Source organism: Saccharothrix isguenensis (assembly GCF_052936305.1).
Genome location: NZ_CP193626.1, coordinates 5958561 through 6409698 on the forward strand (window position 1 = coordinate 5958561; position 451138 = coordinate 6409698).

Here is a 451138-nt window from a genome sequence, read left to right on the forward strand (position 1 = left end):
GCGGCGTGCGGTCGAGCACGACCTCGACCAGGTCGCCCTCGCGGGCCGACTTCACGCGCTTGCCGTTGCTGACGATGCCGCGCAGGGTGGCCTCGGAGGCCAGCTCGGAGTAGCCGGTGAACTCGGTGGCGCCGAGTTCGAGCAGCTCCCGGTACACGGTCTGGTCGCCGTGGCCGGTCTTCTTGCCGGCGGCGTCGGCCTTGGCGCGGGCGCGCTGCTCGGCCATCAGCTTCCGGAAGCCGTCCTCGTCCACGGTGAGGCCCGCCTCGGCGGCCATCTCCAGGGTGAGGTCGAGCGGGAAGCCGTACGTGTCGTGCAGCTGGAACGCCTTGTCACCCGGGAGGGTGGCGCGGTTGTCGGCCTTGACCTCGGCGGCGGCGTTCTCGAAGATCCGCGAGCCGGCGTCGAGCGTGCGGAGGAACGTGTCCTCCTCGGCCTTGAGCACCTGGGCGATCCGGTCGAAGCCCTTGACCAGGTCGGGGTAGGCCGGGCCCATGGCGTCGCGGACGAGCTCGGCGAACTGCACGAGCACGGGCTCGGTCACGCCCAGCAGGCGGGCGGAGCGGACGATGCGGCGCAGCAGGCGGCGCAGCACGTAGCCGCGGGCCTCGTTGCCCGGCGTGACGCCGTCGCCGACGATCAGCACACCGCTGCGGGCGTGGTCGGCGATCACCCGGAAGCGGACGTCGTCGGTCGGGTTGTCGCCGTACTTGCGGCCGGACAGCTCCTCGGCCTTCTGGATCACCGGGCGGACGAGGTCGGTCTCGTAGACGTTGTCCACGTCCTGGAGCAGCACGGCCACCCGCTCGACGCCCATGCCGGTGTCGATGTTCTTGGCGGGCAGGTCCCCGACGATCGGGAACTCCTCCTTGGAGCCGCCCTCGCCGCGGACGTTCTGCATGAAGACGAGGTTCCAGATCTCCAGGTACCGGTTCTCGTCGGCGACCGGGCCGCCCTCCAGGCCGTACTCGGGACCGCGGTCGTAGTAGATCTCCGAGCACGGGCCGCACGGGCCGGGGACGCCCATCGACCAGAAGTTGTCGGCCATGCCGCGCCGCTGGATGCGCTCCAGCGGGAGGCCGGCGACCTTCTGCCACAGCTCGATGGCCTCGTCGTCGTCCAGGTAGACGGTGACCCACAGGCGCTCGGGGTCGAAGCCGTAGCCGCCCTCGTCCTGGGACCTGGTGATCAGCTCCCAGGCCAGCCGGATGGCGTCTTCCTTGAAGTAGTCGCCGAACGAGAAGTTGCCGGCCATCTGGAAGAACGTGCAGTGGCGGGTGGTCTTGCCCACCTCGTCGATGTCGCCGGTGCGCACCACCTTCTGGATGCTGGTGGCGCGCTTGAACGGCGCCGGGGCGTCACCGAGGAAGTACGGCTTGAACGGCACCATGCCGGCGTTGACGAACAGCAGGTTCGGGTCGTCGAGGATGAGCGAGGCGCTGGGCACGTACTTGTGGCCGGCGCGCTCGAAGTGCTCGCGGAACCGCTTGATGATCTCGTGGGTCTGCACGGGTCTTGATCCTTACGAAGGGTGGGAACCTGGGCGCGGTGAGGCGACCGACCGGGCTGTCCCGCCTCAGTCGATCGCCCGGCGCGCTCGCCGACCCGGCGTGACGCCCGTCTGGCGCGCCACGGTCTCGTGCAACTCGTCCTCGCGCTCGGACATCCCGGCGCGCACGTCGGCGCCGAAGGACCCGAGGGCGCCGGCCAGCTGGCGCAGGCCCTGCCCGACGTTCTCGCCGATGCCCGCGGGTGTGGCGGCGTGCGCGGCCTGACCGGCCTTGCGCGCGGCGGCCACGCCCGCGGCGATACCCAGTCCGAACCAGAACAGCCGACTCATCGCCTACCCCTGCGTCGAGAGTGCTTGTTGGGCGCTTCCTTCGCCGCGCGCCGGGCGCGGACGGCCTTGCTCACGCCGTAGGACAGCGCGGCGGCCTTGACCAGCGGCCCGCCCAGTGTGGCGGTGAACAGCGAGGTGAGCGCGGAGACGTTGCCGGTGACCGCGCGGGCGTTGGCGGTGATCCCGTCCACCCGCTCCAGCTGCGTGTTCACGTGAGAGATCGTCGTGTTCGCGCCGGTGAAGAGGGGGTCGCTGTTCTCGTGCGCCTTGCGGATCGCGACCGTGGCCTCGTCCAGCGTGCGGCCCAGCTTGATCAGCGGGATCGCCAGCAGGAGCACAAGCAGCACGAACGCACCGGCGGCGACCAGCGCGGCGATCTGCCCTGGCGACACGGATCCTCCTGGATGGACTGCGAGGGCCGAACGGCGGCCTCGAATGGTGGCCAAGGTTACCGCGCCGCCCCGGGCCGCCTCGAACGAGATCAGCGGTGGGCGCGCGGGCCCCGTGCCAAGGGTTGGGACGGCGGCCCAAGACCCCCCATTTGGCGTCGATTGGATCGCGGTCGCGGCGGCTAGCGTTGGTCGCACAGTGATCGTCGCGTCACAGGTCGTCACCCAGGGCTTGACATACACGACACCGAGTAGATGAGGTAAGCCTTACCTTGGTCGATTCGGTCGGAGGTGCCGTGTTCCCCGTCAGTTCCTCCGGCCGACCGATCCCGCCCGGCCGGCCCGCCGACGTGCTGGCGCGAGCCCAGCGGGTGCTCGGCGAGCTGCCCGAGCACGGCATCGGCGCGGACGCCGCCCTGGCCCGCGTCACGACCGTGCTCGCGGACGCCGGCGTCGACCTGGCCAACCCGTTCGCCGCCGCCCACCTGCAACCCCCGCCGCTGGCCGTGGCCGTGTCCGCGGACGCCCTGGCCAGCGCGGGCAACGCCTCCCTGGACACCTACGACTCCGGCCCGGCCGCCATCGCCGTGGAGCGGTGGGTGGTCGCGGCGCTCGCCCGGCTGGCCGGGTTCGACGCGGAGGCGGACGGGGTGTTCACGCCCGGCGGCACGCTGTCCAACCTGACCGCGTTGCTGCTGGCCCGGGACGCGGCGGCGGCCCGGCTCGGCGTCGACGTGCGGTCCGACGGGGTGGCGGCGTTACCCGATCCGGTGGTCTTCTGCTCGGAGCTGGCCCACTTCTCGATCGCGCGGGCGTGCGCGGCGCTCGGCATCGGCGAGCGCGCCGTGCGACCGGTGTCGGTGGACTCGCACCGGCGGATGCGGCCGGACGCACTGGCGTCGATGCTCAGGGCGGGGGGCACGCCGGTCGCGGTCGTGGCGACGGCGGGCACCACGGACTTCGGCTCGGTGGACCCGCTGCCGGAGCTGGCCGCGATCGCCCGCGAGCACGGCGCCTGGCTGCACGTGGACGCGGCGTACGGCTTCGGCGCGGTGTTCTCGTCGAAGCTCGCCGGGCTGGTGGACGGCCTGGCGCTGGCCGACTCGGTGACCGCGGACCTGCACAAGATCGGCTGGCAGCCGGCGGCGGCGAGCGTGCTGCTGGTGCGGTCGGCGGCGTCGTTCGGGCCGCTGGAGCGGTCGGTGGCGTACCTGAACCCGGAGGACGACCGGGCCGCCGGCTACGACGGCACGCTCGGCCGTTCGTTGCAGACCACGCGCCGGCCGGACGCGGTGAAGGTGGCGGCGACCCTGCTGGCGCTGGGCCGGGCGGGTCTGGGCGCGCTGGTGGACCGGTGTCACGAGCTGGCCGGCCACGCCGCCGGGCTGATCGCCGCCGACCCGGCGTTCGAGCTGGTGGGCGGGGCGACGTTGACCACGGTGGTGTTCCGGTACCGGCCGGCGGACGACTCGGTGGCGGACGAGGTGAACGCGCGGCTGCGGCGGACCCTGCTGCGGGCGGGCGAGGCGCTGATCGGGCGCACGCAGGTCGACAAGGCGACGTGCCTGAAGTTGACCCTGCTCAACCCGAACGCCCGGGAGTCGGACCTCGTCGCGCTGCTGGCGCTGGTCCGCGAGGCCGGATCGGCCGCCGAACGACTGCTGGAAGGAGCGGCATGAGACCAGATCCGCTGGAAGGCGACGCGCGGGCGACCGCGGAGCACGCGCACCTCGAAGCGCTGCTGCGGTGCTGGGTGCGGGAGCGGAACGTGCCGGTGGCGGACCCGGTGCGGATCGACGTGCTCGGCCTGCCGCTGGAGGCGGAGGTGCGGTACGCCTCGCCGACCGGGCGGCACCGGTTCGGGCCGGTGACGGTCGCGGGCAAGCCGGTCGACCCGGTGGTGGCGGTGGCGCTGGTGGGCGCGGAACTCGGTGGCGACACGGCGGACCTGGTGGAGCGCACGGCCGAGTCGGTGCGGCGGGTGGCGCAGTTCGTGGCCCACCGGCGCCGTGAGCCGGTGGGGCCGGCGGACCGGTTCCTGGACGCCGAGCAGCGGTTGATGCTCGGCCACCTGCACCACCCCGCGCCGAAGAGCCGGGACGGCCTGTCGGACGCGGACAACGCCCGGTACGCGCCGGAGCTGCGCGGGTCGTTCCCGCTGTTCTGGTTCTCCGCGGCCGAACAGGTCGTGTCGCACGGCTCGGTGGCCGGGCCGGACGCGGTGACGTTGATGTCCGCGCTGGCCGGCCGCAGCCCCGAGCCGGGCCGGGTGCTGGTGCCCGCGCACCCCTGGCAGGCGCACGACCTGCTGCACCGGCCGCGGATCGCGTCGTTGGTGTCGCGCGGGCTGCTGGAGCCGCTGGGCGAGTTCGGACCGGCCTGGTCTCCGACGTCCAGCCTGCGCACGGTGTACCGGACGGGCGCGCCGGTGATGCTGAAGCTGTCGCTCGGCCTGCGGATCACCAACTCCCGCCGCGAGTCCACGTCGACCGAGTTGCGCCGGGGCTCGGAGGTCCACCTGCTGCTGGAGTCCGGGTACGCGGCGGGCACCGAGAAGGCGCACCCCGAGTTCGACGTCCTGCGCGACCCGGCGTGGATCGCGGTGGACGAGGGCGGCGAGGTCACCGGGCTGGACGTGGCCGTGCGGAACGTGCCGGAGGACATCGGCGACTCGCGCTGCCTGGCCGGGATGGTCGCGCCGAGGCCCGGCATCGGGCGTTCCCTGCTGGGTGAACTGGTGCTCCGGCTCAACGCCGCCGAGTGGGTCGCCGACTACACCGACCACGTGCTGGTGCCGATGCTGCGGCTGTACGCGGAGACGGGCATCGGGTTGGAGGCGCACCAGCAGAACACGCTGGTCCGGCTGGACCCGGCGGGCCGCGTGGTCGGCGGGCGCTACCGGGACAACCAGGGCTACTACCTGGCGGCTTCGCACCTGCCGAGGGTGCTGGAGCGGCTGGGCGTCCAGGAGTCCACGCTCGCCGTGGTGGACGACGCGACCGTGGACGACCGGCTCACCTACTACCTGCTGCGCAACCAGGCGCTGGCGGTGATCGGGTGCATCGGTGTGGAGGGGCTGGCCGACGAACGGGACCTGCTGGGCGTGATGGCGGCGCGGTTGGAGGCGGCGCTGCCCGCGTTGGCCGAGGCCGGTCCGGACGGCGACCGGTTGGCGCGCAGGTGGCTGGAGGCCGACGTGCTGCCGTGCAAGGCGAACCTGCTGACCAGGTTGGAGGGCATCGACGAGGTGCTGGCGCCGCTGGACGCGCAGTCGGTGTACTTCGACGCGCCGAACCCGTTGCGGGAGGGCAGGTGCGCCCGGTGAGCCACCTCGACGCCTACCGTCCGACCGACGACCTGTCCGGGGTGCCCGGCCCGCCGCTGCCGGTGCTCGCCGACGGCTGGCACGCCCGCGCGGTCGACCCCGACACGCCTGACCTGGACCTCGTGCACCGCTGGATGCAGGCGCCGCACGTGGCCGCGTTCTGGCACCAGGCGTGGCCGCGCGACCGGTGGGAGGACGAGGTGCGGCGGCAGCTGTCCGGGCCGCACTCGCTGCCGGTGCTGGTGAGCCGGGGTGGCGATCCGGTGATCTACCTGGAGGTGTACCGGGCGGCGCGGGACGTGGTCGCGCAGGTGTACCAGGCCCGGCCGCACGACATCGGGCTGCACGTCGCCGTGGGCGATTTCGGGATGACCGATCGCGGGCTGGTGCGCGCGCTGCTGCCGGTGCTGGCGGAAGCGCTGTTCGAGGCCGATCCGCGGTGCACGCGGGTGCTGCTGGAACCGGACGTGCGCAACCGGCGGGCGATCGCCTCGTTCACCGCGGGCGGGTTCGCGCCGGCGGGCGAGGTGTTGTTGCCCGACAAGGTCGCCCTGCTGATGGTGCGGACCCGATGACCTCCCGGGCGGCGTCCGCGGACGTGGTGGCCATCGGGTGCGGCCCGTTCAACCTGGGCCTCGCCGCGCTGGCGTCCACTGTGGACGACCTGGACGTGGTGGTGCTGGAGGCACGGCCGGAACTGCGCTGGCACAGCGGGGTGATGTTCCCGGACGCGGTGCTCCAGGTCAGCTTCCTGGCCGACCTGGTGACGTTGGTCGACCCGACGCACCCGCTGTCGTTCCTGGCCTACCTGCGGGACGCGGACCGGCTGTACCCGTTCTACGTGCGGGAGAAGTTCCACCCGACCCGGCGCGAGTACGAGGACTACCTGAGGTGGGCGGCGTCCCGGCTGCCGGTGCGGTTCTCGCACCCGGTGACGTCGGTGCGGTGGGCCGGCGACCGGTTCGTGGTGTCCGGGGAGCGGTTCTCGGTGGAGGCCCGGCACCTGGTGCTCGGGGTGGGCACGACCCCGTTCGTGCCGCCGGCGCTGGCGGGGCTCGGCGACCGGCTGGTGCACAGCTCCGACTACCTGCACCGGGAACCCCCCGGCGAGGGAACCCGCGCAGACCGGGTGACCGTGGTGGGCTCGGGCCAGTCCGGGGCGGAGATCGTGCTCGACCTGCTGCGGCGCGACGTGGACGGGGGCCCGGCGGTGGCGTGGCTGACCCGGACCCCCGTGTTCGCGCCGCTGGACTACACCAAGCTGGTGCTGGAGATGACGACGCCGTCGTACGTGCGGCACTTCCACTCGTTGCCGCAGGAACGGCGGGACGCGCTGCGGGCCGAGCACTGGCGGCACTACCGGGCGATCTCGGCGGAGACGCTGGAGGAGCTGCACGACCTGCTGTACCGGCGGGAGTGGGAGCACGCGCGGGCGCCGGTCGAGCTGCGGCCGGGCGTGGCGGTCGTGTCGTCCTCGGTGGAGTCCGGCGAGGTGGTGCTGACCTGCGTGCACCGGGACACCGGCCGGACGTTCCGGCACCACACCGACCTGGTCGTGGCGGCCACCGGGTACGGGCAGGCGCCGACGCCGTTCCTCGCGCCGCTGGAACCGCTCGTCCACCGGGACGACCAAGGCCGGTACGTCGTCGCGCTGGACCACTCGATCTCGCTGGACCCGTCCGTCACCGGCCGGGTGTTCGTCGCGAACGCCGACCTGCACAGCCACGGCGTGGCCGCGCCCGACCTCGGCATCGGGGCGGTGCGCAACGCGACCATCGTCAACGCGGTGACCGGTCGCGAGGTGTACCCGCTGCCGAAGCACACCGCCTACACCAGCTTCAGCGTCCCGGGGGACTCCGGGCAGCCCGAGGCCGAGGCGCGACCGGGAGACGACGTTGACTGACCTGTGGCACGAGTGCTCGGCGGCGCTGCTGGCGAAGGCGATCGGCGAGCTGTGCTTCGAAGGGCTGCTGGAACCGACCGCGCACGACGGTCCGGCGCACGACGGTCCGGCGTGCCACGAGCTGCGGTTCGCGGACGCGGTGTACACGTTCACGGCGACGCGGACGGCGTTCGGCGGGTGGGCGGTGCGGCCGGGATCGGTGCGCCGGGCGGCGGCGGGCATCCTCGGTGACGACGTGGTCGAGCCGTGCGACGACGTGCAGCGGTTCGTCGTGGACGCGTTCCGGCACCTGAGGGTCGACCCGGCCACGACCGCCGGTTTCCTGGTCGAGGTGACGGCGACGCTGGCCGCCGACGTCGCCCTGGCCGCGACCGCGTGGCCGGTGGCGGAACTGTCGTCGTTGCCGCAGTCCGAGCTGGACGGGCACCTGACCGGGCACCCGTGGCTGATCGCGAACAAGGGCCGGGTCGGGTTCTCGGCGGACGACCTGGCCCGGCACAGCCCGGAGTCACGGACGCCCGTGCGGCTGCCGTGGGTGGCCGTGCACCGGGGCTTGGCGGAGTTCCGCGGCACGTCGGAGCTGTCGGAGGAGGGCGTCCGCGCGCGGGAGCTGGACCCGATGACGGTCGAGCGGTTCACCGAGGCGTTGCAGGAGGCCGGGGTCGATCCGGCGGCCTACGTGTGGCTGCCCGTGCACCCGTGGCAGCTGGACCACGTCGTGCGGACGTTGTGGGCGCCCGAACTGGCCACCGGCCGGCTGGTCGAGCTGGGTGAGGCGCCGGACTGGTACCTGCCGACCCAGGCGATCCGCACCATGTCCAACGTGGACTCGCCGGGGCGGTACCAGGTCAAGCTGCCGTTGCGGGTCCTGAACACGTCGGTGTACCGGGGCATCCCGCCGCACTGCACGCTGGCCGCGCCGGTGGTGACGCAGTGGCTGTCGGGTCTGTGGCGGGCGGACAAGCTGATCGGCGAGTGGGGCACGCAGCTGTTGGGCGAGGTCGCTTCGGTGACGGTCCGGCACCCGCAGCTGTCCCGGGCTGGGGACGTGCCGTACCAGTGGCTGGAGACGATGGGGTGCATCTGGCGCGAGCCGGTCGCCCTGCGGCCCGGTGAGCGCTCCTGGTCGTTGGCCGCGCTGCTGCACGTGGACCGCGCCGGTCGGCCGCTGGTGCTGGAGTACATCGGGGACACGGACCCGGCGGCGTGGTTCGCCGCGCTGCTGCGGGCTCTGCTCCGGCCGTTGCTGCACGTGCTCTACACGTACGGGATCACGTTCAACCCGCACGGCGAGAACGTCGTGGTGATCACCGACGCGGACGACGTGCCGGTCCGGGTGGCCCTGCTCGACCTGGTGGACGACGTGAACGTGTCGGTGGACCGCGTCCCGGCGCGCGGCCTGGAACCGGACGCCCACGACCCCGTGCTGCCGCGCAAGCCGTGGCCGATCCTGCGCCAGTACGTCGTGGACGCCCTGCTGGTGGGCGTGTTCCGGCCGCTCTCCGGCCTGCTGCCACTCCCCCAGGACCGGTTCTGGGGCATGGTGCGCGGCGAGATCGACGCCTACCGGGACCACTTCCCCACCCTGGCCGGCCGGATGGACGAAGGCTCGTTGACCGTCCGGGACTTCCTCCGCTACCCGCTGAACAGCTACCGGATCACCCTCGGCTACCAGGACCTGACCGCCCGCCCGCCGGTGCCGAAGACGGGCACCCTCCCCAACCCGCTGCACGACGCCGTGCCGATACCGCCGCTCGACGGCTGGTGAAGCTCGGTCGCCTCGCCCGGTATCCCCGACCGGGCGAGGCAGCCGGAGTCCTAGGGGCGGGCGAGGGTCAGGTAGGCGAAGCCGAGGTGGCCCCGGTAGCCCTTGAGCCAGCCTTCGCGGTGGTCGTCGACGATCTCGCGGACCTCGTCGGCGCGCGGGTCGTCGGGGTGATCCAGCAACCAGCGCTCGCGGGCGGCGCACCAGCGGGACTCGAAGCCGTCCCACTCGTCCAGGGTGGCGGTGGTGAGGTCGAGCAGGCGGTAACCGCAGGCCATCGCCAGGTCGACCAGGTCGGCGAGGGTGCCGACCACCTCCTCGCCGAAGATCTCGACCGACCGCGCGTTGGGCGGCTGTTCCCAGAAGCCGTCGCCGAGCAGCAGGGTGCCGCCGGGGCGGAGGCGGGCGTGCATGGCCTCCAACGTCTGCTTCGTGCCGCCCCACGCGTGGGAGGAGCCGATGGAGATCGCCACGTCGGCCGGCGCGGTCTCCCACGTGGTGACGTCGGCCGACTCCAGCGTGACGCGGGACGCCAAACCCCTGGCCTCGACGTTCGCCCGCCCCCGGCTGATGGCGTGGTCGTCGCTGTCGACCCCGAGCCCTCGCGCGTTCGGCTCGTGCTCCACCGCCCTGAGCAGCAACTCCGCCCACCCGCAGCCGTAGTCGACCACCGTCGACCCGGCGCCGAGGCGCAGGCCGCTGACCAGGTCGTACGCCTTGCCGTCCGACAGCGGGGCGTTGAAGTCGAGCAGGGCGTGGCCGTTCAGCGGTACGTCTGTCACGAGCACACCGTGTCAGAACGGGGTCGGATCGGAAATGGAATTACCGCTGCCGGGCGGGCGGCGACCCACTCGCCGCCCCCGGACTGCTCGCTGCCCCGGGCTACTCGTCGCCCCTGACCACGCGGCGCAGCTTGGGGAGGCGTTCGGCGATCACGCGTTCCGCGCCACGGCCCGTCGGCTGGTAGTAGTCCCGCCCGACCAGGTCGTCCGGCGCGTACTGCTGGGTCAGCACGCCCTCCGGCACGTCGTGCGGGTAGCGGTAGCCCCGGGCGTTGCCGAGCTTCGCCGCACCCGCGTAGTGGCCGTCGCGCAGGTGCGCCGGCACGGAGCCGATCGCGCCCTTCCGCACGTCCGCCATCGCCTCGCCGATCGCGGTCGTCACGGCGTTGGACTTGGGCGCGGTGGCCAGGTGGACGGTGGCCTGAGCGAGGTTCAGCGCGCACTCCGGCAGCCCGATGAGCTGCACGGCCTGCGCGGCGGCCACGCAGGTCTGCAACGCGGTCGGGTCGGCCATGCCGACGTCCTCGCTGGCGTGGATCACCAACCGCCGGGCGATGAACCTCGGGTCCTCCCCCGCCTCGATCATCCGGGCCAGGTAGTGCAGCGCGGCGTCGACATCGGACCCCCGGATCGACTTGATGAACGCGCTGGTCACGTCGTAGTGCTGGTCGCCCTGCCGGTCGTAGCGCACGGCCGCCTTGTCGACGGTCGCCTCCAGCGTCGCCAGGTCGAGCACACCGCCCGGACCGACCGAGTCCGCCGCCGCCTCCAGCGCCGTCAACGCGCGCCGGGCGTCACCACCGGCCAGCCGCACCACGTGGTCCTCGGCGTCGGGCTCCACGGTGATCGAGCCGTGCAGACCACGTGCGTCCTCGATCGCCCGCTTGACCAGCACGCGCACCGCGTCGTCGGTCAACGGCCGCAGTTGCAGCACCAGCGACCGCGACAGCAGCGGCGAGACGACGGAGAAGAACGGGTTCTCCGTGGTCGCCGCGACCAGCAGCACGATCCGGTCCTCCACCGCGCCGAGCAGGGCGTCCTGCTGGGTCTTGGAGAACCGGTGCACCTCGTCGATGAACAGCACGGTCGACTCGCCGGACCGGACCAGGCGGCGGCGTGCCTCCTCGATGACCGCGCGCACCTCCTTCACGCCCGCCGACAGGGCGGACAGGGCGGCGAACCGCCGACCGGTGGCCTGGGAGACGAGCGTGGCGAGGGTCGTCTTGCCGGTGCCGGGCGGGCCGTAGAGCATGATCGAGGCCGGTGACGAGCCCTCCACCAGTCGGCGCAGCGGCGCGCCGGGACCGAGCAGGTGGTCCTGCCCCACGACCTCGTCCAGCGTGCGCGGGCGCATCCGCACGGCCAGCGGCGCGTTCGCGGCGATGCGGGCGGCCTTCTCCTCCGGGTCGACGCCGAACAAACCCTCGTCGAACAGCCTTTCGTCCACGTGTTCGACTGTAGCTCTCCTGTGCACAGCCGCTGTCCGAGCGTGCAACGCCGGTTCCGCCGCAGGTCGTGGCCGGTGCAGGGTGGCGGCATGAGCAGGCTGAGTCCGGAGCAGGTCGCCCGGTACGCGCACGACGCGGGGTTCCGCGGGCAGGACCTGACGATCGCGGTGGCGGTCGCGCTGGCCGAGTCGGGTGGTGACCCGCGGGCGCACAACGCGACCCCGCCGGACAACTCGTACGGGCTGTGGCAGGTCAACATGCTGGGCTCGCTGGGGCCGGCGCGGCGGCGCGAGTTCGGGCTGGAGTCGAACCGGGAGCTGTTCGACCCGGCCGAGAACGCGCGTGCGGCGAACAAGATCTCCGACGACGGTCGGTCGTGGACGCCTTGGACCACGTACACGAGCGGCGCCTACAAGCGTCATCTGGACGAGGCCCGGCGGGGCGTGGACGCGATGAGGCGCGGCGGCGCGCGAGGCGGCCGGGGAGGCGGCTCGGGAGGCGGCGGGTCACGCGGGGGTGGTGGGTTCTCGGTCGACGTGGGCGTGCTGCGCGACTACGCGCGGCGGACGCGGGACACGGCCGACGACCTCACCGCGCTCGGTCGGCGGCACGTCCGCGAAGTGCGGGAGATCGCCGAGGACAGCTTCGGGCGCATCGGCAGGCAGTCCGGGTTCGCCGACGCGCTGGACGACTTCGGCGCGGCGCTGCGCAAGCAGGTCAAGGGCGTCGCGCGCAACTCCGACACGCTCGCCACGTCCGCGGCCCGTTCCGCCCGGGCGTACCAGGAGCAGGACGACGACACGGCTCGCGTCCTGCGTGGCGGAGGGGAGGGGTAGTGGACACCCGTGAGATGGCCCGGCACTTCGCCGAGAGCATGATCGGCCACCGGAACTCGTTGGCCGGCAAGGCGGAGGACGCGGTGAAGGCGCAGTACGCGCTGCACCAGACCGCGTCCGGCCTCACCGACCGGCACGAGGACCACGACAAGGCCGCCAAGACCGTGCTGGAGCACTGGAAGGGCGACAACTCCGAGGGTTTCGAGAAGCGGTCGAACCGGCTGGGCAGGCAGTTGCGGGCGACCGCCGAAGCCGCCCGGGACGCGGAGAAGATCGTCGCCGGGGTGTCGAGCGCGTTGACCACCGGGCACGCGCGGGCGCGACAGGCGGTCGAGGAGTACCTGGACCGGGCGACCAGGCTGCTCGACGCGGGCAAGGCCGTCGGCACGCAGGCCGCGCTCCTCAAGGCCGTGGCCCAGGCGGCGGACCTGGAACCCGGGTACACCGAGGAGACCAGGGCCACCGTGCGGCGCGTGCGGGGCGAGATGGAGGAAGCCGCCCGCAAGCTGCGCGCGGTGGAGAAGGAGGTCGAGCACGACGGCGTCGCGGACGGCCGCGCCGGGCGGACGGCGCCGTCGCGCGCCCGTGACCGGGGCCGTTCCCGGACGATCATCTCGGCCGCACGGCGTCAGCTGGGCACCCGCGAGAACCCGCCGGGCAGCAACCGCAACCCGTACGGGCCGACCGCGCCGTGGTGCGCGTCGTTCACCACGGCGATGTGGCGCAAGGCCGGGGTGGACATCCCGGTCCTGCCGTTCACCGGCGACGTGTTCCGGTGGGGTCAGCGGCACGGGAAGGCGTACACGAGCCTGAGCGCCGTGAAGCCGGGTGACGTGCTGCTGTTCGGGTCGGGGCCGAACAGCCCGGCGACCAGCACGCACATCGGGATCGTGGAGAAGGTGTCCGGCGGGACGGTGACGCTGATCGAGGGCAACTCCGGTGACGGCGTGCGGCGGAACACGCACAAGCTCAGCTCGGCGACGTTCTACGGAGGGGTGCACCCGTGATCACGGGCGACGCGCACGACCCGGACACCGGGATCGCGGTGGAGGTCGGTCCCGGCGGTGCCCTGCGGGACCTGGTGCTGGACGCGCGGTCGCTCAGGCTCGGGCAGGCCCTGTTGGCGAAGGCGATCCTCGACCTCGTCGACACGGCGACGGCCCGCGCCAACGCCCGCGTCCACCGCGCTGTCGGTGACGTCAGCGCCCTGGGGCTGGCGGTGGAGACCCGGATGGCCGAGTCGGTCGAGGACACGACTCCCGAGACCTGGCGGGTGTGATGCGGCTCGGCGAGCGGCTGGACGCCATCCGGCGGGAGGCTTCGGCGGCCGGGGTGACCGTGGTGGTCGACCTGCACGGCAAGCCCGTCGACCTGAGGTTCACGAGGGAGGCGCTGACCATGCGGCCCGACGAGCTGGCCCGTGTGGTCCGCGACCTGGCCGACGAAGCCGCCGCCGCGGCCTTGGCGGACGGGTTGGCGGTGGTGGGCGAGGTCGTGCCGGACGGGTGGTCGGCCGAAGCCTGACCGCGCACCGGTTGGAAGCCGTACATTCCGGCGATGACCGCACGCCCGTTCGCCCGCCTGCTGGCCTGGTTGATCGACTGGCTGTGCGTCCTGGCGTGGGTGGTCGTCACCGCTGCCGTCGGCGTGCCGCTGTACCTGACCGGCGTGACGGCCGCTGTCGGTCAGGTCGGGCTGAACGTCATCGCGACGGTCGTGACGGTCGTCCCGGTGGTGCTCTGGCTCAGCGCCTCCGAGTCGGGCAGGCAGGCCACGGTGGGCAAGCGCGTGCGCGGGCTGAGGGTGGTCGACGCGGCCACCGGAGCACCGATCCCGTTCCGTCGCGCCCTGGTCCGCAACACGCTGAAGATCGGGGTGCCGTGGCTGATCGGCCACGCCGCCGCCATCGCCATCGTCGGGGCGAGCGCCGAAGCGTCCGTGCCGCCGCAGGTGTGGGTGCTGACGGCGGTCGCCTACGTGCTGCCGCTCTCCTACGTCGTGTCCCTCTTCGTGGGCAGCGGCCGGACGCCGTACGACCTCGCTGCCCGCACGGTCGTCCGGGCGGAATAGCCCGCAGGACCATCTCGGTCCGAATTCACGCGTCCGTGCGGGCCGATAACGGATCGTGCCGTTATCGGCTGGTTTTCGCACCTACTCGGGTGATGATGTGCGAATACTTGTTCGACTATTGTTCTGGGTATGGATGTTGTGCCGGTGTTGTTGACCGAGGATGACGTGTTCGCCGCCGTTGCGGAGGTTGAAGCGTCCATTCGGGCATCGCACCGGCGGCGGTTGGAATTGTCCGCCGAGGTGGTGCGCTGCGGGTACGACCTGGATTCGTACCGGGCCTTGGTGCGGGCGAATCCGGCGGATTTCAAGCAGTGGGTCGCGCAGGTGGGGTTGTTCCTGCCGTCGGTCGCGCCGACCGGGCAGCCATTGCCGCCCCTGTGCCGGGTGGTGGGTGGGGCGTTGGCGGAGGGGGTGTTGTCGGAGGGTCATCTGCGGGAGTTGGCGCGGGCGGTCGGGACGCTGGAGCTGCCGGACTGGTCGGAGGAGGTTCTGGTCGAGGCGGCGCGGTCGGTGGAGCCGAAGGTGGTCCGGCAGCTGGCGGACCGCATCCGGGACCGGGTCGAGCAGGACGCGGTGGACGAGCTGGACGAACCGGCGGCGGAGCCTGCGGATGTGGTGTACCTGCGGGATCTGCCGGGTGGGCGGGTGGAGTTCCGGGGTGAGTTGTCGGCGGAGTCCGTGGCGCGGTTCACCGCGATGCTGGAGCCGTTGTCCGTGCCGCGTCCGGAGGGTCCGAAGGATCGGGCGCATCGGTTGGGTGAGGCGTTCGCGGATGTGGTGTCGCTGGCGTCGCGGTCGGGTGACCTGCCGTCCGAGGCCGGGGAGCGTCCGCACATCAGCGTGACGGTGGATGTGGAGACGCTGCGGCGTGGGGTGGGGCACGCGGTGCTCGACGGGGACCGCTATGTGAGTGCGGCGCAGGCGCGGCGGATCGCGTGCGACGCCAAAGTGATCCCGGTCGTGATGGGTGGCGATTCCGAGGTGGTGGATCTGGGGCGGACGAAGCGGACGGTGAGTGTGGCGCAGCGCAAAGCGCTGCACGCCCGCGACCGGGGATGCGCTTTTCCGGGGTGTTCACGGCCACCGAAGTGGTGCGACGCGCACCATGTGCGGCATTGGTCGGAGGGCGGGGACACCGATCTCGGGAACCTGGTTCTCCTGTGCCGCGCGCATCACACGCTGGTGCACCACTCACCATGGCGGATCACCATGACCGGCGGTGTTCCGACGTTCATTCCGCCACGTCACGTCGACCCGGCCCAGAGGCCCCGGCAGAACATGCTACACCGACCACCCATGCCCATCGCCGCCTGAACACCCGCGTGGGCCGGTGCGGCAGGGTGGGGTTAGGGCGAGCCGGAGAGCAGCGCGGTCAGGTGGCGGGTCAGCCAAGGGGTGTCGGCCGGGGAGAGGTGGACCCACTCCTCGTCGCCCAACCGCTCGGTGGTCAGCGCGTAGCGGCCGGCGGCGGTGTCGGTCCAGCTCAGGGTTCGGGAGCGGCCGGCGGGGCCGTTGGCGGCCAGTTGACCGGTCGACTTGCGCGGTGAGTCGACCAGGGTGGTGATCGCGCGGGTCGCACGGCCGGTGATGTCCGCCTGGGCGAGCGCGCGGTCCATCGCGGCGTGACCGGACGTGGCGTAGGCGTCCATCGCGGCGGAGAAGGCGGACCTGGGCATCCGGACCTGTTCGCCGGGGCCGGCCGGGGCGTCGCCGATGACCCTGGTGATCGCGGACGGCAGGTCGGTGATGGGCTCCAGGGCCACTTCGCGGTCGTTCAGCACGGCCAAGACGCCGCGCGTGCCCCGCGCCGTCGCCACCACGCGCCACGGGTGCGGCCGGAAGACCAGGGCGTCGATCGAGACCGCGCCGTGGGACAGCAGGCCGAACAGGTCCTCCAGCTCCGACGAGACCTCCCCGCCGTCCGCCAGACCGGCCTCGGTCAGCGTGCGGAGGACTTCGGCGCCCATGGCGTCCCGTTCGTCCATCGTCTCGCCGTGCGAGGGCACTTCCAGCGGGTAGGGCGGCTCCCCCACGCCCAGGTCCTCCCACAACAGGTCGAACTCCAGGTGGGACAGGACGACCGCGGTCGCCGAACGTCGCGCCATGGTCAACGAAGGTAGCGGCCGGAGCCGCCTTTCGCGGCCTGTTGGGCGACAACGCCGGCTACGCTGCCCACCGTGGACGTCGCCGGCGGGTTCCTCACTGTGCGGGCATCCGGTGCGGCGGCGGCCAAAGCCGCGCTCAGCGGTGGTGCGTCCACGCCCGAGCACATCCAGCTGCTGGTGGGCCGCACGGTCCCGAAGGGCGCGCCCGGCAACGGGACGGAGCTTCGGTTTCCCGACTGCGCCCTGCGCGTCCTGCCGGACGTGGTGATGCTGACGATGGCCGAGGCGCGGCTGACGGTCGGCTTCGGCGAGCTGAAACCGCTGATGTTCCAGCCGGTCCCGGTGGACGCGGCGCTGCACGCGGTGTTCTCCGGCGCGGTGGCGCACGTGCTCGCCGCGGCGCACGTCCTGGACCCGCACGGCCTGTCCCACCACCTGTTCGGGTTGGCCGAACTGGTGCTGCGCAGCGCCCTGCGCGCCGAGCTGGACCGCGTCGACTCGCTGGTCGCCCGGCGGCGCGAAGCGTTGGAGTACATGCGGGAGCACCTGGCGGACCCGGACCTGGGCGCGGACCGGGTGGCCGAGGCGTTGTTCATCTCCCGCCGCCGCCTCTACCAGCTCTTCGACGACGGGCAGGGCGTGTCCGAGCGCATCCGCGGCCTGCGGATCGACCGGGCGAAGGCGTTGCTGGCCGATCCGGCGAAGGCGGCGCGCGGCATCGGCGAGATCGCCAAGGACTGCGGTTTCGTCAGCGCCGCCCACTTCTCCCGGACGTTCCGCCAGGTGGTCGGGCGGACTCCGAGCGAGTTCCGCAATCGCTGAACCGCATGCCCGACACGAACCTGCCCGCGACACCGGACACGTCGAGCCAGCCGCGCCCGGTCGGCGAGTGCAGCGTGAACACCGCGAGCCGCGGGTGGTCCGGGTCGGTCACCACGACCTGGAGCTGCGCGCCCGGCCCGGACACCGGGATGCGTTCCACGATCGTCACCGGGTAGCCGGTCGCCGTCTCACCACGGGTGACCTCGCGGATCGCCGGGCCGTCGAGGGGGAAGTCCAGTCCGGGGCGGTCGACCGGGACCACGCACGCCACCAGCAGCGCCGGGTCCGCGTCCGGGTGCTCGACCACGGCCAGCAGCCCGGCGCCGTGCCGGTGCGCCAGCTCGGCGGCCTGCGTCGCGGAGACTTCAAGACCGGGGTCGCGCGTGCCCTTGAGCCGACGCAGCACGGCTGCCAGTTCCGCCGCGGTGTGGTCGGGGGTGCCGAGTGCCACCGGGGTCACCCCCGGCACGGGATCGAGTCTCACCCGAGCCCCGCCCGGAACGCCGCCGCCGCGCCCCTGCCGGTGGCCGGCCGGCCACCGCCGAGCAGCACGGACGCCAGCTCGGCGGTGAGGGACGAGAAGCCGGTCAGGGTGTCCGCGATCGCGGTCGACGGCTCCTCGGACCGCAGCCGCTCGGCGACCCGCCCGGCCTCCGCGCGGTGGTCGCGCTCCAGCAGCCGGGCCTCCTCCAGCACCTCGTCCAGCTGCCGCCGCAGGTCGTCGTGCCGCGTCACGGCCCGCTCGTGCGCCTCGCCGTCGGCGGCGGTGAAGCTCGCCATCGCACCGGTCCGGTCGACCTCGTCGGCGGCGTCGGCGAGAGACCGCCGCAGCCCCAGCGCGCGCCGGTCCAGCTCCTCGGCCCGCCGCTGGTTGCCCAACACCGTGGTGGCCCACCCGTCGAGCACCTCGGCCGCCGCCCGCATCGCGCGCCGCACCGCCGTCAGCTCCGACACCACCGCCTCCAACCGGGTCCTGAACCCGTCCGCCGCCGCACCCGTCCACCCCTCCGGCGGCGTACCGGGAACCGTGAAGGCGACCGCGCACCGCTCGCTCGCCGCCGCCACCGCGCCCGCGTGGCCCGGCGCGGGGTCGAACCCCAGGCCCCGGTAGTCAGTCATGGCGCAGCTCGTCGGCCTGGTGGTAGGTCTCGGCCGCCGCCCGGACCTCGTCCGCCACCACGTCCAACCGCACGCCCCGCAACGTCCGCGCCCACTCGGCCACCAGCTGCCCGACCGCCTCCGTGACGCCCTCCGGACCGAGGTCGCCCAGCGGTCCCTCCACAGTGGACGCGGCGGCGCCGACCTCGTCGGCGGCCTCGTCCAACCGGCCCGCGAACGCGGTCAACGCGTCCGGGTCGACCCGGAAGCCGTCGCTCATTCGCCGAGCACCGGCGGGAACGCGGGCGGCAGGTCGTCCAGCAGGTCCAGGCCGTTGTCGTAGCGGTTGCGGTGCTCGGCGTCCTCCTCGCGGTTGCCCGGCGCCATCGGCGGGTACATGCCGAAGCCCTGGGGGCCGCCCGCGCCGACGACCGGTCCGATGCCGCCCCGGGCCGCCGCGCCGCCGGGCACCGCACCGAGCACGCCGGACGCGCCGCCCGAGCCGATCGGCCCGAACGAACCGCCGCCGTAACCGCCGTGGCCACTGCCGGGCACCCCGTGGACGCCGCCGCTGATCCCGCCGTGGACACCGCCTCCGGGAACGCCGAACGTGCCCTGACCGCCCGTGGACGCGCCCACCGCCGGCGCGACGGCCGCCGCCACCGACGTCGTGCCCTCCCCCGACGAGACACCGGGCGTGGGCACGGCCACGGCAGGCGGCACGACGGGCGGGACAGGCAGAGGCGAGGGAGGGGGCAGCGGCGGGGACACGGGCCGGTGGTCCGGCTCGACCCGGGTGACACCGGGCGCGTTGTCGAACGTCGGCAGCGTGGTGTGCACGCCTCGGCTGGCGGACTCGTACTCCTCCATCACCCGCACCGCCTCCGCCCGCGCCGCCTGCTGCTCCTTCTTGGACGGCATGTGGTCGTCCAGCAGCTGGTCCAGCATGTAGGCGCCCTGGGGCCCGTCGAGCGTGGTCACGTCGTACCCGTCGCGGAACCACCGCTCCGCGTCCGGGTGCACCGGCTCCGGCATCCGCCTGGCCGCCTCGTCCACCGCAGACGTGTACGCGTCGAGCCCCGAGCCGACCGCGCACGCCCGCTTCGACGCGTCCGCCGCCCACTCGGTCAGCCTCGACGCCGATCCGGCCGCAGCCACCGCGGACGGACCGCGCCACGACACCACGAGCTGCTGCACGATCTTCTGCACGTCGGCGGTCGCCTGGTCGACCTCGTCCGCCAGCGACCGCCAGGCGACCATCCGCGCGGTCATCCGCGCGGTGTCGGCGGACTTCACCATGTCCCACAGCGTCCGGTGCGTGTACGCGTTCCAGTTGATCTTGCCGAAGTTCTCCGGCTGCCGGTTCGCCCTCCGCTGCCGCACCCGCCGCTCGCCCCGGCGCCGGGCGGCGGCCGACGGCTTGTGGTTCTTGGAGTAGTACTCGTCCCGGTTCACCGTCGCCCCAGCCCTTCGGCCACCTGCTCGTCCTCGGCCCGGTGCGTCGCGCCGACTCGGTGCAACGCGTCGCGCAACGCGTCCAGCTCGTCCAGGTACGACCGCAACGCCGCCTGCACGCCGCCTCCCAGCTCACCGGCGCGCAGCCCGAACGCCTGCCGCATGTGCCGCGCCACCGGGCCCCGGCCGTCGCCGAGCGGCTGCCCCAGCTCGCCACCGGCCCGCCCCAGCAGCTCGGACAGCGTGCCGTGCAGCTCGGCGAGGCGGGACTCGGCCCGGGTGAACTCGTCCAGGTCCACCTCGATCCGGTCGCCGCCCTCGGCCACCACACCCGCCGCGCCCGCGCCGGTCGGCGGCGCGATCACCGGCGTCACCGCCCTGGAACCGTGCCGCTCGTCCCGCAGCTCTTCGCGCATCCGCCTGGCGTCCTCGACGCCGCGCACCCTGACGACCATGCCCCCATCGTGGTGTGCCCGCGCCCGCGTGACCAGTGCGGGTGCACGCGGGGAGAAGCGGCGGTGCACGGCGGGACAAGGCGCTGTGCGAAAATCGTCCCCCGTGCCGTCACCTGCCGTTCACGCGCGCGCCGTGCTGCTCGCCGGTCCTTCCGGTTCGGGCAAGTCCACGCTCGCCGCCCACCTCGGTCTGCCCGTGCTGCGGCTGGACGACTTCTACCGCGAGGGTGACGACCCGCTGCTCCCCCGTGACGACGCCGGTCGCCCGGACTGGGACGCCGAGGGCTCCTGGAACACCGCCGACGCGCTGGCCGCCGTGGTGGAGTTGGCGACCACCGGCACGGTCGAGGCGCCGGTCTACGCGATGGGCCAGGAGAACAAGCGGGTCGGCTGCCGGACGGTGACCGCGCCCGGACTGTTCATCGCCGAGGGCCTGTTCGCGGACCGGCTGGTGGCGGGCTGCCGCGAGGCCGGCGTGCTGGCGGACGCCGTCGTGCTCACGCCCAACGCCGTGGTCACGGCCGTCCGCCGGTTCGCCCGGGACGTGGCGGAGGCCCGCAAGCCGGTGCCGCTGCTCGTCCGCCGCGGACTGCGGCTGCTGGGCGAGCACTCCGGCGTGGTGCGCCGGTGCGTGGACGCGGGTATGCGGCCGGCCAGTCCGCACCGCGTGCGACTGGCCACGATCGGGGAGTGGACGCCCACCGCGGTGTAGCCGACCGGCGTCGGGGGTACTGCTGCCGGCATGGCTGTGTTCGAGCATGAGCAGACGGTCCCGGTGGACGCGCGGGTGGTGTTCGACCTCGCCAAGGACGTGGGGGCGATGCAGGCGTGGCTGCCGGACGGGCTCCAGGTCGAGCCGAGCGGCCCGGAACGGGTCACCGGACGGGTGTCGATGGGCGACGAGGTCGGCGAGGGCGAGGGCTACCTGGCCGCGGACGACGACCAGCGCCGGCTGGAGTGGGGCGACCTCGCGGGCGGCGGCTACTCCGGGTGGCTCCAGGTGGACGAGCGAGGCCCCGGCCGCTGCCGCGTGGTGCTGCACCTGGACGTGAGGGGCGACCACCCGGAGGCCGTCGGTGGTGAAGCGCACGAAATAACGGACGAGTACATCGAGCAGGCACTGAGCCGGCTGGCGGCGCTCGCCATGCAGAGCGCCACGTGACTGCTTTCACTGATCATCGGGTGTGAACCCGGGAAGCGCCACCTATGTGTTGCGCGGCCGTCGCGGTGGCCGCCATCCGGCGGGACGAGCTGCACCCGTTGGAGGCCGGCCCGTCCGACCGGGTCGGTGTCGCCGCCGGTCTGCGCTACGTCACCGCCAGCGGCGCCTGCTCCTGCTGTTCGCGCTCGGTTTCACGCTGTCCAGCCTGGGGCGCAACTACCAGGTCACGATGGCCGCGATGAGCCCGGACGCGACCACGTACGGCCTGCTGTCGACGGTGTTCGCTACCGGCACGGTGCTGGGCGGGCTGGCCGCGGCGGCGCGCCGGGCGCTGACCGTGCGGCTGCTGCTCGCGGTCGCGTGCGGGACGAGCCTGCTCCAGGTCACCAGCGGACTGGTGCCCGGCGTGCTCGGGTTCGCCATCGTGCTGCTGCCGATCGCGGCGGGCGCGGTGGTCATCGACACGACCATGAGCACCCGCATCCAGCTGGACACCGAGGACGGGATGCGCGGCCGGCTGCTGGCGGTCAACTCGGCCGTCGGCGCGGGGGCGGGCGCGGTCGGCGCTCCCCTGCTCTGCTGGCTGTGCGAGCGGATCGGCGCGCCTGAGACCTTGGTGCTCGGTGGTGCGCTCACCCTCTTGGCCACGGCGTTCGCCGCGTCCGTGCTGGCCGCTCCGCCGCACCGCCGGAACGCTCTGGCACACCGCGTGCTGCACCGTCCGCACCAGCCGGCGCCACCCGGCGGGCACCCGCGCGGACCAGTGCGACCTGGGAACCGTCCCAGGCGGCGTACCCGCGTCCGGGTGTAGCTCCCCAGGGCCACAGGGCCGCATGCCCTGGGCCGCTCGGATGCACTGCGTAGTGGCCCATTCACAGATCGACGTGGGCGGGGCTACAGTCGAGCCGTTCCTGGGAGCGCTCCCAGAACCTCGACGAGGAGGTGAACGACGTGACGGCCCGACGATGGATCGCGCTGGCCGCGGCCGGTGTGGCAGGCTTGCTGATCGCGACGCTCGTGAACGTGGTCAGCCCCACCACGGCGTCCGCGCACGGCGCCATGATGAAGCCGGGCAGCCGGACCTTCCTGTGCTGGCGGGACGGACTGACCCCGCAGGGCAACATCCAGCCGAAGAACCCCGGTTGCGCCGCGGCGGTGGCGGCGGGTGGCGACAACGCCCTCTACAACTGGTTCGGCGTGTTGCGTTCCGACGGGGCCGGCCGCACCAGCGGCTTCATCCCCGACGGCAAGCTGTGCAGCGGTGGCAACCCGACGTTCGCCGGGTTCGACACCGCCCGCGCCGACTACCCGGTGACCCACCTGACCGCGGGCGCCAACTTCTCGTGGTCGTACAACAAGTGGGCCGCGCACCCCGGCACGTTCCACCTGTACGTCACCAAGGACAGCTGGAGCCCCAACCGCCCGCTGGCGTGGAGCGACCTGGAGAGCACGCCGTTCCACAGCGTCACGAACCCGGCGAACAGCGGGGCCGTGGGCACGGTCGAGGGCCAGTACTACTGGAACGCGAACCTGCCGTCCGGCAAGTCCGGTCGCCACATCATCTACTCGGTGTGGACCCGGTCGGACAGCACGGAGACGTTCTACAACTGCTCCGACGTGACGTTCGACGGCGGCAACGGCGAGGTGACCGGTATCGGCGGCGGCGGCACGACGACCCCCACCACCACGACCACCACGTCGACGAGCACCAGCACGTCGACCACCACGACGACGCCCACCAGCACCACCACGACGACCTCGACCCAGCCCGGCGACTCCAAGTGCATGGCGATCTACAAGATCACCAGCGCGTGGTCGGGCGGCTTCCAGGGCGAGGTCGAGCTGATGAACCACAGCACCAGCGCCTACAACGGCTGGACCGCGACGTGGACCTACGCGAACGGTCAGTCGATCAACAGCCTGTGGAGCGGCGTCAAGTCCGGCTCCGGTGCGCAGGTGATCGTCAAGAACGCCGCGTGGAACGGCACGGTGGCGCCGGAGGCGTCGGTCAAGTTCGGCTTCACGGCCACCTACTCGGGCAGCACCAACTCGCTGCCCACGGTGACCTGCACCAGCCCGTAACTCCCCGGGCGGCCAGTCGAGGCGGCTAGTCGAGGCGGAACCCGAACGGGAGCTCCAGCCGGTGCCGGGCGAGCAGCCCGGTGTCGGCCAGGAGCTCCCGCGTCGGTCCGTCGGCCACCACGACACCGCCGTCGATCAACACGCTGCGCGGGCACAGCTGCAAGGCGTAGGGCAGGTCGTGCGTGACCATCAGCATGGTGCGGTCCAACCCCAGCAACACCTCGGCCAGCTCTCGGCGGGCCACCGGTTCCAGGTTCGCCGAGGGCTCGTCGAGCACCAGGATCTCCGGGTCGCAGGCCAGCACGGTGGCCAGCGCGACGCGACGGCGCTGGCCGCCGGACAGGTGCAGCGGCGACCGGTCCCCGAACTCCTCCATGCCGACCGCGCGCAACGCGTGGTCCACCCGCTCGTCCAGTTCCGCGCCGCGCAGCCCGAAGTTCGTCGGGCCGAACGCCACGTCCTGCCGCGCGGTGGGCAGGAACAGCTGGTCGTCGGGGTCCTGGAAGACCACCCCGACGCGGCGGCGGATCTCCTTGAGGTGCTTCTTCTCCACCGGCAGCCCGGCCACCTCGACCCGGCCCGAACCGCCGCCCAGCACGCCGTTGAGGTGCAGCGCGAACGTCGTCTTGCCCGCGCCGTTGGGCCCGAGGACGGCGACGCGCTCGCCGCGCTCGACCTTCAGGTCGATGCCGAACAGGGCCTGGTGGCCGTCCGGGTAGGCGTAGGCCAGGCGCTCGACCACGAGCGCGGGCGCGGACCGTCGCGGCGCGACGACGTCCGGAGACCCCCCGCTGTCGGGCATCCGGCCCGTCCACCCGCGCGACACCATGGCGAGGTGCACCCTCTCACCCCGTTCGTAGGAGCGGATGAACAGGCTGCCGATGCCCCGTGCGGTCGCGCCGAGCTGCCACAGGAACCTCGGGTCGTCACCGCGCGAGATCCGGGCCACCCGCATCCGCTTGGCCTCGCCCACGATCACCTCGGCGTAGCGGAGCATCAGCGTGGCGATGGTGATCAGGACCGACGGCATGCGCAGGCGTTGCAGGCCCAGCAGGATGTCCTGGGGCGCGGTGGTGGCGGCGAGCGTCAACGACGTCAGCAGGCCGAGCGTGCCCTTGGCCAGGATGTTCCACCCGGCCAGCGCGCCCTCCTCGGACACGGACACGCCCAGCACGTCGACCCGGTCCCCCGCGCCGGTGAACGGCAGGAGCAGGGCCAGCAGCACGAACGGCGCCTCGATCACGGAGCGCGCGGCGAACCAGCGCACCGGGACGCGGGCCACCGCCCAGACCGCGGTGAGCGCGAGCAGGTAGACGCCGAACGCCCAGAAGGCCTCGCGCGGCGTCGCCACCACGCACAGCACCGCCACCACCGTGGCGACGATCTTCGTCTGCGGCGTGAGGCGGTGCACCGGCGAGTCGCCGGGCCGGTGCAGGAACCCGTGGCCCGCGCCCACCTCAGGTCGACTTCGCGTCGGGCTTCACATCGGGTTCCACGTCGGAACGCTTGCGCAGCAACCAGAACAGGCCACCGGCGAGAACCAGCGTGGCGACGACGCCGAGCACGCCCGCGAGCCCGGTGAACCGGTCGTCGCCGGCCACCGCGTAGTCCGCCAGCGGCGACCCGGCCAGCGGGTGGTCCTGCGCGTGCTCGGCGATGCCGTGCTGCTCGGTGACGTGGTCGAGCCCGTCCGGGTTCCCGTCGGCGAAGTAGGAGACAGCGCCCGCCAGAACCAGGCTGACCACCGCGAACACTGCGAAGAAGCGCTGCTTCACGTCTTCAGCTCCAACTTCTGCGGCACGCCGCGCAGCAGGTACACGAGGTCCGGTCGGGCCGCGGCGACCGCCGTCACGGTGACCGCCGTGATCACGCCCTCGCCGATGCCGATGAGCACGTGCACGCCGAGCACGGCGGTGGCGACCGTGCCGAACGCGACACCGCCCTGGCCGCCGATCGCGTACTCCAGCACGAAGCCGAACGACGCGAGCACGGTGTTGACCAGCGCGGACACGAACGCGACCGCCGCCAGACCGCCCTTGTTGCGGGTGGCGACCTTCCGCAGCGCCACGGCCGTGAGGTAGCCGACCGCGGTGCCGATCAGGGCCATGTTGGTGATGTTCGCGCCGAGCGCGGTGACGCCGCCGTCGGCGAAGAAGAGGGACTGGACCACCAGCACGATCGTCACGCACAGCGCGCCGACCCACGGTCCGACCAGGATCGCGGCCAGCGCGCCGCCGAGCAGGTGGCCGCTGACGCCGGGCAGCACCGGGAAGTTGAGCATCTGGGTGGCGAACACGAAGGCCGCCACCAGGCCGGCGAGCGGCGCGGTCCGGTCGTCGAGGTCGCCGCGCGCCTTGGCCAGCGCCACGCCCACCCCCGCGACCGCGACCGCCACGAACAGCAGCGACGTCGGCGCGTCGAGCAGGCCGTCGCTCATGTGCATTGCTACCGGATCGGACACGGGTCACACGCTAGTTGCCCATGACCCGCTATGGCCAGCTCGTTGCAACAACGATCCCGATCACACCTCGGACCGATCCGGACGGCCGGCCGGCCACAGGGCGGATCGGGCGGGCGCTGCTCACTGCGCGTTACCACTATGCTCTGCCTGCGATGACTCTCACCGACCGCCTGCCGGCCACCCCCGACCCCGACCTCCTCTACGACAGCTTCGCCGAGTGGGCGCAGGGACGGGGGCTGTCGCTGTACCCGGCGCAGCAGGAGGCGTTGATCGAGATCGTCTCCGGCTCGAACGTCATCCTCAGCACCCCCACCGGCTCCGGCAAGTCGCTGGTCGCCACCGGCGCGCACTTCGCCGCGCTCGCGGAGGGCAAGCGGACGTTCTACACGGCGCCCATCAAGGCCCTCGTGTCGGAGAAGTTCTTCGCCCTGATCGAGACTTTCGGCCCGGAGAACGTCGGCATGATGACCGGCGACGCGAGCGTCAACGAGACCGCGCCCATCATCTGCTGCACGGCCGAGATCCTGGCCAACATCGCCCTGCGCGACGGCACGAAGGCCGACGTCGGTCAGGTCGTCATGGACGAGTTCCACTTCTACTCCGAGCCGGACCGCGGCTGGGCGTGGCAGGTGCCGCTGATCGAGCTGCCGCAGGCCCAGTTTCTCCTCATGTCGGCCACGCTCGGCGACGTCGCGTTCTTCGAGAAGGACCTCACCCGCCGCACCGGTCGCGCGACGACGGTGGTCCGGTCCGCCGAACGCCCCGTCCCGCTGAACTTCCAGTACGTCACCACCCCGCTGCACGAGACGATCGAAGAGCTCCTGCACGGCCGCGAGGCCCCGGTCTACGTCGTGCACTTCACCCAGGCCTCCGCCCTCGAACGCGCCCAGTCGCTGATGAGCGTGAACGTCGCCACCCGCGCCGAGAAGGACGCCATCGCGGCCACGATCGGCCGGTTCCGGTTCACCTCCGGGTTCGGCAAGACCCTGTCCCGCCTGGTCCGGCACGGGATCGGGGTGCACCATGCGGGCATGCTGCCGAAGTACCGGCGGCTGGTGGAGCAGCTCGCCCAGGCCGGCCTGCTGAAGGTCATCTGCGGCACGGACACGCTCGGCGTGGGCATCAACGTCCCGATCCGCACGGTCGTCTTCACCGCCCTGTCGAAGTACGACGGCCAGCGCACCCGGCACCTGAAGGCCCGCGAGTTCCACCAGATCGCGGGACGGGCGGGCCGCGCGGGCTACGACACCGTCGGCACGGTCGTGGTGCAGGCGCCCGACCACGTGGTGGAGAACGAGAAGGCGCTGGCCAAGGCCGGCGACGACCCGAAGAAGCGGCGCAAGGTGGTGCGCAAGAAGGCGCCCGAGGGCTTCGTGTCGTGGAGCGACCAGACGTTCGAGCGGCTGAAGAACGCCGAGCCGGAACCGCTGACGTCCAGCTTCCAGGTCAGCCACGCCATGCTGCTGAACGTGATCGGCCGTCCCGGTGACGCGTTCGGCGCGATGCGGCACCTGCTGGAGGACAACCACGAGGAGCGGCCGGCGCAGCGCCGGCACATCCTGCGCGCCATCCAGATGTACCGGGGCCTGCTGGCGGCGGGCGTGGTGGAGCGGCAGGGCGGCGAGATCCGGCTCACCGTGGACCTCCAGGTGAACTTCGCGCTCAACCAGCCGCTGTCGCCGTTCGCGCTGGCCGCCGTCGAACTGCTGGACCGCGAGTCGCCGAGCTACCCGCTGGACGTGCTGTCCGTCATCGAGTCCACCCTGGACGACCCGCGCCAGGTGCTGTCCGCGCAGGAGCACAAGGCGCGCGGCGAGGCCATCGGCGCGATGAAGTCCGAGGGCATCGAGTACGACCAGCGGATGGAGCTGCTGGACGAGGTGACGTACCCGAAGCCGCTCGCCGAGCTGCTGGACGCCGCGTTCACCACGTACCGGCGCGGGCACCCGTGGGTCGCCGACCACCACCTGTCGCCGAAGTCCGTGGTGCGGGACATGTTCGAGCGGGCGATGACGTTCACCGAGTACGTCTCGCACTACCAGTTGGCGCGCTCGGAGGGCCTGGTGCTGCGGTACCTGGCCGACGCGTACAAGGCGCTGCGGCAGACCGTCCCCGAGGACGCCAAGACCGAGGAGCTGAGCGACCTCCAGGAGTGGCTGGGCGAGCTGGTCCGCCAGGTCGACTCCAGCCTGCTGGACGAGTGGGAGAAGCTGCGCAACCCCACCGAGGGCGCCACCGTGGAAGCGTCGATCAGCGACTCGCCTCCAGCGGTCACCGGCAACGTCCGGGCGTTCCGCGTCCTGGTGCGCAACGCGCTGTTCCGGCGGGTGGAGCTGGCGGCCCGGCGCGACTACTACGAGCTGGGGCAGCTGGACGCCGAGGCGGGCTGGACCGCCGAGGAGTGGCAGGACGCGCTGGAGCCGTACTTCGAGGAGCACGACGAGATCGGCATGGGGCCGGACGCGCGCGGGCCGGCGCTGCTGACGATCACCCAGGAGCCGGGGCTGTGGCGGGTGCGGCAGGCGTTCGACGACCCGGCGAAGGACCACGACTGGGGCTTCACCGCCGAGGTCGACCTGGCCGAGTCGGACGAGATCGGCACGGCCGCGGTGCGGATCACCGAAGTCGGCAGGCTGTAGCAGCCGCGGGGTCCATCCGGTGGTACTCCGGTGCGAACCGGAGCACCAGCATGTCCACGTCGGGAGAGAACGGAGGCGGTTGACCCTGTCTCAGGACGAGTTCGGCGTGCTGGGGGCCATCGTGGTCCGCCGGGACGGCCGTTCGGTCCCGGTCACCGCCGCCAAGCACCGCATCGTCCTGGCGACCCTGCTGCTGAGCGCGAACCGCTCGGTGCCCGCGAGCGACCTGATCCGCCGGGTCTGGGGCGAGACGCCGCCGGACCGCGCCGCGCAGACGCTGCCCGTGTACGTGATGCGGTTGCGGCGCACGCTCGGCGACCCGCAGCTCATCCACACCACGCCCACCGGCTACCGGATCGACCTGCCGCCCGACGCGCTGGACCTGCACCGGTTCGAGGCGCTGGCCGAGCAGGGCGCGGCGCTGGCCGCCGCCGAGGACTTCCCGGCCGCCGCGGCGGTGTACGAACGGGCACTGGACCTCTGGCGCGGCCCGCCGCTGGCCGACGTGCCGTCCGACTCGCTGCACGAGACGGAGGTGCCGAACCTCGCCGAGCGGCGGCTGCGGGCGATCTCGGAGCTGGTGGACGTGAAGCTGCGGCTGGACCGGTGCGACGAGGTGATCGCGGACCTGCGCCGGCTGACCGCGCAGCACCCGCTGCGGGAGCGGTTCTGGTCGCAGCTGATGGTGGCGCTGTACCGGGTGGACCGGCAGGCGGACGCGCTGGACGCGTACCGGCAGGCGTCGACGGCGCTGGCGCGGGAGCTGGGCGTGGACCCGAGCGACTCGCTGCGCGCGGTGCACCACGCGATCCTGACCGGCGACCCGGCGCTGTACCAGCCGGCGGCGAACACGTGGGCGCCCGTGTCGCAGCTGCCCGCGCCGGTGGGCAACTTCGTGGGGCGCGGCGCGGAGCTGGCGAGGGTGACCGGGCTGCTGACGCGGGCGTCGGCGACCGTGGTGGTGTGCGGGCCGCCGGGGGTGGGCAAGACGGCGTTCGCCACGTCGGTGGGGCACGCGGTGCGCGACCGGTACCCGGACGGGCAGCTGTACGTGAACCTGCGCGGGTACTCCACGTCGCCGCCGCTGTCGACGTCCGCGGTGCTGGCGCGGTTCCTGCGGGCGATGGACGTGCGGGCCGACCACATCCCGGTGGACGAGGACGAGCTGGTCCGCAGCTACCGGTCCCGGCTGCGCGGCCGGCGGGTGCTGATCACGCTGGACAACGCGGCGTCGGTCGACCAGGTGCTGCCGCTGCTGCCCGCCGACCCAGGCTGCTCGGTGGTGATCACCAGCCGGAACGAGCTGCGGCTGCCGGCCACGACGGTGCGGCTGGACGTGCTGCGGGTCGACGAGGCGTGGAAGCTGCTGGCCCGATCGCTCGGGCCGGAGGCGGCGGTGGCGCAGTTCGACGCGCTGAGCGAGCTGGCCCGGCTGTGCGGCTACCTGCCGCTCGCGCTGCGGATCGCGTTGGGGAACCTGGTCGGCGCGCCGCACGCCGACGTCGCGTCGTACGTGGACGAGCTGCGCGGCGGCGACCGGCTGTCCGCGCTGGCGGTGGACAACGACGACACGGCGGCGGTGCGGCGGGCGTTCGACCTGTCGTACGCGGCGTTGGCGCCGGACGCGGCACGCCTGTTCCGGGTGGTGGGGCTGGTCCCGGGGCCGGACTTCAGCGTGTCCGGCGCGGCGGCGCTGCTGGACGTGCCGGACGACGTCGCCGGCGGGCTGCTGGAGCACCTGGCGTCGGCGCACCTGGTGCAGCGGGTCGGGGCGGACCGGTTCTCGCTGCACGACCTGCTGCACGTCTACGCGGCGGACCGGGCCGAGGCGGCGGGCGACGACGTGGAGGCGGCGCGGCAGCGGCTGTTCGACTGGTACCTGCGCACGTCGGTCGAGGTCGGCGACGTGCTGTACCCGGAGCTGGGCGTGTCCGGGCCGCCGCGGATGAGCCCCGAGGTCGCCCGGACGTGGCTGGACGCCGAACGGGCCAGCGTGCTGGCGGCGACGGAGCACTGCGCGGTGCACGGGCCGCTGCCGATGACGTGGCAGCTGATCGACGCGGTCGGCGGGTACTTCGGGTCGCACGGGCACCACGTGGAGTTCGTGCACGCGATCGACGCCGCGCTGGGCGCGGCGCGGGCGGTGGGCGACCACGACGCCGAGACGCTGATGCTGGTGTGGCTCGCGGCGGAGCACCGGAACCTGGGCAACCTGCGGACCGCCCAGCGGTACCTGCGGTCGGCCCGGCCGACCGGGCGGACGGTGTGGCTGCACACCGGGCTGGACGGGGTGGTGCACCTGGAGCTGGGCGAGCTGCCGGCCGCGTTCGCCTCGTTCGAGCGGATGATGGCGTTGAGCGGTGAGCCGTGGGCCGGGCCGCACGTGCGGATCGGGGCGCTGGCCGGGCTCGGCGCGTTGCGGATGATGCGCGGCGACCTGGCGCCGGCGGAGTCGTTGCTGGCCGAGGCGCTGGAGCTGGCGAGGTCGGCCGACGGGATGAACGTGGAGGCCACGTGCGCCGCGTTGCTCGCGCGGTGCCGCACGGCGGCCGGTGACTACCCGAAGGCCGTGGAGCTGCTGCGGCACGCGCTGGCGGCGTGGTACCGGACGGGCGCCCGGCACGCGCGGGCGGAGGCGATGGCGCACCTGGCGGTGGCGCTGTGCCTGGGCGGGGAGCACGCGGAGGCGCTGCGCACGGCCCAGCGAGCGTTGGCGCTGGTGCAGGAGCTGGGCGGCAGTCCGCGGATCGAGTCGGAGGTGCACAACGCGCTCGGGCTCGTGCTGATCCACCTGGGCAAGCCGTCCCGCGCCGTGGCCGCCCACCTGCGCGCCCTGGAACTGGCCGCGTCGTCGGACTTCCGGTTCGGCGTCTGCCGGTCGCACATCCACCTGGTCCACGCCCTGGCCGCCGACGACCGCCGCACCGAAGCCCTCCGCCACGCCCGCGTGGGCCGCGACCTCGCCGCCCGCAGCGGCTTCGGCCAGTGCGAGCACCTCGCCACCGCCGCCATCACCGCCCTCACCTAACCCACCCCCGCGAGTCCTCCACTCCGGCACCGCGAGTCCTCCGGTCCGGCACCCTGAACCTTCCACCCGTGCGCCACATGACGAGGAACACTCCAGTGGGAATTGCGCGGGAAAGCGGCGGTGACAAGCGGGTATCCTCTGTTTCCGGTGTTTCGGTTACACCCGCCAATTGAGACCACTCCACCGGGTCGTTGACCACGTCGACCCGGACCGAGAACATCGGGTGTCGATACTTCGGCGGCTTACTCCTGGGGGATGCCATGGATTCCGATCCGCACCTCGACCTGGCGCGGATCGCGGACGGGACACCCCGCACTTCCGCGGAATTGGTCTCCGCGCTCACCGAGTTGGCGAGGTTGGCGAACGAGTGGTCGGACGTCGTCCTCGCATTGCGGGAACCGACGCGCAGGCTGGTGGGGAGCGCGGCGGCGGCGTCCGTGTCGCTCGCCGCGCGCCGGGCCGAGGAGGCCTCCCTCGAACTGGAGATGACCCTCGGTGACGCGCAGGCAGCACGCCGGTCATTGCCCTTGACCACCCCGAAGCGCGAGGATAGGCGTCCGGTGGTCTAATCGCCGACGCTGCCGACCACATCGCATTGGAACTCCATGACCTCAGGACTTCCCTGCCCTCTCTGCGAGGGCCCGGAGCGCCGTGGGGCGCTTGAGCGCACGTTGCGGGTCCTCGCCGTGGACGACGAGGCCCCCGCGCTCGAAGACCTCGTCTACCTGCTGCGCTCCGATCCACGAGTCGCCCACGTCGAGGGCGTCACCGACGCGACCAAGGCGTTGCGGACCCTGCACCGCGCCATGGACGCCGGGCAGCCGGTCGACGCCGTCTTCCTCGACATCCGGATGCCGGGCCTCGACGGGCTCGACCTGGCCCGCGTGCTCTCCCGGTTCGCCCAGCCGCCGCGCATTGTTTTCGTCACCGCGCACCAGGAACCGGCGGTCGAGGCTTTCGAACTGAAAGCGCTCGATTACCTGCTCAAGCCGGTGCGGGCGGAGCGGTTGGCCGAGTCCGTGCACCGGATCGTGCACGAAGTGCTGGATTCGAAGACGGCGGAACCGGCGGGCGCCGCACCGGCGGAGAAATCGCCTGAAGTGGGCGATGAGGTCATTCCGGTCGAACTGGGCGGCATCACCCGGTTCATCCGGTTGGCCGACATCCGGTACGTCGAGGCGCACGGCGATTACGCGCGGCTGCACACGGCCACCGGAAGTGGATTGGTCCGCGCCGCGCTCAACGGGCTGGAAGAGCGCTGGCGGTCGGCCGGCTTCGTCCGCATCCACCGCAGTCACCTCGTCTCGCTCGGGCACATCGACGAGCTGCGGCTGGAGGACGGGCACCTGAGCGTGAACATCGGCGGCGCGGTGCTGCCGGTCAGCCGGCGCCACGCCCGGCACCTCCGGCAGCTGCTGGTGCGCCGCAACCGGCAGCCGTCGTGAGCTCCCCGCAGCGCCCGCACACCCAACGGGTGGTGGTGACGAGCCCGCGCACCCGCGCGCCGCGCGCTCCCCGCCCGTACCCCGCCTCGCGCGAGATCGACGAGCAGAGCGAGCTGGGCGCGGTCTACATGCGATCGCTGATCCGGACGCAGCGGCGGCTCGGCCTGCTGCTGTGCGCGGTGGTCTGCGGGAGCGTCGCGGCGCTGCCGCTGGTGTTCACGTCCATGCCGTCGGTCGCCGCGCAACGGCTGTTCGGCCTGCCCTTCCCGTGGCTGCTGCTCGGCGGCCTGGTGTTCCCGGTGTTCGTGCTGGCGGGCTGGTTCTACGTGCGGCAGGCCGAGCGCAGCGAACGGGAGTTCGCCGAACTCGTGGAACGCTCGTGAGCAGTACGTACGGCATCATCGCGGTGCTGGTCGTCGCGGTCGGCACGATGTTGGTGGGCACGTACGGGCTGCGGATCTCGCGCACCACGTCGGACTTCTTCGTCGCTTCGCGCACGGTCTCGCCGTGGTGGAACGCGTCGGCCATCGGCGGCGAGTACCTGTCCGCGGCGTCGTTCGTCGGCATCGCCGGGCTGATCTTCGCGCACGGGCCGGACATGCTGTGGTTCCCGGTCGGCTACACGGCGGGCTACCTGGTGCTGCTGGCGCTGGTCGCCGCTCCCCTGCGCCGCAGCGGCGCGTACACGCTGCCGGACTTCGCCGAGGCCCGGTTCGCGTCGCCGGCGGTGCGCGCGGTGGCGAGCGGGTTCGCGCTGGGCATCGGGTGGCTGTACCTGCTGCCGCAGTTGCAGGGCGCCGGGCTGACGCTGCACACGGTGACGGGCGCGCCGGACTGGGTGGGCGCGCTGGTCGTCGCGGTCGTGGTGACCACCAACGTGATCTCCGGCGGGATGCGCAGCATCACGTTCGTGCAGGCGTTCCAGTACTGGCTCAAGCTGACCGCGATCGCGGTGCCGGTGGTGTTCCTGGTGATGGCCTGGCACGCGCACGGCGCGCGTGACCTGACCGGGCCGGGGTTCCCCGAGTTCCCGAAGCAGACGACCGTCACGTTCGACAGCGACACGGCGTTCCGGGTCGAGCGGTCCACCCCGTACAACGGCTCCGGCCGGGTGGACGGCGAGCGGGTCGACGGCGGCGCCGAGCTGACCGTCGGCGAGCACACGGTGGCAGCCGGGTCCCGGCTCACGTTCCCGCAGGGCGCGACCGTCCCGCACGTGCAGTCGATCCCGTCGAACACGAACGAGGTGTGGGCGCTGCCCATGCGCGGCGGCGAGCGGTTCCCGCTGTACGCGGTGTACTCGTTGATCATCGCCACGTTCCTGGGCACCATGGGCCTCCCGCACGTGATCGTGCGCTTCTACACCAACCCGAACGGCCGCGCGGCGCGGCGGACCACGTTGATCGTGCTGGGGCTGCTGGGCGTGTTCTACCTGATGCCGCCGATCTACGGCGCGCTCGGCCGGCTGTACACGCCCGAGCTGCTGATGACCGGGGACACGGACGCGGTGGTGCTGGTGCTGCCGAGCAGGATGATCGACGGGTTGGGCGGGCAGCTGCTGGGCGCGCTGGTGGCCGGCGGGGCGTTCGCCGCGTTCCTGTCCACGTCGTCCGGGTTGATGGTGTCGCTGGCCGGTGTGCTGAGCCGGGACGTGCTGCGGTTGCGCGGCGTGCGCGGGTTCCGGGTGTCGACGGTGCTGGCCGTGCTGGTGCCGTTGAGCATGACGTGGCTGGTGGGCAAGGTGCCGGTGGCGGACATGGTGGGCCTGGCGTTCGCGGTGGCGGCGTCGTCGCTGTGCCCGTTGCTCGTGCTGGGGATCTGGAGCACGCGGACGACCACGACCGGCGCGGTCGCCGGGATGATCGCCGGCGGGCTGCCCGCGCTGGTGGCCGGTCTGGTGACGATCAGCGGCGGCAGCAGGGGCGAGTGGTACCACGTGTTCCTGGCCCGGCCCGCCGCGTGGACCGTGCCGCTGGGTTTCGTCGTGATGTACGTGGTGTCGCTGCTGACGCCGCGCAAGGTGCCTCCGGGGGTGAACCACGTCATGGTGCGCTTGCACGCGCCGGAGAACCTGGGTCTGCGCAGTCAGGACCGGTTGTGACCGCGATGTGGACGGCCGGCGCGATCCTGCTCGCCGGGCTGGCCGTGGTGATCACGCTGTGGCGGACTTCCCGCACCCGCAACGACTTCCTGACCCACGAGCAGCGGATCACGTTCGAGACCCTGCACACCGCGTGGTCCGCCGCTCCCCCGCTGCGGGCGGGGTTGGTGCCGGAGGCGGCGAAGAAGTCGGCCAAGCACCTGCGCACGCTGCTGGGCACGCCCGCGCTGGCGTTGACCGACGAGACCGAGGTGGTGGCGTGGGAGGGCGACGGCGACCACCACGCGGCCGAGGCGATGGGCCTGGCCGCCGACGTGTTCACCACGGGGCGCACCCGGGCGTTCGACATCACGTGCTCGGCGGCCGACTGCCCCGTGCACACCGCCGTCCTGGCGCCGCTCACCGTCGAGGGACGGGTGGTCGGTGTGCTGGCGGCGTACAGCAGGGAGGCGTCGGCCGGGTTGGTGCGGGCGACGAACGAGGTGGCGAGGTGGGCGTCCGGCCAGCTGGAACTGGCCGAACTGGACCGGTCGCGGACCCGGCTGGTGGAGGCGGAGGTGCGGGCGCTGCGGGCGCAGATCTCGCCGCACTTCATCTACAACTCGCTGTCCGCCATCGCCTCTTACGTGCGCACGGACCCTGAACGCGCTCGCACGCTGCTGCTGGACTTCGCCGACTTCACCCGCTACTCGTTCCGCCGGGCGGGCGACTTCACCACGTTGTCGGAGGAGCTGAAGTCGATCGACCAGTACCTGGCGCTGGAACGGGCCAGGTTCGGCGAGCGGCTGAAGGTGACGCTGCAGATCGCGCCCGAGGTCCTGCCGGTGACCGTGCCGTTCCTGTGCCTGCAGCCGTTGGTGGAGAACGCGGTGCGGCACGGGATGGAGGGGAAGGTCGGGCCGGGGCACATCACGATCCTGGCGGCGGACGCGGGCGAGGAAGCGCACATCACCATCGAGGACGACGGCATCGGCATGGACCCCGACGCGCTGCGCCGCACACTGGCGGGACAGGTCGGTGCGACGGCCGGAATAGGGCTGGGGAACATAGACGAGCGACTGCGCCGGTGCTACGGCGACGACTACGGTCTCGTGGTGGAGACGGCGCAGGGGCTGGGGACGAAGATCAGCGTGCGGGTCCCCAAGTACCAGGCGGGCGTGCACGCCTAGCGGCGGACGAGGGTGGGCGGATGACGCGATCGGAGATCACGTGCTCCACCGCACCGCTCGCGCGACCCGCCGGTACCGGTACCGGCCCAGGACCCCCGTCAGGCCAGAATCCCGTCAGGCCAGGATCCCGTCAGGCCACGAGCAAGGCCATGCCCAGGGCCGCGGCCCCGGCGGCGGTGAGGCGGGCCGGCGCGCGGTGACCGGGTGCGACGGGGACCGCCGCTTCGATCAGACCGGCGTGCACGAGGGACCTGGCCGTGGTCGGGTCGCAGAACGGGAGCCCGTCCACCCGCACATCCGGCTCGGCACTGCGGGTCAGGTCGACCCGGTTCGCCTCGGTCGCCCTGAGCAGGGCGACCTGGCGCCTGGACAAATCCTGCATCGCTTCCATCTCCACACTGGGGGCCGGGCGGATCAGCCGACGTTCCTGTTCACCTCTGGGACGCCTGTCCGCCTGCCCTCGTTCCGTTCGTTCAGCCCGCGACTCGCGCGCCACGTCGTTCCGCCGCTTCCAGCACCAGCCGCAGCCACACCGCGTCCTCGACCACGCCTTCCAGCGCCACCCGCCGCAGCCGCAGCCACAACCCGGCCTCGGTCCACTCCTGGAACCGCCGGTGCACGGTCGGCACGGTCACGCCGAACGTCGGCGGCAGGTGCCGCCACGCGCACCCGCTGGTCAGCACGAACACGATCGCCGTGAAGAGCGCCCGGTCCGACACCCGGCCCCGGCCACCGCCCTGCCTGCGCACCTTCGCGGGCGGGATCAGCGGCTCCACCGCCGCCCACAGCGACGGCGGCACCAACCGCGCGGCGAGGTGCTCGGTCACGTCCGCGTGCGGCGGTCGGGGCGGTGCTTCCGGCGCCCGGCGCACCCACGGCTCCTGCCGCTGGGCGTCACCGCGCTGGCGGGCGCGCAGCAACATGGCCAGGGCGGCGTCGTCGGTGCGCCTGGGCGCGACCGCGGGGTGCGCGTGCTGCTGCACCTGGCGGGCGATCTCCGCGCCCACCGTTCGACCGAACGGCTGCGCTGGTCGTACGTAGTTGGTCATCTCAGGTCCTCCGCCCAGGACTGTCGTGATGCCCATCACGCTAGGAACCCGGACGCTCCCTGGTAAGAGAACGCGCGCCGAACGGGAGCGGTACAGCGTCACGCGGACACCATCTCCCTGCCGAACGGCTCCGAGGGAGCGACGAACGGATGAACGGTCACTGGCTGAGAGCGCCAACGCCCGGATATACGCTCGAAGGTGTGACCAAGCCGCCGCGACTCCTCGCAACCAGTGACCTGCACATCACCTACCAGCAGAACCGCGACTTCGTCGAAGCCATCCACCCGCACTCCCCGGACGATTGGTTAATCGTGGCGGGCGACGTGGCGGAGAAGTTCGACGACGTCGAATGGGCGTTGGACACCCTGCGCCGCCGGTTCGCCAAGGTGGTCTGGTCACCGGGCAACCACGAGCTGTGGACCACCAAGGACGACGCGGTGCAGACGCGCGGCGAGGTGCGCTACAAGCAGCTGGTGGAGCTGTGCCGGAGCATCGACGTGCTCACGCCCGAGGACCCGTTCGCCGTGTTCGAGGGCGCGGGCGGGCCGGTGGCGGTGGCGCCGCTGTTCACGCTGTACGACTACACGTTCCGGCCGCCGGGCACGACCGACAAGGCGTCCGCGATGGACGCCGCCCAGACCGCCGGCGTGATCTGCACGGACGAGTACTTCCTGCACCCGGACCCGTACCCGAGCCGTGAGGCGTGGTGCGTGGCGCGGGTCGAGGAGACCGAGCGGCGGTTGCTCGCTGTGGACAGTACGTTGCAGACCGTGCTGATCAATCACTGGCCACTCGTTCGGGATCCCACGTTCGTGCTGCGGTACCCCGAATTCGCGTTGTGGTGCGGCACCGAGCTGACGGCGGACTGGCACCTGAGGTTCCGGGCGGCGGCGGTGGTCTACGGGCACCTCCACATCCCGCGCACGATCCGCAAGGACGGCGTCCGCTTCGACGAGGTGTCGCTCGGCTACCCCCGGGAGTGGAAGCCGCGCGGCTGGACGTCCGCGCCGCTGGTGGACGTGCTGCGCGAGGGGGACGCGCGATGATCCTCGACCTGCTGCTGCCGCCGCCGGTGTCCGCGTTCGAGGTCTTCGGCGATCCCGACGGGCTGGTGCTGTTCCCCGAGGAGGAGGAGCACATCGCCAAGTCGGTGGACAAGAGGCGCAAGGAGTTCACCACGGGGCGGCACTGCGCGCGCACGGCGCTGGGCGCTCTCGGGTTCCCGCCGGTGCCCCTGCTACCCGGGGACAAGCGCGCGCCGACGTGGCCGGAGGGTGTCGTCGGCAGCATCACGCACTGCACGGGCTACCGGGCGGCGGCCGTGGGGCGTGTCGCCGACGTGTGGTCGATCGGGATCGACGCCGAGCCGAACGAGCCGACGCCGGAAGGCGTGCTGGACGCCATCGCCGTGCCGGGTGAGCTGGCCCGGATGCCCGGGCTGAGGGCGTCGGGCGACAAGGTGGCGTGGGACCGGCTGCTGTTCAGCGCGAAGGAGAGCGTCTACAAGGCGTGGTTCCCGTTGGCGCGGAAGTGGCTGGGGTTCGAGGATGCGGAGGTGACCATCAACCCGGACGACGGCACGTTCACCGCGCGCATCCTCATCGAGCCCCCGGTGGTGGACGGCGTGGTGCTCGACGGGTTCAGCGGTCGCTGGCTGGCGCGGGAGGGGTTTGTGGTGACCGCTATCGCGGTACCCGCGCGCTGATCACGGCTGGAAGGCGGCGGTATGGGCGACGAGGTCGGGCGACAGCAGTTCACCCGGGACGACCGGACGCGCTACCGCACGAAGGTGCGCCGCTGCCTGGACGTGTTCGCCCGGATGCTGGAGGAGTCGCGGTTCGAGTTCGACCGGCCGACCACCGGGATGGAGATCGAGCTCAACCTGGTGGACGACGCGGGCGACCCGGCGATGCGCAACGCGGAGGCGCTGGAGGCGATCTGCGACCCGGATTTCGTGACCGAGCTGGGCCAGTGGAACCTGGAGATCAACGTCGCGCCCCGGTTGCTGACCGCCGGCGGCATCTCGGAGTTCGAGGACGTCGTGCGGACGTCGCTGAACGAGGCCGAGCACAAGGCCCGGGGCGTGGACGCGCACATGGTGATGGTCGGGATCCTGCCGACGTTGCAGCCGAAGCACCTGGCGGTGTCCGCGCTGTCCGGGAACCCCCGGTACGCGTTGCTCAACGAGCAGGTGCTGGCGGCGCGGGGCGAGGACCTGCACATCGGGATCAACGGGGTCGAGCGGTTGCAGCTGACCGCCGACTCGATCGTCCCGGAAGCCGCGTGCACGAGCGTGCAGTTCCACCTCCAGGTGTCGCCGGAGTCGTTCCCGGTGTACTGGAACGCGGCGCAGGCGATCGCCGGGGTGCAGGTGGCGATCGGGGCGAACTCGCCGTTCCTGCTGGGCAAGGAGCTGTGGCGGGAGACCCGGATCGCGTTGTTCCAGCAGGCCACGGACACGCGCAGCGACGAGCTGAAGGAGCAGGGCGTCCGACCGCGGGTGTGGTTCGGCGAGCGGTGGATCACGTCGATCTTCGACCTGTTCGAGGAGAACGTGCGGTACTTCCCGGCGTTGCTGCCGATCTGCGACGAGGAAGACCCGGTGCAGGTGCTGGAGCGCGGCGACACGCCGTCGTTGGCGGAGCTGCGGTTGCACAACGGCACGGTCTACCGGTGGAACCGGCCGGTCTACGACGTGGTGCGGGACCAGCCGCACCTGCGGGTGGAGAACCGGACGCTGCCGGCCGGTCCGACTGTGGTCGACATGCTGGCGAACGGGGCGTTCTACTACGGCCTGGTGCGGATGCTGGCCGAGGAGGAACGGCCGCTGTGGTCCCAGATGTCGTTCAGCGCGGCCGAGGACAACTTCATCGCCGGCGCGCGGGCGGGGATCGACGCGCAGGTGTACTGGCCGGGGCTGGGCACCGTGCCGGCGGTGGAGCTGGTGCTGCGCCGACTGCTGCCGCTGGCGCACGAGGGCCTGGTCCGGATGAAGGTGGACTCCGCCGAACGCGACCGCTTGCTGGGCGTGATCGAACAGCGGTGCCTCACCGGGATGAACGGCGCCACCTGGCAAGCCCGGACCTTCCACCGCCACTACGACCACACGGCGCTGGACCGGCCGGAGGCGCTGCGGCGGATGCTGCGCACCTACCGGGACCTCATGCACACCAACGAACCCGTGCACACCTGGCCCGTGTCCTGAGCACCTCGGGTCCTCCGACGGCTCTTGACGCTCCGTCCAGCGGGGCGCCCCGGCGGTCGGCGGACCGTTGGTCCGTCGGGAGTTGCAGCGGGGTGCGGCACTCGCGCGTCCCTTGCGCGAGGGCTGGGTGTCACCGGGTGGTGCGGTGCGGAGACACCCAGCCCCTACCGGTCAGCGCGCCAGGCGGCTTTCCCCGATAGCGGTCACGAGGCGGACCAGCGTGCCTCGTGGCCAGGTCAGCACGGGGCCTTCCGGGTTCTTGCTGTCCCGGATGCCGAGGCGCTCACCTGCGACGGCCACTTCGACGCACTCGTTCTGCGCGCCGCTGTGGCTCGACTTCCTGAACTCGCCGAAACTGCTCATGGTCCCTCCATCTCCGCTGCCACCTCCCGTACCAGCGCGGCCGATTCCTCGGTCGGCAGCGCCAAGGCAGTCAGGGCTTCGAACTCCGCCGCGTAGTCCGCGACGGTCGCTTCGTCCTCGATCCACCGACCTCCACCGTGGTACTCCAGGTAGACCGAGTCGGGGTCGCTCCGGTCGTCGAAGCCGAGGATCGTGATGGCGCTGGTCATGACGCCGTGCGCGCCGGCCCGGTAGGGCAGCACCTGGACCGTGATGTTCGGCTTGCCCGCGCTGTCCAGCAGGTGGCGCAACTGCTCGACCATGACCTCCGGCCCACCGACGACACGACGGAGGGCCGCCTCGTCGACGACCGCGTGGAGGGTGAGCGGGTTGTGCTCGTCGACGAGCCGCCGTTGCCGTGCCAAGCGCGAGGCCACCGACTTCTCCAAGGACCGCTTGCCGGTTTGGAAGCGCTGCTCGGCGACGTGGATCGCGGTGGCGTACCGAGCGGTCTGGAGCAGGCCGGGAATGACGGTCTGCTGGAGCGTCCGCGCCGACACCGCGTCGGCTTCCGAGCGCAGGAAGGCCCGGTACTTCGGGCTCATGTCCACCGTGTGCTCGACCAACGTCGACTCCTCGACGGCGTCCTCCCACAGGGACTCGGCCGCCTGCCGCTGCTCCTCGTCGGCGTTGTAGAGCGCGAGCAGCACCGACAGCGTCGGGAAGTCCGGGCGGACGTGCCCGTTCTCGATCTTGCTGACCGTCGCGGGCGACTTCCGCAGGATCCTGGCCACGGACACGGGATCCTGGGACGACGCCTTGCGCAACTCCGCCAGGCACTCACCCAGCCGGCGCTTGCGACGAGTCTGCGTACTGGGCACAGCGTTCCTCCTCGGTTCGAGACGCCGGCCGAGCGTACCGAGAGATCCGCCGCCCAGGTTCACTCTACCGGGTAGTGTCGCTCAGGGAAATGAACCGGCTACATTCACGGTGCCGGCGAGGCCGCGTCGGTGCACCGGCCCACGAGTCCCTCTGGACCGGACTGCGCTTCCTCAACGCGGCTTCGCCGGCCCGATCGCGGAGGTGGTCCCCATGCCGGAAACGACGTTGTGATGGGCGTTCGCGCTTTTCGATGGCTGCCGCACGACGGGTCGCGCCACGCGATCCCCGCCGCGCTGGTGCCCCGTGACGACGGTCGGACGTTGTGCGGGGTGGAGGTGACGGTGCCGCACGAGCCGGCGCCCAGGTCTCCCGACGGCTGCTGGCCCACGTGCCAAGCCTGTGACGTGGCGTGGCGGAAGTCCGAGGGCATCGCGGTGTTCCCGTGGCCGCACGGGACCGAGGGCACCGAACCGGCCGTCGTCCGCGCCCTGCCGCGCCTCACCCTCCACTGCACCACCACACCGAAGGCACCAGCCCGATGACACTCCACCCCACGCTGCAGGCCCGCCTGCTCGGCCACGAGATGCGCCGGATCCGCGAAGCCTCCGGCCTGACCGTGACCGAACTCGCCGCCCGCAGCGGCCACTGCCCCAGCTACATCCAGCGCCTCGAAGACGGCATCACCGACGCGCCCGCGCCGGAACCGACCCTCTGGTGCCACTGGGACACCACAGCCACCAGCCTGATCAACGTCCTGTGCCGCCTCGCCGACCGCATCGACATCTACGCGCCCCTGGGCATCCACCCCGCCCTCGGGAACCTCGCCGCCGACCGCTGCACCGCCTACGTCCTCGACGGCACCACCGTCGACCGCGCCGACGTCACCGTCCGCCGCATCACCCACACCGCGCACCCCGGCGCCGAACACCCCCTGACCCGCTTCACCCTCCCCCACGGCCCCGCCGTCGTCCTGTACACGTACCTGCACGGCGCGCACTTCACCGAAGAGCCAGACCACCTCAGGTCCGCCTACGCCCTCTTCGAAGCGCTGGCCGGGATCTCCCGGCCGGTGTCGTGACGGCAGAGCCGGAGTCCTGGGCCGGCAGCCCGGGTCAGCAACAGTCGTCGGCACCAGTCGTCGGCACCAGTCGGTCGCGCCGGAGACTGCCCGACCGTCAGGGCTCCACGGCCCTCACGGCCCCGGTGGCTTCGATGGCCCTCTCCCACCACAGCTCGCCCTTCACACTCCCCTTGTGGAGCACGGACAGGCTGAACATGGCGTCCGGGTGGCCGGCCTCGGCGGCGCGGAGGAACCACGTTTCGGGCTGTTCCCGGGACAGGTCGTCCCGGCGGAGCGGGCGGAAGGGCGGCGTCCCGGCGGCACGGCTGCTCGCGCCGCCCCACCGGATCAGCAGCATCCCCATTTCGTACATGGCCTGGGTGTCGCCCGAGTCCGCCGCACGCAGGAAGCAGCGTTCCGCCCGGTCGACGTCACCTCGCCGCTGGGCCAGCACGCCGAGGACGACCAACACCCGGGCGCCCGCACGCTCTTCGCGCGCGCCGAGTTCGTCCGCTTCCAAGGCGGGCAACGACGTCCACAGGGCGTGGTCCACCTCGACGCCACTCGCGTCCGACGCCCGTGCCAGCCAGCGTTCGGCCTCCTCGACCTCACCGCGATGCACGAGGAGTACGGCCAGGGCGGTCATCGCGGAGGTCCGACCGGCCTCGGCCGACATCCGATACCACCGCACGGCTTCGTCCTGGCTGCCCGCCACGAGGACCGCGCCGAGGTGGGCCATCGCACCCACGTCGCCGGCCTCGGCGGCACGGCGGTACCAGGGCTCGGCCGCCTCACCACGGTGGGCGAGCACATGACCCAGCTCGACCATGAAGAACGGCTCACCGGTGGTTTCCACCGCCCGGCGAAGCCATCGCTCCGCCTCCTCGAACTCGCCCCGCTCCTGGAGGCGCGTGCTGATCACCGCGAGCGCACGGGGGTTCCCCAACTCGGCGGCACGGCGGTACCAGGAGTCGGACGAGGAGGCACCGGACGGGGTCGACTCCGCCAGCGCGACCATCGCGTCCGTGTCACCGAGGTCGGCGGCTCTCCGGTACCAGCGACGGGATTCGTCCGGGCGACCCCGCAACCGGGCGAGCCGGGCCAGGCCCTGCATCGCGGACGGGTCGTCGCACGACGAGGCACGGGCGTACCAGTGCCGGGCTTCGGCCACCTCGCCGCGTTCCTCGCAGATCAACGCCAACAGGGTCATGCCGGCGACGTCACCGCGTTCAGCCGCAGCGCGGTACCACCCCTCCGCCACCGCGACATCACCATTTCGCGCGGCGGCCACCCCCGATCGGACCAGTGCCCCGGTGTCGTCGATAGCCGCCCCCTCAAGCCGCACAACGCATCCCCGTTCAGGGTACGGCGCGGGCCGTACCCCGAACGGGCGATCGTCAGCTCGTCGGGAAGTCGTCCGGGGTGCGCATCCGGTCGCGGATCCAGACGCCGGCGGGCTTGAGGACGCCCGTGCCGGTGAACGTGGAGCCGGCGCAGGTGCCTTCCTTGAACACCGCGCCCGACCGGAAGTCGTCGGAGAAGTTCCAGTTCGTCCAGCCGATCTTGTTCGCGGCCAGGAAGTCCAGGTACCGCTGGCTGTACGCGAAGTCGTTCGCGCCGTCACCCGTGTACGTCTGCGTGCCGAACTCGGTCACGAAGATCGGGATCCGCGACGCCGCCCGCTGCAACGCGGCGAAGTACTCGTCCTGGTGCGACGCCGCGTAGAAGTGGAACGTGTACATGAAGTTCGTGGCGTTGATCGGGTTGTTGACGATGTCCTGCTCGGTGCGCCCGTCCGAGATGCCGAGCGAGCCCCACCCGTGCGTCCCGACGAACACCACGCCGTCCGGGTCCTGCGCCCGGATGACCGGGATCATCTGCTCCGCGTAGGACTTGATCCCCGCCCACGACACGCCGTTCGGCTCGTTCGCGATGTCGTAGATGATGTTGGTCTTGTCCCGGTGACGGGACGCGACCTCGGTGAAGAACGTGCGCGCCAACGAGATGTTCGCGTTCGGGTCACCCGGGGTCAGCTGGTGCCAGTCGACCAGCGCGTACAGGCCGCGCCGCGTCGCCTCCTCGATGTACCCGTGCACCATGTCGGTGAACCGGCGCGGGTTCGTCTCGTACCCGCCCTCCTGGACGTACATCGAGATCCGCAGCACGTCGGCGCCCCAGTCGGAGGCCAACGCGTCGAGGGACGCGGTCTTCACGCACTGCGAGTACCACTGGATGCCGTGCGTGCTCATGCCGCGCAACTGGATCGGCTTCCCGTACTGGTTGCACAGCTTCACGCCGCACACCCGCAACTGGCCGTTGACGTCGGCGGGCCGACCGGCGGCGGCCGTGCCGGTGTCGACGGTGAGCCGGTCGAGGTTGGGGCCGCCGGTGGACGTGGTCGCGGTGGCGCGGACCCGGTTCGTGCCGGCGGCCAGGGACACGGTCGCGGTCGCGGTGCCCCACGTGCTCCACGCACCGGTGCCGGGGAACGCCAGGCTCACCGGCGTCCCGCCGTTGACCGTGATGCCCAGCGGGCGGTTGGCGGTGGTTCCGTTGGCGTACCGGAAAGTCAGGGTCGCCGGGCCGGACGCCGCCGCGCCGACGGTGAACTCGACGTACGAACCGGACGCGTTGTCGTAGTTGACGAACCCGGAACCGGTGTACCCGGCGTGGTTGGACTCGGCCAGGCCTCGGGAGATCGTCGCGCTCTCCGCCTGGTGCTCGGTGACGGCGAGCGCCGCCGGCTGCGCCCAGCCGGACGTCGGCACGGCGAACGCGGCGAGCAGGGCCGCCGCGAGTGCGGGTCCGCTGAGCAATCGGGACAGGACGGGTGCCACAGGGTGCCTCCCACGGGTCAGGGATGGGGGGTGAAACCGCTGGCGGCGGATTCAGTTAGGAAAGTTTCCTATCTGTTGCGTGGATCACAGCATCCCCGGACACCCTCTGTCAACGGGTTCGAGGCAGGGGCCAGGGCGAGGGTGCGGACCAGGAGTCAGGGGAGGGTCAGGGCGTCGGGACCGGAACCTGCCGGGCTCGCAGGTGGGTGCTCGCCGTCCACGCGGACACCAGACCGGGCAGCAGGACGTGCCACGGCAGCACCGCCAGCACGTCCCGCCGCACCGCCAGGACCAGCCGACCCACCGCACCGCCGTCGAACCACACGACCCGCAACGGCGCGGAACCCGGCACGTCGTCAACGGCGGCGCCCGACAGGAGACCGGGCGCCGACACGACCCGGTGGACGCACGACTCGGCCGTGACACCGTCCAGGCGCAGCACCGCGTGCCGCACGAACAGGGACCGCACGGCGGCGACCAGGCGGCGCTCGCCCAGACCGGCGCGCACCTGGACGGCAATGCACTCGTACCCGGCGAGGGGCCGTGGGGGCACAGCTAGCCTTTCCTTCAAGTTAGGTAAGGCTGAGCTATCACTCAGTAGTCGTCGCCCCCGAAGAACGTCTCCTCCAGCCGGTCCGCCGTTCCGGCGAGCAGCGCCAGCGGTTCGGTGAACTCGTGGAGGTCCAGGTTCACCAACGGCAGCGAGTGCCGCAGCACGACGTGGTCGCCCATGATCGCCGCACCGCACGCGATGGTCGAGTTCCCGACCTCGGCGAGGAACGCGGCCAGGTCCACGTTCGCCGCCAACCCGATCGGCGACGCGATCTGCACCCACTCGTGCAGCTTGTCGAGCACTTCGCGGACCAGGATGACCACCTGGGTCCGCTCGTCGTCCTCGTCGAACTGCTCGAAGTTGAACAGGATCCTGATCTCGTCCTCGTTCTCCGAGATCACGTCATAGGTCTCGTGCACGTATGCGGCGAGGTCGCCCCAAGTGGCCATGCGATCACCCTACGGGCGTGACCGCCGCCCACACCGCATCACCGATGAACTCGCCCGCCACGGCGAGCTCGAGCCCACCCGCCAGGAACCGCCGGGCGCACTCGTGGGCGGGGCCCATGATGACGGGATCGAGCGCCCACAACGGGATCTCCCGCACCTCACCCGCCGCCATCCGCGCCGCGAACCAGCGCGCGACCGGCGCGAACACCTCGGCTTTCGCGGCCGGGTCGGCGGTCAGCGGCGCGGCGTACAGGAACCGCGCCCGACCGGGGTTGCGGACCACCCAGTCCAGGTACCGGGCCACCATCGCCCGCACGGCCTCCTCGGCGTCACCGACGTCCAGCGCCGGGATCATCGCGGCGACGCAGTGCGCGAAGCTCTCCCCGTACAGCACCGCGAACACACCGGCCCGGCTGCCGAAGTGGTGGTAGACGCTGCCGTTGGACACCCCGGACCGGGCGGTCAGCGCGCTGATCGTGACCGCGTCCAGCCCTCCCTCGTCGACCAGCGCCAACGCCGCGTCCAGCACAGCCTGCCGACCAGTCGCCCTCACCGGGTTAGAGTAACGCTCTAGAGCGTCGCTCCTCCAGGAGGTCACCGTGGCCCGTTCCATCCCCGATCTGTTGCGCGAGCGGGTGCGCGCCACCCCCGACACCGAGGCGCTGCGGTACCGCACCGGTGACGCGTGGACGTCGCTGACGTGGGCCGAGGTCGGCGAGCACGTCCGCAGGCGGGCGCTGGGCTTCCGCGAGCTGGGGGTGCGGGACGAGGCCCGGGTCGCGATCATGGCGACGACGAGCGCGGACTGGATCCTCACCGACCTGGCCGTGCTCGCGGCGGGCGGCGTCACGACGACCATCTACCCCAGCAGCACACCGGACATCGTCGCCCACATCATCCGCGACTCGGGCAGCGAGCTCGTGGTCGCGGACCCGGGACTCGCGGACGAGGTCGACGTGGAGGTCGTCCCGCCGGACTGGGAGCCGGACGGCGTCCAGGGCGACTACGACGCGATGGTGGACGAGCTGACGCCGGACCGGCTGGCCACGCTGATCTACACGTCCGGCACCACCGGCATGCCGAAGGGCGTCGAGCTGACGCACGACAACTGGTTGCACACCGCCGACGCGATCAGCGACCTGGGCGTGCTGACCCTGGACGAGCTGCACTTCCTGTGGCTGCCGATGTCCCACGCGTTCGGCAAGGTGCTCGAAGTCGGGATGATCGCGACCGGCGTGCCCACCGCCGTGGACGGCGACGTGGACCGGATCGCGGCCAACCTCCAGGAGCTGCGGCCGACCGTGGTGGCCGCCGCGCCGCGGATCTTCGAGAAGATCCACCAGCGCGTCGTGGCCTCCATGCGCGAGGCGGGCGGCGTGAAGGCGAAGCTGTTCGACTGGGCGCTGGAGGTGTCCGCGCACCCGGAGTGGCGGCTCCGGCGCCGCATCGCCGACAAGCTCGTGTTCAGCAAGCTGCGGGAGCGCGTCGGCGGGCGGATCAAGTACTTCGTGTCGGGTTCCGCGCCGCTGTCCCGGCCGGTCGGCGAGTTCTTCGAACGCGCGGGCATCACGATCCTGGAGGGCTACGGCCTGACCGAGTCGTCCGCGGCGTCGTTCGTGAACCGGCCCGGCTCGAACCGGCTCGGCACGGTCGGGCCGCCGCTGCTCGGCACCGAGGTGCGGATCGCCGACGACGGCGAGGTGCTGCTCGGCGGGCGCGGCATCATGCGCGGCTACCGCGGCATGCCCGAGGAGACCGCCGGGACGCTGCGGGGCGGCTGGCTGCACACCGGCGACATCGGCGAGCTGGACGAGGCCGGGCGGTTGCGGATCACCGACCGGAAGAAGGAGCTGATCAAGACCTCCGGCGGCAAGTACGTCGCGCCTCAGGCGGTGGAAGGGCTGGTCAAGTCGCACAGCCCGTACATCGGGAACGTGCTGGTGCACGGCGACCGGCGCAACTACTGCGTCGCGCTGGTCACCATCGACCCCGACCTCGCGCCGGCCGACCTGGACGCGGAGGCCGAGGTCGGCCGTGCGGTCGAGGCCGCGAACGAGAAGCTGGCGCGGCACGAGACGATCAAGAGGTTCGCGGTGGTGCCGGAGGACTTCACGGTGGCGGACGGCACCCTCACGGCCAGCCTGAAGATGCGCCGCAAGGAGATCGAGAGCCGCTACCGGGAGCTGCTCGACAGCCTGTACCCGGGCTGAGCCCGGTGCGCGGGCCTGGTCACCGCGATCGCCCACACGGCCGCGACCAGCACCGCGACCACCTCGGTGAGCACCAGCAGCCGCTCCACGTAGCCGAGCGGGATCACGCGCCACCAGGACGTGCCCACGACCGCGTTCACCGCGATCGCGTACAGGATGGGCGTGAAGGCCAGGGCGGACAGCACGCCGAAGCCGAACGTCCAGCGGGCGTGCGTGGCCCACACCCGGTCGCGCAGCCACGGGCGGGCCAGCAGCATCGCGGCGATCGGCAGGGCGATGAACGCCACCATGCTGCCGAAGCGGTGGATGCTGCCGCTCAGGCTCGGGCCGATCGCCCAGTTGTTCTTCGGGAAGATCACGACCAGGGTCAGGCCCGCCGACCACGCGGCGAACGCCAGCGCGCCCGGCGAGTGCCACTTCGCCACGCCGTGCCGGACCAGGACGGCCAGGATCGCGAGTGACCCGGCCACCAGCAGCAGCACGCCCGTGTCGAAGACCCAGCGCTGCGGACCCAGGGCGTACTCGCTGATCGTGCGGCGCAGGTGCCGGGTGGAGTCGCCCAGGCGGTAGAGGTCCATGCCGCCTACGAGGACGACGGTCAGCACCACGGCCGTCGCGCCTCCCAGCGCGGCGAAGCGGGCCGGGGCGGGGGCAGGGTTGTGGGTTGGGGCGTGGGGGTGGGTGGGTTCGGCGGTCGGCACGAAGCACAGAACGGACGGGGACCGGGGTGTTGTTCCGGTGGTCCGCGGATCGACAGGTTTTCGACAGGCGACGCGGTCCGGCCGCGGGTCCGTTGCGGAGGGGGTCCGGTCAGCTCGACTGGCGGATGACGAGGGTCGGCGCGAACACCACGGAGCTGACCGGGCGGTCCGGGCGCTCGACGCGTTGCACCAGCAGTCGGGCCATCTCGGCGGCCATGTCCTCGACGGGTTGGCGGACCGTGGTCAACGGCGGGTCGCACTCCACGGCCGGACTGCTGTCGTCGAAGCCGACGACCTTGATGTCCTCGGGCACGCGCCGGCCGGCGTGCCGCAGCACGGGCAGCGCGCCGGTCGCCATCAGGTCCGAGGCCACGAACAGGCCGTCGACGTCCAGGTCCTTGAGGCAGTGTGCCGCGGTGGCGCCGCCGTGGCGGGAGAAGTCGCCCTCGATCACGACGGGCGCGGGCAGGCCGTGCCGGGCCACCGCCGCCTGGAAGCCCCGGAGGCGGTCCTGGCCCGGCGGTGTCTCCAGCGGGCCGGTGATGGTCGCCAGGCGTCGGCACCCGCGCTCCACCAAGTGGTCGGCCGCGAGGCCCGCACCGGCGGCCTGGTCCACGTCGACGTAGGTGATCGCCATCGGGCGGACCGGGCGGGCCGCCAGCACCACCGGGAGGTTCGCCTCGATCAACTGGCGCGGCAACGGGTCCGCGCCGTGCGTGTGGATGAGGATCACGCCGTCCAGCCGGTGCTGCCGGATGTCGTCCACCACCTCGCGGTGGTCGCTCGTGGTCAGGACCAGCTGCACGCCCAGCGGCCGGATCACCGGCAGCACGCCGCCGACCACCCGGCCGAAGTACGGGTCGTGCAGGGTGCGGCCCTCGTCGGGCAGCACGAGCCCGATCGCGCCCGCCCGACGGGTGACGAGCGAGCGTGCCGCGCGGTTGGGGGTGTAACCGGTCTTGGAGATGGCCTTCTCCACGACCTGGCGCAGCTCCCGATCCACCGTGGCGACCCCGTTGACGACCCGGGACACCGTGGCCCGGGAAACCCCCGCGATCCGCGCGACCTCTTCCAGCGTGACGGGTCTGCGGTCCACGTGAGCCTTTATACCGGGCGTGCGGCCCCGCCGAGACGAGGCCGCACGCACCTCCTCACTGGTAGACGCGCACGTAGTCCACCAACATGCGCTGCGGGAAGACCGTGGTGGCGTCCGGCGGACCGGGCCACTCGCCTCCCACCGCGTTGTTGAGCAGGATGAAGAACGGTTTGTCGAACACCCACGGACCCCGCGTCGCCTCGACCGTCGCCTTGTCGATGGTGATGACAGTCACGCCGTCGATGCTGAACACCATGCCCTTGCTGTTCCAGTCGACCCGGAACAGGTGGAAGGCGTTGCCGTAGTCCTGGCCGATGTCCCGCACCTGCCCGATCCCGCCCGCGCCGAAGTACGCCGGGCCGTGGATCGTCTGGTACGCGGTGTTCGGCTCACGGCCCAGGTGCTCCATGATGTCGATCTCACCGCTCGCGGGCCACGCGGTGCCCTTGAAGATGTCGTCGCCGAGCATCCAGAACGCGGGCCACAGGCCCTTGGTGCCGGACACCTTGATGTTCGCCTCGATCCGGCCGTACGTCCACGACGCCTTGCCCTCGGTGATGAGCCGGGCCGACGTGTACTGGCACGTGCCGCTGCCGCTGACCGGGTCGACCGGGCACGCCGAACCGGGCGTGACCTCCCGCCTGGCCTCCAGCACCATGTTCCCGGCGCCGTCGGTGAACGCGTTGCGGTTGTCGGTGTAGTACTGGAGCTCCGCGTTCTGGCCGGTGCCGATCTCCGGGCGCCACTTGGTCGCGTCCGGCCGGGTGCCGGCGGGCGCGTTGAACTCGTCGCTCCACACCAGCCGCAGCGGGTTGCCCGGGTCCGGCGCCTGCGGCGGTGGCGGCGTGGGGCTGCCGCCGGTGCCGTAGACCTGGAACTCCCACAGCGAGTACCCGTACGAGCCGCTGCGCGCGGTGAGGTTCACCCGCACGTACCTGCCGGTGCCGTTCACGGCGAAGGTCTGCTTGAACCCCGTGCCGTTCGTGACCGAGTGGATCGTGGTCCACGCGGAGGCGTTGTCGGAGGTCTGGATCTGGAACGCGGTGGCGTGCGCCGGGTCCCACTGCACGACGACCTTGCTGATCCGGGCGGACGCGCCCAGGTCGACGTAGATCCAGCCGGGGTCGACCCAGCCCGTGGTGGGGCTGGTGGCCCACCGGGTCGCCGGGTTGAAGTCCAGCGCCTTGGCGGGCGTGCACCCGGAGCAGTGGCCGTCGTCCTGGAACGACGACGCGAACGCGGGCTTGTTGTAGGACAGCAGGCCTTCGGTCGGCGTGGTGTTCGTGCCCGTGCGGACGGCGAACTCCCACAGCGACACGCCGTACTGCGTGGCGCGGGCGGTGGCGTAGAGGCGGATGTAGCGACCCGTGCCGGTGAAGGTGACGTTCTGCGTGCCGCCCGTGCCGGTGGTGGTCTGGTGGACCGTGGTCCACGCGGCGCCGTCCGGGGACACCTGGATCTGGAACGCCGTCGCGTAGGCGGCCTCCCACTGCAGCGTGGCACCGCAGACGTCCCGGCTCGCGCCGAGGTCCACCCGCAGCCACTGCGGGTCGCTGAACGCGCTGGACCAGCGGGTGCCGGCGTTGCCGTCCACGGCCGAGGCGGCCGCGAACGGGCTGCCGGTCTCCACCGACGACGCGGTGACCGGTGCGTTCAGCGCCGCGTTGGCCGTGCCGCAGTCCGCCGCCTGGACCGCGGCCACCGGCACGACCAGCGCGGTGAGCAGGGTGAACGCGGTGATCGCGCTGCGTCTTCTCATGGCCGACCGTCCGCGCCGCACTTGATGATCGGGTTGATGCAGTCGCGCACCCGGCGGGCGAGTTCGTCCACCGGCCACGCGTTGAAGAAGTCGCCGTGCATGGTGAAGCCCGCGCCGGACGCCAGCCGGAACCGCGCCGGATCGCCGTTCACCGGGTAGCGCAGCACCTGGCGGAGCTTCGGCACCGGCACCGGGTGGGTCGACGGGCAGTCCGCGTTCACCGGGTACGCCATGTGGCTCTTGTGGTCCGCCGAGTCGAGGTCGCGGCCGTTCCAGCACTGCGGGAAGTCCAGGTAGGACTCCAGCATGGTGCCCGCCGGGCAGTTCACGAAGTCCTTGGACGCGCCGACGTGGCCGGCGTGCAGGCAGGACCAGCGCGAGATCGTGCCGGCGTCGGGCTGGGTCGCCTTCGCGTTGCCCGCGACGATCCGCAGGCCCAGCGGGAACGGCTGGATGCGGGCGATGACGTCGTCGCGGACGCCCTCGCCCAGGTAGTAGAACGTGGTGCCGGTGGGCTCCACGGGCTGGTTGTCCGCGTACAGGGTCGGGACCCAGTAGGAGGACAGGTCGGTGCCGGGGTTGCAGTTGCTGGTGCCCGCGAGCAGCGACTCGACGGTCGACCGGGCGTTGGTGGTCCGGTTGCCGAAGAAGCTGTGCATGTGCGACGCGCCGGGCAGGTTCGGCGCGACGATCGGGTCGTCCGGCAGGCGGTGGCTGTACGGGCAGTCGGCCAGGAACTCGGCGACCCGCACGATCGGGCCGCTGGTGTTCCGGACGCCGAACACCTGGAACTCCCACAGCGACACGCCGTACTGCGTGGCGCGGGCGGTCGTGTGGACGCGGACGAAGCGGGTGGTGGCCGAGACGGTCAGCTCCTGCGCGCCGGGGACGCCGGACGCGGTGGCGACCGTGGTCCAGGCGTTGCCGTCGGGAGAGGTCTGGAGCTGGAACGACCGGGCGTAGGCCGTTTCCCAGTTCAGGGCCACCCGCGTGATCGCGGTGGACGAGCCGAGGTCGACGCTGATCCACTGCGGGTCGGCGGCGGCGCTGGACCAGCGGGTGCCGGCGTTGCCGTCGACGGCCGCGGAGGCGGGCGTGCCGCCGTTCTCGGTGGAGGAGGCGGACACCGGTTTGCCCTGGGACAGCAGTTCCGGCGCCGCGGAGGCGGGCGAGGTGACGAAGGTCAGTGCCGACGCGGTCAGGGCCGTTACGGCTAACGCGGTGACCAGTCGACGACATCGGCGAATGGTGGGGATCACGGCTCCCCTTTCGTGGACGGTGCAGGCGTGAACGGGAGAGCGCTCTCACAGCGGAACGTAGGACCGTCCCGCTGATCAGTCAAGGAAAGCCGCGAGTTCCGGTCATCCCGGAACACCGTTCCAGAGAGCGCTCTCTCACCTGAGCGTTGAACTGACGCGTTCCGAACGCGGGACTCACGCGGTGGTGGGCGTGAGTCCTACGTCGGGAACGCGTGAGTTCAACGCTCGGGAGGGGTCGTCAGGAGAGGCGGGCGGCGGCGGGGAGGGCCGAGACCGGGGCCACCGGCCAGGCCGACGGGTCGGGGCCGAGTTCCCACAGCTCCGCGACCTGGAGGGCGCACCACGGCGAGATCGGGCGGGCGCCGGCCAGCACGGCGGGCGCGAACTCCGCCCACGGCGCCCACTCGAACGAGTCAACCTCGTCCGGGTTGGGCGTCGGGTCACCGGTGACGAGACCCCGGAACACGGGGCACATCTCGTTCTCGATGACCCCGTTCTCCATCACCGCCCGGTAGCGGAACGCGGGCAGCACGAGGTCGAGCGCGACGTCCTCCAGGCCCAGCTCGTCGACCAGCCGCCGCGTCACCGCCGACTCCATCGGCTCGTCGGGCGCGGGGTGGCCGCAGCACGAGTTGGTCCACACGCCCGGCCACGTCTTCTTGTGCAGGGCGCGCCTGGTCAACAGCAGTCGACCCGCCGAGTCGAACAGGTACGACGAGAAGGCCAGGTGCAGCGGGGTGGACGAGTGGTGAACGGAGGCCTTGTCGGCTACGCCGATCCCGACCCCGGACTCGTCCAGGAGCACGACTTGTTCCACACGCCCACCCTGCCACACGGACGATCACCGCGCGTCGGCGAGCACCCTCGGGTTGCGCACCAGCTTGCCGCTCGGCGTCCGCGGCAGCGCCCGCAGCACGTGGGTCCGCTGCGGCAGCTTGTAGTCGGCCAACAGCTCGGCGCACCACGACTCGACCTCGTGCGACGTCAGCGTGTCCGACTGGGTCGCCACGTAGGCCTCGATCACCTCGTCGTGCACCGCGATGGCCTCGGTGACCAGCGGGTGGGAGCGCAACGCCTGCTCCACCTGGGTCAGGTCCACCTTGTGCCCCTGGATCACCACGAGGGAGTCCGACCGACCCAGCAGCCGCAGGTTCCCGCGCCCGTCGAACTCGCCGCGATCACCTGTTCGGAACCACCCGTCCAGGTAACGGCCGGAGTCGTCCTCGCTCAGGTACGGCGACTGGTCCAGCGCCACCTCGACCAGCCCGTCCCGCACCCGGATCGTGGTGTCGGACAGCGGCTTGCCCACCGACGGCCGGCTCGCGCCGGTCACGTCCATGGTCAGCGCGCCGGTCTCGGTGGTGCCGAAGCACTCGCCGACCATGAAGCCGTAGCCGGAGGCGAACCGGTCGGCGATGTCGGGCCGCATCAGCTCGCCGCCCGCGAACGCGCCGCGCGCCGTGCGCAGCGCGGAACGGGCGGAAGGGGACCGCTCGGCCTCGGACGCCAGCAGGTCGAAGTGGAACGGCAGGCCGGTGATGAAGTCGACCTCGTGCCGCGCTGCGGTCCGCAGGATGTCGTCGGCGGCGTGCCGCGCGGCGAACACCAGGTGCACGCCGGTGGCCAGCGCGTGCAGCAGCCCGCCCATCAGGCCGAAGCTGTGCGCGGTGGAGTTGAGCAGCAGCTGCTTCTCGCCGCGCTTCGGCATGCCTTCCGCCGCGCCGAACCGCAGCACCTCGCGGATGATCGACTCGGTGCTGCGGCCGACCACCTTGGACCGCCCGGTCGAGCCGGAGGTGAACTGGACCAGCCGGTGCCGGGTCGCGGCGGGCACGCCCTCGGGCCGCCGCTCGGTCACCAGTTCGTAGCGTTCCCGGAAGACGCCGCCGGGTCCGCCGGAGACGCGCACGATGAACTGCGGGCGGGTCAACGCGCGCAGCACGTCGACCTCGGCGGGCTTGAGGCGGTGGTCGATCGAGATCACCCTGGCGCCGAGGCTCCACAGCGCGGGCACCACCTCCAGCTGGGTGAAGCTCGGGGGCATGTGCAGCGCGACGACGCTGCCCTCCCCCACCCCGGAGGCGGCGAAGACGCTCGCCTCGGCGGCGACCGCTTCACGCAGCGCTCCGTGGGTCACGGTGTGCTCGTGGGTGAACACCGGCACGTCGTCGCCGTGACGGCGCAACAGGTCGGTGACGAACTCGCGCATCCGGCTCAGGTCTCCTTGCAGAACTCGCCGATGGGGATGCCCACGTGCCGCTGCTCGGTCGCGATGTAGCCGAGCAGCTCGTCACCCCGCTGGAGCTCGGTGACGTTGCGGACCTTCCCGCCCGGACCGAGCACCCGCACGTGCCAGTCGTCCTGCACGGTGAGGCTCACCTCGACGCCCTCGGGCGAGTGCGCGGTGATGGTGAGGATCGGGCGGGACTCGAGCTTGGCCCGGCCGACGGTGAGCTTGCGGGTGCGGCCCTCGGAGTCGACGGCGAGCACGGTGCCGCCCGAGCGCAGCTCGGAGAGGTAGTTGGTGCGGTTGTCCGGGCCGAGCACGTACGAGTGCAGGGCGCCCGCGTTGACCCGGAACGGGCGGGTCGGCATGTACGGCAGCGGGTGCGTCTCGCTGCAGCACAGGATGAAGCCGGAGGAGTAGGAGCCGACGAGGATGCCCTCGTCCTCCCGGAAGTGCGAGGCGGTGTCCACGCAGACCCGGTCGCCCAGGCCGTTGTGGGTGATGCCCTCGACGACGAGCGTGGTCAGCTCCAGCGGCGGGGTGGTCGCCTCCAGCAGCCGGGCCAGCTTGAACACGTCGGTCGCGTCGCGCGGCGCCATCAGCACGCCGTCCGACCCGTGCTCCAGCACGTCCAGCACGATCCCGGCCTCTTCGAGGTCGGCCACCACGCAGATCAGCTTGCCCGTCGCGCCGTCGGCGGCGGCGATGACGATCTCCAGCGGGATCTTCGTCGGGTCGGTGAACTCCACGACGGTGTGCCCCAGCCGCACCGCCGCCTCGCACGCCAGCTTGAGCGTGCGGTCGTCCCGCACCTGCACGAACGCCGCGTCGGCGGTGAGCCGGTCCAGCCGGTCCTGGTCGTCCACCACGACGGTGACCAGGTGCGGGCTGTCGACCGCCGCGTCGGCGACGAGCACCCGGGTGATCGTCGGCGGCAACGTGTCCAGCAGCGCCGGGTCGTCGGAGACGACGCCGGCGAGGCGGGCGTGCACGGCCGCGTCGACCACGGCTTCGCGGTGCGCTTCGGGGACGGTTCGGAGGTCGATCCAGGCGAACTTCAACGGTTCTCCAATGAGTGAAAAGCCCGAACGGCGCCCGCGGCCGTCGCACCGCCGGTCCGGTGGCCGGCGGTGGCCGCGGGTGACGGGGTCATGACGAGGCCACGACGCCCGTCATGGCGCGGACCAGGTCCGCCTCGGTGTCGTCGTGGACGATCGTCGCGAGCTCCGCGACCAGTGACATCGGCGCGGGCGAGGTGAACACGCGGCGGCCGACGGCGAGGCCCGAGCAGCCGACCGCCATCGCGGTGCGGGCGTGGTCGACCACGCTGCCGGCGTCCGCCGGACCGCCCGCGACCAGCACGGGGATCGGGCAGCTGGCGATGACGTCGGCCATCCGCTCGGCGGGCAGGGCGAGGTTGGTCTTGACGATGTCGGCGCCGAGGTCGACCGCGATGTTCACCACGTGGGCGAGCAGCACCGGGTCGTTGGGGTCGGCGATGCGCGGTCCCCGCGGGTAGGCCATGGCGATCAGCGGCACGTTCCACTCGTCGCACGCCTTGGCCACCACCCCGAAGTCGACCAGCTGCCGCTCCTCGGTGTCCGAGCCGATGTTGACGTGCACGCTCACCGCGTCGGCGCCCAGCCTCAGCGCCTCGTCCACCTCGCCGACCAGCACCTTGGCGTTGGTGTCGGCGGCGTGCGCGGTGCCCGCGCTCAGGTGGACGACCAGCGCGCAGCCGGCCAGCACGTCCGGGTCGATCATCCGGACCCGTCCTTTGTGGACGATGATGGCATCGGCGCCGCCGACGACCACGGAGTCGATGAGGTCGTGCCACCTGTCGCGCGACACCACTGGACCATCGGAAACGCTGTGGTCGAGCGGGACGAAGAGGTACCTGTCGTCGCGCGGACGGGAAAGGCGTCGCAGCCGCAACGCTTTCCTCATGTCGCTCACACCTCCCCACGGATTCGGCGATAGCCTCCAGCAGGGTGGTCGAACGAGTGAGCGCGGCGGGAGGTGTGAGGTGGCGATAATTCCTCAGTTATGCACCTGTTGGAGCAACGGCACCGGACGTTCACGACTCTCCGTCAACCCCGCCCACTCCCCCGGTCGGTGTTTGATTTGTCCGCCTTGCCCTAGGCTGCCGCAGTGAACATGGAGCTCAGGCACCTTCACGTCGTGTTGGCGGTGGCGGAAGCGGGCAGCATCAGTCGGGCCGCCTCCTCGCTGAAGATCGCGCAGGCCGGGCTGACCGCCCAGCTGCGCCGCATCGAACGCGGCTTCGGTGCTCCGTTGTTCCTGCGCCGCACGGACGGCGTGGAGCTGACCGAGCTGGGCCGCCACGTGGTGTTGCGATCACGTGACCTGGTGGAACGCTTCGACGACCTGCTCGTCACCGCACGCAAGCTGGCCGCCGAGCACGACGCGACGGGCATCCGGCTGGGCGGGGTGGCCGGGTCGCTGACCGCGCTGCTGGTGGGGGTGGTGCGCTCGTTGCTGCCGACGCACCCGCAGACCACCCACATCGAACGCAACAGCGACGCGGTGCTGGAACTGGTGCGCGCCGCGAAGTTGGACGTGGCGTTGGCCACTGAATTCCCGCAGAGCCCGCTGCGGATACCCGAAGAAGTCGACTACCGGACCGTCGTGACGGAACCGATGTCCGTCGGAATAGCGGCCGGGCACCGGTTGTCCGGCCGCAGTGAGATCCGGTTGTCCGAACTGGCCGACGAAGAATGGGCGGTGCCGGACGAGAGCTACGGCGGCGGCCGTCTTAACCTGCACCTGGCCTGCGAGGCAGCCGGATTCACGCCGCGTTGCACGCATTTCGGGATCGACCCGGCGACAGCCGCGGAACTCGTGCGCTCCGCGCACACCGTGGCGTGTTTCTTCCCGACCGGGCACGACTTACCGGGCGTGCTGCTGAAACCGATCGTGGGCAATCCCGTGCACCGGCGCGTCACCCTGGTGTGGCACCGGGACTGCGCGGCGGCCGAGTACATCGACGACATCCACGCGGCGATGCTGGGCGCGTACCAGGAGCGGATCTGGGGTCACGCGCCGCGGACCGCGAAGCTGGCCGCCACCGGACTGGCCGTGGCAGCCAGCTGAACCCGGCCGCTCGTTCCCGGCTGACCGCGGACCACGCGGGTGTCGTCCGACCGAGGTCTCGCGGTCACCGCCGTGGACCCGCGGCCCCTCCGCTCCGGCTACTGTCGGTAGCCTTCGGATTACCGGATCACTGGTCCGAGTGGCGGAGCACGCTCTCGACCTCGGTGCGGAACGCGTTGACCCCGTCCTCGCCCTCCGGTGCGCCGTGCGCCTGGAGCAGGTGCAGCAACGCCACCCCGTCCGCCGAGCGCCGGGACAGGGCGCGGAACGAGAACGCCGCCTCGTAGGTGGTGGCCGCCGTCGCCAGCACCGCCGCGACCGTGGCCAGGAACGCCCACAGCGCGCGCCGCCCGTCGTCCGCCACGGCCACCGCGCCCAACGCCGCCGCGGCGGTGAACAGCAGCACGGTGACGGCCGTCGTCCAGCGGCGGGCCGACGTGTAGCGGACCTGGGCCTGCTCGAACCCGGCGAGCCGTTCGCCCACCCGGTGCCGCAGGTAGGCGCGGAGGAACTGCTCGCGGTGGTCGTCGAGGAGCGTCTGCCCAGCAGGAGTCGTGCCGGCGGGGGTCATGTGCGGCTCACCGGTTCGTGGCGGAGCCGCGCCACGGCCGTCGCCAGCTCGCGGGAACGCTCTTCGCGCTCCGCGTCGTCGGCGGCGGGTGGTGCGGCGAGGTGGTCGAAGTAGAGGGCGCGCAGCTGTTGGGCGCGGACGCGGGCGTCGGGATCCTCGCCGCCGCGGGCCATGACCGTGAGCACCGCGGCTGCCGCACCGGACACGGCGAGCAGCACACCGGGCCACGGCACGTCCCGCAGCCAGACCTGGAGGGCGGCGGAGACGGTGGTGCCGAACCCGGCGGCGATGGCGAGCACCACGAGGAGCCGGGCGCGTTCCTTCGACTTGAGCGCGGCGACCTCGCACTCGTGCAGCGCGGGGGCGATCGCCTGGTTGGCCTCGTGGATCGCGTCGGCGAGGAGCGGGTAGTCCAGCACGTAGCCGGGGTCGATCACCGGGCGCGGATCGGGCGCCCGGAACCGCAGGCGTGGCCACACGGCGGGCGGCGGCACGTCGGCGTGCAGCTTGGCGCCGGGCCGGTTGCCCAACACCCGCCGCAGCACCGCGACCACCTTGTCGGCGCCCTCGTCCAGGTGGACCACGGCCACCTGACCACTGCGCACCAGCACCGCCAGGTCGTCGTTCCGCGCGCCGGCAGCCGTCCCACCAGCGCCCGGTCCAGCCGCACCGGCGGTGGGCAGTGCCGTTGTGGCGGCGGCGTCGGGACCGGGGGTGTCGGGACCGGGGGTGTCGGGACCGGGGGCGTCGGGGGCGGGAGCACCCACGGCGTCCGGGTCGAGGGTGGCGGTGATGGCGGCGGCGGGGTCAGCGCGGTTCGCCGCGGTGGCGGCGTTCGCTTCAGGGGCGTTCGCCGCGGCGGCTCCGCCGGATTCGCCCGGTTCGTCGAGCCTGCCGCCCGCGATCTCGTCGGCCAGCGCCCCCGTGCCCGCGAGCACGAGGAGCGGCCGGTCGCGGCCCAGGTGGTCGACCAACGCCGCCCGTGCCAGGTCGTCGCCGCCGATCAGCAGCGCGAGCGCGGGCCGCTTCCACCCGGCGACGGCGTCCACCGTGCGGAACAGCGCGGGCGTCTCCTCGCCCCAACGCGAACCGGGCACGAGCACCGCCGTGTCGTGGTTCACGTTGAGCCGCACCTCACCCTCTGCGGGCTCGGCTTCCTCCGCCGCGACGCGGCCGGACGGTGCCACGCCGACGATCCGCGGCCACCGGCCGTCCAACGACTCGGCGGCCAGGCCGAGCAGGTGCGTGACGCCGACGTCGGCGCCCCCCGTGATCACGACCGCGTCCTCCCGCGCGGCGGCGGCGAGCACCGCACGCAGCACGGGGAGGACGGTGGCGGCCAGTTCGGTGTCCAAGGCGTCGGCCGAGCCGAACACGGCGAGGACCGGACGACCGCGGGGCAGACCGAGCGCACGTGCCCTGATGTCGGCGTCCGGATGGGCCAGTCGGCGCACCCTCGGGCCGGTACCCGCTGTAGGCATGCCGGGCACCCTAGCCGGGGCTCACGCGAATTTCACCCGTCCGGACGCCGATTTCACCACGGGTAGAGTGCTGGTCGTGCCGATTGACCCCGCCGAACTGGAAATCGCCCTGAGGGTGCTCGCCCAAGTGGACGAACTCGACACCGAGCACCCCGACGCGGTAGCCGTCCGCCGGGCCACCTCAGGTATCTGGAAGAACCTCCGCAAGCGCCGCAAGGCCGACCGCCGCGCCACCGTCACGGCCAACGACCGCGCCGTCATCGAGGCGACCGCCACCGGCTCGCCGTCCCGCATCGACGACGAGACCCGCGGCGTGCTGCTGCGCGAGCCGGACCCCGGCGCGAAGGCGGGCACGTTGCTGCGCGCCCGGTCCTGCTACACGTGCAAGAGGCGGTACACCGAGGTCGACGCGTTCTACCACCAGCTGTGCCCCGAGTGCGCGACCTTGAACCGGGACAAGCGCGACCAGGGCGCGGACCTGACCGGCAAGCGGGCCCTGCTCACCGGCGGCCGGGCCAAGATCGGCATGTACATCGCGCTGCGGCTGCTGCGCGACGGCGCGCACACCACCATCACCACCAGGTTCCCGCGTGACGCGGTGCGCAGGTTCGCGTCCATGCCCGACAGCGCCGACTGGCTGCACCGGCTCCGCGTGGTCGGCATCGACCTGCGCGACCCGGCCCAGGTGGTGCAGCTGGCCGACGAGGTCGCCGCCGCCGGTCCGCTGGACATCCTGATCAACAACGCCGCGCAGACCGTGCGCCGGTCGTCCGACTCGTACGCCCCGCTCGTGGCCGCCGAGTCCGAGCCGTTGAACCTGGGGCACCTGCCCCGGGGTCGGCTGCCGGAGCTGGTGACGTTCGGGCACACCATGTCCGCGCACCCGGTGGCGCTGGCGGGCACGCTGGCCGACACGATCCCCGCCGTCACGGCGCTCGCGCTCACCGCCGGGTCCAAGGAGATCGACGCGGGCGGGCTGGTGCCGGACGAGGCGCCGGTCAACAGCTGGGTGCAGCGCGTCAACGAGGTCGACCCGGTGGAGCTGCTGGAAGTGCAGCTGTGCAACAGCACCGCGCCGTTCATCCTGATCTCCCGGCTGCGCCCGGCGATGGCCGCTTCGCCCGCGCGCCGCAAGTACGTGGTGAACGTGTCGGCGATGGAAGGCCAGTTCAGCCGCGCCTACAAGGGTCCCGGCCACCCGCACACGAACATGGCCAAGGCCGCGCTGAACATGCTGACCCGCACCAGCGCCGAGGAGATGCTGACCACCGACGGCATCCTGATGACCGCCGTCGACACCGGCTGGATCACCGACGAACGGCCGCACCCGACCAAGATGCGGCTGGCCGCCGAGGGTTTCCACGCGCCGCTGGACCTGGTCGACGGCGCGGCCCGGGTGTACGACCCGATCGTGCGCGGGGAACTCGGCGAGGATCTGCACGGCTGCTTCCTGAAGGACTACGCGCCGGCGGCTTGGTGAGCGGTGCGCCGAGGCGAACCGCCCACCGGCGCCGGAGCAGGTAGTCGGGCGACTCGCCGGTGGTGATCCGGGGAAACCGGGGGGCGGACCGCGATACTGCCCGCCATGCTCACCGCCGACGGCCATCTGGTGCACTCCCCGGCGGACCTGGTCGACCTGCTGGAGTGCGAGCACCGCAGCAGGCTCGCGCTGGCGCTGGCCGTGGGGCTGCCCGGCGCGCCGGTGCCGGACGACCGGACGAACCACATGGCCACCAAGCACGGCATGGCGCACGAGCAGGCCGTCCTGGCGCGGTTCCGGGCCGAGCACGACGTGGTCGAGATCCCGCAGCCCGCCCCGACGCACGAAGCGCTCGCCCAAGCCGCGCGGCAGACCGCGCACGCGATCACGGCCGGTGCGCCGGTGATCTACCAGGCCGTCTTCTACGCCGACGGCTTCCAGGGCCGCGCCGACTTCCTGGTCGCCGCCGACCAGGGCTACGAGCCGCACGACGCCAAGCTCGCCCGGCACGCCACCCCCTCCGCCATCGTCCAGCTCACCGCCTACGCCAACGCGCTCCAGCACCACGCCGGCCCCTCCATGCACCTCCGGCTGGGTGACGGCACCACCAAGACGTTCCGGGTCGCCGACTTCCTCCCGCTGGTCCGCGACCTCCAGGCCCGGGTCAAGGCCCGCCTCGCCGCACCCGCGTCCCTGCCGGAACGGCTCTGGGACGACGAACGCCCCGCCTGCGCCACCTGCCGGTTCAGCCGCCATTGCGCGACCGGCCGGGAACGCGACCGCGACCTCTCCCTGGTCGCCGGCATCCGCACCGACCAGCGGCGCAAGCTCGCCGCCGCCGGCCTCGGCACGATCGACGCCCTGGCCAACGCCACCCGCGCCGACCGCCCCGCCACGATGTCCGCCACCACGTTCACCGGGCTGCGCGCCCAGGCCGCGCTCCAGGTCATCCAGGACGACTCGCGCACCGACGACGACCCGATCGGCAAGGTCGCCTACGAGGTGGTCGGACCGGAGGCGCTGGCCACGCTGCCCGTGCCCAGCCCCGGCGACCTGTTCTTCGACATGGAGGGCGACCCGTTCGCCCTCCATGTCGAAGGGCTGGAGTACCTGTTCGGCGTGGTCGACGCCGAGGAGGGGTTCACCCCGTTCTGGGCGCACACCCGTCCGCAGGAGAAGGCGGCGTTCGAGCGGTTCGTCGACTTCGCCACGCAGACCCTCGACGCCCACCCGGACGCGCACATCTACCACTACGCGCCGTACGAGGTGAACGCGCTCAAGAAGCTGGCCGCGCTGCACGGCACGCGTGAGGACGCCGTCGACCACCTGCTGCGCTCCAACGCGCTGGTGGACCTGTACGCCGTGGTGCGCAAGGCGCTGCGCGTGTCCCAGCGGTCGTACTCGATCAAGTACCTGGAACCGCTCTACATGCCGGACGCCCGCGCCGGCGACGTGACGAACGCCGTCTCCAGCATCGAGGCGTACGAGGAGTTCCTGGCCCTGCGGAACGTCGACCCGTCCCGCGCCGAGGCCGTGCTGACCGGCATCGCCGACTACAACGCGTACGACTGCGTGTCCACGCTCCGGCTGTACCGGTTCCTGCTCGAAGTGCGCGCGGAGGCGGGCATCGAGCCGCACGTGGCCGAGCCGTCGTTCAGCGAGGAGATCGAGGACGAGATCGCCGCCCAGCGCCGCGCCGAACGGGCCGAACGCCTGGCCGCCGTGGTCGACCCGCTGCTGGAGGGCCTGCCGGACAACCCGGCCGAGGCGACCGACGACGAGCGGGCGCGGGCGCTGCTGGCCGCCGCCGTCGGCTACCACCGGCGGGAGACGAACCCGGCGTGGTGGGACTTCTTCCGGCAGGTGGCGGCGCCGCTGTCGGAGTTGGAGTCGGACAGCGCGTGCGCGGTGCCGGTGTCGGTGCGGGCGGAGGACTGGGTGCAGCCCTCCGGCCGGGTCCGCAAGGCGAAGCGCAAGGTGCAGGTGTGGTGCGACCCCGACCGGCCGCACCCGTTCGCGACCGGCGACAAGGTCCGGCTGCTCTACCCCGGCACGCCGAACGTGACGCGGGACGCGGAGGTGCTCGCCGAGTCGGCCGAGGACATGGTGGTGCAGGAGAGCGTCGCGCCGGACGACGTCCACGGTGGACAGCCCATCGCGGTGCTCCCCGGCAGCCCGGTCCAGCCGAAGCCGAAGGACGAAGCGGTCTACGAGCTGGCCCGGTCCGTCGTGGACGGGCTGCCGGCGCTGCCCCCGCACCCCGGCATCGACCTGATCCGCCGCACGCCACCGCGCCTGAGGGCCGGCTCGTTGCCGCGCGGCGCGGACCTGATCGCGGACGTGATCGCGGCGGTGGACGCGTTGGACGGCTCCACGCTCGCCGTGCAGGGGCCGCCGGGCGCGGGCAAGACGTACCTGGCGGGACGGCTGATCGCGCACCTGATCCGCGGCGGGCGGAGCGTCGGCGTGACGTCCAACAGCCACAAGGCGGTGGAGAACGTGCTCAGCGCGGCGTTGGCGGCCGGGCGCGAGCTGGGCGTGGCGATCCCGACGGCGAAGCGCGCGAAGGGCACGCCCGCCAAGGACTGCCAGTGGGAGCAGCCGCGGGACAACCCGGCGTTGGTGCGGTGGCGCAACGACCAGGGCGGCGGGCACCTGGTCGGCGGCACGGCGTGGACGTTCTCCAACACGGCGTTGCGCGAGCAGCCGTTCGACGTGCTGATCGTGGACGAGGCCGGGCAGTTCGCGCTGGCCGACGCGCTGGCCGTGTCGACGTGCGCGCGGAACCTGGTGCTGCTCGGCGACCCGCAGCAGCTGCCGCAGGTCGTGCAGGGCACCCACCCGGCCGGTGCGGAGGCGTCGGCGTTGGGGCACCTGATCGGCGACGCGGACGTCATCCCGCCCGAGCTGGGCTACTTCCTGGACCAGACGCGGCGCTTGCACCCGGCGGTGTGCACGCCGGTGTCGAACCTGTCGTACGCCGGTTTGCTGCACGCGCACCCCAGCGCCGCCGCACGCGGGATCGCCGGGGTGAAGTCCGGGCTGTACGTGCACTCGGTGGCCCATTCGCACAACACCACGTCGTCGGCCGAGGAGGCCGCGGCGGTGGTGGACCTGGTGCGGTCGCTGATGGGTCGCCTGTGGACGGACGGTCCGGACGCGCGCGCGTTGGACGACTCGGACGTCCTGGTGGTGGCGCCGTACAACCTCCAGGTGCGGCTGGTGAAGCGCGAGCTGGAGAAGCACGGTTTCGAGCACGTGCGGGTCGGGACCGTGGACCGGTTCCAGGGCCAGGAGGCGCCCGTGGTGATCACCACGATGACGTCGTCGGCGGCCGTCGACCTCCCGCGCGGACTGGACTTCCTGCTGTCCCGCAACCGGTTGAACGTGGCGCTGTCCCGCGCGCAGGCCGTGGCCGTGCTGGTGTGCTCGCCGAGGCTGGTGGAGGCGGACATCCGCGGCGTCGACCAGCTGCGGCTGGTCTCGGGGATGATCGGCCTGATGGCCGACGCCGAACCGTGGGAGACCGTCCGGTGAGCCGCGGCCCCTGCGGGGAGTAGCCGCCAAACCCCGCACCACAGCCGGGTGAACGATGCCCGAGTTTCGCCCGCTGTCCTGACCGACCACGCGGGATCGGGCGCTCCTGTGCCCGAACCCGCCCGATTCCTGCCCGTTCCCGCCCCTCTCGACGCAGCGGGCCACCGGGGTCAACGCAACCCGGGGGCCCGCACACGCGTTCCGAACGTCGAACTCACCCGACCTCAGGGGAGGGCGGGGTAGTCGATGTAGCCCTGCTCGCTGCCGCCGTAGAAGGTGGACGGGTCCGGCGTGTTGAACGGGCCGCCGTTCGCCAGGCGGGCGGGCAGGTCCGGGTTGGCCAGGAACAGCGCGCCGAAGCTCAGGGCGTCGGCGGTGCCGTCGTCCAGCAGGGCCAGGTGCTCCGGACCGGTGGACCCGTCCGGCGTGAACGGGTTGAGGATCAGGACGCCGGAGAACCGCTTGCGCAGTTCCAGCGTCAACGCCCGCTCGCTCTGCTCGCCGATGTGCAGGTACGCCAGGCCCACCGGGTCGATGGCGTCGACCAGGGCCGGGTACAGCTCCTCGTGCGTCTCCTCGGCCATGTCGTTGAACTGGCCGGCCGGTGAGATCCGCAGGCCGACGCGGTGCGCGCCGATCGCCTCGGCCGTCGCCCGGACCACCTCCACCACGAACCGGATGCGGTTCTCGATCGAGCCGCCCCACTCGTCGGCGCGCAGGTTCGTGTTGTCGGCGAGGAACTGGTGCAGCAGGTAGCCGTTGGCCCCGTGCAGCTCCACCCCGTCGAACCCGGCCTCGATCGCGTTGCGCGCGGCGGTGGCGAAGTCGGCGATGGTCGCCTCGATCTCGGCCGGCGTCAGCACGACCGGCGTGACGAAGTCCTCCATCCCGGTGCCGGTGAACACCTTGCCCGCGGCACGCACCGGGGACACGCCCACGGGACGCAGGTCGCCGGGCAGCAGGTCCGGGTGGCCGATCCGGCCGACGTGCATGATCTGCGCGAAGATCCGCCCGCCCGCCGCGTGCACCGCGTCCGTGACGCCACGCCAGCCCTCGACCTGCTCCGCGCTGTGCAGCCCCGGCGTGTACGGGTACCCCTGGCCCACGACGGACGGCTGGATGCCCTCGGTGATGATCAACCCCGCACTGGCGCGCTGGGCGTAGTACTCGGCCATCACCGGCGTCGGCACCGTGTCGTACGCGCGGCTGCGGGTCATCGGCGCCATCACGATCCGGTTGGCCAGCTTCGTGCCGGCCAGGTCCAACGGTTGGAACGCGGTGCTCATGGCTTCCTCCAGATTGCTGTTTACCTGTCCGAACAGCAATTCACCCGCGCCGCATTCCGATCTCTTGCTGTGACGGCGCTCACGATCTGGGGGGACTAGAATCGTGCCATGGCACCGACCGGACAAAACTCCACGTCAGAGCAGCCTTCACAGGTCACGGGCGACAGTCGGATCAGCCATGCCATCGTCCGCGTGGCCCGGTTGCACCGCCTGCTCGCCGCACAGCTGCTCAGGCAGGCAGGACTGCACCCAGGCCAGGAACTGGTGATGATGCACCTCTGGGAGAGCGGTCCGCAGCGGCAGTCGGACCTGTGCGGCGTGCTGGGGTCGGACTCCCCCACCATGACGCGGACGGTGCAGCGCCTCGAACGCGCGGGTTTCGTGCGCCGCTCCCCCGACCCGACCGACGGGCGCGCCGCCCTCATCGAGCCGACCGCCGCCAGCCAGGCCCTGCGCCGGGAAGTCGAACGCATGTGGCGCGAGCTGGAGGAGGCCACGGTCGGCGACCTGGACGACGACCAGCAGGCCGAGACCCTGAGGGTGCTCGGCCTGCTGGAGTCGAACCTGGCGAGCCGAGCCCACCGGGCCTGCTCGGACGGCTCCTGAAGCCCGGTTTCCCACACCCGGTCTCCCAGAGCCGGACCCCCTGGAGCTGGATCCCAGAGCCTGATCCAGGCGGCGGAGTCGGTCGGCACGGCCCCGTCCACGAGGGGCCAGCGCCGCCTCCGAACGCCGGTGGGCGAGCACGGTCCGGTAGTGCGCCAGCATCGAGTCCGGGTCGCCGGTCTGCGCGGCCACCGACGGGGACTCCAGTGCTCGGGTCGTGGCAGCCACGACGGCCCGACCCGTCCTCGCCCCACGTCTTCGCAAGATGGTGACGAAATGTCGCAATTCAGTGAGCGCCTGGAAGCGCGCCGCCACCGCGTCGTCGCACGACACCCGTGGGGAACCCGAGGTCGTCCATGGCGGCGTTCACCAGCACCGCGGGCAGCTTGCGCCGCGTCATCTGCCGGTAGTGCTCGTGCGACGCGTCCGCCTGCGCGTACTGGCCGCCCGCGAACACCACGCCGGACACGTGCTGCTCGAACAGCAGCTCCAGGTAGTCCGCCTCGGTCACGCCGCCCGCCGTGCGGGTGCACAGCACCGGCGTGAAACCGCGCTGCGCGAGGGCGTTGCCGACCACGTCGGCGAACGCCGGGAAGATCGGGTTCTGCAGCTCCGGCAGCACCAGGCCGACCGGGTCGCGTCGGACACCCCGGGCTTGCCGTTCAGCACCCGGCTGACCGTCGCCTCGCTCACGCCGACCTTCGCGGCCACTTCGGCCAACCGCCGTTGCGTCATGGTGCAACTATGCGACAGGATTTACGCACGGCTTGCGCGGACTTGCACTCGTTTGCGAGTTCGACCGCTGTCCTCAACACCGCGGCCGACGGCACCACCCGGTCGACCAAGCCGGTGCGCAGCGCCTCGGCGGACGTCACCCGGCGTGCCACCAGCACCCGATCGCCGGTCATCCGGCTGAGACCGCCGTCCGACGCCAGCACCCGCAGGTCGCACGCCATCGCCAGCTCCGCCATCTCGCCGGTCGCGCTGCCGCCGATCGCCGCGACCACCGGCACCGGCAGGTTCGCCAACTCGTCCCGCACCCCCCGCAACGCGGCCGACACCGCCTCGCGCTCCGCCGACGACGTCCGGACCAGGCGTTTGATGTCGTCCCCGCACACACCGCCCTCCATGAGGAGCACGACGGCGCGGGCGTCGACCACCTCGGGCAGCAGCGCGCGGACGTCCGGCAGGAGGGTGTCCGACGACTCGTCGATCCGGATGACCGCGATCCCGCGGGTGAGTTCCAGTGAAACGGCCATGAGACCGCCATGGTGACCGACGATTCCCCCGGTTGTCATGTTCCGCCCATCTACCGGGTGACAGCCGGGTACAAATCCCCTGTGAAGCGGTGGATGGTGGCGGCGGTGGCGTTGGTCGGCCTGACGGGGTGCGCGACGCCGGTCGCGGGCACGGCGACACCCGGGCCGACGTCGTCGGTGGCCGGGGCGCAGCCCGAGGTCGTGCGCTGGATGAACAACTTCTGCGGCGTGGCGCAGTACATGATCGCGTCGGGCGGGGTGCAGTTCGACCCTGGCGAGCACGCCACCGACCCGGCGGCGATGAAGAAGGCCCTCAGCGACTCGCTCGGCCGCGTGATAGGCGTGCTCGACGTCGTCCTGCACGACCTGGACGAGCTGACACCCGCGCCCGCAGCCGCCGCCGACACCGCGATCGAGGTGGTCGAAGAGCCGCTGACCAGGGCGCGGGACAAGTTCGTCTCGGCCAAGTCGACCATGGACGCCGCGGCGGAGCTGACCACCGACGTGTTCGCCACCGTCATCCAGGACATGACCGAGGCCGTCGCGGTGATGAACGAGTCGGTCGAGAAGATGGGCGCGGTCTCGTTGCCCGACGAGTTCAAGGACGCGGCCGACCAGGCCGAGAACTGCGCCGACTAGCTGTACTGCCCCGGGGGCGCCGACCGGCCGGCGGCGGGGTTCACCACATGGGCAGCGTCCGTTCACCGCCCGGCAGGGTGCTGGTGACCTGCGGCGGAGAGGTTTCCGCACATGTGCGGTCCCGGGTGTGGCTCGCCGGCAAATCTGGGGGCAGCGCCCCCATGTGCGCCACGGCGTGCGCGTGACACGTTGAGCGACGTGTTCCCGTCCGCCGTAGACCGGCCGCCCGCCACGTGGTGGCGCAGCGGTGTGCGCGAGGACACCCGGAAGCTGGTCGTCCCCCGTGGACGGCCCTCATGGGCCGCGTTCGTGGAACGCGCCACCGCGACCGCGGCCCGTGCAGACTTCGCCGGGGGCGAGCCAGGTGACGGCGTCGACGGCGCGATGGCGGCCTTCGCGTCCGCGTTGCGGCCGTTGGTGCGGGCGGCGATGGCCGAGGACCCCCGGCTGGACGACGGGTTCGGCCGCACGCTCGGCCGGCGCCTGGCCCGGATCGCGGCGCGCACGCTCGTGCTGGAGCTGAACCTCGAACGGGTCGGCGAGCGGCTGACCGGCGACACGCCGGGCGAGCGGTTCGCCGACTTCGTCCGGCACGTCGACCTGCCCGCGCTGTTCGCCCGCTACCCGGTGCTGGCCCGGCTGCTCGGCCAGGCGTGCCTGCACGCGGTCGAGGCGCACCGCGAGCTGCTGGACCGGTTCGAGCAGGACCGGCCGGAGATCGTGCGGACCCTGCTCGACGGCCGCGACCCCGGTCCGCTCGCCGACGTGGAGACCGGTCGGGGCGACCGGCACGCGCGGGGCCGCTCGGTGGCGGTGCTGACGTTCGAGGACGGCCGCCAGGTCGTCTACAAGCCGCGCCCGGTGGCGCTGCACCGGACGTTCGCGGACTTGCTGACCTGGTTCGACGGCCACACCGGCCTCGGGCTGAGGGTGCCACGCGCGGTCGTCCGGCCGGGTCACGGGTGGCTGGAGTTCATCCGGCACGCGCCGTGCGAGGACGTCACCGCGGTCGGCCGGTTCTACCACCGGCTGGGCGCGCTGATCGCGCTGCTGTACGCGGTGGACGGCGCCGACATGCACTACGAGAACCTGATCGCGGCGGGCGACGAGCCGGTGCTGGTGGACGTGGAGACGCTGTTCCACCCCGCGGTCGGCATCCCGGCGGACCCGGCGGTGCGGGCGCTGGCCCGGTCCGTGCACCGGACCGCCGTGTTGCCGCAGGTGCTGCTGGGCGTGCACGGCGCGCTCGACATCGGCGGCATGGGCGGCGACCACGGCGACCGGTCGGCGGCCGACGGCGTGGCGTGGCTGCACCCCGGCACCGACCGGATGCGGCTGGTGCGCCGGCCCGCGCCGATGCCGCCGGCGCACAACCGCCCGGTGGTGGACGGCGTCGAGGCCGAGCCCGCCGACTACCAGGGCGCGCTGCTGGCAGGGTTCCGGATCGGCTACGACGCGCTGTGCGACCACCGCGCCGACCTGCTCGGCCCGGACGGCCTCCTGGCCGGCTTCGCGGACCTGCCGGTGCGGTTCGTGGCACGGATGACCCAGCTGTACGCGACGTTGCTGGACGAGTCGACGCACCCGGACGCGTTGCGCGGCGCGGCGGCCCGGCAGGACGTGCTCGACCTGCTGTGGGACGACTCGGCGGACGAGGCCGTGCTGCACGCGCTCGTGCCGCACGAGATAAGCGACCTGTGGGCGGGCGACGTGCCGGTGTTCACCACCCGGCCCGGCAGCCGCGACGTGTGGACGTCGACCGGCGACCGGCTCCCCGACCTGCTGCCGGTGTCGGGCATGGACGCGGTCACCGCCAAGGTCGCCGCCCTGGGCGAGGTGGACAAGCACGACCAGCAGTGGCTGATCAGCGCCGGGCTGGCGAGCCGGCCGCGTCCGGTGGACCACCGCACCGGCCTGGGCGTGGCCGCGCCGCTGGAAGCCGTCGTGCCCGATCCGCAACGGCTCCTGGTGGCGGCGTGCGGTGTCGCGGACGAGGTCCTGGCGCACGCCACCGCCGCCGACGGCCGGATCAACTGGGTCGGGCTGGAGCTGGTGGACGACCGGCACTGGGCGGTCGCCGCGATGGGCGCGGGACTGTCCAACGGCTACACCGGCGTCGCGCTGTTCCTGGCACAGCTGGGCAAGCTCACCGGCGCCTCCCGCTACACCGAGTACGCGCGGGACGCGCTCGCGCCGATCCCCGGCCTGCTCGCGGCGTTCGCCGAGGACACCGAGCTGGCGGTCGCCGTGGGCAGCGGCGCGTTCCACGGACTGGGCGGCATCTGCTACGCGTTGGCCCGGCTGGCGCACCTGCTGGACGACGCCGAGATCGGCGGCTGGCTGCGCGCCGCGGTGGACATCGCCGCGGCGGTGGAGGCGACCGGCGAGGACCCGGCCAACCTGGTCGAGGGGTGGGCCGGCGGCCTGGCCGCGATGCTGGCGGTGCGGGCGGAAAGCGGCCTGCCGGCGGCCGGGAAGCTGGCCCGCGCCTACGCCGACCGACTGCTCGCCGCGAGTCCCGGCGGCGACGGTTTCGCGCGCGGCCGGGCGGGCGTCGGCTGGGCGCTGCTGCGCTACGCGAAGGTCGGCGGCGACCGGTACGGGGTGGCCGGTCGCGCGAACCTGCGCGCCGACCACGCGCTGCGGCAACGGCTGCTCGACGTGACCGAAGCGGACCACAGCTGGTGCTCGGGCCTGGCCGGCGCGGTGCTCGCGCACACAGCGCACCACGGCCAGCCGGTCGACGCGTATACCCTGCACCTCGACCGGTGCCTGAACGCCTTGGCGGTGCACGAGCCACTGCGAGACCTGAGCCTGTGCCACGGTGAGCTCGGCGTGGTCGAAGCCCTGACCGTCCTCGCGGAACGCGGGCACGGCCTGGCGGCGGCCATGCAGAACCGGCGTGCCGGACTCGTCCTCGGCGCGCTCGACCAGTACGGGGCGCGCTGCGGCACCCCGGACGGCGTGCCGTCGGCCGGTCTGCTCACCGGCCTCTCGGGGATCGGCTACGGCCTGCTCCGCCTCGGTTTTCCCGAGCAGGTGCCTTCAGCGCTCCTGCTCGGATCCCGGCACGACACCTACCCTCGCGAGGAGAACGCCCGATGAGCAACGCCAACCACGACGCGGTCACCACCTGGCACGAAGACCAGGACGGCGACCACCCCGCCGGGGAGATGGCGCTGAACCGCAAGACGAAGACCGGCGCCCGCGCGCGTGCGCTGTCCGGTCTGACCCTGGCCGTCGGCGCGTACGTGGTGGTCGCCGCGGGCGCCAACAGTGGCCTCACGGTGAGCGCGCCCTACATCGGCTAGCCGAAGGCGCGACGCCGTCGCACCGCCGGACTGCCCGCCCACACTGGGGGTGCGGGCAGTTTGGCATGCCGTGGTTCGGCTTGACTAAGGTCGGCGCATGCACACCCGCGCGCCGGTCGTGGTCGGCCGCGACGAAGAACTCCGAGTGCTGGAGCGGGCGCTGGCCGACGCCGCCGACCTCCGTGGCCGCGCCGTGTTCCTCGTCGGCGAGCCGGGCATCGGGAAGACCAGGTTGGCGCGCTTCGCCGCCGGCGCCGCCTTCGAACGCGGTATGAGGGTGCTGCGCGGGCGCGGCAGCACGATCGGGCCGATCGTCCCGTTCCGGCCGCTGGCCGAGGCGCTGATGTCGCTGCTGCGCGCCCGGGACAGCCCTGATCTGCGCGAACTCGGCCCGTACCAACCGGCGTTGGGCAGGTTGGTGCCCGAGTGGGGCGGCGACGAGCAGCGGCAGCCGCACTCCGTGGTGGTGCTCGCCGAAGCGGTGCTGCGGCTGCTGGCCGTGGTCGGCCGGGAGCGGCCGTGCCTGGTGGTGCTGGAAGACCTGCACGACGCGGACGCCGAGACGCTGGCCGTCGTCGACTACCTCGTCGACAACCTCTACGACGTGCCGGCCGTGCTGCTGGTGACGACCCGCGCCGACCCCGGCCCGACGCTGGACGTGGTCCGCCTTGCCGCGCAACGGGAAGCGGGCGTCCTGCTGGAGCTGCGCCGACTGGACGAGGAGCAGGTGCGCCGAATGGTCGCCACCTGCCTGGAGGTCGGCGCCGCCGAGGTGCCCGACGAGGTCGCCGCGCGGATGTGGGCGGACAGCGCGGGCAACCCGTTCGTGGTAGAGGAGATGTTGCACGGTCTGGTCAACTGCGGCCTGCTGGTGCGCGGTCCGGGCGGCTGGCAGGTGCTGGGCGAGCTGCGCATCGACGTGCCGTCGGCGTTGGTGCGGTCGATCGCGCACCGCACCGACCGGCTGGGCCCGCAGGGCCGGGAGGTGCTGTCGGTGGCCGCCGTGCTGGGCCACCGGTTCCCGCTGTCGGTGCTGCGCGCGGTGACCGCCCTGGACGACCGGAGCCTGCTGTCGCACCTGCACGCCGGCGTGGCGGCCCAGCTCGTGACGCCGGACGAGCCGGTGCCGGACTGGTACGCGTTCCGCCACCCGTTGACCGCCGAGGCGCTGCTGGCGCAACTGCCGCCGCCGCACCGGGCCGAGCTGTCCCGGCGGACCGCCGACGCCGTGCAGGAGCTGCACCCCGGTCTGCCCGGCGAGTGGTGCCCGCTGGTGGCGTCGCTGCGGTTGGACGCAGGGGAGACCGCCGAGGCGGGCGCGTTGCTGGCCGAGGCCGGCCGGCGGGCGTTGGCGGACGGCGCCGCGGGGTCGGCGGTGCGGCTGCTGGACCACGCGCACCGGCTGCTGGCCAGCCAGGTGGACGTGTCGATCCGCGCCGACGTGCTGGACTCGCTGCTGCCCGCGTTGGCCGAGGCGGGCCAGTTCGAGCGGGCGTTCGCGCTGGTCGACGCCGTGGCGGAGTTGAGCGCCGCCGGGTTGAGCCGGCTGCGGCGGGCCGAGCTGCACACGAAGTTCGCCCAGGTCGCCAACATCGCGGGCCGCTGGACGGACAGCAGGGCGCACGTCAAGACGGCGCGCGCCCTGCTCGGCGCGGACGCCGACGACGAGCACACCGCGCGGTTGGACGCCGTGGCGGCGCTGATGACGCTGTACCTCGACGTGCCGGACCGGATCGCGTCGGCCGAGTTCCTGGCCCGGCGCGCGGCCGACGCGGCGAAGCGCGTGCCGCTTCCCGAGGTGGGCTGCGAGACGTGGCAGCTGCTGGGCGTGCTGGCGCGCGAGCGGGACCTGGGCGAGGCGGCCCAGTGCTTCCGGCGGGCGCGGGAGATGGCGGAGGAGCACGGGCTGCCCATCCAGGGGCTGTACGCGGCGAGCCGGCAGGCCGGGCTGGAGTGGCTGGCCGACGGCACGTCCGTCGAGCTGGTCGAGGCGCGCGAGGAGGCGCTGAGGATCGGCGCGATCAGCGTGGCGTACAACATGGACTCGATCCTCGGGCTGGACGCGGTGCTGCGCGGGCAGTACGCCGCCGCGACGGAGAAGCTCGCGGGCACCGTCGCGGACACCCGGCGGATGCAGCTCAAGCACCTCACCCTGTACGGGCTGATGGCGCAGGCGACGGCGGCGGCGCACCAGGGCCGGCGGGCCGAGATGGAAGCCGCGATCGAGGCGTTCGAGGCGATGGGCGGCGTCGGCTCGCAGGAGCGACCGCTCTGCTACGGGCTGGCGCGGACGTTCTGCGCGCTGCTGGAGGAGGACCGCCCGGCGGCCGGGCACGACCTGGCACGCGCGCTCGCGTACGAGGCGGAGGCCCCGACCGTCTACCACCTGTCCGGCCGGCACGGGCTGCACCTGCTGCTGGACGCGCTGTCCGGGGCGCTCGACCTGGACACGTACCGCTCGGTGACCCGGTCGGCCGCCGCCGGGATGCGCTGGAACCGGGTGTTCGCCCAGTACGCGCTGGCCGTGCTGCTGAGCCGGGAAGGCCGGGAGACCGAGGCGGCGCAGGCGGTGCGGATCGCACGGGACGCGGGGTCCGTCTACCCGATGGCGAAGCACCTGGGGTTGCGGCTGGTGGCCGAGGCGGCGGTGGCCGACGGGTGGGGCGAGCCGGTGAGCTGGCTGCGGACCGCCGAGGAGTACTTCCACCAGGCGGGCCAGCCGGCCGTGGCCAGCGCGTGCCGGGGGCTGCTGCGGCAGGTCGGGGCGACCGTGCCGCAGCGGCGCACCGGGTCCGACCAGGTGCCGCGCGCACTGCGGGCGCTGGGCGTGACGGTGCGGGAGTTCGAAGTGTTCCGGCTGCTGGCGGGTCGGTTGGGCAACAAGGCGATCGCCACCCGGCTGCACATCTCGCCGCGGACCGTGGAGAAGCACGTGGCCAGCCTGATCACGAAGACCGCGCAGCCGGACCGGGAGTCGCTCAGCGCGTTCGCCGCGTCGCTGGGACCAGCCGACCGGCCCTAGTGGCGTGGTCCGGGGTCCGCTACACCTGGTGCGGTGAAGATCCTGTTGGCAGTGGCGCTGATGGCGGTCCTGGGTGGCGGGGCGGCGCAGGCGTCGCCGGATTCCGACGACGTGACGCGCGGGCCGTGCGGCTACGAGGTGACGCCGGACGAACCGGCCGCCCGTCCCGTGCCGCTCCCCCCGGACCCCCGGCACACCCCCGACCGCGGCCATCCGACGGTGCTGCTGGCGACGAACCGGGGTCCGGTGCCGGTGGTGCTGGACCGCGGTCAGGCGCCGTGCACGGTCCAGAGCTTCCTGCACCTGGTGCGGAAGAAGTTCTACGACGACACGACGTGCCACCGGCTGACGGCGTACCCGACGTTGAAGGTGCTCCAGTGCGGCGACCCGTCGAACACCGGTGAGGGCGGCCCCGGCTACAAGTACAAGGACGAGCTGCCCACCGACCTGGAGCCCGTGCCGAACGACCCGACCGGCCAGCGCCGCATCTACCCGCGCGGCACCCTGGCCATGGCCAACGCCGGCCCGGACACCAACGGCAGCCAGTTCTTCCTGGTCACGTCGGATTCCGTGCTGCGGCCCAACTACACGGTGTTCGGCCGGATCTCCCCCGCCGGGCTCGCCACCCTGGACAGGGTCGCGGCGGGCGGCGTCGCGCCGAACCCGGACAGCGAGGTCGACGGCCGTCCCGCGCTGACCACGGACATCCAGCGCGCCAAGCGCACCGGCTGACCCCGGATCAGGAGGCGGGCGTCAGGAGACGGGCGCGGTCACCCGGATGTCGGCGTTCCAGTCCGTGAAGCGGTGGAGGCTGCGCTGGAAGACGTTGTCCTCCAACGTCTTCAGCACCTGCTCGACCCGCACCGGCAGGTCGCCCGGACCCACCCACACCGTGGCGGACGCGGTGAAACCGGACTCGTAGGCCGCCAGCAGCTGGGAGCGGCGGGTGCTGTCGGGGGTCCGGTCGGCCTGCTGCCGCAGGTCGACCAGCATCGTGTACCGGCGCGTCGGCACGCCGTCGACCTCCTCGTCGCCCTTGGCCACGACGAGGCTCCCGGCGAGCGACCTCACCACCGACGACGGGTCCACCTCGTCGGGCAGGCGGGCCACCGTGGTGTCCGCCCGCACGGGCGCGCGGTCGGCCATCGCGAGTTCGGTCCACGAGCCGCCCGACGTCCGGGAGTAGGCGGCGTCCGCGAGCACCACGACCTCGGTGGACGAGTCCTCGCGCAACGACACCAACCGGCCCTCTCGGGCGCGCACCAAGTCGCCGGCGAGCGTCACGTGGAGGCCGGACAAGGTCTTCTCGGCGTCGAACCGGACCGAGCCCTGCTCGGCGGCGCGGGCGGCGACCGTCCTGATCAGCACTGCGGTGTCGTCCACGACCGGGCCGAGGGTCGGCGTCGGCAGCCCCGTCCGCTCCGCGCAGCCCGCCAGGCCCACCACGGCCAGCACCAACGCGACGACGGACCTGCGCATGACACCCCCGCTCACGGTGAACACCACCATCCTCCCCCACCCGCGGCGGATCAGGAGCGCGAACTCGGAAAGTCCCCCTCCGCTACCGTCAGACCCATGCCCCATGTGCTGTCCGTCAACGTCGGCTCCCGCATCGAGTTCGACCACGCCGTCATCGGCCACACCGGTATCGCCAAGCGCCCGGTCCACGGTCCCGTGGCCGTCCAAGCCCCCGGTCCGCGCGGCGTCGGCAGCAGCGGCGTCGCCGGCGACCACATCTCCGACGTCCGCAACCACGGCGGCGACGACCAGGCCGTCTACGCCTACTCCCGGGAGGAGCTGGACGGGTGGTCGGCGGAACTCGGCCGCGACCTCGGACCCGGCCTGTTCGGGGAGAACCTGACCACGGTGGGCGTCGACGTGTCCGGCGCGCTCGTCGGCGAGCGGTGGCGGGTCGGGTCGTCGCTGCTCCAGGCGACCAGGCCGCGCATCCCGTGCCGGACGTTCGCCGGCGTGATGGAGGAAGCCGCCTGGGTGAAGACGTTCACCGCGCGGGCCCTGCCGGGCACGTACTTCCGGGTGGTCGAGCCCGGCACGATCACGGCGGGTGACGAGATCACCATCGAGCACCGGCCGGACCACGACGTCACGATCGCGCTCGCGTTCCGCGCCCTGACGCTGGAACCGGAACTGCTGCCGCGCCTGATCGGGGCCGGTGACCTCCTGCCCGAGGACCTGCGGCGGCGGGTCGAGCGGCGGATGTCCGAACCGGCGTAGTCACAGCCCCGCCCGGCCGAGCGCGGACGGCCGGGCTTCGGCCGGCACCGGGTCGGGGCACGACTCGCGCGTCGTGCCCCGCCCCGTTCCCGCCGGTCAGCCCTCCTGCCCGGCTCCTACTGCTTGGCCACCAGCGTGAGCACGTCGTACTTGGCCACCGACTCGCCCTTCTGGTTGACCAGGTCGGCGTCCCAGCGGACCTCGCCGTACTCCTTGTCCTCCCGCGGCGTGATCTGCTTCGCGGTCAGCGTCACGGTCAGCTCGTCACCGGGGAACGTCGGCGTGAGGAACCGCAGGTTCTCCAGCCCGTAGTTGGCCAGCACCGGCCCCGGCTCGGGCGAGACGAACAGGCCCGCCGCGAACGACACGATCAGGTACCCGTGCGCGACCCGGCCGCCGAAGAACGGGTTCGCCGCCGCGGCCTCCTCGTCCATGTGCGCGTAGAACGTGTCGCCGGTGAACTCGGCGAAGTGCTCGATGTCCGCCAGCGTCACGGCCCTCGGGCCGGCGACGACCGAGTCACCGACCTTCAGCTCCCGCAACGACTTCCGGAACGGGTGCACGTCCGACTCGGTGCGCGGCGCACCCGCGACCCACCGCCCCGTGACCGCGCTCAGCACCCTCGGGCTCGCCTGGACGGCCGTGCGCTGCATGTGGTGCAGCACGCCGCGGATGCCGCCCATCTCCTCGCCACCGCCCGCCCGGCCCGGGCCGCCGTGGACGAGCGCCGGGAGCGGCGAGCCGTGGCCGGTGGACTCCTTGGCGTCGTCCCGGTCCAGCACCAGCACCCGGCCGTGCCACGGCGACACGCCCAGCACGACCTCGCGGGCGAAGTCCGCGTCGTACGTGACGATCGAGCCGACCAGGCTGCCCGCGCCCCGTGCGGCCAACTCCACCGCGTGCTCGGCGTCCCGGTAGGCCATCAGCGTGGACACCGGCCCGAACGCCTCCACCTGGTGCGGCTGGGCGTGGTCCGGGTCGGCCTTGAGCAGCACGGGCGACAGGAACGCGCCGCGCTCGGCGTCGGCGTCCACCACGTCGACCCGGTCGAGTGAGCCGTAGACGACCTCGCCGACCTCCAGCAGCGCCTTCAGCGACCGCCGGACCTCCTCGCGCTGCTCCAGCCCGGCCAGCGCGCCCATCCGCACGCTCTCGTTGGCGGGGTTGCCGATGACGACCTTCGCCAGACGCGCGCTCGCCGCGTCCGCGACGGCGTCCACGAGGGGTGCGGGGACCAGGGCGCGCCGGATCGCGGTGCACTTCTGGCCTGCCTTGACCGTCATCTCGCTGACGAGCTGCTTGACGAACAGGTCGAACTCGGGCGTGCCCTCGACCGCGTCCGGGCCGAGGATCGAGCAGTTCAGCGAGTCCGCCTCGGCGTTGAAGCGCACGCTGTTGCGCACGACGGCCGGGTGGGTGCGCAGCACCTGGGCGGTGGACGCGGAGCCGGTGAAGCCGACCAGGTCCTGGGCGGTCAGGTGGTCCAGCAGGTCGCCCGCGCTGCCGGTGACCAGTTGCAGCGAGCCTTCCGGCAGCAGGTCGGCGGCGAGCATCAGCTCGACCAGCTTCTCGGTGACGTAGGCGGTCTGGGAGGCGGGCTTGATCAGGGACGGCACGCCCGCGATGAACGCGGGGGCGAACTTCTCCAGCGGGCCCCACATGGGGAAGTTGAAGGCGTTGATCTGCACCGCGACGCCCCGCAGCGGGGTGGCGATGTGCTGGCCGACGAACGTCCCGCCGCGGCTCAGCGGCTCCACCGCGCCGTCCACGTACACGGTGTCGTTGGGCAGTTCACGCTTGGCCTTGCCGGCGTAGCCGAAGAGGACGCCGATGCCGCCGTCCACGTCGATCAGCGAGTCGGTCCGGGTGGCGCCCGATCGGGCGGACAGGGCGTACAGCTCGTCGCGGTGTTCCCGCAGGTAGGACGCCAGGGCCTTGAGCAGGGCCGCGCGCTGGTGGAACGTGAGCTCCCGCAGCGCCGGTCCGCCGACGCGCCGGCCGTGGTCCAGGGCCGCCGCCATGTCGATCCCCTGCGACGAGATCCGGGCGAACTCCTCGCCGGTCACCGCGTCGTGCAGGGGTGTGCCCTCGGCGGACGAGGCGTGCCAGCGACCGGACACGTAGCTGCGCAGCATGGCCATCGGGTGTCGACCTCCTTGTCGGGCCGGTGGGTGTCCCGGCATGTCGACAGTAAAGCGCCACTACTTTCATCGTGACTTGATTAAAGGTCATGGAGTAAGTTCCAGCCTGGCCGTCGCCAGAGTGAAGGGAGTGTCGATGAGGACACGAGTGATGGTGGGCGCGGTAATACTCGCCTTCAGCGGGCTGGCCGTGCCCGCCGCGCAAGCCGCACCGGCAATGGACGCCTCCGCCGACGTGGGCACGATGGCGGTCACCTTCGCCGAGGAGTTCAACGGCCCGGCGGGTTCGCGGGTCGACGCCTCCAGGTGGAACACGGAGGTCGGCGACAACAACGGGAACAACCGCGAGCACCAGTACTACACGACGTCGGCGAGCAACGCGGCGATGGACGGCGCGGGCAACCTCGTCATCACCGCCCGCCGGGAGAACCCCGGCAACTACAACTGCTGGTACGGCCGCTGCCAGTACACGTCCGCCCGGATCAACACCGCGGGCAAGTTCACCACGACCCACGGCAAGGTCGAGGCGCGGATGAAGATGCCGCGCGGCAAGGGGATCTGGCCCGCGTTCTGGATGCTGGGGCAGGACATCAACTCCGGCAACCCGTGGCCGAACAGCGGCGAGATCGACATCATGGAGTTCCTGGGCCACGACCTGGACACGGTGTACGGCACCATCCACGGCCCCGGCTACTCCGGCGCGGGCGGCATCGGCCAGGCGTACAACGGGCCGAACTTCGCCGACGGCTTCCACACTTTCGCGATCGAGTGGTCGCCGACCGGCATCTCGTGGTCCGTGGACGGCAACGTCTACCAGCGCCGCACGCCGGCCGACGTCGGCGGCAACCAGTGGGTGTTCGACAAGCCGTTCTTCATCATCCTGAACCTCGCGGTCGGCGGCGAGTGGCCGGGCTACCCGGACGCGAGCACCGTGTTCCCGCAGCAGTTCGTGATCGACTACGTGCGCGTGTCGACGCTCGACGGCAACCCGCCCGCCGGCGGCGGCCGGATCACCGGTGTCGGCGGCAAGTGCGTCGACGTGGCCGGCGCGAACTCCGCCAACGGCACCCGCGTCCAGCTGTGGGACTGCAACGGCACGGCGGCCCAGCAGTGGTCGCGTCCCGGTGACGGCACCATCCGCGCGCTGGGCAAGTGCCTCGACGCGGCGGCCGGCGGCACGGCGGACGGCACGCTGATCCAGTTGTGGGACTGCAACGGGACCGGCGCGCAGAAGTTCGCGGTGAGCGGCGCGAACGACATCGTCAACATCCAGGCGAACAAGTGCCTGGACGCGCAGAACAACAGCTCCGCCAACGGCACCCGGTTGCAGCTGTGGACCTGCTCCGGCCACGCCAACCAGAAGTGGAACGTCGCGTAGCCGAGCGCGGCATGATCAGGACATGCACACCCTGATCAGAGCGGAAGCGGCCAAGGCCGACCACGATCGCCGACTCTCCCCGGCGGTCGTGGCGGCGCTGGTCGAGGCGGGCGCGACGCGGATGCTCGCGCCCGCCTCCCTCGGCGGCGGCGAGCTGGACCTCCCGTCGTGGGCGGTGGCGATCGAAGACCTGGCCCGTGCCGACGGGTCGGCCGGGTGGACCGCGATGACGACCAGTGCGACGTCGTCGCTGGCTTGGTACCTGCCACCGGACACGGCCGCCGAGGTGTTCGGCTCGCCGACGTCGGTGGTGGCCGGCACCGCCGCGCTCCTGGGCCGGGCGGTGGCGGCGGACGGCGGGCACCACGTCACCGGCCGTTGGGGCTGGGGCAGCGCGGTGCCGCTGTGCGACTGGGTGGTCGGCGGCGCGCTGACCCCGGACGGCCCGCGCCTGGTGCTCTTCCCGTCGTCGGACGTGACGGTGCACGACACCTGGCGCGCGGCGGGGTTGCGCGCGACCGAGTCCCACGAGTGGGAGGTCGCCGGCGGGTTCGTGCCGGCACGTCGCCAGGTGTGGCCGCCGGCCGTGCGGGTGCCCGGTCCCCTGCCGGCGTTCCCGTTCTTCGCGTTCCTGGCCGTGGGCGTGGCGGCGGTGGGTCTGGGCATCGCCGCACGGGCGGTCGAAGAGGTCGAAGCCCTGGCCGTGACCAAGACCCCTCAGCACGCCCAGGGCCTGCTGGCGGAGCAGTCCGACGCGCAACGCGACCTGGGTGTGGCCGAGGCGCGGCTGTCCGCGGCACGGGCGTTCCTGCACACCGAGGTGGCGGCCAGGTGGGCTGCGGCGGTGGCCGGGCGGCCCAGCACGACCGAGGAGCGCGCGCGCCTGCGCCTGGCCTGTTCGCACGCCGCAGCGGAGTCGGCGTCGATCACCCGCCAGGCCTTCGACACGGGCGGCGGCACGTCGGTCTTCGAGGACTCGCCGTTGCAGCGCTGCCTGCGGGACGCCCACGTGGCCGCCCAGCACGCGATGGTGTCCCGCCGCCTGTTCGAGACCTACGGCAAGGTCAAACTCGGCGTCCCGACCGACACCACCCGCCTCTGACCCGCCCTGGGCATCCCTTCCGCGCTCCCCCGACCGGAATGCGGGACCGCGCGAAGTCGTTGACGTGGTGGTGAGGCTTTCCGTGCTGGACCGGTCGCGGGTGCGCGCCGGTCACGGCCACCCCGAGGCGCTGCGCGACACGGTGGCGTTCGCCCGTGAGGCGGAACAGCTCGGCTACCACCGCTTCTGGGTGTCCGAGCACCACGGCGTGCCGGGCGTGGCCGGGTCCGCCCCGACCGTGCTGGCCGCCGCCATCGCCGCCGCGACGACCCGCATCCGGGTCGGGACCGGCGGCGTGATGCTGCCCAACCACCAGCCGCTGGTCGTGGCCGAGCAGTTCGGCGTGCTGGAGTCCCTCTTCCCCGGCCGGATCGACATGGGCCTGGGACGGTCGGTCGGCTTCATCGAGGCCGTCCGCAAGGCGCTGGGACACGGCAAGGAGGACGCCGCCGAGTTCGGCCCGAGGCTCGCCGAGCTGCTGGGCTACTTCACCGGCGACCAGGCCGTCCGGGGCTACCCGGCCGACGGGCTGCGCGTGTCCCCGTTCGTCCTGGCGACCGGCGCCGGGGCCGCAGTGGCCGCCGCCCACGGCGTCCCCCTCGTCATCGGCGCGTTCCGGGGCGAGGACGCCATGATCGACGCCATCGCCGCCTACCGCGCCCGCTTCCGCCCTTCGACGTGGGCGGCGGACCCGTACGTGATGATCTCCGCCACGGTGGCCGTGGCGGACACCGCCGAGGACGCCTGGCGCCTCCTGGTGCCGGAGGCGTGGGCGATGGCCCACTCACGCACCAGAGGAGAGTTCCCGCCGCTCAGCGCGCCGGACGACGTCCTCGCCCAGCCCATGACGACCCGTGAGCGCGCGCTGTTCGAGCAGTCCTTGCAGGGGCACGTCTTCGGCACGCCGCCGGAAGTCGCCAAGGCCCTGGACGCCCTGACGGACCGCACCGGCGCCGACGAGGTCCTGGTCACCACCAGCACGCACGACCGGGCCGCGATGCTCGACTCGTACCGCCGGCTGGCCGGCCTCTACGGCTGAGCGCGCTCGGCCAGCTCGACCTCGATGAACGCCCCGATCATCGCCCGCCACACCGCCTCCGCGACGGCGGGCTCCAACCCTGCGTCCAGCGCCCGCTCCCGCACCGAGGCCACCACCCGCTCGACCCGGTCCGGCGCGCGCACCGCCTGGTCGTCCGCCTTGAACGACGCGGCGGCCCGCACCAGAGCCTGTCGTCGCGCCAGCAGTCGGACGAGCTCCGCGTCGATCACGTCGATCCGCGCGCGCACCTCGGCCAGCGACGCCGGCGGTGGCGCGGAGTCGGACACGTCCCCCTCGTCCACGGCCACCGGTCAGTGGTCCCGTTGCTGCTCGGCCAGGAACCGCTCGAACTCGGCCCCCAGCTCGTCCGCGCTGGGCAGCGACTCCTCGTCCTCCAGGAGCAGGTTCTCCGACGACTCGGTGAACGCGTCGTACTGCCGCTCCAGCGCCTCGACCACCTGCGCGACCTCCGACGACTCCGCCACCTGCCGCGAGATCTCGGCGTCCGTCCGGCGGGCCGCCTCGTTCAGGGCGGCGGCCTGGATGACGAGACCCGTCGACTTCGTCACCGACTGGAGCAGGCCCAGCGCGGCGGCCGGGTAGGTGCCCTGCGCGAGGTAGTGCGGGACGTAGGCGGCGAAGCCCATGGCGTCGTGGCCGGCCTGGCCGAGTCGGAACTCCAGCAGCGCGGACAGGTTGCCCGGCACCTGCACCCGGCTGAACGGCGAGCCCTCGACGATCAGCTCGGGCCGGGTGGCGTGCGAGATGACCGACAGCTTGCGGGTGTGCGGCACGCCCATCGGGATGCCGTGGAAGCCGACGGCGAGCCGCACGCCCCACCGCTCGACCAGCGACTGCACGGCCGCGGCGACCGCCTCCCACCGGCGGTCCGGCTCCGGGCCGGTCATCAGCAGGAACGGGGTGCCCACCGCGTCGTGCAGCAGGTGGACGACCAGCTCGGGCGCGTCGTAGGACTCCCACCGGTCGGTGGCGTAGGTCATCGTCGGTCGACGGGACCGGTAGTCGATCAGGTCGTCGACGTCGAACCGTGCGACCACCCGATGCTCGTGCACATCGAGCAGGTGCGCGACGAGCGTCGCGCCCGCCGCACCGGCGTCCATGAAGCCCTCGAAGTGGTGCAACAGCACCGCTCCGGCCAGGTCCGGGACGTCGGAGTCGACCTCGTACAGATCTTCCGGGTCGAGCGCCACCTCGTGCCTCCCCAAGTGCTCACATGCCAGTCCTCCCCTCTGTCAACATCGACCGACCGCTGATCCATTCCCCGATCCCGTCGGGCATCCGGTGCGGCCGGGACGCGCCCGGCCTGCTTGACCTCCAGTCGACTCGAGGTCTTACGTTCCGGGCATGGACATGGAGACCACCGCGTGGATGTCGCTCTACCACGTGGCCAACGCGCAGGACGACAAGCGGCCGTTCTCCGCCGCCACCCTCCGCCGCATCTGGGCGTTCGCCCAGCCGCACCGGACGCGGCTGGGCCAGTACCTCGGGTTGAGCGTGGCGGTGGCGGTGCTGGCGGTGGCGACACCGGTCCTCGCGGGCCGGATCGTGGACGCGATCGTCAACGGCTCGACGTACGAGGTGGTGCTCGGGCTCGCGGGCCTGATCGCGGGCATCGCGATCGTCGAGGCGGCGCTGGGCCTGCTCACGCGGTGGCTGTCGGCGAGGATCGGCGAAGACCTGATCCTGGACCTGCGGACCACGGTGTTCGACCACGTGCAGCGGATGCCGATCGCCTTCTTCACCCGCACCCGGACCGGGGCGCTGGTGAGCCGGCTCAACAACGACGTGATCGGCGCGCAGCGGGCGTTCAGCGACACGCTGTCCAGCGTGGCGGGCAACGTGGTGACGCTGGTGCTGACGCTGGTGGTGATGATCAACCTGTCGTGGCAGATCACGCTGCTCGCGCTGGTGCTGCTGCCGGTGTTCGTGCTGCCGGCGCGGCGGATGGGTTCCCGGTTGGCGCGGCTGGAACGCGAGGCGGCGAACCACAACGCGACGATGAGCACGCAGATGACCGAGCGGTTCTCGGCGCCGGGCGCGACGCTGGTGAAGCTGTTCGGCCGGCCCGCGCACGAGTCGTCGGAGTTCGCGCAGCGGGCGCGGCGGGTGCGGGACATCGGCGTGCGCACGGCGATGGTGCAGACCGTGTTCCTGACCGCGCTGACGCTGGTGTCGGCGCTGGCGTTGGCCGTGGTGTACGGGCTCGGCGGGTTCTACGCGCTGCGCGGCGAGCTGGACCCCGGCTCGGTCGTGGCGCTGGCGTTGCTGCTGACCAGGCTGTACGCGCCGCTCACCGCCCTGGCCAGCGCGCGGGTCGAGGTGATGAGCGCGCTGGTGAGCTTCGAGCGGGTCTTCGAGGTGCTCGACCTGAAGCCGTTGATCACCGAGAAGCCCGACGCGCGGTCGGTGCCGGACGGGCCGGTGTCGGTGGAGTTCGAGAACGTCAGGTTCGCCTACCCGTCCGCGGACAAGGTGTCGCTGGCGTCGTTGGAGGAGGTCGCGGTGCTCGACAACCGCGGCGGGGTGGAGGTGCTGCACGACGTCTCGTTCCGGGCCGAACCGGGCCAGGTGGTGGCGCTGGTCGGCTCGTCGGGCGCGGGGAAGTCCACGATCGCCTCGCTGCTGCCCCGGTTGTACGACGTGGACTCGGGCGCCGTGCGGCTGGCCGGGGTGGACGTCCGGGACCTGTCGGCCGACGCGGTCCGCGAGGTGCTGGGCATGGTGACCCAGGACGGGCACCTGTTCCACGAGTCGATCCGGTCGAACCTGCTCCTCGCGCAGCCGTCGGCCACCGAGGACGACCTGTGGGAGGTGCTGGGTCGTGCGCGGCTGGCCGACCTGGTCGAGTCGCTGCCGGACGGGCTGGACACGGTGGTCGGCGAGCGCGGCTACCGGTTGTCCGGTGGCGAGCGGCAGCGGCTGACGATCGCCCGGCTGCTCCTGGCCAAGCCGCGCGTGGTGATCCTGGACGAGGCCACCGCGCACCTGGACTCCACGTCCGAGGCGGCGGTGCAGGCCGCGCTGGGCGAGGCGCTGGCCGGGCGGACGGCGGTGGTCATCGCGCACCGGCTGTCGACGATCCGGGCCGCCGACCTGATCCTGGTGGTCGAGGGCGGCAGGGTGGTGGAACGCGGCACCCACACCGACCTCCTGGCCGCCGGCGGACGCTACGAAGAGCTGCACCGGACCCAGTTCGCCGAGGAGACGCGCACGGCGTAGACCTCTGTGTTCGCGTGCTCGTCGGCACCACCGCCCCGGGGCGGGTCGCACCCACTCGCCGCGCCGATGGTGCCGCAGCGAAACCTGGTTGCCCCGGCCTCGCGCACCGGCACAATCGTGGCCATGCGGACCATCGGGTTGATCGGCGGGATGAGCTGGGAATCCTCGGCCGAGTACTACCGGCTGCTCAACGAGGAGACTCGACGCCGGCTCGGCGGCCACCACTGCGCGCCCAGCCTGCTGCTCACGGTCGACTTCGCCGAGATCGAGGAGTTGCAGCGCACCGGCCAGTGGGAACGCTCCGGCGAGCTGCTGGCCGACGCCGCCCGCACGCTCGAAGGCGCGGGCGCCGAGCTGGTCCTCTTGTGCACCAACACCATGCACAAGGTCGCCGACGCGATCACGGACGCCCTCAAGGTGCCGTTCGTGCACATCGTGGACGCCACGGCGCGGAAGTCGGCCGGGTACCGCAAGGTCGGGCTGCTGGGCACCCGGTTCACCATGGAGCAGGACTTCTACCGCGACCGGATGCGCGCGCACGGCGTCGAGCTGGTCGTCCCGGACGAGCCGGACCGCACGCTCGTGCACGACGTCATCTACCAGGAGCTGACCAGGAACCGGGTCGAACCCGCCTCGCGCGCCGCGTACCGGGACGTGATGGCACGCCTGGTGGACCGCGGCGCGGAGGCGGTGGTCCTGGGCTGCACGGAGATCACGTTGCTGGTGGACGGCTCCGACAGCGCCGTGCCGCTGATCGACTCCACCCGCCTCCACGTGGAGACGGCGGTCGACCTGGCACTGGCCTAGACGTCGGGCACGTCGTCACCGGGAGTCGGCGTGACGCCCGCGGTCCCCGAAGCGACTCGGACGAGAATCGCGTTCTCAGGGAACTCCCCGAGGCCCCGGACGTCCCGGTGCGGCAGAGTAGGCGGTATGGAGCTGAACCCGCGCGCCTTGTTCGACCTGGCCAGGACCACCGCCGAGACCGCCGTGTCCGTCCCCGGCCGGGTGCTCGACCTGCTGGGCGCGGCCGAAGCCGTCGTGCGCCGCGCCGACGAGCTGGTCATCCGCACCGGTCGGGTGCTGGACGAGACGGAGGCGCTGGTCGGCCGGGCGAAGGCGGTCACCGCGGCGGCGGAGGGCATCACGACCGACGTCGGCCACACCGCCCGCACGTCACGGGAGTTGATGGACACCTACGCGCCGATCGCGCAGAAGGCCCACCCGCTGGCACAGCGGTTCGTGGACGAGCTGTCGCCGCACGAGGTGGACGCCGCGGTCCAGCTGGTGGACCAGCTGCCCGTGCTGACCAGGCACCTGATGGACGACGTGCTGCCGATCCTGACCACCCTGGACCGGGTCGGGCCGGACATCCACCAGCTGCTGGAGGTCACCAACGACGTCCGGCAGGCGATCCTGGGCATCCCCGGGTTCGCGTTCCTGCGCCGCCGCGGCGAGGACAAGGAGGACGTCGACGTGGTGAACTCCACCGCGATCGATTCCACCAGGTCGTGACCCGGCGGGACCGGTGTTGGCGCGCGGCCGGGGGAAGATCTCGCGGATCGAGCCATCCCGGCCTCGCGGCGGCGGCCTCACGGTGGCTCCCGAGAATTTCGGCGAGCAGGGCTTCCGCCTCGGGACGTCCGGGTCGACCGACTGCTTCGTGATCGGCTCCGGGACGGCGTCGAGCAGCGCGACGTCCTCCTCGATGCCGGCCAAGCCCCTCGCCCGGGAAGTCATGCCCGGAAGACTCGGGCGGGGTGTCCTCCGGCGGTGTTCCCGTTCGTCGTAGTGGTGGAATGCACCGGACGACAGGAGTGACCGATGAAGTACATGCTGCTGATCTGCGTCGACGACACCATCGAGCCGACCGCGGGCGACCCGACGATCGAGCAGTGGCTGGCCGAGGTCGGGGGCAGGCGGCTGGACGGGTCGCAGCTGCGGTCGGTCCAGGACGCCACGACCGTGCGCACGCGGGGTGACGAGGTGCTGCTCACCGACGGGCCGTTCGCCGAGACCAAGGAGCACATCGTCGGGTACGACGTCGTGGACTGCGCCGACCTGGACGAGGCGATCCGCGTCGCGTCGCGGCACCCGTGCGCGCGGTTCGGCTCGGTCGAGGTCCGGCCCTTCGCGGAGTGACCGGAGTGACCGGGGCGGCCGGGGTGCCGGCGGCGGTGGAGGCGCGGGTCGCGGACCTGTTCCGGGCCGAACGGGGGCGGATCGTGGCCACGCTGATCCGCCTCACCGGCGACTGGGACCTGGCCGAGGAGTGCGTCCAGGACGCTTTCGCGCGGGCGCTGGAGTGCTGGCCGCGTGAAGGCGTCCCCCGGCGTCCCGGCGCCTGGCTGACCACGACCGCCCGCAACCGCGCGCTGGACCGGTTGCGGCGGTCGACCGTGGAGGCGGCGAAACTGCGGGAGGTGGCGGCGGTGCCGGACGACGGTCCCGACAGCGAAGACAGCCCTGACAGCCCCGACGGGCTCGACGGCGGGTTCGGTGACGACCTGCTGCGGTTGGTCTTCACGTGCTGCCACCCGGCGTTGACGCTGGAGGCGAGGGTCGCGCTCACCCTGCACACCGTCACGGGTCTCACCACGGCCGAGATCGCGCGGGCGTTCCTCGTGCCCGAGCAGACGATGGCGAAACGGCTGGTGCGGGCGCGGCAGAAGATCCGGAACGCCCGCATCCCGTACCGGGTGCCGCCCGCCCACCTGCTGCCGGAGCGGACGGGCGGGGTGCTGGGCGTGCTGTACCTCCTGTTCAACGAGGGTTACACGGCCAGTGCGGGCGCCGAGCCGATGCGGCGGAACCTGTGCGTGGAGGCGATCAGGCTCGCGCGCACGCTGGTCGACCTGATGCCGGACGAGCCGGAGGCGGTGGGGCTGCTCGCCCTGGTGCTGTTGCAGGACTCGCGCCAGGCGGCCCGGTTCGTCGGTGGCGACCTGGTGCCGTTGGAGGAGCAGGACCGGACGCGGTGGGACGGCGAGCGGATCGAGGAGGGCGTCTCGCTGCTCGACTCGGCGTTGCGGCGGGGCCGGCCCGGGCCGTACCAGGTGCAGGCCGCGATCGCCGCGTGCCACGCCACGGCGGGACGTGCGGCGGACACGGACTGGCCGCAGATCGCCCTGCTCTACGGGGAGTTGACCAAGCTCGTGCCGTCACCCGTGGTGCGGTTGAACCGGGCGGTAGCGGTGGCCATGGCGGACGGTCCGCCGGCGGGCCTGGCGCTGGTGGACGGCCTGGCCGGCGAGCTGACCGGCCACCTGCTCCCCGCGACCCGCGCCGACCTGCTGCGGCGGCTGGGCCGCGACGCGGAGGCGATCGCCGCGTACGAGGAGGCCCTGGCGTTGGCCCCGACGGACGCGGAACGCCGCCACCTGGCCCGCCGGATCACCGAGCTGACGGCCGTCACCCAGCGGCGTGCACGGGCGATGCGGTCTCCCAGGTGAAGCCGTCCGGGTCGGTGAACGGCCCGCCGTCGCCGCCGATCACGAGCCGGTGCGACCCCGTGCCGTCGAGCGGGACGCCGACGTCCTTGGCGAGGGCACGGCGCCGGTACAGGGCCGGCTTGACGGGACCGGACCCGGCCGCGAACTCGACGTACACGCGGCCGAAGCTCTTGCCCACGGCAAGCCCCTGCTCGACGTAGAACCGCTTGCTCGCGGCCACGTCCGCGACTCCCAGCAGGAGCACGATCCCGTCGATCCGCCGCGTCGCCGGGCCGGTGTCCTTCTTCGCCGACGTCGCGACCTTCCAGATCGTGCCGTCCGGCGCCTGCACGACACCACCGTAGCCCCAGAGCGACTTCGTGACCGGCTTCAGCGACGTGGCCCCTTCGGCGAGGGCGGAGTCGACAAGGCTGTCCACCGTGGACGGCTGCGACACGGTGAGCGCCATCGCGAACCCGCGGAAGCCCGTGGTGGGCGCCTCCGACGCCCGCAGGCCGATCTGTGCGTCGAGGCCGAAAGCGTTGGTGTAGAAGCGATTCGCCGCGGCGACGTCGGCGACTTCGAGGGTGACTGCGGCAATGGACGTCATGCCGACGACGCTAGATCCGGCGAGTCGACCGGCGCTTCTCGATTCCTGACCGGTCCACCGAAGCCATCCCCGCCACCACCGGGACCACCACCGGGACCACCGCGCAGCAGCACCGCCGCGCGCTCGACGCGCCGCGCCACCAGGTACGCGTACGGCGACATGCCGTACGCGAGCCGGAACTGGCGGCTGAGGTGCCCGGCGGCCATGTCGACGCCACGGGCCAGCGCCTCGACGTCCAACGGCTGCCCGTGCTCGCGGTCGATCCGGTCACGGACGCGCCGCAGCGAGGCGAGGTCGCTCAGGCGCCGCGCCGCGATGCGTGCGCGCGCCCACGAAGGGAGGCACATGAACAACTCCTTCTCACGTCGAGGGTGATCCCCCTGACGCTAGGCGGGCCCGTGCGCCCCTCCTTCTCGATTCCTGACCGATCCGGCGCCTGCTCCACCGAGTCGGAACCGGAGGATCCGCAGGTGGTCTTAGCCGATCCGGGCGGTGGCGAGGGCGTCCCGCGGCTGGTCGCTCTCCACCATGCACTCGGCCGCCTGCCCTCCACCAGGGCGAACCCGTGCGCGTGGTTGTGGTAGCCAGTTCTGTCCAGACTCGACCGAAGTTCGCAACAATTCCGCTGGATTCGACCGAAGCCGTGCATGAATGGCCGAAAGTCGCCGACGCGGCGGCCACAGACCGTCGACGACGTCGGGACGGCCCACAATGGGGCGCGTGGACGTGCTGCCGTGCGGGCATGCCGCGAACGCCGCCGACTACCGGGGCTGCGCGCATCTCGCCACCGAGAGACCCCCTGACCACTACGGGTGGTTCACCGGGGTGGGTCTGGCGTACGACCGGCTGTGCGGCGAGTGCGCGAAGCAGGACGACCCGCGGTCGTGCCTGGTGGCGGTGTGCCTCGGGTGCGCGGACCGGGTGGACGACTACAGCGACCTGCTGGGCTGGATCGGGCGGCCCGAGGTCCGACACCGCGACACCGAGCCGCGCGGCGTGTGGACGACGGCGGAGTGCGCGGTCGAGCCGGTGGACGACCGGTGCGTGGCCGCGCTGCCAGGCGGCTGGCTGGTGCTCGCGGAGGCCGGACTGGTGGAGGTCGACCAGGGCGGCGCGCGGTTCGTCATGCCGGTGCCGGTCCCCGCCTCGCCTTCGGAGCACCACCCACCGCGCCCGGCGCTGCACACCTCGCCGGACGGCCGGTACGCGGCGGTGGTGACCGATTTCGGCCGGTACGGCGTCGTGCTGGACCTCGTCACCCGCGCCCCCGTCCTGTCCTTGGACCGGGGCGACTACCACTACGAGCGGACGTGCTTCCCGGTGGCGTTCCTGGCGTCCGGGGCGGTCGTCACCGCGACGGACTGGAACCGGCTCGACGCGTTCGACCCCGCTTCGGGCCGGTTGCTCACCGCGCGGGAGACGTCCTGGTCCGGGGAGGGGCCGGCGCCCGAGCACTACCTCGACTACTTCCACGGCGCGCTCCTCCTGGACCCGTCGGGGCGTCGGATGCTGGACGACGGGTGGGTGTGGAGCCCGTTCGGCATGCCGGTGGTGCTCGACGTGGCGGCGTGGCTGGACGGCGACGTCTACGCGACCGAGCACGGCATGGACCTGTCCGCGCGGGACTGCTGGGACCTGCCGATGGCGTGGGTGGACGACCGCACGGTGGCGCTCCAGCCGATCGGCCGCTACGACCGGCCCGCGGTGGCGGGGGTCGAGGTGTACGACGTGGTGCGCGGGCGGAGGGTCGGGGCGTTCGCCGGGCCGGTCGGGCGGATGTGGGGGCACGACGGGCTGCTGTACGTCGGCGCGGCGGCGGGGCTCGAGGTGTGGGACCCGGAGGAAGGCGCGCGGACGGCCGTGGTCGAGGGCTTCGCCCCGAACGCCCACAACCCGCGCACGGGGAGGTTCGCCGAGCTGGCGGGCGGTCGGCTCAGGACGTGGACGCCGCTGTGGTGAGCCGGGCGTCGCCTCCTCGCCCTGGCCGGGTGGCGCGAAGCAGACTTGAACCTGACGTCGACGTCCACCAGGAGCAAGCGCCTCATCGGTCGACGGTACCGGGAGCCACCGACAGCGGGTGATCGCTGGACTGCGCCGCGGCGGGGCTTGCCGTGGTGGGTGGGGCGCTGTGGTGGGTGGCGAGGGGGTGTGGGCGGCGAGGCTGCGGGTGGAGGCACCGTGGCCCGGGCCGACGTCCGAAGTCCAGCCGCTCCACCAGGTCCTGCGCCCGGTCGAGCGACCGCAACCGATAGGCGCACTGGATGTAGCGGACGGGCTGGTCCACGGTCAGCTCGTCGTTGACCACGCTCCGCTGGTGCACGTCGATCGCGCGCAGCGAGAAGTCCGATGTGGACATGCAGGTCACCGCGCGCGACGGGTCGCGCAGGTGACCATCTCGGCCAGCGGCGACTTGGCGGCCGGATCCATCGGCGCCGAGCGCAGCGCGCTCAGCGCCCGGTCGGCGCGGATCGTGATCAGCCGCTCCACCCGGGCCGCGGCGCCGGTGGCCAGCACCACGTCCCGCAGCAGCGCGGCACCGTCCTGGTCCAGGTCCGGATCACCGTGCAGGGACGAGATCACCTCCCGCTGCCCCGGTGTGGCCTGCTGCCACGCCAACGCCATCAGCACGGTGTTCCTGCCGCCGCGCAGGTCGTCCAGGTCCGGTTTGCCGGTCACACCGGGGTCGCCGAACATGCCCAGCAGGTCGTCGCGGAGCTGGAACGCCTCGCCGACCGGCCTTCCGTACGCGCCGCACGCCCGCATCAGCGCCGCGTCGCCACCGGCCAGCGCGGCGCCGACGCGCATCGGCAGCTCCACCGTGTACCGGGCGGACTTGAGCCGCACCACCCGCCACGCCGACCGCACCGGGTCCACGGCGGACCGCCGGTCACCGGTCAGGTCCAGGTACTGCCCGGCGATCAGCTCGGCGCGCATGGTGTGCACCAGCGACCGCACCCCGCGCCACCGCCCGACGTCCATCCCGGCCCGGTCGAGCAGTTCGTCCGACCACGAGAAGCACAAGTCGCCCAGGAGGATCGCCATGGTCACGCCGAACCGCTCGGCCGCGCTCCCGTCACCACGGCGCGCCCCGCCGAACCGGCCGGCGAGCACCCGGTGCACGGTCGGCCGGCCCCGGCGCAGCGAGGAGCTGCCCATGATGTCGTCGTGCACCAGCACGAAGGTGTGGAACATCTCCAGCGCCGCACCGGTCCACTTCACCGCCGGGTCGCCGGGTGATCCGCCCGCGGCGAGGAAACCGCAGTGGCCGAACAGGGGCCGCAACCGCTTGCCCCCGGCGGTGAACGTGCGCAGCACGTCCACGAGCGGCGGCAGGCACGGGTCCGGCGCGGTGCGCACCTTCTCTGCCAAGAAGCTCTCGAGCGTGGCGTCCACCTCCGCGCGGACCTCGGCGAGGTCGCCGCGCACGGCGTCGGTGACAGTCATGGTTCCTCCAGAGGCACGAACAGGACCGGGTCGGCGAGGACGGCACGGGGAGCGGGGCGCGGGCGGACACGGTCCCTGCCCGGCGACCCGAAGCTAACACCGGTGGGCCGAGCCCGACGGCCGACCGCGCCCGCCGCCCCCATTCGGGCCGACGGGGAAGGTCTCCACCTGCGCTTCTCCTCGCACATCCGCCCTTCGACGTGGGACAACGCGGCCACCACCACGCTGAGGAACCCGTTTCCCCCATTTCCCGGAACGACACGCACACGTCCGTGTGGCAGCGCTGATCCCGTTCGCGTGAAACGCGTCGGCCCCCTTGAAGCCGGCACCGGTGGTGCGGCACGTTCGGCTCGACCCCGGTGGCCGCAAGGGCTTCCGAGCACCAGGAGTGGCCCGATGACCGACACGGCCGTCATCCCCGGAACCGCCCGCGTCCCGGCGCAGGCTCCCGGGCCAACCCCCGGACCTGTCCGGTCCTCCGCCCGGCGCGCTGGACGACCTGGCGCGCGAGCCGAGGACCCGCCTCGTCACCGCGGTCACCCGGAGCGGTGGCCACCCGGGGCCGGACCCCGGTGTGGTCGAGCCGGCCCTGGCGCTGCACCGGGTGTTCCGGCCGCCGCGCCACCCGATCGTGGTCGACACCGGTCACCAGTCGTCCGTGCACCGGATCGTGGAGACCTCACCGAGGAGGCCGTGCGCACCGCCGAGCAGACGCCGAGGTCGACATGACGGGGAGTGCGACATGGCGGCCGTCGACGTTCCCTTCCGGCTCCGGCCGTTCCACCGCCCGACCGACGCCCCGTTCCACCCGCGCGTCGCCGAGGTCGAGCGCCGCGCGATCGAGTGGATCGACCGCATCGGCCTGTGCGTGACCGAACGGGAGCGCAAAGGCTTGCTCGGCACGAACAGCGCCGAGTTCCACACCCGGTTCGCCCCGACGGGAGCTACGACGTCCGGTGCGGCGCCGGGGCGTTCAGCGGCGCCCCGCACGGCTTCCTCGCGATGGCCGGCACCGTGCAGCGCGCGCTGGAAGCCCCGTGGCACGAGGTGGTGGACGACCGGTTCCCGGTGGCGTTGCAGGACATCGGGGCGCGCGATGCACGACTGCGCCACCCCGTGCAGGTGCGCCGCGTCGCCGACGCCCACCGCGCGCGATGAGGACTGACCTTGCGCGACCGGGTGATGACGCGGTTCCCGCGACTGCGTGACCAGGTGGCGGCGCGGCCGTGCGGCGAGGCCTTGCGGATCTACCTCGACGGCCTCCCGGACCCCGGCTGGGCCGACGCGCCCACCGACCGAAACCCGGATCCACTGCCGATATCGGCCATTTCGTGGTGGTGGGACGACCTGTGAGCGCGTCGGGCGTGCTCACCGCCGCGGGGCGGTGCCGAAGTCGGCCGTGACGTCGGGCCACACGAGCGTGGTGGCGCCCCAGGTCAGCCCACCGCCGAACGCCACCGCCAGCACCCGGTCGCCGGTCTTGATCCGGCCGTCCGCGGCGGCCTGCGCCAGCAGCACGGGGATCGACGCGGCGGCCGTGTTGCCGACCGTCTCGACGTTCGACAGCACCTTCGACGCGGGCAGGCCCACGCTGCGCGCGACCCCGTCGCAGATGCGCTGGTTCGCCTGGTGCGGCGCGAGGTGGTCGACGTCGTCGGGGCCGAGGTCGGCGCGGGCGAGCGCGTCCAGCGCGACGTCCGACATCCGCGCGACCGCCTGCCGGAACACCTCCGTGCCGCGCATCCGGAAGTAGTCCTCGCCCGCCGGGATCTGGATGAGGTCGGCTCCCGTGCCGTCGCTGCCGAGCACGCACGGCCCGATGCTCCCGGGCTCCCCCTCGCCGACGACCACCGCGCCCGCGCCGTCCCCGAAGATCACCGCCGTGCCCCGGTCGGCCGGGTCGAGGATGGTGGAGAACGTCTCGGCGGCGATCAGCAGCACCGTCCGCGCCGCGCCGCTCGCGATGAGCCCCACGGCGTTCGCCAGCCCGTAGAGGAACCCGGTGCACACTGCGGACACGTCGTGCGCGGGCACGCCGACCATGCCGAGCCTGGACGCGACTGCCGGTCCCACGGCGGGACAACGCCGGTCCGGCGTCGTGGTCGCCACGATCACCGCGTCCACTGTGGACAGTCCAGCGGAGCGCATGGCCCGCGCCCCCGCGTCCACGGCCAGGTCCGACGTCGTCGTGCCCGCATCGACCCATCTCCGGGCGCCGATGCCGGTGCGCGACCGGATCCACTCGTCCGAGGTGTCCAGGAGGGCGGAGAGGTCGTCGTTGGTCACGATCCGTTCCGGCAGGCTTCCGCCGACCCCCAGGATCACCGCACCGGTCATCGTCCCCCCTCATGTCCTCGCGATGGCGAGCACCGCGTTCTGCCCACCGAAACCCAACGAGTTGCTCAGCGCGAGGTCGATCACGAGCGGCACGGCGGCGGTCGCCACGTCGATGTCCAGCCGCGGGTCGAGCACGTCGAGGTTGGCCGTCGGCGGCACGATCCCCCTCTCCACCGCGAGCACCGTGAACACGGCCTCCGCCGCTCCTGCCGCACCCAGCATGTGCCCGGTGACGCCCTTGGTCGACGTCACCAGCGGTCCGGACGGCAGCAGCCCGGCCAGGACCCGCCCCTCCACCAGGTCGTTGAGCTGCGTGGACGTGCCGTGCGCGTTGACGTGCCGGACGTCCGCCGGCGCAGCGCCCGCGTCCGCCAGCGCCGCCCGGACCGCCGCGGCCACGCCCCGCCCCTCGGGGTCGGGCTTGGTGATGTGGTGCGCGTCGGCGGTCGCGCCGTACCCGACGACCCGCGCCCGGACCCGCCGCCCGTCGGCCCGCGCGTCCTCGGCCCGGCGCAGGACCAGCACCGCCGCGCCCTCCGCCGCCACGAACCCGTCCCGGTCCGCGTCGAACGGCCGCGACGCGGTGGCCGGGTCGTCCCGGCGCGACAGCGCCCCCATCCGGGCGAACCCGGCCATGGTCAACGGGTTGAGCAGCGCGTCCACCCCGCCGGCCAGCACCACGTCGCACCGCCGTGCCGCGAGCAGGTCGCAGGCGGTGCCGATCGCGGTGGCCCCGGACGCGCACGCGGTCGCCACCACGAGGTTGGGTCCGCGGAAGCCGAACTCCATCGCGATCTGGCCGGCGACCATGTTCGGCAGGTGCATCGGCAGGAGCAGCGGCGACACCCCGGTCGGGCCGTCCGCGAGCAGCACGCCGTGCTGCCGTTCGACCGTGCCGCCGCCGCCCGACGAGGTGCCGATCACCACGCCCACCCGCGCCGCGTCCCACGTCGAGTGGTCCTCTTCGGCGACGGCCTCGCGGGCGGCGACCAGCGCCAGCTGCGCGAACCGGTCGAGCCGGACCGCCCGCCGCGCGCCGAGCAGCGCGTCCGCGTCGAAGTCGGGGACGCGGCAGGAGATCGACACCTCGTGCCCGGCCGGCAGCGGGTCGTGCGCGGCGGTCGACCGGCCCGCGCACACCGCCGCCCACCCCGCCTCCACCCCGATGCCGGCGGGCGTGACCAGGCCGAGCCCGGTGACGGCGACGTCGAGGCCGGTCACCGGTCCGCCCCGGCCCGTTCCTCCATCAGCGCGACGATGTCGGCGACGGTTCCCTGGTCGAACAGCTCGTCGTCGTCGATGTGCAGGTCGAGCTCCTTGTCGAGCACCATCGACAGCTCCACGAAGGCGATCGAGTCCAGCTCCAGGTCGTCCTTCGTGGCGTCCGGGGTGATCTGCTCGGGCGCCACCTTCAGCGTGCTGACGAGGATGTTCTTCAGCGTCTCGTACACGGTCTCTCCTCGGTCGCCGGGCTCCTCCCGACCATCGAACCCCATGCCCGCGAGCCTGCCGGACGCGGGCGGACGTGCGCGCCGCCGGATCGGGCCGGAGGTGTCCTCGCGCGTGCGCGCGGCGGTTCCCGGGTACCGGGTCCGGGTACTCCGGCGGCATGAGACGGCTCAGGTGGCGCAGCGGAGTGGCGGTGGCGGTGATCGTGGCGGTCGCGGTGCTGGTCGCGGCGGTGTTGGTGGTGCCCCGGTTCAGCGGTCCGGGCGCCGACACCGTCGACCGCAGCGGGCCGGCGTTGTTGAAGTCGTTGCGCGACCTGAGCCAGTACCACGCTTCGGCCGGCGAGTTCCAGGTCGTGCTCGACATCGAGCGTGACATCCGGTACGTGCCGGACGCGCTGGCGGGGCAGCGGACGCTGTTCGTGGCGTCCGGGACGGTGAACGCCTACGTCGACTTCGGCGGGTTGTCCGAGGACGCGTTGAAGGTGCCGCCGTCCGGTGAGCCGCGATCGGTGGAGCTGGCGCTGCCGAAGGCCGTGCTGGACAAGCCCAACCTGGACCAGGAGCGGTGTTACGTGTTCGCCCAGGAACGCGGCCTGTTCGACCGGTTGGCGTCGTTGGTGGAGACGCCGGACCAGCAGCCGTTCTACGTGGCGGCGGAGCGGAAGATCGCGGACGCGGCCCGGGAGTCGGGGCTGGCCGACCGGGCGGACGAGAACACCCGCAAGATGCTGACCGGCATGTTCAACGCGCTCGGCTACGAGGTGGCGTTCAAGAACCTCGACTGACCGCGACCCGCTCTACGATGGACCGGTGGCGGTGATCTTGGTGACGGGTATGTCCGGCACGGGCAAGTCCACGGCGTTGAGCCTGCTGGCGCAGCGGGGGTACCGGGTGGTCGACACCGACTTCGGCGGGTGGGTCGAGCACGTCCCCCGCCCCGATGGCGCCGGCACGGAGCCGCAGTGGCGCGAGGACCGGATCGACGCGCTGATCGCGGACCACGAGCGTTCGGGGCAACCGCTGTTCATCGCCGGCACGGTGTGGAACCAGGGCGCGTTCCACTCCCGGTTCGACGAGGTCGTCCTGCTCAGCGCGCCCCTGGCGGTGATGCTCGGCCGCATCGCCGACCGCGACACCAACCCCTTCGGCAAGACCGTTGGGGAACGCGAACGGATCGTGGCGGACACGACCGGGATCGAGCCGCTGCTCCGGTCGTCGGCCACCGTGGAGATCGACACCCGGGCCCCGCTGGCCGACGTGGTGGACCGACTGGCGGCGCTCGCCGGTCCGCCACCGGCCCCGGCCTCGCACTGACCGTCCCACCCGGCCGCCGGCCCGGTTTCCGCCGGGTATCGTGCCGGTGATGAGGCGCAAGCTCCGGCCGCCGCTCGACCAGCGCCACGGCCTCGACCCGGCACGTCTGCGGCTGCCCGACGGCGGGCCGTGGGCGACCGTTCGCGACCACCTGGTCGAACGGCTGCCGAGGGTCGCGCCCGAGCGGATCGACCTCATGCTCGCCGAAGGCCGCGTCTACGACCTGTCCGGCCCGATCGCGCCCGACGCGGCGTTCACGCCCGGCACGTCCGTCTGGTTCCACCGCGACCTGCCGGACGAGGTGGCCGTGCCGTTCGAGATCGGCGTCGTGCACCGCGACGACGCCCTCGTCGTGATCGACAAACCGCACTTCCTGGCCACCATCCCGCGCGGCAGGCACATCGTGGAGACGGCGCTCGTCCGGCTCCGCCGCGATCTCGGGCTGCCGCAGCTGACCCCGGCGCACCGGCTGGACCGCGTCACCGCCGGGCTGGTCATGTTCGTCGCCGAACCGACCCTGCGCGGCAAGTACCAGACGCTGTTCAAGGACCGCGTGGTGCACAAGGAGTACGAGGCGATCGCGCCGTACGACCCGGCGTTGGCGCTCCCCACCAGCGTGAGCAGCCGGATCGTCAAGGTCAAGGGCGTGATCACCGCGCAGGAGGTGCCCGGCCCGCCGAACGCCGAGACGCTGGTCGACCTGGTCGAGCACCGCGACGGGTGGGGACGCTACCGGCTGGTGCCCACCACCGGCCGCACCCACCAGCTCCGCCTGCACATGGCGTCGCTCGGCGTCCCGATCCGGCACGACGACTTCTACCCCGTCCTGCACGAGAAGCCGTTGGACGACTTCACGAACCCGCTCCAGCTGCTGGCGAAGGTGCTCGCGTTCACCGACCCGGTGACGGGCGAGCACCGCCGCTTCACCAGCGAGCTGACGCTCGACCTCTAGCCACCTCCGGTCACGTCTGGTCCAGGTAGCCGAGCATCTGCGCGATCTGCGCGGTGCGGGACTCGAAGATCCGCTCGGCCAGGTGCTTGGCCTGCGGGTTGACGCCGCCTTCCTTCTCCAGCTTCGCGATCGCCACCGCGTTGTGCTGGTGCCCGATGAGCAGGTTCAGGAACGCCTTCTCGAACTCGGCGGGCTCGGTCGCGGCCAGCTCCGCGATGGCCTCAGGGCTGGTCGAGTGGTCACCGCCGTGACCGGCGTGCAGGTCGGGGTTGTCGCCCGCCGACTCCGGCTGCTGCCAGTCCGCCAGCCACTTCGTCATCGAGTCCACTTCGGACAGCTGGGTGACCGCGATGGCCGCCGCCAGCGTCTTCACGTCCGCGCGCACGGGCCGGTCCTCGGCCAGTCGCACGATCTCCAACCCGGTCCGGTGGTGGGACACGGACATCTGGAGGAACATCACGTCGGTCGCGTTGAACTCGTCGGTCTCCACGACCGTCGACACCGGCGGTGGCGGCGTCGCGGGAGCGGAACCGCAGCCGGTCGACACGAGCAGCAAGGCCACCAGGGCCATCAGGCGTCGCAAGGTCGTCCTCCTTCACCGAAGGGCCTGGCCCGCCCGTGCCGCGGCAAGGGCGGCACGGACGGGCTCCGTCATCGGTCGTCGGTCAGACCCGCTGCCACAGGGCCGGCGTGTTCGGCGGTTCCCAGCCCGCGAGGGACGTGTGGGCCTGGACGCAGCGGTAGTTGGCTCCGCCGTAGCTCACCTGCGACCCCACCGAGTACGCGGTGTTGGCCGCCCACGTGCCGCCCACCGGGGGCTGCGTCGTGGTCGTCGGCGGCCGGGTGGTGGTCGGCGGGTTCGTGGTCGTCGGAGGGTTCGTGGTGGTCGGGGTGCCGCCACCGGAGCCGACCTGGAGGTCGACGCACGAGTAGAACGCCATGGGCGTGTCGGCGATGTTCCAGATGGCCAGCAGCTTGATCCGGCCGGTCCGACCGCCGAGGTTCACGTTGTGCGTCACGGTGGCCGCGGGCTGCCGGCCGCCGTCGTTGAACTCGGCGATCTTGCTGCCGCCGACGTAGTACTCCCACGTGCTGGTGGCGTGCCGGGCGGTGAGCGTCCAGTTGAACGCCACGGTGTTGCCCACCGAGGTGGTGGGCCACGGCCGGCTGTCGTCGTTGAGCTGGGCGAACTGGCTCAGCCCGGCGTGGCAGTTGCGCTGGCCCTTGGGGCCTTCCACGCTCTGCGGTTCGTAGACGATCTGGCCGCAGTTCGAGATGCGGCCCTGCGCGCACATCGCCTGCCGGCTCGGCGGCGACGAGATGTAGCCGTGCGCGCTCGCCGTTCCCGCCGAGACGACGACGATGAACGGGGCGATGCCCACGCCGGCGATGACCGCCGCGAGCTTGCGTTTCAGGCTCATGTGTCCAGCTCCTTCGGAGGGGACCCGAGGCGGGTCCCCAGGCAGGGTCCATGTCCGCGGCGGCCGGATCTCGCGTTGCGCGATGAGCCGAGGACGGCCCGTCACGCATGCGATGTGGTCTAGACCATAATCGTGAACGTCGAACCGGTCAAGGATCCGAACCGGGAGAGGCCTGACCCGGGGGGCGTGGGGAGCCGCTGGTTTCCATGCCACGGCGGCACACCGTCCTAGTCCACTTGGAACTGTCACCGACCGGGCTCACTCCGGTTGGCCGGGCGCACTCGGTCAGCTGTCGGGCCGGGGCACGTTCGATCGACCGGCCTGGCGTGGCCCGGCCGGGTTCGCGCACCTGTCACACCTGGTGCAGCGAGAAAGGGGGCCGTGCCCCCGGCACGGCCCCCTCGCCCCTGTCAGCAGTACAGGTTGTTGCCCGCCGGCACGCCGAGGATGCCGACGAAGCGCTGGTAGGCGTCGACACGGCTCTGGACCTGCGCCGGGTTGCGCCCGCCGCACTCCAACGACCCGTTGATGCTGCGGATCGTCTCACCGAAACCGTGCCCGTTGACCATCGCGTTGTGCGGGGTCATGGTGCCGGGGCCGGACTGGGTGTTCCAGTACCAGAGGGCGGTCTTCCAGGCCACCGAGGCGTCGTTCTGCACCAGCCACGGGTTGGTCAGCAGCGGCAGGCCGAGCGCGTCGCCCGCCGCCTTGTAGTTGAAGTTCCAGCTGAGCTGGATGGGACCGCGGCCGTAGTAGGCCGCCTGACCGGCGGGGCAGCCGTACGGTTGGCCCGCGTCGCAGTAGTGCGGGTAGTTCGCCTGGTTCTGCTCGACGATGTGCACCAGGCCGCCGGTCTCGTGGTTCGCGTTCGCCAGGAACGCCGCCGCCTCCTGCTTGCGGACGGTGTCCGTGCCGGTCTTGGCGAACCCGGGGTACGCGCTGAGCGCGGCCGTGAGCCCGGAGTAGGTGTAGAACGCGTTCCTGTTCGGGAACATCTGCCGGAACTGCGCCTCGCTCACCACGAACCCGCCCGGTGCGGGGGTGCTGGTCGTGGTGGTCGGTGTCGAGCCGCAGGTGTGGGGGTTCCAGTACCAGGTGCTGACCGTCGGGTCGTAGCCCGGGTTGTCGTGCTCGGCGATGTAGTGCTTGCCGTCGGTGTACCGCACGATGCTGCCGGCGGTGTACCACTTGCCCTGCGTCCACGCGGGGTAGTCGCAGGACGGCGGCGGGGGCGTGGTGCCGCCGCCGCAGACGCCCTGGTCGGCCCAGACCGCGGCCGAGCCGGGTGTCTCGTTCTGGGTCCACCACTTGGCCAGCCAGTTGCGCCCGGCGTGGGACGCCGTCATGCCGTTCGTGTAGACGGCGGACGACGTCCAGGCGGACGCGCAGGCGGCTGCGGCGGCCGTGTTGGCCACCACGACGGTCAGCGCCGCCCCGAGAACGAAGGCGACAATGGCCGCCACTACGCGGAATCTCGACACAAGATCACTCATTTCCGTTCGAGCGCCCTCGGACGTGATGGGGGCCACTCAACCGGAAATGGTCTACACCAGTCAAGAGCAGAACCCGAACTTCTCACACCTTCCGGGTGTGCTCCACCACCGCCGGGACCACCACGTCGGACACGCCCCTCGGCAACTCGTGCCCGGTGTCCTCCAGCACCAGCGACCGAGCCCCGGGCACCTCGCGGACCATCGCTTTCCGCGTGCCCCAGCGGCAACAACGGGTCAACGCCCCCGTGGACGACCAGCACGGGCGCCGTGATCGACCCCAGCCGTTCCCGCCAAGGCTCCACCGCCCACCTGGAAGTGGTTGGCACCGGCCGCGATGTCGACGGCCCGGTCGTGCACCCGCCCGCGACCTCCCGCGCCGCAGGCACATCCACCTCGCGCGGACCGGCGAACGGCCGCTCCGCGAAGTCGAGCGCCACGAGCTGCGCGATCCCCCGCCCATGGAGATCCCCACGACATGCGCCCGCGGCACCGCCAACGCGTCCAGCACCCCCCACCGCGTCCGCCGCGAGATCCGGGAACTCGTACCCGGGCTCGACCGAACCTCTCGCTCCACCACCGAATCCGGCACATCGCCCAGCACCACGCTCACCCCGACCGTCACCCGCACACCGGCCGTTCGTGCTCCTCGGCCGGCTCCCCCAACCGCGCCACCCCCGCGGCCACTGCGCCCAACGGCACGAAAGCCGGGCACCAGTGGTCGCCGAATCGGGCGGCCCGGCGCAAAGCGGCTCTCCCCCACCACCGACGAGCACCGGCGGCATCGCGGCGCCCGGCGACAGCGCGGCCTCCGCCCCGTGCGACGAAGTCGCCTTGCCCCGCACCGGATCCGGCAGCACGGCCGGCGCCGCGTCCGTCCGCCGACCCCGCTCCGCGAACGGCACGTCGACCGCCCGCCACGCCGCCTCACCGTGCGCGGCGCCCCCCTGCCGACCCCGAGCAGCACCCGCTCCCCCGACAGGTGCTGCACCGTGGCGATCCGCTTCGCCGCCCACGCCACCGGCCGCAGCGGCAGGACCATCACCCCCGTCGTAGCCGAGCATCCGCCCACCGGCCCGCAGCAGCCCGCGCCAACGCCCCCGCCGACCCCGTCGAACACCACGTCCACCACCGAAGCCCACCCGGCTCCCCTGCGATTCACCGGCGTCGCACCCCGCTCCGCCACCAACGCCCCCGTTGCCACTCGCAGCACCCACCACGGTCGCCCCCGCCGCGCGCCAGCCGCACGAGCAGGGTCCCGACACCGCCGGCCGCCGCCAGCACCGACACCCGCTGCCCGTCCACCGGCCCGACCGCGCGCGAGTTCATCAGCACCGCGCGACCGTCGGCCGGCAGCGCCACCGCCGTGTCGAGCCCAGCCCGTCCGGCACGCGCACGAGGTCCGCGTCGGCGGCCACCGCGCGTTCGGCGTAACCGCCCTGCCCCCGGTCGACGTGACCACCCTCGCCCCGACCCACGACGGGGCGACGCCGGGCCCGACGGACGCAACGACCCCGCCCACCCCGTTGCCCGGAACGGCGGGCGGCCGGATCGCGAACGGACCCATGCCGGTGCGTCGGAACTGCGTCCCCACGAACGTGACGCCCGCGTAGGCGAGGTCCACCACGACTGCCCCACCCGGCCACCGGCTCCGGCGCATCGCCGCTGACCGGCGCCTCCGGTCCACCGAACCCGGCCATCCGCACCGCCCGCATCCCGTCCCCTCCCGCAGCCCCGGTCCCCCTCGCACGCTGTGACCTCAAGTCGACTGGAGGTCAAATTCAGTCTTGTGAATGTGCCCCGAGTCACCCTAGAGTCCCTGGGAGCGCTCCCAGGGAGCGCTCCCAGAAGCGTCGTCAACCGTCAGAGCAGACGGAGGAGACCCAAGTCCATGAGATCGCTTCCTTCTCCCCGGTGGCGCCGTCAGGCCACCGCAGCACTAGCCCTAGTGGCGGTGAGCGGCGCGGTAGCGTCCGGAACGGCCCACGCGGCGGACTACGAGCGCTTGATCAACGGCACGTTCAGCAGCGGCGCCGACCCGTGGTGGGCCAGCGCCGGTGTGTCGAACCGGGTCGTCAACGGTGAGCTCTGCGCGACCGTCACCGGTGGCACGGTCAACCCGTGGGACTCCCTGATCGGCCAGAACGGCGTGCCGTTCGAAGCCGGCCAGTCCTACACGATGTCGTTCGACGCGTACGCCTCGGTCGCCCGCCCGGCGGCGGCCGTCGCCGGCGAGGGCGTCAGCCCGTACCGGCAGATCGCGAAGCACGACGTGGCGCTGACCACGACCAAGCAGCGCTTCTCCTTCACGTTCACCTCGGAGCTGGACTTCCCGGACGCCGGTCCGGGGCAGGTCACGTTCCACCTGGGCGCGCAGGCGGCCGACACCACGGTCTGCGTGGACAACGTGTCCCTGATCGGCGGCGTGAAGCCGCCGGGCGGCGACCCGGCCCTGCCGGCCAAGAAGGTGAACGTCGACCAGGTCGGGTACGTGCCCGGCCTGCCCAAGCACGCCACCCTGACCTCCGACGCCACCGCGCCGCAGACGTGGGTGCTGAAGAACTCGGCGGGCGCCTCGGTGGCCACCGGCCAGACCGTGCCGAGGGGCAGCGTGGACCCCGAGTCGGGCGACTCCACGCACCTGATCGACTTCTCGTCGTACGACACGGTGGGCACCGGCTACACGCTGACCGTGGGCACGGAGACGAGCTTCCCGTTCGACATCGCCACCGAGGCGATCAAGAAGCTGCGGTACGACTCGCTGGCGTTCTTCTACCACAACCGCAGCGGCATCGAGATCGAGGCGCAGTACGTGGGCGCCGAGTACGCGCGGCCCGCCGGTCACCTCGACGTCGCGCCGAACAAGGGCGACAACAACGTCCCCTGCCTCTCGACCGTCCCCTGCGGCTACACGCTGGACGTGCGCGGCGGCTGGTACGACGCGGGCGACCACGGCAAGTACGTCGTCAACGGCGGCATCTCGGCGTGGCAGGTGCTCAACACCTACGAGCGCGCCAAGCTGATCGGTGACGTCCAGGCGCTGCGCGACGGCACGCTGGCCATCCCGGAGAGGGCCAACGGGGTGCCGGACATCCTGGACGAGGCGCGCTGGGAGGTCGAGTTCCTGCTGAAGATGCAGGCGCCCGACGGCATGGTGCACCACAAGATCCACGATGCGAACTGGACCGGCCTGCCGATGCTCCCGCACGAGGACCCGCAGGCGCGGCGACTGTCGGCGACGAGCACCGCGGCGACGCTGAACATGGCGGCCGTGGCGGCGCAGTCGGCCCGCATCTGGAAGACGATCGACCCGGCGTTCTCGGCCAAGGCGCAGGCGGCGGCCGTGAAGGCGTACGCGGCGGCGAAGGCGAACCCGAACAAGATCGCCGACCCGAACGACGGCACCGGCGGCGGCTCGTACAGCGACGCGACGGTGACCGACGAGTTCTACTGGGCCGCGGCGGAGATGTACGCGACGACCGGTGAGGCGACCTACCGCACCGACGTGACGTCGTCGAAGCACTTCAAGGGCGCGAGCCTGGACACGCGCGGCTTCGACTGGGGTTCGACCGGTCCGCTGGGCGACATCACGCTGGCGCTCGTGCCGAACGGTCTGCCGGCGGCGGACATCGCGGCGATCAAGTCGGCGTTCACCGCGATCGCCGACGCGCACCTGTCGCAGATGGCGACGCAGGGCTACCCGGCGCCGTACAAGCCGACCACCGGTTACGACTGGGGCTCGAACGGCCTGATCGCGAACAACATCGCGGTGCTGGCGCTGGCGCACGACTTCACCGGTGCGGCGAAGTACCGGACGGGCGTGTTCGAGGGTCTGCACTACCTGATGGGCCGCAACCCGCTGTCGTACTCGTACGTCACGGGCTACGGCGACCAGCCGGTGAAGAACGTGCACCACCGGCACTGGGCGAACCAGCTGGAGCCGACCCTCCCGACCGCGCCCCCGGGCGTGCTCTCGGGTGGTCCGAACAGCGCGCTGCAGGACCCGGTGTCCGCGCGCCTGCTGGAGGGCTGCAAGGCGCAGAAGTGCTTCGTGGACCACATCGAGGCGTACTCGGTGAACGAGGTCACGGTGAACTGGAACTCCGCGTTCGCGTGGATCTCCAACTGGGCCGCGGAGAAGGTCACCACGGCTCCGCCGGTGGACACCACTCCCCCGTCGACGCCGGGCACCCCGGTGGCGTCGGACGTCACCACGACGAGCGTCAGCCTGACGTGGCCGGCGTCCACCGACCCGGAGAGCGGCGTCAAGTCCTACGACGTCATCGTCCAGGAGGGTGACGCGCTGCGCGTGGTCGCCACCGTGACCTCGCCGTCGGCGACGGTGACGGGGCTGCGGGCGGACAGCAGCTACCAGTTCTCGGTCATCGCGAAGAACGGCGCGAACCTGGCGTCGGCGATGTCGCCCCGGGTGACGGTGCGGACCAAGCCGGTCGTGGTGGCGGACTACTGCAAGGTGCGGTGGCAGGCCTCGTCCTGGTCCAACGGCATGTCGGCCAACATCACGGTGACGAACACCAGTGGTCAGTCGTGGTCCGGGTGGAAGCTCGAGTTCACCATGCCGGGCTCGCAGAAGATCACCCAGGGTTGGTCGGCGACGTGGAGCCAGACGGGCCAGGCGGCGTCCGCGACGAACGTGTCGTGGAACGGCACCGTGTCCAACGGCGGTGCGGCCAACATCGGTTTCAACTCCTCCGGGTCGGGTGCGGGTGAGCCCACCGACTTCCGGGTGAACGGCCAGTCCTGCACCAAGGGCTGACCGGATGACCGGTGGCGGGCTCCCCACGGTGTCCGCCACCGGCTCCACCACTACTGCGCCACCGGCGGCCGGACCACGCATCCGACAACCGGTGGCGCAGTGCTGTGCGCGGTGCCGCTCGCAGTGCTCCCGGTCACCGCGCGGAAATCCGCCTGCGCCCGGCGGCCCGGTTCTGCTTCCCTCGCACCATGACATCGGTCTGGGTGGGGTCCCGGGTGAGGTTGCGCGGCGTCGAGCCGGACGACTGGCAGGCGTTCATGCGGTTCACCGAGCATTCCGAGGACATGCGCGCGGTGGACCGGATCGAGCCGCCGCGCTCCGCCGCCGGCCACCGCGCGTGGACCGCCAAGCAGGCCTCCGCCGAACCGGAGGGCGACCGGCTGTTCCTCGCGATCGAGGCGGACGGCGTGCTGGTCGGCACCCTGAGCACGCACGCGACGGACCAGCGGGTCGGCAGGTTCGGCTACGGGATCGGCATCGGCCACGAGCACCAGCGGCGCGGCTACGCGGCCGAGGCGGTGGGTCTGCTGCTGGACTTCATGTTCGGCGAGCGCCGCTACCGCAAGTGCGAGGCGGGCGTGTACGCGTTCAACGAGCCGTCCCTCGCCCTGCACCGCAAGCTCGGGTTCCAGGTCGAGGGCCGATTGCGCGACCACGAGTTCTCCGCCGGCAGGCACCACGACGTGGTGCTGCTGGGGGTGCTCGCCGACGAGTGGTTCGCCGATCCCCGCTCGCGGTTCGGCCCGGGTGCCGCCGATGACCTGCCGTGAGCGGCGCGCCTGCTCACCTGTAGGCGTCCTGGCCCACCGGGCGCACCAGGATCTCGTTGACGTCCACGGTCGGCGGCTGGCTCACCGCGTACATCACGGCGCGCGCGACGTCCTCCGGCGCGAGCTTGGGATCGCCGGCGCGGGACGGCGGGATGCCGCCCGTGTCGGTCAACCCCGGCTGCACCAGCGTGACGCGGACGCCGGTGCCGACGCACTCGGCGCGGATGGCCTGCGCCAACCCCGTCACCGCCCACTTGGTGGCGGCGTAGAGGTTCCCGGGCCGCACGCCGCGACCGGCCGCCGACCCGGTCAGCACGAGGTGGCCGCCGTGGCGCATCAACGCGGGCATCGCGGCGCGGGCGGTGAACGCCGGTCCGCACACGTTGGTCAGCACCATGTCGCTCCAGTCGGCGGGCGGTGCGCCGGCGGTCGTGGTGAACGAGGTGACGACGCTGGCGCCCGCGTTGGCGAACACCACGTCGATGCTGCCCCACTCCTCCTCGACCCGGCCGACGAGCGCGGCGACCTGGTCGAACTCGCGCACGTCGCAGGAGGCCGCCCAGACCCGGTCCGGGCCGCCGAGGCGCGCCGCGAGCCCGGCCAGCGACGACCTGTCCCGTGACGCCAGGACCAGCCGGTACCCGGCCTCCGCGGCCAGCTCCGCGGTCGCCGCGCCGATGCCCCGGCCGGCTCCCGTGACGAGGAATACCCCTGCTCCCATGCCCGCAGATTACTGCTGTTCCGATCGAACCACTGATTCGTGACAACGCCGGCGGCCGTCATGGCGTCATAAAGACCGTATCCACTGATCGGGGGAACATGGGCGTCAATCGCAGGTTCGCGTTGGGGCTGGGCTCGGTGGCGGCGGCGAGCGCCGTGCTGGGCTCGACCGCCGGGACGGCTCAGGCGCAGACCACCGAGGAGGAGTGGGACGCGCTGATCCCGACGACGGCGCACCTGGCCCGGCGGAAGATCGCGTGGAAGTACACGTCGCAGGTGGCGCGGGCGGGCGGCACGTGGTCGTCGTACATCGGGGTGGCCGACCCGGACGGCGTGGTGCGGCCCGCCGTCGAGGTCGAGGCGGACCGCGTGGTCGAGGCGTACAGCGTGAACAAGATCGCGGTCGCGGTGGCGGTGCTGGACAAGGTCGACCGGGGTCTGGTCACGCTGGACCAGCGGGTGGACGTCACCGAGGCGATCGTCATCCGGGACACGGACGGGATCTTCGCGCTGGACGGCGCGTACCCGAGTTCGGTCACCGTGGGGCACGCGCTGGCGGCGTTGCTGACGGTGTCGGACAACACGGCGGTGCGCCTGTGCGGGCTGGTCGTGCCCGCGTTGGAGCTGAACGACATCCTGCGGTCCAAGGGTTTCGTGCACACTCAGGTGGTTCCCGTGGCGAACCCGAACCGGTTCTTCCTCGGCACCACCACGCCGCGGGAGACGTTCACGCTGCTGCACCGGCTGGCGGCGGGCGAGCTGCTGTCGCCGGCGTCCACGGAGCACCTGCTGACGGTGCTGCGATCGCTGACCTCGTTCACGGACGGGATCAGGCTGAACCTGTCGTCCTCGGAGCGGTTGAACGTGGCGACGAAGGCCGGTTGGTACGACGACGGGCGCAACGAGGCGGGCATCGTGTTCGACGTGGCGGGCAAGCCGATCATCACGTACGCCCTGTTCGCGTCCGGCCGGTTCTTCGGCGACCAGGCGGCGAACGCGGACAACTACAGCGCCACCCACCCGGCCGTCCGGGCCCGGGCCAACCTCGGTCGGGCGCTGTACGACTCGGTGCTCCGCATCACCGCCACCACCCCCCGCACCTACCGCGCCCAGCCGTACCGCCCGGGCAACGGCGGCTGATCGCACCCCGGGGAGGTACGGCGGAGCCCGCGTCCCGGTGCTGCCGGGCGCGGGCTCCGTCGTGCCGAGGTGCCGCGAGAGGTCGCCTTCCCGCGTCGGGTGGCGTGGTGCGCGCACGCCACGCCACCCGACGCGTCAGGCGACTACTTCGGCACCTTGGGCAACTCCTGCGTCGGGCTCTCGTCGCCCGGCGGGTTCTGCGGGTCGTGCGGTTTCTCCTGCTCGTCGTGGGACACGGTCGTTCCTCTCGTCGGTGGGATGAGTGGGCACACGCCGGTCGGGGTGGGGGATGACCAGGACCGTGATGTCGTCACGGCTGCCGCGCGCACGTGCCGCGGCGACCAGCTCCTCGGCGCACCGCTGCGGGTCGTCGCCGTGTTCGAGGAGCATGTCCGCCAACTCCTCGTGGGGCAGCTTGAGCCCGTCGGACGCGAGCACCAGCAGGCCGGCGACGGCCTCGAAGCCCTCGACGCCGTCGATCGGGACGCGGCCCAGGCTGTGCCGCAGCTTGTGGTCGTGAGCGGCGGCTTCCGCTTCCGGTGCGCCTTGGCGGCGCATCTCCTCGCCGAGGGTGTGCGGGGTCGTGAAGCGGTGGACCGTGCCGTCGTCCTTGAGGCCGTACGCGGAACTGTCGCCGGCGTAGGCGATGCGCCAGTACCCGCCGGCCCGCACCGACGCCACGACGATCGCGCCGTTGGGCCTGGCGCTGCCGTCCTCGGGGTCCGGGTCGGCGTAAGGGATCGCGGCGGCGATGACACCCAGCACAGGGGTCTCGCGCGCGGCCGTGCGGGCGGCGACGGACGCGGCGACGTGGGCGAAGTCGGCGACCTCCGGTGTCGAGCCGGTCCCGTCCACCACCGCCGCCGCGAACGTGCCGCGGTGGCGGTGGTGGACGTGGGCATCGGCGTTGAGCGGACGGGCCGGCCCCCGGGAGGTGGCCGCTCCCACCCGGGCGCGTGCCGGGGGCTCAGCCGCGGCGCCGGTCGGTGTGGTCATGGTCGGATCCTCTCGCGGCGAGGACCGCTTCGTGGACGACCGTAGAGCCGGACTCCGCGCGACCGCGCCGGAATCACCCTTCGGGGGTGCGCGGACCACACCGGCGGGCGACTCGACCCGGAGGTGTGTATCCAGTGCCCGCCGCCGCGCTCCTGTCGATGAGGGGGTGAACGGTGGCCGGTCGGCTGTGCCGCCACCCCTCTAAGGGGTCACCGGGAGCCGGTCGTGGCCGCCGTCCACGACCGGCTCCCACCCCGACGCGTGCCGCCGCACCAGGTCCGCCGCGACGGAGTCGTACGGCCGCGCCCACACGTCCTCGTTGAACACCTCGACCTCGACGTACCCGGTGTACCCGGCAGCGGTGACGAGCGACGTCAGCCCGACGAGGTCGATGTGCCCGTCACCGGGCAGCCCGCGCCCCAGCAGCACGTCGGCGGGCAGGGGCGTCACCCAGTCGCACACCTGGTAGGAGTGGATCCGCGGCCCGGCCCGCTCCACCTCGACCGCCAGCGACGGGTCCCACCACACGTGCAGGGCGTCGACCACCACCCCGACCACCGACGGCGGGTACGGCTCGGCCAGGTCCAGCGCCTGCGCGAGCGTCGACACGACGCCCCGGTCCGCGCAGAACACCGGGTGCATCGGCTCCAACGCCAAGCGCACGCCCGCCGCCTCCGCGTACGGGGCGAGCACCTCCAACGCCGACGCGACCCGCGCCCGTGCCGCCACGAGGTCGCGGTCCGGCACGCCGCCGGGCACCAGCACCAGGCACGACGAGCCGCCGAGCGCGGCGGTCTCGTCGATCGCCCGCCGGTTGTCGTCCAGCCGCTGGTCCAGGCCGGTGAAGAAGCCGCCCCGGCACAGCGACGACACCTCCAGCCCGGCCGACGCCACCAGCGCGGCCGTCCGCTCCAGCCCGTACTCGGCCACCGGGTCGCGCCACAGCCCGACCGCCGGGATCCCGTTCCGCACGCACACGTCGACCACCTCGGGCACGGACGCCCGCTTCACGGTGGCCTGGTTCAACGAAAGCCTCATGTCAGCACGTCCAGGAGTCGTCCCCACCGGGCCGCCGCCAGGTCCGGGTCGGGCAGCAGCCCGGCCAGGTCCGCGAGCCGCAGCGCCTCGCCGAGGTGCACCACGTCCCGGGCCGACTGCAGCCCGCCGACCATGCCGAACGCGTCCTGGAACCCGCCCAGCCACGCCAGGAACACGACGCCGGTCTTGTAGTAGTACGTCGGTGTCCCGAAGAGGTGCCGCGACAACGCGACGGTCGGCGCCAGCACCTCGTCGTACCGGGCGAGGTCACCGGCGTCCAACGCGCGCAGCGCCGTCGAAGCGGCCGGTGCGATGGCGTCGAAGATGCCCAGCAGCGCGTCGCTGTGCCCGGCGGAGTCCCCGGCGATCAGCTCCGGGTAGTTGAAGTCGTCGCCGGTGTAGCACCGCACGCCGGGGGGCAGCGCCCGCCGCAGCCCCACCTCGTGCGAGGCGTCCAGCAGCGACACCTTCACCCCGTCCACCTTGTCCGGGTACGCCTTGATCAGGTCCAGGAAGTGCCCGGTGGCCGCGGAGACGTCCGACGAGCCCCAGTAGCCCTCCAGCGCCGGGTCGAACGCCGTGCCCAGCCAGTGCAGGATCACCGGCTGCTCGACCTCCTCCAGCAGCGCCGCGTACACCTTCTGGTAGTCCTCGGGTCCGCGCGCCGCGGCGGCCAGCTTCCGGCTGCACATCAGGATCGGCTGCGCGCCCGCGTCGACGACGGCCGTCAGCTGCTCCCGGTACGCCGTCAGCGGGTCCGCCGTGTCGTGGTCCGTGCCGACGCCCGCGGACAGCCGGCCGCCGCCGATCGCGGCGCTGCGCCGGATCAGCTCCAGCGCCGTGCCCCAGTCCAGGCCCATGCCGCGCTGCGCGGTGTCCATGGCCTCGGCGACGCCGAAACCGTGCTCCCACAGGCGAACCCGGTACGCGAGGGTCGCGTCCCAGTCGAGGACGGCGGGCGCGCCGGGGCCGTTGCCGCCGAACGGGTCCGCCACCACGTGCGCCGCCGCGAACGCCACCCGCGACGTGAACGGCCCGGTCTCCCACGTGCGGGGCGCCGACAGCCGGTGCTTCCGGAACGCGCCGTCCCGGCCGGGCAACAGCACGGAGGTCACGCGGGCACCTCGATCCGCCGACCGGTGCGGGAGGACTCCAGGCCCAGCGCGGCCAGCCGCACCGTGCGCACCCCGGAGTGGAAGTCGTGCGCGAACGGCGCGTCGACCGCGACGTGCTTCAGGAACTCCTCCCACTGCACCATGAACCCGTTGTCGAACACCTCGTTGTCCGGCACTTCCTGCCACTGCGAGCGGAAGTCGATGGACGACGGCACGTCCGGGTCCCACACCGGCTTGGGCGTGATCGCCCGGGACTGCACCTTGCAGTTGCGCAGCCCGGCCACCGCGCTGCCCAGCGTGCCGTCCACGTGGAACTCGACCAGCTCGTCGCGGTTCACCCGCGTAGCCCACGACGAGTTCACCTGCGCGACCACGCCGCCCGCCATCTCGAAGATCGCGTACGCCGCGTCGTCCGCCGTCGCCTCGTAGGGCGCGCCGTTCTCGTCCCACCGCTGCGGGATGTGCGTGACGGCCCGCGCGGTCACCGCCTCCACCGGTCCGAGGAGCCCTTCGAGCAGGTAGCTCCAGTGGCAGAACATGTCGACCACGATCCCGCCGCCGTCCTCGGCCCGGTAGTTCCACGACGGCCGCTGCGCGGTCTGCCAGTCGCCCTCGAACACCCAGTAGCCGAACTCGCCGCGCACCGAGAGGACGCGGCCGAAGAACCCGCCGTCCAGCAGCCGCCGCAGCTTCCGGATGCCCGGCAGGTACAGCTTGTCGGCCACCACGCCGTGCTTCACGCCCGCGGCGTCCGCGTGCCGGGCCAGGCCCCGCACCTCCTCGGGGGTGGCCGCGACCGGCTTCTCGCTGTAGACGTGCTTGCCCGCGTCGATCGCCGCCGTCAGCGCCGACACGTGCGCCGACGTGACCTGCGCGTCGAAGTAGACCGACACCTCCGGGTCGCCGAGCGCGGCGTCCAGGTCGGTGGTCCAGCGCGGCAGGTCGTGCCGCTCGGCGATCTCCTTCAGCTTGGCGGCGTTCCGGCCCACCAGCAGCGGCTCGGGGACCAGCACGTCGTCGCCGACCCTGACCCCGCCGCGCTCGCGGATGGCGAGGATCGAGCGGACGAGGTGCTGCCGGTACCCCATCCGCCCTGTGACCCCGTTCAACGCGACGCCGATCGTGCGCACCGCCATGCGTACACCCCACTCGAAAGTCCGTGGCCGTCCAAGCTCTGGAAAGCGCTTTCCAACACGCTACGGTCGGCTCCTCTCGGACGTCAACCTCCCGGGCGGCTAGTCTCGCCCGACCAGGAACCCGAAGGAGGCGGCGTTGGCGTCGCGGCAGGTCACGCTGGCGGAAGTGGCGAAGCACGCGGGCGTGTCGCTCGCGACCGCGTCACGCGTGCTCAACGGCAGCACCCGGCAGGTCAGCGGAGAGCTGCGCGAACGGGTGCTCGGCACCGCGCGCGGGCTCGGCTACCTGCCCAACGCGTCGGCGCAGGCGCTGGCGCGCAACTCCAGCGTGCTCGTGGGCCTGGTCGTGCACGACATCGCCGACCCCTACTTCTCCAGCATCGCCGCCGGTGTGACCAGGATCGCCGAGGACGCGGGCCTCGTCGTGGTCCTCGGCACCACCGGGCGCGACGCGCGACGCGAGGTGGAGCTGGTGAACACGCTGCGCGCGCACCGGGCGCGGGCCGTGGTGATCGCGGGCAGCCGCACCACCGACCGCAACGCCTCCCGCCGGCTCGCCGAGGAGATCACCGCGTTCACCGCGCAGGGCGGCCGGGTCGCGTGCGTCTCCCAGGCCAAGCTCGGCACGGACACCGTGGTGCCCGCGAACCGGTCCGGCGCGCGGGCGCTGGCCCGGCGGCTCGCCGCGCTCGGCCACCGCGAGTTCGCCGTGCTGGCCGGTCCGCCCGGCCTGCTGGTGGCGCGCGACCGGCTGGCCGGGTTCAAGGCGGGCTTGGCCGACGAAGGTCTGGACCTGCCGGACGCCAACGTCTTCGGCAACGACTTCACCCGCGACGGCGGCCACGCGGCGGCGGCCGACCTGATCGCCGCGCGCACCCGTGCGACGTGCGTGTTCGCCGTGAACGACGTGATGGCGATGGGCGCGATGGCGGCGCTGCGGGAACACGGGCTGCGGGTGCCGGAGGACATCTCGGTGGCCGGTTTCGACGACATCCCGACCCTGCGCGACCTGGTCCCGGCGCTGAGCACGGTGCGGCTGCCGCTGGAGGAGATGGGCGAGCGCGCGGCCCGGCTGGTGCTGGACGAAGTGGTGACCGGCCCCCGCACGGTTCGCGTGGCGGGCGAGGTCGTGCTGCGCGCCAGCACGTCGCCACCCAGCGGTGTCGGACTGCGCTGACCGGTGGTTACGCTCTAAACTCGACCGAGTTCGACCACCCCTCACGAGGAGTGATCCCCTACCGTGCGCGACGCGCAGTCCGCGGGCTGCAGTACCGAGCCGGGTCCGATACCCGGCTGCCTGCCCCGCCCGGCCCACCACCGGTGGGCCCGATGACGATCCTGTTCAGCGTGCTCGGCATCGTCGCCGTGGTGCTCCTCACCATCGGCACGTTCATCGCGGTCGCCGCCGAGTTCTCCCTGACCGCCCTGGAGCGCAGCACCATCGAGTCGCACGTCGCCCAAGTCGGCGACGCCAAGGCGCGGACGGTGGAGAAGGCGCACCGCTCCCTCTCGTTCCAGCTCTCCGGCTCACAGCTGGCGATCACCATCACCACGCTGATCACCGGCTACATCGCCGAACCCACCATCGCCCGGCTGGTCTCCCCCGGCCTGACCGGCCTGGGCGTGCCCGCGTCGGCGGCCGGGCCGATCGCGCTGACCATCGCGCTGGCGCTGGCCACGGCTCTGTCGATGGTGTTCGGCGAGCTGGTGCCGAAGAACCTGGCCATCGCCAAGCCGCTGGAGACCGCACGTGCCGTCGTGGGCCTGCAAGCCGGGTTCTCCGCCGTGTTCCGGTGGCTGATCACCGCGCTGAACGGCACCGCGAACTGGTTGGTGCGGCGGCTCGGCGTGGAGCCCGCCGAGGAGCTGGCGTCGGCCCGGTCGCCGCAGGAGCTGGGCGCGCTGATCCGCTCCAGCGCCGAGCACGGCACGATCGACCCCGGCACCGCGACCCTGCTGGACCGGTCGCTGCGGTTCGGCGACCGCACCGCGGACGAGCTGATGACGCCGCGCGTGCGGGTCGAGTCGCTGCGGGCCGACGCGACCGTGCTGGACCTCGTGGCGAAGGCGCGCGAGACGGGTTTCTCCCGGTTCCCCGTCTACGACGGCGACCTGGACCAGGTGCGCGGCATGGTGCACGTCAAGCAGGTGTTCGGGGTGCCGCGGTCGCAGCGGGCGACCACGCCGCTGTCGGCGCTGACCCGACCGGTGCAGACGGTGCCCGCGACGCTGGAGGGCGACGCGCTGCTGGACCGGCTGCGCGCCTCCGGCCTGCAGACCGCGCTGGTCGTGGACGAGTACGGCGGCACGGCGGGCCTGGTCACGCTGGAGGACCTGGTCGAGGAGATCGTCGGCGACGTGCGCGACGAGCACGACCGGCGGGAGACCGCGCCGGTGCGGCGGCTGGGCGGCGACGCGTGGCTGGTGTCCGGGCTGCTGCGGGACGACGAGGTCGCCGAGGCGACCGGGTTCCCGATGCCCGAGGGCGACTACGAGACCGTGGCGGGCCTGGTGCTGGCGCGGTTGGGCCGCATCCCGGACACCGGTGACGAGATCCGGGTGGACGACTGGCTGATCACCGTGGTGCAGATGGACCGGCACCGGGTCGCCGAGCTGCGGGTGGCCCGGGTCGCCCGGGCGGCCGACCCGGCCCGCGCCACCGGCCCGTCGTTGCCCGACCGATCGGGGTTGTCGCGGTGAGCGTGCTGGTGATCATGCTGCTGCTGGCGGGAAACGCGTTCTTCGTCGGCGCCGAGTTCGCCATCATCACCGCCCGCCGGGACCGGCTGGAGGCGCTGGCCGAGCAGGGCGGCAGCCGGGCCCGATCGGTGATCAAGGCGGGCCGCGAGCTGCCGCTGCTGATCGCGGGCGCGCAGCTCGGCATCACGCTGTGCTCGCTGGGCCTGGGCGCGCTGGGCGAACCGGCGGTCGCGGCGATGCTGGAGGCCCCGTTCCACGGCGTCGGCATCCCGGACGCGGTGCGGCACGGTGTGGCGTTCGCGCTGGCGCTGATCATCGTGGTGGCGCTGCACACGGTGCTGGGCGAGATGGTGCCGAAGAACCTGGCCATCGCGGGGCCGGAACGCACCGCGCTGCTGCTGGTGCCCGCGCACCTGTGGTTCTGCCGCCTGGTCGCGCCGCTGCTGCGCGGGTTCACCGTGGTGGCGACGGCGGTGCTGCGGCTGATCGGCGTGACGCCCCGGGAAGAGCTGGAGTCCGCGTACACGCGGGACGAACTGGCCCTGCTGATCGGCCAGTCCCGGCAGGAAGGGCTGCTGGAGGACTCCGAGCACCGGCGGCTGGCGAAGACCCTGTCGTCGGCGGAGCGGACCGTGGCGGACGTCCTGGTGCCGCTGGACCGCATCACGTCGGTGTCCGGGCGACCCACCATGGGCGAGGTGGAGGACGCCGTGTCGGCCACCGGCTTCTCCCGCTTCCCGGTCCGCGAGGACGACCGGCTGATCGGGTACCTGCACGTCAAGGACGTGCTGGACCTCGCGGACGCCGATCCGTCGACGCGGGTGCCGCCGACCAGGGTGCGCGGGCTGCCGCGGGTGCCGGTGGACGCCGGCCTGGACGACGCGGTGGCGGCGCTGCGGCGCTCGCAGAGCCACTTGGCGCAGGCCGTGTCGGCGGACGGGGTCGTGCACGGCGTGGTGGCGTTGGAGGACCTGGTCGAGGAGTACGTGGGCACCGTCCGCGACGGCACGCACGTGCGTCGGGAGCTGTAGCGGTCCGGGGTGAGGCGGGCGTCGTCGACCGCCTCACCCCCGTTCTCGCGATCAGCTAGCTCACGACGCCGGCCGCACCGCGGGCAGGCCGATCCGCTCCCGGCCCCGTTCCAGGTCCCGGCCGTGGTGGTCGCGGCCGTCGTCGGCCGACAGTTCCAGCGGTGGCACGCTGACCAGCTCCAGGTCCTGGTCGGCGGCACGGTCGAGGGCCGCCACGATCCACGCCTCGAAGTCGGCGTTCGCGGCCATCGCGGCCCGCCGCCACCGGTCCACCGCCTCGGTGCCCGCGCTCACCCTCGGCATCGCCACCCGGTAGGACTTCGAGCCCGGGTCGCGGTCCTCCCGCAACGCCCGCCGCAGCGCCGTCCGCGACCAGCTCTCCCGCTCCGCGCGGTCCAGCCACGCTTCCTGCTCGGCCGGCGGCAGCGCCGCGACCTCCGCGTGGTGCTGGAACGGCAGCCCCGGCCGGCGCCGGGACGGCTCGAACTTGCGCGCGATCCACGCGTAGTTGCGCAGCGTCTGGTAGTCGAGCCCCACGGCTTCGACCGCCCGGCGGTACCGATCGGTGTACTTGTCCTGGCCGAAGACGAGCCAGTCGCCCAGGTACCACGCGGACGAGCTGGCGATGCGGGAGATCCGCTGACCCGCCTGCTCCCACGACTCGAACGTGACGTCCCGAGGGAACGCCAGCCCCACCGGCGTCGTCAGGATCCGGCCATCGGCCCTGGCAACAGGCCGCCGGGACCGCACTCCGTTCACCTTGTCCACTACTCCCCCTGATTTGCTCTGGACGTCCTTGCTACTCCAGGGGTCCTCACACACCGGTCAACTTCCGCTCACACCGCGAACCCGATCGGGCCCGTCGGCGGACAGCAGGTGACCGCGCTCACCGGGGAACAGCCGGAAAGGCCACCATGACACCCACCGACGCCGAGGTCATCGGCCGGTCGCGGGACGAGCCGCACGCCGGCGATCGGCATCACCTGGCCCGTCCCGGCGGGCTCGGCGCGCGAGGCGCGGCCGGTGGTGATCGTGTCCGACGAGGACGCGTACGAGCTGCTCGGCACGAACCTCCACGCCGTGACGGCGCCGGCCGTGGTCGACCGGGTCGAGCAGCGGCCCCGACGGCGGGTGGGACCGGTCCGGCGGGGCGCGGCCGGTCCCACCCGACTACGGTTGGTCACGTGGATCCGCGTGAGGACGACGACGAGGACGACTTCGACCCCGAAGAGGACGAAGACGAGTTCGACGACGACGGATTCGACGAGGACGACGTCGAAGACGAGGACGACCTGTTCGGCGTGACCTCCGAACCGCGCACCATCTGCCACCTGTGCGGCGGGGCGGGCTTCATCGCCAACCCGACGACCGCCGTGATCGGCGGCGCGCCGCGGACCGTGGACAACGGCCGTGAATGCCCCCACTGCAACGGCGCGCGCAAGTTCCCGGGTCTGGTCCCCCCGCTCTGACCCGCTCCACGCGGCGTGACGGCTTGAGCATCAGCGGGCGGCGGCGGCCTGCTCCGCCTCGCGGAACGCCTGCGTCGACAGGCCACGCCAGGTGACGACCAGGGCGCCGACCTGGATCACCGCGCCCACCACCCACACCGCGCGCAGGCTGAAGCCGGCGGCGACGAAACCTCCGGCCAGGGCACCGAGCGGCATCAGGCCCCAGGCCAGCGCGCGGTGGCTGGTGAGGACGCGGCCGAGCAGCGCGGGCGGGGTGAAGCGCTGCCTGCTGGACTGCGAGCAGACGTTCCACACCATCACGATCGCCGACTGGGCGAACCACGCGATGCCGATCGCCCACGCCCACGGCGGCAGCACGGCGACCAGGGCCATCGTCACCACCATGCCGACCTGCGCCAGCCGCATCGACCACGCGTAGCCGAGCTTGCGCACGATCCGGCCCACCACGAACGACGACACCACCCAGCCGGCGGCGGCGCACGCCAGCATCACGCCGTAGCCGACGGACCCGAGCCCCAGCACGTCCTTGGCGTACAGCACGAACATCGCCATCGTCGCGCTCGCCGCGAACGACCCGAGCGCCACCGCGATGGTGATGGACAGGAGCAGCCTCGTGGCGATCAGGAACCTGAGCCCGTCGGCGATGTCGCGCAACGGGTGCTTGGTGGAGGGCGCGGCCGGGGCCGAGCGGAGGCCGGGCACCAGGGCGAACGCGACCACCGCCGCCGCGCACGCGACCCACGCGGGGGTGCCGAGGCCGTAGGCGACCAGGAAACCGGCCACCGGCGGCACCACGAACTGCACGACGCCCCGGTCGATCACGATCAGCCGGGTGTTGGCGGTGGCCAACCGCTCCGGCTCCACCACCTCCGGCACCAGCGCGCCGGTCGCGCCGTCACCGAGCACCTGCGCCGACGTGACCACGAACGCGACGACCACCAGCAGCGGCAGGCTCAGCGCGTCCGTCACGCCCGCGACGGCGAGCGCCAGCGCCGCGCACCCCTGCACCGCGTACGCCGACGCGAGCACGGCGCTGCGCCGCACCCGGTCGATCAGCACGCCCGCGAACAGCGAGAACAGCAGCCACGGCGACTGGCCCACCACGTTCACCAGGGACAGCTGACGCGGGTCCGAGGTGATCGTCGCCGCGATCCACGGCAACACCGACAGCATCAGGCCCTCGGCCACCGAACCGGACACCGCGACGGCCTGCAGCCGCACCCACCCCCTGGACATGGTCATCACCTTGCCAACGGGGACTGGCACGCAGCGACGTTTTAGCGTGGAGTGAACCGATGGCCCTCCGCTTCGCCGTCTCACCGCTGTGGGAGACGATCGCCGGTCTGCGCGTGCTCGCCGCCCCCGGCCTGTCCCCGGTGCACCAGCGGTGGATCGCGTGGGCGGAGAAGCAGCTGGTGGAACTGGGTCCGGACCCGTCCCCGCTGCACGTGCTGGCGACCCGTCCGGTGGTGCCGGAGTTCCTGATCCCGACGCCGGGCGTGCGGTCGGTGGGCATCGACGTGGAGATCGACGCGCTCACCAGGGCCACGCCGGAGCGGATCGCGGCGGCCGTGGACGACCCGGGGTTCCGCGCCGATCCGGCGACCGCGATCGCCGCCGTGCAGGAACGGCTGCACGCCGTGCACGACGCGATCATCGCGCCGGTCTGGCCCCGGCTGGAGGGTGTGCTCCAGGGCGACGTGGAGCGGCGCGGGCGGCGGCTGGTCGAGGCGGGTGGGCAGACCGTGCTGGCCGAACTCCACCCCGAGGTGTCGTTCCGCAACCCCGAGCTGACCGTCGCGGACCGGACCGTCGCCATCGGCGAGCGCGACCTGGTCCTGGTGCCGTCCGCGTTCACCTGGCCGCACGCCTACCTGCGGGACAGCCCGGTGCGGCTGGGGCTGTGCTACCCGGCGCACGGTTTCGGCTCGTTGTGGGAGCGGTCGGCCGCGCCGACGCACGACGCCCTCGCGCGCCTGGTCGGCAGCACCCGCGCGCGGCTGCTGTGCGAGTTGGAGCGGCCCAGCACGGTGACGGAGTTGGCGACCAGGCTCGGTGTGACGGTCGGCGCGGTGTCGCAGCACCTGGGTGTGCTGCGCGCGGCGGGTCTGGCGGTCAGCCGCCGCGAGGGGCGTGAGGTGGTGTCGCTGCGCACCGGGCTCGGGCTCGCCCTGGTCCGCGGGGAAGTACCCTGAGGAATCGTGGGGGTCGTTTTGTCCGAAGCCGAGTGGACCGCGCGCCGTGACGCGCACGCGGACCGGGTGCGGCAGTGGACCGGTCCGCACCACGAGCGCAAGGCCACCGGCCGCAAGCACCCGGTGCTGGACTTCCTGTTCAGCTACTACTCGCACCGCCCGTCCCGGCTGGAGCGCTGGCACCCCGGGCCCGGTGTGGTGCTGGAAGGCGACGCGGCGCTCGCCTACCTCAAGTGGCCCGTCTACCGGCGCACCGACGACGGCGTGACGCTGGACGTCGAGGCGTTCGCCGGGGACCGGGCCAACACGATCGAGTTCGCGGGCCGGCTGCTGACCGCCACGGCCGGCCGCGCGCCCCGGCTCGGCTGCTTCGGCCTGCACGAGTGGGCGATGGTGTACCGGCAGCAGCCGGAGCAGGTGCGGCACAACGCGTGGCCGCTGCGCCTGGGCAGCGCGGGCACCGACGAGGTGGTGGAGTCGCAGCGGGTGCAGTGCGGGCACTTCGACGCGTTCCGCTTCTTCACACCACCGGCGAGGCCCCGCAACGCGCTCCAGCCGACCAGGGAGACCCAGGTCGAGCTGGAGCAGCCGGGGTGCCTGCACGCGAACATGGACCTGTTCAAGTGGGCGTACAAGCTCGACCCCGCCACGCCGTCGGAACTGGTCGCGGACTGCTTCGAGCTGGCGTTGCGCATCCGCGAGCTGGACATGCGGGCCAGTCCGTACGACCTGTCCGCGCTGGGCTACCGGCCGGTGCCGATCGAGACGGCCGACGGGCGGGCCGAGTACGTTCGGCAGCAGAGCGCGTTCGCCGAGGCCGCGGCGCCCTTGAGAGCCAGGCTGATCGCGCTCACGCGGCTGCTGTCGCAGTTCACCCTTTCCGCGGATGTCATTTGTTAGCGTGACGCCGGTCGGGATTCGCCAGCCGTAGTCGGACGCTGAGAGGAAGACGATGTCTCGACACCGCGCGCTGCGGACGAAGGTCCGGCGCGGGATCGCGAAGTGGCCGGTCGCCATCGTCGGCCTGGTCGCCCTGCTGGTGCTCGGCTGGCTCGGCTGGAGCTGGGTCGGCGGTCTCGTGGAACGCCGTGCCGCGGCCCAGGCGGGCGACTGCGACGAAGGTCAGGCGCTGCTCCGGATCGCGTCGACGCCGAGCGTCGCCGAGGCGGTCAAGCAGGTGGCCGAGGCGTGGAGCAGGCAGCGGCCCGTCGTCTACGACCACTGCATCCAGATCGAGGTGCAGTCGATCGACTCCGAGGTCGTGCTGGCGGGCCTGACTCAGGGGTGGGACGAGGCCGCGATCGGCGCGCGCCCGCACGCGTGGGTCACCGACTCGATGCTGTGGGCGAACCGGCTCGGCGCGCAGGACGCGAGCCTGCTCGGCGCGGCGCCCGAGTCCGTCGCGACGAGCCCGGTGGTGCTGGCGATGCACCAGGAACCGGCGCAGGCGGTGCAGTCCGGCTCCGGGTTCCGCTGGACGGACCTGCCGGAGCTGGCCGGCGCGGCGGACGGCTGGGCCCGGTTCGGTCGGCCCGAGTGGGGCGCGTTCACCGTCGCGATGCCCGATCCGGCGACGAACGCGGCCACCGCGATGGCCCTGCAGTCGGCGCTGGCGGGCGCGAGCCCCGAGGCCAAGGGCCCGGTCACCACCGAGATGCTGGCGCTCGACCCGGTGAAGACCACCATGAGCAGGTTGACGGCGGCCAAGCCGGAGCAGACGCCGGTGGGCACGGTGGAGGCGTTGACGCTGCTGGCCGCCGACCCGGCGGTGAACGCGGCGGGGTTCAGCGCGGTCCCGGTGTTCGAGGTGGACCTGTACCGGCACAACACCGGCAAGGACGGCGTCACGCCCGCCCAGCCCCTGTACGGGGTGGCGACGGGCGGGCCGACGCCGATCGCGGACTTCCCGTTCGTGCCGTTGGCGGGCGACTGGGTCGGCGAGGCCCAGGTGCGCGCGGCGCAGACGTTCCGGGAGTTCCTCCAGGGTGACGGCCAGCAGAGGATCATGGCCGCCGCCGGCCTGCGGGTCGACGCCACCACCGAGCGGCCCAAGCCGTCGCCCGGGATCCGGTGGGCCGCGGTGACGGAGACGCTGGCGCCCGCGGACGCCAACACCACCCAGCAGGTCTCGGCCGCGTGGGCGACCGCGGACAACGGCCAGGTCGTCACCGTGCTGGTGGACACGTCGAAGTCGATGGAGGAACCCGGCGGCGACGGCCGCAGCCGGATGGAGTGGGTGAAGCAGGCGCTGTCCGGGCAGGTCAACAGGTCGGTGTCGGGGTCGTTGGGGCTGTGGGAGTTCTCCATGCAGCTCGACGGCGACAAGCCGTACCGGCAGCTCGTGGGCACCGGGCCGGTCGCCGGGCAGCGGCAGGCGCTGCTGGACGGCGTGGCCGCGCTGGAGCCGCGCAGCGCGACCCAGCTGTACACCAGCGTGCTCGCGCTGTACGAGCGGATGCTGGCCGACTACCAGGACGGCAAGCTGAACCGGATCGTGGTGCTCACCGACGGGGTCAACGACGGCGGGCTGACGTTCGAGGAGCTGACCTCGCGGCTCTCGGCGGTGAAGCAGCCGGGCAAGGACGTCGTGATCAGCGTGATCGCCCTCGGCCCCGACCCGGAACGGGGACCGCTGGCCGAGCTGGCGCGCTCCACCGGCGGCACGCTGTCGGTGGTCGAGGACGGTCGCGGCGTGGACGCCGCCCTCGCCCAGCTCCTCTCGGCCGCTTAGACCCCGCCGTCCAGACCGCTCCGTCTAGACCCCTCCCGCTGGACCGCGCCGGCCTGGACCGTCAGCACGACCTTGCCGCGCGCGTGGCCTTCCGCGACGTGCGCGAGCGCCTCGGCGGCGTCGCGCAGCGGGTAGGTGCGGCCGACCACGGGCGTGAGCTTCCCGGCCTCGACCAGTTCGCTGAGTACGTCCAGGTTCTCCAGGCGTCCCTGGGCGATGAACGGCTTCACCCGGTGCCGCACGAACAGCGAGAGCAGCATCGCCTGGAACACCCGTTTCGCGCCGCCGACCCACCGGCCGCTCCCGCCGCTGTTGGGCACGAGCGTGCCGCGCGGTGTGAGGACGCGCCTGAGCGCGGACAGCGAGTGGTTGCCGACGTTGTCCAGCACGAGGTCGTACCGCTCGTCGCCGCGGGTGAAGTCCGCCCGGGAGTAGTCGATCACGTGGTCGGCGCCGAGGGACCGGACCAGCTCGACGTTGCCCGGTCCGCACACTCCCGTCACCTCCGCGCCGAGCGCCTTCGCGATCTGCACGGCCAGCGTGCCGATCCCGCCGGACGCGCCGTTGACCAGCACCTTCTGCCCGGCCTGGACCCGGCCGTGGTCACGCAGGGCCTGCACCGCGGTGTACCCGGCCAGCGGCAGCCCGGCGGCCTGCTCGAACGTGAGGCCATCGGGTTTGCGCGCCAGCGCGCCCTCCTCGGCCGACGCGTACTCGGCCAGCGAGCCCTCGCACCAGCCGAACACGTCGTCACCGGGCTTGAACCTGGTGACGCCCCGGCCGACCGCGGCGACCCGGCCGGCCACGTCGGTGCCGCGGATCTTCACCTTCGGCCTCCGCAGCCCGTAGCCCGCCACCCGCAGCAGGTAGGGGGTGCCGGTCATGATGTACCAGTCGGCGATGTTGAGCCCCGCCGCGCGCACCTCCACCAGCACTTCGCCGTCGCCGGCCACCGGCCGGTCGACGTCGCGGAACTCCATCACGTCGGTGCCGTACTCGTCCTGCTCGATCGCCTTCATGGTCAGTCCACCGATCTGAGGATGTGCTCGACGGACGCGGTGCGGGTGCGCAGGTCGGCCAGGTCCGCCGCGGTGCGCTGCTGCACGTCGAGGGTGTTCTCGGCCAGCTGCTCGTAGCGGCGGACGAGTTGGCGCAGCCCTTCGGCCTGCTCGGCGCCGATCTTCGCCTTGCGGATGTCCAGGAAGCTGCTGAGCAGGAACATCACGAAGACCAGGACCAGGAACAGGACGCCGACCGTGAGGATCGCGCCGGGCCAGGTCGTCTCGCTGAAATCCATCACGAACGCTCCTCGCGAGCCGGACCGCGCGGCGGGTCCGGTGTGGTCAGGGTCGGGACCGCGGCGGCCAGCGCCGCCGGGGTCAGGGTGAAGTCGAAGTCCGCGACCTCGAAGTACTTCATGGCCTTGCCGTCGGCGGACAGCTCCAGGCTGCCGACGACCAGCCCGGCCGCTTCCAGCCGTTGCAGGTGCATGTGGAGCAGTGGCCGGCTCACGCCGATCACGCGGGCGAGGTTGCTCACGTAGTCCCGACCGCCCGCCAGCGTGGCGACGATGCGCAGCCGCAGGGGGTTGGCCAACGCGGCCAGCACCTCGACCAGCTCGTCACCGGTGGGCCGGGTGGCCGTCATGTCACTCCTTCACGTGTAAGAATTCTCTTACACGTGACAGGCTAGCACGGATCATCGGCGGTAGACGGCGGTCATGGCGGCGAGCCGGGCGATGACGCGTTCGCGCAGCTCCGGCGGTTCCACGACCTCTACCTCGGGACCGAGCTTGAGCAGGTCGACCAGGGCGTGGTCCACCGACTCGACCGGCACGCGCACGGTCGTCCACTCGCCCTCGGGCTCGACGTCCTCCAGCTCACGGGCCGCCGCGAGGCTGAGCAGGACGCGGGCGCCCCTGAGCCCGTCCGGCGTCAGCCGGACCGTCACCCGCACCGGGTACATGCGCTCCTCGAACCGCTCCGACCAGTCCTGCCAGAACCTGGCCAGGTCGAACCCCTCCGGCCGGTCGAACGGCTCGTCCAGCGGGGTCAGCTCCAAGACGCGGGACACGCGGTACGTGCGCAGGTCGTCGTCGGTCCGCGCGACGAGGTACCAGATGCCCGCCTTGAGCACGAGCCCCAGCGGCTCGACCGTCCGCTCCACCTCGACCTGCGCCCACCGGACGTACCGGACGCGGACGCGGCGTTGCCGCAACACGGCCTCCGCGAGCGCGGCGACGTGCGGCGTGCCCCGGTTGCCGCGGAACCAGCCGGGCGCGTCCAGGTGGAACCTCTCCCCCACCCGCGCGGCGCGCGACCGCAACTCCGGCGGCAGGGCGGCGAGCACCTTCAACTGGGCCGCCGCCACCACCGCGCCCAGGCCGAGTTCGGCGGCCGGACCCGGCAGGCCCGCCAGGAACAGCGAGTCGGCCTCCTCGGTGGTCAGGCCGGTGAGGCGGGTGCGGTAGCCGTCGACCAGCCGGTAGCCGCCCGCCGGGCCCCGGTCGGCGTACACGGGGACGCCGGAGGCGCTGAGCGCGTCGACGTCCCGGTAGACGGTGCGGACGGAGACCTCCAGCTCGTCCGCCAACTCCTGCGCCGTCATCCGACCGCGGGCCTGGAGCAGGAGGAGCAGGGACAGCAACCGACTCGCGCGCATCCCGCCATCCTTCCTGACACGGGTTGTCAGGTACGCCCGGCAAGGTTCCCGCCATGACCACGGTGACCGCGAGCGCGGAGATGAAGAGCTGGGACGAGCACACCTGGGACGGCAGGCGGTACGACGAGGTGAGCGGCCCGAAGCAGACGGTGGGCGGCATGACCGTCGGGTACAGCGGCGGGTTGGAGGCCACCGGCGACATGCGTTTCGTGATGTCGTACCCGGACGACGAGTCGTGCGGTTCGACGGGCTACGAGGTCGTGGCCGGCGCCCTGGACGGCCGCGAGGGCACGTTCGTCCTGCACCACGTCGGCGGCTTCCGTGACGGCGTGGCCGACGCCACCGTCACCGTCGTGTCCGCCACCGGCGCCCTGACCGGCCTCACCGGCACCGGCCGCATCACGTGGGCGCAAGGCGGACCGGGGCGGCTGGAACTGGACTACGAGATCAGCTGATCCACCGCGCGTCCGCCGGAACCGCCGTGGTGCCGACAGGGCTCGCGGTCAGGCGAAGGGCCGGCGGCAGCCGCCCGCCCCGGCTGCGAGGGGCGAACTCGCAGCCGGGGTTCCGGGGCAGAGCACCGATCAGCCGCCGTAAGCGGAGATCGGCGGGCAGGAGCAGACCAGGTTGCGGTCGCCCTTGGCGCCGTCGACGCGGCGGACCGATGGCCACACCTTGGTGGCCGACGTGCCCGCCGGGAACACCGCCACCTCGCGGCTGTACGGGTGGTTCCACTCGGCGGTGACCGAGGCGGCGGTGTGCGGGGCGTTGCGGAGCGGGTTGTCGTCCGCCGGCCACTCGCCCGAGCCGACGCGGTCGATCTCGTGCCGGATCGCGATCATCGCGTCGACGAACCGGTCGATCTCGGCCAGGTCCTCGCTCTCCGTCGGCTCCACCATCAGCGTGCCCGCCACCGGGAACGACATGGTCGGCGCGTGCAGCCCGTAGTCCGCCAGCCGCTTCGCCACGTCGTCCACCGTCACACCGGTCGCCTTGGTGATCGGCCGCAGGTCGAGGATGCACTCGTGGGCCACGAAACCGCCCTGGCCGGTGTAGAGCACCGGGAAGTGCTCGTCCAACCTCCGCGCCACGTAGTTCGCCGCCGCCACGGCGGTCAGCGTGGCCCGGCGCAGGCCGTCCCCGCCCATCATCCGCACGTACGCCCACGAGATCGGCAGGATCGACGCGGAACCCCACGGCGCGGCGCTGATCGGGCCGACACCGGTGGCCGGGCCCGCGGTGGGCTGCAACGGGTGGTTCGGCAGGAACGGGGCGAGGTGGGAGCGGACGCCGATCGGGCCGACGCCCGGACCGCCGCCGCCGTGCGGGATGCAGAACGTCTTGTGCAGGTTCAGGTGCGACACGTCCGACCCGAACTTGCCGTACTGGGCCAGGCCGATCAGGGCGTTGAGGTTCGCGCCGTCCACGTACACCTGGCCGCCGACGTCGTGCACCAGGCCGCACACCTCGCGCATGGTGTCCTCGTACACGCCGTGCGTCGACGGGTAGGTGATCATGATCGCGGCCAGGTCGTCCCGGTGGGCTTCGACCGTGGCGCGGAGGTGCTCGATGTCCACGTTGCCGCGCTCGTCGCACTTGACGACCACGACCCGCATCCCGGCCATCACGGCGGACGCGGCGTTGGTGCCGTGCGCGCTGGACGGGATCAGGCACACGTCGCGGTGCGCGTTGCCGTTGGCGCGGTGGTAGGCGCGGATCGCCAGCAGGCCCGCGAACTCGCCCTGGCTGCCCGCGTTGGGCTGCAACGACACCGCGTCGTACCCGGTGATCTCCGCCATCCACCGCTCCAGGTCGCCGACGATGGTCAGCAGCCCCTCGGCGTCCGACGCGGGCGCGAACGGGTGCAGCTCGGCGAACTCCGGCCAGGTGATCGGCTCCATCTCGGCCGTGGCGTTGAGCTTCATCGTGCACGAGCCCAGCGGGATCATGCTGCGGTCCAGCGCCACGTCCTTGTCCGACAACGCGCGCATGTAGCGCAGCAGCGCCGTTTCGGAGCGGTGCGCGTGGAACACCGGGTGGGTCAGGTAGTCGCTGGTGCGGCGCAGGTCGGACGGGATGCCGTCGGCGGTGTCGGCGTCCAGGCCGTCCACGTCGGCGACCGTCACGCCGAACGCCCGCCACACCAGTTCCAGGTGGGCGCGGGTGGTGGTCTCGTCGCACGCGATCGAGACCACGTCGGCGTCCACCTGCCACAGGTTCACGCCCAGCTCGCGCGCGGCGGAGACGACGTCGGCCGCACGGCCCTCGACGCGGGCCCGCACGGTGTCGAAGAACTCGCCGTGCACGACCTCGATCCCCGCCTCGACCAGGCCCGACGCCAGCACGGTCGCCATCCGGTGGGCGCGGGTCGCGATCGCCCTCAGCCCGTCCGGACCGTGGTACACCGCGTACATGGAGGCGATCACCGCGAGCAGGACCTGCGCGGTGCAGATGTTGCTGGTCGCCTTCTCCCGGCGGATGTGCTGCTCACGGGTCTGCAGCGCGAGGCGGTAGGCGAGGGAGCCGTCCGCGTCGACGGACACGCCGACGAGCCGGCCGGGCAGCTGCCGCTCCAGGCCCTGGCGCACGGCCATGTAACCGGCGTGGGGGCCGCCGAACCCGATCGGCACGCCGAACCGCTGGGTGGTGCCCACGACGACGTCCGCGCCGATCTCGCCGGGCGGGCGCAGCAGCGTCAGCGACAGCAGGTCGGCGACCACCACGGCCTGCGCGCCCGCCTTGTGGATCTCCGCGATCACGCCGGAGTGGTCGCGGACGACGCCGGACGCGCCGGGGTACGACAGCAGCACGCCGAAGTAGTCCCCGCCCAGGCCGAGCCCTTCCAGGCCCTGCGACAGGTCGGCGGTGACGATCTCGATGCCCAGCGGCTCGGCGCGGGTCTCGATGACGGCGAGGGTCTGCGGCAGCGTGTCGACGTCGACCACGAACTTCGCCGACTCCGCCCGGCCGGCGCGGCGGACCAGGGTCATCGCCTCGGCGGCGGCGGTGGACTCGTCCAGCATCGAGGCGTTGGCCAGCGGCAGACCGGTCAGGTCGCCGACCATGGTCTGGAAGTTGAGCAGCGCTTCGAGCCGGCCCTGCGAGATCTCCGGCTGGTAGGGCGTGTACGCGGTGTACCAGGCCGGGTTCTCCAGCACGTTGCGGCGGATCACCGGAGGGGTGGTGGTGCCGTAGTAGCCGAGGCCGATCATCTGCGTCATCGGCCGGTTGCGGGCGGCGAGGGCGCGCAGCTCGACCAGCGCCTCGGTCTCGGTGGCGGGCGACGGCAGGTCCAGCACGAGGTCGCGCTCGCGGATCGACGACGGCACGGCGCGCTGCGCCAGCTCCTCCAGCGACCCGACGCCGATGACGTCGAGGATGCGGGCCAACTCCACGGGCCGCGGGCCCACGTGCCGGTCGGCGAAGGGAGTGCCGTGCTCCAGAGCGGCCAGGGGAATGCGGTCCTGCGTCATGTGATGCGCCTCCAGGATGGGCTACGGACACACTTCTGCCGTTGCCCTCCCCCTCTGTCTCTGCCCGCTCACGGGCGCCTGAGAGCTTCACCCGACACGCGGGCTTGCACCGTCGGCGGGGTCGCCCGGAAGGGCCGACCCGCTTTCCAGAGGCGTCTCACCCGCGCGGTCTTTGCGCCTGAGAGGTTCCGGGGAGGATTTGCTCCTTCGGCGCCGAGACTGGCTCGGGCTCTCCCGCGCGGGTTGAAGCGACTACGAACGAGACGATACCTCGTGGTGGCGTCCGTGGTATCGCCGCGCGACCGGGATCTCAGCGGGCGTCTCACCAGGGCTTCGCGGCGGACGTCCTGGCGGGGTCCGCGGGGACGTCTTGGCGGGGTCCGCGGCGGGCGTCTCAGCCGATGGCGCGGGTGCGGCGACGGCGGGACAGCTCGTCGTCGGCCGCCTCCACGATCTCGGCGCCGTCCGCGCGCTCGGCGGGGAAGTCGTGGATCGTGCCGCTGATCTCCCGCATGGCGCCGCTCACCGCGATGCCGAACACGCCCTGGCCGCCTTGGAGCAGGTCCACCACCTCCTCCGGCGAGGTGCACTCGTAGACCGTGGTGCCGTCGCTGAACAGCGTGATCCGGGCCAGGTCCTGCACGCCGCGGCGGCGCAGGTGGTCGACCGCGACCCTGATGTTCTGCAGTGAGACACCGGTGTCCAGGAGCCGTTTGACGACCTTGAGCACCAGGATGTCCTTGAACGAGTAGAGCCGTTGGCTCCCCGAGCCGTGGGCGCTCCTTATCGTCGGGTTGACCAGCCCCGTGCGGGCCCAGTAGTCAAGCTGGCGGTAGGTGATTCCCGCGATCTGGCACGCGGCGGGGCCGCGGTACCCGACGAGTTCGTCCGGCAGCGAGGAGTCCGGGAACAGCTCGCCCTGTTCACCGGTTCCGGCCCGGATGGGCGCTTCCTCGACCACGCCTGCCTCCCCTCGGTCCGGTCACGACGACCGGCGACCAACGTGAAGCCGCCGCGGTGTCGAATCACACCGTGGCAATTCACCTGAGTTCGACGGTAAGACCGCCTAGGGGGCAGGTCAACGCGACGCGCGGGACGTGTCTGCCCTAAACCTCAGGTTGAGGGTGAGAGAGCCGCCCGGCGTAATCCATTCGAGTGACGTTTAGTGATCGTTTAGCCGGTGATCGTTGACGTTGTGTAACCCGATGGTGTTACACGGACGGATGACGCATGGTGCTGATCCACAACGCACCGCACACGGTTTCCCTGCGGTTGTCCCCCGCAAACACGGCTGTTTCGCGGTTGTCCACAGAGGTGGGCCGACGGGGCGACGTTGTCGCCCCCGCCTAAAAAGATCAAAGCAGGGATCCCCTGGGCGGGGACCCCTGCGGAAGCGTTGAAGCGTGCGTGGGCGAGGCGAGACCGTGCGGCGTGACCGTGCGGGCGTGGCCGCGCACGGCTTTACGTGTCGGCGCCGCGGAAGTCTTCCGGGGAGATGGAGTCGAGGAACTCGCGGAACTTCTCGACCTCGTCCTCCTGCTCGTCCGGGATGATCAGGCCCGCCTCGGCCAGCACCGACTCGTCGGCGTGGATCGGCACGCCGACCCGCAGCGCCAGCGCCACCGAGTCGCTGGGCCGGGCGGACACCCGGATGTCGCCGTCGAACACCAGCTCGGCGAAGTAGGTGCCTTCCTGCAGGTCGGTGATCCGGACTTGCTCCAGCTGCCGACCGAGGGCGCCGATGACGTCCTTGAGCAGGTCGTGCGTCAACGGCCGGGCGGGCCGGACGCCTTGCTGCTCCAACGCGATCGCCGTGGCCTCGACCGATCCGATCCAGATCGGCAGGTACCGTTCGCCCTCGGTTTCGCGCAGCAGCAGGATCGGCTGGTTGGCGGGCAGTTCCACCCGCACGCCGACGACGCGCATTTCGCTCATCGGGTCTCGCCTCCCTCAGCGCGCTGAAATTCTGGCGTCCCCGTTACCCACGAGGATCCCCCACGTACCCTTTCGACGCTACCCGCCAAGCGGGCCTTGTGCGCAACCGTCCGCGGGCTCGGGATCACGATGCGGACACACGTCTATCTCGGTGGAATCCGGTTACCCGGTACGTCGCGCAAGCCAACCTTCACCAGCAGTGTGTGCAGGGTCACCGACAGCGCCGCCAGCTCCCGCACCACCTCTTCGACGCCCGCCCGGTCCCGCTGCCGGTGCACCGTGGCGAGCACCTGTTCGACCAGGCCGATCTCGCGGTCGGCGGCGGCGCGGAAGGGGCGCAGGTGCCGCGCCTCCAACCCGTGCTCGACCATCGCCCGCACGGTCGACGCGATCTGCACCGCCTCGTGGTCGTAGAACCCGCCCGCGCCGGCCCTGATCAGACCGTGCTGCTCCAGGTCCGCCAGCACGCCGGGCTCGACGCCCGCGCGCGCCAGCAGGTCCTCGCGGGACACCCGGTGCCCGGTCGCCAAGGCGGGCTCGGCCGCGCGCAACGCCTTCGAAGCACCCTGGTCGGCCGCCTCCAACTGCTCCCTGATGACCTTCAGCGGCAGGTAGCGGTCCCGTTGGGCGGCCAGCACGTACCGCAGGCGGTCGACGTCCGCCGAGGTGAACTGGCGGTACCCCGACGCCGTGCGCGCCGGGCGGACCAGCCCCTCCGACTCCAGGAACCGGATCTTGGAGATGGTCACGTCGGGGAAGTCCGATCGGAGCTGCGCCAACACGGCCCCGATGCTCAACCCCCCGCGTGACCGCCCGGCCGCCGTCACCGGAGCCCCATCGCTCAGGCCCCCTGGCCCCCGGCGCCCGGACCGGTCAGGAACACCAGGCGGAACTTGCCGATCTGCACCTCGTCGCCGTTCGCCAGCACCGCCTGGTCGACGGGCTCGCGGTTGACGTAGGTGCCGTTGAGGCTGCCCACGTCGATCACCACGAACTCGCCGCCCTCGCGGCGGAACTCGGCGTGCCGGCGGGAGACCGTCACGTCGTCGAGGAAGATGTCGCTGTCGGGGTGCCGGCCCGCGCTGGTCGTGTCGCGGTCCAGCAGGAACCTGGACCCCGCGTTGGGGCCCCGCTTGACCACGAGCAGGGCCGACCCAGCGGGCAGCGCGTCGACACCGGCGACGGCCGGCTCCTGGGCGGGCGCCTCGGCGCCCTCGACCTCGGCGAGGAAGTCGGCCCGGAAAACGGAGGTCCGCTCCGGGGACTGCTCTGGCGGAACGCCTGGCCCGTCGTTCGTGCTCACCTGAGCTCTCCTCCTGCTGCTGGAAGCGTCGAGACCGCTAGAACCTATCGTGCCCGAACCCTTGTCTGAGGAGCGGCTCCCCCACCGACCGAAGAGCCGCCGGAAGATCGACGTCACTCCTGTGCCGCCAGCTCCTGGTACGCGGCGGCGTCGAGCAGGTCGTCGACCGCGGCCGGGTCCACCAGCTTCAGCTCCACCATCCACCCCTCGCCGTACGGGTCCGAGTTCACCAGGTCGGGCTGCTGGTCCAACGAGTCGTTCCGGGCGACGACCTCACCGGCGAGCGGCGCGTAGATGTCCGAGACGCTCTTGGTGGACTCCACCTCGCCCAGCGTCTGACCGGCGCCGACCTGCTCGCCGAGCTCGGGGAGCTGGACGAACACGACGTCGCCGAGTTGCTCCTGGGCGTAGTCGGTGATGCCCACGCGCACGGTGTCCTCACCCGTGCGCAGCACCCACTCATGTTCCTCGGTGTACTTGAGCTCCTCGGGAATCACCGCGGTGTGCTCCTTCAATGCCGGTGGATCTTCGCTGCCGGATCTTCCCACGTCGCCGTTCAGAGGGGCGCGACCCCCGGCTGTCGGCGCAGCGCGAGGCCGAACTGGTAGACGTACAGCGCCCCCGACCAGAGGTAGAGGGCGCAGCCCCAGACCATGAACGCGTAGGCCACCGGCCGGGCGACCTGGGCGGCGGTGGACGTGCCCTGGGCGAGCAGCAGGATCGGGAACGCGTAGAGCAGGTTGAACGTGGCGGCCTTGCCCAGGTAGTTGACCTCGAACGGGCCGTAGCCGCGCACGCGGAGGACGGGCAGGCACGCGCCGACCACGAACTCGCGGCCGACCAGCACCACGGCCACCCACCACGGCACGATGTCGCGCGCGACGAACGCGACGAGGGTGGCGAGGATGTAGAGCCGGTCGGCCGCCGGGTCGAGCAGCGCGCCGAGCCTGCTGGCCTGGTCGAGCCAGCGGGCGATCTTGCCGTCGAGCCAGTCGGACAGGCCCGCCGCGACCAGCACGACGAGCGCCCAGCCGTCGGCGTGGGGCCCCAGCAACAGGTACAGGAACAGGGGCACGCCGAGCAGCCGCAGCACGCTGAGCGCGTTGGGGATGGTCAGGAGCCTGTCGGCCGGATCGTGCGACACGCACGAACTGTAGTCACTGCGCGCGTGTGCGGCTCCAGCCGCGGCGTTGCAGTTCGTCACCGCTGAGCGCCTGCGGACGACCCCGGTCGTCGACGCCGACCCAGCGGGCCCGGAAACCTTCGAGCACATAGGCGTGGCCCTGGCTCCAGACCACGCTGCACGGGGCTGTGGGCAGCGATCCCGCGCCGGTCGTGCCGGGACGCGCTGCCTTGGGCTTCGCGGGCTCGGACTCGGTTTCCGTTCTGGTGCTCATCTGAGATCCCTCCATCAGGGTTGTCGCTCACGGCTCTCGTGGCGTTATCCCCGACACGGAATTCTGCGCGACTGTGGCCGGGACCACTCGTCTTCCGGGCCCGGCCGCGCCGGGAGGCGGGTTTCGTCGCCGAGTTGTGCAGAACCCGAAGTACGCCTTCCTTCGAGGTGTATCCGCCCCCGCCCGGATCAAACCGTTCACCGTGCGTGGCCCGCCGTACACCGAAACGCGCACTACACTGGTACAGGTCATGCCGCCGCCCACGTGCTTGTGGTGTCGCCACGGGCTACGTACCGTGGGCGGTGCAGCGGTTGAGCCAACAGCCGCGCCGGGAAGTCCGGCTAGCGGGCACGTTTCCGCCACGCTGCTCTTCAGTGCTGCGCACCTCGCCGTGCGACCGGGCTTCCCACCCAGCGGTTTGAGCTGAAGCTGAAGAGGAGAACCTCGTGACGGTTCAGGATCCGGACGTCGTGGCGACGAGCGGAGCCGAGTCCGCCGCTGCCGCCGGCCCGCGGGCCGGAGAGATCCGGCTCGCCGTCCGCACGGTGTCCGAAGGGGTCACCGTTGTCGCGGCCGGCGGTGAAGTCGACATGCTCACCGCGCCGCAGCTGCGCGCGGAGGTGCTGCCCCGGTTGGACGCGAGCACCACGCTCGTGCTCGACCTGTCCGGCGTGAGCTTCCTGGGCTCGGCCGGTCTGGCTGTGTTGGTGGAGGCGTCGCAGCACGCCAAGCGCCGCGGCTCCGCCTTCCGGGTCGTGGCCGTGGAGCGCGCGGTGACCCGCCCGTTGGCCGCCACCGGACTGGGTGAGGTGTTCAGCGTGTTCGAGTCGGTCGAGCGCGCGTTGGAGGCCGACGAGTCCCGTTGAGGCCGCGCGCCCACCTAGCCGTGCGGCACCAGGTCGATGACTTGATCCACGCCCGCCGCGACGAGTGCGCGGCGGGCGTGGCCGTCGTGCGGCGCCCGCACGACGACCCGGTTGCCGGCCGCGGCGGCGGCGTCGGCGACGGCGCGCAGGCCGCGGATGAGTCCTTCGTTGCGCTCGCCGAGGTCGTGCAGGTCCACCACGACGGGCACGGTGCCCCCGCGCGCGGCGGTGAGGATGCGGCGGCGGACGGCGGGTGCGGCGTGCGCGGGCACGTCGCCGAGCACGGACACCTCGACCCAGCCGTCGCGTGCGGCGACCTGCACCGGGTCGGGCGGCGAGGCGGGAGCGAGGAACGTGCCGCGCGATCTGTTCCCGGGTGTCAGCACGAGCGTGACGGTGGTGCCGTCCGGCCGCCGGTCGACCATCACCTCGTCGACGTTCTCGCGCATCAGCAGCAGGCCGCGACCGCGGGTCGACAGGGCGGGCGCCGGCACGCGCCAGCTGCCGTCGTCGGCGACGACCACCACGACGCGGCCGTCGGGCCGGGCCTCGGCGTCGATGTGCACGGCGCCGGTCGAGTCCGGGGCGTACGCGTGCTCGATCGCGTTGCTCGCGGCCTCGTTCACCGCTATGAGCAGGTCGTAGCGGTCGTCCTCGGACAGGCCCTCGCCCGCCAGCCAGGCATCGAGTCGGGCGCGGACCGCCGCGAGCTCCCCGGGTCGTGCCGGGAACTCCACTCCCCAGTGGTGGTCCGCCAGTTGATCCGTCAAAAGGCCTCCTGTCGCACCAGTCAGTCTTCCCGGCCCGCGTGCCTCTTACACGTGTGAACGACGATCAATTCGGGTACCGATAGCTTCAGCAGCACAACGAGACAGAACGGACGACGAGGTGAGCGTGTCGCACACTGAGCCGCGCAGCGGTGAGTCGGAGAACGCCCTGGCCGGGGTCGAGTTGCGGATGGCGGCGGATCCCACGCAGCTGTCCATCGTCCGAGCCGTGGCCGCCGACATCGCCATGCGGCAGGATTTCGACCTGGACTCCATCGAGGACTTGAAACTGGCGGTGGACGAGGCGTGCTCGACCCTCATCTCGCTGGCCACACCGGACGCCGTGCTGAGCGCGCGGTTCGTCGTGGTCGACGGCTCGGTGCAGGTGTTCACCGAGGTGGGTTCCGAGCGGTCGGCGCCGCCGGACCGGGACAGCTTCGGCTGGCGGGTGCTGAGCTCGCTGGTCGACTCGGTCACGACGTGGGTCGCGCCGCAGGCCGACGCGTTCGAGGTCCACATCGACCTGGTCAAGCGGTCACTGGGGACGGTGGATGCGTGACGGGGTCCGACGGGGGCACGACACGGTCCGGCACACAGGGGGACTACGACCACCTGGCGCCGCTGTTCGTCCGGCTCGCCGCGACCGCGAAGGACGACCCCAAGCGGGAGCGGCTGCGCGACGAGCTGGTGACCGAGCACCTGCCCGTGGCCAAGCACATCGCCCGGCGGTTCGGGCACCGCGGTGAGCCGTACGACGACCTGGTGCAGGTCGCCACGGTCGGTCTGATCAACGCGGTGGACCGGTTCGACCCGGAGCGGGGCAGCGACTTCCTGTCGTTCGCCGTGCCCACGATCATGGGCGAGGTCCGCAAGTACTTCCGGGACTCCAGCTGGTCGGTGCGGATGCCTCGGCGGCTCAAGGAGCTGCACCTGGCGATCAACGCGGGTTCGGCGCGGCTGTCGCAGGAGCTGGGCCGGGCGCCGACGCCGAGCGAGCTGGCGCAGCACCTCGGGCTGAGCCGGGAGGAGATCCACGAGGGGCTGGCGGCGGGCAACGCCTACCACAGCGCTTCGCTGGACGACCTGCTCGTGGCGGACGACAGCTCGATCTCGCTGGGCAGCACGCTGGGCGAGGAGGATCCCGAGCTGGAGGCGATCGAGCAGCGGGAGGCACTGCACCCGTTGCTGGAGAAGCTGCCGGAGCGGGAGCGGAAGATCGTGGTGATGCGGTTCTTCGGGAACATGACGCAGACGCAGATCGCGCAGAAGGTCGGCATCTCGCAGATGCACGTGTCGCGGTTGCTGGCGAAGACGTTGCGGCAGCTGCGCGAGGGCCTGAGCGAGTAGGGCCCGGCCGAAGAGGACAGCGCCGAACGTTCGAGGCCGCCTGACTTCCGGGTCAGGCGGCCTCGGCGTGTCCGGCCTCGGCAGTGGGGCTCGGGGGTTTCAGGTCGAGCGGCGGGCCGGAGACCGGTCAGGCGGCGGAGCGGCGGCGGCTCGCGATGATGCGGCGCCGCTCGTCCTCTCCCATGCCGCCCCAGACGCCGTACGGCTCCTGCACCGCCAACGCGTGCTCGCGGCACGGGTCCACGACGGGGCAGCGGGCGCAGAGCTGCTTGGCCTTCTCCTCGCGGGCGGCGCGGGCGGAACCGCGTTCGTTGTCCGGGTGGAAGAACACGGCGCTGTCACGGCCTCGGCACAACCCCTCCTTCTGCCAGTCCCAGACGTCGGTCACGGGCTTGGGCAAGCGCGCGGTGCTGGTCATCGAATGAACCCCCTAGCGGTGTCACAGGTGCTTGATCACGGCGTACCCGCTGGTCCGGGGAAGGCAAACGTGGTGCGCCCCATCTGATTACTCCGGTTCCTCCTGCGCGAGGCGTTCGTCGAGGTTTTCGCCCTCGCAACTCGCGCTTGGTGGTGCCGTGGCGGTCGGCACCGCTCCAGTGCTCGGGCGGCTCGACGCCCTCCTCCAGCGGATCGGCGTCCAGCTCGTCCTGGTCCAGCTGTTCGATCTCGTCCAAGGGACGTTCGTTCGGGTCGGTCATCGCGCACCCTCCGTGCGATCGGCTCGCCGGCCGGTTACCGGGCGGTGAGCGCGGGTGCCACCGTGTCGGCCCAGAACTCGAAGAACCTCTCCTGGTCCGGGCCGATCTGCTGCACGTAGAGCTCGTCGTAGCCGGCGTCGGCGTACTCGCGGACGGCGTCCACGTACGGCTGCGGATCAGGACCGACGGGCAGGGCGGACGCCACCATCTCCTCGGTGACGAGCTTCGAGGCCTGCTCGAAGTGCCGTGGCGTGGGCAGCAGCTGGGCCAGTTCGCCCGGCAGCTGCTCGTTGGCCCACAACCGGTGCGCCGTCTTCACCGCGGCCTCGGCGGAGTCGGCGTGGCACACCTTGAACCCGGCCTGGGTGGGTTTCCCCTCGCCGCCGGCGGACCGGAACTTCGAGATCAGCGAGGAGTCCGGCATGGTCGAGCACAGGCCGTCGCCGATCCGGCCGGCCAGAGCCGCCGCCTTCGGCCCGAACGCCGACACGTACACCGGGACGGGTGACGGCGGCAGCGTGTAGAGCCGGGCGTTCTCGACCTTGTAGTGCCGGCCGCGGTGGCTGACCTCCTCGCCGGTCCAGAGCGCCCGCATCACCTCGACGGCCTCTTCGAGCATGTCCATCCGTTCGGGCGCGGACGGCCACGGGTCGCCCAGGATGTGCTCGTTCAGCGCCTCACCGGTGCCCACCCCGAGGGTGAACCCGCCGCGGCACTGCACGGCGGCCGTCGCGGCGGCCTGGGCCACCACGGCCGGGTGAATCCGGACCGTCGGACAGGTGACGGCGGTGGTCACCGGCAGCGAGGTGACCTCGGACAGCGCGCCGATGACGGACCAGACGAACGGGCTGTTGCCCTGCTCGCCGTTCCACGGGTGGTAGTGGTCGGAGATCCACAGCCGCTCGAAACCGGCCTGCTCCGCCCACCGCGCCTGGCGCACCAGCTCCCGCGGCCCGAACTCCTCGCTGGAGAGGAAGTAACCCATCGAGACCATGGACGACGGTTACCCGCGCACGAGTTGCCGAACCCCGGTTCACCCGCATCGGGCACACCGGCCTCAATCCACAAAGGACGTTCAGGCCGGAAGGCCACCCGGGTCGGACGGTCGCTCAGACGGGGAGCAGCATCCTGCCGCCCACCAGGAGGGTGCCGATCGTGACGACCGCGAACAGCACCACCCACATCAGGCCGGGCACGCGGGTGATCCGGGCCAACTGGTCGGCGTCGGACTGCGGCGCGCGCCCGCGCATCCGCCGGCGCTGCAGCTCGCCCACCGGTCGGACACCGCCGAGCAGCAGGAACCACGTGACGAACAGCGCGAACGACGCCTGCCACTCGGTCGTGGCGTACCAGGACACGGCGAACATGACCCCGCCGGTCAGCACGACCGACAGCACCCCGAACGCGTTCCGGATCATCACCAGCATCCCGACGAGCAGCACCACCGTCGCCCACAGCAGCGGCCGGACCTGCTCGGACGTCACCAGCGCCGCCGCGCCCAGGCCGAGCAGGGACGGCGTCACGTACCCGGCGAAGTACATCAGCACCACGGCGACGCCGGTGGGCCGTCCGCGCGACACCGTGACCCCGGACGTGTCCGAGTTCAGCTTGATGCCCTCCAGGCGGCGGCCGGTGAGCAGCGCGACGAGGGCGTGCCCGGCCTCGTGCGCGATGGTGATGACGTGCCTGCTGTACCGCCACACGCCGGGGCTGGCCACCAGCACCAGCGCCAGAACGGCGGGAGCCCATTTCGTCAGTGTCGACATCGCCGCCCAGCATGCCAGGGGCTTGACCCGGAGCGCGCTCCAGCATCCACGCCGGCCGCCATGAGACGACAGCGCATCGGTTCACTGGGAGTCAGCTCCCTGGGCCCGGGGACGCTCCCGTTCGGCAAGTGGGTGGCTGGACGAGGCGTGGACCTGACACAGCGCACTGGTGCACGGCCCGGGTGGGCCGTGCACCAGTGCGCTGTGTCAAAGCCGTTGTGTCAGAGCCGTTGAGCCAGAGCCCTCACGTCAGCGCCGTTATCGCCAGGCCGCTGGGTCAGGGCCGCTGCCTCAGTGGCCTCGCCGTGCCCGGTGCGGCTCGACGGACGGGTCGATCGGCTGCCGCGGCTGCACGGTCGGGTCCATCGACTCGATCCGGGTGTCCGGCGGCACGCCGGGACGCTGGGTCGGCATCTCCTGGGTGGTCGGATCCGCCTGTGCCTGCGGGTTCCGGATGCCGGCAGGTCCCGTCGTGCGCTCGTCCACGATCGGGCGCTCGGCGACCGGCTCGTCCACCACCGGCTCCGTCACGAGCTTGCGCCGCGCCGGGAGCACCGCGATCAGCAGACCCAAGGCGGTGAGGCCGAGGTGCAGCCAGTTGTCGTTGGTGTTGAGCGCCAACGGGTTGCCCAGCCCGGAGACCGGGTTGGTGGAGAAGACACCGGCGAGGGCGAGGCCCCAGAGCAGCACCACGCCGTAACCGAGGAACAGGAGCCAGCCGTAGAGCCGGGCCAGTCCGGCCTTGCTCGCCATCACCAGGCCGAGCACACCGGACACCAGGTGGACCACGTTGTGCAGCGGGTTCAGCGAGAACCCGAGCAGCGTCGCGTGCTGGTCACCCGCGAAATCACCGAACCCGGTGCGCACGAAGCCCAGCACACCCAACGCGAGGAAGACCAGGCCGACCAGGCCTGCCAACACCTGGGCGGGCTGCAGACCCGCGACCTTGACACGACCGGCGGTCGAGTGGTGGGTCATCACGCCCTCCAAATGAGGACCACGAGCCCGTCTTGCACGGGCTCCGGACGACCACCGACTACCCCTGCGCCCCGAACGGCAAACCACTCGGCGCCCGAGGCGGGGGCGACCGAGGTGGAGGCGGGCGCACGAACCCGCCCCCGTTCCCGACAGGAGTCCCGCTCCCCGTCGTGCCGGGGCTTTCCACCCGTCCCGACCCACCCCATGAAAGCCGGGCCGGCGTGCCGCGCGATTACCCCCGGAAATCATGACCCAATAATCCGGGCCGATTTCCGGGCAATTACGCGCCGTCTCGCCTGATTCGCCGTGCACGCAGGTCAGGAGCGTGCACGGGCGTTACCGGCGGCGCGCGTCGCCGAGCCGTTCCACTCGCTCTCCCTGCTGACCACGATGAATCCCTCCGATTGTCCGGACACCACTGCGGCGTCCACACGACTATCCCGCCGAAGTGGTGTTGTGGTCAAAGGAATTACCACCACCCGCCGTGATCACTTGACCTCCAGCCAGCTCGAACTCCTAGCGTGGCGGGCAGAGGGGACTAACCAAGATGCACGCCATCCGTCAGCACGAGTTCGGTCCGGCCGGGAACCTGCGCTACGAGGAGACGCCCGACCCCGAGCCGGGGCCGGGCCAGGTGCGGATCACGGTGGCCGCGGCGGGGGTGCACCTGCTCGACACGAGCATCCGCCGCGGTGAGGGCGGCGGGCCGTTCCCGCTGCCGGCGCTGCCGATGACGCCGGGACGCGAGGTCGCCGGGGTCGTCACACGGCTGGGTGACGGGGTCGAGGCGCGCTGGCTGGGCAAGCGGGTCACCGCCCACCTCGGGCAGGCGAGCGGCGGTTATGCCCAGCTGGCGGTGGCGAGCGCCGCGTCGCTGCACGAGTTGCCGGACCACGTGTCGCACGACGCGGCGGTGGCCATGATCGGCACCGGCCGGACCGCCGTCGGCGTGCTGCGGATCGCCGAGATCGCGGCGGACGACGTGGTGCTGGTGACGTCGGCCGCCGGCGGGTTGGGCGCGTTGTTCGTGCAGGAGGCGAAGGCGGTCGGCGCCACGGTGGTCGGCGCGGCGAGCACCGCCAAGCTGGACCTGGTCCGGGAGCTGGGCGCGGACGTGGTGGCCGACTACACCCGGCCGGGCTGGTCGGACGGGATCGGCCAGGTGACCGTGGTGCTCGACGGTGTCGGCGGCGCGCCGGGGCGCGAGGCGCTGGAACTGCTGGGCGTCGGCGGCCGGATCGTCCTGTTCGGGTGGTCCGCGGGCGAGCCCACGCGGCTCGACACCGCCGACCTGTACCGCCTCGGCATCACGGCGGCGGTCGCGGTCGGGCCGCGGATGATGAAGGGCACCAGCCTGCGCGGGCTGGAGGAGCTGTCGCTGCGCGCCCTGGCCGACCAGCGCCTCACGCCGCTGACCACGACGTTCCCGCTCCGTGACGCCGCCGAGGCGCACGCCGCGCTGGAAGGCCGTGCCACGGTCGGCAAGGTCGTGCTCAAGCCCTGAACGGGCGGATGCCCCCGTGCGGCGAGCACGGGGGCATCGCACCGGCTAGACCGGGACCGTGACGATCCGCTCCCCCGCGAAGGTGCGGACCTCGACCGCGACGACGTCCTCGGGCGCGATGAGCGCCGAGCCGTCCAGGTTGGTGCCGTCCTCCTCGCCGGCCGGGGAGACCAGCCAGCTGCCGGCCTCCTGGCTGCTGCCGTCCTCGGCGACGACGAACAGCTTGCACTTCTCGCCCTTCGCGACGCCCGTGACGGACGCGTTCACCCGCACCCACCCGGCGGCGGGCCTCACCTGCGCGGTCATCCGGGCGCCGGTCACCGGGTCGGTGGCCGACCCGAGCCTGGTCCCGGCCGGCGGCGCGGGCGGGGTGGTCGACTGGTGCTGCTGGGCCTGGCCGGTGTCGGGCGCGGTGCCCCGGCCGACCGCGAAACCACCGGCCAGCACGATCGCGGCCACGGCCGCCGCCGCCAACCCCGTGCCGACCCGCCGGCGGACCACGCGGCTGTCGCGCTCGGACCGCACCTGCCGCAGCGTCCGCTGCAACAGCAGGTCGCCGTCGTCGGGTGGGCCGTCCAGCAGCGCCTCGGGCGGCACGTCGCCCATCACCTCCTCCATCACCCGCAGACCGTCCACCTCGGCGCGGCACCGCGTGCAGGACGCCAAGTGGTCCTCCACGGCACGCGCCTCCCGCTCGTCGAGCACGCCGAGCACGTAGGCGCCCAGCAGCTGTGGATCGTGGTTCGTGGTCATCCGGCCACCCCCTTCAGCGCGACCTGCTGCCCGACGAACGTCTCCCTCAAGGCCCTCAGCGCGTAGTGCGATCTCGATTTCACCGTGCCCGGCGGCACCCCCAGCGCCGCAGCCGCCTCGGTCACGCTCCGGCCCCGGAAGTAGATCTCCATCAGCACGTCGCGGTGGTCGGACGACAGCCGGTCCAGTGCTTGGAGCACCACCATCGAGTCCACCACGGAGTCGGCGTGGTCCCGCTGCACCGGCGGGGTCGCGGGCGTCTCGGGCACCTCCCGGGGTCGGGCCGCCTTCGCCCTGATCCGGTCGGTGACGATGTTGCGGGTCACGGTGACCAGCCAGCCCCGGACCGAGCCCCTGCCGTTCACCAGGGCGTCCGGGTGCCGCCAGGCCCGCACGAGGGTTTCCTGGACGACGTCCTCGGCCGCCACCCGATCACCGGTCAACCGCGTCGCGTACGCGAGCAGCGCCCGACCGTGCTCCTCGTAGAGGGATCGGATCAGTGCCTCGTCGGCCGCGGCCTCCCGTTCCCGGGACCACAGAGCCGCCATCCACCCACTCCTCTCGTCAACTCCCTCCCCGGACACGGGTGCCGGACCGGTTCGGTTCACCGCGGGCGGGAGGAGTTCGCCGGGAGCAGTTCGCTAGGAGCAGCCCTCGCCGGTGTTGAGGCAGGCCGTGAGGCGGTCCATCAGCGGCTCGGGCATGACGTTGACGGCCATGGCGTGGTCGGTGCCGGGGTCGCGCCGCTGCTCGGGGAAGCTGTCGATGGCGTACGGGGCGCCGGCGGGCACGTCGTAGGCGACCCGCACGCTCAGCTTCGGCACCGGGAACGTCCCGATCCGGCACACGCCGTTGGCGGCCGGGAACTCGACGTGCGCCCGGTGGCTCGGGCTGTCGGTGTTGCGGCCGTCCCAGCAGCTGGGGAACTCGAACGTGCGCAGGACCTTGCCGCCCGGCGCGCACTCGGGGTAGCGGTCGGTGTGCCGGTCCTCGAACCCGGTGCAGCTCCACCGGGCCCGGCCGCGACCGGTGTTCAGCGCGGCCGGGTCGCCGGTGATCATGCGCAGGAACCGGGGCATCGGCACGACCCGGCTGACGGGGCTGCCGGTGAACGTGATGTCCACGTCCGCCGGCGGCAGCACCTCGCCGGTGTTGCCGTGCACCCCGCCGCCGGGCTCGTGCTCGTCGTGGCCGGTCCGGTCGGTCAGCCGCAGCACCGGCCAGTAGTAGGTGGACGGGTCGCCGCCCTGGCAGGTGGTGCCGGCGGCGGCCAGCGACTCGTCGGTGGAGCCGGCGTCCGTGCCGACGTTGCCGACGTACTCGTGGGTGTGGTGCGCGCCGAACGGCTGACCCGGCGCGATGACCATGTTGTCCGCGTTGAGGTGGCGGGACTCGTTGCGCCCGCAGTCGACGGCGAACGTGCCGGTCGAGGCGTCGGGGGTGGTGGTCGCGGAGTCCACCGCCACGGGCACTTCGTCGATGGCCACGGTGCGGCTGTCCGCGCAACCGGCGACCACCACGAGCACCAGCGACAAGGACGCCCACCTCACGGACATGAGCCTATTCAGCTCAGCCGCACGCGGGGGATGCGGGTGTTGGAGATGCGGGTGTTGGAGTTGTGCGGCGCGCTGTCCTTGTCATTGTCGCTGGTCGTCAGCCGGAGGCTGCCGTCCGGCGCGGGTTCGACGGCGCGCAGCCGGCCGTAGGCGCCCGGGAAGTGGGCTCGCCACGCCCTGCACGTCGCGGTGCCCGTAGGTCCACACGTCCAGGGCGTTGCCTCCGTTGGCGTAGAACGGGTTGCCGGTCGGCGCGGAGCCGTCCGCGCCGAGCCGCGGCACCTTCCCGCCCGGGTCGGCAGGCGCCGGGTGCGGGGTGTGCCTCGGCCCCGACTGGATGTGGCCGAACCGGATGTGCCCGAGCGGGATGTGCCTGGGCCGGGTGCCCCTGGGTTCGATGCCACCGGGCTGGATGCCACTGAAGCCTCCACGGATCGCCGGCGTGCGTCGACCTGGGCGGAGGCAGGCCGTGATCGTCTCGTCACCGAAACGGTAAAGGCCTTCCCCCTTGGCGTCCAGTGGAGCGCCCGGCTTGGCGGTGAAGGCCCGGCGGCGATCGGGTCAGGTGAACGACTCGGGGCCGAAGGCGCGGCCCCACGCCACGAAAGCGGCCAGCGAGAGGTAGACCAGGTCCGCCACCATGAACTTGTACTCGCGCCGCCGGGCGCGGAGGATCGCCGCGCCGGCCATGATGATCGCCAGGCCGAGGGCGGCCAGCGGCACGAGGACGGGCGCGATGTCGAGCACTGCGGGCAGGATCAGACCCACCGCGCCCAGCACTTCCAGGACTCCGATGGCCTTGATGCCGGCGGGGTTGACGTCCTCCGTCCACTTCGAACTCGGCCCGAAGGACGCGATCTTCTCCTTCGACATGATCACCTTGCCGGCGCCACCGAAGAGGTAGGCGGCGGCGAGCAGTCCGGCGACGATCCAGAGGGCGAGGTCCATGGTGTTCCACCTTGCGGGGCGTAGTCCTGTGGGAATGGCATGTCGAGCAAGAGATGCCGGCGACCCGGCCCCTGTGACACGGCGTTCGGGTGACGCGCACCACAAGGCGAGCGGAGAGGGCGCGACATGAGCGCGGGGTCGTCCGGATCCGGCCACCGAGGCGTTCGTGGCGCACCGGAACCTGCTGTTCACCGCGACGTACCAGTTGCTCGGCTCGGCCGCCGACGCCGAGGACGTCGTCCAGGAGAGGTGGCTGCGCTGGGTCCGCGTCGATCCGGACGCGGTGCGTGACCGGCGGGGCGTACCTCGTCCGGATCACCACCCGCCAGGCCCTGATGAGGCTGCGCGCGCTCGGCCGGCGCAAGGAGCGTGTCGATGGCGGTGCTGCTGGTGCTGGAGACGCTCGCGCCGACCGAGCGGGCGGTGTTCGTGCTGGGCGAGGTGTTCGACCTCGACTACGGCGAGATCGCGGAAGCCGTCGACAAGACGCACGTCGCCGCGCGCCGGCCGCGCGAGGTCGCCTCACCGGACGAGACCAGGGCGGCGCTGGAGGCGTTCCGGCGGGCGGTCGAGACGGGTGACGTCCAAGGCCTGCTCGACGTCCTGGCGCCGGACGTCGTCGCGCTGAGCGACGCCGGCGGGCTCAAGCAGGCCGCGCTGCACCCCGTCGTCGGGGTGGACCGGGTGGCACGCCTGCCGGCCGCCCGGTGGGCCGCCGTCGGCCCCCGGACGACCGTCGAACCGGTGCGGGTCAACGGCGGTCCGGGGCTGGTCATGCGGCTCGACGTGGAGGTCGACGGCGTGGTGGCGGCGCGGGTCGGGGACGGCTTGGTCACCGGCCTCGACATCGTGCGCAACCCCGAGGAGCTGTCACGGCTGGACCGGGAGACGGTCTTGAGCCGCTGACCGCCGTCAGGCGTAGAGGCCGTCGTACCGCTCGGCGTGGGCGGTGTGGACGACCCTGCGCTTGACCTTCAGCGTCGGGGTCAGCTCACCGTCGTCCTGGCTCAGGTCCCGGTCCAGGATGGTGAAGCGCCTGACCTGGGAGAGGTGGGAGAAGTGGGAGTTCGCCTCGTCCACGACCTCCTGGACCAGGGCCTGGACCTCCGGCGTGCGGGCCAGGGTGGGCAGGTCGGCGGGCAGGCCCCGCGCCGTGGCCCACGGGACGATCTCGTCCTGGTCCAGGGTGATCAGGGCGACCAGGTACGGCTTCCGGTCCCCGTACACGACGGCGTGCGAGATCCAGCGGGACTGGCGGAGCTGGTTCTCCACGTTCGCCGGGGCGATGTTCTTGCCGCCGGCGGTGATGATGATGTCCTTCTTGCGCCCCGTGATGGTGACGAAGCCGTCGTCGTCGACCTCGCCCAGGTCACCCGTGTGCAACCAGCCGTCGGTGAGCACTTCGGCGGTGGCCTGGGGGTTGTTCCAGTAGCCGGCGAACACGTGCGGGCCGTTCATCAGGATCTCGCCGTCCTCGGCGACCTTCAGCTGGAGGCCCGCGATGCCGAACGTGCCGACCGAGCCCAGCTTGTGCCGGGTCAGCGTGTTCACCGTGCCCACGCCGGTGGACTCGCTCATGCCGTAGCCCTCCAGCACCGGCACGCCGGCGGCGCTGAAGAACTCCAGCACCTCGACCGAGATGGGCGCCGCGCCGGACAGCGCCTGGCGCAGCCGGCCGCCGAAGATCGCCCGCACCCTGGCGAACACCGGGTCCACCTTGTCGAACGCGGCGGCCAGGTCCGGCGGCAGCGGTTGGCCGGCGGCTTGCAGCCCGCGGACGGCCAGGCCGACCTGGACCGCTTGGCGCAGTTGGTCTTCCGGCACGCCGGCGGTCGCGGCGGTGTAGACCTTCTCGAAGATCCGGGGCACGGACGGCAGGTACGTCGGCCGCACCTGGGCCAGCTCCGGCACGATCTTCGTCGCGTCACCGCCGTAGAACGCCAGCGCCGCGCCGACGTGCAGCGCGGACAGGTGCACGATCTGCGCGAACACGTGCGCCAGCGGCAGGAACAGGTACACCACGTCGTCCACCAGGACGTACGACAGCTCCTCGGTGAGGTGGCACATCGTGATGAAGTTCCGGTTGGTCAGCACGCAGCCCTTGGGCGGGCCCGTGGTGCCGGAGGTGTAGATGATCACGGTCGGGTCGTCGAGGTCGATCGCGGCCCGGCGGTCGTCCAGCTCGGCGGGCAGCGGTGACGTGCGGCCCTGCGACCGGAGGTCGGCCAGTCCGCCGTCGTCCATGACGATCACCTCCCGGAGCGCGGGCACCTGGTCCCGGATCTGCTCGACCTTGGCGCGCTGCTCGGCGGTCTCCGCGATCAGGAGCACGGCGCCCGAGTCGCCGATGATCCACGCGCACTCCTCCGGCGCGCTGGACGGGTAGATCGGCACCACCACGCCGCCCGCCGCGAGGATCGCCAGCTCCACCGCGGACCACTCGGGGCGGGTCTCCGACAGCACGCACACCCGGTCACCCGGCGCGACGCCGAGGTGCACCAGGCCGGACGCCAGTTCCATGACCCACTCGGCGACCTCGGTGAACGTCAGGTCGTGCCACTGCCCGTCGCGCAGGTGGCGCCAGGCCACCCGGTCGTCGTGCACCTGGGCGGCCACGAAGGGCAGGTCGGCGGTGACGCGCGCCGTGGTCACGGGCATGGCGGTACTCCTCACTGGGCGGGCTGGGCAGGCACGGGCTGGGCGGCGGGCACGGGCTGGGCGGGCTGGGCCGGGGTGACGTGCACGCGGACGCCGTTGAGGACGGCGGTGCCGGAGAGCGGGTCCACGGCCAGGTCGTCGGTGAGCAGGTTGACGTTGACGCCGGGGTGGGCGCGGGCGGTGGCGAGGCGGGTGCCGGGCCGGTCGTGGCCCCAGCCGTGCGGCAGGCTGACCACGCCGGCGGCCATGTCGGCGCTGACCTCCACGGTGGCCTCGACCTCGCCGACCCGTGACGCGACGCGGGCCGCGCCGCCGTCCACCAGGCCGATCCGCTCGGCGTCGGCCGGGTTGACCAGCAGCGTGCACAGCTGCTTGCCCTTCACCAGCGCCGGCACGTTGTGCAGCCAGGAGTTGTTCGACCGCAGGTGCCGGCGGCCGACCAGCACCATGCCGTCGACCGGCTCGCGCAACGCCTTGAGCACGCGCGGCACGTCGGCCGCGATCGGGTCCGGGCACAGCTCGACCCGGCCGGACGGGGTGCGCAGGATCTCCGGCACGCGGCTGGTCAACGGCCCGAGGTCGACGCCGTGCGGCTGGTCGAGCAGGGCGTCCACCGACAGCCCGTAGGGGCCGGACCGCAGGCGGACGTCCAACAGCCGTTCCTCGCGGGTGTGCTCCGACTCGCCGGACAGGCCGACCAGCGCGTCCAGGTCGGTGTCGGGGCCGAGGCCGCTGAAGATGCCGGTCAGCCGCAGCAGGATGTCGCCCTCGCCGGGTTCACCGGGGGCCGGCTCGACGGCGGGTCGGGAGTACTTCGCCACGTTCCGCACCGCGAACGACAGGAACGCCAGGTCGTAGTGCCCGCGTCGGCTGGGCGGCGGTGGCGGCAGGATCACGTCGGCGTGCCGGGTCGTCTCGTTGAGGTACGGGTCGACCGACACCATGAAGTCCACAGTGGACAGCGCGGCGTCGAGGCGGGCCGAGTTGGGCAGCGACAGCGCGGGGTTGCCCGCCACCGTCACCAGCGCGCGGACCTGACCGGGACCGGGCGTCTCGATCTCGTCGGCCAGCGTGACCGCCGGGAACTCCCCCGCCACCTCGGGCAGGCCGCGCACCCGGCTGTGCCACCGGCCGGTCGTGAAGCCCTTGCCCCTCCCGGTGCCGCGCCGCATGTGCGCGGGCAGCGGGAACATCGCGCCACCGGGCCGGTCCAGGTTGCCGGTGAGGATGTTCAGCACGTCCACCAGCCAGCTCGCGACGGTGCCGAACTGGACCGCGGTGGTGCCGAGCCGCCCGTACACGGCCGCGCGGGGCGCTGCGGCGAGCCGGTGCGTCAACGCCCGGATCTCGTCGGCGTCGACACCGCACCGCGACGCGACCGCCTCCGGCGTGAACGGCTCGCTCAACGCCCGCACCCCGTCCACCCCGACCACGTGCGGCGCGAGGGCGCCGAGGTCGACCAGGGACGCGGCGAACAGCTCGTTCACCATGGCCAGCAGCAGGAACACGTCCGTGCCCGGCACGATCGGCAGGTGCCGGTCGGCCGCGGCGGCGGTCCGGCTGCGCCTCGGATCGACCACGACGAACGCCCCGCCGCGCTTGCGGAGCGCCTTGAGCCGGCCCGGCACGTCCGGCACGGTCCACAGGCTGCCGTTGGAGGTGAACGGGTCCGCGCCGAGCAGCAGGAGGAAGTCCGTGCGGTCGATGTCGGGCACCGGGATGGTGAACATCCCGCCGTAGAGCAGGCCGGACGACACGTGCTTGGGCATCTGGTCCACTGTGGCGGCGGTGAAGACGTTGCGCGAGCCGAGCGCCTTGCGCAGCACGCCCGCGTACAGGCCGCCGGCCAGCGAGTGCACGGTCGGATTGCCCAGGTACAGGGCCACCGCGTCCCGCCCGTGCGCGTCGATGACCTCCGTCAGCCGTTCGTCCACCAGGGTGAACGCCTCGTCCCACGACACGGGTTCGAACTCGCCGCCACGGCGGGCCAGGGGCGTGCGCAGGCGGTCCGGGTCGGCGTCCAGCGCGCCGAGCGAGGCGCCCTTGGGGCAGAGGAAGCCGTTGCTGAAGGTGTCCTGCCGGTCGCCGCGGACGGCCGTGACGCGGTCGTCCGCGACGGTCAGCTCGAGGCCGCAGGTGGCCTCGCACAGCGGGCAGGTCGTGTAGGCGGTGCGCATGCGACTCCTCAACGGGCGGTCCGGTCGGACGCGAGGGGGTGCAGCCGGCCGGCGGACGTGAGGCCGGTCAGCTCGCTCAGCGCGGCGACCACCATCTCGGGCCGGGCCAGGCAGTCGGCGAACCGGAACCCGACCACGGCGCGCGACCCGAGCCGCACCGGGTCCACGACGACCGGTTCGCCGTGGCAGACGAGTCGCCCGAACGGGGCCAGCAGCGCCAGCGCCCCGTCGACCTCGACCACGCCGGTGGGGAGCCCGACCACGACGTCGACCAGTCCGCCGGCGAGCAGCCGTTCGGTGAGGGCGGGCGCGGACGAGTCCACCGCGACGTCGGCCCCGAGCCGCACCGCCAGCCGCCGCTGCGCCTGGGTCGGCGCGGTGGCCACCACCCGGCCCGCGCCGAAGCTGACCGCGAGCTGCACGGCCAGCGCGCCGACGCCGACCGCCGCGTCGTGCACCACGACGGACTCGCCCTGCCGCAGGTGGGCGCAGGTGCGGAGGAGGTGCCACGCGGTCACGCCGTGGTGGGCGAGGGCGAGCGCGGAGGCGTCGCCGATCTCGGCGGGCAGCGGGAAGCGGACGCCGTCGAACGACAGCTCCCGACGCCCGGCGTCCGCGATGACCTCCACGTGAACCAGGCAACACCGGAAGTTACCGGTCGGTTAGTGGGGACTCCACGACAACTAAGCGAAGCCCGGAACCGCTCGGGTGGTCAGGGCTGCTTGTAGTACGGGTACTGCGGCTGCTGGTGCATCAGCTGGAGCCGTCGGGTGCGTCGGCGACTCCGCACCACCAGCACGGTGATCACGGCGCCGATCAGGAAGAGCATGAGGAAGCCGATGCCGGCGACCCAGCTCCCGACCGATCCGCCCGGCCCCTCGGGGTGGGTCCCGCGCGGGCCGAACGCCTCCTCCAGCTGCTCGTAGGTGGCGCTGTTCGTCCGGCCGTTGACGGTGACGACCAGCTCGTCGACCTCCGCCGGGTAGGTGTCCCAGACGATGCGGGCGATGCGCTCGCCGTCGTCGTCCGCGGCGGTCGTGGTGGCCGAGACGGTCAGCCTGTCGACGCCGCCGGTCGTGTGGTGCGCCGAGACCCGGGTGTACCCGTCTTCCTGGATGCGGGACTGGAGGTTCACCAGTTCGCCGAGCGAAACGCACCCCGCAGCCAGCAGCAAGGTCATCAGCAGGGCGGACAGGCGCACAACGGCAAGTCTTTTCACGAAGTCCCCCCGGACCACACGAGTGACACGACCCGCGGCTCCGTGGGCAGGGCGCCGCCGTGGGAAGAGGGTACGTGAGCGGACGTGCTGTTCGGGTCGCCTGAGCCGAACCGTTGCTCAGGTGCGGGCGTCCAGGGCGCGGGCCAGTTCGAGGCGCGACGACACGTGCAGCTTGGCGTAGATCCGGGACAGGTAGACCTCGATCGTGCGCGGGCTGTAGTGCAAGGCGGCGGCGATGTCCCGGTTCCGCATTCCCTGCTGCACCAGCCGGGCCACGTTCTCCTCCGCTTCGGTGAGCACGCCGGGCGCCTTGGCCCGCGCGCGCGGCACCTTCGCGCCCAGTTCGCGCAGCCGACCGCCGGCCTGGCGGCGCAGGCCGTGCGCGCCCAGGCGCTGGAACAGGGCGTAGGCGTCGAGGAGTTCCGGCACGGCGTCGCGGTCGACCGCACCGAGGGCGAGTTGGGCGCGGGCCTTCTCGAAGACCAGTCCCCCGGCCTCGGCCTCCCGCACGGCCTCGCGGAGCACGTCGACGTCCCGATCGGCCAGGCCGGTGACCCGGCGGACGGTGGTGCGGGTCCACGGCGCCACCCGGTCGGCCGCCACCGCGCAGAGCCGCTTCACCGTCTGCCGCGCCTCCTCCGCCCGACCGCGGGCCAGGTCCAGTTCGACCAGGCGACCCAGCAGCACGCAGCTGTACGCGGTCATGCCGTCGTCGTCCACAGCCTCGACCAGGGTGGTCCGGGCGCCTTCCGCGTCACCGCGCGCGGCCAGGTAGCCGGCCATCGCCAGCGCGTGCAGGCGGGACATGTTCGGGCTGGTCGGCGGGGTGCGGGCGGCCAGCCGGGCGGCCACGTCCAGCTCGCCGCGCCAGGTGCGGACCTCCAGCTCGATCGCGCGCAGGCCGTCCAGCATCATCAGCTCCTGCCGCGACTCCAGTTCGGCGGCGGCCCGGCCCACGCGTTCCAGGCAGGCGTCCCACGCGCCGCCGAACCAGTCCAGCGCCACCCGTGCCACCTCCAGCTCACCGCGGAACGCGTGGCCGCCGGTCCGCTCCCGCAGCTCCTCCGCCCGGCGCAGGCGCCAGGTCGCGTCGTGCACGAGGCCCGCCAGCGCGCCGGTCGACGCGCCGACGGCCAGCGCCTGGAGTTCCAGGATCGGCTGGCCGGCGGCGGAACGCAGGGAGCGGTTGGCGTACTCGACCGTCTTGTCGTGCCGGAACAGCATCGACGTGATCACGGCCAGCCGGTCGAACACCACGACGCCCTCGGCGGCGGAGGTGACCGGCATGGCCTCGATCCGGTCGGCGGCGGCCAGGGCTTCGGCGTGCCGCCCGGTGAAGACGAGGAGCAGCGCGCGCTGGGCGTGCAGGGCGGCGGGCGCGGTGCCGGTGGCGAGTTCCGCATCGGCGAGGCGCAGGGCCTCGGCCATCCGGCCGACCAGGAACAGGCTGGTGAGCACGACGACCGCGCACCGCGACCGGTCCGGGCCGGGTGGCAGCACGTCGAGGGCGGCCAGTCCGGGCGCGATGGCGGCGGCCGGGCGGGACGCGTGGGCCAGCGCGCGGCACTGCGAGGCCAGCAGCCCGGCGCGTTCCGGGGCGGCCACCGGCAGCAGTTCCAACGCCCGCGCGCACAACGCCGCCGCCGTCTCCGGTGCGGTGGTGCGGTTCGCCGCGGCGGCCTGCGCCATCACCCCGATGGCCCGCAGGTCGCCGGGCGGTGCCGACTCGGCCAGGTGCCAGGCCAGCTCCATCTCGTCCACGGCCAGGCCGCGCGCGCGGTCGTCCAGGAGGCGGGCGCTGATCAGGCTGTGCAGGTGACGGCGTTGCGCGGGGCCGATCTCCTGGTAGAGCGCCTCGCCGACCAGGGCGTGCGAGAACCGGTAGCCGCGGTCGTCGTCGCGGACCACGATGTGCGCGCGCAGCAGCCCGTCGAACGCGTCGACGACGGTGTCCTCGGGCAGCGACGACACCCGGGCGAGCAGCCCGATCTGGTCCAGCCGCACCCGCCGGAAGATCGACACCGCGCGGGCGACGGCCCGGGTGTCCCGGTCCAGCGGCGCGACCCGGCGCAGCACCGCTTCCCGCCTGGTGAGCCGGATGGCCGACGGCGACACGGTGAGGCGTGCCCGGTTGCCGTCCACCGCGACCAGGTCCAGCTCGCGCAGCGACCGGGCGATCTCGACGGCGAAGAACGGGTTGCCGTCGGCGCGCTGGTGCACCTCGTGCGCGAGGCCGTCGTCCACCGGCGTGCCGAGCACCGTCTCCACTATCCGCGCCACGTCGCCGCCGCTGAGCGGCGCCAGCTCCACCCGCACCACTTCGGCGTGCCGTTCGAGCCGGTCCAGCAGTTCGCCGACGCCGGGGTTGCGGTGGTGCGTGCGGGCGGCGGTGATCAGGACGAGCGGGGCGGCGGTGACGCGGCGCAGGACGACGGCGAGCATGGCCAGCGAGTCGTCGTCCACCTGGTCGAGGTCGTCCAGGACGAGGGCCGCGGGCCGGTCGGCGGTGAGGCCGGTGAGCACGCGGGCGACCAGTTCGCAGGAGCGGCCGAACCAGGTGGCGTCCGGGGTGGAGGTGAGGTCCAGCGCGTCGAGGGCGGCCCGCACGTCGTCCGCCACCGGCACCGTCCGCAACGCCGTCGCCACCGCCGCGTACGGGATGCGCCTGCTCACGTCGTCCGACTCCGCGGCGGCCACCGCGCAGCCGCGGTCACGCAGCCGGCGGCACGTCTCGGCCAGCAGGCTGGACTTGCCGATCCCCGGCTCACCCGACACCACGACCGTCACCAACCCGGCCGCCGGCACCCGCCCGACCGCGTCGAAGACCGCCGCCAGCTCACTCTCCCGGCCGAAGAAGGCCCGGCCCGAGGACGACAACAGGCGACCTCCCGTCGATGGGCCACTCACCCTACCGACTGGTACCGGAGCGTCCCACCCCCGCCGCTGCCGGTTCGGACAGCCGGATCAACGCTTGGCGGACCTCCTGCTGCTCAGGGATCTGCCGCCACGCCGGATGTGAGGCCGGCATCTGGGCAAGGGCGTCTCGCAGCCGCTTGCGGTCCTTGCCCCGACTCAGCCGCCTCATGGCGCGGAATTCGCCCTCGGTCAGCGCGATCCGGCCGAGGACGGCGATGTCCTCGCGGTGACGGTCGGGGTCCCGGGAGTCGGCCACGGAGGCCACGGACTTGGCGACGAGCGCGCCGAGAAGGTTGGGACGGCGGACCAGGCCGGTGCGATCACCCAGCCGAACGGGAAGGCGTTCGCTCCGGATCAACGCCTGGTTCCCACCTGGCATCTCGACCCCGCGACGTCCCGTGGCGGTGGTCGGGATTCGTTGCTGACGGCCGAAGTCCTCGGGCAGCAACAGATCGATGCTGGCGGTATCACGTCGGTACCGATAGCCGTATCCATCACCCGTGACGTCCTCCGTGAACCCGTGCTCGGTCAGCAACACGCTCGCGTGGCGCAGTGCGTCGCGATCGAGCCAGACGCCCAGGACGACGTCTCCGTCCGTGGTCGCCCGCGGGATGGGTTGTCCGTACTCCGCGCTGATCAGCGCCACCATCTGGCCGCCGATGAGTGACCAGTGGCAGTGCAGACCGTCTTCGAAGTCGAGGATCGTCGACCACGCCGCTTCTTGAGGCGGTGTCATGAACGGTAGGACGACCGGATCCCGCACGACGTCCACGATCCGGATGGGCAGTTCCTTTGTGACCGCCACGCGGCGATGTGAGTCGTGAGAAGCGCCGGAGGCGACAGCACGAGCCGCTCGATCGGTGCGATGACAGGTGCCTTGGCGTCGAGCTCGATCGGTGCGAGGCGTACACGGCGAATCACGGAACCGAGCGCTTCAACGACCTTCTCCGGCGACGCGGCAGCCGTGCCGCCTTTCATCGCCGCCGCCCGGAACGCGGTGTCGAGGCGGTCACGGGCTTCACCGCTCACGACTGCCAGTGCGTCGAGCACCTCTTCGTTCCCGGGTAGACGCTCGTCAGTCACGCCGGTCACCACCGTCCGCCATCGGTCGAAGCACGTCCCCGAGCAATCGCGCCCCCGCGCTCCTGCTTCTCGTGTCATCACCGTCCAAGAGATCGGTGGCGACCACGAGTCGTGGGACGACCGATACTCCGTCGACCGTTCGCGCTGTGCGCTGATGCCAGTTCAGGCCACTGGCTTCGACACGCAGCATGAGGTTTCCGCGCTCGGACGCGATCAAGAAGAACTCGTCGACGAGCCTGGGGACGTCGGAGCCGCCGATGTAGACCTCCGCCTCGTCCGCGGACGACAACCCCAGGTCGTACGACGACGCAGCGCTGATGCCACCGGCCACCACGGCCTCGTCCGCGATCAACTCGGCGATGTCGGCGGCGGCGATGCGATAGCGGGCGACCGATGCCCGCTTCCGCATCCACCACCGGTGGATGTCGACACCGTCGCCGTCATGTCCGGCGAGACGGGAGCGCAACCGCGACCGCTCGCTGCTCGCGAGCCAGGGCGTCGCCTGTCCGTCCAGCAATGCTGCCGCGCTCCAAGCACTCCGGCACGACAGGGGACGGCCACGAGTCGACGCGGCCATCTCGAGCCGACTCCTCACCGAGTCGTCATCGACAATCCACTGCGATCCGACGCGCCGGCCGGTGAGGCCACCCTGCTCCAGCAGCGCGCGGATACGCGCCGGCGTCACGGCCAAGCGCTCCGCCGCTTCGCGCACGCTCAGGTCGGCCACGTACACAAAGGTAGCGAACTCGCTACCGAAGTGCTAGCTAGCCGTCCAGTCCCGCCAGTGCCCCTGCAGTCGTACGGACTGAGGAATCCCTACTCACGTGTCGTGGCTCACCGTGGTGGCATGGGGTCCGACAACCGCCGCACCTGGAGGGTCGATGACGGTCGAGGGCAGTTGCGCCGACGAGTTCGCCGAGGTCCGCGCCGAGTTCGAGCGGAACTTCGCCGAGCGCGGCGAGGTGGGCGCGGGCGTTCACGTGACGGTGGACGGCGAGACCGTGGTCGACCTGTGGGGCGGTGACGCGGGCGGACGGGCTTGGACTGAGGACACGATCACGCACGTGTGGTCGTGCACGAAGGGCGCCACGGCGTTGTGCGCGCACGTGCTGGCGTCACGGGGCGAGTTGGATCTGGACTCGCCGGTGGTGCAGTACTGGCCGGAGTTCGGGCAGAGCGGCAAGGCGGACACGCTCGTGCGGCACCTGCTGGCGCACCAGGCCGGGTTGACCGCGTGGCGGGAACCGGTGCCGCCGGGCGGGATGTTCGACTGGGGGTCGATGACGGACCTGCTGGCCCGGCAGGAGCCTTACTGGACGCCGGGCACGCGGCACGGCTACCACGCGTTGACGTTCGGGCACCTGGTCGGCGAGGTGGTCCGGCGGGTGTCCGGGGTGTCGTTGGCGGAGTTCTTCGAGAAGGAGGTCTCCGGTCCGCTGGGCCTGGACTTCTGGCTGACGTTGCCGGAGGACCTGGAGCCGCTGGTCGCGCCGACGATTCCCGCCGACCGCGCCGACAGGCTGCCGAACGTGTACCTGGCGGGCATGAGCACGCCCGAGTCGATGCAGGCGATGCTGCTGACGAACAACGGCGGGTACGTCGCGGCGTCCAACACGCGTGAGGCGCACGCGGCGCAGTACGGGGCGGTCGGGGGGATGAGCAACGCGCGCGGGCTGGCGCAGATGTACCGGCCGCTGGCGCTGGGCGGCGAGTACAACGGGGTGCGGCTGGTGGCCGACACGCAGGTCCCGGCGATGTCGTCGGTGGTGGCGGCCGGGCACGACGAGATGCTGCTCGCGCCGACCCGGTTCTCGCTGGGGTTCATGAAGGCGGTCGACAGCCGGTACCTGCCGGCGGAGGAGCGCGGTGTGCTGATGTCGGAGGACGCGTTCGGGCACTCGGGCATGGGCGGCTCGCTCGGGTTCGCGGCCCCGGAGTCCCGGATGTCGTTCGGGTACGCGATGACGCGGATGGGGCAGGGCTTGGGCGTCAACGAGCGCGGGCAGTCCCTTGTGGACGCCGTGTACCGGTCACTCGGCTACCGCCAGGCCCCCAACGGCCTCTGGTTCCACTAACCCACCCCACCCCGCGAGTCCACCGTTCGGACACCGCAAGTCGTCCACTCGCGCACCACGAAACCACCACTGCGGCCGATCGGAACGCAGGCAGCACGAGGTTCGCGGTGTCCGAGCGGCCGGTTCGCGGTGCGTGGGTGGAGGACTCGCGGTGCGTGGGTGGAGGACTCGCGGTGCGTGGGTGGAGGGCTTGCGCGGGTCAGGTGGCGTAGATGGAGCGGAGCCAGACGTGGGTGAGGGTGTCCACCAGGTGGCGGTCCCGGGCGGTGGAGCGGCGGGAGTGGGAGCGGGTCAGGAAGGCCTGCTCGTTCATCGAGACGAGGGCGGTGGCGAGTGACTTGGCGTCGGGGCCGGGAGGGGCGGTGCCGGCGGCGCGTTCCAGGGTGATCTGCGAGGCGGTCGCGTCGATGAAGCGGCGGGCCACGCCGGTCCAGAACTCGCGCATCAAGGGGTCGGTGTCGCGGGCGCGGACGGCGGCGCGGAGGACCGGGCCGTGTTTGCGCCACAGGGCGAGGGTGGCGTCGAGCGCGCGGCGGATGGAGTCCTCCGGCGGTTCGTGGCCACGCCGGAGCCACGCCTGCGCGGACTCGTAGACGGCGTCGAGGACGGCGCCGGAAAGCGCGTGCAGCACCGCCTCCCGTGAGGCGAAGTGGAAGTAGAAGGTCGACCGCGAGATGCCCGCTCCCGAGGCCAGCTCGTCGACCGCGATGTCGTCCAGGGAGCGCGTCTGCAGCAGACGCTCGGCGGTGTTCAGGATCGCCTGCGTGGTCAGGTCGCCCTTGCTGGGCCTGCGCCGCGACCCGACCGTGCCGGCACGTGGGGACATGCGGAACATCCTCGGTTCAGCGGCCCGGCAGCCGCAAGCCTTCCGCGCGCACCGCCGCCAAGTCGCAAGCTCCGGCGGTCGGCGCGACCCGGCGGCCCGGGGACCGACGGACGAACGCGGACGAACGCGGACGCACAGCGGGCGTCCGGGGCGTCGCCGGGTTCGGCGGTTGGCGCGCGTTCCCGCGCCGGGCGGAGTAGACAGGACGTCGTGGATCCGCTCTGGGCATTGCGGCAGGTGGCGTTCCAGCTGGAGCGCGCGGGTGAACCCACGTACCGGGTCCGCGCGTTCCGCAAGGCGGCGGAGGTGGTGGCCGCGCTGCCGGACGGCGAGGTGGCGAAGCGGGTCGCGGCGGGCACGCTGACCGACCTGCCCGGTATCGGCAAGGCCACCGCCGGGGTGATCGCGGACGCGGTGGCCGGGCGGGAACCGGCCTACCTGGGCAAGTTCCGGGAGCCGGTGGTCGGCGGGCAGGCGCTGCGGGCGTTGCTGAAGGGCGACTGCCACACGCACTCGGACTGGTCGGACGGCGGCAGCCCGATCCGCGAGATGGCGGAGGCCGCCCGCGACCTCGGGCACTCGTGGATGGTGCTCACCGACCACTCCCCCCGGCTGACGGTGGCCAACGGGCTGTCCGCCGACCGGCTGATCGAGCAGCTGGACGTGGTGGCGGAGCTGAACGCCGAGCTGGCGCCGTTCCTGATCCTGACCGGGATCGAGGTGGACATCCTGGACGACGGGTCGCTGGACCAGCGGCCCGAGTTGCTGGAACGGCTGGACGTGGTGGTGGCCAGCGTGCACTCGAAGCTGCGGATGCCGGCGCCGGAGATGACCCGGCGGATGGTCGCCGCGGTGTCGAACCCGCACGTCGACGTCCTCGGGCACTGCACCGGGCGGCTGGTGGTCGGCAAGGGCCGGCCGGAGTCGGCGTTCGACGCGGAGGCGGTGTTCTCGGCGTGCGTCGAGCACGGCACGGCGGTGGAGATCAACTCACGGCCGGAGCGGCGCGACCCGCCGGAGCGGTTGCTGCGGTTGGCGCTGGAGCTGGGGTGCTCGTTCTCGATCGACAGCGACGCCCACGCGCCGGGGCAGCTGGACTGGCTGTCGTTCGGCTGCGAGCGGGCCGAGAAGTGCGGCGTGACACCGGATCGGGTGATCAACACGCGGGAGGCCGCCGACCTGCTGGGGTGACGTCAGCGCCCGGCGGTGGCGGGGCGGGCGGCGCGCGAGGACCGGAGCAGGTGGCCGTACCACGGCACGAGCGGACCGGTGCGGCCGTCGACCAGGCGTTGCCAGGTGGCCCGGCACAGGGCGAGGAACGGTGCGGCGTCCCAGCCGCCGGCGAGGTCCGCCAGCGGTCGGTCCAGGACGTTGCCCAGGGCGTAGCGGCGGTCGAAGCCGTAGGACACCGGCACCGCCGCGCCGTTCGGCTCGATCACCAGCGGCGTCAGCCACCGGCCCAGCGGCTGCTCGTCGTCCACCGGCACGGCCATGAACGCCTCCGGCCGGCGGGCCAGCATGGTCCGCGGCACGGCGTCCAGCTGGACGGCGAGGCCGTGCTCCTCGGCGATCCGGCCCAGTTCCACCGCCGCGTAGGCGAGTTCGACCGCGTCCGGGCGTTCGCCGGCCATCAGCCGGTTCGCGGCGCCCTCGGGTTCGAGCGGGTGGACCTGGAGCAGCAGGGCGCCGGACTGCGTCGCGGCGAGGGCGACGTCACCGAGCTGGGTGGCGTTGCCCTGGGTCAGGGTGGTGATGACGCCGACCGGGACGCCCGCCTCGGTGAGCCTGCGGATGCCGGCGAGCGCCTTGTCGAAGCACCCCTCCTGGCCGCGGATCCGGTCGTGCGTGGCCCGGTCGCCGTCCAGGGACACGGCCACCAGGTCGACCAGCCCGCGCACCAACCCGATCCGGCGCTGGGTCAGCGCGACCGCGTTCGTCGTGACGGTCGTCCGCATTCCCGCCGCACGGGCCGCGCGCAGCAGCGCGGGCAGTTCCGGGTAGAGGAACGGTTCGCCGCCGGACACGTTCAGCACGTCGTACCCGAGCCTGGCCGCGTCCCGGACCACGGTGGACAGCACCGCTATGGGAATCGATTCAGCGACGTCCGGCCCTGAGCTGGAGTAGCAGTGCAGGCAGCGCAGGTTGCACAGTCTCGTCGGGTGCACCTGCATGACGGCCCGGCCACTCGTCTGCCCCATTCGACCCTCCCGTGGTGCTCGCTATCCGTATGGAGCACCGTCGGGCCGGCTTGATACGTCGTTCGGTCAGGGCATTCGAATTTCGTCGGTCCCACCGAGCAGCGGCACCCCGGCGTGGAACGAGCCGGGGTGCCGCGGTGTCCGAACAGGGTGGGATCAGCTGTAGCAGGGCTTCTCGAACTTGAAGTCCTTCGCCGTCGGACCGGTGAAGAAGTCCTCCTCCAGGCTCAGCCCGGTCTGCCCCGCCTCGTCCGGCTTGTAGATCAGCGTCTGCCGGAACGCGGCGTCGTTCGGGTTGCCGGCGAAGTTGCCGGCGCCCTCGGGCAGCATGCCCTCGTAGTCCACCGACTTCAGCTGGCGCACCGCGTTCAGCAGCCCGGCCCGGGTCAGGTCCTTGTTCTCGGCCGCCTTCTCCAGCGCCGCCTTCAACGGGTACGCCCACACCCAGCCGGACGTGTAGCCGTCGTTCGGGGTGACGGACGGCAGCGCTTCACGCAGCGCCTTGTGCCCCGGGGAGTCCGTCGTCCACGTCTTCCACGGCGCCGACTGCATGTACAGCGCCTTGATCGCGGGCGCCGCCGGGCTCGACATCAGGCCCTGGTTCCACGTCGGCGACGTGCCGATGAACTTGCCCTTGAACCCGCGCGCGGCGGTCTGACCGATGATCACGGCCGCGTCCGTCGGCCCGGTGGTCAGGATGACCACGTCCGGCTGGTTCGCCAGCACCGCGTCGATCGCGCCGCCCTGGTTGTCCTGTCCGGTCTGGGTGACCGCGCTGGTGAACGTCAGCCCGCGCTTCTCCGCCGCGATCTTCGCGCCCCCCGCGGCGTCGTCGCCGTAGTCGCCGGGCAGGTGCACGGCCATCACGCTCTTCGCGCCGAGGTTGTCCACCGCGTAGTCCACCGAGTTCATCGACTCGATGCAGTAGTTCGCGCCGGACTCCAGGATGACCTCCTCCACGCCCCACAGCGACGTCCACGACGCGGGCACGCTGACCATCTGCGTGCTCTCCAGGTCGGGCAGGATCGCGGCGGTCGTGGGCGAGCCCAGGGTCTGGGTCAGCGCCAGCACCTTGCCCTTGATCTCCTGGTACACCTGGTTGTGGATCTGCGGGTTGTACTTGTTGTCCTTCACGTACGACGTGACGTCCACGTCGTAGCCGCCGATGCCGCCCTGGTCGTTGACGCGCTTCCAGAACGCCTTCTGCGCGTCGGTGATCGGCACCGCGAGGGTCTTGAACGGCCCTTCGGTCAGGTCCGAGATCGTTCCGAGGTAGATGCAGCCCCGGTCACTGTGGCCGGTGTCCGGGCACGGTTCACTGGTCACGCCGGCATCGACCTTGATACCGCCCTTGCCCTCCTGCGGTGCCGCGCCGTCGCCACCGCGACACGCGACGGCGGCCAGTGCGACCACGGAGAGCACCGCGAGCACCACTCTGTGACTTGCCATCCCATCCACCCTTTCAGTACGAGAAAGGCCAAGTGCGCCAGTAGCTGCGCACGCGCACCCAGATTCCGAACAGGCCCCGTGGCTCCACGATCAGGAACACCACGATCAGCAGCCCGTAGAGGACCGCCTCGACCTGGAACACCGAGATCCCGCCGGTCGCGTCGGAGCTGATGAACGGCAACACCGTCGGGAGTTCCCGGGTGATGCGCGGCAGCAGCGTGATGAACAGCGCGCCCATGATGGCGCCGGAGATCGTCCCCGCGCCGCCGATGAGCACCATGGCGATGTACTGCACCGACAGCAGCAACCCGAACGAGCCGGGGTCGAAGAACCCGTTGACCACGAACAACAACGAGCCCGCCACACCGGCGTAGAACGACGACACGGCGAACGCCAGCGCCTTGTACCGGGTCAGGTCGACCCCGATCACGGCCGCCGCCAGGTCCCGGTCCCGCACCGCCGCGAACGCCCGCCCGATCCGCGACCGGACCAGGTTCCGCGCCAGCACGCCGAAGATCACCAGCAGCACGAACATCAGCAGGTACAGCTGCTGCGGCCCGGTGAACAGCGCCGACGCCCGGTCCAGCCGCACGCCGAACAGCTCGGGCACCGCCGCCGGCCGGCCCACGCCGGGACCGCCGGTCAATGACGTCCACTCCCGGAAGACGTGCTCACCGAGGAAGACCAGGCCCAGCGTCACGATCGCCAGGTACAGCCCGCGCAGCCGGGCCGCGATCGGGGCCACGATCAGCCCCGCCAGCCCGGCCACCAGCCCGGAGGCCAGCAGCCACACCGGCAGCGACGTGACGCCGAACCCGAGCACCCGCCCGTCCGGGTCGCCTGACAGCGCGGCGCCCGTGTACGCGCCGATGGCCAGGAAGAACGCGTGGCCCAACGACACCTGACCGGCGTACCCGGTCACGATGTTCAGCCCGATCGCGCCGATCGCAGCCACGAAACCGGTGGCCAGCAGCAGCAACAGGTCGTCGGTGATGGCGAACGGGAGGAGCAGCGCCAGCACCACCAGCGCACCCGTCCACGACCGCTTGGGACGCGTGTTGAGGAACGCCGTGTCCTGCGCGTAAGAGGTGTACAGCCCTGGACGGCCCTTCACACTCGTTCCACCTCCTTGCTGCCGAACAGCCCGTAGGGCCGGACGAGCAGCACGACCAGCATCAGCACGTACGGCGCGACGAGAGCGAAGTTCGGTCCGAGCCACGGCGCGACGTCGCCCTGGTAGGTGCCGACGAGCGATTCCACGACCCCGACCGCGAGCCCGCCGACGACCGCGCCGCCGAGCGAGTCCAGCCCGCCGAGGATGATCGCCGGCAACGCCTTCAGCGCGATCACCCACAGCTGCTGGTCGACGCCGGCGCCGGTGGCCACGAACACCCCGGCCAACGCCGCCAGCCCGCCCGCGATGGCCCACGACAGGGCGAACACGGAGCCGACCGAGATGCCCTGCGCCAGCGCCACCTCCTGGTCGTAGGCGACCGCGCGCATGGCCAGCCCGATCCGGGAGAACCGGAAGAACGCGAACAGCACGGCGACCACGACCACCGTCGTCGCGAACATCACCAGGTACCGCTGCTGCACGTCGACGCCGAACAGCGTCACCGTGGACAGGCCCCACGGGTCGCCCACCTGGCGGACGTCCAGCCCGATGAACGAGTTGGTCACCACCCGCACCACCACGTCCACGCCGATGGTGATGATCGCGACCACGAACACCGGCTTGCCGATCATCGGCCGCAGCACGGTCCGCTCCACGCCCAGCGCCAGCACCGCGATGAGCACCGCCGCGACCGGCACGGCCGCGAAGAACCCGATCTCGGCGGCCAGGTAGCTGACCAGCACCGCACCCGCCAGCATGAACGCCGGCTGGGCGAAGCTGATCACCCTGGTGGACTTGTAGATGATGACGAAACCCAGCGCCAGCAGCGCGTAGATCGACCCGGAGCCCAGGCCCCGGAGCATCGACTGCACGAACTCGCTCATCAGCGCCCCCCGAGGTACATGTCGTCCACGAGTTCGCCGAACACCTTGGCCAGCGCCGACCGCTTCACCTTCTGCGTCGCGGTCAGCTCGCCGTCCTCGTGGTCCAGCTCCTTGGGCAGCATGCGGAACTTCTTCACCTGTTCCACGGAGGCGAACTTCTCGTTGACCTTCGTGACGATGTCCTGCACCAACTCCCGCACCTCGTCCTTCTCCGCCAGGTCGCGGTAGGTGGTGTACGCGATCCGGCGCTGCCTGGCCCAGTGGCCGACGGTGTCCTGCTCGATGCCGATCAGGGCCACCAGGTACGGCCGCTGGTCACCCACCACGATCGCTTCCTTGATGTACGGCGACGTCTTCAGCGCGTTCTCGATCTCCGACGGCGCCACGTTCTTGCCGCCCGCGGTGATGATGATGTCCTTCATCCGGTCGGTGATCCGGACGTGCGTGCCGTCCACCCACACGCCGACGTCACCCGTGCGCAGCCACCCGTCCGGGGTCATCGCCCGCCGGGTGGCGTCCTCGTCGCGCCAGTAGCCCGCGAACACGCCCCGGTGCCGGGTCTGGATCTCGCCGTCGTCGGCGATCCGCAGCTCCACGCCGGGGTGCGGCTCGCCGACCGTGCCGACCTTCACCCGGCCGGGCCGGTTGCCGGTGGCGATGGCGCTGTTCTCGGTCATCCCGTACACCTCGTGCATCGGGACGCCGATGCCCATGAAGAACCGCAGCACCTCCGGCGCGATGGGCGCGGCGCCCGACGACGCGTACCGGACGTGCCGCATGCCGATCCGCGTCTTCAGCGCGCGGAAGCAGAACAGCCAGCCCACGCCGTACTTCAGCCTGGTGCCGACCGTGTGCTCGCCGCCGTTGCGGACCAGCTGCTCGCCGAGCCCGTCGGCCACCCGCAGCCAGAACCGGGTCACGAGGCGCTTGAACCGGGTGGCGCTGGACGCGCTGATCGTGATGCCCGCCAGCACCTTCTCCCAGATCCGCGGCACCCCGAACAGGATCGTCGGCTGCACCTCGCGCAGGTTGGCCTGCACGGTGTCGATGGATTCGGCGAAGTGCACCTGGACCCCGGCCGACGCGCTGAACCAGGTGGTGAAGATGCGCTCGGCCACGTGGCACAGCGGCAGGTAGGAGAGCGTGACGTCCTTCGGCGACGGCGGTGGGTCGGTGAACCCGCCGCCCTCGACGAGCGACTCGATGGCGAACTCGACGTTCGCCACCGTCAGCATCGCCCCCTTGGGCGGCCCGGTGGTGCCGGACGTGTAGATCAACGTCATCACGTCGTCCGGCGCGGCCTCCCGCATCCGGCGTTCCACCGCGTCCGGGTGGGTCTCCCGGTGCTCCGCGCCGAGCGCCAGGAAGTCGTCCCAGGCGAGCAGCTTGGGGTTGTCGTAGCGGTGCCGGATGCCGCGCGGCTCGATGTAGACGATGCGTTCCAGCTCGGGCAGGGAGTCGAGCACGGCGAGCGCCTTGTCCACCTGCTCCTGGTCCTCGGCGATGAGCACGCGCGCCCCGGAGTGCGACAGCAGGTAGGCGACCTCGCTCGCCGGGTTCGTCGGGTACAGGCCCACGGTGATCGCCCGGACGGCCACCGCGCCGATGTCGGTGTAGAGCCACTCGCGGCGGTTCTCCGAGTGGATCGCCACCCGGTCCCCCGCCTCGACGCCGAGCGCCAGCAGGGCGTGCCCGACCAGCTCGGACCGCTCCCAGTACGCCGACCAGGAGACCTCGCGCCAGATGCCGAAGTCCTTGGCCCGCAGCGCCACCGCGTCCGGGGTGGCCTTCGCCCGGTCCCGCACGCGGGTGACGATGGTGGTCAAGCCGGCGGCGGTGGTGGTCGGGGCGCTCATGCGACACCTCCCACGGCTTGGTGCGCCTCGCCCAGGTAGGCGCGCACCACGTTCGGGTCCTGCTGCACCTCGGTGGGCGTGCCGGTGCGGATGGGCTTGCCGAAGTCCAGCACCATCACCCGGTCCGCGAGGTCCATCACCAGGCCCATGTCGTGCTCGACCATGATCATCGCGATGCCGAGCTCGTCCCGGACGTCCAGCACGAACCGCGCCATGTCCTCGGTCTCCTCGACGTTCATGCCCGCGACCGGCTCGTCCAGCAGGAGCACCTTCGGCTCCATCGCGAGCGCGCGCCCCAGCTCGACGCGCTTCTGCACCCCGTACGGCAGCAGGCCGACGGGCTGGCCGCGCCACTGCTCCAGTTCGAGGAAGTCGATGACCTCCTCCACCGCCGCCCGGTTGGCCAGCTCCTCGCGCCGAGCCCGGCCGACCCACGCGAACGCGGCCAGCGCGCCGTACCGCATGTGGTTGTGCCGGCCCAGCATCAGGTTCTCCACCACGGAGAGGTGCGCGAACAGCTCGATGTTCTGGAACGTCCGGGCGATGCCCATGGCGGCGATCTTGTGCGGGCGCTTGCCCAGGATCTCCTCGCCCTGGAACCGGACCGAGCCCTTCTGCGGCCGGTAGACGCCGGACAGCACGTTGAAGATCGACGTCTTGCCCGCGCCGTTCGGCCCGATGATGGCGAACAGCTCGCCCGCGGCCACGTGGAACGACACGCCGTCCACGGCCGTGACGCCGTCGAACGCCAGCGTCACGCCGTCCATCTCCAGGACCTTCTCCCGTGGGGCCTTGTCAGGAAGGCTCACGACAACCACCGCTTCCGCCGCTTGTAGTGCTTCACGTCGCGGAACGACTGCGCGGCGCCCTCACCGCGCAGGCCCAGGTAGAACTCGCGCACGTCCTCGTCGGCCAGCAGCGCGGCGGCCGGCTTGTCCATCACGACCTTGCCGTTCTCCAGCACGTAGCCGTGGTCGGCGATGGACAGCGCCATGGTCGCGTTCTGCTCGACCAGCAGCACGGTCGTGCCCGCCGCGTTGATCTTGACGATGAGGTCGCGGATCTGCTGCACCATGAGCGGCGCGAGACCCAGGCTCGGCTCGTCCAGCAGCAGGTAGCGCGGCTCGGACATGAGCGCCCGGCCGATGGACAGCATCTGCTGCTCGCCACCGGACAGGTAGCCCGCGCTCTGCCTGCGCCGCTCCTTCAGCCTGGGGAACAGCTCGTACATCCGTTCCAGGTTCTGCTTGATGCCGCGCGGACGGCTGTGCCCGCCCACGCGCAGGTTCTCCTCGACCGTGAGCTCGCCGAGGATGCGCCGGCCCTCCAGCGCCTGCTTCACGCCGAGCGACGCGATGCGGGTCGGCGAGGAGCGGTGGACCGGTTCTCCGTCGAGCGTGATCCGGCCGCGGGTGATCTTGCCGTCGTGCACGTCGAGCAGGCCGGACAACGCCCTCATCAGGGTCGTCTTGCCTGCTCCGTTGGCGCCGAGGAGAGCGACGATGCGCCCTTCGGGCACCTTCAGGCTCACGCCGCGAAGCACCAACATCACGTCGTCGTAGACCACCTCAAGGTTGTTCGCCTCAAGCACCAGGCGCCTCCGTGGGGATGTCGGGGTGGCGATCAGTATGACTCCAGTCACAGGGTTACCTACCGCTGTTCGCAAACCGTGATGAACCAGCTCACGGCATGTTCGTCTTTCACGATTCTGTTGCTCAGTCCTGTGTGGACGGGTGTAGCGGAAGGTGGCCGTGGGTATGCCCCCGGCGACGACAACGGGGTTGTGAGGAGCGTTCGCCACACATGGACGGCTCGGAGCTGGAGCTCAGGGTGGCGGCGAGGCCGGCCCACCTCTCGACCGTCCGCGCGGTCGCCGGTGCGCTCGCCCGGTCCACGCCTGAGCTGGCCATCGACCTGGTCATCGCGGTCGACGAGGCGTGCACCGCGCTCATCGCGCGGTCGCTCGCGCCCTCGGCCGAACTGCTGTGCCGGTTCGCCCGGGAAGGTGATTCCGTGCGCTTCCGGGCGGAGGTCAGGTCAGCCGCCGTCACCGTGCCCGATCATGACTCGTTGTACTGGAAGGTTGTCAGTTCCGTGACCGACACGGTGGCCACCTGGATCGACGGGGAGGGCCGGTTGCGGGTCGAGCTGAGGTGCCGGGCGTGAGTGGGTGTCGGCGATGAGCGGGTGTCGGCTGTGAACGGGTGTCGGCGATGAGCGCGGTGGACTACCAGCCGCTGTTCCACGAGCTGGCCGAGTCCGAGCGGGACGGCGAGCGGTACCAGCGGCTGCGCGAGCAGCTGGTGACCGAGCACCTGCCGATGGCCAGGCACATCGCCGACCGGTTCGCCGAGCGCGGGGAGTCGGTGGAGGACCTGCGGCAGGTGGCCGCGCTGGGGCTGATCAACGCGGTGGACCGGTTCGACGTGTCGAGGGGGATCGACTTCCTGGCGTTCGCGGTGCCCACCATCACCGGCGAGGTGCGGCGCTACCTGCGTGACCAGGGGTGGGCCGTCCGCGTGCCGCGCCGGTTGAAGGAGCTGTGCGTCGCCATCGACACGGCGCGGGTGGAGCTGTCCCGGCACACCGGGCGGACGCCGACGCCCAGTGAGGTGGCGCGGCACCTCGGCATCCCGGTGGACGACGTGTACGAAGGGCTGCACGCGACGTCGGCGTACCACCTGCTGTCGTTGGACGAGAAGACGATCAGCGACGAGCTGGACCACGTCGACGCCCTGATCCGCGACGACCCGGCATTGGAAGTGGTCGAACTGCACCACGCGCTGGACCCGATGCTGCGCGGGCTGCCCAAGAGGGAGAGGCGGATCGTGGTGCTGCGGTTCTTCCGGAACATGACGCAGAGCCAGATCGCGGACTCGGTGGGGGTGTCGCAGATGCACGTGTCACGCCTCCTCAGCCGATCACTGGCCCGATTGCGCGCTCTGCTCGATGATGAGCAGCACCGGTAGGCCCGGCAGCGGTCGGTAGCACTCGGTGACGAGCCGAGTTCGACGGGTGGGACGGCCGGTGGCCCGTCAAGGCGAAAGGGGTGGTCGCGGTGGTGACGAACCTGGAGACCCTGGCGTGGCCGCAGCGGGCAGCCGTGGCGTTGGGCGTGGTGCTCGCGCTGTGGGGTGTGGTGGATCTCGTGCGGGGCGAGGTGCCCGCAGGGGTGCTGCACCTGGTGACGGGTCTGGTGATGGCAGCGGCGGCGGTGCGCACGCGACGTGCCCGTCTGGTCGGGTCGTTGCTGGGGGTGGTGTACCTGGTCGTGTTCGCCCTCGGCGTGGGCGAGCCCGGGGGTGCGATGGACGCCGGGCTCGTCGGCAACGTCGTCCACCTGCTGATCGGCTTCGCCTCGGTAGCCGTGGCCGAGAGCTGCGCCTGGTGCGAGCAACACTCCCGCGAACGCCAACGCCCCGCCCGCCCCCACTAACCCTCCCCCCTCGGCTTGCCCTCCTCTTGCCCTACCTCCTCCGTGCCCCTCCCCTTCGCGTCGCCCTCCGCACGCCCGTGCCCCTGCCCGGCACACGCCACACCCCACACCTTCGCGTTGCACTGCCCCACTTTCGTGGCCCGGAAGTCACCGGCGCACCGTGGCGCCACTCCGCCGAAACGGTTGCATCGGGCCACTTTCGGGTACCACCCGAGTGACCGAACGGGGAGGATTGATGCACACGGCGAGTCTGCACACCCTGCTGGACGTCGAGGGCCCGTTCGTCTCCGTGTTCCTCGACGTAGGCGATCACGTGGACCTGCGATGGCGGGCGATGAGAGACCAGCTCCAAGCCCAGCAGGCCGATCCGTACCTGGTCGCGTTGACGCACAACGCGATCACCTCAAGCGTGACACCGCGCGGCCTCGCGGGTCGGTGCCTGATCGCGGGCGGCGGCCGGATCCTGCTGGACCGCTACGTCCCCGTCCCGCCCTCCGGCTACACCGCGCGCTACGGGCCGCTCCCGTACTTCCTGCCGCTGGTCGACCTCTCGGAACCCCTCCTCCCGCACGTGGTCGTGGAGGTCGGCGAGCACGGCGCCGACCTGCGCGCGGTGGACCCGACCGGCCGGCCGGTGGCCGTGGCGACGGTGGGCGCCCGCCGACCGGGGCGGCGGCTGAACGCGGCGGAGCTGGCGGACGTCGCCGAGGAGGCCACCACCCTGGTGGACCGAGTGGACGCGTCGCTGCTGATGCTGGCCGGACCGGTGGACGGACGGCGGTCGCTGCGGGTGGCATTGCCCGCCCACTACCACCACCTGGTGGTCGAGGTGGAGGGGTCGCCGGACCGGGCGGTGCTGCACCTGGCCGGGCGGGCGAACCAGGACGCGCGGCGGGTGGTGGTCGAGCGGTTCCGGGACGAGTCGACTCGGCTCACCGGGCGCGCGGTGCACGGGATCGAGGCCGTCGTACGGGCGCTGGACGCCGGGCGGGTCGACACGTTGCTGCTCACCGATGCCCTCGTGGGGTCCCGGGAGGTCGACGGTGCACGGGCCGACGAGGTGCTGCCGTTGCGGGCGGCGGCTTGCGGGGCCGAGATCGTGTTGGTCGGCGGGGCGGTTCACCTGCACGAGGATGTCGGAGCGTTGCTTCGGAAGGGCGAGGCCGAGTCAGGGACCACGTCAGGAGCCGAGCCGGGCGCGAAGTGAGGGGCGGTCACGGTCGGCTTCGGGAGTCCTTCCGTCGAACCCCTAGGCACGGCGCAGCATCCGCCACACCGCGCGTTCCACGGTCTCACGATCATCCGACTTCGGCTTGATCACCCGCCCCTCCTGGAACAGACGCACCACCCTCGGGTCGACGTACGACTTCCGCGCCACCGCCGGCGTGTTCCCCAGGTTCTCCGCCACCTCCCGCATCACCGCCGCCTCCACCCGCTTCCGCCCGCGCTGCGACTCCGGTCGCCCCTCCCGCGCGAACGCCACCGCCGCCGTCACCGTCGCGTGCCACGTCCGCAGGTCCTTCACCGTGAACTCCGCCCCCACCAACTCCTTGAACCGCTCGTTCACGTCGTCCGACCCGATCTCGCACCCCCGCGCGTCCACCAGCAGCCGCTCCGGGCCGGACCGCCCGCGCAGCAACGACTTCACCGCCCGCGCCAACGCCACGTCCTCCACCGAAGTGGTGAACTCGATCCCACCCTTGGCCGGATAGCAGAAGTACACACCGGACACGGCAGAACCCGACCGGACGGTCACGTGGGAGCACAGCAGGGTGGCCACGCCGTGGGTGCCGTTGTCCGCGGCGTACTCCTCGCTCCCCACCCGGAACACGCCGCGGTCCAGCATGGCCAGCGCCACGGCGAGCACCCGTTCGCGGGAACGTCCCCGGGACGCCAGCTCCCGCGCCACCTCCGCCCGGAATCCCGGCAGCACTGGCACCAGCGCCAGCACCCGGTCGTGCTTCTCCTCGTCCCGCTCCTGCCGCCACCGCGGGTGGTAGAGGTACTGGCGGCGTCCGGCGGCGTCCGTGCCCACCGCCTGGATGTGGCCGTTCGGGTACGGGCACACCCACACGTCGCGCCACGCGGGCGGGATCACCAGGGACTTGATCCGCTCCACCGACGTGGCGTCGACCGGCGCGCCCTCGGCGTCGGTGTACTGGAACCCTCGGCCACGGGCGCGGCGGTGCCAGCCGGGGGCGGACGGGTCGCTGCGGCGCAGTCTCACAGCGGGCAGGTTCCCGGCTGCGCCCACCCGAAACACCGCTGGGCGACCGGTCACCGACATGGGGGTTGAACGGGCCGGCAAGTGGGTAAGGAAGCGTCATGACACCGCCGTGGACCGTGGGGGTCGAGCAGGAGTTCCTGCTCGTGGACCCGGAGTCGCGCCGTCCCGTGCCGCTGGCCGAGTCGGTCGCGCAGCACGCGGACGCCGACTTGGACGTGCAGCGCGAGTTGACGCCGTTCCAGATCGAGGTGGCCACGCCCGTGTGCGAGACGGCGGAGGAGCTGGCCGAACAGGTCATGCTCGGCCGGACGCACCTGGCGAAGGCCGCGCACGCGGCGGGCTGCCGGCTCATGGCCTCGGCCGTGCCGCCGATCGGCACGCTCGGGCCGCCGCCGGGCACCGACGACGCCCGCTACCGGCTGATGCGGGACTCGCACCGCAAGATCATCGGTGGTCAGGGCGTGTGCGGCATGCACGTCCACGTCGGCGTGCCGGACCCGGACGTCGCTGTGCGCGTGTCGAACGCGATGCGCCCGTGGCTGCCCACGCTGCTCGCGTTGAGCGCGAACTCCCCGATCGAGCAGGCCGAGGACACCGGGTACGCGAGTTGGCGCTCGGTCGTGTGGTCGCGGTGGCCGGTCAGCGGCCCGCCGCCGCACCTGGAGTCGGCCGACGAGTACGACCGGCTGGTCGGCGCCCTCGAATCGACCGAGGTGCTGCTCGACGCCGGGATGGTCTACTGGGACGTCCGCCCGTCCGTGCAGCACCCGACCGTCGAGGTGCGGGTCTCGGACATCCCGATGACCGCCCGCGAGGCCGTCGTCATCGCCGAGGTCATCCGGGCGTTCGCCCGCACCGCCGCTGACACGGGTGAGACCGAACGGGTGAACGACGCGCTGTTGCGCGCCGCGTACTGGCGGGCCGCGCGGGACGGGGTGGACGGCCTGGCGGTCGACCCGCGCACCGGGCACCTCCTCCCCGCCCGGCAGCGCCTCGCCGAACTCGTTTCCTGGTGCGGGCCCGCGCTCCGCGACGCCGACGCTCTGTCCACTGTGGAGGATCATCTCCGGTGGCTGGACAACCACGGCAGCGGCGCGGCGCGGCAGCGCAGGGCGTTCGGAAGTTCGCCCGACGCCCGTCGGCTCGTCGACCTCATCCTGGCCGAGACGGTCGACGAAGCCTTCTGAGGACTACCGTGAAGTCGACGCCGGGGCCGGCGTCGTCGAGTGAGAGGAGAACCGGAGTGCCAGAACCCGCGGCAACGCTCGCTTCCGTCAGGGTCGACAGACCCTCGGACGGCGTGGTGGTGCTGCACGTGTCCGGCGAGTTGGACACGAGCAGTGCGGACGAGTTGGCCAGGCCGCTCCAGGAACACCTGGTCGAGAACGTGCGGGCCGTGGTCGTGGACCTCGGCGGGGTGCGATTCCTCGGCTCGGCGGGCTTGGAGTCGCTGGTGGTCGGCCGTCAGCGTGCGAGCAGCCTGGGTATCCCGCTGGTGCTGGTGGCGACCAGCCGGGCGACGCAGCGGCCGATCGAGGCGACCGGGTTGGACTCCGTGTTCACCGTCGTCGGATCCGTCGACGAGGCGTTGAGCCGGTTCTAGCCGAACCGGCGGACCGTCCTGATGGCGCAGCGCACCGCCCCCACCGGGGGCAGTGCGCCCGCCGGGGGGCACGACCCACCTGGACTCGGCGGCCGGGATGCTGCGCGGGCCGTGCCAGTAGCGGACGCCCGGCGGCGGCACGTGCGGGAGCACCGGCCCCGGGTCGGGTCTGGCCAGGAACAGCCACCGCAGCCGGCGGCCGGGGATGGCCAGGATCGGGCCGAGCGGCCCGGCCGAGCGGAGTCGGTGGCTGACCTCGGCGCCCCAGCTCCCGGGCACCTCCACCGCCACCGCGGTCTCGTCGAGGACCAGTGCGTCGAGCGATTCGTCCACGTGCCGGCGTTCCATGCCCGCTGATCCTGGCCACGCCCCGTGTCGGGATTGTGTCCGCGCGCGGCGCGGCGCGTTAATCCTGGCCGATGTCCTCGAACCACAGCTCCGGCTTGGCGGCGATGAAGTCGGTCATCATCCGGACGCACTGCGGGTCATCCAGGAGGGTGATGCGCACCCCGTGTTCCGCGAGCCAGTCGTGACCGCCGTGGAACGTCCGGGCCTCGCCGATCACCACGTGGGGTATGCCGAACTGTCGAACGAGGCCGCTGCAGTACCAGCAGGGTGACAGCGTGGTGACCATGATCGTGCCCCGGTAGCCGGCCCGGCGGCCCGCGTCGCGGAACGCGGCGGTCTCGGCGTGGGTGGAGGCGTCGCCGTCCTGCACGCGCCGGTTGTGGCCGCGGCCGAGGAGGGTGCCGTCGGAGGCGAACAGCGCCGCGCCGATCGGGATGCCGCCCTCGGCGAGCCCCGCGCGGGCCTCGGCCACCGCCACGGCGAGCATGTCCTGTTCGTCCACCGGACCAACCTACTTGGCCGGCCGTCGCAGCGTCTCGTGCAGCGAAGGACGTGCGGCCCGAAGGCGTGCGGCGCGAAGACGTGCAGCAGGAAGACGTGTGCGCCGACGAGTCCGCTACGCGCCGAAGCAGAGGAACCCGGCGCTCGCGGCGTACGCGGCGTCGCCGTCTTCCCGGTGCGCTTCCTGGGCGGCGGCCAGCGCGACCGCGGGCGAGTCGCCTGAGCCGAGCCTGCGGTGCAGGTCGACCATCAGCGGGGTGGTGACCTCGGCCGGCACCGGGACGACCGGCGCGACGAGGGTCCGGGTGCCGAGCCCGAGGAGGGCGGCGGTGAAGCCCATCAGCTCGTCGCCGGGGCGCACCGCGGACAGGCCCGAGTCGCACGCGGACAGCACGACGCGCGCCGGCGGGGTGCGCAGCCGTTCCAGGTCGTAGACGGTGAGCGGCCCGTCGGCCAGTTCCAGGGCGGAGAACAGGGGGTTGTCCGCGCGGAACGAGCCGTGCGCCGCCACGTGCGCCAGCGGTGCGCCGTCCATCGCCGCCGCCACCGCGTCGACCGTCGCGGACGCGCCCACCAGCACCGATGCGGAACCACCCGGCGGTGAGCCGGCGGCGATCGCGGCGATCTCGGTCGGCGCGGCCGGCAGCCGCGGACCCGCCGCCAGGACGACCCGGTCGTGGGAGACCGGGGTGGAGGTGGCGGCCCGCAGCCAGACCGTCGCCGACGGCACCACGGTCACCGACCGGCCGCGGCACGCGGGCAGCGCCGACCACGGCAGACCGCCGAGCTTCCCGGTCGGCGCGAGGACCAGCGGCCGTTCGTCGAGCCGCCGCCGCAGCGGTTCCAGCAACCTGTCCTGCAACAGCTTCGCCGCGTGCTCGGCGCCCGCGCGCACCGCCGTCCGGTCGACGTGCTCGGGCAGCGTCACCAGCCGGTGCAGGGCGAACCGCAGCAGCCGCAGTTCGCGCAGGGCGGCGTCCAGCGGGCCGAGGCGGTGCAGCGACGCCCGGCCGCCCGCCACCACCACGGCCAGCAGCGCTCCGTCGTGGTCGATGTACTCCACCAGCGCCGAGGAGCCCAGTGCCCGCGCGAGGTCGCGCACGGCGGGTGGCTTGAACACCGCGCCGCCGCCACCGGCCTGCCGGGTCAGCTCGCGCACCCGCTGCTCGCCGCGCACCTGCCGCTGCCGCAGTGCCGCCGTCGGCCGGCCGGCCGTGGACGCCGCCTCCACGTCCGCCGTCACGGTCCGCAGCTCGGCCAGCGCGTCGGCCAGCCCGGAGTCCTCCGGCGGCCGGGCGGGCGTCATCCGCAGCGCGCCCGCCCGCCACGCCTCGGCCCAGCTCAGCACCCGGCCCGCCTGCCCGCCGGCCACCGCCGTGCGCAGGCCCTCCAGCGCCAGCGCCTTGCCCTGCGCGCCGCTCAACGCCCGCAGCTCCGGAGCGCCGAGCGACACCCGGTACTCGTCCAGCAGCGCCAGGCCCTGCCGCAGCGCGATCTGCGCGCCGCGCGTGTTGCCGAGCAGGTCGCGCCGCAGCGCCTCCGCGTACCAACCCTGCACTCGGTGCGCCGCCGGGCCGCCGCGCCGGGCCGCGCCCGCCGTCGACAGCTCCGCCACCGCGCGCCGGCGGTCGCCGATGTCCCGGGCGACCAGGGCCGCGTCGACCCGCGCCTCCAGGCCCGCCATCGGCCAGCCGAGGTCGTCCAACCGGGAGGCCACCCGCGTCAACGCCGTCACCAGCGCCCTGGTGCGCTGCCCGCTGAGGTACGCCGCGCGCAGCTCCACGTGCCGCGCGCCCGCCTCCCACACCTCGCGCTTCTCCCGGCGGAACCCCTTGCGCGCCGCCACCGCCAGCTCGACGGCCCGGTCCAGGTCGCCTTCCAGCAGCGCGATCCTGGCCCGGTAGAACAACGCTTCGGACCGGGCCAGCACCAGGTCGCCGCCGAGTTCCGCGAGCGCCCGGTCGGCGGCTTCCCGCGCCTCCTCCAGCAGCGGCACGGACACCAGCAGCTCCAGCCGGTTGATCAGCAGCGCGGGCCGCGGCACCGCCAGCCGCCGGTACTCGCGCTCGGCCTCGGCGAACATGGTCAGCGCCCGCGGCACGTCGCCCGCCCGTGACGCGGAGATGCCCGCGTTCCACCGCACGTCCGCGACGGCCAGCCGCTGGTCCAGCTCCCGGTACAGCAGGGCCGCGCGGTCGAAGTCCTCGTCCGCCGCGCGCAGGCCGCCCGTGTAGGCGCGCAGGAGCCCCCGGTTGTTCCGGGCGCGCGCTTCACCCAGCTTGTCGTCGGTGCGGCGAGCGGCCTCGATCGCCCAGTTGTACTCGCGCTGGGCCTCCTCGTACCGGCACAGGTAGTGCAGGACGAGGCCGCGTTGCATGCGGGCGATGTCCGCGTCGCCGCCGTGCAGCTCGGGCAGCGCCGCGTTGATCGCGCGCAGCGCGAGCGCGTGGCGTCCGGTGTTGGACAACACGAATGCGAGGCTCACCCTCGCCAGTGCGGCCAATCGCGTGGAACCCGCGCGCCCGGCGGCGCGGATGGACCGGCGCAAGTGGGTGAGCGCGCCTTCGAAGTCGTGCAGTTCGCGCAGTGACAGCCCGATCGCGCGCTCGGCTATGGACGCCTCCGCGGCGTCGCCCGCCGCCCGCGCCGCCTTCAGCGCCGAACGGCCCATCTCGATTGCCGCCCGCGGATCCCGTTGCCGGGCTTCCAGTGCTGCGGCGGCGGAAACCCCTGCCACGACCCCACCTTATTACCAGTACCCCTGTGGTAGCTTGCCGGTCAGCACCCGTCGACGCTGCTGTGAGGCCTCGGTGTCCGAAACCTCGAATCGCTCCGAGCTGTATCAAAGAGCCTTCCACCAGGCCCTCCTCGACCACAAGAACTACCGGCTGCACGCCGAGCGCGGACGGGAATTCATCTTCGTCGCGGGCGAGCTGCTGACCATTCCCGAAGACTCCGATCGGGTGGTTCGGAAACTCGCGCAGAACGGCATCGCCACTCAGCGTGGCAGGGATTTCGCCGGAATGGTCCGATTGGTCCTGCCGCGCAATTCCGACGACATCCCCGACATCGTCCGCCTGCTGCGCGACCCGCAGCAGTGGCCCGGCGAGCGCACCCCGTTCGTGCAGCCGCACCACGTGCTGGTCGGCCACGGCGGCAACATGCACGGCCACCCGGGCGGGCCACCGCACGTGGCCGGCCCGCTCGCGGACCCGGACAACGCCTCCACCGGGCTCGGCAAGGGCGTGGTCGTCGGCATCCTGGACACGGGCATCTCGAAGACCGCCGCGACCGACCACCCGCTGTGGCTGTCCGGCGCGTTCCTGCCCAAGCTCGACGAGGTCGACGCCGCCTACTCGCACGACGACGTGTTCGCGGTGGAGGGCGGGCACGGCACGTTCGTCGCGGGCGTGGTCCGGCAGGCCGCGCCGGGTGTCCGGTTCGACCCGGAGAAGGCGCTCGACCCGACCGGCCTGGGCACGGAGGAGGACTTCGCCGAGGCGCTGTCCTCGTTCGACGAGAAGGTGCAGGTCATCAACATCTCGCTCGGCTGCTTCACGCAGGACGACGTGGCGTCCGAGCCGATCCGCAAGGCGGTCGCGGCGCTGCCCGCCGACGTGGTGGTGGTCGCCTCCGCCGGCAACCAGGGCACGAACCGGCCGAGCTGGCCGGCCGCCCTCCAGCGCGTGGTCGCCGTGGCCGCGGTCGCCGAGGAGCTCGACGGCACCCGGAGCCCGGCGTGCTACTCCAACCACGGGCACTGGGTGGACGCCTGCGCGGTCGGCAACCGGACCAGCACGTTCCTCAAGGGCCAGTGGGTGCTGCCGGGTGAGCCGCCGGACGTCTACGACCGGTTCGCGTACTGGCTGGGCACGTCGTTCGCGGCGCCGCACGTGGCCGGGCGGATCGCCGCGACCATGACGACGCTGGGCCTGTCGGCGGTCGCGGCGCGCGACCACCTGCTGGCCGGGCCGGAGTTCTTCCCCGGCTACGGGGTTCTCGTCGACTAGCTGTATCTGGCGGCGGTGTCGGTGCTCCGTAGTGTGTGGCAGCAACGAATCCGAAGTCCATGACCCGCCTGGGGTCCGCGCCGGCGCAGGTCGGGGCGGAGGCGCAGCATCCCCTGGACAAGAGGAGGGGACGTGACCCTTGCATCCCCGATCGCCGCGCTCGTCGCGGCGGCGGCGGAGGGCGACCAGCGCGCCTGGAACGAGATCGTCGAGCGCTACACGCCCCTCGTCCTAGCGGTGGTGCACCGGCACCGGCTGCGCCCCGCGGACGCGGCGGACGTGCACCAGACGGTGTGGTTGCGGCTGGTGGAGCAGGTCGGCCGGCTCCGCGAGGCGGACGCGCTGCCCGGTTGGATCGCCACGACGACCCGCAACGAGTGCCTGCGGATGCTGCGCATGCAGCAGCGCGTCCAGCCGTTCGACCCGCAGTCCGAGGACGAGCCGCCGAGCCCGGACGACGCGGTCGCGGACCTGGACGAGGAGATGGAGGCCGCCCAGCGCCGGCAGGCGCTGCGCGAGGGCTTCCGGGCGCTGCCCGAGCAGTGCAAGGTGTTGTTGGCGAAGCTCATGGCGGACCCGCCGCCCAGCTACGCGGTGGTCAGCGAGGAGCTGGAGATGCCGGTGGGCAGCATCGGGCCCACCCGGATCAGGTGCCTGGACAAGTTGCGCAAGACCCCCGCGGTGCTGCGGCTGGTCGGCCCGCCGACGGTCGATGGAGGAGGTGTGCTCGGTGCTGAGGGACGATCCGGGGTGGGAAAGCGATGAGGTGCTGCTGCGGGAGCTGCGCGCGGCGCTCGCCGAGGAGCAGGACGTGCCCGAGCACCTGTTCCAGGCGGCGCGTGCCGCGTACACGTGGCGCACAGTCGACGCCGAGCTGATGGCGCTGACCACGTACGACTCGATCGTGGACACCGGGCTGGCGGCGCGGGCGCGGGCGGCGCAGACGGCGCGTCAGCTGGTGTTCGACGCGGTGGGCTGGTCGGTGCAGGTGGAGGTGACCGAGGCGGGGGTCGCCGGGCAGGTGCTGCCGGCGCGGCCGGGCCGGGTGTGGCTGCTCACCGCGACCGGGCCGGTGGAGGACGCGGAGCTGGACGAGCTGGGCATGTTCCTGCTCGGACCGCCGCCCACCGGTCCCGTGCGGTTCCGCTGCGAGGTCGACGGCACGACCGTCATGACGGACTGGGTCTGCGTCTAGCCCCGTCACGGCATCCAGGTGCTCGTGGCGGGGCGTTCGCGCGCCCGGCCCCTTGACGGCGGTGGCCGCGGGTCCGCAAGATTCAGGAACCTGATCTTCACCCACCGCCGCACACCACCACATGACCGAGCCCGCCCGAACCACCCCGGCCGAGGGCACTGCCGCCTCGGCTCTCGTGGCGCGCCAGAACGGCGGGCCGCCGGCAGCGGAGCTGTCCGCCGGCGAGCTGTCGGCCGGCGAGGTCTGGGCCGTGGAGCTGCCCGAGCTGTTCCGGCAGGTCTTCGTCGGGTCCACCGCCGGTCTCGCGATCTTCGACGCGGACGGCGCGCCGGTGGTGGCCAACCCGGCGCTGGAGGCGATGCTGCCGTCGGCTGACCTGTCGACGCTGTTCGTCGCGGACGACGTGAAGGTGCAGCGGGAGTTCACCGACGCGGCCGGTGACCCGGTGTGGGTGGACGTGGCCATGTCGGTGGTGCGCGACCCGGACGGGCGGCCCCGGTGGCACGTCGCCGTGGTCGAGGACACCACCGAGCAGCGGGTGCTGCGGGACTACCTGCGGCACCAGGCGCTGCACGACGTGCTGACCGGCCTGCCGAACCGGCAGGGCTTCCTGCCGGAGCTGGAGCGGGTGCTGGGCCGGCCGGGCTCGGTCACGTTGTGCTACCTCGACGTGGACAGCGTCGCGATCGTGAACGACGGCCTCGGCTACGAGTACGGCGACGAAGTGCTGAAGGTGGTCGCACGGCGGCTGACCGAGGTGGTGTCGGGCGAGAACGCCACCGTGGCGCGGATCGGCGGCGACGAGTTCGTCGTGCTGATCGAGGATGCGCCCACCACACCGGGGATCTCCGCGCTGGCCGAGGCGATCGAGGCGGCGCTCACCGAGCCGGTGCACCTGGCCGGGCACGGTGTGGGCGTGTCCGCGGGCATGGGTTTCGTCCGCACGTCGGCGCGCGGGTCGGACGCGATGGCGTTGCTGCGCCAGGCGCACAGCACGCTGCGCCGCGCGGAGAGCGGCGGCAAGGGCCAGTGGGGCATCTACGACGCCGGGCAGGACGCCCGCGACCGCACCCGGCTGTCGCTGATCGCGACCATGCCGGGTGCGTTGCAGAACGGCGAGATCGCGCTCGACTACAAGCCGGTGACGCAGGACGGCGAGCAGGTCGCGACGACGACCCGGTTGCGCTGGCACGACGCCGAGTCCGGCCCGGTGTCGCACGAGGAGTGCCTGCGGTTCGCCGACGAGCTGGGGCTGAGCGGCCCGCTGGCCGAGTGGGTGCTGGACGAGGCTTGCGAGTTCGCCGCCGCCGAACGGCTGCCGGTGCTGGTGCAGCTGTCACCGGACCAGTCGCGCGACCCGGACCTGGCCGCACGGGTCGCGGAGGCGCTGCGCACGTCCGGGTTGGAGCCGGGGTCGCTGTGGCTGAGCCTGGCGGCGCGCGGCCTGGTCGAGGACCTGGAGGCGGTGGAGGACAACCTGACCACGTTGGCGGACATGGGTGTCCGCCGGCTGTTGTACGGCGTCACGTTCGCGTTGCCGGAACTGTCCGTTGTGGAGCGTCACGCCCTGTACGGCGTCGAACCGGCCACCCCGCCACCGGAACCGCTGGCGCGCGAGGCCTTGGCCGCGTTGCTGCCGCTGGTGCGGGCGACCGGCGCGCTCGTGGTCAGCGACGGTGGCCTCCCGGGGCTGGATCTTCCGGGGCTGGACCTGCCGGGCCTGAACCTCCCGGGAGTCGACCTGGTCGTGCGATCGTGATGATCTCGCGGCTGGTGTCGGTGAGCGGGGCCCGGTCCCAGAACCCGTAGCGCTCGGCCACCTCGAACCCCGTCTCGGCCAGCAGCCGGTCCAGCTGGTCTGTCGTCGTGAACCGCAGCGTGCCGCGGTCGACGCGGGGTTCCGGCCAGTCCGGGCTGCTGAACGTCTCGGTCATCGTGACCAGCCCGTTCTCCACGCTCTCCACGAAGTGCTCGACGCGCACCCGCTCGCCGTCGTGGCCGACGATGTCGGTGCCGTTCTCGGGCGTCCACCGCTCCCACTGCCGCGCGCCGGGGTTGCGGGTCTCGAACGCGAACCGCCCGTCCGGCTTGAGCGCCCGGCGGATCGCGGTGAACTGCGCGCGCACCTCGTCGTCGGTGAGGAAGATCTGGAACGCGTGCCCGGTCATCACGACCAGGTCGAACTCGCCGTCGAACGCGACCGTGCCGAGGTGGCCCCGGATCCACTCCACGTCGGGATCGCGCCGCGCCTGCAGGAGCATGCCCTCGGCCGGGTCGAGGCCGACCAGGCGACCGGGGTGCTCACCGGCGCGGGCGGCCTTGAGCAGCGTGCCCGTGCCGCAACCCACGTCGAGCACGGCGTCGGCGGCCATCACCAGCTCCAGGTAGAAGTGGTCGTCCGCGCCGAACTCGTTGATCAGGTCGTAGTAGGCGGCCAGGTCCGCGTCTTCGAAGGAATGCGCCACCCGTCCGAGTCTGGCCCGCACGGAGAGGGGCCGCGACCGAATTTCCGGTCACGGCCCCCTCGGTCCCGCGGTCAGGCGAACGTCGGCAGTCGCATCGCGTGCTGGACCAGCGTGATCAGCGTCTGCTTGGTGGACTGCCGGTTCCGCGCGTCGCAGGGCACGATCGGCACCGACTCGTCGATCGTCAGCGCCTCCCTGATGTCCTCGATGCGGTGGTGCAGCAGCCCGTCGAAGCAGTTCACGCCCACCACGTACGGCAGTTCGCGGTCCTCGAAGAAGTCGATCGAGGCGAACGCGTCCGACAGCCGGCGGGTGTCGACCAGCACGACCGCGCCGATCGCGCCCCGCACCAGGTCGTCCCACATGAACCAGAACCGGTGCTGGCCGGGTGTGCCGAACAGGTACAGGATCAGGTCGCTGTCCAGCGACACGCGACCGAAGTCCATGGCCACCGTCGTGGTCATCTTGTTCGGCGTCGCCGACAGGTCGTCCACGCCGACGCTGGCCTCGGTCATCACCGCCTCGGTGGTCAGCGGGACGATCTCCGACACCGACCCGACGAAGGTCGTCTTGCCGACACCGAACCCGCCCGCCACCACGATCTTGGTCGACGTGACCGTCAGGCTCGCCGCGGGTGTCCCCGTCCGCCCGGGAGCGCCACCGCTCATGTTGCTCTGCTTTCCCTAGTAGTAGGACCTCGCCGGGTGGTGGGACCTCAGCCGCGCATGGCGACGTGCAGCTGCGAGCGGATCTCCGGGGTGAGCTGGATGCCGACCCGCTCGACCAACCGCGCCATCGCGTAACCGATGAGGCCGATGTCGCAGTTGGGCGCGGCCAGCACGGCCAGGCAGGAGCCGTCGCTGATCGACATCAGGAACAGGTAGCCCCGCTCCATCTCCACCACGGTCTGCTTGACGTCACCGGCCTCGAAGCAGCGTGCCGCACCGAGGTTCAGGCTCACCAGACCGGACGAAACGGCCGCGAGCTGCTCGGCGCGGTCGATCGGCAACCGCTCCGAGGACGCGAGCAACAGTCCGTCCGCGGAGACCACGATCGCGTGCGCGACGCCCGCGACCCGGGCGACGAAGTCGTCGACCAGCCAACTGAAGTTGTCGAGTTCCTCGGTTGCGGTGGTCACTTCTGCTCCTTGTTGTCGACGTTGCCGAATGACGGGCCTTCCCACGGCATCCCTGCGTCGTCGCCGGTCTGTCGGCCCAGCTCCACCCCGCGCTGGTAGGTGGCGAAACGCTGCCGCAGCCGGTCGGCGGACCGGCGCGGCGGCGCGGCGGTCGCGACACCGGACGGCGCCGAGCCGTTCACCGCCGGCTGGGTGGCCGTCGGCGCCGACCCGCGTGGCGCGGGCGCGGTGAGCGAGCCCGGAACCAGACGCGCCTTGGGGACGCGCTTGGGTAGGCCCGCGTTCGTCGTGTCGTCCACCGGCGCCTTGAGCACGCTGCTGGCCGTCGACCAGCTGTCCTCCCCGGCGCCCCAACCGGCCGCCGGCGGAACCACCGCGCCGGACGAGGGGATCGCGGACGGCGCGGGCTCGCGCTTGGGCAGACCCGCCGGGGTGGCGGACCGCGGCGCCGGCGGCGGTGCCGAGGCCTTGGGCGCGGCTGCCGGCGCGGACGTGATCAGGTCGGACCGGTCGGTGTAGACCGTCTGCTCCGACGCCGTGCCCTCGCGGCCGGTGGTGGTCGGGTGGTCGCCGCCGCCCATCAGCTCGGCGCGGTCGGCGAACATCGTCCGCTCGGACGCCGTCTCCGGCGGCGCGGTCGTCGGCTCCCGGTCGCCCAGGTCGCCGTTCACGGCCGCCTCGGCCTCGCCGCCCTGGAACCAGCGGGACAGCACGTCCTCGTAGATCGGCAGCCGCTGGGTGGACGCGTCGTCCTCCGGCTCGAACACCGGCGCCGGCGGCGGCGGTTCCGGCTGGCGGGTGGACGGCGGGTACGAGTAGTCCGGCAGCTCCTCGTCGACGGGCGGCACGGTCTCGGTCACCGTGGCGGTGAACAGGTCGGCCGCCGGGGTCTGCTCGATCTCGAAGAACCCGCCGGGGTCGGCCTCGTGCGTGTGGACCACCTGCGGGAACGGCGCGGGCGTCGCGTCCAGCGGCTGGTAGCCGCCCGGTGCGACCTCCGGCGTCCACTTGGGCACGCCGGCGAGCACGCCGACGCCGCTCTCCTCCAGCTCCGGGTTCGCCTGCCGCTGCGGCAGGGCGAGCGGGGCCGGCTGGGCCTGGATCGGCTCGGGGCCGCGGTGCAGCAGTCCGACCGGCAGCACGACCTGCGCGGTCACGCCACCCTCTATGTCGTCGTTGTTGGTCAGCGTCACCCGGATCTCGTGCCGCTTGGCCAGCTGGCCGACCACGTACAGGCCCATCTCGCGGGCCACCGACACGTCGACCTCGGGCGGGTCGGCGAGCTTGATGTTGGCGTCGATGACGTCCTGCTCCTGCATGCCGACACCGCGGTCGTGGATGCGGATGGACACCTCGCCGCGCCGGGTCTCTATGGCCCGCACCGTCACCTTGGTGGTGGGCTTGGAGAACGCGGTCGCGTTGTCCAGCAGCTCGGCGATGAGGTGCGCGAGGTCGTTGACCACGCGGCCCTGGACCTTGAGCTCCGGCGCGGGCGCGATCTGGACGCGGGCGTACTTCTCCACCTCGGAGACCGCGGCGCCCAGCACCTCCGAGATCGGCACCGGCCGGGTGACCCGGCGGTTGACCGTGGTTCCCGACAGCACCAGCAGGTTCTCGCTGTTGCGGCGCATCTGGGTGGCCAGGTGGTCCAGCTCGAACAGGCTGGCCAGCTGGTCCGGGTCCTGCTCGTCCTGCTCCAGCCGGTCGATGACGGTGATCTGCCGCTCGACCAGCGCCTGCGAGCGCCGGGACAGGTTGATGAACATGTCGTTGACGTTCGCGCGCAGCGCCACCTGCTCGACCGCGAGGCGGACCGCTTCGCGCTGCACGGCGTCGAACGCCCGCGCCACCTGGCCGACCTCTTCGGTCGTGTTGATCGGCACCGGCACCAGCGCCTCTTCCGCGGCACGGGCCGGGTCGCGGTGCGTCCGGATCCGCTTGATCGCGTCCGGGAGCCGGTTGCGGGCCACGTCCAACGCGGTGCGGCGCAGCAGGCGCAGCGGCGTCAGCATCGAGCGCGCGACGAACGCCATGAGGGCGAACGCGATGACCAGCGCCACGGCGACCAGCGCCGCGTCACGCCACGCGGACGCACGCGCCTCCTCGGTCAGCGCGACCGCCTCGGCCTCCGCCTGACGCTCGATGTCCTGCGACACGGACCGCAGCAGCGCCGCGGTCTCCTCGCCGACCCGCATCACGTCGGCGTCGGAGATGGACACCCCGCCGGAGTTGGCCTGCTGCACCAGCGCGAGCTGCACGAGCCGGTTGCGACCGTCCACCGAGGAGCCCGACACCTTGTCCGACAGCAGCTGCCGGTTCTCCGGGCTCGCCGTGATGGCGTAGTCGGTCAGCGCGGCGTCCAACCGGGACTGGGCCGCGCGCAGCGCGTTGACCTGGCCGGGCGCGAACTCGCCGCGCATGGCCGTGGACAGCAGGATCGAGTTCTGCTGGCTCAGCTGCTCCTTGGCGCTGTAGAGCGCGAGGTTGCCGCCCGACAGCGGGATGATCCGCTCGTGGCTCTCGCTGCTCGCGGTCGCGCGGTGCACCTGCGACAGGGCGGCCAGGACCTGGCCGTAGGCGCTGTGCACCGAGATGTCGGGGTACTTCGTCGTGGTGACCGTGTTCCGCAGAGCGTTCAGCCCGTCCAGCGACTGCAACGACTTCTGGAACGCTTCGCGCACGGCTTCGTCGATGCCGGTCGTGGCGGCGGCGACGTCCCGCAGCCTGCCGACCTCGGCATCGACCTTGCTGGACCGCGTCAGCAGCTCGTTGGCGTTCGCCTGCCGGCCGCCCGCGACGAACCAGACCGCGGCGTCGCGCTCCAGTTGCAGCGCGTCCGCGACCGCCGCCGTCTGGGCGGACAGCTGGAGCTCCCGCTGGACCTGGCCGAACAGCTCGACATCGTCGAGTTGGGTGTTCAGCCTCAGCCCCGCGAGGGTCAGCGTGCTCAGCGCGGGCACCAACAGCACCACGGCCAGCTTGCTGCGCAGGCGCCAGTTCCGCAGACGCCACCGGGACATTCCCCGGTCGGCGGGCACGGCGCCTGTGCTGGGACCCGAGTCGGGTGGACCGCTACCCGCGGCACCCGCGTCGAGTTGAATCCGCTCCGGATCTCTCCCGGAGGCGTGGTCGTCATGACCGCGCACCGTCAGCACACTCCCCAGCCCCCCAGCCAGTGATATCGACACTTCCCTACAAACCCGGTGGATCTTGGTGGAAATTTCCCCCGAGTCATACCGCCGTTCGGACGAGGAAGCCGGTAGTTTGCAAATCAACCATTGTCGCGCACACCACACTCGGACGCGCTAAACGATCGCTAACCGGCGTTCACGGATTTGTCATGCGCCCGACCCGGACGGGAAACACCGGAGGGGGAGCCCGACGAGGGGCTCCCCCGTCCGATCAGCTACCCGACGCCCCGACCAACATCGTCTTCACGTCGAACTCGTTCTCCAGCAGGTTGTAGGTTCGCATCAGGTCCGCGACGCGCTGCAACCGGGTGGCGTCCAACGTCGTGGGGAACTCGCCGAAGTGCACGAGGCTGGCGGTTTCCTTGTCGACCTTGGCGTACTCCACCAGCAGGGGCTCGACCGTGGGACGGTCGGCCGCGTCGCGCTGGCCCTTCGCCATCGCGCGCTGGAACGCGGCGACGGTGTTGGGGTTCTCCTTCACGAACTTGCCGGTCGTGCCGTAGCCCGCGATCGGGATGCCGTCGGTCGGGCCGGACGCCGCGTCGAGCACCGTGATCTGGCCGCTGGCCCGCTGGGCGCGGCTGATGAACGGCTCCACCATGAACGCCGCGTCCACCGTGCCGTTCTGGACCGCCGCTTCCATGTCCGGGAACGGGAACTCCTTGAACGTCACCTTGTTCGGGTCCACGTCGTTGGCTTCCAGCGTGGCCTTCGCGGTGAGCTCGGCGATGTTCTTGAAGGTGTTGATCGCGATGGTCTTGCCCTCGAGGTCCTTCGGCGACTTGATGGCCGAGTCGGACTTGGCGAGGATCAGGAACATCTCGGGCTTCGCCTGGTAGCCGTCGTTGATCAGCTTGAGGCCGTCGACGTCCTTCGCGGCCTGCTGGACCTCGGCGTTGATGAACGAGACCCAGTTGCCGAAGCTGATGTCGAGGCTGCCGGTGATCAGACCGGGGATGGCCGCGGCGCCACCCTGGATGATCTTGGGCTCGACCTCCAGGCCCTCCTCCTTGAAGTAACCCTTCTTGATCGCGACGTGGACCGACGCGACGTCGAGGATCGGGAGGAGGCCGAGGGTGATCTTGCTCTTCTCGAGCTCGCCCGGTGCGGCGGCCCCGGCGGGCTTCTCCTCGGCGGGCTTCTCCTCGGCTCCACCGAGCAGACCGCAGCCGGATACCACGGCGAGCATCGCGACAGCGGACACTGCGCCGAAGATCCTTCGGGCCGAGAGGCCGACTCTTCGAGTCATGGGGGGCATCTCCTGTTGGAGTGGCGACATTGCGGGGGCAGGATGCACGAGCGACCAGGGCGCTGCGGAACCACTCAACGTGACACGTGTGGTTCGGCAAGACCCCAGTCGACCGACACTCGAAGGCTGATCCACTACCTTCGGTGAGCATCTTTGCACAGGCTGTCCAGAGGTTGGGGTATGCGGTGAGCGATCTTGACGCGGAATGGGCCGTACAGAGCAACCGGCGTCCCGTGGGCATCGTCGGAGCGGGCCCGGCGGGATTGACGTTGGGGAACCTGCTCCGCGAGGCCGGAATCCCCTGCGTAGTGCTGGAAAAAGGCACTCGGGAGTACATCGAGACCCGGCCGAGGGCCGGGGTGCTGGAGCACCGGGCGGTGCAAATGTTGACAGAACACGGGCTTGCGGACCGGTTGCTGCGAGAGGCGGACAGGCATGGTGCTTGCGAATTCCGGGTGAACGGCAAGGCGTACGAAGTGGACTACGCCACCCTGTACGACGGCCAGAACCACTACATCTACCCGCAGCAGGACGTCGTCCAGGACCTCGCGCGGATCTACGTCGACGAGCGCGGCGGGGAGGTGCGCTGGTCCGTCAAGGACGTCGAGCTGCACGACATCGAGTCCACCGAACCGGCTCTGACCTGGACCAACGCCGACGGGACGCGGGAGCGGCTCGACTGCTCGTTCATCGCCGGCGCGGACGGGTTCCACGGCGTGTCGCGGCGCAGCATCCCGCCGGGCGCCGTCCAGGAGTTCACCCACCAGCACGGCATCGAGTGGCTGAGCATCCTCGCCGAGGCTCCGCCATCCACCCACAAGGTGATTTACGCACTTCACCCGGATGGCTTCGCGGGCCACATGCTCCGCAGCGCCACCGTCTCCCGCTACTACCTCCAGGTGCCGGTCGACGACACCGTGGACAACTGGCCGGACGACCGCGTGTGGTCGGAGCTGCGCAAGCGGCTGGAACTTCGGGACTCCGACTGGAAGCTCGTCGAGGGCCGCATCGTGGAGAAGCGCATCCTCGACATGCGCAGCCATGTGGTGGAACCGATGAACCACGGCAGCCTCTACCTGCTCGGGGACGCCGCGCACATCATCACGCCAGTGGGCGCAAAGGGAATGAACCTCGCATTGCACGACGCCGAGGTGTTGGCGGGCGCCCTGGTCCGTTACCACCGAACGGGTGACGAGTCAGGCCTGCGGGGCTACTCCGAGATCTGCCTCCGGCGCGTGTGGCGTGCGCAGGAGTTCTCGCAGTGGATGGTATTCATGATCCACCGTTCGCCGGAACCGTTCTTGAGCCGTTTGGGTCAAGCGCGACTCGAACACCTCATCGCCTCCGGGTCTTCCGCGGGCTATTTCGCGCAGAACTACGTGGGGCCTTGAGGCGCAAGGTGCGATTAACGGGTCCGTTACACCGGGAAACGGTCCGTAAAACGAGGGGATTACCGCCGCCTTGTTCTCCACCGAAGCCCGTCGGTGTGCTTCTCCCCGGAGAACAAGGCGAGCCCGCCCCGATTTATCGCCACAGTGGAAGTCCGGCTGAACGCGGCAATTCCGCCCGCCAACCGGATGTATCGGCCGCCGATTCCACGGGCTGGACGGTCGCGTGCACCCCTCACATCCTTCCGGGTGCGCCCGTCGACCCATCGGAATCATTAATGGGAATGTCCGGCGCGAGCCCGGAAAACGGCCGGATGCCTACGGTCTGTGACTATTCCACCACAGCGGTGGACCCTGAGACGGCCGCCGGGCCACCGGCCGGGACAACAACGATGTCGAATCGTTGCCAACGGAGCCCGTCGAAACCTCTTCGGCCCCCAGCCGTTCTCCGCACGTGACAACGGGCGACCTCCGGCACCGCCCCCGAGGGGCCGACGCAGCCGAAGATCGCCCGCTGGACGTTCTCAACCCCCGCGAACAGGGCTCCTAGGTCGTGGCGCGGTCCTCCGCCTCGGCCCGCGAGACCTCCGCGCGCTCGGCTTCCGCCCACTTCGCCGCCTGCTGCTCGTTCGCCTCGCGGCGCGCCTTGACCTCCTCGGAGGTCTTGCCGACGTTCAGCAGCCGCGCCACCTCGGCCCGCAGCGCCACGAACGCCTCGGACTCGCGCGTGGTGATCTGGTCCCGCTGTCCGGGCAGGTCGACCTTCAGGTCAGCCACCACGGACGCGGGCGACGTGGAGAGCACCAGCACCCGGTCGCCCAGGTACACGCTCTCGTCGATGTCGTGCGTCACCACGAGGACCGTGGTGTCCTGCTCGGTCCGCACCTTCAGCAGCAGGTCTTCCAGCTCGAACCGGGTCTGCGCGTCCACCGACGCGAACGGCTCGTCCATCAGCAGCAGCGCGGGCCGGTAGGCCAGCGCGCGGGCGATCGCGACCCGCTGCTGCATGCCGCCCGACAGCTGCCACGGGTACTTCCCGCCGGCGCCGGACAGACCCACCCACTCCAGCGCCTCCGCCGCGCGCACACGGCGTTGCGCGCGGCCCAGGCTGCGGCGGAGCGGGAACTCCACGTTCTTCTGCACCGACAGCCACGGGAACAGCGAGCGGCTGTAGTCCTGGAACACCACGGCCAGGTCCTCGGGCACGCCGCGGACCTCGTTGCCGTGCAGGCTGACCTCGCCCTGGGTCGGGCGGATCAAGCCGGAGATCGTGCGCAGCAGCGTGGACTTTCCGCAGCCGGACGGGCCGACCACGCAGACCAGCTCGCCGGCGCCGACGGTGAACGACAGGTCGGCTATCGCGGTGTGCGCGCCGTCCTTCGCCTGGTACGTGTGGCCGAGGTCGGCCACTTCGAGCATCGCGGTCATGATTTTTCCTCCACCGTCGCGGGGGTGCGCTCCTGCTTCGGTTGCCACGCAAGGGCTTTGCGCTCGAATGCGAGGAGCACGGTGTTGAGGGCGTAGCCGAGGACGCCCAGCAGGACGATCCCGGCCCACATGTCGGGGAAGTCGAACTGCCGCTGTGCGACGAGCAGCTGCGACCCGATCCCGTTGTCGGTGCCGACCAGTTCGGACACGACCATGAGCACCAGCGACAGCGACAGGGAGACCCGCAGCCCGGCGAAGATCTTCGGCGCCGCGGAAGGCAGGACGACGCCGAAGATCCATTGGATCTTGGGGATGCGGAACACCGCCGAGGTCTCGAACTTCGTGGCGTCGACGGAGCGGGCGCCGTCGACGCTGTTGAGCATGATGGGCCACAGGACGCCGAAGATGATCGTGGCGACCTGCATCTGCGTGCCGACGCTGAACAGGAGCAGGAACACCGGCACCAGCAGCGGCGGCGGGATCGAGCGCATGAACGTCAGCAGCGGCCCGGCGTACTCCGCGGCCGTCGCGGAACGGCCGAGCGCCACGCCGAGCGAGATGCCGAGCACGGCGGCGATGGCCCACCCGCCGAGCAGCCGGCCGATGCTCGGCAGCACGTGGTCGAACACCGTGTCGGTCAGGAACAGGTCACCGGCGGGGCCGGACAACCACAACCCGTGCGCCGCCACGGCGATCTCGGACGGCTGCGGGAAGAACGTGTCATCGGCGTACCAGGTGAACAGCTCCCAGACCACGACGAGTCCGACGAACACCGCCCACCGCTGGACGAACCGGTTCACGAGCGACCTCCGGTGACCGAACTCCAGCCGACCCAGCGCCGCTGGGCGCGTTCCAGACCTTCGTTGAGCAGATAGCCGATCACGCCCGCGACCACGGTGCCGGCGAGGACGATGTCCATCCGCCCGGCGCCGCTGCGCGCGACCGCGATGAACTGCCCCAGCCCACCGGAGCCGCCTTCCAGCAGCTCCACGCTGACCACCACGACCAGGCTCGTCGTGGCGGCGAGCCGGATGCCGGTCAGCACGAACGGCAGCGAGCTGGGCAGCGCCACGGACAGCAGCACCCGCACCCGGCCGGTGCCGAACGCACGCGCCGTCTCGACCAGCAGGGGGTCGAGTTCGTCCAGCGCGTAGATGGTGTTGAACAGGATGGGCCAGATCGCCGCGTACACCGCGAGGGTGATCTTGGTTTCCGGCCCGATGCCGAGCACCACGATCGCGAGCGGGATCATCGCCACGGACGGGATGGGGCGCAGGAACTCGACCACGGCGCGGGTCGCGTGCCGCACCGACGCCACGCTGCCGAGCACCAGGCCGAGCGGGACGGCGATCCCGACCGACAACCCCACGGAGATGAGCAACGCGAGGACCGTCGCGACGACGTCCCTCAGGAAAGCCTCATCCCCCAACAACTTCACGAGTTCCACCGCGACCACGGACGGCGGTGGAAGAAAATCCGAGCGAATCAGTCCGGAGCGACCGAACAGCTCCCAGACGACGAGGAACCCGGCCACACCGAGCAGTCCTCGGGTGAGCGCACGCACGCGCAACGCCTCTTCCCAGTTGATCAACGCCAGCCGACTGGCTCAATCTAGAGAGTGAAGCGCGTCGCCACAACGAGTGGTGGTGAAACTTCAGGTTGTGATCTTCCCGGCGCGAGTCGTCCAGTCGGACACCTAGAACCGACCATTCACGCACCTCTAGCCGTCCACTCCGGCGTGCGAGTGGACGGCTAGAGGTGTCCGACTGGAAGGTTCAGGGTGCGCGAGCGGAGGGTTCAGGGTGCGTGAGTGGACGACTCGCGCGGGGAGGAGTTACAGGCCTACGGCCTTGTAGAGGGAGCCGACTTCCTGGCGGTTGAGGACGCGCATCGAGCCGGGCCGCTGGTTGCCCAGGCGCACCTCGCCGACGGCGGTCCGGACCAGGCCGATCACCGGGTGGCCGACGTGGTCCAGCAGACGGCGCACGATGTGCTTGCGGCCCTCGTGCAGGACCACCTCCACCAGCGCCTTGCCCGGCATCGCCGAGATCAGCCTGAACGAGTCGACCTGGATCGGACCGTCCTCCAGCTCGATGCCCGCGCGCAACCGCTTGCCCAGGTCCTTCGCGATCGGGCCGGGCACCTCGGCGAGGTACGTCTTGGAGATCTCGTAGGACGGGTGCATCAGCCGGTGCGCCAGGTCGCCGTCGTTCGTCAGCAGCAGCAGGCCCTCGGTGTCCGCGTCCAGCCGGCCGACGTGGAACAGGCGTTCCTTGCGGTTGTGCAGGTAGTCGCCGATGCACGGGCGGTGCGAGTCGTCGTGCATGGTCGACAGCACGCCGCGCGGCTTGTTGAACGCGAGGGTGACCACGTCCTCCTTGAGGACCACGCGCACCCCGTCCACGTGCACCACGGCCGTGTCCGGGTCGACGCGGCGGCCCTGCTCGGTGACCACCTCGCCGTCGACCTGCACGCGGCCGAGTTCGATCAGCTCCTCGGCGACCCGCCGGGAGGCGATGCCCGCCTTGGCGAGCACCTTCTGGAGCCGGATCCCCTCGTGGTGTTCCGAGGGGTTCGGCGCCGAGGAATTCGGCACGGCCTGGTCAGACATCGTCGATCGCATCCACTTCGGGCAGCAGGGGGGCGATCGGCGGCAGGTCGCCCAACGACGACAGCCCCAACCGCTCCAGGAACAGTTCGGTCGTGCGGTACAGGATGCCACCCGTGTCGGAGTCGGTGCCCGTCTCGGCGATCAGGCCGCGCGCGACGAGCGTGCGGATGACCCCGTCGACGTTCACCCCGCGCACCGCCGCGATGCGGGCCCTGGTCACGGGCTGCCGGTAGGCGATGACCGCGAGGGTTTCCAACGCGGCCCGGGTGAGCTTGGCGCGCTGCCCGTCGAGCAGCAGCTTCTCCACGAATGGCGCGAAGCGGTCCCGCGTGTAGAACCGCCAGCCGTCACCGATTCTACGCAGGTCGATACCGCTGCCCTGTTCGGTGTACCGCGCGGCCAGCCGGCGGAGGGCGGCGGTGACGCGCTTCACGGACTGGTCGAGGACGCCGGCGAGCTGTTCCTCGGAGATCGGGGAGTCCACGACGAGGAGGATCGACTCCAGCGCGCCCTCGAACTCGGCGTCGCCGGAGAGGTCCGGCAACCCGCCCTCCTCAGCCTCAGCCTCAGCCTCGGGTTCGGGCAAGTCGGCTTCCGGTTCGGGCACGCGGGTCTCGGGCGAGGACGGCTCCGCATCCACGACGGGCTCGGGCACGTCGGCTTCGGCAGGCGCGGTCGGTTCGAGAGCGCCGACTTCCGCGGCCGCGACAGACACATCGGGTTCCGCGGGCATGGCCGGTTCGTACCCGGCGGCGACCGACTCCATCGCGACCTGCCCCGCCTCGCCCACCTGCCCGGCTGGCTCGGGCGGCCTGGTTGCTCGGTGGTCGCTCACCCGTACTCCTCGTCCTCGTCGCGGGCCTCCGCCTGCGCCTCCTCGATGGTCCCGCCGACCCACGTGATGCGCAGCTCGCCGAGCGGATCCGGCTGCTCGAACGCCAGCGCCCGCTCCCGGTACAGCTCCAGCAGCGCCAGGAACCGCGCCACGACTTCCATCGTCTCCGTGCACTCGGCGATCAGCTCGGCGAACGTCGCCGTGCCCGCCTCCGCCAGCAGCGCGCGCAGCACCTCGGCGTGCTCGCGCACCGACACCCGGTGCTGGTGGATGTGCGACGTCGACACCGTCGGCGGCGGCTTGGGCCGGAACACGACCGCCGCGATCTCGGCGAACCGCTGGGCGTCCACCCCCAGCATCACCTCGGGCAGCAGACCTTCGTACCGCTGCTCCAACGCCACCGACCTGGGATAACGCCGGTACGCGCCCCGCTCCAGCTCCGCGAACAGCGCCGCGACCTGCTTGTACGCCCGGTACTGCAGCAGCCGCGCGAACAGCAGGTCCCGCGCTTCCAGCAACGCCAGGTCGTCCTCGTCCTCCACGTCGCCCTGCGGCAGCAGCCGGGCCGCCTTGAGGTCCAGCAGGGTCGCCGCGATGACCAGGAACTCGGTCGTCTCGTCCAGGTCCCACTGGTCGCCCAACGCCCGGATGTACGCGATGAAGTCGTCCGTGACGGTGTGCAACGCGACCTCGGTCACGTCCAGGGTGTGCTGCGAGATCAGCTGGAGCAGCAGGTCGAACGGGCCCTCGAAGTTGGTCAGCTTGACCTTGAACCGGCCGTCGCCGGGCGGCGCGGGCTCGACCGGCACGTCAGCACCGGCCCGCACGTCAGCACCGGCCCGCACGTCAGCCCCGACCGCCACCTCGGGTTCCGTTCCGGGTGCGTCACCGCTCACCGCTCGCGCAACCTACGCACCAGCAGCGAGTCCTCGCCGTGTCCTTCGAGGTCGTCCAGCACGATCGCGATGGCCTCGCGGACCACGCGGCCCCGGTCCACCGCCAGGCCGTGCTCGCCGCGCAACGCCAGCCGCGCGTGCTCCAGCGCCAGCAGCTCCTCGTCCGACACGTACACGGTGATCTTCGTGGAGTGCTTCTGCCGCCCGGTGCCGCGCCGCTGCGCCGGCTGCTCCGGTGCGGGCACGTCGGCGGGCGCGGGAGCGGTCGTGAGGCGGAACAGCTCGGACGCGCCCGGCAGCGATGGGCGTCGGGTCACCGGGCGATCACCTCGCGCGCCAACGCGCGGTAGGCCTTGGCACCCGCCGAGCGCGGCGCCCAGCTGGTGATCGGCTCGCCGGCGACGGTCGTCTCCGGGAACCGGACCGTGCGGTTGATCACCGTGTCGAACACGACGTCGCCGAACGCCTCGACCACCCGCGCCATCACCTCGCGGGAGTGCAGGGTGCGCGGGTCGTACATGGTGGCGAGGATCCCGGTGATCTCGAGCTTCGGGTTCAACCGCTCCCTGACCTTCTCGATGGTGTCGATCAACAGGGCGACCCCGCGCAGGCTGAAGAACTCGCACTCCAGCGGGATGAGGACGCCGTCCGCAGCCGCGAGCGCGTTGACGGTGAGCAGGCCGAGCGACGGCTGGCAGTCCACCAGCACGTAGTCGTAGTGCTCGATGACGGGCCGCAGCGTGCGCACCAGCGTGTGCTCCCGGCCGACCTCGGACACCAGCTGGATCTCCGCGGCGGACAGGTCGATGTTGCTCGGCAGCAGGTCCATGCCCTCGACCGGGGTCTGCATGATCACGTCACCGACGGCGACGTTGCGCTCCATGATCACGTTGTAGATCGTCTGGTCGAGCTGGTGCGGGTGCACGCCGAGGCCCACGGACAGCGCGCCCTGCGGGTCGAAGTCGACCAGCAGCACCCGCCGGCCGTACTCGCTCAGCGCCGCGCCGAGGTTGATCGTGGACGTGGTCTTGCCGACCCCGCCCTTCTGGTTGCACACCGCGAGGATCTTCGCCGGACCGTGCCCGGCGACCAGCGGCGGATCGGCGATCTTGCGCAGCGGCCGGCCGGTCGGCCCCATGTCGCCCGCTACCTGCTCGGTGTGGTCCTCGTCCGCGGGTGCGGCGTGCGGGGCGAGGCTCAGCTCGACCGAGGCGCGCGGCACACCGGACGGTGAACGGGGCGGTGGGGGCGCGCCCCACGTCTGGCCCGCGTGCTCCGGTGTCGACATCGCCTTCCCGACTCCTAGTCCTCTGCCTGGGCGAAGCCTAGGCACACCGGGGTCCACCGGCAACGCGCCTCGCCGAAGCGCGCGCAACCGTTCTCAGCGCGTTGTGCCCGGTCCACCGGCCGCCGCGGTGGTCCGCTCGGCTGTCCGGACGTCGGCGCGTCCCTCCGGACGGACGTCCGGACGGCCACAGGTGCGGTCGGCCGCGCGGAGCACCACGTCGAGCAGCCCGGGGAACAGCTCGTCCAGGTCGTCGCGGCGCAGCGACACCCAGCGCTGGTTCCCGCGCGCCCTGGTACGGGTGATGCCCGCCTCCCGCAGCACGCGCAGGTGCTGCGACAGGGTGGACTTGGCGACGTCCACCGTGAGCGCGCCGCACAGGCGTTCGCCATCGGTCTCGATCTGCCGCACCACCGCCAGCCGGGTCGGATCGCTCAACGCGTGCAGCACCGCGCCCAGCTCGATCGCACGGCGCTCGGGCTCGTCCAAGTTCGGCACCTGGTCGGCACCTCCAGCTCGTCGGGCTCTGTCCTCGTCGGACTCTGTGATCGTGGGTGGAGCACCCGGTCAGGTGCGCACACGGTACCTGTGGAGCCCTCATGTTCCACCCGATGCGCGAGGATGGGCGGTCGCGTAGACCTCGCGCAAGGTGTTGACCGTGACCAGCGTGTACACCTGCGTCGTCGTCACGGAGGCGTGGCCCAGCAGCTCCTGCACGACCCGCACGTCGGCGCCGCCTTCCATCAGGTGGGTGGCGAACGAGTGGCGCAGCGTGTGCGGGGAGACCCGGGCGTCGATGCCCGCCCGTTCGGCGGCGGTCTTGAGGACGTGCCACGCCGTCTGCCGGGACAGCCTGCCGCCGCGCGCGTTGAGGAACAGGGCGGGCGTGCCGCGTTTGGCCAGTGCGGGGCGGGCGCGGACCAGGTAGGCGTCCAGGGCCTGGAGCGCGGGGCGGCCGACGGGCACGACGCGCTGCTTGCCGCCCTTGCCGTCGAGCAGCACGGTGCGCTCGGTGGCGTCGACGTCGTCCACGTCGAGGCCGACGACCTCGGAGATCCGCGCGCCGCTGGAGTACAGGAGTTCCAGCAGGGCACGGTCGCGGAGCTGCGCGGGGGTGTCGCCGGGGACTTCGAGGAGCTTCAGCACGTCGTGCACGGGCAGTGCCTTGGGCAGTCGGCGCGGCGGGGTCGGCGGGCGGACGGCGCGGGCCGGGTCGTGCGGCGTGAGGCCTTCGCGGTGGGTGAAGCGGTGCAGCCCGCGCACGGCGACCAGGGTGCGTGCGGCGGACGAAGCGGCCAGGCCGGATTCCCGCAGCGTCGCGAGGAAGTCGCCCACCACCGGCTCGGTGACGTCCGCCAGGTCCGTGAGGCCCTTGCCGGCCAGGTGCTCGGCGTACCGCCGCAGATCACGGCCGTAGGAGTCGAGCGTGTTGCGCGCCGTGCCCCGCTCCACCGCCAGGTGGTCCAGGTAGGCGCCCATCGCACGCCCCGCAGGGGTCCCCGCCAGGGGGTCCCCTGCTTTCACCTTACCGCCGGGGTCCGACAATCCCGCCGCCTCGCCACCGTTCACCGCTGGTCCGACACGTGGTCGGGCGCGTAGGCAGGCACGTGGTCGGGCACGTGGTCGGGCGCGCTGGTCGCCGGTCCGGAGCCCTTGCCCGCCAACGCGGTCACGCACGGCAGGGTGAACTCCACGAACGCCCGCGTCGAGCCGCGCCGGACCGCGTCCGGGGTGACCTCCACCCGGAACTCGGGATTCACCTCACGAGGCATTCCGGCCGGCACCCCCGAAGCGTAGGTCTGCCCGCGAGTTCCGGCTCGACCGGTGCCCGCGGGCTGTTAGCGTTTGCCCGGTGTCGGAACCACACCAGGTGCGCATCGGCAACCAGCAGCGCGAAGAGGCGATCAGCGCCTTGAACGACCACTTCGCGGCAGGTCGGCTGGAGATCGGCGAGTACGAGCAGCGCGTCGGCTACGCGTCCGCGGCCCAGACGGCGCAGGAGCTGGCGGCCCTGTTCCAGGACCTGCCGCAGCCGCACCCGGTGTTCCTCCCGCCCACGTACCCGCCCACTCACCCGCCGGGCGGCTCGGACCCCGGCTACTCCACACCCGGCTACCCGGCTCCGGGCTACCCGGCTCCGGGCTACCCGGCTCCCGGTTACTCGGCTCCGGGCTACCCGGCTCCCGGCTACCCGGACATGAGCCAGGGCCACGCGTCGCCGTACGGCCGGCCCGGCTACCCGGGCTACCCGCCGAACGCCCCCTACGGCGTGGACCCGCTCACCGGCGAGCCGCTGTCGGACAAGTCGCGCATCGCGGCGGGCGTGCTGCAGCTGGTGCTGCCGTTCGGCATCGGCCGGTTCTACATCGGGGACACCGCGATCGGCATCGCCCAGCTGCTGACGTGCGGCGGGTTCGGCATCTGGTCCCTGATCGACGGCATCTTCCTGCTGGTCAACGGCGGCACGGACGGCGAGGGCCGCAAGCTACGCGACTAGGTTCCGCACGAGCATCCACGTGACGGCCAGCGCCACCACCGGCACGCCGACCTTCCGCGACACCGGCGGCGCAGGCCGACCGGCGCGTGCCGCCCGGAACCACCGCACCCACAGCCACGCCAGCAGCGGCAGCCCGGCGACCAGCATCACGGCGTTGAACTGCCAGGCCGCGACCGGATCACCGTGCAGCAAGGCGTGCGCCATCCGGGTGGACCCGCAGGCCGGGCACTGGATCCCCGTCAACGCGAACAGCGGACAGGGCGGCAGCAGCGCGCCCGGCTCGGTGGGGTCCACGACCAGCAACACCCCACACCCGCCCACCGCGGCCACCACCACGGCCAACGGTCCCCGCACCCCACCCGACCTCACGCCCACACCCCCACCCTCCGCGTGAGTCCTACGTCGAGAACGCGAACGCAGGACTCACGCGGAGGTGGAGGTTCGACTCGCATGGGAAGAGGGTCAGCGGGAGCGGGAGGCGAAGTGGGTGGGGCGGTCGGGGAAGGGAGCGTCGGACGGGCGGCCGGAGGCGCCGCCGGTGATCACGGTGTGCGCGGCGAGCAGGCCGGACACGGCGGGGCCGTTCACGATCTCCCCGGCCAGGACCATGTCCACCGCCTCGGCCAACGGGAAGCCGCGAGCCTCCAAGTCGGCCTCTTCCTCACCCTGCACCTCGCGGTCCACCGCGGTGAGCCCGCGGGCCAGGAACACCCGCACCACCTCGTCGGTGAACCCCGGCGACACGGCGACGTCCACCAACGTCACCCACTCCGACGCCGCCAGCCCGACCTCCTCGGCCAACTCACGCCGAGCGGCGGCCAACGGCGTCTCGTCACCCCCGTCCAGCAACCCGGCGGGCAACTCCCACAGCCGGCGCCCCAACGGGTGCCGGTACTGGTGGATCAACGTCACCGCGCCGTTCTCGTCCAACGCCACCACCGCCACCGCACCGAGGTGTTCCACCACCTCGCGCGACGCCGTCCCACCACCGGGCATGGCGACCTCGTCAACCCGCAACGCGACCACCCGCCCCACGTGCACGTCCCGCGACGACACCGTCGAGAACGCGTGCCTCGGAGAAGTCACTGCGCCGCCCCCGCCGGTTCGGACAGCGGCAGCCGGTCGGCCAGCCGGTAGTCCAGCGCCGCCTTCACGAACGCCGCGAACAGCGGGTGCGGACGGGTCGGACGCGACTTCAGCTCCGGGTGCGCCTGCGTGCCCACGAAGAACGGGTGCACGTCGGCCGGCAGCTCCACGAACTCCACCAGCCGCCCGTCCGGCGACGTCCCGGAGAACACCAGCCCCGCCGAGCTCAACTGCGAGCGGTAGGTGTTGTTCACCTCGTACCGGTGCCGGTGCCGCTCGGACACGTCCACCGACCCGTAGGCCGCGGCGACCTGCGACCCCGGCACGAGCGACGCCGGGTAGGCCCCGAGCCGCATGGTGCCGCCCATGTCGCGCTGCCCGGAGACGACGTCCTCCTGGTCGGCCATGGTGCTGATCACCGGCGTGCCGGTGTCCTCGAACTCGGACGAGTTGGCGTCCGCGATGCCCGCCAGGTTCCGCGCCGCCTCGATCACCATGCACTGCAACCCCAGGCACAGCCCCAACAACGGGAGGCCCCGGGTCCGCGCGTACGTGATCGCACCGATCTTGCCCTCGATGCCGCGCACCCCGAAACCGCCGGGGATGAGGATCGCGTCCAGCCCGCCCAACGCGTGCGCCGCGCCGGACGGCGTCTGGCACTCGTCCGACGGGACCCACACGATCTCGACCTTGGTGCGGTGGGCGAACCCGCCCGCGCGCAGCGCCTCGGTCACCGACAGGTAGGCGTCCGGCAGGTCGACGTACTTGCCGACCAGCGCGATGCGGACCTTCTCGGACGGGTTGTGCACCCGCTCCAGCAGGTCGCCCCACACGGTCCAGTCGACGTCGCGGAACGGCAGCCCGAGCCGCCGCACCACGTACGCGTCCAGGCCCTCGCCGTGCAGCACCTTGGGGATGTCGTAGATGGACCGCGCGTCCACCGCCGCCACCACCGCGTCGGTGTCCACGTCGCACATCAGGCCGATCTTGCGCTTCAGCGCGTCCGGGATCTCCCGGTCGGCCCGGCACACGATCGCGTCGGGCTGGATGCCGATGTTGCGCAGCGCCGCGACGGAGTGCTGCGTCGGCTTGGTCTTCAGCTCGCCCGACGGCGCCAGGTACGGCACCAGCGAGACGTGCAGGAAGAAGACGTTGTCGCGGCCGACGTCGTGGCGCACCTGCCGGCACGCCTCCAGGAACGGCAGCGACTCGATGTCGCCGACCGTGCCGCCGACCTCGGTGATCACCACGTGCGGGGTGACACCGTCGGCGCCCGGCTCGGCCATGGCGCGGATGCGCCGCTTGATCTCGTCGGTGATGTGCGGGATCACCTGGACCGTGTCGCCCAGGTACTCGCCGCGCCGCTCCTTCGCGATGACCTCGGAGTAGACCTGCCCGGTGGTGACGTTCGCGTCACCGGACAGGTCGCGCGCCAGGAACCGCTCGTAGTGGCCGATGTCCAGGTCGGTCTCCGCGCCGTCGTCGGTGACGAAGACCTCGCCGTGCTGGAACGGGTTCATCGTGCCCGGGTCCACGTTGAGGTACGGGTCCAGCTTCTGCATGGTCACGCGGAGTCCACGTGCGGTGAGCAGCTGTCCGAGGCTCGACGCGGTCAGCCCCTTGCCGAGGGACGACGCCACGCCCCCGGTGACGAAAACGTGCTTGGTCGTACGTGCCTGCTGCACCAAAGAGGCTCCCCGTGGTCTGGATGTCCGCAAGGGGACCGGCTGCGGCGGTTCCGCACAGCTCAGCGCCCTGTCCACGGGCCCTAACGCTAACACGCCGCCGGTCACCCAGCGCGCCGGCAGGCCCGGTGGCGTGTCACTCGGATGGCCTACGACCGCCCGGACCGCGCGCCACCGGCCGGTGAACCACCCGGAAACACCCGGCAACACGTCGGAACGCGCAGGACACCGGCACAGCAGCCACACCTGCACCTGGGCATCGGCACCCGACACCAGCACCCGGCACCGGACCGGCAGCCGTGGCGGAACCGGCAGCGGCACCGGGGACCGGCAGGGTCAGCCCACGGCCCCGGGCGCGATGCCCTCGGCGTTGCCCGCCACCCCGTACCGCCCCGACCTGCCCTCCAGCTGCTCCCGCAACGCCAGCACGGTCACCACCCGCCCGCCGGCCGTGTCCACGTTGTCCACCGTGGACAGCACCGACGTGGACGCCGTGTCCGCCCGCGCCACGCCGACCGCGCCGGTCCCGTCCGCCGAACCCGAGCCGCCCGCCAGCACCGCGCCCGCGCCGGACCGGTCGAGCTGGCTCGCGAACCGCGCCACCGTCGCCGCCCGGTCCGCCGACGAGTCGCCCCGCACCGCGCCACCCGTCAGCACGACGGCCAGCTGGGCCGGCCGCAGGTTCTGACCCGGCTTGACGAAACCGGCGCTCGCCAGCCCGCCCAGCGCCGCCGCCGTCTCGTCCGGCGTGGCCTGCGGCTGGTTGTCGTCCTTGCTGATCAGCAGCAGCGTGCCGAGCAGCGCGCCCGCCCGGGTGCCGGGGTCGGTGCCGGTCGGCAGCTGGGTGCCGGCGGGCTGGAGCCGGGCGACCAGGTTCAGCAGCTGGTCGGCCTTGTCCGGGTCGGCGAACGACTCGGTGAGCTGCACTTCGCCGGTCACCGTCGCGCCCGCCGCGCGCAGCAGCTCGGTCAGCGCGTCCCGGTCGTTCGGCGTGGTGTCGGCGGTGGTGACGACCACGACGGTCCGCTCCGCCAGCTGCCCCTTCACCGCGAGCGGGCCGACCGAGGCGGCGAACCGGTCCGAGTCGGCGAGCCGGGCGTCCATGGCGTTGCGCTCGGCCTGGAGCGCGGCGACCTCCTCGCCCAACGCGCTCTTGTCGTCGTTGAGCCCGGACAGCAACCGGCCGCTGATGGCGGTGGAGCCGAGCACCACCCCGACCGCCAGCGCCAGGAACACCGCGGTGATGGAGACGATGTGGTAGCGCAGCGAGATCACGCGAACAACCCCCTGAACCAGTCGACGACGGATCGGAACGCGTCGGCCGCCAGGTCCACGTAGACCTGGCCGACCCCGGACACCGCCAGCGCGGCGACCATCACGACGACCGCGGACAGCACCAGCAACGCGATCGCACCCAGCGACACCCGGCTGCGGTGCAGCGCGGCGACGGCGTGCCCGTCCACGAGCTTGTTGCCCAGCTTGAGCCGGGTGAGGAACGTCGACGGGTTGGACCCGGAGTGCCCGCGGTCCAGGAACTCGCGCAGACCGGCCTGGAGGCCGACGGTCACCACCATCGAAGCGCCGTGCGCGTCCGCCAGCAGCAGCGCGAGGTCCTCGGCGTTTCCCGTCGCGGGGAACGTCACCGCGCCGATCCCCAGGTCCTGGATGCGCTCCAGCCCCGGCGCGTGGCCGTCGACCTGCGCGGGCACCACGACCTCGGAGCCGGACCTCAACGTCTCGGTGCTGATGGCGTCCGGGTCGCCGACGATGACGTCCGGCTTGAACCCGGCGGCGTGCAGGGTGTCCGCGCCCGCGTCGACGCCGATCAGCACCGGCCGGTACTCCCGGATGTACTTGCGCAGTTTGCGCAGCTCGTCGGCGTGCGTGGGACCGCCCGCGACGACCAGCACCTGCCGGTCCCGGACCGGCACGACCAGTTCGGGCACACCCACGCCGTCGAGGATCAGCGCCCGTTCCCGGCGCAGGAACTCGATGGTGTTCGCGGAGAACGCCTCCAGCTGCGCGGCCATGCCCGCCTTGGCCTCGATCATCGCGTCGGCGATCGACTCGGCGGTCTGCTCGGCGCCCCGCGCGACCTCCTTGTCGCCGACGAAGATCACGCCTTCGTGCAGGCGCAGCTTCGTGCCGTCCCGCAGGTCGCGCAGCACCGACGTACCGACACCGTCGACCAGCGGGATGCCCGCATCGAGCAGCAGTTCCGGGCCGAGGTTCGGGAACCGGCCGGAGATGGACGACGACGCGTTCACCACGCCCACCACCCCGGCGTGCACCAGGGCCTCGGCCGTGCGGCGGTCGATGTCGACGTGGTCGAGCACCGCGACGTCACCGGGACTCAGCCGGCGCAGCAGGTCGCCGGAACGGCGATCGACCCGCGCCACACCGACGACCCCGGGCAGTTCGCGGTTCGTGCGGCCGAGCAACGCGGAGAGCTTCATGAACCGATGGTGACTCACCTCGCGCGCGGTTCCACGGGCAACACGCCGAACGAATCCGGGCAGGTCAGTGCCGTCACCATTCCACAGTGGACAGATTAACCCGGTAGGGTGACGCCGGTCCGCTCGGCCACTCGGAGTATCACCTGGTGTGGTCGGGCCCCCCGGTGGGCCGCTCGTACTCGGACTCGGGGATCTGCGCGACCTCGACCACCGGCACCTCCGGCGCCCCCGCGACCGGCATTCCGACCACCGGCATCCCGAACGGCGGGGTGTCCATGTCGTCGTCGCCCTCGTCCACCCGGTACACCACCGCTCCCTCGGGACGCGGCTCCGCACGGCGGCCGTGGATCAGCACCACGCCGACCACCGCGGCCACCACCGCCGCGACGAGCACCAGGAGGCCCTCGCCCACCCCACCGGAGTACGTCCCGATGTCGTCGGACGGCGGCGCGTTGCCGACCATCGCCCTCACGTACATCCCCGTCGCCGCCACCGAGCCGGCCATGAGGCCCGTCGCGCCGACCCCGAGGTAACGAGCCGCCAGCCGCTGGTGCTCCGGCAGGAGCACCAGCGCAGCCGCGACCACCAGCAGCACCGCCGACACCGCGATCGGCACCCCGAACCGGGGGCTCTGCCAAGGCGGCATGTCGGCGAACTCCGGCGACACGTTCTGGAGCTCCAGCTTCCACGACGACGTGACCACCCGCAGCGAGTCGACCCCGACGTGGGCGCCTTCCCAGTACAGCGGCAGGAACGTGCCGACCGCGGCGCCGACACCGGCCGCCAGCAGCAGCACCGCACCGAGCAGCCGCCGGCTCACCCGTCCCCCTCGCGCCCCGCCGGAACCGTCTCGGGGATCGGCGCGATCTCGACCACCGGCACCTCCGCGACCGGCATCCCGACCACCGGCATCCCGAACGGCGGGGTGTCCATGTCGTCCCCGCCCTCGTCCACCCGGTACACCACCGCTCCCTCGGGACGCGGCTCCGCGCGCTGGCCGTGGATCAGCACCGCGCCGACCACCGCGACCACGGCCGCCGCGATCAACAGCACCGTGCCCTCGCCGACTTCCACCATGTAGCTGCGCGGCGCGTGCGGATTCTCCTGCGACAGCGCGGTCACCACCACCACGCCCGTTCCCCACACCGACCCGACGAGCAGACCGGCGCCGCCGACCGCCGTGTACCGGGCAGCCAACCTCTGGTGCTCCGGCAGGAACACCAGCGCCGCCGCGACCAGCAGCAGCACCGCCGCGAACACGATCGGCACCCCGTACTGGGGGCTCTGCCCCACCACCATGTCGACGTCCAGCTCCGCGGACCCCGTGGTGACGCGCCACGACGTCGCGGTGAACCCGACCCTGGTCTCCTCGCGGTCGCCGAAAACGCTGCCCGTCCAGTACAACGGCAGGAACGTGCCGACCACGGCCGCCGCCGCGGACGCCACGAGCAGCAGCACCCCGAGCAGTCTCCGGCTCACCTCTTGCGCGCCTTGCGGCGCACCACGGGCACGCTCTCCTTGTCGGCCTTCGCCGCCGCCAACAACTCCTCGGCGTGCGCCCGACCGGTGTCGGTGGAGTCCATGCCGGCGAGCATCCGGGCCAGCTCGACCACCCGCTGCGACTCGTCCAGCCTGCGCACACCGCTGCGCGTCAGCACGCCGTCCGCCGTCTTGTCCACCACCAGGTGCCGGTCCGCGAACGCGGCGACCTGCGGCAGGTGCGTCACCACTATCACCTGGTGACTGCGCGCCAACCGGGCCAGCCGGCGGCCCACCTCCACCGCCGCCCGACCGCCGACACCCGCGTCGACCTCGTCGAACACCAGCGTCGGCACCGGGTCGGAGTGCGACAGCACGACCTCCAACGCCAGCATCACCCGGGACAGCTCACCGCCGGACGCGCCCTTGTGCACCGGAAGGGCGGGCGCGCCGGGGTGCGCGATCAAGCGCAGCTCCACGTCGTCCACACCGCCCGTGCCCGCGTGCAGCCGCTGCCCGTCCACGTCCACGGCCTGCGGGTCACCCTGCTCGGCCACCCTCGGCCGCACCGCCACCTCGACCGTGGCGTGCGGCATGGCCAGCCCGGTCAGCTCCTCGGACACCGCCAGGCCGAGCTCCTCCGCCGCGGCGACCCGCGCGGCCGTCACCTGCCGCGCGTACCCGGCCAGCTCCACTGCCAGCTCGTCGCGCCGCGCGGCCAACGCCGCCAACGCCTCGTCCGACGTGTCCAACCCGGCCAGCCGCGACGACGCGTCCTGCGCCCACGCGATCACGCCGTCCACGTCCGCCGCGTACTTGCGCGTCAACGACTTCAACTCGGCCTGGCGGGCGAGCACCTGCTCCAGCCGCGCCGGGTCGGCGTCCAGGTGCTCCAGGTACGACGCGATCTCCGCGCCCACGTCCGCCAGCAGCGTCTCGGCCTCGACCAGCCGCGACTCCATCCCGCGCAGCTGCGGGTCGTCGGACGCCACCAGCCGCCGCCGGGCCTCGCCGATCAGCCCCAGCGCGCCGGGCACGTCCGGGTCGCCGTCCGGTGAACCCGCCACCGCGTACTGCGCGCCGGACGCGGACTCGCGCAACTGGTCGGCGTCGGCGAGCCGACGCGCCTCGGCGACCAGCTCCTCGTCCTCACCGGGCTTCGGGTCGACCGAGGTGATCTCGGCCAGGCCGTGCCGCAGCATCTCGGCCTCGCGGGCCAGCTCGTGCGACCGGGCGGTGCGCTCGGTCAGCTCCGTCGCCACCCGCAGCCACTCGTCGCGCACCTTCCGGTACGCCCGCAGCGGCTCGGCCACCTCGTCACCGGCGAACCTGTCCAGCACGGCGCGCTGCTCGGTCGGCCGCAGCAGCCGCAGCTGGTCGTTCTGCCCGTGCACCGCGAGCAGCTGCTCGGTCAGCTCCGCCAACACCCCGACCGGCACGGACCTGCCGCCCAGGTGGGCGCGGGAGCGGCCGTCGGCGCCGACGGTGCGGATCGCGATCACGCTGCCGTCGTCGTCCGGCTCGCCGCCGACCTCCTCGGCGACCTTCGCCGCCGGGCTGCCCGCGGGCGCGTGGAACCGCCCCTCCACCACCGCTTTGTCCGCGCCGTTGCGCACGCGGGACGCCTCGGCCCGGCCACCGCCCAACAGGTGGAGCCCGGTCACGACCATCGTCTTGCCCGCACCGGTCTCGCCCGTCACCACGGTGAAACCGGCGTCGAGCTCAAGGGTGGCCTCGTCGATCACACCGAGGCCCTGGATGCGCATCTCGGCCAGCACGTGCCGAACACTACTGGGCGACACGGGCAAAGCGTGTGCTCGGGGGCCGGTGCGCCCTACTTGATCTTCAGCCGGCCGAGGGGCCGCGCCACCCCTGCACCGGCAGCCCGAACTTCTCCACCAACCGGTCCGTGAACGGCCCCTGCCGGAGCCGGATCAGCCGCAACGGGGTCCGGCCGCCGACCACCTCGACCCGCGCCCCCGGCGGCAGGTTCACCGTGCGGCGGCCGTCCGCGCACAGCACCGCCGGGTGACCCTCCGGGTCGACCTCCAGCGCCACCACCGACCCCGGCGACACCACCAGGGGCCGCGCGAACAGGGCGTGCGCGTTGCTCGGCACCACCAGCAGGGCCTGCACGTCCGGCCACACCACCGGCCCGCCCGCGGAGAACGCGTACGCCGTCGACCCGGTCGGGGTGGCCACCAGCACGCCGTCGCAGCCGAACGCCGACACCGGTCGGCCGTCGACCTCCACCACCACGTCCAGGATGCGTTCCCGCGTGCTCTTCTCCACGCTGGCCTCGTTCAGCGCCCACGTGGTCTCCAGCACGTCGCCGTTCACCGACGCCGTGATGTCGACCGTCATCCGCTCCTCGACCTCGTAGTCCCGGTCGATGACGTGCGTGATCGCCTCGTACAGCGCGTCGGAGTCCGCCTCGGCCAGGAACCCGACCCGGCCCAGGTTCACCCCCAGCACCGGCACCCCCGCCGCCCGCGCCAACTCGGCCGCGCGCAGCAGCGTGCCGTCACCACCGAGGACGAACACCAGCTCGGTACCCTCGGCGGCCTTCTCGTCGGCGAGCACCACCTGCGTGAAGCAGGACGGGTCCAGCTCCGGCGCCTCGTCCTCCAGCACCCGCAGCCGCACCCCGCCCGCCGCGAACCGCGCCGCGACCTCCTGGGCCACCAGCACGTTGCTGCGCCGTCCGGTGTGGACGACCAGCAGGATCTCCCTCGTCACCGGACCGCCGGTCGCCGCGACGTTCACCGCGGGAGCGTTCGCCGAGGGGATGTCCCCCGGGCGGGCGTTCGCTGGGGACGCGTTCGCCGAGGGGGCGTTGGCTGCGGGCACGTTCACTGGGGCCCTTCCGCTACGGCGGCGCGCACGAGCGCGGTGGCGTCCGCGACGTCCAGGGGCTCGCCCCGGCGCAGCCAGACGAAGAACTCGACGTTGCCCGACGGTCCGGGCAGGGGGCTGGCCGTGACACCGTGCAGCCGCAGGCCGAGCCCGGCGGCGGACGCGACCACGTCCAGCACCGCCTCGGCGCGCAGCTCCGGACCACGCACCACACCGCCCGAACCGAGCCGGTCCTTGCCGACCTCGAACTGGGGTTTCACCATCGGGACCAGGTGGCCCTCCCCGTCGAGGCACGCGGCCAGCGCGGGCAGCACGAGCCGCAACGAGATGAACGACAGGTCGGCCACGACCACGTCGACCGGACCGCCGATGTCCTCCGGGGTCAACGACCGCACGTTCGTCTTGTCCTTGACCACGACCCGGTCGTCCGTGCGCAACCGCCAGTCCAGCAGCCCCCGGCCCACATCGGCCGCGACGACCTGCCGTGCCCCCGCGCGCAGCAGCACGTCGGTGAACCCGCCGGTCGACGCGCCGGCGTCCAGGCACCGCTTCCCCTCGACCTGCACCGCCTCGAACGCCTCCAGCGCGCCGACCAGCTTGTGCGCGCCCCGCGAGGCGTAGTTCGGGTCGTTCGTCTCGCGGACCACCAGCGCGGTGTCCAGTTCGACGGCCGTGGCGGGTTTCGTGGCCACCGTGCCCCGCACGGTCACCTTGCCCTCGGCGACGAGTTGGCTCGCGTGCTCCCGTGACCTGGCCAGCCCGCGGCGGACCAGTTCGGCGTCCAGCCGAGCCCTGCGCGGCACCGGTCAGACCTTGTCGATGGTGGACAACGCGGCGGTCAACGCCATGTGCGCGTCGTCGAACCGGGCCACGTGCTCGACCACGTCGAGCTGATCCAGCCCGTCGAGACCGGCCAGGGCGTCGTCGATCCCGGCCACGGGATCACGCGGCGGGCCGGGAAGGGGAACCTCGAAGCTCACGGGATTCAAGGTAGCCGAAACAGCACCGAGAGGTCGGCAGCCACATAGGTAGGACGCAGGTCCTCCGGCAGGCTCGCCGCCTCCGCCTCCGTGGACACGCCGGTGAGCACCAGCAACGAGTCCATGCCCGCGTTCACCGCGCCCGCGATGTCGGTGTCCAGCCGGTCGCCCACGACCAGCGGCCGTTGCGCGCCCGCGGACTTCGCCGCCTGCTCCAGCAGCGGCGTCGCCGGCTTGCCCGCCACCAGCGGTTCCGCACCGGTGGCCGTCTTCAGCGCGGCGACCAGCGAGCCGTTGCCGGGCAGCAGACCGCGTTCGGTCGGCAGCGTCGCGTCCACGTTGCAGGCGACCCAGCGCGCGCCGTTCCGGATCGCGACGCACGCCTCGGCCAGCTCACGCCACCCCAGGTCCTGCGACAACCCCTGCAGCACGGCCTTGGCGTCGTCGGCGCGGTCGGTCGGCTCGAACCCGCGCTGCCGCACCTGCTCGGCCAACGCGTCCGTGCCGAGGACCAGCACCGTGCTCCCGGCCGGCACCAGGTCGAGCAGCATCGCCGCGCCCGCCTGGGCACTCGTGCTCACCTCGTCCAGCGCGGCGTGGAAGCCCAGTTCGTTCAGGTGCTCGGCGACGGTCTCCGGCGACCGGGACGCGTTGTTCGTGACGAACCGGATGCCGGTGCCGTGCGCACGGGCGGCGGCGACCGCCTCCACCGCGCCCGGGACGACTTCCCGGCCCCGGTAGACCGTGCCGTCGAGATCCAGCAGCAGGGCGTCGTAGCGGGCCAGCAGCACGGGCGTCTCCGTTCGCGGTGTCCTGTGGACAGTCTGAAGGCTCGGCGCCGGGTGGCGCCGAGCCTTCAGGTGTGACTTGTGTTGCGACTTCGGGGTTCACACCGGTTCGGCGCTCACTCTCCCGAGCTCACTGCCGGGTGCTCACTCCTGCGGGCTCAGGTCGAACGCCCGCTCGGCCGCATCGGTCTCGTTGTCGTCATCGGCCTGGGCCGCGTTGAGGAACCACTTGACGGCCTCGTCGGTGCGGCCCGCCGCCTCCAGGTTGTCGGCGTAGGCGTAGAACAGCCGGGCGCTCCACGGCTCACGCCGCTTCTCGTCCAGGTCGTCGCCCTGCAGAGCCACCACGGCCGCGTCCAGCTGACCCATGTCCCGACGTGCGCCGGCCGCCACGATCCGCAGCTCCACCGCCTCCTCGGGGGCCAGCGTCGCGACCTGGGCCTCACGCGCCAGCTCGATGGCCCGCTCCGGACGCCCCAGCGCCCGCTCGCAGTCCGCCATCACCGCGACGTGCCCGGTGCTGTTCGACATGCGGCGTGCGGCCCGCAGCTCGGACAACGCCTCGGCCCACTCGCCGGCGTGGTAGGCGGTCAGCCCGGCGGCTTCCCGGACCACCGCGACCCGCGCCGCCTTCGACCGCGCGTACCGCGCGTGCTCCAGCGCCAGCTCGGGCTCGCTGTCGATCAGCATGCCCGCCGCCGCGAGGTGCCGGCCGACGATGTCGGCCAGACCCTTGGGCAGCCCGCGCAGCTCCTGCTTGACCTCGGGGTCGAGCGCGGAGATGTCGGCGCCCTCGGGCACCTCCGGCGTCCGTGCCCGCACGTACACGGGCTCGTCCGAGTCAGCCGCAGGAGCCGGCTCGGCCGCCGCTTCGACAACGGTCCCGGCAGCAGCCTTGTCGGCAACCCCGTCAGCGGTCGTGTCGACCGCCTTGTCGGCAGCGGTGTCAGCCGTCGTGTCGGCAGTCTCCTCGATCGCCGCTGACGCCTCGTCCCGGTCCTCAGCCTCAGCACCTACCGAGCCCTCGACCCCGACCGCATCCAGCTCGGCCGCGTCGACCACGGCCGCGTCGACGGCAGCGTCCTCGGTGACCTTCGAGTCATCGGTCTGGGAAACCCGATCCTGGAACCGCGCGGCCCGCTCACGGCTCCGCGCGTCCCGACGATCGTCACTCGGCTTGTCGTGCACAGGCCGATCATGCGACGGCTTGTCGTAACGGGGCTTGTCCTGGCGAGGCTTACCGCCATGGCTGGGCTTCTCGTAACGAGGCCGGTCGTCCCGACGCGGGTAGCTGGGACGCTCGCCACGGTCACCACTGGGCTTGTCATCGCGACGCGGGTAGCCACCGCCACTGCTCGGACGGCCGCTGCCCGCACGGTCATCGCGACGCGGGTAGCCACCGCCACTGCTCGGACGGCCGCTGCCCGCACGGTCATCACGACGCGGATAGCTGGGACGGTTACCACTCGGCTTGTCGTCCCGGCGGGGGTAGCTGGGACGGTCACCGCTCGGCCGGTCGTCGCGACGCGGGTAACTCGTCCGCTCGCCACCACCGGCGCGGTCATCACGACGCGGGTAGCTGGGACGGTCGCCACTGGGCCGGTCGTCCCGGCGGGGGTAGCTGGGGCGCTCGCCACTGCCGGTGCGGTCGTCGCGACGCGGGTAGCTCGGGCGGTCGCCGCGGTCGTCCTTGCGGAACCCACCACGGTCACCACTGGGCCGGTCATCGCGACGCGGGTAGCCACCACCGCTGCTCGGACGGCCGCTACCCGCACGGTCATCACGACGGGGGTAGCTGGGACGGTCACCGCTCGGCCGGTCGTCCCGACGCTGGTAACTCGTCCGCTCGCCACCACCGGCGCGGTCATCACGACGCGGGTAGCTCGGGCGGTCGCCGCGGTCGTCCTTGCGGAACCCACCACGATCGCCACTGGGCCGGTCATCGCGACGCGGGTAACCGCCACCACTGCTCGGACGGCCGCTACCCGCACGGTCATCACGACGCGGATAGCTCGGGCGGTCACCGCGGTCGTCCTTGCGGAACCCACCACGATCACCACTGGGCCGGTCATCGCGACGCGGGTAGTCACCACCGCTGCTCGGACGGCCGCTACCCGCACGGTCATCACGACGGGGGTAGCTGGGACGGTCACCGCTCGGCCGGTCGTCCCGACGCGGGTAGCTGGGGCGTTCGCCACCACGGTCAGCCCCACGGGCCGCACCGCGATCGGCGGAGCCACGGTCGTAACGAGGACGCTCACCACGGCTGTCATCGCGCCGGAACCCGCCCCGGTCACCACTGGGGCGGTCGTCGCGACGCGGAGCGCCACCGCGATCATCACGAGGCTTGTCGTAGCGGGGCCGCTCACCGGAATCCCGGCGCGGCGCGGCGCCACGGTCGTCACGAGGCTTGTCATAACGAGGCCGCTCGCCTCGGTTGTCATCTCGCCGGTCGCCACCGCGAGGCTTGTCGCCGCTGCGGTACCGGTCATTGCCTGGCCGGTCGTCCCGACGCGGGTAGCCACCGGTCGACCGTTCACCCGACCCACGGGCGTCACGGCCACCGCCACTGCTGGTGGTCGGCTTACGGCTTCCCTGGGTACGGCCACCGTCGTCGGATCGGCGCGGTCGGTCTCCCTGGCCACGCTGACGGTCGCCGGGTCGATCCCCGAACCTGGGCACTAGCTCCTCCTACTGGTGGACACGCCGAAAGGGCTTGCGGTGTGGAGCACAAATCAATGTGCCCCCAACCACAAGCCCTTTCAGGGAAGAATGTTCGGCGGCGTCCTACTCTCCCACACCCTCACGAGTGCAGTACCATCGGCGCTGGAAGGCTTAACTACCGGGTTCGGAATGGGACCGGGTGTTCCCCCACCGCTATGACCACCGAAACACTATGAAATTACCAACCCGTAGGCACCCGACCCGGGACACAATCGTCCCCGACCAGATGGTCCGGTTCGGTTCTTTCAGAACCGCACAGTGGATGCGTAGCGTCTTCATGACAAGTCCTCGGCCTATTAGTACCGGTCAACTCCAGCCGTTACCGACCTTCCATCTCCGGCCTATCAACCCAATGGTCTCTTGGGGGCCTTAACCCACAAAGGGGTGGGATACCTCATCTAGGAACAGGCTTCCCGCTTAGATGCTTTCAGCGGTTATCCCTTCCGAACGTAGCCAACCAGCAATGCCCTTGGCAGGACAACTGGCACACCAGAGGTCCGTCCGTCCCGGTCCTCTCGTACTAGGGACAGCCTTCCGCAAGTATCCTACGCGCGCGGCGGATAGGGACCGAACTGTCTCACGACGTTCTAAACCCAGCTCGCGTACCGCTTTAATGGGCGAACAGCCCAACCCTTGGGACCTACTCCAGCCCCAGGATGCGACGAGCCGACATCGAGGTGCCAAACCATGCCGTCGATATGGACTCTTGGGCAAGATCAGCCTGTTATCCCCGGGGTACCTTTTATCCGTTGAGCGACCACGCTTCCACAAGCCATGGCCGGATCACTAGTTCCGACTTTCGTCCCTGCTCGACCTGTCGGTCTCACAGTCAAGCCCCCTTGTGCACTTGCACTCGACACCTGATTGCCAACCAGGCTGAGGGAACCTTTGAGCGCCTCCGTTACTCTTTGGGAGGCAACCGCCCCAGTTAAACTACCCACCAGGCACTGTCCCTGATCCGGATCACGGACCGAGGTTAGACATCCAGTACGACCAGAGTGGTATTTCAACGACGACTCCACACTGACTGGCGTCAGCGCTTCACAGTCTCCCACCTATCCTACACAAGCCGAACCGAACACCAATACCAAGCTATAGTAAAGGTCCCGGGGTCTTTCCGTCCTGCCGCGCGTAACGAGCATCTTTACTCGTAATGCAATTTCGCCGGGCCTGTGGTTGAGACAGTCGAGAAGTCGTTACGCCATTCGTGCAGGTCGGAACTTACCCGACAAGGAATTTCGCTACCTTAGGATGGTTATAGTTACCACCGCCGTTTACTGGCGCTTAAGTTCTCAGCTTCGCCCCGAAAGACTAACCGGTCCCCTTAACGTTCCAGCACCGGGCAGGCGTCAGTCCGTATACATCGTCTTGCGACTTCGCACGGACCTGTGTTTTTAGTAAACAGTCGCTTCTCGCTGGTCTCTGCGGCCGAAAAATCCTAGCCCGCAAGGGGCTTCAAATCCCTCGGCCCCCCTTCTCCCGAAGTTACGGGGGCATTTTGCCGAGTTCCTTAACCACAGTTCGCCCGATCGCCTCGGTATTCTCTACCTGACCACCTGTGTCGGTTTGGGGTACGGGCCGCATGAACACTCACTAGAGGCTTTTCTCGGCAGCATGGGATCACTCTACTTCGCCTCAATCGGCTATGCATCACGTCTCAGCCCTGATGCCTGGCGGATTTGCCTACCAGACGGCCTACACGCTTACACCAGTACTACCACTCACTGGCGGAGCTACCCTCCTGCGTCACCCCATCGCTTGACTACTACAAGTTCAGGTCCCGCGCTCCACGTCACCCCGCCCCCGAAGGGACAGAGCGGGCTTCGGGCGGTTAGTATCACAAGGTTCGCCATGGGCGCGTTCACACGGGTACGGGAATATCAACCCGTTGTCCATCGACTACGCCTGTCGGCCTCGCCTTAGGTCCCGACTTACCCTGGGCGGATTAGCCTGGCCCAGGAACCCTTGGTCATCCGGCGGACGAGTTTCTCACTCGTCTTTCGCTACTCATGCCTGCATTCTCACTCGTCCAGCCTCCACACCTGGATCACTCCGGCGCTTCAATGGCTGAACGACGCTCCCCTACCCATCCCAGCATTACACTGAAATGACACGGCTTCGGCGGTGTGCTTGAGCCCCGCTACATTGTCGGCGCAGGACCACTTGACCAGTGAGCTATTACGCACTCTTTAAAGGGTGGCTGCTTCTAAGCCAACCTCCTGGTTGTCTGGGCGACCCCACATCCTTTCCCACTTAGCACACACTTAGGGGCCTTAGCCGGCGTTCTGGGCTGTTTCCCTCTCGACTACGAAGCTTATCCCCCGCAGTCTCACTGCCGCGCTCTCACGTACCGGCATTCGGAGTTTGGTTGATTTCGGTAAGCTTGTGGGCCCCCTAGACCATCCAGTGCTCTACCTCCGGCACGAAACACACGACGCTGCACCTAAATGCATTTCGGGGAGAACCAGCTATCACGGAGTTTGATTGGCCTTTCACCCCTAACCACAGCTCATCCCCCAGGTTTTCAACCCTGGTGGGTTCGGGCCTCCACGCGGTCTTACCCGCGCTTCACCCTGGCCATGGCTAGATCACTCCGCTTCGGGTCTAGACCACGCGACTGGATCGCCCTATTCGGACTCGCTTTCGCTACGGCTACCCCACACGGGTTAACCTCGCCACGCAGCACTAACTCGCAGGCTCATTCTTCAAAAGGCACGCCGTCACCCCTAAAGGCTCCGACGGATTGTAGGCACACGGTTTCAGGTACTATTTCACTCCCCTCCCGGGGTACTTTTCACCTTTCCCTCACGGTACTAGTCCGCTATCGGTCACCAGGTAGTATTTAGGCTTAGCGGGTGGTCCCGCCAGATTCACAGCGAATTTCACGAGTACGCTGCTACTTGGGAACACTGTAAGAAGACGGTGAGTTTTCGCGTACGGGACTTTCACCCTCTACGGCCACGCTTTCCAGACGCGTTCCGCTAACAACACCGTTTTATAACTCCTTGCCAGCTCGGCAGAACTGACGAACAGGTCCCACGACCCCGCACACGCAACCCCTGCCGGGTATCACACGAATACGGTTTAGCCTCATCCGCTTTCGCTCGCCACTACTCACGGAATCACGGTTGTTTTCTCTTCCTGCGGGTACTGAGATGTTTCACTTCCCCGCGTTCCCTCCACACGCCCTATGTGTTCAGGCGTGGGTGACCCCACATGACTGGGGCCGGGTTTCCCCATTCGGATACCCTTGGATCTCAGCTCGGTTGACAGCTCCCCAAGGCTTTTCGCAGTCTCCTACGTCCTTCATCGGCTCCTGGTGCCAAGGCATCCACCGTGTGCCCTTAATAACTTGCCACAAAGATGCTCGCATCCACTGTGCAGTTCTCAAAGAACAACCAGACACCATCCCACACTGCCCACGCCTACCGACCGGAGCCGGCGGTTCGCGGACGGAGACCGTCCTGTCGTTTCCCGCTGATCGAACACTCACGTGTTCTCTCAGGACCCAACAGCGTGCCGAACAGAAACCCTGAACCCTCGACGATCCCTTCCACGCCCTTACGGACAGTACTGACACCGTCGACAACCCGAGGTCCTGCATGTAGCCAGCATCCACATCATTGAGCAACCACCGATCGATCATCCGCCGATCGCGAGGCTCTCCACAGGCCCTCCAGAAGAGAACCGGTGAGGAATGCTCCTTAGAAAGGAGGTGATCCAGCCGCACCTTCCGGTACGGCTACCTTGTTACGACTTCGTCCCAATCGCCAGTCCCACCTTCGACCGCTCCCCCCCTTACGGGTTGGGCCACGGGCTTCGGGTGTTACCGACTTTCGTGACGTGACGGGCGGTGTGTACAAGGCCCGGGAACGTATTCACCGCAGCGTTGCTGATCTGCGATTACTAGCGACTCCGACTTCACGGGGTCGAGTTGCAGACCCCGATCCGAACTGAGACCGGCTTTGTGGGATTCGCTCCACCTCACGGCTTAGCAGCCCTCTGTACCGGCCATTGTAGCATGTGTGAAGCCCTGGACATAAGGGGCATGATGACTTGACGTCATCCCCACCTTCCTCCGAGTTGACCCCGGCAGTCTCCCATGAGTCCCCGCCATTACGCGCTGGCAACATGGAACGAGGGTTGCGCTCGTTGCGGGACTTAACCCAACATCTCACGACACGAGCTGACGACAGCCATGCACCACCTGTACACCGGCCACAAGGGGGGCCGTATCTCTACGGCTTTCCAGTGCATGTCAAGCCCAGGTAAGGTTCTTCGCGTTGCATCGAATTAATCCACATGCTCCGCCGCTTGTGCGGGCCCCCGTCAATTCCTTTGAGTTTTAGCCTTGCGGCCGTACTCCCCAGGCGGGGTGCTTAATGCGTTAGCTGCGGCACGGAGGACGTGGAAGTCCCCCACACCTAGCACCCACCGTTTACGGCGTGGACTACCAGGGTATCTAATCCTGTTCGCTCCCCACGCTTTCGCTCCTCAGCGTCAGTATCGGCCCAGAGACCCGCCTTCGCCACCGGTGTTCCTCCTGATATCTGCGCATTTCACCGCTACACCAGGAATTCCAGTCTCCCCTGCCGAACTCAAGTCTGCCCGTATCGACTGCAGGCTCCACGTTAAGCGTGAAGTTTTCACAGCCGACGCAACAAACCGCCTACGAGCTCTTTACGCCCAATAATTCCGGACAACGCTCGCACCCTACGTATTACCGCGGCTGCTGGCACGTAGTTAGCCGGTGCTTCTTCTGCGGGTACCGTCAGTTGCCCTTCGTCCCCGCTGAAAGAGGTTTACAACCCGAAGGCCGTCATCCCTCACGCGGCGTCGCTGCATCAGGCTTTCGCCCATTGTGCAATATTCCCCACTGCTGCCTCCCGTAGGAGTCTGGGCCGTGTCTCAGTCCCAGTGTGGCCGGTCACCCTCTCAGGCCGGCTACCCGTCGTCGCCTTGGTAGGCCATTACCCCACCAACAAGCTGATAGGCCGCGGGTCCATCCTGTACCGCCGGAACTTTCCACCCCACAAGATGCCTAGTGGAGTCATATCCGGTATTAGACCTAGTTTCCCAGGCTTATCCCAGAGTACAGGGCAGGTTACCCACGTGTTACTCACCCGTTCGCCGCTCGTGTACCCCGAAGGGCCTTACCGCTCGACTTGCATGTGTTAAGCACGCCGCCAGCGTTCGTCCTGAGCCAGGATCAAACTCTCCAATAAGGAATGTTTGATCGCCCCGAACAACACTGACAATAATGTCAGTTGTCCAGTAACAATCTCAAAGGAAACCTCTTGACGAGGTTCATAAATTTACTGGCTATTCGGCACGCTGTTGAGTTCTCAAAGAACACGCGCTCATCATCACTCACCGCTCGCGCAGCTCGGTCCGAGGCATGTGATTCAGAAATGCTGTGGTGAAACTAGACGCCCTGGCCGCAACGGCTCAGAGGAGCCGGGCTGGGTCTTCCGTTTCGAGGTCACCCACTCTACCACGCTAGCGGGAGCTTGGTTCGTGACCTGCCGCACTCCGTTCCGGCTTTCCCGGCCCGTTCCGTGCTGACATGGAGAAAGTTACACGCAGCCGAACCGGAGGTCAAATCGGGGGCGCAACACCACACCACTGGCTGAAACCGCAGGTCAGCAGCCCGTGGTGCACTCAAGTCCACGCTATCCGACCCGATCCGACTGCAACAGTGTGACTGCGATCACACCCAGAGACGGGGAAGGCCACCGGTCCACGGGGGACCGGCGGCCTTCGAACCAGTGCTGTTGGAGCGTTCGCGCAGGTCAGGCCTGCACCCGCACGCCGGCGGTGTTGCGCTTGCCGCGCCGGACGACCAGCCACGTGCCGTGGAGCAGGTCCTCCTTCGCGGGCACCCACTCCTCGTCGACGACCTTCGCGTTGTTCACGTACGCCCCGCCTTCCTTCACGGTGCGCCGCGCCGCGCCCTTGCTCTCCGCCAGCCCCGAGCTGACCAGCAGGTCGACGATGGTCGGCGAGTCGGCCAGGCGGACCTCGCCGGTCGGCGCCTCGGCCATCGCGGCCTCGAGCGTGGAGAGGTCCAGCTCGCGCAGCTCGCCGCGGCCGAACAGGGCCTGGCTGGCGGCGATGACCTGCCTGGTCTCGTGCTCGCCGTGCACCAGGTTGGTGAACTCCTCGGCCAGCTTCTTCTGCGCGGTCCGCAGGTGCGGCGCCTCGGTGGTCTGCCGCTCCAGCTCGGCCATCTCCTCCCGGGTCAGGAAGGTGAACAGCCGCAGGTAGCGGAGCACGTCGGCGTCGCCCACGTTCACGAAGTACTGGTACCAGGCGTACGGGGACGTCATCTCGGGGTCGAGCCACACGTTGCCGCCGCCGGTGGACTTGCCGAACTTGCGGCCCTCGGCGTCGGTGACCAGCGGCGCGGTCAGCGCGTGCACGGACTTGCCGTCGACTTTCCGGACCAGGTCGACGCCGCCGACGATGTTGCCCCACTGGTCGGAGCCGCCCACCTGGAGCTTGGTCCCGTACTTCCGGTTGAGCTGGAGGTAGTCGTGGGACTGGAGCAGGAGGTAGCTGAACTCGGTGTACGACATGCCGTCGCCTTCGAGCCGGCGCTTGACCGTCTCCCGGGCGAGCATGACGTTCACCGAGAAGTGCTTGCCGACGTCGCGCAGGAACTCCAGCACGCCGACGCCGCCGGTCCAGTCGAGGTTGTTGACCACGATCGCCCCGGTGGGGCTGTCGTCGAACTCGACGAACCGCTCCAGCTGGCCGCGGATGCGCCCGACCCACTCGGCGACGGTGTCCAACGTGTTGAGCGCGCGCTCGGCGCTGTCACGCGGGTCGCCGATCATGCCGGTGGCGCCGCCCGCGAGGACGACCGGCCGGTGCCCGGCGCGCTGGAAGCGGCGCAGCATCAGCAGCGGGACGAGGTTGCCGGCGTGCAGGCTGGGCGCGGTCGGGTCGAACCCGGCATAGAGGGTGAGCGGGCCCGCGTCCAGGTCCTTCCGCAGGGCGTCGAGGTCGGTGGACTGCGCGATCAGGCCGCGCCAGGACAGCTCATCGAGGATGTGCTCGCTCACGGGACGCCATTCTCCCCCACCTGGTCAAACCGGTTTGAGCCGGTGCCCGATCGGGGTAGCCGACGACGGGGCCCCGATGCATGGAGAGGACCGACAGCGATGACCTATCCGGATCGCGACCCACGTCCCGCTGACCGTCCTACCGAGTACGTCCCCCCGTCCGAGTCGCCGTACTCGCAGCGGGAGGAGGTCGTCGAGCGGGACGACAGCCGGGTGCGCACCGTCCGCGTGGTGTGCGCCGTGATCGACCTGCTGTGCTGGCTGTTCGCGATCGTCCTGGCGATCCACATCTTCCTGGTGATCGGCGGCGCCAACCCGGCGAACGGGTTCGCGCGGCTGATCGACTCGTGGTCGGCGGCCGTGTCGCTGGGTCTGCGCGACCTGTTCACGCCGGCGGATCCCGGCGTGCGGACCCTGTTCAACGACGGTCTGGCCGCGTTGTTGTGGCTGGTGATCGGCGCCGTGCTGACGAACATCATCAGCCGGGTGGCGCTGCCGTCGGGCGAGCGGCGGAGGTGGTACCGGAGGACGGTGCGCTGACCCTTGAGCGCTGACGGCGTGGTGAGCCGTTGCTGCCTGGGCGGCCCACCACGCCGTGCGCTACCCACCGTCACCGCGTTGTTCACTCTGGCGCACCGGGGTATGCCCCGGCTGGTCAATTGTCCTGGCCGCGTTCCCCGGCCAAGTTTGCTTGCGTGGCCAGCGACTTGCAGCGGAAGAAGACCTCCATCGTGTTCGCCGCGATGGACGTGAACGGCGACGGGTTCCTCGAGCGGGCCGATTTCGAGGCGTTGACGAACCGGTGGGTGGACATCCGGGGCGCGGACGCTCAGGAGAGGTTGCGGGACATCATGATGGGCTGGTGGGACGCGCTGCGCTCGGCGTCCGACCAGGACCGGGACGACAAGGTCACGGTGGACGAGGTGCTGTCCGTGGTGAGCAACCTGGGCACCATGCTCGACCTCGTGGTGGCCACGGCGGAGTCGATGTTCGAGGCGGTGGACGAGGACGGCGACGGCGCGGTGTCGGCGCCCGAGTACGCCCGGATGATCCACGCCTGGACGGGGAACGACGCGCCGACGGACGGCGTGTTCGCCCGGTTGGACATGGACGGCGACGGCACGATCTCCAAGCAGGAGTTCGTCAGCCACTGGGTGGAGTTCTGGGCGGGTGACGACGCGGACGCCCCCGGCGCGCACGTGTTCGGCGAGGTGCGGGTGTAGCGCGGCGCGTCAGTAGGGGCGGCCGACGCTGGTCGCGGGCACGGGGGCACCGATGCACGCGGCCCAGCGGGCTGCGTGCGCGAGGGACGCCTGACCGGTCAGGCCGGCGACCGCCAGGCCTCGGGACGGTGCGTCCAGTCGGCGCCACTGGTCGGTGTGGCGGATGAGGGCGCCACGGTGGCGTAGGTGCCGTCGGGTTCGATGAGGATCTCCACGGCGGCGTCGCCGAGCCGGTCGTGGAGCGCGCGGCGCAGCTCCGGGTTGAGGTGTTCGTGACCGGTGGAGACGCGGCCGTCCGTCTCGACGCTCGTCCGGGACGAGATCCCGTCGTGCCCGAAGAGGGTGGCGCGGTACGCGGCGCGGCCCCATCCGGGGGCCGCCGAGCCGACGATCAGCCTGCACGCCCGCGCGAACAGGTCGTCGGTCGTCGTCCCTCCGGGTGGGTGGTCCTAGGTGACGATCCGGGTGCGCCGCGTGCCTCGCCGGTACGTGCTGACGGCGGGCGAGTCGATCCAGAACCGCCACGGGACGTCCACCGCGACCGCGACGCCGACGCGGGGGCCGGTCCGGATGTCGGACTCCGGGACGGGGTCGCCGGCCAGGAGGCGCACTGTCGCGTCGGACGACGTGAGGTTCACGCCGTTGTGCTCGCGGTCCAGGCCGAGGACGCTGGTCAGCCTCGCCGGCCCTTTGGCCAGCTCGGCGTGGCTGCGGGCGGACGGGCGGCGGACGTGGGCCAGTGGCTTGCCGGTCAGCACCTCGCCGGCGCGCAGCAGCACGGCGCCGGGCACGCCGTCGGTCAACGACACGACGTTCGCGCAGAAGTGCATGCCGTAGACGAAGTACACGTAGAGCCGCCCGGCCGGGCCGAACATCACGTCGTTGCGCGGTGTCCGGCCGCGGTAGCAGTGCGACGCCGGGTCGTCGCCGCCCCGGTACGCCTCGACCTCCACGATCCGCACCCCGACCACGCCCTCGGGGGTGGTCGACTCGATGACGCTCCCGAGCAGGAGCCGCGCGGCGTCGATCGGGTCGACGGCGAGCTCCTGCTCGGTGAGCTGCCTAGGCGTTGCGGGCAACGGACACCTTGTCGCGCAGCCGCTTCAACTGCTCGGCGACCCGGTCGGGCGCGGTGCCGCCGTAGGCGTCGCGTGACGCGATGGAACCTTCCACGGTCAACACGCTACGCACGTCCGGCGTCAACGCGGGCGAGATCGTGGCGAACTCCTCATCGGTCAGGTCCTCCAGGCCGACGCCGCGCGTCTCGGCGACCCGGACGCACTCGCCCGCCGCCTCGTGCGCCACCCGGAACGGCACGCCCTGCCGCACCAGCCACTCGGCGATGTCGGTGGCGAGGGTGAACCCGGCGGGCGCGAGGGACGCCATCCGCTCGGTGTCGAACCGCATGGTGGCGATCATCCCGGCCAGGGCGGGCAGCAGCAGCTCCAGCTGCTCGACCGAGTCGAACAGGGGCTCCTTGTCCTCCTGGAGGTCCCGGTTGTACGCGAGCGGCTGGGCCTTCAACGTCGCCAGCAGGCCCGTGAGGTTGCCGATGAGCCGGCCGGACTTGCCGCGGGTCAGCTCGGCGACGTCGGGGTTCTTCTTCTGCGGCATGATCGAGCTGCCGGTGGCCCACGCGTCGTCCAGCACCGCGAAGCGGAACTCGGCGGTCGTCCAGATGATCACCTCTTCGGCGATCCTGGACAGGTCGACGCCGATCATGGCCAGCACGAACGCGATCTCGGCGGCGAAGTCGCGGGACGCGGTGCCGTCGATCGAGTTCTCCACCGGACCGTCGAAGCCCAGCTCCGCCGCGACCGCCGCCGGGTCGAGCCCGAGGGACGAGCCGGCCAGCGCGCCGGACCCGTACGGCGACAGGGCGGTCCGCCTGTCCCAGTCGTGCAGCCGGTCGACGTCGCGCAGCAGCGCCTGCCCGTGGGCGAGGAGGTGGTGCGCGAGCAGCACGGGCTGCGCGGACTGGAGGTGCGTGCGGCCGGGCATGACGGTGGCGGCGTGGGCGGTCGCCTGGTCCGCCAGCGCCTCGACCACGTCGAGCACGCCCGCCGACACCCGCTGTGCCGCGTCACGCAGCCACATCCGGAACAGCGTGGCCACCTGGTCGTTGCGGGACCGGCCGGCGCGCAGCTTGCCGCCCAGCTCCGGCCCGGCGCGTTCGATCAGACCGCGTTCGAGCGCGGTGTGCACGTCCTCGTCGGCCAGCGTCGGGGTGAACGCGCCGGAGGCCACGTCGGCCTCCAACACGTCCAGCGCCGCCAGCATCCGGTCCAGCTCGTCGGCGGTCAGCAGGTCCGCGCGGTGCAGCACGCGGGCGTGCGCCCGGGATCCCCTGATGTCGTACGGGGCCAGTCGCCAGTCGAAGTGCGTCGACGCGGACAGCAACGCCATCGCGTCCGCCGGACCACTGGCGAACCGGCCACCCCACAGTGCGCTCACTTGCCCAAATCCCTCTTCGCGGCGATCTTGCTCGGCAGGCCCCACAGTTGCACGAAGCCCTTGGCCAGACTCTGGTCGAACGTGTCACCCTCGTCGTACGTGGCGAGGGCGAAGTCGTACAGCGACTCGTCGCTGCGCCGCCCGGTGACGACCGCGCGGCCACCGTGCAGCACCATCCGGATCTCGCCGGTGACGTGCTGCTGGGTGGTGCCGACGAAGCTGTCGAGCGCGTGCTTGAGCGGCGAGAACCACAGGCCGTCGTACACCAGCTCGGCCCACCGCTGCTCGACCTGCCGCTTGAAGCGGGCCAGGTCGCGCTCCAGGGTGACGTTCTCCAGCTCCTGGTGCGCGGTGATCAGCGCGATGGCGCCGGGCGCCTCGTAGACCTCGCGGGACTTGATGCCGACCAGCCGGTCCTCGACGAGGTCCAGCCGGCCGACGCCCTGCGCGCCCGCGCGCCGGTTCAGCTCCTGGATGGCTTGCAACGCGGTGACGGTCTCGCCGTCGATGGCGACCGGCACGCCCTTGTCGAAGGTGATGACCAGCTCGTCCGGGTCGTGCGGCTCGGCCGGGTTCCGGGTGTACGAGTACACGTCCTCGACGGGCGCGTTCCAGATGTCCTCCAGGAACCCGGTCTCCACCGCGCGGCCCCACACGTTCTGGTCCACCGAGTAGGGCGACTTCTTCGACACGTCGATCGGCAGGTTCCGGTCCTCGGCCCAGGCGATGGCCTTCTCCCTGGTCCACGCGTAGTCGCGGACCGGCGCGATGACCTTCAGGTCGGGCGCGAGCGCGCCGATGCCGACCTCGAAGCGCACCTGGTCGTTGCCCTTGCCGGTGCAGCCGTGGGACACGGTCGTCGCGCCGTGGTACTTCGCGGCCTCGGCCAGGTGCTTGACGATCACCGGGCGGGACAGCGCGGAGACCAGCGGGTAGCGGTCCATGTAGAGGGCGTTGGCCTGGAGCGCGGGCAGGCAGTACTGCTCGGCGAACTCGTCGCGGGCGTCCGCGACGACGGCCTCGACGGCGCCGCAGTCCAGCGCGCGCTGGCGGATGGCGTTCATGTCCTCGCCGCCCTGGCCGAGGTCCACCGCGACCGCGACGACCTCGGCGCCGGTCTCCTCGGCGATCCAGCCGATGGCGACGGAGGTGTCCAGCCCGCCGGAGTACGCGAGCACGACCCGCTCACTCATCGCTCTCTCCCTGCTGTCGGCCTTCTCCTTGGTGGTGGTGGTCTTCTCCGGGATGACCCTCTCCGGGGTGGTTCTCTCCGGGGTGGTTCTCTCCGGGGTGGTTCTCTCCGGGGTGGTTCTCTCCGGGGTGGTTCTCTCCGGGGGGTGGCGCGTGGTCCTGGCCCGCGGCGAGCGCGGTCACCCGGGCCGCCAGGTCCGCTCCGGTGAGCGGTTCCCTCGCCACGGCGAGGATGGTGTCGTCACCCGCGATGGTGCCGACGATGTCGTGGAGCGCGGCCCGGTCCAGCGCGCTGGCCAGGAACTGGGCCGCGCCGGGCGGGGTGCGCAGGACCGCGAGGTTGCCGGAGTGGTCGACCGACACCAGCAGTTCGCCCAGGACGCGGGTGAGGCGGGACGTGCCGCCCTGCACGCCGCGCACCGGGCTGCCGTCCTCGGGGATGACGTAGACGGGCGCGCCGCCGTCGGGGCCGCGCAGCTTGACCGCGCCCAGTTCGTCCAGGTCGCGCGACAGCGTGGCCTGGGTGACCTCGATGCCCTCCACGGCCAGCGTCTTCGCCAGCTCGGACTGGCTGCGGATGGCGCGCTGGGCGACCAGTTCGACGATGCGGGCCTGCCGCGCGGTCCTGGTCACCGCGACTGCTCCAGGAGCCACACCAGCAGCGCTTTCTGGGCGTGGAGGCGGTTCTCGGCCTCGTCCCAGACGGCGCTGTCCGGGCCGTCCAGCACCTCGTCGGTGATCTCCTGGCCGCGGTGCGCGGGCAGGCAGTGCAGCACGGTCGTCTTCACGCCGGTGGCGGCGACGAGGTCGGCGTTGAGCTGGTAGGCGCGGAACGGGCGCTTCCGGTCGCGGCCGTCGTTCTCCTGGCCCATGGACGTCCACGTGTCGGTGACCAGCACGTCCGAGCCGTCCACGGCCTCCCGCGGGTCCTCGATCACCTGGATCGAGCCACCGGTCTCCACGGCGCGCTTGCGGGCGTCGTCCAGGACCCACGGCAGCGGCTGGAACAGCTCGGGCGCGGCGATCCGCACGTGCATGCCCGCCGTGACGCCGCCGAGCAGCATCGAGTGGGACATGTTGTTCGCGCCGTCGCCGAGGTAGGTGACGGTGAGGCCGGCGAGCTTGCCGTGCACGCGGCGGATGGTCTGGAGGTCGGCCAGCACCTGGCACGGGTGGAACTCGTCGGTCAGCGCGTTGATCACCGGGACGCGGGAGACGGACGCCATCGCGTCGATGCGCTTCTGCGCGAACGTCCGCCAGATCACCGCGTCGACGTACCCGGACAGGATGCGGGACGTGTCCTCGATGGTCTCCTCGCGGCCGAGCTGCATGGACCGGCCGTCGATGATCACCGGGTTGCCGCCGAGCTGGGCGATGCCCACCTCGAACGACAGCCGGGTGCGGGTCGAGTTCTTCTCGAAGATCACCGCGACGGACTTGGGCCCGGCGAGCGGCTTGGCGACCAGCCGGTCGGCCTTGTACTCGTCCGCGAGGTCGAGGACGGCGGCCTGCTCGTCGGGGGTCAGGTCGTCGTCACGCAGGAAGTGGCGCACCATCACGACTCCTCGGGCGAGGGCAGGAACGAGGGCAGGTCGGCGACCAGCCGGTGGGCGTCGGCCTCGTCCAGCACCAGCGGCGGGGCGAGGCGGATCACGTCGGGCTGGATCGGGTTGATCAGGTAGCCGGCCCGCTGCGCCGCCGCTGCGGCCTGGGCCGAGACCGCCTCGCGCAGCATGATGCCGATCAGCAGGCCGGCGCCGCGCACACCGGCGATGAGCGGGTGGCCCAGCGCCTCGACCCCGGTCGCGATCTCCTTGCCGACCGCGGCGGTGTGCTCCAGCAGGCCGTCGGCGGCGATCGTGTCCAGCACCGCGAGGGCAGCGGCGCAGCACACCGGGTTGCCGCCGAACGTGGTGCCGTGGTGGCCGGGCTCGAACAGGTCCTTGGCCGGGCCTACCGCGATGCACGCGCCCAGCGGCAGCCCGCCGCCGAGGCCCTTGGCCAGCGTGATCACGTCCGGCACGATGCCGGCCTGGTGGAACGCGAACCAGCTGCCGAGGCGTCCGATGCCGGTCTGCACCTCGTCCAGGACGAGCAGGGCGCCGTGCTCGGCGGTGATCCGGCGGGCCGCCTGGAGGTAGCCCTCGGGTGGCACGACGACGCCGTTCTCGCCCTGGACGGGTTCCACGACGAACGCGGCGGTGTCGTCGTCGATGGCGGCTTCGAGGGCCGCGACGTCGCCGAACGGGATGTGCACGACACCCGGCACCAGCGGTTCGAACGGCTCGCGCTTCGTCGGCTGGCCGGTCAGGGCCAGCGCGCCCATCGTGCGGCCGTGGAACCCGCCGTCCGTCGCGACGACCTTGGTGCGGCCGGTGCGGCGGCTCAGCTTGAACGCGGCCTCGTTGGCCTCCGCGCCGGAGTTGCAGAACAGCACGCGGCCGTCGCCGTCCACTCCGGACAGGTCCAGCAGGCGCTCGGCGAGCTTCAGCGCGGGCTCGTTGATGTAGAGGTTCGAGGTGTGGCCGATCCTGCCGATCTGCTCGGTGACGGCCGCGACGACGGCCGGGTGCGCGTGGCCGAGCGAGTTGACCGCGATCCCGGCCAGCAGGTCGAGGTACCGGTTGCCGTCGGCGTCCCAGACGTGCGCGCCCTCACCGCGGATCAGCGTCAGGCCCGGTGTGCCGTAGTTGTTCATCATCGCGGCTTGCCACCGCTGCTGGTCGCTCATGCCTCGCCGTCCGCCCCAGTCCGACCGCCGGCGTCGCCGGCGGTCACCATTGTCCCGACACCCTCGGAGGTGAAGACCTCCAGCAACACGGAATGAGCGAGCCTGCCATCGATCACGTGCGCCTCGGGGACACCGCCGCGCACCGCGCGCAGGCAGGCCTCCATCTTCGGCACCATGCCGCTGTCCAGGTCCGGCAGCATCTTCTCCAGCCGGTCGGCGTGCACCTGGTGCAGCAGCGAGCCCTTGTCCGGCCAGTCCGCGTACAGGCCTTCCACGTCGGTGAGCACGACGAGCTTCTCGGCCTTCAGCGCCACCGCCACCGCGCCCGCCGCCGTGTCGGCGTTCACGTTGTGGACCACGCCGTCGACGTCCGGCGCGACCGTGGACACGACCGGGATGCGGCCCGCCTGGACGATGTCCAGCACCGCGTCCGGGTTGACGTCCACGATGTCGCCGACCAGGCCGATGTCCACCGGCTCACCGTCCACCATGGCCGGTCGGCGGGCGGCGGTCAGCAGGTGGGCGTCCTCGCCGGACAGGCCGACCGCGAACGGGCCGTGCTCGTTGATCAGCCCGACGAGCTCCCGCTGGACCTGGCCGACCAGCACCATCCGGACGACGTCCATCGCCTCCGGCGTGGTGACCCGCAGTCCGCCGCGGAACTCGCTCTCGATGCCCAGCCGCTTCAGCATCGCCGCGATCTGCGGGCCGCCGCCGTGCACCACGACCGGGTGCAGGCCGGCGAGCTTCAGGAACACCATGTCCTGCGCGAACGCGCGCTTCAGCTCGTCGTCGACCATCGCGTTGCCGCCGTACTTGACGACCACGGTCGCGCCCCGGAACCGCTGCAGCCACGGCAGCGCCTCGATCAGCACCCCGGCCTTCTCGTGCGCGTTCACGAGCTGTACGCGCTGTTCTCTTCGACGTAGCCGTGCGACAGGTCGGTGGTGAGCACGGTGGCCGTGGCGTCGCCGACGTTCAGGTCGATCACGATGTCGACGTCGCGGCCGGACAGGTCGGCCTCGCTCCGGTCGGCCGCCTTGTGGCCGCCCTCGAACAGCGTCACGCCGTTGATCGCGATGCCCAGCTCGTGCTGGTCCACGGTGGCGGGGGCGCGGCCGACGGCCATCGCGATCCGGCCCCAGTTCGGGTCGGAGCCGAACAGCGCGGTCTTGACCAGGTTGTCCTCGGCGACGGTCTTGGCGACGACGACCGCCTCGGCCTCGGTGCGCGCGCCGTTGACCGTGATGGAGACCTCCTTGGTCACGCCCTCCGCGTCCTGCTGGAGCTGCTTGACCAGGTCCTTGGCCACGGCGGTGAGGACTTCGCCGAACTCGTCGGCGGTCGGCGTGACACCGGAGGCCCCGGAGGCGAGGACCAGCACGGTGTCGTTGGTGGACGTGCCGCCGTCCACGTCGAGCCGGTCGTAGGTCTTGCCGGTCGCCGCGCGCAGGGCCGCGTCGAGGGCGTCGCCGTCGATCACCGCGTCGGTGGTGAGGACGCTGAGCATCGTGGCCATGTTCGGGTTCAGCATGCCCGCGCCCTTGACGAACCCGCCCACGGACCAGCCGTCCGGGTGACTCGCCCAGGACTGCTTGGGGTGCGTGTCGGTGGTCATCACGGCGGTGGCGGCGTTCAGCCCGGCCTGGTCGGAGGCGTCCAGCTCCTGGGCGGCCTTCTCGACGCCCGCCTTGAGGTTGTCCATCGGCAGGCGCTCGCCGATGAGGCCGGTGGAGCACACCGCGACCTCGATCGCGCCGACGTCCAGCACCTCGGCGACCTTCTCGGCGGTGGCGTGGGTGTCCTGGAAGCCCTCGGGGCCGGTGCACGCGTTCGCGCCGCCGGAGTTCAGCACGACGGCGTGGAGCTCGCGCTCCTTGATCACCTGCTGCGACCAGAGGACGGGCGCGGCCTTGACCTGGTTGGTGGTGAAGACGCCCGCGGCGGCCTGGCCCGGACCTTCGTTGACGACGAGCGCCAGGTCCAGCGCGCCGGACTCCTTGATGCCGGCGGCGACACCGGCGGCCTTGAAGCCCTTCGGTCCGGTCACGCCCTTGTTGCGGTTCACGGTGCGACTCCCACGGTGGACAGGCCGGTGGTCTCCGGCAGGCCGAGTGCCAGGTTCATGCACTGCACCGCGGCGCCCGCGGTGCCCTTCGCGAGGTTGTCGATGGCGGCGACCACCACGAGCCGGTCCAGGTCGCGGTCCACGGCCACCTGGAGCTGGACGGCGTTAGAGCCGAGCACCGCGCCCGTGGTCGGCCAGTGGCCCTCCGGCAGCAGGTGCACGAACGGCTCGTCCGCGTACGCCTTCTCGTAGACGGCGCGGACGTCCGTGTCACCGTCCTTCAAAGTCGCCGAGCACGTGGCGAGGATGCCGCGCGGCAACGGCGCCAGGACCGGAGTGAACGACACCTTGACCTGCTCCTGGGCGACCTTGGACAGGTTCTGCGCGATCTCGGGGGTGTGCCGGTGCGCGCCGCCGACGCCGTAGGCGCTGAGCGAGCCCATGACCTCGGAGCCGAGCAGGGTGGCCTTGAGCGACTTGCCCGCGCCGGACGTGCCGGAGACCGCCACCACCGTCACCTCGGGTTCCACCAGGCCCATCGCGGGGGCCAGGGCCAGCGAGGACACGGTCGGGTAGCAGCCGGGGACGGCGACCCGGCGGGCGTCGCGCAGCTCGTCGCGGTGACCGGGCAGCTCGGGCAGGCCGTACGGCCAGCTTCCGGCGTGCGTGCCGCCGTACCACCGGTCCCAGGCGGCGGGGTCGGTGAGCCGGTGGTCCGCGCCGCAGTCGATCACCAGCGTGTCGTCGCCGAGCTGCGCGGCGATCTCGGCGGAGTGACCGTGGGGCAGGGCGAGGAAGACGACGTCGTGGCCCTTGAGGGTGTCGGCGGTGGTCTCGTCCAGCACCCGGTCCGCCAGCGGCAGCAGGTGCGGCTGGTGGGCGAGCAGCTTGGTCCCCGCGTTGCCGCCGGCGGTGAGCGCGCCGATCTCCACGTCCGGGTGCCCGAGCAGGAGCCGGAGCACCTCGCCCCCCGCGTATCCGCTGGCCCCGGCGACCGCGATCCGTACCGTCATGCGGATAAGTATGCACGCTGATGCAAAGTCACTCAACCCGGATTCAGGCGCTCCACCTCCCGCGGGTGAAGAGCTTGATCACCCGGGGCGCGTCGTGACGAGACCCTGAGTGGTCGGGAAGCGGTCTCGCGGGCGGCCCGCGCGTGCTAATCCTCCTGCACAAGGGACGCGAGGGGGACACCGATGAGCGACGACTCGCCAGTTCCTCGACCCCTCCGACAGCAGTCGAGCGGTCGGACCGGTCGAGAGTGACTCCACCGGCCCCGGCATCGGGCTGGTGGTCGTCGGACTGCTGCTGTCGGTCGTGGCCGCCCTCGGCCACAGCACGTCCAAGCGCCGGTGACGCTCCCGGTCACCACGTGACGGGCAGCGACGCGAGCCCGTGGACGACCTGCCGCGACCGGTAGTCCGGTTCCCCGTCGGCGGCGCGGAGCGCGGTCATCACGGGCCCGCCCGGCACCAGGTGGTGCGGCGAGTTGCCGAACCGGGCCGGGTCGCCGAGGACCTGCCGGACGTCCGCGATCCGCGTCACCAGCCACGCCGGTCCGTTCAGCGCCGGGTCGACCCGGCGGACGCCGTCCTCCTCCCGCAGCGGGGCCAGCTCGGGGCCGGGGGCGAACCCCTCGCGGCGCATGTGCAGGGGCGTCGTCGATCTCGTGGCCATGCGGCCTCCCGCGTTCCGGTCCTGTGAAAAAACGTAGTCATCGGCCGGAGTGGTGCGGGAGCCTTCACACGAGTGAGTCGGAACTACTCACCGTGACGACGAGGGAGCGTGCATGTCGAACCGGCTGCGGGCCGTGATCTTCGACTGGCGGGGCACGTTGGTGCTCGCGCCGACCTTCCGGGGGTGGGTGGCGGAGGCGTTGCGGCGGATCGGGCGGGACGTCGGGCAGACCACCGAGGTGATCGGGAGGCTGGACGTGCGCCGGCTGGACGCGCCGGGCATGGACACGGACCCGGACCTGCACCGGGAGGCGTGCTACGCGGCGTTCCTGGCGGCCGGGTTCGACCCGGTGCTGGCCGATTCGCTGTACGCGGTGGAGTGCGACCCGGCGTTCAACCCGTTCGCGGTGGACGCCGGGCCGACGTTGCGGGAGCTGCGCGCGAGGGGTGTGCGGATCGGCGTCCTGAGCGACATCCACTTCGACATCCGGCCGGCGTTCGGCGACCTGCCGGTCGACTCGTTCGTGTTGTCCTTCGAGCACGGTCTGGCGAAGCCCGACCCGGCGATCTTCCGACTGGCGCTGGACGAACTCGGCGCCGAGCCGGAGGAGGTGCTGATGGTCGGCGACCGGTCCACCCACGACGGGGCGGGAGTGGAGGCCGGCATGCCGACGCTCCTCGTGCCGCCGCTGAGGGACGTCAACGACGCACGGCTGCACCTGGTCACCGCGTTGGTGACTTCCACCGGCTGACCATCACCGGCTGATCGACGCGCTGGGGACCGCTTCCACCTCGTCGCGTCCGACCACCCCGGCTTCGGGCACAGCGGCGACCTCGACGGGCCGCACACGTTCGACCGCCTCGCCGACACCGTCGAGGCGTTCGTGGACGCGCTCGGCGCGCGGAGGTTCGCCCTCTTCGCGCTCGACTTCGGCGGGCCGGTCGGCTTCCGGCCGGCCGTGCGGCGACCCGAGCTGATCGCGGACCTCGTCGTGCAGGACGCCAACGCCTGCACCGAGGGCCTGTCCGAGGAGGCGCGCGGGTTCATCTCCATCGACGACCACGAGGTGGCGGCCGGGAAGCTGACGCCCGAGTTCATCCGGAGCCACTACGAGGACGGCACCACCGACCCGTCCCTGCTCTCCCCCGACGGCCGGACCCTCGACCAGCACTTCCTCGACCTGCCCGGCCGCAGGCGCGTCCAGGCCGACCTCGTCGTGGACCACCGGTCCAACGTCGACCTGTACCCGGAGTGGCAGGCGTTCCTGCGCGACGTGCCCGACGCCGAACTGCACCTGTTCGACACCGGGCACTTCGCGCTGGAGGAGTGCCTACCGGAGGTGGCGCCGCTGATCGCCGCGTTCGTCGACCGGCTGGCGCGGACGCCTAGGCGCCGAAGCGCTCCAAGGCGCGGATCTTGTTCGTGGCGTCGAGCGCGGCCACCTTGTACGCCTCGGACAGCGTCGGGTAGTTGAAGACCGTGTCCACCAGGTAGTCCACCGTGCCGCCGCACGCCATGACGGCCTGGCCGATGTGGACCAGGTCGGTCGCGCCGGTGCCGAACAGGTGCACGCCGAGCAGCTTGCGGTCCACAGTGGACACCAGCAGCTTGAGCATGCCGTAGGCGTCGCCGACGATCGAGCCGCGGGCCAGCTCCCGGTACCGCGCCAAACCCACCTCGTACGGCACGGCGGACGACGTCAGCTCGGCCTCGGTGGAGCCGCAGTACGAGATCTCCGGGATGGTGTAGATCCCGATCGGCTGGAGCGCGGACAGCTCACGCGCGTACTCGCCGAACGCGTGGTACGCGGCGAGCCGGCCCTGGTCCATCGACGTGGCGGCCAGCGCCGGGAAGCCGATCACGTCGCCGACCGCGTAGATGTGCTCGACGGGGGTGCGGTAGTGCTCGTCCACGGACAGCCGGCCGCGGTGGTCCGCCTCCAGGCCCGCCAGGTGCAGGTCCAGCGCCTCGGTGTTGCCCTGCCGGCCCGCCGAGTACATCACCGCGGCGGCCGGGATGCGCTTGCCGCTGGCCAGCGTGGTCACCGTGCCGGTCTCGGACACGTCGACGTTGACGACCTTCTCGCCGAACCGGAACGTCACCGCGAGGTCGCGCAGGTGGAACTTCAGCGATTCCACGATCTCCGGGTCGCAGAAGTCGAGCATCCGGTCGCGCTGCTCGACCACCGTCACCCGGCTGCCCAGAGCGGCGAACATGGACGCGTACTCGATGCCGATCACGCCCGCGCCGACCACCACGAGGGACGCCGGGATCTCCTCCAGCGCCAGCACCTCGTCCGAGTCGAGGACGCGTTCCTCGTCGAAGTCGACCTGGTCCGGCCGGACGGGACGGGTGCCGGTGGCGATCACGATCTTCTCGCCGGTGACCGAGTGGTGCTCGCCGCGGTGCGCGCCGTCGACGGCGATCGTGTGCGGGTCGAGGAACCGGGCGGTGCCGCTGAGCAGGTCGACCTGGTTGCGGTGCAGCTGCGCGCGCACCACCTGGACCTCGCGGCCGATCACGTGCTGCGTGCGGGCGAGCAGGTCGGAGATGGTGATGTCGTCCTTGACCCGGTAGCTCGCGCCGTACAGCTCGCGCTGGCTCATCCCGGTCAGGTACATCACCGCCTCGCGCAGCGTCTTCGACGGGATGGTGCCGGTGTTCACGCACACGCCGCCCACCATGTCGGGCCGGTCCACGATGGCGACCCGCTTGCCGAGCTTGGCGCCCGCGATGGCGGCCTTCTGCCCGCCGGGCCCCGACCCGATGACGACGAGGTCGTAGTCGTACTCGCTCATGCGGGAAGCCTCGCACACCGGACCGTGCCGCGGTGCGACGCCGACCGGACTCGCGGCGGTGATCCCGCCCCGGACCTCGACCCCGCCCCGGACCTCAGCCGCGCGCCGCCCTGCCGGAGTACGTCAGCGGGAAGACCAGGTCCTGGCAGGCGGCGGGCAGGTCGTGCGCGATCTGCACGACCATCTCGACCTCGACCGACCCGGCGGGCGGGATGACCACCGGCTCGGGCATCGGCACCACGGTCAGCACACCGGCCGGGCAGTCCGGCACGCGGTTCTGCGCCTCGTCCATCGGCTGGCCCGGCACGGCCTGCAACGTCAGCACCACGATGTCGACGCTGTTCGGGTTGGACAGCCGCACCAGGCGGAAGCCCTCGCTGCCCGGCGTCAACTCGACCGCGCCACCGGAGATGTCGTTGATCTCGAACGGCCGCAGGTCGGACACCTCACCGCCGCTCACCGCGTACGCCATGGGAGGCAACTCGGGCTCCGGCCAGGTCAGGTGCATGGCGGCCACCACGGCGGCGCCCACACCGAGGATGCTCATGGCGACGGCGACTTCCATCCGCGGACCCAAGCTGCGCATGAGGCAACCTCACTCGATTGCTGCTCCAGGCGGTGGGTTCGCCGCTAGCTCCCCGTCGGACCGGCGACCAGACTCGCCCGGCGGTTCATCGCTTCGCCCCTCGGCCCAGCGGGCCGCGGAACCAATCTTGGAGAACGTTCAACCTGCGCGCAAGGACCAACGCGGCCCGGATAAACGGGCCTTTGGACCTCTTGACACGCACGGCGACGACCGCTGACCAGCGCGTTCACCTTCGCTCGACAGAGGAGTGGTTCACCCGTCCGGCCTAGTCCTGGACCCGCACTGGTGCGGGTCCAGGACAATCGGCCAGCTCCTCAGGCGTGCCAGCTCCTCAGGCGTGTCGGCCTGTCGCGGCTGTCAGCCTCTCAGCACCGCGCCGAAGCGCTCCGCGGCGGCGGCCACGGCCGCGTCCCGTGCCGCCGTCGCCTCCTCCACGGTCAGCGTGCGGTCCGGCGCGCGGAACCGCAGCGAGTACGCCAGCGACCGCTTGCCGTCGCCGACCTGGTCACCGGTGTAGACGTCGAACAGCCGGACGTCCTCCAGCAACGCCCCGCCGCCGCCGCGCAGCGCCCGCGCCACCTGCTCGGCGGGCACCTCCAGCGGCACGACCACGGCCACGTCCAGCAGCACCGGCGGGTACGCCGACACGATCGGCGCGGGCCGGTCGTCGGTCAACGGCATCGCGTCGAGGTCCAGCTCCAGCGCCACGGTCCGCTTGGGCAGCCCCAGCGCTTCCACGACCTTCGGGTGCAGCTCGCCCGCGTGGCCCACCGGCCAGTCGCCGACGCGAAGCTCGGCGCACCGGCCCGGGTGCCACGGCGCCAGGTCGGAGGCGACCACGGTCAGCTCCACCCCGTACGCCTGGCCGACCAGCCGCGCGGCCTGCACCGCGTCCGCCCAGTCCGCCGGGCGGCCCTTGCCCCACCAGCCGGCCTGCTCGCGGTGGCCCGCCAGCACGGCCGCCACGTGCACCGGCTGCTGCGGCAGCGCGGCCAGCAACGACGCCACCTGCGCGTCCGTCGGCCGCTCGCCCACGCCCACCTCGGGCACCGGCACCTGCTGCGCGCGCGGCAGCGTCACCTGCGCGATCGTGTAGACCGCGAGGTCCTTCTGGCCGCGCGCCAGGTTCCGCTGCACGGTCTCCAGCAGCCCCGGCACCAGCGTGGTGGCCAGCGCGTTCTTGTCCGATTCCAGCGGGTTCAGCACGGTCACCGTGTTCCGCCGCACGTCGTCCGCGGGCAGCCCGAGCGCGTCGAACACCGTCGGCGCGACGAACGGGAACGGCTTGACCTCGACGAACCCGTTCTCGGCCAGGGCGCGCGACACCGTGCGGCGACGGCGCTGCTGCTCGGTCAGCCCGCGACCGGCCGGGGCGGGCGGCAGCGTGGACGGGATCGTGTCGTACCCCTCCAGCCGCAGCACCTCCTCCACCAGGTCGGCGGGCTGGGTCAGGTCCGTGCGCCACGTCGGCGGCACGGCGGTGACCATGGTCGCGCCGTCGTCACCGGTGGTGACCTCGACCTGGCAGCCGATCTGGCCCAGCCGGCGCGCCGTGACGCCCCGCGCGTAGCGGACGCCGGCGACCCGGTCGGGCAGGTCGATCGGCATCGTCACCGGCGCGGGCGTCGCGGCCGCGCCCACGTCCGTGCGGCCCGGCTTGATGCTGCCGTCCGCGAACATGTCCAGCAGGCGTGCCGCGCGTTCCAGCGCGACCGGCGGCAGCGCCGCGTCCACCGCGCGCTCGAACCGCTTCGCCGCCTCGCTGGGCAGCTTGTGCCGCCGCACGGTGCGGGCGATGGACGCCGGGTCCCAGTTCGCCGCCTCCAGCAGGATGTCCGTGCTGCCCGTGCCGACCTCGGTGCTCGCGCCGCCCATCACACCGGCCAGCGAGATGACGCCGCTGTCGTCGGCGATCACGATGTCGTCCGGGTCGAGCGCGCGGACCTGGTCGTCCAGCGTGGTCAGCTTCTCGCCGGCCACCGCCCGCCGCACCACCAGGCCGCCCTTGACCGACGACGCGTCGAACGCGTGCAGCGGCTGGCCGAGCTCCAGCATCACGTAGTTCGTGACGTCCACCGGCAGCGAGATCGACCGGATGCCGGCCAGCATCAGCCGCCGGCGCATCCACCACGGGGTGGGCGCGGTCGGGTCGACACCGCTGACGCGGCGGGCCACGAACCGGGAGCACGCCGTCCGGTCCTCGATGTGGACGGGCAGCACCTCGCCCTCACCCTCGGGCACCTCGGCCGTGCCGGGGTCGCGGTAGGGCACGTCGAACGCGCAGGCCAGCTCGCGGGCCAGACCGCGCACGGAGAACGCGTAGCCGCGGTCCGGCGTCGGCGCGACCTCGATCACCGTGTCGCCCAGCCCGAGCAGCTCGACCGCGTCGTCACCGGGCTGCGCCGTGCCGCTGGGCAGCACCATGATGCCCGCGTGGTCGTCGCCCAGGCCCAGCTCGCGGGCCGAGCAGATCATGCCGTCGCTGGTCTTGCCGTAGGTCTTGCGGGCGGCGATGGTGAAGTCGCCGGGCAGCACCGCGCCGGGCAGCGCCACCACGACCGTGTCGCCCTCGCGGAAGTTCGTCGCGCCGCAGACGATGCCGTTGACCTGGTCCGGGCCGACCTCCACCTGGCAGTAGCGGATCGGCTTCTTGAACTCGGTCAGCTCCTCGATCTCGACCACGCGACCCGCGACGAGCGGACCCGTGACGCCGCCCAGTCGGTGGACGTCCTCGACCTCGATGCCGATCCGCACGAACGCCTCGGCGAGCTGGTCGGGCGTGGGGTTCTCGGCGAACTCCAGGTTCTCGACCAGCCAGGTAACCGGAATGCGCACCGGTCAGGCCTCCGTTCCGAATGGCTGGGTGAAGCGGACATCGCCTTCGACCATGTCGCGCATGTCGGGCAGACCGTTGCGGAACTGGAGCGTGCGCTCCAGGCCCATGCCGAACGCGAACCCCGAGTACACGTCCGGGTCGACGCCGCAGTTGCGCAGCACGTTGGGGTTGACCATGCCGCAGCCGCCCCACTCGACCCAGCCCGCGCCGCCCTTCTTCTCCGGGAACCACACGTCCACCTCGGCGGACGGCTCGGTGAACGGGAAGAAGCTCGGCCGCAGGCGGGTCTTGGAGTCCTCGCCGAACATGGCGCGGGCGAAGGCGTCGAGCGTGCCCTTCAGGTGCGCCATGGTCAGGCCCTTGTCCACGGCCAGGCCCTCGACCTGGTGGAAGACGGGGGTGTGGGTGGCGTCCAGCTCGTCGGTGCGGAACGTGCGGCCGGGGCACACGACGTAGACCGGCGGCTCGCGGTCGAGCAGGGTCCGCGCCTGCACCGGGCTGGTGTGCGTGCGCAGCACCAGGCCCGAGTCGGCGGGCGCCACGTAGAACGTGTCCTGCATGGAGCGCGCCGGGTGGTCCTTGCCGAAGTTCAACGCGTCGAAGTTGAACCACTCGGTCTCCAGCTCGGGGCCCTCGGCGACCTCGTAGCCCATGGCCACGAACACGTCGGCGATGCGCTCGGCGAGCGTCGAGATCGGGTGCCGGGCGCCGCGCGGCACGCGGTCCCACGGCAGCGTCACGTCGACCGTCTCGTCGCGCAGCACCCGTTCGTCGCGCTCGGTCTGCAACCGGGCGCGGCGCTCCTCGAACGCGAGCTTGACCGCGTTCTGCGCCTCGTTCACCCGCTTGCCCGCGTCCGCCTTCGCGGCCGGCGGCAGCGCGCCGATCTCGCGGCGGGCCAGCAGGACCGGCGAGCGGTCGCCCAGGTGGCTCGGTTTCACGGCGGCCAGCTCGTCGAGGTCGGCCGCCTTCGCGAACGCCTCACGAGCCTGCCCGACCGCCGCTTCGAGCGCTTCCGGGGAGAGCGCCGCGACCTGCTTGGGGTCGTACGGGTCGTTGGCTCCGGACATGGTTGGTGGACAGCTCCCGTCACGGACACAGGTGGTCAGCCCTCCGCACGGCATGCGGAGCAGCGGGTCGATCCTAGGTGATCGGGCCGACCCCGGATCCACCGCCGCCCGCCGGGCGCGCGCTGCGTGACGTTGCCCTCACCAAGGTCGGCACGGCGGTGCTCTTCAGGGTGAACCACGCTGCCCGGCCGGCGGCTCCCCGGTACAACGGGTCGGCTCGGCGGGTCCGGGCCGTTCGCACACCGCCCGAAGGGGGTGTCGCCGTCGTGGACCTCACCGTCCGCGAGGTGTTCGCCGGCGACGTCCAGCGGCACCAGGCGTTCGCCCTCCTCCTTCCCCCCGGCAACGTGGCCCCCTTCGTCGAGGACAACGTGCTGGAGGCGGCCGGGCTGCGGGACTTCCGGGGCGCGATCGAGGCGTTCACGACGCTGTCGGCGCGGCACTACCCCGACGGCCTGCCGGCGCACTGCTACGGCAGCTACGCGTGCGTCGTCCCGCGAGCCCAGCGGCAGGGCCTGGGCGAGCGGAGGATCCGCGCGGTGCTCGACCGCTGCGCCGAGGCTGGCATCGGCGTCCACGCCGAGGCGACCTCGTCCCGCGACCCGGCCCCGTACCTGCGCTGCTGCCTGTGCCGCGCGGGCGCGCCCATCGCGCTGCCGCACGGTCCCGACCTCCGACCGGTCTGGTGCCGCCCGGCGTCCTCCCCCGCCTGACCGGCCGAGACCCGACGCCCTCGCGGCGGAGTGCACCCGGCCCGCCGGAATTGTCGGTGGGCCGTGGCAGTCTCTTGACCACGCGAGCAGGACCCCGGCGGGCGATCAGCGGAAAACCGGGCCACAAGCCGCCGGCACCCCTCTAGAATCGTCCGTCCTACGTGACCTTGACCCGAGGTGAACTCCACTCCCATGGCACACACCTTCGGTGTCGACCTGCGCGGGATCATCGACCTGCTCAGCCACCACCTCTACAGCAGTCCCCGCGTCTACGCGCGTGAGCTGCTGCAGAACGCGGTGGACGCGATCACCGCCCGCCGCGCGCTCCAACCGGACGCGCCGGGCGAGGTCGTGATCGAGCCGGTCGGGTCCCCCGGCGGCACCCTCCGCATCTCCGACACCGGCATCGGCCTCACCGAGCGCGAGGTGCACGACCTGCTCTCCACGCTCGGCCGCACGTCCAAGCGGGACGACCTGGGCTTCGCCCGCCAGGGGTTCCTCGGCCAGTTCGGCGTCGGCCTGCTGTCCGCGTTCCTGGTCGCCGAACGCATCCGGCTGGTCAGCCGGTCCGCGCGCGGCGGTCCCGCGGTGCGGTGGACGGCCGATGCGGCGGGCAACTACGAGGTCGAGGTCGTCGGCGGGGCCGGCGACCCGACATCGGCCGACGACGCCGACATCCCGATCGGCACCACCATCGAGCTGGTGCCGCACCGCGACTCCGAGCACTGGCTCGAGCGGGACGTGGTGCGCGCGCTCGTCGCCGAGTACGGCGAGCTGCTGCCGGTGACGGTCAGGGTCGGCGACGAGGTGATCACGCGCGGCGAGCTGCCGTGGACCGAGGACCCGCTGGCGTACGGCGAGAAGGTGCTCGGCGTGCGGCCGTTCGACGCGATCCCGGTCGAGGTGCCGACCGTGGGCCTGAGGGGCGTCGCCTACGTGCTGCCGCGCGGCGTGCACCCCGGCGCCCGCCAGTCGCACCGCGTCTACCTCAAGCGGATGCTCGTCGGCGACGCCATCGAGGGCCTGCTCCCCGAGTGGGCGTACTTCGTGCGCTGCGTGATCGACACGACGTCGCTGCGGCCCACCGCCAGCCGTGAAGCGCTCTACCAGGACGAGACGCTGCTCGCCGTGCGCGAGGAGCTGGGCCGTCAGGTCCGGGACTGGCTGGTCCGCCTCGACGCGACGAGCCCGGACCGCACGCAGGCCCTGCTCGACGCGCACCACCTGGGCATCAAGTCGCTGGCCAGGGTGGACGACGAGATGCTGCGGCTGGTCGAGCGGTGGCTGCCGTTCGAGACCACCGACGGGCCGCAGTCGCTGCGCCAGTTCCGCCGCAAGCACGGCGTGATCGCGCACGTGCCGGAGGTGGACGAGTTCCGCCAGCTCGCGCCCGTCGCGCACGCCCAGGGCATGGGCCTGGTCAACGCGGGCTACGCCTACGACGCGGAGATCATGGAGCGCCTGATCGCCCTGGACGGCCCGACCGCCGCGCGCCGGGTCGCGCCGAGCGAGGTGCTGGCCGCGCTGGACGACCCGGACGCGGAGCTGGAGCGCGCGCTGCGCGAGCGCCTGGTGCAGGCGAAGGACGTGCTGGAACGGCACGACTGCGAGGTCGTGCCGCGCGACTTCGACCCCGGCTCGCTGCCCGCGCTGCTCGTCACGAACGTGGAAGCCGAGCGGAAGCGGGACGCCGAGCAGGTCGGCGAACAGGCCGACCCGCTGTGGGCGGAGCTGCTGGGCAGCCTGGTGGAGTCGACCTCCGACGCGTCGCAGCGGCTCGTGCTCAACTGCCGCAACCCGCTGGTGCGGCGGCTGGCGGGGCTGACCGACCCGGCGTTGGTGGAGCTGACCGTCGAGTCCCTGTACGTGCACGCCCTGCTGCAAGCACGGCGTCCGATGCGCCCGAAGGACACCGCGGCGCTGAACCGTTCGTTCCTGGAACTGCTGGACCGCGCTGTGGATGGCCGAAGAGGATGATGCTGCGGTGAACGAGGACAAGGAAGCCGCCGAGCGCCAGTTCGTGGAGGCGTACCACCTGCCCGAGGGCATGCCGCGGCACGAGGCGCTGGAGCGGGCGGCACGGGCCGCGGACGCCCACGACCACCTGCCGCTGGCGGTGAGCTGCCGGATCGCGCTGATCCGCTCGGCGTACGACCTGGGCCGCTACGACCTGATGCTGGCCCCGTTCGCGTGGTGCGGCACGGCGGAGCAGCGCGACCCCACGGCGTTCGACGAGTGGGAGACGCACAGCTTCGACTGGGCGCACAAGTGGATCGTCAGCGGCCTGATCGCGGACCACCGGTTCACGCTGGCGCAGATCGGGTCGTTCGTGGACCAGCTCGCGGCCCGCTACCAGCGGCTCGGGTACTCGATGCAGCCGGTGCACGGCGCGCGCGCCGACCTGGCCGCGCACATCGGCGACGACGAGGCGTACCGGGAGCACTTCGCCAAGTACCTCGCGGTGGACCGCGGTCCGATGAGCGACTGCGAGGCGTGCGTCATCGAGGAGCAGGCCGGGCACCTGATCCGGCAGGGCAGGCACGCCGAGGCGGTCGCGCACGCGGAGCACCAGCTGGAGCAGGAGACCGGGTGCGCGACGCAGCCGCAGGGCATCCTGACCACGTTGACGCCGGCGTTCGTGGCGCTCGGCGACGTGGACCGGGCTCGGCAGGCGCACGTGGTGGCGTACCGGCTGGTGCGTGACGACATGGTCAGCGGGTACCTGGACGACCACCTGGAGTTCTGCGCGACGTCCGGCAACGTGCGGCGCGGGGTCGAGCTGCTGCGCGGCCACCTGCACCGGGTGCACCACTCGACCAGCCCGTCACGGGCCATGCACTTCGCCGCGGGCGCGGCCGTGCTGCTGACCCGGGTGTCGCCGGACGAGGAGTTCGCCGTGCCGCAGGACGGGCGGACGACGGTGATGTCGGCGCCGGAGCTGCGGAAGTCGCTGGAGGCGCAGGCGCTGGAGATCGCGGCCCGGTTCGACCGGCGCAACGGCAGCGACGCGGTGAGCACCCGGATCCGCGGGACGCTGGCCGCGCAGGACACCATCCCGGTGGAGCTGGCCGTGCCCGTCGCCGCTCCCCCGACGCCGGTGGTCGAGGAGCCGATCGCGGTCGCCGACCCGGTGGAGCTCGCGCGGCAGATGTGCGACGCGTTCGACCAGGGCGAGTTCATCCTCGGGATGCGGCTGCTGCGGTCGCTGCCGGAGGACATGGACCCGTTGCTGCCCGAGTCGCTGGGCGCGCTGGTCGCGGCGCGGCGGGCGGTCGTCGGCGGGCACGTGCGGCCGAAGGCGGAGGTGCTGGCCGAGCTGGACGCCGCGGTCGACCGGCTGGCCGCGTGCGGTGAGCACGACCTGGCCAACCGGTACCGCTCGCGGGGTGCGGCGCTGCGTTCGGAGGAGGGCGGGACGGCGGAGTGCACGGCCGTGGCGCGCACGTGCCTGGCCGAGGCCGAGGTCGCCGGCACCGCCTACACGCGGGTCTTGACCAGGCTGCTGCTGGCGGACCTGCTGGCCGACGCCGCCGATTCGGCCGACCCCGAGGACACCACCTACGCCGACGAGCAGGGCGCGCTGATCGCCGAGGCGCTGGAGCTGGCGCGGGCGGAGGCGCCGGAGCTGGTGTCGCGGGCGCGCTGCGACCGGGCCCAGCACCTGGCGTCGACCGGGCTGTTGGACGAGGCGCACGACGAGGTGACCGACATCCTGGCCGGCGGCCCGTGCGCGTCGGTCCGGTTCGACGCCCTGCGGCTGTTGCTGAAGGTGCGGACCGTCCGGGGTGAGGAGGACGCGGTCCGCACGGCGACCGAGTTCGTGGCGGCGTTCAGCACCCCGCGCGGCCCGTGGACCGCCGAGGCGCACCGGCAGCGCGTGGCGTCGGTGGAACGGCTGGGGCTGGAGGGCGAGCACCTGGCGGAGCTGCGTGAAGCGGTGGCCGCAGGGCACGAAGTCGGCGTGCCGGACGACGTGGCGAAGGCGTGCTACGCCCTGGCAGGCGGCTACCTGAAGTCGGGCCGTTTCGTCGAGGCCGCGGAAGCCCTCGAAGAAGCGGTCCGCGTCATCGAGGCGGGCGACGTGGACCCGGACGTGATCGTCCCCGTCCGCTACCGCCTCGGCCAGGTCTGCGCACGCCTGGACGAGACGGAAACCGCCCGTCGTCACCTGGAAGCGGCACTGGGCCTGGTCCCGCCGGACGAGCCGTGGCGACGCGCCATGGTCCTGGACGTCCTGGCCGGAGTCCTGCGCCGGTTGGACCTCCGGGTAGAGGCCGCCTCCGCCTACCAGGGCGCAGCGGCGGCGTGGCAGTCGGTGTCGGAGTTCACCGAGGCAGCGGGTTCTCTGGTGGAGGCCGCGGCAGCGCTCCCGAACGACGAAGCCGCCGAGTGCGCCACCACGCTGACCGAAGCCGAAGCGCTGGTGCCGTCAGTGGAGGACCCGGACCACCGCACCCACCTGACCGCACGAATCGCCGCGATCCGGGCGTTCCTGCACATCCAGGCGGGCGAGCACGCGGCGGCGATCGAGCAGAACGGCATCGCCGAGGAACTGGCCGCGCAGCTGGAGGACGTGGACTGGCAGACGTTCCTGGTGGCCAGGGGCGCGAGGTTCCTGCTGGACTCGGGCGACCCGGTCAACGCCGAAGCCGAGGCCCGCCGGGCAGGGGCCTTGATCAACGACGAAACGCCCCCACAGATCCTCGGCGACATCGCCAACGTCTTGGACGAGGCGCTCAGAGCCCAGTCCAAGCCCACCAGCGGCGACCCACTGCTCCGAGCCCTGACCACTCGCCTAGAGGACTAGACTCAGACCGCTTGACCAGCCAAAACAAGCCGCGTCGGACGCCCGGTGTTGTCAACCATGATCACCACATCGGGCGAACCGACTGCACAACGAGAACCAAAATCCACTTCGCGCGTCGCCTATAACAAGGGAGGAGGCCGGCCCAGGCACGCGAGCAGCCACGATTCACAACGGCTCGCGGACCTCAGGTGCACCGCACCGCAGGCCTGCTGCACCTCGGGTCCGCTGCCGCTCCAGGCTCGCTGCCTCAGGCCCGCTGTGCCCGAGCCGACGCATAAAGACACACCGCGGCAGCAGTCGCCAGGTTGAGACTCTCCGCCCCACCGTAGATCGGCACCTTCAACGAAGCGTCCAGCCCGGCCACCACCTCGTCGGGCAGCCCATGCGCCTCACTGCCGAACACCCACGCGGTCGGGACCGCGAGGTCCCCGCGGAGATCGGCCGTGACGAGATCCTCCGGCGCGTAGCCGTCCGCCGCCACCAGTCGCAGCCCCGCCTCTCGGCAGGCGGCGAACGCCTCACCGGCATCACGCACCCGCGCGATCGGCAGGTGGAACACGCTGCCCGTCGACGCACGCACGCACTTGCCGTTGTGCGGGTCGACCGTGTCGCCCGCGAAGATCACCGCATCGGCCCCGGCCGCGTCCGCGACCCGAGCCACCGTGCCCGCGTTCCCCGGGTCCGCCACCCCGTGCAGCACGGCCACCAGCCGCACCCCCGGCGACAACGCCACCGCCACCGGCACGTCCACCAGCGAGCACACCGCGACGACGCCCTGCGGCGTCACGGTCTCGGACAGTGCGGCGGCGGCCTTGTCGGTCACGGCGCTCACCGGCACGCCGGCGTCGACCGCGTCGCGCACCAACGCCGGGTTGCGGGCGGCGGCGGTGGGGGTCACGAAGAGTTCGTGCACCTGGCCACGGCCGGCGGCGGACCAGGACAGGGCTTCGCGGACGGCCTGTGCGCCTTCGGCGAGGAAGCGTTCGGCTCGGTCGCGGCCGGGGCGTCTGGTGAGGCGTCTAGCGGCAACGACCCGGGGAGTCCGTTCGGTGAACGGAGCATCCCCGGGTCGTGGTGCGCGGTCGTTCGCGCTCAGGCCTTGTCCTCGGCGGGCGCGTTGACGTCGCTGGGCAGCGCTGCCTTGGCCAGCTCCACCAGCGCGGCGAACGCGCCCGGGTCGCTGACGGCCAGCTCGGCCAGGATCTTGCGGTCCACCTCGATCTCGGCGAGCCGCATGCCCTGGATGAAGCGGTTGTACGTCATGCCGTTGGCGCGGACACCGGCGTTGATGCGCTGGATCCACAGCTTCCGGAAGTCACCCTTGCGGGCGCGGCGGTCCCGGTAGGCGTAGTTGAGCGAGTGGAGCACCTGCTCCTTGGCCTTGCGGTACAGCCTCGAACGCTGGCCGCGGTAACCGCTGGCGAGCTCAAGGGTGGTACGGCGCTTCTTCTGGGCGTTCACTGCCCTTTTGACGCGTGCCACGGGTCCATCCTGTCGATCTCGTGGGGCCGGTGGAGGGCCCCGGTGTTCAAAGGGGTGAAGGTCTTAGAGGCCGAGCAGCTTCTTCAGCCGCGGCACGTCGTTCTTCGCGACCTCGGTGGTGCCGGAGAGGCGACGCGTCAGCTTGCTGGACTTCTTCTCCAGCAGGTGGCGCTTGCCGGCCTTCTCGCGGAGCAGCTTGCCGCTGCCGGTGACCTTCACGCGCTTGGAGGTCCCGCTGTGGCTCTTGTTCTTGGGCATTTCCGTCCTCAGTCTCGTGCAGCCACCGGGGTTGGGGGCGGCCATGTTTGCTCCCGGCCCGAGGCCGGGAGATCACTCTTCGACAGACTCGTCCGTCGCCTCGTCGGCGCTGTCGTTCCTGATCGGACGGGTCTTCGTGGTCTTGTGCGGCGCCAACACCATGATCATGTTGCGGCCGTCCTGCTTCGGGTTTGACTCGACGAACCCCAGCTCGGCGACGTCTTCAGCGAGCCTCTGCAGCAGTCGGTAACCCAGTTCCGGCCGGGACTGCTCTCGACCGCGGAACATGATGGTCACCTTGACCTTGTTCCCGTGCGACAGGAAGCGGGCCACGTGGCCCTTCTTCGTCAAGTAGTCGTGCGGGTCGATCTTCGGCCGGAGCTTCTGCTCCTTGATGACCGTCAGCTGCTGGTTTCGGCGCGATTCGCGGGCCTTCTGCGCGCTCTCGTACTTGAACTTGCCGTAGTCCATGAGCTTGCAGACCGGCGGCCGAGCCTGTGCGGCGACCTCGACGAGGTCGAGATCCGATTCCTGGGCGAGTCGGAGCGCGTCCTCGATGCGAACGATCCCGACCTGCTCGCCGTTCGGCCCGACCAGACGAACCTCGGGCACGCGGATGCGGTCGTTGATGCGTGGCTCGGTGTTCACCGGAACACCTCGGTTCGAGGGACTTGTCATTCACGTCCTTTGTGACTCGTTGTGCGCCAAAGACAAGAGGCCCCACACCTGCCCGGTGTGAGGCCCGCTTCCTACCGATCGCACAACGAAGGGCGCAGTCGACCCTTCGATGGACCGGACCCGGCCACCTGCACGAAGCGGCAGACTCGGGTGGGAGCGGGGCTCCACTTGCCGTCCCCACAGGTGCGGGGACTGGTCGCGCGGAGAATAGTAGCAGACGGCCTTGTCAACCCCCGAATCGGCGAGCCGCCGGGGTGGGTTGCGAGAATGGCTCCCGTGACCGACCTGCCTTCGAACAACGTCCGCGACCTGTCCGATGTTCCCAGCGTCGAGGTGATCAGCAAGGCGGCGATCATGCTGCTCTCCGCCGCCGCCGACCGCCTGGGCCTGGCCGACGAGGACCCGGACCACAGCCCGCGCCGCGACCTCGACGAGGCCCGCCGGCTGATCACCGCGCTGGCCGGCCTGGTCACCGCGTCGGCCGAGTACCTGGGTCCGCACGCCGGCCCGCTGCGCGAGGGCCTCCAGTCCGTGCAGCGCGCGTTCCGCGAGGCGTCGGCGTACCCGGACGAGCCGGGCCAGGGTCCGGGCGAGAAGTACACCGGCCCCGTCCACTAACCCTCGGTAGTGCATTCGTAACGCGCAGGTCCTTCCTGTGGAACGCGCGATGTCTATGTTCGGAACAGGCCGGGTTGAACGTTCGTCGGGCGCGCCTCCCGCGGCGGGACAGCCGAGTGATCCGCATCGCTCTCCGCCTTGCGACACGGGCGTGACCTGGGTCTCCGCCTTCATGCGGCCGGGGTGCGCGATATAAGGGGTAGGGATTCGCGGCCCTATTGGTTATTGTTCGATCACGTTCGCGCGAACTCCTGCACATCGGCCCTGCTCAAGGGGGGAACCCAGACATGGGTAGTTTTCGCGCGCCTCGGAATCGGATAGTCGGCACGGTCGGCGTCGCCATGGTCGCCGTGGTGGCGTCGGCCCTGGTGGTCACGCCTGCACAGGCAGCCGAAGGCGAGATCCGCCACGCCGGTAGACAGAACACCGTGGCGGACAGCTACATCGTGGTGCTCAAGGACGCGGGTCAGACCGACGCGGTCGCCGCGAAGGTCGACGCCCGCGTGACGCACCGCTACACCGCCGCCCTGAACGGCTTCGCCGCGTCCATGAACGAGAAGGCGGCCAAGAAGCTGGCGGCCGACCCGGCCGTGGAGTTCGTCGCGCAGAACCAGAAGTTCAAGGCCACGGGCGACCAGGTGAACCCGCCGTGGGGCCTGGACCGGCTCAGCCAGCGGGACCTGCCGCTCAACCGGCACTACAGCTACACCACGACGGCCTCGAACGTGCACGCCTACGTCATCGACACGGGCATCCGCACCACGCACACCGACTTCGGCGGCCGGGCGACGTTCGACGTCAACACCTCCGGTGACGGGTACAACGTCGACTGCGGCGGTCACGGCACGCACGTGGCGGGCACGATCGGCGGCGAGCTGTACGGCGTGGCGAAGGGCGTCAAGCTGCACGCCGTGAAGGTGCTGGACTGCGACGGCTGGGGCACCACCGCGGGTGTCGCCGCGGGTATCGACTGGGTGACCGCGAACGCGCAGAAGCCGGCTGTGGCGAACATGAGCCTCGGCGGAGCGCCGGACGACATCGTGGACGCGGCCACGCGCCGGTCCATCGCGTCGGGCATCACGTACACCATCGCGTCCGGCAACGAGTCGGACAACGCGTGCTACGTCTCCCCTGCCCGCGTGGCCGAGGCCATCACGGTCAACGCCGCGGACCGGAACGACGCCCGGGCCTGGTTCTCCAACTGGGGCACGTGCACGGACATGTACGCGCCTGGCCTGGACATCCTGTCGGCGTGGCACTCCAGCGACACCGCGGTCGAGACGATCAGCGGCACGTCGATGGCGGCGCCGCACGTGGCGGGTGCCGTGGCGATGTACCTGGCGACCAACCCGACCGCTTCGGCGGCGCAGGTCCAGGCCGCGCTGAAGGGTGTCTCGACGCCGAACCGGGTCACGGACGCCGGTGCGGGTTCGCCGAACCTGACGCTGTTCACGGGTAACGCGGTCGCGGACACGCTGGCCAGGGGCGAGAGCCTGACGGCCGGCAAGAGCAAGTCGTCGCAGGACGGCCGGTACCGGCTGACCATGCAGACGGACGGCAACCTGGTGCTGTACACGGCGGCCGGTCAGCCGCTGTGGCACACGCGTTCCAACGGCTCGGGTGCGACGCACGCGACCCTGCAGACGGACGGCAACTTCGTGGTCTACACGGCCGCGGGTGTGCCGGTGTGGCACAGCCGCACCGACCGCACGGCGGGCGACCGGGTGATGGTCCAGAACGACTCGAACGTGGTCCTCTACGGTCCGCAGGGTCAGTACTTCTGGCACCGCCACCTGGGCTAGAGCTGTAGAGCAGCGCACAACGCCGGGTCCCGAACGGGACCCCGGCGTTGTGCTGTTCAGGGGTGGCTGTTCACGGGTGGTTCTTCAGGGGTGGCGCTTCAGAGGTGGCGCTTCGGAGGTGGCGCTTCAGGGGTGGACGCCGCTGGCCCGCAGCTGCCGGTCGGCGAGGGCCTTGACGACGTCGGCGTCCTGACGGCGCCAGCCTTCGACGGGGTCGCCGGGGAAGGCCGCCAGGTCGCGCAGCGACAGGGTGTTCAGCGCGTGCAGCGCGAGCAGGTCGTAGCGGCCCTGGTCCCGCAGGCGTCGGGCGAGGGCGGCGCGCCGGGCGAACCGCAGGCGCAGCGGCAGCCACGTGATCAGCAGGAACGCCACGGGCAGGGCGATGAACGCGACGGTGAGCCACAGGGCGGTGGTCTCGACGGCGTCGACCTGGGCGCCGCCCGCGTCGGACAGCGTGCCGCCCGCCGACTTGCCCCGGTCCAGCGCGTCGGCGAGCTGTCCGCCGACCAGCGGGAGCCCGCGTGCCTTGGCGGCGGCGTCCCCGAACGTCTCGCTCAGGTTCCGTCCCGCGTCGACGAGTCCGTCACCCGGCGCGCGCAGCGTGCGGACCGCGTCACCTACCGCCAGGGCTAGTGTCGCCCAGAACCACATCCAGGCGACCGCCAGCAGGTCGGCCACCACCTGCCGCGCCAGCCGGGGCGAGGGATCCGCGTACCACTTCATGAGGTGTGGTCTTACCAGTAAAAGGTCACCGGAAGCGGACGTGATCGGCATCGCCGGGCTCGGTGGGGTCGTGGCGCACTAATGTCGACGTGTGGGGATGACGTTCGGTGAGCTGCTGCGCGCGCACCGGTTGCGGGCCCGGTTGACGCAGGAAGAGCTGGCCGGGGGTTCCGGTGTCAGCGTGCGGGCGATCAGCGACATGGAGCGAGGTCGCGCGAAGGGGCCTCAGCGACGCACGGTGGAGGCGTTGGCCGGTGTGCTGTCGTTGGCGGAGCCGGAGGTCCGGGCGTTGTTGGACGCGGCCAAGGAGGGCCGGGTGCGGCGTGCGCCGTCGGTGACCCCTTCGGCGTTGCCGCCTGATGTGGCGGATCTGGCGGGGCGTGAGGCCGAGTTGGCCGTGTTGACGGCGGTGGCGGAGGAGACGCGGGCGGGGACCACGTCGTTGGTGGTGGTGCACGGGCCCCCGGGTGCGGGGAAGACGGCGTTGGCGGTGCGGGCGGCGTACCGGTTGGCGTCCCTGTTCGCGGACGGGTGCTTCTTCTTCACCCTGCGGGGGATGGACGCGCGGCCGGTCCACCCGTCGGAGGTGGTGCACCGGATGCTGTTGGCGCTGGGGGTGCCGGAGAAGCAGGTCCCGGCGGGTGAGGCGGAGCGTTCGGACCTGTACCGGGCGCGGCTGCGGGAGCGGTCGACGTTGTTGGTGCTGGACAACGCGTCGGACGAGGCACAGGTGCGGCCGTTGTTGGCGACGGGTGGGCGGTCGCTGGTGGTGGTGACGTCGCGGCTGGTGCTGGGCGGGTTGGAGGCGGGTCGGCGGTTGGGGCTGGACGTGCTGGCCCCGGCGGAGTCGTTCGAGCTGCTGGGTGCGATCGCCGGGCGGGCGAGGGTGGGCGCGGAGCCGGTGGCGACGGCGCGGGTGGCGAAGTTGTGCGGGCACCTGCCGCTGGCGCTGCGGATCGCGGGCAACCGGTTGGCGAGCCGTCCGAAGTGGACGATCGGGCACCTGGCGGGTCAGCTGGTGGACGAGCGGCGCAGGCTGTCCGCGTTGACGGCGGGTGACCTGCAGGTGCGGACGGCGTTCGAGATGTCGTACCGGCAGTTGGGCGAGAAGGCGGCGGTGCTGTTCCGGAGGCTGTCGTTGGTGCCGGGGGCGGATTTCGGGCCGGAGCTGGCGGCGGTGTTGGCCGATGTGGACCGGTTCGCGGCCGAGGACATGGTGGAGGAGCTGGTCGACATGAGCCTGCTGGACACCGCGGAGGTGCCCGGCCGGTACGTGTTCCACGACCTGATCCGGGTGTTCGCGGGTGAGCGGCTGGTGGACGAGGAGCCGGCGCCGGTGGTGGGGCGGGCGCGGCGGCGTGCGGTGGACTGGCTGCTGGGGACGGCGGTGGAGGCGGCGGGGTTCTTCGGGCCGGAGGCGCGGGCGTCGGGGGCGTTGGGCGGTCAGGAGGAGGCGGATGCCTGGCTGGCGGCGGAGACGGCGAACTGGCTTGGTGCGCTGCGGTGGGCTTCGGCCGACGGGCTGCACGCCGAGGTGTTGCGGCTGGCGACGGCCATGCACTGGTATTCGGATCAGCGCGGGCGTGGTGAGACGTGGGTGGAGGTGTTCACCGCGGGCGTGGCGGCGGCGCGGGCGTTGGGGAGCGTGCGGGACGAGGCGGTGCAGCTGAACTTCCTGACGTGGACGCTGGAGGTGCTGATGGGGCGGCACGCGGAGGCGTTGGCGCTGCACGGCGAGGCGTGGCGGGCGGCGGTGGAGGCGGGGGACGTCCGGGAGCAGGGTTGGGCGTTGCACTACCGGGCGGTGTCGGAGCTGCGGACCGGGTTGTCGGAGGCGGCGCAGGTGAGCGCGCGGCGGGCGCAGGAGTTGTTCCGGGTGGCCGGTTACCCGTTGGGTGAGCGGATCTCGTTGTCGTGCCTGGCTCTGGTCTTGGACCAGTTGGCGCGCTACGAGGAGGCGTTCGAGGTGAACCGGGAGCTGCTGGCGGACGTGCGCTCCGGCCGGTTGGGCCTGGCGCCGGTGATGACGGCGGAGATGTCGGCGACGCTGTTGGTGCGGATGGCGGAGAGCCTGTGCCGGTTGGCGCGGTGGCCGGAGGTGCTGGCGACGGCGGACGAGGCGCTGGGCCTGGTGCGATCGGCGTTGCCGAGCCTGTGCGATGCCCGTTACCTGCGGGGGCTGGCGATGCACCGGCTGGGTGATCCGGCGGGGGCGCGGGCGGAGCTGGTGTCGGCGGTCGGGTTGGCGGACGGGCACCGCCACCGCCGCTTGGCGGATGCGCTCGACGCGTTGGCCGAGGTGCACGACGACCTGGGCGACCCGGTCGCGGCTGGGGAGTGCCGTGACCGGGCCGTGGCCGTGAGGTCGCGTCGGTAGTCCGCCGTCGTCCGCGGGAGTGGGCGGTCCGACGCGCTCAGCCGATCGGTGATGCGTTCCTAGCCATCGCCGGGTCCTTCCATGACGTGCTTCTCCGAGGGGGTTGCGGCCCCAAGTCAAGTCGTCGTGGCAGGTGAAGACCACGCAGAACTACCGGCAGAAGTACCGGGCCGGTCGAGCACGGGGTCAGTCGAGCACGGCGAGGGCGTCGATCTCGACCAGGAGGCCGGCGGGCAGGCCGACGTAGACGGTGGTGCGCGCGGGGAACGGCTCTTCGGTGACGACCTCGTCGTAGACGGCGTTCATGTCGGCGAAGTGGGCGGTGTCGGTGAGGTAGACGCGGAGCATCACCACGTCGGCGAGGGACGCGCCGCCGGCCTTCAGCACGGCGACCACGTTGCGCAGCGCCTGCCGGGTCTGCTCGGCCACGGTGTCGCCGACGACGGCGCCGGTGGCGGGGTCGAACGCGACCTGGCCCGCCACCTGGAGGATGGGGCCTTTGCGGACGCCCTGGGAGAACGCGGCCACGGGAGCGGGGGCGTCAGCGGTCCTGATCTCGGTCTTCTGCATGTGCTTCCTTCTCTGGTGGGTGGTCAGTCGCGGGGCGACCAGCCGCACTCGACGGACGCCGCCCGTGCGGTCGCGAGCAGGTCGGGCAGGTGGGCGAGGAGGCCGTCGAAGTCCAGCAGGACCTTGGGCACGGACAGCGACACGGCCGCCACGACCTCGCCGCGCGCGCCGCGGACGGGTGCGGCGATGCAGTGGATGAAGTCCTCGTGCTCGGCGTTGTCCACGGCGTAGCCGGCGGTGCGGACGCGGTCCAGTTCGGCCAGGTAGGCGTCGGGTGAGGTGATGGTGTTCGCGGTCAGCGGCACGTAGTCGATGGTGTGCGCGACTTCGCGGCGGCGCGGTTCGGGCAGGTCCGAGAGCAGCACCTTGGCGACGGCGGTGCAGTGCAGCGGGGCGCGTCTGCCGATGCACGAGTACATGCGCATGGGGTGGGTGCTGTCGTACTTGTCGATGTAGATGACCTCACCGCCCTCGTAGGAGGCGAGGTGGACGGTGTAGCCGGTGCGGGTGTTCAGGTCGCGGAGGGCGCTCTCGGCGCTGCGCCGCACGTCCCGCTCTTCCAGCGCCCGGTTGGCGAGGTCGAACAGCGCGGTGCCGAGCCGGTAGTGGTGCACGCCTTCGCGCTGCACGAACCGGTGGGACTCGAGGGTCCGCAGCAGTCGCATGGCGGTGGACTTGTGCACGTCGATGGCGCCCGACAGCTCGTCCAGCGTCTTCGGTCCGGTGGCCAGTTCCCCCACCAGGGTCAGCGCCCGGTCCAGGCTTTGGCTCATCGACGTCTCCTCAGGTGTGCGGCGGCCCACGTGCGGGAGTCGGCGTCCAGCAGTGGCGCGGTCACCGCGGGTGGCAGCGGGTCGCCGACATCCTCCCTGGTGAGCAGGGCCGCGGCGGCTTGGAGGTGGCCGGCGCGCAGGCGTCGTGCGGGTGGCTCGCCGGCGAGGTGCGCGGCGAGGTAGCCGGCGGCGAACGCGTCACCGGCGCCGACCGGTTCGACCACGTCGACCCGCAGGGCGGGTTGGAACGTCGTCGCGTCGTCTTCCACGACGGTCGCGCCGCGTGCGCCGTGCTTGACCACGAGGGTCTTCGGTCCCGGGAGCAGCGCCCGCAGTTCCGCCGGGTCGCCGGTGCCCCACACGGTCTGCGCCTCGTCCGATCCGGTGAGCACGATGTCCGCGGCGTCGGCCAGGCCGTGCAGCACGGACGGGTCGCGGTCGCGCCACAGGGCGGGCCGCCAGTTGAGGTCGAACGACGCGGGGACGGTGCGTGGTCGGGCGAGGATGGCGCGCACCAGGTCCAGGCAGGTGTCGGAGAGGGCCGCGGTGATGCCGGTGACGTGCGTCAACACGACGTCGTCCAGGGTGAGCCGGTCCAGGGTGGCGGGGCCCATGGCGGACGCCGCCGAGCCGCGCCGGTAGTAGCGGACGGGGCTGCCGTCGGCGTGGGCTTCCTTGACGTAGAGGCCGGTCGGCCGGTCGGGGTCGACGCGCACGTCGGTGACGTCCACGCCCGCGCCGCCGACGGTGTCGAGGACGGCCCCGCCGAACGCGTCGTCGCCCACGGCGCTCACCCACCGGCTGCGGACGCCGAGCCGCGCGAGGTGGATGGCGACGTTGGACTCGGCGCCGCCGATCGCGCGCGTCCAGGTGCGGGCCGCGCGCACCGGGCCGGGTTCGGCGGGGACCAGGACCGCCATGGTCTCGCCGAGGCACACCACGCCGCCCGGCAGGTCGAACCGCATCCTTGCTCCCTCGGGCTCGCGTGATTGACGGGGTGGGCGAGCGAATGTTACACACTGGGTGATCACATCGCGCAATAGTCGTTGCGTTACATGCAACGTGAGGAGCGGGGACCGTGGACCTGGACGCTGTGGCCGCCATCCGCGACGAACGGGTCGACTGGCGGTTCAAGGGCCTGCCGGCGGACGTGTTCGGCGCGACGATCGGCGACGTGGCCGGGCGCCGGCTCGACCTGTTCACCGGTGGTTTCGTCGGCCCGCTGGTCGTGCTGGACGCCGCCGCGCTGGAGCACAACCTCGCCGCCATGGCGCGGTGGTGCGCCGATCGCGGTGTGCTGCTGGCGCCGCACGGCAAGACGACCATGGCCCCGCAGCTGTTCGCCCGCCAGTTGGCGCACGGCGCGTGGGGCATCACGGCGGCCAACACGAGCCAGCTCCGGGTGTACCGGGCGTTCGGGGTGGGCCGGGTCCTGCTGGCGAACCAGTTGGTCGATCCGGCGGGGCTGCGGTGGCTGGCCGCGGAGCTGGCCGCCGATGACACGTTCGAGTTCACCTGTTGGGTGGATTCGGTGGCGGGGGTGGCGCGGATGACCGAGGCGTTGGGCTCGGTCGCGCGCCCGGTCGACGTGCTGGTCGAACTGGGTGCGCACGGTGGGCGGACCGGGGCCCGTGACCTGGCCACGGCTCTCGACGTCGCGCGTGCGGCGGTGGCCAGCCCGGTGTTGCGGGTGGCCGGCGTGGGCGGTTACGAGGGCGCCTTGGCGCATGACGCGTCCGTTGCAGCACGATCCATTGTGGACGGATACCTGACTTCGTTGCGGGAGTTGACGGTCGCTTTGGCCGACCTGTTCGAAGTGGACGAACCGATCGTCACGGCCGGTGGTAGCGCGTACTTCGACCAGGTGGCGGCCAGGCTGACCGAGGCGTGGCCGTTCCCGGTGCGGCCGGTGCTGCGCAGTGGCGCTTACATCACCCACGACGACGGGTTCTACCGCGGTATCTCGCCGTTCGGGCGCACGCCGGGTTCGGAACCGTTCCGGCCGGCTCTGCGGGCGTGGGCGCAGGTCACGTCGCTGCCGCAGCCCGACCTGGCGTTGCTGACGCTGGGCAAGCGGGACGCGTCGTTCGACGAAGGGCTGCCCGAGCCGCAGGTGGTGCGCGGTCGTGACGGTGCCGAGCGTCCGTTGCGGGCCGAGGTCACGGCGCTCAACGACCAGCACGCGTTCGTTCGGCTTTCCGGTGACGACGTGGAGGTCGGTGACTGGGTCGGTCTGGGCCTGTCGCACCCCTGCACGGTGTTCGACAAGTGGCCGCTGATCCCGGTGGTCGAGGGCACGACCGTGGTCGACCTGGTGCGCACGTACTTCTGAGGGCTTTCGAGGGCGGCGGCGTGGAGATCGTCTTCAGGGGCGCGCGGGTGGTCGACGGCACCGGCGCGCCCGGGTTCCGGGCGGACGTGGGCGTGCGCGACGGGCGGATCGCCGCGATCGGCGGCCGGATCGGCGGGCGGCGGGTGGTCGACGCCGGCGGTCTGGTGCTCGCGCCGGGTTTCATCGACATGCACTCGCACTCCGACCTGCGGTTGTTGGTCGAGCCGGAGCACCTGGCCAAGGTGTCCCAGGGCGTGACGACGGAGGTCCTGGGACAGGACGGGCTGTCGTACGCGCCGGTCGACGACGACGTGCTGGCCGTGCTGCGCGGGCAGCTGGCCGGGTGGAACGACGACCCGCCGGGGTTCGACTGGGACTGGCGGTCGGTCGGCGAGTACCTGGACCGGCTCGACCGGGGCGTCGCGGTCAACGCCGCGTACCTCGTGCCCCAGGGGACGCTGCGGATGCTCTGCGTCGGGTACGACGACCGGCCGGCCACCGACGCCGAGCTGGACCGGATGCGGGTCGTGCTGGCGCGGTCGTTGCGCGAGGGCGCGGTGGGGATGTCGTCCGGGCTGACCTACACGCCCGGCATGTATGCCGACACGGCGGAGCTGACCGCGTTGTGCCGGGTCGTCGGCGGGCTCGGCGGGTTCTACAGCCCGCACCACCGCAGCTACGGCGCCGGCGCGCTGGAGGCGTACGCGGAGGTGTTGGGGGTGGCGCGTGAGTCCGGGTGCCCGCTGCACCTAGCGCACGCGACGATGAACTTCGAGGTCAACCGGGGTCGGGCCGGTGAGCTGCTGGCACTGCTCGACGACGCCGCGGCGGCCGGCGTGGACGTCACGCTCGACTCGTACCCGTACCTGCCGGGCGCCACGTACCTGTCCGCGTTGCTGCCGAGCTGGGCCGGTGCGGGTGGGCCGGCGGCGACGGTGGCCCGGCTGTCCGATCCGGACGCCCGGGAGCGGATCCGGGTGGAGCTGGAGGAGACCGGGTCGGACGGTTGCCACGGGGTGCCGGTGGACTGGGAGGTCATCGAGGTCAACGGGGTGCGCGCGGCGGAGAACGCGCACCTGGTCGGGCTTTCCGTGGCGGAGTCGGCGCGCCGGGCCGGTCGGCCGCCCGCCGAGCTGTACTTCGACGTGCTGGTTTCCGAGCGGCTGGGGACGTCGTGCCTGATGCACGTGGGTGACGAGGACAACGTGCGGGCGATCATGCGGCACCCCGCGCACACCGGCGGCAGTGACGGGCTGTTGGTCGGTGACCGGCCGCACCCCCGCGGGTGGGGGACGTTCCCGCGTTACCTGGGCCGGTACGTGCGGGAACTGGGGGTGCTCGGGTTGGAGGAGTGCGTGTCCCACCTGACCGGGCGTGCGGCCCGGCGGCTGCGGCTGTCGGACCGCGGACTCGTCAAGGTGGGGTATGCGGCCGACCTCGTGCTGTTCGACCCGGACACGGTCGCCGACCGGGCCACGTTCGAGGAGCCCCGGCAGCCCGCCGTGGGCATCGCGCACGTCCTGGTCAACGGGGTCCCGGTGATCGACGAGGGCCGGCGCACCGGCGCCCTACCCGGCCGCTCCCTGCGCCACCGCGCGTGATCGGCCGGCGGGTTCGCGCGGGATCAGCCGGCAGGTCCGACACCGGCGGCGAGTCCTGGACGGTGGACTCGGGGGTGGTGAACGTCGAACACGTGTGTTCCGAACGGAGGACTCACGCGTTCTGGACGGAGGACTCACGCGTCCGGACGTGGTGCCCGCGGGGTAGGGCTCGGGTGCGCTCGGGCAGGACTCAGGCGGTTGGCGATGTGCTGGAGGCGGCCTGGAAGCCGGCGAGGTAGGTGCGGAGGCCGCGTTGGCCGCTGCGCATCATCAGCTCGTGGTTGGCCTTGAGGATCGGGCGGCTGACCAGGGCCAGGCGGCGGATCAAGGGCTTGCGCACCACGACTTCCTGGTCGTACACGATGCGCGACCCGGTTCCCTGGGCGGAGATCCGCCAGCTCACCGTGCCGTCCATGTCGCCGACCAGGTCGGCGCGCAGCAATCCCGCGTCCGGCTCCTTGGCGTTGTGGTGCGCCTCGAAGACCAGGTCGTACGGCAGCACGGAACGGCACCGCAGCTCGGCCGCGTTCTCGGCCACCTGGCGCGCCTCCCGCACCTCACGCCACCAGTGCGGGTAGCTGCGGAGGTCGGCCAGCACGTCGAAGGTCTGCGCGGGAGTGCTGTCCACTGACCACACGCTGCGGAATCGGTACGAGTTCAGCGGCATACCGCCATGATCACGCACGACGACCGCCCGCGCGACCCCCCTACCTTCCTGCGCACGACCAACCTGGCCTTCCGGCGACCCCACCTGTCCTTCCGGCGCGACGGCCACCCGTCCACCGGGTACCCGTCCACCGGTGTGCCAGGCCGCCGCTCCTCCATACTTCCGGCAACGCAACCGGGATTACCGTTCATCCCCGCTAGCCGTAACGCTTCTGGGTGATCTTGGCTCAGCGGATGCTCAACCCACGGCGGCCTCGGCGGGCAGCACCTGCCGCAGGAACTGCCCGGTGTAGCTGTCCGGGACGTCCGCGACCTGCTCCGGCGTGCCCTCGGCGATCACCATGCCGCCGCCGGACCCGCCCTCCGGCCCCATGTCGACCAACCAGTCCGACGTCTTGATCACATCGAGGTTGTGCTCGATCACGATCACCGTGTTGCCCTTGTCGACCAAACCGTTGATCACGCCGAGCAGCTTGCGGATGTCCTCGAAGTGCAGGCCGGTGGTCGGCTCGTCGAGGATGTAGACCGTCTTGCCGGTGGACCGCTTCTGCAGTTCCGCCGCCAGCTTCACCCGCTGCGCCTCACCGCCGGACAGCGTCGGCGCGGGCTGCCCGAGCCGCACGTACCCGAGGCCCACGTCGACCAGGGTGCGCAGGTGCCGGTGGATCGAGTTGATCGGCTCGAAGAACGTCGCGGCTTCCTCGATCGGCATGTCGAGGACTTCGGCGATCGTCTTTCCCTTGTAGTGCACTTCCAGCGTCTCGCGGTTGTACCGGGCGCCCTTGCACACCTCGCACGGCACGTACACGTCCGGCAGGAAGTTCATCTCGATCTTGATGGTGCCGTCGCCCGCGCACGCCTCGCAGCGCCCGCCCTTGACGTTGAACGAGAACCGCCCAGGCTGGTAGCCGCGCACCTTCGCCTCGGTGGTCGACGCGAACAGCTTCCGGACGTGGTCGAACACACCCGTGTAGGTGGCCGGGTTGGACCGCGGGGTGCGGCCGATCGGCGACTGGTCGACCTGCACCAGCTTGTCGACCTCCTCCAGGCCCCGGATCCGGGTGTGCCGGCCCGGCACCTGCCGGGCGCCGTTGAGCTTGTTCGCCAGCACGGTCGCCAGGATGTCGTTGACCAGCGTCGACTTGCCGGAGCCGGACACGCCCGTCACCGCCACGAGGCAGCCGAGCGGGAACGACACGTCGATGCCGCGCAGGTTGTGCTCGCGCGCGCCGACCACCGTCAGCTGCCGCTTCTTGTCGATCTTGCGCCGCACCGCGGGCATCGGGATCGACCGGCGGCCGGACAGGTACGCGCCGGTGATCGACTCCTTGTTCTTCAGCAGCTCCTTGTACGGGCCGCTGTGCACGACCTTGCCGCCGTGCTCGCCCGCGCCGGGGCCGATGTCGACCACCCAGTCGGACGTGCGGATGGTGTCCTCGTCGTGCTCGACCACGATCAGCGTGTTGCCCAGGTCGCGCAGCCTGCTCAGCGTCTCGATCAGCCGGTGGTTGTCGCGCTGGTGCAGCCCGATCGACGGCTCGTCCAGCACGTACAGCACCCCGACCAGGCCGGAGCCGATCTGCGTGGCGAGCCTGATCCGCTGCGCCTCACCACCCGAGAGGGTGCCGGACGCGCGGTCCAGCGACAGGTAGTCGAGGCCCACGTCGAGCAGGAAGTGCAGCCGTGCCTGGATCTCCTTGAGCACCGCGCCGGCGATCATCGACTCGCGCTTGCCGAGCTTCAGCCCGTCGAGGAACTCGGAGCACTCGGCCACCGACATGGCGCACACCTCGGCGATGGACTTGTCGCCCTTGCGCCCGTGGTGCAGCGTGACGGCCAGGATCTCGGGCTTGAGGCGGGTGCCCTGGCAGGACGGGCACGGCACCTCCCGCATGTAGCCCTCGTACTTCTCCCGCATGTACTCGGACTCGGTCTGCTCCTGCCGCCGTTCCAGGAACGGGATCACGCCCTCGTAGTTGGCGTAGTAGGAGCGCTCACGGCCGTAGCGGTTCTTGTAGCGGACGTTGACCTGCTCGTCGACGCCGTGCAGCACGGCCTTCTGCGCCTTGGCGGGCAGCTGCCGCCACGGCGTGTCCATCCGGAAGCCGATGGCCAGGCCCAGCGATTCCAGCAACCGGGTGAAGTACTCGGCGGTCTGGCCGCTGGCCCACGGTGCGATGGCACCGTCGGCCAGGGACAGCTCGTCGTCCGGCACGACGAGCTCCGGGTCGACCTCCTTGCGCACGCCGATGCCGGTGCACACGGGGCACGCGCCGTAGGGCGAGTTGAACGAGAACGACCGGGGCTCCAGGTCCTCGATCGCCAGCGGGTGACCGTTCGGGCAGGCCAGGTTCTCGGAGAAGCCGCGCACCCGGCCGGGGTCGTTCTCCGGCACGTCGACGAACTCCAGCTCGACCAGGCCGTCGGCCAGGCGCAGCGCCGTCTCCACGGAGTCGGTCAGCCGCTGCTTGGAACCGGCCTTCACGCTCAGGCGGTCGATCACGACCGCGATGTGGTGCTTCTCCTGCTTCTTCAGCTTCGGCACCTCGCCCAGCGCGTACACGACGCCGTCGACCTTGGCGCGCGAGTAGCCCTGGGACTGGAGGGTGGAGAACAGGTCGAGGTACTCGCCCTTGCGGCCCCGGATGACGGGCGCGAGGACCTGGAACTTGGTGCCGGACTCCATCGCCAGCACCTGGTCCACGATCTGCTGCGGCGTCTGCTTGCTGATCGCCTCGCCGCAGGTCGGGCAGTGCGCCTTGCCGGCGCGGGCGTAGAGGAGCCGCAGGTAGTCGTAGACCTCGGTGATGGTGCCCACGGTGGACCGCGGGTTGCGGCTGGTGGACTTCTGGTCGATCGACACGGCGGGCGACAGGCCCTCGATGAAGTCGACGTCCGGCTTGTCCATCTGACCGAGGAACTGCCGCGCGTACGCGGACAGCGATTCGACGTAGCGGCGCTGGCCTTCGGCGAAGATCGTGTCGAAGGCGAGGCTGGACTTGCCGGAGCCCGAGAGCCCGGTGAACACGATGAGGCTGTCCCTCGGCAGGTCGAGGTCCACCCCTCGCAGGTTGTGCTCGCGCGCCCCGCGAACGACAAGCCGGTCGGCCACAACGGTTCCCTTCGGTATTCGACCTTCCCCCGAACAGACGTTCGAAAAGCGTATCGGACCACTGCTTCGGCCCTGTCGGGGAGGGCGTCAACCATGCTAGGTGCGACCACCGACAAAACCGTTACGGGCACTTTCACGATCGTGCGCCAACGGCTCTACCGACAGGTAGCCATGGCCCCTACGCTGGGGCGATAGGCCGTTCGGCCGCATGACTCCGGGATGAGGTGCCCATGAGCTTCGCCGATGCCGCCCAGGTCCGATCCGACCAGACGAGCGTACCCGCGCCCCGCGAGCAGTCTTTCGCGGTCCAGGCCGCGGTCACCGGACTCGCCGAGGTGGAACGGGCGACAGAGGCGTTGTACGAGGTCGTGGCGGCCCTCGACCTCGCCGCGCTGCGCGGTCCGAGCCTGTTGCCGGGGTGGAGCCGGGGGCACGTCGTGACGCATCTCGCACGCAACGCGGACGCCTTGGTGAACTTGCTGACATGGGCGAAGACGGGCGTCGAGCACCAGATGTACCCGAGCGCGGCGGACCGTGACGCGGACATCGCCGAGGGCGCGGGCAGGTTGCCGCAGCTGTTGCGGGCGGATCTGGACGCGGCGTGCCAGCGGTTCGCCACGGCTGCCCGCGAGCTGCCCGCGACGGCGTGGGAGGCGGAGGTCACGCACCCGAAGGGGGGCGCGTTCCGGGCGCACCGCGTGCCGTGGCTGCGGGTGCGCGAGGTGTGGTTCCACCTGGTCGACCTCGATCGGGGCATCGGCTTCGAGGACCTGCCGGTGGAGCTGCTGGAGCGCTTCCTGGACGACGCCGCCGCGGTGTTCGCGGGCCGGGCCGACGCGCCCGCGGTGCGGGTGGAGGCGGTGTTCCCGGACGGCCGTCAGGGCAGTTGGGCGTTGTTCGCGAGCGGCGCCCCATCACCGGCCGCGAGCGGCGCGGAAGCCGACGTGAGCGGTGCGGCGGCCACCGTGAGCGGTGCGGCGGCCGACGTGCTGGCGTGGCTCACCGGCCGCAGCAGCGGCGCCCGGTTGAACGGGAACGCGCCGACGCTGCCCAAGTGGCTCTGAGCGCCGCGCAGTCGGGCGGAGAGCAGCAGTCCGACCAGGGTGGGGCGGCTCGCGGTCAGCGCCCGGTGCGCGGGGCGTTCCACGAACTTGGTCAGCAGCCAGCCGAGGACGACGGCCGTGCCGAGGAAGGCCGCCAGCTGCGCCAGCGGTCCGCCGTGGGGTGCGACCTTCGCCATGACCACGTAGCCGATCTCCTGGTGGACCAGGTACACGCCGTACGAGACGCCCGCGAGCCACCTGATGGGTCGGGCGAGCGCGCGGATGGGCGCGATGTCCCAGTCCTGCCCGCCGGCGGCGGCGCACACGCCGATCAGCAGGACGCCGAGGCCGACGGTCGACTCGAAGTTCGCGCTGTGCACCGCCTGCGCCAGGAGGGCCGCGGTGAGCAGGGCGAACAGGTGCCGGTCGCCGATCCGCCCCCGTGACCAGAGCCAGATGCCGACGCCGATGGCGAACAGCTGCCCGCGGTGCACTCCGAGGCCGTCGTAGAGGGCGCGGACCACGCCGGGTTCGACCGTCCAGAGCCGGGCGACCAGCGGTGCGGCCACGAGCGCCCAGAGCAGGACCTTGACCGCGCCGCCCTTGACCCGCGAGACCAGCAGCGCGCCCGCGACGAAGCCCGTGACCTGCACGGGGAGCGTCCAGTAGGAGAAGTCGACCAGGCGGACGTCCGGGACCCAGTTCTGCAGCATGAGGATGTTGAAGAGCAGGTCGCGCGGTTCGAGGTGGCTCCAGCCGTCCGGCGCGAGGTAGCGCAGCACGGTGTAGGTGCAGGTGGCGGCCACCACGTAGGCGGGGATGAGGCGGGCCAGGCGGTTGCGCAGGAAGCGGGCCGGTTCGCCCTTGGCCAGCGAGGCGCAGGCGAAGAAGGCCGAGATCACCACGAGCGAGCTGGCGCCGAATTCGAGGGTGAAGGCGAAGTGCGGTCGCCCGATCTCGGGGTGGACGGACGGTCCGGCGTGGGTGCCGTGTTGGAGGAGCACGCACAGCACGGCGAGGATGCGCAGGACGTCCCAGTTGATCCGACGTTTAGTAGGCACGAGGTGGCAGAACCCTAATCAGATGGCATCGGCGGTGCGGCGGTGACCGGTACCAACCCTAAGGGGTGGACCTGTGGAGATCCTGAAGGGTGGCCGGTCGGCTACCGTCGGCCATCGTGGACGTACTAGAGGACTACACGGGGCACGTGGCACCGGGCGGCCCGGCGGCGCGGCGCACGTTGGACGCGCTGACCATCACGAAGATCTCGGTCGGGCCGATGGACAACAACGCCTACCTGCTGGTGTGCCGTGAGACGAACGAGGCGCTGCTCATCGACGCGGCGGCCGACCCGCAGCGGCTGTCGGACGTGGTGGGCCACTCGGTGGACCGCCCTCGGCTGAAGACGGTCGTGACGACCCACCAGCACGCGGACCACTGGGGTGCGCTGGGCGCGGTGGCGGGCGCGAACGGATCGAACACCGTCGCGCACGCGGCGGACGCGCCCGTCCTGCCGATTCCGCCGGACGTGCTGGTGGAGCACGGTGACACCGTGCACGTCGGCGAGGTGCCGTTGACGGTGATCCACCTGCGCGGCCACACCCCGGGCTCGATCGCGCTCCTGTACCGGGACCCGAGCGGGCACCCCCACCTCTTCACCGGCGACTCGCTGTTCCCCGGCGGTCCTGGACGGACAACAAGCCCGGAGGACTTCACGAGCCTGATGGACGACTTGGAGGCCCGGGTCTTCGGTGAACTACCCGATGACACCTGGTTCTATCCCGGTCACGGGGACGACTCCACGCTCGGGGCGGAGCGTCCCAAGCTCCACGGATGGAGGGAACGCGGTTGGTGAACTCGCCGACCCCGGAAAGCCGTCGCGAGAGCATCCGCGATCTCCTCGACGCCGAACTGATCCGCGCGGGTGACCGCCTGCGGCTCACCCGCCCCAGGGCAGGCGAGGAACACGTCGCCGCAGTCTCGCGGGAAGGGCGCATCGTCCTGACGAGTGGCGCCGAGTACGACACCCCGTCGGACGCCGCGAAAGCAGTCACCGGAACACAGATCAACGGTTGGATCGTGTGGCGCACCGACGCAAACCGAACCTTGGCATCTCTGCGCACCTCTTGCGCATGGTACGGCCGTGTGACGCACCCCGACGGGCCGGTCGGGGCCGGCACCGCGGTCAGCTGTCCGACCGCCACAGAGCGGAAACCGGAACGGCCCAGATCCGGTCGCCCAGCGGGAGCACTTGCGATCCGGCGTGGAGCACCAGACCCGTCGTGAACCGACTTCCCAGCTTGTCCCGCAACATCACCAGGTGCTTGGCATGCCGAGCAGTCGGCGTGCTGGTCAGCTTGATCTCCAAGCCGGCCAGCTCACCAGACCTGCGGTCCTCCACGATGAGGTCCACCTCGGCCCCATCACGGTCACGGAAGTACGACAGGTCCACGCTCCGCTCGCTCCACGTGGCCTGCTTGAAGACCTCGGTGATCACGAACGTCTCGAACAGCGCACCTGCCGCAGTCCCATCGGCGGTCAGGGAGAACGCCTGCTCGCCGAGACCGCAGAGATCCGCCGCGAGACCCGTGTCCACGACAACGACCTTCGGGCGACGCTTCGCCCTGTTCGTGATGTTGGTTGACCACGCGGGCAGCAAGGTCACCAAGTGGAGGGCCTCCAGCAGGGCTACGTAGTTCGACGCGGTCTCACGGCCGATCTCGGCGTCCCCGGCAACTCCGGCGACAACCAGCTCCTGACCGGTGCGAGCGGCCAGGAGACGCAGCAGCTTCCGCAGCCCGGCCTCCAACCGGACCTCGGCGATCGGGCGAAGCGCCTCCCTTGACACGACGTCGTGCACGTACGCCTCGAACCAGTTCCGGCGCTGACGTCCGGCAAGCCCTTCGGTGACGATCTCGGGGTACCCGCCCTCCAACAACGTGCTGATCAACTCCGCACGCGGCAACAGCTCGAACCGACCCGGCCACCGGGTCGGTTCGAACAGCAGGTCCAGGAAGGTCTCCCGCACGCCCAGCCGCTCTCCCATCGACAACGGCCAGAGCAGCAGCCTGCCGGCGCGGCCGGCCAAGGTCTCCGAGAGGCCCTTGTCGGCCAGGTAGTTGGTCGACCCGGTCAACAGCAGTTGACCTCGCGCGCGGTCGCGATCGGCCGCCTGCTTCACCGCGAGCAGGAAGCCGCGTCCGGCACGCTGGAACTCGTCGACCGCCGCCGGTCGCGGCAAGGCGTCCACGAAACCGACCGGATCGTCCGCCGCACGGGCGAGCACAGCCTCGTCGTCGAAGCTGAACCAGGCGTGGCCAGGCAGGTCGAGCAACTCGCGCACCAGCGTCGTCTTCCCGGTCTGCCGCGCGCCGCCGAGCAGGACCACGCGGAACGAAGCCAGTAGCTCGGTCACCCTTGCAGCTGCGTTGCGCTGTACGAGAGCACTCACGGGGCGACTGTAACCGACAAAACGCGGTCTCCCAAACCGACATAACGCGCCGTTTCTGGGCCTCACTCTGCTGAACCGCTTGCCCGGCAGCGGTAGCGCTGACACCGACCAGGACGACTGTTCGCGGAGAACCCGGCGGTTCCCGGGCGGTGTCGGCAAGACCACGTCACCGGAAACCTTCACCTCGTTGATCGACGACGTGGAGACCCGGATCTTCGCCGAACTGCCCGACGACACCTGGTTCTACCCAGGTCACGGCGACGACTCCACCCTCGGGAGTGAACGACCTCACCTGGCCGAGTGGCGCTCGCGGTTGGTGAACCCGTCCGGCCTGCTTCTCACACCTCGACGATCTGGACCATGCCGTCGAGTCCTGCGAAGTCCTTGGCGTTGCGGGTGTAGAGCGGCATACCTCGGGCCGAGGCGATCGCGGCGATCATCAGGTCCAGCCGGCGCGGTTTCGGGTCGCGGTTCGCTTCGAGGGTCAACGCCACGAGCGTGCCGAAGCGAACCGCAGCCTGTTCGTCGAAGGGCAACGGCTCGAACTCGACGATCGCCGCACCCAGCTTCTCGGTTCGCACCGCCCGCGTCGCAGCGTCCTTGGCCATCGCGACCCCCCGGTGCAACTCGGCCAGGGTGATCGCGGTCAGCTCGGGGACCTCCGGCAGCACCGCCGGGTCCAGCAGCCCGAGGTCGATGTACGTGCAGGTGTCCAGTACGCCCGACTCGTGCCGGTCAGCCACGGCTGCGCTCCCACGGGTCGTCGTCACCGATCCGGTCCTCCGAGCCGAACACCTCGTCGGCTTCGCGCCGCATGAGGCCGGGATCGACCTTCGGCAGCTTCCTGTGCCGCTCCACCAGTTCCTCAGCGGTCAGGCGTCGACGACGGGACAGCGGACGGACCTCGGCGATCTCCACGCCGTTGCGGGTGACGTGGTAGACCTCGCCCGATTCGACCGCGTCCATGACCGCAGCGGAGTTGTTGCGGAACTCCCGTTGACTGATGACCTTCACCGACACAGCGTAGCTTCGCGTAGCACGGGAAGCTACACACAGCTTGACCTCTTGCCCGATCAGGTGCATCCGGAGGATGAAGCACAGCCGGCCGCGGCTGGTCGGCTTTCGCGCCAGGCGGACCGGCGGCCGTGAGCCCTGCTCGACGCTTCGCGCATCCGACGGGCGGGTGAACACGTCCTCGGGGAGCGCGCAGCCGTAGTCCTGCGGAAGGCGCGGCTCGTCCAGCACGAGTTCGCGCGTCCACCCGGCGGGCGACAGGCCGTCCGGGCGGTCCGGGACGCGGACGCCCGGCAGTGGCGAGCCGGTGGTCGGCCGTTCCGCCAGCTCCTCGTGGCGTTCCAGCAGCGCGTGCACGGCGTCGGGGGCGTCGGCGACCGCCGCTGCCACCTCCGCGTCGGTCAGCCCGGGTGCAGCTCCCGGCACGCGGTCCGGGCGGCGGCGAGGAAGCGGTCCGGATCCACCACCACGAGGTCGCAGCGGGTCCGGATGCTGGTGGTCATCCCGGCGACGGGGCTCCTCGGATGGTCCACGTCGGCGAGCGTAGGGCGGACTTCGGGGGCGGGGGTCCTTGATCGTGGTCAGACTGTGGGGATGGATCACACCGGCTTCGGCCAGTCGAGTGAGCTGCTGGGTTATCCGCCGGACGCCCGGGTGCTCATCGTCAACTGCGACGACCTCGGCATGCACGAGGACATCGATGTCGCGGTGGTCGAGTCGATCGAGGCGGGGATCGCCCGTTCGTGCAGCCTGATGACGGCGGGTCCGTCGGCGCAGCACGCGGTCGGGTTGCTCCGACGGCATCCGGGGATCCCGTTCGGCATCCACCTCACGCTGGTCCGGGACACGCCCGCCGATCGGTGGGGGCCGGTGGCGGAGGGGGTGCCCTCGCTGCTGGACGACACGGGCCGGCTGTTCACGGCTGACGAGCGCGCCACGCTGCTCGCCCGCGCCCGGTTGGACGAGGTCGAGGTGGAGTTCCGGGCGCAGGTCGGCGCGGTGGTGGACGTCGGGCTCGCGCCCACGCACCTCGACTTCCACTGCCTGGCAGACGGCGGACGTGACGACATCCTGGAGCTCACGGTGGCGTTGGCGGCGGAGTACGGCCTGGCTGTGCGGGTCTGGTCGGACGAGGGCAGGCGGCGGATGCGGGGGCGGGGACTGCCGGGGGCGGGGACTGCCGGGGGCGGGGACTGCCGGTGACGGACAACCCGTTCCTGGACAGCTTCTCCCTCGACGTGGACACCAAGCCCGCCCGGTACGCCCGGCTGCTGCGGGACCTGCCGACCGGGCTCAGCGAATGGGCCGTGCACCCCAGCGTCGCCGGTGAGCGGTCGCGGGGGATCGACGGCGGCCGGCGGGTGCGGCGGTCCGACTACGAGTTCCTGATCTCCGCGCGGGCCCGTGAACTGATCGACCGGGAAGGGATCACCGTGATCGACTACCGGCCCGTTCAGGAAGCCTGGGCGTTCAGGGCGTCCAGCACGTCCAGGTAGCCGGCACCGACTCGCCACAACGCGTCCGAGGCGGTCGTGAGCTTCCCCGGACTCCAGCGCTTCTCCTCGTACGCACGCGTGTGGCGGCGCAGCGCCCGCAGGCTGACCGCCAACTCGTCACGCAGCCGCGCACGAAGTTCGTCCGCTCCGGGCGCGGGTAGGCGGACCCGCGCGCCCCGTCCGTCCTCGATCGCCGCCAGGGTGGCCTCCACCGGCCCGTCCACCGCGTCCCAGACCAGCGCGGGCCGGTCGACGAGGTGGTTCCAGACCGGTGCGTGCGCCGAGCGCCACAGCGGCCTGATCGGGTTCCTCGCCACCCGGGTCGCGTTCGCCCAGTGCTCGGCGCCGTGCGGCTCGCTCAACCACGGCACGTCGTCGACGGGCAGGTCGACCACCACGGCGACGGTCACCTGGTCGAGGTCACGGGGCTCGCCGAGGACGTCCCCGACCGCCCAGAGGCCCACCACCCGCAACGGCTGGATGGAACTCGGCAGGCTCGCCGACTCCGCGCACTTGGCCGCCAGCTCCTCGACGTGCCGCACCGCTCGTGACCACTTCACCCGCCCATCCTCACGTATCGCGCCACCCGGTCGGACGGCCGGTGAGGAACCCTCGCGCCCGCCTGACGCCGTGTCCCGGTGGCCGGGGTCGGCTCGGTATGTTTCGCCGCATGGAGCAGGTGGTGGAGATCTACACCGACGGCGCGTGCAGCGGGAACCCCGGGCCGGGTGGTTGGGGCGCGGTGTTGCGGTACGGGGCGCACGAGCGGGACCTGTTCGGTGGGGAGTCGCAGGCCACCACCAACAACCGGATGGAGTTGATGGCGCCGATCCGGGCGTTGGAGACGCTGCGGAGGCCGTCGGTGGTGCGGATCTACACCGACAGCACGTACGTGCGCAACGGGGTCATGTCGTGGATGGCCAAGTGGAAGACCAACGGGTGGATGACGTCCGCGCGGCAGCCGGTGAAGAACGTCGACCTGTGGCAGCGCCTCGACGCCGCCGCCACCCCGCACGAGGTGGAGTGGCACTGGGTGAAGGGCCACGCGGGGCACCCGGAGAACGAGCGGGCGGACCGGCTGGCGGTGCGCGGTGTCCGGGCGGCGGCGGAGTCGGATCTGCGGGCAGACGTCGTACATGACGCGGAAGAAGCGGGTCGACTCGGGTGACTTCCCGGGCGGCAGGGCGAAGTAGCCCTTCGCCGCCTCCACGCAAGGGCTGAGCAGGCTGTTCTCGGTGGACAGGGCGGACTCGCGGTTGAGGTTGGTCTCCAGCGCCCGGTCGAGTTCAGTGGCGGCTGCGATGCCGGGAACGGCTCCGGCGGGGTGGTGGGCTGGTGGTCGGCTTCGGGCGTGGTCATGTGGGTGTTCCCGGTCGGCCGTTGTCGTTCGCGCGGGCGATGGCGGGGCCGATGGCCGCGTCGTCCTCATCCCTGGCCGCGATGATCGAGTCCTTGGCCGGCACCGCGCACTCGCGCAGTTCGGCGTTCTGCTCCTCCAGCCGGGAGATTCGCTCCGCGTCCCGCGCGCCGGCGAACAGCACGATCGTCAGCACCGACGCGCCCACCAGCACCACGACCGCAGCGAGCAGCACGACCGCCGGCCACGCCCGCCACCTGCCGGGGGTCGCGCCGAACCGGTCCCCGGAGCGGGACCAAAGACCCGGGGATCAAAGACCCGGGGATCACCGCCAGGCCGGCGTCGTCGTGGACGTCGGCTCAGAGCCGGCGCAGGACGGTCGCCAGCCTCCGCATGCCCTCGGCGATGTCGGCGGGGGTGTTCGTGGTGAACGACAACCGCAGGGTCGACGGGTCCGGTGTCGTCGCGTAGAACGGCGCGCCGGGCACGAACGCCACGTCCCGCTCCAACGCCGACATGACCAACGACCCGGTGTCCACACCACCCGGCCCGACCCCATCCGGCCCGACCCCACCCGACCCGACCCCATCCGGCCCAGTCCCGCCCGGCAGGGTCACCCACACGAACATCCCGCCGTCCGGATCGCTCCACCTCGTCCCGGCGGGCACGGTCGACGGCAGCGCCGCGATCATCGCGTCCCGCCGCTCCCGGTACGCCGCGCACAACCCCCGGATGTGCACGTCCAGGTCGTTCGCCTCCAGGTACGCCGCCGCCGCGGCCTGGTCGATGGCGGACGTGTGCAGGTCCGCCGCCTGCTTCACGATCACCAGCGTGCGCATGAGCGACGCGGGCGCGCGCAGCCAGCCCAGCCGCATCCCCGGCGCGCCGACCTTGGAGAAGCTGCCCGCGTACAGCACCCGGTCGCTCAACGTGGCCAGCGACGGCACCGCCCCGCCCCGGTACCGCAGCTCGCTGTACGGGTCGTCCTCGACCACCCACAGGCCGTGGCGGTCGGCGAGCGCGGCGATCTCCGCCCGCCGGTCGAGGCTCAGCGTCCGGCCGGTCGGGTTGGCGAACGTCGGCACCAGGTACAGCAGCTCCGGGCGTTCCCGCTCGATCACGTCGGCCAGCGCGGCCGGGTCCATGCCGTGCTCGTCACCGGCGACGGGCACGATCCGCGCGTCGGCGAGCTGGAAGCACTGCAGCGCGGCGAGGTAGGTCGGCTCCTCCACCGCGACCACGGCGCCCGGTTCGAGCAGGGCGGTCACGACGAGCGTCAACGCCTGCTGCGAGCCGCTGGTGACGAGCAGGTCGTCCACACCGGTGGGCAGTCCGCGCCGGGTGAGCCGGTCGGCGACCAGCGAGCGCAGGTCCACGTCGCCCTCGGTGGGCGCGTACTGGAGGGATCGGCGGGACACCGCCTGGTCGAACGCGGTGCGCAGGCCCTCGACGTCGAACAGCTCGGGCGCGGGCAGGCCGCCGGCGAACGAGATCACCTCGGGGCGGGAGGTGAGGTCGAGCAGGTCGCGGACGGGCGAACCGGTGAACGTGCGCGGCACGGGGGCTCCTCGGGTCAGGGCGAGAGGACGGATTCACGCGGTCGTGCCACGCATGAGGTGGGTCGCACTGGGGTCGAGGCGCCGTGGTTCATCCTAACGTGTGGGTGTGGACCTGGAAGCGCATCGCGTGGAGCTGACCGGCTACTGCTACCGGATGCTGGGCGGGCCGTTCGAGGCCGAGGACGCCGTGCAGGAGACGTTCGTGCGGGCCTGGCGCACGTTCGACCCGGAGCGCGGGTCGCTGCGGGGCTGGCTGTACTCGATCGCCACGAACGTGTGCCTGGACATGCTTCGCAGCGTGCAGCGGCGGGCGGTGGCGATGGACCTGACGTCGCCCGCCGCCGTGGGCACACCGCTGGGCGCGCCCCTGCCGGACTCGACGTGGGTGCAGCCGATGCCGGACGCGCGGGTGCTGCCCGCCGACGAGGTCGCCGTGGGGCGGGAGACGGTGCGGCTGGCGTTCGTGGCGGCGTTGCAGCACCTGCCGCCGAGGCAGCGGGCGGTGCTGATCCTGCGGGACGTGCTGTGCTGGCAGGCGTCCGAAGTGGCGGGGTTGCTGTCCACGACGGTCGCTTCGGTGACCAGCGCGCTGCAACGCGCGCGGGCGACGCTCGCCGACCGGAAGCCCGAGCCGTTGCGGCCGTTCGACAAGGCGTTGCTGGAGCGGTACACGGCGGCGTTCGAGCGGCACGACGTGGAGACGTTGGTGGCGTTGCTGCACGAGGACGCGACGATGACGATGCCGCCGTTCGCGTGGTGGCTGCGCGGGCGGGCCGACATCGCGACCGCGCTGTCCTTCGGGGACAGTGGCTGCGAGACCGCGCGGCTGGTGCCGACGTGGGCCAACGGCGCGCCCGCGTTCGGCCAGTACCGGCCGGACGAGGAGGGCGTCCACCGGCCGTTCGCGCTGGTGCTGGTGGAGTTCTCGGGTGCCCGGGTGGTCGGCTCGACCACCTTCTTGGGTGGCGATCTGTTCCGGCTCTTCGATCTGCCGATGATTTTGCCGGACCCGTCCCGTACGAGTGGGTGAGACCCATGGGAGGAGCCGGATGTACGAGATGGTGAACGGCAGGCGCACCTGGTGCGAGGTGCGCGGGGAGGGTGAGCCGCTGGTGCTGCTGCACGGCGGGTTCAGCGATTCGCGGGACTGGGAGCCGAGCCTGGCGCGGCTGGCGGACCGCTTCCAGGTGTTCCTGGTGGACCGCAGGGGCCACGGGCGGACACCGGACGTGCCTGGTCCGGTGTCCGTGGACGTCCTGACGGACGACGTCATCTCGTTCCTGGAGCAGGTCGTCGGCGGCTCCGCGCACCTGGCCGGCTACAGCGCGGGCGGCGTGGTGGCGCTGGGCGTGGCGCAGTGGCGGCCCGACCTGGTGCGCAGGCTGGTGGTGCTGAACTCGGCCTACGCCAAGGACGGCTGGGTGTTCCTGCCGCAGCCGGGCGGCGAGCTGCCGGCCGAGGTCGCCGACCGGTACGCCGAGGTGTCGCCGGACGGCCGCGACCACCTGCCGGTGGTGGTGGACAAGTTCGCGCGGGCGGCGCACGACCCGGACGTGCTCGACCCGTCCCGGATCACCAGCCCGACGCTCGTGCTGGCCGCCGACGACGACATCGTGCACCTGGAGCACACGGTCGCGTTGTACCAGGGGATTCCCGACGCGCAGCTGTGCGTCCTGCCGGGCATGTCGCACCTGATGCTGTTCGAGCAGCCGGACCTGTGCACGTCGCTGGTGGCCGATTTCCTCACCACGACACCCGCACCGCTGATGCCGATCCGCCGGGCGGGAGTGGTCGCCTGACGCCGGCCGGTTCGGCTTGACAGTGCATATGCCGTAGAGGCTATATTGCCGACATGGCATCTACATTCGCCGTGCTCGCCGACCCGCAGCGGCGGCGGATCCTGGACGTGCTGCGGGACGGCGAGCGGCCGGTCAACGACCTGGTCGACGGGCTCTCGGTGAGCCAGCCGACGGTGTCCAAGCACCTGAAGGTGCTGCGCGAGGCAGGGCTGGTCGAGGTGCGGCGGGACGCGCAGCGGCGCCTGTACCGGCTGCGACCGGGACCGTTGGCCGAGGTCGACGCCTGGCTGGCGCCGTACCGGCGGATGTGGGAGGACAGCCTCGACGCGCTGGAACGGCGACTGGACGGGATGGAGCAGGCCTGATGCACACCGAGTTGCGGCGGATCGACGGCAAGCCCGTGCTGAGGTTCGAGCGGGTGCTCGCGCACCCGCAGGCCTTGGTGTGGCGGGCGGTCACCGAACCGGACGAGTTGGCGCACTGGTTCCCGGCCGCGGTGGCGATCGACGGGCGGGAGATGACGTTCTCGTTCCCCGACCAGGTCGCCACCGGCGAGGTGCTGGAGTCCGACCCGCCGAAGGTGTTCGCGTTCCGGTGGAACACCGACGTGCTGCGCTTCGAGCTGATGCCGCACGAGCACGGCTGCCTGCTCGTGTTCACGCACGTCCTCGGAGACGAGCACGGCGCGGGGCGCAACGCCGCGGGCTGGGACACGTGCCTCGCGGGCCTCGAAGCCCGGCTCGACGACCGCCCGTTCGAACCGCCCACGGACGTGCTCGGGCCGATGGAGCACTACATCCGGGAGTTCGGGCTGGACGAGGGGCGGCTGGACGACGGCGTGGTGCGGTTCGTCCGCGACCTCGTCTGGCGTCCGTTGGACGAGGTGTGGGGGGCGCTGCTCACCGAAGAGGGCGGTGACGGTGGGAGCGGGGGGAGCGGCGGCGGTGTGCCGACGCGCGCTCTGAACCCGCACGTGCCGGCCGGGCCGGTGGTCGAGCGCACACCGCCGCGCGTGCTGGCGTTCGACTCCCCCACCGGGCGGGTGCGCTGGGAGTTCCGGCACGACCCGGACCAGGGCACGACGGTGGAGCTGACGCACGAGGTCGGTGACCCGGCGTTCGCACCGCAAGCGCTTGCGGCGTGGCACGCGCACCTGGAGCTGTTCTTCGCGGCGACGTTCGGCGACATCCGCTGCCCGTGGCCGGAGGACCGGGTCGCCGGGCTCGTCCGGCACTACGCGAGCCGCTACAGCAGCTGAGCGTCCACGCGGGTGAGGTGGTCGCGGCCGTAAGGCCCGTTCTCCAGCCCGTCGACCAGCACGGCGGGCAGGTCGGCGCGGATCTCCGCCGAGCGCGACGCGGCGGCGAGGGCGACGGTGGCGACCGTGTCGACGTCCCCGGTGAAGGCCACGCACTCCCGCAGCACCGAGCTCAGCGAGCCGCCGGCGGACAGCGCGGTCAACGCCGCCCGCACGCTCATCACGCCCTTCGGCCCGACCTTGCCGCGCCACGGCTGCGCCCACACACCGGAGCCGAGCCGTTCGGCGATCCACGACCCGACCGACGCCACCGGCCCCACCTCGTGGTGGCAGTAGTGCACGGCCAACGCCGCCGCCCGTGCCGCCGCCACCCCGTCCGGCGTGTCGTGGGTGACCTTGGCCTGCACGTCGGTGTGGTGCAGCACGTCGGCCACGGTGGGCAGCAGGCCGGCCGGCGCGGCCCGCATCGCCGCACCGCTCTTGTCGCTGTCCGGACGGATGCGGGCCAGGAACTCCGCGCCGGTGTGCACGGACTCCAGGAACGCCTGGAAACCGCGCGCGTAACCCTCGCGCGGGTCGCGGTGGAACGCGGTCACGAACGCCGACGCCACGTTCTCGGGCGTCCACGGCGCGCCGGACACCCGCAGTTCCGCCAACGCCAGCGCCATCTGCGTGTCGTCGGTGTACGCACCGGGTCGGATGCCGAGGTGACGGGGGTGCCGCACGTACCCGGCGAGCGTGTTGTGGCCGGCCACCAACGACCGGTCGGCGTACTCGAAGCCCGCGCCGTACGCGTCCCCGATGGCCAGTTCGACGAGCATGCCGCAGACGTTATAGCGGCGTCGCAGCGCGATGGCCCGCGTCGCGGCAGGAGACGGTCCGCGTCACAGCGCGCCCCAGTCGCGCGAGCGGGCCATCAGGTGGCTGTGCGCCAACGCGACCGACGGGTTCGCCAGCCCACCGGCGCGGGTGGCCAGGAACAGCGTGTTCAGCGGCGGCACGGCGGCCTGGTGCGCCAGCTCCACCGACCCGGCAGCCAGCGCCGGATCGGCCAGGTAACGCGGCAACGCCGACACACCGGCGCCCGCGACCACCGCCGCCAGCACCGCCCGCAGGTCCGGCACGACGACCGCGACGGGGTTCGGCGGACGGCGGCCGAACTCGCTGCGCCAGTACCGCCGCACGATCGGCAGTTCCTCCGCGTACGCGACCAGCGGCAGGTGCGCCAACGCCCGCACCGGGTCGGACGCCACCAGCGAGCGGTCGATCGTGCGCACCAGGGTCGGCGCGCCGACCAGCACGAACTCCTCGTCCACGAACGGTGTGGCGACGAGCGCCCGGTCGGTGGGCCGCACGGAGGACACCACCAGGTCGAGCCGGGCGTTGGCCAGCGCGGCGAGCAGGTCGTCGGCCAGGCCGAGGGTGATCCGCAGCCGCAACCCCCGCGTGGTCAGGGGCGCCAACGCGGGCAGCACCCGTGCGGCCATCACCTCGACCGCGCCCGCGAGGTGCACCGTGCCCGAGTACGCCGCGCGGTCGTCCACTTCGGACAGCGCGGAGCGCAGCCCGTCCACGTGCGGGCCGATCCGCCGGGCCAGCTCGTCGGCCCTCGCGGTCGGCGTGACACCCCGGCTGGAGCGCACGAACAGCGGCTCGCCCAGCTCCCGCTCCAGCCGGGCGAGGTGCCCGCTGACGGCCGGCTGGGTCAGGCCCCGGCGGTGGGCGGCGGCGGTGAGCGAGCCGGCCCGGTAGATCTCCACGAACGTGGAGAGCAGGTCGAGATCGGTGATCGCGCAACTCCGGAGCTATAAGCGATGTGATGACCTGCCGAACGGTACGGGATGAAACGTGATGGGCTTGCGGTTGTTGGGCCTGTAGGTGACGACAAGCGGAGGGTTGGGTTGATGAGCAGGGTTCTGGTGGTCGTCTCGGCGGCCGACAAGCTGGTGCTGGCGGACGGCACGAGCCACCCCACCGGGTTCTGGGCCGAGGAAGTGGTCGAGTCGGTGCGGGTGCTGCGGGACGCGGGCGTGCGGGTGGACATCGCCACACCGGGCGGCGCGGGGCCGACCGTGGACGCGGCCAGCCTGACCGACGAGTTCGGCGCGTACCTGGAGTCGATCGACGGCGAACTGGCGGCGCCGCTCCGGTTTGCGGAGGTCGACGTCGCGGACTACGACGGCGTGCTGCTGCCCGGCGGCCACGGCCCGATGGCGGACCTGGCGTTCGACGCGGAGCTGGGCCGGCTGCTGGTGGCGTTCGACGACGCGGGCAAGGTCGTCGGCGCGCTGTGCCACGGGCCGGCCGGGCTGCTGTCCGCGGTGCGGGAGGACGGCACGTTCGCGTTCGCCGGACGGCGGCTGACCGTGTTCACCGACGAGGAGGAACGCCAGGGCGGCCTGGCCGTGCCGTACCTGGTGGAGTCGCGGCTGCGGGAGCTGGGCGCGGTGCCGGAGACCGGGCCGGCGTGGTCGAGCAAGGTCGTCGTGGACGGCAACCTGGTCACCGGGCAGAACCCCCAGTCCAGCGTGGACACCGCGCGGCGGGTGCTGGACGCGTTGTCGTCACGGGGACGCGCGGCCTCGTCGTAGCGGGAGCGTGCGGCGGCCGGATGGGCGGGTCGGGCCGGTCGTGGTGAGCGTGTGCGGGGTGGCCGGGCCGCGGGCCGGGCGTCCGGTGGGACGACCCGGCGTTGAGCGGGAGGTACCGGGCGTTCCGGGGGTCAGCCAGGCGGCACGGGCCACCGACCTGCTGGGCGCCGGGTTCGCCGACCGGTATCCGGACAGCGCGGTCCGGTACGTGCTGCACAACCCGATGTTCGTGGACAGCGGGCTCGGCGCGCAGGTCGGCGGGTTGGGCGGAAAAGCGCTGGACGTGGTGGCCCGGGTGGTCGCCAGGAAGGTGGACGACGCGGCGGACCAGGTGCGCCGGTTCCTGGCGGAGCCGCCCACCGCGCCCCTCACCGCTTCACGGGCGGGCACGCGGGTGAGCCTGGGAAGACCCGAGTTCGACCGGACGACCGCCGGCCGCCGCTACAGCTTGATGGACGGCATCACGAGCCGGCGAGAACGGTGCTGAACGCCGGGGTACGCGCAGACAGGCCACAAGGGAAAGCGCGGGAGTCCGGCCCGTCCTGATGGGGCACCTGCGGCACCGTGGGGTGGCGTGGGGTGTGGCGTTATGTGAGCACACGGAAGCGCAGGTGCAGGACGTCGTCCGCCTCGGCCACCGCGATCCGCTCCAACTCGGTCGGCCGCAGGCCGTCCAGCAGTCGCGCGCCACCGCCCAGGAACACCGGCACCAGCTGGAGCCTGATCTCGTCCACCAGCCCCGCCCGCACCACGTGCTGAGCCGACTCCGCCGCCGCCATGACCAGCACGTCCTTGTCCCCCGCCGCCGCACGCGCCTGGCCGACAGCGCTCTTCGGGCCGTCCGTGACGAACGTGAACGACGCCGACTTCATCGCCGGCGGCGGGCGGGCCTCGTGGGTCAGCACGAAGCTCGGCACCGGGAAGGGCGTGTCCTGCCAGAACCTCAACCCGAGGTCGAACGTCCGCCGACCCAGCACGACCGCGCCCACGGACGCGGCGAACTCCGCGTCACCGTCCGAGCCTTCGGCGAACATCCACCGGTGCAGCCGTTCACCGCCCTCGCCCATCGGGTGGTCGTCACCCGGGTCCGGCCCGGCGCTGTACCCGTCCAGCGACACCGAGCCGTTCAACACCACCTTGCCCACGGTCATCCCCCCACGAACTCCGCGCGCACCCCCAGCAGGCGTACAGCGCGAGTGTCCTCGAATCGCGCCAACGCCGCCACGGCCGCGTCCTCGATCGGCCCTGCCTCCGTGGTGGGCGCGTCCAGCGTGACGCCCCGCGTGGAGGTGAAGAACGGCACGAACCGCACCTTCACCACCACCCGCGCCGCCGGCCGCCCCTCCGCGCGCACATCCTCCACCACCCGCCGCGCGAGCAGCCGCACCTGCGCGCGGATCTCCTCCTGGTCGGTCAGGTCGTGCTGGAACGTCGTCTCCCGGCTGCGCGACTTCGCCACCCACGGCGTCGCGGTGACGTCCGTGTCGCCCGCACCCAGCGCCAGCTGCCGGAAGTGCGGCCCCATCGCCGGGCCGAACCGCGCCGCCAGCACTCCCGGCTCGGCGCGCGCCAGCTCCTCGACCGTCCGGATCTCCAGCGAAGCCAGCTTGGCCGCCGTCCGGGAGCCGATGCCCCACAGCGCGGTCACCGGCCGTCCGGCCATCACCTCGACCCAGTTCTCCCTGGTCAGCCGGTACACGCCGGCGGGTTTGGCGAACCCCGTGGCGAGCTTCGCGCGCAGCTTGTTGTCGCCGATGCCGACCGAGGACTCCAGCCCGGTCCCAGCCTTCACGGCCCGCCGGACGGTCAGGGCCAGCGCTTCCGGGTCGTCGGTGCGGGCACCCAGGAACGCCTCGTCCCAGCCGATCACCTCGACCACCACGGGCAGCTCCCGAAGCACGTCCATCACGTGCGCGGACACCTCCTCGTAGGCGGGCGCGTCGGAGGGCAGGAACACCGCGTCCGGGCACCGCTTCTTCGCCAGCCGCAACGGCATCCCCGAGTGGACGCCGAACTCCCTCGCCTCGTAGGACGCGGTGGCCACCACGGCGCGTCGCGTCGGGTCGCCGGCTCCTCCGACGACCACGGGCCTGCCGCGCAGCTCGGGCCGGCGCGCGACCTCGACCGCCGCGATGAACTGGTCGAGGTCGACGTGCAGGACCCAGTCCCGTTCGGACACGTCCGCCAGTATCACCGTGCCATGCTGTCCGCGTGCAGCCGGAAGGACTCGCCCACCTGCGTCGGGCACGGGACTTGATGGACCGCGAGTACGCCCGGCCGCTGAACGTGCCGGCCATGGCCCGCGCCGCGCTCATGTCGCCCTCGCACTTCGCCCGGCAGTTCAAGCTGGCCTACGGCGAGACGCCGTACAACTACCTGATGACCAGGCGCATCGAACGGGCGAAAGCGCTGCTGCGCCGGGGCGACCTCACGGTGACCGAAGTCTGCATGCAGGTCGGCTGCACCTCGCTCGGGTCGTTCAGCACGAGGTTCACCGAGCTGGTGGGCGAGACGCCCAGCGCCTACCGGGCGCGCACCCACGACGCGGTCGCCATGGTGCCCGCGTGCTGGTCCAAGGTCGTCACCAGACCGAGCAGGTTTCGAGAAGCACGAGCCTGACCGGCGGGCATAGGTTCGCGGACATGGGCCTCAAGATCTCGCACACGTTCCTCCAAGTCCGCGACCAGGAAGAGGCGCTGACCTTCTACCGCGACGTGATCGGCCTCGTGGTGCGCCTCGACGCGCCGATCGAGGAGTTCCGCTGGCTCACCGTCGGCCCCGCCGACCAGCCCGACGTGCAGATCGTGCTGGAGAACCCGGACATGGGCCGGTCCCCCGACGACGCGGTCGCGATGAAGGAGCTGATGGCCAAGGGCTCGCTGGGGTCGGTCATCTTCCAGGCGGACGACTGCGACGCCACGTTCGAGAAGGTCCGCGCGGCGGGCGCGGAGGTCATGCAGGAGCCGGTGGACCAGGCCTACGGGGTGCGGGACTGCGCTTTCCGCGACCCGTCGGGCAACCACATCCGCTTCGCCGGTCCGGTCAAGGGCTGACCGTTTCGCGCGGGCGGTCGTCCGTGCCACGATCAAGACGTGACGACCAGCCCCCGCGACCGTGACGAGCAGGGCCGGGCCCGCAACGCGAGACCGCGTGACGGGCTCGGCCGTCCGCTGCCCTACGGGGCTCCAGGTGTCGAGCGCCAACCCGAGGGTGTGCCCCGCACGCCCTCGGAGGCGTTGACCGAAGCTCAGCGCCTGCTCGACCTCGGCCGCCCGTTCCACGCGCACGAGGTGCTGGAGGACGCGTGGAAGACGGCGCCGGAGTCCGAACGGGAGCTGTGGCGCGGGCTGGCGCAACTGGCCGTGGGCATGACCCACTCGCTGCGCGGCAACGCGGCCGGCGCTTCGTCGCTGCTGGGCCGGGGCGCGCGCACCATCTCGCCTTACCGGGACGACCCCCCGCACGGGGTGGACGTGGCGGGCCTGCTGGCCTGGGCCGCGTCGGGTACCGGCGTGCCGCGGCTGACAGGGGGTTCGTGACGTGGTGATCAGGCCTTATCGGGAGTCGGACCGGGACGCGGTCGGCGAGATCTGCGCGCTCACCGCGGACGCGGGCGGCGACTCCCGGCACATCTACCCCGACGTGGACCTGATGCCGACGCTCTTCGCGTGGCCGTACGCCGAGTTGGAGCCGTCGCTGGCGTTCGTGGCGGACAACGGCGAGCGCGCGGTCGGCTACGTCGTCGGCACCGCGGACACGCCGACGTTCGTGTCGCGGTTCGAGTCGGAGTGGCTGCCGAAGGTGTCCGACCGGTACCCGAAGCCGGTCGACGAGCCCACCACGCCCACCGAGCACATGGTGGCGCTGCTGCACAACCCGCACCACATGATCGTCCCCGCGTTGGCCGACTACCCGGCGCACCTGCACATCGACCTGCTGCCGGAGTACCAGCGGGCCGGGCACGGGCGGGCGCTGATGACGGCGTTCCTCGGCGCGCTGGCGTTCCAGGGCGTGCCGGCCGTGTTCCTGGGGATGCTGACGGTGAACACGCCGGCCCGCGCGTTCTACGACCGGCTGGGCTTCCACGAGATCGACGTGCCGAACCCGGAACCGTTGACCTACCTGGGGCTTCAAGTTGGGCTGAATGCCCGCTTGGGGGCACCTGCGGCGGGGTAACTGGTGGGTGACCACCCCCACCCTGGAGGCACCAGTGCTAGCGATCATCGCCGCGGTCATCTTCGGCCTCGCCCTCCTGCTCGACCTGGCGAACGCGTCGTTGGGCACCGTGCTCGACGGCGGCACGCTCCTGATGGCCGGGCTGCTCTGCGTGGCGCTGCACCTCGCCGGTGTCGGCGCCGGCGCGAAGGCGCTCAGCTTCCGCCGCCGCCGCTGACCCCGTCCGCCCGGTGCGGGCACCGTCCCGGGTGGACAATCGACCGGTGGACGTGACCGCGAGCCGGGTGATCCCCCGGCCACCGGAGGTCGTGGCGCGGTACGCCATGGACTGGCGCCACGACCACGAGTGGACCCGGGGCATCAAGCGGGCCGAGTTGAGCGCTCCCTCGCCCGGCGGCGGGTTCGGCGTGGGCGCGGAGGTGACGCGCACCGCGCGCTTCCTCGGCAAGGAGTTCGACTACGTGCTGCGGGTCGTGGCGCACGACCCGCCGACGCTGCTGGAGATGACGTCGGTCGCCGGGCCGTTCCCGATGCACGTGGCGTACCGGTTCGACACCGCGCCGGGCGGTGGCACGGCCGCCTCCATCCGCGTCCGCGGTGACGCGAGCCGGCACTACCGGCTGTTCGGGCCGTTCATGGCGCGGTTCGTGCGGGCCAACCTCCGCAAGGACCTCGGGGACCTGGCCCGCCACGTCGGCTGACCGCCCTCAACGCGGCGGTGGCACGACGAGCAGGCACGCCACGCACGGCATGCCCTCCGGCTCCGGCAGCAGTTCCGCCGTGCCCACGTCGATCCGCTCGCCGCACAACGTCAGCAGCGCCGACTGGGTCCCGTCCGGCAGCGGCACCAGGTGGCAGCACCGCTCCCACTCGCCCCCGAGGTCGCCCCTCCTGCGCACGAGCAGCACCGGGTCCTGGGAGCGCTGCGAGGCGTTCACGTGGACACCAGCTCGTCGTCCGTCACGACGCACACCACGGCGTCGGAGGTCGCGTAGAAGTCCAGCCAGTACGGACCGCAGTGCTGCCTGGCGCCGACGTTCCCGTCGCCTGCGGCGTCCCGGGGTGGCGGCTCCGTGGGTTCCGGTTCGATCACCCTCCCATCGTGCGGCGAGACCGACGGGTAGCCCAGCGTCGGCGGTGAATCGGTCGCGCCGTACCCGGAAGTCGCATAGGGATCGGTTCAGCGGATCTCACGGGCGAGCTCCGCGACGTCCGGCGCGCCTTCCCACGGACCGAGCCTGCCCAGCTCGCGCACCACCAGCGCGGACTTGGTGGCGCGGGCGGTGTCCAGCGCCTCGTACGCCAGCGACACGGCGTGCTGCCGTTCACCGGCCATGGCGTGCGCGTGGGCGAGCTTGGCGGTGTGCACCCCCTGCTCCCACGTGCACAGTTGCAGCCACACCCGGTCCTGGACGTTCTGGTAGACCTCGATCGCCCGGTTCGGCTTGCCCAGCTCCAGCCAGCTCGCCGCGCGTTCCATCTCGAACTGCTGGGTGGTGGCGCAGTAGCCGATCCAGTACTCCTCGTCGGTCCGCGGCGTCACCCGCTCGAACTCGGTGCGCGCCTGGTCCAGCCGGTCCATGCAGGACGCCTCGTCGCCCGCCACGGCCAGACCCCGTGCCTCCTGCCGGAACGCGAGGGCGCGCACCATCGGGCTCAGGTCCTGCTCGCGGCGGGCCGCGCGGGCCAGGCCGACCACGCGGTCGGCGTCGCCGTCGGCCTCCGCCAGCTGGGACATCCGGACGTAGGAGTAGGCGACGACGTCCCGGTTGTCGGCGGCCTGGCCCTGTTCCAGCGCGCGGGCCGTCCACTGGATCGCCCCGCGCGGGTCGCCCAGCTCGTCGTGCATCCAGCCGAGGAATTCGGCGTAGGTGGCGGCGATGCCGAGCAGGTCCCGGCGCCGCTCGCCGCGCGCCGAGCGGCGCAGCGCGTCGATGAAGTCGTACATCCCGCGCGCGGTGGGCATGAGGGCGCGGGAGCTGCGCCAGTTGTGCGCGTCGTTGACGATTCGGCGCAGCACGCGCAGCCGGCTCAGCGCGTCGTCCGCGACCGCGCCACCGGACGCTCCGCCGCCGAACACGGCCGTGCTCGTGAGCGCCATGAGGGTGTCGACGCCGATGCCGACCGCGCCGTCCAGCAGGTTCGTGAAGCCGGGCGCGAGGCGGTCGAGGGCGGCGCCGTCCACCGGCAGCGAGTCGTCGGCCAGGCCGAGCAGGTGCGCCGGGATGCCCAGCAGGCGCTGCAACGGCCGCAGCACGCGCAGGTCGTAGGAGATGTTGCTGCCGGACTCCAGCCGCGAGATGGCCGACTGGGAGAACCCGGCGAGCGAGCCGAGTTCGTCCTGGCGCAGCCCGTGCGCCCGCCGTGCCACCGCCACGACCGCGCCCGGGGACTGGTTGCGGACCGCCTCCCGCACTTCGCGGCTGTCCCACAGCGAGCGGGGCAGCGGCGGCAGCGCCGCCTCCGGGACCACCACTGCGGGCCGCCCCGCGGTCGGGTCGGTGCGATCGAGTGCCATGACCAAGTCCTTCCGAGAGACACAGCATCCTGGCACCGCTCCCAGAACCGCGCGACCGCCGTTGCAGGGGTCGGGTCACCCATTGCGGGGTCACGTGGCCGGCCGCGCCGATATGCTCCGCCGGTGATCAGGGTGATGCGGGACTTCTCGACCGGTGTCGGACTGCTCGGACAGGGTTTCGGGCTGGTGTTCCGCTCGCCGAAACTGCTGCTCATCGGCGCGATCCCGGCGTTGCTGACGACCGTGCTGCTGATCGGCGGCGCCGTGGGCCTCGCGGTCTACATCAACGACATCGCCGCCTGGGCCACGCCGTTCGCCGACGACTGGAACGAAGGGCTGCGGGCGGCCACCCGGTTCGCCGCCGGGTTCTCCATCATCGGCGCGTTCATCGCGATCGGGCTGCTGCTGTTCACCGCGATCACGCTGATCATCGGCGGCCCGTTCTACGAGCACATCGCGGAGACCGTGGAGGACACCCACCTCGGTGGCGTGCCCGAGACCGACCAGGCGAGCTGGGCGAGGTCCGCCGCGGTGGGCATCCGGGACGCGGTGCTGCTCGTCGGCCTGGCGATCCTCTGCGCCATCCCGCTGTTCGCCGCCGGGTTCATCCCGATCATCGGGCAGACCGTGGTGCCGGTGATCGCGGTGTGCGTCAACGCGACGATCCTCGGCATCGAGCTGACCGGCATCCCGTTCACCCGGCGCGGCCTGAAGCTCAACGTGCGTCGGCAGGTGCTGCGCAAGCGGCGGGCCGTCACGCTCGGCTTCGCCGTGCCCACCTACCTGCTGTGCCTCATCCCGTTGGCGGCGCTCGTGGTGCTGCCGGCGGCGATGGCAGGCGGCACGGTCCTCGCGCACCGCCTGCTCCACGACCAGATCAGGTGAACGGCACCCACGCCAGGGTCGCCAGCCCGTCGATCCGGTTGACCTGGACGCCCACCGCGGACACCGTCCACAGGTCGTCGCCGATCACCAGCGCCCGGCGGATGCCCGGGTCGTAGGTCGACGCCTCGTGCTCGATCGCGCCCAACGCGGAGAACGCGCCGTCGCCGAGCCTCAGCACGAGCAGCCCGCTGGAGATCTGCTCGACCGGCTTCCGCCCGACCGGCGTGGTCAGCACCGGCAGCAGGACCAGGTCGCGGGCCGGCCAGTACAGGAACGCGTGCGGGTCGAACTCGACCTCCGAACTGGCGCCCGGCAGGTGGTGGGCCGCGACCCTGGTCGGCACGGCCGGGTTCGACACGTCGAACAGCGACACCTGCGTGCCCGTGGTGCGGCCCTGCGAGGTGGCCTCCTGACCGACGCCGATCAGCTTCCCGTCACCCGCCGGGTGCAGGTACGCCGAGTAGCCGGTGATCTTCAGCTCGCCGACCTTGCGCGGCTTGGCCGGGTCGGACAGGTCCAGCGTGTACAGCGGGTCGACCTGGCGGAACGTCACCACGTACCCGACCGGGCCGACGAACCGGACGCTGTAGATCCGCTCGCCCAGGCCGAGCCCGTCGACCTTGCCGACCTCCTGGAGCCGCGCGCCGTCCCGCTTCAGCACGGTCACCGCGCTCTGCGTCGCGGGCGCGTTCTCCGGGATGCCGGGCGCGTCGGCGGACGTCGTCGCCACGCGCAGGTGGCCCTGGTGCTCCGACAGCGAGTACTGGTTCAGCAGCGTGCCGCCGACCTGGCCGGACGCCACGTGCTTCGGCGGTCCCGGCTGCGAGATGTCGAACTGGTGGATCGCGGTTGTCGGCGGGACGTTCGGCGCCCTGCGCGTCATCGGCCGCAGGTGGCGGTCGTCGGCCACGTAGAGGGACGTGCCCGTGCCGTAGACGGTGTCGCCGTCCGCCATGATCGTCACGGCGTCGCCGGTGCCCAGGTCGCCGGGGAAGTCGAACGTCAGCACGGACAGCATGGACGTGGCCGAGTGCTGCTCGGGGTGGCTGACCCGGTCGCAGTCCACCAGCGTGCCCTCCGAGCGGGAGCCGTCGGCGGCGGTCAGTTCGTAGCGCGGGAACCACGTCCCGATCGGCGCGGTGGCGGCCACTTCCCGGTTCCGGATGAGGGATTCCGCCTCGGTGCGGCCGTCCGTCGGGTACACCCACGGCAGGCGCGGCCCCGAGTGCACGACCACGCGCACCACGTCGCCGATCTGGCGGGCGTCCACGTAGCGGCCATCCACGGTGAGCGTGTTCAGGACGCGCGGCTCGGCGGTGAGGTCGACCAACGTCACCGACGAGCCGTCGACATACGGTTCGTGCGGGCTGTCGACCGCGATGCGCTGAGCCACCATGCCCTGCCCGCCGCCGACGACGAGCGCGCGGTCGCCGTGCAGCAGCAGTTGGGACGCGTAGCCGCCGGGCACGTCGAGGGTGCCGGTGAGCCGGCGGGTGGCGACGTCCAGCACGCGCAGCTTGCCGTCGGCGATCGTGACGACCCGCTCGCCGTCGGTCTTCACGAGGTCCGGCTCGTCCACGCCGGCTTCGTGCGCGTTCGTCTTGGAGTGCTCGGGGACGTCCGCCGCCTCGCCCGCCGCCATCGGCGTGCCGGCCGGCGCGCTGCGCGAACTGGCGTCCGCGTCCGCCCTCGACTCGATGGCGATGTCACCGTCGATGGCCAGGAAGCCCGAGTTCCCCAACCCGTACACGCCGACGTGGGGGCGGATCGCCTCGCGCAGTTCGGTCAACGCGGCCTCGCACGTGTCGAACGCGACCAGTTCGACCGGCACCGCCTCGATCGGCGGCGCGGTCCGCCAGTCCTCCACCACGGCGGGCACGGCCGACGCCGCGCTCACCCCCACCACCAGGGCGACACCACCGAACAGCGCCGCCCGTGAACCCCAGGGCCGTCTCGTCATGTCCACAGGACGGGACGAAGTGGCCGAAGGGTTGCGTGCCGCGGGTCCCGGTGTGCGTGCCGCGAGTCCCGGTGTGCGGGGGCGCGGGCCGGTCGGCCGCGGGAATCGTGACGTGATTGAGTAGGCCAGGACCTTGCCCAACGCCCCCGTCCCGGGGGCGGAGCGACACAGGAGAGACATATGGCCCCGAGCAAGCCCGTGGTCGAGCCGTACGAGGGCGCCCCGCCCGCCGACCTGGTGATCGAGGACATCACCGTCGGCGAGGGCACCGAGGCGGCGCCCGGTCAGCTCGTGAACGTGCACTACGTCGGTGTGTCGCACTCGACCGGCGAGCAGTTCGACGCCTCCTGGGACCGCGGCGAGGCGTTCAGCTTCCCGCTGGGCGCCGGGCGCGTCATCGCCGGCTGGGACCGCGGTGTCGCGGGCATGAAGGTCGGCGGCCGGCGCAAGCTCGTCATCCCGGCCCACCTGGGGTACGGCGACCGGGGCGCGGGCGGCGTGATCAAGCCCGGCGAGACGCTGATCTTCGTGGTGGACCTGCTCGGCGTGAACTAGGAGTCCCCGGACGGCCGCCGCCCGTGCGGGTGGCGGCCCGACAAACCGCGACAACGGCCCGTTCGGCGCGGTGGCGATCGACCGGCGCACCGGGTTGATCACGGAAGGCGTCAACGGCCAGGACTTCGACGTCATCGCCCCCGGCCAACCCGCACCCGCTCCTGCGCGAGAACTTCCGCGACATGGACCAGTGGCAGCACCCCGTCATGAAGAACGAGGTGGAGCGGCACCAAGCCCCGGTCCTCGGCCCGGACGGCAGGGCGCTGAGGGACGAGGACAACCAGGTCATCAACGAGGACTGGGTCCTCCAAGGCCAGGTGCACCAGGACGTTCGCCTGCGGCACGCCGAGGTGAAGGCCGTCAACGAACTGCTGTGGGCCCGTCAGCGCGACCACGAGATCGAGTGGCGCAGGCAGCACGGCGCGGACTCCGACCCGTCGCCGTGGAGCCGGCAGGCGCCGGAGGACATGCGCTTCGACCCCCGGCACCTCCAGGACCAGTTCCGCAAGAAGGAGCAGGTCGGCAACCTCGGTGACCCGGGTCCCGCAATTCGCGCCTTTCGACTACCGGTCCCGAGGCAGTCTCATCCCCCCAGCAACGCAATGACGAATGCGAATCGACCAGAACGACACCTACGTCGACGAGACCCAGCGCGTCTTCCACGAGGACGAGTTGTTCACCGGTGAGCTGGAGTCCAGGGACGAGGCCGGCAACCTGCTGGAGCCGGCGAACTACTACGACGGCGTGAAGCACGGCGTGCAGGAGCAGTGGTGCCCCGGCGGCCAGAAGAAGGTCCAGGGCATCTCGAAGATGGGCAAGGCCGTCGGCGACTGGTACCGGTGGCACCCCGACGGGCAGTCGGCCATGCACCGGACGTTCAACGACAACGGCTGGCCGCTGCACGTCAAGCGGTGGGGCGCGCAGGGCAACCTCGTCCAGGACCAGAAGCTCAGCTGAACCCCGTCGAGCAGCGACCGGTCACGGTCGGCGCGGGCCTGACCAGCGGTCTCCCATCCCGACCACGCGTCCGTGTCCTGGCCGTTAAGATCAGCGACACCGTGTCGGGGGGAGCCAAAGGGGTGTTCGACGCATGAGCCAGCCAGCCACACCGCTGACCGAGCAGGAGCAGAACCAGCTCGTCAAGCAGATCGGCCGCGCCATGCTCCCCGCCCTCCCACCGGGGTGGCAGCGGATCCGGGCGGAGTACCGGGCGGCGGGTCGGCACATCGAGGTGGACCTGGCGTTCGCCGGTCCGGACGGCCAGTGGCGGCAGGTCCGCCCGCCGATGGACGTGGTGCAGCTGTTCGGACAGCTCCGCGCCGGGATGTACGAGCCGGTCCGGGGCACGTGGCTGAGCGCGGTGTACGAGATCGAGGCGCCGGCGGCGTTCGCGGTCGACTTCAACGCCGAGGACGAGCCGCGCTGGCGCAACCCACCGCCGCTGATCGGCTTCCAGGACGAGCTGCGCACGTTCCCCCGCCAGGACGAGCGCATCCCGGAGTGGCTGCGCCGGCGACTGGGTCTGCCGCCGCTCCCGGCACCCGTCGAACCGGAGCCGGAACAACAGCCCGCCGCACCCGTCGTGCAGGACGGCGAGCTGCGCACCGCGCACGTCTACGACGGCCGGGACGAGGAAGGCCGCCCGGTGGTCAACCGGCAGGCGATCGACCGCCAACTCGGCGACGCGCTGCTCGCCTACCTGGAGGGCGCGCCGGTCGTGCTGGCCGCACGGGACCCGGACGTGGACGAGTTCGTCCCGGCCGAGCGGGACGTGCCGCTGAACTTCCGCACCGACGGCACCTGGATCTGGGCCGGCGCCGTGCCGCACTACCTGCGCAAGCACGGCCTCCCTCCGGAGCCCGACCTGGTGGAGCACATCGTGGCCCGCGGTTTCCGGCTCGGCGAGGTGGACGAGGCGACCCGCGAGCGCGCGGTCGCGGTGATCACCGGCGGGGCTTGACCAGCAGCACCAGCACGGCGACGCCGACCCACACGTAGGCGTTGCCGACGAGGTGCTGCCACCACGTCCACTGGAGTTCCAGGTCCTCCTCGTGCGGCAGGAACCACATCGGCGCGACCAGGAACAGCAGCGCGAGCAGCCCGGTCCACAGCTTCGACCGGTACGCCAGGTAGATCAGGCCGGGCGCGATCCACACCCAGTGGTGCGACCACGACACGGGCGACACGAGCAGCCCGCCGACGGCGACCGCGAGCAGGGCCGCCACGTGGTCGTCCTTGGCGCGCGCGACGGCGATCCACACCAGGACCACCGCACCGAGGCTGAGCAGCCCCCACACGGCGGTCTCCGCGAGACCGGTGAGGCCGAGCCGGTGCACCAGTCCGCGCAGCGACTGGTTGCCGACGTACGCGAGTCCACCCACCCGGCCGGGGTCGAGCAGCGCGTCGAACCAGTACTGCTTGGTGTCGGTCGGCGCGGCGACGAGACCGGCCAGCCCGAACCCGACGAACGACGCGAACGCCGTCACCACGGGCTTCCACTGGCGGCGGGGCAGGAAGAACAGCACGAAGATCGCGGGCGTGAGCTTGATCGCGGCGGCCAGGCCGATCAGCAGACCGCGCGGCCACTTCGTCTTCGGCAGCAGGCAGTCGAGCGCGACCAGGCCCATCAGCAGCAGGTTGATCTGGCCGAAGTCCAGCGTCTCCCGGACCGGTTCCAGCACCAGCGACCCGGCGGCCACGCCCAGGCCGACGAGCACGGCGCGCTCACCGAGGCCGTGCACGTGCCGCGCGGTGGTCAGGCAGACCACGGTGAGCAGCGCGAGGCCGACACCGGTCCACACCAGCACGGCCGCCGACCACGGCACGACGGCGAGCAGCGAGAACAGGGTGGCGGCGATCGGCGGGTAGGTGAAGGGCAGCGCGGGCCCGTCCAGCGGTTTCGGGAAGCCCTCGGCGTACAGGCGCACGCCTTCCAGCCACGCCTGGCCGCCCACGCGGTAGACCCGCAGGTCGATCAGGCCGGTGCCCGACCGGATGAGGACCACGGCGAGCGCGACGGCCATCACGGCGACCCACACGCCGACGACCCGTTTGTCCGTGCGAACCGGCACCGCCACCGAACACCCCCGATTTGTCTTCCGAGGCATCGTAGCCGGCGGCCGGGGCCACCTCGGACACCGTGCGCCGATGCGCGGAGTGAGGTCGACATCACCGTGCCCCACCTCGTTCGTTTACGTAGGGTGGCGATGTGTGCGCACACAGTCGAGCACTTCCGACGATCGGGTTACCTCAGCGCACAAAAGCGCACGCACGGGATACCCTGTGCGCATGAGTCCCGCGCTGGAGGCGGTGTTGGCCAAAGCAGGCCTGCAGGTCACCCCCGATGAGTTCCTGTCGCTGGTGGCCGACGCGGCGAAGAAGCTGGCGCCGCCACACCCCGATCCCGCGAGCTACTTCCCACCGGACCAGCGCGACGCGCTGGTCGAGGTGGGCCTGGACCTGAGCCCGCACCTCGTCACCGACGACCAGGGGCGCGCGCGGACCGTGGTGGCGCACGCCGTGCTGCGGGACTCGGCCCTGACCGTGGCCGAGGCCGCCCGGCAGCTGGGTGTGGACACCAGCCGCGTCCGGCACCGGCTCGGCGTCGGCCGCCTGGTCGGTTGGAAGGACCGGGGCAGCTGGCGGCTGCCCGCCTGGCAGTTCGCCGGCGGTGGCGTGCTGCCGGGGCTGGAGGCCGTGCTGGCCGCCGTGCCCGCGGACCAGCCCGCGCTGGTGGTGGCCGGGTTCATGACGACCGAGCAGGAGGACCTGTTGGTGGACGGCAAGCCGACGACGCCGCGCGAGTGGCTGCTGGCGGGCGGTGATCCGCGCCGGGTGACGACGCTGGCCGCGCAGCTCGGCACACCAGCCTGACGCGGCGCCCGGCTGCCGACGAACCCGCGACGAACCCCTACCGACGACGACGCCGTCGGCAACGAGAGCTGCCGTCGACGGCCTCGCCGTCGATGATCCTGTCGCCGAGAACCTTGGACGCGAATGTCACGGCTTCCCCTGCCGCCCGCTCCCGCTGTGCTCCAGGCGAACCTGCGCCGCACCGAGGACGTCGTGGCGGTGCACCGGGCGACCCGGTTGGTGCGCGTCTTCGCCGCGAAGGGTCTGCACCCGCAGCGGTGGAACAGCTTCCGGTACACCGGCCCGCTGCCGCACGCCCGGTTCGACACCCAGCCGCCCGGCCCCGACGGGTCGCCCACGCACGCCCACGACCAGGGGGTGCTGTACTTCGGGCTGACCGTGCGGACGTCGGTCGCCGAGGTGTACCAGGCGACGTCCGTGGTGGACCGGCGGACCCGCAGCCCGTTCCTGGTGGTGCTGCGACCTCGGCGGACCCTGCGGCTGCTGGACCTGGCCGGGCTGTGGCCGACCAGGGTCGGCGCCTCGCAGGAGATCAGCACCGGGCCGAAGGCCGTGACGCAGCAGTGGGCGCGGGCCATCCGGGCGGCCTACCCCGAGTTGGACGGGCTCTGGTACCGGTCGTCGATGGACTCCGGCGCGCCCGCCGTGTGCCTGTGGGACCCGCCCGGCGGCTCCGGGCTGCCCGTCTCGCCGGACGTGCTGCTGCCGCTGGAGCACCCCGGCCTCGACCTGCCGCTGGCGCGGGTGTGCGAAGAGCTGAACTACACGCTGCTCGGCTGAACGGCCGCGGCACGGGGCCGCTCAGACCTTCGTCGTCTGCCTGCCGCGCTTGCGGGGCGCCGGCAGGAACCGGCCGTACCTGACCTCGGGCAGGTTCTGGTCGCCCAGCTCGTAGCGGTGCACCAGCCCGTCGTGCCGCCAGCCGTGGGACTCGTAGAACGCCCGGCTCTTGGCGTTGTCCTGGAACACCCACAGGACCGCGTACCGGAACCCCTGCTCCACCAAGTGGCGGACCGCGGCCTCGTGCACCACGTGGCCCGCGCCCCGGCCGTGGTAGCGGGGGTCGGCGTAGATCGCCACCAGCTCACCCGTGTGCAGGTCGGGGTGGGCGTCCTTGGACTCGCGCACCGAGTCGACGGCGCAGTAGGCGCCGATCTTCCCGGTGCCCGGCTCGACCGCGACGAACACCCGGCTGGGGTCCGGCAGCCGCAGCACCCGCGCCCACGCCGGGAGCCTGCTCTCGGGCAGCATCCGGTCCAGCACCGGGTCGTCCACTATCCCCCGGTACGAGTGCTGCCAGGCGTCGACGTTGATCCTGGCGATCTCGGGCGCGTCGTCGGGCTGTCCGGCCCGCACGGTCCACTGCATCGGGGAAGCGTGCCGCAAGCACCGCACCGTCCGCTAGCCCCGCCGCGGCGGGCCGGGGCACACGTACCCCGCGTAGGAGGTGCCCTTCACCCGGAAGCGGGTCGCCCGGAACCGGTTCGGGTCGAGGTCGTGGAAGCGGGTGCGGACCACGTCGTCGAACAGGCGCTCCGAGATGATCAGCACCAGGTCGCCGTCGGCCACCGCGAGCTCCCGGCGCACGACCTTGGCGTCCAGGAGCCGGCTGGTGACGATCGGCGCGTCGCCGACCAGGCCGAACCGGCCCGCGGTGAGCGTGCCGCAGTGCATCGCGACCCGCATCCGCAGCGGGGTGCCGGCGCGGCGCAGTTCGGCGAGCGCGTCGGCCAACCGCTCGGTGAAGTGGGCGATCACCCACGCGGTGTCGGCGTCGGCCGGCAGCACCGCCAGCTCGCCGTCACCGCGGAGCTGCCGGTACCAGTGGGATCGGTCCAGTCCGGCGTGGTGGGCGGCGAGGTCCATGACCTCGCCCAGCCTCGACTGCACCAGGGACTGGTCCAGCGCGTCGAGCTTGCTGTACCCCTCGACGTCCACGGCCACCACGAGGCGGTAGACCAGTCCGTCGAGCGGTGTCATGGTGTCGGTTGTCACCGCCACAGCATCCGGCCGTCCGGCGTCCGGAAGTAGGGCGAACGCCGGGTTTCCCGTTTCCGATCGGGTTTCCCCTTTTCCGGCGGTCAGGCGCAGGCAACCCTGGCCAGCACGTCCCGGTCCACGATCGTGATCGCCCGGTACCCCATGCTGATGACGCCCCGGTCCCGCAGCACGCGCAGTTCGCGCCGCGCGGTGTCCTCCTCCACGCCGATCAGCGACCCCAGTTCGCCCTGGGTCAGGCCCAGCTTCAGCGTGACGCCGTCCGGGCCGGCGCTGCCGTAGGCGTCGGCCAGGTGGTTCAGCACGCGCGCCAGCCGCACCACCGCCGAGTAGCCGTTGACGTCGACCCGGCGCTGCTGGTTCCAGCGCAGCGTCTTCATGATCATCCGGGTGAGGGCGAGGTTCGCCTCGGGGTGCTCGCCGAGGAAGCGCTGGAACTGCGCCGCCGTCACCACCCGGGCCCCGGTGTCCACGCACGCGGTCACGGTCGCCGAGCGCGGTTCGCCGCTCAGGAACGCCATCTCGCCGACGACGTCGCCGCCGACCTTGATGTTGAGCAGCGCGACCCGCCCGTTGTCCAGCGTCTCGGTCACCTTGACGAGCGCCTGCACCAGCACGACCACGTGGTCGGACCGCTCGGCCTCGCGCATGATCACGTCACCGCGCCGGAACACCTTCCGCGCGCCGAGGCCCAGCAGTGCGGTCCGGGCGGCCGGATCGAGCGTGTCCAGGTAGGTGCCCGCGGGCCAGTTCGACGGGATCGCCATCGTGCCTCCCTCCGCGAGCACCCAGTGTGCCGCCCGCGGAGGCCGCCGATCCCGGCATTTGCCGTATTTCAGGCCAAGTGACGACGCCACCACGCCAGCACCGCGTCGAACCGCTGCTCGCGGTGGCGCGGCTTGCCGGAGCGGGTCAGCTCGTGGCCCTCGCCGGGGAACACCAGCATCTCCGCCTCGACGCCGTTGCGGCGCAGGGCGACGAACATCCGCTGGGCCTGTTCGAGCGGGCAGCGCCAGTCGTGCTCGGAGTGCACCACCATGAACGGCATGGTGATCTTCTCGGCGTACGTCAGCGGGCTCATCGCGCGCTGCGTCTCCAGGCTCGGCCCGCAGTAGGCGTCGGCGAAGAACCAGCCGATGTCGGACGACCCGGCGAACGAGTCCCACGCGTTGACGGCGCGCTCGCTCCACGCGGCGCGGAACCGCTCGCCGTGGTGCGCGGCCAGCCACGAGGTCATGAACCCGCCGTACGAACCGCCCATCACGCCCACGCGGTCGCCGTCGAGGGCCGGGTCCTCCAGCGCGACGTCCAGCACGGCGAGGACGTCGTCCACGTCGACCGTGCCGAAAGCGCCGATCACGGACTGGCCGTGGGTCTGGCCGTACCCGGCGGAACCGCGCGGGTTCGGCAGCACGACCGCGTACCCGGCCGCGGCGTACACCTGGGCCTCGTCGAAGAAGCCCCAGCCGTGGTACATGAACGGACCGCCGTGCACGGCCAGCAGCACCGGGTGCGGCCCTTCGCCCTCGGGCAGCACGACCCAGCCGTGCACCGGGTAGCCGTCCGGCGCGGTCCCGGTCAGCTCCCTGGCCGGGCGCAGCGGCACCGTCGAGCCGAAGTCGGTCAGCGCGCCGCCGCCCACGAGCACGACCTCGCCGGTGTTGTCCGGCGTGGACACCACGGCCACGACCCGGTCGCCGTCCGCGGCGAACGACTTCACCTCGGCCCGTTCACCGGCCACCACGTCGAGGTCGGACAGCACGGCGTTGTCGGCGTCCAGCGGCACGCGGCGCAGCTCGACCGCGCCCCGGTTCCGGACCGCCACGAACACGCCGGCGTCGGTCACCACCGGCCGACCGGCGGCCTTCTCGCAGTCCACCGTCTCCAGGTCGGTGAGCCGGGTGACGCGCTCGCCGTCGAACCGCCACAGGCTCGTGTTGCGCGCGACCGACGCCGAGACCGGCCCGTGCTCGGGCGAGTAGAACAGCAGGCCGCCGTCGGGCAGCGCGACCGGGCACGTGGCCCAGCCCGCGGTCCGCACGACCAGCTCCGGCGCGCCACCGGACGCGGGCACCCGGTAGACGTCGTTGGCGAACGCCTCGGCCACGCCCAGGTCGCGTTCGGCCAGGAACAGCACGGACCCGCCGTCCGCGGTCCAGGCCGGCTCCGACGCGGAGAACGAGCCGTCGGTCAGCTCCACCGGCTCGGCGTCCGGGTCCAGCGCGTCCACGGTGAACAGCCGGGAGCGCCGGTCGGCGGTGAAGCCGACGTCGTCCAGCCGGTAGTCCAGCCGGGTGATGTGGCGCGGCGCCTCGGCGTCCGGCGTCGGGGCCTCCTCGCCCTCGGCGAGCGGCGCGCCGTAGCGGCCGGGCTCCGGCACCCGGGAGGTGAACGCGATGCGCCGCGAGTCCGGCGCCCACACCGGCACGCCCGCGCCCAGCTCCAGGTCGGTGACCCGGCGCGCCTCGCCGCCGTCCGCGGGCATCACGTGCACCTGCGGCGGCTTGCCACGGGCCGTGACGCGCAGGAACGCGACCCAGCACCCGTCCGGTGAGATCCGGGGGGCCAGATCGCGTTCCGCCCACGTCCAGCGACGCGCCCCGCCGCCGTCCAGGGCGACGCGGTGCAGCCCGCCCCGATAGGCGTTCGCGGTGACGTCCGGGGTGGTCACGTCCACCAGGACGAGGTCACCGCGCACCGACACGGAGCCGGGCAGGGTCAGCGATTGCAAGTCATCGGGGCGCACGCCTCAGCACGCTACCGCACCGATTCTTAGCAAGGCTCACGAGAATTTGACGCTCACAGATGGTCACTCCTGGACGCCTGCTCCAGCGCCTCGGCGGCGTCCCGCTTCACCTTGACCAGGCTCGCGATGGTGGTGATGGCCAGCACGCCCACGATCACCGTCAGCGACAACTCGATGCCGATGGTCGGCACGTGCAGCGGCTCGCCGCCGTTGAGGAAGCCCAGCGAGTTGGTGTGCAGCGCTTCCAGGATCAGCTTGACGCCGATGAAGCCCAGGATCACCGACAGGCCGATCGACAGGTACACCAGCTTGCTCAGCAGGCCGCCGAGCAGGAAGTACAGCTGCCGCAGACCCATCAGGGCGAAGGCGTTCGCGGTGAAGACCAGGAACGGCTCCTTGGTCAGGCCGAAGATCGCCGGGATGGAGTCGAGCGCGAACAGCAGGTCCGTGGTGCCGATCGCGACGATGACGATGAACATCGGCGTGACGAACCGCTTGCCGTTGATCCGCACGAACGACTTGGCGCCCTGGTAGCCGTCGGTCACCGGGTACACCTTGCGGACGAGCCGCAGCGCGACGTTCTCCTTGTACTCCTCTTCCTCCGCGTTGTGGTCCGTCCGCGCCAGCTTGTAGCCGGTGTAGATGAGGAACACGCCGAAGATGTAGAAGACCCAGCTGAACTGCGCGATGACCGCCGCGCCCACGGCGATGAAGATGCCGCGCATGACCAGGGCCATCAGGATGCCGATCAGCAGCACCTTGTGCTGGTGGATCGCGGGCACCTTGAAGGTGGTCATGATGATCAGGAAGATGAAGAGGTTGTCGACGCTCAGCGAGTACTCGGTGATGTACCCGGCGAAGAACTCGCCCGCGTAGACACCACCGGACCAGATCCAGATCCCGATGCCGAACAGCACCGCGACCCCGACGTAGAACGTGACCCACCGGGCGGCTTCACCGATGGTGACCTCGTGCGGTTTGCGGTCGACGATGAAGAGGTCGATGGCCAGGAGGACCACCAGGCCGGCGATCGTGGCAAACCACAGCCACACGGGTACGGACATCAGACAATTACCTCCGGTGCATCGCGCGCACGCCAATGACCGGAGGTCTCCTCCGCCGGCTCCGAAGAACCGACCGGCGGCACCGGGAACCTCACGCCAGGCTCCGTGCTGACGACACCGCCGCGAGGGAGTACTCCCCTCCACGCTCAGCACAGTCTCACGCATGAATGCGGGTTCGCGCCAGCGGAGGTGATCAGACGCACCCGTCCGGGACCTGAGGGCACCACGCTCGGCTGACAGCCCGTTCTCAGGTAATCGCGCATATGGTCAACTCCGTGGCCTCCCTCAACCGCCTCCGCGGCAGGTGGTCGCTCCCCGCGCTCGTCGTGTTGGTCGCCCTGGTGGGCGCCTTCGTGGTCTGGACGCGACAGGGAGACGACCCCGTCCCGGTGAGCACCCGCGAAGCGGTGATCGACGTGCCGGAAAGTCCGGACAGCGACCGCACCGTGCAGATCGACACAACCCTCTACCTGCCCGAACGCACCCCCGCGCCCGCCGTGCTGCTGCCGCACGGCTTCGGCGGCAGCAAGGCGAGCGTCGCCGCGCAGGCGACCGAGCTCGCGCAGCGCGGGTTCGTCGTGCTGGCGTACTCGGCCCGCGGCTTCGGCCGCAGCAGCGGGCAGATCGCGCTGAACTCGCTGGACCACGAGGTCCGCGACGCGCAGAAGCTGCTCGACTGGCTGGCCACCCGGGAGGAGGTGGTGACCGACGGTGGCGGCGACCCCAAGGTCGGTGTGACCGGCGGCTCGTACGGCGGCGCGCTGGCGCTGTCGCTGGCCGGCGTCGACCGGCGGGTGGACACCATCGCGCCCGTCATCACCTGGAACGACCTGGGCCAGGCGCTGCTGCCGAACTCGGCGAGCACCGACGACGTGACCACCGACACCCCGGCGGCCGGCGCGTTCGCCGACGACGGCGTGTTCAAGCGGTCCTGGGCGGGCATCTTCTTCTCCGCCGGCCTGTCCGGCGTCGACACCGCGAACCCCGGCCAGGAGGCCTCCGAGCCCGGTCAGGACGACGACGCGGGCGGTGGCCTGGACGGCGCGGCCACCGCGGCCACCACGCCGCCCGTGCAGCAGGGCGAGCCCCGACCGGCCGGTCCGGTGAACGGCGCCTGCGGCCGGTTCCAGGCCGACGTGTGCGCGGCGTACACCGAGGTCGCGACCACCGGCAAGGCGGGACCGCAGACGCTGGAGATCCTGCGTCGGGCCTCGCCGTCGACGGTGACCAACGAGATCACCCAGCCGACCCTGCTGGTCCAAGGCGAGCAGGACACCCTGTTCGGTCTCGACCAGTCCGACGCCAACGCCCGCCAGATCGCCGCGAACGGCGCGAAGGTCAAGGTCGTCTGGTACTCCGGCGGCCACGACGGCGGCTCCCCCGGCCCCGAACTGCGCGGGCAGATCGCCGACTGGATGGCGTTCCACCTGGAGGGCAAGGGCACCGACCCCGGCACGGCGTTCGAGTACACGGTCGTGGGCGCGTTCCGCAGCAGCGGGTCGCCGTCACTGCGCACCGTCGTCGCTCCGAGCTACCCCGGCCTCGGCGGCACGGGCGCCGCGGAGCGCAAGGACGTCGAACTCTCGGGCCGCGAGCAGATCGTGGTGAACCCGGCGGGCGGCAACCCGGCCGCCGTGTCCAGCCTGCCCGGCCTCGGCTCGGCGCTCTCGCGTTCCAGTTCGCTCGCCTCGCGGCTGTCGCTCGACCTCCCGGGCCAGGCGGCGGTGTTCCAGAGCGAGCCGCAGACCGCGCAGACCCTGCTGACCGGCGCGTCCACGGTGAAGCTGCGCGTCGCCGCCGTGCCCGGCCAGCCCATCCCCGCCGACGGCGCGGTGCTGTTCGTGAAGCTGTACGACGCGGACGGCAGCGGCGTGCGGACCCTGCCCGGCTCGGCCGTGGCGCCGATCAGGGTGACCCTGCCCCCGGACGGCAGCCCCGCAGAGGTCACCGTGACGCTGCCCGGAGCGGTGCGCCCGGTCGAGGCGGACCACCGCCTGCAACTGGTCGTGTCGACCACCGACATGGCGTACTCGAACGCCACGGAACCCGCCGCCTACCGCGTCTCGCTGGCCTCACCGATGCTCTCGGTGCCGGTGGTCGCGGGCGTGAACGCGACCAGCGAGGTGCCGACCGCAGCCCTGTGGGGCATCGCGATCGTCCTGGCGATCTGCCTGATCACCGCCGTGGTGGCGTGGTTCCGCCGCCGGCTGACCGCCGACGTCGACCCGGACCTCGAATCCGTGCCGCTGGTGATCGAGAACCTGACCAAGTCCTACCCCGGCGGGCTGACCGCCGTGAAGGAACTCTCGTTCCGGGTGGAGCACGGCCAAGTGCTCGGGCTCCTCGGCCCGAACGGCGCGGGCAAGACCACCACGCTGCGCATGCTGATGGGCCTGATCCGACCCACCGAGGGCGGGATCAGGGTGTTCGGCCACCGGGTCAGCCCAGGCGCGCCGGTGCTGTCCCGGATCGGGTCGTTCGTCGAGGGGTCGGGCTTCCTGCCGCACCTGTCCGGAGCCGAGAACCTGCGGCTCTACTGGGCGGCGACCGGACGTCCACCCGAGCAGGCGCACGTCGAGGAGGCCCTGGAGATCGCGGGCCTCGGCAACGCCGTGAACCGCCGGGTGCGCACGTACAGCCAGGGCATGAGGCAGCGGTTGGCGATCGCCCAGGCCATGCTCGGCCTGCCGGACCTGCTGGTGTTGGACGAGCCGACCAACGGCCTCGACCCGCCCCAGATCCACCAGATGCGCGAGGTGCTGCGCCGTTACGCGGCGGCAGGGCGGACGGTCCTGGTGTCGTCGCACCTGCTGGCCGAGGTCGAGCAGACGTGCTCGCACGTCGTCGTGATGCACAAGGGCAAGCTGGTGGCAGCCGGCCTGGTGGAGGAGATCGCCACGAGCAGCGGCGAGGCGAGCTTCCGCGTCGACCGGCCGGACGAAGCGGCCACCGTCCTGCGCAGCCTTTCCGGTGTGCACGACGTGCACGTAGACGGCGAACAGGTCCACGCCAGCCTCAACGGGATGCCCCGCGCGTCGGCGTTGCAGGCACTGGTGGCAGCAGGTGTCGCCGTGGACCAGGCCGGCCCCCGCCGGCGGCTGGAAGACGCATTCTTGGAGTTGGTCGGGGAATGACTGAGAACGGTGTGCACACTGACCCGGCCGCGATCTCCGATCTGACGGACGCGGCGAAGGCCGAGCACTCCTCGGTGGCCCCGGACGGCTCGAAGGTCGGCTACCGGGCGAGCCGGACGCTGCCCGTCCGGGTGGAGCTGGTCCGCCAACTGCGCCGCAGGCGGACGCAGCTGGTACTGGGTTTCCTGGTACTGCTGCCGTTCATCCTGGTGGTGGCGTTCGAACTCGGACAGGCGTCACCGAACCGCCGGGCAGGCGGGTTCGTCGACCTGGCCACGGCCAGCGGCGTGAACTTCGTGATCCTGACCCTGTTCGTCAGCGGGAGCTTCCTGCTGCCGATGATCGTGGCGCTGTTCTTCGGCGACACGATCGCCTCCGAGGCGTCGTGGTCATCACTGAAGTACCTGCTGGCCGCACCCATCCCCCGCCACCGCCTGCTCCGGCGCAAGGCACTGGCGTCCGGCCTGATGTCGGTGTTCGCCCTGGCGCTGCTGCCCGCGGTGGCCTTGGTCGTCGGCGTCATCTGGTACGGAGCAGGGGAAGCGGTCTCCCCGACCGGTGAGGCCGCGTCCTTCGGGGCGGGCGTCTACGGCGTGGCGCTGGCCGTCGTCTACATCTCGATCCACCTGTTCTGGGTGGCGGGCCTGGCGCTGTACCTCTCGGTGTCCACGGACGCGCCACTGGGCGCGGTCGGCGGCGCGGTCCTGGCGTCGATCGTGTCGCAGATCCTCGACCAGATCACCGCGCTGGAGGGCCTGCGGGACTACCTGCCGACGCACTACGCGTTGGCGTGGGCGGACCTGCTGTCGTCCGACGTCGACTGGTCCCAGATGGCGAAGGGCACGTTCTCCGCCCTCGCCTTCGGCTCGTTCTTCACCCTGCTGGCAGCCCGCAAGTTCGCCCGCAAGGACATCACCAGCTGACGGGGGAACGGCGCACCGGGACGTCCCGGTGCGCCGTTCCTCTTAAGGTGATCACGTGACTGTCTACACAGACGAGGAAAGCCGGATCCTGCGCACGGCGGTCTTCGGCGCGATGGTGCTGGTCTCCACCGCCGAGCCCGGCGCCCTGGACGAGGAGAGCCACGCGGGAATCCGCGCGATGGCGACGTTCTCCCCGCCTCTGCGCCGAGCCCTCGGCGCCGCCCCACCCGAACTGCCCGCCGGCTCCACCGCCGACGTGGAGAAGGGCGTGCTGGCAGCCCTGCGCCACTCGGTGGAGATCCTGGCCGCCAAGTCCCCCGAGGAAGCCGCCGCATTCCCCACCGCCGTCCTGGCGATCTGCAAGGAAGTGGCCGAAGCCGACGGCCAGGTGGGACAAGCGGAACACGCGGTGGTGGCCAAGATCCGCACAGCCCTGAACCAGACCCGACAAGGCGCGATCTGACGGGGGTTCGGGTGCCCTGGGCTGGTCGGAGCCGGGGTGCTCGCAAGGGCCGGCCCCATGTCCGATCGGGCCGGCCCACCTCAGCGCCCGCTACTTGACCCCGGCCGCGTCCATCCCCCGCAACTCCTTCTTCAAGTCCTGGATCTCATCACGCAGCCGAGCCGCCAACTCGAACTGCAGCTCCCGAGCCGCGTTCATCATCTGATCAGTCAACTGCTGCACCAGGTCGGCCAGCTCGGAACGCGCCATGGTCCCGGTATCCCGATCGGCCAGCACACCCGAACTGGCACGACCACCAGCCCCGGGATCCCCGGTCGGCTTCTTCCCCCGCGACGCATTGCGCCCGGACCCGCCGGGAGCAATGGCGTCCTCGGCCTCCGCGTACACCTGCTCCAGGATGTCCGTGATCTTCTTCCGCAACGGCTGCGGATCGAGCCCGCGTTCCTCGTTGTACGCGACCTGCTTGGCCCGCCGCCGGTTGGTCTCGTCGATCGCGTGCCGCATCGAATCGGTGATCCGATCCGCATACATGTGGACCTCGCCCGACACGTTGCGAGCCGCACGCCCGATGGTCTGGATGAGACTGGTCGCCGACCGGAGGAACCCCTCCTTGTCCGCGTCCAGGATCGCCACCAGCGACACCTCGGGCAGGTCCAGCCCTTCCCGCAGCAGGTTGATGCCGATCAGTACGTCGTAGTCACCCAGCCGCAACTGGCGCAGCAGCTCGACCCGGCGCAACGTGTCGACCTCGGAGTGCAGGTACCGGACCCGGATGCCCAGCTCCAGCAGGTAGTCGGTCAGGTCCTCGGCCATCTTCTTGGTCAACGTGGTGACCAGGACCCGCTCGTCCTTCTCCGCCCGGACCCGGATCTCGTGCACCAGGTCGTCGATCTGGCCCTCGGTCGGCTTGACCACGACCTCCGGGTCGACCAGACCGGTCGGCCGGATGACCTGCTCCACGAACTCGCCACCCGCCTGACCCATCTCGTACGGGCCCGGCGTCGCGGACAGGTAGACGGTCTGCCCGATCCGGTCGGCGAACTCCTCCCACGTCAACGGGCGGTTGTCCAGGGCGCTGGGCAGCCGGAAGCCGTGGTCCACCAGGTTGCGCTTGCGGGACGCGTCACCCTCGTACATGCCGCCGATCTGCGGCACCGTCACGTGCGACTCGTCGACGACCAGCAGGAAGTCGTCCGGGAAGTAGTCGATCAGGGTCGCCGGCGCGGTGCCGGGGCCCCGGTCGTCGATGTGCCGGGAGTAGTTCTCGATGCCGTTGCAGAAGCCGACCTGGCGCATCATCTCGATGTCGTAGGCGGTGCGCATGCGCAGGCGCTGGGCCTCCAGCAGCTTGCCCTGCCGCTCCAGCGTGGACAGCCGCTCGGCCAGCTCGGCCTCGATGTTGCCGATCGCCTTCTCCATCCGCTCCGGACCCGCGACGTAGTGGGTGGCCGGGAAGATGCGCAGCTCGTCCACCTCCTTGACCACGTCACCGGTGAGGGGGTGGAGGTAGTAGAGCTTGTCGATCTCGTCGCCGAAGAACTCGACCCGCAGCGCCAGCTCCTCGTACGCCGGGATGATCTCGACCGTGTCACCCCGCACGCGGAACGTGCCGCGGTTGAACGCGATGTCGTTGCGGGTGTACTGGATGTCGACCAGGGCGCGCAGCAACAGGTCGCGCTCGACCTCGCCGCCGACCTCCAGCTTGATCGACCGGTCCAGGTACGACTGCGGCGTGCCGAGGCCGTAGATGCACGACACGGACGCGACCACGATCACGTCGCGCCTGGTCAGCAGGCTCATGGTCGCCGAGTGGCGCAGCCGTTCGACGTCCTCGTTGATCGAGGAGTCCTTCTCGATGTACGTGTCCGTCTGCGGGATGTACGCCTCGGGCTGGTAGTAGTCGTAGTAGCTGACGAAGTACTCCACCGCGTTGTCCGGGAAGTACCCCTTCAGCTCGTTCGCCAGCTGCGCGGCCAGCGTCTTGTTCGGCGCCATCACGAGCGTCGGCCGCTGCACCTTCTCCACGAGCCAGGCCGTGGTGGCCGACTTGCCGGTGCCGGTGGCGCCGAGCAGCACCACGTCCTTCTCCCCGGCGCGGATGCGCCGTTCGAGCTCCGCGATCGCGGCGGGCTGGTCGCCCGCCGGCTGGTAGTCGCTGACCACACGGAACTTCGCGTCGGTCCGGGGGATGTCACCGACGGGACGATGCGACGAGTGCGCCTTGACCGGGATCTCGGTAGGGAAAGCCACGACACGACGGTACGCCGGGGGTACGACAAAGTTCCATCGCCCCAGGTCACACCACGTCAGCAGGTGCAGTCGCACCCCGAACCGCCCGAGCAGTCAGGACACGAGCAGTCCCCGCACGAGTCGTTCGGCTTGCCGCTGAACGGCCCGGGGAAGGGATCGCGACAGCACTGCTGACAGGTGCCGCACTGGTAGAGCACCGCCAGGCACCCCAGGACCACGCCACGCCTGACCGGCGGCTCCTTCAACTTGGGCCAGCACCACAGCCCGCTGCCGGGCTTCAACGGCCCCCCGCCGCGCTTCTTCCTGCCACCGGTCGGCGGCTCCGGCGGACCCCCGCCGCCCGGAGCGCCAGGCGGCGGCGCCTGGCCAGGCGGCGGCACGCTCCCCCGGTGACCGGGCTGCCCGTACGGCCCAGCCTGCCCGAACCGCCCCGGCCCCGGCTGCCCGGAGTGCCCTGGCCCCGGTGGCGGATACATCCCCGGCCCGGGCTGCCACCCGGGCGGCGGAGGCGGGGTGTGGGCCTGCGCCCCGCTGCCCCCGTGCACCCCACAAACCCCAGGCCCACCCGACTCGCCGAAAGCCCGGCGAACCGACTCACGCACCTCGTGCACCAACAGCGCGTGCACCAACCGGTCGTCCGCGAACTCCACTTCCCCCAGGGCGAGCTCGATCCCCAACGCCGCGTCATCGCACAACCGCCGCGCCTCGTCCACCGTCGTCCCGGTCGCCGACAACGGGTTCCAAGCCCCGGACGCCCGATCGGCCGCCAAGTCCTCCACCGCGTCCAGCAGGTGCGCCATCCGCCCGAACAGCCGCCCGACCTCCCGCAACGGCTCCGCGTTCCCCGGCCGCCCGGCCACCACGGCGGTCTGCGCCACGGCCTCTCCCGTGGCCGTCTCGGTCGGCTCGGTCACGAGCAGGACCGACGACCCCACCCCCGCCGAACCCTCGGCCGACGACTGCCGCCGCACCGCGTCCACCAGCACAGCCGTGTCGAAGCCCAGGTCCAACCCCGTGGCCGACGCCTGCGCTGCCCACCGGCGCGCCACCTGCCTGCCGACCCCTCGCATCGGCGCACTCGCGAACACACCGTCGCCATCGGACACGTGGTCGCCGACCTTCGCCGACGCCAGCACCAGCGACACCGTCGCGGCCAACCGCGCACCGGCGCCCACGGCCACGTCCGCCGACCGCATCCCCCGCAGCGCGCACGGCCCCGCCGTACGCCGCGTCCGTCCTGCCTGGGCCCCCACCTGCGCCTCGACCAGCGCGGAGATGAGGAGACCGTCGTAGTTGGTGACCAGGCGCGCCATGTGGCCGTGGTCGTCGCGCAACGCCAGGCACAACCCGCACAGGTGGGCCAGCCAGGACTCGCGCAGCTCAGGGCCCAGGCGGTTGCGACAAGGGCGGATGATGCCGAACATGGCGGGAAGACTAAGCGATCATCATCCTTTTGGGTGACAGTAAGGGGCATTCCAGGAGTGCCGATGCCTAAAGTCGCCGTTGTGACGCCGAGCGCCGCCGGGACCCGCATGCACATCCACCCGCCGAAGATCGAGTACTTCGACCTGGACGCGAAGAGCAACACCGACCCCAAGGGCCACCGGCGCGGGGTCGAGGAGTACCGGCTGACCGACCACGGCCTGTACATGTCCCGCCCGGTGCCCGGCCACCCGCACCTGTCCCACTTCGAGTCGTGGCTGCTGCCCGCGCACGGCCTGCGCCTGACCCGGCAGTCCTGGCACCCAGGCCACGAGCGCGACTACGACCTGTACGTGGACGTGGTGGAGATCAGCTCCAGCGGTTCGGTGTGGAAGACCGTGGACCTGTACCTGGACCTGGTCGTGCGCACCGGTCGGAGCGTGACCGTGCTGGACACCGACGAGCTGCTGACGGCCTTGAACCAAGGCCTCGTCCGGTCGGACCGGGCGCAGTGGGCGCTGGAGACGACGTACCGCGCGGTGGCCGGGATCGCGGCGCACGGGCACGACGCGGTGCGGTGGCTGGCGTCCCAGGGGACGGTCACGACATGGCGTCGCCGGTAAATACAGACGGTGACAGTTGCTGGTCAACCGCCATCCGTGTCCTGTCACCTGATAGAGACCACCTACCACACAGACCGTGATGTAACGAATCAAACCGCATAGTTACCCGCAGCACATCTCCGGCTACCCTCGGATCGCGTGGGAGCGGTCACAACACCTCAGCTGGTCGACGTTGTCGACACCGTCAGCGCAGTTCGGAGCTACTCGAGCGGCATGTCGAGGCACCTGTCGACGTGCCGGGTGGAGCACTGGGGCCTGCGCCTCGAATGCCCCACCCCGGAGGATCCGTTCTCCGATTCCGAGGTCACCTGGTTGATGCCCGAACTCGGGCTCCGGCTGACCCACCACCGACCTCGTTCACGGCACGCGCGCAGCGGCCCGAGCGTGCTCAGCGCGGTCCGCGTCCAGCGCGACGGGCGTGCGTGGCGCACCACCGACCTGCTCCTGGGCCTGGCCGTGCCGGGCGGCACCACCGCGCGGATCGTGCGGTCGGAGGAGTTCGCCGCGGCCGTCGCCGGACGCGTCCTCGGCCCCGGTGACGCCGACCAGGCGCTGCGCACCGTGCACCGCACCCTGGAGGAAGTCAGCCTGCACCGGCACGACCTCCGCTCGTGGCTGACCCACCGGGGCATCTTCGACATGTGGCCGTCCCTGTAGGAAGCGCCGACCTCGCAGGAGCAGCCGACCTCGCGGGGACGCCCCGCCCTACCCCTTCCGTCCCTCGAAGAACGCGTCCACCCGCGCCGTGGCCGCACCCATCCACGGCTCCTTGGACTCGCCGTAGGCGAGCCCGTCCGCGTCGCCCCGGTGCTTCGCGGCCAGCTCCAGCTTCAGCGCCGCGTATTCGTCCCGCGCCCGCTCGTCGGCCCGCAGCCAGTCGCGGAACCGCAGCGCCCAGTTCCACCCCGGCCCGCCCTCCACCCGGACGTGCAGGTTCACCCGCCGACCGGGGTCCGCACCCGCGTGCAGCCGCTTATGCCAGTCCTCCGGCGCGTCACCCTCGTACCTCACCGCGTCTTCGGTGATGCCCAAGCTCGGGAACCCGGCGAGCGCCAGCGCCTCCTCCAGCCCGTCGGCCTCCTCCAGCGACGTCACGGCCAGCTGGAAGTCCAGCACGTCCTTGGCCGCGAGCCCCGGCACGGACGTGGAGCCGATGTGCTCGACCCGCCGCCCGCCCGCAGCCGACCGGATGCGGGCCGCGACCCGTTCCGCCTGCACCGGCCACGTCTCGTCGTACGGCACCACGATCGGCGGACCAGCCGCGTGGCGGCGCAGCCGGATGTTCGACTCGTACCGCACCAGCCGGTCCGCCCACAGGGCGTCGACCCGCGCCAGCACCACGTCGAGCGAGCCGGAGTTGTCCAGCCACACGTCCGCCACCGCGCGGCGGCGCTCGTCGTCGGCCTGCGCGGCGATGCGGCGGCGCGCGTCCTCCTCCGCCATGCCCCGGCCGCGCAGCCGGGTGAGGCGCTGGTCGAGGTCCGCGTGCACGATCAGCACCAGGTGGTAGTGCGGCGCCATGCCGTTCTCGACCAGCAGCGGCACGTCGTGCACGACGATCGCGTCCTCGGGCGCGGCGGCGAGCAGCTCGCCCGTGCGGGCCGCGATCCTGGGGTGCGTGATGCCGTTCAGCGTGGCGAGGGCCTTCTCGTCGCCGAACACCTTGGCCGCGAGGGCGGGCCGGTTCAACGCGCCTCCGGCGTCCAGGACGTCCGTGCCGAACGCCTCGGCGATCTCGCGGAGGCCGTCGGTGCCGGGTTGGACCACCTCCCGGGCCAGCCGGTCGGAGTCGATGACCACCGCTCCGTGCTCGGCGAGCCTGCCCGCCACCGTCGACTTGCCCGACCCGATTCCCCCGGAGAGCCCCACGCGCAACATGGCGACCAGCCTGCCATGCTCCGGATCTTCGAGCCCCCAGCCCCTCAGGCGTCCTCGACGGGCGTCATGGCCTGCTGGGCGAGCGCGGCGAGGAAGACGCCGACCTGCTCGTCCGGCACGACGCCGACCTTCGCCCGGCTCACGAACGTGGTCTTGCCCAGCGACCCGATGAGTAGCCGTTCACCCTTGGTGCTGACCAGCGACGCCTTCACCTTGCCGACATCCACCTGGGTGATGGAAGCGCCGTGCTCGCGCTCGGCGGCGACGCTCTCCTCGACCCGTCCGGTGGCGGTCGGCGGGTCACCGTAGGTGGCCAGGCCGACGACGACGGGCGCGGCGCCCAGGGGCTGGCGCTCACCGAGGCCGTAGTAGCAGTCGACCTTCGCGGTGCGGCCGAGCGACGGCTCCGGGATGCCGATGATCGTTCTCAGCTCGCCGGGCAGCTCGCGGCCCAGGAACTTGTGCACGCTCGGCACGGGGACGATCAGCTCGCAGTCGTCCGGCAGGGGTCTGTCCGTCATCTGGGGCACGCGGGTGAACGTCGTCGGCGGCACGATCGTCGGGATGGGCGGGGCCACCCGGGGCGGCGGCTCACCGGTGGAGCACGCCCCGCACGCGAGCACCACCACAGCCGCCAACACCGTCGTCCGTACGCCCATAAGACTCTTAATTTAACCCACCACAACGACTTCGCACCGCGAGATGCCGAAACGACGATCGCCCCCCGCCCGTGGTGGGCAGGGGGCGATCGAGTCGATCAGTCAGCCGACGAGGTGCCGCCGGCCGGTGCTGCTCAGGCGCCGCCCGACAGCTTCTCGCGGAGCGCGGCCAGCTGCTCGTCGCTCGCCAGGGTGCCGCCGGCCTGAGCCGGAGCGCCCGTGCTGGACGAGGTCGCGGCGGCCGGAGCCTCGCCACCGGAGGAGTAGTTCGTCTCCCCGGCAGCCTCTTCCTCGGCCACGGCGGCCTTGGCCACCTGCTTCATGTGGGCCTCGTAGCGCGTGTGGGCCTCGGCGTACTGACGCTCCCACTCCTCGCGCTGCTTGTCGAAGCCTTCCTGCCACTCCTGGGTCTCCGGGTCGAAGCCCTCGGGGTAGATGTAGTTCCCCTGGTCGTCGTACTCGGCGGCCATGCCGTACTGGGTCGGGTCGAACTCGGAGTCGACCGTGAAGCCCTCGTTGGCCTGCTTGAGCGACAGCGAGATGCGGCGACGGTCGAGGTCGATGTCGATGACCTTGACCATGACGTCGTCGCCGACCTGCACGACCTGCTCCGGGATCTCGACGTGGCGCTCGGCCAGCTCGGAGATGTGGACCAGGCCCTCGATGCCCTCGTCCACCCGGACGAACGCGCCGAACGGGACGAGCTTCGTGACCTTGCCCGGCACGATCTGACCGATCGCGTGGGTGCGGGCGAACTGGCGCCACGGGTCTTCCTGCGTCGCCTTGAGCGACAGCGACACGCGCTCGCGCTCCATGTCGACGTCCAGGACCTCGACCGTGACCTCCTGGCCGACCTCGACGACCTCGGAGGGGTGGTCGATGTGCTTCCAGGACAGCTCCGAGACGTGCACCAGGCCGTCCACGCCACCCAGGTCCACGAAGGCACCGAAGTTGACGATGGAGGACACGACGCCCTTGCGGACCTGGCCCTTCTGCAGCTGGTTGAGGAACTCGCTGCGGACCTCGGACTGCGTCTGCTCGAGCCACGCACGGCGGGACAGGACCACGTTGTTGCGGTTCTTGTCCAGCTCGATGATCTTGGCTTCGAGCTCCCGGCCGACGTACGGCTGCAGGTCGCGGACGCGGCGCATCTCGACCAGGGAAGCGGGGAGGAAGCCGCGCAGGCCGATGTCCAGGATCAGGCCGCCCTTGACGACCTCGATGACCGTGCCCTTGACGGGCTCGTCCTTCTCCTTGAGCGCCTCGATGGTGCCCCAGGCGCGCTCGTACTGAGCGCGCTTCTTGGAGAGGATCAGCCGACCTTCCTTGTCCTCCTTCTGGAGAACAAGAGCCTCGACCTCGTCACCAACCTTGACGACCTCGTTGGGGTCGACGTCGTGCTTGATCGACAACTCGCGCGAGGGGATGACGCCCTCGGTCTTGTAGCCGATGTCGAGCAGGACCTCGTCCCGGTCGACCTTGACGATGGTGCCCTCGACGATATCGCCGTCGTTGAAGTACTTGATCGTCTTGTCGATAGCAGCGAGGAAGTCCTCCTCCGTCCCGATATCGTTGATGGCGACCTGCTTCGGCGCAGCGGCAACCGGGACAGTGGTGGTGTCGGTGGACATTAGGTAGGTGGCTCCGGTACGGATTGGGGTTAGGCCTGCGGGTTTCAACGCTACGCGGAGGGCACGCCCCACCACGAAGACCGACTCACCAGGTGATCACCGATCAAGGACGGCGCGAACCCACTACGCGGGCGATATCGTACGCGGCCGGCCGTCCACCCGGCAAACGCACCCCCTTGAATGGAGCAGTGTGTCCGACCAGCACGCGAGCGCGGAACACGCGCTCGGCACCACCGGCATCGCCAAGCGGGGCGTCGACGCGGCCGAGTCGCGGACGGCCAACCGGATCTGGTGGGACGCCGACGCCGACGACTACCACGCCGAGCACGGCGACTTCCTCGGCTCGGCGGACTTCGTCTGGTGCCCGGAAGGCGTCCGCGAGGAGGACGCCGGCTACCTCGGCGACCTGCGCGGACGTCGGATCCTGGAGGTCGGCTGCGGCTCCGCGCCCTGCGCCCGGTGGCTGACGGCGAGGGGTGCGCACGCGGTGGCGTTCGACATCTCGGCCGGGATGCTGCGGCACGCGGTGGCGGCGAACAACGCGACGGGTGTGGCCGTGCCGCTCGTGCAGGCGAGCGCGGACCAGCTGCCGTTCGCGTCCGGGAGCTTCGACGCGGCGTGCTCGGCGTTCGGCGCGGTGCCGTTCGTCGCGGACGTGGGCGAGGTGTTCGGCGAGGTCGCCCGGGTGCTGCGGCCGGGCGCGCCGTGGGTGTTCTCGGTGACTCACCCGATCCGGTGGATTTTCCCGGACGACCCGGGGCCGGGCGGGCTGACCGTCACCCAGTCGTACTTCGACCGCACCCCGTACGTCGAGGTCGACGACAGCGGCCGGGCGACGTACGTGGAACACCACCGGACCACCGGGGACTACGTGCGGGCGCTCGTCGGCGCGGGCCTGGAGCTGGTGGACGTGGTCGAGCCGGAGTGGCCGGCGGGGCACACCCGCACGTGGGGGCAGTGGAGCCCGCTGCGCGGCCGGCTGTTCCCGGGCACCGCGATCTTCCGCACCCGCAAGCCGTAACCTGCCTGGCATGACCGTCGGTCAAGGGCTGATGGAGGCGCAGAGCGCGCGCTTCGCGAGCGTCGACCCGTTGCTGCCGTCCGTCGTCGCGCCGCCGGAGGGCGACGTCATCACCGCCGCGCTGCCGGACGGCACCAGGGTCGCGGGTGTGCTGCACCGGCAGGTGCACGAGCGGCGGTCGGCGGCCCGGCTGTGGTCGGCGACCGAGGTGTGGGAGCTGACGCCGCTGCTGGGCACGACGGGCGCGGTGGGCATGGACGCGCTGCTGCGGGCGTGGCGGAAGCGGCTGGACCTGCTCTCACCGGCCGAACGCGACTCGGCGTGCGTGCTGACGTGGCCGAGCCGGGACGCGGAGGCGACCAGGGCGCTGCTGGACCACGGCCTGGTGCCGCTGACCGTGATCGCCGTGCGGAAGGGTCCTCCCCCGCCGGTGCCGGGCGGCGCGACGATCCGCCGGGCCACGATCGCCGACCTGGAGACGGTGCTGACGCTGGCGCTGGCCGAGCTGCGCTACTCGTCCATGGTGGGGTCGACGGTGCACCGGCCGGACGCGGTGGAGCTGAAGCGGCGGACGCTGGCCGAGCGGCTGGCGGCGGGCGGTCCGGCGTGGCTGGCCGAGCGGGACGGCATCGCGGTCGCGCTGGTCGAGTGCGCGGTGGTGACCTCGGAGGCGGGCAACTGGACCGCGACCAGGCTGCCGCACGGGCGGTGGGGTTACGTGAACTGCGTGTCCGTGCTGCCGGGCGCGCGGGGGACCGGGCTGGGCCGTCAGATCATGGCGCACGTGCACCGTGAGCTGCACCGACTGGGCACGGTCGGCACCTACCTGTACTACAACCCGCCGAACCCGCTGTCCTCCGTGTTCTGGCCGCGCCAGGGTTACCGCCCGCTGTGGACGATGTGGGAGGTGCGCCCGGCGGGGGCGTTGCGCTAGCTCGCGGACGGCCGTTCGCCGGTCCCGCCGCAGCACGGGCTGTCACGGGGGTACGCGGGGGACGGGCGTGTGCGCCGCGCTGATCCTGGTCGCCACGTGGTCGCGCGCCTAGCCTTGACGACGCTCGCCGCGTACCGGCAGCGGGTGTGGACGCCGGCCCGGTTCAGGCCCGAGCCGGCGCTGCGACTCCGACCGAGGGGGTGCTCCGGTGACCGGCACGCGACCGGGCCGTACCGCCGTGTCCAGGCAGAAGCTGTTCGACGCCGCGCTGCGGCTGGTCGGCGAGCGGGGCGCGGCGGGCGTGACGGTGGAGGAGATCGCCGCCGAGGCTGGGGTGGCGAAGGGGACCGTCTACTACAACTTCGCCAGCAAGGACGCGCTGGTGGACGCGTTGCTGCGGCACGGCGTGGACCTGCTGGCCGCTCGGCTCCGGGTGGCCGAGGAGGAGTCGGGGACGTCGTCGGCGATGGCGTCGCTGGTGGACGGGATGCTCGGGTTCTTCGCCGAGTACCCGGCGTTCGGGCAGTTGCTGGTGTCCGAGCTGTGGCGGACGCCCGGTCAGTGGCACGACACGTTGAGCCTGCTGCGGGACGACATCGTGTCCATCGTGCGCGGTCAGATGCAGCGGATGGCCGACGCCGGCCTGCTGCCGGACGGCGTGCAGGTGGGGACGGCGTCGGCAGCGCTGTTCGGCACGCTGCTGGTGATCGCGCTGGACTGGCAGGTGTTCCAGCCCGAACGGAGTCTGGAGGACGTGCGCGAGTCGGTGTTGTCGCTGGTCCGGGGCTTGCGGCCGAGCTGACCGCGGTTACGTGAGCGGTTACGTGAAGCGGTGCTCCCGCTTCGCGTAACCGTTCCGGAGGTCGCGGAGCACGACGAGAGCTGGTGTGGCGGGCTCCGGCCGGCAGTTCGAGCCGTGCAGGTCCAGGGAACCGAGGTCGGTGGCGATCCCGGTGGTGAAGCACCTCTGGTCCAGGTCGAACGCCGCCGTGGTCCCGGCGCCCCCGGCGGGTCGAACGGCTCCGGTTCTCCGGTCGGGCGCAGGCCCGCGAGCACCTATGGACGGTGCCGGCGGGAAGTCTCGCCGACTTACAGGACCTTGATCCGGACGTCGCTGTGGTCGTTCACCTTCTTGCCCACTTCCCTGCTGCCGCCTGGTACCGCCGTTACGCCGTCCTAGTGCCGCATCACCCAGGTGTCGACTTCACCGACTTGGTGCACCGACGGCGGTCTGCCGTCCAGTGCCCGGTGCACGGCTTCGAGGACGCCCACCGACGTCTCCTCGTGGCTGAGCCAGCGGGTGCTGCCGCCGTGGCGGACGAACCCCAGCACCACCTGCTGGGTCGGGTGGCCGTCGAGGGCCGGGTCGGGCACGCCGCGCACCGGGTTGACGGCGCCGCTGTCGTGCACCTCCACCACCGGGGCGTGCGGGGCGAGCAGGGGTGCGACGGCCTTGAGCACGGCGTCCCGGTAGCTCGCGTGCACCCACGCCACCAGCAGGTCCGCCGGCTGGTCCATCACCTCGCGCACCCGGTCCGCCAGCTCCTGCGGCCGGGACCAGTCCGCCGTCACCGTGATCCGCTTCGCTTCGCCGACCTCCTGGACCTGGCTCACGTGCGGCAGGTGGCCGCGCCCGCGCAACGCCGCCTTGGCCGCGCGGCCCAACGCCCCTTCCGGGCGGCGGCTCGGGAGGACCACCTGCCACCCCTGTTCGAGGAGTTCGTCCGCGCACCCCTTCAACATCCCCGTGCCGCCCAGCACCAATGCCGTCCGCTCACTCATCGCACCGACTCCTCGCCCCGTTCGGCGGCCCGGCGCAGAGGGCCGGACCGCCATTGGTCGACCTCACGCTGCCCGCGCAGCCGCACGACGGTGACGCGTTCGCCGTGCTCGCCTTCGAGCACGGCTCGGACTCGCTCACCGGTGCGGCGGTGTGACTTCCACGCCCAGCGCAGCAGGTGCTCCCGATCCGTGAACACCGTGCGCAGGGGCGGTTCGACGTTGCCGTTCCACAGTTCCTGGCGGCGGACGCGGCGGACCGCCGTGCGCACCGCCACCCGGCGCATCACGACGTGCCGGGGGTGGTCCAACCAGACCAACGTGTCCGCGTGCTCCAGCAGCACCGGGCGTGCCAGGCGGTACTGCCACTCCGTCGCCCAGGCGCCGAGCTTGACGAACCGGCGCACGTCCGACTCGAACTCCGGCCGCTCCGTCCACTGTGGACCGTGGAACAGGGAGTCCATCTCCACGTAGGACAAGCCGAGGGTGCGGGCGACGAGGTTCGCCAGGGTGGACTTCCCCGAGCCCGACGTGCCGGCCACGAGCACCCGGCGCGGCGGGTGCGGCAACTCGTCGGCTGGTCCCAGGAGCGGCACCGCGCCAGGCTACCGCCGCACCGCAAGCCCTGGTGAAGACCGGGGAACACCGACCGAAGATCACCCTTCCGAGCTAACCGGAGATGAATGGGCAACTTTTCGCGGGCGAGTTGCGTTGCCGGGAAAGAAGGAGGCGGCGGCGCGGCGGGACAGGTCGGCAGGGCGACGGACAGGCTGGTCCGACAGGTCGGCCGGGCAGGCGCGTCGGGCAGGCGCGTCGGGCACGGACCAGGAGTCGGACAGCGATCGGGCAGCGGGCCGGACCTACGGCAGGCGCGACCCGTAGGCGCGCAGTTAGGCAGACGCACAGGTCGCGCCTACGGGCAGGCGTAGCCCGCAGGCGCACGTCGGGCGGGCGCGCAGGCCGCGCGGGCGCGCGTCGGCCGAGGGGCGGTTGGGCCTGGCACGGCGGCTGGGGCGCGAGCGGGTCGACCGGGCGGCTCGGCGCGACCGGGTGGGCATAGCGGCGCGAGGTCGTCCTAGCGGAGGTCCAGAAGGTCGGTCACGTGGACTGGGTTGCCGGTTTCGAAGCTGTGGTTGGCGGCGAAGCCCGTCAGCAGTGACAGCGCTCCGTCACGATGGGTGGCTTGGCGGCCCAGCGGGTCCGGTTGACCGGGTGGGCCGTACAGGACCTCCGTCATCCGCGCGTCCGCACCGCCGTGCCCACCGGAGCCGGACTCCAACTCGATCTCCTGGGCGCGTTCGAACAGCGGCTGCACGGTCAGCCGAGCCGAGCCCTCCTCGGGGTTCGCCTCCTTGCCGTGCACCGCCGGCTGCTGCCCGCTGACCCACGTGTTCTCCACGACCTCCAGTTCCAGCCGTCCCCTGCTGCCGTTCACCATCAGCCGGTAGCCCTCCCACGGCGAGTAGGCGGTCAGGTGGTACGTCAGGTTCGCACCGCCGGCATACCGGACCAGCACAGACATGTCGTCCTCAATGGACACCCCCGGCGCGAACGGGTTCCGGTCGCGCTGGTAGCCGTCCTCGTGCTCCGCGTCCAGGTACAGCCGGCGCAGCCACGTGTCACGCTCGATGTGCAGCGCGAACGGGTCGTCCACGGCCTCCGGTGAACCGTGCACCCGTCCGTAGGGCCGAGCATGCCCATGGCGTTCACCGTTCTCGTCCCCGTAGAAGAACAGCCGCCCGTGCGCGTACACGACCTCCGGCACTGAATCGACCCACCAGTTCAGCAGGTCGAAGTGATGGGTCGCCTTGTGGACCATCAGCCCACCCGAGTTCGCCTTGTCACGGTGCCAGCGACGGAAGTAGTCGGCGCCGTGGCGAACGTCCAGCAGCCACTCGAAGTGCACTGAACCGATCTCACCCACCGCTCCCCCGGCCAGCAGCTCGCGAACCTTCTCGTGCACCGGGTTGTACCGGTAGTTGAACGTGACCGTGACCCGACCGTCGTTGCGCTCGACCGCGTCGAACACCTTGCCCACGCCGGCCGCGTCGACCGTCATCGGCTTCTCGGTGACGACATCGCACCCCGCGTCCAGCGCCTCCACGATGTACGTGTCGTGGTGGCGGTCGACGGTGCAGACCACGACGACGTCGACCCGCTCGGTCTCGATCATCCGGAGGAAGTCCTCGGCGGCGTACGTCGGCACGGGCCTGGCCAGGCGCTCGTTGTGCACTGCCATGCGGGTGGGGTTGACGTCGCAGAACGCGACCAGTTCCCCCTGCTCCGCGTGTCCGACGATGGCGTCGATGTGCAGCTCCGCCCGTGCACCGGTGCCCACGACCGCGTAGCGCCGGTATGCCATGCCGCGTGCCATGCCGCGCCTCCAGGTAAGCGTTTTCCACACGCTATCCCGACCGGCCCGCACGCCGTCAAGGCCAGGTGCGCGCGAGCACGGTCCCGCACCCGCGCGCACCTGCCGGAGGTCGACTAGCAGGCCGGGAAGAGGCGGCGGGTGGTGTTCGGCGCGGTGTAGGCGGTGGGGTCGCTGAAGCGGCAGCCGTAGTCGGGGGCGGCTACGGCGGCCGGGTCGTCCACGACGTCACCGGCGGGACGTCGACCGGTGTCCACCCACGTCACCAGGTCGTCCCAGGCCGTGCCGACCTCGTTCGGGCTGAACTCGCAGTGGTTGATCGTGCGGATCGCCCGCTGCGCGAGCAGGTGCCCGCGATCGTTGCGCTCGACGTCCCGCGCGTAGGCCTGCTCCATCGAGAACGGCACGAACAGGTCACCCAGGCCGTGCAGCGACAGCACCGGCGCGGTCGGGCGGCCGGCGATGCGGGGCACCTCGGTCAGCTTCGGCGTCAGACGTGCCCTGAGGTTCTGCGGGATGACCCGCTCGACCGCCCGGTTCACGTCGACCGGGGCGTTGGGCTCGTACCGGGTGGTGGCGTTGGTGGCGAGCTGACCGGGGTTGGCGGCCAGCCCCTCCCCGGACGAGCCGGCCGCGAGGCCGAACAGGAAGTCCCTCCAGAACGCGAACGCCTGCGCCGCGCCCGGACGTGGCCCGCCGCTGCGGTCGGTGACGATGGAGACGAACTGCGCGCCGCGCTCGTTCGGGGTGCCGGTCAGGCCGAGTTCCGCCTGGATGCGCGGAACGACCGCGGTCAGGTAGTCGTCCGGCGCGGGCCACGCGCGGATGCCGCTGATGGCCTGGGCGACGACGTTGTAGTCGAGGATGAAGTCGAACAGCTCGTGGTCACCGAGCACACCGCACAGCGGCAGGGCGCCCCGGTAGAAGCCGGGGAACTGCTCCAGCGAACGGCCGATGACGTGGCCGCCCATGGACACGCCGATGACGAACGTGTCCTTCGGCTTGCCGACCAGCTTGCGGAAGTGCTTGGCCAGGCCGTGCGTGCCGAGGACGCCGGCCTTCACGTCGTACGTGTTGGCGTAGTAGCTGGACGCGGCCCAGGCGAAGCCCTGGTCGAGGAGCTTCTGGCGCAGGCCGAAACCGGGCGGCTCGACGGTGAGGACGGTGCTCGCGCCGCGGTAGCCGTGGGCCCACATGGCGAGGCGGCCGTTCCAGCGCGGCGGGACCTCGATGATGTAGGCGGCGTGCTCGTGCACGCCTTGCAGCACGCGTGACGGTTCGCCGCCGACCTGGGCGGGCGGCAGCGGCGGGTTGTTGATCGTGTAGCCGGGGAGCGGCCGGTCACCGGGCGGCGAGGCCGCCGCGGCAGGTGGCGCCAGCAGTGCCAGGACGAGCACCAACCCGAAGATCCGTCGCATGCGGGCCATTGTGCTCACCACCGGAGGCCCGCCACCAGGTCTTCGTGGGTCAACTGGTAGTTCAACGGATAGCTGACCCGGATGACGTCGTCCTCGTCCCTGACCAGGCGGGCGCCGGGGAAGGCGCGGGCGACGAGGCGGAGCATCGGCTCGTTGTGGCCGAGGACGTCGCCGTGCAGCTCGGTGTAGTGCAGGCCGGCGGCGAGACGGCCGAGTGCGGCGATGAGTCGTGTGCCGACGCCCTTGCGCTGCCACGGGTCGACGACGGCGAGCGCGATCTCGGCGGTGTCGTCGCCGGTCGCGGCGAGGCGGGCGATGCCGATGGGCCTGCGCCGGCACTCGGCGACGACGGCGGCTTTGCGCCGGCCGTCGAGGTCGGTGAGGTGCCGGCGCATCGTGGCGCTGAGACGGGGCATCGGAGCGTGGAACCGCAGGTAGCGGCTCTGCGGGGACAGGCCGTGGAAGACGGTGTCGACGGCGTCGCCGGCCTCGGCGGCGTGCAGTTCGCGGACCTTCATGGCGTTCGCCCCTTGAGTTCGGATTCCGAACCCTAGCTGGATCCGTTTTTCGAACGCAAGCGGTTTCAGGCGGTATTGTCGATGGACATGGCCCACGTGAAGGTTGCCGACGAGCTGTGCACCGTGTCGCTGCCCGCTGCCCTGCTGGGCGAGCGGTGGACGTTGCTGCTGCTGCGGCAGGCGTTCCTGGGCACACGGCGGTTCGAGGACTTCCAGTCGGCGATGGACATCTCGCGCAGCGTGCTGACCGAGCGCCTGGGCACGCTGGTCGAGGAGGGCATCCTGCGCCGGGAGGCGTACAAGGAGGTGCGGACCCGGTACGAGTACCGGCTGACCGAGAAGGGCCTCGACCTCTACCCGGTGCTGATGGCGCTGCGGAAGTGGGGCGACAAGTGGATGTCGCCGGACGACGGCCCGTCGTTCGACCTGCACCACCGCTCGTGCGGCGGGGACGTCGGGGTGCACGTGGCGTGCGAGGAGTGCGGCGCCGAACTGACCGCGCGGGACGTCCGGGTCACGCCGCTGCGCCCACACGCGTAAACCGGGGACGGGTGACGGTCACGGCGAGGGGAACACCCACCGCCGGCAACTCAGGCCAACTCCTCCTGCACCACGTCGAAGGCGCGGCCACGCGCGTTCACCGCGGTGATGGACAGGGCGTCGAACGCGGTCCGCCGCGCGGTGGCGAACGGCATGGTCGTGCCGGTGGTCAGGATGACCCGGTCCGGGTCGTCCTCGGCGGCGAACGAGTCCCGCTCCTCCTCCAGGTCGACGTTGTAGCCGACCCACACCACCAGCTCGAAGGTGTCCTCGCCGTCCTCGTCGACGTAGTCGCGGTCCGCGGTGCGGGCGGCCAGCGCCTCTTCGTCCCAGGTGTCGCAGAACAACGCGTCGTAGCCGTGCGCCCCACCGTCGAAGAGCAGGAACGACCGACCGTCATCGGCGACCGCGTGCACCAGCGCGGGCACGTCCTCCCCGGTGACGTCTCCCCCGGTGACGCGACCCTCGACCAGCTCGCCGTGGTAGCGCAACCGGAACGAGGTCCGGCCGTCCGGCGTGCGCAGTGCCCCGGCCCACCCCACGGCCAGGAGGCCCGCCCACTCCCGGTCGGTCACGTTCGGCGGGCGGACGGCAGGTGCGGTCAGCCCTTCGAGGTGCGGCGGGCCGAGGTGCCGTGGGTCGGAGTGCCGTGGGTCGAGGTCCGTCGTCATCAGTGCGCTGCCGCGTCCCACGAACGGCCCACGCCCACCGAGACCTCCATCGGCACCGACAGCTCGTACGCCCGGCCCATCTGGTCCCGGACCAGGGCCTCCACCTGCTCGCGTTCGCCCTCGGCGATCTCCAGCACCAGTTCGTCGTGCACCTGGAGCAGCATCCGCGACCGGAGCCCGGACTCCTCCAGCGCGCGGAACACGCCGAGCATCGCCACCTTGATGATGTCCGCCGCACTCCCCTGGATCGGCGCGTTCAACGCCATCCGCTCGGCCATCTCCCGCCGCTGCCGGTTGTCGCTGGTCAGGTCGGGCAGGTAGCGCCGCCGACCGAGGATGGTCTCGGTGTACCCCTTCTTCCGCGCGTCCTCGACCACCGCGTGCAGGTAGTCGCGCACCCCGCCGAACCGGGCGAAGTACGCCTCCTTCTGCTCCCGCGCCTCCGCCGCCGAGATCCGCAGCTGCTGCGCCAGCCCGTACTCCGACAACCCGTACGCCAACCCGTACGACATCGCCTTCACCCGCCGGCGCTGCTCGCCCGACACCTCCGACGTGGGCACCGAGAACGCACGCGACGCGACGAACGTGTGCAGGTCCTCCCCGCTGCGGAACGCCTCGATCAGGCCCTCGTCCTCGGACAGGTGCGCCATGATCCGCATCTCGATCTGGCTGTAGTCGGCCGTCATCAGCTCGGCGAACCCCGGACCGACCACGAACGCCTCGCGGATGCGCCTGCCCTCGTCCGTCCGGATCGGGATGTTCTGCAGGTTCGGGTCGGTGGACGACAGCCGCCCGGTCGCCGCGATCGTCTGGTGGAACGTCGTGTGGATGCGCCCGTCGTCGGCGACCGACTTGAGCAGCCCGTCGACCGTCGACTTCAGCCTGGTCTTGTCCCGGTGCGCGAGCAGGTGCTGCAGGAACGGGTGCTGCGTCGACTCGAACAGGCTCTGCAACGCGTCCGCGTCCGTCGTGTACCCGGTCTTCGTCTTCTTCGTCTTCGGCATCTGCAGCTCGTCGAACAGCACCGTCTGCAGCTGCTTCGGCGAGCCGAGGTTGATCTCCTTGCCGATCACCGAGTACGCGTCCTGCGCCGCCTGCTTCACGCCTGCCGCGAAGTGCGCCTCCAACGCCGCCAGGTGCTCGGCGTCGATCGCGATGCCGACCGCCTCCACCTCGTCCAGCACCACCATGAGCGGCAGCTCCAGCGACGCCAGCAGCGACTCCTGGCCGGTGGCCACCAGCTCCCGGTCCAGCGCGTCGGCCAGCTCGCCCACCGCGAACGCCCGCACGATCGTCGACTGCGCGACCTTCTCGCGCTCCTCTTCCTCGTCCGCCAGCAGCGACAGCTGGCCGTCGTCCGGCTCCTCCGCGCGCAGCTCGCGCTTGAGGTAGCGCAGCGCCAGGTCGTCCAGCGCGAACGACCGCTGGCCGGGCCGCACGAGGTACGCCGCCAGCGCCGTGTCGCTGGTGACGCCGCGCAGCTTCCAGCCCCGCCCGCGCAGCAGGCGCAGCGGCAGCTTCAGGTCGTGCGCCGCCTTCGGCACCGACTCGTCGGCCAGCCACGCGGCCAGCGCGTTCTCGTCCTCCTCGGTCAGCGACGCGACCTCGACGTACCCGCCTTCGCCCCCGACCGCGGCGAGCGCCAGGCCCTCCAGGTCGCCGCCGGACGAGCGGAACGCGACGGAGACCCGGCCGGACCGGGCGTGCGCGTCGAGCCAGGACGCCAGCGAGCCGACCGGCACCGGGCCGCCGCTGACCGTGAAGCCCTCCTCGGCCTCCGGCTCGGCGGTGGACAGGGTCGAGAACAACCGGTCCCGCAGGACCCGGAACTCCAGCTCGTCGAACAGCCGGTGCACCGCGTCCCGGTCCCACGGCCTGGCTTCGAGGTCGGCCGGGCCGAGCGGCAGCTCGACGTCCTTGACCAGCTCGGTCAGCTGCCGGTTGAGCATGATGTTGGACAGGTTGGCGCGCAGCGCGTCACCGACCTTGCCGGGCACCTCGTCCACGTGGTCGATGAGGCCGTCGAGCGAGCCGAACTGGGTCAGCAGCTTCACGATCGTCTTGGGGCCGACGCCGGGGGTGTTCGGCAGGTTGTCCGACGAGTCGCCGCGGACCGCCGCGTAGTCGGCGTACAGCGCGGGCGGCACGCCCTGCTTCTCCAGCACCAACTCGGGGGTGTATCGGGCCATCTCGGACACGCCCTTGACCGGGTACAGCACCGTCACCTTCTCCGTGACCAGCTGCAACGCGTCGCGGTCGCCGGTGCAGATGAGCACCTCGAAGCCCGCCGCCGTCGCCTGGGTGGTGAGCGTGGCGATCAGGTCGTCGGCCTCGTAGTTGTCCTTCGAGAGCACCGGGATGGACAGCGTGCCGAGCACGTCCTCGATGAGGCTGACCTGGCCGCGGAACTCCTGCGGCGTCTCGCTGCGACCGGCCTTGTACTCCGCGTAGGCCTCGCTGCGGAAGGTCTTGCGCGAGACGTCGAACGCGACCGCGATGTGGGTGGGCTTCTCGTCGCGCAGCAGGTTGATCAACATCGAGGTGAAGCCGTAGACCGCGTTGGTGGTCTGGCCCGTGCCGGTCTGGAAGTTCTCCTTGGGCAGCGCGAAGAACGCCCGGTAGGCCATCGAGTGGCCGTCGACCAGCAGCAGGCGGGAGGCTTCAGAAGTGCTCACGCCGGCGAGTCTAGGGTGAGGGTCTGACAGTCTCGCACCGAGTGGAGCACACGTGACGCCAGCACCCGAGGACGTTCCCGGCGCCGACCAGGACGCCGCCCACGAGCAGCTGACCGCGAGGCTCGGCATCGAGATCACCCGATGGGATGCCGAGCGGTTGGTCGGGACGATGCCGGTGAAGGGCAACCGGCAGCCGTACGGGCTGCTGCACGGCGGGGCGAACGCGGCGCTGGCGGAGACGCTGGGCTCGATCGCGGCGGCCATGCACGCGGCGCCGGAGCGGCTGGCGGTCGGGCTGGAGCTGTCCTGCACGCACCACCGGGGTGTCACGGAGGGTGTCGTCACGGGCGTGTGCACGCCGATCCACCGCGGTCGCAGCACCGCCACGTACGAGATCGCGATCACCGACGAGCAGGGGCGCCGCGCGTGCACGGCCCGGCTCACGTGCTTCCTCAAGGACGCCCCTAAAGCGTGAACATGCGGTCCTATCGTCCGCGGGCGTGGAATACCCCCGGGCAGGGAACCCGTGAGGTGGAGGTGCGCGTGCGTCGACTGGTGGCGGTGTTGTCCGTGGTCCTGGTGGCGGGGCTCACGTCGGCGTGCGGCGGGATCCCGGTCGAGGCGGGCCCGCAGTCGGTGACGTCCCCCGCGCCGACGTACCCGGTGCCGGAGCAGGCGGTCCGGCCGGACGAGAAGGTGCTGAAGATCCCGACCACGCCGGACGGCGACACGGCGTTCACGCTGCTCGGGATGACCGCGGAGATGCCGATGCTGATCGGCAGCCACGCCGAGTACCAGGCCAAGGGCCAGTTCGTCCGGATCCGGATGAGCGTGATCAACAACGGTCGCAGCAGCGTGTCGTTCGACGCGCGCCGGCACGTGATGATCGACCACCGCGAGGCCGAGTACCAGGTGGACTCGCAGGCGATGAACGTGAAGCGGCAGCCGGAGACGATCGACCTCGGCGCGAACGTGCGCCTGGAGTACGACGTCTACTACGACCTGCCCCAGGACGCGAAGCCGCTGGCCCTCCGGGTGTACGGCGGTCCGACGCTGACCGACCTGAAGGACGAGTCGGGCACCGAGATCCCGCTGGCCCAGTTGTAGGGCCAGCGGGGTCCCGGACGCTCAGTGACCGCCGAGGTACGCGGCGCGCACCTGCGGGTCGTCCAGGAGCTCCGGGCCGGGGGCGCTCTTCACGACCCGGCCGGTCTCCAGCACGTACGCGCGGTGGGAGAGCTTCAGCGCCTGCTGCGCGTTCTGCTCCACCAGCAGCACGGTCGTGCCGCGCTTGTTGATCTCCTTGATGATCTCGAAGATCTGCGCGATGAGCATGGGCGCGAGGCCCATCGACGGCTCGTCGAGCAGGAGCACCTTGGGCTTGGTCATCAGGGCCCGGCCGATGGCGATCATCTGCTGCTCGCCGCCGGACATCGTGCCGCCGAACTGGTTCTTCCGCTCGGCGAGCCGCGGGAACAGCTCGTAGACCTCGGCCAGGTCCGCGTCCAGCGGGTCCTTCCGGGTGTACGCCCCCATCAGGAGGTTCTCCTGCACCGTCATGCCGGGGAACACGCCGCGGCCTTCCGGTGACTGGCCGATGCCGGCGACGACCCGCTTGTGGCCGGGCATCTTGGAGATGTCCTCGCCGTTGAACAGGATCTGGCCGCTGGTCAGCGGGCGCAGGCCGGAGACCGTCTTGAGCGTCGTCGTCTTGCCCGCGCCGTTGGCGCCGATGAGCGAGACGATCTCGCCGTCGCCCACTTCGAGGCTGATGCCCTTGATGGCGGCGATCTTCCCGTAGTGGACGTGGATGTCCTTGATCTCAAGAAGCATCTTCGGACACCCCCAGGTAGGCCTCGATGACCTTCGGGTTGTTCTGCACCTCTTGCGGGAGCCCTTCTGCGATCAGCTGGCCGAAGTCCAGCACCGCCACGCGGTCGCTGACGCCCATGACCAGGCTCATGTCGTGCTCGATCAGCAGCACGGTCCGGCCGCTGTCGCGGATCTTGCGGATCAGCGCCTGGAGCGATTCCTTCTCGGCCGGGTTCATGCCGGCCGCGGGCTCGTCCAGCAGGAGCAGCTTCGGGTCCGTGGCCAGGGCGCGGGCGATCTCCAGCCGGCGCTGGTCGCCGTAGGGCAGGTTCTTCGCGGTCTCGCTCATCCGGCCGGGGATGCCGACGAAGTCGAGCAGCTCCCGGGCCACCTCACGGCCGCGCTTCTCCTCCTTGCGGTGCCAGGGCAGGCCCAGCGTCGCGCCGACCGCACCGGTCTTGTGGTGCGCGTCCGCGCCCACCATCACGTTCTCCAGCGCCGACATGTTGTGGAACAGCCGGATGTTCTGGAACGTGCGGGCGATGCCCATCTTGGTGATCTTGAACCGCTTGGTGCCGTCGATCCGCGTGCCGTTGAACAGCACCTGGCCCTCGGTGGGCTGGTAGACGCCGGTGACCACGTTGAACACGGTGGTCTTGCCCGCGCCGTTCGGACCGATCAGGGCGAAGATCTCGCCCGGGTTGATGCTGATCTTCGCTTCGCGGAGGGCGACCACACCGCCGAAGCGCATGGTCACGTTGTCCAGCTGAAGGACGGGAGTGCTCACTTGGCCGCCTCCGTCGTGGTCACATCGGTGTCCGGACCCGCGACCTCGGCACCCATCGTGCCCATGCCGCCGGTGCCCTCGTGCAGTTCGGCCTTGCGCCTGCGGGAGGGCAGCAGGCCTTCCGGCTTCAGGCCCATCATCAGCACCAGCACGGCGCCGAACAGCAGGATGCGGTACTCGGCCGGGTCCTGGCCCAGCGCGTTCTTCAGCCACTCGACCTCGCGGAACCGCTCCGGCAGCCAGGCGATGACGAACGCGCCGAGCATGACGCCGGGTAGGTTGCCCGAGCCGCCGAGCACGACCGCGGCGAGGATCGTCGCGGACAGGATGAACGGGAACGTGTTCGGCTCGATGAACACGGCCTTGCCCGCGTAGATGCCGCCCGCCAGGCCGCCGATCATGGCGCCGGTGGCGAACGCGAGCAGCTTGAACTTGAACGTCGGCACGCCCATCAGCTCGGCGGCGTCCTCGTCCTCGCGGATCGCGGCCCACGCGCGGCCGACCCGGCTCTTCTGCAGCCGCACCGAGAAGATGATCACCACCACGATGGCGGCCACCATCAGGTAGTAGTACGGCGCGGGCAGGAGCGCGAACTCGACCACACCGGGGATGTCCGTCGGGTGCGGGATGTTCGTGATGCCGCGCGCGCCGCCGATCTCGTCGGTGTTGTTCGCCGTGATGCGGACGATCTCACCGAAGCCGAGCGTCACGATCGCGAGGTAGTCGCCGCGCAACCGCAGCGTCGGTGCGCCGAGGATGACGCCGGACACCGCCGTGATGAGGATGCCGAACGCCACCGTCGCCCAGTAGTTCCAGCCGTACTGGGTGCCGAAGTAGGCCACCGAGTAGCCGCCGATGGCGAAGAACGCGACGAAGCCGAGGTCGAGCAGGCCCGCTTGGCCGACCACGATGTTCAGGCCGATGGCGAGCAGGATGTAGGTGCCGATCGGGTAGATCAGCACCGTCGTCCAGTCCGAGCCGGGCGACATGAAGCTGCCGATCCACGGCGCGGGCAGCACCAGCGCGAACACGATCGCGGCGAGGTAGACGAGGTACCGCTGCCACGTCTTGGCGCGTTCCCACCACTCGCGGGCGCCGTCGAACAGGGCGCCCACGCGCCTCAACGGATTCGCGTTGCCAGTCACTCCGTTGCCTTTCATGCGCGGGCCTTCTGTAGGGATTCGCCGAGGATGCCGGTCGGTCGGAACATCAGCACGACCACCAGCACGGTGAACGCGATCACGTCCTTCCACTCCGAACCCAGGAAGATCGCGCCCCAGTTCTCGATGAGGCCGAGCACGATACCGCCGAGCAGTGCGCCGCGGAGGTTGCCGATACCGCCGAGCACGGCCGCGGTGAACGCTTTGATACCGAGCACGAAACCGACGTTGAAGACGGTGTTCTCGAACTCCATGAGGTAAAGCGCGCCCGCGACGCCCGCCATCGACCCACCGAGGAGGAACGTGACCCGCACGATGTTGTCGATGCTGACGCCCATGAGCACGGCGGCCTCGGGGTCCTGGGCGGTGGCGCGGATACCGCGGCCGATCTTGGTGCGGTTCACCACGCGGTCCAGCGCGATCATCATGATGACGGCGGCCACGATGACGATGATGTGGTCCGTGCGGATCGCCGCGTTGCCGACGGTGAACACGGTGTCGCGGTCGACGATGCGCGGCGCGGACTGCTGGTTGCGGCCGGGCTTGCCGGTCAGCCACGGGATGATGACCAGCGCGAACAGCTCTTGCAGGAACAGCGAGGCGCCGATCGCGGAGATCAGTGCGGTGAGCCGGGTGGCGCCCTTCTTGCGCAGCGGCCGGTAGGCCACCACCTCCAGCAGCATCGCGGCTCCACCGGAGATCGCGGCGGACAGCACGATGATCAACAACATCACGCCGAGCAGCGCGAACCCGGTCAGCGGAGACGCGGGCGCGATCGCGGTGATCACCACGAGCGACGTGAACGTGCCGATCATGAAGATCTCGGAGTGCGCGAAGTTGATCAGGCGCAGCACGCCGTAGACCATCGTGTAGCCCAAGGCGATCAGCGCGTAGATGGAGCCGAACACCAGTCCGCCCACCGTGCTGGGTAGGAACTGGTTGAGGAGATCATCAAGCATGACAGGTTGCCTCACGAGACGGGCGGGGGAGAGAACATAGCCATAGTGGTGGGGAGCGGGAGCATCGTTCCCACGACGCTCCCGCTCCCCAACTCGCTAGCTTGCGTGCCGATCCGTTCCGGATCAGCCCTCGAGCTTCGCTTCCTCCGCCGGCCCCAGCAGCTTGAGGACGCCGCCCTTGACCTGGTAGATGAAGATGGCGTTGTTCTCGGGCTCGCCGTTCGCCTTGAACTTGATCGGCTTGGAGATGCCGTCGAAGCTGATCGTCTTCAGGTGCTCGTTGATCTTCTCCGAGGTGGTGTTGCCCGCGTCGACGGCCTTGATGAACGCCGTCGCGGCGTCGTAGCCCTCGGTGGAGTAGATCGCCGGGTCGGCGTTGCTGGCGGCCTTGTACTTGTCGAAGAACTCCTTCAACGGGCCGGTCACGTCCGCGGACGGGATGTTGCACGGGCAGGCGAGGACAGCGCCCTCGGCCGCCGCGGCGCCCGCACCGGTCACCAGCTGCTGGTCGAGCGAGCCGTCACCGGAGGCGAACGTGGCCGTGACGCCGCCGTCGCGCAGCTGCTTGAGCAGCCGGCCGGCCTGCGCGTAGTAACCGCCGAAGACGATCACGTCGGGGCTCGACGCGGCGACCTTCGTGACGGTGGACGAGTAGTCGGACGCGTCCTTGGCGAACTTGTCCCGCTCGACCGTGACGCCCGCGCCCTCGAACGACTTGGCGACGGCGTCGGCCAGACCGACGCTGTACTCCTGGTCGTCGGACAGGACGAACGCCTTCTTGGGGCTCTTCGCCTTCACGAGGAAGTCGGCGATGCCGGGGCCCTGGTCGTCGTCGTTCGCGACGACGCGGTGCCAGTAGGTCCAGCCGTTCTGCGCCAGACCGGGGTTCGTCGCGGACGGCGAGATGCTGGGGATCTTGCTCTCCTCGAGCTGGCCGCCGATGGCCTTCGACTCACCGGAGAAGGCCGGGCCGATGAGGCCGACGATCTTGTCCTGGGTGACTGCCTTCGTGATCAGCGAGGTCGCCTGGTCGGGCTTGCCCTGGCTGTCGTAGGGCACCAGCTCGATCTTGACCTTGGGGTTCGTGGCGTTGTACTCGTCGATCGCCATCTTCGCGCCGTTGCGCGGCGGGATCACGATCGCCGAGTTCTCACCGGTGAGGTCACCCATGAACCCGATCTTGACCGAGGTGACTTCGCCACCCGCCTCGTCGCCGCCGCCGCCACCGCCGCCGGCGCAAGCCGCGAGCACCAGCGACGAAGCCGCCGCCAGCGCCAGAACTCGGCCGAGTCGTGCTCCTGACACCGGAATACCTCCCATGACACCAACCATCCCGCCGGTAGGCGGATGCCCTCACACGAGGGCTGGGTTAGGGCAGGAACGTAGCTTCAGATGAGTTCGATGAACAGGTGGTCTTACTGCTCTGTGTCCACATCGTGACGGTAGTCACCGGAAAATGCCCGGACGTTAAGAACCCTAAATCCAGCTCAAATAGCCGCAGGTCACGCGGCCAATGCGGGCAGTAACCAACAATGACCCGACGTACTGTCCGATACTCGAACGTGTATCACTCGCGGGGGGTTAGTCACCCGAAGTTTTCGATGACGGCTTCGGCCACGGCCTTCATCGTCGTGCGGCGGTCCATAGCCGTCCGCTGAACCCAACGGAATGCCTCGGGCTCCGACAGACCCTGCTTGGTCATCAGCAATCCCTTGGCCCGCTCGACCACCTTGCGCGTCTCCAGCCGCTCGGTGAGCCCCGCGACCTCGTTCTCCAACGCCTGCAACTCGGCGAACCGGCTCATCGCCAGTTCGATGGCGGGCACCAGGTCCCGCTTGGCGAACGGCTTCACCAGGTAGGCCATCGCGCCCGCGTCACGCGCGCGTTCCACGAGATCGCGCTGGCTGAACGCGGTGAGGATGACGACCGGGGCGATGCGCTTGCCCGCGATCACCGACGCGGCCTCGATGCCGTCGACCTTGGGCATCTTGACGTCCATGATGACCAGGTCCGGCCGGAGTTCGGTGGCCAGCGTGACCGCCTCGTCGCCGTCGGCGGCCTGACCGGCCACCTCGTACCCCTCTTCGCGCAGCATCTCGACCAGGTCGAGTCGGATGAGGGCTTCGTCCTCGGCCACGAGCACGCGCCGTGGCGCGGCCTCGGGCTGGGCCTCGGCAGCCGGTTGGGTCACCGGGGTTCTCCTGACACTCTGACGGCGGCTCGACGCGGTCGCGTCGGACGAAACCGCAGTCTACCGGCGGGTCGTGCCCCGCCGGGGCGACCTGGCCGTGATCGCCGCCACCGCCGGCGGCGTGGTCGGTTCGGGCGGAACCGATCCGCCGAACGCGCCGGGCGGACGCCATCCCCCGGCCGGTGCGCGGGACGCGGCGCACCGTGTCGGGTGGACACCGGCGCGCGGCAGGTGTACCCGATCGGGTCTGCCTATGGCAGGCGGGGTCGCTCCCCCGCCCACTCCGCACCCATCCCGGGGCGCGCGGACCGTGCGCGGCCCGCTCGCGGGCGCGGAAGAAGGCTGCGCGCCGGCATCCGAGGTCGGTGTGCCCGATCAGGCCGGTGGTGCCGGGCGGCCCATGTGGACGCCCGGCACGGCAGGTCAGCGCACCGACTGCGGCGGCTCCCACCAGCCCGTCACGCCCGCCGGCCACTCGACTGCGGCCAGCGCGGGCTCGTTCGCCGGGTCGGGACCGTCGACCTCGCGCAGGAACAGGTCGTACCAGCCGGTGGAGATGCCGAGACCGCCTCCGACACTGGGAACTTCCACAGACCCCGGCAGCCCGAACACCGGGTGCAGCAGGCGGTCGGCGACCTTCGGCACGCCGAGGCTCGTGGGCCACTCGACCCACCACTGGTCGCCCTGCACCAGCGCCCGCACCCACGGCGCGGCGGCGAACAGGGGGTACCGGCGCAGCAACGCGCTGCCCACACCGGTCGGGCGCGGCGCCTCCTCCAGGCGGTCGCGCTCGGCCGGCGCGAGCGGACCGTCGATGAACCTGTCCCCCAGGTCACGGCCCTGCAGGAGGTTCCTCACGTACTTCATGCCGTCGGCCCAGGCCCGCTCGTCCACGCCCGCCAGGTGCACCGCCGCGCCCAGGCCCACCAGGCGCAGCTCCACCGAACGCGGGTGGTGGGCGACCCGCAGACCGGCCGCCCCCGCCACCCAGTCCCCGTCGTACCGGGGCAGCAGCTCGTAGAGCAGCGGGCCGAGGGCGTGTTCGGCGAGGTGCAGGCGGAGGTCCGCGCCAGGTTCAACGGCGGCGAACGCGTGCGCCGGCCGCATCATGCTCGCGGGCGGGCGGAGTTGAAGGTGGGCGGCGGCGTCCAGACCCGCTTGCAGCACCACGCATTCCAGCGCGCGCTGGTCGTCGTCCTCCGCGTCGGGCAGGAACAGGCCGCGCACGTCGGCCTTGCCGCCGCGAAGGGCGTCGACCACGCGTTCGCGGCGGTCGTCGGGCAGGTCGTGCAGCACCGCTTTCACCGCGGGCACGGCCTGGGTCAGGTTCTCGCCGGTGTACGTCCGGCGGAGGTCGACCAGCTGGTCGGTCAACGACGATCGCGCCATGGCAGTCCTCGCTCCCGCCGCCCGGCTCGGCGCGACAAGGACGCGTTACGCGTCGTTCGACGGTCTTCGGTGGTCTTCCATGAGCAGGGGTGCCCTCACCCCGCGGCGGATCACGCCACCCTCTTGCCGGGGAGTGGCTCCAGCCTCACGTCTGCTCACACACGCCGCTTCCGACGATAGCAAAGCGACGTTGTGCCGTGACGCCCGCGCGACCCAGAACGCCGCACGCCCAGGACGCCCGCACGACCGACGAGGACGGCCGGCACGAATCGGTCCACGGCCGCATGATGACACCTTGGTGTTAACAGCTGCCGTAAGGTGTCGAACATGAGTTCGAACGAACGTACGTGGCCCGGCCCGGACGCCCGGGACGAGCTGCGGTTGATGATCGAGTTCCTCACGTTCCTGCGGCTCACCGCCGTGTCGAAGGTGGAGGGCCTGAGCTGGGCGGACGCCACGTCCGCGCCCATCCCCACGTCGCCGGTCGTGAGCGCGCTCGGCGCGCTGCGCCACCTGACCGCCGTGGAGCGGTGGTGGCTGTCGATCGAGGTGGGCGGCGTGGAGCTGCCGTCGTTGTGGGGTGAGGACTCGGACGCGTCGTGGCGCATGCACGAGGGCGACACGGTGGAGTCGGTGATCGACGAGTACCGGGCCGAGTGGGCGCGGTCGGAGCACGCGCTCGACGGGTTGGGCCCGGACGAACGGACGCGCGGCGACCACGACGGCAAGGGCCGCACGGTCCGCTGGGTCCTCGCGCACGTCGTGCAGGAGACCGCGCGGCACGTCGGGCACCTGGACTTCCTGCGCGAGCTCGCGGACGGCGACAAGGGCGAGTGACACGCGGGCGTGACGCTTGCGGGTGAACGACCCTGCGGCGCGCGACGGGGGCTGTTTGGATCGACTCCCATGCGCCACTTGGTTGCCTTCCTCGCCGCACTGCTCGTGCTGCCCCTGTCCACCGCGCCCGCGTCGGCGCTGGAACCGCCCGCAGCGCCCGCCGTCGACGTCGACTTCAGCGGGATCGTGTCGTTGCGGGGCTGTTCGGGATCGGTGGTCCGGCCGCCGGAGCACGACCCGTCCGACCCGGCGATGGTGCTGACCAACGGGCACTGCGTGCGGCTCCTGGGCGCCGACGAGGTCGTCGTGGAGGAGCAGGCGAACCGGACGTTCACCCTGCTCGACCAGGACGGCGACGGCACGCTCGGCACGCTGCGCTCGTCCTGGCTGGCCTACGCGACGATGTCCGGCACCGATGTCGCGCTCTACCGGCTGACGTCGACGTACGCCGAGGTCGAGGCGATGGGCACGCGGGTGCTGGAGCTGTCGCCGACGCACCCGGCGACCGGCATCGACATCCGGCTGGTGTCCGGCTACTGGCGCCGGGTCTACGCCTGCCACGCGGACGGCTACGTGCACGAGCTGCGGGAGGACCGGTGGTCCTGGCGCGGTTCGATGCGCTACACCGCGCGGTGCGACAGCAAGGGCGGCACGTCGGGCTCGCCGGTGGTGGACGTGGCCACGGGCAAGGTGGTGGCGGTGAACAACACCGGCAACGAGGACGGTGAGCGGTGCACGATGCACAACCCGTGCGAGGTGGACGAGACCGGCAAGGTGACCGTGCGCCACGGCATCCGGTACGGGCAGCAGACCCATCAGGTGGTGCCGTGCCTGACCGGGGGCGGCCGGGTCGACCTGACCGCCCCCGGTTGCGGGCTGCCCCGACCGGCTGACTAGCGCCGTTTCGCCCAGGACCCCGCTCGTCAGAACCGTTCGCCGGACAGGGCCAGGACCGCCGCCATCGGGTTGCCCAGGTGGTAGTGGTCCACGGCCAGGTACGTCGGCGTCTTGCGGGCGGCGGGCTCGCAGAACCGGCGGGCCCGGTCGGCGAGCTTGCCGTTGTCGGTGGTCGCGGTGCCGGTGATCGGCACGTCCCGGAAGTGGTTCATCACGAACAGCGGCCGGAAACCGGGTTCGGTGCGGTTCAGCGGCGTGCTCCAGCGGCTGTGGCAGGACCAGTCCGAGGCGCCCAGGCCGGAGCCCATCGACCAGTGGTTCTCGACCGTCCACTCGGACTGGTACATCACGCCGAACGTGTCGCGCTGCGGCGAGTCACCCGCACGCCCGCGGTCGGTGAAGATCATCAGCCGCTTGCCGTTCGCGCGCAAGGTGTTCAAGGTCGGCCAGCCGTTCGTCCGCACCCCTGCCTGGTCGGGGCGGAACAGCACGTTCGCCAGGCCGTCGACGCGGGACAGCTCGGAGCGCAGCACCCCGGCGGAGGCGTAGTCCTCCAGGAACACCGTGACGAACTCGTCCGGGTTGCGGTTGAGGAAGTCCACGATCCGCTGCACGTCCACCCACAGCGCCACCGGGCGGCTGACCCACGTGCAGCTGTTGTGGCACAGGATCGCGCCGTCCGGGGTCTGGTGGACGTCGAGCTGGAACCCGCGCACGCCGTCGCGGAGCTGCTGCTCGATCCCCCGGGCCTGGTTGGGTGCGAGGTTGACGAACGGCGGGGCGAAGCCACCGTCCACACCGTTGGCGTAGGCGTTGTGCGTGGTGAGGAAGGTGACCTGGTCCAGCCGCCGCTCCCCCTCCGCCGGCACGGGGACCCGCCGGGGTGACACGGGGGTGAGGTACCAGAGGTCGGCTCCGCTGCCGATCCGCACCTGGTCCGGGCCGGAGGCGATCAGGTGGCGGTCGACGCCGGGGACCTTGAGCCGGTGCCGGTCACCGTCGGGCAGCACGTCCCACTGCGCGTCGGGGCTGGAGCAGGGCAGGACCACGGCCTGGTCGGCCTGGCGGCCCAGGCACTGGGTGCCTTCGCGCAGCGTGCGGCCGGCGAGGGTCCACTGCTGGCGGTCCTCGTCGCCCTTGGGCCGGCGTTGGAGCACCGAGGTGCCGGAGACGCCGGCGTTCAGGCCGGTGGTGACGCTTTGCAGGTAGTAGACGCCGTCCGCCGGCTGCCCCTGCGGTTGCGCTTGGGCCGGTGCGGCTGCGGTCAGGGACGCGACGAGCGTGACGACCAGGGCTGATCGGGTGGCGCGCATCAAGAAGTCCTCTCGAAGGCTCCGCGGCGGCGGGCTCGCCCAGGGTAGAGGCGCACGGACTCAACGCGAAAGAGCTTCATGTCCGGCCGTTCTAGGCTGGTGCCATGACCGAACCGTGGGGTGACCCCGAGAAGATCCGCCGGATCCTGGCGGACGGCGAGACCTGGGCCGTGGTCGGGCTCGCCGACCACCCGCACCGAGCCGCCTACGGCGTGGCGAGGTTCCTCAAGCAGCACGGCAAGCGGATCGTGCCCGTGCACCCCGACGCCCCGACCGTCCACGGCGAACAGGGCTACGCGTCGCTGGCCGACATCCCGTTCCCGGTGGACGTGGTGGACGTGTTCCGGCGCTCCGAGGCGGCGGGCGAGTTCGCGGACGCGGCGGTGGAGATCGGCGCGAAGGCGGTGTGGTTCCAGCTCGACGTGATCGACGAGGCGGCGTACGAGCGGGCCACGGCGGCCGGGCTCGACGTGGTCATGGACCGCTGCCCGGCCATCGAGTGGGCGGCACTCGGGCCACGCTGACCACCACGGCTCACCACCGCACCGCCCACCGCCGCACCGCCCACCGCCGCATCGGCCACCGCCGCACCGGCCACCGGTCAGGACCGGCGGCGGGCGGTGACCTCGATCTCGATCCGCATCCGGGGGTCGGCCAGGCCGCACTCCAGCATCGTCGCGGCCGGGCGCACCTCGCCGAACACCGCGCGCAACGCGGGCCAGCAGGGCTCGAAGTCCTCGGCGTCCGGCAGGTAGTAGGTGACCCGGACGACGTCGGCGAAGGTGCACTCGGCCTCGGTCAGCGCGGCGCCGATGTTGGCCAGGCACTGCTCGGCCTGCGCGACCACGTCGTCGGAGATGGTCATGGTGGCGTAGTCGAAGCCGGTGGTGCCGGAGACGTGCACCCAGTCGCCGTCGACGACGGCCCGCGCGTAGCCGATCTGTTCCTCGAACGTGGAGCCGGAAAGGATCACTCGCCTCATGGCGTTCACCCTAATTGAGTAACCTGCGGGCCATGCCGATCGTCGCGCTCAACGGGATCAACCTCAGCTACCAGGTGGAGGGCGAGGGTGAGCTCGTCGTCATGGTCATGGGCACCGGCAGCCCCGGACGGGTGTGGCGCCCGCACCAGGTGCCGGCGCTGCGGAACGCCGGGTTCCGGGTCGTGACCGTCGACAACCGGGGCATCCCGCCGACTGACGAGTGCGCGGCCGGGATCGAGATCGAGGACATGGTCGGCGACATCACCGCGTTGATCGAGCTGCTCGGCGGGCCGGCGCACGTGGTCGGCACGTCCATGGGCGCGCGGGTGGCGCAGGAAGTGGCCCTGGCCCGTCCGGACCTGGTCTCGAAGGCCGTGATGCTGGCGACGGCGGGCCGCAACGACCACTTGCAGAGCGCCCTGTCGCGGGGTGAACGCGCACTGCACGACCAGGGGATCACGTTGCCGGGCGAGTACTTCGCGGCGGTGAACGCGGTGCTGAACCTGTCCCCCGCGACGCTGCGCGACCCGAGTGCGGCGCGCGACTGGCTGGACCTCCTGGAGCTCTCCGGTTCCACCGTCGGCAAGGGCGTGCGGGCGCAGATGGGGATGAACGAGACCGAGAGCCGGCTCGACGCGTACCGCGGGATCAAGGTGCCGTGCATGGTGGTGGGCTTCGCGGACGACCGCGTGCTGCCCACGTACCTGGCGCGCGAGGTCGCCGACGCCATCCCGGGCGCGCGGTACGAGGAGGTGGCCGACGCGGGCCACTTCGGCTACCTCGAACAGCCGGCGGCCGTGAACCGGCTGCTCGTGGACTTCCTGAAGGGCCCGGCTCGGCACGCTTCGTGACCGGTCGACCACGGGAACCCTTCTACCACCTCGGTGCGAACGCGGTTACCGTCGAGCGCGACCTGGTGGAGGGGGCACATGGACGCGCGACGGCTCGGCCGCACGTCCCGTCTGATCGCGCTGATCGGGTTGGGTGCGGTGACGTTCCTCGTGCTCGTCCCCGTCGCGGTCAACACGGTCACCGGCGGGTCGGCGGCACCGGTGCTCGGGCCTCATGCGCTGTGGTTGTGGCCTGTGCTGGCGGTGTTGTCCGCGCTCACCCTGTGCCTCGCGGCCTGGGAACCGCTCCTCGGGCTCGTCCTGCGACGGCGTCCCTCTCACCCGGCGAACCGCCGGGCGGCGCTGGACCGGGTGGAGCGGTTCGTGCGGGCGCGGGTGGACGGGTCGCTGGCCGAGCAGGTGCGGCTGAAGCTCGGTGTCGTGCCCCGCGTGGGGCCACGGCTGCCCACGCGAATCCGCCACCCGTTGATCGTGGCGGGCGAACCTGGCGCCGGGAAGACGACGTTGCTGCTGTCGCTCGCGGAGACGTTGGCGGCGCGGGCGCGGGAAGACCTGAGCCTGCCGGTGCCGGTGGTGGTGGACCTCGGCGGGTGGCAGCGGGACGACGACTTCGGCGAGTGGCTGCTGGGGGCGTTGTCGGCGCACTACCGGATCGGTGCGCGCTTGGGGAAGGCGTGGCTGCGGCAGGGCAACCTCGTGCTGTTGTTCGACGGGCTGGACGAGTTGCCGCCGGCGGATCGGGTGGAGTGCCTGGCGTGGATCACCGCGTTGAAGCTGCGGGAGGTCGTGCTGTGCAGCGCTGGTGACGAGTACCAGCACATGCCGCGCTGTGACGTGGCGCAGGTGAAGGTGTTGGGGCGCAACGAAGTCCTGGACCTGATCACGGCTTGTGGTCCCCGGTTGGACGGTCTGCGCGACGCTCTGGAGAAGGACCCGGAGCTGTGGGACGAGGTGCGGACGCCGCTCGCGTTCGGGCTGCTGGCGCTGGCGTACCGGGCGGGGCGTGCCGAGTACCGGGGAGTGCTGGACACGTACCTGGTGGAGTCGGTCGTGCGCGGCCCTTCCGATCCTCCTGGCTCTACTTCGGGTCCTTCGGGTCCTTCGGGTTCGTCTCGTACGGAGCGGACGGTGCGGGCTTTGCGGTTCCTGGCCCGGATCGCGCGGCGATGTCGTGACCTCCAGGCGCGGTCCAGGTTGCCTTCGCGGGACGTGTGGCTGGAGTTCGTCGGGCCGGACGTGGTGTGGCGGTTGTTCCGCCGGGCCGGGCCGGGCGCGCTGGCGGGGGCGGCGACCGCGTTGTGCTTCGTGGTGGGGGTGCGGCTGGGTCTGGTGGCGGCCGTCGTCACCGCTGTCGCCACGGTCGGTGTGCCGCGTAGCGCGTTCATCGTGGCGCGTGGTGATACCCGACGCGGGAAGCGTTGGGCGGCAACGGGTTTCCTGGCGGGGGCGTTGGTCACCGGCGTGGTGGCGGTGCTGGGAGGGCTGCTCGGTGGGCTGGTCTCGGGGTGGCCTCCGGCGGTCGGGTACGGGGTGGTCGTCGTGGTCGCGCTGCTCGTCGCCTACGGCAACACCCGTGACCGGTATTGGGCGTTGGCGTGGGCTCTGGCGCCCGTCGGGGTGATGGTGGTGACGGGGCCCGGACCCGATCTGCCGGTCGGACTCGGCATCGGGCTGGCGTCGGGGTTGGCGGTGGGCGCGTTCGTCGGCGGTCTGCGCGGGGTGTGGGCGGGGCTGCACACGCGGGTCGCCATCGGGCTGCGCTGGCTGCCGGTGGCGGGGTTGGCCGGGGTGGGGCTGGCGGCGCTCGCGGGTGCTGCCGTTCGCCCTTCGGCGTTGGGCGCGGTGTCCGGTGTGGTGCTGGGCCTGGCGGTGACGCCCGTCGTGAACCGGCCGTTCGACGTGGTGGCGGGTCTGCTGGCGCGGCCGTTGGCGTTGGACGAGTTCCCGTTGGGGCGCAAGGCGATCCTCCAGTCCGCCCGGGATCGGGTGCTGCTGGTGGACGGGCACCGGTTCCCGCACGCGCTGGTCCGCGACCACCTCGCCTCGTGCGACCCGGTGGAGGTGGCGGCTCAGGTGGAGCGGCGGCGTGTCGGTCTCAACCCGACCGCGTCCGGCCCAGCGACGCCCCACCTGATCGCGTCCGGCCCCACCTCGTCCGGCCCCACGGCTTGAACACCGACAGCACGGTGTTGAAGGTGTAGAGGGCCAGGGACACGCAGGAGGCGGCCAGGACGTCGGCGCCGGCCGTGGCGACCGCTGGCCTGGTAGAGCCGCGGCGCGTCGAACGCCGCCAGTGCGAGCACGAGCATGCCGACCGTGACGCCGAGCCAGCCGACGGACGAGATGGCGTGCAGCGCCGGCCACGACTTCCGCACTTCCGGTCTCATGCCGCAGAGCGTGTCCCGCCCCACGCCGTCACCGCGTCCGCCCGACAGCGGCACCCCCGCCTACGCCCCCGACGTACTCCGCGACTCACCAGGGGGTGGGTGGGGTCAGGGCCAGTGGGGCGGGTGGGTCAGGGTGGCGGGGAGCTTGGTGGCGCGGGTGCCCCTGGCAGCGTCCACCTGGGCCTGGGTGAGGAAGAACGCGCCGGTCAGGTCGGCGCCGGAGAGGTCCGCGCCGCGCAGGTCGGCACCGATGAAGTCCACCAGCCGCAGGTCGGCCCCGCGCAGGTCGGTGCCGATCAGGTACGCGCCGCGCAGGTTGGACGCCCGCAGGTTCGCGCCCTTCAGGCCCTTGCCGATCAGGTCGGCGCCCCGGCGGTTCTTGCCCTTGCCACGCGTCAGCTCGCTGGCCCGCAGCAGCAGCGCGTTCGCCCGCTCCCAGTACGGGCCGACGTCCAGCGCCAGCAGCTCTTCCGGGGTGCCGGCGGTGAGCCCTTCGATCGTGGTCCGGAGCTCGTCGGCAGCGGCGTGCAGCGCGCGGGCCTTCTCCAGACCCCGCACCTCGGTCAGGTACCAGAGCAGCTCGTGCAGCTGCCGCATCACCGGGAACACGCCGAACATGTCCGCCGCCGACGCCGGGTCGTCACGCCAGCTCGTCCCGCCGAACGTCACCTGCGCCACCTGCTGGCCCGCGCCGAAGCAGTCGTACACCGTGCACCCGGTGAACCCGCTCTCCCGCAGCTTCGAGTGGATGCCGCAGCCGAAGTCCGCGAGCAGGTTCCGGCACGGCGTGCGGGCCGGTTTGTCGATCGCGAAGTCGACCGACTCGGCGAACGCGGGCACCACGCAGCACAGCGCGAAGCACCGCGAGCAGTCGGCACGGAGGTCGTTCATGCGCTCAACGTGTCCAGGATCTGCTGCCCGTACTTCGCCAGCTTGTTCTCACCCACACCGTTGACCGTGCCCAGCTCCGCCAACGTCGACGGCGCGGACGTGGCGATCTGCCGCAGCGTCGCGTCGTGGAAGATCACGTAGGCGGGAACCCCCTGCTCCTTGGCCGTCGCCGCACGCCACGCCCGCAACCGCTCGAACACCGGCGTCGCCTCGGCGGTCAGCTCCACCTGCGCCGCCGCGCTCTTCGTGGTCCTCACCTTGGCCAGGCGCTCCGGCTCACGCCGCATCAGCACCTTGCGCCCCTGGTACAGCACCTCGTCGCCGCCCGGCGTGACGACGAGCGTCGAGTACTCACCCTCCACCGCGATCAGCCCCTGCGCCAGGAGCTGCCGGATCACCCCGCGCCAGCCGCTCTCGTTCAGCTCGGTGCCGATGCCGAACACCTTCAGCTGGTCGTGGTCGTGCTGGATGACCTTCGCGGTCTTGCGCCCGAGCAGGATGTCGATCGTCTGCCCGGCGCCGAACTTCTGCCGCCGCTCGTTGCGCAACCGCACCACGGTGGACAGCGCCTTCTGCGCCGCCACCGTGCCGTCCCACGTCTCCGGCGGCACGAGGCACGTGTCGCAGTTGCCGCACGGCGTGCTCGGCTGGCCGAAGTAGTCGAGCAGCCGCACGCGGCGGCACTCGACCGTCTCGCACAGCGCCAGCATCGCGTCGAGGTGCGCCATGAGCTTGCGGCGGTGCTGCTGGTCGCCCTCGGAGTCGTCGATCATCTTGCGCTGCTGGACGACGTCCTGGAGCCCGTACGCCAGCCAGGCGGTGGACGGCAGCCCGTCGCGGCCCGCGCGGCCCGTCTCCTGGTAGTAGCCCTCCACCGATTTGGGCAGGTCGAGGTGCGCGACGAACCGCACGTCCGGCTTGTCGATGCCCATGCCGAACGCGATGGTGGCGACCATCACCAGGCCGTCCTCGCGCAGGAACCGGGACTGGTTGCGCGCACGCGTGCCCGAGTCGAGGCCCGCGTGGTAGGGCAGGGCCGGGATGCCGTTCTGGGTGAGGAACTCGGCGGTCTTCTCGACCGAGTTGCGGGACAGGCAGTAGACGATGCCCGCGTCGCCCTCGTGCTCGGTGCGGAGCAGTTCCAGCAGCTGCTTCTTCGGCTCGTTCTTGGGCACGATCCGGTACTGGATGTTCGGGCGGTCGAAGCTGGCGACGAAGTGCTTCGCGTCACCGAGGCGGAGGCGTTCGGCGATCTCGGCGTGGGTGGCCCGGGTGGCGGTCGCGGTGAGCGCGATCCGAGGCACCTCCGGCCACCGTTCGTGCAGGTGGGAGAGGGCGAGGTACTCCGGCCGGAAGTCGTGGCCCCACTGGGAGACGCAGTGCGCCTCGTCGATGGCGAAGAGGGAGATCCTGCCGCGCTCCAGCAGGCGGGTGGTCTGCTCGGTGCGCAGGCGTTCAGGGGCGAGGTAGAGGAGGTCCAGCTCGCCGGCGAGGAACTCGGCCTCGACCAGCGCGCGCTCGTCCGGGAACTGGGTGGAGTTGAGGAACCCGGCCCGCACGCCGAGGTCGCGCAGCGCGTCCACCTGGTCCTGCATCAACGCGATCAGCGGCGAGATCACGACACCGGTGCCGTCGCGCACCAGGGAGGGGATCTGGTAGCACAGCGACTTCCCGCCCCCGGTGGGCATGAGCACCAGTGCATCGCCACCCGCGATGACGTGGTCGACGATGTCCTGCTGCTCCCCGCGGAAGGACTCGTAGCCGAAGACCCTTCGCAGCACCTCTTGCGAAGCCATCGCGCAATCCTAACGGACCCCTCCGACACCTCCCGGCGCGGTTCCGGCGGCCTTCGTGCGGCGGAGGAGGTGGAGGACACGAGCGCACGCCACGCCGAGCAGCAGCTCCACCGCGGTGGCGAGGACCAGACCGGCCGCCGGCATCCCGTCCACCGCCATGCCGAGCAGGCGGGACAGGCCGTAGGAGAGGTGGACGAGGGCTCCGAGCACCGCGGCGGTGGCGGTGAGCCTCGGCACGAACGCGCCGGACAGCACGACGGAGCCGGCCGCCAGCAGACCGCCGCCCGCCGCGCGCAGTTCGCTCAGCACGCTTGGGCCACCGGCCGCGTCGATGCCGTTGACGGCGTGGAAGGCGACGGGCGCGAACAGGCTCGCGGCACCGATCACCACCAACACCAGACCTGACACGGACAGCACGGCTCTCGGCACGGCGGGCATCGGGGTTCCTTGTCCACGAGCGGATGTCGGAACCCAGTGTCTTGGCGCGTCCGAGGTCCGGACAACGACCGCGCGTCCGCCGCCGATTGCCGTTCGTCCGCCGCCGTGGACGCCCGTTGCCCCCGGTGGCACGCTCCGACCGTGCCGAGCCGAGACTTCCCCGCGACCGCCGACCTGTTGGGCGAGGTGCTGCACCTGCTGAGGCTGACCGGCACCCTCTACTGCCGCGCGGAGCTGACCGCGCCGTGGGGCGTGGCCGTCCCCCGCCTCGACGAGCTGATGACGTTCCAGGTGGTGACCGCCGGCCGGTGCGTGCTGGAGGTCGACGGTGACGAACCGCGGGTGCTGGAGCAGGGCAGCCTGACCCTGATCCCGCACGGCACGCCGCACCGCCTGCTCAGTGCGCCGGGCACGCCGACCGAACCGCTGTTCGACATACCGGTGGAGCGGATCAGCGACCGCTACGAGGTGCTGCGCCACGGTGGCGGCGGTGAGCTCACGCAGGTCGCCTACGGCGCGGTCCGCTTCGACCACGTGACCGCGCAACGCCTGGTCAGGCAGCTGCCGCTGGTCCTGCACGTCGGCACGTGGGACGAGGACGCGGCGGGCTGGCTGCACAGCACGCTGCGGTTCATCGCCGCCGAGGCGGGGACGCCGCGGGCCGGCGGGGAGACCGTCATCACGCGCCTGGCGGACATCCTGGTCGTGCAGGCGATCCGTTCCTGGCTCGACTCGGCGCCCGAGGCCGACCAGGGCTGGTTGGCCGCCGTGCGCGACGAGCACGTGGGGCGGGCGCTGCTGTCGATCCACCGCGAGCCCGAGCACCCGTGGACCGTCGCCGAACTCGCCCGGCACGCCCACCTGTCACGCTCGGCGTTCGCGGCGCGGTTCACCGCCCTGGTCGGCGAGCCCGCGATGCGCTACCTGACCGAGTGCCGCTTGCAACTGGCCCACGCGCACCTGCGGCGGACCGCCGAACCCCTGTCCACCGTCGCGCACCGCTTCGGCTACCGGTCCGAGGCCGCGTTCTCCCGGGCGTTCAAACGCGCTTTCGGCGTGCCACCGGGCAGCCTCCGCAGCCCGGTCGGGACCGACGCGGCACTCGGATGACCGCTCTCCGGGGACGAAGCCGGAGCGCGCGGCCACGCGGACTACACCGGCAGAACCGCTAGGTGCCTTTGCCGGCTCGGGTGGCCAGGGAGCGTTGCAGGACCACGACCAGCAGGAGGAACGCGCCGCTGACCACGGACTGGTAGTTGCTGTCCAGGGTCCCGATCTGGTTGATCACGTTCTGGATCACGGTCCGCAGGCCCACGCCGATCACCGTCCCCAGCACGGTCCCCGCGCCGCCCGTGAGAAGAGTCCCGCCGATCACCACGACCGAGATCGCGTCCAGTTCCAGCCCGACGCCGATCACGGTCACCCCGGACTGCAGGTACGCCGCCGTCACGGCTCCCGCGAAACCGGACAGCACCCCGCTCATCGTGTACACGAGCACCTTCGTCCGCGCCACCGGCAACCCCATCAGCACCGCTGACTGCTCCGCACCACCCACGGCGAACACCGACTGGCCGAACCGCGTCCGCCGCAGCACCAGCCCACCTGCCAGGCACAACGCCAGCGCCAGGAACACCGGGTACCCGAAACCGAACACCGTCCCCCGCCCCAGCTCCAGGAACGCCGAGCCGGACGCGATGCGGTAGGTCGTCGACCCCTCGGACGTGATCGCCAACAACAGCCCGCGCGCCAGCAACAACGTCGCCAGCGTGACGATGAACGGCGCCATGCCGGTCCGCGCCACCAGCACCCCGTTCAGCAACCCGATCAGCCCGCACACCGCCAACGGCAGCACGAGAGCGACCACGAAACCCCACTGCGAGCCGTACGCGGCCAGGACGCCGCCCAGGGCGTACACCGACCCGACCGACAGGTCGATCCCGCCGGTGATGATCACGAACGTCATGCCGAGCGCGACGATCGCCAGGAACGACCCCTGCAACGCCAGGTCGCGCAGGTTGTCCAGGCTGCCGAACCGGGGGAACGACAGCCACGCCACCAGCACCATCACCACCAACGCGACCGCGGCGCCCTGACGACCCACCCCGCGCCGGAAGCGCACACCGACCGCGTTCACCGGCTGCTCCGCTCGCGCGCCAGGTAGACGGCGCCGACGATGATCGCCGCCTGCGCCATCTGCGCGGTCGAGTCGGGCAGGTTGTGCTTGATCAACGTCGCCCGCACCAACTGCATCAGCAGCGCCCCCATCACGGTCCCCAGCACCCGCACCCGACCACCGGTCAACGGCGTGCCGCCCACCACCACGGCGGTGATCGCGGACAGCTCCATCAGCAGCCCGACGTCGGCCGGGTCGCTCGCGCCGAGCCGCGCCGTGGACAGCACACCGGCCACCGCCGCCAGCACACCGCAGATCGCGTACACCCCGATCAGCACCCGCCGCACCGGGATGCCCGCCAGCACCGACGCCGCCCGGTTGCCGCCGATCGCGACCAACTGCCGCCCGAACGTCGTCCGACCGACCAGCAACGCCACCGCCACCGCGAACAGCACCGCCGCGAACACCCCGACCGGCACGCCGAACACGTCACCCGTGCCGAGGAACAGGAACGCCGGGTCGTGCAGCTGCACCAACTGCCCGTTCGCCAGCACCAGCGCCAACCCGCGCCCACCGACGAGCAGCGCCAACGTGGCCACGATCGGCTGGATGCCCAGGTACGCCACCAGCACCCCGTTGACCATGCCCGCGATGAGCCCGGCCACCAGCGCGAGCGCGATCGACGGCAGCGTCCCGTAACCGAGGTACAGCGGCACGACCGCGGCCGACAGCGCCATCACGGCGCCGACCGACAGGTCCACCCCCTCGGTCCCGATCACCAGCGCCATGCCCAGCGCGACGATGCACACCGGCGCCGCCTGCACGAGCTGCGTGCGGAAGTTGCCCACGGACAGGAAGTTCGACGTGAACGCGATGTTGAACAGCAGCAACGCGGCCACGGCGACGTACACGCCGTACTCCTGCAACCACCGGGCGGCACGCGCCCGGTCCAAGCGGTCCAACGAGAGAGTCATGATCCCCCCGAGTCCGAGTCGGGCTCCAAGTCCAAGTCCCGGTCCGAGTCCGGGTCACCCGATGCGATCGCGGACAGCATGTGGTCGCGGGTGAGCTGGTCGCCGACCAGTTCGGACACCACGGCGCCGTCCTTCAGCACCACCAGCCGGTCCGCGCCGTCCAGCAGCTCCTCCAGCTCCGACGAGATCAGCAGCACCGCCAACCCGTCCCGGGCCAGCTCGTCGATCAACGCCTGCACCTCGGCCTTCGCGCCCACGTCGATGCCGCGGGTCGGCTCGTCGAGCAGCAGCACCTTCGGCTGCGTGCACAGCCAGCGCGCCAGCAGCACCTTCTGCTGGTTCCCGCCGGACAGCTCGGCGACCTTCTGCTCCGGCCCGGACACCTTGATCCGCAGCCGCCGGATGAACGTCTCCACCACCCGGTCCTGCCGCGCCCGGCTGACCACGCCGAAGCGGGACAGCCGGGGCAGGGCGGCGAGCACGATGTTCTCCCGCACTGACAGGTTCGGGATGATCCCCTCGGCCTTGCGGTCCTCCGCCAGCAGGCTGACTCCCGCGCGCACCGCCGCGCCGACGTTCCCCCGCAGAGCCCTGCCGCCCAGGAGGACCGTGCCGGAATCCAGCGGCAGCGCGCCGATGATCGCCCGCGCGGTCTCCGTGCGGCCGGAGCCGAGCAGCCCGGCGAGACCGACCACCTCACCGGGCCGGATCGACACGGAGACGCCTGCCAGCCGACGCCCGCTGGTCAGGTCTTCCGCCCGCAGCAAGGGTTCCGCGCCCGCGTGGTGCTCCTCGCTGAACGCCGTCGCGCCGTGCTCGCGGATGTCGCCGACGCTGCGGCCCAGCATCATCGCCACCAGCTCGATGCGCGGCAGGTCCGCCAGCGGCCCGGTGTGCACGTGCCGGCCGTCCCGCAGCACGGTGACCCGGTCGCAGATCCGGTACAGCTCGTCCATCCGGTGGCTCACGTACACGATCGCGATGCCGCGCTCGTGCAGCCGCTCGATCACCGAGAACAGCGTCTCGACCTCGCGCGGCTCCAGCGACGACGTCGGCTCGTCCATGATCACCACGTGCGCGTCCGCCGAGACGGCCCGTGCCAGCGCCACCATCTGCTGCGCGCCGACCGCGAGCGTCCCGAGCGGACGTCGCACGTCGTCGCCGATGCCGTAGCCGGCGAGGATCCCGGCTGCTTCCGAGTGCATCCGCGCGAGGTCGACCAGGCCGAACCGGGTGCGCGGCTCGCGGCCGAGGAACAGGTTGGCCGCCACGCTCATCAGCGGGACGAGGTTGACCTCCTGGTAGATGGTGGAGATGCCGGCTTGCTGCGCGTCCAGCGGCCGGTGGAACTCGACCGGCTCGCCCCGGTGGCGCACCTCCCCCGAGTCCGGCCGGTGCACCCCGGTCAGCACTTTGATCAACGTGGACTTGCCCGCGCCGTTCTCGCCGACCAGGGCGTGCACCTCCCCCGGCCGCACCGAGAACGACACCCGGTCCAATGCCTTGACGCCGACGAACTCCTTGGTGGCGTCGACGACCTCCAACACCATGTCAGTACGCGTTCGCGAGCTTCTGGGCGGCGTTGGACCGGTCGTACTCGTCATCGGAGATGATCACCGTCGGCGGCACTTCCTCGCCGTCCGCGAAGTCCTGGAGCGTCTGGAACGCGAGCGGGCCGAACCGCGGGTTCGACTCGATCACCGCGTCGTAGCCGCCGTCCGCGACGAGCTGCACGGCGTTGCGCGTGCCGTCGATGGAGACGATCTTCACGTCCTGGCCGGGCGTCCTGCCGGCGGCCTTCAGCGCGGTCACCGCGCCGATGCCCATCTCGTCGTTCTCGGCGTAGACAGCGGTGATGTCCGGGTTGCTCAGGATGAGCTGCTCCATCACGGACTGGCCCTTGGAGCGGTCGAACTCGCCGGTCTGCTCGGCCACCACCGAGATGCCCGGCGTCTTGGCGATCTCGTCCTTGAAGCCCTTGGTGCGGTCGGTGGTGACGTTGTTGCCCGACGAGCCGAGCAGGATGGCCACCTTGCCGGTGCCGCCGGTGGCCTCCACCATCGCCTGGGCGGCGCGCTTGCCCTGCTCCACGAAGTCCGAGCCGATGAACGTCAGGTAGTCGTCGCACGGGTCGGACGTCACCTTGCGGTCGATCGTCACGACCGGGACCTGCTTGGCCTTCGCCGCGTCGAGCGCGGGCTGGAGGCCGTCGGAGTTGAGCGGCGCGACGATCAGCAGCTGCGCGCCCCGGTCCAGCAGCGACTTGATGTCGCTGATCTGCTTGTTCAGGTCGCTCTGGGCGTTGGTGACCAGGAGCTTGTCGTCCGGGACGCCGAGCTTGGCCGCCTCGTCCTTGATCGACTGGGTCTCCGCGATCCGGAAGGGGTTGGCCTCCTTCTCGGACTGGGAGAACCCGATGACCGCGTCCTTGACGTCGACCTTCGGGTAGCCGATCCGGTCACGGGCGCAGCCCGGCCCGCTCGTCTGGGAGGCGGCGGCGGACGCGGCGGGGCCGCCGGTGCCCTGGGTGGACGTTGCGGCTTCACGACTGGTGCAGGAGGTCAGCAAGGCGGTGGCCGCGACCACCGCGACACCGACACGGGCAGGCAGGGACATGTGTCGCTCCTCGATCCGGGTGTGAGTGAGTGGCGTCACTCTCAAGAGCGGCTCCGTTCTTACATCGTTGATACAACGTTGTAAAGGTTCAGACCGGAGGCGCTACGGAGGTCGGTCGACGCCCGGAGGTCCGACGGAGAGCAGGCAAGCGCTTACCCAGCGGAGTCGGGCACGGAGGACGGCGCGGCCGTGCCAGGGTGACCTGACGACGATTGGTCTGGACCTCCGAGCGAGAGGATCGGGAGATGCGCGGCACCACCGTGACACCCGGAACGCCCTGCCGGACGCCACGCGGGGGCGAGCTGCCCGTGCACCGGCTGGAAGTTCCGCTGCCCAACGCGCTGCCGTTCGCCGTCGGCACGTTCGACACGATCGGCCCGCTGTCGCGCGCGCCGTTCCCGCACCGGCACACGTTCCACGAGATCGTGCACGTCACCGGCGGCACCGGCACGCACGTGGTCGACCTCGCCCGCTGGGAGCTGCGCCCGCCGCACCTGTGCGTGATCGCACCCGGCCAGGTCCACCACTGGGACGACGCGCGGGACCTGACCGGGTCCGTCCTGCTGTTCACCGACGACTTCCTGCTCGACCACCCGGCCGACCGGGACCTGTTGCGCCGGCTGAGCGAACGCCCCTGGCTGACCCTGGACGAGCCCGCGCACACCCGGATCGCCCGGCTGGTCGCCGAGCTGGAGGACGAGTACCGGCGGGGCGAGCCAGGCGTCGGAACGGTCCTGCGCGCGCTGCTGCACGTGCTCGTCGTGCGTGCGGCCCGGCTGCGCGCGACCCCTGCCGCGCCCCCTCCGGCACGGGCCGGTGCGGTGGCGGAGGAGTTCGTCCGGCTGTCCGGCCGCACGGACCACGCGCTGTGGTCGGTGCGCGCGTACGCGGAGCGGATCGGCGTCACGCCCGGCCACCTGACCGAGGCGGTGAAAGCGGCGACCGGGCGCACACCGTCGCAGCTCGTCCGCGAAACCCGGACGCACGAGGCGAAGCGGTTGCCGGCCAGGACGGACCTGACCGTGCGGCAGGTCGCGGCCCGGGTGGGCTTCACCGACCCCGCCTACTTCTGCCGCTTCTTCCGCCGCGAGACGGGCGTCAGCCCGGGCGCCTTCCGACGCGGCGACGACGCGCATTCACGGTGACGCGCATTCACGGTGGGGACAACGGCAACAGCGCCCGCGAGGATCACCACGAACCACGGCTCCAGTCCATCGTGGCGACCCGGCCGACGTCCCTACGTTCGGTGTGATCCCCTTCGACCACACGAGGAGCAGGTATGGACGCACCCAAGGACGAACCGGGCGACGGGGACGGACACCCACCTCAGCCGCAAGACCGTGCTGCGCGCCGCGCTCGCCGCCGGGGTCGCGTTGCCGGCCGCGCTGATGGGCGTGCCCGCGCTGGCCCGCACGGTCGGTCCGGACGGCAGCCCGCTGGACCTCACCCCGGCGTGCGACGACGGCGACGACCCGACCCCGCCGCAGATGGAAGGCCCCTACTTCAAGCCGAACTCGCCGCGCCGCACGTCGCTGGTCGACGCGGGCACGCCGGGCACCCGCCTCACCGTCACCGGCTACGTGTTCGGCCTGGCCTGCCAACCGCTCGGCAACGTGCTGCTGGACTTCTGGCAGGCGGACGTCAACGGCGTGTACGACAACACCGGCTTCCGCTTCCGCGGCCACCAGTTCACCGACGCCGGCGGCGCGTTCGCGCTGACCACGATCGTGCCCGGCCTGTACCCCGGCCGCACCCGGCACATCCACGTGAAGGCTCAGGCGCCCGGACGCCCGGTGCTCACCACCCAGCTGTACTTCCCGGGAGAGCCGCGGAACACCACCGACAGCATCTTCGACCCCCGGTTGCTGATGGCGGTGCGGAACGCGGGCGGCGGTCGTGAGGCGACGTTCGACTTCGTGCTGGACGTGTCGCAGACCGGCACCACCAGGCCCACGTCCACGACCACGTCGTCCCCCGGCGGCGGCACGTGGGCGGCGGGCACCACCTACGCGGCCGGAGCGCGCGTCACCTACGGCGGCGCAGGGTACGTGTGCCTCCAGGCCCACCTCGCCCAGCCGGGCTGGGAGCCGCCGAACGTGCCCGCCCTCTGGCGCGTCGGGTGAACCCGAGGTAAGAAACGGGTGACGACGCCCGGACCACGTCGCGCGAACCCCTCGGTGCGCCGGCCGCACCGAGGGGACATGGCCCCCGTAGGGGTGGGGGCAGGGGTGCTTTCTGGGGTTCCCCCCGTCGTCCGAGGCGGTCATATTCCGTCTTTGACACCATCCTGCATACCCGGGGGACCCATGACGGCGCAGACCGTGCCCGCCCACGTCGACGCTCGCGATGTCGAGCCCGATTTCCGCGCACCGTCAGTCCGGCTCGGCCGGCTGCTGGACGAGGACTCCGCACAACCGCTGCACGAGGCGGACGACAGCGGCGTGAGCGCGGTGAGCGGCCTGATCGACGGCCAACCCGTGATCGCCTACTGCACCGACGCGACCAAGATGGGCGGCGCGCTCGGCTGGCCCGGCGCGATGCACATCGTGCGCGCCATCGACGCCGCGGTCGAGCAGGGCGTCCCGGTCGTCGGCCTGTGGCACTCCGGCGGCGCGAAGCTCGCCGACGGCGTCGAGTCGATGGACGGCGTCGGCCGCATGTTCGCCGCGATGACCCGCGCCTCCGGTGTCGTGCCGCAGATCTCCGTGGTGCTCGGCCCGGCCGCCGGCGCCGCCGCGTACGGCCCCGCCCTGACCGACATCGTGGTCATGTCCGAGGACGCCCGGATCTTCGTCACCGGCCCGGACGTGGTGAAGACGGTCACCGGCGAGGTGATCGACATGGAGGGCCTCGGCGGTCCCCTCGCGCACGGCCGCAAGTCCGGCGTGGCGCACATCGTCGTCGGCACCGAGGAAGAGGCCTACCAGCGGACGCGCCGGCTCACCGGGTTCTTCACCAAGCCCGGCGAGGTCGAGGTGGCGTCCGCGGGCGAGCCCGACGACCTGCGCGCGTTGCTGCCCGAGTCGCCGCGGCGCGCCTACGACGTGCACCCGGTGATCAACCGGCTGCTGGACGACGCCGTGTTCGAGGAGCTCCAGGCCGGCTGGGCGCCGAACGTCGTGGTCGGCCTCGGCCGGCTGTGCGAGCGGACCGTCGGCATCATCGCGAACAACCCGCTGCGCAAGGGGGGCTGCCTCGACTCGCTGTCGGCGGAGAAGGCCGCGCGGTTCGTGCGGATGTGCGACTCGCTCGGCGTGCCGCTGGTCGTGCTCGTGGACGTGCCCGGCTACCTGCCCGGCGTCGGCCAGGAGTGGGGCGGCGTGGTGCGGCGCGGCGCGAAGCTGCTGCACGCGTTCGCCGAGTCGAGCGTGCCCCGGATCACCCTGATCACGCGGAAGTCGTACGGCGGCGCGTACATCGCGATGAACTCGCGTTCGCTGGGCGCGACGGCCGTGTTCGCGTGGCCGGACGCCGAGGTGGCCGTGATGGGTGTGGAAGCGGCCGTGGGCATCCTGCACCGCAAGAAGCTGGCCGCCGTGGCCGACGAGGCGGAGCGCGCCGAGCTGCGGGAGAAGCTGATCGAGGAGCACCGCCGGATCGCCGGCGGCGTCGACCGCGCGATGTCGCTCGGCGTGGTGGACGAGGTGATCTCCCCGGACGAGACCCGGGTCAGGATCGCGAAGGCGCTGGCCAACGCACCGGCCGGCCGGGGACGGCACACGAACATCCCGTTGTGAGGTGACGATGTCGAATCGCGAACTGACGGCTTTGCGGGCGTTGATCGACCAGGCCCGCACGCACACGGACGCCTTGCGCGCCGACTTCCGGGACCACCCGGGGGTGCGGCGGCTGGTCAACGACCTGGAGCGGCTCGCGATCGACGTGGACGAGGTGGCGGGGGTGGCCGGTGCGCCGGCCACCCCCGCCCCGCGCCGGCGCGAGGACCTGGTGACCGTGCCGGACACCCCGTACGCGCCGGACTTCTGGCACGGCGCGGACGACGAAGGGGTCGGCGGCCACCGCCCGTACTACCGCTAGGGCCGTGGGCGTGCGGCAGCCCTGGACGTGGGTCGAGCACCCGGGGCCGTGTTGGGAAGTTCAGACCGCAAGTGCCCAGGGCGTGCTTGAAGCGGAGCCCGCGACCGGTTCGGGTCACGGGCTCCGCTGAGCGGTTCTTCCTGCCGCGGTCAGGCCATCTCGCCGGTGTTCTGCGGCGGCACGTCGGCCGGCTCGCGGAACAGATCGGTGTAGGACCGCTGCTCGTCCCGACCAAGACCGTTCGCGGTCTCGGTCCGGGTCGTGTCCGGGTGGCTGAACAGCTCGTTGAACGAAGTTGACATGTGTTCCGACTTTCTCCGCGTCCGCTGCGTGCTCACGGCCGGCTTTGCCGGACCGGAGATCCCCACACGGCGCGAGGGTGTTCGGGTTCAGAAGATATGAATCGCCCCGATGGCACCCACGGTACACGTCGTGGTGCCGCGGGCGCCACAGCGTTGCGGCGGGCGTGTCGGGCGCGACTCGCGGGGCGGCGGTAGAACCGGTGGTCGGGCGCCGAGGACGACGCGGGTCCGGTCGAGGGCGGAGGTCGCCGCGCGTCGGGTGCGCCGGACGTGGCCGTGCGCCACTGCGTCCGGCGGCCCGGCGCGGGGCGGTGGTCGTGCACGCCGAAGAGGAGTTGGCGCACGCAGGGCGCTGACCAGGCACGGGACCTCATGGACGCTCCCCCGAACGGGTGACAAGCCGCGGGTCGGGAACTAAACGGGCCACCGGTGGGTTGTACGAGGTGGTCGTCAATTTTGTGTCCGTGTTTCCACAGAAGTTTCGCGGAATGATGTTGCGGACGAAGTTCTTCCTTTGCCTTGCAGGACAAGCTGGAGAAGTCGTCGTCTGAAATCCGACCCGGAGCCGCGCACAGCGGCGCCGATCCAGCACTGCCAAGGAAAGAGAGAACACATGACTCAGGGAACCGTGAAGTGGTTCAACTCGGAGAAGGGCTTCGGCTTCATCTCCCACGACAACGGCCCGGACGTGTTCGTGCACTACTCGGAGATCGACGGCTTCGGCTACCGCAGCCTCGAGGAGAACCAGCACGTCCAGTTCGAGATCAACCAGGGCCCCAAGGGCCTGCAGGCCGTCGGCGTTCGCCCCGTCTGAGCCGCTTGGTCCTTCCTACCTGCTCCTACCGGCTCAATCGCTGACGGAGACGCGGAAAACCGGTGCCCCTCGATCCCTTCCGGACCGGGGGGCACCGGCATTCGTCGCCCACGCGGCGCACCCGCACCGATCGCCCGAGACCCCGGCGGCGGAGACCAGGTCACGTCACCGCACGCACGGAGGTACCTCCCTTGACCGAAGCAGTACGCACGAACCCGCGGACGGAGAGTCCGCACAGCGCGCCCGAGCCGATGCTGGCGGGTGAGAAGTCGTCGACCCAGGTCCTGCTGGTGAAGCTCTTCGTCATCATCCCGGCGCTCGCGCTGGCCGCAGCCGTGCCGCTGGCCTGGGGCTGGGGCCTCGGCTGGCTCGACATCGGTCTGGCCCTCTTCTTCTACACGCTGACGTGCCTCGGGGTGACGATCGGCTTCCACCGCTACTTCACCCACGGCGCGTTCACCGCCAACCGCGGTCTGCGGATCGCGCTGGCCGTCGTCGGCAGCATGGCGATGCAGGGACCGGTCATCGACTGGGTCGCCGACCACCGCAGGCACCACGCCTACGCGGACCGCGACGGCGATCCGCACTCGCCGTGGCGGTTCGGCACGTCCGCGAGCGCGATGGCCAAGGGCTTCTGGCACGCCCACCTCGGGTGGATGTTCCAGCGCGAGCAGACCAACGCGGCGCGCTTCGCGCCCGACCTGCTCGCCGACGCCGACCTCCAGCGCGTCAACCGCTGGTTCCCCGCGCTGACCGTCGCGACGCTGCTGTCCCCCGCCCTCATCGGCGGCCTGGTGACGTGGAGCTGGTGGGGCGCGCTGACCGCGTTCTTCTGGGCGGGTCTCGTGCGCGTCGCCGTGCTGCACCACGTGACGTGGTCGGTGAACTCCATCTGCCACATGATCGGCGACCGGCCGTTCGCGGCGCGGGACAAGTCCGCCAACTTCTGGCCGCTGGCCATCGCCTCCATGGGCGAGTCCTGGCACAACTCCCACCACGCCGACCCCACGTGCGCGAGGCACGGCGTGCGTCGCGGCCAGATCGACATCTCGGCCCGGGTCATCTGGGCGTTCGAGAAGCTGGGCTGGGCCACGAAGGTCCGCTGGCCGAGGCCGGAACACCTGGCGCGCAAGCTCAAGACGCCCGCCGCCTGACCCACCCGGACTGCCCGTGCCGGTGACGACGCGGGCAGTCCGGTGGTCACGGCGGGGCGCTCCGGCCGTGTACCGTGGGTGGTGGCGGGAACCGTTCGAGCATCAGGCTCCACGTTGCCGGTTTCCCGATGCCTTCTCGCATCGCCCGTAAGCGGGACCGCGTTCGTCGGGCGGTGACACGTTCAGGCGGACGTCCGGTCGATCACAGTGCTTCGTGCGTGCGGACTGGATGGAACACATGAACCAGCTCTTGCCGACGATCGAGTCGAACGTCAGTGGCGAAGCCGACGGTGTCGCGTCGCCGAAGTGCGTCGCGTGCAAGCACTCGTGGGCCTCCCACGACCGGATCGCGATGCGCTTCTGCACCGCGACCACCACCGAGCACCACAGCCGGGGCTGCGTCTGCCCCGCCGGCGACTGACCGGGCTCACCAGCGCCGGACTCACCAGAGGCCGGGTTCACCGGGTCTGGCTCACCAGGCCGGACGGCTCCGGTAGGCCGGTTCCGGCTCCTCCTCCACCACGGGCGCCTCACGTCGGACGACGCGGGGCGCGATGGCGCGGGGTTCCTGCGGTGGCTCGTCGCCGAACACCCGCCGGTCCTCGGCCAGCACCTGGTCCAGCAACGTCGTGTCGCCCAACGCCGACCGGACCACCTCGGCCTGTCGGCGGGCGGCCTCGACCCGCGCCGACGCGATCGTCCGCAACGTCGTGGACGACAGCGCCGCCGGGTCGGTGGTCCGCACGGCCGCGCCGAACGTGATCGACCTGACCGCGCCGTCCGACCCGGCGACCACGGTCACCACGCCGTCGTCGGACGTCGCCGTGCCCACCACGTCCTTCAGCCCTTCGGCCATGCGCCGGTACGACTCGGCGCGCAGCCGGTTGTCGGCCGCGGCCGTGTCGATGGCCTCGATGCGGCGCAGCAGGATCTCGGCGGACCCGCTCACCGGGCCGCTCCCTCGTCCGGGCGGATGGTCTTGAGGAACGCCTGGAAGTCGCCCACCAGGTCCTCGAACTGCTCCGGCGTCGCGCTCAGCACGATCTCCAGCACCGCGCGCCGGTTCTCGTCGCGCACGTCCGGCATGGCCAGGAACACCTGCAGTTGCAGCAGTTCCACCGGCCGCCCGCCGATCGGCACGGTCATCCGCACTACCTGCGTGTAGGCGGACTCCAGCTCGTTGCGGCGCCCGATCTCGACCGGGCCGACGTCGCGCTCCAGCCGTGCCGCGGCCTCCGCCGCCACCTCCGCCACCGTCACGCCGCTACGGACCTCGCCGCTGATCGTCACGTTCGCGGTGAACCCGGCACTCGGACCGGGGTGCAGCGCGACGAACGCCGCCTGCGGCGCGCCCACCTCGTCGGGCGGGGCCGAGAGCCACCCGTCGGGCAACGAGAACTCGATCGGCACCGGAAGGGTGGTGGCCATACCTGGATCTCCTCCTGGGGTGTTGCGGTAGGTCATCGGCCGAACAACCGGCCGATCGTGCGGCCGGCGCCTTCGGCGACGTTCTCCACGCCGCGCCCGACGTCCTTCGCGATCTCGCCCACGTCGTCCGCGACGTCGACCACCGTCTCCACGACCTGGACCGGGTCGACGGTGACGTCGAACCCGACCTTGCCACCCACGCCCAACCCGACGCCCAGCGACCCGCCGATGTGGAACTTGCCGTCCTCGCCCATGCCGAACTGCCCGCCGGCCTGCGCGCCGACACCGGCCCACGCCTCGCCGTTCACGCCCGCGCCGATGCCCGCGACCTCGGCGCTCGCCTCACCGGACACCCTGGCGCCCGCGAACGCCTCCGCGTTCCCCTTCGCGCCGAGCCAGCCGACCGTGCCCTTGGCCTCGGCGGACGCCCCGACCATGCCGTCCGCGCTGCCCGAGACACCCGCGTGCCTGCCCAGGCTGATCTCGCCCTCGGCGTGCCCCTTGGCCAGGTAGGCGCTCGCGTTCGCGCCCACGGTGACGCCCGCGGTGCTCGACGTCGCGGTCACCCCGGCTTCCGCGCCGAGCACCGAGCCGCTGATGCTGCCGTTTCCGGCCAGCGGCCCGGCCGTGAAGTCGCCTTCCTTCGCGCCGTGGGCGACGTCGACCTGCCAGTCCTCGCCGGCGGTGCGCTCGTGCAGGTCGATGCCGAGCTTCTCGGCGACCTCGGCCAGCGCCTCGGTGAGCAGGCGCTTCGACTCGCTGCCGGACTTGCCCTCGTACGACCGCCCGCCGGGACCTCCCTGCCAACCGCCGGGGTCTTTGCCGTTCTCCTCGGTCCCGCGGTGCGAGGCGCCGAACTTGGTGCTGCCGAACGACTTCTTGTAGCCGCCCTGGCCGTCGGACTCCCAGCCGAGCGCCTTGGCGACCACGTCACCGATGCCGGACAGCCCGTCGCGGGCGTTGTCGAGGACCTTCTGGGCGTTGGCCGTGGCAGCTTGGCCCGGGTCCTGGAACGGGGCGGTCGGGGCGCCGGACAGCACCGCCGCGTCGTGCTGGGCGGCGGCGAGGCGGGTCGCGGCCTGCGCTTCGAGGTGCAGCTCGATGGCGCGCTGGGCTTCCGCCTGGCTCTGGACCAGCGCGTCGCCGTAGTCGGCGAGCAGCTGACCGCCGCCGCCGAGGTCCGCGCCGGCCTGGAGCCAGCGCGGCGGTTCGGACCGGAAGACCGACCGGAACACGGTGCTCGCGCCGCCGGTCCAGCCGCCGGGGTCGATCCGGCCCAGGTCCTCGCCGACCGCCACGACCATCCGCAGCGTCTTCACGAGTTGCCGAAGGTCACCGGTGATCAGCTCGGGCTCGCCGGGGACGAGCGCCTTGGGGTCATTCGTCTCGCCGAGTCGTGCCGCCATCAGGACACCGGCTTCAGCGGCGTGGTCCCCAGTCGGCGCGCGATGTCGCCGGTGGACACCGGTTCCCCGAGCCGTCCGAACCCGACCGCCTCGTCCCCGTCGACGTCCACGTAGGACGATGCGGCGGCGCGGAGCCCGATGGCGTGGTCTTCGGCCTCCTGCCGCAGCCGCTCCACGTACGCCTTCATCTCCTCGATGAACAGCTCCCAGGCGCCGGCCACGCCGTCGTGCCCGTACTGACCGCTGGGCCCGCACCACACCAGGCCCACCGTCTTGTCGCCCGCGTCGCCGATCTCACCGGCCGCCCGCCGCAACTCCTCGGGCACCGCCCCGAACCCGCTCATGTCCACCCATCTGTCCACTCGACACCAGGCCGTCGGACGCAACCGGCGCGGTGATCGTTCCGCGTGATCCGGATATCGGTGCGGGTGGCGGCGAAGGTGGTTCGGTCAGCGCGGATCGACGCTGGTGGCGGTGTCGCCGAAGACGAACGGGCTCGGCTCGCACTCGGCGATGAAGTCGGCCGGGAAGCCGAGCCGGAACTCCACCGCCTCCTCCAGCCGCCGGATCGCGTCGGCGGGCAGGGTGACGTCGAGCGCGCCCAGGTCCTCTTCGAGCTGCGCGACACTGCTCACGCCCACCAGCGGCAGCACCGCGCGCGACTTGGCGCGCGTCCACGCGAGCGCCACCTGTGCCGGGCGGACGCCCAGCTCGTCGGCCACCGTGCGGACCGCCTGGGCCGCCGCACGGTCGCGGGCGGTGAGGGAAGCGGGGTCGACGCGCTTCGACCGGGGTGAGCCGGGCGGCGCGTCGACGGCTCCCGACAGCTTGCCGGCGGCGAGGGGCGCCCACGCGGTCACGCTCAGCCCCAGTGCCTCAGCCATCGGCAGCAACTCGCGCTCAGCGTCCCGCTTCAGCAGGTTGTAGGGCACTTGGAGGCCGGCGAACGGGGTCCAGTCCCGCCACCGCGCGAGGGTGTTGGCGTGCGCGACGACCCAGGCCGGCGCGTCGGAGATGCCGGTGTAGAGGATCTTGCCGGCGCGGACGGCGTCATCGAGGGCGCGCATCGTCTCCTCGACCGGGGTGTGCCGGTCCCAGATGTGCACCCAGTAGACGTCGATGTAGTCGGTGCGCAGCCGGCGCAGGCTCCGGTCCAGCGACCGCACCAGGTTCTTGCGGTGGTTGCCGGAGGCGTTGGGGTCGGCGGCGTCGTGCGACAGCGTGTACTTCGTGCCGATGACGAACCGGTCGCGTCGCTCCACGATGGAGCCGAGCAGTTCCTCGCCGTCGCCGTAAGCCGACGCGGTGTCGAGCACGTTGCCGCCCGCGTCGGCGTAGGCGTCGACGATGCGGCGTGCCTCGGCGGGATCGGCGAAGGCCATGGTGCCCAGCAGGAGTTCGGACACGCGCAGGCCGGTCCGGCCGAAGAGTCGGTACCTCATGCCGCACAGCCTGGGGCGGCCGGCCCGCCGGAGGGAGGCCCCGCCAGGGCCCCTCTGCGCCCCCCTGGCTGCGGCCCTCCGGCTGTGCCCCTCCGCGCGACCTAGACTCGGCGGCCATGAACGCGTTGGGCGGGTTCCTGCGTGCCCGGCGGGAGGCGATCACCCCGGCCGAGGTGGGGCTCCCCACCGGTTCACGCCGCCGCACGCCGGGGCTGCGCCGGGGTGAACTGGCCGACCTCGCGGGCGTGAGCGTCGAGTACCTGACCCGCCTCGAACGCGGGCGCGACCGCCACCCGTCGGCCCAGGTGCTCGGGGCGCTGGGCGACGCGTTGCGCCTCTCACCCCATGAGCGCGTGCACCTCCACCGCCTGATGAAGGCGGGCGGCGGTGTGGTGTGCCCGGAGTCGACGGCCCCGCGTCCGGTGCGGCCCACCGTGCTGGCGCTGCTGGACCGGCTGGAACCCACGCCCGCGTTCGTCGCCGACGCGCAGGGTGACGTGCTCGCCCGCACCGGCGGGTTCCGGTGGCTCGCCGGACCGACCGGTCTGCTGGACGCCGACCAGCCGAACCTCGCCCGCTTCGTGTTCGGCGACGCCAGGGCGCGCACGGCGTTCCCTGACTGGGAACGGGTCGCCGACGAGCGCGCCGCCGACCTGCGTGCGGCGGCCGACCTGGGCCACGGCGCGGCGGCCAGGCTCGCCGAGGAGCTGTCCATCACGGCGGGCGCCGAGTTCGGCCGCCGCTTCGCCACGTCGGCCGTCCTGCCCGCCGGGACCGGGGTCGAGCAGTGGCAGCACCCGGAGGCGGGCACGCTGAGGCTGGCCTACGAGAGCCTGACCGTGCCGGGCGACGAGGACCACCGCCTGGTCGTCTACGTCCCCGCCACCCCTACAGAACCGCCGCCAGACCCTCCAGGGGGTCTTCCCCCACGGGGATGAGCACGACGCTGTCCACGCCGGCGGCGAACAGCTCGTCCAGCCGTGCCCGCGCGTCGGCCGGCGTGCCGGTCACGGCCAGCTGCCGCACCCACTCCTCGGGCAGCCGACGCACGAACTCCTCCCGGCTCCCGGACTCCCGCCGCAGCGCCGCGAACTCGTCCGCGAACGGCAGCGGCGCCAGGTGCGGCGCCCAGTCGGGCTCGCCGATCCACTCCAGCCCGGCGCGGACGGCCTCGACCGCCACGCTCGCATCCGCGTGGACGGCGGCCACGTTGTAGCCGACGAGCCGGTGCGGCCGGTGCGGGTCGACGTGCCGCAGCGCCGCGCGCGCGTACTCCGGTGTCGTCGGCTCGGCCAGGATCGTTCCGTCCGCCACCCGTCCGGACACGGCGAGCGACCGCGGCCCGCGCACCCCGGCCAGGACGAGCGGCGGGACGTCCGGCACGCACGCGCCCTCCAGCCGAACGGAGTCCAGCGCGACGTACTCGCCCGGCTCGACCGCGTCCCCGCGCAGCAGAGCGGTGACCGCGCGGACGTACTCCTCCAACAACGTCAGCGGACTCGCCGGCCACTCCCCCACCGACCGCATCCACGCGGGCATCCCGTGCCCGATGCCGATGTCGACCCGGCCGGGGAACAGCTGGGCGAGCGTCGCCACCTCCATCGCCGCGAACGCCGCGTTGCGCGCGCCCACCGGCAACAACCCGATGCCGACCCTGATGCGCTCCGTCGCCGCCAGCACGGCCGCGGCCTGGGCGACACCGCCGCGGAAGCCCAGGTCCTCCACCACCCACAGCTCGTCGAACCCGAGCTGGTCCGCACGCCGTGCGTACGGCAGCACCTGTGCCGGTGCGAGGTCGCGGGGCAGCATCACGCCCACCGATCCGGACCGCTCCACTCCAGTTCCCCTCACGTCCGCAAGTAGGAAGCGCCGTTGAGGTCGAGCACCGTGCCGGACGCCCACTCGGCGGCGGGCGAGGCCAGGTACACCACCGCGGCGGCGATCTCCGCCGGCTCCGCGACCCGGCCGAACGGACTCTGCCGGCGGACGTCGTCGGTCACCATGGACGCCACCCGATCGGTGCCGACGAAACCGGGCGCCACCGACGTCACCGCGATGCCGTGCGGGGCAAGGGAGACGGCCAGCGACTGCCCCATCGAGTGCAGCGCGGCCTTGCTCGCGCCGTAGGCCGGCATGTCCGGCTCACCGCGGAAAGCGCCACGGGAGCCGACGTTCACGATCCGCCCGCGCACACCCCGCTCGATCATGTGCCGCGCGACGCAGTACGACATGTTCGCCGCACCGAACACGTTCACCTCGAACGTGCGGCGCCACAACGACTGCCACTCCTCGTACGACTTGTCCGTCAGCGAGCCGAGCTCCACCAGCCCGGCGTTGTTGACCAGGACGTCGATGGCGCCGAGCGTGTCGGCGGCGGCGTCGACCATCTTGGCGATCGCGTCCGGATCGGCCAGGTCGACGTCCGCCGACGACAGCGCCACCACCCTGTCCCCGGCTTCCCGGAACGCGTCGGCGATCGCCGCGCCGATGCCCCGGCTGCCGCCGGTGACCAGCACACCCCGGCTCACTTCGCGAACACCTGCGACTCGTCCTCGAAGGCCTTGAACTCCAGCGCGTTGCCGGCCGGGTCGCGGAAGAACATCGTCCACTGCTCCCCCGGCTCGCCCGCGAACCGCAGGTACGGCTCGACCACGAACTCCGTCCCGGCCGCCCGCAGCCGGTCGGCCAGCACGTGGAACTCCGGGATCGGCAGGATCAGGCCGAAGTGCGGCACCGGCACGTCGTGGCCGTCGACCGCGTTGCGGCCGGAATCGGCGCGCGGTCCGGGCACGACGTGGGTCACGAACTGGTGGCCGTAGAAGTTCCAGTCGACCCACTTGTCGGCCGAGCGCCCCTCTTCGAGCTTGAGCACGCCACCGTAGAACGCGCGGGCCGCGGCCAGGTCGTCGACGGGGACAGCGAGGTGGAAGCCGGGTCTCATGGCTCCACCTTGACCACGCACCCCGCCGATGTCAACATTCGACATCATGCAGCTGCGCAAGGCCGACCGTCGGGGTCTGGCGGACGAGGCGGCGGACCGGATCCGGGAAGCGATCCTCGCCGGCGTGTTCCCGCCGGGCTCGCCGGTGCGCGAGGTGGAACTGGCCGCGTCGCTCGACGTCAGCCGGGGCTCGGTGCGGGAAGGCCTCGCCGTGCTGGAGCGGGAAGGGCTGGTGCGGAGCGCCTGGCACCGCGGCACCAAGGTGATCGACCTGACCGTCCAGGACGCCGAGGAGGTCTACTCGGTGCGCGCCGCGCTGGAAGGGCTGGCGGGCCGCGGGGCGATCGGCCGCGTCGACCTCGACGCGCTCGGCCGGTTGGTGGACACGATGGCCCGGCGACTGGCCGTTGGCGCGCCCAGCACCGAGTTGCTGGCACTGGACATCGAGTTCCACGACGCGATCTACGAGGCCGCCGGCAACCGGCGGCTGCTCGACGCGTGGCACGCCGTGCGCTCGCAGGTGCACCTGTTCCAGCTCACCCGGATCCGCTTGGGCTACCCCGATTACCGGGCGGTGGTCGTGGACGAGCACCGCTCGATCGTGCGGTTGCTGGAAGCCGGTGACGCCGACGCCGTCGCGCACCACGCCTCCGAGCACGTCCACTCGGCGTTGCGGGTGCTCGTCGGCCAACTCGACCGTTGATCCATGCCTTGTGCCCCTTGCGGTAGCATGCCGCGATCGACTTGGCGGGGGTGTGGGGGCAATGCTGTACTTCGGTGGCTTCTTCGGTCTTCTCACGCTGTGCCTGTGGCTGTTCTGCCTGATCGACGTCATCACCACCGACGAGGGCGCCGCGCGGAACCTGCCCAAGATCGGCTGGCTGCTGATCGTGCTGTTCTTCCCGCTGGTCGGGTCGCTCGTCTGGTTGGTCGCGGGCAGGCCGGTGGGTCCGGTCGACAGCGCACGCGCCCATGACCGCGCCACGCCCGCGTTCCCCGAGTACGACCGGCCGGGCCGGTTCGCCGCCACGGACACCGAGTCCGACGCCGAGTTCCTCCGCCGCTGCCGCGAACGCGCCGAGGAACAGCGCCGCAAGGCCCGCAAACTGGACAACGACCCCCAGTAACCCCACCCCACCCCCTCCGCGAGTCCTCCACTCGGACACCGCGAGCCACGCGCTCCGGCACCGCGAGTCGACCGCTCCCGCACCGCGAGTCGCGCACTCCGACACCGCGAGTCGACCCCTCCCGCACCGAGGCCCCGCGTTCGAGCACTGCGTGTGACGCATTCCGGCACTGCGAGCCATGGTTGACGAGTCGCGCCTGACGAGTCGTGTGTCCGGCTGCCGAGGGCCGGCCTCCGCCACCACCGCGACCACCGCCCCCGGCGGCCACCAAGTGAGACTGCCGGCGCGTATGGCGGCATTGACATGTTTCGCTGAGTCGACCGAAACTTTAGGTAATTCGCCTCAGTGATCATCGATCGCCGCCGTCGCCTGGTCACGTCCACCCACTCGGAAGGAGAGCCCCCGTGAACATCGACCCGGGCCGCTCCAAGATCCGTTCGACGGTCGTCATGCTGGCGGTGACCGCACTCACGCTCGCCGGAACGCTGACCGCGATAGCGAATTCGCACTCCGCCGTAGCCGCCGACACAGGTGCCGCCGACGTGGGCGTCGCGGCCGCAGGTGTGGAGGATGACGGTGCGGACTGCCCGGTGTCGTTGCCGGGGTCGTTCCCGTCGAACTCGCAGTTGCCCGACCCGTTCACGAAGGTCAACGGGTCGCGGATCACGAGCAAGGCGGACTGGCGGTGCCGCCGGGCGGAGATCCGCGAACTGGCCGAACGCCACGTCTACGGCGACAAACCCGCCAAGCCCTCCGCCGTCACCGGCACCGTGTCCAGCAGCAACATCACCGTGAACGTCTCCCACAACGGCCGCAGCAGCAGCTTCTCCGCCCGCGTCGAACTGCCCGGCGGCACCGGACCCTTCCCCGCCGTCGTCGTGCTCGGCGGATTCGGCGCAGACACCGCCGCCATCAAAGCCGCCGGCGCCGCCGTCATCAACTACGACCCCTACGCCGTAGGCCGCGAAGGCACCCCCCGCAACAACAAACAAGGCGCCTTCTACAGCATCTACGGCGCCACCAGCAGCACCGGCATCATGATGGCCTGGGCCTGGGGCGTCAGCCGCATCATCGACGTCATCGAAACCTCCGGCGGCAACACCCTCAAAGCCGACGCCGTCGGCGTCACCGGCTGCTCCCGCTTCGGCAAGGGAGCCTTCGCCGTCGGCGTCTTCGACCAACGCATCGCCCTCACCATGCCCATCGAATCCGGCACCGCCGGCGTCCCCGTCTACCGCGGCATCCCCGGCGAAGGCGCCCAAAGCCTCAGCAGCGCCTACGGCGAACAACCCTGGTTCGGCGACGCCTTCAGCCCCTACACCGGCAACCCCAACAGCACCCCCATCGACACCCACCAACTCGTCGCCATGGTCGCCCCACGCGGCCTGTTCATCATGGACAACCCCCACATCGCCAACCTCGGCCCCCGCTCCGCCGGCATCGCCGCCCTCGGCGGCGCCGAGGTCTACAAAGCCCTCGGCGCCGGCGCCAACATCACCTACTGGTCCGACGTCTCCGACGGCAGCCACTGCGCCAACCGCACCGAATGGCGCACCCCCCTCCAGCAGAACATCCAAAAATTCCTGCACAAGACCGGCACCACCACCGGCACCATGCGCATCTCCAGCAAAGCCTCCGGCAACCTCGCCCAATGGCGCACCTGGCAAACCCCCACCCTGACCGACGGACCCACCACCACGACCACATCCACCACCACCACCACGAGCACCACCGGCACGACCACGATGACGACCACCACGACCACTCCGCCGAACGGCGGGTGCTCGGCGTCGGTGTCGATCAACCAGTGGACGGGTGGCTTCGTCGCCACGGTCCGCGTCACGGCCGGTTCCTCGACGGTCAACGGCTGGAAGGTCGCCATGACCCTGCCGTCCGGCGCGACCATCACCAACGCCTGGAACGTCAACCGCAGCGGTAGCAGCGGGGCGGTCGAGTTCACCAACGTCAGCTTCAACGGCTCGATCCCGGCCGGGATGTCGACCGAGTTCGGCTACCAGGCCACCGGCACGGGCGCGGGCATGTCGCCCACCTGCTCCGCCGGCTAACACGCGGGTTCCACGAAAAGGGCACCGAGCCGACCAGGCTCGGTGCCCTTCTGCGTTGCCACCCCCGACCGACGACGTGACCGGCCGGTAACCACATCTGTTATCGCTAACAGACAGCAACCGGTCGAAGAAACCGGCTACAACGTGCTCAAAACCCGTCCACATCGGTCTCGATCGACCAAAAGCACCAGCATCTCCGATTGACTGTTGAAGTTGGCCGACTCGTGCTGTTAGCGTTAACAGACCTCGGCACCCGGCAACGTCGGCACTGCAGACGACCGTCGACGGGTCCCGAACGCAGTGCTCCACGCCGCCGTCTCCCGCCTGCCCGAACGCTGTTGGAGGCCACAGTGACGACCCGCGCACCGTGGCGCGTGCCGCTGCCGCCTCCCACTCCTGTCGGGCAACCCGGCTGACACCTGATCACCTCGTTCCCTGCAACGGCGCAAGGAGAAACACATGAGATCGGCCCTCGTCCTCGCCACCACGGCGGTCCTGCTCGGCGGTGCGGTGGTCGCCCTGCCGCAGTCGGCGTCCGCCGCAGTGGTGGACACCAACGCGACGTACGTGTTGGTCAACCGCAACAGCGGCAAGGCGCTGGACGTCTACGACCTCGCCACCAACGACGGCGCGCGGATTTCGCAGTACACGCGCAACGACGGCGCGTGGCAGCAGTGGCAGTTCCTGGACTCCGGCAGCGGTTACTACCGGCTGAAGTCGGTGCACAGCGGCAAGGTGCTCGACATCGAGGGCGCGTCGACCGCCGACCGCGCGAACGTGATCCAGTGGGCGGACCGCAACGCGACCAACCAGCAGTTCCGGCTGGCCGACTCCGCCGGCGGGTTCGTCCGACTGGTCAACCGCAACAGCGGCAAGGCCGTGGACGTGCTCGACTTCTCCACAGCCGACGGCGCGCAGCTCATCCAGTGGCCCGACACCGGCGGCACGAACCAGCAGTGGCAGCTGGTGAAGCTGGGCGGGACCACGCCCGGGACGTTCACCAACCCGATCAAGCGCAACGGCCCCGACCCGTGGCTCCAGTACCACAACGGCTACTACTACCTGGCCACGACGACGTGGAACTCCACGATCACGATGCGCCGCTCGCGGACGCTGGCCGGCCTGTCGACGGCGGCGGACCAGGTGATCTTCAACCTGACCAGGCCGAACGGCTGCTGCAACATGTGGGCGCCGGAGTTCCACCTGCTCAACGGCCGTTGGTACCTGTACTACGTCGCCGGGCAGAACGTGCCGGACTTCAACCCCACCCAGCGCATGCACGTGCTGGAGTCGGCCGGTTCCGACCCGATGGGTCCGTACTCGTTCAAGGCCGACCTCGGCAGCACCTGGGAGCTGGACCCGAGCATCCTGCAGCACAACGGCAAGCTGTACCTGATGGGCAGCGCGACCGACGGCAGCCAGTCGCTGACGATCACGCCGCTGTCCAACCCGTGGACGATCAGCGGCAGCCGCCGCACGATCTCCCAGCCGACGCTGTCGTGGGAACGGCAGACGCACCCGGTCAACGAGGGCGCGGAGCCGCTGTACCGCAACGGTCGCACCATGATCGTCTACTCGGCCAGCGCGTGCTGGGGGCCGGACTACAAGCTGGGTCTGCTCACCCTGACCGGCACCGACCCGCTCAACCGGGCGCACTGGACCAAGTCCCCGAACCCGGTGTTCCAGCGCAATGACGCCAACGGCGTGTTCGCCCCGGGCCACAACGGGTTCTTCAAGTCACCCGACGGCACGGAGGACTGGATCGTCTACCACGCCAACGACTCGGCGGGCGGCGGCTGCGACATGAACCGGTCGACGCGCGCCCAGAAGTTCACCTGGAACGCGGACGGCACGCCGAACTTCGGCACCCCCGTCCGGCTCGGCACCCAGCTCGCCGCGCCTTCCGGCGAACCCACCTCCTGACCGAACTGCCCTGCCAGGTGGCCGGCGGCACGTCTCCCGCCGCCGGCCACCCACCCCTCCCTCCCAGTGGACAAGGACGTCCATGTTGCGACGACGCACATTCCTGGCCGGCGGCTTGTCCGCGGTCGCCCTCACGGGGACGACCCGCGTGACCGCCCAGGCAGCTCCGGGCGACTCCGCCTACGTGATGGGCTACTTCACCGAATCGCCCTCGAAGCTGGCGGACCGCTACGCCCTGCACTTGGCGGTCAGCACCGACGGGCTCAGCTGGACCCCGTTGAACCAGAACAACCCGGTCGCCACCCCGACCGCGGGGACGCGCGGCCTGCGTGACCCGTTCATCATGCGCAAGCAGAACGGCGGGTTCGTCGTGCTCGCGACGGACCTGACCGGCACGGACTTCGGGCAGCAGAACCAGTACATCCACGCCTGGGACTCGCCGGACCTGAGGTCGTTCACCGCCTACCGCAGGCTGAAGATGCACTCCATGCCCACCCACACGTGGGCGCCGGAAGCGTTCTGGGACGCCGCGCGCGGCCAGTACGGCATCCTCTACTCGGCCAACAGCGGCGGCCGTGACGCCTTCTACGTCAACTACACCACCGACTTCGTCACCGTCAGCGCGCCGCAACTGTTCTTCGACCCCGGCTTCAACGTCCTGGACGCCACCATGCACGTCGGCAGCGGGATGAACTACCTGTACTACAAGAGCTTCAGCGACGGACGGCTCTACGGCGCGCGCTCCACCACGCTCAACCCGCGCAGCTTCGACCGCGGCACCTACACCAGCGGTGTGATCAGCGGCGGGATCGAGGCGCCCATCGTGGTCAAGGCGCACAACCGCAACGAGTGGTTCCTCTGGGGCGACTCGTTCGTGCCGGTCAACGGAGAGCTGTACGCGTGGCGCAGCGGAGACATCAACTCCAACAGCTGGTCCCCGCTCACCAAAGCGCAGTACAGCCAACCGCTGAACGCCAAGCACCCCACCATCTGCGGCATCACCGCCACCGAGCACGCCAACCTGATCGCCCGCTGGGGCGCGCCGGCGTGGAACCGGGTCAAGTCCTACAACTTCCCCGACCACCTGATCCGGCACGCCGACAACGTCGCACGCATCGACCCGTACCCGTTCGACCCGTACCAGGACTCCCAATGGCGCCTGGTCCCCGGTCTCGCGTCCTCCGCCGGGGTGTCGTTCCAGTCGGTCAACTTCTCCGACCGCTACCTCCGCCACGCCAACTACGTCGTCGGCCTGGCGCAGAACGACGGCTCGGCCACCTTCGCCGCCGATGCCACCTTCCACCGCGTCCCCGGCCTGGCAGACGGCGCGTGGACCTCCTTCCGGTCGCACAACTTCCCCGACCGGCACCTCCGCCACGCCAACTACCTGCTGCGCATCGACCCCGTCAGCACCACCGCGGACCGCGCGGACGCCACGTTCCAGATCGGCTACTGACCGCAGTTCTCTTGGGAGGAATGGATGTTCCCCGCAAAGAGCACGCTCCGGCTCGCGAGAGCCGCACTGGTGGTGGCCGCGCTGGCGGCCGCACTGACCACCGCGCCCACCGCGTCGGCCGTCATCGGCTCACCGCTGGTCGGGGCCGGGTCCGGGCGCTGCCTGGACGTCGCCGGCAACAACACCGCGCTCGGCACCGAAGTGTCCATCTGGGACTGCAACGGGCAGGCGAACCAGGGCTGGCACTTCACGTCCAGCGGTGAGCTGCGGACGTTCGACGACACCCGTTGCCTGGACGCCTACAACCACGGCACCACCGCCGGCACCCGGCTGGTGATCTGGAGCTGCACCGGTGCGGCGAACCAGAAGTTCCGGCTCAACGGCGACGGCTCCGTCACCGCGAACGCCTCCGGGCTGTGCCTGGACGTGCTGGACCACAGCACCGCCAACGGCGCCAGGGTCGTCCTGTGGACGTGCACCGGCGCGCCCAACCAGCGGTGGTCCACCGGGTCGACCGGCTACCCGAACCCCGGTCACGTCACCGGTGACATCGGCGTGCACGACCCGACCATCGTCAAGCGGCCCACCGGCGGCTACCTGGTGGCGCACACCGGCGACAACGTCGCGCTGAAGACGTCGACCGACCGGACCACGTTCCGCAACGCGGGTCAGGCGTTCCCCGGCGGCGCGCCGTGGACGACGACCTACACCAACGGCGGGCGCAACCTGTGGGCGCCGGACATCTCCTACCACAACGGCCAGTACTACCTGTACTACTCGGCCTCGTCGTTCGGCTCCAACCGGTCGGCGATCTTCCTGGCGACCAGCCCGAGCGGCAACTCCGGCACCTGGACCCACCGCGGCCTGGTGATCGAGTCCCGCACGAGCGACAACTTCAACGCCATCGACGGCAACCTGATCGTGGACGACCAGGGCCGCTGGTGGCTCAACTTCGGCTCGTTCTGGTCCGGGATCAAGATGATCGAGCTGAACCCGTCGACCGGGCTGCGGCTCAACAGCACGTTGCTGAGCATCTCGGGCCGGGGCGGCGGCGCGACCGAGGCGCCGTTCATCTTCAAGCGCGGGTCGTACTACTACCAGTACGTCTCGTTCGACCGGTGCTGCCAGGGCGCGGCCAGCACGTACCGCGTGATGGTCGGCCGCTCGACCAGCGTCACCGGCCCTTACCGCGACCGCAACGGCGTGGACATGAACGCCGGCGGCGGCACGCAGATCCTGGCTTCGCACGGCAGCGTCCACGGCCCGGGTCACCAGGCCGTGCTCGCCGACACCGATGGTGATTTCCTGGTCTACCACTACTACGCCGACAACGGCGCGTCGCTGCTCGGCATCAACCGCTTGGTCTACGACTCCGCGGGCTGGCCGAGCGTCCAGTAAGGCCTGGGGGTGTGGCCCGCCGGGGTGAAACCGGCGGGCCACACCGTCACGGCAGCACGTGGTACGAGCGGCTCACGTCACCCGACACGGCGCCTTCGGGCGTCCGGCTCGACACGGTGAGGTAGAACGGCCCGGTCGGCGTGTAGGTGAACGTCACCTTGCCGTCCGGACCGACCGGCAGGACCTGCGCCTGGTTGTACGCGGCGGACCACAGCACCTCGTGCGAACCGGGCAGCGCCGGCGTGACCGTGAACTCGACCGGCTGACCGACCCTGGCGGTCGACGGACCGCCGTCCGGGAACTGCGGGCTGGTCACCATCGGCGGCAACGCCTTGACCCGGAACGAGAAGTACGTCTCCTCGGTCCCGACGCCCGTCGCCGTCACACCGCTGACCCGCAGGGTGTACCAGCCGGGCTTCGCGGGCGTCCACTGGACCGACGCCGTGCCCCCGGCGCCCGCCTCGATCGCCTGCTCCGCCTCGTCGGTGAACACGTACCGGTAGGAGACCACCGGCAGCTGCGGCGACGAGAACGTGAACGTGCCGGTCACACCAGGACCGCCGCCCTCCGGGTAGCCGGGGTACTCGACGCTCGTCACGGTCGGTGCGGGTGCGTCCGCGACGAGGGCGGACTCCCCCCAGCCGGAACGGACGCCGGCGCCGTTCACGCTCGCCACGAGCACGTCGAAGTAGCCCGGCGCGGTCGGGGTGTGCTCGAAGGTCAGCGAACCGTCCGCCTCGGCGGGCACCGACACCTCGGGTTCATCGCCGATCCGGTACACGTACGACACGACACCGGTCCGGTTCGGCGTCACGGTGAAGACCCGCTTCTGCCCGACGAGACCGGCCCACACGTCGACGTCCACCCACGGCTGCGCCTGGTTGACGTGCAGGCGCTGGTCGTAGACGCCCGACTTGAAGCCCATGGCGTCGACCGTCCACACCATGAAGGTGTGGTTGGTCTGCCCCGACTCTGCGAACAGGAGCGTCACGCGGCCGGTTCCGTCCGCGGCGACCGGCACCGTCTGCTCAGGACCGCCGTCGAGCCGGTAGACGAACGCCGTCGCACCGGCCTGGAACGCGGTGAACACCACGTCCCTCGGCACGCCCAGTTCGAACAGCGGCAGCTCCACCGAGGGAGCGGTGGTCTTCACCCAGTACCGGTAGGTCCGGGCCGGTGACCGGTGGCCCACCCGGTCGACGCCGTTGACCTGGATGTGGACCGGTCCGTCGGTGTCGGGGGTGACCGTCACCGTGGCCGAACCGCCCGGCTGGTCGGCGTCCACCCGGCCACCCTGGATGCCGAGTCCCCAGTAGTCGAACGCCACCACGTCCTGGTCGCCGTCGGCGCTGAACGTGAAGTCGCCCGGGATGCCGTCGCCTCCGTCACCGGGCGGGGCGCCGTTCTCCCGGTACACCGTGGAGGTGACCGTGGGAGCGTTCGTCGGCGCCGTGAGGTCGGCCGTGAACACGCACGGCGCGGACCACTCGGAGTTGGCGAAGCCGTCCTCGGCGCGGGCGGCGAACGCGTAGGTGCCGCCGTCCTCCACCATGCCGGCGGGGAACCAGCCGGTCACCCGGTCCCGGGTGGAGGTCTGGACCTCGACCCGCTGGTCCGGCGCGTCCACCGGCCAGAAGGCCAGCCGTCCGTCCAGCCCGTACGTGCCGTCCGGGTCGCTCGCCCGTGCGGACACGAACGGGCGGTCGCCGTAGAAGAACATCGGCTCGGCGGTGCACGGCAGGTGCTCGACGTGCAGGTCGGTCGGGGTCGCCGGCGGGGTGTTGAACGTGGTGTTCAGGACCGCGAAGGCGTTGTGGGTGCGGCCGTAGGCCGCGTCGCCCTGGAACTCCTCGGCGACGCGGACGGCGACGGTGAGGGACGTGCGGCCCTCGGCGACGGCCTGCTTGACCACGTCGAGGACGTTCCAGTTGAGCCACGGCGTCGTGCACCCGTCGCCGGCCGTGGGGCCTTCCACCCGGACCACCTCACGCGGCTGGTTCGCCCACGTGATCGCGTCCGCCTGCTCGACGACCCACAGTTCGGTCGCGCGCGGCTTGTCGCAGTCGTTCGCGGACAGCTCCGGCGTGCGGATCGACGCGGTGAACAGCTGGGTGCCCGTGAACCGGGTGAGGTCGAACGTGAAGTAGGACTTGCCGAGGTGGTGCTTGCCCTCGGCGTCCCGCCACGCGCCGACGCGGGCGTCACCGGTGGTGACGGCCTCGTTCGGGGTGCGGGAGTCGGTGGTGACCCACTTCGTCGAGTTCTGCGAGGCCCAGTTCGGGCTCTGGGCCGCGGCGGCGGGGCCGGGCACCACGGCGAGGCTGCCGATCAGGGCAGCGACGAGCACTCCGGCGCGCGCGACGCGCACCGGTCTTCCGGACGATCTCATGTCCACCTTTGGGATGTGTGCGACGGGCGTCGTGCCGCGTCTGGTGCACGAATACTCGCAGGTGGGGATCGGATTCGTCCGGGAATTTCCACAGGTCAGGACCGGCTCGGCAGCGAGCGTGAGGACGAACAGGCCCGCTCGTGCAGAGTCCAGAACGCCCAGAACGTTCCGGAACGTGTCAGAACAGGGACCGCACGGCCGAGATGTCGTACTCGGACACCGAGGCCGACACGATCGCGGCGCCCTGCTCGTCGGCCGGACCACTACCGCGGAACGCCTCCACCGCCGCCTGCGACTCCCAGCGTTCGAAGATGACGATCCGACCGGCGTCCACCAGGTCCGCGGTGATGGCGAAGTCGAGGCAGCCGGGAGCGCGGCGCGCCTGTTCCACCACGGTCACGCAGTCCGCGAGGTAGGACTCCCGCTCCTGCGGGTCGACCTCGATGTGTCCCGCCACGATCACCATGCGCCACTCCTCCGCTGCCTGCCCGAACCTGTCACAGCGTATGACTTCGAGACCTGCCTCGACGGCCCTTCCGCACGACCGAGGGCTGCACGCGCAAGGGCACCCCGCATCGGAACGTCCACTGCCGGATGCTGGTTCCCGACAATGCCGGAACGGCGCGGAAAGACGCGATCCGGCTCAGGGACGGGCGTCCCCATCCCTGAGCCGGAGGTCGTCACGACCTCCACTGCTCCGCAGGCGACACGCCGGGAATCACCAACGTGGCGATCGCCTTGTCGGAGGAACACCATGGACGAACACGCTTTCCAACCACGGTCGTGTCGTGCATCCGAGGTGACGGGGGCAGCAGCGGGGCGTCAGGTATGTACGTGCGGCGGGCGAGCGCGTTGGTCCAGAAGGGACGGTCAATCAGTGTCGCCATCGACCAGCTCGGAAGCCCAGTTCGCGAAGAACGCCCGAAGGTCCGAAACCTGCCGTCCGGGATGGGCAGTTTCCCTGTCCTCAAGCGGGACAGCGTGCTCAGCATCTGCGCGAAGACAGCCGTGGCGAACCCCATGTCGACTTCGGCGGCGCGGGCAAGCAGCAAGTCTTTGCCGTAACGCTGAGCCACGGTGTAGACGTCGGTGATGTCGCAAGCCTCCGCACGGTCGAACAGAGGGAGATCGACCACGAGCGAATCCGGTTCCGGAAACCACGGGCCGGCAGAACGTCGCCCCACCTCGAACTCGTCCCCCGGACCGCCCTCGCGGAGCGCGATCTCATAGACGCGCGCCCGTTCCGACCGGTTGGCGAGGTTGAACCGCCGTCCCGGTGCGGACCAGTTCAGGTGGATCGGCAAGGTCGCAGTGGACAACGCCGACCCACCGGAAGCCGTCAACCCCTGCGGGGAGCCTCACCGGGAACAAGATCGGCCCTTGACCTGGTTCACACAGGTCAAGGGCCGATCTTGGGTGGATCGATGATGTGCCCCCGGTGCGACTCGAACGCACACTGGACGGATTTTGAGTCGGCTACGTAGCCAAGGCACCTATGGCGACCTGGGCAGGGAGCGTCTCGCGCAGCGGCACTCAGTGGCCTGGAGGCACCGAAGCGCCATCGTTCATGGACAGCTTCATGGACATGCCACTTGCCGCTATAGATCAAGTTTTGCTCCTGATAGAGGTCAACTCCGGTCTTCGCTGCACTCCCGGAGCTCGCCCATAGGCGTAGGCTATGCGTCCACCGTCAACCGACTAGTTCAAAGTTAGATAAATTCCGAAACTATCAGAACGGTAGTGTTCATGTTCCCTAACGCCCTGCCAAACGCAGCTGAACTACTCGAAGGCCGAGAACTGGACGGCGGGTGGATCGTAACCGAGCGAGTCTCACGTCCAACAAGCGCCACAGGCGGCAACTTCTGCGTTGGCTACAAGGTCGAAAATAAGGACGGCCGCCAAGGCTTCTTGAAAGCACTAAATTACGCACGCGCACTCGGCGGAACAAATGTTGCCCAGATCCTTAACGCACTTACTGATGAGTACTTGTTCGAACGCGATCTATTGAAGCATTGTGGTGAGAGCAGGATGTCCAAAGTTGTAGTTTCACTAGCAGATGGTGAAGCCTACGTCGATGGATGCCCGATCCCCACCGTTAGCTATATAATATTTGAGCTAGCCGATGGTGACATTCGAGCTGAATTGGACCAGCATACCGATGTAAATGCAGTGTCAAGACTAAGAAGTTTGCATCATGTAGCGACTGGCCTGAAACAACTACATCAGCACATGATCGCACATCAGGACCTCAAACCTTCCAATGTTCTAATCTTTCCCGACACCGACAACGTCCTGCGGGTAAGCAAAGTCAGCGATCTAGGTAGAGCAACTGACGCCAGTCGACCTGCCCTGCATGATGATTTTGCCATTGCTGGCGATCCGAGCTATGCACCCCCTGAACAGCAATACGGCGCGACTCCAACCGAATTTTACGCGCGCCGATTTGCGTGCGATCTCTACCACCTCGGAAGTCTTGCAACATTTATGTTCACAGGAGCAAGCATCAACGCCCTTATGAACATGGAGCTCCATCCAATGCATGCGCCCGCCAACTGGACGGGAACTTACACAGAAGTACTTCCCTACGTTCGTGATGCATTCGGCAGAGCACTATCACGGCTTTATTCTGCTACCCCGGTCAACATTGCCGACAAACTGACAAAGACTGTTAGTTACCTCTGTGATCCAGATCCGGAGCTTCGTGGCCACCCAACAACTCGACGTTCCGCCGGTAACCCATACGCCCTCGATCGAATCGTAACCACTCTCGACCTCCTCACGAAGCGGGTCGACCTCTTGACTCGGAACATGCCATGACTGCACTGAACGGTTCCGAGGACAGAATGATCATTCCACGATGGCGGATGTGGAAGTTCACGCGGTGGAGCAGCGAGGTGATCTCACTTTCCAGTCGGACCAGTCCAGCAGAAACTGCTTTTCCAGTACCATTCGCCGAGCGCGTCACAGAAATCACTAAAAGGATGGCCAGCTTCAAGTCAAGGCCAGGAATTCACAGTGCAGCAGACTTGGTAGGAACCGCGCTAGTACTTGATTTGCTAGACCATGATGGGGTCACAGAAGCAGCTCAGTACGTAATAAGTCAAAAAAGTGCTCCGATCAACGCACGTAAGATTGCCGAGAGGGCACTTGGGCTGACCGACGCTATTCTACCCAGCGGATCGAGTCCGGATTTGAACTCGAATGCCGCACGTGATCGAGTGGTACAACTAAGGAGAGCAGTTAGCCTTCAACCCAGAAACGCTATCTGCTGGGCAGATCTTGCCCATGCACATACAACGCTCGGAACTAGTCAGTCAGCACTCAAAGCGATGCGCATTGCCCTCGCTCTTTCGCCTGATAATCGCTTCATTCTGCGGTCAGCCACGCGCCTCCATCTACAGATGGACAATTTTGATACGGCTCACGACCTGCTTGTCACAAACCCTCGCCGCCTCGAAGATCCCTGGGTTCTGGCCGCAGAAATCGCTACGGCTAACTTGGCCGGACGCCCCATCAGGAATCTGCGACGAGGACGACAGATGCTTGACGCGGGCTTCACTCCTCTTCATATCAGCGAACTTGCAAGCGCACTTGCTGCACTAGAACTACAAAGCGGTAATACTAAACAGGCTAGACGACTCCTCCGCAAAGCACTCGAAGACCCTACCGAGAATGCGGTGGCACAGGCTGAGTGGTCCGCCCAGCATGGTGTGGATGTCGTAAAACCTCAACAACTCGATATTCCGCAGGGCTTCGAAGCCAGGGCGCTGTATGCAAGTCGAATCGGCGACTTCAAACAAGCGGTAGAACATGCCACATACTGGCTAGCCGACCAACCTTTTGCGTTGGATCCGGCTATATTTATCTCGTACACCGCCTCATTGCTTGCACAGGATTACGAGGCGGCAGCCAAAGCAAGTCAACTCGGACTTATTACGAACCCCAACGACCCAACGTTGCTCAACAACTTGGCGTTCGCATTGGCTTCCATGGATCAGCCCACACAAGCAGCGGAAGTAATGAGGCGTTACCCACAAGGTACGGGCGACACATTGGAACGCGCAGCCTTTACCGCTACGCGTGGACTAATCGCGTACCGACTGGGTGATATTGAAGTTGGCCGCAAGCTGTACCTCGACGCCGTTGAAACTTTCCGAACCAAGGGTCGAGCGAGCACTGCCGCTATTGCGATAGTGATGTGGGCCTGCGAAGAGATTCGCTCAGACGGCCCACTCGCCGACGAAGCAATCGAACTAGCGAGCTCAGCTTTCAAGAGAAATCAGAGCGATAAAGAGCTAAATGCGCTTCACGATCGATTCGAGCAGGCACTTGCAAGGCGTCAGCGCATCAAAATAGGCGACGTTGTGCGCAAGTTCCAGTAGATGTCCACTTGCAGTTCACTGCATCTTCCAATAGTGTACAACGTCGTGACTCGACACCCCGAAGAGCTCAATTGGACCGTCCACGGAGAACGAACCGTCTACGACAACAAATGGGTACGACTAAATTTGGTCGACGTCGCACCGCCAGATGGCAACCGGTTTGAGCATCATGTGGTCAAGCTGCACCACGTTGCGGTTGCGCTGCTGTTGAATGAGCGCGAAGAGGTGCTGACGCTGTGGCGGTATCGGTTTGCTGTTGACCAGTGGGGTTACGAGCTCATTGGCGGGCTGGTTGAGGAGGGTGAAGATCCGGCCGCTACGGCTGCGCGGGAAGCTGTAGAGGAGACCGGTTGGAGGCCGATTGGCGAGCCTCAACACATCGCTACTTTTCAGCCGTTGCCTGGCATGGTCGATGCTCCGGTGAATGCCTACATCTGGCGGAACGCCGAGAAGGTAGGCGAGCCTACCGATGGCGAGGAGGCCGCGCGGATCGAGTGGATTCCGATTGATCGGATGTTGGATCTGATCAAGCGTGGTGAGGTGCTGGGGTCCGGGGCGATTGTGCCGCTGTTGTTCTACTTGGCCTCACGCAATGCCGGTCCGGCCGATCTCGGGTAGCTGCAACTTGGCTAGACGCTGGCGTTGGCGGTCGGAGCCGATGCGGGTGGCTAGTTGGCGAGCTTTGGCGGCGTAGGCCAGTGCTCCCCTGCTGTCGCCAGCGGCGGCGTAGGCGAAGGCTAGGTCTGTGTACGTGTGGAGTTGGGCGCGGATGGTTGAGCGCGGGGAGGTCTCCATTTCTCGCGCTACCGCTTCGAGGCTTCCGATGGCGTCCTGGTCGCCTAGGCGTACTAGGGCGCTGCCTCGCCACCTTGCAAGGTGACCGTCGCTGAGGAGTAGGTGGGGCAGCTCAGGGTCTACCGGGTTCGCGGGCAGAAGTCCTTGTGCCTCATCGAACGCGCGTAGGGACTCGTCGTGGCGTCCGGCCGCTGCGAGTCCTTCTCCGTGTGCTGCGGCAAGCCATGTCCGCAGGAGGGACGGTGCGTGGTTCTCGGCTACGTAGCGCGCGTACTCCAGCAGCTCGACGGCTGCGGTCGGTTCGCCGATGTCCAGGAGGATCACCGCCTGTTGGGCGGCAGCGTGGGCCAGGAGGAACGGCGAGTCTGCTTCGCGGGCGGAAACCTTGGCGTCCTCGTGGTACTGCCACGCCTGTAGTTGCGATCCCCGGTCGAGAGCTGTCCAGCCGGCCAGGGTGCGGGCGTCGGTGAGGATGGCTGCCAAGCGTTCGCGGTGTTGCGTCCTGACGCTGAACGTCTTGACGCTCTCCATCTGGCGGACGAGGTTGTTCAACTGGTCGAGAACGACTACTGCGCCGAATCGCTTGTCTGAGTTGCTCAGGTCGTTGACTTGGCGTTGGAACAGGTCCACGGTCTCACGGTCGATGTTGCGCGAGACGATCAAACGGTCGCGGAGTTCTTCGGCCGATTAGTTCTGGTGTTCTGGTGTGAAGCCTAGTTCTTCGTTGGTCCGGCCGTAGAATTCTCGGAACAGGCGTTGGTAGCCGGGATCGGTTACTTCTACGCGGCCGTTCTCCCAGCGGGAGAGCATGACCGATAGTGCCGACTCGCTGGCTACCGGGATGCCCAGGGTCTTGCCCCTGGCGAGGAAGTAGCGGACGACTTGCGCTTGCGTGCGTCCGGACTCCCTGCGGATGGCCTGTAGCCGCGTGAGCGGCGGGGCACCTCGTCCTCGTCCTGCCACGTTCTCCCCCGTCCCCTGAGGCCGTGACCTGCGAACTTAACTCGACCTAACATGTGGCGCGTTAGTCGCTGACAATTATTTCGTCCCCCTGTTCGGCTGTGTGCTGTTGCCATGACAGCGACACGGAAACCGCCGAACGATTGCCGCGAATCAGTCCTTTCTTCGCGCCTCGTCGTCGAGCCGGTTGGTGAGCGTCCCGAGTTGGGCGCGCAGTCCGCGGATCTCGCGGATGATGGTGTTGAGCAGCGGGATTACCGGGTTGTCGACCGGTGCTGCGGTCGCATCTGCTTCCGGCGGGTTCTGGCCGTTGAGAACCGCTGTCAGGTGCTGCGGGTGACAGTCGAGCGCGATCGACAGCGCTTCGAGGGTGCGCGGATTGCGTCGGCGTTTGATTCTGCCTTGCTGGATCTCGCGCACGATCGCCAGCGAGACGCCCGACTTCTCGGCGAGTTCCCGCTGCTTCAAAGCCAGCTCGGCCGCGCGGGCGTTCACTGCCTCCGCGACTGCCGACCAATCCTCTTTCACGTCCGCCTCCGTGCGCCGCCCTCAGCGCCGACGTTAGCGCGGGGTTCCTGCCGTTATCGGCGCGATCACTGACATCAGCGGCTATTGACCAATAATCAACGCTTATGTCAGCGCTCCGAGCGGTGAAATCAGTCATCCGGAGGTGCGACCAATGAGTACAACCACTGGGGCGGGTGCTGGCTCGCCCACCTTCTACACGGTGCCTGAGGCTGCCCGCCTCATGCGCATTGACCCATCCACCTTGTACCGGGCGATTCGGGAAGACGCCTTCCCCGCTGTCCGGGTGCGGACCAGGTACGTCGTCCCTGCACGGGCCGTCGAGGAGATGGTTCGGCAGGCGGTGGACTCCGGCGGCGTGGTCGACGTGGCCGGTATGGCTGCCGAGCGGCGAACCGCCCGTGAGGTTGCTCGGCTGACCGGGGGTACCTCGTGGTGAACGGCGAGAACTACTACGAGGTGATCGCGGCGGACCTCGACCGGTTCGCGGCGGTACCGGATGAGGTGTTGTTGGAGATCGTCACGCGGGACGGCCGGTGCTTGTGGCTGGTGCCGGGTCACGGGTCGCCGGAGTGGGACAACGAGGAGATGACCGATCGGGAGTTGGCGGCCCGGTTGTGTGCGGAGTGTCCGGCGCGGCGTGCGTGCTTGGAACTGGAGTTGCGTACGGCCGGTGCTGACACGGTCGGCGTGTGGGGTGGCCTGTCCGACGAGGACCGGCGCGCCCTGTACCCGGTGTGGCTGGCGCGGCGTGGCCGGATGGGTGGGCCGTCGTCATGACGATCAACCTGACGGTCACGCAGGTACTCGCTGGTGTGGGTGTGCTGCTGGCGCTGGTGATGGTGTGGCGTGCCGGTTCGCGCAAGGCGAAGGCTGCGGCGGACACGGCGCGGGCCGGTGCGCGGTTGCTGTCGCTCACGGGTCGGGTCGTGGTGACGGCCGGTGTGATCGTGGGTGTTCAGTGGCTGGTGATCACCCACGGACGGGACTCCACGCTGCTGTGGGTGGTGTTGGGTCTGCCGGCGCTGTTCTCCGGCTACACGCTCACCAAGGCGCTGACGGTGACTGCGGTGGACGGTCCGCGTCGCAGGGGTGATCGGCGGTGAGCACACCGAAGGGTGTGGGAAGGGTGGTCGCCTTCGGGCGGCCACCCGCCACGCCGGACGAGAACACACCGGCCACGCTGACGCGTGAACTCGGCGGGGGCGGGCTGTCGTGAACGGCGAGAACGGTTCGCTCCCGGTGCAGGCGTCACGGCGTGACCTCGTGAACGCCGTCCTTGACGGCGAGTTCGTGAACGACCAGCCGCCAACGGACCGGACGTCGTGGGTACGGCGGATCGCCGGTTGGTGGCAGCGTTCGCCCCGTGTGCCTGCCGTCCTGAAGTCGCGTCGGCTGGTGGTGCAGGCCGTCAAGGATTTAGTGGTGGCGGTGCTGCGGTCGCCGTTCCGGTTGGTCGGTGCGGTGGTGCGTGGGCTGATGGTGGCGTTGCGGTGGTGGCGGTCGTGGGTCCGGGTCGCGGACTACCGGGCGGCTGCGGAGCAGTCGGAGAAGTTGGCGGACAAGTTCACCGACATTCGGGCGTTGGGGTTGTTCCGGTGGAAGGTCACCGGCGCCACACTCGTCGCCACTGGCGTGGTGGTCGCGGTGCTCGATCTCGTCTACGGGCATCGGGTGCTGTGGACGGGTGGCGGGGTGGTCGCGGTGGTCCTGGCGGTGCTCGGCCGCCGCAAGGACGGCTCGCCCGGTCGCACACCCGTACTGGCCGGACCTCGGACGCTGACGTGGACGATGGACCCGCAGGTGCTCGTGGACGCGTTCCGCGACGCGAAGCTCATCGGCAAGGACGAAAGCCTGCGGCTGGTTGAACGCGCCACGCGGCAGGGTGACGGGTGGGCGGTCACCGTGGACCTGCCCGCGACCCGCAAGGCGGCCGACGTGGTCAAGAACCGGGAGGCGCTGGCGTCGGCGCTCGCGGTGGACGAGGTGCAGCTCATCGTGGAACGGGTGCGTGGCAACGGCGGCCATGCGGGCAGGGTGGCGCTGTGGGTTGCCGATGAGGACCCGTACGGGTCGCCTCCACTGCGGACCCCGTTGCTCAATGTGGAGCGGTGGGACGCGTGGCGGCCGGTGCCGTTCGGGCGTGACGCACGGCAGCGGCGAGTGGACTTGCCGTTGGTGTGGACGTCGTTGCTCGTGGGCGCGATTCCCAGGCAGGGCAAAACTTTCGCGGCACGGTTGGCAGCCGCGGGCTTGATCCTGGACCCGTACACACGGCTCTATGTGGCCGATTTCAAGGCCGGAAAGGACTGGTACGCGGCGGGACGGGTGGCGCACCGGTTCATGGCCGGCGACGAACCGGCGCACGTCCTGGCGCTCGTGGACTGGCTCGTGGAACTCGTCGCCGAGGTGCAGGGCCGCTACCGCCGGATGCAGGACCTTGACGACGAGGTGTGCCCCGAATCGAAGATCACCCCGGCCATGTCCCGTGACCCGAGTCTCGACATGCCGGTGACCGCGATCATCGTCGACGAGGTGCAGATCCCGCTGGAGGACCGGACACCCCTGGAGGTACAGGACAAGAAGCTCACCGCAGGCGAGTACGTCGGTGAGCTGCTGACGTGGCTCGCGCGCAAGGGACCGGCCGCCGGAATCGTGCTCGTCCTGGCGACCCAACGCCCGGACAGCAAGACCATCCCCAGCAACCTGCGGGCGGTGCTCGGCTCACGGTTCGCGTTGCGGGTCATGGACTGGCGCGACAGCAACATCGTCCTGGGCGAGCAGATGAACACACGCGGCTATGACAGCAGCCGCCTACTCGCCACGCACAAGGGCGTCGGCATCCTCCGACCGGACGGAGAGACCACAGCAGGAGCCGACGTACTCGCAACGACCGTGCGGACCTACTACATGCCCAACGAGGACTGGCGGACCATCTGCGCCCGTGGACGCGCGCTACGGGAGGCAGAGGGCACGTTGAGCGGCCATGCAGCCGGACAGGACCACCGGCCGGCGCTCGATCACGCCGCTGTAGCCAAGGCGATTGGGACGGTGGCCCAACGTCCGGAGGAAGTGGAGGTGCCGGAACCACTGGCGTCCGTTGTGGACTACCTCGGCGACGATCTCCAACCCGGTAGGCGGGACTTCGTTCCCACAGCGGAACTCGTGGCCGCACTGGACGTCGAGCCAACAGCGTTCGGTCTGCGGATGGGCGAGTTCGGGTGCCGACCGAAGCGCGACCGGATCACCACCGACGACGGTGTGCGGCAGGTACGCGGCTACCTCGTCGCGGACATCCGCGCGGCGCTGACCGCAGTCAGGGACGGGACCATGGTGGATGGCGAGGTGATCGAGGATGACGACTGACCCGTCACCGAATCCGTCTCAAGCCTGGCAGCCCGTCACACCCGCCGGGACACCCCCATTACCAGCCCTGACCTGTACAAACAGGCTGGTGTGACGGGTGGGACATGGGACGGGCCACCCGTCACAGACAGCGCGAAACGGCCGTGTGCGGTGCCATCCGGATGGATGGTTCGCACACGGCCGTCCCGTCCCACGGGTGCCGGCGAGGGAGGCGATCGGCACCCGTGCACCAACCGTCCATCCCACTAACGAGGGTTGGAGGTCTCCAGCAGACTCGCCAACTCCGGACCGGTCATCAGCCGTTCGCACTCGGCCGGCGACACGAGCCACTGCACCGCGTACCCCTCGACCACGACCGGCGGCAGTGGAAGGGTCGCCCCCGGCGGGATGACGAACCCCTCGTCCAACCCTTCCGTAGACGAGAGCACGAATACGGCGAACTCCACCGTCAGGCCGGCCGCCGGAAGCGGCAGCATCACCACGGGCGTAGGAGCGGCGCGGAACCGCGCAGAGGTCATCACGTGCCGGGCTCGCTCCGGTCGCACCGCGAACGCGACCAACGCCGGACCCAGAACAGCCAACGTCGAACGCGTGACTCCTTCCTCCAGCACCGGCCACAACCGCCGGACCAACTCCGGGTCCGACGTCGCCATAGCCGGCAGGCACAGAGCAAGGGACTCGCAGTCGAGGTTCGTCACCGGATCGACGTAGGTCTCATCGATCCACAGCGCCCCCGGCACCACCGGCCATCCGCGCGCCAAGCACTCCAGCGCAGTCGCCAGGCCGCTACTCCCCACCCTCGCCCCCGACCCACACCACACGGGGAACCGCCTGCCCGCCAGCTCGGAAGAAGATCAGGGCGGTTTCCGCCGACTGAAGGCTCATGTGCGCACCCCCGTGGACCGGGAACACCTCGACACCCTTCCGCGTGGTCATGCCCCACGCCGCAACCTGCACGTCCTCAGGCTCGAACGTCTCCCGCACCACCGCGAACAGACGCGGTGCCTGATCGTTCACCAGCTCCTGAACCTCAGCGACGATCTTCGGGTCATCGAACAACGACGCGCGCTGCTCTCCACCCTCACCCCGGTCACCGTCACTCACCAGCGTCAACGTCACGACTACCTTCCCTCTGCTCCTCGCGGATCTGGCACACCTCGTCACGCGCCCAGACCGCCACCTGTGCGTTCTCCTGGCTTTGCCGCACGTATCGCCTGCCGACGATGACGAGGTAGAGAAGGGGGATCACGAGCCACACCAGAAACAGCGCGACCCCGCCGAAATCGCTCGCAAGCTCACTCCACACCACGATCACCACCGCCCTTGACGAATCGCTGACTTCAGCTTGCCCACTGGTCCGCCAGGAGCAAATGACCTGCCAGCGCCCCAGCGGGACCTATGGGGGCATAGACTGGTCAGCGCTGACATTGGTGATATGGAGATCAACCGATGACGTCAGGGCACGGACGAACACTGCTGGGCGAACTACTCCACAAGCGCGGGCTGACAGCAGAGGAGTTCAGCGAACAGGCCACCCTGTTCGCCTACGAACACGGCATCGACGCGACGCTCAGCGTCCGCCACGTCCACCGCCTGGCATCGGGCCAACGCGCCGACGGCCGACCACTGGGGCCGGTACGAGCAGGCACCAAGCGACTGCTTGAGGAAATGCTCGGCGTCCCGATCGACCGACTGCTCAAACCTGCCACACCCTCACCATCCGAGGTCCAGTCGTGGTCCGGGGAGGCGCTGGAACTGCGGGCACGGATCACCTCCGGACGAGCGGTCGATCAACAGACGATCTCACTGTTTCAGCAGAAGCTCGATCTGACTCGGGTCATCGACCGGCGGCTGGGTGGGTCGGCGTTGCTCGGCGAGCTGCGCGCTCAAATCAGCCAGATGTGGAACCTGCTCGGGAACGTCCTCGATCAACGATCGAGAATCGCACTCGCGCGTGTCCTGGTGGACGCGTGCACGTTGGCCGGCTGGCAGTCGCTCGACCAAGGATCGCTCCGCGAATCCTGGGAGCACTACGACAAGGCTCGAAGCGCGGCACGCGTCGCCGAGTCGAGTGCTCTGGAGGCTTACGCCTGCGCGGGGCAAGCGGTCGTGCTGCTCGACATCGGCGAACCTCAAACCGCAGTTGAGCTGACGCGCCACGCGTGCGCTGTTGCGGAACACCGCGCGCCCGGACTTCTCACCTCCTGGCTGTTGGCCGGCCACGGTGAAGCATTGGCCGCGACCGGAGACCGTGACGGCAGCCTCCTCGCCTTCGAGCACGCGGAACGGACCATCGCGCGCCATTCCAGCGACGTAGAAGCGCCCTACCTCGTGTTCGACGGAACGCACCTGGACAGGTGGCGGGGTAGCGCGTTGGCACGGCTTGGTGAGCCGGAAGCGGCCGACGTGTTGACCGGCGTGCTCGACCATCTGGACCCTGATTTCGCGCGAGCGGAAACGGCTCTGCGAGTGGACCTCGCGCGTGTGCTGTCCGCACGAGGAGAGCAGCGCGAGGCAACCGTTCACGCGGAACGGGCACGGCTGCTCGCTGCGCAAGTCGGATCGGTTCGACAGCGTCAGCGACTGGAGGCGCTAACCGGCTGACGTCAACTACGCGTCCGCTTGGGCATCCTCGACCCCAGAATTTCAGCCGCCTTCCGGTCCGACGCGGCCACCCATGCCGCATACACGCGCAAAGTGGTCGCACCTCCCCCGCCGTGCCCTAGACGGCCGGCGACCGTGCGGAGGTCTATACCAGCGGTCAGCAATTCGGTAGCCGAGTAGTGGCGCAAAGCATGTAGGTGCGTGTCGATCTTGAGCCGGTCTGCCATGTCCTTGTACCGCTGGGTCACGGCATTCGGCGAGTACGGCTGCTTGTGGTCGAGCGACCTGGTGCCGCTAAAGACGAACAGGTCTTCGGTGAACTCGCCTCCGATCGAACACACCCGGTCGGCTACGCGCTCACGCTGTTCACGGAGCAGCGTCACGGTTTCCGAGTCGAGCGCGATCCGCCGGTTCTGGTGGGTCTTGGTGTCCTTCTCCTTGCCACCGACCCAGTTGCGGCGAAGGTCGATCAGCTCCGCGTCGAGGTCCACCCGGTTGAACCGCAACCCACACAGCTCACCGCGACGCATTCCCGTCGTCATGACGAGCCACACCAACGTGCCCCAGTCGTCATCCATCCGGAACGCCTCTTCAGCCAGCCGCGCTGCTTCAGCGGGACTCGGCGGGTCCGGCTGCGGCGGCTTCTGCTTCGGGCGTCGGGCGAGCTGCGCCGGACTGGCGTCGATCCACTCCCAACGGGCTGCGGCATCCAGTGTGCCGCTGAGGATCGAGTGGATCTGACGCACTGTCGACGCAGCCATTCCCTTGCAGGAGTGGGCCTTGCACTTCTCTTCGAGGCAGTCGTGGGCTCGGCCGTCTTGTGCTTCTCGATGTACGGCTTGCCATCGCAGCGCACCCGGCACCGGCGAAGCTCCGTGTAGAAGCTCTCCAGGATGCGCGGGCTGATCTTCTTCACCGCCAGACCGCCCACGGCGGGCTTGATGGTGCGCTCTATGTATCCGACGTAGGTCTTGCGGGTGCTGTCCTCGATCTCGCTGGTGCGCATCCACTCATCCAGCGCGTAGGACAGCGAGACGCTCGACTCTGCGGAGCGCTGCTTGTTCACCTGCGTGCGGAACTCGGCGAGCTTGTCCTCCAGCCTTGCGGTAAGCCGCATCGTCGTGACCGGGGATCGAAGCGGTGAGGTAGACGTCCTTGCCCGTGACCGGGTCTCGTCCGGCGAAGTACCGGACCTGAAGCGAGTTCCCGCGCTCCCGGATGTTGCCCTTCGGGCGGCGCGCAGCACTAACTCTGCCCATGACCTCAGTGTACTCATGGACACTGTCATGGACAGAGATCAACATCTCTGATCTTGGTTCAGTTGTTCGGCCTGGTCAGGCCTTGTGCCCCCGGTGCGACTCGAACGCACACTGGACGGATTTTGAGTCCGCTGCCTCTGCCGATTGGGCTACGGGGGCCGGTGGGAGCACTCTACTCGATCAGGTCGCCCGGCCGCCGCACGACCCCCGACCCCGGGGAGCGACGACCGGGAGTCCCGGCCCTCAGGATCGGACTAGGCGGCCGATCGCGGCGGACGCTTCGGCGATCTTCGCCTCCGCAACCTCGCCACCCTCGGCCGCGGCTTGCGCAACGCAGTGCTTCAGGTGTTCGTCCAGCAACCCCAGGGACACCGCCTGCAACGCCTTGGTCGCGGCCGAGATCTGGGTCAGCACGTCGATGCAGTACTCGTCGCTCTCCACCATCCGCTGGAGGCCGCGGACCTGCCCCTCGATGCGCCGCAATCGCTTGAGGATCGCGTCCTTGTCCGGCGTGTAACCGTGCATCGCTCCCGACCTTCCCTACCCTGGGCGGGTACCCGACTCCCAGGATAGGCCACTCGACCGGGTGTGACCGGCACCACGGACGACGCTTCGGCACGCTCCCATTTCGGGTGGCTGCGGTTAAGCCGGCGAAATGACCCGTCCGGGGGCATCAGTCACATTTTCGCCGCGAAAGGTTAGGCGATATTCCTCTGGTGCACTATGGTGTCGTCGAAGCGTGTGGCGCAGAACAAGTCGTAGGCAGCACGCGCTATGCGAGCACACACGGAGGAACAGTGGCACAGCAGACCGTCGTCCAACTCATCGACGACCTCGACGGCAGCGAAGCCGCCGAGACCGTGACCTTCGCGCTGGACGGAGTGGAGTACTCCATCGATCTCTCCAAGGACAATGCGGACAAGCTCCGCGAGTCCCTGGCCGACTTCGTCGCCAAGGCGCGCCGGGCGGGTGGCCGCAAGCAGCGCAAGGGCACCGGCAAGAGCACGGTAAAGGCTGGTGACAAGGCGCAGGCGCAGGCGATTCGGGACTGGGCGCGCGCGCAGGGCCACCAGATCTCCGACCGCGGTCGCATTCCCCAGGGCCTGGTCGTGCAGTTCCAGGAAGCGCACGCCTCCTGAGTCGCGTCGTTTTCCCCTGCGGTGGACCGCCACTACCGCAGGGGAAAAACGCAGGTCAGTGGCCGTCAGGCCATTCTGGTGCGCCCTGGGAACTCGGCGTCCAGCAGGCTGAGCAGCGCGGTCGCCTTGACCGCGGTCTCCTCGAATTCCTCCTCGGGGTCGGACAGCGCGATGACCGCGCCCCCCACCCCGAAACTCACCTTGTCCCGGTCCACCACCAGCGTCCTGATGACGATGCTGAAGTCGGCCGTTCCGGAGAGTGAGAAGTATCCGAGCGCCCCGGAGTAGACCCCCCTGGGCCCGGCTTCCAGCCCGTCGATGATCTGCATTGTCCGGATCTTGGGCGCACCCGTCATGGACCCACCCGGGAACGCCGCCCTAACCACGTCGGCGGCGGAACTTCCGGAACGCAGTCTGGCCCGAACGGTGCTGACGAGCTGGTGCACTGTCGCGTAGCTCTCCACCTCGAAGATCCTGGGCACCTCGACGCTGCCGACTTCCGCGCAATGGCCCAGATCATTGCGGACCAGGTCCACGATCATGAGGTTCTCGGCCCGGTCCTTCGGGCTGGTCGCCAAGGCTGTGCGCAAAGCCTCGTCCTCGACGGCGGTGGCCCCGCGGGGTCTCGTGCCCTTGATTGGCTCCGATTCGACGACACCCCGTCGGTCGACCCTGATGAACCGCTCGGGTGAAGTGCTGAGCACGGAGAGCGCACCGAAACGGAGCAACGCGCCGAACGGCGCCGGGCTTTCCGCGCGGAGGAACCGGTAGGCGTCCCACGGGTCTACCTCGCCGCGCCACGTCACCGTGTTCGTCAGGCACACCTCGTAGCTCTCGCCGGCCGTGATGGCCTCCTGGCAGGCCGCCACCAGCTTGAGGTAGTGCGAACGGCTGTGCCGGGCTTGCACCGACTCCGCACGCGCGGGCCGGGGCGCCGATGCGGCAACAGTGGTGAAATCACGCAGGAAATCGGCCGTTCGGCCCAACCAGCCGTCCTCGTCGGTCAACGCCAACAGGTAGACGCACCGCGAAACGTGGTCGAAAACCAGCGCCCGGTCGGCGAAGACGAATGCCGCATCGTGCTGCTCCGAACGGTGCGTCGCCACGCCGCCGCATTCGGCCTTCACCTCGTACCCGAGGTAGCCGACCCAGCCGAGCGCGAACTCGAACGGCACGTCGTCCGGCGGTGTCACCCGCCACGCGGCCAGGTCGGCTTCCAGCCAGTCGAAGAACGGCCCGGGATGCGTGACGCCGTCCACGGTGACCTCCCCGGTCCACACGTCGTACGTCGCCACGCGCGCCAGCGGCCCCTGCGCGTCGCCCATCACGGAGAACCGGCCCCGTGCGCCGACGAGGCTGCTGTCCAGCCAGAACGCGTCATCAGATGCCCCGTACAGAGCCGCGAACACGTCCTCCGCCGACGGGTGCACGTCCACGCGCCGCACCAGCACCTCCCGGACCGAGGGGGCGGAAGCGGCGGTCGGAGCGGCGGCGGGGGCCGCAGGAGGAGCGTTGACCGAAGGCAGGGGAACGACGGCGGGCGAGACGGCTGCGGCGGAGGTCAGGTCCCGGAAGTTGGCCAGGAGCTGGTGGCCGTGCGACGTGCACACCGACTCCGGGTGGAACTGCACGCCCCACGCGGGCCGTGAACGGTGGCGCACGCCCATCAGCACGTCGTCCGAGGACGTCCACGCGATCGGCTCCAGCGCATCGGGCAGGTCGGTCACGGCCAGCGAGTGGTACCGCACCACGGGCAGCGGTGACGGCAGGCCGGCGAACACGTCCACCCCGGTGTGCCGCACCAGGTCCACCACCCCGTGCCGGGGCGGCACCAGCTCCACCGACGCGCCGTGCGCCAGGCACAGCCCCTGGTGCCCGAGGCACACCCCGAGCAGCGGGATCTCCGCCTGTTCGATCACCGCGCGGCACAGTCCGAAGTCGGCCTCGCGCTGCGGCCGGCCGGGTCCGGGCGAGATCACCACGTTGTCGAACCGGCGCAGGTCGGACAGCCGGAACCCCGAGTCGTCGTTGGTGATGACGACCGGCTCGCGCCCGTTCACCTCGGCCAGGTACTGGAAGAGGTTGAAGGTGAACGAGTCGTGGTTGTCGATGAGCAGGGTCCGCATGGCACACACGACGTTACCTGCACGAACACCCGGATGGAGTACCCCTGGACGGACGACACACCGACACCCGGACACGCGCGGACACCGAAGAGGCCGGGCACCCGCGGCGCCCGGCCTCCCCGTCCCTCCCGACTCAGTCCAGGCGGAACTTCGGGTCGGCGGCGATGGCCGCGAGCTGCTGCGGCGTCAGCGGCAGCTCGGCCAGCCCCGGGTGACCCGAGCGCTCGTACTCCCTGGACTGGGCCACGATCACCAGCGTGCCGTCGGCGTGCTTGTAGAAGGCGGCCTGCTCCATGCCTTCCGCCGTGCCTTCGGCGGTGACGACGGCGACCCGTGCGCCGGCCGCGTCGACCTCGTCACACCGGCCCCCCTGGCTCGCCGGGTACACCTGTTCGACGACCATTCCGCAGCCCCCCGGGCCTTGGAGGCGCTTGTTGCCCTTGGTCTCGACCTGGACCCACAGCTGCCCGACGCCCGGCGCGCCGCTGCGCACGACCGGCGTGTACGCCAGGTACTCCCAGACCTCCAGCCCGTCGGCGGCGTAGTCGGCGAACTGGGACTGGGTGCGCGTCATCGGCCCGTAGTCCCGGTGCTGGAGCCGCTCCCGGTCCTCGACCCCGACCCCGTTGGGCAACGACGAGGCCAGGTCGTTGAGCACCGCGACGCTCTTGTCCGCCCGCGGCCCGTTGGTCGAGGTCCGGTCGCCCTGCCCGTTCGGCCAGGGAACCCCCTCCTCACCCCGGGACGGTGACGCCGAGGCCGCGTTCGAGGTCTCCGGCTGGGGCGGCGACGGTGGGATCGACGTCATCGACGGTCGGGCGTCGGCCGACCGCGACTCCGACGACTGCGCCCCCACCCCGGCTAGACCGTCGCCACCCGCCAGGTTCGGCACCAGCACGGCGCCGACCGCGATGGCGACCACCCCGAGTCCGGCGACCGCCCCTCCCCACGTGGCCTGCCTGCGGCGGTGCGCACGGCGGCCCCGTTCCAGCGCAGCCCCGGCATCCATCGGTGGCGGCGGGCTGCTCGCCACCATCGCGTCCTGCAACGCGCTCTTCAGCTCGTGCTCGTTCATCGCACCACTTCTCCCTGCTGAGGGGTGATCAGGCCGCGCAGCGTCTGCAGCCCCCGCGCGGCCTGGCTCTTCACCGTTCCTTCGGAACAGCCCAACGCCCTGGCGGTCTCCTCGACCGACAGGTCTTCCCAGTACCGGAGCACGAGCACGGCGCGTTGCCGCGGCGGGACCCGGGCCAGCGCCGCCAGCAGCACCAGCCGGTCCTCCGTCGAGCCGCGCCCGACGGCCGCCGCGTCGGCGGTCGTCCCGCTCACCCGTTCGTTGCGGAACCACCCCCGACGCAGGTCGGACACGAACGTCCGGACCAGCGTCTGCCGCGTGTAGGCGTCGAGTGCCTCGTGCCGGTTGATCCGCCGCCACGCCACGTAGAGCTTGGTGAACGTGGCCTGGACCAGGTCCTCGGCACGGTGCCAGTCGCCGCACAGCAGGTACGCCGTGCCGCGCATGGCCTCGGACCGCGCCGCGAAGTACTCGGCGAACGCGGTGTCCCGATCACTCATCTGTCCTCCCCCGTGCTGCGGTACGAGGTAATCACGCAGCCGGGCACTCAGGAGGTTGCATGCGAGGTTCGAGAGTCGTGGAAACTGGTCCCATCACCACCTTGGAGGCCGGGCTTGTTCTTCTTCGTGCTGTTCGCCGTCGTCATGGGCGCAGCCCACTACTACATCTGGAAGCGGGCCGTCCGGGACACGACCCTGCCCGGCCGCGGCCGCCGGACCGGCACCGTCGTGGTGCTCCTCCTCTACGTGCTGGTGATGGCCGGCCTCGCGGTGAGCAGGCTCGGGTCGGCCCTCGGCGACGCGCTGGCCTGGCCGGGGTTCTTCTGGCTGGCGGGCGCGTTCTACTTCGCGCTGATCCTGGGCGTGCTGGAGATCCCGCGGCTGCTGATCCTGCGTTCGAGGCGGCGGCTGGAGGTGGCGGTCGCCACAGGTGTGCCCAACGCGGTCGTGGAGGCACCTGAGGGCGCACCGGTCGCGGAGGCGCCGAGGGAGGCGCCGGAGGGTGCACCGGTGCCCGAGGAGCAGCCGGCCGACCCGGGCCGACGGCTGTTCATCGCACGGTCGCTGGCGGTCGCCGGCGGGGTGGCCACGGCGGGCGTCGTGACGTACGGCGCCACGCAGGCGTTGGGCGACCCGGTGATCAAGCGGGTGCCCGTGACGCTGGGCAAGCTCGACCCGCGGCTGTCCGGCTACCGGATCGCGGTGGTGAGCGACATCCACCTGGGGCCGCTGCTCGGCCGCTCGCACACCGAGCGGATCGTGCGGATGATCAACGAGCAGCAGGTGGACCTGGTCGCCATCGTGGGCGACCTGGTCGACGGCACGGTGGACGAGCTGGGTGAGGCCGCGGCTCCGCTGCGCGACCTGGTGAGCACGCACGGCAGCTTCTTCGTGACCGGCAACCACGAGTACTACTCGGGCGCCGAGCCGTGGCTGATGGAGCTGGACCGGCTCGGGGTCAGCCCGCTGCGCAACGAGCGGCTGACGATCGAACGGGCGGGCGCGGCGTTCGACCTCGCGGGTGTCAGCGACGTCACCGGTGTGGCCTTCGAGGACGCGCCCGACTTCGCCCGCGCCCTCGACGGTCGGGACAAGTCGAGGCCCGTCGTGCTGATGGCGCACCAGCCGGTGCAGGTGCGCGAGGCCGCGAAGCACGGGGTGGACCTGCAGCTGTCCGGGCACACGCACGGCGGCCAGATGTTCCCGTTCCACCTCGCGGTCGGCCTGCAGCAGCCGATGCGCAGCGGGCTGGAGACGATCGACGGCACCCAGGTCTACACCACCAACGGCGTCGGCTTCTGGGGTCCGCCGGTGCGGGTGGGCGCGCCGCCGGACATCACCGTCGTGGAGTTGCATCACAACTTCGCCGGCCGATAGCGCATTTTTCACCTTCAGCACCTAGAGTGGACGGCCGTGCCCGAACACGGTTGCGGAGGGGGACCCCTAGCGAGATGACGAAGAGCTTTGCCGATCAACGGCTTGACGAGGCAACAGCTCGTATCCGTCGTTTCCTGGACCATGAGCAACCGGACACCCCCTGCCTGGTGATCGACCTCCCGACCGTGCGCGACCGGTTCGCGGCCATCCGCTCGGCGTTGCCTCAGGTGGGGATCTTCTACGCGGTCAAGGCGAACCCGACGCCCGAAGTGGTCGAGCTGCTGGCCGCCGAGGGGTGCTCGTTCGACGTCGCCAGCCCCGCGGAGATCGACCTGTGCCTGGCGCGCGGAGCCGCGCCGGAGACCATCTCGTACAGCAACCCGATCAAGAAGGCGCGGGACATCGCGTACGCGTACGGGCGGGGTGTGCGACTGTTCGTGTCCGACAGCGAACAGGACGTGCTCGCGCTCGCCGAGCACGCGCCCGGCGCGTCCGTGCTGCTGCGGATCCTGGTGAACAGCAAGGGCTCCACCTACCCGTTCGGCAAGAAATTCGGCTGCTCGCCCGAGATGGCGACGGATTTGCTGCGGTTGGCGGCGGAGTCGGGGCTGGTTCCGCTGGGTGTGGCGTTCCACGCCGGGTCGCAGCAGCTCGACCCGGGCGGCTGGGACGCCGCGATCGCCGACGCCGCCCTGATCACCGGGAAGCTGCGCGCCGAGGGCCTGCCGCTGACGACCGTGAACCTGGGCGGCGGCCTGCCCGCCGGCTACCTGGAGCAGCCACCGCCGCTGTCCGCGTACGGCACGGCCATCAGGGCGTCGATCGAACGCCACTTCGGCGGCCTACCCGCCGACTGCCGCACGCCCCGGGTGATGATCGAGCCGGGGCGCGCGATCGTCGCCGAGTCGGGCGTCATCCGGTCCGAGGTGGTGCTGGTCGCGCGGAAGTCCTATTCGGACGAACGCCGATGGGTGTTCCTCGACATCGGCAGGTACGGTGGACTCGCGGAGACCGAGGGCGAGGCGATCGCCTACCCCCTGAGGACCAGCCGGGACGGCGGACCCGTCGGCCCGGTCGTGATCGCCGGCCCCACGTGCGACGCGGACGACGTCCTGTACCAGAACACGTGCTACCACCTGCCCCTGGAGTTGCGCGCGGGCGATCACGTCGACCTGCTCGGCGCGGGCGCTTACACGGCCAGCTACTCCTCGGTGGCGTTCAACGGCTTCCCGCCGCTGGCCACCCACTGCGTGCGATGAGCACGCCCCCGCCTGTCCGTCGCAGTGCACCTCCTGAAGATGTTTGGAGTGATTGATGTCCGAACTCCCGTGCGAAATCGAGCCGGTTGGCTTGTTCGCAGGACAGCACGTGCTCGCCGAGCTTGAAGGCGTGAGCCCCGAACTGCTCGACGACGAGCGGTTCCTGCGACACGCGCTCGGTGAAGCGCTCACCCAGGCGGATGCCACGGTGTTGGAGGTGGTCTCCAAGCAGTTCGAGCCGCAAGGGGTCACCGTGCTGGCCCTGTTGTCGGAGTCGCACGCGTCCATCCACACGTACCCGGAAGTCGGAGCGGTGTTCGTGGACGTGTTCACCTGCGGCACGCGCGCCAAGCCCGCGCTCGCGGTGCAGTTGCTGGCCGAAGCGCTGGGAGCTGTGTCGGCACGGACGGACATTGTCAGCCGGGGACACCGCGTCCCCGCGCTCGTCGGTGAGGAGAAGGCGTCTTGATCCGCGAACCGCTCGCGGCCGGTATGACCAGGCACTGGGACGTCGAGGAGGTCGTGGTCGACACCAGGACCGAGTTCCAGCACCTGGTGATCGCCCGCACCGCCCAGGGGTTGTCGCTGTTCTGCGACGACGACCGGCAGAGCACCGAGTTCAGCCAGCTGACGTACCACGAGGCGCTGATGGCGCCGGCGCTGCTGCTCGCCGACCGCGTCGACCGGGTGCTGGTCATCGGGTCGTCGGAGGGCGTGGTGTGCCAGATGGCGGTGGCGGCGGGCGCTTCGGTGGTCGACCACATCGACATCGACTCGCAGGCCGTGCGGCTGTGCGCCGAGCACCTGCCCTACGGGTACACGCAGGCCGAACTGGCCCTCGCCGAGAAGGGCGAAGGCCCGATCCGCGTGCGGTACATCGACGGCTACGAGTACATCCGGACGACGTCGGAGCGCTACGACATCGTCCTGGTGGACCTGCCGGACGAGCGCGAGGAAGAAGCGCAGCACAACCGCCTGTACGGCGAGGAGTTCCTGGCCATGTGCAAGGCGCTGCTCACGCCGGGTGGCGTCGTGGTGTCGCAGGCGGGCTGCCAGACGATGTGGCGCAACACCACGCTGATCCGGATGTGGCAGCGGTTCAACGAGGTGTTCGGCACGGTGGCGTACTACGGCTCGGACGAGCACGAGTGGGCCTACCTGTTCGGGCGCGCCGACGAGGTGGCGGACCCGACCGCGCTCATGGTCGAGCGCCTGCCGGAGTGCGGCTACCAGCCGGAGACGATCGACGACCTCGCCCTGGTCGGCAACTCGATCCCGCCCTACCTGGTGCGGCACTCGCCGGCGTGATCTGTTCCGCGAAGGGGCCGCCCCGGCTTTCCCGCCGGGGCGGCCCCTTCCGTCTGCCGGGTCCTAGCCCAGCGACCGCTTGAGGAAGTCGACCTGGAGCAGCAGCAGGTTCTCGGCCACCTGCTCCTGCGGGGTCATGTGCGTGACGCCGGACAGCGGCAGCACGGTGTGCGGGCGACCCGCGGACAGGAGCGCCGACGAGAGCCGCAGGGTGTGGGCGGCCACCACGTTGTCGTCCGCCAGGCCGTGCACGATCATCAGCGGGCGCTCCAGCTTCGGGGCGTCGGCGATGAGCGAGTTCGTCTCGTAGACCTCGGGCCGGTCGGCCGGGTGGCCCAGGTAGCGCTCGGTGTAGTGGGTGTCGTACAGCCGCCAGTCGGTGACCGGCGCGCCGGCGATGCCCGCGTGGAACACGTCCGGGCGGCGCAGGACGGCCAGCGCGGCCAGGTACCCGCCGTACGACCAGCCCCGGATGCCCACCCTGGTCAGGTCGAGGTCGGGTTCCGTGGCGGCGACCGCGTGCAGGGCGTCCACCTGGTCGTCGAGGGTCGCTCCGGCGAAGTCGAACGCGATCTCCCGCTCCCACGCCGGACCGCGGCCCGGCGTGCCGCGGCCGTCCACCACCAGTACCGCGAAACCCTGGTCGGCCAGCCACTGCGAGGTCAGGTAGGCGTTCCGCGCCGACACCACGCGCTGCGAGTGCGGCCCGCCGTACGGGTCCAGCAGCACCGGCAGCCGCACGCCCGGCACGTGGTCGCGCGGGAACAGCAGCGCCGCCCTCAGCTCTCGTTCACCGACGGTCATCAGCCGCACTTGCGGCGTGAGCACGGGGGTTTCCGCGAACGTCCCGATGTCGCCGCCGGTGGACACCGTGACCTTCGGCCCGAAGCGGTCCATCGCCGAGGACACCAGCACGAGCACACCGCCCGCCCTGGTCGCGCCGTGCACACCATCCTCAGCGGACAGCCGGGTGACGCTGTCGGCGGTGACCAGGAAGACGTGCGCCTGCGTCGGGTCGTCGGTGGACGCGGTCACCAGGACGCCGTCCTCGGCCACGTCCAGCACCGCGCGCACCTGGAACCCGTCCGGCGTCCACGGGCGGTCGCCGACGACGAGCCGGTTCGCGTCACCGACCGGCAGCACGCGCAGCAGGTCGCCGTCCGGCGTCCAGCGCGGCGCGCCCGGCACGATCTCCAGCCAGTGCGGGTCGGTGTCGTCGGCCACCACGTCCACGTCACCGGTCTCGACGTCCACCGCCAGCACGCGGACGCGGCGCTGGTCCCGTGACTGCACCTGGAGCAGCGGCCTGCCGTGCGACGACCACGACACCGTGGCCAGGTACGGGAACGCGTCGCGGTCCCACGTCACGTCGACCCGTTCCGCGCCGAAGACCGACACGCCGACCACCGCGTTGGCATCGCCCGCGGCGGGGTAGGCGATCTCGGCGGCGGGCTTGTCGGGGTTCGCCGGGTCGGCGATGTGCCAGCGCGGCACGGGCGCGTTGTCCACCCGGGCCGCCAGCACCCGCTCGCCGTCCGGGGAGAACCAGTACCCGCGGTACCGGCTCATCTCCTCCGCCGCGATGAACTCCGCCAGGCCCCACGTCACGTCCGGTCCGTCCGGCGCGGCGACCACCCGGTCCGCACCCGACTCCAGCTCCACGACGTGCAGCGCGCCGTCCGCCACGTACCCGACCTTGCGCCCGGTCGGGTCGAGCCGGGGGTCGACGGCCGCTCCGGCGACCGGCAGCCCGCGCACCGCGCCGGTGGCGAGTTCGACCACGAACAGCCTGCCGGACAACGCGAACACCGCCCGCCGCGCGCCGCCGTCCGTGGCGTAGCCGACGATGCCCGCCGCCTGCTCACGGGTGCGCTCGCGGCGTGCCTTCTCCTCCGGGGACAGGTCCTCGGGATCGGTCAGCAGCGTGGCCGGGTCGACCAGCAGGGTCTCGGACCGGGTCGCGGTGTCGAACGCCCACAGGCCGTTCGCCCGGCTCGTGGCCGTGGCGGTGCGGAGGAAGTACACCGCGGCGCCGTCCGGTGCCACGGTGAAGGTGCGCGGTGCGCCAAGGGTGAACCGCTGGGTGCGCGCGTGCTGGCGCGGGAAGGAGATCTCGTTGCCCACCGGAACACCCTACGCGGTGTCCGGAAAACGGCCCGGACGTTCGGGCGCGAGAGGACCGGACCCCTGTCTCCGCGCCGGGCCTGAACCACGTCCGAGGAAGGGCCGTATGGGTCGGTGGAGCGATTGACGGACCAAGGAGGAGTGAGTGTGATCCGACGAAACCGCATCGCCATCGCCGTCGCGGGCGGCATGGCTGCCGTGCTCGCGCTGGTCATGTGGACTTCCAACGCCACCGGGCTGCAAGGCCGGACGGTCGCGCAGACCGGACAGGTGGGGGCCGCTGCCCAGGGCGACTACGGCGACGTCCCGGAGCCCCTGGCCCCTCCGACCAGCGAGGAGCCCGCACCGGTCGAGGACGCCGACCCGGCGGAAGCCTCCCCGGACGAGAGCCTCGCCGAGGAGGCCGACGTGCCGGAGGCCCAGGCCGCGCCCGCGCCGTCCGGCCCCCGGATCTCGTTGGTGGGCAAGAGCGTCCCCAAGATGGGCGACGTCGTGCAGGACGGCGACGGCCGGACGCTGTACCGGTTCGACAAGGACACGCCGACGCCGGCGAAGTCCAACTGCGAGGGTCAGTGCGCCGTCACGTGGCCGCCCGTGCTGTCCAGCGGCGCGCCGCAGTTGCAGGGCGTCGACCCGGCGCTCGTGTCGACGGTGAAGCGGGCCGACGGCAGCGAGCAGGTCACGCTGGACGGCTGGCCGCTCTACACCTACGCGAAGGACGAGGCACCTGGCCAGTGGAAGGGCCAGGGCGTCGGCGGCACCTGGTTCGTGGTGCAGCCCAACGGGAAGCGCAACGTCGAGTGCCTGCCGCCGGGGGTGACGGCGCCTGCCGCCTGATCCACCGGTTGCCCAGCCCACCGGCTGGCCAGTCCGCCGGGCGCACGACCTGTGCAGTCCGCTGTGGACACACCGATCCCCCGGCCTGGGTTGGCCGGGGGATCAGGGCGGTCAGACGACGGTGACGACTTCGGCGAAGTCCAGGCGCGGGTTGCGCGGGTGGGTGCCGGAGGGGTCCGGGTGGCCGATGTTGACGACCACCAGCGGGATCTGGGTCGTGTCGGCGAAGAACTCGCGGCGCACGCCGTCCTGGTCGAAGCCGGTCATCGGACCGGCGGCGAGACCGGCCGCTCGGACGCCCACGATGAAGTAGCCGACCTGGAGCAGGGCGTTCATCTTCGCCGCCTCGGTCCGCCCGGCGTCGTCGGCGAACGCGTCCTTGGCGCCCGGGTAGTTCGGGAACGTCCGGCCGAAGTGCTCGTGGAAGTCCGTGTCGGCGGTGAGGATCACGGTCACCGGGGCGGACCGGGTCTTGGCCCGGTTGCCCTCCGACATGTGCGGCAGGAGCCGGTTCCTGGCCTCCTCGCCGCGCACGACCAGCACCCGCAGGGGCTGGCTGTTCATCGAGGTCGGACCCCACTTCACGAGCTCGTAGACCTCGCGGAGCTGCTCGTCGAGCACCGGTTCGTCGGTGAACGAGTTCGCCGTGCGCGCTTCGCGGAACAGCAGGTCCTGTGCGTCGCGCGGCAGCGCCAAGGCGTCGAACGTCGTGGTCATGGTGCCTCTTTCAGTTGTCCCGTACGCGGGTGGCGCACGGGACAACCTCCAGTGGGCACGGGCTATTTCGTGGCGTAGTTCACAGGTTCGGGTACAGCGGGTGCTTGGCCGCCAGCACCTCGACCCGGGACCGCAGCTCGGCCAGGTCCGGCGACGCCTGCAACGCGGTCGCGATGATGTCCGCCACCTCGACGAAGTCCGCTTCGCCGAACCCGCGGGTGGCGAGCGCCGGCGTGCCGATGCGCAGGCCGGACGTCACCATCGGCGGACGCGGGTCGTTCGGCACCGCGTTGCGGTTCACCGTGATCCCCACCTCGTGCAGCCGGTCCTCGGCCTGCTTGCCGTCCAGCTCGGACGCCACCAGGTCGACCAGCACGAGGTGCACGTCCGTGCCGCCGGTGAGGACCTTCACACCGGCCGCCGCCGCGTCGGGGCGGGACAGCCGGTCCGCGAGGATCTTCGCGCCCTCGACCGTGCGCCGCTGCCGGTCCGCGAACTCGGGCGACGCCGCGTGCTTGAACGCCACCGCCTTGCCCGCGATCACGTGCTCCAGCGGACCGCCCTGCTGACCGGGGAACACCGCCGAGTTGATCTTCTTCGCCAGGTCGGCCTCGTTGGTCAGGATCACGCCGCCGCGCGGACCGCCGAGGGTCTTGTGCGTGGTCGTGGTGACGACGTGCGCGTGCGGCACCGGGCTCGGGTGCAGACCCGCCGCCACCAGACCGGCGAAGTGCGCCATGTCCACCATCAGGTAGGCGCCCACCGAGTCGGCGATCCGGCGGAACTCGGCGAAGTCGAGCTGACGCGGGTACGCCGACCAGCCCGCCACGATCAGCTTCGGCTTGGACTCGGTGGCCAGCCGCTCGACCTCGGCCATGTCGACCCGGCCGTCGTCCTCCGACACGTGGTACGGGACCACGTTGTAGAGCTTGCCGGAGAAGTTGATCCGCATGCCGTGGGTGAGGTGGCCGCCGTGCGCCAGGTCGAGGCCCAGGATCGTGTCGCCCGGCTGGATCAGCGCGAACATCGCGCACGCGTTCGCCTGCGCGCCGGAGTGCGGCTGCACGTTCGCGAAGCCCGCCCCGAACAGCGCCTTGACCCGCTCGATCGCCAGCCGCTCGATCACGTCGACGTGCTCGCAGCCGCCGTAGTAGCGGCGACCCGGGTAGCCCTCGGCGTACTTGTTCGTCAGCACCGAACCCTGCGCCTGGAGCACCGACACCGGCGTGAAGTTCTCCGAGGCGATCATCTCGAGCGTGCCCTGCTGGCGGCGCAGCTCGGCGGCGACGGCGTCCGCCACCTCCGGGTCGAACTCCGCGAGAGAGGCGTTGAAGTGCTCGGACATGTGTGGGTCTCTCCCTTAGCTGGTTCGCGTGTAGAACGGCAGTGCGACGACTTCGACGGGCTCGTGCCTGCCCCGGACGTCCACCGACAGCCGGGTGCCGGGCTCAGTCTCGCCGACGGCCACGTAGGCCATCGCCACGGAGTACCCGAGCGTCGGCGACAGCGCGCCGCTGGTGACCTCGCCGATCGGCTCGCCCGACGCGTCCAGCACCGGGTACCCGTGCCGCGGCGCCCGGCGCGAAGTGGTCTTCAGGCCGACCAGCCTGCGGTCCACACCCTGCTCCGCGACGGCGGCCAGCGCCTCGCGGCCGACGAAGTCGCCGGGCTTGTCGAGCTTCACCACCCGGCCGAGGTTCGCGTGGAACGGCGTGCGGTCGCGGCCCAGCTCGTTGCCGTACAGCGGCATGCCCGCCTCCAGCCGGAGCGTGTCGCGGCAGCCGAGGCCGGCGGGCTTGAGGTCGTGCGGCTCGCCCGCCTCCATCAGCGCCGCCCAGACGTGCGCGGCGTCGTCCGGCGCGACGAACAGCTCGAAGCCGTCCTCGCCGGTGTAGCCGGTGCGGGCCAGCAGCACCGACTTGCCCGCCACCTCCGTCGGGTACGACGCGTAGTACTTGACCTCGCCCAGGTCGGTGGGCGTGAGGCCGGCGAGGATCCCGGTGGCCTTCGGACCCTGGACGGCCAGCAGCGCGTAGTCCGTCGACCTGTCCTCGACCGTCGTGTCGAAGCCCTCCGCCCGCTCGACCAGCGCGTCGCGCACGACGGCGGCGTTCGAGGCGTTGGCCACGACCAGGTACTCCTGCTCGCCGGTGCGGTAGACGATCAGATCGTCGATCACGCCGCCGTCGGCCTCGCAGATCATCGTGTAGCGGGCGCGGCCGAGGCGGATCGCGGACGCGTGGCCGACGAGGGCGCGGTCGAGCGCGGCGCCCGCGCCGGGGCCGGTGAGCACGATCTCGCCCATGTGGGTGAGGTCGAACAGGCCCGCGGACGTGCGCACGGCGTGGTGCTCGGCCAGCTCGCTGTCGTAGCGCAGCGGCATCCGCCAGCCCGCGAAGTCGGTGAACATGGCGCCCAGCGCTTCGTGCTCGGCGTGCAGGGGCGTGCGACGGCTTTCCATCAGGCGAGGTCCTCCCTGGGGTGCGGACATGCCGGTAGCGCCGACCGGTCGGGTCGGCGCGGGGCTGGTCCGAGAATCACACGTGCGAAGCGAGAGCGGCTCGGGTCGGCCCGGGTCACAGGCTCTTCTCGGCCCGGACGCTCTCGACCACCTTGCGCTCGGCGTAGAACGACACGAACGGGATCGTGCCCGCGAGCAGCACCAGCGCGGTGCCCTTGATCGACCAGCGGGCCTTGAGCGCGAGGTCGACCGTGAGCACGAGGTAGACCGCGTAGAGGAAGCCGTGGACCGGGCCGACGACGTGCATCATGGCGTCGTCGCCGCCCGCGTACTTGGCGATCATGGCGATCACGAGGAGCAGCAGGCCGATACCGACCACGTAAGCCATGAACCGGAACCTGGTCAACGCGCCGCTCATCGCCCTACCTTCGTTCACCGCTGGTCCCGCGCGTGGAGTGCGGCGAGCATGCGGTTGTAGGCCGCGAGCTCGTCGTCCTCGTCGTCGTGCGCGGGTGCTCTGACGGGCTCAACGGTAACGACCGGCTTCGACGGCGCGACCACCGGCTCCGGGACGGCCCCGTCGGCGGCGCCGGCTTCGGCCGCGGCGGCCTCCTCGGCCTTGCGGCGGGCGTCCAACCTGCGGATGCGCCACACCATGAACGCCGGGAAGAGGCCGAACAGCGGCCACTGGAAGACGTAGCCGAGGTTCTGGAACGTGCCACCGGTCGCGGAGAACCGCTCCCACTGCCAGTAGGCGAGCCCGCAGCACACGACCATCGCCGCCACGCAGACGGCCGCGACAGCCAAACGCTGGGGGGTGATGAGGCCACGCACGCCTCAAGGGTACTGCTACGGGGCTGGGGCTCCTCGCACAGGAGCCCGCCCCTCAAGGTGAGGGCTCCTCTGTCATCGCACAGGAGCCCGCCCCGACTCGTTCCGACTAGGCCACGCCATCCCGGCGTTGCCTCTGCAACCTGGCCACGCACCAGGCCGCTGCGCTACCCCGACGCAGGTGCTGGAGCACCGTCATCGGGCCGAGGCGACGACCGAGGTCGGCGGGGGTCAGCCCGGCCGCCCGGTAGTCCAGAGCACGTTGGTCCAACGGGCTGATGCCCGCGTCCCACCACTGCTCCGCCTCGCGCATGTCACCCACCAGCTGCCAGTAGCTGGCGGCGGCGGCGAGCAGAGCCTCGGGCACCTCGGGCGCCCGCTTCCGCATCGCAGCCACGTAGGCGGGATCCGCGGACTCGACCTTCATCAGGCCGCGGGGACCGCCATTCGCCCGCTGCACCGGGATGCCCGGCAGGGACGGCGGTGCTTCCGCGAGCCACGCGTCCTTGATCCGGTTCACCTCCTGCAGCTCGGCGTCGTCCGAGCGCTCAGCCGCCCACTGCCGCAGCAGCTCGTCGACTCCGGAGTCCTCGACCATTCTGCCTCCTCATCGGTCGAAGATCAGCCAATGCGACGCACCGTATTAGCGGGTACCGACAACCGCTAGACCCTTGTTTGCCTAAAACCCTGTTACCAGGGCGTTATAGCCCTCATTCCACCCGTACGGTGCAACGCCTGACCTGCGCGATCACCGATCGTGACCGCATTGAGCGGAGTTCCCGCAGCGGGCTAGGCGAAGAGGCTGCGGACGAAGGTGATGATCGACTCGGCGCCGGACTGGAGCCAGCCGAGTGCGGTCCGCACCGCCCCCGCCGACTCGTTGGGCTGGGTGATCAGGAGGAACAGCACCAGCGCGACCGCCGCCAGCGTCACCACCTTCTTGACGTTCACTGATCGGTCTCCGTCCGTATCACAGGGCAGGGCGGCCGAGCGCCGCTCCGGTTCGGTCACCCGCCATGGTCCCCCATTCACCCGGATGATGCGGCGAAACCCGCCGTCCTCGCCCGACCGGTCTCACCGCCGACCACGGATCCCTGCCTGGACGACGCCTCGCGTCACCCGAACGGACGATCAAGGGGGCCTGGGGTCCCGCCGATCACCAAGGTACGGGCCACTCGCCCATCCCCCCGGCACGGACATCGAGGTTCATCGACACCGTCAGTTCTTCGTCGGCTCTCGTAGCTCATCACCTGATTGCGCCGGTGTACGCACCGAGCGTGACACGGCCGCTGTCGGTCGCACACATTTCCGGTACCCCTTCAGGTGATTTCTCGCGCCCTTTTTCACACATCACCTCGACGGTCGCGTTCGCGTGGCCGAAGCATGTCAACCGATGACACCGAACGGTCAGTCGACGACACCGGAGCGGGTCAGCCGATGACACCGGCATCCCGCAGGTCGGCGATCTCCGCATCGCCCAGCCCCAGCTCGCCCAGCACCTCGGCGGTGTGTTCGCCGATCGCCGGCGGCGGGCTCGGCACCGGAGCGGGCGTCCGCTCGAACCGGGGCGCGGGCGCGGGCTGCGACACGCCTCCCACCTCGACGAACGTCTCGCGCGCCGCGATGTGGCCGTGCCGCGCGGCCTCACCGGGCGCCAGCACGGGGGCGAGGCACGCGTCGGTGCCCTCGGCCAGCGCCGCCCACTCGTCCCTGGTCCGGGTGGCCACCGCCGCGCCGATGCGGGCCCGCAGCTCCGGCCAGTTCGCCGGGTCGTGCCGTCCGGGCAGCCCCGCGTCGACCAGCCCGAGCACCGCCAGCAGCTCGGCGTAGAACTTCTCCTCCAACGCGCCGATGCTGACGAACCGGCCGTCCGCCGCCTCGTACACGTCGTAGAACGGCGCGCCGCCGTCCAGCAGGTTCGTCCCGCGCTCACCCGGCCAGGCGCCCATCGAGGACATCCCGTGCAGGCACGTGGTCAGCAGCGCGGCGCCGTCGACCATGGCCGCGTCCACCACCTGCCCGCGCCCGGACCGCTCCCGCTCGTACAGCGCCGCCAGCACGCCCATCGCCAGCAGCAGCCCGCCGCCGCCGAAGTCGCCGACGATGTTCAGCGGCACGGTCGGCGGCGCGCCGGCCCGCCCGATCGGCTCCAGCGCGCCCGCCACCGAGATGTAGTTGATGTCGTGCCCGGCGCGGTCGGCCAGCGGCCCGTCCTGGCCCCACCCGGTCATCCGCCCGTAGACCAGCCCCGGGTTGCGGGCCAGGCACTGCGCCGGACCGATGCCCAGCCGCTCCGTGACGCCCGGCCGGAAGCCCTCGATCAGCACGTCCGACTCCGCGACCAGGCGGAGCACCAGGTCGGCGCCCTCCGGCCGGCGCACGTCCACGCCGATCGACCGCCGCCCGCGTCCCAGCACGGGCACTTCCGCGCCGCCGCCGACCCGGTCCACCCGGACCACCGACGCGCCGAGGTCGGCCAGCACCATGCAGCCGAACGGCGCGGGCGCGATCCCGGCCAGCTCGACGACCTTCAGCCCTTCCAACGGCCCCGGCACTAGAGCGACCTCGCGATGATTTCCTTCATGATCTCGTTCGTCCCGCCGTAGATCTTCTGCACGCGCGCGTCCGCCCACGCGCGTGCGATCGGGTACTCCGTCATGTAGCCGTAGCCGCCGAACAGCTGGACGCACTCGTCCACCACCCGGCACAGCCGCTCGCTGGCCCACCACTTGGCCATCGCCGCCGTGGGCACGTCGAGCCTGCCCTCCAGGTGCTCCGCGATGCACTGGTCCACGAAAGCCCTGGTCACGCGGGCTTCGGTGGCGCACTCGGCGAGCGTGAACCGGGTGTTCTGGAACTTGATCAGCTCCCGCCCGAACGCCGTGCGGTCCTTCACGTAGGCCAGCGTGAGGTCCACGGCCGCCTCGATGCCCGCGACCGACGCCACCGCGATGATCAGCCGTTCCTGCGGCAGCTGCTGCATGAGCTGGACGAACCCCTGGCCCTCGACCTCGCCGAGCAGGTTCGCGGCGGACAGCCGGACGTCATCGAAGAACAGCTCGGCGGTGTCCTGGCCCTTCAGCCCGATCTTGTCCAGCACCCGGCCGCGGCGGAACCCGGGCGCCGACCCCGTCTCCACGACCAGCAGCGAGATGCCCGTGGCGCCCTGGCCGGGGTCGGTCTTGGCGACCACGATCACCAGGTCGGCCTGCGCGCCGTTGGTGATGAACGTCTTCGAGCCGGACAGCACGTACTCGTCGCCGTCCCGCAGCGCCTTCGTCTTGATGTTCTGGAGGTCGGAGCCGCCGCCGGGCTCGGACATGGCGATCGCGCCGACCGACTCGCCGGACGCCAGCTTCGGCAGCCAGCGCCGCTTCTGCTCCTCGGTGCCGTAGGCGTTGACGTAGTGGGCGACGATCCCGCTGTGCACGCTGTTGCCCCACGCGCTGTCGCCGCACCGCGCCTGCTCCTCCAGCAGGACGGCCTCGTGCGCGAACGTGCCGCCGCCCCCGCCGTACTCCTCGGGGATGGACAGGCAGAGCAGCCCGACCTCCCCGGCCTTGTTCCAGAAGTCCCGGTCCACCTGCTTCTGCTCGGCCCAGCGCTCGTGGTGCGGGACCGACTCCCTCTCGAAGAACGTCCGGGCCAGCTCGCGCAGCTGGTCCAGGTCCTCGGTCATCCATGCGGAACGGCGAGTTGGCATGAGGATGACGTTCCCACCGTCCGGCCCGTCCCGCCATGACCGCGACAGGCCAACGTGACGTGTGATCGTGAGCGCAATTGTCAGGATCGGAGGGCGTCGCTGCCCAGCTCGGCCGGGCGACGTCCGCTCCGTGAGCTAATAAGTCACCTGCTGCGGTCATGGGCAACGGGCGGCGACTTCCCTACCGTGGAGTACATGAGCGAAGCCTTGATCTTCGACGCGGTGCGCACACCGCGTGGCAGGGGGAAGCGCGGTTCGCTGCACAGCGTCAAGCCGATCACCCTGGCCTCCGGGGTGCTCGCGGCGTTGGCGCGGCGCAACGACCTGGACACCTCGGCGGTGGACGACGTGGTGTTCGGCGTCGTCTCGCCGGTCGGCGAGCAGGGCGCGGACATCGCCCGCACGGCGGTCCTGGCGGCCGGCTGGGACCTGCGGCCGGCGGGCGTGCAGCTCAACCGGTTCTGCGCGTCCGGCCTGGAGTCGGTGAACCTGGCCGCGGCGAAGGTGGCGTCCGGGTTCGAGGACCTGGTGGTGGCGGGCGGCGTCGAGTCGATGTCGCGGGTGCCGATGGGCTCGGACGGCGGCGCGTGGATGGCCGACCCGGAGACCAACATGGCGGTCGACTTCGTGCCGCAGGGCGTGAGCGCGGACCTGATCGCCACGCTGGAGGGGTTCAGCCGCGAGGACGTGGACGCGTTCGCGCTGCGCTCGCAGCAGCGGGCGACGCTGGCCCGTGACAAGGGGTACTTCGACCGGTCGCTGGTGGCCGTGGTCGACCAGAACGGCGCGGTCGTGCTGGACCACGACGAGGCGATCCGCCCCGAGACCACGCTCGACGCCCTGGGCAAGCTGAAGCCGAGCTTCGCGTTCCACGGCGACCTGGGCTTCGACTCGGTCGCCATCGACCGGTACCCGACGGTGGAGCGCATCTCGCACGTCCACACGCCGGGCAACTCGTCGCAGATCGTGGACGGCGCGGCGGCGATGCTGATCGGCAACGCCCGCATGGGCAAGGACCTCGGCCTCACGCCCCGCGCCCGGATCATCGCCACCGCGATCATCGGCTCGGAGCCCACGATCATGCTGACCGGCCCGGCCCCGGCCGCGCGCAAGGCGTTGGACAAGGCCCGGCTGACGGTCGAGGACATCGACCTGTTCGAGATCAACGAGGCGTTCTCGTCGGTGGTGCTGAAGTTCCAGCGCGAACTGGACCTGCCGGACGAGAAGGTCAACGTCAACGGCGGCGCGATCGCGATGGGCCACCCGCTCGGCGCGACCGGCTGCATGATCCTCGGCACCCTGCTCGACGAGCTGGAGCGCCGGGACCTGCGGCGGGGGCTGGCCACGTTGTGCGTGGGCGGCGGCATGGGCATCGCGACGATCATCGAGAGGGTCTGATGGCTATCCACTTCGAGCGGGACGACGAGGGGATCGTCACCCTCACGATGGACATGTCCGGATCGGCGAACGTGATGAACGCCGAGTACCACCGGGACATGGGCGAGGCGGTCGCCAAGCTGGAGGCCGCCCGTGACGACATCACGGGTGTGGTGCTCACGTCGGCGAAGAAGACGTTCTTCGCCGGTGGCGACCTGAACCTGCTGATCCGGATCACGCCCGAGAACGCGTTGGAGTCGCTCGGCTTCCTGGAGGAGGTCAAGAGCCAGCTGCGGCGGTTGGAGCAGCTCGGCAAGCCGGTCGTCGCGGCGATCAACGGCAGCGCGCTGGGCGGCGGTTTCGAGATCGCGCTGGCGTGCCACCACCGGGTCGTGCTGGACGACGACAAGATCAAGGTTGGGCTGCCCGAGGCGACGCTGGGCCTGCTGCCCGGCGGTGGCGGCGTGACCCGGATGGTGCGGCTGCTGGGCGTGCAGCCGGCGTTGCCGCTGTTGATGGAGGGCAAGCAGCTGCGGCCGGCGCGGGCGTTGCAGGCGGGGCTGGTGCACGCGCTGGCGTCGTCGCGCGAGGACCTGATCGCCCGGGCACGGGCGTGGATCAAGGAGAACCCGGCGCCGCAGCAGCCGTGGGACAAGCCGGGGTACGTGGTGCCGGACGTGCGGTTCGGCGACCCGAACCTGTACGGGCTGCTCGCCGCCGCGCCCGCCGTGCTGCGGAAGAAGACGCACGGCGTGTACCCGGCGCCGGAGAAGGTGCTGGCCGCCGCCGTCGAGGGTGCGCTGGTCGACTTCGACACGGCGTTGCGGATCGAGACCCGGTACTTCGTGGAGCTGGCCTCGGGCCAGGTCTCCAAGAACATGATCAACACGTTCTGGTTCCAGCTGAACGAGATCGGTGCGGGCAAGTCGCGGCCGGCCGGGGTACCGGCGTCGAAGGTGACCAAGGTCGGCGTGCTGGGCGCGGGCATGATGGGCGCGGGCATCGCGGAGGTCAGCGCCAAGGCCGGTATCGAGGTGGTGCTGAAGGACGTGACGCTGGAGGGCGCGCGGCGCGGCGCCGGTGACACGCCGGGCATCACGCCGACCGACTCCGACGCCGACCTGGCCGGGTGCGACCTGGTCGTCGAGGCGGTGTTCGAGAACCGCGAGCTGAAGAACAAGGTGCTGCCGGCGGCGGAGTCCGCGGCCCTGCCGGACGCCGTGATCGCGTCCAACACGTCCACGCTGCCGATCACCGGGCTGGCGTCGGCGGTGGGCGACCCGACCCGGTTCGTCGGGCTGCACTTCTTCTCGCCGGTGCCGAAGATGCGGCTGGTGGAGATCATCCGGGGCGCGGAGACGTCGGACGAGACGCTGGCGCGGGCGTTCGACTACGTGCTGCAGATCGGCAAGACGCCGATCGTGGTGAACGACAGCCGCGGGTTCTACACGTCGCGGACGTTCGGCACTTACGTGACCGAGGCCGTGTCGATGGTGGCGGAGGGCGTGTCGCCGGCGTTGATCGAGAACGTGGCGCGGCGTGCCGGCATGGCCGTGGGGCCGCTGGCGGTGTCGGACGAGGTGACGCTGACGCTCCAGCTGAAGATCCGCGACCAGACGTTGGCGGACGACCCCTCGGCCTCGGGCGCCCTGGCCGACCACCCGGCGTTCCGGGTGCTGGAGGAGTTGGTCGGCGAGGGTCGGACCGGCAAGTCCGGCGGTGCGGGGTTCTACGAGTACCCGTCGGAGGGCAAGAAGTTCCTGTGGCCGGGGCTGGCGCGGTACGCGCGGGCGGACGCGGGCGTGACGGAGCGGGACGTCGAGGACCGGCTGCTGTTCGTCCAGTCGCTGGAGACGGTGCGGTGCCTGGACGAGGGCGTGCTCACGTCGGTCGGTGACGCGAACATCGGCAGCGTCTTCGGGTTCGGCTTCGCGCCGTGGAGTGGCGGCACGGTCCAGTTCGTCAACTCGTACGGCTTGGCCGCGTTCGTGGAACGCGCGGACTACCTGGCCGACACGTACGGCGAGCGCTTCCGCCCACCCGCCTCTCTCCGCGAACGCGCCGCCCGCAACACCCCCTTCTAACCCGAGAGTCCTCCACTCCGGCACCGCGAGTCGTCCGGTCGGACACCGCGAGATGCACATTCGGACACCGCGAACCCCGCGCTCAGTCAACCCGAGCGCGGGGTTCGCGGTGTCCGACTGGACGACTCGCGGGTGCTCACGGGACCAGGGGGTCGTAGGGCGTGTTCTCGGGGGTGAAGATGAGGACGAAGTCCTTGCCGGGGCCGGTGGCCACCTCGCGAAGACGGGTCACGGCTTCGATCCCGGTGGGGAGGGTCAGGCCCAGGGCCTCGGCCGCGCGGGCCTGTTGGGCCGGCAGGTCCGGGATGTCCTGCCGGTACTCGGCGGCCAGGCCGGCGACCTCCTCCGCGCTGAACGTCCGGCAGTCCCGCCACCAAGGCGCGACCAGCAGGAGCCGCAGCAGCTCCGGCAGGCCGATCGCGACCAGGGACGCACGCCCTTCGGAGTCCGCGTGCAGGATCGGACGTTCCTCGCCACCGTCACCGCAGAAGAAGTACGTCCCGCCGCCTCCCTCGCCCGCGAAGCCCTCCAGGGCCGCGCCGGACGCGAGGTGGACCTCCTCGCCGTGCTCCCGTCGATCGAGTTCGAAGTCGCCCGGCCAGTTCAAGAACCGGGCGACGTCGTCGTCTTCGGCGATGGCAGTGAGCAGCGATCGCATGTTCAGCCTCCTGAGTGTGGAACTCAGGGTGCCTGAACGGAGGACTCGCGGATTCAGGACGTAGGACTCACGGGGTGGTGGTCAGGCGGCGGCTCGTGCGGGGGCGGGGAGGGCGGTGGTGATGTCGGCACGCTGGGTCACGCCGTTGACGGTCACCGCGACCGTCACCCGACCCGGGCGCAGCGCCTCGAACGCCCCGCCGGCCGGATCGAGCCACCCCACGTGCCACGGGCGCACGCCGGACTCCGGGCCGACGTGGAGGTTCGGTGAACCGGACCAGTCGGCCGACACGGGGTAGGCCACCGGCACCTGCCGCGAACCCTGGGCGATCGCCGCCGTCACGGCGGTGGGACTGCCGATCCGGACGGTCGACGGCACGCTCAGCGTCAGGTCGTCCACGTGCGGCCGGATCTCGGCGGCCAACCAGTCGTCGTCCGACGAACGCGGCTCGACGCCGAGCATCGTCCACCCCGTGAACCCACCGCGTCCGGCCTCGCCGGCGGGCGCCTTGCCCGAGTTGCCGTTGATCAGGTACGGCACGCCGTCCACCCGCGAAGCGTGGAACAGCCCCACGTGCGCCCCGATGAACGCCGCGCCCTTGCCGGTCGTGCGCCGGAAGTCGCCCAGCCAGTCCTCGACCACGTCGGCCTCCATCCGGTCGATCAGCTGGCTGCCCTTGGTCGGCGTCGGGTCGCGCGGCGGGTGGTGGTGCATCACGACCACCGAGTTCACCGACTCGTGGTCGCGCAGCGCGTCCCGCAGCATCACGGCCTGGTCGAACCCGCCGCCGCGCACCGTGCCGGTGGACGAGTCCAGCAGCACGAACCGCGTGCCCTTGTGGTCGAACACCCGGTTCGTCGCCCCGAACTCGCGTCGGAAGTTCTCGATCGAGCCCGGTCCCATGATCTCGTGGTTGCCCGGCACGTAGTACCAGGGCAGCTCGTCGCCCAGCTCCTCGGTCAGCACCCGGCGCGCCAACGCCAGGTCCGCGGGCGCCGCCTCGTCCACGAAATCGCCGTTCACCACCAGGAAGTCGGGCCGCTGCGCCTTGATCTCGCGCAACGTCCGCCGCGCCGCCCGCACCAGCTCGCTGTCCGGGTTGCGCGCCACGAACTGCGCGTCGGACATCACCGCGAACCGCCACGGCCGGTCGGCCACCGTGCCGTCCTGCACCACGAACCGGTCCGCGGGCTCCTCCACCACCGGCAGCTCCACCGCGGGCGGCACCTTGACCACGATGTCGTCCACGACCACCTCACCGGTGTACTGCCGGTCCGCCTTGGTCTCGATCGTGTAGAACCTGTTGACCCACAACGGGAACGCGAGCCCGGACGGCACCGCGACCTCCAGGTACCGCCACCCGGTCCACGTGATGTACGGCCCGTAGAGCGAGCGGCTGACCCCGGACGCGTCGGTGACGGTGAACGCCGTCCACTCGCCGCGACCGTGCCCGTACACCCACGCGCCCAACGCCAACGGCTGGCCGGTCACCTCGATCGGTTGCGGCGGGATGGCGTACGCCGTCCGGGTGCCGGTGGACTTCGAGAAGTCGTACGTCATCCGCAGGCCGGCCCCGGTGCGCCCCTCGGCCACCGGCGTCACCGAGCCGGAGGCGCGCGCCGTGCCGAACTTCCACGCCGCGCCGTCGTCGAACCCGGCGATCAGCCGTTCTTCCAGCCCGACGGTCACCGGCACGCGCACCACGTGCTCACCGACCCGCGCCACGACGGTCGTCGCACCCGGCTTGAGAGCGGTGATCCGCAGGTCGCCGTCGGCACCGGCCGCGATGTCGACCACCGACCGGTCGTACTCCAACGCGAGGTCCGCGGGCTCGACCGGCGCGGTGAACCCGTCGCCGTCACGCCCGACCACACCGAACCCGCCCGCGCCGCCCACCTCGGGCAGGCTCAGCCGGCTGGTGGTCGCGGACAGCCCGGCCAACGCGCCGAGCACGGTCAGCCGCACCTCGCCCGACGCCCCACCGCGCTGCGCCACGGCCGTCGTCGTGCCCGTCCGCGCAGCGTGGAACACGCCGTTCTCGTCCACCTTGCCCACGTCGGCACGCGCAGTGTGCCACCGGTGCGCGTCGTCACGGGCAGGGCCGTAGGTCTCGTCGTGCCCCTCGGCCACGAGCCGCCGGGTCAGACCGGGGAACACCCGCTCGGGGTGACCGCCCGGCACGGTGTCCACGCCGGGCGCGCGACGCGGGTCGATCGCGGTCCGCACCCAGAACCCGGTGAGCGAGCCGCTGCCCTCCGGCGCGTACAGCGCCAACCCGTTCGGCACCAACCGCTCGCCGCCGTCGGACGGCGTGTTCTCCACGTCCACCGACTCCGCGCCCGGCATCCGGGCCACCAGCGTGGACGAGCCGCCGCCGTCGAGGTTGAGCGCGTTGTGCGCGCCCATCTCCAGCAGGATCGAGGCCACGTCCTTGAGGTTCAGCCCGAGCATGAACGCGCCCTGGCGACCGTCCACGGTCAGCATGAACATCTTCTTGCCGTCCGCCGAGAACCCGACCGCCGTGCGCGGGTGCAGCGGGTCGTCGGGGGCGACCACCACGCCGTCCTTGAGCAGCAACTGGTTCCCGCCGATCGCGGCGCGCAACGAGCTGCCGTCACCGGCCTTCGTGGTGTGCTCCACGGCGATCCGCTGCCCGACGACGAGCGTGGCCAGCGCGTCGGCGCCCGCCTCCCGCCCGACGAGCACGTAACCGTCGGCCGGGATCGGGTCGGCGCCCGCCCGGTCACGCCGTTCGGCCACCACGCCGGCGCGCACCACGACCTCGGTCACGCGGGACGCGCCCTGCACCGCCCGCGCCCGGCTGTACGAGCCCCAGATCGGGTCGAACACGCCGACGCCGCCGGACTGGATCGCCGCGCTGTTGAGCTGGTGCAGCCGGATCGACGTGCCGTCCTCGCGGATGACCTCGCCGTCGAAGAACACCTCCATCACCCGGCCGACGCCGGCCGCGTCGAGGCCCACCGCGCGGCGGTGCCCTGAGGCGGGCGACTTCACCGTGCGGCCGTCCTGGACGCCGACGCCCTGCGGCGCGTTGGAGTTGTTGATGTCGAAGAAGTCGCCGTTGACGGCGGCCACCGCGCGGGTCCGGTCCGCCTGCGCGGACAGCGGTTCGGCGGCTGCCACCACGCCGGGGTAGAGGTAGTCGACCTCGGTGCCGGCGGTCAGGTCGACGGTGAGCGCGTCACCGCGGATCCAGCCGCCCGCGCCGCCCGGCTCGTACCAGTCGAACGAGCTCAGGGAGACGCCCGGCGCGACGGGCCGGGTGGTGCGCGCGGTCTCGATGCGGCGGGCGGGGTCGACGGCGGGCGCGACCGCCACACCGGGCAGGTCGACGACGGGGGCAGGGGGCTCGGCGTGTGCTGCGGGCGCCGCCAGCGCGAGCACCAGCACCGCGGCCAGGGCGGAGGAGCGAGGGCGTGGGGACACGGGTACTCCCGCAGGGTGGGTGAGAACTTACGGGATATCAGTCCACCGTGTTGGAAGTTCTCCGGACACGGCCGTTCGGACGCAGTTGGCGGCCCGATCGGCCGCCGGCGTCAGCTTGCAGGTCCACCCCGGTACGTTCCAGGACTGCTGCCCGTCCACCGCTTGAACGCTCGGTGAAATGCGCTCGCCTCGGAAAAACCCAGCCGCAGCGCCAACTCCTCCACCGACTCGCCGCCGCGCACCAGGCTCGCCACCGCCTGGTCCCGCAGCAGCTGTTCCCGCACCTCGCGGAACGACGTGCCCTCGGCGGCGAGCTTGCGCCGCAACGTCGGCGCGCTCACCCCCAGCCGCGCGGCCACGTTCTCCAGCCCGGACACGCCACCGGCCAGCATCCGCCGCACCTGGCTGGACGCGTCCGCGCCGTAGTCGCGCCGGGACAGGAGCTCGGCGGGCGAGTTCCGCAGGAACCGGCGCAACGCGGCCTCGTCCTGCACCACCGGCATCCGCAGGAAACGGGCGTCGAACGTCAACGTCGTCGCCGGGGCCGAGAACCGCAGCGGCGCGCCGAAGATCAGGTGGTACTCCGCGCCGTGCGCCGGTTCCGGGTACGCCAGGTCGACCCCGCGCAACGGGATGCGACGGCCGATCAGCCACGACGAGAACCGGTGCCACAGCACCAGCAGCGATTCGACCAGGAACCGGTCGGGGTCGTCCACGCCCTCGGCGGACAGCGTGAACGTGGCGACGCCGTCCTGCTCGGACAGCGCCATCGCCGGCCGCACGTCGAACAGGCCGTAGAACGCGAGGCCGCGCCGCAACGCGTCACCCAGCGACGAGCAGTGCACGGCGAGCAGGCACATGGTCGGGAACGTCCCGCGCTTGCTCGGTTGCGGCCCCAGGCCCATGAACTCGTCGTCCAGGACTTCCCACAGCGTCTGGACGAGCTTCGTGTACTGGGCGGGGGTGACGCGGGCCCGTTCGTCCGCGAGCAGGGCCTCGCCGATCCCGGCCGACGCGAGCAGCCCGCCGATGTCGTGACCACGCCGTGCGGCCCCCCGCAGTGCGGCGGTGACGTAGTGGATGGCGATGGTCCTGGTGAGCATCACGCACAGTGTGCATCAGTGCCGTGAACGGCGGCGCGGTGTGGGGAGAGAAGGTACCGCGCCGCCGCCACGGTGGCCCACCCCAGTGAGCCGGCACCTCGACGGTGGGGCATCCGCCCGCCCATCGTCGAGGGACGTCGTGGTGCGCATTATCTTATGTGGTCTAGACCACATACGTCAATACTGGAAAACTCCACACCAATTGAGATTTGTTTCCGCTATGTGTCAGACCTGTTCCAGGGGTGCCACTCCGAAACCCTCGGAAAACCTCGCGCACCAGATCACGACGCTGCGAACGGTCGTCAGGTCGACCCCGGCGGGCACCTCGTAGACCTGGTTGCCGCGATTAGCCTTCAGTTTCCCCAGGTTCGTGAAACCGGAGTCGAACGCGGCCTCGGTCGAGTCCGCGGACTTGTCCGACAGGTACACGTGGAGGTCCGGGCCGTCGGTCGTGTCCAATCCCTCGAACTGGACGGCGAGCTCGCCGTCGGGCGTCCGGACCAGCGTCGCGTTGCCGGTCGTGGTGTAGTCGAGCGACCGGAACGGCCCGCCGGCCAGCGCGACGGGACCGGTGGGCGCGGCCGACGTCGTGGTGACCGGCGCGGCAGTGTCGGGCGCGACGCTCGATCCCGCCTCGGCGGTCTTCGCGACCGTCGTGGCCGTCGGCAACAGCAACGCCTCGTCGGCGGTCCGGTTGGTGACCAACCGCCACGGCTGGAACAGGTACAGCCCCACCACCAGGGCGACCACCACCACGCCGGCCACACCGACCACCACTACCCGCTTGGACATCGCACGCCTTCCGAAAGTCGTCTTGTGCCGACAACTCTGGCGAATCGGGCGGCGCGAAGGGGGCGAAACGGGGTTACGAAGTTCTGACGCCTCCCTGCCGGCGTTGTTAGGGTCGCCGGGTGGGTGAACGGACCGGGTTGGCGATCGTGTGCGCGCTCATGGTGGGCTGCGCCGCGTTCGGGCCGTTCCCGCACCCGGTTCCGCTGCTGTTCGCGATCGCCGCCGTCGGCGCGGCCAACGCCGTGTTCCCGTTGATGCGCACGTTCGGATCCGCCCTGCTCGGTGGGGTCGCGGCGGCCGGCATCGGACTGGCCTCCGTGCCGTTCGTGACGTGCTCCTCGGAGAAGTTCACGGAAGTGTTCACCTGCTCAGGTGACGCTCCTACCTGGCACATGACCGGTGCGGTGCTGGTGGCCGGGCTGTCCGGAGCCGGGCTCGTGCTGGCACGGGCACTCGGAACGGCCGTGTTGGAGCGCCGACTGGCAGCCGTGGAGAACCAGGGGGAACGCGGCTGAGGGACGCTCGACAGGGTGTACAGACCGCCGGAGATTTCCGTCCTGGTAGTCGTAGCGCGCGGAACGGCGGCCGGGGCGCGGTCCGCGGGGGACCGGCGACCGTCACCGCCGAGCCGTTCCGCTCGTTGTCCCCGGTGACGAGGGAGGCCGCCGACGCGGTGGACCGGTGGGCCGTGTGAGACGGCCCGGTGGGCGGTAGTGTTCGGCTCACCGTCGCACCACGAGTACGTACCGTTAGGAGGATCGCTGTGCGGGTGCTGTGGGCCACGTGCGGCTTGGCCGTCGCGGCGTCGGCGCTGACCGGTGTCCTCATCGGGGTGGTCATCGACGGGGTGAACGACGACCAGCAGGCCGACACCCCTGCCTCGACCTGGATCACCGACAGACCGTCGACCAGCGTCACCAGCAGTTCGACCCCGACGACGGACGTCGGCACCACGGAGGCCGGTCCGCCGGCCGCCAGCCCGACCGCCGCCGCCGCCAAGACCACCACCACGACGACGCCTCCCGCGCCGCCACCGCCACCGCCGGTGACCACCGAGGCCCCGCCGACGACGACCACGACGACCGCGAAGACGCGGGACAGCGAGTGGCCGTGCAGCCCGCTCAACCTGTTCCCGCCGCCGCACTGCAAGGACTGACCGGCCCGGCCGTGCCCCGCTGGAACGCACAGGCCCGGCACCCTGGCTGACCGGCCCCCTCAACGGAGCCGAAACCTCAGCGCCCCCGCGCGGCAACGTCGGGCGAGCAGCCTGGGCGCATGGACACCACACCGAAGACCTGGCGGCTGAGGGTCGAGCTGGACGACAGTCCCGGCGCGCTGGCGCGGGTGACCATCCGGCTCGCGGACCGGGACTGCAACGTGCTGGCGCTGTCCGTGCTCCCGGTGCCCGGCGGGGTGATCGACGAGCTCGTGGTGCGGGCCGGACCGGGCCTGCTGCCGGCCGACCTGGTGGCCGCGGTGCGCGCCGAGGGTGGCCGGTGCGTCGGCATCACGGCAGCCGACATGCGTGATTTGGTGGACGCCCCGACAGCGGCGCTGCGGGCAGCCGGGCACGCCATGCGCGACCCCGGCGCCGTGTGCGACGCACTGCGCGCCGTCCTGGCCGCAGACTCCGTCACCGTCCTCCCTCCCGACTCAGCCACACTCCCCCACTCAGCCACACTCCCCACCTCCGCCCCACCCACCGGCTCCACCCCACCCACCGCCCCATTCCCCGACTCCGCAGTCATCCGGTCTCAACGCACGGAAGACAACCGCGAGGTCGCGTCGACCGTTCGCGGCGCGTTTTCCGACGATCACGCCCTTCGATCGTCGGAAAACGGGTCGCGAACGGTCGACTTCCAGGCGACCGAGCCGCCGCCTGCGGAGCAGCGGCCATCCAACACAGCCCGTCTGGTCACGAAGAGCGGGGTGGTGGTCCAGGCGAGGCGCGGGTGGTCGCCGTTCACCCAGGTCGAGCTGGCGCGCGGGCAGGCGTTGATCGACCTGCTGTCGGACGGGGGCGTGGTGATGCCGCAGTCGACGGCGCTGCTGACCGACGACGGCATGGCGGTCGTGCTGCGGCCGGGCCGCGCGGGCGACGAGGAGGCCTTGGCGGGGCTGCACTCCCGGTGCTCGATGGGCACCCTGTTCAACCGCTACCACTCGGGCGTGCGGACCGTGCCGCGGCGACTGCTGCACCGGCTGCTCAGCCCGCCGCGCGGCACGACGGTGGTGGCCCAGTGCGCGGACCGCGTGGTGGCGATGGGGCAGCTCATCCCGATGTCCGACCCGCACGGCGCCGAGGTGTCGTTGCTGGTGGAGGACGGGTGGCAGGGACGCGGCGTGGGCACCGGGCTGCTCGGCGCGCTGGCCGGCGCGGCACGGGCGGACGGTCGCCGCGAGCTGGTCGGCTGGTGCCTGCCGGCCGAGACCGGTCTGCTCCGCACGGCGGCCAGGGCCGGGCTGCCGACGTCGGTCCGCCGGGAGGACGGGTTGCTGCGGGTGTCGATCACTCCCGACCGTTTCCCGATCCCCGGTCCGGGTCGGCTTGGAAGCGCTTCCCGACAGATCGCCTCCGGCTAAGCTGGTTGCGTATGGCGATCGTCGAGGAGTGGTGCTCGTGTCCGTTTCATCGCACTCAAGCGCCCGGCCCACGCTGGAGGACGTAGCGGCGAAGGCTGGCGTTTCCCGTGCGACGGCGTCGCGGGTGCTCAACGCGTCCCCCAGGGTGAGCCCGGAGGCCCACGAAGCGGTGACGGCGGCGGTGGTGGAGTTGGGCTACCAGCCGAACCAGGCCGCGCGGGCGCTGGTGACCCGGCGTTCCGGCGCGGTGGCGGTGGTGTTCTCCGAGCCCGAGCCGAAGATCTTCGACGACCCGCACTTCGCGTGGCTGATCCGGTCGGCGGCGCGGTCGCTGGCCGACGCGGACGTGCAGATGGTGCTGATGCTGGTGCACTCGCCGCAGGACAAGGCCCGGGCCGAGCGGTTCATGGCCGGCGGGCACGTGGACGGCGCGCTGATGTTCGCGCCGCACAAGGGCGATCAACTGCCGACGGTGGCCCGCAAGCTGCCGCTGCCCGTGGTGTACGCGGGGCGGCCGTGGGGTTCGCTGCGCGGCCTGCACACCGTGGACCACGACAACGAGGGCGGCGGGCTGCTGGCCACCGAGCACTTGATGTCGTTGGGGCGCAAGAAGATCGTCTCGGTGACGGGTCCGCTGGACGAGCACTCGGCGATGGACCGGCTGGCCGGGTGGCGGTCGGCGGTCGGCGCGGACGACGAGACGACCGCGTTCATGACCGAGGACGGCGGCTTCTCCCGCGAGGGCGGCCGGCGGGCGATGGAGAAGCTGCTCGCCCGGGTGCCCGACCTGGACGCGGCGTTCGTGGCGTCCGACCACATGGCGGCGGGCGCGCTGGACGCGTTGCGCGAGGCCGGGAGGCGGGTGCCGGACGACGTCGCCGTGGTCGGGTTCGACGACCACCCGATGATCGCGCCGCACACCACGCCGTCGTTGACCAGCGTGCAGCAGGACACGAGCGCGCAGGTCCGGCACATGGTGACCCACTTGCTCCGACTCCTGCGCGGCGAGAACATCCGGGCCCGGCGCGAGGTCCTGCCGACGGTCCTGATCCGCCGCGAGTCCGCCTAGCGCACGTCCGGCACACGCCCGGCACAGCCCGGTGCCGGAAGGTCGCGCCGGAATACGCGGCGGCCGTCCCGGGGTTGTCGATGGCATGACCGACGCGCGATTCGACCCGCACGACCTGCTGGCGCGGAGCCGGCTGGGCGTGCTGGCGACGATCAAGTCCGACGGCCGGCCGCAGCTGTCCCCCGTGCAACCGTCGTACGACCGGGCCGCCGGGGTGGTCCGGGTGTCGACGACCGAGCGGACCGCCAAGGTGGCCAACCTGCGCCGTGACCCGCGTGCCGCGCTGGAGGTGACCAGCGAGGACGGTTGGGAGTGGGCGACCGCGGAGGGCACCGTCACGCTGGTCGGACCGGGGACGGACCCGCGCGGTCCGGAGGTCGAGGCGCTGGTGGACTACTACCGCGCCGCCGCCGGCGAGCACCCGGACTGGGACCAGTACCGGTCCGTCATGGTGTCCGAACGCCGGGTGCTGATCACGATGGCGGTCGAGCACGTGTACGGCGCCAAGGTCGGGTGAAGGTCGGGGGCTGCCCCAGCGGCACCAGGCAGCCCCCGGGTTCCTGGGTCAGGCCACGTCGTAGCCGGCCGCGGGAACGGCGTTCGCGCCGATCACCCCGGCCAGCGTGCGACCGCTCCGCTTCACCGTGCGCACCTGCGTGTCGTAGTCGACGTGCACGATGCCGAACCGCTGGCCGTAGCCCTCGGCCCACTCGAAGTTGTCCAGCAGCGACCACGCGAAGTACCCGCGCACGTCCACGCCCGCCGCGATGGCCCGGTGCACCGCCCGCAGGTGGTCGACCAGGTACCTGGTCCGCGCCTCGTCCACCACCTCGCCGTCCTCGACCACGTCGGGGAACGCGGAGCCGTTCTCGGTGATCACCAGCGGCACGTCGACGTCGCGCCCGAGCCGTTCCAGCAGGTCGGTGAGCCCGCTCGCGTCGATCTCCCAGCCGAACCCGGTCACGTCACCGCGCGCGGGCAGGAGGTCCACGCCGCGCAGGCCTGGGAACGGCCCGCCGGTCACCACCTCCGGGTCGGCGGCGACGGCGACGCGGGTCGGGCTGTAGTAGTTCACGCCCATCCAGTCGATCGGCGTCGCGATCACGTCGAGGTCGCCGTCCCGCACGACCGCCGTCCAGTCACCCAGCCACGCGGTGTCCTCGATGACGTCCCGCGGGTAGCCTCGACCGGCCAGCGGGTCGAGGAAGAGCCGGTTCTGCAGGCCGTCGACCTTGCGGACCGCCTCCTGGGACGCGTCGTCCTCCGTCATCGTCGCGCAGAAGTTCAGCACGATGGAGAACCGGTGGTCGGCGGGCGCCTGCACGCTCATCGCCTGCACCGCCAGGCCGTGCCCGAGCAGCAGGTGGTGGGCCGCCTCCAGCGACCCCTTCGGGTCCACGACCCCCGGCGCGTGGATGCCGTTCGCGTACCCGAGGAACGCCGAGCACCACGGCTCGTTCAACGTGGTCCACAGCTGCACCCGGTCGCCCAGGTGCTCGTGCGCCAGCGCCGCGTACTCGGCGAACCGGTAGGCCGTGTCGCGGTTGCGCCACCCGCCGAGGTCCTCCAGGGCCTGCGGCAGGTCCCAGTGGTACAGCGTGGCCACCGGCTGGATCCCCCGCCCCAGCAGCTCGTCCACCAGCCGGTCGTAGAACGCCAGTCCCCTGGGCTCCACCCGGCCCGCGCCGAGCGGCTGGATCCGCGGCCACGCCAGCGAGAACCGGTACGCGCCCAGCCCCAGCTCGGCCATCAGGCCGACGTCCGAGGAGTAGCGGCGGTAGTGGTCGCACGCCGGGTCGCCGGTGTCGCCACCGGCCACCGCGCCGGGCTTCGCCGCGAACGTGTCCCAAATAGACGGTCCGCGACCGTCCACAGTGGTCGAACCCTCGATCTGGAAGGACGCCGTCGCGGCTCCCCACAGGAAATCCGGTGGGAAGCGCAACAGGTCCCGCCCGACCTCGGTGTCCGGGTCGGTTGTCGTCATCCGAAAGTTCACCCCTTCACAGCGCCCTGCATGATCCCACCGACGATCTGTCGGGCCAGCAGGATGAAGATCCCCACCACCGGCAGCACCGCGAGCGACGCGCCGGAGAGCATGAGCGAGTAGTCCGTGTAGTAGCCGCTGGCCAGCGTCGACAGCGCCACCTGGACGGTGGGGCTGTCGTTGGGGTCCAGCACGATCAGCGGCCAGAAGAAGTCGTTCCACGCCGTCATGAACGTGAACATGCCCATCACCGCCGCCTGTGGCCGCACGGCCGGGAACGCCACGTGCCAGAACGTCTTCAGCACCGAGCAGCCGTCCACCCTGGCCGCCTCGACCAGCTCGTACGGCACCGACTCCTCGCACGCCTGCCGCATCCAGAACACCGAGAACGCGCCGATCAGGGCCGGCACGATCACCGCCTGGAGCGTGCCGTACCAGTCGAGGTCGGACATCAGCATGTAGAGCGGGATGACGCCGAGCTGCGTGGGGACCATGGACGTGCCGACCACGATCAGGAACAGCGAGTTGCCGCCGCGGAACCGCAGCCGGGCGAAAGCGAACCCGGCCAGCGTGCCGAGCACGACGTTGCTGAACGCCACCGTGCCCGCGACCACCAGCGAGTTCTGCATGGCGAGCCAGAAGTCGACGGTGTCGAACACCCTGGTCAGGTTGGCGACGAGGTTCCCGCCGGGGATCAGCGACGGCACCGCGTCGCCCAGCGCCGAGTTGTCCTTGCTGGCGATCAGGAACGAGTAGTACAGCGGGAACACCGACGCGAGCAGGATCACCACCAGCAGCGCGTAGGCCACCGGCCCGGAGCGCGTGAGGCGCTTCCCCGAAGACCTGGACACAGTCATCCGCGCCTCACCCCTTCGACGCGATGCGCCGCGCCACCGTGAAGTTCACGATCGCGACCAGCAGGATCACCAGGAACAGCACCCACGCGATCGCCGACGAGTAGCCCGCGTCGAACAGCCGGAAGCCCTTCTCGTACAGGTACATCACCAGGGTCTGGAACTGCCGGTCGTCGCCGCCCGTGCCGGTGGCCGTGCCGCCCGGGTCGAACAGCTGCGGCTCCACGAACAGCTGCATGCCGCCGATGGTCGACACGATGACGGTGAACAGGATCGTCGGCCGGATGCTCGGCACGGTGATCGACCAGAACACCCGCCAGCGGGACGCGCCGTCGAGCATCGCCGACTCGTACATGTCCTTGGGCACCGACTGCATCGCGGCCAGGTAGATCAGCGCGTTGTAGCCGGTCCACCGCCACATCACCATCGAGCTGATCGCCAGGTGCGAGGCCCACGTCTCGGCGCGCCAGTCGACCGGGTCGACGCCCACGAAGCCGAGCAGGGCGTTGACGATGCCGAAGTCGCGGCCGAACAGCTGCGCGAACACCAGCGCGACGGCGGCCACCGAGATCACGTTCGGCAGCAGCACGCCCGCCCGCCAGAACGCCCGGCCGCGCAGGCCGCGGTCGAGCAGGGAGGCCAGGCCGAGCGCCGCGAACAGCTGCGGCACGGTGGACAGCAGGAACAGGCTGACCGTGTTGCCCAGCGCGTTCCAGAAGTTCTTGTCGGACAGCAGCTCGGCGTAGTTGTCCAGGCCGGTGAAGCCCTGGTCGCCGTCGATGAGCTGCCACTCGTGCAGCGACACCCAGGCGGTGAACAGCAGCGGGTAGAGGCCGAAGATCCCGAACACCACGAAGAACGGCGCGATGATCAGGTACGGCGTGTACCTGGTGTCCAGCCGACCGAGCTTGTCCCGCCACGACAGGCGCTGCGCCGGCGGCGGGACGGGCGTGGTGCCCCGTCCCGCCGCGGCCCGTTCGGGTGCGACCGTCACTTGACGGCGTCCCGCGCTTCCTGGAGGGCCTGGGCGAAAGCGTCCGCGGTGGACTGCTTGCCCGTTTCCACGCGGGACAGCGCGTTGTTGAAGACCGGCACGACCTTGGAGTCCTTCGTGCCGCGGTAGGTGGGCTTCAGGCTCTCCGCCGAGCTGCCGAAGATCTGGCCGACCGGGGCCTTGTTGAAGTACTCGTTGGTCGTCGCGGTGACCTCGGGGTCCTTGTACGCGGCGGGCTCGCTGGGCAGGTTGCCGGTCTCCTTGAAGATCCGCTTCTGCTGCTCGGGCGCGGTCAGCCACTTGGCCAGCTCGTAGGCTTCCTTGGGGTGCTTGCCCTGCTTGGGCACGGCCAGGAACGAGCCGCCCCAGTTGCCGCCGCCACCGGGCGCCGCGGCGACGTCCCACTTGCCCGCGGCCTCGTCACCCGCACCGGCCTTGATCAGCGCGAGCGCCCACGCCGGGCAGGTGGTGGTGGCGAAGGACGCCTGCTTGAGCGCCACGTTCCAGTCCTGGCTGAACGGCGCCAGCGCGCCGGTCTGCTTGCGCTCGCCCAGGGTGGCGGCCAGCGTGAATGCTTCCTCCACCTTCTCGTTCCTGTCACCGATGAACGAGTCGTCGGCCTTGGCGAAGTACCCCTCCTCGGTCTGGTCGAGGATGGCCTTGTAGACGTTCTGGGCGGTGTCGACGAACTTCACGTGCGGCGTCTTCTGCGAGAACGTCTCGGCGACCTCCAGGTACTCGTCCCAGGTCGGCCACAGCTTGCCGACGGACTCGCGGTCGGCGGGCAGGCCGGCGGCCTCGAACAGGTCGCGGCGGTAGCACAGGGCGAGGCTGCCCATGTCGGTGCCGAGCCCCAGCACGAAGTCGCCGTCGTCGGTGGTGCCCTGGTTCCACTTCCAGGCGGCCCACTGGCTCTCCAGCTCCTTGGCGCCGTAGTCCGCCAGGTTGACGAACTTGTCCTTCGACTGGCGGAACTGCGCGATGTTGCCTTCCTCGATCGCCACGATGTCCGCGGCGCCGCGACCGCCCGCGAGCTGCGTCGCGAGCTGCGTGTGGTGCTGCTCCATCTTGACCGTGCGCTGCTCGATCTCGATGTCCGGGTGGGACGCCTGGTACTCCTTGATCAGGTTGGCGTACCCGAAGTCGGAGAACACACCGATCGACAACTTGATCTTGCCGTCGCCCGCGTCACTTCCGCCGCCGCAAGCGGCCACCAGGGTCGCGGCCAAGGCGGCCGCGGTGATCGCCGTCGTCCGGCCGACCAGAGTCCTGCTCATCCGTCCTCCTCGACGCACTCGCCGGTTTCCGACCCGGCTTCATGAGAGCGCTCTCACAGTCGTGAGTGAGGGGGGTGCTGTCAACCCGGGAAGTACCGGTCGACACCGTTCCGCAACATTCTGAAGCGCTCTTGTGCGCTCAAAGTGACGGCGACTCACACAACGCGTGAGCCGCCGCGGTGGACCGGGTGGAAGCTGGAGGGTGCCGGATGGCCCGGCCCTCGCCCGGGCCATCCGGCACCCTGTTAGAGGCCTTCCGGGCCCGGATGTGACGCGTGCTCGCAAGAAATCCTGTGACGCGCATCGCATCGGCCGCGCGTGCCCCGGTGGCCCGTTCCTCCCCCGAGGAGCGGGCCACCGGGGTTTTCTACGCCTCGGCCATCCCCGCGACGACCGAGGTCCGGGCGGCGCGCCGGGCGGGCAGCGCCGCGGCCACGACGGCCGCGATGACGGCGCCCGCGAGCATCACGCCGATCTGCCCGAACGGCACGACCAAATCGACGGAGATGGTGTCGGTGGACAGCGACTGGGTGATCACCCAGCCGAAGCCGACGCCCAGCAGCAGGCCGATCGCCGCGCCCATCAACGCCATCAGCACCGACTCGACCACCAGCATCAGCCGCAGCTGGCCGCGCGTCAGGCCGAGCGCCCGCAGCAGCGCCGACTCGCGGGTCCGCTCCAGCACCGACAGCGTCAGCGTGTTGGCGATGCCGAACAACGCGATCAGCACGGCCAGCCCGATGAGCGCCCAGACGAAGGTCAGCACCTGGTTGAGCTGCTGGTTCAGCTGCTCCTTGGTCTCCGCGGCGCTGTCCAGCGAGGCCAGCGGCGAGGGGTCGGTGACCCGTTCCACCGCCGCACGCCCGTTCTCGACGCCGTCCTTGAGCTTCACCAGGATGCTCTCGTAGCCCTCGGCTGCCCGCGGGAAGCGCAACGACGTCTCCATCGTCATGATGCCGTCGGACAGCCGCTGCCCTTCGACCACCGCGACGACCTCCAGATCCTGCGCCCCGCCCTCCGCCGCGTCGATCGTCACCGTGGAGCCGACGGACACGTTGGTCCGCTTGGCGTAGTCGGCGCTCACCGCCACCGCGCCGTCGCCGAGGTCGGCGAGCGAGCCCTTGGTGACGGTCGGCCGGAACAGGTCGCCGAGCGCGTCACGGGGGATGCCGATGAAGTACTCGCGATCGCCGTAGACCACGGTGGTCGGCGCGACCTTCGCCACCTCCGGCACGGCGGCCAGCTGCGTGGCCAGCTCGTGGGGCAGCGGCCGGTCGTGGACCGCGGACGACACCGTGTAGTCGGCGGGCATCCGCTCGTCGATCTCCGCGTTGGCGGTCTCCTTGGCGCTGTTGGCGACCACGGTCACCAGCGCCACGATCGTCACGCCGATCATCAGCGCGGCGGTCGTCGCGGCGGTGCGCTTGGGGTTGCGGCCCGCGTTGGCGGAGGCGAGCTTGGCGGGCACGCCCAGCACCGCCCGCGGCAGCGCGCCGAGCACCCGGTTGACCGGGCCGACCAGCAGCGGGCCCAGCACGAGCACCGAGGCCAGCAGCGCCATCGTGCCGGAGCCGCTGATGAGCACCGCGGCTTCCTCGTTGTCCACGCTCATGCCGAACACGACCGCGCCGACGCCGATCACCGCGAACAGCACGGCGGTCAGCACGCGCACCACGCCGGTCCGGGCGACCTCCTCGCCGCTGTCGGGCTGGCTGCGCAGCGCGGCCACCGGTGCGACCCGGGTCGCCTTGCGGGCGGGCAGCACCGCGGCGAGCACGGTCACCAGCGTGCCGACCGCGAACGCGGCGAGCACCGTCGTCACCGTCACCGGCAGGTACACCGCACCGGAGCCGCCGTCGCCGAACGAGAAGATCACCCGTTGCAGCAGCGCGGACACGCCGATGCCGCCGAACAAGCCGATCACCGACGCCGTCAGGCCCATGACCAGCGCCTCGGCCAGCACACTGCGGAACACCTGGCCGCGGCTCGCGCCGACGCACCGCATCAGGGCCAGCTCGCGGGTGCGCTGGGCGACCAGGATGGTGAACGTGTTGTAGATGACCATGGCCGCGACGACGAGCGCGATCAGCGCGAACGCCAGCAGGACCGCGGTGAACCCGCCCGACTGGGACTCGACCCGCGCCAGCGCCTCCTCGGTCAGCTGCTCGCCGCTCTGGATCGTGAACCCGTTGTCGCCAACGGCTTCGCGGACGCTGTCCACGACCTGCTGCTGGGTGAAGCCGGCCGCGGCGGTGGCGACGACCTGGTAGGGCGGGCGCTCGGGCTCCAACGCCTGGAACGCCTCGGGGGTCAGTCCGATGTGGTCGTAGCCGGACAACGAGACCGAGTTCGTGCCCTGCTGGTACGTGCCGACGAGCGTGTAGGTGTGCTGCTTGTCGTCCTTGCCCAGCAGCACGACCGGCCGGCCGATGGTGAACTTGGCGGTGGCGGCGGTGCGCTTGTCGACCGCGATCTCGTCGGGCGACGTGGGGTAGCGCCCCTCCGTCAGGTCGTACTCGCTCAGCTTCTCGTTGGTGGCCAGGGGAACCGCCCAGGCAGGCTTGGCCTTGCCGTTGGCCGCGAGCACCGGCACGGTTTGGAAGCCGCGCGTGTCGGCTGCCTCCACGCCCGGCGCATTGCGGATCGCCGCCAGCGTTTCGGGGGTGATCCCCTCCACGTCGGGCGATTCGCCGGACACGGTGACCGAGACGTCCACGTTGCGGGCGCTCTTGGCGAATTCGTCCTGGAGGCTCGCCTTCATGGCGTCGCCGAGCACCAGCGTGCCCGTCACGAAGGCGACGCCGAGGGCGATCGCCACCGAGGACAGCACGAGCCGCGCGGTGCGGGCCTTGAGACCCGCGATGATCGTGCGCAGCATCAGGTCACGCCCCCAGGTGCTTGAGCGCGGACAGCACGGAGTCGGTGGTCGGGCGGTCGATCTCGCCGGCCGGCCTGCCGTCGGCGAGCAGCACCACGCGGTCGGCGTAGGAGGCGGCCACCGGGTCGTGCGTCACCATGATCACCGTCTGGCCGAGCTTGCGCACGGACATGCGCAGGAAGTCCAGCACCTCCGCGCCGGAGCGGGAGTCGAGGTTGCCGGTGGGTTCGTCGGCGAACACCACGTCGGGGCGTGAGACCAGGGCGCGGGCGCAGGCCACGCGCTGCTGCTGGCCGCCGGACAGCTCACTGGGCTTGTGCTTGAGGCGGTCGCGCAGGCCGAGGACGTCCACGATCGTGTCGAACCACTCGCGGTCGGGCTTGCGGCCGGCCAGTTCGAGGCCGAGCAGGATGTTCGCCTCGGCGCTGAGCGTGGGCAGGAGGTTGAACGCCTGGAAGACGAAGCCGACCCGGTCGCGGCGCAGCTTGGTCAGCTCCTTGTCGCCGAGCGAGGTGATCTCCGTGCCGCCGACGTGCACCTTTCCGCCGTCGACGTTGTCCAGCCCGGCGAGGCAGTGCATCAGGGTGGACTTGCCGGACCCGGACGGGCCCATGATGGCGGTGAACCGGCCCGCTGTGAAGGCGACGCTGACCCCGTCCAGCGCCCGGACGGCGGTGTCGCCCTTGCCGTACACCTTCACCAGGTCCTCGGCGGCTACAGCGGTGCGGGTCCCGACGTCGGACACCAGTGCGGACATGCTCCCTCATTCCCTAGCTTCCCCGGACGTGGAGAAAGCTAGGCGGCGCTCCCGTGCCCGGTCGTCACGCCGACGGCGGAACCGCACGTCAACCGCCGGGATGACGCCCCTAGTCCCCCGGTCTGACCCTCCGCGCGAGTCCCGCGTTCAGAACGTGGGACTCACGGGTCGGGGAGGTCCAGGAGGCCGCGGTCGAAGGCGTTGGCCACGGCTTCGGCGCGGCGGCTCGCGCCCAGCTTGGACATGATCCGGCTCAAGTGGACGCTGACGGTCTTCTCCGAGATGTACAGCTCTTCGCCGACCTGGCGGTTGGTGCGACCCTGGGCGACCAGTTCGAGGACCGAGCGCTCGCGCGGCGTGAACGGGTCGACGCGGTCACGTGGGCCGACGTCGCGCAACGCCACCCGCGCCCGCCTCGCCACCAGGTCCAACGCCTCGCGCAGCGGCGCCGCGCCCAGCTCGTCGGCCACCGCGCTGGCCGGCCGCAGCTCCGCCGCCGCCTCGTCCCGCCGGTCCGCCGCCAGCAGCGCCTCCGCCAGCCGCCACCGGCACACGGCCTGCTCGAACACCGACCCGTAGCCGAAACCGTCCACCGCACGCCGCCACAGCTCCGGGTCACCCGGCCCGGTCAACCGCGACTCCTCCGCCGCCACCCGCGCCAGCCAGGCCGTCCCCTCCGGCCCCAGCACCCCCGTGCGCGGTGCGCCCATCTCCACCGTCGTGCGCGCGTACGACGCCAGCTCCCGACCGGCCCGCACGGCTTCCTCCTCCTCCCCCGCGGAGTCCCGCCGGCGCCGTGCCCGCGCGGCCAGCTCCACGTACCCCGCCACGCCCAGCGCGGCCAGCCGGATACCGGCCAGCATCCACTCGCCCTCACGACGCGACCAGCTGATCGCCTCCGCGACCCGGTCCACCGCCAGCTCCGGCTGCCCCCGCCACAACGCCAACTCCGCACCCGTGCCACCGGTGATCAGCGCGATCTGCAGGTCACGGTGCCAGTCCGCGCGCAGCTCCCGGATCATCCGCTCGGCCTGCTCGAACTCGCCCCGGCTGACCGCCACGTGCGTGCCCGCCGCCGCCAACCGCGCGGACACCGTGCTCGACACCCGCAGGCCGGGCGGTTCGGCGGCCGTCGCCGCACCGTCCCACTCACCCCGGTAGTACCTGGTCAGCACCTGGAGGATGCGCAGCTCCAGGCCGAACGAACTCCACGTCAGCCCGGTCTCCTTGGCCCGCGCCACGCCCTCGTCGAACACCCGCCCGGCCTCGGCCAGCTCCCCGAGGTCGTAGTGGTGCAGACCGAGGAAGTACCGGGCGCGCAGCTCGGTGCTGACCGCCTTCGCCTCCATCGCGCAGGCCACCGACGCCATCAGGTGCTCACGCGCCCGGGGCACCTCGCCCTCCGGCTCGTCCAGCAGCCCCAGCGTGGTCAACGCGTCCGCCACCGCCGACTCCGCGCCCGACGCACGACCGTCCGCCACCGCCATCTCGGCACGTTCACGGGCTTCGACGTACTTGCGGTCGTGCCGCAGCGCCGCCGCCCACACCGCCAGCACCCACGCGCGGGCCGGGCTCGCGGGCCGGTCCCGGACCAGCCGCCACGCCTCCTCCACCGCGTGGTACTTCTCGTCGTCCGTGCCGTCGAGCACCTGCAACGCCTGAGCGAAGCGCCGCCACATCACGGCCGCGCCCTCCGGGTCGGACTCGTCCACGACCGTCGTGCCGGTGCGGGCGAACGCGATGGCGCGCTCCGGCTGACCGGCCGTCCCCGCGGCCCACGACGCGCTCCGCAGCAACTCCTGCTCGGTCAGGCCGGCCGGCCGGTCACCGGCGGGCACCCCCGGCCACAGCTTCAACGCCTGCTCCAGGTGCCGCAGCGACTCGGCGGGCGCACCGGCGGCCTGCGCCTCGTGCGACGCGTCCACCGACGCCCGCAGCGCACGGGCCAGGTCGTGCGACTCCAGGCTGTGGTGGGCCAGCGCGGCGGCGGCGCCCCGGTCGCCCGACGAGGCGAGCCGGTCGGCGTACGCCGCGTGCAGCCGCACGCGTTCACCGGGCAGCAGGTCGAGGTAGACGGTCTCGCGCAGCAACGCGTGCCGGAACGTGTACACCTCGTCGTTGTTGATCAGCAGCACGTGGTGCTGCACGGCCTCGCGCAGCGCGCCGTCCAGGACGACGTCGTCCATGCCGGCCACGTCGCGCAGAAGGTCGTGGCGCACCGACCGGCCGCCGACCGAGGCGACCCGCACCACGCGCTGCGCGTCCGGGGACAGGCGTTCGATCCGGGCCAGCAGCACCTCGGCGAGCGTCCCCGGCACCTGGCCGGCGCAGCAGGCGGCGACCGCGATCAGCTCCTCGGCGAAGAACGGGTTGCCGTCCGAGCGCTCGGCGACCTCCAGCACCACGTGGTCGGGCAGGTCGTCGGCCAGCGCGGCGACGAACGAGCGGGCGTCGATCGCGCTCAGCGGGGTCAGGTCGAGCCGTCGCACGGCGGGCAGCCGGACCAGCTCGTTGAGCAGCGGCCGCAACGGGTGGCTGCGGTGCAGGTCGTCGGAGCGGTAGCTGCCGATGATCAGCAGCCGCTGCGAGCGCAGCCGGGAGAGCAGGAACGACAGCAGGTAACGGGTGGACGCGTCGGCCCAGTGCAGGTCCTCCAGCACCAGCAGCACCGGCCGCTGCTCGGCCAGGTCGCACAGCAGCCCGTACACCGCGTCGAACAGCTGGAGCTGGCCGACGTCCTGCTCGGGACGGCGGCCGACCAGGTGCGACGGGAGGCCGGACACACCCTGGTTGACGTCGTGGCCGGGCGGCAGCGCCAGCTCCGGCAGCAGCAGGCCGAGGGCGGGCCGGGCGGCCACGTCGAGCAGGCCGGCGTCCCGCACCTGCCCCAACGCCTCGGTGAAGGGCAGGTACGGGAGGCCGGTCTCGCCGATGTCCAGGCAGCGACCGGTGAGCACGAGCGCGTCACCCGCCGCCGCGGTCAGCTCGTCCACCACCCGCGTCTTGCCGACTCCCGCGTCACCGGAGAGCAGGACCGCGCCCGCCGTGCCGTGAACGGCTTCGTCGAGGGCGGCGCGCAGCCTGGTCATCTCCCGGCTACGCGCCACCAACGGGATTCCGGAACCGAGGCGTGCCACACCAGGCATGCTGTCACACCTCAGGCGGCGTCGCGGTGGCCATTCCGGTCCACCGGCAGATCCGGGCCGGGACGGTGACCCAGCCGCCGCCACCACGACCGCCTGGCCGGGAGCGACTGCCGGCCGACCCGGTAGTGCGCGGCGTCCGCTCGCAGAGCGGCCTGCCGGTAGTCGATCTCCGCCCGCAGGCCCTCGGTCGTCCAGTCCATGACTCGCTCCTCGTGTCGTCCGCTTCTCTGATGACACGAAGAGTCGTCCTGAGGGACCGGGGCGGGCATCGGTCGTTCACGTGGGTTGAGGTGTTGGTCCCCTTACCCGCCGCCGTAAGGGACAGCAGACGGCGGGTAAGGGATGCCTCAGGTGGGCGGTCGCGGCACGTCGGGGAGGCCTCAGCAGGCGCCGAGGTCGCGCCAGACCCCCCACTCGCCGGTCGTGCCGGGCTCCTCGCCCTGCGTCCACCACTTCGCCTGCCAGCGCTTGGCGCCGTGGGAGACCTCGTTGCCGCCGTTGTAGACCTTGGCGCGGTCCCACGCGGGCACGGTGCAGCTCGGCCGGCTCGTCGTGGTCGTGGTCGTGGTCGTCGTGGTGCTGGTGGTGGTGGTCGTAGTGGTCGGGTCCGTGCCGCCGCCGCCGCCACGCGGGTGGTCGGAGGCGATGGCGTAGGACTTGCCGCCGAACGTGAGCTTGAAGTTCGACGGGGACGCGATCGGCAGCTGGTAGCTCAGCGCCACGTCCACCGACGCGCCGGGCGCAAGCGCTTGCCACGTCGGCAGCGTCAGCTCGACGTGCTGGAAGTCGCCCTTCAGCCCGCCGACGTTGCTGCCCGAGTGGCCCTTGGCGGTCACCCGGAGCCCGAACCCGGACTGGTCGGCCATGCTGCCCGGCGCGCTGGTGCCGTAGTCGAACTCGATCTTCGTGCCGCCCGGCAGCGTGGTGGTCGAGTTGTTGGTGATCTTCAGCTTCGGCGTGATCGGGTAGTTGCTGTCGCCGAGCGCGAACCCGGAGACGGTGGCGCTCACGTCCAGCACCTGGCTCGGCGTCGTCCCGGCCGCCTTGCGCGCACCGTACGGGGCCGCGCCGCGCAGGCCTTCGTTGATCTTGGTGAGCAGGGTGTCGCCGACGGTGTACTGGCCCTTGGCGGCGTCGAAGCGGTAGTCACCCGCCAGTTCCCAGATCATGATGCCGCCGATGCCCTTGTCCGCCACGTACTTCGCCTTGGCCGCGATGGACTGCTCGTCCTCGGTGGACAGGAACACCTTCTTGTCCGCGTTCCACAGCCACGGCGAGGTGAGCGTGCTGTCGTAGAACCGGTTGTACGAGCCGGTGACGCGGTCGGTCGGGTCGTTCGCCGGGTCCAGGCCGTGCTGCGCCAGGTAGTCCGGCGTGATCTCGTTCTCGAGGTTCTTGGCGTGCCACATGGGGTTCACGCCGGACGGGACCTCGGCGCCACCGGCGGTCGAGTCGTGCCACAGGTTGTCGATGCCGACGGCGCCGTTGCCGCACGGGGTGGTCGAGCCGACGGTCGAGCCGGTGCCGGCGGGGCACTTCGTCTGGTCGGGCAGCGCGGCCCGGCCCCACAGCCCGTTCGTGCCGCCGGTGACGCCCTGCCAGCCGCGGCTGTAGAAGGGGACGCCGATGTTGATCCGGCCGGCCTGCATCGCGCCGCGGTAGTAGTGGTACGCCCAGTCGGTGTTCAGGTAGCCCATGCCCTCGTACTGCGGCGCGGTGTAGACGCCGCCGGCGGTGAGCTCGCCGTCCTTGCCGTCGTCGTAGAGCGCGGCGTTCGGGCCGACGAAGTGGTTCCACGAGCCGTGCAGGTCGTAGCTCATCACGTTCAGGTAGTCGAGGTAGCGGGTGACCTGGTAGGCCTCCTGCCCGCGCAGCAACCAGCCCGAGGCGGGCACGGCGGCGGTGAGCAGGTAGTGCTTGCCGTCCTGCTGGGACGCGCGGTCCAGCTTCTCCCGCAGCGTCTTCATGATCTTCTCGTAGCCGGCCCACAGCGTGCCGCGGTTGGCGTTGGAGATCCAGAAGTCGTCGGGGTTGCCCGCGTGGTTGTTCGACGTGGCGTACTCGTAGTCGATGTCCACGCCGTTGAACCCGTACGTGCGGATGAACTGCACGGCGGAGTCGGCGAACGCGTCCACCGTGGACTGCGGTTGCGCCCCGAGCTTGTAGAACCCGCCGTTGGCGTTGCGCGACCCGTCCGGGTCGAGGAAGCCGCCGGTCTCCGCCCAGCCGCCGACCGAGATCAGCGTCTTCACGTCCGGGTACTGCTTCTTGTACTTGTTCAGCAGGTTGAAGTGGCCCTTGTACGGCAGGGACGGGTCGAGCTCGACGCCCGGCCAGGTCATGCCGGTGGACGCGTTGTCCGGGCCGTCCGGGCCGACCGAGACCCGGTACTGGGCGTCGAGGTGCGCGAACGCGTAGTTGAGGTGGGTGACCTTGGTCCACGGGATGTCGGACGCCAGGTAGGCGGGCGAGCCGTTGCGGCCCGTGCGCCAGCTGGTGAAGTAGCCGATCACGCGGCGGGAGTGGGCGGCGCCCATCGACTCCCGGCCTTCGGTGTCGTAGACGGAGCAGTACGGCACGGCGACGCCGGGCGTCTGGTAGAGGCCGTCCGGGCGGCACTCCTCACCGGTGGCGGCACTGGACGGGGACGGGGACGCGACCGCCACTACTAGTCCGGCCACCGTGGCGAGCAACGCCATCAGCGGCAACAACCTGGTTCTCTGGGACACGACCGACTCCTCCTGCACGAGGCGGCGGCCACGACGCAGCTGACGGAAACGTAAATAGGTCTAGACCTCGTTGTCAATAGGTCCAGACCACTCGACCGATCAGGGACGTGTTCCCGCGGGTGCCGGCGGGGTGTCAGACGGTGGTGGTGGCGCGGGCGCGGGCCAGGCGCTCGCGCACCTGGTCCGACTCCGGGGCGTTCAGCTCGGTGAACAGCGCCAGCGCGCGCTGCCAGTGCGCCACCGCGCCCGGCAGGCCCAGCCGGTCGAACACGGTCGCCAGCCGGTCGTGCGCCATCGCCTGGTGGTACGGGCTCGCGGCGGCCGAGGCGACCGACAGCGCCGTGCGCGCCGACGCCAGGGCCTCCCCCTCCTCGCCCGACTCCAGCAGCACCATGGCGAGGTCCGTGTGACAGGTCGACTCCCCGCACTGCTCGCCGACCTCCCGGTACATCGTCAGGGCCGCCCGCAGCCACGTCCTGGCGTCGCCGTACCGCCGTGACGACAGGTGCAGCAGCCCCAGGTTGTGGTGCGCGTTCGCCTCCGCCCACCGCGACCCGGCGGACCGGCTCACGTCCAGAGCCTCCTTGTACGACGCCTCGGACTCGTCCAGCCGGCCCAGGAACGCCAACATGTCCGCGACCGTCGTCAACGCCCTGGCCTGCGCCTTCAGGTCACCCGACGCGCGCGCCACGTCCAGCGCCTCGCGGTGCCGGGCCAGCGACTCGTCCATCCGCTGGAACTGGGCCAGCACGATGCCGAGGTTGAACAGCATCACGAACTTCGCCTCGGGGTCGCCGAGCGTCATGGCCGCCTGCAACGCGGCCTCCGTGGTGCGCAGCCACGTCGTCCGGTCCGCGCGCAGCCACAGGAACCGCGACAGCGTGTACGGCAGCTGCCACGCGTGCACCGGCCACTCCGGGGCCGCGGCCGGCGCGGCGGCCAGCTCGGCGGCGGCGATGATGTTGCCCTGCTCGGCGTCCAGCCAGGCGGTCGCGGCGGCCGGACCGGACAGCTTCGGCAGCTCCACCGGCACGTGCTCGGGCGCCACCCGCACACTGCCCCGGCCGACCGGCAGCTGACCGTCCGCGAGGTCCGCGCAGTGCAGGTAGTAGTCCAGCATCCGGCCGGTCGCCTCGTTCCGGACCTCCGCGGGCAGCTCGGCCGCCAACGTCCGGGTGTAGACGCGCACCAGGTCGTGCGCCCCGTACCGGCCCGGCTCGTTCACCGACAGCAGGTTCGCCGCCGTCAACGCGTCCAGCGCGCGCTGCGCCTCGCCGACCCGCACACGTGCCATGGCGGCCACCACGAACGCCGTCACGTCCGGGCCGGGGTGCAGGCCCAGCAACGCCAGCAGGCGCGCGGGCAGCGGCGACAGCGCCCGGCGTGACGCGTCCAGCGCCGCGCGGACCGTCGAGTCCTCGTCCTCCAGGCCCAGCGCCGCCAGCCGGCCGTGCTCGTCGTCCAGCTCGGCGACGAGTTCGGCGACCCGCAACGTCGGCGCGACCGCCAGCCGGGCCGCCGCGATCCGCAGTGCCAGCGGCAGGCCGTCGCACAGCACGGCCAGCCGGCGCAGCGCGGCGGCCTCCGTCCCGTCCCGGCCCGCGATCCGGCCCACCACGGCCACCGACGCGTCCAGGTCCAGCATGTCCAGCTCGACCAGCCGTGCCTCGGCGTGCGCTACCAGCCCGACCAACCGCCGGCGGGACGTCACCACGACGCACGACGGCGGGCCGGGCAGCAGGGGCAGCAGCTCGGTCGAGCCGCGGGCGTTGTCGAGCATCACCACCATGCGGCGGTCCGCGATGAGCGTCCGGAACAGCGCCGACCGCTCCTCCGCGGTGACCGGGATGTCCGGTGACGGCACGCCCAGCGTGCGCAGGAACCGGCTCAGCACCTCGCCCGCGCCCAACGGCTCCTGGTTCGGGTCGTAGCCGTGCAGGTCCACGTACAGCTGACCGTCCGGGAAGTCCTCGCGGAGGGTCTGCGCCCAGTGCAGGGCGAGCGCCGTCTTGCCCACGCCGGCGGGGCCCGTCACGACGAGCACCAGGCCGCCGTCGGGGTGCGCGGCCAGCAGGCCGTCCAGCTTCTCCAGCTCGTCGTCGCGGCCGATCAGCGTCGCCGAGGCGCGCGGCAGCTGCGCGGGCGTGATGGCGGGCCTCGACTCGCCCACGGGGCGCAGCGTCATCGGCCGGGTCGGGCGTTCGGGCTCGGGGTTCTCGCCGGACAGCACGGCCTGCTGGAGCTTGCGCAACTCCGGACCGGGCTCGACGCCCAGCTCCTCGACCAGCACCCGGCGTGCGTCGCGGTAGACCGCCAGCGCCTCGGCCTGCCGTCCCGCCTGGCACAGGGCGCGCATCAGCAGGCCGTGGCCGCGTTCGCGCAACGGGTGTTCGCCGATGAGCGTGGTCAGGGACGGCACCAGTTCTGCGCCGCGTCCGATCAGCAGCAGCAGTTCGGCCCGTTCCTCCAGCACCGCCAGCCTCCGTTCGGCCAGCCGGCCGCGCTCGACCTCGGCGAACAGCCCGGCGACGCCGCCGAGCGGTTCACCGCGCCACAGGTCGAGGGCCTGGTCCAGGGCGGTGGCCGCCGCGACCAGGTCGCCGGTCGAGCGGAGCCGGGCCGCCGCCGCCACGCCGCGTTCGAACTCGTCCAGGTCCACCGCGTTCGGGTCGACCCGCAGCAGGTAGCCGTCACCGACGGAGGTCAGCAGCTCGGCCGGCGCCCGGCGGGCCCGCCGCGGTTCCAGCGCTCGCCGCAGGCCCGCCACGTAGGTCTGCACCAGGTTGACCGCGCTGGTGGGGGTGTTGTCGCCCCAGACCGCCTCGATGATCTGACCCCGGCTGACCGGCGCGTTGCGGGCGAGCAGCAGCACCGCCAGCACGGCGCGCTGCTTGGCGGCGCCGAGATCGACCTCCACGCCGCCGCGCACCGCCCGGAGAAGGCCGAGCACCTCGAACCGCAAGCGCTCTCCGCCGCCGTCTGCCACCGACCGATCCTTCGTCGAAAGTCGAACCCCACGAAGGAGCCTAGGAGATCACTTCAGTCGGGCTCCAGTCGTCCTGTAGCCGCATTCTTACGCTAAGCGTGTCCGACCAACCACACAGGGCGAACCCCGGTGAGCGAGGTTGGACCAGACAGCGGAACATCCGCTGCTCTCCCTGAACGACGAGGGCAGGCCGGCGTGCAAGGGGCATCCAGCCCGCGGCGGCGGAACGCCGGCCCGCCCTCGTCCCCTTCTCCACCGGAGAGGGGTCGTCCGGTAGGGGACGACCCACCTCCTTGCCCTCCCCCAGTTGAAAGGGCCGCGACCGGGATCCGAACCCCCGGCCGCGGCCCTTTCAGCACGCCCACCCCCGCGAGTCCTCCACTCGGACACCGCGAGTCGCGCACTCAAGCACCGCGAGTCCCACCGTCGCGTTCTGGACGTAGGACTCACGCGGGGGTCAGGCGACTTCGGACAGCTCTCGCGGCTCGTTCGCCTTGGCAGCCGCGCGACGGCGGCGCAGCACGACGACGACGCCGACCACGATCGCGACGGCCATCAGCACCCACATCACGCCGTTGAACGCGGACTCGACGTACTTCGCCGACGCGCCCGCTGCCGACCCGATCCCGATGTGCAACGCGGACCAGCTCACCGCGCCCGCGATCGACGCGGGCAGGAACCGGCGGTACTCCAGCTTCGACGCACCCGCCGACGCCGGCACCAACGTCCGCACCACCGGCATGAACCGGGCGAAGAACACGGCCCAGGCACCACGCCGCCGCAGCAGCGCCCCCGCCTTGTCCCAGTGCTCCTGACCGACCCTGCGCACGATCTTGCTGTCCCGCAGCCGGTCACCGTACTCGCGCCCGAGGAAGTAGCCGATGCTGTCACCGGCGATCGCGCACACCGACACCACCAGCCACATCACCAGGAAGCGCGGCACGGTCGTCGCGGTGGTGGCCGCCAGCAGCAGCGCGCTCTCCCCCGGCGCGATGAACCCCACGCCCAACGTGCACTCCGCCAACGTCAACGCGCCCGTCACCGCGAGCACGGCGGGTTGGGGCAGACCGGCGAGCCCTTCCAGGGCGTCGGTCAGCAAGGCCATGGTTCATCCCCCTGTGGATCATGACTGTGAAGATCAAGAGCCCGCACCGGGGTGCAGGCCAAGGGGAGTCCACCGCGATGTCACCGCCGGGCGCATCGGACCAAGGGCTGACCGGCCACCAGACCACGGTCGTACGGGCCCTGACAGAAGTCGGGGGACGCACCCGGGGCGCGTCCCCGAACCACCACCGGCGGAACGATTCTCTCAGCGCGAGTCGACCGCGCCGCCCTTCGCCGTGCCGACGAATCGGGACCACGGCGTGACGCCGAAGCCCAACTCACCGCCGGCCCGGTTCTTCGAGTCGCGAACACCGGCCCCGGTCGGGTCGAGCGCGATTTCCACGCACTCCGCACCACCCGCCGACGACCTCGTGCTCTTGCGCCATTCCCGTTGCATGGAAATTCACCTCGGATTTCAGCCGAGCTCGCGCGCCACCCGCCCGATCAGCGCGGACGACGCGGTCGGGTCGAGCGATTCCGCGCAAAGCCGCGCGAACATGTCGGCATACCTGACGACGTCCGAGGACTGCTCCAAATAGACGTCGCCATGTGTGCTTTCGATGTATACCACGTCCGGATCCAGGTGCTCGGGAAACGTCAGGATCACGAACGGTCCGTCCATCGCGGCATGTCCACCCGACTCGAAGGGGACAACCTGCAGGGTGATGTTCGGCAGTTCTCCGACTTCGCGGAGTCGCCGCAATTGCCCACCCATCACCTCCCGGCCGCCCACCAGTCGTCGCAAGGCGGCTTCGTCGATCACCACGTGCAACCGCAGCGGATCGTCCTCCAGCAGCAACGCCTGCCGCGCCTTGCGCAACGCCACCCGCCGGTCCACCTCGGCGGGCGCGGCGTCGGGCAGCACCTCCCGGATCAACGCCCTGGTGTACTCCTCGCACTGGAGCAGTCCGGGCACCATCAGCCCTTGATAGGTGCGCACCGATTCGGCGTCCGCCTCGAACCCGACGTAACGGCCCGGCGCGATATCGCCGAACTCGTCCCACCACGCCTTGCGCCGCGCTTCACGGGCCAGTTGCACGAGCTCCTCCAGCGTCGCCGGATCGGCCCCGTAGGCGACGAGCATGTCGCGGGCGTCGCGCGGCGTGACACCGACCCGCCCGGTCTCGATGCGGCTGATCTTGGAAGCGGAGCACTCCAACCGCTCGCCGACCTCCTCGATCGTCAACTCCGCCGCCTCGCGCAACCTGCGCAATTCACTGACCAGTCGACGCTTTCGCAACGTCGGGCTGCTGCCCCGTGCCATCCGCACACCTTCCATCGGCGATCTCCAGCCCCGGCGACACCGCACAGTGTGTGGCCCGCCGACAACGGCGCAAAGCGACGTCATCCATTCGTGTACTGCATCTTGCAGTCAGCCCGATGCGGTAACAGGCTGCGTGCAGCACCGCCCACTCCGGGAAGGGAGCGCAGAAGGTGTCCGTCACCGTCTTCAGCCAGCTCGACAGGTACCTCCACGAGCACCTGGCCACGCTGGTCCGCCTGGCGTCGACCGGCAACGACGAGACGGCGGTGGAGTTGGCCCGCTCCGAACTGCCCCGGCTGGTCACGGCCGTCAAGGCGTTGCTGGACGAGCACAACCCGGACGAGCACGGCCGCTGCCCCACCTGCCGGACCCGCTGGTGGAGCCGCCGACTGCCCTCGCCGTGCCGCGCCTACCTGGGCGCGCAACTGGCTCTGACAGTCGGCGACGAAGAGTCGTCCGGCAACCACCGCAGACATCTCCGCAGCTGCGTCTGAGCACACCGGCTACACGCAGACGGGCTCCAGGCCGTCACGTTCCGGGTCGACGAGGTAGACGCGGGCGGCCGAGATGTCGAAGTACATGCCCACCAGCCGCAGGGACCGCGTCTTCACGGCCTCCTGCACGCTCGGGTACGTCAGCAGGTTGTCCAGCTGCTGCGCGACGTTCGCCACCGCCAGGCGGTCCACCACCGACAGGTCCGACTCGGTCGCGTGGAACCGGACGAGGCTCGGCTCGACGCCCTTCAGCCACGCGTGCAGCCGCGTGCCGGGCCGGGTCGAACCGTGCACCACGGCCTTCATCGCGCCGCAGTCGGAGTGCCCGCACACCGCGATCGTCCCGACGTTCAGCGCCTCCACCGCGTACTCGATGGCGGCGCCGACCGAGTCGTCGCCGTCCATCGGCACGATGTTGCCGATGTTGCGCACGCAGAACAGGTCGCCCGGACCACTGGTCGTGATCAGGTTCGGCACCACGCGGGAGTCGGCACACGTGATGAACAGCTGCCGCGGGCGTTGGCCCCGCGCGGCCAGCTCGGACAGGAACGGGCGGACCAGCGGCGCGGTGGTGCGCTCGAACTCGCGCATCCCGCGGATCATGGGGTCGACGTCCGTGCGCTGCCGGGGCAGGGTGATGGCGTGCCGGCGCTGCCAGTGCGACCACGGTGCGAACCACCTCGGCAACGGCGACAGCGGTGTCTTGCGCAGCGCCGGGATGCCCTTGGTGGCCTTGCTGAACCACGTGTCGTGCACCTCGTCCACCTCGACGTGGCCGCCGAGCCGCTCGTAGCCGACGCGCCAGTCGTTGATCGCCTCGTACGCGCCGTGGTCGAGGAAGTCGATGTGCAGCTCCAGCACCACGCGCTGACCCAACGGGATGGCGCGCAGCCCGCGCACCAGCCGTCCTGCGCCGAGGAACACCAGCGAGCCGCGGATCACCACGCGCCACCCGTCCGCCTCGGGGTCGATGCGCACCGAGCTGCGGGTCAGCCGGTGCAGCGACCGCAGCGCCGCCACCGCGACACCGAGCAGCACGCCTTCCACCAGCCCGATCACCACGACGCCGGCCACCGTGACCGCGTACGCGGCGAACTCGCCGTGCCGCCACAGCGCCTGCATCCGCCGGACGCTCACCAGCCGCACGCCCATCACCAGCAGCACACCGGCCAGCGCGGCCAACGGGATCAGCTCCAGCACCGACCCGAGTGCGAGCACGAACACCGCGATCCACACGCCGTGCAGCACGGTCGACGCACGGGTGCGCGCGCCCGCCGCGACGTTGGTGGAACTGCGCACGATCACCCCGGTCACCGGCAGCCCGCCCAGCGCGCCCGCGACCGCGTTGGCGGCGCCCTGGGCGACCAGCTCGCGGTCGAGGTCCGCGCGCGGCCCGTCGTGCAGCTTGTCGACGGCGACGGCGGACAGCAGCGACTCGACGCTCGCCACCACGGCCACCGTCAGCACCGCGAACGCGATCCCGGCGACCGTGCCGGACGGCATCTGCGGCAGCACGACCTGGCCCAACGGGTCACCGGGCAGGTCGACCCGCGCCACGTCGAGCCAGCCGGCCGCCAGCGTCGCGACCAGGACCGCCACCAGCGGCGCGGGCACGAACGCGGCACGCGGCACCCATGGCCACAGCAGCAGCGCCGACACGGTCAGCACGGCGACGAGCAGCGCGGACCACTGCACGTCGGTGGTGAACAGCTTGGCGAGGTTGTCGACCACGGAGGTGGCCGCCGTGCCGCCGAGCACGACGGCGACCTGGCCCACCGCGATGCTCACCCCGATGCCGGCGAGCATCCCGTGCACCACGGCGGGCGACAGGGACAGCGCGGCCCGGCCGACGCGGCTCAGCCCGAACAGGATCTGCACGAGGCCGGCGGCGAGCGTGATGGCCGCGGTGGCCGCCCAGCCGTACTCGGCGATGATGCCGGCGGTGACCACCACCATGCCCGCCGCCGGTCCGCTGACCTGCAACGGGGCTCCGGACAGCGCCCCCGCCACCACACCGCCGACGACCGCGGAGATCAGCCCGGCCATCAGCGGCGCGCCGGTCGCGGCGGCGATGCCGAGCGACAGCGGCACGGCGATCAGGAAGACGACGACGGAGGCGGGCAGGTCGTGGCGGAGCACGGTGGCGAGCCCGCCCGGAGGCCCGGCCGTGGTGTGCTCGCCGGCGTGGGACTTGCTGGGGCGCGGTCGGTTCATGTCAGGTCCTTCCGAGCAGCAAAGGGTCATCGCCCCACGCGGGCGCGCGGGGTGTCGTCGTTCGGGGAGGGGTGCCTACGACCGCGCTAAGGGCGGCAGCAGCAGGCGCGGCCAGCAGGCGTCGAGTCCGGCGGATCGGCACTCGGCCCCGGCGCGGTGATGAGGGATCGCCACGGTGGCACCTCCGTGTCGGCACAGGGGACGTGTCGGCACAGCCCGCGTCGCACAGGTCGCGTCCACACCATGATGACGAGGATTTGGCCGATCTGACAGCGGATCCACCCGGACGTGTTGATCAACGCCCGCTTCGTCACCCGAGGTGACGGTTCCGACCCCTGACAGCGGGAAACCCCGCCACAGCCGACAGGCGGCCGTGACGGGGTTTCCGTCAGAACTCTCTCAGGCGTCCACTTGGGACCGGTCGCCGGACCAGAGGGTGTGGAAGCTGCCCTCGCGGTCGGTGCGGCGGTAGGTGTGCGCGCCGAAGAAGTCGCGCAGGCCCTGGATCAGGGACGCCGGCAGGCGCTCGGACCGCAGCCCGTCGTAGTACGCGAGCGCGGACACGAAACCGGGCGCGGGCACGCCGGCGGTCACCGCCTTCACCACGACCCGCCGCCACGCCGCCTCGGCCGACCGCACGGCGTCGCGGAAGTAGTCGTCCACCAACAGCGACGGCAGCTCCGGCGCCTTGTCGTACGCCTCGCGGATGCGGTCCAGGAACCGGGCCCGGATGATGCAGCCGCCGCGCCAGATGGTGGCCATCGCACCCAGGTCGAGGTCCCAGCCGTACTCGGCGCTCGCCGCCCGCATCTGGTCGAAGCCCTGCGCGTACGCGACGACCTTGGACGCGTACAGCGCCTGCCGCACGTCCTCCACCAGCGAGGTGTCCGCTCCGCCCACGACCTCGGCCGGCCCGAACGCCGCGCGGACCGCCTGCCGCTGACCCGCCCGCCCGGACAGGGACCGCGCGAACACCGCCTCCGCGATGCCCGTCACCGGCACGCCCAGCTCCAGCGCCTCCTGCACGGTCCAGCGGCCGGTGCCCTTCTGCTCGGCCTCGTCCGCGATCACGTCGACCAGCGCGGCGCCGGTGTCCGCGTCCACGTGGCCCAGCACCTCGGCGGTGATCTCCACCAGGTACGACTCCAGGTCGCCGCTGTTCCACCCCCGGAACACCTCGGCCACGTCGGCGGGCGTCATCCCGCCCACCCGGTGCAGCAGGTCGTACGCCTCGGCGATGAGCTGCATGTCGGCGTACTCGATGCCGTTGTGCACCATCTTCACGAAGTGCCCGGCGCCGTCCGGCCCGACGTGCACGCAGCACGGCACGCCGTCGACCTTGGCCGCGATGTCCTCCAGCACCGGCCCGAGGTGCGCATAGGACTCCTCGGGCCCGCCCGGCATGATCGACGGGCCGTTCAGCGCGCCTTCCTCGCCACCCGAGATGCCCGCGCCGACGAAGAGCAGCCCGGCTTCCTTCAACGCGGCCTCGCGCCGGCGGGTGTCGGCGTAGTGCGCGTTGCCGCCGTCGATCACCATGTCGCCCGGCTCCAGCAGGGGCACGAGTTCGTCGATGACGGCGTCCGTCGGCCCGCCCGCCTTGACCATGATGATGATCTGGCGCGGCGTCTGGAGGCTCGCGACGAGCTCTTCCAGCGTCTCCGCGGGCACGAAGTCGCCCTCGTGGCCGTGCTCGGAGATCAGCGCCTTGGTGCGGGTGTGGCTTCGGTTGTGCACGGCGACGCGGTAGCCGTGTCGGGCGAGGTTGCGCGCCAGGTTGCTGCCCATGACGGCGAGCCCGGTGACGGCGATCCGCGCGGGTGCCTCGGAGGTGGTCATGCGCACAGCCTGCCCCAAATCCGCGCCCGCGCGCACCTGTGCGACACCCCTGTGATCGAAGAGTGGGATCGGCGGCACCAGGCGGTCGGACGGCCTGTAACATCCTGAAACAGATGTGGAACAGGGGGCGCGGATGACCAGGGCGACGGTGCGGGACGTGGCGAGGGCGACCGGGCTGTCCATCGCCACCGTCTCCAGGGTGCTGAACGGCCAGGCCAACGTCGCCGCCCACACCCGCGAACTGGTGCTGAAGGCCGTGGCCGGACTGGGCGCGGAGGCGCCGAGGCCGCGTGGCGCGAAGCCGGCCGGGCCGATCTACGTGCGCTGCCCCTACCTGCTCACCGACTACTTCGGACTGATCGTGTCGACGGTCGCCGAGACGTTGTCGCTGCACCACCGGCAGGTCCTGCTGAGCGCGGGCACGTCGGCGCAGCGCGCGTCCGCGCTGCCCGGTCTGCCCGGCCGGTCCGACGTGGGCGGCGCGATCCTGATACTGCCACCGGAGCCGGTCGAGGAGCTGGTCCGGTTGCGGGACAGGCGGTTCCCGTTCGTGGTGGTCGACCCGCGCACCGAGCTGCCGCGCGACGTGGCGTCGGTGTCCGCGGCGCACTTCGCGGGAGCGCGCCGGCTGATGGCGCACCTGGTGGAGCTGGGCCACCGCCGGATCGGGATCATCGGCGGTCCGGGTGACTGGCTGGCGAGCGACGGGCGGCTCGCCGGGTACGCGGCGGCGTTGTCGGACGTCGGCGTGCTGCCGTCGGCGGAGCTGCTGCGGCACGTGGACGAGCCGACCACGGAGAACGGCTACCTCGTCGCACGCGACCTGCTCGACCTGGCGGACCGGCCCACGGCGCTGGTCGCGTTCAACGACAAGATGGCGGTGGGTGCGTTGCGGGCGGCTCGGGAACACGGGCTGGACGTGCCGCGCGACCTGTCCGTCGCCGGGTTCGACGACCTCGACCTCAGCCGTGCCACGCGACCGGAGCTGACCACCGTGCGGCAGCCGTTGCAGGAGATGGGTCGGATGGCCGTGACGCTGCTGATGCGGCTGCTGGACCGGCACGAGCTGGAAGCGCTGCACGTGGAGCTGGCCACGGAACTCGTGGTCAGGGCGTCCACGGGGCCGGCGCCGCGCGTCTGACGCACCGGCGTTCCCGCGCTTTTCACGGTCTTTACCGGGTTTCACCGGGCTTGATCGGCGACCTTGACACGGGTTGCGCGCCATTGTTTCCTTCAGGTGCGCAGATGTTCCACAGATGTTCCATTCTGTTTCAGCCGCCGATGACCCTGTGCACAACGTCGTGAAAGGAGTCCGAGGTGCCCTCTCCCCACCGTCGGGCGTTCATCAGCACCGCTATAGCCATGATCACACTCGCGGCGGCCGTCACCGCCTCGTCACCCGCCTCCGCCGCGGGCGAGACGGTGAACGTCTACCTGACCACCACGTCCGACGCGGGCGGCCGGACCGTCACCCGCGGCCTCGCCCAGCAGCCGTCCGTCGTGTTCGGCACGAACGGCGGCAGCGCGAACCACACCATCACCGTCAACGAGGGCACCACCTACCAGCAGTTCGAGGGTGGCGGCGCGTCCATCACCGACACCACCGCGTACCTGCTGCGCGGCGGGCCCGTCTCGGCCGCCACCCGGGACGCGGTGATGCGCAGGCTGTTCCACCCGGTCGACGGCATCGGCCTGTCGTTCGTGCGCAACCCGATCGGCGCGTCCGACCTGTCCCGTCCGGGCCACGTCTCGCTCGACGACACGTGCTGCGACCTGAGCGACTTCGGGACCAACGGCTACGACACGAACGTCCGCCTGCTCACGCAGCAGGCACGCCAGCTCAACCCCGCCCTCGCGGTCAAGGGCGTGCCGTGGAGCGCGCCGGGCTGGATGAAGGACAACGGGCGCATGGACCAGATGGGGTGGCTGAAGTGGGAGCACTACCCCACGTACGCCCAGTACCTGGTCAAGTACGTGCAGAGCTACCAGGCGGCCGGCGTGCCGCTCAAGTACGTCTCGGTGCAGAACGAGCCGAACTGCTGCCAGGCGTCCAACCCGACCGCGATGAACTACCCCGGCATGAGCTGGAACCCGTCCGGCCTGGTCGAGTTCACCAAGAACCACGTCTACCCGGCGTTCCGCGCGGCCGGCATCACCACCAAGGTGCTGGTGCACGACTGGAACTACGGCGACTACGCCAACTTCGGCGCGGCCATCCTCGGTGACGCGGGCGTGCGCAACGACCCGCTGTTCGGCGGCATCGCGTGGCACGACTACTTCGGCGAGCCGGCCGTGGGCACGCAGGTGCACGGCCAGTACCCGAACGTGAAGCAGTTCAGCACCGAGCACTCCGGCGGCACGTGGGTCTCGAACCAGCACAACGAGGACATGGGCGACATCGTCGAGCACGCCCGCAACTGGAGCTCCAGCATCGTGAAGTGGAGCCTGGCGCTGAACCAGAACATGGGGCCGCACAACGGCGGCTGCGGCACGTGCACCGGCCTGATCACCGTGCAGGAAGGCGGTTCGCGCGCCGGGCAGGTGGATTACACGATCGAGTACTACACCACCGGTCACCTGACGAAGTTCGTGAAGCCGGGCGCGCACCGGATCGACTCCACCGCGAACGGCACCGTGCAGAACGTGGCCTACCGCAACCCGGACGGCTCCAAGGCCCTGATCGCGCACAACGGCGGCACGTCGTCCCAGTCGATCCGGGTGAACTGGGGCAACCAGTCGTTCACCTACACCCTGCCCGCCCGCACGTCGGCGACGTTCACCTGGCAGGGCACGCCCGGCAGCGGCGGCGGCACGGGCGGCGGCGCGATCACCGGCCTGGCGGGCAAGTGCGTCGACATCGCGGGCGCGAGCAGCGTGGACGGAACGGCGGTGCAGCTGTACACGTGCAACGGCACCGCGGCGCAGCAGTGGTCGCGTCCCGGTGACGGCACGCTCCGCGCGCTCGGCAAGTGCCTCGACATCAAGGACCACGGCACCGCCGACGGCGCTCAACTCCAGCTGTGGAGCTGCGCGGGCGGCGCGAACCAGCAGTGGACCCACACCGCGAACCACGACCTGGTGAACCCGGCCACCGGCAAGTGCGTGGACGTCACCGGCAACAACAGCGCCGACGGCACCAGGCTCCAGATCTGGACGTGCACCGGCGGGGCCAACCAGAAGTGGAACGTGGCCTGACCGCTCTCGTCGGATTGCGGTCCGACCGCTACGGGGTCCCGCTCCACCGGGGCGGGACCCCGCTGACCGCCGCCCAACGACAGGCGTACCTGAACCACTACGCACCGGTCATCCTCAAGCGGGGTGACGAGAACAACGGCAAGCAGGGTCGGGACCGGCTCGCGAACTTCGACTTCGACCGGGACGGCGTCTACGCCACCAACCGCGCGAACCGGCGCCAGGTCCCGCAGTACGTGGCCGGCACGGCGGGGTACGAGCGGTGGCGGATCCGACCCACGCTCTACACCGCGCTGCTGGAGTCCACCGAGAACGGCAGCAAGTCGTTGGTCCTGCTCTACCACGTGTACAACGCGGCCGACAAGGACGGCGACGAGATCCACGACTGGGAACGGGTCGAGATCGTGGTGCGCGGGGTGACCGGCACCCCCGGCGGCGCGGGCGAGTCGTTCGCCAACGCCACCGTGACGCACCACAAGGACCACGTCATGCGGCGGTCCCACGACCCGGACGTCCACTTCCTCCAGACCTCCACCGGCGGGCACCTGCTGCTCTGGCAGCCCGACGAGAGCGACTTCGACCTGCCGAGCGCCGGGCCGCACGCGCACGAGCTGCGGTTCGTCACCACCACGTGGGCCTCCATCTCGGGGCGGATGGCGGTGGCGGCGTTGGGCGCCGTGCCGCTGACGTCCGCCAACGCGTCCGTGCAGGCGAGCCGGGTCGCCAACGGCACCAAGGTCGCGTGGCCGCGGGTGAAGCGGCTGACCTACGAGCTGCAGGACCTGGCCGACATCGTGCCGACGCACTGGTCGCAGGGCGCCTGTCAGACGCACTGGCCGGCGACCGACGGGGTGGACGTGCGGTTCGAGACGCCCGCGCTGGGCATCGGCACGGGCGTGCAGCGGTGGTCGACGACTTCGGCGGGTTCGCCGGCACCGGTCCGGACAGCTCGGGCCGCAGCCGGGGCGGTGAGCGGCGATCTGGCGTCGCACGGCGTCTACCGGCGGCAGCACGAGTACTTCGTCCACTCCGGCGGGATCGACGACAGCACGAGCCGCGAGGTGGGCGCGTGGCTGCCGCCGGGCTGGCACCTGGCTGCCAACGGCGGCTTCGACGGCCGCTGGCAGCCGTTGTTCGACAACCGCCCGGACGCCTGACCGCGCCCGCGCACCGACTGTTCGACGACCGCCGGACACCTGACCGACCGGGGCCGCCGACCACGTGCGGCCCGGCCCGCCGCCGCACGACCGGCGACGGGCCGGGTACCGCGGAGCGCCCGCCACCGCACGACCGGTGGCGGGCACTCGCCTAACCGGTGGCGCGGTACGCCTCACCGGCCGGGTTCGGCGTGCCACCGGGCAGGTACAGCCCCGTACCCGGCTTGTCCGCGGGCAGCGCGAACCACGCGTAGCGCTCCACGTAGGACAGTCCTTCGAGCATCCGCGACGACGCTCCCGCGAAGTCCGCCAGCTCTTGCGGGCTCGGGTACCGCACACCACCGCCGGAGAAGTCCATCAGCGAGTACTCGGTGAGCCAGATCGGCAGGCCGTAGCGCGCCCGGACCGCGTCCAGGTAGCTCTTCAGGTGGCCGACGGCGGCCGGGCCGAAGTCCGAGCCGTACCAGTGCAGCGTGATGAAGTCGACCCGCAGCCCGCGCTGCCGCGCACCGGTCATGAACCGGTCGAGCCAGCCGCCGGCCCGGTCACCGCCGTACGCGACGGCCGGGCTGCCCAGCCGCATCCCCGTCGCCTGGAGCTGCGGCCACAGGTCAAGCGCCCGCTCCACGGTCATGTCCGCCTGCTCGGCCAGGTCCGGTTCGTTGAAGCCGAGCAGCGTGGTGCCCTGGCGTTCGACCGCCTCCAGGTCCGCCGGCGTCACGGTCTTCGCGCCCCAGATCATCGGCACGTACTCCACGCCGGGCGCCTGCACGCCCTCCCTGGTGGTGGCCCAGTTGTAGAACCAGCCCGCGCCGACGTCCGACAGCGCCCGCGTCACACCGTCGAAGTGCCACGTGCCGACCCCCTTCTTGATCGACTTGGTCACCGGCGCGGGTGCCGGAGCGGGTGCTGGAACCGGAGCCGGAGCGGGCGCAGGTTCGGACGCGGGAGCCGGTGGCGGCGCGGGGAGCTGGGGAGTGGTCGTTCCGGCGGTCGGGGGTGCGAGGGCGGTGGTCGCCGTGGTCACGATGGCCGGCGCGGCGACCGGCACCGGCGTCGGCTGCCGGTCCACGGGCAGCAGCACGACCGCGCCCGCCACCGCCACCACGGCCGCCGCCGCGACCAACGGCTTGGTGGCGGCGTGCGCCCAGAGCCCCTTCTTCGCCACCGCCACGACAGGCTCCACGGCCTCCGCGCCGAGCAGGTCGAACCCGGCCGGCAGCGGCACGAGCGGGATCCTGGCCAGCAGGCCGTCCACCACAGCCAAGTCGTCGAACCCGCGCTCGCACCGGGCGCACTCGCGCGCGTGCCGGACGATCCGCTTGCGCCACAACGCGCTCGGCTGCCCGTCCCAGTCCTCGATCACCACGGCCAGCTCGTCGCACCGGGGCACGGCGAGCACCCGCACGACCACCCGTGCCGAGTCGAGCTGGGCCTTCATCCGCTGCACCCGCACGGCCGCGTGCTGCGGCGTGAGGTCGAGCGCGGACGCCAGGTCGGCCCGCGTGATCCGGCCGACCTGCTCCATCCACCACAGGGACAGCAGCTCGCGGTCGTCGTCGCCGATCCACCGGGTGGCGGCCACGACCTCACGGCGCTGGCCGGTGAGCTGGAGGCGGGTGATCGCCAGGTCGGCGAAGTCCGCGCCCGGGTCGGCGACGTCGACGGGTTCCGCGTCGGCGAGCGGCAGCCGGGTCCGGTGGTGGTCGCGCACCTGGTTCAGCGCGATGGCCAGCAGCCACGACCGGAACGCCTCGGGCTCGCGCAGCTTCGACAGGCCGTTCAACGCGCGGAGCATGGTCTCCTGGACCACGTCGTCGGTGTCGGGGTGCCCGGCCAGGGCGTGCCCCACCACGTTGTAGACCAGCGGCAGGTAGACCGCCACCAGCGCGTCCAACGCGCCCGGCTCGCCCCGCTGCGCGGCCGTCACCGCCGCGGCGTCCCCTGGTGTGCGCATGCCGTTCCTCTCGGCCGAACCGGGCTCTTACCCACCGGAGACGATCGGACCGCGACACGATAACGAGAATTACGCGGCGAACACCGAAGCGGCCATGCCGATCAGCGCGGTGCCGCACAGCCGCTCGAACACCGGCCGCACCTTCGGCCGTGACAGCAGCAGGGCCAGCCGGCCCGCCAACGGCACCACCACGGCCCAAAAGCACGCGAACACGCCCACCGCGACCGCCGACAACAGCGCCGCCTGCGGCAGGGGCGGGGCCGCCGGGTCCATCGCCTGCGGCACGAGGCTGAGGAACGTCAGCATCACCTTCGGGTTGAGCAGGTCGCACAGCACGCCGCGCAGGAACAGCGACCGGTCCGACTTCGGCGCCCGGGTGATCGGCCCGCCGGCGCGCGCCGCCCGCAACGTCATCACGCCCAGGTACGCGAGGTACAGCGCGCCCACCGCCTTGACCGCGAGCAGCGCCGCCGGCACCGCCGCGACCAGCGCGGACACGCCGACCGTGGCCAGCGCCGCGTGCACCAGGAGCCCGGTGACGACGCCCGCCGCCGTCACCGCGCCGTGCCGCAGGCCGCGCACCGCGTTGCCGGTGATCAGCACGAAGTCGGGGCCGGGCACGACGGTGACGACGACGAGCGCGAGCAGGAAGGAGGTCCAGGCGATGTGCACGCGCGCATCCTCAGTCACACGTTCGGGTGTATTCCACCTGACAGCTACAGTGTTCGGTTGTGGACGACGCAGCCGAACTCGATTCGGTCGACTGGCTGATCCTGGAGGCGTTGCAGAACGACGCGACGCTGCCGAACCGGACCCTCGCGGAGCAGGTCGGCATCGCGCCGTCGACGTGCCTGCAACGGGTGCGCCGGCTGCGGGACCTGGGCGTGATCACCGGGTTCCACGCCGTGGTCGACCCGCGCACCACCGGCCTGCCGCTGGAGGCCGTGATCTCGGTGAACGTCCGCCCGCACACCAGGCCGGTGGTGGCGGGCTTCCGGCGGTTCGTGATGGCGCAGCCGGAGACGCGGTCGCTGTTCCACGTCAGCGGGCAGGCGGACTTCCTGGTGCACATCGCGGTGGCGGACAGCACGCACCTGCAGGCGTTCCTGATGGACAAGATCGCCTCGCGGACGGAGGTGCGGAACCTGACCAGCTCGGTGGTGCTGGAGCGGGTCGAGACGCGCGCCCTCACCCCGCCGAACGACCGGCGCCCCACCCACCGCAGGCGGCGCGTCTAGAACCGCCGTCTACATTTCCGCGGTATGGACCCTGACGAGTTCCGGCGGATCGGCCACGAGGTGGTCGACTGGATCGCCGACTACCGTGCGCGGATCGAGGACTTCCCGGTGAAGTCGCAGGTCGAGCCCGGCTGGGTGCGGGGGCAGTTGGGCGGGTTGCCGGAACAGGGAGAGGGCTTCGACGCCCTGCTCGCCGACCTGGACCGGGTCGTGCTGCCGGGCACCACGCACTGGCAGCACCCGGGGTTCTACGCCTACTTCCCGGCGAACGCGTCCCTGCCGTCGGTGCTGGGCGACCTGCTGTCGTCAGGCCTGGGCGTGCAGGGCATGTTGTGGTCCACCTCGCCCGCCGCGACCGAGGTCGAGCAGCACCTGATGGACGAGCTCGTCGGCGCGATGGGCCTGCCCGCGCGGTTCCTCGGTGGCGGCGTCATCCAGGACACCGCGTCGTCGGCGGCCTTGGTCGCCCTGCTGGCCGCCCTGCACCGGACGTCCGGCGGGAAGTGGCGGCGGACCGGGGTGGACGGCAGCGAGACGGTGTACGTGTCGTCGCAGACCCACTCGTCCGTGGAGCGCGCCGCCCGGATGGCCGGGCTCGGTGAGCAGGCCGTCCGGTCGATCGAGGTCGACGCCGTGCTCGCCATGCGCGTGGACGACCTGGCGTCGCGGATCAGGTCGGATCTCGAAGCGGGCCGCAAGCCGGTCCTGGTGTGCGCGACGATCGGCACCACCGGCACGGGTGCGGTGGACCCCGTCCGCGAGATCGCTTCGCTGTGCGCCGAGCACGGGATCTGGCTCCACGTGGACGCCGCGTGGGCCGGTCCGGCGGCGCTGTGCCCGGAGTTCCGGGGCCTGTTCGACGGCCTGGACCAGGCCGACTCGTTCACCGCGAACGCGCACAAGTGGATGTTGACGGCGTTCGACCTGACCCTCTTCTGGACCGCGCACCCGGACGTGCTGGTGGACGCCCTCACGATCCTCCCCGAGTACCTCCGGAACACGGCGACCGAGTCGGGGGCGGTGGTCGACTACCGCGACTGGCAGATCCCGCTGGGCCGCCGGTTCCGGGCGTTGAAGCTGTGGTCGGTGCTGCGCTGGTACGGCTTGGAGGGCGTGCGCGCGCACCTGCGCGGTCACGTGGGGCTGGCGACCCAGCTCGAATCGTGGGTCGCGGCAGACGAGGAGTGGACCGTCGTCGCTCCGCGCTCCCTCTCCCTGCTCACCATCGCCCACCGCGACGGCGACGAGCCCACCCGAGCAGCGATGGACCGCGTCAACGCGGCGGGCGACGCCTTCATCACCCACACCACCGTCAACGGCCGGTTCGCGATCCGCGTCGCGATCGGCGCCGAGTCCACCAGGGAACACCACGTCCGGGCGCTGTGGGA

General features: G+C 71.4%; 429 protein-coding genes, 1 tRNA gene, 3 rRNA genes, 13 pseudogenes and 1 riboswitch (2 of these 447 only partly in view). Of the genes and pseudogenes, 181 read left to right on the forward strand and 265 right to left on the reverse strand.

All coding sequences use genetic code 11. The features are described 5' to 3' along the window. The 3 genes from alaS to ACRAKI_RS26325 form a co-directional block, all read right to left on the reverse strand. Nucleotides 1-1510, reverse strand: partial view of an alanine--tRNA ligase gene (alaS, locus tag ACRAKI_RS26315; RefSeq protein ID WP_447003187.1) — the 5' portion only. 1163 nt of this gene lie to the left of the window's left edge; only the first 1510 of its 2673 coding nucleotides appear in the window; the start codon lies at nt 1508-1510; its stop codon lies beyond the left edge, outside the window. Nucleotides 1511-1576: 66 nt separating this feature from the next. Beyond that, nucleotides 1577-1840 carry a hypothetical protein gene (locus tag ACRAKI_RS26320; protein WP_447003188.1) on the reverse strand — a complete coding sequence of 88 codons (264 nt, stop codon included), beginning with the start codon at nt 1838-1840 and terminating at the stop codon, nt 1577-1579. Continuing rightward, a complete protein-coding gene (locus ACRAKI_RS26325; protein WP_447003189.1) occupies nt 1837-2232 on the reverse strand; it encodes a DUF948 domain-containing protein in 396 nt (131 codons plus the stop codon). Before ACRAKI_RS26325 ends, ACRAKI_RS26320 begins: the two co-directional genes overlap by 4 nt. A gap of 293 nt (nt 2233-2525) precedes the next feature. Here ACRAKI_RS26325 and ACRAKI_RS26330 point away from each other — a divergent pair, with 293 nt between their 5' ends. The 5 genes from ACRAKI_RS26330 to ACRAKI_RS26350 are packed head-to-tail and all read left to right on the forward strand — an operon-like array spanning nt 2526 to nt 9225. Further along, on the forward strand, nt 2526-3908 hold the full coding sequence (locus ACRAKI_RS26330) for a pyridoxal phosphate-dependent decarboxylase family protein (RefSeq protein ID WP_447003190.1): 1383 nt from the start codon (nt 2526-2528) through the stop codon (nt 3906-3908). Beyond that, a complete protein-coding gene (locus ACRAKI_RS26335; RefSeq protein WP_447003191.1) occupies nt 3905-5554 on the forward strand; it encodes an IucA/IucC family protein in 1650 nt (549 codons plus the stop codon). The genes ACRAKI_RS26330 and ACRAKI_RS26335 overlap by 4 nt, the downstream gene beginning before the upstream one ends. Then, on the forward strand, nt 5551-6129 hold the full coding sequence (locus ACRAKI_RS26340; protein WP_447003192.1) for a GNAT family N-acetyltransferase: 579 nt from the start codon (nt 5551-5553) through the stop codon (nt 6127-6129). The genes ACRAKI_RS26335 and ACRAKI_RS26340 overlap by 4 nt, the downstream gene beginning before the upstream one ends. Further along, on the forward strand, nt 6126-7457 hold the full coding sequence (locus ACRAKI_RS26345) for a lysine N(6)-hydroxylase/L-ornithine N(5)-oxygenase family protein (protein ID WP_447003193.1): 1332 nt from the start codon (nt 6126-6128) through the stop codon (nt 7455-7457). The genes ACRAKI_RS26340 and ACRAKI_RS26345 overlap by 4 nt, the downstream gene beginning before the upstream one ends. Further along, nucleotides 7450-9225, forward strand: a complete 1776-nt coding sequence (locus ACRAKI_RS26350) for an IucA/IucC family protein (protein WP_447003194.1) — start codon at nt 7450-7452, stop codon at nt 9223-9225. The genes ACRAKI_RS26345 and ACRAKI_RS26350 overlap by 8 nt, the downstream gene beginning before the upstream one ends. A gap of 50 nt (nt 9226-9275) precedes the next feature. On the opposite strand, the gene ACRAKI_RS26355 is transcribed toward ACRAKI_RS26350, so the two are convergent. After that, nucleotides 9276-10004, reverse strand: a complete 729-nt coding sequence (locus ACRAKI_RS26355; protein WP_447003195.1) for an SAM-dependent methyltransferase — start codon at nt 10002-10004, stop codon at nt 9276-9278. A 100-nt stretch (nt 10005-10104) separates the two neighbouring features. Beyond that, the gene (locus ACRAKI_RS26360) at nt 10105-11451 is read right to left on the reverse strand and encodes a replication-associated recombination protein A (RefSeq protein ID WP_447003196.1); all 1347 of its coding nucleotides are present in this window, start codon (nt 11449-11451) and stop codon (nt 10105-10107) included. A 90-nt stretch (nt 11452-11541) separates the two neighbouring features. On the opposite strand from ACRAKI_RS26360, the gene ACRAKI_RS26365 reads away from it, so the two are divergent. The 6 genes from ACRAKI_RS26365 to ACRAKI_RS26390 all read left to right on the forward strand — a co-directional run bounded on the left by ACRAKI_RS26365 (nt 11542) and on the right by ACRAKI_RS26390 (nt 15672). Further along, nucleotides 11542-12288, forward strand: coding sequence for a type VII secretion target (locus ACRAKI_RS26365; RefSeq protein ID WP_447003197.1), 747 nt, complete (start codon nt 11542-11544; stop codon nt 12286-12288). Further along, the gene (locus tag ACRAKI_RS26370; protein WP_447003198.1) at nt 12288-13295 is read left to right on the forward strand and encodes a CHAP domain-containing protein; all 1008 of its coding nucleotides are present in this window, start codon (nt 12288-12290) and stop codon (nt 13293-13295) included. Before ACRAKI_RS26365 ends, ACRAKI_RS26370 begins: the two co-directional genes overlap by 1 nt. Then, on the forward strand, nt 13292-13567 hold the full coding sequence (locus ACRAKI_RS26375; RefSeq protein ID WP_447003199.1) for a YbaB/EbfC family DNA-binding protein: 276 nt from the start codon (nt 13292-13294) through the stop codon (nt 13565-13567). Before ACRAKI_RS26370 ends, ACRAKI_RS26375 begins: the two co-directional genes overlap by 4 nt. Beyond that, nucleotides 13567-13812 (forward strand): hypothetical protein, encoded by a 246-nt coding sequence (locus tag ACRAKI_RS26380; protein ID WP_447003200.1) that lies wholly within the window; start codon nt 13567-13569, stop codon nt 13810-13812. Before ACRAKI_RS26375 ends, ACRAKI_RS26380 begins: the two co-directional genes overlap by 1 nt. Before the next feature lie 33 nt (nt 13813-13845). Then, complete coding sequence (locus ACRAKI_RS26385) at nt 13846-14358, forward strand: RDD family protein (protein WP_447003201.1); 513 nt, start codon at nt 13846-13848, stop codon at nt 14356-14358. 129 nt (nt 14359-14487) lie between these two features. Further along, nucleotides 14488-15672, forward strand: coding sequence for a DUF222 domain-containing protein (locus tag ACRAKI_RS26390; protein WP_447003202.1), 1185 nt, complete (start codon nt 14488-14490; stop codon nt 15670-15672). Nucleotides 15673-15704: 32 nt separating this feature from the next. On the opposite strand, the gene ACRAKI_RS26395 is transcribed toward ACRAKI_RS26390, so the two are convergent. Continuing rightward, entirely contained in the window at nt 15705-16463 is a 759-nt protein-coding gene (locus tag ACRAKI_RS26395; protein ID WP_447003203.1) for an ESX secretion-associated protein EspG, read from the reverse strand. Nucleotides 16464-16535: 72 nt separating this feature from the next. Between ACRAKI_RS26395 and ACRAKI_RS26400 the strand changes: the two genes are divergently transcribed. Next, a complete protein-coding gene (locus tag ACRAKI_RS26400; RefSeq protein WP_447003204.1) occupies nt 16536-17285 on the forward strand; it encodes a helix-turn-helix transcriptional regulator in 750 nt (249 codons plus the stop codon). Here the strand turns inward: ACRAKI_RS26400 and ACRAKI_RS26405 are convergent. The 5 genes from ACRAKI_RS26405 to ACRAKI_RS26425 are packed head-to-tail and all read right to left on the reverse strand — an operon-like array spanning nt 17212 to nt 20293. Further along, entirely contained in the window at nt 17212-17736 is a 525-nt protein-coding gene (locus tag ACRAKI_RS26405; RefSeq protein ID WP_447003205.1) for a hypothetical protein, read from the reverse strand. The two genes, ACRAKI_RS26400 and ACRAKI_RS26405, sit on opposite strands and share 74 nt — an antisense overlap. A gap of 29 nt (nt 17737-17765) precedes the next feature. Next, nucleotides 17766-18404, reverse strand: coding sequence for a hypothetical protein (locus tag ACRAKI_RS26410; protein ID WP_447003206.1), 639 nt, complete (start codon nt 18402-18404; stop codon nt 17766-17768). After that, complete coding sequence (locus ACRAKI_RS26415; protein WP_447003207.1) at nt 18397-18663, reverse strand: type VII secretion target; 267 nt, start codon at nt 18661-18663, stop codon at nt 18397-18399. The genes ACRAKI_RS26410 and ACRAKI_RS26415 overlap by 8 nt, the downstream gene beginning before the upstream one ends. After that, a complete protein-coding gene (locus tag ACRAKI_RS26420; protein WP_447003208.1) occupies nt 18660-19838 on the reverse strand; it encodes a PPE domain-containing protein in 1179 nt (392 codons plus the stop codon). Before ACRAKI_RS26420 ends, ACRAKI_RS26415 begins: the two co-directional genes overlap by 4 nt. Further along, a complete protein-coding gene (locus tag ACRAKI_RS26425) occupies nt 19835-20293 on the reverse strand; it encodes a hypothetical protein (protein WP_447003209.1) in 459 nt (152 codons plus the stop codon). The genes ACRAKI_RS26420 and ACRAKI_RS26425 overlap by 4 nt, the downstream gene beginning before the upstream one ends. 103 nt (nt 20294-20396) lie before the next feature. On the opposite strand from ACRAKI_RS26425, the gene ACRAKI_RS26430 reads away from it, so the two are divergent. From ACRAKI_RS26430 to ACRAKI_RS26445, 4 genes are all read left to right on the forward strand, one after another. Then, nucleotides 20397-21005, forward strand: coding sequence for a uridine kinase family protein (locus tag ACRAKI_RS26430; RefSeq protein ID WP_447003210.1), 609 nt, complete (start codon nt 20397-20399; stop codon nt 21003-21005). 30 nt (nt 21006-21035) lie between these two features. Continuing rightward, nucleotides 21036-21455, forward strand: a complete 420-nt coding sequence (locus ACRAKI_RS26435) for an SRPBCC family protein (RefSeq protein WP_447003211.1) — start codon at nt 21036-21038, stop codon at nt 21453-21455. Nucleotides 21456-21693: 238 nt separating this feature from the next. Then, complete coding sequence (locus ACRAKI_RS26440) at nt 21694-22266, forward strand: MFS transporter (protein WP_447003212.1); 573 nt, start codon at nt 21694-21696, stop codon at nt 22264-22266. 140 nt (nt 22267-22406) lie between these two features. Continuing rightward, the gene (locus ACRAKI_RS26445; protein ID WP_447003213.1) at nt 22407-23537 is read left to right on the forward strand and encodes a lytic polysaccharide monooxygenase; all 1131 of its coding nucleotides are present in this window, start codon (nt 22407-22409) and stop codon (nt 23535-23537) included. Nucleotides 23538-23562: 25 nt separating this feature from the next. Here the strand turns inward: ACRAKI_RS26445 and ACRAKI_RS26450 are convergent, their stop codons facing one another. The 4 genes and pseudogenes from ACRAKI_RS26450 to ACRAKI_RS26465 form a co-directional block, all read right to left on the reverse strand. Further along, complete coding sequence (locus ACRAKI_RS26450) at nt 23563-24339, reverse strand: energy-coupling factor ABC transporter ATP-binding protein (RefSeq protein ID WP_447008518.1); 777 nt, start codon at nt 24337-24339, stop codon at nt 23563-23565. Between the two features lie 12 nt (nt 24340-24351). Beyond that, nucleotides 24352-24993: pseudogene (cbiQ, locus tag ACRAKI_RS26455) on the reverse strand (cobalt ECF transporter T component CbiQ); the annotation flags it as partial. Between the two features lies 1 nt (nt 24994). After that, nucleotides 24995-25312 carry a PDGLE domain-containing protein gene (locus tag ACRAKI_RS26460; protein WP_447003214.1) on the reverse strand — a complete coding sequence of 106 codons (318 nt, stop codon included), beginning with the start codon at nt 25310-25312 and terminating at the stop codon, nt 24995-24997. Continuing rightward, a complete protein-coding gene (locus tag ACRAKI_RS26465) occupies nt 25309-25998 on the reverse strand; it encodes an energy-coupling factor ABC transporter permease (RefSeq protein WP_447003215.1) in 690 nt (229 codons plus the stop codon). The genes ACRAKI_RS26460 and ACRAKI_RS26465 overlap by 4 nt, the downstream gene beginning before the upstream one ends. A 152-nt stretch (nt 25999-26150) precedes the next feature. Between ACRAKI_RS26465 and ACRAKI_RS26470 the strand changes: the two genes are divergently transcribed. The 7 genes from ACRAKI_RS26470 (at nt 26151) to ACRAKI_RS26500 (ending at nt 36380) form a co-directional block, all read left to right on the forward strand. Further along, nucleotides 26151-28637: a DEAD/DEAH box helicase gene (locus ACRAKI_RS26470; RefSeq protein ID WP_447003216.1), complete on the forward strand. Its 2487-nt coding sequence runs from the start codon at nt 26151-26153 to the stop codon at nt 28635-28637. A 79-nt stretch (nt 28638-28716) separates the two neighbouring features. Further along, a complete protein-coding gene (locus tag ACRAKI_RS26475; RefSeq protein ID WP_447003217.1) occupies nt 28717-31665 on the forward strand; it encodes an AfsR/SARP family transcriptional regulator in 2949 nt (982 codons plus the stop codon). A gap of 260 nt (nt 31666-31925) precedes the next feature. Continuing rightward, nucleotides 31926-32234 carry a hypothetical protein gene (locus ACRAKI_RS26480; RefSeq protein WP_447003218.1) on the forward strand — a complete coding sequence of 103 codons (309 nt, stop codon included), beginning with the start codon at nt 31926-31928 and terminating at the stop codon, nt 32232-32234. A 36-nt stretch (nt 32235-32270) separates the two neighbouring features. Continuing rightward, on the forward strand, nt 32271-33110 hold the full coding sequence (locus ACRAKI_RS26485) for a LytR/AlgR family response regulator transcription factor (protein WP_447003219.1): 840 nt from the start codon (nt 32271-32273) through the stop codon (nt 33108-33110). Continuing rightward, nucleotides 33107-33493, forward strand: coding sequence for a DUF485 domain-containing protein (locus ACRAKI_RS26490; protein WP_447003220.1), 387 nt, complete (start codon nt 33107-33109; stop codon nt 33491-33493). The genes ACRAKI_RS26485 and ACRAKI_RS26490 overlap by 4 nt, the downstream gene beginning before the upstream one ends. After that, complete coding sequence (locus tag ACRAKI_RS26495; protein WP_447003221.1) at nt 33490-35211, forward strand: sodium/solute symporter; 1722 nt, start codon at nt 33490-33492, stop codon at nt 35209-35211. Before ACRAKI_RS26490 ends, ACRAKI_RS26495 begins: the two co-directional genes overlap by 4 nt. Nucleotides 35212-35216: 5 nt before the next feature. Then, the gene (locus ACRAKI_RS26500) at nt 35217-36380 is read left to right on the forward strand and encodes a GAF domain-containing sensor histidine kinase (RefSeq protein ID WP_447008519.1); all 1164 of its coding nucleotides are present in this window, start codon (nt 35217-35219) and stop codon (nt 36378-36380) included. Nucleotides 36381-36510: 130 nt separating this feature from the next. Here the strand turns inward: ACRAKI_RS26500 and ACRAKI_RS26505 are convergent, their stop codons facing one another. Together ACRAKI_RS26505 and ACRAKI_RS26510 are read right to left on the reverse strand one after the other, a co-directional pair. Then, a complete protein-coding gene (locus tag ACRAKI_RS26505; RefSeq protein WP_447003222.1) occupies nt 36511-36762 on the reverse strand; it encodes a hypothetical protein in 252 nt (83 codons plus the stop codon). A 103-nt stretch (nt 36763-36865) separates the two neighbouring features. Then, nucleotides 36866-37207, reverse strand: a pseudogene (locus tag ACRAKI_RS26510) (transposase); the annotation flags it as partial. A 422-nt stretch (nt 37208-37629) separates the two neighbouring features. Between ACRAKI_RS26510 and ACRAKI_RS26515 the strand changes: the two are divergent. The 3 genes from ACRAKI_RS26515 to ACRAKI_RS26525 are packed head-to-tail and all read left to right on the forward strand — an operon-like array spanning nt 37630 to nt 40634. Beyond that, nucleotides 37630-38475 carry a metallophosphoesterase family protein gene (locus ACRAKI_RS26515; RefSeq protein WP_447003223.1) on the forward strand — a complete coding sequence of 282 codons (846 nt, stop codon included), beginning with the start codon at nt 37630-37632 and terminating at the stop codon, nt 38473-38475. Next, the gene (locus tag ACRAKI_RS26520) at nt 38472-39134 is read left to right on the forward strand and encodes a 4'-phosphopantetheinyl transferase family protein (RefSeq protein ID WP_447003224.1); all 663 of its coding nucleotides are present in this window, start codon (nt 38472-38474) and stop codon (nt 39132-39134) included. The genes ACRAKI_RS26515 and ACRAKI_RS26520 overlap by 4 nt, the downstream gene beginning before the upstream one ends. A gap of 21 nt (nt 39135-39155) precedes the next feature. Beyond that, entirely contained in the window at nt 39156-40634 is a 1479-nt protein-coding gene (locus ACRAKI_RS26525) for a glutamate--cysteine ligase (protein ID WP_447003225.1), read from the forward strand. Nucleotides 40635-40805: 171 nt separating this feature from the next. Here ACRAKI_RS26525 and ACRAKI_RS26530 read toward each other — a convergent pair whose 3' ends face one another. Both ACRAKI_RS26530 and ACRAKI_RS26535 read right to left on the reverse strand, forming a co-directional pair. Continuing rightward, nucleotides 40806-40997 (reverse strand): DUF397 domain-containing protein, encoded by a 192-nt coding sequence (locus tag ACRAKI_RS26530; protein ID WP_447003226.1) that lies wholly within the window; start codon nt 40995-40997, stop codon nt 40806-40808. Further along, nucleotides 40994-41857, reverse strand: a complete 864-nt coding sequence (locus tag ACRAKI_RS26535; RefSeq protein ID WP_447003227.1) for a helix-turn-helix domain-containing protein — start codon at nt 41855-41857, stop codon at nt 40994-40996. The genes ACRAKI_RS26530 and ACRAKI_RS26535 overlap by 4 nt, the downstream gene beginning before the upstream one ends. 231 nt (nt 41858-42088) lie before the next feature. Here ACRAKI_RS26535 and ACRAKI_RS26540 point away from each other — a divergent pair, with 231 nt between their 5' ends. Then, on the forward strand, nt 42089-42400 hold the full coding sequence (locus ACRAKI_RS26540) for a zinc finger protein (RefSeq protein WP_447003228.1): 312 nt from the start codon (nt 42089-42091) through the stop codon (nt 42398-42400). After that, nucleotides 42397-42936, forward strand: coding sequence for a helix-turn-helix domain-containing protein (locus ACRAKI_RS26545; protein WP_447003229.1), 540 nt, complete (start codon nt 42397-42399; stop codon nt 42934-42936). Before ACRAKI_RS26540 ends, ACRAKI_RS26545 begins: the two co-directional genes overlap by 4 nt. A 97-nt stretch (nt 42937-43033) precedes the next feature. On the opposite strand, the gene ACRAKI_RS26550 is transcribed toward ACRAKI_RS26545, so the two are convergent. The 5 genes from ACRAKI_RS26550 to ACRAKI_RS26570 all read right to left on the reverse strand — a co-directional run bounded on the left by ACRAKI_RS26550 (nt 43034) and on the right by ACRAKI_RS26570 (nt 47310). Next, nucleotides 43034-44263 (reverse strand): tetratricopeptide repeat protein, encoded by a 1230-nt coding sequence (locus ACRAKI_RS26550; RefSeq protein WP_447003230.1) that lies wholly within the window; start codon nt 44261-44263, stop codon nt 43034-43036. Between the two features lie 52 nt (nt 44264-44315). After that, the gene (locus tag ACRAKI_RS26555; RefSeq protein WP_447003231.1) at nt 44316-45755 is read right to left on the reverse strand and encodes a cellulase family glycosylhydrolase; all 1440 of its coding nucleotides are present in this window, start codon (nt 45753-45755) and stop codon (nt 44316-44318) included. A 166-nt stretch (nt 45756-45921) separates the two neighbouring features. After that, a complete protein-coding gene (locus tag ACRAKI_RS26560; RefSeq protein ID WP_447003232.1) occupies nt 45922-46308 on the reverse strand; it encodes a hypothetical protein in 387 nt (128 codons plus the stop codon). 41 nt (nt 46309-46349) lie between these two features. Beyond that, a complete protein-coding gene (locus ACRAKI_RS26565) occupies nt 46350-46757 on the reverse strand; it encodes a hypothetical protein (RefSeq protein ID WP_447003233.1) in 408 nt (135 codons plus the stop codon). Nucleotides 46758-46761: 4 nt separating this feature from the next. Beyond that, a complete protein-coding gene (locus tag ACRAKI_RS26570; protein WP_447003234.1) occupies nt 46762-47310 on the reverse strand; it encodes a TetR/AcrR family transcriptional regulator in 549 nt (182 codons plus the stop codon). Nucleotides 47311-47356: 46 nt separating this feature from the next. On the opposite strand from ACRAKI_RS26570, the gene ACRAKI_RS26575 reads away from it, so the two are divergent. Further along, nucleotides 47357-48967, forward strand: coding sequence for an AMP-dependent synthetase/ligase (locus tag ACRAKI_RS26575; protein ID WP_447003235.1), 1611 nt, complete (start codon nt 47357-47359; stop codon nt 48965-48967). Here the strand turns inward: ACRAKI_RS26575 and ACRAKI_RS26580 are convergent. The 8 genes from ACRAKI_RS26580 to ACRAKI_RS26615 form a co-directional block, all read right to left on the reverse strand. After that, entirely contained in the window at nt 48931-49668 is a 738-nt protein-coding gene (locus ACRAKI_RS26580; protein ID WP_447003236.1) for a DUF998 domain-containing protein, read from the reverse strand. The two genes, ACRAKI_RS26575 and ACRAKI_RS26580, sit on opposite strands and share 37 nt — an antisense overlap. A gap of 109 nt (nt 49669-49777) precedes the next feature. Continuing rightward, nucleotides 49778-50764, reverse strand: coding sequence for a LacI family DNA-binding transcriptional regulator (locus ACRAKI_RS26585; protein WP_447003237.1), 987 nt, complete (start codon nt 50762-50764; stop codon nt 49778-49780). A 55-nt stretch (nt 50765-50819) separates the two neighbouring features. After that, nucleotides 50820-52523 carry a discoidin domain-containing protein gene (locus ACRAKI_RS26590; RefSeq protein ID WP_447003238.1) on the reverse strand — a complete coding sequence of 568 codons (1704 nt, stop codon included), beginning with the start codon at nt 52521-52523 and terminating at the stop codon, nt 50820-50822. Then, on the reverse strand, nt 52520-53782 hold the full coding sequence (locus tag ACRAKI_RS26595; protein ID WP_447003239.1) for a DUF1996 domain-containing protein: 1263 nt from the start codon (nt 53780-53782) through the stop codon (nt 52520-52522). The genes ACRAKI_RS26590 and ACRAKI_RS26595 overlap by 4 nt, the downstream gene beginning before the upstream one ends. A gap of 238 nt (nt 53783-54020) precedes the next feature. Beyond that, nucleotides 54021-54599 (reverse strand): isopentenyl-diphosphate Delta-isomerase, encoded by a 579-nt coding sequence (gene idi / locus ACRAKI_RS26600; RefSeq protein WP_447003240.1) that lies wholly within the window; start codon nt 54597-54599, stop codon nt 54021-54023. Between the two features lie 24 nt (nt 54600-54623). Beyond that, complete coding sequence (locus ACRAKI_RS26605) at nt 54624-55991, reverse strand: class I adenylate-forming enzyme family protein (protein ID WP_447003241.1); 1368 nt, start codon at nt 55989-55991, stop codon at nt 54624-54626. A gap of 5 nt (nt 55992-55996) precedes the next feature. After that, a complete protein-coding gene (locus ACRAKI_RS26610) occupies nt 55997-57070 on the reverse strand; it encodes a 3-dehydroquinate synthase II family protein (protein WP_447003242.1) in 1074 nt (357 codons plus the stop codon). 88 nt (nt 57071-57158) lie between these two features. Next, a complete protein-coding gene (locus ACRAKI_RS26615) occupies nt 57159-57956 on the reverse strand; it encodes a 2-amino-3,7-dideoxy-D-threo-hept-6-ulosonate synthase (RefSeq protein ID WP_447003243.1) in 798 nt (265 codons plus the stop codon). Nucleotides 57957-58166: 210 nt separating this feature from the next. Here ACRAKI_RS26615 and ACRAKI_RS26620 point away from each other — a divergent pair, with 210 nt between their 5' ends. After that, nucleotides 58167-59123: a LysR family transcriptional regulator gene (locus ACRAKI_RS26620; protein WP_447008520.1), complete on the forward strand. Its 957-nt coding sequence runs from the start codon at nt 58167-58169 to the stop codon at nt 59121-59123. 127 nt (nt 59124-59250) lie between these two features. Here the strand turns inward: ACRAKI_RS26620 and ACRAKI_RS26625 are convergent, their stop codons facing one another. Both ACRAKI_RS26625 and ACRAKI_RS26630 read right to left on the reverse strand, forming a co-directional pair. Continuing rightward, the gene (locus ACRAKI_RS26625) at nt 59251-59694 is read right to left on the reverse strand and encodes a hypothetical protein (protein ID WP_447003244.1); all 444 of its coding nucleotides are present in this window, start codon (nt 59692-59694) and stop codon (nt 59251-59253) included. Beyond that, on the reverse strand, nt 59691-61175 hold the full coding sequence (locus ACRAKI_RS26630; protein ID WP_447003245.1) for a hypothetical protein: 1485 nt from the start codon (nt 61173-61175) through the stop codon (nt 59691-59693). The genes ACRAKI_RS26625 and ACRAKI_RS26630 overlap by 4 nt, the downstream gene beginning before the upstream one ends. A gap of 76 nt (nt 61176-61251) precedes the next feature. Between ACRAKI_RS26630 and ACRAKI_RS26635 the strand changes: the two genes are divergently transcribed. Both ACRAKI_RS26635 and ACRAKI_RS26640 read left to right on the forward strand, forming a co-directional pair. Then, nucleotides 61252-62655, forward strand: a complete 1404-nt coding sequence (locus ACRAKI_RS26635) for an SDR family NAD(P)-dependent oxidoreductase (protein WP_447003246.1) — start codon at nt 61252-61254, stop codon at nt 62653-62655. Nucleotides 62656-62760: 105 nt separating this feature from the next. Further along, on the forward strand, nt 62761-66192 hold the full coding sequence (locus tag ACRAKI_RS26640; protein ID WP_447003247.1) for a TM0106 family RecB-like putative nuclease: 3432 nt from the start codon (nt 62761-62763) through the stop codon (nt 66190-66192). Nucleotides 66193-66416: 224 nt separating this feature from the next. On the opposite strand, the gene ACRAKI_RS26645 is transcribed toward ACRAKI_RS26640, so the two are convergent. Beyond that, a complete protein-coding gene (locus ACRAKI_RS26645) occupies nt 66417-67478 on the reverse strand; it encodes an alkene reductase (RefSeq protein WP_447003248.1) in 1062 nt (353 codons plus the stop codon). Between the two features lie 192 nt (nt 67479-67670). Here ACRAKI_RS26645 and ACRAKI_RS26650 point away from each other — a divergent pair, with 192 nt between their 5' ends. Next, nucleotides 67671-68084, forward strand: coding sequence for a MarR family winged helix-turn-helix transcriptional regulator (locus ACRAKI_RS26650; protein ID WP_447003249.1), 414 nt, complete (start codon nt 67671-67673; stop codon nt 68082-68084). Nucleotides 68085-68370: 286 nt separating this feature from the next. Here ACRAKI_RS26650 and ACRAKI_RS26655 read toward each other — a convergent pair whose 3' ends face one another. The 3 genes and pseudogenes from ACRAKI_RS26655 to ACRAKI_RS26665 all read right to left on the reverse strand — a co-directional run bounded on the left by ACRAKI_RS26655 (nt 68371) and on the right by ACRAKI_RS26665 (nt 69343). Then, nucleotides 68371-68706 (reverse strand): hypothetical protein, encoded by a 336-nt coding sequence (locus ACRAKI_RS26655; protein ID WP_447003250.1) that lies wholly within the window; start codon nt 68704-68706, stop codon nt 68371-68373. Between the two features lie 17 nt (nt 68707-68723). Then, nucleotides 68724-68819: pseudogene (locus ACRAKI_RS26660) on the reverse strand (LacI family DNA-binding transcriptional regulator); the annotation flags it as partial. Beyond that, entirely contained in the window at nt 68816-69343 is a 528-nt protein-coding gene (locus ACRAKI_RS26665) for an enoyl-CoA hydratase-related protein (RefSeq protein ID WP_447003251.1), read from the reverse strand. The pseudogene ACRAKI_RS26660 and the gene ACRAKI_RS26665, both read right to left, overlap by 4 nt. Before the next feature lie 81 nt (nt 69344-69424). Here ACRAKI_RS26665 and ACRAKI_RS26670 point away from each other — a divergent pair, with 81 nt between their 5' ends. From ACRAKI_RS26670 to ACRAKI_RS26690, 5 genes are all read left to right on the forward strand, one after another. Beyond that, a complete protein-coding gene (locus ACRAKI_RS26670; RefSeq protein ID WP_447003252.1) occupies nt 69425-69982 on the forward strand; it encodes a hypothetical protein in 558 nt (185 codons plus the stop codon). A 198-nt stretch (nt 69983-70180) separates the two neighbouring features. Next, nucleotides 70181-73087 carry a type 2 lanthipeptide synthetase LanM family protein gene (locus tag ACRAKI_RS26675; protein ID WP_447003253.1) on the forward strand — a complete coding sequence of 969 codons (2907 nt, stop codon included), beginning with the start codon at nt 70181-70183 and terminating at the stop codon, nt 73085-73087. Then, nucleotides 73084-73293, forward strand: a complete 210-nt coding sequence (locus tag ACRAKI_RS26680) for a hypothetical protein (protein ID WP_447003254.1) — start codon at nt 73084-73086, stop codon at nt 73291-73293. The genes ACRAKI_RS26675 and ACRAKI_RS26680 overlap by 4 nt, the downstream gene beginning before the upstream one ends. A gap of 97 nt (nt 73294-73390) precedes the next feature. Then, the gene (locus tag ACRAKI_RS26685; RefSeq protein WP_447003255.1) at nt 73391-76315 is read left to right on the forward strand and encodes an AAA family ATPase; all 2925 of its coding nucleotides are present in this window, start codon (nt 73391-73393) and stop codon (nt 76313-76315) included. A 60-nt stretch (nt 76316-76375) separates the two neighbouring features. Continuing rightward, nucleotides 76376-77047, forward strand: coding sequence for a peptidylprolyl isomerase (locus tag ACRAKI_RS26690; RefSeq protein ID WP_447008521.1), 672 nt, complete (start codon nt 76376-76378; stop codon nt 77045-77047). Nucleotides 77048-77068: 21 nt separating this feature from the next. Here ACRAKI_RS26690 and ACRAKI_RS26695 read toward each other — a convergent pair whose 3' ends face one another. Beyond that, on the reverse strand, nt 77069-77794 hold the full coding sequence (locus tag ACRAKI_RS26695) for a hypothetical protein (RefSeq protein WP_447003256.1): 726 nt from the start codon (nt 77792-77794) through the stop codon (nt 77069-77071). Between the two features lie 96 nt (nt 77795-77890). Here ACRAKI_RS26695 and ACRAKI_RS26700 point away from each other — a divergent pair, with 96 nt between their 5' ends. Continuing rightward, nucleotides 77891-78550: an MOSC domain-containing protein gene (locus ACRAKI_RS26700; protein ID WP_447003257.1), complete on the forward strand. Its 660-nt coding sequence runs from the start codon at nt 77891-77893 to the stop codon at nt 78548-78550. Between the two features lie 116 nt (nt 78551-78666). Here ACRAKI_RS26700 and paaZ read toward each other — a convergent pair whose 3' ends face one another. Next, entirely contained in the window at nt 78667-80691 is a 2025-nt protein-coding gene (gene paaZ, locus ACRAKI_RS26705; protein ID WP_447003258.1) for a phenylacetic acid degradation bifunctional protein PaaZ, read from the reverse strand. Between the two features lie 136 nt (nt 80692-80827). Here paaZ and ACRAKI_RS26710 point away from each other — a divergent pair, with 136 nt between their 5' ends. From ACRAKI_RS26710 to ACRAKI_RS26720, 3 genes are all read left to right on the forward strand, one after another. Continuing rightward, nucleotides 80828-82069: a family 16 glycosylhydrolase gene (locus ACRAKI_RS26710; protein ID WP_447003259.1), complete on the forward strand. Its 1242-nt coding sequence runs from the start codon at nt 80828-80830 to the stop codon at nt 82067-82069. Between the two features lie 22 nt (nt 82070-82091). Further along, nucleotides 82092-83171 (forward strand): acyl-CoA dehydrogenase family protein, encoded by a 1080-nt coding sequence (locus ACRAKI_RS26715; RefSeq protein ID WP_447003260.1) that lies wholly within the window; start codon nt 82092-82094, stop codon nt 83169-83171. 67 nt (nt 83172-83238) lie between these two features. Then, on the forward strand, nt 83239-84210 hold the full coding sequence (locus ACRAKI_RS26720; RefSeq protein WP_447003261.1) for an MsnO8 family LLM class oxidoreductase: 972 nt from the start codon (nt 83239-83241) through the stop codon (nt 84208-84210). On the opposite strand, the gene ACRAKI_RS26725 is transcribed toward ACRAKI_RS26720, so the two are convergent. Both ACRAKI_RS26725 and ACRAKI_RS26730 read right to left on the reverse strand, forming a co-directional pair. Continuing rightward, nucleotides 84201-84518, reverse strand: coding sequence for a chorismate mutase (locus ACRAKI_RS26725; protein ID WP_447003262.1), 318 nt, complete (start codon nt 84516-84518; stop codon nt 84201-84203). The genes ACRAKI_RS26720 and ACRAKI_RS26725 overlap by 10 nt on opposite strands. A 3-nt stretch (nt 84519-84521) precedes the next feature. Beyond that, on the reverse strand, nt 84522-85421 hold the full coding sequence (locus ACRAKI_RS26730; protein ID WP_447003263.1) for a proteasome assembly chaperone family protein: 900 nt from the start codon (nt 85419-85421) through the stop codon (nt 84522-84524). Between the two features lie 154 nt (nt 85422-85575). Here ACRAKI_RS26730 and ACRAKI_RS26735 point away from each other — a divergent pair, with 154 nt between their 5' ends. From ACRAKI_RS26735 to ACRAKI_RS26755, 5 genes are all read left to right on the forward strand, one after another. Beyond that, the gene (locus tag ACRAKI_RS26735) at nt 85576-87450 is read left to right on the forward strand and encodes an ABC transporter ATP-binding protein (protein ID WP_447003264.1); all 1875 of its coding nucleotides are present in this window, start codon (nt 85576-85578) and stop codon (nt 87448-87450) included. Between the two features lie 123 nt (nt 87451-87573). Continuing rightward, entirely contained in the window at nt 87574-88257 is a 684-nt protein-coding gene (locus ACRAKI_RS26740; RefSeq protein WP_447003265.1) for an aspartate/glutamate racemase family protein, read from the forward strand. Nucleotides 88258-88383: 126 nt separating this feature from the next. After that, nucleotides 88384-88965, forward strand: a complete 582-nt coding sequence (locus ACRAKI_RS26745; RefSeq protein ID WP_447003266.1) for a hypothetical protein — start codon at nt 88384-88386, stop codon at nt 88963-88965. Between the two features lie 309 nt (nt 88966-89274). Next, nucleotides 89275-89592, forward strand: coding sequence for a YciI family protein (locus ACRAKI_RS26750; protein ID WP_447003267.1), 318 nt, complete (start codon nt 89275-89277; stop codon nt 89590-89592). Nucleotides 89593-89615: 23 nt separating this feature from the next. After that, the gene (locus ACRAKI_RS26755) at nt 89616-90902 is read left to right on the forward strand and encodes an RNA polymerase sigma factor (RefSeq protein WP_447008522.1); all 1287 of its coding nucleotides are present in this window, start codon (nt 89616-89618) and stop codon (nt 90900-90902) included. Here the strand turns inward: ACRAKI_RS26755 and ACRAKI_RS26760 are convergent. Both ACRAKI_RS26760 and ACRAKI_RS26765 read right to left on the reverse strand, forming a co-directional pair. Next, nucleotides 90862-91491: a glyoxalase gene (locus tag ACRAKI_RS26760; RefSeq protein WP_447003268.1), complete on the reverse strand. Its 630-nt coding sequence runs from the start codon at nt 91489-91491 to the stop codon at nt 90862-90864. The genes ACRAKI_RS26755 and ACRAKI_RS26760 overlap by 41 nt on opposite strands. 95 nt (nt 91492-91586) lie before the next feature. Then, nucleotides 91587-91838, reverse strand: a pseudogene (locus ACRAKI_RS26765) (AraC family transcriptional regulator); the annotation flags it as partial. A 373-nt stretch (nt 91839-92211) separates the two neighbouring features. On the opposite strand from ACRAKI_RS26765, the gene ACRAKI_RS26770 reads away from it, so the two are divergent. Continuing rightward, nucleotides 92212-93450, forward strand: coding sequence for a hypothetical protein (locus tag ACRAKI_RS26770; protein WP_447003269.1), 1239 nt, complete (start codon nt 92212-92214; stop codon nt 93448-93450). Between the two features lie 82 nt (nt 93451-93532). Here the strand turns inward: ACRAKI_RS26770 and ACRAKI_RS26775 are convergent, their stop codons facing one another. Together ACRAKI_RS26775 and ACRAKI_RS26780 are read right to left on the reverse strand one after the other, a co-directional pair. Continuing rightward, entirely contained in the window at nt 93533-93847 is a 315-nt protein-coding gene (locus ACRAKI_RS26775; RefSeq protein WP_447003270.1) for a hypothetical protein, read from the reverse strand. 5 nt (nt 93848-93852) lie between these two features. Continuing rightward, nucleotides 93853-94935, reverse strand: a complete 1083-nt coding sequence (locus ACRAKI_RS26780) for a polyprenyl synthetase family protein (protein WP_447003271.1) — start codon at nt 94933-94935, stop codon at nt 93853-93855. Between the two features lie 466 nt (nt 94936-95401). On the opposite strand from ACRAKI_RS26780, the pseudogene ACRAKI_RS26785 reads away from it, so the two are divergent. The 3 genes and pseudogenes from ACRAKI_RS26785 to ACRAKI_RS26795 form a co-directional block, all read left to right on the forward strand. Continuing rightward, a pseudogene (locus tag ACRAKI_RS26785) lies at nt 95402-95596 on the forward strand (1-deoxy-D-xylulose-5-phosphate synthase N-terminal domain-containing protein); the annotation flags it as partial. A gap of 341 nt (nt 95597-95937) precedes the next feature. Beyond that, complete coding sequence (locus ACRAKI_RS26790) at nt 95938-96093, forward strand: hypothetical protein (protein ID WP_447003272.1); 156 nt, start codon at nt 95938-95940, stop codon at nt 96091-96093. Between the two features lie 9 nt (nt 96094-96102). Further along, nucleotides 96103-96288 carry a hypothetical protein gene (locus ACRAKI_RS26795; RefSeq protein ID WP_447003273.1) on the forward strand — a complete coding sequence of 62 codons (186 nt, stop codon included), beginning with the start codon at nt 96103-96105 and terminating at the stop codon, nt 96286-96288. Nucleotides 96289-96303: 15 nt separating this feature from the next. Here the strand turns inward: ACRAKI_RS26795 and ACRAKI_RS26800 are convergent, their stop codons facing one another. The 3 genes from ACRAKI_RS26800 to ACRAKI_RS26810 are packed head-to-tail and all read right to left on the reverse strand — an operon-like array spanning nt 96304 to nt 98768. After that, the gene (locus tag ACRAKI_RS26800) at nt 96304-97272 is read right to left on the reverse strand and encodes a beta-ketoacyl-ACP synthase III (protein ID WP_447003274.1); all 969 of its coding nucleotides are present in this window, start codon (nt 97270-97272) and stop codon (nt 96304-96306) included. A 9-nt stretch (nt 97273-97281) separates the two neighbouring features. Continuing rightward, the gene (locus ACRAKI_RS26805) at nt 97282-98493 is read right to left on the reverse strand and encodes a beta-ketoacyl-[acyl-carrier-protein] synthase family protein (protein WP_447003275.1); all 1212 of its coding nucleotides are present in this window, start codon (nt 98491-98493) and stop codon (nt 97282-97284) included. Continuing rightward, the gene (locus ACRAKI_RS26810) at nt 98490-98768 is read right to left on the reverse strand and encodes an acyl carrier protein (protein WP_447003276.1); all 279 of its coding nucleotides are present in this window, start codon (nt 98766-98768) and stop codon (nt 98490-98492) included. Before ACRAKI_RS26810 ends, ACRAKI_RS26805 begins: the two co-directional genes overlap by 4 nt. Before the next feature lie 113 nt (nt 98769-98881). Between ACRAKI_RS26810 and ACRAKI_RS26815 the strand changes: the two genes are divergently transcribed. The 3 genes from ACRAKI_RS26815 to ACRAKI_RS26825 are packed head-to-tail and all read left to right on the forward strand — an operon-like array spanning nt 98882 to nt 100989. Next, nucleotides 98882-99508 carry a DUF4230 domain-containing protein gene (locus ACRAKI_RS26815; protein WP_447003277.1) on the forward strand — a complete coding sequence of 209 codons (627 nt, stop codon included), beginning with the start codon at nt 98882-98884 and terminating at the stop codon, nt 99506-99508. 25 nt (nt 99509-99533) lie between these two features. Then, a complete protein-coding gene (locus tag ACRAKI_RS26820) occupies nt 99534-100037 on the forward strand; it encodes an AAA family ATPase (protein ID WP_447003278.1) in 504 nt (167 codons plus the stop codon). A gap of 49 nt (nt 100038-100086) precedes the next feature. Next, entirely contained in the window at nt 100087-100989 is a 903-nt protein-coding gene (locus tag ACRAKI_RS26825) for an RluA family pseudouridine synthase (RefSeq protein WP_447003279.1), read from the forward strand. Nucleotides 100990-100999: 10 nt separating this feature from the next. Here ACRAKI_RS26825 and ACRAKI_RS26830 read toward each other — a convergent pair whose 3' ends face one another. From ACRAKI_RS26830 to ACRAKI_RS26855, 6 genes and pseudogenes are all read right to left on the reverse strand, one after another. Further along, nucleotides 101000-101572, reverse strand: coding sequence for a DUF305 domain-containing protein (locus ACRAKI_RS26830; protein WP_447003280.1), 573 nt, complete (start codon nt 101570-101572; stop codon nt 101000-101002). 82 nt (nt 101573-101654) lie between these two features. Then, the gene (locus ACRAKI_RS26835) at nt 101655-102410 is read right to left on the reverse strand and encodes a lytic polysaccharide monooxygenase (RefSeq protein WP_447003281.1); all 756 of its coding nucleotides are present in this window, start codon (nt 102408-102410) and stop codon (nt 101655-101657) included. 410 nt (nt 102411-102820) lie between these two features. Continuing rightward, a complete protein-coding gene (locus ACRAKI_RS26840) occupies nt 102821-103903 on the reverse strand; it encodes a glycoside hydrolase family 19 protein (RefSeq protein WP_447003282.1) in 1083 nt (360 codons plus the stop codon). 967 nt (nt 103904-104870) lie between these two features. Further along, nucleotides 104871-104942: pseudogene (locus ACRAKI_RS26845) on the reverse strand (hypothetical protein); the annotation flags it as partial. 116 nt (nt 104943-105058) lie between these two features. Then, entirely contained in the window at nt 105059-105262 is a 204-nt protein-coding gene (locus tag ACRAKI_RS26850) for a hypothetical protein (RefSeq protein ID WP_447008619.1), read from the reverse strand. 127 nt (nt 105263-105389) lie between these two features. After that, a pseudogene (locus ACRAKI_RS26855) lies at nt 105390-105560 on the reverse strand (hypothetical protein); the annotation flags it as partial. A gap of 294 nt (nt 105561-105854) precedes the next feature. Between ACRAKI_RS26855 and ACRAKI_RS26860 the strand changes: the two are divergent. Next, complete coding sequence (locus ACRAKI_RS26860) at nt 105855-108677, forward strand: glycoside hydrolase family 9 protein (RefSeq protein WP_447003283.1); 2823 nt, start codon at nt 105855-105857, stop codon at nt 108675-108677. A gap of 188 nt (nt 108678-108865) precedes the next feature. After that, on the forward strand, nt 108866-109447 hold the full coding sequence (locus tag ACRAKI_RS26865; protein WP_447003284.1) for a GNAT family N-acetyltransferase: 582 nt from the start codon (nt 108866-108868) through the stop codon (nt 109445-109447). Between the two features lie 13 nt (nt 109448-109460). On the opposite strand, the gene ACRAKI_RS26870 is transcribed toward ACRAKI_RS26865, so the two are convergent. Next, on the reverse strand, nt 109461-110168 hold the full coding sequence (locus ACRAKI_RS26870) for an SDR family oxidoreductase (RefSeq protein WP_447003285.1): 708 nt from the start codon (nt 110166-110168) through the stop codon (nt 109461-109463). Nucleotides 110169-110266: 98 nt separating this feature from the next. Here ACRAKI_RS26870 and ACRAKI_RS26875 point away from each other — a divergent pair, with 98 nt between their 5' ends. Beyond that, nucleotides 110267-111307 (forward strand): serine hydrolase, encoded by a 1041-nt coding sequence (locus tag ACRAKI_RS26875; RefSeq protein ID WP_447003286.1) that lies wholly within the window; start codon nt 110267-110269, stop codon nt 111305-111307. Between the two features lie 135 nt (nt 111308-111442). On the opposite strand, the gene ACRAKI_RS26880 is transcribed toward ACRAKI_RS26875, so the two are convergent. From ACRAKI_RS26880 to ACRAKI_RS26895, 4 genes are all read right to left on the reverse strand, one after another. After that, nucleotides 111443-112303: a PP2C family protein-serine/threonine phosphatase gene (locus ACRAKI_RS26880; protein WP_447003287.1), complete on the reverse strand. Its 861-nt coding sequence runs from the start codon at nt 112301-112303 to the stop codon at nt 111443-111445. A 201-nt stretch (nt 112304-112504) separates the two neighbouring features. Next, nucleotides 112505-113341 (reverse strand): sugar phosphate isomerase/epimerase family protein, encoded by an 837-nt coding sequence (locus tag ACRAKI_RS26885; RefSeq protein WP_447003288.1) that lies wholly within the window; start codon nt 113339-113341, stop codon nt 112505-112507. Next, nucleotides 113338-114456: a dihydrodipicolinate synthase family protein gene (locus tag ACRAKI_RS26890; protein ID WP_447003289.1), complete on the reverse strand. Its 1119-nt coding sequence runs from the start codon at nt 114454-114456 to the stop codon at nt 113338-113340. Before ACRAKI_RS26890 ends, ACRAKI_RS26885 begins: the two co-directional genes overlap by 4 nt. Then, nucleotides 114453-115592, reverse strand: a complete 1140-nt coding sequence (locus tag ACRAKI_RS26895; RefSeq protein ID WP_447003290.1) for a Gfo/Idh/MocA family protein — start codon at nt 115590-115592, stop codon at nt 114453-114455. The genes ACRAKI_RS26890 and ACRAKI_RS26895 overlap by 4 nt, the downstream gene beginning before the upstream one ends. Before the next feature lie 136 nt (nt 115593-115728). Between ACRAKI_RS26895 and ACRAKI_RS26900 the strand changes: the two genes are divergently transcribed. The 3 genes from ACRAKI_RS26900 to ACRAKI_RS26910 all read left to right on the forward strand — a co-directional run bounded on the left by ACRAKI_RS26900 (nt 115729) and on the right by ACRAKI_RS26910 (nt 119323). Further along, the gene (locus tag ACRAKI_RS26900; protein WP_447003291.1) at nt 115729-116769 is read left to right on the forward strand and encodes a LacI family DNA-binding transcriptional regulator; all 1041 of its coding nucleotides are present in this window, start codon (nt 115729-115731) and stop codon (nt 116767-116769) included. A gap of 152 nt (nt 116770-116921) precedes the next feature. Continuing rightward, the gene (locus ACRAKI_RS26905; RefSeq protein WP_447003292.1) at nt 116922-118292 is read left to right on the forward strand and encodes a hemolysin family protein; all 1371 of its coding nucleotides are present in this window, start codon (nt 116922-116924) and stop codon (nt 118290-118292) included. 14 nt (nt 118293-118306) lie between these two features. Beyond that, the gene (locus ACRAKI_RS26910; RefSeq protein ID WP_447008523.1) at nt 118307-119323 is read left to right on the forward strand and encodes a hemolysin family protein; all 1017 of its coding nucleotides are present in this window, start codon (nt 118307-118309) and stop codon (nt 119321-119323) included. Nucleotides 119324-119383: 60 nt separating this feature from the next. Here ACRAKI_RS26910 and ACRAKI_RS26915 read toward each other — a convergent pair whose 3' ends face one another. Further along, entirely contained in the window at nt 119384-120082 is a 699-nt protein-coding gene (locus tag ACRAKI_RS26915; protein ID WP_447003293.1) for an LmbU family transcriptional regulator, read from the reverse strand. A 425-nt stretch (nt 120083-120507) separates the two neighbouring features. Here ACRAKI_RS26915 and ACRAKI_RS26920 point away from each other — a divergent pair, with 425 nt between their 5' ends. Next, complete coding sequence (locus ACRAKI_RS26920) at nt 120508-120792, forward strand: hypothetical protein (protein WP_447003294.1); 285 nt, start codon at nt 120508-120510, stop codon at nt 120790-120792. Between the two features lie 30 nt (nt 120793-120822). Here ACRAKI_RS26920 and ACRAKI_RS26925 read toward each other — a convergent pair whose 3' ends face one another. Continuing rightward, nucleotides 120823-122028 carry an MFS transporter gene (locus tag ACRAKI_RS26925; protein WP_447003295.1) on the reverse strand — a complete coding sequence of 402 codons (1206 nt, stop codon included), beginning with the start codon at nt 122026-122028 and terminating at the stop codon, nt 120823-120825. 59 nt (nt 122029-122087) lie between these two features. Here ACRAKI_RS26925 and ACRAKI_RS26930 point away from each other — a divergent pair, with 59 nt between their 5' ends. The 3 genes from ACRAKI_RS26930 to ACRAKI_RS26940 are packed head-to-tail and all read left to right on the forward strand — an operon-like array spanning nt 122088 to nt 125718. Then, the gene (locus ACRAKI_RS26930) at nt 122088-122987 is read left to right on the forward strand and encodes a DUF5937 family protein (protein WP_447003296.1); all 900 of its coding nucleotides are present in this window, start codon (nt 122088-122090) and stop codon (nt 122985-122987) included. Nucleotides 122988-122990: 3 nt separating this feature from the next. Beyond that, nucleotides 122991-123887: a 3-methyladenine DNA glycosylase gene (locus tag ACRAKI_RS26935; RefSeq protein ID WP_447008524.1), complete on the forward strand. Its 897-nt coding sequence runs from the start codon at nt 122991-122993 to the stop codon at nt 123885-123887. A gap of 52 nt (nt 123888-123939) precedes the next feature. Next, entirely contained in the window at nt 123940-125718 is a 1779-nt protein-coding gene (locus ACRAKI_RS26940) for a substrate-binding domain-containing protein (protein ID WP_447003297.1), read from the forward strand. On the opposite strand, the gene ACRAKI_RS26945 is transcribed toward ACRAKI_RS26940, so the two are convergent. Genes ACRAKI_RS26945 through ACRAKI_RS26960 form a run of 4 tightly spaced genes read right to left on the reverse strand, consistent with a single transcriptional unit; the run spans nt 125715 to nt 128379 of the window. Beyond that, the gene (locus ACRAKI_RS26945; protein ID WP_447003298.1) at nt 125715-126737 is read right to left on the reverse strand and encodes an NAD(P)-dependent alcohol dehydrogenase; all 1023 of its coding nucleotides are present in this window, start codon (nt 126735-126737) and stop codon (nt 125715-125717) included. The two genes, ACRAKI_RS26940 and ACRAKI_RS26945, sit on opposite strands and share 4 nt — an antisense overlap. A 2-nt stretch (nt 126738-126739) precedes the next feature. Beyond that, nucleotides 126740-127015, reverse strand: a complete 276-nt coding sequence (locus ACRAKI_RS26950) for a hypothetical protein (protein ID WP_184922698.1) — start codon at nt 127013-127015, stop codon at nt 126740-126742. Then, the gene (locus ACRAKI_RS26955; RefSeq protein ID WP_447003299.1) at nt 127015-127365 is read right to left on the reverse strand and encodes an ArsR/SmtB family transcription factor; all 351 of its coding nucleotides are present in this window, start codon (nt 127363-127365) and stop codon (nt 127015-127017) included. Before ACRAKI_RS26955 ends, ACRAKI_RS26950 begins: the two co-directional genes overlap by 1 nt. A 51-nt stretch (nt 127366-127416) precedes the next feature. After that, nucleotides 127417-128379 carry a helix-turn-helix transcriptional regulator gene (locus ACRAKI_RS26960; RefSeq protein WP_447003300.1) on the reverse strand — a complete coding sequence of 321 codons (963 nt, stop codon included), beginning with the start codon at nt 128377-128379 and terminating at the stop codon, nt 127417-127419. A 53-nt stretch (nt 128380-128432) separates the two neighbouring features. Here ACRAKI_RS26960 and ACRAKI_RS26965 point away from each other — a divergent pair, with 53 nt between their 5' ends. Continuing rightward, the gene (locus tag ACRAKI_RS26965) at nt 128433-128834 is read left to right on the forward strand and encodes a DUF3224 domain-containing protein (protein WP_447003301.1); all 402 of its coding nucleotides are present in this window, start codon (nt 128433-128435) and stop codon (nt 128832-128834) included. Nucleotides 128835-128963: 129 nt separating this feature from the next. Here the strand turns inward: ACRAKI_RS26965 and gcvP are convergent, their stop codons facing one another. The 8 genes from gcvP to ACRAKI_RS27005 all read right to left on the reverse strand — a co-directional run bounded on the left by gcvP (nt 128964) and on the right by ACRAKI_RS27005 (nt 136487). Next, nucleotides 128964-131852 (reverse strand): aminomethyl-transferring glycine dehydrogenase, encoded by a 2889-nt coding sequence (gene gcvP, locus ACRAKI_RS26970; RefSeq protein ID WP_447003302.1) that lies wholly within the window; start codon nt 131850-131852, stop codon nt 128964-128966. A gap of 156 nt (nt 131853-132008) precedes the next feature. Further along, a riboswitch (glycine riboswitch) is annotated at nt 132009-132099 on the reverse strand. Nucleotides 132100-132246: 147 nt separating this feature from the next. Continuing rightward, complete coding sequence (locus ACRAKI_RS26975) at nt 132247-132813, reverse strand: MerR family transcriptional regulator (RefSeq protein ID WP_447003303.1); 567 nt, start codon at nt 132811-132813, stop codon at nt 132247-132249. 500 nt (nt 132814-133313) lie between these two features. Then, nucleotides 133314-133787, reverse strand: coding sequence for a bifunctional nuclease family protein (locus ACRAKI_RS26980; RefSeq protein WP_447003304.1), 474 nt, complete (start codon nt 133785-133787; stop codon nt 133314-133316). Between the two features lie 143 nt (nt 133788-133930). Beyond that, nucleotides 133931-134614, reverse strand: a complete 684-nt coding sequence (ftsR, locus tag ACRAKI_RS26985) for a transcriptional regulator FtsR (protein ID WP_447003305.1) — start codon at nt 134612-134614, stop codon at nt 133931-133933. 14 nt (nt 134615-134628) lie between these two features. Continuing rightward, on the reverse strand, nt 134629-135090 hold the full coding sequence (garA, locus tag ACRAKI_RS26990; protein WP_033427969.1) for a glycogen accumulation regulator GarA: 462 nt from the start codon (nt 135088-135090) through the stop codon (nt 134629-134631). Nucleotides 135091-135203: 113 nt separating this feature from the next. Next, nucleotides 135204-135587, reverse strand: a complete 384-nt coding sequence (gene gcvH, locus ACRAKI_RS26995; protein WP_447003306.1) for a glycine cleavage system protein GcvH — start codon at nt 135585-135587, stop codon at nt 135204-135206. A gap of 59 nt (nt 135588-135646) precedes the next feature. Next, nucleotides 135647-136234, reverse strand: a complete 588-nt coding sequence (locus tag ACRAKI_RS27000) for a CDP-alcohol phosphatidyltransferase family protein (RefSeq protein WP_447003307.1) — start codon at nt 136232-136234, stop codon at nt 135647-135649. Between the two features lie 13 nt (nt 136235-136247). After that, on the reverse strand, nt 136248-136487 hold the full coding sequence (locus ACRAKI_RS27005; protein ID WP_447003308.1) for a hypothetical protein: 240 nt from the start codon (nt 136485-136487) through the stop codon (nt 136248-136250). 446 nt (nt 136488-136933) lie between these two features. Here ACRAKI_RS27005 and ACRAKI_RS27010 point away from each other — a divergent pair, with 446 nt between their 5' ends. Then, on the forward strand, nt 136934-137353 hold the full coding sequence (locus ACRAKI_RS27010; protein WP_447003309.1) for an STAS domain-containing protein: 420 nt from the start codon (nt 136934-136936) through the stop codon (nt 137351-137353). Nucleotides 137354-137367: 14 nt separating this feature from the next. Here ACRAKI_RS27010 and ACRAKI_RS27015 read toward each other — a convergent pair whose 3' ends face one another. After that, on the reverse strand, nt 137368-138123 hold the full coding sequence (locus ACRAKI_RS27015) for an ATP-binding protein (protein ID WP_447003310.1): 756 nt from the start codon (nt 138121-138123) through the stop codon (nt 137368-137370). A gap of 124 nt (nt 138124-138247) precedes the next feature. On the opposite strand from ACRAKI_RS27015, the gene ACRAKI_RS27020 reads away from it, so the two are divergent. Together ACRAKI_RS27020 and ACRAKI_RS27025 are read left to right on the forward strand one after the other, a co-directional pair. Next, nucleotides 138248-138679: an ATP-binding protein gene (locus tag ACRAKI_RS27020; protein WP_447003311.1), complete on the forward strand. Its 432-nt coding sequence runs from the start codon at nt 138248-138250 to the stop codon at nt 138677-138679. Further along, nucleotides 138676-139467 carry a SigB/SigF/SigG family RNA polymerase sigma factor gene (locus tag ACRAKI_RS27025; RefSeq protein ID WP_447003312.1) on the forward strand — a complete coding sequence of 264 codons (792 nt, stop codon included), beginning with the start codon at nt 138676-138678 and terminating at the stop codon, nt 139465-139467. Before ACRAKI_RS27020 ends, ACRAKI_RS27025 begins: the two co-directional genes overlap by 4 nt. A 127-nt stretch (nt 139468-139594) precedes the next feature. Here the strand turns inward: ACRAKI_RS27025 and ACRAKI_RS27030 are convergent, their stop codons facing one another. From ACRAKI_RS27030 to ACRAKI_RS27045, 4 genes are all read right to left on the reverse strand, one after another. Beyond that, nucleotides 139595-139885 carry a WhiB family transcriptional regulator gene (locus ACRAKI_RS27030; protein WP_033441598.1) on the reverse strand — a complete coding sequence of 97 codons (291 nt, stop codon included), beginning with the start codon at nt 139883-139885 and terminating at the stop codon, nt 139595-139597. A 314-nt stretch (nt 139886-140199) separates the two neighbouring features. Then, on the reverse strand, nt 140200-141159 hold the full coding sequence (locus tag ACRAKI_RS27035) for a TIGR03557 family F420-dependent LLM class oxidoreductase (protein WP_447003313.1): 960 nt from the start codon (nt 141157-141159) through the stop codon (nt 140200-140202). A gap of 115 nt (nt 141160-141274) precedes the next feature. Then, the gene (locus ACRAKI_RS27040) at nt 141275-141931 is read right to left on the reverse strand and encodes a M50 family metallopeptidase (RefSeq protein WP_447003314.1); all 657 of its coding nucleotides are present in this window, start codon (nt 141929-141931) and stop codon (nt 141275-141277) included. Between the two features lie 291 nt (nt 141932-142222). Beyond that, on the reverse strand, nt 142223-142909 hold the full coding sequence (locus tag ACRAKI_RS27045) for a DUF4383 domain-containing protein (protein WP_447003315.1): 687 nt from the start codon (nt 142907-142909) through the stop codon (nt 142223-142225). 547 nt (nt 142910-143456) lie between these two features. On the opposite strand from ACRAKI_RS27045, the gene ACRAKI_RS27050 reads away from it, so the two are divergent. Beyond that, the gene (locus ACRAKI_RS27050; protein WP_447003316.1) at nt 143457-144413 is read left to right on the forward strand and encodes a zinc-binding dehydrogenase; all 957 of its coding nucleotides are present in this window, start codon (nt 143457-143459) and stop codon (nt 144411-144413) included. 45 nt (nt 144414-144458) lie between these two features. Here the strand turns inward: ACRAKI_RS27050 and ACRAKI_RS27055 are convergent, their stop codons facing one another. The 5 genes from ACRAKI_RS27055 to ACRAKI_RS27075 form a co-directional block, all read right to left on the reverse strand. Further along, a complete protein-coding gene (locus tag ACRAKI_RS27055; protein WP_447003317.1) occupies nt 144459-145166 on the reverse strand; it encodes an anti-sigma factor family protein in 708 nt (235 codons plus the stop codon). After that, nucleotides 145163-145714, reverse strand: coding sequence for a sigma-70 family RNA polymerase sigma factor (locus ACRAKI_RS27060; protein ID WP_447003318.1), 552 nt, complete (start codon nt 145712-145714; stop codon nt 145163-145165). The genes ACRAKI_RS27055 and ACRAKI_RS27060 overlap by 4 nt, the downstream gene beginning before the upstream one ends. A gap of 93 nt (nt 145715-145807) precedes the next feature. Next, nucleotides 145808-146716 carry a DUF1996 domain-containing protein gene (locus ACRAKI_RS27065; protein WP_447003319.1) on the reverse strand — a complete coding sequence of 303 codons (909 nt, stop codon included), beginning with the start codon at nt 146714-146716 and terminating at the stop codon, nt 145808-145810. An 87-nt stretch (nt 146717-146803) separates the two neighbouring features. Further along, nucleotides 146804-147004 carry a PQQ-dependent sugar dehydrogenase gene (locus tag ACRAKI_RS27070; RefSeq protein ID WP_447003320.1) on the reverse strand — a complete coding sequence of 67 codons (201 nt, stop codon included), beginning with the start codon at nt 147002-147004 and terminating at the stop codon, nt 146804-146806. Nucleotides 147005-147283: 279 nt separating this feature from the next. Continuing rightward, complete coding sequence (locus ACRAKI_RS27075; protein WP_447003321.1) at nt 147284-147670, reverse strand: DoxX family protein; 387 nt, start codon at nt 147668-147670, stop codon at nt 147284-147286. Nucleotides 147671-147836: 166 nt separating this feature from the next. Between ACRAKI_RS27075 and ACRAKI_RS27080 the strand changes: the two are divergent. Next, nucleotides 147837-148576: pseudogene (locus ACRAKI_RS27080) on the forward strand (sigma factor). A 6-nt stretch (nt 148577-148582) separates the two neighbouring features. Here ACRAKI_RS27080 and ACRAKI_RS27085 read toward each other — a convergent pair. From ACRAKI_RS27085 to ACRAKI_RS27120, 8 genes are all read right to left on the reverse strand, one after another. Continuing rightward, complete coding sequence (locus tag ACRAKI_RS27085) at nt 148583-150328, reverse strand: AMP-dependent synthetase/ligase (RefSeq protein ID WP_447003322.1); 1746 nt, start codon at nt 150326-150328, stop codon at nt 148583-148585. A gap of 11 nt (nt 150329-150339) precedes the next feature. Next, a complete protein-coding gene (locus tag ACRAKI_RS27090) occupies nt 150340-152505 on the reverse strand; it encodes a molybdopterin oxidoreductase family protein (RefSeq protein WP_447003323.1) in 2166 nt (721 codons plus the stop codon). Between the two features lie 8 nt (nt 152506-152513). Next, a complete protein-coding gene (locus ACRAKI_RS27095; RefSeq protein ID WP_447003324.1) occupies nt 152514-153134 on the reverse strand; it encodes a zinc-binding dehydrogenase in 621 nt (206 codons plus the stop codon). A gap of 83 nt (nt 153135-153217) precedes the next feature. Next, nucleotides 153218-153706 carry a hypothetical protein gene (locus ACRAKI_RS27100; RefSeq protein WP_447003325.1) on the reverse strand — a complete coding sequence of 163 codons (489 nt, stop codon included), beginning with the start codon at nt 153704-153706 and terminating at the stop codon, nt 153218-153220. 135 nt (nt 153707-153841) lie between these two features. After that, nucleotides 153842-156601 carry an ATP-binding protein gene (locus tag ACRAKI_RS27105; RefSeq protein ID WP_447003326.1) on the reverse strand — a complete coding sequence of 920 codons (2760 nt, stop codon included), beginning with the start codon at nt 156599-156601 and terminating at the stop codon, nt 153842-153844. A gap of 31 nt (nt 156602-156632) precedes the next feature. Next, entirely contained in the window at nt 156633-157412 is a 780-nt protein-coding gene (locus ACRAKI_RS27110; protein ID WP_447003327.1) for a hypothetical protein, read from the reverse strand. Next, nucleotides 157373-157723: a hypothetical protein gene (locus ACRAKI_RS27115; RefSeq protein ID WP_447003328.1), complete on the reverse strand. Its 351-nt coding sequence runs from the start codon at nt 157721-157723 to the stop codon at nt 157373-157375. Before ACRAKI_RS27115 ends, ACRAKI_RS27110 begins: the two co-directional genes overlap by 40 nt. Next, entirely contained in the window at nt 157716-158450 is a 735-nt protein-coding gene (locus ACRAKI_RS27120) for a helix-turn-helix domain-containing protein (RefSeq protein WP_447003329.1), read from the reverse strand. Before ACRAKI_RS27120 ends, ACRAKI_RS27115 begins: the two co-directional genes overlap by 8 nt. Nucleotides 158451-158604: 154 nt before the next feature. Here ACRAKI_RS27120 and ACRAKI_RS27125 point away from each other — a divergent pair, with 154 nt between their 5' ends. Further along, entirely contained in the window at nt 158605-159798 is a 1194-nt protein-coding gene (locus tag ACRAKI_RS27125; protein ID WP_447003330.1) for a serine hydrolase domain-containing protein, read from the forward strand. A 199-nt stretch (nt 159799-159997) separates the two neighbouring features. Here the strand turns inward: ACRAKI_RS27125 and ACRAKI_RS27130 are convergent, their stop codons facing one another. Then, nucleotides 159998-160624 (reverse strand): TetR/AcrR family transcriptional regulator, encoded by a 627-nt coding sequence (locus tag ACRAKI_RS27130; RefSeq protein ID WP_447003331.1) that lies wholly within the window; start codon nt 160622-160624, stop codon nt 159998-160000. Between the two features lie 210 nt (nt 160625-160834). Between ACRAKI_RS27130 and ACRAKI_RS27135 the strand changes: the two genes are divergently transcribed. Beyond that, a complete protein-coding gene (locus ACRAKI_RS27135; RefSeq protein ID WP_447003332.1) occupies nt 160835-161815 on the forward strand; it encodes a PHP domain-containing protein in 981 nt (326 codons plus the stop codon). A gap of 2 nt (nt 161816-161817) precedes the next feature. On the opposite strand, the gene ACRAKI_RS27140 is transcribed toward ACRAKI_RS27135, so the two are convergent. The 7 genes from ACRAKI_RS27140 to ACRAKI_RS27170 all read right to left on the reverse strand — a co-directional run bounded on the left by ACRAKI_RS27140 (nt 161818) and on the right by ACRAKI_RS27170 (nt 169716). After that, entirely contained in the window at nt 161818-162822 is a 1005-nt protein-coding gene (locus ACRAKI_RS27140) for a radical SAM protein (protein WP_447003333.1), read from the reverse strand. Nucleotides 162823-162978: 156 nt separating this feature from the next. Beyond that, a complete protein-coding gene (locus ACRAKI_RS27145; RefSeq protein WP_447003334.1) occupies nt 162979-164271 on the reverse strand; it encodes an ABC transporter substrate-binding protein in 1293 nt (430 codons plus the stop codon). Between the two features lie 13 nt (nt 164272-164284). Further along, nucleotides 164285-165385: a branched-chain amino acid ABC transporter permease gene (locus ACRAKI_RS27150; RefSeq protein WP_447003335.1), complete on the reverse strand. Its 1101-nt coding sequence runs from the start codon at nt 165383-165385 to the stop codon at nt 164285-164287. Next, the gene (locus ACRAKI_RS27155) at nt 165382-166269 is read right to left on the reverse strand and encodes a branched-chain amino acid ABC transporter permease (RefSeq protein WP_447003336.1); all 888 of its coding nucleotides are present in this window, start codon (nt 166267-166269) and stop codon (nt 165382-165384) included. Before ACRAKI_RS27155 ends, ACRAKI_RS27150 begins: the two co-directional genes overlap by 4 nt. Continuing rightward, the gene (locus ACRAKI_RS27160; protein ID WP_447003337.1) at nt 166269-168125 is read right to left on the reverse strand and encodes an AMP-dependent synthetase/ligase; all 1857 of its coding nucleotides are present in this window, start codon (nt 168123-168125) and stop codon (nt 166269-166271) included. Before ACRAKI_RS27160 ends, ACRAKI_RS27155 begins: the two co-directional genes overlap by 1 nt. Beyond that, nucleotides 168122-168934: an ABC transporter ATP-binding protein gene (locus ACRAKI_RS27165; RefSeq protein ID WP_447003338.1), complete on the reverse strand. Its 813-nt coding sequence runs from the start codon at nt 168932-168934 to the stop codon at nt 168122-168124. Before ACRAKI_RS27165 ends, ACRAKI_RS27160 begins: the two co-directional genes overlap by 4 nt. Next, nucleotides 168931-169716: an ABC transporter ATP-binding protein gene (locus tag ACRAKI_RS27170; RefSeq protein WP_447003339.1), complete on the reverse strand. Its 786-nt coding sequence runs from the start codon at nt 169714-169716 to the stop codon at nt 168931-168933. Before ACRAKI_RS27170 ends, ACRAKI_RS27165 begins: the two co-directional genes overlap by 4 nt. Before the next feature lie 212 nt (nt 169717-169928). On the opposite strand from ACRAKI_RS27170, the gene ACRAKI_RS27175 reads away from it, so the two are divergent. The 4 genes from ACRAKI_RS27175 to ACRAKI_RS27190 all read left to right on the forward strand — a co-directional run bounded on the left by ACRAKI_RS27175 (nt 169929) and on the right by ACRAKI_RS27190 (nt 172768). Then, nucleotides 169929-170291, forward strand: coding sequence for an ATP-binding protein (locus ACRAKI_RS27175; protein ID WP_447003340.1), 363 nt, complete (start codon nt 169929-169931; stop codon nt 170289-170291). Nucleotides 170292-170338: 47 nt separating this feature from the next. Then, nucleotides 170339-171094: a SigB/SigF/SigG family RNA polymerase sigma factor gene (locus ACRAKI_RS27180; protein ID WP_447003341.1), complete on the forward strand. Its 756-nt coding sequence runs from the start codon at nt 170339-170341 to the stop codon at nt 171092-171094. Between the two features lie 89 nt (nt 171095-171183). Next, on the forward strand, nt 171184-171561 hold the full coding sequence (locus ACRAKI_RS27185) for a hypothetical protein (RefSeq protein ID WP_447003342.1): 378 nt from the start codon (nt 171184-171186) through the stop codon (nt 171559-171561). 235 nt (nt 171562-171796) lie between these two features. Next, nucleotides 171797-172768 (forward strand): baeRF2 domain-containing protein, encoded by a 972-nt coding sequence (locus ACRAKI_RS27190; RefSeq protein WP_447003343.1) that lies wholly within the window; start codon nt 171797-171799, stop codon nt 172766-172768. A 42-nt stretch (nt 172769-172810) separates the two neighbouring features. Here ACRAKI_RS27190 and ACRAKI_RS27195 read toward each other — a convergent pair whose 3' ends face one another. Beyond that, a complete protein-coding gene (locus ACRAKI_RS27195) occupies nt 172811-173815 on the reverse strand; it encodes a DNA topoisomerase IB (protein ID WP_447003344.1) in 1005 nt (334 codons plus the stop codon). Between the two features lie 71 nt (nt 173816-173886). On the opposite strand from ACRAKI_RS27195, the gene ACRAKI_RS27200 reads away from it, so the two are divergent. Both ACRAKI_RS27200 and ACRAKI_RS27205 read left to right on the forward strand, forming a co-directional pair. After that, nucleotides 173887-174975, forward strand: coding sequence for a carboxylate-amine ligase (locus ACRAKI_RS27200; protein ID WP_447003345.1), 1089 nt, complete (start codon nt 173887-173889; stop codon nt 174973-174975). Nucleotides 174976-175031: 56 nt separating this feature from the next. Beyond that, nucleotides 175032-175391: an STAS domain-containing protein gene (locus tag ACRAKI_RS27205; RefSeq protein ID WP_447003346.1), complete on the forward strand. Its 360-nt coding sequence runs from the start codon at nt 175032-175034 to the stop codon at nt 175389-175391. Between the two features lie 406 nt (nt 175392-175797). Here the strand turns inward: ACRAKI_RS27205 and ACRAKI_RS27210 are convergent, their stop codons facing one another. Both ACRAKI_RS27210 and ACRAKI_RS27215 read right to left on the reverse strand, forming a co-directional pair. Further along, nucleotides 175798-176226 carry a nucleoside deaminase gene (locus tag ACRAKI_RS27210; RefSeq protein WP_447008525.1) on the reverse strand — a complete coding sequence of 143 codons (429 nt, stop codon included), beginning with the start codon at nt 176224-176226 and terminating at the stop codon, nt 175798-175800. A 129-nt stretch (nt 176227-176355) separates the two neighbouring features. Then, nucleotides 176356-178977 carry a CHAT domain-containing protein gene (locus ACRAKI_RS27215; RefSeq protein ID WP_447003347.1) on the reverse strand — a complete coding sequence of 874 codons (2622 nt, stop codon included), beginning with the start codon at nt 178975-178977 and terminating at the stop codon, nt 176356-176358. A gap of 73 nt (nt 178978-179050) precedes the next feature. Between ACRAKI_RS27215 and ACRAKI_RS27220 the strand changes: the two genes are divergently transcribed. The 4 genes from ACRAKI_RS27220 to ACRAKI_RS27235 all read left to right on the forward strand — a co-directional run bounded on the left by ACRAKI_RS27220 (nt 179051) and on the right by ACRAKI_RS27235 (nt 183204). Beyond that, nucleotides 179051-180250 (forward strand): S8 family peptidase, encoded by a 1200-nt coding sequence (locus ACRAKI_RS27220; protein ID WP_447003348.1) that lies wholly within the window; start codon nt 179051-179053, stop codon nt 180248-180250. Nucleotides 180251-180382: 132 nt separating this feature from the next. Next, nucleotides 180383-181015 (forward strand): RNA polymerase sigma factor, encoded by a 633-nt coding sequence (locus tag ACRAKI_RS27225; protein ID WP_447003349.1) that lies wholly within the window; start codon nt 180383-180385, stop codon nt 181013-181015. Continuing rightward, a complete protein-coding gene (locus ACRAKI_RS27230; RefSeq protein ID WP_447003350.1) occupies nt 180981-181445 on the forward strand; it encodes a hypothetical protein in 465 nt (154 codons plus the stop codon). The genes ACRAKI_RS27225 and ACRAKI_RS27230 overlap by 35 nt, the downstream gene beginning before the upstream one ends. A gap of 121 nt (nt 181446-181566) precedes the next feature. Then, nucleotides 181567-183204 (forward strand): diguanylate cyclase domain-containing protein, encoded by a 1638-nt coding sequence (locus ACRAKI_RS27235; protein WP_447003351.1) that lies wholly within the window; start codon nt 181567-181569, stop codon nt 183202-183204. On the opposite strand, the gene ACRAKI_RS27240 is transcribed toward ACRAKI_RS27235, so the two are convergent. The 5 genes from ACRAKI_RS27240 to ACRAKI_RS27260 all read right to left on the reverse strand — a co-directional run bounded on the left by ACRAKI_RS27240 (nt 183113) and on the right by ACRAKI_RS27260 (nt 189443). Further along, nucleotides 183113-183910, reverse strand: a complete 798-nt coding sequence (locus tag ACRAKI_RS27240) for a class I SAM-dependent methyltransferase (RefSeq protein WP_447003352.1) — start codon at nt 183908-183910, stop codon at nt 183113-183115. The genes ACRAKI_RS27235 and ACRAKI_RS27240 overlap by 92 nt on opposite strands. Nucleotides 183911-183981: 71 nt before the next feature. Beyond that, nucleotides 183982-184578 (reverse strand): GTP-binding protein, encoded by a 597-nt coding sequence (locus ACRAKI_RS27245; RefSeq protein ID WP_184922866.1) that lies wholly within the window; start codon nt 184576-184578, stop codon nt 183982-183984. A gap of 47 nt (nt 184579-184625) precedes the next feature. After that, on the reverse strand, nt 184626-185048 hold the full coding sequence (locus ACRAKI_RS27250) for a roadblock/LC7 domain-containing protein (RefSeq protein WP_447003353.1): 423 nt from the start codon (nt 185046-185048) through the stop codon (nt 184626-184628). Continuing rightward, nucleotides 185045-188068, reverse strand: coding sequence for a sensor histidine kinase (locus tag ACRAKI_RS27255; RefSeq protein WP_447003354.1), 3024 nt, complete (start codon nt 188066-188068; stop codon nt 185045-185047). Before ACRAKI_RS27255 ends, ACRAKI_RS27250 begins: the two co-directional genes overlap by 4 nt. A gap of 382 nt (nt 188069-188450) precedes the next feature. Continuing rightward, nucleotides 188451-189443, reverse strand: a complete 993-nt coding sequence (locus ACRAKI_RS27260; protein ID WP_447003355.1) for an ABC transporter substrate-binding protein — start codon at nt 189441-189443, stop codon at nt 188451-188453. Nucleotides 189444-189631: 188 nt separating this feature from the next. On the opposite strand from ACRAKI_RS27260, the gene ACRAKI_RS27265 reads away from it, so the two are divergent. Next, nucleotides 189632-190879: a 4-hydroxybenzoate 3-monooxygenase gene (locus tag ACRAKI_RS27265; protein WP_447003356.1), complete on the forward strand. Its 1248-nt coding sequence runs from the start codon at nt 189632-189634 to the stop codon at nt 190877-190879. A gap of 543 nt (nt 190880-191422) precedes the next feature. On the opposite strand, the gene ACRAKI_RS27270 is transcribed toward ACRAKI_RS27265, so the two are convergent. The 11 genes from ACRAKI_RS27270 to ACRAKI_RS27320 all read right to left on the reverse strand — a co-directional run bounded on the left by ACRAKI_RS27270 (nt 191423) and on the right by ACRAKI_RS27320 (nt 199703). After that, nucleotides 191423-192304 (reverse strand): ABC transporter ATP-binding protein, encoded by an 882-nt coding sequence (locus tag ACRAKI_RS27270; RefSeq protein ID WP_447003357.1) that lies wholly within the window; start codon nt 192302-192304, stop codon nt 191423-191425. Then, nucleotides 192301-193104 carry an ABC transporter permease gene (locus tag ACRAKI_RS27275; RefSeq protein WP_447003358.1) on the reverse strand — a complete coding sequence of 268 codons (804 nt, stop codon included), beginning with the start codon at nt 193102-193104 and terminating at the stop codon, nt 192301-192303. Before ACRAKI_RS27275 ends, ACRAKI_RS27270 begins: the two co-directional genes overlap by 4 nt. Continuing rightward, nucleotides 193101-193868 (reverse strand): ABC transporter permease, encoded by a 768-nt coding sequence (locus tag ACRAKI_RS27280; protein ID WP_447008526.1) that lies wholly within the window; start codon nt 193866-193868, stop codon nt 193101-193103. Before ACRAKI_RS27280 ends, ACRAKI_RS27275 begins: the two co-directional genes overlap by 4 nt. Before the next feature lie 270 nt (nt 193869-194138). Continuing rightward, nucleotides 194139-194915 (reverse strand): pseudouridine synthase, encoded by a 777-nt coding sequence (locus tag ACRAKI_RS27285; RefSeq protein ID WP_447003359.1) that lies wholly within the window; start codon nt 194913-194915, stop codon nt 194139-194141. Next, nucleotides 194908-195681, reverse strand: coding sequence for an SMC-Scp complex subunit ScpB (gene scpB / locus ACRAKI_RS27290; RefSeq protein WP_447008527.1), 774 nt, complete (start codon nt 195679-195681; stop codon nt 194908-194910). The genes ACRAKI_RS27285 and scpB overlap by 8 nt, the downstream gene beginning before the upstream one ends. A gap of 65 nt (nt 195682-195746) precedes the next feature. After that, nucleotides 195747-196577: a segregation and condensation protein A gene (locus ACRAKI_RS27295; RefSeq protein WP_447008528.1), complete on the reverse strand. Its 831-nt coding sequence runs from the start codon at nt 196575-196577 to the stop codon at nt 195747-195749. Nucleotides 196578-196642: 65 nt separating this feature from the next. Beyond that, entirely contained in the window at nt 196643-196963 is a 321-nt protein-coding gene (locus tag ACRAKI_RS27300) for a hypothetical protein (protein ID WP_447003360.1), read from the reverse strand. Continuing rightward, the gene (locus ACRAKI_RS27305; protein WP_447003361.1) at nt 196960-197934 is read right to left on the reverse strand and encodes a ParA family protein; all 975 of its coding nucleotides are present in this window, start codon (nt 197932-197934) and stop codon (nt 196960-196962) included. The genes ACRAKI_RS27300 and ACRAKI_RS27305 overlap by 4 nt, the downstream gene beginning before the upstream one ends. Before the next feature lie 93 nt (nt 197935-198027). Then, on the reverse strand, nt 198028-198429 hold the full coding sequence (locus ACRAKI_RS27310; RefSeq protein WP_447003362.1) for an ArsR/SmtB family transcription factor: 402 nt from the start codon (nt 198427-198429) through the stop codon (nt 198028-198030). A 99-nt stretch (nt 198430-198528) separates the two neighbouring features. Beyond that, nucleotides 198529-199410, reverse strand: a complete 882-nt coding sequence (xerD, locus tag ACRAKI_RS27315; RefSeq protein ID WP_447003363.1) for a site-specific tyrosine recombinase XerD — start codon at nt 199408-199410, stop codon at nt 198529-198531. 86 nt (nt 199411-199496) lie between these two features. Beyond that, the gene (locus tag ACRAKI_RS27320) at nt 199497-199703 is read right to left on the reverse strand and encodes a hypothetical protein (protein WP_447003364.1); all 207 of its coding nucleotides are present in this window, start codon (nt 199701-199703) and stop codon (nt 199497-199499) included. Between the two features lie 80 nt (nt 199704-199783). Here ACRAKI_RS27320 and ACRAKI_RS27325 point away from each other — a divergent pair, with 80 nt between their 5' ends. Then, a complete protein-coding gene (locus ACRAKI_RS27325) occupies nt 199784-200428 on the forward strand; it encodes a DUF1707 domain-containing protein (RefSeq protein WP_447003365.1) in 645 nt (214 codons plus the stop codon). Here the strand turns inward: ACRAKI_RS27325 and ACRAKI_RS27330 are convergent. The 13 genes from ACRAKI_RS27330 to ACRAKI_RS27390 form a co-directional block, all read right to left on the reverse strand. Further along, nucleotides 200417-200782, reverse strand: coding sequence for a DUF2752 domain-containing protein (locus ACRAKI_RS27330; RefSeq protein ID WP_447003366.1), 366 nt, complete (start codon nt 200780-200782; stop codon nt 200417-200419). The two genes, ACRAKI_RS27325 and ACRAKI_RS27330, sit on opposite strands and share 12 nt — an antisense overlap. 108 nt (nt 200783-200890) lie before the next feature. Next, nucleotides 200891-201514, reverse strand: a complete 624-nt coding sequence (locus ACRAKI_RS27335; protein ID WP_447003367.1) for an NUDIX domain-containing protein — start codon at nt 201512-201514, stop codon at nt 200891-200893. Next, complete coding sequence (locus ACRAKI_RS27340) at nt 201511-203199, reverse strand: CTP synthase (protein ID WP_447003368.1); 1689 nt, start codon at nt 203197-203199, stop codon at nt 201511-201513. Before ACRAKI_RS27340 ends, ACRAKI_RS27335 begins: the two co-directional genes overlap by 4 nt. Before the next feature lie 336 nt (nt 203200-203535). Further along, nucleotides 203536-204474, reverse strand: a complete 939-nt coding sequence (locus ACRAKI_RS27345; protein WP_447003369.1) for a copper transporter — start codon at nt 204472-204474, stop codon at nt 203536-203538. Then, entirely contained in the window at nt 204471-205655 is a 1185-nt protein-coding gene (gene steA, locus ACRAKI_RS27350) for a putative cytokinetic ring protein SteA (protein ID WP_447003370.1), read from the reverse strand. Before steA ends, ACRAKI_RS27345 begins: the two co-directional genes overlap by 4 nt. 139 nt (nt 205656-205794) lie before the next feature. Continuing rightward, nucleotides 205795-206475 carry a hypothetical protein gene (locus ACRAKI_RS27355; RefSeq protein WP_447003371.1) on the reverse strand — a complete coding sequence of 227 codons (681 nt, stop codon included), beginning with the start codon at nt 206473-206475 and terminating at the stop codon, nt 205795-205797. Continuing rightward, entirely contained in the window at nt 206472-207134 is a 663-nt protein-coding gene (locus tag ACRAKI_RS27360) for a hypothetical protein (protein ID WP_447003372.1), read from the reverse strand. The genes ACRAKI_RS27355 and ACRAKI_RS27360 overlap by 4 nt, the downstream gene beginning before the upstream one ends. Continuing rightward, on the reverse strand, nt 207131-208912 hold the full coding sequence (gene recN, locus ACRAKI_RS27365; RefSeq protein ID WP_447008529.1) for a DNA repair protein RecN: 1782 nt from the start codon (nt 208910-208912) through the stop codon (nt 207131-207133). The genes ACRAKI_RS27360 and recN overlap by 4 nt, the downstream gene beginning before the upstream one ends. Before the next feature lie 67 nt (nt 208913-208979). Next, on the reverse strand, nt 208980-209900 hold the full coding sequence (locus ACRAKI_RS27370; RefSeq protein WP_447003373.1) for an NAD kinase: 921 nt from the start codon (nt 209898-209900) through the stop codon (nt 208980-208982). A gap of 86 nt (nt 209901-209986) precedes the next feature. Beyond that, nucleotides 209987-210793: a TlyA family RNA methyltransferase gene (locus ACRAKI_RS27375; RefSeq protein WP_447003374.1), complete on the reverse strand. Its 807-nt coding sequence runs from the start codon at nt 210791-210793 to the stop codon at nt 209987-209989. Nucleotides 210794-210796: 3 nt separating this feature from the next. After that, entirely contained in the window at nt 210797-210970 is a 174-nt protein-coding gene (locus ACRAKI_RS27380) for a hypothetical protein (RefSeq protein WP_447003375.1), read from the reverse strand. Nucleotides 210971-210975: 5 nt separating this feature from the next. Then, complete coding sequence (locus tag ACRAKI_RS27385) at nt 210976-211761, reverse strand: HAD-IIA family hydrolase (RefSeq protein ID WP_447003376.1); 786 nt, start codon at nt 211759-211761, stop codon at nt 210976-210978. A 141-nt stretch (nt 211762-211902) separates the two neighbouring features. After that, nucleotides 211903-212946, reverse strand: coding sequence for a hypothetical protein (locus ACRAKI_RS27390; RefSeq protein ID WP_447003377.1), 1044 nt, complete (start codon nt 212944-212946; stop codon nt 211903-211905). Between the two features lie 9 nt (nt 212947-212955). Here ACRAKI_RS27390 and ACRAKI_RS27395 point away from each other — a divergent pair, with 9 nt between their 5' ends. Then, nucleotides 212956-214443, forward strand: coding sequence for a hypothetical protein (locus ACRAKI_RS27395; RefSeq protein WP_447003378.1), 1488 nt, complete (start codon nt 212956-212958; stop codon nt 214441-214443). An 89-nt stretch (nt 214444-214532) separates the two neighbouring features. Here ACRAKI_RS27395 and rrf read toward each other — a convergent pair. The 4 genes from rrf to tyrS form a co-directional block, all read right to left on the reverse strand. Further along, a 5S ribosomal RNA gene (gene rrf, locus ACRAKI_RS27400) occupies nt 214533-214649 on the reverse strand. A 109-nt stretch (nt 214650-214758) separates the two neighbouring features. Further along, a 23S ribosomal RNA gene (locus ACRAKI_RS27405) occupies nt 214759-217840 on the reverse strand. A 350-nt stretch (nt 217841-218190) separates the two neighbouring features. Continuing rightward, nucleotides 218191-219707 (reverse strand): 16S ribosomal RNA (locus ACRAKI_RS27410). The 16S, 23S and 5S rRNA genes sit together here, the layout of an rRNA operon. A gap of 567 nt (nt 219708-220274) precedes the next feature. Further along, a complete protein-coding gene (gene tyrS, locus ACRAKI_RS27415) occupies nt 220275-221549 on the reverse strand; it encodes a tyrosine--tRNA ligase (protein WP_447003379.1) in 1275 nt (424 codons plus the stop codon). 99 nt (nt 221550-221648) lie between these two features. Here tyrS and ACRAKI_RS27420 point away from each other — a divergent pair, with 99 nt between their 5' ends. The 3 genes from ACRAKI_RS27420 (at nt 221649) to ACRAKI_RS27430 (ending at nt 223225) form a co-directional block, all read left to right on the forward strand. Then, nucleotides 221649-222089: a hypothetical protein gene (locus ACRAKI_RS27420; RefSeq protein WP_447003380.1), complete on the forward strand. Its 441-nt coding sequence runs from the start codon at nt 221649-221651 to the stop codon at nt 222087-222089. A gap of 155 nt (nt 222090-222244) precedes the next feature. Continuing rightward, a complete protein-coding gene (locus ACRAKI_RS27425) occupies nt 222245-222772 on the forward strand; it encodes an EF-hand domain-containing protein (RefSeq protein ID WP_447003381.1) in 528 nt (175 codons plus the stop codon). Nucleotides 222773-223051: 279 nt separating this feature from the next. Further along, nucleotides 223052-223225 (forward strand): hypothetical protein, encoded by a 174-nt coding sequence (locus ACRAKI_RS27430; RefSeq protein WP_447003382.1) that lies wholly within the window; start codon nt 223052-223054, stop codon nt 223223-223225. Here ACRAKI_RS27430 and ACRAKI_RS27435 read toward each other — a convergent pair. The 10 genes and pseudogenes from ACRAKI_RS27435 to ACRAKI_RS27480 all read right to left on the reverse strand — a co-directional run bounded on the left by ACRAKI_RS27435 (nt 223222) and on the right by ACRAKI_RS27480 (nt 232893). Beyond that, entirely contained in the window at nt 223222-223851 is a 630-nt protein-coding gene (locus ACRAKI_RS27435; RefSeq protein WP_447003383.1) for a DNA-3-methyladenine glycosylase, read from the reverse strand. The genes ACRAKI_RS27430 and ACRAKI_RS27435 overlap by 4 nt on opposite strands. Beyond that, nucleotides 223835-225226 carry an argininosuccinate lyase gene (argH, locus tag ACRAKI_RS27440; RefSeq protein WP_447003384.1) on the reverse strand — a complete coding sequence of 464 codons (1392 nt, stop codon included), beginning with the start codon at nt 225224-225226 and terminating at the stop codon, nt 223835-223837. The genes ACRAKI_RS27435 and argH overlap by 17 nt, the downstream gene beginning before the upstream one ends. After that, nucleotides 225223-226419 (reverse strand): argininosuccinate synthase, encoded by a 1197-nt coding sequence (locus tag ACRAKI_RS27445; protein ID WP_447003385.1) that lies wholly within the window; start codon nt 226417-226419, stop codon nt 225223-225225. Before ACRAKI_RS27445 ends, argH begins: the two co-directional genes overlap by 4 nt. Before the next feature lie 159 nt (nt 226420-226578). Beyond that, nucleotides 226579-227050 (reverse strand): annotated as a pseudogene (locus tag ACRAKI_RS27450) (arginine repressor); the annotation flags it as partial. Continuing rightward, nucleotides 227047-227973: an ornithine carbamoyltransferase gene (gene argF, locus ACRAKI_RS27455; protein ID WP_447008530.1), complete on the reverse strand. Its 927-nt coding sequence runs from the start codon at nt 227971-227973 to the stop codon at nt 227047-227049. The gene argF and the pseudogene ACRAKI_RS27450, both read right to left, overlap by 4 nt. Next, the gene (locus ACRAKI_RS27460) at nt 227973-229148 is read right to left on the reverse strand and encodes an acetylornithine transaminase (RefSeq protein WP_447003386.1); all 1176 of its coding nucleotides are present in this window, start codon (nt 229146-229148) and stop codon (nt 227973-227975) included. The genes argF and ACRAKI_RS27460 overlap by 1 nt, the downstream gene beginning before the upstream one ends. Continuing rightward, entirely contained in the window at nt 229145-230047 is a 903-nt protein-coding gene (argB, locus tag ACRAKI_RS27465) for an acetylglutamate kinase (protein ID WP_447003387.1), read from the reverse strand. Before argB ends, ACRAKI_RS27460 begins: the two co-directional genes overlap by 4 nt. Then, complete coding sequence (gene argJ, locus ACRAKI_RS27470; RefSeq protein WP_447003388.1) at nt 230044-231216, reverse strand: bifunctional glutamate N-acetyltransferase/amino-acid acetyltransferase ArgJ; 1173 nt, start codon at nt 231214-231216, stop codon at nt 230044-230046. Before argJ ends, argB begins: the two co-directional genes overlap by 4 nt. Then, nucleotides 231213-232229: an N-acetyl-gamma-glutamyl-phosphate reductase gene (gene argC / locus ACRAKI_RS27475; protein ID WP_447003389.1), complete on the reverse strand. Its 1017-nt coding sequence runs from the start codon at nt 232227-232229 to the stop codon at nt 231213-231215. Before argC ends, argJ begins: the two co-directional genes overlap by 4 nt. Before the next feature lie 352 nt (nt 232230-232581). Beyond that, nucleotides 232582-232893, reverse strand: a complete 312-nt coding sequence (locus ACRAKI_RS27480; protein ID WP_447003390.1) for a hypothetical protein — start codon at nt 232891-232893, stop codon at nt 232582-232584. 112 nt (nt 232894-233005) lie between these two features. On the opposite strand from ACRAKI_RS27480, the gene ACRAKI_RS27485 reads away from it, so the two are divergent. Continuing rightward, a complete protein-coding gene (locus ACRAKI_RS27485) occupies nt 233006-233644 on the forward strand; it encodes an HAD family hydrolase (protein ID WP_447003391.1) in 639 nt (212 codons plus the stop codon). A gap of 87 nt (nt 233645-233731) precedes the next feature. Continuing rightward, a pseudogene (locus ACRAKI_RS27490) lies at nt 233732-234367 on the forward strand (alpha/beta fold hydrolase); the annotation flags it as partial. Here the strand turns inward: ACRAKI_RS27490 and sthA are convergent. The 4 genes from sthA to pheS form a co-directional block, all read right to left on the reverse strand. Then, complete coding sequence (gene sthA, locus ACRAKI_RS27495; RefSeq protein ID WP_447003392.1) at nt 234279-235691, reverse strand: Si-specific NAD(P)(+) transhydrogenase; 1413 nt, start codon at nt 235689-235691, stop codon at nt 234279-234281. The pseudogene ACRAKI_RS27490 and the gene sthA sit on opposite strands and share 89 nt — an antisense overlap. Before the next feature lie 94 nt (nt 235692-235785). After that, nucleotides 235786-236277: a hypothetical protein gene (locus tag ACRAKI_RS27500; protein WP_447003393.1), complete on the reverse strand. Its 492-nt coding sequence runs from the start codon at nt 236275-236277 to the stop codon at nt 235786-235788. Between the two features lie 357 nt (nt 236278-236634). Then, nucleotides 236635-239112: a phenylalanine--tRNA ligase subunit beta gene (pheT, locus tag ACRAKI_RS27505; protein ID WP_447003394.1), complete on the reverse strand. Its 2478-nt coding sequence runs from the start codon at nt 239110-239112 to the stop codon at nt 236635-236637. A 3-nt stretch (nt 239113-239115) separates the two neighbouring features. Then, complete coding sequence (gene pheS / locus ACRAKI_RS27510) at nt 239116-240183, reverse strand: phenylalanine--tRNA ligase subunit alpha (protein ID WP_447003395.1); 1068 nt, start codon at nt 240181-240183, stop codon at nt 239116-239118. A 77-nt stretch (nt 240184-240260) separates the two neighbouring features. Between pheS and ACRAKI_RS27515 the strand changes: the two genes are divergently transcribed. From ACRAKI_RS27515 to ACRAKI_RS27525, 3 genes are all read left to right on the forward strand, one after another. Beyond that, nucleotides 240261-240896 carry a hypothetical protein gene (locus ACRAKI_RS27515; protein ID WP_447003396.1) on the forward strand — a complete coding sequence of 212 codons (636 nt, stop codon included), beginning with the start codon at nt 240261-240263 and terminating at the stop codon, nt 240894-240896. A gap of 192 nt (nt 240897-241088) precedes the next feature. After that, a complete protein-coding gene (locus ACRAKI_RS27520; RefSeq protein WP_447003397.1) occupies nt 241089-242873 on the forward strand; it encodes an HSP90 family protein in 1785 nt (594 codons plus the stop codon). Nucleotides 242874-242880: 7 nt separating this feature from the next. Then, nucleotides 242881-245703, forward strand: a complete 2823-nt coding sequence (locus tag ACRAKI_RS27525) for a hypothetical protein (RefSeq protein ID WP_447003398.1) — start codon at nt 242881-242883, stop codon at nt 245701-245703. Between the two features lie 247 nt (nt 245704-245950). On the opposite strand, the gene ACRAKI_RS27530 is transcribed toward ACRAKI_RS27525, so the two are convergent. The 4 genes from ACRAKI_RS27530 to infC all read right to left on the reverse strand — a co-directional run bounded on the left by ACRAKI_RS27530 (nt 245951) and on the right by infC (nt 248121). Continuing rightward, nucleotides 245951-246799, reverse strand: a complete 849-nt coding sequence (locus ACRAKI_RS27530) for a TrmH family RNA methyltransferase (protein ID WP_447008531.1) — start codon at nt 246797-246799, stop codon at nt 245951-245953. Beyond that, nucleotides 246796-247185, reverse strand: coding sequence for a 50S ribosomal protein L20 (gene rplT, locus ACRAKI_RS27535; RefSeq protein ID WP_077006161.1), 390 nt, complete (start codon nt 247183-247185; stop codon nt 246796-246798). The genes ACRAKI_RS27530 and rplT overlap by 4 nt, the downstream gene beginning before the upstream one ends. Nucleotides 247186-247248: 63 nt before the next feature. Then, a complete protein-coding gene (rpmI, locus tag ACRAKI_RS27540) occupies nt 247249-247443 on the reverse strand; it encodes a 50S ribosomal protein L35 (RefSeq protein ID WP_033442867.1) in 195 nt (64 codons plus the stop codon). A 72-nt stretch (nt 247444-247515) separates the two neighbouring features. Continuing rightward, complete coding sequence (gene infC / locus ACRAKI_RS27545) at nt 247516-248121, reverse strand: translation initiation factor IF-3 (RefSeq protein ID WP_447003399.1); 606 nt, start codon at nt 248119-248121, stop codon at nt 247516-247518. A gap of 267 nt (nt 248122-248388) precedes the next feature. On the opposite strand from infC, the gene ACRAKI_RS27550 reads away from it, so the two are divergent. Both ACRAKI_RS27550 and ACRAKI_RS27555 read left to right on the forward strand, forming a co-directional pair. Then, the gene (locus ACRAKI_RS27550) at nt 248389-248739 is read left to right on the forward strand and encodes a DUF1844 domain-containing protein (protein WP_447003400.1); all 351 of its coding nucleotides are present in this window, start codon (nt 248389-248391) and stop codon (nt 248737-248739) included. Nucleotides 248740-249080: 341 nt separating this feature from the next. Further along, complete coding sequence (locus tag ACRAKI_RS27555; protein WP_447003401.1) at nt 249081-250541, forward strand: S8 family serine peptidase; 1461 nt, start codon at nt 249081-249083, stop codon at nt 250539-250541. A gap of 126 nt (nt 250542-250667) precedes the next feature. On the opposite strand, the gene ACRAKI_RS27560 is transcribed toward ACRAKI_RS27555, so the two are convergent. Next, nucleotides 250668-251264 carry a hypothetical protein gene (locus tag ACRAKI_RS27560; RefSeq protein WP_447003402.1) on the reverse strand — a complete coding sequence of 199 codons (597 nt, stop codon included), beginning with the start codon at nt 251262-251264 and terminating at the stop codon, nt 250668-250670. 97 nt (nt 251265-251361) lie between these two features. Between ACRAKI_RS27560 and ACRAKI_RS27565 the strand changes: the two genes are divergently transcribed. Then, nucleotides 251362-253641, forward strand: a complete 2280-nt coding sequence (locus tag ACRAKI_RS27565; protein ID WP_447003403.1) for an ATP-binding protein — start codon at nt 251362-251364, stop codon at nt 253639-253641. A 186-nt stretch (nt 253642-253827) separates the two neighbouring features. Here the strand turns inward: ACRAKI_RS27565 and ACRAKI_RS27570 are convergent, their stop codons facing one another. The 3 genes from ACRAKI_RS27570 to ACRAKI_RS27580 are packed head-to-tail and all read right to left on the reverse strand — an operon-like array spanning nt 253828 to nt 255949. Next, nucleotides 253828-254211: a RidA family protein gene (locus ACRAKI_RS27570; protein WP_447003404.1), complete on the reverse strand. Its 384-nt coding sequence runs from the start codon at nt 254209-254211 to the stop codon at nt 253828-253830. Between the two features lie 23 nt (nt 254212-254234). After that, entirely contained in the window at nt 254235-254984 is a 750-nt protein-coding gene (locus ACRAKI_RS27575) for an IclR family transcriptional regulator (protein ID WP_447003405.1), read from the reverse strand. Beyond that, nucleotides 254981-255949, reverse strand: coding sequence for a sugar kinase (locus ACRAKI_RS27580; protein ID WP_447003406.1), 969 nt, complete (start codon nt 255947-255949; stop codon nt 254981-254983). The genes ACRAKI_RS27575 and ACRAKI_RS27580 overlap by 4 nt, the downstream gene beginning before the upstream one ends. A gap of 113 nt (nt 255950-256062) precedes the next feature. Between ACRAKI_RS27580 and ACRAKI_RS27585 the strand changes: the two genes are divergently transcribed. Together ACRAKI_RS27585 and ACRAKI_RS27590 are read left to right on the forward strand one after the other, a co-directional pair. Continuing rightward, the gene (locus ACRAKI_RS27585; protein WP_447003407.1) at nt 256063-257316 is read left to right on the forward strand and encodes an amino acid deaminase; all 1254 of its coding nucleotides are present in this window, start codon (nt 256063-256065) and stop codon (nt 257314-257316) included. Nucleotides 257317-257336: 20 nt separating this feature from the next. Then, nucleotides 257337-258917 (forward strand): N-acyl-D-amino-acid deacylase family protein, encoded by a 1581-nt coding sequence (locus ACRAKI_RS27590; protein WP_447003408.1) that lies wholly within the window; start codon nt 257337-257339, stop codon nt 258915-258917. A 190-nt stretch (nt 258918-259107) separates the two neighbouring features. On the opposite strand, the gene ACRAKI_RS27595 is transcribed toward ACRAKI_RS27590, so the two are convergent. Both ACRAKI_RS27595 and uvrA read right to left on the reverse strand, forming a co-directional pair. Continuing rightward, complete coding sequence (locus tag ACRAKI_RS27595) at nt 259108-259545, reverse strand: SRPBCC family protein (protein ID WP_447003409.1); 438 nt, start codon at nt 259543-259545, stop codon at nt 259108-259110. A gap of 276 nt (nt 259546-259821) precedes the next feature. Then, complete coding sequence (gene uvrA, locus ACRAKI_RS27600; RefSeq protein WP_447003410.1) at nt 259822-262695, reverse strand: excinuclease ABC subunit UvrA; 2874 nt, start codon at nt 262693-262695, stop codon at nt 259822-259824. A gap of 230 nt (nt 262696-262925) precedes the next feature. Between uvrA and ACRAKI_RS27605 the strand changes: the two are divergent. Next, nucleotides 262926-263663 (forward strand): annotated as a pseudogene (locus ACRAKI_RS27605) (maleylpyruvate isomerase family mycothiol-dependent enzyme); the annotation flags it as partial. Here ACRAKI_RS27605 and ACRAKI_RS27610 read toward each other — a convergent pair. Then, the gene (locus tag ACRAKI_RS27610) at nt 263573-264799 is read right to left on the reverse strand and encodes an acyltransferase family protein (protein ID WP_447003411.1); all 1227 of its coding nucleotides are present in this window, start codon (nt 264797-264799) and stop codon (nt 263573-263575) included. The pseudogene ACRAKI_RS27605 and the gene ACRAKI_RS27610 overlap by 91 nt on opposite strands. Nucleotides 264800-264915: 116 nt before the next feature. On the opposite strand from ACRAKI_RS27610, the gene ACRAKI_RS27615 reads away from it, so the two are divergent. Together ACRAKI_RS27615 and ACRAKI_RS27620 are read left to right on the forward strand one after the other, a co-directional pair. Next, nucleotides 264916-265593: an MBL fold metallo-hydrolase gene (locus ACRAKI_RS27615; RefSeq protein WP_447003412.1), complete on the forward strand. Its 678-nt coding sequence runs from the start codon at nt 264916-264918 to the stop codon at nt 265591-265593. Continuing rightward, entirely contained in the window at nt 265572-266024 is a 453-nt protein-coding gene (locus ACRAKI_RS27620; protein ID WP_447003413.1) for a DUF4357 domain-containing protein, read from the forward strand. The genes ACRAKI_RS27615 and ACRAKI_RS27620 overlap by 22 nt, the downstream gene beginning before the upstream one ends. Here the strand turns inward: ACRAKI_RS27620 and ACRAKI_RS27625 are convergent. Further along, complete coding sequence (locus ACRAKI_RS27625) at nt 265924-267153, reverse strand: ATP-binding protein (protein ID WP_447003414.1); 1230 nt, start codon at nt 267151-267153, stop codon at nt 265924-265926. The genes ACRAKI_RS27620 and ACRAKI_RS27625 overlap by 101 nt on opposite strands. Before the next feature lie 175 nt (nt 267154-267328). On the opposite strand from ACRAKI_RS27625, the pseudogene ACRAKI_RS27630 reads away from it, so the two are divergent. Then, nucleotides 267329-267502: pseudogene (locus ACRAKI_RS27630) on the forward strand (MBL fold metallo-hydrolase); the annotation flags it as partial. 25 nt (nt 267503-267527) lie between these two features. On the opposite strand, the gene ACRAKI_RS27635 reads toward ACRAKI_RS27630, so the two are convergent. From ACRAKI_RS27635 to ACRAKI_RS27645, 3 genes are read right to left on the reverse strand one after another with little or no spacing between them, the layout of a single operon-like run. Continuing rightward, nucleotides 267528-267932, reverse strand: coding sequence for a type II toxin-antitoxin system VapC family toxin (locus ACRAKI_RS27635; RefSeq protein WP_447003415.1), 405 nt, complete (start codon nt 267930-267932; stop codon nt 267528-267530). Further along, nucleotides 267925-268593, reverse strand: coding sequence for a type II toxin-antitoxin system Phd/YefM family antitoxin (locus ACRAKI_RS27640; protein ID WP_447003416.1), 669 nt, complete (start codon nt 268591-268593; stop codon nt 267925-267927). The genes ACRAKI_RS27635 and ACRAKI_RS27640 overlap by 8 nt, the downstream gene beginning before the upstream one ends. Before the next feature lie 11 nt (nt 268594-268604). Continuing rightward, nucleotides 268605-268736, reverse strand: a complete 132-nt coding sequence (locus tag ACRAKI_RS27645) for a hypothetical protein (protein ID WP_447003417.1) — start codon at nt 268734-268736, stop codon at nt 268605-268607. Nucleotides 268737-268797: 61 nt separating this feature from the next. On the opposite strand from ACRAKI_RS27645, the gene ACRAKI_RS27650 reads away from it, so the two are divergent. Together ACRAKI_RS27650 and ACRAKI_RS27655 are read left to right on the forward strand one after the other, a co-directional pair. Further along, nucleotides 268798-269406, forward strand: coding sequence for a ChbG/HpnK family deacetylase (locus ACRAKI_RS27650; RefSeq protein ID WP_447003418.1), 609 nt, complete (start codon nt 268798-268800; stop codon nt 269404-269406). Then, the gene (locus tag ACRAKI_RS27655; RefSeq protein WP_447003419.1) at nt 269403-269699 is read left to right on the forward strand and encodes a hypothetical protein; all 297 of its coding nucleotides are present in this window, start codon (nt 269403-269405) and stop codon (nt 269697-269699) included. The genes ACRAKI_RS27650 and ACRAKI_RS27655 overlap by 4 nt, the downstream gene beginning before the upstream one ends. Here the strand turns inward: ACRAKI_RS27655 and ACRAKI_RS27660 are convergent. Beyond that, a complete protein-coding gene (locus ACRAKI_RS27660; protein WP_447003420.1) occupies nt 269657-270259 on the reverse strand; it encodes a DUF7711 family protein in 603 nt (200 codons plus the stop codon). The genes ACRAKI_RS27655 and ACRAKI_RS27660 overlap by 43 nt on opposite strands. Nucleotides 270260-270369: 110 nt before the next feature. Here ACRAKI_RS27660 and rnhA point away from each other — a divergent pair, with 110 nt between their 5' ends. Continuing rightward, nucleotides 270370-270867, forward strand: a complete 498-nt coding sequence (gene rnhA, locus ACRAKI_RS27665; protein WP_447003421.1) for a ribonuclease HI — start codon at nt 270370-270372, stop codon at nt 270865-270867. 187 nt (nt 270868-271054) lie between these two features. Here rnhA and ACRAKI_RS27670 read toward each other — a convergent pair whose 3' ends face one another. Both ACRAKI_RS27670 and ACRAKI_RS27675 read right to left on the reverse strand, forming a co-directional pair. After that, nucleotides 271055-271291: a hypothetical protein gene (locus ACRAKI_RS27670; RefSeq protein WP_447003422.1), complete on the reverse strand. Its 237-nt coding sequence runs from the start codon at nt 271289-271291 to the stop codon at nt 271055-271057. A gap of 124 nt (nt 271292-271415) precedes the next feature. Beyond that, the gene (locus tag ACRAKI_RS27675) at nt 271416-272615 is read right to left on the reverse strand and encodes an aminotransferase-like domain-containing protein (protein ID WP_447003423.1); all 1200 of its coding nucleotides are present in this window, start codon (nt 272613-272615) and stop codon (nt 271416-271418) included. A 106-nt stretch (nt 272616-272721) separates the two neighbouring features. Between ACRAKI_RS27675 and ACRAKI_RS27680 the strand changes: the two genes are divergently transcribed. The 4 genes from ACRAKI_RS27680 to ACRAKI_RS27695 are packed head-to-tail and all read left to right on the forward strand — an operon-like array spanning nt 272722 to nt 275672. Continuing rightward, a complete protein-coding gene (locus ACRAKI_RS27680) occupies nt 272722-273645 on the forward strand; it encodes a sigma-70 family RNA polymerase sigma factor (protein ID WP_447003424.1) in 924 nt (307 codons plus the stop codon). Between the two features lie 19 nt (nt 273646-273664). Next, on the forward strand, nt 273665-274414 hold the full coding sequence (locus ACRAKI_RS27685) for an alpha/beta fold hydrolase (RefSeq protein WP_447003425.1): 750 nt from the start codon (nt 273665-273667) through the stop codon (nt 274412-274414). A gap of 53 nt (nt 274415-274467) precedes the next feature. Continuing rightward, entirely contained in the window at nt 274468-274779 is a 312-nt protein-coding gene (locus tag ACRAKI_RS27690) for an ArsR/SmtB family transcription factor (protein WP_447003426.1), read from the forward strand. Then, nucleotides 274779-275672 carry an SRPBCC family protein gene (locus ACRAKI_RS27695; protein ID WP_447003427.1) on the forward strand — a complete coding sequence of 298 codons (894 nt, stop codon included), beginning with the start codon at nt 274779-274781 and terminating at the stop codon, nt 275670-275672. Before ACRAKI_RS27690 ends, ACRAKI_RS27695 begins: the two co-directional genes overlap by 1 nt. Here ACRAKI_RS27695 and ACRAKI_RS27700 read toward each other — a convergent pair. Further along, nucleotides 275660-276493 (reverse strand): ADP-ribosylglycohydrolase family protein, encoded by an 834-nt coding sequence (locus ACRAKI_RS27700; protein ID WP_447003428.1) that lies wholly within the window; start codon nt 276491-276493, stop codon nt 275660-275662. The two genes, ACRAKI_RS27695 and ACRAKI_RS27700, sit on opposite strands and share 13 nt — an antisense overlap. A gap of 63 nt (nt 276494-276556) precedes the next feature. Beyond that, nucleotides 276557-277462, reverse strand: a complete 906-nt coding sequence (locus tag ACRAKI_RS27705; protein WP_447008532.1) for a LysR family transcriptional regulator — start codon at nt 277460-277462, stop codon at nt 276557-276559. Nucleotides 277463-277576: 114 nt separating this feature from the next. Between ACRAKI_RS27705 and ACRAKI_RS27710 the strand changes: the two genes are divergently transcribed. Continuing rightward, the gene (locus ACRAKI_RS27710; RefSeq protein WP_447003429.1) at nt 277577-278263 is read left to right on the forward strand and encodes a type 1 glutamine amidotransferase domain-containing protein; all 687 of its coding nucleotides are present in this window, start codon (nt 277577-277579) and stop codon (nt 278261-278263) included. Between the two features lie 7 nt (nt 278264-278270). After that, complete coding sequence (locus ACRAKI_RS27715) at nt 278271-278750, forward strand: hypothetical protein (protein ID WP_447003430.1); 480 nt, start codon at nt 278271-278273, stop codon at nt 278748-278750. 100 nt (nt 278751-278850) lie between these two features. Here ACRAKI_RS27715 and ACRAKI_RS27720 read toward each other — a convergent pair whose 3' ends face one another. Both ACRAKI_RS27720 and ACRAKI_RS27725 read right to left on the reverse strand, forming a co-directional pair. Then, the gene (locus ACRAKI_RS27720; protein WP_447003431.1) at nt 278851-279414 is read right to left on the reverse strand and encodes a dihydrofolate reductase family protein; all 564 of its coding nucleotides are present in this window, start codon (nt 279412-279414) and stop codon (nt 278851-278853) included. Next, nucleotides 279411-280442 (reverse strand): DNA polymerase IV, encoded by a 1032-nt coding sequence (locus ACRAKI_RS27725; protein ID WP_447003432.1) that lies wholly within the window; start codon nt 280440-280442, stop codon nt 279411-279413. Before ACRAKI_RS27725 ends, ACRAKI_RS27720 begins: the two co-directional genes overlap by 4 nt. A gap of 32 nt (nt 280443-280474) precedes the next feature. Between ACRAKI_RS27725 and ACRAKI_RS27730 the strand changes: the two genes are divergently transcribed. From ACRAKI_RS27730 to ACRAKI_RS27755, 6 genes are read left to right on the forward strand one after another with little or no spacing between them, the layout of a single operon-like run. Further along, entirely contained in the window at nt 280475-280882 is a 408-nt protein-coding gene (locus ACRAKI_RS27730; RefSeq protein WP_447003433.1) for a helix-turn-helix transcriptional regulator, read from the forward strand. Nucleotides 280883-280905: 23 nt separating this feature from the next. Next, nucleotides 280906-281316 (forward strand): VOC family protein, encoded by a 411-nt coding sequence (locus ACRAKI_RS27735; protein ID WP_447003434.1) that lies wholly within the window; start codon nt 280906-280908, stop codon nt 281314-281316. Between the two features lie 39 nt (nt 281317-281355). After that, nucleotides 281356-281802, forward strand: coding sequence for a DUF309 domain-containing protein (locus ACRAKI_RS27740; protein WP_447003435.1), 447 nt, complete (start codon nt 281356-281358; stop codon nt 281800-281802). Between the two features lies 1 nt (nt 281803). Then, nucleotides 281804-282439, forward strand: coding sequence for a GNAT family N-acetyltransferase (locus ACRAKI_RS27745; protein WP_447003436.1), 636 nt, complete (start codon nt 281804-281806; stop codon nt 282437-282439). A gap of 34 nt (nt 282440-282473) precedes the next feature. Next, on the forward strand, nt 282474-282656 hold the full coding sequence (locus ACRAKI_RS27750) for a hypothetical protein (RefSeq protein ID WP_447003437.1): 183 nt from the start codon (nt 282474-282476) through the stop codon (nt 282654-282656). A 46-nt stretch (nt 282657-282702) separates the two neighbouring features. After that, the gene (locus ACRAKI_RS27755; RefSeq protein WP_447003438.1) at nt 282703-283140 is read left to right on the forward strand and encodes an SRPBCC family protein; all 438 of its coding nucleotides are present in this window, start codon (nt 282703-282705) and stop codon (nt 283138-283140) included. A 6-nt stretch (nt 283141-283146) separates the two neighbouring features. Here ACRAKI_RS27755 and ACRAKI_RS27760 read toward each other — a convergent pair whose 3' ends face one another. The 3 genes from ACRAKI_RS27760 to ACRAKI_RS27770 all read right to left on the reverse strand — a co-directional run bounded on the left by ACRAKI_RS27760 (nt 283147) and on the right by ACRAKI_RS27770 (nt 284957). Beyond that, nucleotides 283147-283377 carry a hypothetical protein gene (locus ACRAKI_RS27760; protein ID WP_447003439.1) on the reverse strand — a complete coding sequence of 77 codons (231 nt, stop codon included), beginning with the start codon at nt 283375-283377 and terminating at the stop codon, nt 283147-283149. Then, a complete protein-coding gene (locus ACRAKI_RS27765) occupies nt 283374-283532 on the reverse strand; it encodes a hypothetical protein (protein WP_447003440.1) in 159 nt (52 codons plus the stop codon). The genes ACRAKI_RS27760 and ACRAKI_RS27765 overlap by 4 nt, the downstream gene beginning before the upstream one ends. Before the next feature lie 87 nt (nt 283533-283619). Then, nucleotides 283620-284957 (reverse strand): helix-turn-helix domain-containing protein, encoded by a 1338-nt coding sequence (locus tag ACRAKI_RS27770; protein ID WP_447003441.1) that lies wholly within the window; start codon nt 284955-284957, stop codon nt 283620-283622. A gap of 132 nt (nt 284958-285089) precedes the next feature. On the opposite strand from ACRAKI_RS27770, the gene ACRAKI_RS27775 reads away from it, so the two are divergent. Beyond that, nucleotides 285090-285842, forward strand: a complete 753-nt coding sequence (locus ACRAKI_RS27775) for an EI24 domain-containing protein (protein ID WP_447008533.1) — start codon at nt 285090-285092, stop codon at nt 285840-285842. Here ACRAKI_RS27775 and ACRAKI_RS27780 read toward each other — a convergent pair. Further along, nucleotides 285835-287802: a beta-propeller domain-containing protein gene (locus ACRAKI_RS27780; RefSeq protein ID WP_447003442.1), complete on the reverse strand. Its 1968-nt coding sequence runs from the start codon at nt 287800-287802 to the stop codon at nt 285835-285837. The genes ACRAKI_RS27775 and ACRAKI_RS27780 overlap by 8 nt on opposite strands. A 180-nt stretch (nt 287803-287982) precedes the next feature. Here ACRAKI_RS27780 and ACRAKI_RS27785 point away from each other — a divergent pair, with 180 nt between their 5' ends. The 3 genes from ACRAKI_RS27785 to ACRAKI_RS27795 all read left to right on the forward strand — a co-directional run bounded on the left by ACRAKI_RS27785 (nt 287983) and on the right by ACRAKI_RS27795 (nt 290317). Continuing rightward, nucleotides 287983-288357: an FKBP-type peptidyl-prolyl cis-trans isomerase gene (locus tag ACRAKI_RS27785; protein WP_033442899.1), complete on the forward strand. Its 375-nt coding sequence runs from the start codon at nt 287983-287985 to the stop codon at nt 288355-288357. Nucleotides 288358-288966: 609 nt separating this feature from the next. Continuing rightward, complete coding sequence (locus tag ACRAKI_RS27790) at nt 288967-289314, forward strand: toxin-antitoxin system YwqK family antitoxin (RefSeq protein WP_447003443.1); 348 nt, start codon at nt 288967-288969, stop codon at nt 289312-289314. Between the two features lie 133 nt (nt 289315-289447). Beyond that, nucleotides 289448-290317 (forward strand): hypothetical protein, encoded by an 870-nt coding sequence (locus ACRAKI_RS27795; protein WP_447003444.1) that lies wholly within the window; start codon nt 289448-289450, stop codon nt 290315-290317. Here the strand turns inward: ACRAKI_RS27795 and ACRAKI_RS27800 are convergent. Then, nucleotides 290301-291428: a glycosyltransferase 87 family protein gene (locus tag ACRAKI_RS27800; protein ID WP_447003445.1), complete on the reverse strand. Its 1128-nt coding sequence runs from the start codon at nt 291426-291428 to the stop codon at nt 290301-290303. The two genes, ACRAKI_RS27795 and ACRAKI_RS27800, sit on opposite strands and share 17 nt — an antisense overlap. A 217-nt stretch (nt 291429-291645) precedes the next feature. Between ACRAKI_RS27800 and ACRAKI_RS27805 the strand changes: the two genes are divergently transcribed. Both ACRAKI_RS27805 and ACRAKI_RS27810 read left to right on the forward strand, forming a co-directional pair. Further along, entirely contained in the window at nt 291646-292230 is a 585-nt protein-coding gene (locus ACRAKI_RS27805; protein ID WP_447003446.1) for a DNA-binding protein, read from the forward strand. 123 nt (nt 292231-292353) lie between these two features. After that, the gene (locus tag ACRAKI_RS27810) at nt 292354-293010 is read left to right on the forward strand and encodes an RES family NAD+ phosphorylase (RefSeq protein ID WP_447003447.1); all 657 of its coding nucleotides are present in this window, start codon (nt 292354-292356) and stop codon (nt 293008-293010) included. A 21-nt stretch (nt 293011-293031) separates the two neighbouring features. On the opposite strand, the gene ACRAKI_RS27815 is transcribed toward ACRAKI_RS27810, so the two are convergent. The 5 genes from ACRAKI_RS27815 to ACRAKI_RS27835 form a co-directional block, all read right to left on the reverse strand. Then, entirely contained in the window at nt 293032-293598 is a 567-nt protein-coding gene (locus ACRAKI_RS27815; RefSeq protein WP_447003448.1) for an N-acetyltransferase family protein, read from the reverse strand. Nucleotides 293599-293631: 33 nt separating this feature from the next. Then, entirely contained in the window at nt 293632-294210 is a 579-nt protein-coding gene (locus tag ACRAKI_RS27820; RefSeq protein WP_447003449.1) for a hypothetical protein, read from the reverse strand. 101 nt (nt 294211-294311) lie between these two features. After that, the gene (locus ACRAKI_RS27825; RefSeq protein ID WP_447003450.1) at nt 294312-294995 is read right to left on the reverse strand and encodes a Crp/Fnr family transcriptional regulator; all 684 of its coding nucleotides are present in this window, start codon (nt 294993-294995) and stop codon (nt 294312-294314) included. Nucleotides 294996-295063: 68 nt separating this feature from the next. Further along, a complete protein-coding gene (locus ACRAKI_RS27830) occupies nt 295064-296974 on the reverse strand; it encodes a S9 family peptidase (RefSeq protein ID WP_447003451.1) in 1911 nt (636 codons plus the stop codon). Nucleotides 296975-297027: 53 nt separating this feature from the next. Continuing rightward, nucleotides 297028-298038 (reverse strand): TerC family protein, encoded by a 1011-nt coding sequence (locus ACRAKI_RS27835; RefSeq protein ID WP_447003452.1) that lies wholly within the window; start codon nt 298036-298038, stop codon nt 297028-297030. 263 nt (nt 298039-298301) lie between these two features. Between ACRAKI_RS27835 and ACRAKI_RS27840 the strand changes: the two genes are divergently transcribed. The 3 genes from ACRAKI_RS27840 to ACRAKI_RS27850 are packed head-to-tail and all read left to right on the forward strand — an operon-like array spanning nt 298302 to nt 302558. Next, nucleotides 298302-301172: an alpha/beta fold hydrolase gene (locus ACRAKI_RS27840; RefSeq protein WP_447003453.1), complete on the forward strand. Its 2871-nt coding sequence runs from the start codon at nt 298302-298304 to the stop codon at nt 301170-301172. Beyond that, nucleotides 301169-302095, forward strand: coding sequence for an ABC transporter permease (locus tag ACRAKI_RS27845; protein WP_447003454.1), 927 nt, complete (start codon nt 301169-301171; stop codon nt 302093-302095). Before ACRAKI_RS27840 ends, ACRAKI_RS27845 begins: the two co-directional genes overlap by 4 nt. 55 nt (nt 302096-302150) lie before the next feature. Next, nucleotides 302151-302558 (forward strand): hypothetical protein, encoded by a 408-nt coding sequence (locus ACRAKI_RS27850; protein ID WP_447003455.1) that lies wholly within the window; start codon nt 302151-302153, stop codon nt 302556-302558. Nucleotides 302559-302648: 90 nt separating this feature from the next. Here the strand turns inward: ACRAKI_RS27850 and uvrB are convergent, their stop codons facing one another. Together uvrB and ACRAKI_RS27860 are read right to left on the reverse strand one after the other, a co-directional pair. Further along, the gene (uvrB, locus tag ACRAKI_RS27855) at nt 302649-304808 is read right to left on the reverse strand and encodes an excinuclease ABC subunit UvrB (protein WP_447003456.1); all 2160 of its coding nucleotides are present in this window, start codon (nt 304806-304808) and stop codon (nt 302649-302651) included. 56 nt (nt 304809-304864) lie between these two features. Beyond that, nucleotides 304865-306232: a DUF5685 family protein gene (locus tag ACRAKI_RS27860; protein WP_447003457.1), complete on the reverse strand. Its 1368-nt coding sequence runs from the start codon at nt 306230-306232 to the stop codon at nt 304865-304867. A 108-nt stretch (nt 306233-306340) separates the two neighbouring features. Between ACRAKI_RS27860 and ACRAKI_RS27865 the strand changes: the two genes are divergently transcribed. Both ACRAKI_RS27865 and ACRAKI_RS27870 read left to right on the forward strand, forming a co-directional pair. Continuing rightward, on the forward strand, nt 306341-306853 hold the full coding sequence (locus tag ACRAKI_RS27865) for a DUF402 domain-containing protein (protein WP_447008534.1): 513 nt from the start codon (nt 306341-306343) through the stop codon (nt 306851-306853). 213 nt (nt 306854-307066) lie between these two features. Beyond that, nucleotides 307067-307510 (forward strand): DUF402 domain-containing protein, encoded by a 444-nt coding sequence (locus ACRAKI_RS27870; protein ID WP_447003458.1) that lies wholly within the window; start codon nt 307067-307069, stop codon nt 307508-307510. 48 nt (nt 307511-307558) lie between these two features. Here ACRAKI_RS27870 and coaE read toward each other — a convergent pair whose 3' ends face one another. The 3 genes from coaE to rpsA form a co-directional block, all read right to left on the reverse strand. Next, on the reverse strand, nt 307559-308731 hold the full coding sequence (gene coaE / locus ACRAKI_RS27875) for a dephospho-CoA kinase (RefSeq protein WP_447003459.1): 1173 nt from the start codon (nt 308729-308731) through the stop codon (nt 307559-307561). A gap of 44 nt (nt 308732-308775) precedes the next feature. Continuing rightward, nucleotides 308776-309390, reverse strand: a complete 615-nt coding sequence (locus tag ACRAKI_RS27880; protein WP_447003460.1) for a hypothetical protein — start codon at nt 309388-309390, stop codon at nt 308776-308778. 134 nt (nt 309391-309524) lie between these two features. Further along, complete coding sequence (gene rpsA, locus ACRAKI_RS27885; protein ID WP_447003461.1) at nt 309525-311021, reverse strand: 30S ribosomal protein S1; 1497 nt, start codon at nt 311019-311021, stop codon at nt 309525-309527. A 190-nt stretch (nt 311022-311211) separates the two neighbouring features. On the opposite strand from rpsA, the gene ACRAKI_RS27890 reads away from it, so the two are divergent. From ACRAKI_RS27890 to ACRAKI_RS27900, 3 genes are all read left to right on the forward strand, one after another. After that, entirely contained in the window at nt 311212-312042 is an 831-nt protein-coding gene (locus ACRAKI_RS27890) for a class I SAM-dependent methyltransferase (protein WP_447003462.1), read from the forward strand. Nucleotides 312043-312052: 10 nt separating this feature from the next. Then, nucleotides 312053-312976 carry an N-acetyltransferase family protein gene (locus tag ACRAKI_RS27895; protein WP_447003463.1) on the forward strand — a complete coding sequence of 308 codons (924 nt, stop codon included), beginning with the start codon at nt 312053-312055 and terminating at the stop codon, nt 312974-312976. 208 nt (nt 312977-313184) lie between these two features. Next, a complete protein-coding gene (locus ACRAKI_RS27900; RefSeq protein WP_447003464.1) occupies nt 313185-313778 on the forward strand; it encodes a TetR/AcrR family transcriptional regulator in 594 nt (197 codons plus the stop codon). Nucleotides 313779-314152: 374 nt separating this feature from the next. Here the strand turns inward: ACRAKI_RS27900 and ACRAKI_RS27905 are convergent, their stop codons facing one another. The 5 genes from ACRAKI_RS27905 to ACRAKI_RS27925 form a co-directional block, all read right to left on the reverse strand. Further along, nucleotides 314153-314758 carry a hypothetical protein gene (locus tag ACRAKI_RS27905; protein ID WP_447003465.1) on the reverse strand — a complete coding sequence of 202 codons (606 nt, stop codon included), beginning with the start codon at nt 314756-314758 and terminating at the stop codon, nt 314153-314155. Further along, nucleotides 314755-315351, reverse strand: coding sequence for an AAA family ATPase (locus ACRAKI_RS27910; RefSeq protein ID WP_447003466.1), 597 nt, complete (start codon nt 315349-315351; stop codon nt 314755-314757). Before ACRAKI_RS27910 ends, ACRAKI_RS27905 begins: the two co-directional genes overlap by 4 nt. A gap of 479 nt (nt 315352-315830) precedes the next feature. Beyond that, nucleotides 315831-317129, reverse strand: coding sequence for a Gfo/Idh/MocA family protein (locus ACRAKI_RS27915; protein ID WP_447003467.1), 1299 nt, complete (start codon nt 317127-317129; stop codon nt 315831-315833). Between the two features lie 113 nt (nt 317130-317242). After that, complete coding sequence (locus ACRAKI_RS27920; RefSeq protein WP_447003468.1) at nt 317243-318544, reverse strand: hypothetical protein; 1302 nt, start codon at nt 318542-318544, stop codon at nt 317243-317245. Between the two features lie 14 nt (nt 318545-318558). Beyond that, the gene (locus ACRAKI_RS27925; RefSeq protein ID WP_447003469.1) at nt 318559-319062 is read right to left on the reverse strand and encodes an N-acetyltransferase family protein; all 504 of its coding nucleotides are present in this window, start codon (nt 319060-319062) and stop codon (nt 318559-318561) included. 87 nt (nt 319063-319149) lie between these two features. Between ACRAKI_RS27925 and ACRAKI_RS27930 the strand changes: the two genes are divergently transcribed. Further along, nucleotides 319150-319602 carry a winged helix-turn-helix transcriptional regulator gene (locus ACRAKI_RS27930; protein ID WP_447003470.1) on the forward strand — a complete coding sequence of 151 codons (453 nt, stop codon included), beginning with the start codon at nt 319150-319152 and terminating at the stop codon, nt 319600-319602. Between the two features lie 50 nt (nt 319603-319652). Here ACRAKI_RS27930 and ACRAKI_RS27935 read toward each other — a convergent pair whose 3' ends face one another. Further along, a complete protein-coding gene (locus ACRAKI_RS27935) occupies nt 319653-320273 on the reverse strand; it encodes a hypothetical protein (RefSeq protein ID WP_447003471.1) in 621 nt (206 codons plus the stop codon). Then, nucleotides 320273-322948, reverse strand: coding sequence for a DNA polymerase I (polA, locus tag ACRAKI_RS27940; RefSeq protein WP_447003472.1), 2676 nt, complete (start codon nt 322946-322948; stop codon nt 320273-320275). Before polA ends, ACRAKI_RS27935 begins: the two co-directional genes overlap by 1 nt. Nucleotides 322949-323000: 52 nt before the next feature. On the opposite strand from polA, the gene ACRAKI_RS27945 reads away from it, so the two are divergent. Next, on the forward strand, nt 323001-323423 hold the full coding sequence (locus ACRAKI_RS27945; RefSeq protein ID WP_447003473.1) for a hotdog fold thioesterase: 423 nt from the start codon (nt 323001-323003) through the stop codon (nt 323421-323423). Between the two features lie 68 nt (nt 323424-323491). Next, nucleotides 323492-324055 carry a DUF4352 domain-containing protein gene (locus ACRAKI_RS27950; RefSeq protein WP_447003474.1) on the forward strand — a complete coding sequence of 188 codons (564 nt, stop codon included), beginning with the start codon at nt 323492-323494 and terminating at the stop codon, nt 324053-324055. Between the two features lie 21 nt (nt 324056-324076). On the opposite strand, the gene ACRAKI_RS27955 is transcribed toward ACRAKI_RS27950, so the two are convergent. From ACRAKI_RS27955 to ACRAKI_RS27985, 7 genes are all read right to left on the reverse strand, one after another. Further along, nucleotides 324077-324781, reverse strand: coding sequence for an ABC transporter ATP-binding protein (locus tag ACRAKI_RS27955; protein WP_447003475.1), 705 nt, complete (start codon nt 324779-324781; stop codon nt 324077-324079). Further along, entirely contained in the window at nt 324771-325511 is a 741-nt protein-coding gene (locus ACRAKI_RS27960) for an ABC transporter ATP-binding protein (RefSeq protein WP_447008535.1), read from the reverse strand. The genes ACRAKI_RS27955 and ACRAKI_RS27960 overlap by 11 nt, the downstream gene beginning before the upstream one ends. Before the next feature lie 32 nt (nt 325512-325543). Beyond that, on the reverse strand, nt 325544-326707 hold the full coding sequence (locus ACRAKI_RS27965) for a branched-chain amino acid ABC transporter permease (RefSeq protein ID WP_447003476.1): 1164 nt from the start codon (nt 326705-326707) through the stop codon (nt 325544-325546). Then, nucleotides 326704-327666: a branched-chain amino acid ABC transporter permease gene (locus tag ACRAKI_RS27970; RefSeq protein WP_447003477.1), complete on the reverse strand. Its 963-nt coding sequence runs from the start codon at nt 327664-327666 to the stop codon at nt 326704-326706. Before ACRAKI_RS27970 ends, ACRAKI_RS27965 begins: the two co-directional genes overlap by 4 nt. 123 nt (nt 327667-327789) lie before the next feature. Next, complete coding sequence (locus tag ACRAKI_RS27975) at nt 327790-328971, reverse strand: branched-chain amino acid ABC transporter substrate-binding protein (protein ID WP_447003478.1); 1182 nt, start codon at nt 328969-328971, stop codon at nt 327790-327792. 280 nt (nt 328972-329251) lie between these two features. Beyond that, nucleotides 329252-329857, reverse strand: coding sequence for an ANTAR domain-containing response regulator (locus ACRAKI_RS27980; protein WP_447003479.1), 606 nt, complete (start codon nt 329855-329857; stop codon nt 329252-329254). A 423-nt stretch (nt 329858-330280) separates the two neighbouring features. After that, nucleotides 330281-331246: a hypothetical protein gene (locus ACRAKI_RS27985; protein ID WP_447003480.1), complete on the reverse strand. Its 966-nt coding sequence runs from the start codon at nt 331244-331246 to the stop codon at nt 330281-330283. A 318-nt stretch (nt 331247-331564) separates the two neighbouring features. Here ACRAKI_RS27985 and ACRAKI_RS27990 point away from each other — a divergent pair, with 318 nt between their 5' ends. Together ACRAKI_RS27990 and ACRAKI_RS27995 are read left to right on the forward strand one after the other, a co-directional pair. Further along, entirely contained in the window at nt 331565-332083 is a 519-nt protein-coding gene (locus ACRAKI_RS27990; protein ID WP_447003481.1) for a DinB family protein, read from the forward strand. A 69-nt stretch (nt 332084-332152) separates the two neighbouring features. After that, entirely contained in the window at nt 332153-332980 is an 828-nt protein-coding gene (locus ACRAKI_RS27995) for a trypsin-like peptidase domain-containing protein (RefSeq protein ID WP_447003482.1), read from the forward strand. Nucleotides 332981-333006: 26 nt separating this feature from the next. Here the strand turns inward: ACRAKI_RS27995 and ACRAKI_RS28000 are convergent, their stop codons facing one another. Beyond that, on the reverse strand, nt 333007-334293 hold the full coding sequence (locus ACRAKI_RS28000; RefSeq protein ID WP_447003483.1) for a PI-PLC domain-containing protein: 1287 nt from the start codon (nt 334291-334293) through the stop codon (nt 333007-333009). Nucleotides 334294-334397: 104 nt separating this feature from the next. Between ACRAKI_RS28000 and ACRAKI_RS28005 the strand changes: the two genes are divergently transcribed. Then, nucleotides 334398-334817, forward strand: a complete 420-nt coding sequence (locus ACRAKI_RS28005) for a CoA-binding protein (protein WP_447003484.1) — start codon at nt 334398-334400, stop codon at nt 334815-334817. Between the two features lie 77 nt (nt 334818-334894). Here ACRAKI_RS28005 and ACRAKI_RS28010 read toward each other — a convergent pair whose 3' ends face one another. Further along, complete coding sequence (locus ACRAKI_RS28010; protein WP_447003485.1) at nt 334895-335275, reverse strand: RidA family protein; 381 nt, start codon at nt 335273-335275, stop codon at nt 334895-334897. Between the two features lie 32 nt (nt 335276-335307). On the opposite strand from ACRAKI_RS28010, the gene ACRAKI_RS28015 reads away from it, so the two are divergent. Then, the gene (locus ACRAKI_RS28015) at nt 335308-336126 is read left to right on the forward strand and encodes an alpha/beta fold hydrolase (protein WP_447003486.1); all 819 of its coding nucleotides are present in this window, start codon (nt 335308-335310) and stop codon (nt 336124-336126) included. A 78-nt stretch (nt 336127-336204) separates the two neighbouring features. Then, nucleotides 336205-338298, forward strand: coding sequence for an NACHT domain-containing protein (locus ACRAKI_RS28020; RefSeq protein ID WP_447003487.1), 2094 nt, complete (start codon nt 336205-336207; stop codon nt 338296-338298). A 320-nt stretch (nt 338299-338618) separates the two neighbouring features. On the opposite strand, the gene ACRAKI_RS28025 is transcribed toward ACRAKI_RS28020, so the two are convergent. From ACRAKI_RS28025 to ACRAKI_RS28035, 3 genes are read right to left on the reverse strand one after another with little or no spacing between them, the layout of a single operon-like run. Then, nucleotides 338619-339404 (reverse strand): pentapeptide repeat-containing protein, encoded by a 786-nt coding sequence (locus ACRAKI_RS28025; RefSeq protein ID WP_447003488.1) that lies wholly within the window; start codon nt 339402-339404, stop codon nt 338619-338621. After that, nucleotides 339401-341200: a DNA helicase RecQ gene (gene recQ, locus ACRAKI_RS28030; protein ID WP_447003489.1), complete on the reverse strand. Its 1800-nt coding sequence runs from the start codon at nt 341198-341200 to the stop codon at nt 339401-339403. The genes ACRAKI_RS28025 and recQ overlap by 4 nt, the downstream gene beginning before the upstream one ends. Before the next feature lie 9 nt (nt 341201-341209). Beyond that, complete coding sequence (locus ACRAKI_RS28035) at nt 341210-341638, reverse strand: DUF4345 domain-containing protein (RefSeq protein ID WP_447003490.1); 429 nt, start codon at nt 341636-341638, stop codon at nt 341210-341212. 141 nt (nt 341639-341779) lie between these two features. Here ACRAKI_RS28035 and ACRAKI_RS28040 point away from each other — a divergent pair, with 141 nt between their 5' ends. Further along, nucleotides 341780-342748, forward strand: coding sequence for an AraC family transcriptional regulator (locus ACRAKI_RS28040; RefSeq protein WP_447003491.1), 969 nt, complete (start codon nt 341780-341782; stop codon nt 342746-342748). Between the two features lie 58 nt (nt 342749-342806). Here the strand turns inward: ACRAKI_RS28040 and ACRAKI_RS28045 are convergent, their stop codons facing one another. The 4 genes from ACRAKI_RS28045 to ACRAKI_RS28060 are packed head-to-tail and all read right to left on the reverse strand — an operon-like array spanning nt 342807 to nt 347341. Beyond that, complete coding sequence (locus ACRAKI_RS28045) at nt 342807-343772, reverse strand: ABC transporter permease (protein WP_447003492.1); 966 nt, start codon at nt 343770-343772, stop codon at nt 342807-342809. Continuing rightward, nucleotides 343769-344725, reverse strand: a complete 957-nt coding sequence (locus ACRAKI_RS28050; RefSeq protein ID WP_447003493.1) for an ABC transporter permease — start codon at nt 344723-344725, stop codon at nt 343769-343771. Before ACRAKI_RS28050 ends, ACRAKI_RS28045 begins: the two co-directional genes overlap by 4 nt. Then, complete coding sequence (locus ACRAKI_RS28055; protein ID WP_447003494.1) at nt 344722-346329, reverse strand: sugar ABC transporter ATP-binding protein; 1608 nt, start codon at nt 346327-346329, stop codon at nt 344722-344724. Before ACRAKI_RS28055 ends, ACRAKI_RS28050 begins: the two co-directional genes overlap by 4 nt. Beyond that, nucleotides 346277-347341, reverse strand: a complete 1065-nt coding sequence (locus tag ACRAKI_RS28060; RefSeq protein ID WP_447003495.1) for an ABC transporter substrate-binding protein — start codon at nt 347339-347341, stop codon at nt 346277-346279. Before ACRAKI_RS28060 ends, ACRAKI_RS28055 begins: the two co-directional genes overlap by 53 nt. 245 nt (nt 347342-347586) lie before the next feature. Between ACRAKI_RS28060 and ACRAKI_RS28065 the strand changes: the two genes are divergently transcribed. The 4 genes from ACRAKI_RS28065 to ACRAKI_RS28080 all read left to right on the forward strand — a co-directional run bounded on the left by ACRAKI_RS28065 (nt 347587) and on the right by ACRAKI_RS28080 (nt 351379). After that, nucleotides 347587-348486 carry an AraC family transcriptional regulator gene (locus ACRAKI_RS28065; protein ID WP_447003496.1) on the forward strand — a complete coding sequence of 300 codons (900 nt, stop codon included), beginning with the start codon at nt 347587-347589 and terminating at the stop codon, nt 348484-348486. A 195-nt stretch (nt 348487-348681) separates the two neighbouring features. After that, on the forward strand, nt 348682-349464 hold the full coding sequence (locus ACRAKI_RS28070; RefSeq protein ID WP_447003497.1) for a dioxygenase family protein: 783 nt from the start codon (nt 348682-348684) through the stop codon (nt 349462-349464). Nucleotides 349465-349647: 183 nt separating this feature from the next. Continuing rightward, nucleotides 349648-351078, forward strand: a complete 1431-nt coding sequence (locus tag ACRAKI_RS28075) for an acyl-CoA carboxylase subunit beta (RefSeq protein WP_447003498.1) — start codon at nt 349648-349650, stop codon at nt 351076-351078. Between the two features lie 7 nt (nt 351079-351085). Beyond that, a complete protein-coding gene (locus ACRAKI_RS28080; protein ID WP_447003499.1) occupies nt 351086-351379 on the forward strand; it encodes a hypothetical protein in 294 nt (97 codons plus the stop codon). A 149-nt stretch (nt 351380-351528) separates the two neighbouring features. Here the strand turns inward: ACRAKI_RS28080 and ACRAKI_RS28085 are convergent, their stop codons facing one another. After that, nucleotides 351529-351681, reverse strand: a complete 153-nt coding sequence (locus ACRAKI_RS28085) for a hypothetical protein (protein ID WP_184923144.1) — start codon at nt 351679-351681, stop codon at nt 351529-351531. 613 nt (nt 351682-352294) lie between these two features. Here ACRAKI_RS28085 and ACRAKI_RS28090 point away from each other — a divergent pair. The 3 genes from ACRAKI_RS28090 to ACRAKI_RS28100 all read left to right on the forward strand — a co-directional run bounded on the left by ACRAKI_RS28090 (nt 352295) and on the right by ACRAKI_RS28100 (nt 354070). Next, entirely contained in the window at nt 352295-352495 is a 201-nt protein-coding gene (locus ACRAKI_RS28090) for a cold-shock protein (protein WP_447003500.1), read from the forward strand. Nucleotides 352496-352746: 251 nt separating this feature from the next. Continuing rightward, on the forward strand, nt 352747-353649 hold the full coding sequence (locus tag ACRAKI_RS28095; protein ID WP_447008536.1) for an acyl-CoA desaturase: 903 nt from the start codon (nt 352747-352749) through the stop codon (nt 353647-353649). Nucleotides 353650-353887: 238 nt separating this feature from the next. Continuing rightward, nucleotides 353888-354070, forward strand: coding sequence for an RGCVC family protein (locus ACRAKI_RS28100; protein WP_447003501.1), 183 nt, complete (start codon nt 353888-353890; stop codon nt 354068-354070). Nucleotides 354071-354121: 51 nt separating this feature from the next. Here ACRAKI_RS28100 and ACRAKI_RS28105 read toward each other — a convergent pair whose 3' ends face one another. From ACRAKI_RS28105 to ACRAKI_RS28125, 5 genes are all read right to left on the reverse strand, one after another. Then, nucleotides 354122-354598, reverse strand: coding sequence for a YbaB/EbfC family nucleoid-associated protein (locus ACRAKI_RS28105; RefSeq protein WP_447003502.1), 477 nt, complete (start codon nt 354596-354598; stop codon nt 354122-354124). Further along, nucleotides 354595-355077, reverse strand: coding sequence for a hypothetical protein (locus ACRAKI_RS28110; protein WP_447003503.1), 483 nt, complete (start codon nt 355075-355077; stop codon nt 354595-354597). Before ACRAKI_RS28110 ends, ACRAKI_RS28105 begins: the two co-directional genes overlap by 4 nt. Nucleotides 355078-355109: 32 nt before the next feature. Further along, nucleotides 355110-356483 carry a putative T7SS-secreted protein gene (locus tag ACRAKI_RS28115; protein WP_447003504.1) on the reverse strand — a complete coding sequence of 458 codons (1374 nt, stop codon included), beginning with the start codon at nt 356481-356483 and terminating at the stop codon, nt 355110-355112. Further along, complete coding sequence (locus ACRAKI_RS28120) at nt 356483-356827, reverse strand: hypothetical protein (protein WP_447003505.1); 345 nt, start codon at nt 356825-356827, stop codon at nt 356483-356485. Before ACRAKI_RS28120 ends, ACRAKI_RS28115 begins: the two co-directional genes overlap by 1 nt. A gap of 105 nt (nt 356828-356932) precedes the next feature. Next, a complete protein-coding gene (locus ACRAKI_RS28125) occupies nt 356933-357925 on the reverse strand; it encodes an aldo/keto reductase (RefSeq protein ID WP_447003506.1) in 993 nt (330 codons plus the stop codon). A gap of 116 nt (nt 357926-358041) precedes the next feature. Here ACRAKI_RS28125 and ACRAKI_RS28130 point away from each other — a divergent pair, with 116 nt between their 5' ends. Beyond that, complete coding sequence (locus ACRAKI_RS28130) at nt 358042-358863, forward strand: helix-turn-helix domain-containing protein (protein WP_447003507.1); 822 nt, start codon at nt 358042-358044, stop codon at nt 358861-358863. Here the strand turns inward: ACRAKI_RS28130 and ACRAKI_RS28135 are convergent. The 3 genes from ACRAKI_RS28135 to ACRAKI_RS28145 are packed head-to-tail and all read right to left on the reverse strand — an operon-like array spanning nt 358814 to nt 360866. After that, nucleotides 358814-359776 carry an LLM class flavin-dependent oxidoreductase gene (locus tag ACRAKI_RS28135; protein WP_447003508.1) on the reverse strand — a complete coding sequence of 321 codons (963 nt, stop codon included), beginning with the start codon at nt 359774-359776 and terminating at the stop codon, nt 358814-358816. The genes ACRAKI_RS28130 and ACRAKI_RS28135 overlap by 50 nt on opposite strands. Next, nucleotides 359773-360453, reverse strand: a complete 681-nt coding sequence (locus ACRAKI_RS28140; RefSeq protein WP_447003509.1) for an SDR family NAD(P)-dependent oxidoreductase — start codon at nt 360451-360453, stop codon at nt 359773-359775. Before ACRAKI_RS28140 ends, ACRAKI_RS28135 begins: the two co-directional genes overlap by 4 nt. Next, on the reverse strand, nt 360450-360866 hold the full coding sequence (locus ACRAKI_RS28145; protein WP_447003510.1) for a VOC family protein: 417 nt from the start codon (nt 360864-360866) through the stop codon (nt 360450-360452). The genes ACRAKI_RS28140 and ACRAKI_RS28145 overlap by 4 nt, the downstream gene beginning before the upstream one ends. A gap of 28 nt (nt 360867-360894) precedes the next feature. Here ACRAKI_RS28145 and ACRAKI_RS28150 point away from each other — a divergent pair, with 28 nt between their 5' ends. From ACRAKI_RS28150 to ACRAKI_RS28175, 6 genes are all read left to right on the forward strand, one after another. After that, the gene (locus ACRAKI_RS28150; protein WP_447003511.1) at nt 360895-361569 is read left to right on the forward strand and encodes a GntR family transcriptional regulator; all 675 of its coding nucleotides are present in this window, start codon (nt 360895-360897) and stop codon (nt 361567-361569) included. Nucleotides 361570-361630: 61 nt separating this feature from the next. Next, nucleotides 361631-361993 (forward strand): PLD nuclease N-terminal domain-containing protein, encoded by a 363-nt coding sequence (locus ACRAKI_RS28155; RefSeq protein ID WP_447003512.1) that lies wholly within the window; start codon nt 361631-361633, stop codon nt 361991-361993. Nucleotides 361994-362397: 404 nt separating this feature from the next. After that, a complete protein-coding gene (locus ACRAKI_RS28160; RefSeq protein ID WP_447003513.1) occupies nt 362398-364059 on the forward strand; it encodes a glucuronyl esterase domain-containing protein in 1662 nt (553 codons plus the stop codon). A gap of 459 nt (nt 364060-364518) precedes the next feature. Further along, nucleotides 364519-365982, forward strand: a complete 1464-nt coding sequence (locus tag ACRAKI_RS28165) for a family 43 glycosylhydrolase (RefSeq protein WP_447003514.1) — start codon at nt 364519-364521, stop codon at nt 365980-365982. A gap of 82 nt (nt 365983-366064) precedes the next feature. After that, nucleotides 366065-367438: an AbfB domain-containing protein gene (locus ACRAKI_RS28170; protein ID WP_447003515.1), complete on the forward strand. Its 1374-nt coding sequence runs from the start codon at nt 366065-366067 to the stop codon at nt 367436-367438. Between the two features lie 24 nt (nt 367439-367462). Next, the gene (locus ACRAKI_RS28175; RefSeq protein ID WP_447003516.1) at nt 367463-368836 is read left to right on the forward strand and encodes a family 43 glycosylhydrolase; all 1374 of its coding nucleotides are present in this window, start codon (nt 367463-367465) and stop codon (nt 368834-368836) included. Between the two features lie 46 nt (nt 368837-368882). Here the strand turns inward: ACRAKI_RS28175 and ACRAKI_RS28180 are convergent, their stop codons facing one another. From ACRAKI_RS28180 to ACRAKI_RS28190, 3 genes are all read right to left on the reverse strand, one after another. Further along, nucleotides 368883-371225 carry a hypothetical protein gene (locus ACRAKI_RS28180; RefSeq protein ID WP_447003517.1) on the reverse strand — a complete coding sequence of 781 codons (2343 nt, stop codon included), beginning with the start codon at nt 371223-371225 and terminating at the stop codon, nt 368883-368885. 178 nt (nt 371226-371403) lie between these two features. Next, nucleotides 371404-371691, reverse strand: a complete 288-nt coding sequence (locus tag ACRAKI_RS28185) for a putative quinol monooxygenase (protein ID WP_447003518.1) — start codon at nt 371689-371691, stop codon at nt 371404-371406. A 214-nt stretch (nt 371692-371905) separates the two neighbouring features. After that, a complete protein-coding gene (locus tag ACRAKI_RS28190) occupies nt 371906-372529 on the reverse strand; it encodes a hypothetical protein (RefSeq protein WP_447003519.1) in 624 nt (207 codons plus the stop codon). Between the two features lie 442 nt (nt 372530-372971). On the opposite strand from ACRAKI_RS28190, the gene ACRAKI_RS28195 reads away from it, so the two are divergent. From ACRAKI_RS28195 to ACRAKI_RS28205, 3 genes are read left to right on the forward strand one after another with little or no spacing between them, the layout of a single operon-like run. Further along, nucleotides 372972-374042: a protein kinase domain-containing protein gene (locus ACRAKI_RS28195; RefSeq protein WP_447003520.1), complete on the forward strand. Its 1071-nt coding sequence runs from the start codon at nt 372972-372974 to the stop codon at nt 374040-374042. Beyond that, a complete protein-coding gene (locus ACRAKI_RS28200; RefSeq protein WP_447003521.1) occupies nt 374039-375607 on the forward strand; it encodes a hypothetical protein in 1569 nt (522 codons plus the stop codon). The genes ACRAKI_RS28195 and ACRAKI_RS28200 overlap by 4 nt, the downstream gene beginning before the upstream one ends. Before the next feature lie 33 nt (nt 375608-375640). Next, nucleotides 375641-376225, forward strand: a complete 585-nt coding sequence (locus ACRAKI_RS28205; RefSeq protein ID WP_447003522.1) for an NUDIX hydrolase — start codon at nt 375641-375643, stop codon at nt 376223-376225. Here the strand turns inward: ACRAKI_RS28205 and ACRAKI_RS28210 are convergent. Together ACRAKI_RS28210 and ACRAKI_RS28215 are read right to left on the reverse strand one after the other, a co-directional pair. Then, entirely contained in the window at nt 376193-377032 is an 840-nt protein-coding gene (locus ACRAKI_RS28210; RefSeq protein ID WP_447003523.1) for a tetratricopeptide repeat protein, read from the reverse strand. The genes ACRAKI_RS28205 and ACRAKI_RS28210 overlap by 33 nt on opposite strands. Before the next feature lie 483 nt (nt 377033-377515). Then, complete coding sequence (locus ACRAKI_RS28215; protein ID WP_447003524.1) at nt 377516-377890, reverse strand: helix-turn-helix domain-containing protein; 375 nt, start codon at nt 377888-377890, stop codon at nt 377516-377518. 151 nt (nt 377891-378041) lie between these two features. Between ACRAKI_RS28215 and ACRAKI_RS28220 the strand changes: the two genes are divergently transcribed. From ACRAKI_RS28220 to ACRAKI_RS28235, 4 genes are all read left to right on the forward strand, one after another. Continuing rightward, a complete protein-coding gene (locus tag ACRAKI_RS28220) occupies nt 378042-378326 on the forward strand; it encodes a helix-turn-helix domain-containing protein (RefSeq protein ID WP_447003525.1) in 285 nt (94 codons plus the stop codon). Then, entirely contained in the window at nt 378323-378667 is a 345-nt protein-coding gene (locus tag ACRAKI_RS28225) for a WhiB family transcriptional regulator (RefSeq protein WP_447003526.1), read from the forward strand. The genes ACRAKI_RS28220 and ACRAKI_RS28225 overlap by 4 nt, the downstream gene beginning before the upstream one ends. Then, nucleotides 378664-378993, forward strand: a complete 330-nt coding sequence (locus ACRAKI_RS28230) for a hypothetical protein (protein WP_447003527.1) — start codon at nt 378664-378666, stop codon at nt 378991-378993. The genes ACRAKI_RS28225 and ACRAKI_RS28230 overlap by 4 nt, the downstream gene beginning before the upstream one ends. A gap of 160 nt (nt 378994-379153) precedes the next feature. Beyond that, nucleotides 379154-381253: a cell division protein FtsK gene (locus ACRAKI_RS28235; protein ID WP_447003528.1), complete on the forward strand. Its 2100-nt coding sequence runs from the start codon at nt 379154-379156 to the stop codon at nt 381251-381253. Between the two features lie 245 nt (nt 381254-381498). Here the strand turns inward: ACRAKI_RS28235 and ACRAKI_RS28240 are convergent, their stop codons facing one another. From ACRAKI_RS28240 to ACRAKI_RS28250, 3 genes are read right to left on the reverse strand one after another with little or no spacing between them, the layout of a single operon-like run. Beyond that, nucleotides 381499-382014, reverse strand: a complete 516-nt coding sequence (locus ACRAKI_RS28240) for a hypothetical protein (protein ID WP_447003529.1) — start codon at nt 382012-382014, stop codon at nt 381499-381501. Nucleotides 382015-382039: 25 nt separating this feature from the next. Continuing rightward, nucleotides 382040-382372: a hypothetical protein gene (locus tag ACRAKI_RS28245; RefSeq protein WP_447003530.1), complete on the reverse strand. Its 333-nt coding sequence runs from the start codon at nt 382370-382372 to the stop codon at nt 382040-382042. Next, nucleotides 382350-382571, reverse strand: coding sequence for a hypothetical protein (locus tag ACRAKI_RS28250; RefSeq protein WP_447003531.1), 222 nt, complete (start codon nt 382569-382571; stop codon nt 382350-382352). The genes ACRAKI_RS28245 and ACRAKI_RS28250 overlap by 23 nt, the downstream gene beginning before the upstream one ends. 131 nt (nt 382572-382702) lie before the next feature. On the opposite strand from ACRAKI_RS28250, the gene ACRAKI_RS28255 reads away from it, so the two are divergent. Continuing rightward, nucleotides 382703-383857, forward strand: coding sequence for a hypothetical protein (locus ACRAKI_RS28255; protein WP_447003532.1), 1155 nt, complete (start codon nt 382703-382705; stop codon nt 383855-383857). A gap of 2 nt (nt 383858-383859) precedes the next feature. On the opposite strand, the gene ACRAKI_RS28260 is transcribed toward ACRAKI_RS28255, so the two are convergent. The 4 genes and pseudogenes from ACRAKI_RS28260 to ACRAKI_RS28275 all read right to left on the reverse strand — a co-directional run bounded on the left by ACRAKI_RS28260 (nt 383860) and on the right by ACRAKI_RS28275 (nt 385641). After that, nucleotides 383860-384603 carry a site-specific integrase gene (locus ACRAKI_RS28260; protein WP_447008537.1) on the reverse strand — a complete coding sequence of 248 codons (744 nt, stop codon included), beginning with the start codon at nt 384601-384603 and terminating at the stop codon, nt 383860-383862. Nucleotides 384604-384785: 182 nt separating this feature from the next. Then, nucleotides 384786-385145 (reverse strand): annotated as a pseudogene (locus ACRAKI_RS28265) (site-specific integrase); the annotation flags it as partial. A gap of 56 nt (nt 385146-385201) precedes the next feature. Then, a tRNA-Leu gene (locus ACRAKI_RS28270) sits at nt 385202-385275 on the reverse strand. Nucleotides 385276-385359: 84 nt separating this feature from the next. After that, nucleotides 385360-385641, reverse strand: coding sequence for a metal-sensitive transcriptional regulator (locus ACRAKI_RS28275; protein WP_447003533.1), 282 nt, complete (start codon nt 385639-385641; stop codon nt 385360-385362). Between the two features lie 272 nt (nt 385642-385913). Between ACRAKI_RS28275 and ACRAKI_RS28280 the strand changes: the two genes are divergently transcribed. Next, a complete protein-coding gene (locus ACRAKI_RS28280) occupies nt 385914-386255 on the forward strand; it encodes a histone-like nucleoid-structuring protein Lsr2 (RefSeq protein ID WP_015104119.1) in 342 nt (113 codons plus the stop codon). A 65-nt stretch (nt 386256-386320) separates the two neighbouring features. On the opposite strand, the gene pabB is transcribed toward ACRAKI_RS28280, so the two are convergent. The 3 genes from pabB to ACRAKI_RS28295 all read right to left on the reverse strand — a co-directional run bounded on the left by pabB (nt 386321) and on the right by ACRAKI_RS28295 (nt 389956). Continuing rightward, the gene (gene pabB / locus ACRAKI_RS28285; protein WP_447003534.1) at nt 386321-388381 is read right to left on the reverse strand and encodes an aminodeoxychorismate synthase component I; all 2061 of its coding nucleotides are present in this window, start codon (nt 388379-388381) and stop codon (nt 386321-386323) included. A gap of 133 nt (nt 388382-388514) precedes the next feature. After that, nucleotides 388515-389456 carry a hypothetical protein gene (locus tag ACRAKI_RS28290; protein ID WP_447003535.1) on the reverse strand — a complete coding sequence of 314 codons (942 nt, stop codon included), beginning with the start codon at nt 389454-389456 and terminating at the stop codon, nt 388515-388517. Then, a complete protein-coding gene (locus ACRAKI_RS28295; protein WP_447003536.1) occupies nt 389453-389956 on the reverse strand; it encodes a SigE family RNA polymerase sigma factor in 504 nt (167 codons plus the stop codon). Before ACRAKI_RS28295 ends, ACRAKI_RS28290 begins: the two co-directional genes overlap by 4 nt. Nucleotides 389957-390070: 114 nt before the next feature. Here ACRAKI_RS28295 and ACRAKI_RS28300 point away from each other — a divergent pair, with 114 nt between their 5' ends. The 4 genes from ACRAKI_RS28300 (at nt 390071) to ACRAKI_RS28315 (ending at nt 393900) form a co-directional block, all read left to right on the forward strand. Next, on the forward strand, nt 390071-391333 hold the full coding sequence (locus ACRAKI_RS28300; RefSeq protein WP_447003537.1) for a metallophosphoesterase: 1263 nt from the start codon (nt 390071-390073) through the stop codon (nt 391331-391333). Between the two features lie 74 nt (nt 391334-391407). Beyond that, nucleotides 391408-392592, forward strand: coding sequence for a type III PLP-dependent enzyme (locus ACRAKI_RS28305; RefSeq protein ID WP_447003538.1), 1185 nt, complete (start codon nt 391408-391410; stop codon nt 392590-392592). A gap of 55 nt (nt 392593-392647) precedes the next feature. Then, nucleotides 392648-393061, forward strand: coding sequence for an adenosylmethionine decarboxylase (speD, locus tag ACRAKI_RS28310; protein WP_447003539.1), 414 nt, complete (start codon nt 392648-392650; stop codon nt 393059-393061). Continuing rightward, nucleotides 393058-393900, forward strand: coding sequence for a spermidine synthase (locus ACRAKI_RS28315; RefSeq protein WP_447003540.1), 843 nt, complete (start codon nt 393058-393060; stop codon nt 393898-393900). The genes speD and ACRAKI_RS28315 overlap by 4 nt, the downstream gene beginning before the upstream one ends. Before the next feature lie 63 nt (nt 393901-393963). On the opposite strand, the gene ACRAKI_RS28320 is transcribed toward ACRAKI_RS28315, so the two are convergent. Continuing rightward, nucleotides 393964-396024 (reverse strand): prolyl oligopeptidase family serine peptidase, encoded by a 2061-nt coding sequence (locus tag ACRAKI_RS28320; RefSeq protein ID WP_447003541.1) that lies wholly within the window; start codon nt 396022-396024, stop codon nt 393964-393966. A 147-nt stretch (nt 396025-396171) separates the two neighbouring features. Between ACRAKI_RS28320 and ACRAKI_RS28325 the strand changes: the two genes are divergently transcribed. Beyond that, nucleotides 396172-396861, forward strand: a complete 690-nt coding sequence (locus ACRAKI_RS28325) for a COG4315 family predicted lipoprotein (protein WP_447003542.1) — start codon at nt 396172-396174, stop codon at nt 396859-396861. Nucleotides 396862-396972: 111 nt separating this feature from the next. Here the strand turns inward: ACRAKI_RS28325 and ACRAKI_RS28330 are convergent, their stop codons facing one another. The 9 genes from ACRAKI_RS28330 to ACRAKI_RS28370 all read right to left on the reverse strand — a co-directional run bounded on the left by ACRAKI_RS28330 (nt 396973) and on the right by ACRAKI_RS28370 (nt 404549). Continuing rightward, on the reverse strand, nt 396973-397578 hold the full coding sequence (locus ACRAKI_RS28330; RefSeq protein ID WP_447003543.1) for a malonic semialdehyde reductase: 606 nt from the start codon (nt 397576-397578) through the stop codon (nt 396973-396975). A gap of 79 nt (nt 397579-397657) precedes the next feature. After that, on the reverse strand, nt 397658-398923 hold the full coding sequence (gene glyA, locus ACRAKI_RS28335) for a serine hydroxymethyltransferase (RefSeq protein WP_447003544.1): 1266 nt from the start codon (nt 398921-398923) through the stop codon (nt 397658-397660). Nucleotides 398924-398938: 15 nt separating this feature from the next. Then, nucleotides 398939-400039 (reverse strand): glycine cleavage system aminomethyltransferase GcvT, encoded by a 1101-nt coding sequence (gcvT, locus tag ACRAKI_RS28340; protein ID WP_447003545.1) that lies wholly within the window; start codon nt 400037-400039, stop codon nt 398939-398941. Nucleotides 400040-400154: 115 nt separating this feature from the next. Continuing rightward, on the reverse strand, nt 400155-400457 hold the full coding sequence (locus ACRAKI_RS28345) for a DUF3817 domain-containing protein (protein ID WP_447003546.1): 303 nt from the start codon (nt 400455-400457) through the stop codon (nt 400155-400157). 14 nt (nt 400458-400471) lie between these two features. Beyond that, nucleotides 400472-400816: a hypothetical protein gene (locus tag ACRAKI_RS28350; protein ID WP_447008538.1), complete on the reverse strand. Its 345-nt coding sequence runs from the start codon at nt 400814-400816 to the stop codon at nt 400472-400474. Nucleotides 400817-400979: 163 nt separating this feature from the next. Then, nucleotides 400980-401468, reverse strand: coding sequence for a helix-turn-helix transcriptional regulator (locus ACRAKI_RS28355; RefSeq protein ID WP_447003547.1), 489 nt, complete (start codon nt 401466-401468; stop codon nt 400980-400982). Nucleotides 401469-401659: 191 nt separating this feature from the next. Continuing rightward, a complete protein-coding gene (locus ACRAKI_RS28360; protein ID WP_447003548.1) occupies nt 401660-401821 on the reverse strand; it encodes a hypothetical protein in 162 nt (53 codons plus the stop codon). Nucleotides 401822-402300: 479 nt separating this feature from the next. Beyond that, a complete protein-coding gene (locus tag ACRAKI_RS28365) occupies nt 402301-403425 on the reverse strand; it encodes a CaiB/BaiF CoA transferase family protein (RefSeq protein WP_447003549.1) in 1125 nt (374 codons plus the stop codon). After that, nucleotides 403425-404549 (reverse strand): acyl-CoA dehydrogenase family protein, encoded by a 1125-nt coding sequence (locus tag ACRAKI_RS28370; RefSeq protein ID WP_447003550.1) that lies wholly within the window; start codon nt 404547-404549, stop codon nt 403425-403427. Before ACRAKI_RS28370 ends, ACRAKI_RS28365 begins: the two co-directional genes overlap by 1 nt. 219 nt (nt 404550-404768) lie before the next feature. Here ACRAKI_RS28370 and ACRAKI_RS28375 point away from each other — a divergent pair, with 219 nt between their 5' ends. Beyond that, nucleotides 404769-405971: an acetyl-CoA C-acetyltransferase gene (locus tag ACRAKI_RS28375; RefSeq protein ID WP_447003551.1), complete on the forward strand. Its 1203-nt coding sequence runs from the start codon at nt 404769-404771 to the stop codon at nt 405969-405971. Then, on the forward strand, nt 405971-408034 hold the full coding sequence (locus ACRAKI_RS28380; RefSeq protein WP_447003552.1) for a 3-hydroxyacyl-CoA dehydrogenase NAD-binding domain-containing protein: 2064 nt from the start codon (nt 405971-405973) through the stop codon (nt 408032-408034). Before ACRAKI_RS28375 ends, ACRAKI_RS28380 begins: the two co-directional genes overlap by 1 nt. A gap of 136 nt (nt 408035-408170) precedes the next feature. Here ACRAKI_RS28380 and ACRAKI_RS28385 read toward each other — a convergent pair whose 3' ends face one another. The 4 genes from ACRAKI_RS28385 to ACRAKI_RS28400 all read right to left on the reverse strand — a co-directional run bounded on the left by ACRAKI_RS28385 (nt 408171) and on the right by ACRAKI_RS28400 (nt 414034). Then, complete coding sequence (locus ACRAKI_RS28385) at nt 408171-408692, reverse strand: hypothetical protein (protein WP_447003553.1); 522 nt, start codon at nt 408690-408692, stop codon at nt 408171-408173. Nucleotides 408693-408773: 81 nt separating this feature from the next. Beyond that, nucleotides 408774-412139 carry a phosphodiester glycosidase family protein gene (locus ACRAKI_RS28390; protein ID WP_447003554.1) on the reverse strand — a complete coding sequence of 1122 codons (3366 nt, stop codon included), beginning with the start codon at nt 412137-412139 and terminating at the stop codon, nt 408774-408776. Between the two features lie 110 nt (nt 412140-412249). After that, nucleotides 412250-413242 carry an AraC family transcriptional regulator gene (locus ACRAKI_RS28395; RefSeq protein WP_447003555.1) on the reverse strand — a complete coding sequence of 331 codons (993 nt, stop codon included), beginning with the start codon at nt 413240-413242 and terminating at the stop codon, nt 412250-412252. 225 nt (nt 413243-413467) lie between these two features. After that, nucleotides 413468-414034, reverse strand: a complete 567-nt coding sequence (locus ACRAKI_RS28400; RefSeq protein ID WP_447003556.1) for a DM13 domain-containing protein — start codon at nt 414032-414034, stop codon at nt 413468-413470. 119 nt (nt 414035-414153) lie between these two features. Between ACRAKI_RS28400 and ACRAKI_RS28405 the strand changes: the two genes are divergently transcribed. The 5 genes from ACRAKI_RS28405 to ACRAKI_RS28425 all read left to right on the forward strand — a co-directional run bounded on the left by ACRAKI_RS28405 (nt 414154) and on the right by ACRAKI_RS28425 (nt 418203). Further along, nucleotides 414154-414549, forward strand: coding sequence for a hypothetical protein (locus ACRAKI_RS28405; protein WP_447003557.1), 396 nt, complete (start codon nt 414154-414156; stop codon nt 414547-414549). Nucleotides 414550-414797: 248 nt separating this feature from the next. Continuing rightward, nucleotides 414798-415190 (forward strand): hypothetical protein, encoded by a 393-nt coding sequence (locus tag ACRAKI_RS28410; protein WP_447003558.1) that lies wholly within the window; start codon nt 414798-414800, stop codon nt 415188-415190. Between the two features lie 119 nt (nt 415191-415309). Continuing rightward, nucleotides 415310-416617 (forward strand): GNAT family N-acetyltransferase, encoded by a 1308-nt coding sequence (locus ACRAKI_RS28415; RefSeq protein WP_447003559.1) that lies wholly within the window; start codon nt 415310-415312, stop codon nt 416615-416617. Between the two features lie 37 nt (nt 416618-416654). After that, nucleotides 416655-417686 (forward strand): LacI family DNA-binding transcriptional regulator, encoded by a 1032-nt coding sequence (locus tag ACRAKI_RS28420; RefSeq protein ID WP_447003560.1) that lies wholly within the window; start codon nt 416655-416657, stop codon nt 417684-417686. An 85-nt stretch (nt 417687-417771) separates the two neighbouring features. After that, complete coding sequence (locus ACRAKI_RS28425; protein ID WP_447003561.1) at nt 417772-418203, forward strand: PPOX class F420-dependent oxidoreductase; 432 nt, start codon at nt 417772-417774, stop codon at nt 418201-418203. Between the two features lie 48 nt (nt 418204-418251). Here ACRAKI_RS28425 and ACRAKI_RS28430 read toward each other — a convergent pair whose 3' ends face one another. The 13 genes from ACRAKI_RS28430 to ACRAKI_RS28490 all read right to left on the reverse strand — a co-directional run bounded on the left by ACRAKI_RS28430 (nt 418252) and on the right by ACRAKI_RS28490 (nt 437659). Continuing rightward, nucleotides 418252-419670 carry a GH1 family beta-glucosidase gene (locus tag ACRAKI_RS28430; RefSeq protein ID WP_447003562.1) on the reverse strand — a complete coding sequence of 473 codons (1419 nt, stop codon included), beginning with the start codon at nt 419668-419670 and terminating at the stop codon, nt 418252-418254. Between the two features lie 8 nt (nt 419671-419678). Beyond that, nucleotides 419679-420527 carry a carbohydrate ABC transporter permease gene (locus ACRAKI_RS28435; RefSeq protein ID WP_447003563.1) on the reverse strand — a complete coding sequence of 283 codons (849 nt, stop codon included), beginning with the start codon at nt 420525-420527 and terminating at the stop codon, nt 419679-419681. Between the two features lie 7 nt (nt 420528-420534). Then, the gene (locus tag ACRAKI_RS28440) at nt 420535-421449 is read right to left on the reverse strand and encodes a carbohydrate ABC transporter permease (protein WP_447008539.1); all 915 of its coding nucleotides are present in this window, start codon (nt 421447-421449) and stop codon (nt 420535-420537) included. A 65-nt stretch (nt 421450-421514) separates the two neighbouring features. Then, entirely contained in the window at nt 421515-422795 is a 1281-nt protein-coding gene (locus tag ACRAKI_RS28445) for an extracellular solute-binding protein (protein WP_447003564.1), read from the reverse strand. A 367-nt stretch (nt 422796-423162) separates the two neighbouring features. Continuing rightward, a complete protein-coding gene (locus ACRAKI_RS28450; RefSeq protein WP_447003565.1) occupies nt 423163-425673 on the reverse strand; it encodes an ABC transporter permease in 2511 nt (836 codons plus the stop codon). A 4-nt stretch (nt 425674-425677) separates the two neighbouring features. Beyond that, nucleotides 425678-426430: an ABC transporter ATP-binding protein gene (locus tag ACRAKI_RS28455; RefSeq protein WP_447003566.1), complete on the reverse strand. Its 753-nt coding sequence runs from the start codon at nt 426428-426430 to the stop codon at nt 425678-425680. A 161-nt stretch (nt 426431-426591) separates the two neighbouring features. Continuing rightward, nucleotides 426592-429576, reverse strand: coding sequence for a helix-turn-helix transcriptional regulator (locus ACRAKI_RS28460; RefSeq protein ID WP_447003567.1), 2985 nt, complete (start codon nt 429574-429576; stop codon nt 426592-426594). 11 nt (nt 429577-429587) lie between these two features. Continuing rightward, complete coding sequence (locus ACRAKI_RS28465; RefSeq protein WP_447003568.1) at nt 429588-429776, reverse strand: hypothetical protein; 189 nt, start codon at nt 429774-429776, stop codon at nt 429588-429590. A 180-nt stretch (nt 429777-429956) separates the two neighbouring features. Then, nucleotides 429957-432275 (reverse strand): chitinase C-terminal domain-containing protein, encoded by a 2319-nt coding sequence (locus ACRAKI_RS28470; RefSeq protein WP_447008540.1) that lies wholly within the window; start codon nt 432273-432275, stop codon nt 429957-429959. Nucleotides 432276-432438: 163 nt separating this feature from the next. Beyond that, entirely contained in the window at nt 432439-435291 is a 2853-nt protein-coding gene (locus ACRAKI_RS28475; protein WP_447003569.1) for a BTAD domain-containing putative transcriptional regulator, read from the reverse strand. A 457-nt stretch (nt 435292-435748) separates the two neighbouring features. After that, the gene (locus tag ACRAKI_RS28480; protein WP_447003570.1) at nt 435749-436396 is read right to left on the reverse strand and encodes a DedA family protein; all 648 of its coding nucleotides are present in this window, start codon (nt 436394-436396) and stop codon (nt 435749-435751) included. A gap of 204 nt (nt 436397-436600) precedes the next feature. Then, complete coding sequence (locus ACRAKI_RS28485) at nt 436601-436792, reverse strand: DUF397 domain-containing protein (protein WP_447003571.1); 192 nt, start codon at nt 436790-436792, stop codon at nt 436601-436603. 18 nt (nt 436793-436810) lie between these two features. After that, nucleotides 436811-437659 (reverse strand): helix-turn-helix domain-containing protein, encoded by an 849-nt coding sequence (locus tag ACRAKI_RS28490; protein WP_447003572.1) that lies wholly within the window; start codon nt 437657-437659, stop codon nt 436811-436813. A gap of 170 nt (nt 437660-437829) precedes the next feature. Between ACRAKI_RS28490 and ACRAKI_RS28495 the strand changes: the two genes are divergently transcribed. Next, nucleotides 437830-438153: a hypothetical protein gene (locus ACRAKI_RS28495; protein ID WP_447003573.1), complete on the forward strand. Its 324-nt coding sequence runs from the start codon at nt 437830-437832 to the stop codon at nt 438151-438153. A 9-nt stretch (nt 438154-438162) separates the two neighbouring features. Here ACRAKI_RS28495 and ACRAKI_RS28500 read toward each other — a convergent pair whose 3' ends face one another. Beyond that, nucleotides 438163-440367, reverse strand: coding sequence for a SulP family inorganic anion transporter (locus tag ACRAKI_RS28500; protein ID WP_447003574.1), 2205 nt, complete (start codon nt 440365-440367; stop codon nt 438163-438165). Nucleotides 440368-440766: 399 nt separating this feature from the next. Then, nucleotides 440767-442206: an NADP-dependent phosphogluconate dehydrogenase gene (gene gndA, locus ACRAKI_RS28505; protein WP_447003575.1), complete on the reverse strand. Its 1440-nt coding sequence runs from the start codon at nt 442204-442206 to the stop codon at nt 440767-440769. 133 nt (nt 442207-442339) lie between these two features. Between gndA and ACRAKI_RS28510 the strand changes: the two genes are divergently transcribed. The 3 genes from ACRAKI_RS28510 (at nt 442340) to ACRAKI_RS28520 (ending at nt 446555) form a co-directional block, all read left to right on the forward strand. Continuing rightward, nucleotides 442340-443347 carry a LacI family DNA-binding transcriptional regulator gene (locus ACRAKI_RS28510; protein WP_447003576.1) on the forward strand — a complete coding sequence of 336 codons (1008 nt, stop codon included), beginning with the start codon at nt 442340-442342 and terminating at the stop codon, nt 443345-443347. Between the two features lie 221 nt (nt 443348-443568). After that, nucleotides 443569-445401, forward strand: coding sequence for a ricin-type beta-trefoil lectin domain protein (locus ACRAKI_RS28515; RefSeq protein ID WP_447003577.1), 1833 nt, complete (start codon nt 443569-443571; stop codon nt 445399-445401). Next, nucleotides 445386-446555, forward strand: a complete 1170-nt coding sequence (locus tag ACRAKI_RS28520; RefSeq protein WP_447003578.1) for a hypothetical protein — start codon at nt 445386-445388, stop codon at nt 446553-446555. Before ACRAKI_RS28515 ends, ACRAKI_RS28520 begins: the two co-directional genes overlap by 16 nt. A gap of 151 nt (nt 446556-446706) precedes the next feature. Here the strand turns inward: ACRAKI_RS28520 and ACRAKI_RS28525 are convergent, their stop codons facing one another. Together ACRAKI_RS28525 and ACRAKI_RS28530 are read right to left on the reverse strand one after the other, a co-directional pair. Further along, nucleotides 446707-448512 (reverse strand): sigma-70 family RNA polymerase sigma factor, encoded by a 1806-nt coding sequence (locus tag ACRAKI_RS28525; protein ID WP_447003579.1) that lies wholly within the window; start codon nt 448510-448512, stop codon nt 446707-446709. 69 nt (nt 448513-448581) lie between these two features. Continuing rightward, entirely contained in the window at nt 448582-449202 is a 621-nt protein-coding gene (locus tag ACRAKI_RS28530) for a LysE family translocator (protein ID WP_447003580.1), read from the reverse strand. A gap of 41 nt (nt 449203-449243) precedes the next feature. Between ACRAKI_RS28530 and ACRAKI_RS28535 the strand changes: the two genes are divergently transcribed. Both ACRAKI_RS28535 and ACRAKI_RS28540 read left to right on the forward strand, forming a co-directional pair. After that, nucleotides 449244-449750: an Lrp/AsnC family transcriptional regulator gene (locus ACRAKI_RS28535; protein ID WP_447003581.1), complete on the forward strand. Its 507-nt coding sequence runs from the start codon at nt 449244-449246 to the stop codon at nt 449748-449750. 24 nt (nt 449751-449774) lie between these two features. Continuing rightward, nucleotides 449775-451138: the 5' portion of an aminotransferase class V-fold PLP-dependent enzyme gene (locus ACRAKI_RS28540; protein WP_447003582.1), read on the forward strand. The gene runs 22 nt beyond the window's last position; 1364 of the gene's 1386 nt are visible here — the first part of the coding sequence; its start codon is at nt 449775-449777; its stop codon lies off the right edge, out of view.

Excerpts from the sequence above, each read along its gene's own strand:
- ACRAKI_RS27965 (WP_447003476.1), bottom strand. The coding sequence starts at position 326,707 with ATGAAAGGCAACGGAGTGACTGGCAACGCGAATCCGTTGAGGCGCGTG.
- ACRAKI_RS27825 (WP_447003450.1), bottom strand. The coding sequence starts at position 294,995 with ATGGCGATCCCGTCGAACTGGCCCGCGGGCACCTACCTGGACACGCTC.
- ACRAKI_RS26695 (WP_447003256.1), bottom strand. The coding sequence starts at position 77,794 with ATGCGCAGGTCCGTCGTCGCGTTGGTGCTGGCCGTGGTGGGCCTGGCG.
- ACRAKI_RS28435 (WP_447003563.1), bottom strand. The coding sequence starts at position 420,527 with ATGACTGTGTCCAGGTCTTCGGGGAAGCGCCTCACGCGCTCCGGGCCG.
- ACRAKI_RS28375 (WP_447003551.1), top strand. The coding sequence starts at position 404,769 with ATGAGCGAAGCCTTGATCTTCGACGCGGTGCGCACACCGCGTGGCAGG.
- infC (WP_447003399.1), bottom strand. The coding sequence starts at position 248,121 with ATGACAAGTCCCTCGAACCGAGGTGTTCCGGTGAACACCGAGCCACGC.
- ACRAKI_RS27520 (WP_447003397.1), top strand. The coding sequence starts at position 241,089 with ATGGCACACACCTTCGGTGTCGACCTGCGCGGGATCATCGACCTGCTC.
- ACRAKI_RS27700 (WP_447003428.1), bottom strand. The coding sequence starts at position 276,493 with ATGCTCGTCGAACTGGCCATCGGGGACGCGTACGGCGCGGGCTTCGAG.
- ACRAKI_RS27445 (WP_447003385.1), bottom strand. The coding sequence starts at position 226,419 with ATGAGTGAGCGGGTCGTGCTCGCGTACTCCGGCGGGCTGGACACCTCC.
- ACRAKI_RS27695 (WP_447003427.1), top strand. The coding sequence starts at position 274,779 with ATGCACACCGAGTTGCGGCGGATCGACGGCAAGCCCGTGCTGAGGTTC.
- ACRAKI_RS27905 (WP_447003465.1), bottom strand. The coding sequence starts at position 314,758 with ATGAGTGAGCGGACGGCATTGGTGCTGGGCGGCACGGGGATGTTGAAG.
- ACRAKI_RS27060 (WP_447003318.1), bottom strand. The coding sequence starts at position 145,714 with ATGGCGGCTCTGTGGTCCCGGGAACGGGAGGCCGCGGCCGACGAGGCA.
- ACRAKI_RS28380 (WP_447003552.1), top strand. The coding sequence starts at position 405,971 with ATGGCTATCCACTTCGAGCGGGACGACGAGGGGATCGTCACCCTCACG.
- ACRAKI_RS28060 (WP_447003495.1), bottom strand. The coding sequence starts at position 347,341 with ATGTCCCTGCCTGCCCGTGTCGGTGTCGCGGTGGTCGCGGCCACCGCC.
- ACRAKI_RS26385 (WP_447003201.1), top strand. The coding sequence starts at position 13,846 with ATGACCGCACGCCCGTTCGCCCGCCTGCTGGCCTGGTTGATCGACTGG.
- ACRAKI_RS27575 (WP_447003405.1), bottom strand. The coding sequence starts at position 254,984 with ATGAGCCAAAGCCTGGACCGGGCGCTGACCCTGGTGGGGGAACTGGCC.
- ACRAKI_RS27620 (WP_447003413.1), top strand. The coding sequence starts at position 265,572 with ATGGAGGGAACGCGGTTGGTGAACTCGCCGACCCCGGAAAGCCGTCGC.
- ACRAKI_RS26415 (WP_447003207.1), bottom strand. The coding sequence starts at position 18,663 with ATGAGCGACGGCTTCCGGGTCGACCCGGACGCGTTGACCGCGTTCGCG.
- ACRAKI_RS27130 (WP_447003331.1), bottom strand. The coding sequence starts at position 160,624 with ATGTCCCCACGTGCCGGCACGGTCGGGTCGCGGCGCAGGCCCAGCAAG.
- pabB (WP_447003534.1), bottom strand. The coding sequence starts at position 388,381 with ATGCGGACCCTGCTCATCGACAACCACGACTCGTTCACCTTCAACCTC.
- ACRAKI_RS27180 (WP_447003341.1), top strand. The coding sequence starts at position 170,339 with ATGAGCGCGGTGGACTACCAGCCGCTGTTCCACGAGCTGGCCGAGTCC.
- ACRAKI_RS26710 (WP_447003259.1), top strand. The coding sequence starts at position 80,828 with ATGAGGACACGAGTGATGGTGGGCGCGGTAATACTCGCCTTCAGCGGG.
- ACRAKI_RS26965 (WP_447003301.1), top strand. The coding sequence starts at position 128,433 with ATGACCACGGTGACCGCGAGCGCGGAGATGAAGAGCTGGGACGAGCAC.
- ACRAKI_RS28230 (WP_447003527.1), top strand. The coding sequence starts at position 378,664 with ATGACGATCAACCTGACGGTCACGCAGGTACTCGCTGGTGTGGGTGTG.
- ACRAKI_RS28055 (WP_447003494.1), bottom strand. The coding sequence starts at position 346,329 with ATGACGAGTACGACCGGTCCAACGCCGCCCAGAAGCTCGCGAACGCGT.
- ACRAKI_RS26450 (WP_447008518.1), bottom strand. The coding sequence starts at position 24,339 with ATGCCCGACAGCGGGGGGTCTCCGGACGTCGTCGCGCCGCGACGGTCC.
- ACRAKI_RS27210 (WP_447008525.1), bottom strand. The coding sequence starts at position 176,226 with ATGCTCGCCGTGGCGGTGGCCGAGGCCCGCGCGGGGCTCGCCGAGGGC.
- ACRAKI_RS27870 (WP_447003458.1), top strand. The coding sequence starts at position 307,067 with ATGTCGAGGCACCTGTCGACGTGCCGGGTGGAGCACTGGGGCCTGCGC.
- ACRAKI_RS26645 (WP_447003248.1), bottom strand. The coding sequence starts at position 67,478 with ATGAGCACCGCGTTCCAACCGTTGGACCTGGCCGGCACGAAGCTGGCC.
- ACRAKI_RS28415 (WP_447003559.1), top strand. The coding sequence starts at position 415,310 with ATGGACACCACACCGAAGACCTGGCGGCTGAGGGTCGAGCTGGACGAC.
- ACRAKI_RS27045 (WP_447003315.1), bottom strand. The coding sequence starts at position 142,909 with ATGACCCACCACTCGACCGCCGGTCGTGTCAAGGTCGCGGGTCTGCAG.
- ACRAKI_RS27805 (WP_447003446.1), top strand. The coding sequence starts at position 291,646 with ATGAGTCCCGCGCTGGAGGCGGTGTTGGCCAAAGCAGGCCTGCAGGTC.
- ACRAKI_RS26470 (WP_447003216.1), top strand. The coding sequence starts at position 26,151 with ATGACTCTCACCGACCGCCTGCCGGCCACCCCCGACCCCGACCTCCTC.
- ACRAKI_RS26395 (WP_447003203.1), bottom strand. The coding sequence starts at position 16,463 with ATGGCGCGACGTTCGGCGACCGCGGTCGTCCTGTCCCACCTGGAGTTC.
- ACRAKI_RS28005 (WP_447003484.1), top strand. The coding sequence starts at position 334,398 with ATGACCGAACCGTGGGGTGACCCCGAGAAGATCCGCCGGATCCTGGCG.
- ACRAKI_RS28185 (WP_447003518.1), bottom strand. The coding sequence starts at position 371,691 with ATGGTGATCGTGGCGGGACACATCGAGGTCGACCCGCAGGAGCGGGAG.
- ACRAKI_RS28080 (WP_447003499.1), top strand. The coding sequence starts at position 351,086 with ATGTCGAATCGCGAACTGACGGCTTTGCGGGCGTTGATCGACCAGGCC.
- ACRAKI_RS27480 (WP_447003390.1), bottom strand. The coding sequence starts at position 232,893 with ATGGCCACGAGATCGACGACGCCCCTGCACATGCGCCGCGAGGGGTTC.
- ACRAKI_RS27140 (WP_447003333.1), bottom strand. The coding sequence starts at position 162,822 with ATGGGGCAGACGAGTGGCCGGGCCGTCATGCAGGTGCACCCGACGAGA.
- ACRAKI_RS26950 (WP_184922698.1), bottom strand. The coding sequence starts at position 127,015 with ATGGATTTCAGCGAGACGACCTGGCCCGGCGCGATCCTCACGGTCGGC.
- ACRAKI_RS26500 (WP_447008519.1), top strand. The coding sequence starts at position 35,217 with ATGTGGACGGCCGGCGCGATCCTGCTCGCCGGGCTGGCCGTGGTGATC.
- ACRAKI_RS28100 (WP_447003501.1), top strand. The coding sequence starts at position 353,888 with ATGAACCAGCTCTTGCCGACGATCGAGTCGAACGTCAGTGGCGAAGCC.
- ACRAKI_RS28400 (WP_447003556.1), bottom strand. The coding sequence starts at position 414,034 with ATGTCCAAGCGGGTAGTGGTGGTCGGTGTGGCCGGCGTGGTGGTGGTC.
- ACRAKI_RS28510 (WP_447003576.1), top strand. The coding sequence starts at position 442,340 with ATGACCAGGGCGACGGTGCGGGACGTGGCGAGGGCGACCGGGCTGTCC.
- ACRAKI_RS26685 (WP_447003255.1), top strand. The coding sequence starts at position 73,391 with ATGCACACCCGCGCGCCGGTCGTGGTCGGCCGCGACGAAGAACTCCGA.
- ACRAKI_RS27075 (WP_447003321.1), bottom strand. The coding sequence starts at position 147,670 with ATGGACCTCGCCCTCTGGATCGTCGCCGGACTGCTCGCCGCCGCCTAC.
- ACRAKI_RS26680 (WP_447003254.1), top strand. The coding sequence starts at position 73,084 with ATGAGCAACGCCAACCACGACGCGGTCACCACCTGGCACGAAGACCAG.
- ACRAKI_RS26380 (WP_447003200.1), top strand. The coding sequence starts at position 13,567 with ATGCGGCTCGGCGAGCGGCTGGACGCCATCCGGCGGGAGGCTTCGGCG.
- ACRAKI_RS28175 (WP_447003516.1), top strand. The coding sequence starts at position 367,463 with ATGTTCCCCGCAAAGAGCACGCTCCGGCTCGCGAGAGCCGCACTGGTG.
- ACRAKI_RS27690 (WP_447003426.1), top strand. The coding sequence starts at position 274,468 with ATGGCATCTACATTCGCCGTGCTCGCCGACCCGCAGCGGCGGCGGATC.
- ACRAKI_RS27125 (WP_447003330.1), top strand. The coding sequence starts at position 158,605 with ATGACGGTCGAGGGCAGTTGCGCCGACGAGTTCGCCGAGGTCCGCGCC.
- ACRAKI_RS27935 (WP_447003471.1), bottom strand. The coding sequence starts at position 320,273 with ATGACGACGGACCTCGACCCACGGCACTCCGACCCACGGCACCTCGGC.
- ACRAKI_RS27880 (WP_447003460.1), bottom strand. The coding sequence starts at position 309,390 with ATGGGCGTACGGACGACGGTGTTGGCGGCTGTGGTGGTGCTCGCGTGC.
- ACRAKI_RS27040 (WP_447003314.1), bottom strand. The coding sequence starts at position 141,931 with ATGTCGACACTGACGAAATGGGCTCCCGCCGTTCTGGCGCTGGTGCTG.
- ACRAKI_RS27005 (WP_447003308.1), bottom strand. The coding sequence starts at position 136,487 with ATGAGCACCAGAACGGAAACCGAGTCCGAGCCCGCGAAGCCCAAGGCA.
- ACRAKI_RS28125 (WP_447003506.1), bottom strand. The coding sequence starts at position 357,925 with ATGAGGTACCGACTCTTCGGCCGGACCGGCCTGCGCGTGTCCGAACTC.
- rpmI (WP_033442867.1), bottom strand. The coding sequence starts at position 247,443 with ATGCCCAAGAACAAGAGCCACAGCGGGACCTCCAAGCGCGTGAAGGTC.
- ACRAKI_RS28075 (WP_447003498.1), top strand. The coding sequence starts at position 349,648 with ATGACGGCGCAGACCGTGCCCGCCCACGTCGACGCTCGCGATGTCGAG.
- ACRAKI_RS26625 (WP_447003244.1), bottom strand. The coding sequence starts at position 59,694 with ATGACCCCCGCCGGCACGACTCCTGCTGGGCAGACGCTCCTCGACGAC.
- ACRAKI_RS27550 (WP_447003400.1), top strand. The coding sequence starts at position 248,389 with ATGGCTCCCGTGACCGACCTGCCTTCGAACAACGTCCGCGACCTGTCC.
- paaZ (WP_447003258.1), bottom strand. The coding sequence starts at position 80,691 with ATGGCCATGCTGCGCAGCTACGTGTCCGGTCGCTGGCACGCCTCGTCC.
- ACRAKI_RS28015 (WP_447003486.1), top strand. The coding sequence starts at position 335,308 with ATGCCGATCGTCGCGCTCAACGGGATCAACCTCAGCTACCAGGTGGAG.
- xerD (WP_447003363.1), bottom strand. The coding sequence starts at position 199,410 with ATGGGCGCCTACCTGGACCACCTGGCGGTGGAGCGGGGCACGGCGCGC.
- ACRAKI_RS28355 (WP_447003547.1), bottom strand. The coding sequence starts at position 401,468 with ATGGTCGAGGACTCCGGAGTCGACGAGCTGCTGCGGCAGTGGGCGGCT.
- ACRAKI_RS27555 (WP_447003401.1), top strand. The coding sequence starts at position 249,081 with ATGGTCGCCGTGGTGGCGTCGGCCCTGGTGGTCACGCCTGCACAGGCA.
- ACRAKI_RS26690 (WP_447008521.1), top strand. The coding sequence starts at position 76,376 with ATGGCGGTCCTGGGTGGCGGGGCGGCGCAGGCGTCGCCGGATTCCGAC.
- ACRAKI_RS26735 (WP_447003264.1), top strand. The coding sequence starts at position 85,576 with ATGGACATGGAGACCACCGCGTGGATGTCGCTCTACCACGTGGCCAAC.
- ACRAKI_RS28065 (WP_447003496.1), top strand. The coding sequence starts at position 347,587 with ATGCGCGGCACCACCGTGACACCCGGAACGCCCTGCCGGACGCCACGC.
- ACRAKI_RS27920 (WP_447003468.1), bottom strand. The coding sequence starts at position 318,544 with ATGCGACGGATCTTCGGGTTGGTGCTCGTCCTGGCACTGCTGGCGCCA.
- ACRAKI_RS26790 (WP_447003272.1), top strand. The coding sequence starts at position 95,938 with ATGGCCGGCACCGTGCAGCGCGCGCTGGAAGCCCCGTGGCACGAGGTG.
- ACRAKI_RS26640 (WP_447003247.1), top strand. The coding sequence starts at position 62,761 with ATGCTCACCGCCGACGGCCATCTGGTGCACTCCCCGGCGGACCTGGTC.
- ACRAKI_RS28110 (WP_447003503.1), bottom strand. The coding sequence starts at position 355,077 with ATGGCCACCACCCTTCCGGTGCCGATCGAGTTCTCGTTGCCCGACGGG.
- ACRAKI_RS27710 (WP_447003429.1), top strand. The coding sequence starts at position 277,577 with ATGAGCAGGGTTCTGGTGGTCGTCTCGGCGGCCGACAAGCTGGTGCTG.
- ACRAKI_RS26485 (WP_447003219.1), top strand. The coding sequence starts at position 32,271 with ATGACCTCAGGACTTCCCTGCCCTCTCTGCGAGGGCCCGGAGCGCCGT.
- argC (WP_447003389.1), bottom strand. The coding sequence starts at position 232,229 with ATGACGGTACGGATCGCGGTCGCCGGGGCCAGCGGATACGCGGGGGGC.
- ACRAKI_RS26565 (WP_447003233.1), bottom strand. The coding sequence starts at position 46,757 with ATGGCCACTTGGGGCGACCTCGCCGCATACGTGCACGAGACCTATGAC.
- ACRAKI_RS28455 (WP_447003566.1), bottom strand. The coding sequence starts at position 426,430 with ATGTCCGCACTGGTGTCCGACGTCGGGACCCGCACCGCTGTAGCCGCC.
- ACRAKI_RS28155 (WP_447003512.1), top strand. The coding sequence starts at position 361,631 with ATGCTGTACTTCGGTGGCTTCTTCGGTCTTCTCACGCTGTGCCTGTGG.
- ACRAKI_RS28430 (WP_447003562.1), bottom strand. The coding sequence starts at position 419,670 with ATGACGACAACCGACCCGGACACCGAGGTCGGGCGGGACCTGTTGCGC.
- ACRAKI_RS27565 (WP_447003403.1), top strand. The coding sequence starts at position 251,362 with ATGACGTTCGGTGAGCTGCTGCGCGCGCACCGGTTGCGGGCCCGGTTG.
- gndA (WP_447003575.1), bottom strand. The coding sequence starts at position 442,206 with ATGACCACCTCCGAGGCACCCGCGCGGATCGCCGTCACCGGGCTCGCC.
- ACRAKI_RS27930 (WP_447003470.1), top strand. The coding sequence starts at position 319,150 with ATGGCCCACGTGAAGGTTGCCGACGAGCTGTGCACCGTGTCGCTGCCC.
- ACRAKI_RS28330 (WP_447003543.1), bottom strand. The coding sequence starts at position 397,578 with ATGACCACGACGTTCGACGCCTTGGCGCTGCCGCGCGACGCACAGGAC.
- ACRAKI_RS28480 (WP_447003570.1), bottom strand. The coding sequence starts at position 436,396 with ATGGCCTTGCTGACCGACGCCCTGGAAGGGCTCGCCGGTCTGCCCCAA.
- ACRAKI_RS26480 (WP_447003218.1), top strand. The coding sequence starts at position 31,926 with ATGGATTCCGATCCGCACCTCGACCTGGCGCGGATCGCGGACGGGACA.
- ACRAKI_RS26590 (WP_447003238.1), bottom strand. The coding sequence starts at position 52,523 with ATGAGAAGACGCAGCGCGATCACCGCGTTCACCCTGCTCACCGCGCTG.
- ACRAKI_RS27395 (WP_447003378.1), top strand. The coding sequence starts at position 212,956 with ATGCGACGGCTTGTCGTAACGGGGCTTGTCCTGGCGAGGCTTACCGCC.
- ACRAKI_RS27835 (WP_447003452.1), bottom strand. The coding sequence starts at position 298,038 with ATGTCCGTACCCGTGTGGCTGTGGTTTGCCACGATCGCCGGCCTGGTG.
- ACRAKI_RS27035 (WP_447003313.1), bottom strand. The coding sequence starts at position 141,159 with ATGGTCTCGATGGGTTACTTCCTCTCCAGCGAGGAGTTCGGGCCGCGG.
- ACRAKI_RS26940 (WP_447003297.1), top strand. The coding sequence starts at position 123,940 with ATGTCTCGACACCGCGCGCTGCGGACGAAGGTCCGGCGCGGGATCGCG.
- steA (WP_447003370.1), bottom strand. The coding sequence starts at position 205,655 with ATGAAGCTCTCCGCGTTGCTCGGCCGCACGAACCGCGAACTGCCCGGG.
- ACRAKI_RS26815 (WP_447003277.1), top strand. The coding sequence starts at position 98,882 with ATGAGACGGCTCAGGTGGCGCAGCGGAGTGGCGGTGGCGGTGATCGTG.
- ACRAKI_RS26910 (WP_447008523.1), top strand. The coding sequence starts at position 118,307 with ATGCTGCTGCTGGCGGGAAACGCGTTCTTCGTCGGCGCCGAGTTCGCC.
- ACRAKI_RS28000 (WP_447003483.1), bottom strand. The coding sequence starts at position 334,293 with ATGCGCGCCACCCGATCAGCCCTGGTCGTCACGCTCGTCGCGTCCCTG.
- ACRAKI_RS28170 (WP_447003515.1), top strand. The coding sequence starts at position 366,065 with ATGTTGCGACGACGCACATTCCTGGCCGGCGGCTTGTCCGCGGTCGCC.
- ACRAKI_RS27200 (WP_447003345.1), top strand. The coding sequence starts at position 173,887 with ATGACACCGCCGTGGACCGTGGGGGTCGAGCAGGAGTTCCTGCTCGTG.
- ACRAKI_RS27685 (WP_447003425.1), top strand. The coding sequence starts at position 273,665 with ATGTACGAGATGGTGAACGGCAGGCGCACCTGGTGCGAGGTGCGCGGG.
- ACRAKI_RS26435 (WP_447003211.1), top strand. The coding sequence starts at position 21,036 with ATGGCTGTGTTCGAGCATGAGCAGACGGTCCCGGTGGACGCGCGGGTG.
- ACRAKI_RS27175 (WP_447003340.1), top strand. The coding sequence starts at position 169,929 with ATGGACGGCTCGGAGCTGGAGCTCAGGGTGGCGGCGAGGCCGGCCCAC.
- ACRAKI_RS27865 (WP_447008534.1), top strand. The coding sequence starts at position 306,341 with ATGCACATCCACCCGCCGAAGATCGAGTACTTCGACCTGGACGCGAAG.
- ACRAKI_RS28150 (WP_447003511.1), top strand. The coding sequence starts at position 360,895 with ATGTCAACATTCGACATCATGCAGCTGCGCAAGGCCGACCGTCGGGGT.
- ACRAKI_RS27840 (WP_447003453.1), top strand. The coding sequence starts at position 298,302 with ATGGTCAACTCCGTGGCCTCCCTCAACCGCCTCCGCGGCAGGTGGTCG.
- scpB (WP_447008527.1), bottom strand. The coding sequence starts at position 195,681 with ATGGAGTCGGTCGCCGCCGGGTACGAACCGGCCATGCCCGCGGAACCC.
- ACRAKI_RS26505 (WP_447003222.1), bottom strand. The coding sequence starts at position 36,762 with ATGCAGGATTTGTCCAGGCGCCAGGTCGCCCTGCTCAGGGCGACCGAG.
- ACRAKI_RS27560 (WP_447003402.1), bottom strand. The coding sequence starts at position 251,264 with ATGAAGTGGTACGCGGATCCCTCGCCCCGGCTGGCGCGGCAGGTGGTG.
- gcvP (WP_447003302.1), bottom strand. The coding sequence starts at position 131,852 with ATGACGCAGGACCGCATTCCCCTGGCCGCTCTGGAGCACGGCACTCCC.
- ACRAKI_RS27050 (WP_447003316.1), top strand. The coding sequence starts at position 143,457 with ATGCACGCCATCCGTCAGCACGAGTTCGGTCCGGCCGGGAACCTGCGC.
- ACRAKI_RS26740 (WP_447003265.1), top strand. The coding sequence starts at position 87,574 with ATGCGGACCATCGGGTTGATCGGCGGGATGAGCTGGGAATCCTCGGCC.
- ACRAKI_RS28085 (WP_184923144.1), bottom strand. The coding sequence starts at position 351,681 with ATGTCAACTTCGTTCAACGAGCTGTTCAGCCACCCGGACACGACCCGG.
- ACRAKI_RS28460 (WP_447003567.1), bottom strand. The coding sequence starts at position 429,576 with ATGCCTGGTGTGGCACGCCTCGGTTCCGGAATCCCGTTGGTGGCGCGT.
- ACRAKI_RS26870 (WP_447003285.1), bottom strand. The coding sequence starts at position 110,168 with ATGGGAGCAGGGGTATTCCTCGTCACGGGAGCCGGCCGGGGCATCGGC.
- ACRAKI_RS26980 (WP_447003304.1), bottom strand. The coding sequence starts at position 133,787 with ATGAGCGAAATGCGCGTCGTCGGCGTGCGGGTGGAACTGCCCGCCAAC.
- ACRAKI_RS26750 (WP_447003267.1), top strand. The coding sequence starts at position 89,275 with ATGAAGTACATGCTGCTGATCTGCGTCGACGACACCATCGAGCCGACC.
- ACRAKI_RS28445 (WP_447003564.1), bottom strand. The coding sequence starts at position 422,795 with ATGAGCAGGACTCTGGTCGGCCGGACGACGGCGATCACCGCGGCCGCC.
- ACRAKI_RS28020 (WP_447003487.1), top strand. The coding sequence starts at position 336,205 with ATGGACGCGCGACGGCTCGGCCGCACGTCCCGTCTGATCGCGCTGATC.
- ACRAKI_RS26925 (WP_447003295.1), bottom strand. The coding sequence starts at position 122,028 with ATGTCCAGGGGGTGGGTGCGGCTGCAGGCCGTCGCGGTGTCCGGTTCG.
- ACRAKI_RS28450 (WP_447003565.1), bottom strand. The coding sequence starts at position 425,673 with ATGCTGCGCACGATCATCGCGGGTCTCAAGGCCCGCACCGCGCGGCTC.
- ACRAKI_RS26545 (WP_447003229.1), top strand. The coding sequence starts at position 42,397 with ATGACACTCCACCCCACGCTGCAGGCCCGCCTGCTCGGCCACGAGATG.
- ACRAKI_RS27650 (WP_447003418.1), top strand. The coding sequence starts at position 268,798 with ATGGATCACACCGGCTTCGGCCAGTCGAGTGAGCTGCTGGGTTATCCG.
- rpsA (WP_447003461.1), bottom strand. The coding sequence starts at position 311,021 with ATGTCCACCGACACCACCACTGTCCCGGTTGCCGCTGCGCCGAAGCAG.
- ACRAKI_RS27820 (WP_447003449.1), bottom strand. The coding sequence starts at position 294,210 with ATGACACCGCTCGACGGACTGGTCTACCGCCTCGTGGTGGCCGTGGAC.
- ACRAKI_RS28035 (WP_447003490.1), bottom strand. The coding sequence starts at position 341,638 with ATGCCCGCCGTGCCGAGAGCCGTGCTGTCCGTGTCAGGTCTGGTGTTG.
- ACRAKI_RS28200 (WP_447003521.1), top strand. The coding sequence starts at position 374,039 with ATGACTGCACTGAACGGTTCCGAGGACAGAATGATCATTCCACGATGG.
- ACRAKI_RS26620 (WP_447008520.1), top strand. The coding sequence starts at position 58,167 with ATGGAGCTCAGGCACCTTCACGTCGTGTTGGCGGTGGCGGAAGCGGGC.
- ACRAKI_RS27485 (WP_447003391.1), top strand. The coding sequence starts at position 233,006 with ATGTCGAACCGGCTGCGGGCCGTGATCTTCGACTGGCGGGGCACGTTG.
- ACRAKI_RS27925 (WP_447003469.1), bottom strand. The coding sequence starts at position 319,062 with ATGAAGGTCCGCGAACTGCACGCCGCCGAGGCCGGCGACGCCGTCGAC.
- ACRAKI_RS28425 (WP_447003561.1), top strand. The coding sequence starts at position 417,772 with ATGACCGACGCGCGATTCGACCCGCACGACCTGCTGGCGCGGAGCCGG.
- ACRAKI_RS28145 (WP_447003510.1), bottom strand. The coding sequence starts at position 360,866 with ATGAGACCCGGCTTCCACCTCGCTGTCCCCGTCGACGACCTGGCCGCG.
- ACRAKI_RS27305 (WP_447003361.1), bottom strand. The coding sequence starts at position 197,934 with ATGTCGACACCGGAGCACGCGGGCCAGACGTGGGGCGCGCCCCCACCG.
- ACRAKI_RS27860 (WP_447003457.1), bottom strand. The coding sequence starts at position 306,232 with ATGTTCGGCATCATCCGCCCTTGTCGCAACCGCCTGGGCCCTGAGCTG.
- ACRAKI_RS26700 (WP_447003257.1), top strand. The coding sequence starts at position 77,891 with ATGCCCCATGTGCTGTCCGTCAACGTCGGCTCCCGCATCGAGTTCGAC.
- ACRAKI_RS27815 (WP_447003448.1), bottom strand. The coding sequence starts at position 293,598 with ATGCAGTGGACCGTGCGGGCCGGACAGCCCGACGACGCGCCCGAGATC.
- ACRAKI_RS27780 (WP_447003442.1), bottom strand. The coding sequence starts at position 287,802 with ATGACGAGACGGCCCTGGGGTTCACGGGCGGCGCTGTTCGGTGGTGTC.
- ACRAKI_RS26875 (WP_447003286.1), top strand. The coding sequence starts at position 110,267 with ATGGGCGTCAATCGCAGGTTCGCGTTGGGGCTGGGCTCGGTGGCGGCG.
- ACRAKI_RS28180 (WP_447003517.1), bottom strand. The coding sequence starts at position 371,225 with ATGAGATCGTCCGGAAGACCGGTGCGCGTCGCGCGCGCCGGAGTGCTC.
- ACRAKI_RS27915 (WP_447003467.1), bottom strand. The coding sequence starts at position 317,129 with ATGGCACGCGGCATGGCATACCGGCGCTACGCGGTCGTGGGCACCGGT.
- ACRAKI_RS27845 (WP_447003454.1), top strand. The coding sequence starts at position 301,169 with ATGACTGAGAACGGTGTGCACACTGACCCGGCCGCGATCTCCGATCTG.
- ACRAKI_RS27055 (WP_447003317.1), bottom strand. The coding sequence starts at position 145,166 with ATGACCACGAACCACGATCCACAGCTGCTGGGCGCCTACGTGCTCGGC.
- ACRAKI_RS26945 (WP_447003298.1), bottom strand. The coding sequence starts at position 126,737 with ATGAAGGCGATCGAGCAGGACGAGTACGGCACCGACGTGATGGAGTTC.
- ACRAKI_RS28025 (WP_447003488.1), bottom strand. The coding sequence starts at position 339,404 with ATGAACGACCTCCGTGCCGACTGCTCGCGGTGCTTCGCGCTGTGCTGC.
- ACRAKI_RS26760 (WP_447003268.1), bottom strand. The coding sequence starts at position 91,491 with ATGACGTCCATTGCCGCAGTCACCCTCGAAGTCGCCGACGTCGCCGCG.
- ACRAKI_RS27795 (WP_447003444.1), top strand. The coding sequence starts at position 289,448 with ATGAGCCAGCCAGCCACACCGCTGACCGAGCAGGAGCAGAACCAGCTC.
- gcvT (WP_447003545.1), bottom strand. The coding sequence starts at position 400,039 with ATGGAAAGCCGTCGCACGCCCCTGCACGCCGAGCACGAAGCGCTGGGC.
- ACRAKI_RS27580 (WP_447003406.1), bottom strand. The coding sequence starts at position 255,949 with ATGCGGTTCGACCTGCCGGGCGGCGTGGTGTGCCTCGGCGAGACCATG.
- ACRAKI_RS28345 (WP_447003546.1), bottom strand. The coding sequence starts at position 400,457 with ATGAGCGGCGCGTTGACCAGGTTCCGGTTCATGGCTTACGTGGTCGGT.
- ACRAKI_RS27145 (WP_447003334.1), bottom strand. The coding sequence starts at position 164,271 with ATGGCAAGTCACAGAGTGGTGCTCGCGGTGCTCTCCGTGGTCGCACTG.
- ACRAKI_RS28115 (WP_447003504.1), bottom strand. The coding sequence starts at position 356,483 with ATGGCGGCACGACTCGGCGAGACGAATGACCCCAAGGCGCTCGTCCCC.
- ACRAKI_RS26840 (WP_447003282.1), bottom strand. The coding sequence starts at position 103,903 with ATGAGTGATCTTGTGTCGAGATTCCGCGTAGTGGCGGCCATTGTCGCC.
- ACRAKI_RS27970 (WP_447003477.1), bottom strand. The coding sequence starts at position 327,666 with ATGCTTGATGATCTCCTCAACCAGTTCCTACCCAGCACGGTGGGCGGA.
- ACRAKI_RS28275 (WP_447003533.1), bottom strand. The coding sequence starts at position 385,641 with ATGCACGGTTACACGCCGGACAAGGACGCGATCCTCAAGCGATTGCGG.
- ACRAKI_RS28090 (WP_447003500.1), top strand. The coding sequence starts at position 352,295 with ATGACTCAGGGAACCGTGAAGTGGTTCAACTCGGAGAAGGGCTTCGGC.
- ACRAKI_RS26605 (WP_447003241.1), bottom strand. The coding sequence starts at position 55,991 with ATGCGCGAGTTCGTCACCGACCTGTTGCGCCGTCACGGCGACGACGTG.
- ACRAKI_RS28130 (WP_447003507.1), top strand. The coding sequence starts at position 358,042 with ATGAACGCGTTGGGCGGGTTCCTGCGTGCCCGGCGGGAGGCGATCACC.
- ACRAKI_RS26895 (WP_447003290.1), bottom strand. The coding sequence starts at position 115,592 with ATGGCGGTGCGCACGATCGGCGTCGCGTTGAACGGGGTCACAGGGCGG.
- ACRAKI_RS28305 (WP_447003538.1), top strand. The coding sequence starts at position 391,408 with ATGACGAAGAGCTTTGCCGATCAACGGCTTGACGAGGCAACAGCTCGT.
- ACRAKI_RS27995 (WP_447003482.1), top strand. The coding sequence starts at position 332,153 with ATGCGCCACTTGGTTGCCTTCCTCGCCGCACTGCTCGTGCTGCCCCTG.
- ACRAKI_RS27460 (WP_447003386.1), bottom strand. The coding sequence starts at position 229,148 with ATGAGCGACCAGCAGCGGTGGCAAGCCGCGATGATGAACAACTACGGC.
- ACRAKI_RS28255 (WP_447003532.1), top strand. The coding sequence starts at position 382,703 with ATGACGTCAGGGCACGGACGAACACTGCTGGGCGAACTACTCCACAAG.
- speD (WP_447003539.1), top strand. The coding sequence starts at position 392,648 with ATGTCCGAACTCCCGTGCGAAATCGAGCCGGTTGGCTTGTTCGCAGGA.
- ACRAKI_RS27785 (WP_033442899.1), top strand. The coding sequence starts at position 287,983 with ATGGCCCCGAGCAAGCCCGTGGTCGAGCCGTACGAGGGCGCCCCGCCC.
- ACRAKI_RS26335 (WP_447003191.1), top strand. The coding sequence starts at position 3,905 with ATGAGACCAGATCCGCTGGAAGGCGACGCGCGGGCGACCGCGGAGCAC.
- ACRAKI_RS26530 (WP_447003226.1), bottom strand. The coding sequence starts at position 40,997 with ATGAGCAGTTTCGGCGAGTTCAGGAAGTCGAGCCACAGCGGCGCGCAG.
- ACRAKI_RS27420 (WP_447003380.1), top strand. The coding sequence starts at position 221,649 with ATGACCTATCCGGATCGCGACCCACGTCCCGCTGACCGTCCTACCGAG.
- ACRAKI_RS28295 (WP_447003536.1), bottom strand. The coding sequence starts at position 389,956 with ATGAGTGATCGGGACACCGCGTTCGCCGAGTACTTCGCGGCGCGGTCC.
- ACRAKI_RS28385 (WP_447003553.1), bottom strand. The coding sequence starts at position 408,692 with ATGCGATCGCTGCTCACTGCCATCGCCGAAGACGACGACGTCGCCCGG.
- ACRAKI_RS28465 (WP_447003568.1), bottom strand. The coding sequence starts at position 429,776 with ATGGACTGGACGACCGAGGGCCTGCGGGCGGAGATCGACTACCGGCAG.
- ACRAKI_RS28470 (WP_447008540.1), bottom strand. The coding sequence starts at position 432,275 with ATGGCGTTGCTCGCCACGGTGGCCGGACTAGTAGTGGCGGTCGCGTCC.
- ACRAKI_RS27030 (WP_033441598.1), bottom strand. The coding sequence starts at position 139,885 with ATGACCAGCACCGCGCGCTTGCCCAAGCCCGTGACCGACGTCTGGGAC.
- ACRAKI_RS26775 (WP_447003270.1), bottom strand. The coding sequence starts at position 93,847 with ATGTCCACATCGGACTTCTCGCTGCGCGCGATCGACGTGCACCAGCGG.
- ACRAKI_RS27235 (WP_447003351.1), top strand. The coding sequence starts at position 181,567 with ATGACCGAGCCCGCCCGAACCACCCCGGCCGAGGGCACTGCCGCCTCG.
- ACRAKI_RS26930 (WP_447003296.1), top strand. The coding sequence starts at position 122,088 with ATGGCCCTCCGCTTCGCCGTCTCACCGCTGTGGGAGACGATCGCCGGT.
- ACRAKI_RS27500 (WP_447003393.1), bottom strand. The coding sequence starts at position 236,277 with ATGCGCAGCTTGGGTCCGCGGATGGAAGTCGCCGTCGCCATGAGCATC.
- ACRAKI_RS26825 (WP_447003279.1), top strand. The coding sequence starts at position 100,087 with ATGAGGCGCAAGCTCCGGCCGCCGCTCGACCAGCGCCACGGCCTCGAC.
- ACRAKI_RS28010 (WP_447003485.1), bottom strand. The coding sequence starts at position 335,275 with ATGAGGCGAGTGATCCTTTCCGGCTCCACGTTCGAGGAACAGATCGGC.
- ACRAKI_RS28220 (WP_447003525.1), top strand. The coding sequence starts at position 378,042 with ATGAGTACAACCACTGGGGCGGGTGCTGGCTCGCCCACCTTCTACACG.
- pheS (WP_447003395.1), bottom strand. The coding sequence starts at position 240,183 with ATGTCCGGAGCCAACGACCCGTACGACCCCAAGCAGGTCGCGGCGCTC.
- ACRAKI_RS27270 (WP_447003357.1), bottom strand. The coding sequence starts at position 192,304 with ATGACCGCGATGCTCGAAGTGGCCGACCTCGGCCACACGTACCAGGCG.
- ACRAKI_RS26525 (WP_447003225.1), top strand. The coding sequence starts at position 39,156 with ATGGGCGACGAGGTCGGGCGACAGCAGTTCACCCGGGACGACCGGACG.
- rnhA (WP_447003421.1), top strand. The coding sequence starts at position 270,370 with ATGGAGCAGGTGGTGGAGATCTACACCGACGGCGCGTGCAGCGGGAAC.
- ACRAKI_RS28395 (WP_447003555.1), bottom strand. The coding sequence starts at position 413,242 with ATGCTCACCAGGACCATCGCCATCCACTACGTCACCGCCGCACTGCGG.
- recQ (WP_447003489.1), bottom strand. The coding sequence starts at position 341,200 with ATGGCTTCGCAAGAGGTGCTGCGAAGGGTCTTCGGCTACGAGTCCTTC.
- ACRAKI_RS26425 (WP_447003209.1), bottom strand. The coding sequence starts at position 20,293 with ATGGTCGTCAGGGTGCGCGGCGTCGAGGACGCCAGGCGGATGCGCGAA.
- ACRAKI_RS27090 (WP_447003323.1), bottom strand. The coding sequence starts at position 152,505 with ATGCGCACCGCCTACACGACCTGCCCGCTGTGCGAGGCCACCTGCGGC.
- ACRAKI_RS27895 (WP_447003463.1), top strand. The coding sequence starts at position 312,053 with ATGACCGTCGGTCAAGGGCTGATGGAGGCGCAGAGCGCGCGCTTCGCG.
- ACRAKI_RS28095 (WP_447008536.1), top strand. The coding sequence starts at position 352,747 with ATGCTGGCGGGTGAGAAGTCGTCGACCCAGGTCCTGCTGGTGAAGCTC.
- ACRAKI_RS27790 (WP_447003443.1), top strand. The coding sequence starts at position 288,967 with ATGCGAATCGACCAGAACGACACCTACGTCGACGAGACCCAGCGCGTC.
- ACRAKI_RS28370 (WP_447003550.1), bottom strand. The coding sequence starts at position 404,549 with ATGACCGAGGACCTGGACCAGCTGCGCGAGCTGGCCCGGACGTTCTTC.
- ACRAKI_RS28350 (WP_447008538.1), bottom strand. The coding sequence starts at position 400,816 with ATGGTCGTGTGCTGCGGGCTCGCCTACTGGCAGTGGGAGCGGTTCTCC.
- sthA (WP_447003392.1), bottom strand. The coding sequence starts at position 235,691 with ATGAGCGAGTACGACTACGACCTCGTCGTCATCGGGTCGGGGCCCGGC.
- ACRAKI_RS27720 (WP_447003431.1), bottom strand. The coding sequence starts at position 279,414 with ATGACCGTGGGCAAGGTGGTGTTGAACGGCTCGGTGTCGCTGGACGGG.
- ACRAKI_RS26345 (WP_447003193.1), top strand. The coding sequence starts at position 6,126 with ATGACCTCCCGGGCGGCGTCCGCGGACGTGGTGGCCATCGGGTGCGGC.
- ACRAKI_RS27255 (WP_447003354.1), bottom strand. The coding sequence starts at position 188,068 with ATGTCCCGGTGGCGTCTGCGGAACTGGCGCCTGCGCAGCAAGCTGGCC.
- ACRAKI_RS28490 (WP_447003572.1), bottom strand. The coding sequence starts at position 437,659 with ATGGCACGGGGCAGCAGCCCGACGTTGCGAAAGCGTCGACTGGTCAGT.
- ACRAKI_RS27570 (WP_447003404.1), bottom strand. The coding sequence starts at position 254,211 with ATGCAGAAGACCGAGATCAGGACCGCTGACGCCCCCGCTCCCGTGGCC.
- ACRAKI_RS26800 (WP_447003274.1), bottom strand. The coding sequence starts at position 97,272 with ATGACCGGTGCGGTGATCCTGGGGGTCGGCGGAAGCCTGCCGGAACGG.
- ACRAKI_RS28195 (WP_447003520.1), top strand. The coding sequence starts at position 372,972 with ATGTTCCCTAACGCCCTGCCAAACGCAGCTGAACTACTCGAAGGCCGA.
- argF (WP_447008530.1), bottom strand. The coding sequence starts at position 227,973 with ATGGTGCGCCACTTCCTGCGTGACGACGACCTGACCCCCGACGAGCAG.
- ACRAKI_RS27245 (WP_184922866.1), bottom strand. The coding sequence starts at position 184,578 with ATGAGCGGTGGCGCTCCCGGGCGGACGGGGACACCCGCGGCGAGCCTG.
- ACRAKI_RS27160 (WP_447003337.1), bottom strand. The coding sequence starts at position 168,125 with ATGAGCGCCCCGACCACCACCGCCGCCGGCTTGACCACCATCGTCACC.
- ACRAKI_RS26665 (WP_447003251.1), bottom strand. The coding sequence starts at position 69,343 with ATGGCCGTTTCACTGGAACTCACCCGCGGGATCGCGGTCATCCGGATC.
- ACRAKI_RS28485 (WP_447003571.1), bottom strand. The coding sequence starts at position 436,792 with ATGCAACGGGAATGGCGCAAGAGCACGAGGTCGTCGGCGGGTGGTGCG.
- ACRAKI_RS26885 (WP_447003288.1), bottom strand. The coding sequence starts at position 113,341 with ATGAGGCTTTCGTTGAACCAGGCCACCGTGAAGCGGGCGTCCGTGCCC.
- ACRAKI_RS27770 (WP_447003441.1), bottom strand. The coding sequence starts at position 284,957 with ATGGCACTCGATCGCACCGACCCGACCGCGGGGCGGCCCGCAGTGGTG.
- ACRAKI_RS26865 (WP_447003284.1), top strand. The coding sequence starts at position 108,866 with ATGACATCGGTCTGGGTGGGGTCCCGGGTGAGGTTGCGCGGCGTCGAG.
- ACRAKI_RS28500 (WP_447003574.1), bottom strand. The coding sequence starts at position 440,367 with ATGAACCGACCGCGCCCCAGCAAGTCCCACGCCGGCGAGCACACCACG.
- ACRAKI_RS26520 (WP_447003224.1), top strand. The coding sequence starts at position 38,472 with ATGATCCTCGACCTGCTGCTGCCGCCGCCGGTGTCCGCGTTCGAGGTC.
- ACRAKI_RS28515 (WP_447003577.1), top strand. The coding sequence starts at position 443,569 with ATGATCACACTCGCGGCGGCCGTCACCGCCTCGTCACCCGCCTCCGCC.
- ACRAKI_RS28120 (WP_447003505.1), bottom strand. The coding sequence starts at position 356,827 with ATGAGCGGGTTCGGGGCGGTGCCCGAGGAGTTGCGGCGGGCGGCCGGT.
- ACRAKI_RS27285 (WP_447003359.1), bottom strand. The coding sequence starts at position 194,915 with ATGTCTGACCAGGCCGTGCCGAATTCCTCGGCGCCGAACCCCTCGGAA.
- ACRAKI_RS27735 (WP_447003434.1), top strand. The coding sequence starts at position 280,906 with ATGGGCCTCAAGATCTCGCACACGTTCCTCCAAGTCCGCGACCAGGAA.
- ACRAKI_RS27810 (WP_447003447.1), top strand. The coding sequence starts at position 292,354 with ATGTCACGGCTTCCCCTGCCGCCCGCTCCCGCTGTGCTCCAGGCGAAC.
- ACRAKI_RS26880 (WP_447003287.1), bottom strand. The coding sequence starts at position 112,303 with ATGACCACACCGACCGGCGCCGCGGCTGAGCCCCCGGCACGCGCCCGG.
- ACRAKI_RS26955 (WP_447003299.1), bottom strand. The coding sequence starts at position 127,365 with ATGACGGCCACCCGGCCCACCGGTGACGAGCTGGTCGAGGTGCTGGCC.
- ACRAKI_RS27960 (WP_447008535.1), bottom strand. The coding sequence starts at position 325,511 with ATGCGCTTCGGCGGTGTGGTCGCCCTCCGCGAAGCGAAGATCAGCATC.
- ACRAKI_RS27190 (WP_447003343.1), top strand. The coding sequence starts at position 171,797 with ATGCACACGGCGAGTCTGCACACCCTGCTGGACGTCGAGGGCCCGTTC.
- ACRAKI_RS27155 (WP_447003336.1), bottom strand. The coding sequence starts at position 166,269 with ATGAGCGAGTTCGTGCAGTCGATGCTCCGGGGCCTGGGCTCCGGGTCG.
- ACRAKI_RS28165 (WP_447003514.1), top strand. The coding sequence starts at position 364,519 with ATGAGATCGGCCCTCGTCCTCGCCACCACGGCGGTCCTGCTCGGCGGT.
- ACRAKI_RS26365 (WP_447003197.1), top strand. The coding sequence starts at position 11,542 with ATGAGCAGGCTGAGTCCGGAGCAGGTCGCCCGGTACGCGCACGACGCG.
- ACRAKI_RS26630 (WP_447003245.1), bottom strand. The coding sequence starts at position 61,175 with ATGCCTACAGCGGGTACCGGCCCGAGGGTGCGCCGACTGGCCCATCCG.
- ACRAKI_RS27085 (WP_447003322.1), bottom strand. The coding sequence starts at position 150,328 with ATGCCCGTGACCACGGCGCGCGTCACCGCCGACCTGCCCTTCGTGGCC.
- ACRAKI_RS26540 (WP_447003228.1), top strand. The coding sequence starts at position 42,089 with ATGGGCGTTCGCGCTTTTCGATGGCTGCCGCACGACGGGTCGCGCCAC.
- ACRAKI_RS27320 (WP_447003364.1), bottom strand. The coding sequence starts at position 199,703 with ATGCCTCGTGAGGTGAATCCCGAGTTCCGGGTGGAGGTCACCCCGGAC.
- ACRAKI_RS26780 (WP_447003271.1), bottom strand. The coding sequence starts at position 94,935 with ATGACTGTCACCGACGCCGTGCGCGGCGACCTCGCCGAGGTCCGCGCG.
- ACRAKI_RS26905 (WP_447003292.1), top strand. The coding sequence starts at position 116,922 with ATGACGATCCTGTTCAGCGTGCTCGGCATCGTCGCCGTGGTGCTCCTC.
- ACRAKI_RS26320 (WP_447003188.1), bottom strand. The coding sequence starts at position 1,840 with ATGAGTCGGCTGTTCTGGTTCGGACTGGGTATCGCCGCGGGCGTGGCC.
- ACRAKI_RS27985 (WP_447003480.1), bottom strand. The coding sequence starts at position 331,246 with ATGGCGCGATCGTCGTTGACCGACCAGCTGGTCGACCTCCGCCGGACG.
- coaE (WP_447003459.1), bottom strand. The coding sequence starts at position 308,731 with ATGTTGCGCGTGGGGCTCTCCGGGGGAATCGGGTCGGGCAAGTCGACG.
- ACRAKI_RS28290 (WP_447003535.1), bottom strand. The coding sequence starts at position 389,456 with ATGAACGAGCACGAGCTGAAGAGCGCGTTGCAGGACGCGATGGTGGCG.
- ACRAKI_RS26715 (WP_447003260.1), top strand. The coding sequence starts at position 82,092 with ATGCACACCCTGATCAGAGCGGAAGCGGCCAAGGCCGACCACGATCGC.
- ACRAKI_RS26615 (WP_447003243.1), bottom strand. The coding sequence starts at position 57,956 with ATGAGGAAAGCGTTGCGGCTGCGACGCCTTTCCCGTCCGCGCGACGAC.
- ACRAKI_RS28050 (WP_447003493.1), bottom strand. The coding sequence starts at position 344,725 with ATGACTCTCTCGTTGGACCGCTTGGACCGGGCGCGTGCCGCCCGGTGG.
- ACRAKI_RS26810 (WP_447003276.1), bottom strand. The coding sequence starts at position 98,768 with ATGGGGTTCGATGGTCGGGAGGAGCCCGGCGACCGAGGAGAGACCGTG.
- glyA (WP_447003544.1), bottom strand. The coding sequence starts at position 398,923 with ATGTCCGAGCACTTCAACGCCTCTCTCGCGGAGTTCGACCCGGAGGTG.
- ACRAKI_RS26440 (WP_447003212.1), top strand. The coding sequence starts at position 21,694 with ATGAGCCCGGACGCGACCACGTACGGCCTGCTGTCGACGGTGTTCGCT.
- ACRAKI_RS27955 (WP_447003475.1), bottom strand. The coding sequence starts at position 324,781 with ATGCTTCTTGAGATCAAGGACATCCACGTCCACTACGGGAAGATCGCC.
- ACRAKI_RS26390 (WP_447003202.1), top strand. The coding sequence starts at position 14,488 with ATGGATGTTGTGCCGGTGTTGTTGACCGAGGATGACGTGTTCGCCGCC.
- ACRAKI_RS26745 (WP_447003266.1), top strand. The coding sequence starts at position 88,384 with ATGGAGCTGAACCCGCGCGCCTTGTTCGACCTGGCCAGGACCACCGCC.
- ACRAKI_RS26410 (WP_447003206.1), bottom strand. The coding sequence starts at position 18,404 with ATGACTGACTACCGGGGCCTGGGGTTCGACCCCGCGCCGGGCCACGCG.
- ACRAKI_RS26835 (WP_447003281.1), bottom strand. The coding sequence starts at position 102,410 with ATGAGCCTGAAACGCAAGCTCGCGGCGGTCATCGCCGGCGTGGGCATC.
- ACRAKI_RS26960 (WP_447003300.1), bottom strand. The coding sequence starts at position 128,379 with ATGCGCGCGAGTCGGTTGCTGTCCCTGCTCCTCCTGCTCCAGGCCCGC.
- ACRAKI_RS28525 (WP_447003579.1), bottom strand. The coding sequence starts at position 448,512 with ATGCGCACACCAGGGGACGCCGCGGCGGTGACGGCCGCGCAGCGGGGC.